The organism is Bacillus fonticola (assembly GCF_012955605.1).
Lineage (GTDB): Bacteria > Bacillota > Bacilli > Bacillales > JC228 > Bacillus_CG > Bacillus_CG fonticola.
In genome coordinates, this window is the sequence record NZ_CP052135.1 from 115,344 (window position 1) to 576,716 (window position 461,373).

General features: G+C 43.1%; 392 protein-coding genes, 30 tRNA genes, 11 rRNA genes, 11 pseudogenes and 6 riboswitches (2 of these 450 running past the window's edge). Of the genes and pseudogenes, 340 read left to right on the plus strand and 104 right to left on the minus strand.

The features are described from left to right. The 7 genes from HHK01_RS00625 to rsmI form a co-directional block, all read left to right on the plus strand. Nucleotides 1-58, plus strand: the end of a protein-coding gene (locus HHK01_RS00625) for a YaaR family protein (RefSeq protein WP_170005955.1). It extends 383 nt beyond the left edge of the window; only the last 58 of its 441 coding nucleotides appear in the window; its start codon lies off the left edge, out of view; its stop codon occupies nucleotides 56-58. Nucleotides 59-69: 11 nt separating this feature from the next. Further along, nucleotides 70-1,077, plus strand: a complete 1,008-nt coding sequence (gene holB, locus HHK01_RS00630; RefSeq protein WP_170005956.1) for a DNA polymerase III subunit delta' — start codon at nucleotides 70-72, stop codon at nucleotides 1,075-1,077. Further along, a complete protein-coding gene (locus tag HHK01_RS00635) occupies nucleotides 1,070-1,882 on the plus strand; it encodes a PSP1 domain-containing protein (RefSeq protein ID WP_170005957.1) in 813 nt (270 codons plus the stop codon). The genes holB and HHK01_RS00635 overlap by 8 nt, the downstream gene beginning before the upstream one ends. Nucleotides 1,883-1,909: 27 nt before the next feature. After that, nucleotides 1,910-2,269, plus strand: a complete 360-nt coding sequence (gene yabA, locus HHK01_RS00640) for a DNA replication initiation control protein YabA (protein WP_170005958.1) — start codon at nucleotides 1,910-1,912, stop codon at nucleotides 2,267-2,269. 408 nt (nucleotides 2,270-2,677) lie between these two features. Further along, complete coding sequence (locus tag HHK01_RS00645) at nucleotides 2,678-3,436, plus strand: tRNA1(Val) (adenine(37)-N6)-methyltransferase (protein ID WP_170005959.1); 759 nt, start codon at nucleotides 2,678-2,680, stop codon at nucleotides 3,434-3,436. Next, nucleotides 3,432-3,683 carry a GIY-YIG nuclease family protein gene (locus tag HHK01_RS00650; RefSeq protein WP_407646942.1) on the plus strand — a complete coding sequence of 84 codons (252 nt, stop codon included), beginning with the start codon at nucleotides 3,432-3,434 and terminating at the stop codon, nucleotides 3,681-3,683. The genes HHK01_RS00645 and HHK01_RS00650 overlap by 5 nt, the downstream gene beginning before the upstream one ends. 24 nt (nucleotides 3,684-3,707) lie before the next feature. Beyond that, complete coding sequence (gene rsmI / locus HHK01_RS00655) at nucleotides 3,708-4,586, plus strand: 16S rRNA (cytidine(1402)-2'-O)-methyltransferase (RefSeq protein ID WP_170005961.1); 879 nt, start codon at nucleotides 3,708-3,710, stop codon at nucleotides 4,584-4,586. Nucleotides 4,587-4,645: 59 nt separating this feature from the next. On the opposite strand, the gene HHK01_RS00660 is transcribed toward rsmI, so the two are convergent. Then, the gene (locus tag HHK01_RS00660; protein ID WP_194241289.1) at nucleotides 4,646-4,939 is read right to left on the minus strand and encodes a transition state genes transcriptional regulator AbrB; all 294 of its coding nucleotides are present in this window, start codon (nucleotides 4,937-4,939) and stop codon (nucleotides 4,646-4,648) included. Nucleotides 4,940-5,462: 523 nt separating this feature from the next. Between HHK01_RS00660 and metG the strand changes: the two genes are divergently transcribed. The 26 genes from metG to HHK01_RS00790 all read left to right on the plus strand — a co-directional run bounded on the left by metG (nucleotide 5,463) and on the right by HHK01_RS00790 (nucleotide 31,890). Then, nucleotides 5,463-7,442, plus strand: coding sequence for a methionine--tRNA ligase (gene metG, locus HHK01_RS00665; RefSeq protein ID WP_170005963.1), 1,980 nt, complete (start codon nucleotides 5,463-5,465; stop codon nucleotides 7,440-7,442). A 124-nt stretch (nucleotides 7,443-7,566) separates the two neighbouring features. Beyond that, on the plus strand, nucleotides 7,567-8,334 hold the full coding sequence (locus HHK01_RS00670) for a TatD family hydrolase (protein ID WP_170005964.1): 768 nt from the start codon (nucleotides 7,567-7,569) through the stop codon (nucleotides 8,332-8,334). Nucleotides 8,335-8,562: 228 nt separating this feature from the next. Next, nucleotides 8,563-9,765, plus strand: a complete 1,203-nt coding sequence (locus HHK01_RS00675) for a G5 and 3D domain-containing protein (protein ID WP_170005965.1) — start codon at nucleotides 8,563-8,565, stop codon at nucleotides 9,763-9,765. A gap of 210 nt (nucleotides 9,766-9,975) precedes the next feature. After that, a complete protein-coding gene (gene rnmV / locus HHK01_RS00680) occupies nucleotides 9,976-10,539 on the plus strand; it encodes a ribonuclease M5 (protein WP_170005966.1) in 564 nt (187 codons plus the stop codon). A 1-nt stretch (nucleotide 10,540) separates the two neighbouring features. Further along, nucleotides 10,541-11,416 carry a 16S rRNA (adenine(1518)-N(6)/adenine(1519)-N(6))-dimethyltransferase RsmA gene (gene rsmA / locus HHK01_RS00685; RefSeq protein WP_170005967.1) on the plus strand — a complete coding sequence of 292 codons (876 nt, stop codon included), beginning with the start codon at nucleotides 10,541-10,543 and terminating at the stop codon, nucleotides 11,414-11,416. A gap of 211 nt (nucleotides 11,417-11,627) precedes the next feature. Then, entirely contained in the window at nucleotides 11,628-12,515 is an 888-nt protein-coding gene (yabG, locus tag HHK01_RS00690; protein ID WP_170005968.1) for a sporulation peptidase YabG, read from the plus strand. 229 nt (nucleotides 12,516-12,744) lie between these two features. Next, nucleotides 12,745-13,008, plus strand: a complete 264-nt coding sequence (veg, locus tag HHK01_RS00695) for a biofilm formation stimulator Veg (protein WP_170005969.1) — start codon at nucleotides 12,745-12,747, stop codon at nucleotides 13,006-13,008. A 168-nt stretch (nucleotides 13,009-13,176) separates the two neighbouring features. Next, complete coding sequence (locus tag HHK01_RS00700) at nucleotides 13,177-13,365, plus strand: small, acid-soluble spore protein, alpha/beta type (protein WP_170005970.1); 189 nt, start codon at nucleotides 13,177-13,179, stop codon at nucleotides 13,363-13,365. 382 nt (nucleotides 13,366-13,747) lie between these two features. After that, nucleotides 13,748-14,629: a 4-(cytidine 5'-diphospho)-2-C-methyl-D-erythritol kinase gene (gene ispE / locus HHK01_RS00705; protein WP_170005971.1), complete on the plus strand. Its 882-nt coding sequence runs from the start codon at nucleotides 13,748-13,750 to the stop codon at nucleotides 14,627-14,629. 55 nt (nucleotides 14,630-14,684) lie between these two features. Continuing rightward, nucleotides 14,685-15,521, plus strand: coding sequence for a pur operon repressor (gene purR, locus HHK01_RS00710; protein ID WP_170005972.1), 837 nt, complete (start codon nucleotides 14,685-14,687; stop codon nucleotides 15,519-15,521). Next, complete coding sequence (locus HHK01_RS00715) at nucleotides 15,518-15,889, plus strand: RidA family protein (protein WP_170005973.1); 372 nt, start codon at nucleotides 15,518-15,520, stop codon at nucleotides 15,887-15,889. Before purR ends, HHK01_RS00715 begins: the two co-directional genes overlap by 4 nt. 1,025 nt (nucleotides 15,890-16,914) lie before the next feature. Further along, nucleotides 16,915-17,208, plus strand: coding sequence for a septation regulator SpoVG (spoVG, locus tag HHK01_RS00720; RefSeq protein WP_170008595.1), 294 nt, complete (start codon nucleotides 16,915-16,917; stop codon nucleotides 17,206-17,208). Nucleotides 17,209-17,460: 252 nt separating this feature from the next. Next, on the plus strand, nucleotides 17,461-18,834 hold the full coding sequence (gene glmU / locus HHK01_RS00725; RefSeq protein WP_170005974.1) for a bifunctional UDP-N-acetylglucosamine diphosphorylase/glucosamine-1-phosphate N-acetyltransferase GlmU: 1,374 nt from the start codon (nucleotides 17,461-17,463) through the stop codon (nucleotides 18,832-18,834). A 16-nt stretch (nucleotides 18,835-18,850) separates the two neighbouring features. Further along, a complete protein-coding gene (locus HHK01_RS00730; protein WP_170005975.1) occupies nucleotides 18,851-19,810 on the plus strand; it encodes a ribose-phosphate diphosphokinase in 960 nt (319 codons plus the stop codon). Nucleotides 19,811-19,934: 124 nt separating this feature from the next. Further along, nucleotides 19,935-20,558: a 50S ribosomal protein L25/general stress protein Ctc gene (locus tag HHK01_RS00735; RefSeq protein WP_170008596.1), complete on the plus strand. Its 624-nt coding sequence runs from the start codon at nucleotides 19,935-19,937 to the stop codon at nucleotides 20,556-20,558. Between the two features lie 286 nt (nucleotides 20,559-20,844). Continuing rightward, nucleotides 20,845-21,417: an aminoacyl-tRNA hydrolase gene (gene pth / locus HHK01_RS00740; protein WP_170005976.1), complete on the plus strand. Its 573-nt coding sequence runs from the start codon at nucleotides 20,845-20,847 to the stop codon at nucleotides 21,415-21,417. 111 nt (nucleotides 21,418-21,528) lie between these two features. Continuing rightward, nucleotides 21,529-21,759 (plus strand): anti-sigma-F factor Fin, encoded by a 231-nt coding sequence (locus HHK01_RS00745; protein ID WP_170005977.1) that lies wholly within the window; start codon nucleotides 21,529-21,531, stop codon nucleotides 21,757-21,759. A 63-nt stretch (nucleotides 21,760-21,822) separates the two neighbouring features. After that, nucleotides 21,823-25,371, plus strand: coding sequence for a transcription-repair coupling factor (gene mfd, locus HHK01_RS00750; protein ID WP_170005978.1), 3,549 nt, complete (start codon nucleotides 21,823-21,825; stop codon nucleotides 25,369-25,371). Between the two features lie 323 nt (nucleotides 25,372-25,694). Beyond that, nucleotides 25,695-26,231 (plus strand): stage V sporulation protein T, encoded by a 537-nt coding sequence (spoVT, locus tag HHK01_RS00755; RefSeq protein WP_170005979.1) that lies wholly within the window; start codon nucleotides 25,695-25,697, stop codon nucleotides 26,229-26,231. Nucleotides 26,232-26,558: 327 nt separating this feature from the next. Continuing rightward, nucleotides 26,559-28,085, plus strand: a complete 1,527-nt coding sequence (locus tag HHK01_RS00760; RefSeq protein ID WP_170005980.1) for a putative polysaccharide biosynthesis protein — start codon at nucleotides 26,559-26,561, stop codon at nucleotides 28,083-28,085. Nucleotides 28,086-28,118: 33 nt separating this feature from the next. Further along, complete coding sequence (yabN, locus tag HHK01_RS00765; RefSeq protein WP_170005981.1) at nucleotides 28,119-29,606, plus strand: bifunctional methyltransferase/pyrophosphohydrolase YabN; 1,488 nt, start codon at nucleotides 28,119-28,121, stop codon at nucleotides 29,604-29,606. Continuing rightward, nucleotides 29,607-29,873 (plus strand): RNA-binding S4 domain-containing protein, encoded by a 267-nt coding sequence (locus HHK01_RS00770; protein ID WP_170005982.1) that lies wholly within the window; start codon nucleotides 29,607-29,609, stop codon nucleotides 29,871-29,873. A 115-nt stretch (nucleotides 29,874-29,988) separates the two neighbouring features. Further along, a complete protein-coding gene (yabP, locus tag HHK01_RS00775; RefSeq protein WP_170005983.1) occupies nucleotides 29,989-30,282 on the plus strand; it encodes a sporulation protein YabP in 294 nt (97 codons plus the stop codon). Then, the gene (gene yabQ / locus HHK01_RS00780) at nucleotides 30,279-30,905 is read left to right on the plus strand and encodes a spore cortex biosynthesis protein YabQ (RefSeq protein ID WP_170005984.1); all 627 of its coding nucleotides are present in this window, start codon (nucleotides 30,279-30,281) and stop codon (nucleotides 30,903-30,905) included. The genes yabP and yabQ overlap by 4 nt, the downstream gene beginning before the upstream one ends. Before the next feature lie 81 nt (nucleotides 30,906-30,986). Further along, on the plus strand, nucleotides 30,987-31,349 hold the full coding sequence (locus tag HHK01_RS00785; protein WP_170005985.1) for an FtsB family cell division protein: 363 nt from the start codon (nucleotides 30,987-30,989) through the stop codon (nucleotides 31,347-31,349). A 112-nt stretch (nucleotides 31,350-31,461) separates the two neighbouring features. Beyond that, complete coding sequence (locus HHK01_RS00790) at nucleotides 31,462-31,890, plus strand: S1 domain-containing RNA-binding protein (RefSeq protein WP_170005986.1); 429 nt, start codon at nucleotides 31,462-31,464, stop codon at nucleotides 31,888-31,890. A gap of 214 nt (nucleotides 31,891-32,104) precedes the next feature. Here HHK01_RS00790 and HHK01_RS00795 read toward each other — a convergent pair. Together HHK01_RS00795 and HHK01_RS00800 are read right to left on the minus strand one after the other, a co-directional pair. Beyond that, nucleotides 32,105-32,176, minus strand: a tRNA-Glu gene (locus tag HHK01_RS00795). 13 nt (nucleotides 32,177-32,189) lie between these two features. Then, a tRNA-Met gene (locus HHK01_RS00800) sits at nucleotides 32,190-32,266 on the minus strand. A gap of 377 nt (nucleotides 32,267-32,643) precedes the next feature. On the opposite strand from HHK01_RS00800, the gene spoIIE reads away from it, so the two are divergent. The 74 genes and pseudogenes from spoIIE to HHK01_RS01160 all read left to right on the plus strand — a co-directional run bounded on the left by spoIIE (nucleotide 32,644) and on the right by HHK01_RS01160 (nucleotide 100,330). Further along, nucleotides 32,644-35,130, plus strand: a complete 2,487-nt coding sequence (gene spoIIE, locus HHK01_RS00805) for a stage II sporulation protein E (RefSeq protein ID WP_170005987.1) — start codon at nucleotides 32,644-32,646, stop codon at nucleotides 35,128-35,130. 85 nt (nucleotides 35,131-35,215) lie between these two features. After that, complete coding sequence (locus tag HHK01_RS00810; RefSeq protein ID WP_170005988.1) at nucleotides 35,216-35,959, plus strand: VWA domain-containing protein; 744 nt, start codon at nucleotides 35,216-35,218, stop codon at nucleotides 35,957-35,959. Beyond that, nucleotides 35,931-36,968 (plus strand): protein kinase domain-containing protein, encoded by a 1,038-nt coding sequence (locus HHK01_RS00815; RefSeq protein WP_407646917.1) that lies wholly within the window; start codon nucleotides 35,931-35,933, stop codon nucleotides 36,966-36,968. The genes HHK01_RS00810 and HHK01_RS00815 overlap by 29 nt, the downstream gene beginning before the upstream one ends. Nucleotides 36,969-37,111: 143 nt before the next feature. Next, a complete protein-coding gene (gene tilS, locus HHK01_RS00820; protein ID WP_170005989.1) occupies nucleotides 37,112-38,470 on the plus strand; it encodes a tRNA lysidine(34) synthetase TilS in 1,359 nt (452 codons plus the stop codon). A 22-nt stretch (nucleotides 38,471-38,492) separates the two neighbouring features. Continuing rightward, nucleotides 38,493-39,047, plus strand: coding sequence for a hypoxanthine phosphoribosyltransferase (hpt, locus tag HHK01_RS00825; RefSeq protein WP_170005990.1), 555 nt, complete (start codon nucleotides 38,493-38,495; stop codon nucleotides 39,045-39,047). A 165-nt stretch (nucleotides 39,048-39,212) separates the two neighbouring features. Further along, a complete protein-coding gene (ftsH, locus tag HHK01_RS00830) occupies nucleotides 39,213-41,213 on the plus strand; it encodes an ATP-dependent zinc metalloprotease FtsH (RefSeq protein WP_170005991.1) in 2,001 nt (666 codons plus the stop codon). Nucleotides 41,214-41,479: 266 nt separating this feature from the next. Continuing rightward, nucleotides 41,480-42,259: a type III pantothenate kinase gene (locus tag HHK01_RS00835; RefSeq protein WP_170005992.1), complete on the plus strand. Its 780-nt coding sequence runs from the start codon at nucleotides 41,480-41,482 to the stop codon at nucleotides 42,257-42,259. Nucleotides 42,260-42,274: 15 nt separating this feature from the next. Then, complete coding sequence (hslO, locus tag HHK01_RS00840; protein WP_170008598.1) at nucleotides 42,275-43,153, plus strand: Hsp33 family molecular chaperone HslO; 879 nt, start codon at nucleotides 42,275-42,277, stop codon at nucleotides 43,151-43,153. A gap of 8 nt (nucleotides 43,154-43,161) precedes the next feature. Next, nucleotides 43,162-44,046 carry a peptidyl-prolyl cis-trans isomerase gene (locus tag HHK01_RS00845; protein ID WP_228027612.1) on the plus strand — a complete coding sequence of 295 codons (885 nt, stop codon included), beginning with the start codon at nucleotides 43,162-43,164 and terminating at the stop codon, nucleotides 44,044-44,046. Between the two features lie 114 nt (nucleotides 44,047-44,160). After that, complete coding sequence (gene ptsG / locus HHK01_RS00850; protein WP_170005994.1) at nucleotides 44,161-46,248, plus strand: glucose-specific PTS transporter subunit IIBC; 2,088 nt, start codon at nucleotides 44,161-44,163, stop codon at nucleotides 46,246-46,248. A 139-nt stretch (nucleotides 46,249-46,387) separates the two neighbouring features. Beyond that, nucleotides 46,388-47,317, plus strand: coding sequence for a cysteine synthase A (gene cysK / locus HHK01_RS00855; protein ID WP_170005995.1), 930 nt, complete (start codon nucleotides 46,388-46,390; stop codon nucleotides 47,315-47,317). A gap of 141 nt (nucleotides 47,318-47,458) precedes the next feature. Next, complete coding sequence (gene folP / locus HHK01_RS00860) at nucleotides 47,459-48,268, plus strand: dihydropteroate synthase (RefSeq protein WP_170005996.1); 810 nt, start codon at nucleotides 47,459-47,461, stop codon at nucleotides 48,266-48,268. Nucleotides 48,269-48,270: 2 nt separating this feature from the next. Then, a complete protein-coding gene (folB, locus tag HHK01_RS00865; protein WP_170005997.1) occupies nucleotides 48,271-48,642 on the plus strand; it encodes a dihydroneopterin aldolase in 372 nt (123 codons plus the stop codon). After that, nucleotides 48,635-49,159, plus strand: coding sequence for a 2-amino-4-hydroxy-6-hydroxymethyldihydropteridine diphosphokinase (folK, locus tag HHK01_RS00870; protein ID WP_170005998.1), 525 nt, complete (start codon nucleotides 48,635-48,637; stop codon nucleotides 49,157-49,159). Before folB ends, folK begins: the two co-directional genes overlap by 8 nt. Beyond that, nucleotides 49,111-49,317 (plus strand): helix-turn-helix domain-containing protein, encoded by a 207-nt coding sequence (locus HHK01_RS00875; protein WP_170005999.1) that lies wholly within the window; start codon nucleotides 49,111-49,113, stop codon nucleotides 49,315-49,317. The genes folK and HHK01_RS00875 overlap by 49 nt, the downstream gene beginning before the upstream one ends. A gap of 25 nt (nucleotides 49,318-49,342) precedes the next feature. Further along, nucleotides 49,343-50,344, plus strand: coding sequence for a tRNA dihydrouridine synthase DusB (dusB, locus tag HHK01_RS00880; RefSeq protein ID WP_170006000.1), 1,002 nt, complete (start codon nucleotides 49,343-49,345; stop codon nucleotides 50,342-50,344). 162 nt (nucleotides 50,345-50,506) lie between these two features. After that, nucleotides 50,507-51,937, plus strand: coding sequence for a lysine--tRNA ligase (lysS, locus tag HHK01_RS00885; RefSeq protein WP_407646943.1), 1,431 nt, complete (start codon nucleotides 50,507-50,509; stop codon nucleotides 51,935-51,937). Nucleotides 51,938-52,243: 306 nt separating this feature from the next. Next, nucleotides 52,244-53,794 (plus strand): 16S ribosomal RNA (locus HHK01_RS00890). Nucleotides 53,795-54,121: 327 nt separating this feature from the next. Continuing rightward, nucleotides 54,122-57,045, plus strand: a 23S ribosomal RNA gene (locus HHK01_RS00895). A 172-nt stretch (nucleotides 57,046-57,217) separates the two neighbouring features. Further along, nucleotides 57,218-57,334 (plus strand): 5S ribosomal RNA (rrf, locus tag HHK01_RS00900). 47 nt (nucleotides 57,335-57,381) lie between these two features. Beyond that, a tRNA-Val gene (locus HHK01_RS00905) sits at nucleotides 57,382-57,457 on the plus strand. A gap of 16 nt (nucleotides 57,458-57,473) precedes the next feature. Beyond that, nucleotides 57,474-57,549 (plus strand) — tRNA-Thr (locus tag HHK01_RS00910). Nucleotides 57,550-57,661: 112 nt separating this feature from the next. Further along, nucleotides 57,662-57,734, plus strand: a tRNA-Lys gene (locus HHK01_RS00915). Between the two features lie 6 nt (nucleotides 57,735-57,740). Then, nucleotides 57,741-57,812: transfer RNA gene (locus tag HHK01_RS00920), tRNA-Gly, on the plus strand. A 10-nt stretch (nucleotides 57,813-57,822) separates the two neighbouring features. Continuing rightward, nucleotides 57,823-57,911: transfer RNA gene (locus HHK01_RS00925), tRNA-Leu, on the plus strand. 17 nt (nucleotides 57,912-57,928) lie between these two features. After that, nucleotides 57,929-58,005 (plus strand) — tRNA-Arg (locus HHK01_RS00930). Between the two features lie 66 nt (nucleotides 58,006-58,071). Continuing rightward, nucleotides 58,072-58,148 (plus strand) — tRNA-Pro (locus HHK01_RS00935). An 8-nt stretch (nucleotides 58,149-58,156) separates the two neighbouring features. Next, nucleotides 58,157-58,232, plus strand: a tRNA-Ala gene (locus HHK01_RS00940). Between the two features lie 171 nt (nucleotides 58,233-58,403). After that, nucleotides 58,404-59,954 (plus strand): 16S ribosomal RNA (locus HHK01_RS00945). 221 nt (nucleotides 59,955-60,175) lie between these two features. Next, nucleotides 60,176-63,099: ribosomal RNA gene (locus tag HHK01_RS00950) — 23S ribosomal RNA — on the plus strand. A gap of 172 nt (nucleotides 63,100-63,271) precedes the next feature. Further along, nucleotides 63,272-63,388: ribosomal RNA gene (rrf, locus tag HHK01_RS00955) — 5S ribosomal RNA — on the plus strand. The 16S, 23S and 5S rRNA genes sit together here with 15 tRNA genes alongside, the layout of an rRNA operon. A 150-nt stretch (nucleotides 63,389-63,538) precedes the next feature. Then, a tRNA-Asn gene (locus tag HHK01_RS00960) sits at nucleotides 63,539-63,613 on the plus strand. Between the two features lies 1 nt (nucleotide 63,614). Then, nucleotides 63,615-63,687 (plus strand) — tRNA-Thr (locus HHK01_RS00965). 18 nt (nucleotides 63,688-63,705) lie between these two features. Then, nucleotides 63,706-63,780 (plus strand) — tRNA-Glu (locus tag HHK01_RS00970). 148 nt (nucleotides 63,781-63,928) lie between these two features. Continuing rightward, a tRNA-Val gene (locus HHK01_RS00975) sits at nucleotides 63,929-64,004 on the plus strand. Nucleotides 64,005-64,020: 16 nt separating this feature from the next. Beyond that, nucleotides 64,021-64,096 (plus strand) — tRNA-Thr (locus tag HHK01_RS00980). 39 nt (nucleotides 64,097-64,135) lie between these two features. Beyond that, nucleotides 64,136-64,219 (plus strand) — tRNA-Tyr (locus HHK01_RS00985). Nucleotides 64,220-64,288: 69 nt separating this feature from the next. Continuing rightward, a tRNA-Gln gene (locus tag HHK01_RS00990) sits at nucleotides 64,289-64,363 on the plus strand. 314 nt (nucleotides 64,364-64,677) lie between these two features. Then, nucleotides 64,678-65,583, plus strand: coding sequence for an arginase (gene rocF / locus HHK01_RS00995; RefSeq protein WP_170006002.1), 906 nt, complete (start codon nucleotides 64,678-64,680; stop codon nucleotides 65,581-65,583). 217 nt (nucleotides 65,584-65,800) lie between these two features. Next, a complete protein-coding gene (sigW, locus tag HHK01_RS01000) occupies nucleotides 65,801-66,364 on the plus strand; it encodes an RNA polymerase sigma factor SigW (protein WP_170006003.1) in 564 nt (187 codons plus the stop codon). A gap of 18 nt (nucleotides 66,365-66,382) precedes the next feature. Further along, the gene (locus HHK01_RS01005) at nucleotides 66,383-66,811 is read left to right on the plus strand and encodes an anti-sigma factor family protein (RefSeq protein WP_322619376.1); all 429 of its coding nucleotides are present in this window, start codon (nucleotides 66,383-66,385) and stop codon (nucleotides 66,809-66,811) included. Continuing rightward, entirely contained in the window at nucleotides 66,775-67,014 is a 240-nt protein-coding gene (locus HHK01_RS15810) for a bactofilin family protein (protein ID WP_322619377.1), read from the plus strand. The genes HHK01_RS01005 and HHK01_RS15810 overlap by 37 nt, the downstream gene beginning before the upstream one ends. 196 nt (nucleotides 67,015-67,210) lie before the next feature. Further along, a pseudogene (gene cdaA / locus HHK01_RS01010) lies at nucleotides 67,211-68,085 on the plus strand (diadenylate cyclase CdaA). Beyond that, nucleotides 68,078-68,398, plus strand: a complete 321-nt coding sequence (locus HHK01_RS01015) for a CdaR family protein (RefSeq protein ID WP_170006004.1) — start codon at nucleotides 68,078-68,080, stop codon at nucleotides 68,396-68,398. Before cdaA ends, HHK01_RS01015 begins: the two are co-directional and overlap by 8 nt. Continuing rightward, a complete protein-coding gene (locus HHK01_RS01020) occupies nucleotides 68,353-69,264 on the plus strand; it encodes a CdaR family protein (RefSeq protein ID WP_170006005.1) in 912 nt (303 codons plus the stop codon). The genes HHK01_RS01015 and HHK01_RS01020 overlap by 46 nt, the downstream gene beginning before the upstream one ends. A gap of 78 nt (nucleotides 69,265-69,342) precedes the next feature. Continuing rightward, a pseudogene (gene glmM, locus HHK01_RS01025) lies at nucleotides 69,343-70,689 on the plus strand (phosphoglucosamine mutase). A 159-nt stretch (nucleotides 70,690-70,848) separates the two neighbouring features. Beyond that, on the plus strand, nucleotides 70,849-71,721 hold the full coding sequence (locus HHK01_RS01030) for a cupredoxin domain-containing protein (RefSeq protein ID WP_170006006.1): 873 nt from the start codon (nucleotides 70,849-70,851) through the stop codon (nucleotides 71,719-71,721). Nucleotides 71,722-71,809: 88 nt separating this feature from the next. Further along, nucleotides 71,810-72,109: a metal-sensing transcriptional repressor gene (locus HHK01_RS01035; protein ID WP_170006007.1), complete on the plus strand. Its 300-nt coding sequence runs from the start codon at nucleotides 71,810-71,812 to the stop codon at nucleotides 72,107-72,109. 96 nt (nucleotides 72,110-72,205) lie between these two features. After that, a complete protein-coding gene (locus tag HHK01_RS01040; RefSeq protein ID WP_170006008.1) occupies nucleotides 72,206-72,907 on the plus strand; it encodes a hypothetical protein in 702 nt (233 codons plus the stop codon). 146 nt (nucleotides 72,908-73,053) lie between these two features. After that, nucleotides 73,054-73,275: pseudogene (locus tag HHK01_RS01045) on the plus strand (glutaredoxin family protein); the annotation flags it as partial. 64 nt (nucleotides 73,276-73,339) lie between these two features. Then, the gene (locus tag HHK01_RS01050; protein WP_170006009.1) at nucleotides 73,340-74,770 is read left to right on the plus strand and encodes an MATE family efflux transporter; all 1,431 of its coding nucleotides are present in this window, start codon (nucleotides 73,340-73,342) and stop codon (nucleotides 74,768-74,770) included. Nucleotides 74,771-75,234: 464 nt separating this feature from the next. Next, complete coding sequence (gene glmS / locus HHK01_RS01055; protein WP_170006010.1) at nucleotides 75,235-77,037, plus strand: glutamine--fructose-6-phosphate transaminase (isomerizing); 1,803 nt, start codon at nucleotides 75,235-75,237, stop codon at nucleotides 77,035-77,037. Nucleotides 77,038-77,201: 164 nt separating this feature from the next. After that, nucleotides 77,202-77,957 (plus strand): TnsA endonuclease N-terminal domain-containing protein, encoded by a 756-nt coding sequence (locus tag HHK01_RS01060; RefSeq protein ID WP_170006011.1) that lies wholly within the window; start codon nucleotides 77,202-77,204, stop codon nucleotides 77,955-77,957. Between the two features lie 146 nt (nucleotides 77,958-78,103). Beyond that, complete coding sequence (gene istA, locus HHK01_RS01065; RefSeq protein ID WP_170006012.1) at nucleotides 78,104-79,546, plus strand: IS21 family transposase; 1,443 nt, start codon at nucleotides 78,104-78,106, stop codon at nucleotides 79,544-79,546. Beyond that, the gene (gene istB / locus HHK01_RS01070) at nucleotides 79,527-80,252 is read left to right on the plus strand and encodes an IS21-like element helper ATPase IstB (protein WP_170006013.1); all 726 of its coding nucleotides are present in this window, start codon (nucleotides 79,527-79,529) and stop codon (nucleotides 80,250-80,252) included. The genes istA and istB overlap by 20 nt, the downstream gene beginning before the upstream one ends. A gap of 162 nt (nucleotides 80,253-80,414) precedes the next feature. Further along, complete coding sequence (locus tag HHK01_RS01075) at nucleotides 80,415-82,577, plus strand: Mu transposase C-terminal domain-containing protein (RefSeq protein WP_170006014.1); 2,163 nt, start codon at nucleotides 80,415-80,417, stop codon at nucleotides 82,575-82,577. Continuing rightward, nucleotides 82,555-84,249: an ATP-binding protein gene (locus tag HHK01_RS01080; protein WP_170006015.1), complete on the plus strand. Its 1,695-nt coding sequence runs from the start codon at nucleotides 82,555-82,557 to the stop codon at nucleotides 84,247-84,249. The genes HHK01_RS01075 and HHK01_RS01080 overlap by 23 nt, the downstream gene beginning before the upstream one ends. Nucleotides 84,250-84,259: 10 nt before the next feature. Next, nucleotides 84,260-86,128, plus strand: coding sequence for a TnsD family Tn7-like transposition protein (locus HHK01_RS01085; RefSeq protein ID WP_170006016.1), 1,869 nt, complete (start codon nucleotides 84,260-84,262; stop codon nucleotides 86,126-86,128). Beyond that, nucleotides 86,109-86,447 (plus strand): hypothetical protein, encoded by a 339-nt coding sequence (locus HHK01_RS15450; protein ID WP_228027614.1) that lies wholly within the window; start codon nucleotides 86,109-86,111, stop codon nucleotides 86,445-86,447. Before HHK01_RS01085 ends, HHK01_RS15450 begins: the two co-directional genes overlap by 20 nt. Continuing rightward, nucleotides 86,437-87,420, plus strand: coding sequence for a Tn7-like element transposition protein TnsE (locus tag HHK01_RS15455; protein WP_228027615.1), 984 nt, complete (start codon nucleotides 86,437-86,439; stop codon nucleotides 87,418-87,420). Before HHK01_RS15450 ends, HHK01_RS15455 begins: the two co-directional genes overlap by 11 nt. 268 nt (nucleotides 87,421-87,688) lie before the next feature. Further along, the gene (locus HHK01_RS01100; RefSeq protein ID WP_170008600.1) at nucleotides 87,689-87,865 is read left to right on the plus strand and encodes a transposase; all 177 of its coding nucleotides are present in this window, start codon (nucleotides 87,689-87,691) and stop codon (nucleotides 87,863-87,865) included. Nucleotides 87,866-88,036: 171 nt separating this feature from the next. Continuing rightward, a complete protein-coding gene (locus HHK01_RS01105) occupies nucleotides 88,037-88,627 on the plus strand; it encodes a cob(I)yrinic acid a,c-diamide adenosyltransferase (protein ID WP_170006017.1) in 591 nt (196 codons plus the stop codon). Then, nucleotides 88,624-89,646, plus strand: coding sequence for an arginase family protein (locus HHK01_RS01110; protein WP_170006018.1), 1,023 nt, complete (start codon nucleotides 88,624-88,626; stop codon nucleotides 89,644-89,646). The genes HHK01_RS01105 and HHK01_RS01110 overlap by 4 nt, the downstream gene beginning before the upstream one ends. Further along, nucleotides 89,639-90,529, plus strand: a complete 891-nt coding sequence (locus HHK01_RS01115) for a phosphotransferase family protein (protein ID WP_170006019.1) — start codon at nucleotides 89,639-89,641, stop codon at nucleotides 90,527-90,529. Before HHK01_RS01110 ends, HHK01_RS01115 begins: the two co-directional genes overlap by 8 nt. Nucleotides 90,530-90,533: 4 nt before the next feature. Continuing rightward, nucleotides 90,534-91,586, plus strand: coding sequence for a hypothetical protein (locus HHK01_RS01120; protein ID WP_170006020.1), 1,053 nt, complete (start codon nucleotides 90,534-90,536; stop codon nucleotides 91,584-91,586). Between the two features lie 5 nt (nucleotides 91,587-91,591). Then, entirely contained in the window at nucleotides 91,592-92,632 is a 1,041-nt protein-coding gene (locus tag HHK01_RS01125) for a GNAT family N-acetyltransferase (RefSeq protein WP_170006021.1), read from the plus strand. Between the two features lie 14 nt (nucleotides 92,633-92,646). Continuing rightward, nucleotides 92,647-93,966, plus strand: coding sequence for a B12-binding domain-containing radical SAM protein (locus tag HHK01_RS01130; protein ID WP_170006022.1), 1,320 nt, complete (start codon nucleotides 92,647-92,649; stop codon nucleotides 93,964-93,966). 2 nt (nucleotides 93,967-93,968) lie between these two features. Further along, nucleotides 93,969-94,661, plus strand: coding sequence for a histidine phosphatase family protein (locus HHK01_RS01135; RefSeq protein ID WP_170006023.1), 693 nt, complete (start codon nucleotides 93,969-93,971; stop codon nucleotides 94,659-94,661). A gap of 17 nt (nucleotides 94,662-94,678) precedes the next feature. Then, nucleotides 94,679-95,914, plus strand: a complete 1,236-nt coding sequence (locus HHK01_RS01140) for an MFS transporter (RefSeq protein ID WP_170006024.1) — start codon at nucleotides 94,679-94,681, stop codon at nucleotides 95,912-95,914. Further along, complete coding sequence (locus tag HHK01_RS01145) at nucleotides 95,883-97,073, plus strand: ATP-grasp domain-containing protein (RefSeq protein WP_170006025.1); 1,191 nt, start codon at nucleotides 95,883-95,885, stop codon at nucleotides 97,071-97,073. Before HHK01_RS01140 ends, HHK01_RS01145 begins: the two co-directional genes overlap by 32 nt. A gap of 425 nt (nucleotides 97,074-97,498) precedes the next feature. Next, complete coding sequence (tnpA, locus tag HHK01_RS15850; protein WP_407646944.1) at nucleotides 97,499-97,627, plus strand: IS66 family insertion sequence element accessory protein TnpA; 129 nt, start codon at nucleotides 97,499-97,501, stop codon at nucleotides 97,625-97,627. A gap of 296 nt (nucleotides 97,628-97,923) precedes the next feature. After that, nucleotides 97,924-98,580, plus strand: a complete 657-nt coding sequence (locus tag HHK01_RS01150; protein ID WP_170006026.1) for an HAD family hydrolase — start codon at nucleotides 97,924-97,926, stop codon at nucleotides 98,578-98,580. A gap of 142 nt (nucleotides 98,581-98,722) precedes the next feature. Next, on the plus strand, nucleotides 98,723-99,568 hold the full coding sequence (locus HHK01_RS01155; protein ID WP_170006027.1) for a HipA domain-containing protein: 846 nt from the start codon (nucleotides 98,723-98,725) through the stop codon (nucleotides 99,566-99,568). Next, nucleotides 99,569-100,330, plus strand: coding sequence for an HIRAN domain-containing protein (locus HHK01_RS01160; protein ID WP_170006028.1), 762 nt, complete (start codon nucleotides 99,569-99,571; stop codon nucleotides 100,328-100,330). A gap of 195 nt (nucleotides 100,331-100,525) precedes the next feature. Here HHK01_RS01160 and HHK01_RS01165 read toward each other — a convergent pair. After that, nucleotides 100,526-101,603: pseudogene (locus HHK01_RS01165) on the minus strand (IS91 family transposase). A 252-nt stretch (nucleotides 101,604-101,855) separates the two neighbouring features. After that, nucleotides 101,856-102,674 (minus strand): transposase, encoded by an 819-nt coding sequence (locus HHK01_RS01170; protein WP_170006029.1) that lies wholly within the window; start codon nucleotides 102,672-102,674, stop codon nucleotides 101,856-101,858. Between the two features lie 422 nt (nucleotides 102,675-103,096). On the opposite strand from HHK01_RS01170, the gene HHK01_RS01175 reads away from it, so the two are divergent. Both HHK01_RS01175 and HHK01_RS15460 read left to right on the plus strand, forming a co-directional pair. Further along, nucleotides 103,097-103,420, plus strand: coding sequence for a hypothetical protein (locus HHK01_RS01175; protein WP_194241271.1), 324 nt, complete (start codon nucleotides 103,097-103,099; stop codon nucleotides 103,418-103,420). Nucleotides 103,421-103,881: 461 nt separating this feature from the next. Then, nucleotides 103,882-104,112 carry a hypothetical protein gene (locus tag HHK01_RS15460; protein WP_228027616.1) on the plus strand — a complete coding sequence of 77 codons (231 nt, stop codon included), beginning with the start codon at nucleotides 103,882-103,884 and terminating at the stop codon, nucleotides 104,110-104,112. Between the two features lie 292 nt (nucleotides 104,113-104,404). On the opposite strand, the gene HHK01_RS01180 is transcribed toward HHK01_RS15460, so the two are convergent. Continuing rightward, the gene (locus HHK01_RS01180) at nucleotides 104,405-104,737 is read right to left on the minus strand and encodes a winged helix-turn-helix transcriptional regulator (RefSeq protein WP_170006031.1); all 333 of its coding nucleotides are present in this window, start codon (nucleotides 104,735-104,737) and stop codon (nucleotides 104,405-104,407) included. Nucleotides 104,738-104,880: 143 nt separating this feature from the next. On the opposite strand from HHK01_RS01180, the gene HHK01_RS01185 reads away from it, so the two are divergent. The 5 genes and pseudogenes from HHK01_RS01185 to HHK01_RS16000 all read left to right on the plus strand — a co-directional run. Beyond that, nucleotides 104,881-105,276, plus strand: a complete 396-nt coding sequence (locus HHK01_RS01185) for a DoxX family protein (protein WP_170006032.1) — start codon at nucleotides 104,881-104,883, stop codon at nucleotides 105,274-105,276. A 25-nt stretch (nucleotides 105,277-105,301) separates the two neighbouring features. Beyond that, entirely contained in the window at nucleotides 105,302-106,153 is an 852-nt protein-coding gene (locus HHK01_RS01190) for a VOC family protein (RefSeq protein ID WP_170006033.1), read from the plus strand. 15 nt (nucleotides 106,154-106,168) lie between these two features. Next, nucleotides 106,169-107,230: an LLM class flavin-dependent oxidoreductase gene (locus HHK01_RS01195; protein WP_407646919.1), complete on the plus strand. Its 1,062-nt coding sequence runs from the start codon at nucleotides 106,169-106,171 to the stop codon at nucleotides 107,228-107,230. 74 nt (nucleotides 107,231-107,304) lie between these two features. Continuing rightward, nucleotides 107,305-107,853 carry an NADPH-dependent FMN reductase gene (locus tag HHK01_RS01200; RefSeq protein WP_407646920.1) on the plus strand — a complete coding sequence of 183 codons (549 nt, stop codon included), beginning with the start codon at nucleotides 107,305-107,307 and terminating at the stop codon, nucleotides 107,851-107,853. 119 nt (nucleotides 107,854-107,972) lie between these two features. Next, nucleotides 107,973-108,178 (plus strand): annotated as a pseudogene (locus HHK01_RS16000) (IS21 family transposase); the annotation flags it as partial. Nucleotides 108,179-108,932: 754 nt separating this feature from the next. Here HHK01_RS16000 and HHK01_RS01205 read toward each other — a convergent pair. Beyond that, a pseudogene (locus tag HHK01_RS01205) lies at nucleotides 108,933-109,315 on the minus strand (IS66 family transposase); the annotation flags it as partial. A 6-nt stretch (nucleotides 109,316-109,321) separates the two neighbouring features. Continuing rightward, a pseudogene (locus HHK01_RS01210) lies at nucleotides 109,322-109,435 on the minus strand (ATP-binding protein); the annotation flags it as partial. Nucleotides 109,436-109,615: 180 nt separating this feature from the next. On the opposite strand from HHK01_RS01210, the gene HHK01_RS01215 reads away from it, so the two are divergent. From HHK01_RS01215 to HHK01_RS01250, 8 genes are all read left to right on the plus strand, one after another. Further along, a complete protein-coding gene (locus HHK01_RS01215; protein ID WP_170006035.1) occupies nucleotides 109,616-110,722 on the plus strand; it encodes a sugar ABC transporter substrate-binding protein in 1,107 nt (368 codons plus the stop codon). Between the two features lie 79 nt (nucleotides 110,723-110,801). Then, a complete protein-coding gene (locus tag HHK01_RS01220; protein ID WP_170008602.1) occupies nucleotides 110,802-112,322 on the plus strand; it encodes a sugar ABC transporter ATP-binding protein in 1,521 nt (506 codons plus the stop codon). A gap of 12 nt (nucleotides 112,323-112,334) precedes the next feature. Further along, entirely contained in the window at nucleotides 112,335-113,510 is a 1,176-nt protein-coding gene (locus tag HHK01_RS01225; RefSeq protein WP_170006036.1) for a sugar ABC transporter permease, read from the plus strand. 296 nt (nucleotides 113,511-113,806) lie between these two features. Continuing rightward, a complete protein-coding gene (locus tag HHK01_RS01230; RefSeq protein WP_170006037.1) occupies nucleotides 113,807-114,784 on the plus strand; it encodes a sugar ABC transporter substrate-binding protein in 978 nt (325 codons plus the stop codon). Continuing rightward, nucleotides 114,781-116,214, plus strand: a complete 1,434-nt coding sequence (locus tag HHK01_RS01235) for a sensor histidine kinase (protein WP_170006038.1) — start codon at nucleotides 114,781-114,783, stop codon at nucleotides 116,212-116,214. The genes HHK01_RS01230 and HHK01_RS01235 overlap by 4 nt, the downstream gene beginning before the upstream one ends. Nucleotides 116,215-116,219: 5 nt before the next feature. Then, nucleotides 116,220-117,761, plus strand: coding sequence for a response regulator (locus HHK01_RS01240; protein WP_170006039.1), 1,542 nt, complete (start codon nucleotides 116,220-116,222; stop codon nucleotides 117,759-117,761). Nucleotides 117,762-117,969: 208 nt separating this feature from the next. After that, nucleotides 117,970-118,899 (plus strand): D-xylose ABC transporter substrate-binding protein, encoded by a 930-nt coding sequence (xylF, locus tag HHK01_RS01245; protein WP_407646946.1) that lies wholly within the window; start codon nucleotides 117,970-117,972, stop codon nucleotides 118,897-118,899. A gap of 367 nt (nucleotides 118,900-119,266) precedes the next feature. Further along, nucleotides 119,267-119,617, plus strand: a complete 351-nt coding sequence (locus HHK01_RS01250) for a DUF2200 domain-containing protein (RefSeq protein WP_170006041.1) — start codon at nucleotides 119,267-119,269, stop codon at nucleotides 119,615-119,617. Nucleotides 119,618-119,809: 192 nt separating this feature from the next. On the opposite strand, the gene HHK01_RS01255 is transcribed toward HHK01_RS01250, so the two are convergent. After that, nucleotides 119,810-120,985: a toxic anion resistance protein gene (locus tag HHK01_RS01255; RefSeq protein WP_170006042.1), complete on the minus strand. Its 1,176-nt coding sequence runs from the start codon at nucleotides 120,983-120,985 to the stop codon at nucleotides 119,810-119,812. After that, nucleotides 120,982-121,638 carry a 5-bromo-4-chloroindolyl phosphate hydrolysis family protein gene (locus HHK01_RS01260; RefSeq protein WP_170006043.1) on the minus strand — a complete coding sequence of 219 codons (657 nt, stop codon included), beginning with the start codon at nucleotides 121,636-121,638 and terminating at the stop codon, nucleotides 120,982-120,984. The genes HHK01_RS01255 and HHK01_RS01260 overlap by 4 nt, the downstream gene beginning before the upstream one ends. 324 nt (nucleotides 121,639-121,962) lie before the next feature. On the opposite strand from HHK01_RS01260, the gene HHK01_RS01265 reads away from it, so the two are divergent. The 6 genes from HHK01_RS01265 to HHK01_RS01290 all read left to right on the plus strand — a co-directional run bounded on the left by HHK01_RS01265 (nucleotide 121,963) and on the right by HHK01_RS01290 (nucleotide 129,817). Continuing rightward, nucleotides 121,963-122,766: a nucleotidyltransferase domain-containing protein gene (locus tag HHK01_RS01265; protein ID WP_170006044.1), complete on the plus strand. Its 804-nt coding sequence runs from the start codon at nucleotides 121,963-121,965 to the stop codon at nucleotides 122,764-122,766. A 145-nt stretch (nucleotides 122,767-122,911) separates the two neighbouring features. Beyond that, complete coding sequence (locus tag HHK01_RS01270; RefSeq protein ID WP_170006045.1) at nucleotides 122,912-123,493, plus strand: DUF4256 domain-containing protein; 582 nt, start codon at nucleotides 122,912-122,914, stop codon at nucleotides 123,491-123,493. A gap of 265 nt (nucleotides 123,494-123,758) precedes the next feature. Then, nucleotides 123,759-125,687 carry a BglG family transcription antiterminator gene (locus HHK01_RS01275; protein WP_170006046.1) on the plus strand — a complete coding sequence of 643 codons (1,929 nt, stop codon included), beginning with the start codon at nucleotides 123,759-123,761 and terminating at the stop codon, nucleotides 125,685-125,687. Between the two features lie 246 nt (nucleotides 125,688-125,933). Next, nucleotides 125,934-127,889: a PTS fructose transporter subunit IIABC gene (locus tag HHK01_RS01280; protein WP_170006047.1), complete on the plus strand. Its 1,956-nt coding sequence runs from the start codon at nucleotides 125,934-125,936 to the stop codon at nucleotides 127,887-127,889. A 192-nt stretch (nucleotides 127,890-128,081) separates the two neighbouring features. After that, a complete protein-coding gene (manA, locus tag HHK01_RS01285) occupies nucleotides 128,082-129,041 on the plus strand; it encodes a mannose-6-phosphate isomerase, class I (protein WP_170006048.1) in 960 nt (319 codons plus the stop codon). Between the two features lie 206 nt (nucleotides 129,042-129,247). Beyond that, complete coding sequence (locus tag HHK01_RS01290) at nucleotides 129,248-129,817, plus strand: Uma2 family endonuclease (protein WP_194241272.1); 570 nt, start codon at nucleotides 129,248-129,250, stop codon at nucleotides 129,815-129,817. Nucleotides 129,818-129,953: 136 nt separating this feature from the next. On the opposite strand, the gene HHK01_RS01295 is transcribed toward HHK01_RS01290, so the two are convergent. Further along, a complete protein-coding gene (locus tag HHK01_RS01295) occupies nucleotides 129,954-130,145 on the minus strand; it encodes a YbxH family protein (protein ID WP_170006050.1) in 192 nt (63 codons plus the stop codon). Between the two features lie 305 nt (nucleotides 130,146-130,450). Here HHK01_RS01295 and HHK01_RS01300 point away from each other — a divergent pair, with 305 nt between their 5' ends. The 20 genes and pseudogenes from HHK01_RS01300 to HHK01_RS01395 all read left to right on the plus strand — a co-directional run bounded on the left by HHK01_RS01300 (nucleotide 130,451) and on the right by HHK01_RS01395 (nucleotide 154,138). Then, complete coding sequence (locus tag HHK01_RS01300) at nucleotides 130,451-130,957, plus strand: DUF1648 domain-containing protein (RefSeq protein ID WP_170006051.1); 507 nt, start codon at nucleotides 130,451-130,453, stop codon at nucleotides 130,955-130,957. A 25-nt stretch (nucleotides 130,958-130,982) separates the two neighbouring features. Continuing rightward, the gene (locus tag HHK01_RS01305; protein WP_170006052.1) at nucleotides 130,983-131,708 is read left to right on the plus strand and encodes a metallophosphoesterase family protein; all 726 of its coding nucleotides are present in this window, start codon (nucleotides 130,983-130,985) and stop codon (nucleotides 131,706-131,708) included. A 27-nt stretch (nucleotides 131,709-131,735) separates the two neighbouring features. Then, nucleotides 131,736-132,737, plus strand: coding sequence for a Gfo/Idh/MocA family protein (locus HHK01_RS01310; RefSeq protein WP_170006053.1), 1,002 nt, complete (start codon nucleotides 131,736-131,738; stop codon nucleotides 132,735-132,737). 292 nt (nucleotides 132,738-133,029) lie between these two features. Next, nucleotides 133,030-134,292, plus strand: coding sequence for an MDR family MFS transporter (locus tag HHK01_RS01315; protein ID WP_194241273.1), 1,263 nt, complete (start codon nucleotides 133,030-133,032; stop codon nucleotides 134,290-134,292). A gap of 402 nt (nucleotides 134,293-134,694) precedes the next feature. Beyond that, the gene (locus HHK01_RS01320; protein ID WP_170006054.1) at nucleotides 134,695-136,164 is read left to right on the plus strand and encodes an ATP-binding cassette domain-containing protein; all 1,470 of its coding nucleotides are present in this window, start codon (nucleotides 134,695-134,697) and stop codon (nucleotides 136,162-136,164) included. 79 nt (nucleotides 136,165-136,243) lie between these two features. After that, nucleotides 136,244-136,440: pseudogene (locus tag HHK01_RS01325) on the plus strand (glutamine--fructose-6-phosphate transaminase (isomerizing)); the annotation flags it as partial. Nucleotides 136,441-136,669: 229 nt separating this feature from the next. Continuing rightward, complete coding sequence (locus tag HHK01_RS01330) at nucleotides 136,670-137,425, plus strand: aminoglycoside phosphotransferase family protein (protein WP_170006055.1); 756 nt, start codon at nucleotides 136,670-136,672, stop codon at nucleotides 137,423-137,425. A gap of 56 nt (nucleotides 137,426-137,481) precedes the next feature. Continuing rightward, on the plus strand, nucleotides 137,482-137,943 hold the full coding sequence (locus HHK01_RS01335) for an NUDIX domain-containing protein (RefSeq protein ID WP_170006056.1): 462 nt from the start codon (nucleotides 137,482-137,484) through the stop codon (nucleotides 137,941-137,943). A 52-nt stretch (nucleotides 137,944-137,995) separates the two neighbouring features. Further along, the gene (locus tag HHK01_RS01340) at nucleotides 137,996-139,015 is read left to right on the plus strand and encodes a DUF1835 domain-containing protein (protein WP_228027617.1); all 1,020 of its coding nucleotides are present in this window, start codon (nucleotides 137,996-137,998) and stop codon (nucleotides 139,013-139,015) included. Nucleotides 139,016-139,148: 133 nt separating this feature from the next. Continuing rightward, entirely contained in the window at nucleotides 139,149-139,715 is a 567-nt protein-coding gene (locus HHK01_RS01345; protein WP_170006057.1) for a Uma2 family endonuclease, read from the plus strand. Between the two features lie 335 nt (nucleotides 139,716-140,050). Continuing rightward, on the plus strand, nucleotides 140,051-141,553 hold the full coding sequence (locus HHK01_RS01350) for a TIGR02677 family protein (RefSeq protein WP_170006058.1): 1,503 nt from the start codon (nucleotides 140,051-140,053) through the stop codon (nucleotides 141,551-141,553). Continuing rightward, nucleotides 141,550-142,716 carry a TIGR02678 family protein gene (locus HHK01_RS01355; protein WP_170006059.1) on the plus strand — a complete coding sequence of 389 codons (1,167 nt, stop codon included), beginning with the start codon at nucleotides 141,550-141,552 and terminating at the stop codon, nucleotides 142,714-142,716. The genes HHK01_RS01350 and HHK01_RS01355 overlap by 4 nt, the downstream gene beginning before the upstream one ends. Next, on the plus strand, nucleotides 142,713-146,825 hold the full coding sequence (locus tag HHK01_RS01360) for a TIGR02680 family protein (protein WP_170006060.1): 4,113 nt from the start codon (nucleotides 142,713-142,715) through the stop codon (nucleotides 146,823-146,825). The genes HHK01_RS01355 and HHK01_RS01360 overlap by 4 nt, the downstream gene beginning before the upstream one ends. Then, nucleotides 146,818-148,104, plus strand: a complete 1,287-nt coding sequence (locus HHK01_RS01365) for a TIGR02679 family protein (RefSeq protein WP_170006061.1) — start codon at nucleotides 146,818-146,820, stop codon at nucleotides 148,102-148,104. The genes HHK01_RS01360 and HHK01_RS01365 overlap by 8 nt, the downstream gene beginning before the upstream one ends. Nucleotides 148,105-148,478: 374 nt before the next feature. Next, on the plus strand, nucleotides 148,479-149,951 hold the full coding sequence (locus tag HHK01_RS01370; protein WP_407646921.1) for a protein adenylyltransferase SelO: 1,473 nt from the start codon (nucleotides 148,479-148,481) through the stop codon (nucleotides 149,949-149,951). Between the two features lie 267 nt (nucleotides 149,952-150,218). Next, complete coding sequence (locus tag HHK01_RS01375) at nucleotides 150,219-150,998, plus strand: sulfite exporter TauE/SafE family protein (protein ID WP_170006062.1); 780 nt, start codon at nucleotides 150,219-150,221, stop codon at nucleotides 150,996-150,998. A 163-nt stretch (nucleotides 150,999-151,161) separates the two neighbouring features. Beyond that, nucleotides 151,162-151,707, plus strand: coding sequence for a hypothetical protein (locus HHK01_RS01380; RefSeq protein WP_170006063.1), 546 nt, complete (start codon nucleotides 151,162-151,164; stop codon nucleotides 151,705-151,707). Nucleotides 151,708-151,755: 48 nt separating this feature from the next. Next, complete coding sequence (locus HHK01_RS01385) at nucleotides 151,756-152,016, plus strand: SHOCT domain-containing protein (RefSeq protein WP_170006064.1); 261 nt, start codon at nucleotides 151,756-151,758, stop codon at nucleotides 152,014-152,016. Between the two features lie 86 nt (nucleotides 152,017-152,102). After that, entirely contained in the window at nucleotides 152,103-152,792 is a 690-nt protein-coding gene (locus HHK01_RS01390; protein WP_170006065.1) for a response regulator transcription factor, read from the plus strand. After that, entirely contained in the window at nucleotides 152,789-154,138 is a 1,350-nt protein-coding gene (locus HHK01_RS01395; RefSeq protein WP_170006066.1) for a sensor histidine kinase, read from the plus strand. The genes HHK01_RS01390 and HHK01_RS01395 overlap by 4 nt, the downstream gene beginning before the upstream one ends. Before the next feature lie 166 nt (nucleotides 154,139-154,304). Here HHK01_RS01395 and HHK01_RS01400 read toward each other — a convergent pair whose 3' ends face one another. Beyond that, nucleotides 154,305-154,880 (minus strand): hypothetical protein, encoded by a 576-nt coding sequence (locus HHK01_RS01400; protein ID WP_170006067.1) that lies wholly within the window; start codon nucleotides 154,878-154,880, stop codon nucleotides 154,305-154,307. Between the two features lie 210 nt (nucleotides 154,881-155,090). Here HHK01_RS01400 and HHK01_RS01405 point away from each other — a divergent pair, with 210 nt between their 5' ends. The 12 genes from HHK01_RS01405 (at nucleotide 155,091) to ilvA (ending at nucleotide 171,720) form a co-directional block, all read left to right on the plus strand. After that, nucleotides 155,091-157,121 carry a DEAD/DEAH box helicase gene (locus tag HHK01_RS01405; protein ID WP_170006068.1) on the plus strand — a complete coding sequence of 677 codons (2,031 nt, stop codon included), beginning with the start codon at nucleotides 155,091-155,093 and terminating at the stop codon, nucleotides 157,119-157,121. A gap of 30 nt (nucleotides 157,122-157,151) precedes the next feature. Beyond that, nucleotides 157,152-158,105: a hypothetical protein gene (locus tag HHK01_RS01410; protein WP_170006069.1), complete on the plus strand. Its 954-nt coding sequence runs from the start codon at nucleotides 157,152-157,154 to the stop codon at nucleotides 158,103-158,105. A gap of 754 nt (nucleotides 158,106-158,859) precedes the next feature. After that, nucleotides 158,860-159,765 carry a branched-chain-amino-acid transaminase gene (ilvE, locus tag HHK01_RS01415; RefSeq protein WP_170006070.1) on the plus strand — a complete coding sequence of 302 codons (906 nt, stop codon included), beginning with the start codon at nucleotides 158,860-158,862 and terminating at the stop codon, nucleotides 159,763-159,765. 11 nt (nucleotides 159,766-159,776) lie between these two features. Continuing rightward, nucleotides 159,777-161,444 (plus strand): dihydroxy-acid dehydratase, encoded by a 1,668-nt coding sequence (gene ilvD / locus HHK01_RS01420; protein WP_170006071.1) that lies wholly within the window; start codon nucleotides 159,777-159,779, stop codon nucleotides 161,442-161,444. Between the two features lie 468 nt (nucleotides 161,445-161,912). Further along, nucleotides 161,913-163,640, plus strand: coding sequence for a biosynthetic-type acetolactate synthase large subunit (gene ilvB / locus HHK01_RS01425; protein WP_170006072.1), 1,728 nt, complete (start codon nucleotides 161,913-161,915; stop codon nucleotides 163,638-163,640). Next, complete coding sequence (gene ilvN / locus HHK01_RS01430) at nucleotides 163,637-164,158, plus strand: acetolactate synthase small subunit (protein WP_170006073.1); 522 nt, start codon at nucleotides 163,637-163,639, stop codon at nucleotides 164,156-164,158. The genes ilvB and ilvN overlap by 4 nt, the downstream gene beginning before the upstream one ends. A gap of 22 nt (nucleotides 164,159-164,180) precedes the next feature. Continuing rightward, nucleotides 164,181-165,212 (plus strand): ketol-acid reductoisomerase, encoded by a 1,032-nt coding sequence (gene ilvC, locus HHK01_RS01435; protein WP_170006074.1) that lies wholly within the window; start codon nucleotides 164,181-164,183, stop codon nucleotides 165,210-165,212. Continuing rightward, the gene (locus HHK01_RS01440) at nucleotides 165,199-166,737 is read left to right on the plus strand and encodes a 2-isopropylmalate synthase (protein WP_170006075.1); all 1,539 of its coding nucleotides are present in this window, start codon (nucleotides 165,199-165,201) and stop codon (nucleotides 166,735-166,737) included. The genes ilvC and HHK01_RS01440 overlap by 14 nt, the downstream gene beginning before the upstream one ends. Before the next feature lie 24 nt (nucleotides 166,738-166,761). Continuing rightward, complete coding sequence (gene leuB / locus HHK01_RS01445) at nucleotides 166,762-167,868, plus strand: 3-isopropylmalate dehydrogenase (protein ID WP_170006076.1); 1,107 nt, start codon at nucleotides 166,762-166,764, stop codon at nucleotides 167,866-167,868. 717 nt (nucleotides 167,869-168,585) lie between these two features. Further along, nucleotides 168,586-170,007: a 3-isopropylmalate dehydratase large subunit gene (gene leuC, locus HHK01_RS01450; protein ID WP_170006077.1), complete on the plus strand. Its 1,422-nt coding sequence runs from the start codon at nucleotides 168,586-168,588 to the stop codon at nucleotides 170,005-170,007. A 12-nt stretch (nucleotides 170,008-170,019) separates the two neighbouring features. Continuing rightward, nucleotides 170,020-170,601, plus strand: a complete 582-nt coding sequence (gene leuD / locus HHK01_RS01455; RefSeq protein WP_170006078.1) for a 3-isopropylmalate dehydratase small subunit — start codon at nucleotides 170,020-170,022, stop codon at nucleotides 170,599-170,601. 162 nt (nucleotides 170,602-170,763) lie between these two features. Further along, nucleotides 170,764-171,720, plus strand: a complete 957-nt coding sequence (gene ilvA, locus HHK01_RS01460; RefSeq protein WP_170008606.1) for a threonine ammonia-lyase — start codon at nucleotides 170,764-170,766, stop codon at nucleotides 171,718-171,720. A 108-nt stretch (nucleotides 171,721-171,828) separates the two neighbouring features. Here the strand turns inward: ilvA and HHK01_RS01465 are convergent, their stop codons facing one another. Together HHK01_RS01465 and HHK01_RS01470 are read right to left on the minus strand one after the other, a co-directional pair. Further along, nucleotides 171,829-172,413 carry a CBO0543 family protein gene (locus HHK01_RS01465; protein WP_170006079.1) on the minus strand — a complete coding sequence of 195 codons (585 nt, stop codon included), beginning with the start codon at nucleotides 172,411-172,413 and terminating at the stop codon, nucleotides 171,829-171,831. Between the two features lie 329 nt (nucleotides 172,414-172,742). Further along, the gene (locus tag HHK01_RS01470; protein ID WP_228027618.1) at nucleotides 172,743-174,557 is read right to left on the minus strand and encodes a S9 family peptidase; all 1,815 of its coding nucleotides are present in this window, start codon (nucleotides 174,555-174,557) and stop codon (nucleotides 172,743-172,745) included. A 341-nt stretch (nucleotides 174,558-174,898) separates the two neighbouring features. Here HHK01_RS01470 and HHK01_RS01475 point away from each other — a divergent pair, with 341 nt between their 5' ends. The 6 genes from HHK01_RS01475 to HHK01_RS01500 all read left to right on the plus strand — a co-directional run bounded on the left by HHK01_RS01475 (nucleotide 174,899) and on the right by HHK01_RS01500 (nucleotide 182,296). Then, entirely contained in the window at nucleotides 174,899-176,083 is a 1,185-nt protein-coding gene (locus tag HHK01_RS01475; protein WP_170006080.1) for an MFS transporter, read from the plus strand. A gap of 511 nt (nucleotides 176,084-176,594) precedes the next feature. Further along, nucleotides 176,595-177,710 carry a Bug family tripartite tricarboxylate transporter substrate binding protein gene (locus tag HHK01_RS01480; protein WP_170006081.1) on the plus strand — a complete coding sequence of 372 codons (1,116 nt, stop codon included), beginning with the start codon at nucleotides 176,595-176,597 and terminating at the stop codon, nucleotides 177,708-177,710. 63 nt (nucleotides 177,711-177,773) lie between these two features. After that, nucleotides 177,774-179,252 carry a tripartite tricarboxylate transporter permease gene (locus HHK01_RS01485; protein WP_170006082.1) on the plus strand — a complete coding sequence of 493 codons (1,479 nt, stop codon included), beginning with the start codon at nucleotides 177,774-177,776 and terminating at the stop codon, nucleotides 179,250-179,252. A gap of 12 nt (nucleotides 179,253-179,264) precedes the next feature. Next, complete coding sequence (locus HHK01_RS01490) at nucleotides 179,265-179,720, plus strand: tripartite tricarboxylate transporter TctB family protein (RefSeq protein WP_170006083.1); 456 nt, start codon at nucleotides 179,265-179,267, stop codon at nucleotides 179,718-179,720. Between the two features lie 15 nt (nucleotides 179,721-179,735). Further along, nucleotides 179,736-181,127 carry an MmgE/PrpD family protein gene (locus HHK01_RS01495; protein ID WP_170006084.1) on the plus strand — a complete coding sequence of 464 codons (1,392 nt, stop codon included), beginning with the start codon at nucleotides 179,736-179,738 and terminating at the stop codon, nucleotides 181,125-181,127. Next, nucleotides 181,124-182,296 (plus strand): 2-methylaconitate cis-trans isomerase PrpF family protein, encoded by a 1,173-nt coding sequence (locus tag HHK01_RS01500; protein ID WP_170006085.1) that lies wholly within the window; start codon nucleotides 181,124-181,126, stop codon nucleotides 182,294-182,296. The genes HHK01_RS01495 and HHK01_RS01500 overlap by 4 nt, the downstream gene beginning before the upstream one ends. Nucleotides 182,297-182,319: 23 nt before the next feature. Here the strand turns inward: HHK01_RS01500 and HHK01_RS01505 are convergent, their stop codons facing one another. Continuing rightward, complete coding sequence (locus HHK01_RS01505) at nucleotides 182,320-183,186, minus strand: LysR family transcriptional regulator (protein WP_170006086.1); 867 nt, start codon at nucleotides 183,184-183,186, stop codon at nucleotides 182,320-182,322. A gap of 229 nt (nucleotides 183,187-183,415) precedes the next feature. On the opposite strand from HHK01_RS01505, the gene tcuA reads away from it, so the two are divergent. Then, entirely contained in the window at nucleotides 183,416-184,924 is a 1,509-nt protein-coding gene (gene tcuA / locus HHK01_RS01510; protein WP_170006087.1) for an FAD-dependent tricarballylate dehydrogenase TcuA, read from the plus strand. Nucleotides 184,925-185,125: 201 nt separating this feature from the next. Here the strand turns inward: tcuA and guaC are convergent, their stop codons facing one another. From guaC to HHK01_RS01525, 3 genes are all read right to left on the minus strand, one after another. Continuing rightward, the gene (guaC, locus tag HHK01_RS01515; RefSeq protein ID WP_170006088.1) at nucleotides 185,126-186,100 is read right to left on the minus strand and encodes a GMP reductase; all 975 of its coding nucleotides are present in this window, start codon (nucleotides 186,098-186,100) and stop codon (nucleotides 185,126-185,128) included. Between the two features lie 162 nt (nucleotides 186,101-186,262). Beyond that, nucleotides 186,263-187,570 (minus strand): hypothetical protein, encoded by a 1,308-nt coding sequence (locus tag HHK01_RS01520; RefSeq protein ID WP_170006089.1) that lies wholly within the window; start codon nucleotides 187,568-187,570, stop codon nucleotides 186,263-186,265. 129 nt (nucleotides 187,571-187,699) lie between these two features. Next, nucleotides 187,700-188,311, minus strand: a complete 612-nt coding sequence (locus HHK01_RS01525; RefSeq protein WP_170006090.1) for a Uma2 family endonuclease — start codon at nucleotides 188,309-188,311, stop codon at nucleotides 187,700-187,702. 343 nt (nucleotides 188,312-188,654) lie between these two features. Here HHK01_RS01525 and HHK01_RS01530 point away from each other — a divergent pair, with 343 nt between their 5' ends. The 6 genes from HHK01_RS01530 (at nucleotide 188,655) to HHK01_RS01555 (ending at nucleotide 196,290) form a co-directional block, all read left to right on the plus strand. Continuing rightward, nucleotides 188,655-190,052: a M20 family metallopeptidase gene (locus HHK01_RS01530; RefSeq protein WP_170008608.1), complete on the plus strand. Its 1,398-nt coding sequence runs from the start codon at nucleotides 188,655-188,657 to the stop codon at nucleotides 190,050-190,052. A gap of 76 nt (nucleotides 190,053-190,128) precedes the next feature. Then, nucleotides 190,129-191,640 carry an AbgT family transporter gene (locus HHK01_RS01535; RefSeq protein ID WP_170006091.1) on the plus strand — a complete coding sequence of 504 codons (1,512 nt, stop codon included), beginning with the start codon at nucleotides 190,129-190,131 and terminating at the stop codon, nucleotides 191,638-191,640. 273 nt (nucleotides 191,641-191,913) lie between these two features. Continuing rightward, nucleotides 191,914-192,516: a Uma2 family endonuclease gene (locus HHK01_RS01540; RefSeq protein ID WP_170006092.1), complete on the plus strand. Its 603-nt coding sequence runs from the start codon at nucleotides 191,914-191,916 to the stop codon at nucleotides 192,514-192,516. A gap of 129 nt (nucleotides 192,517-192,645) precedes the next feature. Next, nucleotides 192,646-194,799, plus strand: a complete 2,154-nt coding sequence (locus tag HHK01_RS01545; RefSeq protein WP_170006093.1) for a type IA DNA topoisomerase — start codon at nucleotides 192,646-192,648, stop codon at nucleotides 194,797-194,799. A gap of 78 nt (nucleotides 194,800-194,877) precedes the next feature. After that, a complete protein-coding gene (locus HHK01_RS01550) occupies nucleotides 194,878-195,477 on the plus strand; it encodes a Uma2 family endonuclease (protein ID WP_170006094.1) in 600 nt (199 codons plus the stop codon). A 171-nt stretch (nucleotides 195,478-195,648) separates the two neighbouring features. Then, the gene (locus HHK01_RS01555) at nucleotides 195,649-196,290 is read left to right on the plus strand and encodes a bifunctional 4-hydroxy-2-oxoglutarate aldolase/2-dehydro-3-deoxy-phosphogluconate aldolase (protein WP_170006095.1); all 642 of its coding nucleotides are present in this window, start codon (nucleotides 195,649-195,651) and stop codon (nucleotides 196,288-196,290) included. Nucleotides 196,291-196,348: 58 nt separating this feature from the next. On the opposite strand, the gene HHK01_RS01560 is transcribed toward HHK01_RS01555, so the two are convergent. The 6 genes from HHK01_RS01560 to HHK01_RS01585 form a co-directional block, all read right to left on the minus strand. Next, nucleotides 196,349-196,870 carry a methylated-DNA--[protein]-cysteine S-methyltransferase gene (locus tag HHK01_RS01560; RefSeq protein WP_170006096.1) on the minus strand — a complete coding sequence of 174 codons (522 nt, stop codon included), beginning with the start codon at nucleotides 196,868-196,870 and terminating at the stop codon, nucleotides 196,349-196,351. A 55-nt stretch (nucleotides 196,871-196,925) separates the two neighbouring features. Further along, the gene (locus tag HHK01_RS01565) at nucleotides 196,926-197,591 is read right to left on the minus strand and encodes a ferric reductase-like transmembrane domain-containing protein (protein ID WP_170006097.1); all 666 of its coding nucleotides are present in this window, start codon (nucleotides 197,589-197,591) and stop codon (nucleotides 196,926-196,928) included. A gap of 211 nt (nucleotides 197,592-197,802) precedes the next feature. Further along, nucleotides 197,803-198,792 (minus strand): zinc-binding dehydrogenase, encoded by a 990-nt coding sequence (locus HHK01_RS01570; protein WP_170006098.1) that lies wholly within the window; start codon nucleotides 198,790-198,792, stop codon nucleotides 197,803-197,805. Next, the gene (locus HHK01_RS01575) at nucleotides 198,789-199,745 is read right to left on the minus strand and encodes an ArsA family ATPase (RefSeq protein ID WP_170008609.1); all 957 of its coding nucleotides are present in this window, start codon (nucleotides 199,743-199,745) and stop codon (nucleotides 198,789-198,791) included. The genes HHK01_RS01570 and HHK01_RS01575 overlap by 4 nt, the downstream gene beginning before the upstream one ends. Before the next feature lie 13 nt (nucleotides 199,746-199,758). Beyond that, nucleotides 199,759-200,025: a cory-CC-star protein gene (locus tag HHK01_RS01580; RefSeq protein WP_170006099.1), complete on the minus strand. Its 267-nt coding sequence runs from the start codon at nucleotides 200,023-200,025 to the stop codon at nucleotides 199,759-199,761. A 99-nt stretch (nucleotides 200,026-200,124) separates the two neighbouring features. After that, entirely contained in the window at nucleotides 200,125-201,867 is a 1,743-nt protein-coding gene (locus HHK01_RS01585) for a carbon starvation CstA family protein (RefSeq protein WP_170006100.1), read from the minus strand. Nucleotides 201,868-202,073: 206 nt separating this feature from the next. On the opposite strand from HHK01_RS01585, the gene shc reads away from it, so the two are divergent. Next, nucleotides 202,074-203,939: a squalene--hopene cyclase gene (gene shc, locus HHK01_RS01590; protein WP_170006101.1), complete on the plus strand. Its 1,866-nt coding sequence runs from the start codon at nucleotides 202,074-202,076 to the stop codon at nucleotides 203,937-203,939. Between the two features lie 153 nt (nucleotides 203,940-204,092). Here the strand turns inward: shc and HHK01_RS01595 are convergent, their stop codons facing one another. The 5 genes from HHK01_RS01595 to HHK01_RS01615 all read right to left on the minus strand — a co-directional run bounded on the left by HHK01_RS01595 (nucleotide 204,093) and on the right by HHK01_RS01615 (nucleotide 207,789). Then, the gene (locus HHK01_RS01595; protein ID WP_170006102.1) at nucleotides 204,093-204,527 is read right to left on the minus strand and encodes a YndM family protein; all 435 of its coding nucleotides are present in this window, start codon (nucleotides 204,525-204,527) and stop codon (nucleotides 204,093-204,095) included. Between the two features lie 303 nt (nucleotides 204,528-204,830). Next, on the minus strand, nucleotides 204,831-205,550 hold the full coding sequence (locus tag HHK01_RS01600; protein WP_170008610.1) for a YebC/PmpR family DNA-binding transcriptional regulator: 720 nt from the start codon (nucleotides 205,548-205,550) through the stop codon (nucleotides 204,831-204,833). A 167-nt stretch (nucleotides 205,551-205,717) separates the two neighbouring features. Continuing rightward, the gene (locus HHK01_RS01605; RefSeq protein WP_170006103.1) at nucleotides 205,718-205,897 is read right to left on the minus strand and encodes an H-type small acid-soluble spore protein; all 180 of its coding nucleotides are present in this window, start codon (nucleotides 205,895-205,897) and stop codon (nucleotides 205,718-205,720) included. Between the two features lie 28 nt (nucleotides 205,898-205,925). After that, nucleotides 205,926-206,090: a hypothetical protein gene (locus HHK01_RS01610; RefSeq protein WP_170006104.1), complete on the minus strand. Its 165-nt coding sequence runs from the start codon at nucleotides 206,088-206,090 to the stop codon at nucleotides 205,926-205,928. Nucleotides 206,091-206,565: 475 nt separating this feature from the next. Further along, entirely contained in the window at nucleotides 206,566-207,789 is a 1,224-nt protein-coding gene (locus tag HHK01_RS01615; protein ID WP_170006105.1) for a winged helix-turn-helix domain-containing protein, read from the minus strand. 655 nt (nucleotides 207,790-208,444) lie between these two features. Between HHK01_RS01615 and HHK01_RS01620 the strand changes: the two genes are divergently transcribed. The 4 genes from HHK01_RS01620 (at nucleotide 208,445) to HHK01_RS01635 (ending at nucleotide 213,200) form a co-directional block, all read left to right on the plus strand. Beyond that, nucleotides 208,445-209,626, plus strand: a complete 1,182-nt coding sequence (locus HHK01_RS01620) for a hypothetical protein (RefSeq protein WP_170006106.1) — start codon at nucleotides 208,445-208,447, stop codon at nucleotides 209,624-209,626. Nucleotides 209,627-209,905: 279 nt separating this feature from the next. Beyond that, a complete protein-coding gene (proC, locus tag HHK01_RS01625; protein ID WP_170006107.1) occupies nucleotides 209,906-210,748 on the plus strand; it encodes a pyrroline-5-carboxylate reductase in 843 nt (280 codons plus the stop codon). Between the two features lie 16 nt (nucleotides 210,749-210,764). Then, nucleotides 210,765-211,919 carry a glutamate 5-kinase gene (gene proB, locus HHK01_RS01630; protein WP_170006108.1) on the plus strand — a complete coding sequence of 385 codons (1,155 nt, stop codon included), beginning with the start codon at nucleotides 210,765-210,767 and terminating at the stop codon, nucleotides 211,917-211,919. Nucleotides 211,920-212,009: 90 nt separating this feature from the next. Further along, nucleotides 212,010-213,200, plus strand: a complete 1,191-nt coding sequence (locus HHK01_RS01635) for a glutamate-5-semialdehyde dehydrogenase (protein ID WP_407646947.1) — start codon at nucleotides 212,010-212,012, stop codon at nucleotides 213,198-213,200. Nucleotides 213,201-213,333: 133 nt separating this feature from the next. Here the strand turns inward: HHK01_RS01635 and HHK01_RS01640 are convergent, their stop codons facing one another. Further along, nucleotides 213,334-214,584, minus strand: coding sequence for a CYP152 family fatty-acid peroxygenase CypC (locus HHK01_RS01640; RefSeq protein ID WP_194241275.1), 1,251 nt, complete (start codon nucleotides 214,582-214,584; stop codon nucleotides 213,334-213,336). Between the two features lie 217 nt (nucleotides 214,585-214,801). Here HHK01_RS01640 and HHK01_RS01645 point away from each other — a divergent pair, with 217 nt between their 5' ends. From HHK01_RS01645 to HHK01_RS01670, 6 genes are all read left to right on the plus strand, one after another. Next, nucleotides 214,802-216,481, plus strand: a complete 1,680-nt coding sequence (locus tag HHK01_RS01645) for a sigma-54-dependent Fis family transcriptional regulator (protein ID WP_170006111.1) — start codon at nucleotides 214,802-214,804, stop codon at nucleotides 216,479-216,481. Between the two features lie 158 nt (nucleotides 216,482-216,639). Continuing rightward, a complete protein-coding gene (locus tag HHK01_RS01650) occupies nucleotides 216,640-217,638 on the plus strand; it encodes a 2-keto-3-deoxygluconate permease (RefSeq protein WP_170006112.1) in 999 nt (332 codons plus the stop codon). Between the two features lie 15 nt (nucleotides 217,639-217,653). Further along, complete coding sequence (locus tag HHK01_RS01655) at nucleotides 217,654-218,928, plus strand: four-carbon acid sugar kinase family protein (protein ID WP_170006113.1); 1,275 nt, start codon at nucleotides 217,654-217,656, stop codon at nucleotides 218,926-218,928. Beyond that, nucleotides 218,918-219,913, plus strand: coding sequence for a 4-hydroxythreonine-4-phosphate dehydrogenase PdxA (gene pdxA / locus HHK01_RS01660; RefSeq protein ID WP_194241276.1), 996 nt, complete (start codon nucleotides 218,918-218,920; stop codon nucleotides 219,911-219,913). The genes HHK01_RS01655 and pdxA overlap by 11 nt, the downstream gene beginning before the upstream one ends. 204 nt (nucleotides 219,914-220,117) lie before the next feature. After that, the gene (locus HHK01_RS01665) at nucleotides 220,118-221,224 is read left to right on the plus strand and encodes a TDT family transporter (RefSeq protein ID WP_170006115.1); all 1,107 of its coding nucleotides are present in this window, start codon (nucleotides 220,118-220,120) and stop codon (nucleotides 221,222-221,224) included. 192 nt (nucleotides 221,225-221,416) lie between these two features. Beyond that, nucleotides 221,417-222,511, plus strand: a complete 1,095-nt coding sequence (locus HHK01_RS01670; protein ID WP_170006117.1) for a PRK06851 family protein — start codon at nucleotides 221,417-221,419, stop codon at nucleotides 222,509-222,511. 92 nt (nucleotides 222,512-222,603) lie between these two features. On the opposite strand, the gene HHK01_RS01675 is transcribed toward HHK01_RS01670, so the two are convergent. Next, on the minus strand, nucleotides 222,604-223,947 hold the full coding sequence (locus tag HHK01_RS01675; protein ID WP_170006118.1) for a sodium-dependent transporter: 1,344 nt from the start codon (nucleotides 223,945-223,947) through the stop codon (nucleotides 222,604-222,606). Between the two features lie 319 nt (nucleotides 223,948-224,266). Between HHK01_RS01675 and HHK01_RS01680 the strand changes: the two genes are divergently transcribed. The 3 genes from HHK01_RS01680 to HHK01_RS01690 all read left to right on the plus strand — a co-directional run bounded on the left by HHK01_RS01680 (nucleotide 224,267) and on the right by HHK01_RS01690 (nucleotide 227,786). Then, nucleotides 224,267-225,460, plus strand: a complete 1,194-nt coding sequence (locus tag HHK01_RS01680) for a class I SAM-dependent rRNA methyltransferase (RefSeq protein ID WP_170006120.1) — start codon at nucleotides 224,267-224,269, stop codon at nucleotides 225,458-225,460. Nucleotides 225,461-225,862: 402 nt separating this feature from the next. Next, entirely contained in the window at nucleotides 225,863-226,246 is a 384-nt protein-coding gene (locus tag HHK01_RS01685) for an ATP-binding protein (protein ID WP_170006122.1), read from the plus strand. Next, entirely contained in the window at nucleotides 226,224-227,786 is a 1,563-nt protein-coding gene (locus HHK01_RS01690) for an ATP-binding protein (RefSeq protein ID WP_170006124.1), read from the plus strand. The genes HHK01_RS01685 and HHK01_RS01690 overlap by 23 nt, the downstream gene beginning before the upstream one ends. A 139-nt stretch (nucleotides 227,787-227,925) precedes the next feature. Here the strand turns inward: HHK01_RS01690 and HHK01_RS01695 are convergent, their stop codons facing one another. Continuing rightward, nucleotides 227,926-228,348, minus strand: a complete 423-nt coding sequence (locus tag HHK01_RS01695) for a VOC family protein (protein WP_170008612.1) — start codon at nucleotides 228,346-228,348, stop codon at nucleotides 227,926-227,928. A gap of 182 nt (nucleotides 228,349-228,530) precedes the next feature. On the opposite strand from HHK01_RS01695, the gene HHK01_RS01700 reads away from it, so the two are divergent. From HHK01_RS01700 to HHK01_RS01740, 9 genes are all read left to right on the plus strand, one after another. Next, entirely contained in the window at nucleotides 228,531-229,976 is a 1,446-nt protein-coding gene (locus HHK01_RS01700) for a DEAD/DEAH box helicase (protein ID WP_170006126.1), read from the plus strand. Between the two features lie 164 nt (nucleotides 229,977-230,140). Beyond that, a complete protein-coding gene (gene aroA / locus HHK01_RS01705) occupies nucleotides 230,141-231,487 on the plus strand; it encodes a 3-phosphoshikimate 1-carboxyvinyltransferase (RefSeq protein WP_170006127.1) in 1,347 nt (448 codons plus the stop codon). Nucleotides 231,488-231,939: 452 nt separating this feature from the next. Beyond that, nucleotides 231,940-233,673, plus strand: coding sequence for a thiol reductant ABC exporter subunit CydD (gene cydD, locus HHK01_RS01710; RefSeq protein ID WP_170006130.1), 1,734 nt, complete (start codon nucleotides 231,940-231,942; stop codon nucleotides 233,671-233,673). Further along, nucleotides 233,670-235,391 (plus strand): thiol reductant ABC exporter subunit CydC, encoded by a 1,722-nt coding sequence (gene cydC / locus HHK01_RS01715; protein WP_170006131.1) that lies wholly within the window; start codon nucleotides 233,670-233,672, stop codon nucleotides 235,389-235,391. Before cydD ends, cydC begins: the two co-directional genes overlap by 4 nt. 109 nt (nucleotides 235,392-235,500) lie before the next feature. Then, nucleotides 235,501-235,620, plus strand: coding sequence for a DUF4023 domain-containing protein (locus HHK01_RS01720; protein WP_170006133.1), 120 nt, complete (start codon nucleotides 235,501-235,503; stop codon nucleotides 235,618-235,620). A gap of 187 nt (nucleotides 235,621-235,807) precedes the next feature. After that, a complete protein-coding gene (locus tag HHK01_RS01725; protein WP_170008613.1) occupies nucleotides 235,808-236,527 on the plus strand; it encodes an AAA family ATPase in 720 nt (239 codons plus the stop codon). A gap of 671 nt (nucleotides 236,528-237,198) precedes the next feature. Then, the gene (locus tag HHK01_RS01730) at nucleotides 237,199-237,489 is read left to right on the plus strand and encodes a hypothetical protein (RefSeq protein WP_170006135.1); all 291 of its coding nucleotides are present in this window, start codon (nucleotides 237,199-237,201) and stop codon (nucleotides 237,487-237,489) included. Further along, the gene (locus HHK01_RS01735) at nucleotides 237,473-237,970 is read left to right on the plus strand and encodes a glycine/sarcosine/betaine reductase selenoprotein B family protein (protein ID WP_170006137.1); all 498 of its coding nucleotides are present in this window, start codon (nucleotides 237,473-237,475) and stop codon (nucleotides 237,968-237,970) included. The genes HHK01_RS01730 and HHK01_RS01735 overlap by 17 nt, the downstream gene beginning before the upstream one ends. Before the next feature lie 69 nt (nucleotides 237,971-238,039). Next, nucleotides 238,040-238,282 carry a hypothetical protein gene (locus tag HHK01_RS01740; RefSeq protein WP_170006139.1) on the plus strand — a complete coding sequence of 81 codons (243 nt, stop codon included), beginning with the start codon at nucleotides 238,040-238,042 and terminating at the stop codon, nucleotides 238,280-238,282. A gap of 101 nt (nucleotides 238,283-238,383) precedes the next feature. On the opposite strand, the gene cotJC is transcribed toward HHK01_RS01740, so the two are convergent. The 4 genes from cotJC to HHK01_RS15860 all read right to left on the minus strand — a co-directional run bounded on the left by cotJC (nucleotide 238,384) and on the right by HHK01_RS15860 (nucleotide 240,096). Continuing rightward, nucleotides 238,384-238,953, minus strand: a complete 570-nt coding sequence (cotJC, locus tag HHK01_RS01745) for a spore coat protein CotJC (protein ID WP_170006141.1) — start codon at nucleotides 238,951-238,953, stop codon at nucleotides 238,384-238,386. 21 nt (nucleotides 238,954-238,974) lie between these two features. Further along, on the minus strand, nucleotides 238,975-239,235 hold the full coding sequence (locus HHK01_RS01750) for a spore coat protein CotJB (protein ID WP_170006143.1): 261 nt from the start codon (nucleotides 239,233-239,235) through the stop codon (nucleotides 238,975-238,977). 6 nt (nucleotides 239,236-239,241) lie between these two features. Beyond that, on the minus strand, nucleotides 239,242-239,478 hold the full coding sequence (locus HHK01_RS01755) for a spore coat associated protein CotJA (RefSeq protein WP_170006145.1): 237 nt from the start codon (nucleotides 239,476-239,478) through the stop codon (nucleotides 239,242-239,244). A gap of 438 nt (nucleotides 239,479-239,916) precedes the next feature. Further along, complete coding sequence (locus HHK01_RS15860; protein ID WP_194241277.1) at nucleotides 239,917-240,096, minus strand: YjcZ family sporulation protein; 180 nt, start codon at nucleotides 240,094-240,096, stop codon at nucleotides 239,917-239,919. Nucleotides 240,097-240,260: 164 nt separating this feature from the next. Between HHK01_RS15860 and HHK01_RS01765 the strand changes: the two genes are divergently transcribed. The 6 genes from HHK01_RS01765 to HHK01_RS01790 all read left to right on the plus strand — a co-directional run bounded on the left by HHK01_RS01765 (nucleotide 240,261) and on the right by HHK01_RS01790 (nucleotide 246,980). Continuing rightward, the gene (locus tag HHK01_RS01765) at nucleotides 240,261-241,757 is read left to right on the plus strand and encodes a spore germination protein (RefSeq protein ID WP_170006149.1); all 1,497 of its coding nucleotides are present in this window, start codon (nucleotides 240,261-240,263) and stop codon (nucleotides 241,755-241,757) included. Between the two features lie 2 nt (nucleotides 241,758-241,759). Then, entirely contained in the window at nucleotides 241,760-243,016 is a 1,257-nt protein-coding gene (locus tag HHK01_RS01770; protein ID WP_170006151.1) for a Ger(x)C family spore germination protein, read from the plus strand. Between the two features lie 3 nt (nucleotides 243,017-243,019). Next, a complete protein-coding gene (locus tag HHK01_RS01775; RefSeq protein ID WP_170006153.1) occupies nucleotides 243,020-243,235 on the plus strand; it encodes a hypothetical protein in 216 nt (71 codons plus the stop codon). Between the two features lie 27 nt (nucleotides 243,236-243,262). Beyond that, entirely contained in the window at nucleotides 243,263-244,339 is a 1,077-nt protein-coding gene (locus HHK01_RS01780) for a GerAB/ArcD/ProY family transporter (protein ID WP_170006154.1), read from the plus strand. A 226-nt stretch (nucleotides 244,340-244,565) separates the two neighbouring features. Continuing rightward, the gene (locus HHK01_RS01785) at nucleotides 244,566-245,420 is read left to right on the plus strand and encodes a patatin-like phospholipase family protein (protein ID WP_170006155.1); all 855 of its coding nucleotides are present in this window, start codon (nucleotides 244,566-244,568) and stop codon (nucleotides 245,418-245,420) included. Between the two features lie 306 nt (nucleotides 245,421-245,726). Continuing rightward, nucleotides 245,727-246,980, plus strand: a complete 1,254-nt coding sequence (locus HHK01_RS01790) for a M20/M25/M40 family metallo-hydrolase (protein WP_170006156.1) — start codon at nucleotides 245,727-245,729, stop codon at nucleotides 246,978-246,980. A gap of 288 nt (nucleotides 246,981-247,268) precedes the next feature. On the opposite strand, the gene HHK01_RS01795 is transcribed toward HHK01_RS01790, so the two are convergent. Both HHK01_RS01795 and HHK01_RS01800 read right to left on the minus strand, forming a co-directional pair. Continuing rightward, entirely contained in the window at nucleotides 247,269-247,847 is a 579-nt protein-coding gene (locus tag HHK01_RS01795) for a hypothetical protein (protein WP_170006157.1), read from the minus strand. A 202-nt stretch (nucleotides 247,848-248,049) separates the two neighbouring features. Further along, entirely contained in the window at nucleotides 248,050-249,837 is a 1,788-nt protein-coding gene (locus HHK01_RS01800; protein ID WP_170006158.1) for a S9 family peptidase, read from the minus strand. Between the two features lie 322 nt (nucleotides 249,838-250,159). On the opposite strand from HHK01_RS01800, the gene HHK01_RS01805 reads away from it, so the two are divergent. After that, a complete protein-coding gene (locus HHK01_RS01805; protein ID WP_170006159.1) occupies nucleotides 250,160-251,023 on the plus strand; it encodes an NAD(P)-dependent oxidoreductase in 864 nt (287 codons plus the stop codon). A gap of 338 nt (nucleotides 251,024-251,361) precedes the next feature. After that, the gene (gene mug / locus HHK01_RS01810; protein WP_170006160.1) at nucleotides 251,362-251,880 is read left to right on the plus strand and encodes a G/U mismatch-specific DNA glycosylase; all 519 of its coding nucleotides are present in this window, start codon (nucleotides 251,362-251,364) and stop codon (nucleotides 251,878-251,880) included. On the opposite strand, the gene HHK01_RS01815 is transcribed toward mug, so the two are convergent. The 8 genes from HHK01_RS01815 to HHK01_RS01850 all read right to left on the minus strand — a co-directional run bounded on the left by HHK01_RS01815 (nucleotide 251,877) and on the right by HHK01_RS01850 (nucleotide 261,742). Further along, nucleotides 251,877-252,704, minus strand: coding sequence for a halocarboxylic acid dehydrogenase DehI family protein (locus tag HHK01_RS01815; RefSeq protein WP_170006161.1), 828 nt, complete (start codon nucleotides 252,702-252,704; stop codon nucleotides 251,877-251,879). The two genes, mug and HHK01_RS01815, sit on opposite strands and share 4 nt — an antisense overlap. A 278-nt stretch (nucleotides 252,705-252,982) precedes the next feature. Continuing rightward, nucleotides 252,983-253,282 (minus strand): cytochrome o ubiquinol oxidase subunit IV, encoded by a 300-nt coding sequence (locus HHK01_RS01820; protein ID WP_170006162.1) that lies wholly within the window; start codon nucleotides 253,280-253,282, stop codon nucleotides 252,983-252,985. Nucleotide 253,283: 1 nt separating this feature from the next. Then, a complete protein-coding gene (gene cyoC, locus HHK01_RS01825) occupies nucleotides 253,284-253,892 on the minus strand; it encodes a cytochrome o ubiquinol oxidase subunit III (protein WP_170006163.1) in 609 nt (202 codons plus the stop codon). Further along, nucleotides 253,892-255,853: a cbb3-type cytochrome c oxidase subunit I gene (locus HHK01_RS01830; protein WP_170006164.1), complete on the minus strand. Its 1,962-nt coding sequence runs from the start codon at nucleotides 255,851-255,853 to the stop codon at nucleotides 253,892-253,894. The genes cyoC and HHK01_RS01830 overlap by 1 nt, the downstream gene beginning before the upstream one ends. A gap of 25 nt (nucleotides 255,854-255,878) precedes the next feature. After that, nucleotides 255,879-256,781: a ubiquinol oxidase subunit II gene (locus tag HHK01_RS01835; protein ID WP_170006165.1), complete on the minus strand. Its 903-nt coding sequence runs from the start codon at nucleotides 256,779-256,781 to the stop codon at nucleotides 255,879-255,881. A gap of 294 nt (nucleotides 256,782-257,075) precedes the next feature. Further along, entirely contained in the window at nucleotides 257,076-257,927 is an 852-nt protein-coding gene (locus HHK01_RS01840) for an amidohydrolase family protein (RefSeq protein ID WP_170006166.1), read from the minus strand. Nucleotides 257,928-257,935: 8 nt separating this feature from the next. Further along, nucleotides 257,936-261,010 (minus strand): GNAT family N-acetyltransferase, encoded by a 3,075-nt coding sequence (locus tag HHK01_RS01845; RefSeq protein ID WP_170006167.1) that lies wholly within the window; start codon nucleotides 261,008-261,010, stop codon nucleotides 257,936-257,938. Nucleotides 261,011-261,310: 300 nt separating this feature from the next. Further along, nucleotides 261,311-261,742 carry a CBS domain-containing protein gene (locus HHK01_RS01850; RefSeq protein WP_170006168.1) on the minus strand — a complete coding sequence of 144 codons (432 nt, stop codon included), beginning with the start codon at nucleotides 261,740-261,742 and terminating at the stop codon, nucleotides 261,311-261,313. Between the two features lie 335 nt (nucleotides 261,743-262,077). Between HHK01_RS01850 and HHK01_RS01855 the strand changes: the two genes are divergently transcribed. The 4 genes from HHK01_RS01855 to HHK01_RS01870 all read left to right on the plus strand — a co-directional run bounded on the left by HHK01_RS01855 (nucleotide 262,078) and on the right by HHK01_RS01870 (nucleotide 267,119). After that, nucleotides 262,078-263,277, plus strand: coding sequence for a D-alanyl-D-alanine carboxypeptidase family protein (locus HHK01_RS01855; RefSeq protein ID WP_170006169.1), 1,200 nt, complete (start codon nucleotides 262,078-262,080; stop codon nucleotides 263,275-263,277). 137 nt (nucleotides 263,278-263,414) lie between these two features. Then, complete coding sequence (locus HHK01_RS01860) at nucleotides 263,415-264,320, plus strand: phosphotransferase (protein ID WP_170006170.1); 906 nt, start codon at nucleotides 263,415-263,417, stop codon at nucleotides 264,318-264,320. A gap of 258 nt (nucleotides 264,321-264,578) precedes the next feature. After that, nucleotides 264,579-265,550, plus strand: coding sequence for an oxygen-dependent tRNA uridine(34) hydroxylase TrhO (gene trhO / locus HHK01_RS01865; protein WP_170006171.1), 972 nt, complete (start codon nucleotides 264,579-264,581; stop codon nucleotides 265,548-265,550). A gap of 306 nt (nucleotides 265,551-265,856) precedes the next feature. Further along, on the plus strand, nucleotides 265,857-267,119 hold the full coding sequence (locus tag HHK01_RS01870) for a metal-dependent hydrolase family protein (RefSeq protein WP_170006172.1): 1,263 nt from the start codon (nucleotides 265,857-265,859) through the stop codon (nucleotides 267,117-267,119). A gap of 298 nt (nucleotides 267,120-267,417) precedes the next feature. Here the strand turns inward: HHK01_RS01870 and HHK01_RS01875 are convergent, their stop codons facing one another. From HHK01_RS01875 to HHK01_RS15720, 3 genes are all read right to left on the minus strand, one after another. Beyond that, on the minus strand, nucleotides 267,418-269,133 hold the full coding sequence (locus tag HHK01_RS01875) for an ABC transporter ATP-binding protein (protein WP_170006173.1): 1,716 nt from the start codon (nucleotides 269,131-269,133) through the stop codon (nucleotides 267,418-267,420). 155 nt (nucleotides 269,134-269,288) lie between these two features. Next, the gene (locus HHK01_RS01880) at nucleotides 269,289-269,864 is read right to left on the minus strand and encodes a Uma2 family endonuclease (protein ID WP_170006174.1); all 576 of its coding nucleotides are present in this window, start codon (nucleotides 269,862-269,864) and stop codon (nucleotides 269,289-269,291) included. A gap of 148 nt (nucleotides 269,865-270,012) precedes the next feature. Beyond that, nucleotides 270,013-270,147 (minus strand): hypothetical protein, encoded by a 135-nt coding sequence (locus tag HHK01_RS15720; protein WP_265575548.1) that lies wholly within the window; start codon nucleotides 270,145-270,147, stop codon nucleotides 270,013-270,015. A 344-nt stretch (nucleotides 270,148-270,491) separates the two neighbouring features. On the opposite strand from HHK01_RS15720, the gene HHK01_RS01885 reads away from it, so the two are divergent. The 3 genes from HHK01_RS01885 to HHK01_RS01895 all read left to right on the plus strand — a co-directional run bounded on the left by HHK01_RS01885 (nucleotide 270,492) and on the right by HHK01_RS01895 (nucleotide 274,882). Next, a complete protein-coding gene (locus tag HHK01_RS01885) occupies nucleotides 270,492-273,836 on the plus strand; it encodes an ATP-binding protein (protein WP_228027619.1) in 3,345 nt (1,114 codons plus the stop codon). After that, entirely contained in the window at nucleotides 273,826-274,527 is a 702-nt protein-coding gene (locus tag HHK01_RS01890) for a response regulator transcription factor (protein ID WP_170006176.1), read from the plus strand. The genes HHK01_RS01885 and HHK01_RS01890 overlap by 11 nt, the downstream gene beginning before the upstream one ends. Nucleotides 274,528-274,654: 127 nt before the next feature. Then, the gene (locus tag HHK01_RS01895) at nucleotides 274,655-274,882 is read left to right on the plus strand and encodes an anti-repressor SinI family protein (RefSeq protein WP_170006177.1); all 228 of its coding nucleotides are present in this window, start codon (nucleotides 274,655-274,657) and stop codon (nucleotides 274,880-274,882) included. 183 nt (nucleotides 274,883-275,065) lie between these two features. Here HHK01_RS01895 and HHK01_RS01900 read toward each other — a convergent pair whose 3' ends face one another. Then, entirely contained in the window at nucleotides 275,066-275,539 is a 474-nt protein-coding gene (locus tag HHK01_RS01900) for a hypothetical protein (protein WP_170006178.1), read from the minus strand. A gap of 127 nt (nucleotides 275,540-275,666) precedes the next feature. On the opposite strand from HHK01_RS01900, the pseudogene HHK01_RS01905 reads away from it, so the two are divergent. Further along, nucleotides 275,667-275,870 (plus strand): annotated as a pseudogene (locus tag HHK01_RS01905) (hypothetical protein); the annotation flags it as partial. A 387-nt stretch (nucleotides 275,871-276,257) separates the two neighbouring features. Here HHK01_RS01905 and HHK01_RS01910 read toward each other — a convergent pair. The 5 genes from HHK01_RS01910 to HHK01_RS01930 form a co-directional block, all read right to left on the minus strand. After that, nucleotides 276,258-277,766, minus strand: a complete 1,509-nt coding sequence (locus HHK01_RS01910) for a tripartite tricarboxylate transporter permease (RefSeq protein WP_170006180.1) — start codon at nucleotides 277,764-277,766, stop codon at nucleotides 276,258-276,260. A 13-nt stretch (nucleotides 277,767-277,779) separates the two neighbouring features. Continuing rightward, nucleotides 277,780-278,235, minus strand: coding sequence for a tripartite tricarboxylate transporter TctB family protein (locus HHK01_RS01915; RefSeq protein ID WP_170006181.1), 456 nt, complete (start codon nucleotides 278,233-278,235; stop codon nucleotides 277,780-277,782). Between the two features lie 62 nt (nucleotides 278,236-278,297). Further along, entirely contained in the window at nucleotides 278,298-279,299 is a 1,002-nt protein-coding gene (locus tag HHK01_RS01920) for a tripartite tricarboxylate transporter substrate binding protein (protein ID WP_170006182.1), read from the minus strand. A 242-nt stretch (nucleotides 279,300-279,541) separates the two neighbouring features. Beyond that, nucleotides 279,542-280,231, minus strand: a complete 690-nt coding sequence (locus tag HHK01_RS01925) for a response regulator (RefSeq protein WP_170006183.1) — start codon at nucleotides 280,229-280,231, stop codon at nucleotides 279,542-279,544. After that, a complete protein-coding gene (locus HHK01_RS01930; RefSeq protein ID WP_170006184.1) occupies nucleotides 280,228-281,838 on the minus strand; it encodes an ATP-binding protein in 1,611 nt (536 codons plus the stop codon). The genes HHK01_RS01925 and HHK01_RS01930 overlap by 4 nt, the downstream gene beginning before the upstream one ends. Before the next feature lie 391 nt (nucleotides 281,839-282,229). On the opposite strand from HHK01_RS01930, the gene HHK01_RS01935 reads away from it, so the two are divergent. From HHK01_RS01935 to HHK01_RS02020, 18 genes are all read left to right on the plus strand, one after another. Then, a complete protein-coding gene (locus tag HHK01_RS01935) occupies nucleotides 282,230-282,631 on the plus strand; it encodes a MerR family DNA-binding protein (RefSeq protein WP_170006185.1) in 402 nt (133 codons plus the stop codon). A 22-nt stretch (nucleotides 282,632-282,653) separates the two neighbouring features. Further along, the gene (locus HHK01_RS01940) at nucleotides 282,654-284,180 is read left to right on the plus strand and encodes a class I adenylate-forming enzyme family protein (protein WP_170006186.1); all 1,527 of its coding nucleotides are present in this window, start codon (nucleotides 282,654-282,656) and stop codon (nucleotides 284,178-284,180) included. Between the two features lie 18 nt (nucleotides 284,181-284,198). After that, a complete protein-coding gene (locus tag HHK01_RS01945) occupies nucleotides 284,199-285,950 on the plus strand; it encodes an acyl-CoA dehydrogenase family protein (RefSeq protein ID WP_170006187.1) in 1,752 nt (583 codons plus the stop codon). A 186-nt stretch (nucleotides 285,951-286,136) separates the two neighbouring features. Next, a riboswitch (SAM riboswitch) is annotated at nucleotides 286,137-286,241 on the plus strand. Between the two features lie 160 nt (nucleotides 286,242-286,401). Further along, a riboswitch (SAM riboswitch) is annotated at nucleotides 286,402-286,511 on the plus strand. Between the two features lie 88 nt (nucleotides 286,512-286,599). Continuing rightward, on the plus strand, nucleotides 286,600-287,631 hold the full coding sequence (locus HHK01_RS01950) for a methionine ABC transporter ATP-binding protein (RefSeq protein ID WP_170006188.1): 1,032 nt from the start codon (nucleotides 286,600-286,602) through the stop codon (nucleotides 287,629-287,631). Continuing rightward, on the plus strand, nucleotides 287,621-288,271 hold the full coding sequence (locus HHK01_RS01955) for a methionine ABC transporter permease (protein WP_170006189.1): 651 nt from the start codon (nucleotides 287,621-287,623) through the stop codon (nucleotides 288,269-288,271). The genes HHK01_RS01950 and HHK01_RS01955 overlap by 11 nt, the downstream gene beginning before the upstream one ends. A gap of 14 nt (nucleotides 288,272-288,285) precedes the next feature. Continuing rightward, complete coding sequence (locus HHK01_RS01960; RefSeq protein ID WP_170006190.1) at nucleotides 288,286-289,116, plus strand: MetQ/NlpA family ABC transporter substrate-binding protein; 831 nt, start codon at nucleotides 288,286-288,288, stop codon at nucleotides 289,114-289,116. Nucleotides 289,117-289,132: 16 nt separating this feature from the next. Further along, a complete protein-coding gene (locus tag HHK01_RS01965; protein WP_170006191.1) occupies nucleotides 289,133-290,338 on the plus strand; it encodes a M20 family metallopeptidase in 1,206 nt (401 codons plus the stop codon). A 358-nt stretch (nucleotides 290,339-290,696) separates the two neighbouring features. Further along, the gene (gene sfnG, locus HHK01_RS01970) at nucleotides 290,697-291,785 is read left to right on the plus strand and encodes a dimethylsulfone monooxygenase SfnG (protein ID WP_170006192.1); all 1,089 of its coding nucleotides are present in this window, start codon (nucleotides 290,697-290,699) and stop codon (nucleotides 291,783-291,785) included. Then, nucleotides 291,782-292,360 (plus strand): NADPH-dependent FMN reductase, encoded by a 579-nt coding sequence (locus tag HHK01_RS01975; protein ID WP_170006193.1) that lies wholly within the window; start codon nucleotides 291,782-291,784, stop codon nucleotides 292,358-292,360. The genes sfnG and HHK01_RS01975 overlap by 4 nt, the downstream gene beginning before the upstream one ends. Nucleotides 292,361-292,579: 219 nt before the next feature. After that, a complete protein-coding gene (locus HHK01_RS01980) occupies nucleotides 292,580-292,894 on the plus strand; it encodes a winged helix-turn-helix transcriptional regulator (RefSeq protein ID WP_407646922.1) in 315 nt (104 codons plus the stop codon). Nucleotides 292,895-293,069: 175 nt separating this feature from the next. Continuing rightward, on the plus strand, nucleotides 293,070-293,474 hold the full coding sequence (locus HHK01_RS01985; protein ID WP_170006195.1) for a DoxX family protein: 405 nt from the start codon (nucleotides 293,070-293,072) through the stop codon (nucleotides 293,472-293,474). Nucleotides 293,475-293,491: 17 nt separating this feature from the next. After that, complete coding sequence (locus HHK01_RS01990; protein ID WP_170006196.1) at nucleotides 293,492-294,349, plus strand: VOC family protein; 858 nt, start codon at nucleotides 293,492-293,494, stop codon at nucleotides 294,347-294,349. Between the two features lie 153 nt (nucleotides 294,350-294,502). Continuing rightward, nucleotides 294,503-295,276, plus strand: coding sequence for a class I SAM-dependent methyltransferase (locus HHK01_RS01995; protein WP_170006197.1), 774 nt, complete (start codon nucleotides 294,503-294,505; stop codon nucleotides 295,274-295,276). Between the two features lie 151 nt (nucleotides 295,277-295,427). Beyond that, nucleotides 295,428-296,213, plus strand: coding sequence for a class I SAM-dependent methyltransferase (locus HHK01_RS02000; protein ID WP_170006198.1), 786 nt, complete (start codon nucleotides 295,428-295,430; stop codon nucleotides 296,211-296,213). 42 nt (nucleotides 296,214-296,255) lie between these two features. Next, on the plus strand, nucleotides 296,256-296,783 hold the full coding sequence (gene msrA, locus HHK01_RS02005; RefSeq protein ID WP_170006199.1) for a peptide-methionine (S)-S-oxide reductase MsrA: 528 nt from the start codon (nucleotides 296,256-296,258) through the stop codon (nucleotides 296,781-296,783). Between the two features lie 156 nt (nucleotides 296,784-296,939). Beyond that, complete coding sequence (gene mntA, locus HHK01_RS02010; RefSeq protein WP_228027620.1) at nucleotides 296,940-297,341, plus strand: type VII toxin-antitoxin system MntA family adenylyltransferase antitoxin; 402 nt, start codon at nucleotides 296,940-296,942, stop codon at nucleotides 297,339-297,341. Next, complete coding sequence (gene hepT, locus HHK01_RS02015; RefSeq protein ID WP_170006200.1) at nucleotides 297,334-297,741, plus strand: type VII toxin-antitoxin system HepT family RNase toxin; 408 nt, start codon at nucleotides 297,334-297,336, stop codon at nucleotides 297,739-297,741. The genes mntA and hepT overlap by 8 nt, the downstream gene beginning before the upstream one ends. A 490-nt stretch (nucleotides 297,742-298,231) precedes the next feature. Beyond that, nucleotides 298,232-298,432, plus strand: a complete 201-nt coding sequence (locus tag HHK01_RS02020; RefSeq protein ID WP_170006201.1) for a YwbE family protein — start codon at nucleotides 298,232-298,234, stop codon at nucleotides 298,430-298,432. 116 nt (nucleotides 298,433-298,548) lie between these two features. Here the strand turns inward: HHK01_RS02020 and HHK01_RS02025 are convergent, their stop codons facing one another. Continuing rightward, on the minus strand, nucleotides 298,549-299,406 hold the full coding sequence (locus HHK01_RS02025) for a dimethylarginine dimethylaminohydrolase family protein (RefSeq protein ID WP_170008615.1): 858 nt from the start codon (nucleotides 299,404-299,406) through the stop codon (nucleotides 298,549-298,551). A 295-nt stretch (nucleotides 299,407-299,701) separates the two neighbouring features. Here HHK01_RS02025 and megL point away from each other — a divergent pair, with 295 nt between their 5' ends. The 4 genes from megL (at nucleotide 299,702) to HHK01_RS02045 (ending at nucleotide 303,523) form a co-directional block, all read left to right on the plus strand. Beyond that, nucleotides 299,702-300,922 (plus strand): methionine gamma-lyase, encoded by a 1,221-nt coding sequence (gene megL, locus HHK01_RS02030; protein WP_170006202.1) that lies wholly within the window; start codon nucleotides 299,702-299,704, stop codon nucleotides 300,920-300,922. A 647-nt stretch (nucleotides 300,923-301,569) separates the two neighbouring features. Next, nucleotides 301,570-301,950 (plus strand): GntR family transcriptional regulator, encoded by a 381-nt coding sequence (locus HHK01_RS02035; RefSeq protein ID WP_170006203.1) that lies wholly within the window; start codon nucleotides 301,570-301,572, stop codon nucleotides 301,948-301,950. Between the two features lie 17 nt (nucleotides 301,951-301,967). Next, on the plus strand, nucleotides 301,968-303,059 hold the full coding sequence (locus HHK01_RS02040; RefSeq protein ID WP_170006204.1) for a DUF1648 domain-containing protein: 1,092 nt from the start codon (nucleotides 301,968-301,970) through the stop codon (nucleotides 303,057-303,059). After that, on the plus strand, nucleotides 302,999-303,523 hold the full coding sequence (locus tag HHK01_RS02045) for a hypothetical protein (RefSeq protein ID WP_228027621.1): 525 nt from the start codon (nucleotides 302,999-303,001) through the stop codon (nucleotides 303,521-303,523). The genes HHK01_RS02040 and HHK01_RS02045 overlap by 61 nt, the downstream gene beginning before the upstream one ends. Nucleotides 303,524-303,536: 13 nt before the next feature. Here the strand turns inward: HHK01_RS02045 and HHK01_RS02050 are convergent, their stop codons facing one another. Continuing rightward, nucleotides 303,537-303,785, minus strand: coding sequence for a hypothetical protein (locus HHK01_RS02050; protein WP_170006206.1), 249 nt, complete (start codon nucleotides 303,783-303,785; stop codon nucleotides 303,537-303,539). 161 nt (nucleotides 303,786-303,946) lie between these two features. Between HHK01_RS02050 and HHK01_RS02055 the strand changes: the two genes are divergently transcribed. Then, nucleotides 303,947-304,576 (plus strand): LysE family transporter, encoded by a 630-nt coding sequence (locus HHK01_RS02055; RefSeq protein WP_170006207.1) that lies wholly within the window; start codon nucleotides 303,947-303,949, stop codon nucleotides 304,574-304,576. Nucleotides 304,577-304,597: 21 nt separating this feature from the next. On the opposite strand, the gene HHK01_RS02060 is transcribed toward HHK01_RS02055, so the two are convergent. The 3 genes from HHK01_RS02060 to HHK01_RS02070 all read right to left on the minus strand — a co-directional run bounded on the left by HHK01_RS02060 (nucleotide 304,598) and on the right by HHK01_RS02070 (nucleotide 308,948). Beyond that, nucleotides 304,598-305,935 (minus strand): amino acid permease, encoded by a 1,338-nt coding sequence (locus HHK01_RS02060; RefSeq protein WP_228027622.1) that lies wholly within the window; start codon nucleotides 305,933-305,935, stop codon nucleotides 304,598-304,600. 77 nt (nucleotides 305,936-306,012) lie between these two features. Continuing rightward, on the minus strand, nucleotides 306,013-307,800 hold the full coding sequence (locus tag HHK01_RS02065; RefSeq protein WP_170006208.1) for a S9 family peptidase: 1,788 nt from the start codon (nucleotides 307,798-307,800) through the stop codon (nucleotides 306,013-306,015). A 26-nt stretch (nucleotides 307,801-307,826) separates the two neighbouring features. Next, on the minus strand, nucleotides 307,827-308,948 hold the full coding sequence (locus HHK01_RS02070) for an alanine racemase (protein ID WP_170006209.1): 1,122 nt from the start codon (nucleotides 308,946-308,948) through the stop codon (nucleotides 307,827-307,829). 312 nt (nucleotides 308,949-309,260) lie between these two features. On the opposite strand from HHK01_RS02070, the gene HHK01_RS02075 reads away from it, so the two are divergent. After that, the gene (locus HHK01_RS02075) at nucleotides 309,261-310,223 is read left to right on the plus strand and encodes an iron-hydroxamate ABC transporter substrate-binding protein (RefSeq protein WP_170006210.1); all 963 of its coding nucleotides are present in this window, start codon (nucleotides 309,261-309,263) and stop codon (nucleotides 310,221-310,223) included. 94 nt (nucleotides 310,224-310,317) lie between these two features. Here HHK01_RS02075 and HHK01_RS02080 read toward each other — a convergent pair whose 3' ends face one another. Together HHK01_RS02080 and HHK01_RS02085 are read right to left on the minus strand one after the other, a co-directional pair. Next, nucleotides 310,318-311,796: a UDP-N-acetylmuramoyl-L-alanyl-D-glutamate--2,6-diaminopimelate ligase gene (locus HHK01_RS02080; protein ID WP_170006211.1), complete on the minus strand. Its 1,479-nt coding sequence runs from the start codon at nucleotides 311,794-311,796 to the stop codon at nucleotides 310,318-310,320. 276 nt (nucleotides 311,797-312,072) lie between these two features. After that, complete coding sequence (locus tag HHK01_RS02085; protein WP_170006212.1) at nucleotides 312,073-314,094, minus strand: prolyl oligopeptidase family serine peptidase; 2,022 nt, start codon at nucleotides 314,092-314,094, stop codon at nucleotides 312,073-312,075. Between the two features lie 288 nt (nucleotides 314,095-314,382). On the opposite strand from HHK01_RS02085, the gene HHK01_RS02090 reads away from it, so the two are divergent. The 8 genes from HHK01_RS02090 (at nucleotide 314,383) to HHK01_RS02125 (ending at nucleotide 323,720) form a co-directional block, all read left to right on the plus strand. After that, the gene (locus HHK01_RS02090) at nucleotides 314,383-314,853 is read left to right on the plus strand and encodes a hypothetical protein (RefSeq protein ID WP_170006213.1); all 471 of its coding nucleotides are present in this window, start codon (nucleotides 314,383-314,385) and stop codon (nucleotides 314,851-314,853) included. Next, on the plus strand, nucleotides 314,853-315,899 hold the full coding sequence (locus HHK01_RS02095; protein ID WP_194241278.1) for an alpha/beta fold hydrolase: 1,047 nt from the start codon (nucleotides 314,853-314,855) through the stop codon (nucleotides 315,897-315,899). Before HHK01_RS02090 ends, HHK01_RS02095 begins: the two co-directional genes overlap by 1 nt. Before the next feature lie 391 nt (nucleotides 315,900-316,290). Further along, nucleotides 316,291-317,322 (plus strand): low-specificity L-threonine aldolase, encoded by a 1,032-nt coding sequence (gene ltaE / locus HHK01_RS02100; RefSeq protein ID WP_170006214.1) that lies wholly within the window; start codon nucleotides 316,291-316,293, stop codon nucleotides 317,320-317,322. A 166-nt stretch (nucleotides 317,323-317,488) separates the two neighbouring features. Further along, entirely contained in the window at nucleotides 317,489-318,121 is a 633-nt protein-coding gene (locus tag HHK01_RS02105) for a DUF421 domain-containing protein (RefSeq protein WP_170006215.1), read from the plus strand. Nucleotides 318,122-318,301: 180 nt separating this feature from the next. Further along, a complete protein-coding gene (locus tag HHK01_RS02110; RefSeq protein ID WP_170006216.1) occupies nucleotides 318,302-318,700 on the plus strand; it encodes a DUF1259 domain-containing protein in 399 nt (132 codons plus the stop codon). A gap of 161 nt (nucleotides 318,701-318,861) precedes the next feature. Continuing rightward, nucleotides 318,862-320,268 (plus strand): multicopper oxidase family protein, encoded by a 1,407-nt coding sequence (locus HHK01_RS02115; RefSeq protein WP_265575549.1) that lies wholly within the window; start codon nucleotides 318,862-318,864, stop codon nucleotides 320,266-320,268. A gap of 253 nt (nucleotides 320,269-320,521) precedes the next feature. After that, a complete protein-coding gene (locus HHK01_RS02120; RefSeq protein WP_170006218.1) occupies nucleotides 320,522-322,705 on the plus strand; it encodes a DNA topoisomerase III in 2,184 nt (727 codons plus the stop codon). A 151-nt stretch (nucleotides 322,706-322,856) separates the two neighbouring features. Continuing rightward, nucleotides 322,857-323,720 (plus strand): CvfB family protein, encoded by an 864-nt coding sequence (locus tag HHK01_RS02125; RefSeq protein ID WP_228027623.1) that lies wholly within the window; start codon nucleotides 322,857-322,859, stop codon nucleotides 323,718-323,720. 48 nt (nucleotides 323,721-323,768) lie between these two features. Here the strand turns inward: HHK01_RS02125 and HHK01_RS02130 are convergent, their stop codons facing one another. The 3 genes from HHK01_RS02130 to HHK01_RS02140 all read right to left on the minus strand — a co-directional run bounded on the left by HHK01_RS02130 (nucleotide 323,769) and on the right by HHK01_RS02140 (nucleotide 326,725). Next, nucleotides 323,769-324,926, minus strand: coding sequence for an MFS transporter (locus tag HHK01_RS02130; RefSeq protein ID WP_170008619.1), 1,158 nt, complete (start codon nucleotides 324,924-324,926; stop codon nucleotides 323,769-323,771). A 261-nt stretch (nucleotides 324,927-325,187) separates the two neighbouring features. Further along, nucleotides 325,188-325,421: a hypothetical protein gene (locus HHK01_RS02135; protein ID WP_170006219.1), complete on the minus strand. Its 234-nt coding sequence runs from the start codon at nucleotides 325,419-325,421 to the stop codon at nucleotides 325,188-325,190. A gap of 65 nt (nucleotides 325,422-325,486) precedes the next feature. Then, on the minus strand, nucleotides 325,487-326,725 hold the full coding sequence (locus HHK01_RS02140; protein ID WP_170006220.1) for an MFS transporter: 1,239 nt from the start codon (nucleotides 326,723-326,725) through the stop codon (nucleotides 325,487-325,489). Nucleotides 326,726-327,019: 294 nt separating this feature from the next. On the opposite strand from HHK01_RS02140, the gene hutP reads away from it, so the two are divergent. The 5 genes from hutP to HHK01_RS02165 all read left to right on the plus strand — a co-directional run bounded on the left by hutP (nucleotide 327,020) and on the right by HHK01_RS02165 (nucleotide 333,116). Beyond that, the gene (hutP, locus tag HHK01_RS02145) at nucleotides 327,020-327,463 is read left to right on the plus strand and encodes a histidine utilization transcription antiterminator HutP (protein WP_170006221.1); all 444 of its coding nucleotides are present in this window, start codon (nucleotides 327,020-327,022) and stop codon (nucleotides 327,461-327,463) included. Between the two features lie 127 nt (nucleotides 327,464-327,590). Then, nucleotides 327,591-329,096 carry a histidine ammonia-lyase gene (gene hutH, locus HHK01_RS02150; RefSeq protein ID WP_170006222.1) on the plus strand — a complete coding sequence of 502 codons (1,506 nt, stop codon included), beginning with the start codon at nucleotides 327,591-327,593 and terminating at the stop codon, nucleotides 329,094-329,096. Continuing rightward, on the plus strand, nucleotides 329,093-330,760 hold the full coding sequence (hutU, locus tag HHK01_RS02155) for a urocanate hydratase (protein WP_170006223.1): 1,668 nt from the start codon (nucleotides 329,093-329,095) through the stop codon (nucleotides 330,758-330,760). The genes hutH and hutU overlap by 4 nt, the downstream gene beginning before the upstream one ends. Before the next feature lie 158 nt (nucleotides 330,761-330,918). Further along, a complete protein-coding gene (gene hutI / locus HHK01_RS02160; RefSeq protein WP_407646948.1) occupies nucleotides 330,919-332,127 on the plus strand; it encodes an imidazolonepropionase in 1,209 nt (402 codons plus the stop codon). Next, nucleotides 332,127-333,116 (plus strand): agmatinase family protein, encoded by a 990-nt coding sequence (locus HHK01_RS02165; RefSeq protein ID WP_170008620.1) that lies wholly within the window; start codon nucleotides 332,127-332,129, stop codon nucleotides 333,114-333,116. The genes hutI and HHK01_RS02165 overlap by 1 nt, the downstream gene beginning before the upstream one ends. Before the next feature lie 163 nt (nucleotides 333,117-333,279). Here the strand turns inward: HHK01_RS02165 and HHK01_RS02170 are convergent, their stop codons facing one another. Then, nucleotides 333,280-333,576: a transketolase C-terminal domain-containing protein gene (locus HHK01_RS02170; protein WP_228027624.1), complete on the minus strand. Its 297-nt coding sequence runs from the start codon at nucleotides 333,574-333,576 to the stop codon at nucleotides 333,280-333,282. Between the two features lie 118 nt (nucleotides 333,577-333,694). On the opposite strand from HHK01_RS02170, the gene HHK01_RS02175 reads away from it, so the two are divergent. Next, nucleotides 333,695-333,994: a coiled-coil domain-containing protein gene (locus tag HHK01_RS02175; protein ID WP_170005846.1), complete on the plus strand. Its 300-nt coding sequence runs from the start codon at nucleotides 333,695-333,697 to the stop codon at nucleotides 333,992-333,994. A gap of 308 nt (nucleotides 333,995-334,302) precedes the next feature. On the opposite strand, the gene HHK01_RS02180 is transcribed toward HHK01_RS02175, so the two are convergent. Further along, nucleotides 334,303-335,922, minus strand: a complete 1,620-nt coding sequence (locus HHK01_RS02180; RefSeq protein WP_170006226.1) for an ABC-F family ATP-binding cassette domain-containing protein — start codon at nucleotides 335,920-335,922, stop codon at nucleotides 334,303-334,305. A gap of 244 nt (nucleotides 335,923-336,166) precedes the next feature. Between HHK01_RS02180 and HHK01_RS02185 the strand changes: the two genes are divergently transcribed. Genes HHK01_RS02185 through HHK01_RS02195 form a run of 3 tightly spaced genes read left to right on the plus strand, consistent with a single transcriptional unit; the run spans nucleotide 336,167 to nucleotide 339,980 of the window. Next, entirely contained in the window at nucleotides 336,167-337,651 is a 1,485-nt protein-coding gene (locus tag HHK01_RS02185) for a spore germination protein (RefSeq protein WP_170006227.1), read from the plus strand. 9 nt (nucleotides 337,652-337,660) lie between these two features. Beyond that, entirely contained in the window at nucleotides 337,661-338,776 is a 1,116-nt protein-coding gene (locus tag HHK01_RS02190) for a GerAB/ArcD/ProY family transporter (protein WP_170006228.1), read from the plus strand. Then, nucleotides 338,748-339,980 carry a Ger(x)C family spore germination protein gene (locus HHK01_RS02195; protein WP_170006229.1) on the plus strand — a complete coding sequence of 411 codons (1,233 nt, stop codon included), beginning with the start codon at nucleotides 338,748-338,750 and terminating at the stop codon, nucleotides 339,978-339,980. The genes HHK01_RS02190 and HHK01_RS02195 overlap by 29 nt, the downstream gene beginning before the upstream one ends. Nucleotides 339,981-340,184: 204 nt before the next feature. On the opposite strand, the gene HHK01_RS02200 is transcribed toward HHK01_RS02195, so the two are convergent. Next, the gene (locus HHK01_RS02200; RefSeq protein ID WP_170006230.1) at nucleotides 340,185-341,159 is read right to left on the minus strand and encodes a ring-cleaving dioxygenase; all 975 of its coding nucleotides are present in this window, start codon (nucleotides 341,157-341,159) and stop codon (nucleotides 340,185-340,187) included. A 154-nt stretch (nucleotides 341,160-341,313) separates the two neighbouring features. Between HHK01_RS02200 and HHK01_RS02205 the strand changes: the two genes are divergently transcribed. Then, a complete protein-coding gene (locus HHK01_RS02205) occupies nucleotides 341,314-342,276 on the plus strand; it encodes a Gfo/Idh/MocA family protein (RefSeq protein ID WP_170006231.1) in 963 nt (320 codons plus the stop codon). A 282-nt stretch (nucleotides 342,277-342,558) separates the two neighbouring features. Beyond that, complete coding sequence (locus tag HHK01_RS02210; RefSeq protein WP_170006232.1) at nucleotides 342,559-342,816, plus strand: hypothetical protein; 258 nt, start codon at nucleotides 342,559-342,561, stop codon at nucleotides 342,814-342,816. Between the two features lie 128 nt (nucleotides 342,817-342,944). Then, nucleotides 342,945-343,057: riboswitch (TPP riboswitch) on the minus strand. 103 nt (nucleotides 343,058-343,160) lie between these two features. Here HHK01_RS02210 and HHK01_RS02215 read toward each other — a convergent pair. From HHK01_RS02215 to HHK01_RS02225, 3 genes are all read right to left on the minus strand, one after another. After that, entirely contained in the window at nucleotides 343,161-343,364 is a 204-nt protein-coding gene (locus HHK01_RS02215) for a cold-shock protein (RefSeq protein WP_170006233.1), read from the minus strand. Between the two features lie 128 nt (nucleotides 343,365-343,492). Further along, the gene (locus HHK01_RS02220) at nucleotides 343,493-343,693 is read right to left on the minus strand and encodes a cold-shock protein (RefSeq protein ID WP_170006234.1); all 201 of its coding nucleotides are present in this window, start codon (nucleotides 343,691-343,693) and stop codon (nucleotides 343,493-343,495) included. Between the two features lie 344 nt (nucleotides 343,694-344,037). Beyond that, entirely contained in the window at nucleotides 344,038-344,319 is a 282-nt protein-coding gene (locus HHK01_RS02225) for a hypothetical protein (RefSeq protein WP_170006235.1), read from the minus strand. Between the two features lie 223 nt (nucleotides 344,320-344,542). On the opposite strand from HHK01_RS02225, the gene HHK01_RS02230 reads away from it, so the two are divergent. Next, nucleotides 344,543-345,412 (plus strand): EamA family transporter, encoded by an 870-nt coding sequence (locus HHK01_RS02230; RefSeq protein WP_170006236.1) that lies wholly within the window; start codon nucleotides 344,543-344,545, stop codon nucleotides 345,410-345,412. A 37-nt stretch (nucleotides 345,413-345,449) separates the two neighbouring features. Here HHK01_RS02230 and HHK01_RS02235 read toward each other — a convergent pair whose 3' ends face one another. From HHK01_RS02235 to HHK01_RS15475, 6 genes are all read right to left on the minus strand, one after another. After that, nucleotides 345,450-346,583 carry a zinc-dependent alcohol dehydrogenase gene (locus tag HHK01_RS02235; RefSeq protein ID WP_170006237.1) on the minus strand — a complete coding sequence of 378 codons (1,134 nt, stop codon included), beginning with the start codon at nucleotides 346,581-346,583 and terminating at the stop codon, nucleotides 345,450-345,452. A gap of 199 nt (nucleotides 346,584-346,782) precedes the next feature. After that, a complete protein-coding gene (locus HHK01_RS02240; RefSeq protein ID WP_170006238.1) occupies nucleotides 346,783-347,349 on the minus strand; it encodes a hypothetical protein in 567 nt (188 codons plus the stop codon). Continuing rightward, nucleotides 347,336-347,572 (minus strand): hypothetical protein, encoded by a 237-nt coding sequence (locus tag HHK01_RS02245; RefSeq protein WP_228027625.1) that lies wholly within the window; start codon nucleotides 347,570-347,572, stop codon nucleotides 347,336-347,338. Before HHK01_RS02245 ends, HHK01_RS02240 begins: the two co-directional genes overlap by 14 nt. A gap of 134 nt (nucleotides 347,573-347,706) precedes the next feature. After that, the gene (locus tag HHK01_RS02250) at nucleotides 347,707-349,200 is read right to left on the minus strand and encodes a flotillin lipid rafts scaffold protein FloT (protein ID WP_407646949.1); all 1,494 of its coding nucleotides are present in this window, start codon (nucleotides 349,198-349,200) and stop codon (nucleotides 347,707-347,709) included. Between the two features lie 93 nt (nucleotides 349,201-349,293). Further along, a complete protein-coding gene (locus HHK01_RS02255) occupies nucleotides 349,294-349,803 on the minus strand; it encodes an NfeD family membrane protein (RefSeq protein ID WP_170006240.1) in 510 nt (169 codons plus the stop codon). 148 nt (nucleotides 349,804-349,951) lie between these two features. Further along, a complete protein-coding gene (locus HHK01_RS15475) occupies nucleotides 349,952-350,131 on the minus strand; it encodes a hypothetical protein (RefSeq protein WP_228027626.1) in 180 nt (59 codons plus the stop codon). Nucleotides 350,132-350,283: 152 nt separating this feature from the next. On the opposite strand from HHK01_RS15475, the gene HHK01_RS02260 reads away from it, so the two are divergent. Continuing rightward, on the plus strand, nucleotides 350,284-350,859 hold the full coding sequence (locus HHK01_RS02260) for a nitroreductase family protein (protein WP_170006241.1): 576 nt from the start codon (nucleotides 350,284-350,286) through the stop codon (nucleotides 350,857-350,859). Between the two features lie 168 nt (nucleotides 350,860-351,027). Here the strand turns inward: HHK01_RS02260 and HHK01_RS02265 are convergent, their stop codons facing one another. After that, a complete protein-coding gene (locus HHK01_RS02265; RefSeq protein WP_170006242.1) occupies nucleotides 351,028-351,600 on the minus strand; it encodes a DUF2087 domain-containing protein in 573 nt (190 codons plus the stop codon). Between the two features lie 190 nt (nucleotides 351,601-351,790). Between HHK01_RS02265 and HHK01_RS02270 the strand changes: the two genes are divergently transcribed. Together HHK01_RS02270 and HHK01_RS02275 are read left to right on the plus strand one after the other, a co-directional pair. Beyond that, nucleotides 351,791-353,044 carry a hemolysin family protein gene (locus HHK01_RS02270; RefSeq protein ID WP_170006243.1) on the plus strand — a complete coding sequence of 418 codons (1,254 nt, stop codon included), beginning with the start codon at nucleotides 351,791-351,793 and terminating at the stop codon, nucleotides 353,042-353,044. Nucleotides 353,045-354,199: 1,155 nt separating this feature from the next. Beyond that, nucleotides 354,200-354,685, plus strand: a complete 486-nt coding sequence (locus HHK01_RS02275) for a hypothetical protein (protein WP_170006244.1) — start codon at nucleotides 354,200-354,202, stop codon at nucleotides 354,683-354,685. A 280-nt stretch (nucleotides 354,686-354,965) separates the two neighbouring features. On the opposite strand, the gene HHK01_RS02280 is transcribed toward HHK01_RS02275, so the two are convergent. Then, on the minus strand, nucleotides 354,966-356,423 hold the full coding sequence (locus HHK01_RS02280; protein WP_170006245.1) for an amidase family protein: 1,458 nt from the start codon (nucleotides 356,421-356,423) through the stop codon (nucleotides 354,966-354,968). A gap of 459 nt (nucleotides 356,424-356,882) precedes the next feature. Here HHK01_RS02280 and HHK01_RS02285 point away from each other — a divergent pair, with 459 nt between their 5' ends. After that, nucleotides 356,883-357,479, plus strand: a complete 597-nt coding sequence (locus HHK01_RS02285) for a hypothetical protein (RefSeq protein ID WP_170006246.1) — start codon at nucleotides 356,883-356,885, stop codon at nucleotides 357,477-357,479. Between the two features lie 168 nt (nucleotides 357,480-357,647). Further along, on the plus strand, nucleotides 357,648-358,046 hold the full coding sequence (locus HHK01_RS02290; protein ID WP_170006247.1) for a hypothetical protein: 399 nt from the start codon (nucleotides 357,648-357,650) through the stop codon (nucleotides 358,044-358,046). Between the two features lie 439 nt (nucleotides 358,047-358,485). Here HHK01_RS02290 and HHK01_RS02295 read toward each other — a convergent pair whose 3' ends face one another. Both HHK01_RS02295 and HHK01_RS02300 read right to left on the minus strand, forming a co-directional pair. Further along, nucleotides 358,486-358,680 (minus strand): hypothetical protein, encoded by a 195-nt coding sequence (locus tag HHK01_RS02295; protein ID WP_170006248.1) that lies wholly within the window; start codon nucleotides 358,678-358,680, stop codon nucleotides 358,486-358,488. 153 nt (nucleotides 358,681-358,833) lie between these two features. After that, the gene (locus HHK01_RS02300; RefSeq protein WP_228027627.1) at nucleotides 358,834-360,120 is read right to left on the minus strand and encodes an ATP-binding protein; all 1,287 of its coding nucleotides are present in this window, start codon (nucleotides 360,118-360,120) and stop codon (nucleotides 358,834-358,836) included. 441 nt (nucleotides 360,121-360,561) lie between these two features. Between HHK01_RS02300 and HHK01_RS02305 the strand changes: the two genes are divergently transcribed. Next, complete coding sequence (locus HHK01_RS02305; protein WP_170006249.1) at nucleotides 360,562-360,729, plus strand: hypothetical protein; 168 nt, start codon at nucleotides 360,562-360,564, stop codon at nucleotides 360,727-360,729. Nucleotides 360,730-360,800: 71 nt separating this feature from the next. Then, nucleotides 360,801-361,433 (plus strand): GTP pyrophosphokinase, encoded by a 633-nt coding sequence (locus HHK01_RS02310; protein WP_228027628.1) that lies wholly within the window; start codon nucleotides 360,801-360,803, stop codon nucleotides 361,431-361,433. 48 nt (nucleotides 361,434-361,481) lie between these two features. On the opposite strand, the gene HHK01_RS02315 is transcribed toward HHK01_RS02310, so the two are convergent. After that, entirely contained in the window at nucleotides 361,482-361,679 is a 198-nt protein-coding gene (locus tag HHK01_RS02315) for a hypothetical protein (protein WP_170006251.1), read from the minus strand. Between the two features lie 125 nt (nucleotides 361,680-361,804). Between HHK01_RS02315 and pabB the strand changes: the two genes are divergently transcribed. From pabB to HHK01_RS02380, 12 genes and pseudogenes are all read left to right on the plus strand, one after another. Beyond that, nucleotides 361,805-363,550: an aminodeoxychorismate synthase component I gene (gene pabB, locus HHK01_RS02320; protein WP_170006252.1), complete on the plus strand. Its 1,746-nt coding sequence runs from the start codon at nucleotides 361,805-361,807 to the stop codon at nucleotides 363,548-363,550. Nucleotides 363,551-363,853: 303 nt separating this feature from the next. Beyond that, nucleotides 363,854-364,177: pseudogene (gene liaF / locus HHK01_RS15480) on the plus strand (cell wall-active antibiotics response protein LiaF); the annotation flags it as partial. Between the two features lie 184 nt (nucleotides 364,178-364,361). Beyond that, nucleotides 364,362-364,507: riboswitch (cyclic di-AMP (ydaO/yuaA leader) on the plus strand. A gap of 169 nt (nucleotides 364,508-364,676) precedes the next feature. Continuing rightward, nucleotides 364,677-366,017, plus strand: coding sequence for a TrkH family potassium uptake protein (locus HHK01_RS02335; protein ID WP_170006254.1), 1,341 nt, complete (start codon nucleotides 364,677-364,679; stop codon nucleotides 366,015-366,017). Between the two features lie 493 nt (nucleotides 366,018-366,510). Then, on the plus strand, nucleotides 366,511-367,482 hold the full coding sequence (locus HHK01_RS02340; protein WP_170008623.1) for an ABC transporter ATP-binding protein: 972 nt from the start codon (nucleotides 366,511-366,513) through the stop codon (nucleotides 367,480-367,482). 13 nt (nucleotides 367,483-367,495) lie between these two features. Continuing rightward, nucleotides 367,496-368,500, plus strand: coding sequence for an ABC transporter ATP-binding protein (locus HHK01_RS02345; protein WP_170006255.1), 1,005 nt, complete (start codon nucleotides 367,496-367,498; stop codon nucleotides 368,498-368,500). 93 nt (nucleotides 368,501-368,593) lie between these two features. Then, complete coding sequence (locus HHK01_RS02350; RefSeq protein ID WP_322619378.1) at nucleotides 368,594-370,393, plus strand: peptide-binding protein; 1,800 nt, start codon at nucleotides 368,594-368,596, stop codon at nucleotides 370,391-370,393. 76 nt (nucleotides 370,394-370,469) lie between these two features. After that, nucleotides 370,470-371,432, plus strand: a complete 963-nt coding sequence (locus HHK01_RS02355) for an ABC transporter permease (RefSeq protein WP_170006256.1) — start codon at nucleotides 370,470-370,472, stop codon at nucleotides 371,430-371,432. 11 nt (nucleotides 371,433-371,443) lie between these two features. Next, nucleotides 371,444-372,367, plus strand: coding sequence for an oligopeptide ABC transporter permease (opp4C, locus tag HHK01_RS02360; protein ID WP_170006257.1), 924 nt, complete (start codon nucleotides 371,444-371,446; stop codon nucleotides 372,365-372,367). Between the two features lie 365 nt (nucleotides 372,368-372,732). Further along, the gene (locus HHK01_RS02365; RefSeq protein WP_407646950.1) at nucleotides 372,733-374,091 is read left to right on the plus strand and encodes a PTS mannitol transporter subunit IIBC; all 1,359 of its coding nucleotides are present in this window, start codon (nucleotides 372,733-372,735) and stop codon (nucleotides 374,089-374,091) included. Nucleotides 374,092-374,134: 43 nt separating this feature from the next. Then, complete coding sequence (locus tag HHK01_RS02370) at nucleotides 374,135-376,222, plus strand: BglG family transcription antiterminator (RefSeq protein WP_228027709.1); 2,088 nt, start codon at nucleotides 374,135-374,137, stop codon at nucleotides 376,220-376,222. A 5-nt stretch (nucleotides 376,223-376,227) separates the two neighbouring features. Further along, entirely contained in the window at nucleotides 376,228-376,668 is a 441-nt protein-coding gene (locus HHK01_RS02375) for a PTS mannitol transporter subunit IIA (RefSeq protein WP_170006260.1), read from the plus strand. Further along, nucleotides 376,665-377,795: a mannitol-1-phosphate 5-dehydrogenase gene (locus HHK01_RS02380; protein ID WP_170006261.1), complete on the plus strand. Its 1,131-nt coding sequence runs from the start codon at nucleotides 376,665-376,667 to the stop codon at nucleotides 377,793-377,795. Before HHK01_RS02375 ends, HHK01_RS02380 begins: the two co-directional genes overlap by 4 nt. Before the next feature lie 177 nt (nucleotides 377,796-377,972). Here the strand turns inward: HHK01_RS02380 and HHK01_RS02385 are convergent, their stop codons facing one another. The 11 genes from HHK01_RS02385 to HHK01_RS02435 form a co-directional block, all read right to left on the minus strand. Further along, nucleotides 377,973-379,517, minus strand: coding sequence for an FAD-dependent oxidoreductase (locus HHK01_RS02385; RefSeq protein ID WP_228027629.1), 1,545 nt, complete (start codon nucleotides 379,515-379,517; stop codon nucleotides 377,973-377,975). 546 nt (nucleotides 379,518-380,063) lie between these two features. Next, nucleotides 380,064-380,690: a YczE/YyaS/YitT family protein gene (locus tag HHK01_RS02390; RefSeq protein WP_170006263.1), complete on the minus strand. Its 627-nt coding sequence runs from the start codon at nucleotides 380,688-380,690 to the stop codon at nucleotides 380,064-380,066. A gap of 266 nt (nucleotides 380,691-380,956) precedes the next feature. After that, the gene (locus tag HHK01_RS02395) at nucleotides 380,957-381,400 is read right to left on the minus strand and encodes a hypothetical protein (RefSeq protein WP_228027630.1); all 444 of its coding nucleotides are present in this window, start codon (nucleotides 381,398-381,400) and stop codon (nucleotides 380,957-380,959) included. A gap of 486 nt (nucleotides 381,401-381,886) precedes the next feature. Next, nucleotides 381,887-382,534, minus strand: coding sequence for an HD domain-containing protein (locus HHK01_RS02400; RefSeq protein ID WP_170006265.1), 648 nt, complete (start codon nucleotides 382,532-382,534; stop codon nucleotides 381,887-381,889). 387 nt (nucleotides 382,535-382,921) lie between these two features. Continuing rightward, nucleotides 382,922-384,040, minus strand: coding sequence for a hypothetical protein (locus HHK01_RS02405; protein WP_170006266.1), 1,119 nt, complete (start codon nucleotides 384,038-384,040; stop codon nucleotides 382,922-382,924). Beyond that, nucleotides 384,037-384,912 (minus strand): ABC transporter ATP-binding protein, encoded by an 876-nt coding sequence (locus HHK01_RS02410; RefSeq protein WP_170006267.1) that lies wholly within the window; start codon nucleotides 384,910-384,912, stop codon nucleotides 384,037-384,039. The genes HHK01_RS02405 and HHK01_RS02410 overlap by 4 nt, the downstream gene beginning before the upstream one ends. Further along, nucleotides 384,884-385,708: a hypothetical protein gene (locus HHK01_RS02415; RefSeq protein ID WP_170006268.1), complete on the minus strand. Its 825-nt coding sequence runs from the start codon at nucleotides 385,706-385,708 to the stop codon at nucleotides 384,884-384,886. Before HHK01_RS02415 ends, HHK01_RS02410 begins: the two co-directional genes overlap by 29 nt. Further along, nucleotides 385,692-386,258 carry an RNA polymerase sigma factor gene (locus HHK01_RS02420; protein WP_170006269.1) on the minus strand — a complete coding sequence of 189 codons (567 nt, stop codon included), beginning with the start codon at nucleotides 386,256-386,258 and terminating at the stop codon, nucleotides 385,692-385,694. Before HHK01_RS02420 ends, HHK01_RS02415 begins: the two co-directional genes overlap by 17 nt. A 364-nt stretch (nucleotides 386,259-386,622) precedes the next feature. Further along, entirely contained in the window at nucleotides 386,623-386,793 is a 171-nt protein-coding gene (locus tag HHK01_RS02425) for a hypothetical protein (protein WP_170006270.1), read from the minus strand. 81 nt (nucleotides 386,794-386,874) lie between these two features. After that, the gene (locus HHK01_RS02430; protein ID WP_170006271.1) at nucleotides 386,875-387,735 is read right to left on the minus strand and encodes an ABC transporter permease; all 861 of its coding nucleotides are present in this window, start codon (nucleotides 387,733-387,735) and stop codon (nucleotides 386,875-386,877) included. Next, on the minus strand, nucleotides 387,735-388,937 hold the full coding sequence (locus HHK01_RS02435; protein WP_170006272.1) for a quaternary amine ABC transporter ATP-binding protein: 1,203 nt from the start codon (nucleotides 388,935-388,937) through the stop codon (nucleotides 387,735-387,737). Before HHK01_RS02435 ends, HHK01_RS02430 begins: the two co-directional genes overlap by 1 nt. Before the next feature lie 269 nt (nucleotides 388,938-389,206). Here HHK01_RS02435 and HHK01_RS02440 point away from each other — a divergent pair, with 269 nt between their 5' ends. The 6 genes from HHK01_RS02440 (at nucleotide 389,207) to HHK01_RS02465 (ending at nucleotide 395,509) form a co-directional block, all read left to right on the plus strand. Further along, nucleotides 389,207-390,091, plus strand: a complete 885-nt coding sequence (locus tag HHK01_RS02440) for a glycine betaine ABC transporter substrate-binding protein (RefSeq protein ID WP_170006273.1) — start codon at nucleotides 389,207-389,209, stop codon at nucleotides 390,089-390,091. Between the two features lie 255 nt (nucleotides 390,092-390,346). Next, complete coding sequence (locus HHK01_RS02445) at nucleotides 390,347-391,984, plus strand: alpha,alpha-phosphotrehalase (protein ID WP_170006274.1); 1,638 nt, start codon at nucleotides 390,347-390,349, stop codon at nucleotides 391,982-391,984. Nucleotides 391,985-392,176: 192 nt separating this feature from the next. After that, nucleotides 392,177-393,127 carry a calcium/sodium antiporter gene (locus HHK01_RS02450; protein ID WP_170006275.1) on the plus strand — a complete coding sequence of 317 codons (951 nt, stop codon included), beginning with the start codon at nucleotides 392,177-392,179 and terminating at the stop codon, nucleotides 393,125-393,127. Nucleotides 393,128-393,304: 177 nt separating this feature from the next. After that, the gene (trhA, locus tag HHK01_RS02455; RefSeq protein ID WP_170006276.1) at nucleotides 393,305-393,955 is read left to right on the plus strand and encodes a PAQR family membrane homeostasis protein TrhA; all 651 of its coding nucleotides are present in this window, start codon (nucleotides 393,305-393,307) and stop codon (nucleotides 393,953-393,955) included. Nucleotides 393,956-394,085: 130 nt separating this feature from the next. Further along, nucleotides 394,086-394,391 carry an MGMT family protein gene (locus HHK01_RS02460; protein ID WP_170006277.1) on the plus strand — a complete coding sequence of 102 codons (306 nt, stop codon included), beginning with the start codon at nucleotides 394,086-394,088 and terminating at the stop codon, nucleotides 394,389-394,391. A 296-nt stretch (nucleotides 394,392-394,687) separates the two neighbouring features. After that, nucleotides 394,688-395,509 (plus strand): hypothetical protein, encoded by an 822-nt coding sequence (locus HHK01_RS02465; RefSeq protein WP_170006278.1) that lies wholly within the window; start codon nucleotides 394,688-394,690, stop codon nucleotides 395,507-395,509. Between the two features lie 67 nt (nucleotides 395,510-395,576). Here the strand turns inward: HHK01_RS02465 and HHK01_RS02470 are convergent, their stop codons facing one another. After that, nucleotides 395,577-396,161 (minus strand): pentapeptide repeat-containing protein, encoded by a 585-nt coding sequence (locus tag HHK01_RS02470; protein WP_170006279.1) that lies wholly within the window; start codon nucleotides 396,159-396,161, stop codon nucleotides 395,577-395,579. 269 nt (nucleotides 396,162-396,430) lie between these two features. On the opposite strand from HHK01_RS02470, the pseudogene HHK01_RS02475 reads away from it, so the two are divergent. Next, nucleotides 396,431-396,625 (plus strand): annotated as a pseudogene (locus HHK01_RS02475) (aminotransferase class IV); the annotation flags it as partial. Between the two features lie 24 nt (nucleotides 396,626-396,649). Beyond that, nucleotides 396,650-396,826 (plus strand): hypothetical protein, encoded by a 177-nt coding sequence (locus HHK01_RS02480; protein ID WP_170006281.1) that lies wholly within the window; start codon nucleotides 396,650-396,652, stop codon nucleotides 396,824-396,826. A gap of 557 nt (nucleotides 396,827-397,383) precedes the next feature. Here the strand turns inward: HHK01_RS02480 and nhaC are convergent. Next, nucleotides 397,384-398,802, minus strand: coding sequence for a Na+/H+ antiporter NhaC (gene nhaC / locus HHK01_RS02485; protein ID WP_170006282.1), 1,419 nt, complete (start codon nucleotides 398,800-398,802; stop codon nucleotides 397,384-397,386). A 642-nt stretch (nucleotides 398,803-399,444) separates the two neighbouring features. Between nhaC and copZ the strand changes: the two genes are divergently transcribed. The 5 genes from copZ to HHK01_RS02510 all read left to right on the plus strand — a co-directional run bounded on the left by copZ (nucleotide 399,445) and on the right by HHK01_RS02510 (nucleotide 403,986). Beyond that, entirely contained in the window at nucleotides 399,445-399,651 is a 207-nt protein-coding gene (copZ, locus tag HHK01_RS02490) for a copper chaperone CopZ (protein ID WP_170006283.1), read from the plus strand. Nucleotides 399,652-400,426: 775 nt separating this feature from the next. Continuing rightward, entirely contained in the window at nucleotides 400,427-400,981 is a 555-nt protein-coding gene (locus tag HHK01_RS02495) for a hypothetical protein (protein WP_170006284.1), read from the plus strand. Between the two features lie 220 nt (nucleotides 400,982-401,201). Next, nucleotides 401,202-402,080, plus strand: coding sequence for a sulfite exporter TauE/SafE family protein (locus HHK01_RS02500; RefSeq protein ID WP_170006285.1), 879 nt, complete (start codon nucleotides 401,202-401,204; stop codon nucleotides 402,078-402,080). Nucleotides 402,081-402,242: 162 nt separating this feature from the next. Continuing rightward, nucleotides 402,243-403,235, plus strand: a complete 993-nt coding sequence (locus HHK01_RS02505; RefSeq protein WP_170006286.1) for an ABC transporter ATP-binding protein — start codon at nucleotides 402,243-402,245, stop codon at nucleotides 403,233-403,235. Continuing rightward, nucleotides 403,213-403,986, plus strand: coding sequence for an ABC transporter permease (locus tag HHK01_RS02510; RefSeq protein WP_170006287.1), 774 nt, complete (start codon nucleotides 403,213-403,215; stop codon nucleotides 403,984-403,986). The genes HHK01_RS02505 and HHK01_RS02510 overlap by 23 nt, the downstream gene beginning before the upstream one ends. A 146-nt stretch (nucleotides 403,987-404,132) precedes the next feature. Here the strand turns inward: HHK01_RS02510 and HHK01_RS02515 are convergent, their stop codons facing one another. From HHK01_RS02515 to HHK01_RS02525, 3 genes are all read right to left on the minus strand, one after another. Beyond that, nucleotides 404,133-405,311: an FtsW/RodA/SpoVE family cell cycle protein gene (locus HHK01_RS02515; RefSeq protein WP_170006288.1), complete on the minus strand. Its 1,179-nt coding sequence runs from the start codon at nucleotides 405,309-405,311 to the stop codon at nucleotides 404,133-404,135. A gap of 291 nt (nucleotides 405,312-405,602) precedes the next feature. Next, complete coding sequence (locus HHK01_RS02520; RefSeq protein ID WP_228027631.1) at nucleotides 405,603-406,961, minus strand: hemolysin family protein; 1,359 nt, start codon at nucleotides 406,959-406,961, stop codon at nucleotides 405,603-405,605. 247 nt (nucleotides 406,962-407,208) lie between these two features. Then, nucleotides 407,209-408,549, minus strand: coding sequence for a hemolysin family protein (locus tag HHK01_RS02525; RefSeq protein WP_170006289.1), 1,341 nt, complete (start codon nucleotides 408,547-408,549; stop codon nucleotides 407,209-407,211). 169 nt (nucleotides 408,550-408,718) lie between these two features. On the opposite strand from HHK01_RS02525, the gene HHK01_RS02530 reads away from it, so the two are divergent. Next, nucleotides 408,719-409,468 (plus strand): hypothetical protein, encoded by a 750-nt coding sequence (locus HHK01_RS02530; RefSeq protein WP_170006290.1) that lies wholly within the window; start codon nucleotides 408,719-408,721, stop codon nucleotides 409,466-409,468. Nucleotides 409,469-409,582: 114 nt separating this feature from the next. Here the strand turns inward: HHK01_RS02530 and HHK01_RS02535 are convergent, their stop codons facing one another. After that, nucleotides 409,583-410,869 (minus strand): MFS transporter, encoded by a 1,287-nt coding sequence (locus tag HHK01_RS02535; protein ID WP_170006291.1) that lies wholly within the window; start codon nucleotides 410,867-410,869, stop codon nucleotides 409,583-409,585. 234 nt (nucleotides 410,870-411,103) lie between these two features. Here HHK01_RS02535 and HHK01_RS02540 point away from each other — a divergent pair, with 234 nt between their 5' ends. From HHK01_RS02540 to HHK01_RS02565, 6 genes are all read left to right on the plus strand, one after another. After that, nucleotides 411,104-412,192 carry a D-alanine--D-alanine ligase gene (locus HHK01_RS02540; RefSeq protein WP_170006292.1) on the plus strand — a complete coding sequence of 363 codons (1,089 nt, stop codon included), beginning with the start codon at nucleotides 411,104-411,106 and terminating at the stop codon, nucleotides 412,190-412,192. 85 nt (nucleotides 412,193-412,277) lie between these two features. Next, nucleotides 412,278-413,645 carry a UDP-N-acetylmuramoyl-tripeptide--D-alanyl-D-alanine ligase gene (locus tag HHK01_RS02545; protein WP_170006293.1) on the plus strand — a complete coding sequence of 456 codons (1,368 nt, stop codon included), beginning with the start codon at nucleotides 412,278-412,280 and terminating at the stop codon, nucleotides 413,643-413,645. 207 nt (nucleotides 413,646-413,852) lie between these two features. Further along, nucleotides 413,853-414,521, plus strand: coding sequence for a hypothetical protein (locus tag HHK01_RS02550; RefSeq protein ID WP_170006294.1), 669 nt, complete (start codon nucleotides 413,853-413,855; stop codon nucleotides 414,519-414,521). Nucleotides 414,522-414,527: 6 nt separating this feature from the next. Then, on the plus strand, nucleotides 414,528-416,039 hold the full coding sequence (locus HHK01_RS02555) for a degradosome RNA helicase CshA (RefSeq protein ID WP_170006295.1): 1,512 nt from the start codon (nucleotides 414,528-414,530) through the stop codon (nucleotides 416,037-416,039). A gap of 89 nt (nucleotides 416,040-416,128) precedes the next feature. After that, on the plus strand, nucleotides 416,129-416,650 hold the full coding sequence (locus tag HHK01_RS02560) for a PH domain-containing protein (RefSeq protein ID WP_228027632.1): 522 nt from the start codon (nucleotides 416,129-416,131) through the stop codon (nucleotides 416,648-416,650). After that, nucleotides 416,643-418,124: a PH domain-containing protein gene (locus HHK01_RS02565; RefSeq protein ID WP_170006296.1), complete on the plus strand. Its 1,482-nt coding sequence runs from the start codon at nucleotides 416,643-416,645 to the stop codon at nucleotides 418,122-418,124. The genes HHK01_RS02560 and HHK01_RS02565 overlap by 8 nt, the downstream gene beginning before the upstream one ends. A 106-nt stretch (nucleotides 418,125-418,230) precedes the next feature. Here HHK01_RS02565 and HHK01_RS02570 read toward each other — a convergent pair whose 3' ends face one another. Then, entirely contained in the window at nucleotides 418,231-418,827 is a 597-nt protein-coding gene (locus tag HHK01_RS02570; RefSeq protein ID WP_170006297.1) for a rhomboid family intramembrane serine protease, read from the minus strand. A 310-nt stretch (nucleotides 418,828-419,137) separates the two neighbouring features. On the opposite strand from HHK01_RS02570, the gene acpS reads away from it, so the two are divergent. From acpS to HHK01_RS02625, 11 genes are all read left to right on the plus strand, one after another. Then, nucleotides 419,138-419,500, plus strand: a complete 363-nt coding sequence (gene acpS, locus HHK01_RS02575) for a holo-ACP synthase (RefSeq protein ID WP_170006298.1) — start codon at nucleotides 419,138-419,140, stop codon at nucleotides 419,498-419,500. A 278-nt stretch (nucleotides 419,501-419,778) separates the two neighbouring features. Further along, nucleotides 419,779-420,795 carry a LolA family protein gene (locus tag HHK01_RS02580; protein ID WP_170006299.1) on the plus strand — a complete coding sequence of 339 codons (1,017 nt, stop codon included), beginning with the start codon at nucleotides 419,779-419,781 and terminating at the stop codon, nucleotides 420,793-420,795. A 108-nt stretch (nucleotides 420,796-420,903) separates the two neighbouring features. Then, the gene (alr, locus tag HHK01_RS02585; RefSeq protein ID WP_170006300.1) at nucleotides 420,904-422,043 is read left to right on the plus strand and encodes an alanine racemase; all 1,140 of its coding nucleotides are present in this window, start codon (nucleotides 420,904-420,906) and stop codon (nucleotides 422,041-422,043) included. A 227-nt stretch (nucleotides 422,044-422,270) separates the two neighbouring features. Beyond that, on the plus strand, nucleotides 422,271-422,549 hold the full coding sequence (locus HHK01_RS02590) for a CopG family ribbon-helix-helix protein (RefSeq protein WP_170006301.1): 279 nt from the start codon (nucleotides 422,271-422,273) through the stop codon (nucleotides 422,547-422,549). 4 nt (nucleotides 422,550-422,553) lie between these two features. Further along, nucleotides 422,554-422,904, plus strand: a complete 351-nt coding sequence (locus tag HHK01_RS02595) for a type II toxin-antitoxin system PemK/MazF family toxin (protein ID WP_170006302.1) — start codon at nucleotides 422,554-422,556, stop codon at nucleotides 422,902-422,904. Nucleotides 422,905-423,230: 326 nt separating this feature from the next. After that, entirely contained in the window at nucleotides 423,231-423,632 is a 402-nt protein-coding gene (locus HHK01_RS02600) for an ATP-binding protein (protein ID WP_170006303.1), read from the plus strand. A gap of 6 nt (nucleotides 423,633-423,638) precedes the next feature. Further along, a complete protein-coding gene (locus HHK01_RS02605; protein WP_407646923.1) occupies nucleotides 423,639-424,661 on the plus strand; it encodes a PP2C family protein-serine/threonine phosphatase in 1,023 nt (340 codons plus the stop codon). A 58-nt stretch (nucleotides 424,662-424,719) separates the two neighbouring features. Next, nucleotides 424,720-425,052, plus strand: coding sequence for an anti-sigma factor antagonist (locus tag HHK01_RS02610; RefSeq protein WP_170006305.1), 333 nt, complete (start codon nucleotides 424,720-424,722; stop codon nucleotides 425,050-425,052). Next, complete coding sequence (rsbW, locus tag HHK01_RS02615; RefSeq protein WP_170008627.1) at nucleotides 425,049-425,522, plus strand: anti-sigma B factor RsbW; 474 nt, start codon at nucleotides 425,049-425,051, stop codon at nucleotides 425,520-425,522. The genes HHK01_RS02610 and rsbW overlap by 4 nt, the downstream gene beginning before the upstream one ends. Then, nucleotides 425,500-426,276, plus strand: coding sequence for an RNA polymerase sigma factor SigB (gene sigB / locus HHK01_RS02620; RefSeq protein WP_170006306.1), 777 nt, complete (start codon nucleotides 425,500-425,502; stop codon nucleotides 426,274-426,276). Before rsbW ends, sigB begins: the two co-directional genes overlap by 23 nt. A 129-nt stretch (nucleotides 426,277-426,405) precedes the next feature. Further along, on the plus strand, nucleotides 426,406-428,568 hold the full coding sequence (locus tag HHK01_RS02625; protein ID WP_170006307.1) for a Tex family protein: 2,163 nt from the start codon (nucleotides 426,406-426,408) through the stop codon (nucleotides 428,566-428,568). Nucleotides 428,569-428,613: 45 nt separating this feature from the next. Here the strand turns inward: HHK01_RS02625 and cmpA are convergent, their stop codons facing one another. After that, on the minus strand, nucleotides 428,614-428,730 hold the full coding sequence (gene cmpA, locus HHK01_RS02630) for a cortex morphogenetic protein CmpA (protein WP_170006308.1): 117 nt from the start codon (nucleotides 428,728-428,730) through the stop codon (nucleotides 428,614-428,616). 95 nt (nucleotides 428,731-428,825) lie between these two features. Between cmpA and HHK01_RS02635 the strand changes: the two genes are divergently transcribed. The 21 genes from HHK01_RS02635 (at nucleotide 428,826) to tsaD (ending at nucleotide 439,252) form a co-directional block, all read left to right on the plus strand. Further along, nucleotides 428,826-429,272, plus strand: coding sequence for a SprT family protein (locus tag HHK01_RS02635; protein ID WP_170008628.1), 447 nt, complete (start codon nucleotides 428,826-428,828; stop codon nucleotides 429,270-429,272). A gap of 142 nt (nucleotides 429,273-429,414) precedes the next feature. Continuing rightward, nucleotides 429,415-429,489, plus strand: a tRNA-Asn gene (locus tag HHK01_RS02640). A gap of 5 nt (nucleotides 429,490-429,494) precedes the next feature. Continuing rightward, a tRNA-Ser gene (locus tag HHK01_RS02645) sits at nucleotides 429,495-429,585 on the plus strand. Between the two features lie 30 nt (nucleotides 429,586-429,615). Next, nucleotides 429,616-429,687 (plus strand) — tRNA-Glu (locus HHK01_RS02650). A 25-nt stretch (nucleotides 429,688-429,712) separates the two neighbouring features. After that, nucleotides 429,713-429,789, plus strand: a tRNA-Asp gene (locus tag HHK01_RS02655). Nucleotides 429,790-429,798: 9 nt separating this feature from the next. Beyond that, a tRNA-Gln gene (locus tag HHK01_RS02660) sits at nucleotides 429,799-429,873 on the plus strand. 5 nt (nucleotides 429,874-429,878) lie between these two features. Further along, nucleotides 429,879-429,954: transfer RNA gene (locus tag HHK01_RS02665), tRNA-Lys, on the plus strand. Nucleotides 429,955-429,972: 18 nt separating this feature from the next. Then, nucleotides 429,973-430,055, plus strand: a tRNA-Leu gene (locus HHK01_RS02670). Nucleotides 430,056-430,116: 61 nt separating this feature from the next. Then, a tRNA-Leu gene (locus HHK01_RS02675) sits at nucleotides 430,117-430,204 on the plus strand. Nucleotides 430,205-430,212: 8 nt separating this feature from the next. Further along, nucleotides 430,213-430,289 (plus strand) — tRNA-Arg (locus tag HHK01_RS02680). A 40-nt stretch (nucleotides 430,290-430,329) separates the two neighbouring features. Beyond that, nucleotides 430,330-430,406: transfer RNA gene (locus HHK01_RS02685), tRNA-Pro, on the plus strand. A gap of 9 nt (nucleotides 430,407-430,415) precedes the next feature. Further along, a tRNA-Gly gene (locus HHK01_RS02690) sits at nucleotides 430,416-430,489 on the plus strand. 106 nt (nucleotides 430,490-430,595) lie between these two features. Continuing rightward, a 16S ribosomal RNA gene (locus HHK01_RS02695) occupies nucleotides 430,596-432,146 on the plus strand. A 324-nt stretch (nucleotides 432,147-432,470) separates the two neighbouring features. Then, nucleotides 432,471-435,394: ribosomal RNA gene (locus HHK01_RS02700) — 23S ribosomal RNA — on the plus strand. 174 nt (nucleotides 435,395-435,568) lie between these two features. Then, nucleotides 435,569-435,685, plus strand: a 5S ribosomal RNA gene (gene rrf, locus HHK01_RS02705). A gap of 228 nt (nucleotides 435,686-435,913) precedes the next feature. Then, nucleotides 435,914-435,990 (plus strand) — tRNA-Met (locus HHK01_RS02710). 3 nt (nucleotides 435,991-435,993) lie between these two features. Further along, a tRNA-Asp gene (locus tag HHK01_RS02715) sits at nucleotides 435,994-436,070 on the plus strand. 566 nt (nucleotides 436,071-436,636) lie between these two features. After that, a complete protein-coding gene (tsaE, locus tag HHK01_RS02720) occupies nucleotides 436,637-437,089 on the plus strand; it encodes a tRNA (adenosine(37)-N6)-threonylcarbamoyltransferase complex ATPase subunit type 1 TsaE (RefSeq protein ID WP_170006309.1) in 453 nt (150 codons plus the stop codon). Continuing rightward, complete coding sequence (gene tsaB, locus HHK01_RS02725; RefSeq protein WP_170006310.1) at nucleotides 437,086-437,784, plus strand: tRNA (adenosine(37)-N6)-threonylcarbamoyltransferase complex dimerization subunit type 1 TsaB; 699 nt, start codon at nucleotides 437,086-437,088, stop codon at nucleotides 437,782-437,784. The genes tsaE and tsaB overlap by 4 nt, the downstream gene beginning before the upstream one ends. A 2-nt stretch (nucleotides 437,785-437,786) precedes the next feature. Next, nucleotides 437,787-438,233: a ribosomal protein S18-alanine N-acetyltransferase gene (gene rimI, locus HHK01_RS02730; RefSeq protein ID WP_170006311.1), complete on the plus strand. Its 447-nt coding sequence runs from the start codon at nucleotides 437,787-437,789 to the stop codon at nucleotides 438,231-438,233. Continuing rightward, nucleotides 438,230-439,252, plus strand: coding sequence for a tRNA (adenosine(37)-N6)-threonylcarbamoyltransferase complex transferase subunit TsaD (gene tsaD, locus HHK01_RS02735; RefSeq protein WP_170006312.1), 1,023 nt, complete (start codon nucleotides 438,230-438,232; stop codon nucleotides 439,250-439,252). The genes rimI and tsaD overlap by 4 nt, the downstream gene beginning before the upstream one ends. Nucleotides 439,253-439,533: 281 nt before the next feature. On the opposite strand, the gene HHK01_RS02740 is transcribed toward tsaD, so the two are convergent. Further along, nucleotides 439,534-441,501: an ABC transporter ATP-binding protein gene (locus HHK01_RS02740; protein ID WP_170008629.1), complete on the minus strand. Its 1,968-nt coding sequence runs from the start codon at nucleotides 441,499-441,501 to the stop codon at nucleotides 439,534-439,536. Between the two features lie 202 nt (nucleotides 441,502-441,703). On the opposite strand from HHK01_RS02740, the gene HHK01_RS02745 reads away from it, so the two are divergent. From HHK01_RS02745 to tatC, 3 genes are all read left to right on the plus strand, one after another. After that, nucleotides 441,704-442,363, plus strand: a complete 660-nt coding sequence (locus HHK01_RS02745; RefSeq protein ID WP_170006313.1) for a redox-sensing transcriptional repressor Rex — start codon at nucleotides 441,704-441,706, stop codon at nucleotides 442,361-442,363. 70 nt (nucleotides 442,364-442,433) lie between these two features. Next, nucleotides 442,434-442,613 (plus strand): twin-arginine translocase TatA/TatE family subunit, encoded by a 180-nt coding sequence (locus HHK01_RS02750; RefSeq protein ID WP_170006314.1) that lies wholly within the window; start codon nucleotides 442,434-442,436, stop codon nucleotides 442,611-442,613. A gap of 19 nt (nucleotides 442,614-442,632) precedes the next feature. After that, the gene (gene tatC / locus HHK01_RS02755; RefSeq protein ID WP_170008630.1) at nucleotides 442,633-443,409 is read left to right on the plus strand and encodes a twin-arginine translocase subunit TatC; all 777 of its coding nucleotides are present in this window, start codon (nucleotides 442,633-442,635) and stop codon (nucleotides 443,407-443,409) included. A gap of 9 nt (nucleotides 443,410-443,418) precedes the next feature. On the opposite strand, the gene HHK01_RS02760 is transcribed toward tatC, so the two are convergent. After that, nucleotides 443,419-443,613 carry a YdiK family protein gene (locus tag HHK01_RS02760; protein WP_170006315.1) on the minus strand — a complete coding sequence of 65 codons (195 nt, stop codon included), beginning with the start codon at nucleotides 443,611-443,613 and terminating at the stop codon, nucleotides 443,419-443,421. Between the two features lie 76 nt (nucleotides 443,614-443,689). Then, a complete protein-coding gene (locus HHK01_RS02765) occupies nucleotides 443,690-444,370 on the minus strand; it encodes a CPBP family intramembrane glutamic endopeptidase (protein WP_170006316.1) in 681 nt (226 codons plus the stop codon). A 279-nt stretch (nucleotides 444,371-444,649) separates the two neighbouring features. Between HHK01_RS02765 and groES the strand changes: the two genes are divergently transcribed. The 10 genes from groES to HHK01_RS02815 all read left to right on the plus strand — a co-directional run. Further along, nucleotides 444,650-444,934 (plus strand): co-chaperone GroES, encoded by a 285-nt coding sequence (gene groES, locus HHK01_RS02770; RefSeq protein ID WP_170006317.1) that lies wholly within the window; start codon nucleotides 444,650-444,652, stop codon nucleotides 444,932-444,934. A gap of 47 nt (nucleotides 444,935-444,981) precedes the next feature. Continuing rightward, nucleotides 444,982-446,613 carry a chaperonin GroEL gene (gene groL / locus HHK01_RS02775; RefSeq protein WP_170006318.1) on the plus strand — a complete coding sequence of 544 codons (1,632 nt, stop codon included), beginning with the start codon at nucleotides 444,982-444,984 and terminating at the stop codon, nucleotides 446,611-446,613. A 227-nt stretch (nucleotides 446,614-446,840) separates the two neighbouring features. Then, a complete protein-coding gene (locus HHK01_RS02780; RefSeq protein ID WP_170006319.1) occupies nucleotides 446,841-448,529 on the plus strand; it encodes a YrzE family protein in 1,689 nt (562 codons plus the stop codon). Between the two features lie 273 nt (nucleotides 448,530-448,802). Next, nucleotides 448,803-449,756: an AAA family ATPase gene (locus HHK01_RS02785; RefSeq protein WP_170006320.1), complete on the plus strand. Its 954-nt coding sequence runs from the start codon at nucleotides 448,803-448,805 to the stop codon at nucleotides 449,754-449,756. A 1-nt stretch (nucleotide 449,757) separates the two neighbouring features. Beyond that, entirely contained in the window at nucleotides 449,758-450,945 is a 1,188-nt protein-coding gene (locus tag HHK01_RS02790) for a DUF58 domain-containing protein (protein WP_170006321.1), read from the plus strand. After that, a complete protein-coding gene (locus HHK01_RS02795; protein ID WP_170006322.1) occupies nucleotides 450,942-453,167 on the plus strand; it encodes a DUF4129 domain-containing transglutaminase family protein in 2,226 nt (741 codons plus the stop codon). Before HHK01_RS02790 ends, HHK01_RS02795 begins: the two co-directional genes overlap by 4 nt. A 60-nt stretch (nucleotides 453,168-453,227) precedes the next feature. After that, a riboswitch (purine riboswitch) is annotated at nucleotides 453,228-453,330 on the plus strand. 449 nt (nucleotides 453,331-453,779) lie between these two features. Continuing rightward, nucleotides 453,780-455,333 carry a glutamine-hydrolyzing GMP synthase gene (guaA, locus tag HHK01_RS02800; RefSeq protein ID WP_170006323.1) on the plus strand — a complete coding sequence of 518 codons (1,554 nt, stop codon included), beginning with the start codon at nucleotides 453,780-453,782 and terminating at the stop codon, nucleotides 455,331-455,333. Nucleotides 455,334-455,416: 83 nt separating this feature from the next. Next, nucleotides 455,417-455,518: riboswitch (purine riboswitch) on the plus strand. A gap of 123 nt (nucleotides 455,519-455,641) precedes the next feature. Continuing rightward, nucleotides 455,642-456,976 (plus strand): NCS2 family permease, encoded by a 1,335-nt coding sequence (locus HHK01_RS02805; RefSeq protein ID WP_170006324.1) that lies wholly within the window; start codon nucleotides 455,642-455,644, stop codon nucleotides 456,974-456,976. Between the two features lie 473 nt (nucleotides 456,977-457,449). Further along, nucleotides 457,450-459,000, plus strand: a 16S ribosomal RNA gene (locus HHK01_RS02810). A gap of 221 nt (nucleotides 459,001-459,221) precedes the next feature. Then, nucleotides 459,222-461,373 (plus strand): 23S ribosomal RNA (locus HHK01_RS02815); it runs 772 nt beyond the window's last position.

Below are 461,373 nucleotides of genomic sequence, written 5' to 3' on the forward strand. Positions count from 1 at the left end.
TAAACTATTAGAGATGATTGGTGAAATTAAAGGATTGCTCGTGAATCTGTATGTATAGGAGGAAGAAGGGTGAGTGCTTTAACAGAAGAACTAACAGCATGGCAACCTCACATTTGGCGGCTCCTTCAAAGGGCAGTCACTCAGCAGCGTGTGGCACATGCTTACTTATTTGAGGGACCAAAAGGAGCAGGAAAAGCGGCATACGGTCAATTACTAGCAAAGCTCTTACTCTGTTCTTCTATTTCCGAAGATGGTATGCCTTGTAATCATTGTACAGATTGTAAGCGAATCGCCTCCGGAAACCATCCTAACGTTTTTTCTGTGGCACCAGACGGGTTGTCCATCAAGAAGGAACAAATACAGCTGCTACAAACAGAATTAAAGAAACGAGCATTTGAAGAAAAGCCTAAAGTATACATTTTGCATGCCGCGGATAAAATGACATCTCAAGCGGCAAACAGCTTATTGAAGTTTTTGGAAGATCCACCTAGTGATACGCATGCCATTTTGCTTACCGAGCAAAAAAATCACCTGTTACTGACGATTCAATCACGCCTTCAGCAGCTTAATTTTCGCCCGCTCCCGAAAGCTTCTTTGCAAAACCAATTACAAGAAGCTGACCTCCCTGCACACATCGTTCCATTGCTCGTGGAAATCACCCAAAATGTGGAGGAGGCGAAAGCTCTTTATGCGGATGATTGGTTTGTACAAGCTCGAAAAAAAGTGTTACACTTAACTCAAGTACTCAAGAAGGACACGTTCGACACGTTTGTGTGGCTGCAAACCGATTGGAACAGTCATTTTACGGAGCGTGACGAAGTGGACAGAGGACTTGATTTATTGCTTTTTTGGTACCGGGACTTACGGAATATGCAGATGGGCGCGGAGGATGGATTTACATATCCAGACTATAAAGACCAACTGCAGAAGGAAGCTCTTCGGTTTTCGCATATACAATGGGTTCATTGCACAGAGGCAATATTGGAAGCAAAACGTCGACTCCAAAGGAACGCGCATCCGCACAGCATTATGGAGCATCTTGTACTCTCTCTAGAGGAGGGGATTCGGCATGCTTAATGTCGTCGGAGTGCGATTTAAGAAGGCTGGAAAAATTTATTATTTTGATCCAGGTGAGTTTCACATGTCGACCGATGATCACGTGATTGTCGAAACGGTTCGAGGCGTTGAATACGGCCGAGTAGTACTTGCTCCAAAGCAGGTGGATGAGCAGGATGTCGTCCTCCCGTTGCGGAAGGTGCTTCGTGTCGCAGACGATAAGGATCGTTTTACAGTAGAGGACAATGAAACGAAAGCAACTGACGCTTTTGCTGTTTGTTGCGATAAAATAGAAGAGCACGGCTTAGAGATGAAACTTGTAGATGTAGAATATACATTTGATCGAAACAAAGTGATTTTCTATTTCACAGCGGATGGACGTGTCGATTTTCGTGAGTTGGTAAAGGACTTAGCATCCATTTTCCGCACGAGAATCGAACTTCGTCAAATTGGAGTACGTGATGAAGCCAAAATGCTTGGCGGAATTGGTCCTTGTGGTCGAATGCTCTGTTGTTCAACGTTCCTCGGTGATTTTGAACCCGTTTCCATTAAAATGGCGAAAGACCAGAACCTGTCGCTAAATCCGACGAAAATTTCTGGCTTATGCGGTCGTTTAATGTGCTGTTTAAAATATGAAAACGACCAATACGAAGAGGCGAAACAGCTGATGCCTGATGTAGGAGAAAAGGTTGAGACTCCTTACGGCAAAGGTCGTGTCAAAGGATTGAACATGCTCGAACGCCTTATTCAAGTTGAGGTGGAAGAACAAGAGCATGTGTTGGAGTTTACGTTGGATGAGTTGAAAGGGGACGCGCTTTTCAACTAAGCCGAAGACTCATGAGGTGGAGAACAGATGGAGAAGAAGGAATTATTTGACGCTGTAAGTCATATGGAGGCCCAAGTTGGTCATTTGTATAAACAACTTGGCGAAATGAAAGAGCATGTGGCTGCAATGTTAGAAGAGAATAATGCACTGAAACTTGAGAACGACCATCTACGAAAACGGTTGGACTCCGAGCAGGAAAAGACCGATTCACCACCGAAATCTGAATCCGACAAAGCCTCTACAAATGAGTTAAGCGATATAGGTGAGGGGTACGATAACCTTGCCCGGCTCTACCAAGAAGGATTTCATATTTGCAACCTTCATTTTGGGAGTCCCCGAAAAGAAGGAGATTGCTTATTTTGCTTATCGTTTCTGAATAAAAAATGATTTGCAGAAATTATATCTTCAGCCTGATTGAAGCAGGCTGGTAAAAAACCTCCCAGCGATACGCGGGAGGTTTTTTGGTGCGTGTGGCAGTTACCCGTCCCCAGCGGGTGAAAGTCCCTTTTATACCCCTATGCTTGGAATTAATAGTAATTTTACGCATCTTTAGGTGGTGAATTTAAATCATTAATCTGTTACTTTATGATAAGAAGGCGAACCACCAAGATCTCGAAACCCCAAATGAAAGCTTCCCCCATAAAGAAGTCACCACAACGAAGGAAAATAACTCTTAGTAAGGGAGTCCGTGAACTATACTGAGCTTTGAAAGCTCCACATTTTATATAGATTATAACGCTACCGGGAGCGTGATCTTGGAAAATGACTTATTGCATTATAGAAAGGAAAGAACATGTGATGCACCTTAGAGACGGAGAACGGCTTGATGATTTGCTTGCAGAAGGATATAAAATAATACAAAGCTCGGGTGTGTTTTCGTTTAGCTTAGATGCTGTGTTGTTAGCCCGCTTTTGTCATGTGCCGATAAAAAGGGGGGTAATTATAGATTTGTGTAGCGGGAACGCTGTAATTCCATTGTTGCTTTCTACACGTTCTCAATCGCGCATTATTGGCGTGGAGCTTCAGCCAGAGCTTGTCGATATGGCATCTAGAAGTGTGAATTATAACAACCTTACTGAACAAATTGTCATAAAGGAGCTAGATTTGCGAGAAAGTCCAAAGGCTTTAGGGTACGGAAAGGCGGATATGGTCACTGTGAATCCTCCTTATTTCCCATTAAAGCCAGACTCGTTGCTGAATGTGAACCATCATGTTGCACTTGCACGACATGAGGTAGGGTGCACGTTGCGTGACGTTGTGACAGCGGCTAGCCAGCTTGTTAAACCAGGCGGAAGGGTCGCTATGGTCCATCGTCCGGAGCGATTGGCAGAGATCTTCGCCGAGTTTAAGACCAAGAACTTGGAGCCAAAGCGTCTTCAATTCTCACATTCAAAAAAAGGGAATAAAGCCAATATGGTGCTTGTCGAAGGTCGGAAAAACGGGCAACCTGGGTTGACTACGGAACCGCCTATTTTTGTGTACGAAGAGAATGGCGCGTATACTCCACATGTACGTGCGCTTTTATATGGCGCAAATGAGAAGAGGGAAGATTAGAATGGTGAATCATACCTTTTATGTAGTAGAGTGTGCAGATGGCTCTTGGTATGCTGGATATACAAATAAATTAGCGCAACGTATTGCCACACATAACGCGGGAAAAGGGGCAAAATATACGAGAGCTCGTCTTCCCGTCCAGCTCGTACATTCGGAACAATACGGTTCTAAGCAGGAAGCGATGCAAAGAGAATATGCCTTTAAGCAATTGAGCCGAGCTGAGAAGGAACGGATTGTGTATAAATAAAAGGTACGCTAAGGAGGGTTTCATATGTGGAATGAACAGAAGAGCTTCTTTAGTTCTAGCGAGACAGGAACGTTGTTTGTCGTCCCTACACCGATCGGTAACCTAGATGACATGACGGTACGTGCTATTAATACGTTGCAAACAGCCGATCTTATTGCCGCAGAAGACACACGGCATACGAAGAAGCTTTGTCATAAGTTCGAAATTTTAACACCACTTATAAGTTATCATGAGCATAATAAAGAAGAGCGGGGGAGAGACTTACTTGAGCGGTTGGGAAGAGGCGAGACAGTTGCTCTCGTGAGTGATGCTGGGACCCCTGCTGTTAGTGACCCAGGATATGAACTCGTTCAAGCATGTACTGAACAAGGAATTACTGTAGTTAGTTTGCCGGGACCGAATGCGGCATTAACAGGTTTAGTTGCCTCTGGCTTGCAGGTGCAGCCATTTTTGTTTTATGGATTTTTGCCACGCCAAAAGAAAGAAAAGACAGAAGCACTCGAAAGCTTGTTGAATCGGGAAGAGACGGTCATATTGTACGAGTCACCACACCGGTTACGTGAGTCGCTTACCCTTTTGGCATCTATCGCAGCTGAACGGTTTGTTGTGGTGGCCAGAGAATTAACGAAGCAGCATGAAACGTATATTCGGGGCACCGCGAAGGAATTGGCAGAATGGAGCGGAACAGAGTCAATCCGTGGCGAGTGTTGTGTATACATAGCTGGAAATTCGGATCCGATAAAGCATGACGAGCCAGCATGGTGGTCACTACAAACTATGAAAGAGCACGTTGAGACATACATAAAAGAAGGAATGCAATCAAAGGATGCGATTAAACAAGTAGCGGTGGATCGGGAAATACAAAAGAGAGAAGTGTATCAAGCCTATCATGTAGAGGACTAGAGAAAGCGGTGGTAGAATGAAAAAAGTCCCCATCCTTATACAAGGGTGGGGACTTCTTGTTACGCTTTGTTTGTTTCAAATCTTGTGCGGATTTCTTCGATTAGTTTTTCTGCACCTTCACGGCTAAGAATAAGTTTTCCTTCTGCAAAAGTTGCGTTGTCATCGGAAATCTCACCGGTGATTTGGCATGTCATATTCGGCTTATATTTTTTCAATATAATTTTTTCGTCATCTACATAAATCTCTAAAGCATCCTTCTCAGCGATACCGAGAGTACGACGAAGTTCAATCGGAATCACCACGCGGCCTAATTCGTCTACTTTACGTACAATACCAGTTGATTTCATATTAATGGATCTCCCCTCATAGGTTAGTATTCTATTAGTATAATTCGTCAATGTTCGACAAATTTCATGTCTTTATAATACCAGCGTTTCCCAAGGGCGTCAATCACTTTCATATGATATTTCCATATCAATTTTGTTTCATCCTTGTCACGCCTTAATTCTCAGCTGTTTGGTAGGTTTTTTCTATGGAAATGGTCCTATTTTTTGCATGTTCTATTTTTGTGGCTGTTCGACAAATTTCTACACTGTTATATGTCGAATATACCTTGTTTTTTAAGTGAGATGGACAAGCGTTGGTCACAAGGGTATACATGGTCAAACACCCAACAGACATCACAGTTCTTTGTGCGCGACCATTGCACTTTCTTCTTACATTCGGTATATTTTGACTAGGATACGGGTGAAAATGATGCAGTGCCATAAAGGCGAAAGAAAGCACTCACACGGTTGAGGGCTTTTTTAATAGCTTGTCCCTAAAACTTCGTATTTTCCATAAATAAAGAGTAAAAACAAGTAGGAGGCGGCTTTCGTGAGTAAACAGCGAAACACGTTTTATATTACAACACCCATTTATTATCCAAGTGGGAAATTACATATTGGGCATGCCTATACGACTGTAGCGGGGGATGCGATGGCTCGCTACAAACGGTTGCGTGGCTTTGATGTTATGTATTTGACTGGAACAGACGAGCACGGTCAAAAAATTCAAGAAAAGGCAAAAGAAAACGGTGTCTCTCCCCAAGAATATGTCGATAATATTGTAACAGGTATTCAAAAATTGTGGGGACTTATGGAAATTACGTATGATGATTTTATTCGCACGACTGAATCCCGTCATAAAGACGTAGTAGAAAAAATCTTTCAACAACTTCTAGATCAAGGGGATATTTATCTAGGGGAGTATGAAGGCTGGTACTCTATTCCCGACGAAACGTTTTATACAGAGACACAACTTGTCGACAAAGAGCATGACGAACAAGGACAAGTGACCGGTGGTAAAAGTCCGGACAGTGGCCATCCGGTTGAAAAGGTAAGAGAACAATCTTATTTCTTTCGTATGAGTAAGTACGTTGACCGCTTGTTGCAGTATTACGACGAGAATCCAAAATTCATCCAACCAGAAGCACGGAAAAATGAAATGATCAATAACTTCATTAAACCTGGTTTGGAGGATTTGGCTGTCTCTCGTACTACTTTTGACTGGGGCGTCAAAGTGCCAAACGATCCGAAACATGTTGTGTACGTTTGGATTGATGCATTATCCAACTACATTACTGCTCTTGGTTACGGCACGGAAAATAACGGGAAATATCAACGGTATTGGCCTGCGGATGTTCACCTTATGAGTAAAGAGATTGTGCGCTTCCATACCATTTATTGGCCGATTATGCTGATGGCACTTGGCGAACCACTTCCAAAGCAAGTGTTTGCACACGGCTGGTTGCTCATGAAAGATGGCAAAATGTCTAAATCAAAAGGAAATGTGATTCACCCAGAAACGTTGATAGATCGCTACGGTTTGGATGCGCTTCGCTACTATTTGCTTAGAGAAGTGCCGTTTGGAGCGGATGGCGTCTTCACACCGGAAGGATTTGTGGAACGCTTAAACTATGATTTAGCGAATGACTTAGGTAATTTGCTGAATCGTACGGTCGCCATGATCCAAAAGTATTTGAATGGAAACATTCCGGCTTATACGGGTTCTAAAACAACCTATGACAAATCGTTACTGAAAGCAAATGAGGAAACAGTAGGGGCCTACGAAAAAGCGATGGAGGACATGGCTTTTTCTGTGGCATTGAGTGAGCTGTGGGCCCTTGTTCGCCGCACAAATAAGTATATAGATGAAACGCAGCCGTGGGCATTGGCAAAGGATGAAACAAAACAAGAAGAACTCGGTTTAGTTATGGTCCATTTAGCTGAATCGCTACGTAGAATTGCTGTGATGCTTCAACCGTTCTTAACACATGCACCAAACAAGATCTTTGCGCAATTGGGTATCCAAGATGAGCAGTTGCGATCATGGGATTCGCTAAAGCAATTTGGTAAGATTTCAGAAGGGACTCAAGTTGCAAAAGCAGAGCCGATTTTCCCTCGACTAGATAGTAAGGAAGAGGTGGCGTACATCCAACAAGCTATGCAAGGATCAGCGCCTCAACCACCTGAAGAAGAGGCAGTGGAAACACCTGAAATCACGATCGATGATTTTATGAAAGTTGATCTCCGTGTTGCAGAAATTATCCAAGTAGAGCCGGTGAAAAAGGCGAATCGATTATTAAAGCTACAGCTAGACCTCGGCTATGAGAAGCGTCAAGTTATTTCTGGTATCGCCGAATATTACAAATCAGACGAATTAATCGGTCGAAAAGTAATCTGTGTAACAAATTTGAAACCTGTAAAGCTACGTGGCGAGTTATCTCAAGGCATGATTTTAGCAGGGGAAGAGAATGGAAAGCTTTCTCTAGCATCTGTAGACGAAACATTACCTAACGGAGCAAAGGTAAAGTAATGAAGACAAAGGAAGCATAGTACTGTTCCACGTGAAACGTTGTGGAACTCTCTATGGTTCCTTTCTTTCTCAAAAGGAATGGTAGTTATTATAGAAGAAACTCGATTCGAAGGAGCGGTACTATATGTTTTTTGATACACACGTCCATTTGAACGCTGACCAGTTTGATCAAGATTTACCGGAAGTGATACTGCGAATGAAAGAAGCACAAGTAGACAATGCGGTGGTTGTAGGTTTCGATCACAGAACAATCATACGTGCAGTGGAACTAGCTGAGACGTACGACTGGCTATACGCCGCTGTAGGTTGGCATCCAGTTGATGCAATTGATTGTACAGAAGAGGACTTAGAATGGATTCGTGAATTATCAAAGCATGACAAGGTCGTGGCAATTGGCGAAATGGGGCTTGATTATCACTGGGATAAGTCACCGAAAGAGGTGCAAAAAGAAGTGTTCCGTAAACAAATTCGGCTCGCAAAACAAGTGGATTTACCCATCATCATCCATAACAGGGATGCGACAGAAGATGTTGTTGCCATCTTAAAAGAAGAGCATGCGGAAGAAGTAGGGGGGATTATGCATTGTTACAGCGGAAGTGTAGAGATTGCAAAGGAATGTCTAATGTTAAATTTTCATATCTCATTAGGTGGACCGGTTACTTTTAAAAACGCGCAAAAGCCGAAAGAAGTCGCAGAAGCGGTTCCGCTCGACAAGCTACTCATCGAGACTGATTGCCCTTTTCTCGCACCTCATCCATTTAGGGGAAAACGAAACGAACCCGCCTACATTCCGCTTATTGCCGAACAAATCGCACTGATCAAAGGTATATCCATAGAGGAAGTAGCGAGAGTGACAACAGAAAATGCAAAAAGATGTTTCGGCATACGTTGACAGCGAATGCCGTCGATTTTTGGGGGTGCTTGTCCTTGTATGGCCCCAATCCTCAACGTTCTACATCTCTTTTCCCTCTCATAGACTAGGCGTGTCGAGAAGTCTTTCTTCCCTTTCAATCGTTCCTTTTGCATAATAGAACCACCTTGTTCCTTGAAAGACGACTGCTTGACACGTCGGAAGAACCTTTATATAATCTCTCTGCGAGGAAAGGAGGCGTTTCTCATCGTGACGAAAACGAGTCAATCGTTGTTATCCGATGCACGCCAACGTAAGATTTTTGCCATAATTGCTAGTTTCATAGTGATCTTGGCACTGTTCGCATTCCTGTTCTTTGAAACAACAAAAGCGACGATCGCCCTTGAAATTAACGGCGATGAACAGACTGTGAAAACAAATGCAGATACGGTTGGGGAATTGTTAGCTCAGCAAAATATAAAGGTTCAAGGTGTGGATTCTGTTTATCCAGCAACGGATGCAAAAATCCGTGATCAAATGTCCATTGTCTTTCAAGCAGCAGAAGAAGTGACACTAACGTTGAATGGGGAAGCGAATCAGGTGTGGACTACTGCTACAACAGTTGGAGAGTTTTTGAAACAACAAGGTCTCTCTCTTAAAGAAGCAGATCAGGTGTCGCCGGGTGTAGAGGAACCCATTACGAGCGACCTGCAGGTTGAACTAGAAGAATCGTTTCGTGTCAATATTGTCGACGGAACAAAGAAAAAGACTGCGTGGACGACTTCGACTACGGTCGCTGACTTTTTAAAACAACAAGGAATTATACTGAATGACTCAGACCGCATTGCTCCGAAGTTAGATGCGAAGCTAACCGAGAAAGAAAATGAAGTCAATGTGGTTCGAGTAGAAAAAGTCACCGATGTAGTGGAAGAAGAAACTAACTTCAAAACTGTCACTCGTAACGATAGCAGCCTAACTAGTGGACAGGAAAAAGTAGTTCAAGAAGGTAAAAGGGGAAAACGCTCAAAAAAATACGAAGTAGTCCTAGAAAATGGGAAAGAAGTATCACGAACGCTACTAGCCGAAGAAGTGCTATCTGAAAGCCAAGATAAGATTGTAGCTGTAGGAACGAGAAGAATCGTGGCACAAGTATCTCGGAGCAATACAACCGCTCCGGCGAGTGGTGAAACGATCACGGTGTCTTCTACAGCCTACACAGCCAACTGTGCAGGGTGCTCAGGAATTACAGCAACAGGCATTAACCTAAAAGCAAACCCTAATCAAAAAGTCATTGCTGTTGATCCCAGTCTGATTCCACTAGGTACTAAAGTGTACGTTGAAGGCTACGGCTATGCGGTTGCGGCGGACACGGGTAGTTCAATTAATGGAAACAAAATCGACGTCTTCTTTGCAAGCAAGGAGCAAGCGTACAGGTGGGGGAGTCGTACGGTGACCATTCGCATTTTAGATTAATCATAGATAAAAAATTATAGTGTCATAGGAAGGGAGAGCCTCTAACAAGTAAGGGGTTCTCTCTTTTTGCGTATTTTTACAGAGAACACAAGGGATCGCCTCCGAGATAAATTAAGGTGTAGCAAAGTTATTTTGAACTCATGCAAAAGACGGTGTACACTAGGGGAGATATTAGCTTACGAAAACTATTTCAGATATTGGAGTAAAGAGATGACAACGAAACGTACCCTTCAAGAAATTATTGTCGTGGAAGGAAAAGATGACACGAAACGGATTAAACTAGCCGTGAACGCTGATACAATCGAAACGAACGGATCGGCAATTGGGGAAGAAGTATTAGAGAGAATTCGGCTTGCACAAGAAACTCGAGGTGTCATTATATTCACAGATCCCGATACGCCTGGTCAAAAAATACGTCATGTGGTTTCGCAAGCCGTTCCAGGTTGTAAGCACGCTTTTCTAGCAAAAGAACAAGCGATAGAGAAGTATGGCCGAGGTGTGGGGGTTGAGCATGCTTCAGTAGAGGCTATTCGTCAGGCGCTACAGGGTGCGCACTCGACAGCAGAACGTGCCCACGGAGAGATCAGCAGAGACGACCTACTTTATGCAGGTTTGCTCGCAGGTCCTGGTGCTAGAAACAGAAGAGAGGCACTTGGCAGAGAGCTCCGCATCGGTTATGCCAACGGGAAGCAATTACATAAGCGGTTAGCGATGTTTCAAATACCTAAGCAACGTTTTTTAGAAGCTTTAGAAAAAATAGAAAGGAGGCCCTAGTGTGAAAAAGCGAATCGCGACTCCGAATCGAACGAAAACCATCTTAGAGCAACACGGATTCTCTTTTAAAAAGAGCCTCGGTCAAAACTTTCTCATTGATCCTAACGTTCTCCAAAACATTGTTCGTCAGGCCGATTTGACGAAAAGCAGTGGGGTCATTGAAATTGGACCTGGTATTGGTGCTTTAACCGAGCATTTGGCAGAAGCAGCAGGCAAAGTGCTCGCCTATGAGATTGATCAAAGGCTCTTGCCTATTCTCGATAAAACACTCGCTGATCATAATAACGTGCATGTCGTGCATAAGGATGTACTAGAGGCCGATGTCAAAGAGGACCTTACAACATGGTTAGCTGATGTCAACGAGATTGCTGTAGTGGCAAATTTGCCTTACTACGTGACAACGCCCATTTTGATGAAGCTTCTCACAGCGGATGTGCCTGTATCTACTTACGTCGTGATGATGCAAAAGGAAGTAGCCGATCGTTTAACAGCTCTGCCCGGAACGAAGGCGTACGGATCGCTTTCCATTGCTGTGCAATATTACACAGAAGCAAAATTGGCTCTTACCGTGCCAAAATCGGTGTTTATTCCTCAACCGAATGTCGACTCTGCTGTTGTGAAGCTCACACGGAGAGAAGAGCCACCTTGCACAGTACAGGACGAGAAATTGTTCTTTGAAGTAGTAAGAGCATCTTTTGCACAAAGAAGGAAAACATTGCGAAACAATTTGTGGAGCGCATATCCAACCTTGAAAGAACAGGAGCAAGAAGTAACAGGAGCTATGGAGCGGGAAGGAATTGCGCTGTCCCGTCGTGGGGAATCTTTATCGATTGAGGAATTCGCGCGGCTCACAAATAGTGTAATGCCTTTTTTATAGCTCGATACGGAAATGCTGAAGGACGGATTATCTTCAGCTTTTTTGTTTGACTACAGCACAATAATTAAGTTTTTCTAGCCCGGTACACGACACTTTTACATGTCTACCTACACGAATCTGTTCTTTTATAGCCTGGACATCCGCACATTGAGAGTGATGTGGCATATCGTAAAAGAGAAAACGGTTCTTACTGAAGGTTGGAGTGAAGAACGTGGCGATTCAAGTAGGTTCAATTGTGGGAAGACGCTCTTACGGATGTGATGTCTTATTTCGAGTAATCGAAATACGGGAGAGTCAAGGTCAAACTATGGCCATTCTAAAAGGGGAAGAGATGCGGCTCCTAGCAGATGCGGATGTACGGGATTTAGACCCTCTTCAAGAGCAATATAAACAGGAGCGGAGAGAAAAAACTCGCTCATTAGAAAAACAGTCACTGGCTTTGTTTCAGCAGGATTTAGAATATATTCGGGAAAGACATGAATACGACGTGACAAACGCCTATGAAGAAGAGGTCGCGTATTTTTCTCTACCTGGAAAGGTGCTGCACATTGATGGGGACCCTACTTACTTACAAAAATGCGTTTCTTTGTATCAAGAGGTAGGCGTACCTGTGTATGGTGTTCATTGTCAGGAGACGGAGATGCCGTACCGAATCGAGTCTTTGTTGGCGAAATATCAACCAGATATTCTCGTGATCACGGGTCACGATGCCTATTCAAAATCGAAAGGGAAAAAGACCGATATTAACGCATATCGGCATTCCCGTCATTTTGTAGAAACCGTACAAAAGGCTAGAGGGAAATGTCCCAGTCTAGACCAGCTTATTATTTTTGCTGGAGCATGCCAGTCTCATTTCGAATCGATCATTCAAGCGGGAGCAAATTTTGCGAGCTCCCCATCACGGGTGAACATTCATGCGCTCGATCCAGTGTATATTGTATCCAAGATCAGCTTTACACCATTTACACAACCCGTACACGTTTGGGACGTGTTGCGGAACACGTTGACAGGCGAAAAGGGGTTAGGGGGAATAGAGACAAAGGGAGTTTTAAGAACGGGGATGCCCTACCAACCCCATGACGAAGAGTCTCCCGGATAGTTTTCTGCTCACTCTTTTGTATTTTCATTAGAGTGAGCAGTATTCTCTCCTTATCTGAAACGGGTACATATACTGGTCATTTAAGGGAATGCTAACTTATGTAGAAAAAAAGGGCGCTTTGTAGAATAAAAAACATTGACAAGTGAATTTGAAGGTTGATATAATTTATAAATTTATTTGACTTTCTACTGCTCTTTTGCTATAATGAATTTAGCGAGGTGGACGAGAGATGCCAAAAACGTTAGCTGACATTAAACAAACGTTGGATTCTCATTTAGGTAAGAAATTAATGCTTAAAGCCAATGGCGGTCGTAGAAAGACGATTGAGCGCTCAGGAGTCCTTGCGGAGACATATCCCTCCGTATTTGTCATCGAGCTTGACCAAGATGAAAACTCATTCGAGCGAGTATCTTACAGTTATGCAGACGTGTTAACACAAACGGTGCAACTCACCTTCGAAGAAGAACAACAACAAGTGGGCAATATGCTCTAGGTCGGCAGTGAACGAATTGTTTACTGCTTTTTTATTTTGTTTTATCTTGCCCTCTTTATACAAAAACGATTTTCCTCCGTTGGCTACAAATGGATGAGCACAACGGCCCTCTTTGGATAAACTATAAACGTCCTGCACTTTTCAGAAGGACAAAAAGGGGGCACTCAATTGAGTCGACGTCGAAGCATCATGTCAGAGCAATTCAAAGAAGAATTAGCGAAGGAATTGGGCTTTTACGACGTGGTTCAAAAAGAAGGCTGGGGTGGCATTCGAGCTCGTGACGCCGGGAATATGGTGAAACGAGCCGTAGAAATCGCAGAAGAGGGGCTCGCCCAAAAGTACAACAACAATCAATAACGAGTGTGTTCAAACTAGCTGGCTCAAGATCCAATGCGGAACTTGGGCCGCTTTTTTTATTTGCAGGTTGGTGAATGTTAGACGACTATGGGTAATAAGCGGTCAGCGTCATGTCGTTTCCTCCGAAAAAGTCAAAGAACGACTTTATCTCCGGAAAGCGAGATGAGTCGGTTGACCTGATCAAGCACCTTCCGCATCCTTATCAGTCGAGCTGCAGGCGCTAGGTCACGCGACGTCATGTCGTTTCCTCCGAAAAAGTCAAAGAACGACTTTATCTCCGGAAAGCGGGATGAGTCGGTTGACCTGATCAAGCACCTTCCGCATCCTTATCAACTTATGATAGAATAAGACAAAATTCTTCTAGGACGTGGAGCGGGTAGTGATGAAGTGTTTAGTGAAGGCGCCGGCGAAGATTAATTTAACGTTGGATGTGCTACATAAGAGGCCGGATGGGTACCATGAAGTCGAAATGGTGATGACGACGATAGATTTGGCAGATCGCATTGAGTTGTCAGATGACAACTCTTCGCGTGTGAAGTTAATGAGCGAATTTCGTTTTGTCCCGAACGATCATCGCAATCTTGCGTATCAAGCGGCCGAATTATTTCGCAAGCGTATGGGAATCACCAGGGGAGTGAATATTTATCTCGAGAAGAATATCCCTGTTGCGGCTGGCTTAGCGGGTGGAAGTAGTGATGCAGCTGCTGTGTTACGAGGTTTAAACGATCTGTGGCAGGTCGGACTCACAAAGGACGAGCTGGCTATTATGGGAGAAGAACTTGGTTCGGATGTTCCTTTTTGTGTTTATGGGGGGACGGCACTCTCTACAGGCCGAGGAGAAAAAATTCAGCCTTTGCCGGCCCCTCCGACTTGCTGGGTCATTTTGGCAAAACCGTCTATCGGGGTATCGACAGCGGACGTATATCACGCTTTGAAAGTCAATCGTATTGAACATCCGAATACGAAGGATATGTGTAAAGCTTTGGAGATGAAAAATTACGACCAAATGTGTGCGTCAGTGGGCAATGTGTTAGAGCCTGTCACGACGCGCATGCACAAAGAAGTGAAGTTAATAAAAGACCAAATGAAACGGTTTGGAGCAGACGCAGTGCTCATGAGCGGGAGCGGTCCTACCGTCTTTGGGCTTGTTCGGCACGAGTCTCGTTTGCATAGAATCTACAATGGACTCCGTGGATTTTGTGATCAGGTATACGCAGTACGGTTGTTAGGAGAACGAGAAAACCTTGCGAAAAACCTTGCCTAAACCCGTACAAATGTGGCAAAATTGACTGTAATATTCGGGTAACGGAGGCACACTAGTGAAGTTTAAACGAAGTGAACGTCTTGTTGATATCACCTTTACATTGATTAATCAACCAAGGAAACTCATTCCTTTTTCAACTTTTTCCGATCGATATAAAGCCGCTAAGTCCTCAATCAGTGAGGATGTCGCGATTTTAAAGCAAACCTTTGAAGCACAAGGCCTTGGCCGTTTGCAAACGACAGCAGGAGCAGCCGGTGGAGTCCGGTACGATCCAGACGTAAGTGAGCAAGAAGCTCTCGATGTCATGAACTCATTGTGTGAGACGTTGGCAAAGCCCGGGCGATTGCTACCGGGTGGGTACTTGTATTTGACAGACATTGTCGGTGACCCTACTGTTATGCAAAGGGTCGGACGCATGATAGCCGGCTTGTATATGGATAGACAAGTGGATGTAGTCATGACAGTCGCGACAAAAGGAATTTCACTTGCCTACGCAATCGCAAAAGAATTAGGCGTACCTGTTGTCGTTGTGCGTAGAGATAGTAAGGTAACAGAAGGATCAACCGTTAGCATTAATTATGTATCAGGGTCGGCAAAGCGCATTCAAACGATGGTCCTCTCTAAGCGTAGCCTTTCTGAAGGGGCAAAAGTGCTCGTTGTCGATGACTTCATGAAGGCAGGAGGTACCGTGCGAGGTATGAAGAGCTTGCTCGACGAATTCCAAGCGAACATGATAGGTATAGCGGTATTGGTTGAAGCTGAACACGTGCAAGAACGATTAGTAGACGACTATATTTCAGTTGTTAAACTATCCAATGTGTCAGTAGACGAGCAAACGATTCAAGTACATCCAGGAAATTATATGAAGTGGAGAAAGGGACGAAATGAATGAAAAGTATTCAAACTGACAAAGCACCACAAGCGATAGGACCCTACTCACAGGCAATTCAAATGGTAGACCTCGTTTACACATCCGGACAAATTCCATTACGACCAGACGGCACGATGGTCGAAGGTGACATAGAAGTACAAACAAAACAAGTGATGGAAAACCTCACTGCAGTTCTAGAAGCTTCTGATTCGAGTTTGACCAAAGTAGTTAAAACGACAATCTTTCTCACTAATTTAGGAGACTTCGACAAAGTCAATGCAGTTTATGGGCAATACTTTAGTGAGCACCAACCGGCGAGAAGCTGTGTGCAGGTCGCTGCGCTTCCGAAAGGCGCTCGAATTGAGATCGAGGCAGTGGCGACTTTATAAAGTGTTTAAGTTGAATAGAATGCAAATGATCACGGGTCTCGGCTCGTGATCTTTGTTTTAATAGGATGAATTTTATTCAGATATGAGACTCAGTGGGGGATACGCAGACTCAGTGGGGGATACGCAGACTCAGTGGGGAATACGCAGACTCAGTGGGGGATACGCAGACTCAGTGGGGGATACGCAGACTCAGCAGGGGGATACGCAGACTCAGCAGGGGGATACGCAGACTCAGCAGGGGGATACGCAGACTCAGCAGGGGGATACGCAGACTCAGTGGGGGATACGCAGACTCAGTGGGGAATACGTAGACTCAGTGGGGGATACGCAGACTCAGTGGGGGATACGCAGACTCAGTGGGGGGATACGCAGACTCAGTTGGGAATACGCAGACTCAGCAGGGGGATACGCAGACTCAGCAGGGGGATACGCAGACTCAACAGGGGGATACGCAGACTCAGTGGGGGATACGCAGACTCAGTGGGGAATACGCAGACTCAGTGGGGAATACGCAGACTCAGCAGGGAATACGCAGACTCGGCAGGGGAATACGCAGACTCAGTGGGGGATACGCAGACTCAGTGGGGGATACGCAGACTCGGCAGGGGATACGCAGACTCAGCAGGGGGATACGCAGACTCAGTGGGGAATACGCAGACTCGGCAGGGGGATACGCAGACTCGGCAGGGGAATACGCAGACTCGGCAGGGGAATACGCAGACTCAGCAGGGGATACGCAGACTAATCCGGTTCACAGACCGAGTGGGTTCCCCTGACCAACCGCCTTCCGCTTTTCATTGTCCAGCTCCAGGCGGTAGGGGACCGCACGTCATTTCAGCCCCTCCGAGAAAGTCTGAAGAGCGACTTTCCCTCCGGTTCTGAGATGAGTGGGTTCCCTTGATCAACCGCCTTCCGCTTTTCGCATTAGGTCGAAAGTTTCAAAAAAATTTTTGGAATAAGAAGGATTTTGGTAAAAAACGTTGAAATATAGGGGTAGAACGAAAGGGAAAAAGGTGGTGAACATGGTGGAAGTAACAGACGTTCGCTTACGACGCGTGAACACTGATGGACGCATGCGCGCTATTGCATCTATTACTTTGGACAACGAGTTTGTGGTGCACGATATTCGTGTGATTGATGGAAATAATGGCCTTTTTGTAGCAATGCCAAGTAAACGGACTCCAGATGGGGAATTTCGCGACATCGCTCATCCGATTAATTCCGGTACGCGTGGAAAAATCCAAGACGCTGTCTTAGCTGAATACCACCGTTTGGGGGAACTTGAAGAAGTAGAATATGAAGAAGCAGGTGCGTCCTAAAAAACGACATGTATCCACAACAAGAGCCTTTTACTCCCACAGTGAGGCTCTTTTTTCTGCCTTTGTGTTGGATGTAGACCAAGGCTGACTCAGTTCTTCCTTAACCATTTATAACATTTCTTCTCCTCCTAATCAAAAACTGGAATGTCTCCTAATAGAAGTGACAAAAGTTTGTAGTTCCTAGGCTTACCTTGAAAGTCATGCAGTTTTAGGATATAGTCAACTTGACAAAATTCGAGTACTGGGGGTTCGTTGATGAACCGTTTTGCGATTGTTTTAGCTGCGGGTAAAGGAACCCGTATGAAATCGACTTTATATAAAGTGTTACATCCGGTTTGTGGAAAGCCAATGGTGGAACACGTGGTTGACCAAGTTTCAAAGGTTGCTATAAATGAAATGTATACGATTGTTGGTCACGGGGCAGAGGACGTTCAAACGTATCTCGGCGATAGAAGTCAGTATTGCCTTCAAGAAGAACAGCTTGGGACAGGTCATGCTGTGCAACAAGCAAAAGATTTCTTATCTAGAAAAGAAGGAACGACTCTTGTGGTCTGTGGTGATACACCGCTTCTTACGTCAGAGACTTTGGAAGCACTTCTCCAAACGCATGAAGCAGCAGGAGCCGCGGTTACTGTGCTCACAACGCATGAAGAGGATCCTACAGGGTATGGAAGAATTGTTCGCGATGACCAAGGTCATGTGAGCCGTATCGTCGAACAAAAAGATGCAACAGAAGATGTGCTGCGCATTTGTGAAGTGAATACAGGTACGTACTGCTTTGATAATAAAAAGTTATTTGAAGCGTTGGAAGAGATAAAGAACAACAATGCTCAAGGAGAGTATTATTTGCCGGATTGCATCGAGATTATGAAAGCAAATGGTGACCAGGTGGCCGCGTATGCAACAAGTAATCGTTTTGAGACCATTGGAGTGAACGATCGCGTTGCCCTCTCTAAAGCATCGTTAACGATGAAGGAGCGTATTCTCACGCATCATATGCGTCAAGGGGTTACCGTCGTAGATCCGCAGTCAACGTTTATCGAAGCGGATGTTGAAATTGGTTCTGATACTGTGTTAGAACCAGGTACAACCATTCGGAAAGGGACAATAATTGGTTCTTCCGCAACAATTGGTCCGAACACGGAACTTGTCCGTTGCTCTATTGGAAACAATACGACAGTCCGTCAATCGGTTGTCTATGACAGCACGGTAGGAAACGGGGTTCAAATCGGTCCGTTTGCACATGTTCGTCCAGATTCTTTCATTGAAAACGACGTAAAAATTGGCAACTTTGTTGAAGTAAAGAAATCGCGTCTCGGAGCACGTAGTAAAGCCTCTCATCTTAGCTATATTGGCGACGCAGACATTGGTGAAGATGTGAACTATAGCTGTGGTGCTATTACTGTCAATTATGATGGAAAAAACAAAGCACGCACTATTATTGAGGACGGTGCGTTTATCGGCTGTAATGCCAACTTACTTGCACCTGTCACGATTGGTAAAGAGGCATTTGTTGCAGCAGGTTCTACGATAACTGATGATGTCCCGGGAAAAGCACTCACTATTGCGCGCGCTAGACAAGTGAACAAAGAAAATTATGCAGAAAAGTTGAATCACAAAAAATAATCGGGGGTCTCCTCACATGCCAACTTCGTATGCCAACTCGAAAATGAAAATATTTTCTCTCAGCTCCAACCGTCCTCTTGCATCTGAAATTGCAGCTCATGTTGGTGTCGAGCTTGGGAAGTGCTCAGTAACGCGCTTTAGCGATGGAGAAATCCAAATTAATATCGAAGAGAGTATTCGTGGCTGCGATGTATTTGTGATCCAGTCAACGAGTGCTCCGGTGAACGATAATATCATGGAATTACTCATTTTAATTGATGCACTGAAGAGAGCGTCTGCAGCAACTGTTAATATCGTAATGCCTTACTATGGATATGCGCGCCAAGACCGAAAAGCGAGAGCTCGTGAACCAATCACTTCAAAACTCGTGGCTAATTTACTTGAGACAGCGGGGGCAGCACGAGTCATTACGCTCGACTTACACGCACCACAAATCCAAGGGTTCTTTGACATCCCGATTGACCATTTAATGGGAGTTCCAATCCTTGCTAAATATTTCAAGAATAAGCCGATTCCACAGGAGGATGTCGTGATTGTGTCACCAGACCACGGTGGCGTAACACGTGCTCGAAAAATGGCTGAGCGGTTGAAAGCCCCGATTGCGATTATTGACAAGCGACGACCAAAGCCAAATGTCGCTGAAGTCATGAATATCGTTGGAAATATTGATGGGAAAGTAGCCATTCTTATTGACGATATTATTGATACAGCGGGGACGATAACGCTTGCTGCTAACGCTCTTATTGAAAACGGGGCAAAAGAGGTATATGCGTGCTGCACACATCCAGTGCTATCAGGTCCAGCAATTGAGCGTATTGAAAACTCGAAAATTAAAGAGCTTGTCGTAACGAACTCCATTGTGCTACCTGAAGAAAAGAAAACCGAAAAAGTAGTTCAGCTATCGGTAGCTGAGTTGATTGGTGAAGCCATTATCCGTGTATACGAAAACCAGTCCGTATCGACACTGTTTACGTAAACTTCTGACACCTTTCCTAAAAAAGAGGTTTAAGTTTTCTCAAATTAGGGGAAATAGTATATAGACCCAATTACGGAGGCTGACAAAATAATTCAGCCTGAACGATTAAGGGAAGGTGAAGATGATGGCTATAAATTTAAATGCAAAAAAACGTACTGATTTAAAAGGATCCACTACAAGACTTCTTCGTGAATCAGGTAGCATTCCCGCGGTAGTTTACGGGAATAAGGCAGACAACACACCGATTACGGTTGATAGTATTGCTTTTGTGAAAACAATGCGAGAAGCTGGAAGAAACGGTGTGATTAACTTATCTGTCGAAGGTTCAACATATAACGTAATTTTGTCAGACTATCAACAAGATTTCTTGAAAAATGAAGTGACGCATGCTGATTTCCTTGCGGTGGACATGTCTGCTGAAATCGATGCAGATGTACAGGTGACACTTGTCGGAAATGCTCAAGGTGTCAAAGATGGCGGTGTCTTGCAGCAGTCATTGCATGAAGTGAGTGTCACTGCAAAACCGAGCGACATTCCGATGGCGGTTGAATTTGATATCTCCTCCTTAGTTGTGAGTGATACGGTGACAGTAGCGGATTTGAAAACTTCTGCTTCAAACTACACGATCAATCACGAGGACGGGGAAACAGTTGCCTCCATCTTGCCACCGCGCCAAGAAGAGGAAATTGATAGCGGCGAAGAGCAAGCTGAAGGTACTCCTGAAAATGAAGAAGGTCGGGAAGTATAGTAAGGAAACATTCATGAGCGCAGCACGCAACCATGTATGGGAAACTGGTCACAAAGCAGTCTAGTTGTGATCAAGGCGGTGCGAGTGGAGCCCTATGTAGTTTTTTAATCAATATCCGAAGTTGTTTCTAATGAGATAGATGGTGACGTTAGGAATCTGCGTAACTCCGCCCCTTTTCCACAGAAAAGAATAACAGGCAATCTCGGGTGACCTAAACCTATTGGGTCACCCTTGCCATGTCTAGCCGGAAGCCGCTAGTATAGAGATGAACGAGGTGAGAATTATCATGAAACTGTTTGTGGGGCTTGGAAATCCAGGGGTGAAGTATGCCAATACCCGTCACAACATTGGATTCGAAGTGATCGAGGCATTGAGTAATCGCTGGAACATTCCTCTTGATATAGCGAAGCATAAAGGGCGATATGGGAAAGGGGTTGTTCAAGGGGAAAAGGTCGTTCTTTTGCAGCCACTAACATTCATGAACTTAAGTGGAGAATGTGTGCGACCGCTTATGGACTACTTTGATATTGAAATAGACGACCTTGTGGTTTGTTATGACGACCTAGATTTGCCCTCCGGACATATCCGACTTCGTCAAAAAGGAAGCGCTGGTGGACATAATGGTATGAAGTCTCTTATTCAGCATCTAGGTGTTTCCTCATTCTCCCGTATTCGGATCGGAATTGACCGTCCAGCTCCAGGTATAGCTGTACCAAATTATGTGCTAGGCACGTACTCTAAAGAGGAAAGAGCGTTGATGGATCAAGCGGTACAGTGGAGCGTAGAGGCTTGTGAAGCCCATTTACAAAAACCATTTCTTGAAGTAATGAATGAATATAATCGAAAAGTTTCGTCCTAAAAAAGGTCTTTTTGTATACATGTAGAAGAAGTAAAGTATGTTATTTTCATGAATAGATGCCCGTTTTTTCGTCCATACTAACTATAGCACTTTTGTATGGGAGGGACTTCTATGGCACTCCATTATGTATGTCGTCACTGCCAGTCGCAAGTGGGTACACTTGACCAAGAAAGATTAGCGACCACAAATTTAGGCTTTGATGTCTTAACGAATGCAGAACGGCAAAATATGATATCCTTTATGTCTAATGGGGATCTCGAGATCAAGACAATTTGTGAAGAATGTCAAGAAGCTTTAGATCAATCACCACATTATCACGAACAACAAACATTTTTGCAGTAAACGCTTTGGGGGAGATGTCGTCCCAAAGCATTTTTCTGTTTTCAGCAAGGAGCGGTGTAGAGAGTGAACGCATTTTTACAAGCGTTTCGTGAACAAGAAGATGTGCAATCAATTGTGGACGGGTGCAAAGAGCATTTACGAGAGCAGCTCGTTACCGGTGTGAGCGGATCGAGTCGACCTCTTCTTATGGCGACCCTTGCCAAAGAACTGCAGCGCCCCATATTAATCATGACGCACAATCAATTACAAGCCCAAAAGTATTTTGAAGATGTACTCAGTGTTTACGAAGAAGATGAAGTGTTTTTATATCCAGCCAACGAGGTACTTGCAACAGAGTTCACAACATCATCTCCCGAATTACGTGCAGAAAGACTTCGTGTTTTAGATGCGATGATGTCTGGAAAAGCATCTGTTATTATTACGCCAGTGGCGGGTGTCCGTCGCTATTTACCTGCCCCTGCCGACTGGAAAAGGGCACAGTTGTCTTTGACTGTAGGGACAGATGTTGACGAAATGGATCGAATTAAACAGCAACTTATATTTATGGGATACGAACGATCCGACATGGTCACAACACCCGGGGAATGGAGTTTGCGAGGTGGTATTCTAGATGTCTACCCGCTAACAGAGGCTACTCCTTTGCGCATTGAGTTTTTTGATACAGAGGTGGACTCTATCCGTACATTTTCTGTAGAAGATCAACGTTCGCTAGAGAAAAGAGACTCAGTTCACATTGGTCCAGCTGCCGAATGGATTGTTCGTGACGAGATCATGGCATCCCTTTCAGAGCGTCTAAAGGAAGAGGAAAAGGCATCTTTAACAAAGTACAAACAAGATCAGCAAAAACGGGCTCTCGTTGAGGCTGTTGAATATGATTTGGAACGTCTGCAGCAACATCATGATCGAGAAGTTCTTTCCAAGTACATTTCCCTCGTTGATCAACACCCTGCTAGTCTTATAGATTACCTTGGTGACGATGGTGTCTTATTTCTCGATGAGTGGAGTCCCATCCAAGAAACGATTCAAACATTGGAAAAGGACGAGTTGGAATGGCATACAGGCCTCTTAGAGGAAGGTAAAACGGTGCATGCAGCTACTTACAGTCATAAAGTATTGGAGCTTCTTAAGGGAACAAGCCGACAGAAGGTGTATTTTTCCCTATTTTTGAAAAGTATGCCTAACACTCAGCCGCAAAACATCGTGTCATTTTCCTGCAAACCAATGCAGCAATTTCATGGTCAAATGCATTTACTAAAGCAAGAACTAGATCGTTGGAAAAAGCAAGGATTTGCAGTGGTGTTTACCGCAAGTACGGAAGAAAAGGCAAAGCGAACGACGCGGGTTCTAGAAGACTATGAGATGGAAGCGACTTATCAGAGGTCAGACGAACCATTTCGAAAACACGCTGCTCAAGTAGTCGAGCTCCCATTACAGGCAGGATTTGAACTTCCTCTAATGAAGCTTGTTGTGGTTACCGAAAGTGAGTTGTTTGCTTCCAAAACGAAGCGCGCACCAAAAAGAAAACAAAAACCGATGTCTAACGCAGAACGAATAAAAAACTATTCTGAACTCCAGGCTGGGGACCACGTCGTCCACGTTCACCATGGAATTGGAAAGTACTTAGGGATCGAGACGTTAACGGTTGGTGGGGTGCACAAAGATTATTTGCACATTCGTTATCAAGGGACAGATAAGTTGTACGTTCCTGTGGAGCAAATCGATTTAGTGCAGAAGTATGTCGGTTCAGAAGGTAAAGAACCGAAGCTCTATAAACTCGGTGGCAGTGAGTGGAAGCGAGTCAAGCGGAAAGTAGAATCTTCTGTTCAGGACATTGCTGACGATCTAATCAAGCTTTACGCCGAGCGGGAAAGCTCTAAGGGGTATGCCTTTGCACCGGATGGTGATATGCAACGAGAGTTTGAGGCGAACTTTGCCTACCAAGCGACGGAAGATCAGCTCCGATCAATTGAAGAGATCAAAGTCGATATGGAAAGAGAGCGGCCGATGGATAGGCTTCTTTGTGGAGATGTCGGTTATGGAAAAACGGAAGTGGCGATTCGAGCTGTTTTTAAAGCGATTGCAGATGGAAAGCAAGTAGCGTTTCTCGTGCCGACAACTATTCTGGCACAGCAACACTTTGAAACAATGCGCGAGCGGTTTCAAGACTTTCCAATTGAGGTTCGCTTAATGAGTCGTTTCCGTACACGTAAGGAACAACAAGAAACCGCAAAGGGTTTAAAAAATGGCACTGTTGATGTGGTGGTGGGAACTCATCGACTCCTATCCAAAGACATGGTGTATCATGATCTCGGGCTGCTGATTATTGACGAAGAGCAGCGTTTTGGAGTGACACATAAAGAGAAAATTAAACAGTTTAAGACGAACATTGATGTGCTGACGTTGACTGCCACGCCGATTCCACGAACACTCCACATGTCTATGCTTGGTGTTCGTGATCTGTCAGTCATTGAGACACCACCAGAAAACCGATTCCCTGTCCAAACGTATGTCATGGAGTACAATGGTCCCCTTGTCAGAGAAGCCATTGAGAGAGAATTGGCGCGTCAAGGGCAAGTATACTTTTTATATAACCGAGTAGAAGACATTGAGCGGAAGGCAGAGGAGATCTCGATGCTCGTACCAGACGCAAGGGTAGCGTATGCTCACGGCAGGATGACTGAAAACGAGCTGGAGTCTGTAATTCTTCGCTTTATTGAAGGTGAGTTTGATGTGCTTGTGAGTACTACCATCATTGAGACAGGTGTTGATATTCCAAACGTGAATACTTTGCTCGTATTTGATGCGGATCGAATGGGACTTTCTCAGCTGTATCAGCTTAGAGGGCGTGTTGGTCGAACAAACCGTGTGGCGTATGCCTATTTCACGTATCGCAAAGATAAAGTACTTACCGAGGTGGCTGAAAACCGTCTACATGCTATTAAGGAATTCACAGAACTTGGCAGCGGTTTTAAAATTGCGATGCGCGATTTATCCATACGAGGAGCGGGGAATTTGTTAGGGGCTCAGCAACACGGCTTTATTGACTCGGTTGGATTTGATTTGTACTCTCAAATGTTGAAAGAAGCGATTGAAGAACGAAAAGGCGGCGTATCCAAGCAGGAAAAAGAATCTATTGAGATTGATGTGAAAGTGGATGCCTACCTGCCTGATCGCTACATTGGAGATGGTCAACAAAAAATCGAAATGTATAAACGGTTCCGTTCCGTAAAAACACCGGAAGATGTGGAGGAGCTCGAAGCTGATCTCATCGACCGATTTGGTGAACCAACATCAGAGGTTCGAGACTTAGTGACTATCGCTCACATACGCGCGTATGGACTAGCAGGTGGGGTCAAGTTATTAGAACAAAAGGGTGATACCATTCATGTCTATTTAACAGAGAATCATACGGCTCAAATAGACGGAGTGCGCCTATTTGAAGAAACGCAAAACTTAGGTCGTGATTTAGGCATTGGTATGGAAGGGCCAGTACTTCATCTTTCCCTGAATTATCGAAAGCAGCCTAGTTCTGAGTGGTTACCGAAACTAGCTTCTCTCGTAAAAACTATCTTTGAATGTAAAAAAGAACCGGCATCTACCCATGCTTCCTAAGCGTTTTTCAACCACCCTTTTCTATTGTCGAAAAAGGGTGGTTTTTTATATTCACATGACATATTTTGTCGATTGAGCATAATTTTGCACGTAATATCGAAACATGTATACACAGGTTTTTCGGCATTCATACTACGTGCCTGAATGGGTTGGAAGTGTACATAGCAATGAAGTCACTGCAGTGAATCACTGGCAATCCAGAAAAATTGTTGCTGGAGAAGTGCATAGAACTTTCCAAGTGAAAAATACTAAAGGCAACATCAGGCAAACTTATTTGCTTGCCAAGAAGAATCTAATCATCAGATGAAAGAGAGGCAACAAAGATGAAAGCAACCGGTATCGTTCGTCGTATTGATGATTTAGGACGCGTCGTAATTCCAAAGGAGATTCGAAGAACATTACGAATTCGTGAGGGAGATCCACTCGAAATTTTTGTTGATCGAGACGGCGAAGTAATTTTGAAGAAATATTCTCCAATTTCTGAGTTAGGCAATTTTGCAAAAGAATACGCGGAGGCGCTCTATGATAGTCTCGGCAGTCCGGTCATTGTATGCGATCGTGACACGGTCATTTCAGTGGCGGGGGGCTCTAAGAAAGAATATTTAACAAAGCCTATTTCTGAAAAGGTCGAAAGTGTCTTAGAAAACCGCTCTTCTACTTTAGTAACTGAGCAAGGATCTGTGGCATTAGTTGACGGATATGAGGAGTCCATTTCCTCGTATACGATCGGACCAATCGTTGCAAACGGCGACCCGATCGGAGCAGTTATTATTTATTCGAAAGAGGAAACATTAGGTGAAGTAGAACATAAAGCAGTCGAAACAGCTGCCGGTTTTCTTGCGCGTCAAATGGAGCAATAATTCATTATTTCCTCGAGTCTACACGAAGTGGGTCAAAAAGGCGTTCGTTCGCAAGGAAGCAAGTGGATCGGCGTTGTGCTCGCAAGGATGCGAGTATGCCTGTATTACGCCAAGGACTGCCCGAAATTTTTACTGATGTCGCGAAGTTAGACACGGTACCTTGCTAGCGTCCCCGACTTTAGCCTTTCAATCCTATTCAAAAGCCATCCCTACATTTTGTGGGGATGGCTTTTCCGTGTCTAAAAGTGGGATGCAGAGGCATTGTAAATCAGCCGGCTAGTCTATGCTATAATCAAGGTTGACTGAATCGACGGAGTGACAAAGCACATGAGAAAATCATTGCAGGGAGCCTCCTTATTGTTAGTGGCTGCCGTTATTATAAAGGGAATGAGCGCTATGTACCGCGTTCCTTATCAAAATATGGTAGGAGACGAAGGGTTCTATGTGTATCAACAGATCTACCCGTTTTACGCCCTCGTTCTTGCCTTCATGACGACTGGATTTCCTGTAGCCCTCTCCTTCCTCCTTGTGTCATCAACTACCGATGAAGAAGCACAGCAAAAGGAATGGACAAGCTGGACGGGTCTCTTTGTCCTAGGTATTTTAGGGTGGAGTTTGTTCTTTTTTGGTGCAGGCTGGTGGGCCGCTTTGCTAAGGGATGACCAGTTGACCCCGTTGTTCCGCGTGTTTTCCTTTTTGTTTTGGTGGTTACCGTTTCTTTCAATTATTCGTGGCAATCAGCAAGCACGTCAGGATATGATGCCCACCGCAGTAAGTCAGTTGATAGAGCAGTTTGTACGTATGCTTGTGATCGTGACAGGAACGTACCTTCTTTGGAGAGCTGGAGAAAGTGTCTATACGATTGGGACAGTAGCCATAGGTGGTTCCGTTGTCGGTGCATTCGGTGCATTCCTTTTCCTTACGTTCTTACTGCTATTTCGTCGTCAAGCAATTTTTCCTCGTCGGCTGACAAAAAGGTCTTATTGGGACAGCCGGTTTTTCATACGCGTGCTTGTTTATGCAGTTGTATCAGTTTGTACGGTATCGCTGTTTGTGTTGTTTCAGCTTGTGGATGCACTTTTTATCTATCAAGTACTTGTAGAGACGGGAATGACAGAGGTGAGTGCACGCATCGAAAAGGGTGTGTTTGACCGTGGCCAGCCTCTTCTCCAGATAGGTTTAGTGATCGCAACAAGCGTAGCGTTAGCGTTCACTCCTTCTTTGACAAAACAATCTATAGTGAAGAAAAAGAAGGCTTTTACTTTAATGGTGAGGTATACAATTGTTTTAGCAGTACCGGCAACGGTTGGGCTCCTTCTACTTATGAAACCAATCAACGTTATGTTGTTCACAAATGACCTAGGAACAAAGACGTTGCAAGTGCTGTCTCTATCTTTAGTATTCGGTTCTTTAGCCATTGTCGGATTAACTGTACTTCAAACGGAACAACGATGGCGAGTCTTAACTGGATTTTTAGGAGGGGCTTTTTTTGTTAAAGCAACTGCGACGTTACTGTTAACCGCATATTGGGGGACATTTGGAGCTGCGTGGGCAACCGTGATCGCTTCAGTGGCGGTATGTATAGGAGTAGGCGTTTGTTTACGACCTTATATTGAGACCATTGATTTCTCGGTCTATACGACAGTAGGACAGTCCGTACTCGTAATGGGGTCTATTGTGGCGGTCATCCAACTGGTATGGCCTGAAGGGGATGGACGAATTGTGGCCGGCGTCGGGGTGCTGATCAGTGCTGGTGTAGGGGCAATCGTATACTTCGTTATGCTTTGGCAAACATCGTTTCTCTCCCTATCGGAAAAAGAGGCTATATTTGACTGGTTACAGAAACGAAAGTAATTCTAGAGTTTGGATAAAGAGGAGTTGTTCTAATTGGGAAAGATAACAATTATCGGTTTAGGGGCTGGAAATCTCAATCAGCTTCCACTCGGAATATATCGCTTTGTAACACAACAATCGGAAATATTCGTCCGAACCGTAGATCACCCTGTAGTAACAGAGCTACAGCAAGAAGGTGTCACGTTCGAGGGATACGACTGGATTTATGAAGAAGAGGAAACGTTTGAACGCGTGTACGAGCGCATTGTGGCAGACCTTACTACACGTAGTCAAACAAAGGATATTACATACGCAGTACCAGGCCACCCAGTTGTAGCAGAGCAAACAACAGTGATGTTACGTAATTTGGCTGCTAAAGGAGAAGTAAACGTCCAAATCCTTGGCGGACAAAGCTTCCTTGATGATCTTTTCCAAAGTATAGGCGTCGATCCTGTGGAGGGATTCTTGTTTTTAGACGGAACCCAACTGTCAGCCCAAGCGTTTACGTTACGACAGCATGTAGTGATTTCTCAATTATATAGTCGATTTGTTGCGGCAGATGTGAAGTTGACCCTTATGGAGCGTTATGCCGACGATCACCTTGTTACGATTATTTCGGATGCTGGCTTGCCGACAGAAACGAAAGATACAGTTCCTCTGTTCGAATTGGATCACGAAGAGAAATTTCATAACCGCACGTCACTCTATGTACCGCCAATTAAAGAACAAAGTGGACGATACCACTTGTTGGACACCTTACAGGAAATTGTGGCAACCCTACGTGCGCCAGGCGGATGCCCGTGGGATCGAAAACAAACCCATGCAACCCTAAAGCAGTATTTGTTAGAAGAAAGTCATGAGTTTTTGGCAGCCGTAGATGAAGAAGACTCTGAGGAAATGGCGAAAGAATTAGGAGACGTTCTTTTGCAAATCATGCTCCATGCACAAATTGCCGAGGAAGAAGGAACATTCACGCTACAAGAAGTTATTTCAAACGTTAGCGAAAAGATGGTACGCCGTCATCCTCACGTCTTTGGAGGAGAAACAGCCAACACTGTCGAAGAAGTGATGAAGAGCTGGCATGAAATTAAAGCAGAAGAAGTGCAGGATGCGAAACACGAATCTTTATTGGATGTGGTGCCAAAAGGGTTAGCTAACCTCATGCAGGCATACGATCTCCAGAAAAAGGCTGCCAAAGTCGGGTTTGATTGGGGAGATGTGGCAGGTGCTGTAGGGAAGTTTCAGGAGGAATGGGATGAATGGCTACAAGCTCATCACTCATACGAGCAGGAATCGACTCCAGAACATAAGGCGCATGCTATCGAAGAGTTCGGAGACGTTCTTTTCACACTAATCAATGTAGCAAGACTGGCAAAAGTGTACCCCGAGGAAGCGATGCACGTGGCGAATGAAAAGTTCCGAAGACGCTTTGGGGATATGGAACAACTAGCAGAAGCAAACGGAGAAGCGCTCGATCAACTGTCATTTGAGAAATTAGAACAATACTGGCAACAGGCAAAACGGAAGGAGACGCTGAATTAAATGCGTTTAGACAAATATTTAAAGGTGTCACGACTCATCAAGCGAAGAACGCTCGCTAAGGAAGTGGCAGACAAAGGAAGAATTCAAGTCAATGGACAGACAGCTAAAGCAGGTACTGTCATTAAGGAAGGAGACGAGCTTTCACTGCAACTTGGTCCGCGTAAAATGACTGTGCGTGTAACAGGTGTGAAAGAACATGCTTCAAAAGAGGAAGCGAATTCTTTATATGAGATTTTGAAAGAGGAAAGAGTCAAAGAAGACGTGTAGAAGATACCCCCCGTTAGCAAGAGAGCTTGTTCTAATCTTGCGCGCTCTCTCATAGGTTAAAGCAAAAGCCGACTCTAAAAGGGCCACCAGAGTCTAGACCTAGAGGGGGAGAACGATGAATCAATATCAAGATCAAAAAACAGTAGTGAAAGACCACGATGTTATTATGCGTGGACGTCGTTTAGTAGACATTACAGGAGTCAAACAAGTGGAAAGCTTTGATAATGAAGAGTTCCTTCTGGAAACAGTCATGGGCTTCCTGGTGATTCGTGGAGAAAACCTTCATATGAAAAATTTAGACGTAGACAAAGGAGTTGTCAGCATTAAAGGGCGCGTCTTTGATCTCGTGTATATTGATCAGCAGCCTGGGGAGAAAGCTAAAGGCCTTTTTAGCAAGTTGTTTAAATGAGCCTTTCCGTTCAATTTGCAACCATGCTCACCATGATAGGGATGGGTGGCTTTTTTGGGGCCTCCATGGATACGTATACACGACTCTTTATCCGAAAAAAGCGCCCACGGTGGATTGTTTTCCTCCATGATGTCCTGTTTTGGATTTTCCAAGGTTTACTAATTTTTTACGTGTTGTTTTTAGTAAACGAAGGGGAAGTCCGTATTTATGTGTTTTTAGCGCTCCTTTGTGGGTTTGCTGCCTATCAAAGCTTACTAAAATCCATCTATCTTTTTACATTAGAACGAACGATACGCCTTATTGTTAATGCGTATCGTTTGGGCATACGCATTGGACAAACCGTTATCATTCGTCCCGTTCAAGCTATCATCGTCGCTTTGTTGTCTTTCGTTTTGATGATCGGAAGGGGTCTTTATACTCTTGTACTTTTCGTAGCGAAGTTTATAATAGGATTTGTTAAAGTGTTGTTGAGTCCATTTTGGAAGCTTTTGCTCTGGATGATTCCACATTCTTTTCAAGATAAAACAAAAAAATTTTTTCTGCAGTTTGCAGGATTTTTCCGTTCAGTGAAGAACACTTTGTATACAAAAGTTTGGAAGAGAATATTCCAACGAAAAGAATAAAAAGTATCATGTTCAAAAGGGGGATAAGTTATATTCCTAGACTCTTTGAACATCCTCTATAAGGAAGGGAAGGAGTAGCAGATGACCGGAAACGTAACCCCTCTTCGTGAACAGCAACAAAGAGAATGGTCACAACAAGATGAACAGCGACGTAAAAAGCGAAAGTACCTTGTACGCCGTCTCACTATGCTCTTTCTAGTTACCTTTCTTGCTGGAGGGGCCCTCATAACAGGTCTAGTTGTACAAGCACAGACAAAGGTAACGAAACAAGAACAATATATAGAGCTCCAGGAAAAACTCTCGACACTGGAACAGGAGCAGCAGGACTTAGAGAACCAAATCGAGAAATTAAACGATGACGAGTATGTAGGCAAGCTTGCCCGTGAAGAATATTACTTATCAGACGATAACGAAATCATTTTCTCATTACCAGATGATGAGTAGAATGTGCGCGTGTCAGTCGTCTGTCCTCGGACATTCAATTGACACGCTTTTTTGGTTTTCGCTATAATATAAAGTAAGTGCATTTGAATGTTTAAGGAGGATCATTTTTTTTATGTCAATCGAAGTAGGTAGCAAGGTACAAGGAAAGGTCACGGGGATCACCAACTTTGGAGCCTTCGTTGAATTACCAGGAGGTTCAACTGGACTCGTTCACATTAGTGAAGTGGCGGACAATTATGTAAAAGATATCAACGAGCATCTTAAAGTTGGTGATGAAGTAACTGTTAAAGTCATCAACGTTGAAAAGGACGGAAAAATAGGCCTTTCCATTAAAAAGGCTAAAGATCGTCCGGAGCGACCAGAACGCCCAGAACGTTCTGAGCGTCCACAACGACGTCATCAACACTCTGATCGTCATCAACGTCCAGAAACTTTTGAAAAGAAAATGGCACGCTTCCTAAAAGATAGCGAAGACCGCCTATCTACTTTAAAACGTAGCATGGATGGCAAGCGTGGTGGGCGAGGAGCTAAACGCGGCTAACCTACTGTTGAACTTGATTAAATGGCTATTATATTTGATTATAAGGAGGGATCCGCGTATTTTTACGCGGGTCTTTTTTGTGTAGATCTTTGGAACTCTTGAAAAACCACATTTTACCACGATAAAACTTACTGATACATAAATGTCAACATTTACACAAAAAGCCACACTTTTCGAAAAGAAAAGTGTGGCTTTAAGTCATCCCTTATGTTGATGACCCGTACGGGATTCGAACCCGTGTTACCGCCGTGAAAGGGCGGTGTCTTAACCGCTTGACCAACGGGCCTTGCAAAAAAAGATGGTGGCGGTAGAGGGGATCGAACCCCCGACCTTACGGGTATGAACCGTACGCTCTAGCCAGCTGAGCTACACCGCCACAACACTACCAATAAGGGAAAGACACAACCATAATCATACGATCAAATAGAGGAAAGTGTCAAGTGTTTATCGAGATGCACAGCTAGGGTTGGGGGTGTAAAGGTTTCTATCTCCTTTGCCGTCGAATGCACTTGTCGCATTGTTGGAAAAGAGAGAATTGCGCGAATCCCTACCGTAGCAGTATTCTCGGATAAAGTTAGTGCAATTGCGTACGCATAGTTAGCAAGAGAATTGACGAATGCCCCTTTATTTGCCAAGAAAACCTCACATACCGTCGAACGATTTTTATAACTTGTCCACCTATTTTGACAAAATTTTGACACGGCTTTTTCTATAATGAAGAACAACTATTCGAAAAACGAGGAGTGTTCTTGTATGGAGAAGGTACAAACGTACGATGTGGAGCCGGTAAGAGACTGGTCGTTACGCGGACAAAGAACAAAACTCACAGAACGAACAGATCAATTGTTGCAGACGATTGTCTTGTGGATGATTCAAAAAGGAGTAATCGTATTTGCTGTAGGCTTTTTGTTAGGACGAGCTCTCATCCTATCACAGCTCATGCCGTTTACACTGCCGTTCTTTGTTAGTGTATATGTGATGAAGCGGCAGCATGCCCCTGTTGCGATGCTTGGATTAACAGCTGGTGCATTCACTATATCGTATACTGCGGCTTTAAAGGCATTTTTATTAATGGGGACATTTTTACTCATAATGAGGCTGTTTCGGGTGTTTCGAATCGAAGAAGTGAAATGGTTACCGATCATCAACTTGTTACTATTGACAGCAGGAGCGACTGTGACCAGTTCCTTCGCTGTAGGTGGCTTTTCATTGTACGACGGCATGATGGGACTTGTAGAAGGCAGCCTAGGTGCTATTTTAACGTTAATCTTCTTGCAGTCTGTTCCGCTTTTGTCCATACAAAAGCGGAAACAATCGTTAAAAACAGAAGAGATTGTTTGTTTAATGATCTTACTGGCGTCTGTTATGACGGGTACGATCGGGTGGAGCGTTTACGACCTTTCTCTAGAACATATAATGTCACGTTACTTAGTCCTTTTGTTTGCCTTTACAGCGGGGGCGACAGTAGGAAGTACTGTAGGGGTGGTGACGGGTCTCGTCTTTAGCTTGGCAAACGTTTCAAGTTTTTACCAAATGAGTTTGCTGGCATTTGCGGGACTACTTGGTGGTTTATTAAGAGAAGGAAGAAAGCTCGGGGTAGCGTTCGGGTTAGCTATCGCGACTCTTCTTGTTGGTTTGTACGGGGGAGAGGGAGGCACTTTAACGCAAACAGGTTATGAAACTTTAGCGGCTATCTTACTTTTTCTCATGACACCGAACGCCCTTGTACAACAGTTGGCTAAGTACATTCCAGGAACACCAGAATATTCGCTTGAACAACAACAATACCTTCGCAAGATGCGCGATGTTACAGCAAAGCGAGTCGATCAATTTTCGCATGTGTTTGAAGCTTTAAGTCAAAGCTTTTCCCGTCTAGATGAACAAAAGGGAAAGGAGGAAGACCGCCAGCTTGATTATTTTCTAAGTAATGTCACCGAAAAAACATGCCAAACGTGTTTCAAAAAGGAGCACTGCTGGGCAAAAAACTTTAATACAACCTATGACGGAATGAAGTCGATTATGACTGAATACGACCAAAACGAAGGAAAGCTATCGTCCCGAACGAGAAGAGAATGGGATAAGCATTGTGTGCGCTCGAAAAAGGTGACTGATGCTATTTTGCAAGAGTTATCCTATTACCAAGCCAATGAAAGGCTTAAGCGACAAGTACAGGAGAGTCGAAGAATTGTGGCGGAGCAGCTGCTTGGAGTGAGCGAAGTAATGGGGAACTTTGCAGAAGAAATTCAGAGAGAGCGGAAAAGTCATGAAGTACAGGAAGAGCAAGTAGTTGAAGCGATAGAATCATTTGGGTTAGAAATTGAACAAATCGAAATCTATTCATTAGAAGTAGGAAACATTGATATTGAGATGACAATTCCAAAAAGCTATTCCAAAGGGGAGGCAGAGAAAATACTGGCACCTCTATTATCAGATATTGTAGGCGAACATATCGTCGTACACACAAAGGATGAACAAGCGTTCCCAAACGGCTATGCGTACGTAACATTTCGCTCCGCAAAGCGTTTTATTGTAGATACCGGTGTCGCTCATGCAGCTAAAGGTGGCGGGTTAGTCTCTGGGGACAGTTATTCAACTATAGAACTCGGGATGGGGAAATACGCGGTTGCGATTAGTGACGGAATGGGCAATGGAGAAAGGGCGCACCACGAGAGCCATGAAACGCTGCAGCTACTACGGAAAATTTTGCAATCCGGTATGAATGAGCAAGTCGCCATTAAGTCATTAAACTCAATTTTATCATTACGGACAACAGATGAAATCTTCTCCACGCTCGACCTTGTCATGATTGATTTACAGGACGCACGGTCTAAATTTATAAAGATTGGATCATCACCAAGTTTTATTAAACGCGGTAAGCAAGTGAAGACGGTTGAAGCGAGCAATCTGCCGATCGGAATCGTAGAAGAATTTGAAGTAGATGTTGTATCGGAGTCTTTAAAGGCGGGAGATTTACTTATATTAATGAGTGACGGAGTGTTTGAAGGACCCTCGTCGATAGAAAACTATGACGTGTGGATGAAACGGAAGATTGCGGAGCTGCAAAGCCATGATCCACAAGAAATTGCAGACCTACTCCTAGAAGAAGTTATACGGGCAGGCAACGGTCAGATTGAAGATGACATGACAATCGTAGTGGCGCACGTAAAACACAACACACCGAAGTGGGCCGCGATCTCAGCATCCGCTGTTAAAAAGCGACTCTCCTCTTCGGCATCGTAGTGAAAGAGGCTTCTCCTTCCGCGGGCGGTATAAATTCGACTGGATCTGTCGATGATGGTACTAACACTGAGGAGGGAGAATTCTTATGAAACCAGGTACGTTGAAACAAATTTTGTTGATTACTGATGGTTGTTCAAATGTAGGAGAAGATCCTGTGGCGATGGCGGCATTAGCAAGTGAAGACGGTATTTCAGTAAATGTCATCGGGGTAATGGAAGAAGATACAATAGATGAAAAAGGAATGAACGAGATTGAAAGTATCGCAGCATCGGGTGGTGGTGTAAGCCAAGTCGTATATGCGAAGGCATTATCCCAAACTGTTCAAATGGTGACACGAAAAGCAATGACACAAACCATTCAAGGGGTTGTCAATAAAGAGCTACAGCAAATTCTAGGTAGTGAAGTCTCTATGGAAGAGTTGCCTCCTGAAAAGCGTGGGGAAGTCATGGAGGTCGTTGATGAATTGGGTGAGACTGTCGATTTGAATGTGTTGATTCTTGTCGATACTTCTGCAAGCATGAAACGCAAATTACCTACTGTAAAAGAGTCATTAGTTGACTTGTCTCTAAGCTTGAACGCGCGAATGGGTAATAACCAATTTGCTTTGTTTGTATTTCCCGGGAAAAAGAAAGATGTCGAAAAATTGCAGGACTGGACACCGAAACTAGAGTCATTGACAAACCATTTTCATAAATTGCATGTGGGTGGCGTGACACCGACGGGTCCAGCGATTCAAACGGCTATTGACCACTTTTCTAAAAAACAACGCTCTTTGCGTAATTTGTTAGGACGCGATGATAATGAATCCTCAATTGAAGAATCAGTTTAATCTGCGCGCGGGAACAACACTGTACGGGAAATGGCATCACCGTTCCTACACGATTGTAAAAGAGTTAGGTTTCGGTGCGAATGGGACAGTGTATTTAGCAAAAGATGAGCAAGCTGAGTTGGTCGCCGTAAAACTTAGCCAAGATACCGCATCTGTTACATCAGAAGTAAATGTGTTAAAGTCATTTGCTAAGGTCCAGGGGTCTTCCCTCGGGCCTTCTTTGCTAGATGTAGACGATTGTATCTTGCAGGGAAAACAAGTGCCATTTTATGTCATGGAATATATACAAGGTGAGGATTTGCTCACTTTTGTAAAAAAACGGGGACATAGCTGGACAGGAGTCCTTCTTCTCCAGTTGCTCTCAGATTTACAGCGGCTTCACGAGCAAGGGTGGGTTTTCGGAGATCTGAAACCGGAAAATTTACTCGTGACGGGCTCGCCAGTTCGTATCCGTTGCATCGATGTAGGTGGGACAACCTTACAAGGACGGGCAGTGAAAGAGTATACGGAGTTCTTTGATCGAGGCTACTGGGGAATGGGCGGTAGAAAAGCCGATCCTGCCTATGATCTATTTGCCGTTGCAATGGTCACTATAAATACTGTGTACCCGAAACGGTTTGAAAAGTCTCAACAGCCGAAGGAGCAATTACAAAAAGCACTAGCTGATCGAGACGCATTCCATCCATATCGTGAAGTGTTATGGAAGGCAATTATTGGTGCATATGTAAGGGCAGAAGAGATGCGAACGGATTTGCGGGAGACACTTCGGAATCGCACCACCTCTGTAAATGGAAATCGAACGACGACAACGAGAGTTCACCGGAAGAAGAAGCAAAGGTCAACTCAACAGCAGAAGGCACCCCAAACAAATAAACAAGCAACTGGATCTCAGCAGGGAAACATCCAGCAAAGCTCGCAAGCTCCAAAAAGTTCTGCTGTGGAAAGTATAAGTCTCGTCGCACTTGTATCAGTAGCGTACGGGTTCTACATATACATGGAATATTTGTAGAGGGAGAGACGTAGTTACCCCGTCGTGATCATAAAAGTTATCTAGAACAGAGTGTTGTTACATAAACATAAGTGTTTGTAGTATGACTTCATGATCAACTATGAGAAAATAGATGTATGAAACGATAGGTAAGGAAGATGAAAATGCTTCAACATAAGTTTAGAGCGCTTTGTAAGAAGGAGAGGTGGTTCCAAAGTGGCGAATGTGTAGTAGTCGCCGTGTCGGGTGGAGTTGACTCCGTCGTATTACTCCATTTACTAAAAGAATTACGTAATCCGACTCACCCTCTTCTGGTCGTTCATGTCGATCATCAGTTACGCCAAGAATCCTATCGGGATGCTCGCTTTGTACAAGAGCTTTGTGAAGAGTGGGAAATCCCTTGTATCGTGAAGACAGTTACGGTAAGGGAAGAAGGGGAAAAGGGTTCTCTTCAAGAACGTGCACGTATTGCTCGCTACAAAGCTTTTTCAGAGGTGATGCAAAGAGAACATAGCGGCATATTGTTGACAGCGCATCATGCGGACGACCAGCTAGAAACGATGGTGATGCGTTTAGCGCGCGGTACCTCGCTGCAAGGACTTAGTGGAATACCACGATCTCGTTCGTTTGAAAATGGGACAGTGCATCGTCCGCTACTCTCCTTTACGAAAGAGGAACTACGAGAATATGCCGTAGTAAATAACCTCCGTTATCGAGAAGATCCTTCTAACCAAAAGAAAACGTACACACGCAACAGAATTCGGCATGATGTGATACCGAACTTGAAAGAAGAAGCACCTCAAGTTGCTCGCCATGCATCCTCGCTTGCCAGCAGATTGCAAGAAGATGAAGAGCTGTTACAACAGTTGACAAAGAGTTTTGTAGAACGGATGACGATTCAAACGACAGCTGTGTCCTGGTCAATTTCTCTTCAATCGTTTCTAGAGGGGGCACTTCCTTTACAAAGAAGAGCCATTCATCTAATATTAAACTGTCTAAGTGTAGAAAAATCTGTCACCCTGACAGCACAACACATTGAGGACATCTTACATATTGCGAACGAACCACACCCCTCTTTACGAGTACAGCTCCCAGCAGGCATACATGTCCGGCGTGTTTATGAGGAACTCTTGTTTTCTACAGTTCCCTCTTCCAACGTAATTCCAAAGGGAGTGCAGCTATTTCAAGGCAGTAGCTCTGCTGAGTGGGGGAAGTATTCTTTTACTCTCGAGGAATTGGGAAATCCCTTTTGTGAATGGGATACAGAAACGTACCTAGTACCAGATAATGCCATGTTTCCTCTTACGATTCGTGCTCCGCAACAAGGGGATCGCATACAACTTCTAAAGGGTACGAAAAAGTTAAATCGCCTCTTTATTGACGCGAAAATCCCCCGAGAGAAACGGAGAACTTGGCCGGTGGTCGTAGATGCAAAGGGTACGATTTTATGGGTGGTAGGGTTGCGGCAATCACCTAGCGAAAAGAGTCGTTCCGAATGGGTGATGCGTTACATACAGAAATAATCTCGAGGAGGATTTTTTGGACATGTTGGAGCAAGACATACAGGAAGTGCTCATTACAGAAGAGCAAATTCAAGAAAAGATTCGCGAGTTAGGGGCAACCCTTACGCAAGAGTATCAAAATGTATTTCCGCTCGCTATCGGTGTGCTGAAAGGGGCAATGCCTTTTATGGCAGACTTACTAAAACGGGTGGATTCGCATCTGGAAATGGACTTCATGGACGTATCCAGTTATGGAAATCGCACCGTTTCCTCAGGCGAAGTGAGAATTTTAAAGGATCTAGACACTTCAGTGGAGGGGCGCGATGTATTAATCATTGAAGATATTATTGATTCTGGACTCACGCTCAGTTACTTAGTGGAACTGTTTCGCTATCGAAAGGCAAAGTCCATCAAAATTGTCACACTTCTTGACAAGCCGTCAGGTCGACAAGCTGACATTGTAGCCGATTATGTTGGCTTTCAAGTTCCAGATGCCTTTGTTGTTGGTTATGGATTGGACTATGCTGAACGATATCGTAACTTACCATATATTGGTGTGTTAAAATCTGAAGTATATACTTCAAATGATGAAGCATAAGCTAAGTGGAAGAAACATGTCTAATTGGAACTTATGGAGTGGGTTAGAAAACAAACAGAACCCGCGCTATGATACACAAAGAGGCCAAGGTGCAAATCCTTGTAATGGTATGATTTACTATGATACTATTTTAACTAGTCTTTTTCCCGTGGGAGGAGGTAAGGGATGAATCGGATCTTTCGTAACACAATTTTTTATGTAGTGATCTTTTTGGTCATTATCGGGGTTGTGAGTGTGTTTAACAATAGCAACGAACCAACCGATGAACTAACTTATGACCAATTCATCGCCTACCTGGAAAATGGAGAAGTTGAAGAACTCTCTATGAGACCAGAGGGTGGCGTTTATGAAATCCGTGGTAGTTTAGCGGGTGAAGACAATTCTTTCTTAACGTTTGTTCCAGAAAGCAATGTCGTACTTGACCGCATCGAGAGTATAGCGGGCAACGAGGATGTGCAATTACAAGTATTAACTCAACGTGAGGCAAGTGGATGGGTCACGTTCTTTACGACAATGATTCCGTTCATTATTATTTTCATTTTGTTCTTCTTCTTGCTTAACCAAGCTCAAGGCGGTGGAAGCCGTGTGATGAACTTCGGAAAGAGTAAGGCGAAGCTCTACAGTGAAGAAAAGAAAAAGGTTCGCTTTAAAGATGTGGCTGGGGCGGATGAAGAGAAGCAAGAGCTTGTTGAAGTAGTGGAATTTTTAAAAGATCCACGGAAGTTTTCTGAAGTAGGTGCGCGCATCCCGAAAGGTGTTTTATTAGTAGGACCTCCTGGTACCGGGAAAACATTATTGGCACGTGCTGTTGCAGGTGAAGCGGGAACACCGTTCTTCTCTATCAGTGGTTCGGACTTTGTCGAGATGTTTGTAGGTGTCGGGGCATCCCGTGTTCGCGATTTGTTTGAAAACGCGAAGAAGAACGCACCTTGTATCATTTTTATTGATGAAATTGATGCGGTGGGTCGTCAACGTGGCGCCGGTCTTGGTGGTGGCCATGACGAGCGTGAGCAGACGTTAAATCAATTGCTTGTTGAAATGGACGGTTTCGGTGCTAATGAAGGGATCATCATCATTGCTGCGACAAACCGAGCGGATATCTTGGATCCTGCACTACTTCGTCCGGGACGCTTTGACCGTCAAATTACGGTTGATCGACCAGATGTAACGGGACGTGAAGCGGTGTTAAAGGTTCATTCTCGGGATAAGCCACTTGATGAAGGTGTCGATCTAAAAGCTATTGCGATGCGTACCCCTGGATTTTCAGGTGCAGATCTTGAAAACTTGCTGAATGAGGCTGCGCTTGTAGCAGCAAGGCGAGATAAAAAACGTATTGATATGCTCGATATTGATGAAGCGACTGACCGTGTTATCGCTGGTCCTGCGAAGAGTAGCCGAGTCGTCTCGCAAAAAGAGCGTCGGATTGTTGCACACCATGAAGCGGGTCACGTCATGATTGGAGTAACGTTGAAGGAAGCAGAGATCGTGCATAAAGTAACGATCGTTCCACGTGGTCAAGCTGGGGGTTACGCAGTTATGCTGCCGAAAGAAGACCGTTACTTAATGACAAAACCAGAGTTGCTCGATAAAATAACGGGCCTACTCGGTGGCCGTGTGGCCGAAGAGATCATCTTCGGTGAAGCGAGCACAGGCGCCCATAACGACTTCCAACGTGCAACGGGTATGGCGCGGCGCATGGTGACTGAATTCGGAATGAGTGAAAAATTAGGTCCTTTGCAATTTGGTCAAGCGCAAGGTGGGCAAGTATTTTTAGGTCGTGACATTTCAAATGACCAAAACTATTCGGATTCGATCGCGTACGAAATCGATTTAGAGATTCAGCGCATCATTAAAGAATGTTACGTCAAAGCGAAAGAAATCCTAACAGAAAAACGTGACCAGCTTGAGTTAATTGCGAAAACATTACTAGAAGTTGAAACGTTGGATGCGAAACAGATCGAACACCTACTTGAACATGGGGAGCTACCGGAAGGACCTGTGGCCGAACAACGTAAAGATGGTGATATGAAAGTAACCATCCAGAAGAGAGAAGACGTTCCAACCCCTAATCTAGAAGATAGTCCGATTCCAGACGCGAAAGAAGAACAAGCGATTACAGAAGACCGTTCTCGAGAGACAGAGGATGACGAAAAACCTAGATCGTAATATTGGCAGGAAAAAGGAGCCCCTTTATTGAGGGCTTCTTTTTCGTCTGAAAGTAAAATAGGTAATAGCAGTATTATTTGTATAAAGACACCTACACTAGAAAAACAGATAAGAAGCTACACCGAAATAACATCACTAAGAATTTGAAAGCAAATTTGCGTACCGACTGTATGGCCTACCGTATTCTGGAGTGGTTAGTTTGCTACTTTCTAGAAGACTTTGTGGTATGATGGGGATGATTTTAGACAGAAAATGTGGTGAGATACGTGATTTTTGTGCTGGATGTTGGGAATACAAATATTGTGTTAGGTGTATATGATGGGGACAAGCTTATCCATCATTGGCGTGCTGAAACAAATCGGAATAAAACGGAAGATGAGTACGCGATGTTTATAAAATCATTATTTGATCATGCCGGGATACGTTTTGAAGAAATAAAAGGTGTTATTTTGTCTTCTGTCGTGCCTCCAATTGTGTTTTCACTAGAGAGAATGTGTCAAAAGTATTTTCACGTTGAGCCGGTCATTGTTGGACCAGGTGTGAAAACAGGTCTCAATATTAAGTACGACAACCCAAGAGAAGTTGGCGCAGACCGGATTGTTAACGCGGTCGCAGCCACACATGAGTTCGGAGGTCCACTTGTTATTGTTGATTTCGGTACTGCAACGACGTATTGTTACGTGAATGAACACCGGCAATATATGGGGGGAGCTATTGCGCCGGGTATTAACATCTCTACTGAGGCGTTGTACGCAAAAGCAGCAAAACTTCCTCGTATTGAAATGACGGACCCAGGGGCAGTTGTGGGAAAAAACACCGTGTCGGCCATGCAAGCGGGAATTCTCTATGGATATGTAGGTCAAGTTGAAGGAATCGTCCGGCGTATGATGGACCAAGCGAATGGAAAGCCAACCGTTATTGCTACCGGTGGCCTTGCGAAACTGATCGCGAAAGAATGTACAATCATTGATGTAGTCGATCCGTTCTTGACATTAAAAGGTTTAAAGCTCATTTATGAACGCAACGTAGAAGGAATTGAAGACTAAAAGAAGGTGAAAATGATGGCAGATACTTTAATTAAAGCACTTGCTTTTGATGGAAAAGTTCGTGTATATGCAACTCGAACGACTGACACCATCTCTGAAGCGCAAGTGAGGCATGCAACGTGGCCGGCAGCTTCGGCAGCGTTGGGACGTACGATGACGATTGCTCTGATGATGGGTTCGATGCTAAAGGGTGACGCGAAGCTATCTGTAAAAGTAGATGGTGGTGGACCGATTGGTGCAATTATTGCTGATGCTAATGCAAAGGGAGAAGTCCGTGGATATGTTACCAATCCGCAAACACATCTCGGTTCAAAAGCTCCGGGTAAACTGGATGTGGCAGCAGTAGTTGGAACAGAAGGTACGTTAACGATTGCGAAGGATCTAGGATTAAAGGAGCAGTTTTCAGGACAAGTACCGCTTGTATCAGGTGAGATTTCAGAGGACTTTACTTACTACTTTGCTAATTCAGAACAAGTGCCCTCCTCAGTGGGGGCTGGTGTACTTGTCAATCCTGACAACTCCATACTTGCAGCGGGCGGCTTTCTCATTCAATTGCTTCCAGGTACAGACGATGAAACAATTACAAAAATTGAGGATGCGCTGTCTAAGATGCGTCCCATTTCGTCGTTAGTTAAGGATGGATATACACCTGTACAGATGGTTGAAGAGATTCTCGGGGCAGGCAACGTGCACATACTGGAAGAGCAACCAGTCCGCTTTCAATGTCAATGCTCTAAAGAACGAATTGAGAATGCTTTGAAGGGACTAGGTCCAGAAGAGCTACAGGACATGATTGAAACGGACGGGCAAGCGGAGGCAGAGTGCCACTTTTGTAACGAAAAATACATGTTTACTAAAAATGAGTTAGAAACACTGGAACGAGAGTCGCGATGAATACGCGAATGAAACGTCCAAATGTACAGTTTTATCAACTCGTCATTGGACTGTTACTTCTTACAAATGCGCTCGCGTTGTATCTGCTTGTCGGTGGAGATGACGACGTACTGACTCCAGATCAGGAAACCGTTGCCACTGTAAATGGTGAAGCTATAACGAGAGAAGATTGGCTGATTACACTCGAGCAGCGCTATGGCAAACAAGTACTACGTGACCTCATTAACCAAGCCGTTACAAGTGAGATGGCCGAGCAGGAAGCATTGCAATTGACAGAGGAAGATTTAATCCGTGAATGGACGTTGCTTCGTGGATCTTTTCCTCAGCAGTTAAAGTGGTCGAATGGGAATGAGGTTTGGAAAAACAGCATTCGTGAAACTGTCCTGCTAGAAGAATGGTTAACAAAGGATGTTGTCATTGACGAGGAACGCTTGCGACAAGCTTACGAAGAACAGAAGAGTCGCTTCCAAGTACCTGCGCTGTATGGACTCTCACACATTGTGGTGCCGACAAAAGAGGCCGCAGAAAATGTACTAACCGAATTGGAAGATGGGACTCCGTTTGATGTAATCGCTATGGAACGATCGGTTGATCCAACATCAACAGACGCGGGTGGTTCGCTAGGCTTTTTAGAAGAAGGAGACATTCCAGCCGCCTACGTAGACCCGATTCGTTCTATAAAAACCGGGGAATGGACAGATCCAATCGAAACTGATGGAGGATTTGCGGTAGTCTTTCTTCATGAACAAATTGAGGGTCAAGAGTATTCATTTGAAGAAGTAAAAGGATTTCTCCGTCGCCAACTCGCTTTAGAAGAAATGACCATCCCCTATACAGTTGAATCATTTTGGAGAGATTTGGATGTTGAATGGTTTTATGGAGACCTGTCGTAATATACGGCAGGTTTTTTTGATTAGTTTTAATCGAAATGAATTTCTTGCCTTCGTGAATAAACGCTCCTACAATAGGAAAGTCTAAAAAAGTTTTCACGTGAAAGGAGTTATAGAATGAAGCGGATATTCGGAAGTTTACAGAAGGTTGGAAAAGCACTCATGCTTCCTGTAGCAATTTTACCTGCTGCTGGGATTTTACTCGGACTAGGAACCGTGCTCTTAACAGATGAGTTTCTGACGCGGTTCCCGTTTTTTGATAATAATGTATTTGCTTTTGTTGGGGAATTAATGAGCAACGCAGGAGGCATTGTGTTTGATAACTTACCTGTTTTGTTTGCTCTGGGAGTAGCGATAGGGCTAGCGGGGGGAGAAGGTGTTGCTGGTCTTGCTGCATTACTTGGCTACTTAATTATGAACGTTACCATGGGTGTTATTGAATTTGGCTCGTTGGAAAACATCCCCACAGAAACGTTGGATTCGCCAAAATATGCGACGTTGTTAGGAGTGCCGACGCTGCAAACAGGTGTTTTTGGGGGAATTATCGTCGGTGCACTTGCCGCCTATTTGTATAAGCGATTTTACAACATTGAATTGCCATCATACTTAGGTTTTTTTGCTGGTAAACGCTTTGTTCCCATTGCTACTGCATTTAGTGCTATTTTGTTAGGTGTGCTGTTAACACTCGTGTGGCCACCTATACAATCAGGTTTGAATGCATTTTCTACAAACTTATTGGAGGCAAATACCACTCTTTCGGCATTTATTTTTGGGGTCATTGAGCGTTCCCTAATTCCGTTTGGATTACATCACATTTTCTACGCGCCGTTTTGGTTTGAATTCGGTTCGTACGTAAATGCAGCGGGAGATATCATTCGTGGTGACCAACGTATTTTTTTCGAACAATTACAGGATGGAGCGGAGTTAACAGCTGGTACATATATGACAGGGAAGTTTCCGTTTATGATGTTCGGATTGCCAGCTGCCGCCCTTGCAATTTATCATGAAGCGCGTCCGGAACGGAAAAAGGTTGTAGCAGGAATAATGGGTTCCGCAGCATTGACTTCTTTTTTAACAGGCATTACAGAACCAATCGAGTTCTCGTTCCTGTTTGTGGCACCGCTATTGTTTGCGATTCACACCGTGTTTGCTGGCTTGTCCTTTATGGTAATGGATATTTTGAATGTCAAAATTGGGATGACGTTCTCAGGTGGTCTAATTGACTTCCTATTGTTTGGTGTTTTGCAAAACCGGACAGCGTGGTACCTTGTCATCGTCGTCGGCTTAGTGTTAGCGGTTGTCTATTACTTTGGCTTTAGATTTGCCATTCGTAAGTTTAATTTACTAACTCCAGGTCGTGAAACGGAGGAAGACGAAGACGAAGAAGTTCCCTCGTCGAAAGGTAGCTCAGACGACCTCCCTCACGACATTCTTGACGCGATGGGTGGTAAGGAGAACATTTCCAACCTCGACGCGTGTATTACACGACTACGAGTACAAGTAAACGACAAAGACCATGTTGACAAAAAACGCTTGAAAAAGCTCGGTGCCTCCGGGGTACTAGAAGTGGGCAATAACATTCAAGCAATTTTTGGTCCGCGTTCTGACACCATACGATCACAAATGAAAGATATTATGGAAGGGCGCACCCCGCGAAAGCAAAGAGAAGAAACGACTGCTGAGCAAGAAGTTAGGCAACAGGTGGAGGAAGTCAACCCTGTTGGCCTCGCCAATAAACAAGGGGAAGCAGACGATTCATTTGTTGCACCGCTAACAGGTAAAATGGTTCCACTCACAAATGTACCAGATGAGGTGTTTTCACAAAAAATGATGGGAGATGGATTCGCAATTGAGCCATCTAAAGGAGAAGTCGTATCTCCGATTAACGGAACCGTTGTCAATGTGTTCCCGACGAAGCACGCAATTGGTTTGCAAGGAAACAACGGACGCGAGGTGCTCGTGCATATCGGGATCGATACGGTCAATTTAAAAGGAGAAGGATTCGATGTAAACGTGAAAGAGGGTGATGCAGTCCGCTGTGGCCAAACGCTTGTTACCTTTGACCTCGATGTGATTCGTGAAAAGGCAAAGTCGACGATCACTCCTATTATTTTCACTAACTTAGCTGAAGGGCAACGTGTAGTATTGAACGTGGCTGGTGAAGAGGTGAGAGCGAATGATGAAGATGTGATGACGATTAAGTGATAGTCAAGGTGGAACTGTTAAAATAGCTTAATGATGCGTATAAAATGGCTATGCGCTTTACCCTTTCGTTTGACAGCCTATTCATATCCTTGTTACAGTAAAACCAATCATTCTACTATGAATTAAGAGGGGTGTACATATGGTTCGGATCGCAAATTCCATCACGGAGCTCGTTGGAGAAACACCGGTTGTGAAACTTCAACGACTCGTAACCGAAGACATGGCAGAAGTGTACGTCAAATTAGAGTATATGAACCCGGGAAGCAGTGTAAAAGACCGGATTGCCCTTGCAATGATTGAGGACGCTGAAAGCACTGGGAAGCTTCAAGCAGGAGATACCATTGTCGAACCAACAAGCGGTAATACAGGAATTGGCCTTGCAATGGTGGCTGCTGCAAAAGGATATCGAACGCTTCTCGTGATGCCAGAAACGATGAGTATGGAGCGTCGTAATCTGTTACGGGCATACGGCGCTGAGCTAGTACTTACTCCGGGACCAGAAGGAATGACCGGTGCTGTAAAGAAAGCAGAAGAACTGGCAAAAGAAAAAGGCCACTTTATGCCACAGCAATTTGAAAATCCAGCTAACGTAAAAGTCCACCGTGAGACAACGGGGAAAGAAATTATTGAACAAATGGGCGATCAGTTAGACGCCTTTGTAGCAGGTATTGGTACAGGCGGAACGATTACAGGGGCAGGCGGACTGCTCAAGGAAAAATACCCTGATTTGAAAGTGTACGCTGTGGAACCTAAAGATTCACCGATATTGGCAGGTGGAAAGCCAGGACCACATAAAATCCAAGGTCTCGGTGCTAACTTTGTTCCCGGCATCTTAAACACGGACATTTACGACGAAATCATTCATATCACAACAGAAGATGCATTTGAGTATGCTCGTCGGGTAGCGAAAGAAGAAGGCATTTTAGGGGGCATTTCCTCTGGTGGGGCCATTTTCGCAGCCATCAAAGTAGCAAAAGAGTTAGGACCAGGCAAAAAGGTACTCACCGTGCTACCATCGAACGGAGAACGCTATTTAAGCACACCTCTATATCAATTTGAACAAGAGTAAACAGCGTGCGCTCTCTTCTTTTTAAGAAGGGGGCGCCTTTGTTTGTAGGTTTTGGAAGTTATGAACAGGTAGTTGCGGGTGAGGAAGTGCTTTAGTATGATGAAGACAAGTAAAATTTGACTGAGTGAGGGAGTTTCGATCATGAGCAATCCATCGCATCTTTTTTCTCAAGAGAAAACTTATATTATGGGAATCGTAAATCGCACCCCGGATTCGTTTTCGGATGGTGGTCGGTATACGAATTTAGATACAGCAGTACACCACGCCTTACATCTCGTCAAGGATGGAGCAGACGTGCTCGACATCGGTGGTGAATCGACACGACCGGGGTTTGATACCGTCACAGCGGAAGAAGAGATCGAACGTGTTGTGCCTTTAATCAAGCGCTTGGCAGACGAAACGGATGTACCCATCTCTGTGGACACATACAAAGCGGAAGTGGCTGAGGAAGCAGTGAAAGCGGGTGCCGCTGTATTGAATGATGTGTGGGCAGGCGAAAAGAGTCCGTCTACATTGAACGTGGCGAAGCGTTATGAAGTTCCGATTATCCTGATGCATAACCAAAAGGAACCGCAGTACACCGACGTCGCGGCAGATGTTTGTGCTTATCTACAATCACGCCTTGATGTAGCCAGAGAGATGGGCATTCCTGAAGAGCATCTCATTGTAGACCCAGGTATCGGATTCGGAAAAACATTCGAACATAATATAACCGTGCTACAGCAACTAGAAAAAGTCGTCGAGCTAGGAGTTCCTGTTCTCCTTGGAACATCGAGAAAACGGTTTATCGGGCATATTTTAGGAACCGATGAGAACGAAAGAATGGAAGGCACGCTCGCCACGGTGGCCTACGGGATACAAAAAGGTTGCCACATTATGCGCGTACACGATGTAAAGGAAGCAAAAAGACTCGCCACCGTTATGGATATATTGTTAAGAAAAGAGGGATAATCATGGATTGCATTCGGATGAAGGAAATGGAGTTTTACGGCTATCATGGCGTTTTTCCTGAAGAGACAAAACTGGGACAGCGTTTTCGAATGAATGTTACTTTGCAACTCTCTTTGCAAAAGGCTGGTAAGTTAGATGACTTACAATACTCTGTCAACTATGGTGACGTGTACAATCTGTGCAAGGAAGTGGTAGAGGGCACGCCAGTAAAACTAGTAGAAACTCTAGCTGAACGAACAACTGCCGTGATATTTCAACAGTTCACGCATGTACAAGCTGTCACTGTTGAAGTCATTAAACCAGATCCACCAATTCCTGGGCACTATAAAGAGGTTTCGGTTGAAGTGACTAGAGAGCGCACAGCCTATGAATAGAGCATACCTATCACTGGGTTCAAATATGGGTGACCGTTCCCGTTTCCTTCAGGATGCTGTGGAGGCACTTACTAAGGATAAGGCAATTAACGTTGTACAAGTTTCCTCACTCTACGAAACAGACCCTGTAGGCTTCGAAGATCAAGCGCCGTTCTTAAATAGTGTCGTTGCTATCGATACGACTTTTCACCCTCAAGAATTGTTGCGGTGTATACAAACCATAGAACAAACTTTAGGACGCACGCGCTTGTTTCGCTGGGGTCCTAGAACGATCGACCTTGACATTTTGCTGTTTAACCAAGAAAATTATAAATCAGAAACGTTAACGATTCCCCACCCGAGATTGCATGAACGAGCATTTGTACTCGTCCCGCTGTTGGAAATTGCTCCGAGTGCACAGTTGCCCGGGATGGACAAACCACTCTCAGAAATCCTAGAGAACCAATCCGTAGCTAAAGGAGTTCGACCATGGAAGCAGAGAAATGGGGACGTAAAATCCGCGCCTATCGAAAGCTAAAAGGGTATACACAAGAAGGACTGGCAAAGTCTATTGATATATCGGTTTCTATTTTGGGAGAAGTAGAACGTGGCAACCGTATGCCTTCGCAAATTCTAGTTGAAAAAGTAGCTGAAGAATTACAGATCGACAAAAAGCTCCTCACTCCAGAAGAGTAAAGAGGTCAACAAGGAGGAAACAAACATGTTCTCAATCGGAGATATTCAAATTAAAAACCGTGTTGTGCTAGCCCCTATGGCTGGTGTTTGTAACTACGCTTTTCGTCTAACAGTGAAGGAGTTTGGAGCAGGCCTTGTTTGTGCAGAGATGGTGAGCGACAAAGGGATCGTATTCAAAAATGAGAAAACGATGAACATGCTCTATATCGACGAACAAGAAAAACCAATGAGCTTGCAAATTTTTGGTGGCGAGCGGGAAACCCTCGTAGAAGCGGCGAAGTTTGTAGACAAGAACAGTAACGCTGACATTATTGACATTAACATGGGTTGCCCTGTTCCGAAAATCACAAAGTGTGACGCGGGAGCAAGATGGCTGTTAGACCCTAACAAGATTTACGAAATGGTGTCTGCAGTGGTGGACGCTGTCGATAAACCCGTCACAGTAAAGATGCGTACGGGGTGGGATAGTGACCATATCTATGCTGTTGAGAATGCACGTGCCATCGAAAGAGCTGGTGGAAAAGCTGTAGCTCTCCACGGTCGCACACGTGTCCAAATGTATGAAGGTACTGCCGACTGGAGTATGATTAAAGAAGTGAAAGAGGCAGTAAACATTCCTGTAATCGGAAATGGGGACGTGCAAACACCTCAAGATGCGGAGCGTATGCTGCAAGAGACAGGTTGCGACGGTGTGATGATTGGACGCGCAGCACTAGGAAATCCTTGGATGATTTACCGTACCGTACACTATTTAGAAACGGGCGAACTAGCTGATGAGCCTTCTGTGCGAGAAAAGATAGAAGTCTGTAAGCTTCATTTAGACAGACTCATCTCTTTGAAGAATGAAGATATCGCGGTACGTGAAATGCGCAAGCACGCTGCCTGGTACTTAAAAGGCGTTCGTGGCGGTGCGAAATACCGAAAAGATATTAACGAAACACTAACTCGGAATGACCTTGTCTCGCTACTAGACCGTCTCGTAGAAGAGATCGAGGCGAAGGAAGCCGCTAATTCTCAGGCTGTATAAGATTTGACAGGCTTTTGTGACCTTTTCTATAATAGCGTAGGACTCATGGCTGCCAGCACTCTAACTGGCAGTTTTCGTGTATACACCCGTAATATAAAGGAGTTGTCGTTCGTGGAAGAGCTTAATGACCAGTTAAAAGTAAGAAGAGAAAAGTTAGAAACGATGAGAGAAAGAGGTCTCGATCCGTTCGGCAAGCGCTTTGACCGGACACATATGTCTAGAGACCTATTCTCACAATATAACGACGTCACAAAAGAAGACTTAGAAGAAAAGTCCATTACGGTAACGGTTGCAGGACGCCTCATGACAAAACGCGGCAAAGGAAAAGCAGGATTTGCCCACGTCCAAGATCTCACTGGACAAATTCAAATTTATGTTCGTAAGGATGCTATCGGGGATGAGGCTTATGAAACATTTACGTCAGCTGACCTCGGTGATCTTATCGGTGTTACAGGAACTGTGTTCAAAACAAAAGTGGGCGAACTTTCTATTAAAGTGACAGACTTTACATTTCTCTCTAAAGCACTACGACCGCTTCCTGATAAATACCACGGACTTCAAGATATTGAACAGCGTTATCGCCAACGTTATTTAGACCTTATTACGAATCAAGAAAGCAAAGAAACATTTGTACTCCGTAGTCGCATCATCCAATCCATGCGCCGCTATTTAGATGGACAAGGCTTTTTAGAAGTGGAAACACCCATGATGCATGCGATCGCGGGTGGGGCATCTGCCAGACCGTTTATCACCCACCATAACGCGTTGGAGATGCCATTATATATGCGTATAGCCATTGAACTTCACTTAAAGCGCCTTATTGTTGGGGGCCTAGAGAAAGTCTATGAGGTTGGGCGCGTATTTCGTAATGAAGGTGTTTCAACCCGTCACAATCCAGAGTTTACGATGATGGAATTATACGAAGCGTACGCTGACTATAAAGATATTATGGCACTTACAGAAAATCTCGTTGCTCATATTGCACAAGAAGTGTTAGGAACTACTACGGTTCAATATGGTGAACATAACGTGAATCTTGAGCCACAGTGGAAACGGGTGCATATGGTCGAAGCAATCAAAGAGGTAACTGGTGTAGACTTCTTCCTAGTCACGACAACAGAAGAAGCGAGAGCACATGCAAAAGAACATGGTGTAGAAGTAAACAGTAATATGCTATACGGTCACATCGTTAACGAGTTTTTTGAACAAATAGTAGAAGAGACTCTCATTCAACCCACTTTTATTTATGGTCACCCAGTGGAGATTTCCCCACTGGCTAAGAAAAACGAGGAGGATCCTCGCTTTACAGACCGGTTTGAGCTGTTTATTGTAGGTCGCGAATACGCCAATGCCTTCACAGAACTTAATGATCCTATTGACCAAAGACAGCGCTTCGAAGCTCAGCTCGTTGAGAAAGAACAAGGAAACGACGAAGCCCATGAGATGGATGAAGATTTTGTTGAGGCGTTGGAGTACGGTATGCCGCCTACGGGTGGTCTAGGTATAGGAATTGATCGTCTCGTCATGTTACTAACAAATTCCGTGTCAATTCGAGACGTATTGCTCTTTCCGCTTATGCGTAACCAATCTTAAAGACCAAGAGCTGATCAACTTCATAACAAGTTGGTCAGCTTTTTTATAAATAATGATAAAAAACACCTTGCATGAAGATTTGAACCATGCTATAGTTATCAACGTTGTTCGAAATTCAAATCAATCGCCTAACAAAAAAGGTGTTGACATTGAATGATGAACTTGGTATTATATAAAGGTCGCTCTCGCAGTGACAAAACAAGAAATTGTTCTTTGAAAACTGAACACAAACCTGCTAGTAAGACCAAATCCAAATGGATACGGTCGTCGTTGATTTTAAAGTAAGACAGTTAAGAGCTTGCTCTTTTTATGGAGAGTTTGATCTTGGCTCAGGACGAACGCTGGCGGCGTGCCTAATACATGCAAGTCGAGCGGACTTTAGGGAGCTTGCTCCCTAAAGTTAGCGGCGGACGGGTGAGTAACACGTGGGTAACCTGCCTGTAAGACTGGGATAACTCCGGGAAACCGGGGCTAATACCGGATGACCCTTTGGATCGCATGATTTGAAGGTGAAAGGTGGCTTCGGCTATCACTTACAGATGGACCCGCGGCGCATTAGCTAGTTGGTGAGGTAGTGGCTCACCAAGGCAACGATGCGTAGCCGACCTGAGAGGGTGATCGGCCACACTGGGACTGAGACACGGCCCAGACTCCTACGGGAGGCAGCAGTAGGGAATCTTCCGCAATGGACGAAAGTCTGACGGAGCAACGCCGCGTGAGTGAAGAAGGTTTTCGGATCGTAAAGCTCTGTTGTAAGGGAAGAACAAGTACCGTTCGAATAGGGCGGTACCTTGACGGTACCTTACCAGAAAGCCACGGCTAACTACGTGCCAGCAGCCGCGGTAATACGTAGGTGGCAAGCGTTGTCCGGAATTATTGGGCGTAAAGCGCGCGCAGGCGGTCCTTTAAGTCTGATGTGAAAGCCCACGGCTCAACCGTGGAGGGTCATTGGAAACTGGAGGACTTGAGTGCAGAAGAGGAGAGCGGAATTCCACGTGTAGCGGTGAAATGCGTAGATATGTGGAGGAACACCAGTGGCGAAGGCGGCTCTCTGGTCTGTAACTGACGCTGAGGCGCGAAAGCGTGGGGAGCGAACAGGATTAGATACCCTGGTAGTCCACGCCGTAAACGATGAGTGCTAAGTGTTAGAGGGTTTCCGCCCTTTAGTGCTGCAGCAAACGCATTAAGCACTCCGCCTGGGGAGTACGGCCGCAAGGCTGAAACTCAAAAGAATTGACGGGGGCCCGCACAAGCGGTGGAGCATGTGGTTTAATTCGAAGCAACGCGAAGAACCTTACCAGGTCTTGACATCCTCTGCTACCTCTAGAGATAGAGGGTTCCCCTTCGGGGGACGGAGTGACAGGTGGTGCATGGTTGTCGTCAGCTCGTGTCGTGAGATGTTGGGTTAAGTCCCGCAACGAGCGCAACCCTTGATCTTAGTTGCCAGCATTCAGTTGGGCACTCTAAGGTGACTGCCGGTGACAAACCGGAGGAAGGTGGGGATGACGTCAAATCATCATGCCCCTTATGACCTGGGCTACACACGTGCTACAATGGGTGGAACAAAGGGTCGCAAAGCCGCGAGGCTGAGCCAATCCCACAAATCCACTCTCAGTTCGGATTGTAGGCTGCAACTCGCCTACATGAAGCCGGAATCGCTAGTAATCGCGGATCAGCATGCCGCGGTGAATACGTTCCCGGGCCTTGTACACACCGCCCGTCACACCACGAGAGTTTGTAACACCCGAAGTCGGTGAGGTAACCTTTTGGGGCCAGCCGCCGAAGGTGGGACAGATGATTGGGGTGAAGTCGTAACAAGGTAGCCGTATCGGAAGGTGCGGCTGGATCACCTCCTTTCTAAGGAAAACTCGTCACTTAGGTGACGATACAAAACGACGCTAGCAGCGAACTTGTGTTCAGTTTTGAAGGGACAATCCTTCAAAACATGTTCCTTGAAAACTAGATCATACGCAAACGACAATTCTTTTTGTGAAAAGAAAGAACACCGAGTCGTAGTTCAATCACCAAACAGTTGGTGTTGCCATATTCGCAGGGCAATGCAAAGCCAACTTATTTTTAACCACAATCTCCGATTGTGAGTTAAAAAAGTGCAGAAAAGCAAGAAGTTCGAGGAAGCTTCATATGAAGCTAACGACGAAATTTGCCGCTTATATGCATTTTTTTAGAGAAGTTAGTAAGGGCGCACGGTGAATGCCTTGGTACTAGGAGCCGATGAAGGACGGGACGAACACCGATATGCTTCGGGGAGCTGTAAGTAAGCTTTGATCCGGAGATTTCCGAATGGGGAAACCCACTGCCCGTAATGGGGTAGTATTCTTACCTGAATACATAGGGTAAGAAAGGCAGACCCGGGGAACTGAAACATCTTAGTACCTGGAGGAAGAGAAAGCAAATGCGATTCCCTGAGTAGCGGCGAGCGAAACGGGAACAGCCCAAACCAAGAGGCTTGCCTCTTGGGGTTGTAGGACACTCTATACGGAGTTACAAAGGAACAGGGTAGACGAAGCGATCTGGAAAGGTCCGTCAAAGAAGGTAACAACCCTGTAGTTAAAATCCTGTTCCCTCCAGAGTGGATCCTGAGTACGGCGAGACACGAGAAATCTCGTCGGAATCCGGGAGGACCATCTCCCAAGGCTAAATACTCCCTAGTAACCGATAGTGAACCAGTACCGTGAGGGAAAGGTGAAAAGCACCCCTGGCGGGGAGTGAAAAAGATCCTGAAACCGTGTGCTTACAAGTAGTCAGAGCCCGTTAAAGGGTGATGGCGTGCCTTTTGTAGAATGAACCGGCGAGTTACGATTTCATGCAAGGTTAAGCTGATAAAGTGGAGCCGCAGCGAAAGCGAGTCTGAATAGGGCGAATGAGTATGAGGTCGTAGACCCGAAACCAGGTGATCTACCCATGTCCAGGGTGAAGGTAAGGTAACACTTACTGGAGGCCCGAACCCACGCACGTTGAAAAGTGCGGGGATGAGGTGTGGGTAGGGGTGAAATGCCAATCGAACCTGGAGATAGCTGGTTCTCTCCGAAATAGCTTTAGGGCTAGCCTCAAGTAAGAGAGTCTTGGAGGTAGAGCACTGTTTGGACTAGGGGCCCTCATCGGGTTACCGAATTCAGACAAACTCCGAATGCCAATGACTTGTTTCTTGGGAGTCAGACTGCGAGTGATAAGATCCGTAGTCAAGAGGGAAACAGCCCAGACCGCCAGCTAAGGTCCCAAAGTATACGTTAAGTGGAAAAGGATGTGGAGTTGCTTAGACAACCAGGATGTTGGCTTAGAAGCAGCCACCATTGAAAGAGTGCGTAATAGCTCACTGGTCGAGTGACTCTGCGCCGAAAATGTATCGGGGCTAAACGTATCACCGAAGCTGCGGATTCCGTAAGGAATGGTAGGAGAGCGTTCTAAGGGCTGAGAAGCAAGATCGTAAGGACTTGTGGAGCGCTTAGAAGTGAGAATGCCGGTATGAGTAGCGAAAGAAGGGTGAGAATCCCTTCCACCGAATGCCTAAGGTTTCCTGAGGAAGGCTCGTCCGCTCAGGGTAAGTCGGGACCTAAGCCGAGGCCGAAAGGCGTAGGCGATGGACAACAGGTTGAAATTCCTGTACCACCTCACTTCCGTTTGAGCAATGGGGGGACGCAGGAGGATAGGGTAAGCGCGCTATTGGATGCGCGTCCAAATCGTAAGGCTGAAGGGTAGGCAAATCCGCCCTTCACGAAGGCTGAGCGATGATGGCGAGGGAAATAAAGTACCGAAGTTCCTGATTTCACACTGCCAAGAAAAGCCTCTAGCGAGGAAGCAGGTGCCCGTACCGCAAACCGACACAGGTAGGCGAGGAGAGAATCCTAAGGTGATCGAGAGAACTCTCGTTAAGGAACTCGGCAAAATGACCCCGTAACTTCGGGAGAAGGGGTGCTCTTCTGGGTGAATAGCCCGGAGGAGCCGCAGTGAATAGGCCCAGGCGACTGTTTAGCAAAAACACAGGTCTCTGCGAAGCCGTAAGGCGAAGTATAGGGGCTGACGCCTGCCCGGTGCTGGAAGGTTAAGAGGAGAGGTTAGCTTACGCGAAGCTTTGAATCGAAGCCCCAGTAAACGGCGGCCGTAACTATAACGGTCCTAAGGTAGCGAAATTCCTTGTCGGGTAAGTTCCGACCCGCACGAAAGGCGCAACGATCTGGGCACTGTCTCAACGAGAGACTCGGTGAAATTATAGTACCTGTGAAGATGCAGGTTACCCGCGACAGGACGGAAAGACCCCGTGGAGCTTTACTGTAGCCTGATATTGAATTTTGGTACAGCTTGTACAGGATAGGTAGGAGCCTATGAAACGTGAGCGCTAGCTTACGTGGAGGCGTCGGTGGGATACTACCCTGGCTGTATTGAACTTCTAACCCACGCCCCTCATCGGGGCGGGAGACAGTGTCAGGTGGGCAGTTTGACTGGGGCGGTCGCCTCCTAAAGAGTAACGGAGGCGCCCAAAGGTTCCCTCAGAATGGTTGGAAATCATTCGTAGAGTGTAAAGGCACAAGGGAGCTTGACTGCGAGACCTACAAGTCGAGCAGGGTCGAAAGACGGGCTTAGTGATCCGGTGGTTCCGCATGGAAGGGCCATCGCTCAACGGATAAAAGCTACCCCGGGGATAACAGGCTTATCTCCCCCAAGAGTCCACATCGACGGGGAGGTTTGGCACCTCGATGTCGGCTCATCGCATCCTGGGGCTGTAGTCGGTCCCAAGGGTTGGGCTGTTCGCCCATTAAAGCGGTACGCGAGCTGGGTTCAGAACGTCGTGAGACAGTTCGGTCCCTATCCGTCGTGGGCGTAGGAAATTTGAGAGGAGCTGTCCTTAGTACGAGAGGACCGGGATGGACGCACCGCTGGTGTACCAGTTGTCTTGCCAAAGGCATCGCTGGGTAGCTACGTGCGGACGGGATAAGTGCTGAAAGCATCTAAGCATGAAGCCCCCCTCAAGATGAGATTTCCCATTGCCTAGCAAGTAAGATCCCTGGAAGATGACCAGGTAGATAGGTCTGAGGTGGAAGCACGGTGACGTGTGGAGCTGACAGATACTAATCGATCGAGGACTTCTCTAACGATTTAAACTCGGTAGTCGTGAACCGTATGATCTAGTTTTGAAGGAATAGAACCTTCAGTATGTCTAAACATATTGAAGAAAGTACCTTCACCACCTTGTAATATGCAGGGCGAGGGTTTCGAGAAGCAAGCTGACGCAGAGATGCGCCGCTTATCGGAAGCCGCAGCCGGTTTGGTAGTGATGGCGAAGAGGCTACACCCGTACCCATCCCGAACACGGAAGTTAAGCTCTTCAGCGCCGATGGTAATTGGGGGCTGTCCCCCTGTGAGAGTAGGACGCTGCCAAGCGAATATTATTGGTAGGGGCTTGGGTCCCTACCGATTTCATTGTCTATGGAGGATTAGCTCAGCTGGGAGAGCACCTGCCTTACAAGCAGGGGGTCGGCGGTTCGATCCCGTCATCCTCCACCACTTTGACTTTTATAGCGCCGGTGTAGCTCAACTGGTAGAGCAACTGACTTGTAATCAGTAGGTTGGGGGTTCAAGTCCTCTTGCCGGCACCATTTTTATTTTTATGGTTTAAAATTGTTCTTTTCAATACAGGATATACTCAGGGAGTTAAGAGAAGGATGTAGTCCTACTGATAATTCTTAACACACCACATCCTGTTAGCGAGAGCCATTAGCTCAGTTGGTAGAGCATCTGACTTTTAATCAGAGGGTCGAAGGTTCGAGTCCTTCATGGCTCATAGTTTGCGGAAGTAGTTCAGTGGTAGAACATCACCTTGCCAAGGTGGGGGTCGCGGGTTCGAATCCCGTCTTCCGCTCTTTCGTAACGCCGGGGTGGCGGAATAGGTAGACGCACAGGACTTAAAATCCTGGGGTGGGTTCCCACCGTGTCGGTTCGAGTCCGACCCTCGGTACCATAAATAATAAATAGATTGCGCCCGTAGCTCAATTGGATAGAGCGTCTGACTACGGATCAGGAGGTTAGGGGTTCGACTCCTCTCGGGCGCGCCATCCTGTCAAAACGTCAGCACTTGCACATCCGTGTGCTCGAAGATTCGCAACAGATTTATTAAAAAACGGGGAGTAGCTCAGCTTGGTAGAGCACTTGGTTTGGGACCAAGGGGTCGCAGGTTCAAATCCTGTCTTCCCGACCACTTAAATAGGGGCCTTAGCTCAGCTGGGAGAGCGCCTGCTTTGCACGCAGGAGGTCAGCGGTTCGATCCCGCTAGGCTCCACCAAAAAAACTTGTTGACATTCATTTATAGAAATGCTATTCTATAAAAGTCGCTTTTGAGAGAAATGAGCGAAATTGTTCTTTGAAAACTGAACACAAACCTGCTAGTAAGACCAAATCCAAATGGATACGGTCGTCGTTGATTTTAAAGTAAGACAGTTAAGAGCTTGCTCTTTTTATGGAGAGTTTGATCTTGGCTCAGGACGAACGCTGGCGGCGTGCCTAATACATGCAAGTCGAGCGGACTTTAGGGAGCTTGCTCCCTAAAGTTAGCGGCGGACGGGTGAGTAACACGTGGGTAACCTGCCTGTAAGACTGGGATAACTCCGGGAAACCGGGGCTAATACCGGATGACCCTTCGGATCGCATGATCTGAAGGTAAAAGGTGGCTTCGGCTATCACTTACAGATGGACCCGCGGCGCATTAGCTAGTTGGTGAGGTAGTGGCTCACCAAGGCAACGATGCGTAGCCGACCTGAGAGGGTGATCGGCCACACTGGGACTGAGACACGGCCCAGACTCCTACGGGAGGCAGCAGTAGGGAATCTTCCGCAATGGACGAAAGTCTGACGGAGCAACGCCGCGTGAGTGAAGAAGGTTTTCGGATCGTAAAGCTCTGTTGTAAGGGAAGAACAAGTACCGTTCGAATAGGGCGGTACCTTGACGGTACCTTACCAGAAAGCCACGGCTAACTACGTGCCAGCAGCCGCGGTAATACGTAGGTGGCAAGCGTTGTCCGGAATTATTGGGCGTAAAGCGCGCGCAGGCGGTCCTTTAAGTCTGATGTGAAAGCCCACGGCTCAACCGTGGAGGGTCATTGGAAACTGGAGGACTTGAGTGCAGAAGAGGAGAGCGGAATTCCACGTGTAGCGGTGAAATGCGTAGATATGTGGAGGAACACCAGTGGCGAAGGCGGCTCTCTGGTCTGTAACTGACGCTGAGGCGCGAAAGCGTGGGGAGCGAACAGGATTAGATACCCTGGTAGTCCACGCCGTAAACGATGAGTGCTAAGTGTTAGAGGGTTTCCGCCCTTTAGTGCTGCAGCAAACGCATTAAGCACTCCGCCTGGGGAGTACGGCCGCAAGGCTGAAACTCAAAAGAATTGACGGGGGCCCGCACAAGCGGTGGAGCATGTGGTTTAATTCGAAGCAACGCGAAGAACCTTACCAGGTCTTGACATCCTCTGCTACCTCTAGAGATAGAGGGTTCCCCTTCGGGGGACAGAGTGACAGGTGGTGCATGGTTGTCGTCAGCTCGTGTCGTGAGATGTTGGGTTAAGTCCCGCAACGAGCGCAACCCTTGATCTTAGTTGCCAGCATTCAGTTGGGCACTCTAAGGTGACTGCCGGTGACAAACCGGAGGAAGGTGGGGATGACGTCAAATCATCATGCCCCTTATGACCTGGGCTACACACGTGCTACAATGGGTGGAACAAAGGGTCGCAAAGCCGCGAGGCTGAGCCAATCCCACAAATCCACTCTCAGTTCGGATTGTAGGCTGCAACTCGCCTACATGAAGCCGGAATCGCTAGTAATCGCGGATCAGCATGCCGCGGTGAATACGTTCCCGGGCCTTGTACACACCGCCCGTCACACCACGAGAGTTTGTAACACCCGAAGTCGGTGAGGTAACCTTTTGGGGCCAGCCGCCGAAGGTGGGACAGATGATTGGGGTGAAGTCGTAACAAGGTAGCCGTATCGGAAGGTGCGGCTGGATCACCTCCTTTCTAAGGAAAACTCGTCACTTAGGTGACGATACAAAACGACGCTAGCAGCGAACTTGTGTTCAGTTTTGAAGGGACAATCCTTCAAAACATGTTCCTTGAAAACTAGATCATACGCAAACGACAATTCTTTTTGTGAAAAGAAAGAACACCGAGTCGTAGTTCAATCACCAAACAGTTGGTGTTGCCATATTCGCAGGCAACGCAAAGCCAACTTATTTTTAAGAGAAGTTAGTAAGGGCGCACGGTGAATGCCTTGGTACTAGGAGCCGATGAAGGACGGGACGAACACCGATATGCTTCGGGGAGCTGTAAGTAAGCTTTGATCCGGAGATTTCCGAATGGGGAAACCCACTGCCCGTAATGGGGTAGTATTCTTACCTGAATACATAGGGTAAGAAAGGCAGACCCGGGGAACTGAAACATCTTAGTACCCGGAGGAAGAGAAAGCAAATGCGATTCCCTGAGTAGCGGCGAGCGAAACGGGAACAGCCCAAACCAAGAGGCTTGCCTCTTGGGGTTGTAGGACACTCTATACGGAGTTACAAAGGAACAGGGTAGACGAAGCGATCTGGAAAGGTCCGTCAAAGAAGGTAACAACCCTGTAGTTAAAATCCTGTTCCCTCCAGAGTGGATCCTGAGTACGGCGAGACACGAGAAATCTCGTCGGAATCCGGGAGGACCATCTCCCAAGGCTAAATACTCCCTAGTAACCGATAGTGAACCAGTACCGTGAGGGAAAGGTGAAAAGCACCCCTGGCGGGGAGTGAAAAAGATCCTGAAACCGTGTGCTTACAAGTAGTCAGAGCCCGTTAAAGGGTGATGGCGTGCCTTTTGTAGAATGAACCGGCGAGTTACGATTTCATGCAAGGTTAAGCTGATAAAGTGGAGCCGCAGCGAAAGCGAGTCTGAATAGGGCGAATGAGTATGAGGTCGTAGACCCGAAACCAGGTGATCTACCCATGTCCAGGGTGAAGGTAAGGTAACACTTACTGGAGGCCCGAACCCACGCACGTTGAAAAGTGCGGGGATGAGGTGTGGGTAGGGGTGAAATGCCAATCGAACCTGGAGATAGCTGGTTCTCTCCGAAATAGCTTTAGGGCTAGCCTCAAGTAAGAGAGTCTTGGAGGTAGAGCACTGTTTGGACTAGGGGCCCTCATCGGGTTACCGAATTCAGACAAACTCCGAATGCCAATGACTTGTTTCTTGGGAGTCAGACTGCGAGTGATAAGATCCGTAGTCAAGAGGGAAACAGCCCAGACCGCCAGCTAAGGTCCCAAAGTATACGTTAAGTGGAAAAGGATGTGGAGTTGCTTAGACAACCAGGATGTTGGCTTAGAAGCAGCCACCATTGAAAGAGTGCGTAATAGCTCACTGGTCGAGTGACTCTGCGCCGAAAATGTATCGGGGCTAAACGTATCACCGAAGCTGCGGATTCCGTAAGGAATGGTAGGAGAGCGTTCTAAGGGCTGAGAAGCAAGATCGTAAGGACTTGTGGAGCGCTTAGAAGTGAGAATGCCGGTATGAGTAGCGAAAGAAGGGTGAGAATCCCTTCCACCGAATGCCTAAGGTTTCCTGAGGAAGGCTCGTCCGCTCAGGGTAAGTCGGGACCTAAGCCGAGGCCGAAAGGCGTAGGCGATGGACAACAGGTTGAAATTCCTGTACCACCTCACTTCCGTTTGAGCAATGGGGGGACGCAGGAGGATAGGGTAAGCGCGCTATTGGATGCGCGTCCAAATCGTAAGGCTGAAGGGTAGGCAAATCCGCCCTTCACGAAGGCTGAGCGATGATGGCGAGGGAAATAAAGTACCGAAGTTCCTGATTTCACACTGCCAAGAAAAGCCTCTAGCGAGGAAGCAGGTGCCCGTACCGCAAACCGACACAGGTAGGCGAGGAGAGAATCCTAAGGTGATCGAGAGAACTCTCGTTAAGGAACTCGGCAAAATGACCCCGTAACTTCGGGAGAAGGGGTGCTCTTCTGGGTGAATAGCCCGGAGGAGCCGCAGTGAATAGGCCCAGGCGACTGTTTAGCAAAAACACAGGTCTCTGCGAAGCCGTAAGGCGAAGTATAGGGGCTGACGCCTGCCCGGTGCTGGAAGGTTAAGAGGAGAGGTTAGCTTACGCGAAGCTTTGAATCGAAGCCCCAGTAAACGGCGGCCGTAACTATAACGGTCCTAAGGTAGCGAAATTCCTTGTCGGGTAAGTTCCGACCCGCACGAAAGGCGCAACGATCTGGGCACTGTCTCAACGAGAGACTCGGTGAAATTATAGTACCTGTGAAGATGCAGGTTACCCGCGACAGGACGGAAAGACCCCGTGGAGCTTTACTGTAGCCTGATATTGAATTTTGGTACAGCTTGTACAGGATAGGTAGGAGCCTATGAAACGTGAGCGCTAGCTTACGTGGAGGCGTCGGTGGGATACTACCCTGGCTGTATTGAACTTCTAACCCACGCCCCTCATCGGGGCGGGAGACAGTGTCAGGTGGGCAGTTTGACTGGGGCGGTCGCCTCCTAAAGAGTAACGGAGGCGCCCAAAGGTTCCCTCAGAATGGTTGGAAATCATTCGTAGAGTGTAAAGGCACAAGGGAGCTTGACTGCGAGACCTACAAGTCGAGCAGGGTCGAAAGACGGGCTTAGTGATCCGGTGGTTCCGCATGGAAGGGCCATCGCTCAACGGATAAAAGCTACCCCGGGGATAACAGGCTTATCTCCCCCAAGAGTCCACATCGACGGGGAGGTTTGGCACCTCGATGTCGGCTCATCGCATCCTGGGGCTGTAGTCGGTCCCAAGGGTTGGGCTGTTCGCCCATTAAAGCGGTACGCGAGCTGGGTTCAGAACGTCGTGAGACAGTTCGGTCCCTATCCGTCGTGGGCGTAGGAAATTTGAGAGGAGCTGTCCTTAGTACGAGAGGACCGGGATGGACGCACCGCTGGTGTACCAGTTGTCTTGCCAAAGGCATCGCTGGGTAGCTACGTGCGGACGGGATAAGTGCTGAAAGCATCTAAGCATGAAGCCCCCCTCAAGATGAGATTTCCCATTGCCTAGCAAGTAAGATCCCTGGAAGATGACCAGGTAGATAGGTCTGAGGTGGAAGCACGGTGACGTGTGGAGCTGACAGATACTAATCGATCGAGGACTTCTCTAACGATTTAAACTCGGTAGTCGCAAACCGTATGATCTAGTTTTGAAGGAATAGAACCTTCAGTATGTCTAAACATATTGAAGAAAGTACCTTCACCACCTTGTAATATGCAGGGCGAGGGTTTCGAGAAGCAAGCTGACGCAGAGATGCGCCGCTTATCGGAAGCCGCAGCCGGTTTGGTAGTGATGGCGAAGAGGCTACACCCGTACCCATCCCGAACACGGAAGTTAAGCTCTTCAGCGCCGATGGTAATTGGGGGCTGTCCCCCTGTGAGAGTAGGACGCTGCCAAGCGAATGCAAGAAATAAGGTGAGTCTCCCGTATCAATTCATAGTTAGAAAGTGGGGGACAGCCAACTCGGCGGAAGGCATGTTAAGAACGCGCCATCAATTTAAAACGTTTCCCTCGTAGCTCATACGGGGGATACACCTCTTAATCTTTATTCCGCAGTAGCTCAGTGGTAGAGCTATCGGCTGTTAACCGATCGGTCGTAGGTTCGAGTCCTACCTGCGGAGCCATGCTTCCATAGCTCAGCAGGTAGAGTGCTTCCATGGTAAGGAAGAGGTCACCGGTTCGAGCCCGGTTGGAAGCTTTCTATTTTTAACAAGCGGGCCCGTTGGTCAAGCGGTTAAGACACCGCCCTTTCACGGCGGTAACACGGGTTCGATTCCCGTACGGGTCACCATCTTGCATAGATGTATGCTACCTTGTTTAAAGGAAGACATGTGACATCCTAGTAAGGAAGCTCTAATAAGTACGGCGCAGTCGATGGTATAACACATAGCCACTCATGTTCTGTGAGCGAGTACATGCACAATCACATTCTGTACGTCGGAGGATTAGCTCAGCTGGGAGAGCACCTGCCTTACAAGCAGGGGGTCGGCGGTTCGATCCCGTCATCCTCCACCACTTCGACATGTATAGCGCCGGTGTAGCTCAACTGGTAGAGCAACTGACTTGTAATCAGTAGGTTGGGGGTTCAAGTCCTCTTGCCGGCACCATGTTCATTTTTTGAAATCAGATTTCTGATATTTATTAACGGAGGGGTAGCGAAGTGGCTAAACGCGGCGGACTGTAAATCCGCTCCTTCGGGTTCGGCAGTTCGAATCTGCCCCCCTCCACCATTGCTACTGTATAGTACTTTTAACTAGCAATGTATCTCTATTGTTATTCGTTTATTATTATAAGGTTGTTGGGCTATAGCCAAGCGGTAAGGCAACGGATTTTGATTCCGTCATGCGTTGGTTCGAATCCAGCTAGCCCAGCCATTTTTACTTTACATAACTTGTTGACGTGATCGAATAGCTCAGTTGCTGTTCCTTTTTTGAATAAAAGGGACCTTAGCTCAGCTGGGAGAGTACCTGCTTTGCACGCAGGAGGTTAGTGTTCGATCCCGCTAGGCTCTATCATTTCGTCTTTTACCGTAAACTTCTCGTTTAGGGTTTTTTTTGTGTTTTCTTTCGTATATTCATTCATGAATGTGTCCAGTTGAACCAATGTTTTGAGAGCGGATACAATAGGGGGAGAGAGAAACCATTCTATTCGGAAAGACTAAAGAGAATGCGAGAGAGGAGTTTTTATTGTGGAACGACGAAATATTTCTATTATAGGCGTACCTATGGATTTAGGCCAGATGAGACGTGGGGTCGATATGGGTCCGAGTGCGATTCGCTATGCGGGTGTGATGGAGCGATTGCAAGACTTGGGTCATACGATTACAGATATGGGAGATATTCATATTTCACGGGCGGAGCAGCAATCCTCTGCAGAGACCAATTTACGTAACTTGCAGGCGGTTGCTGATGGGAATAGTCGTCTTGCAGAGGAGGTGGATCGTATTGTGGCGAAAGGGGATTTTCCTCTTGTGCTCGGTGGTGATCATAGCATCGCGATTGGTTCACTGGCTGGGGTCTCAAAGCATTATAAGCAGCTGGGGGTCATCTGGTATGATGCACATGGTGATCTAAATTCTGAAGAGACAAGTCCTTCTGGTAACATACATGGGATGCCTCTCGCGGTGAGTATTGGCCTTGGACACGAATTATTGACTTCCATTGGCGGTAATGGTCCTAAAATACATGCGGAGAATATTGTGATCATCGGGGCACGTTCTTTAGATGACGGGGAGAAGCAGCTGATTAAAGAACGTGGTATTCAAGTGTATACGATGCACGAGATCGATCGTCTTGGTATGACGGCTGTGATGAATGATGCAATTCAGTACTTACGAAACCGAAACGTGGATGGGGTACACCTTTCCTTAGATTTAGACGGACTTGATCCATTGGATGCACCCGGTGTGGGGACGCCGGTAAATGGGGGCATTAGCTACCGTGAAAGCCATTTAGCGATGGAAATGTTGGAGGAATCCAACTTGTTAACGTCGGCAGAGTTTGTGGAAGTGAATCCGATTCTTGATGAGAGAAACAAAACGGCTGCTGTCGCGGTGGCGTTAATGGGATCTTTGTTTGGTGAAAAGTTGTTATAATCTCTTGATTGGCGCACTTCCTAGTAGTTGGGGGTGCGTTTTTCTTTGTGTGAATAAGTGCAACTTCCAGAGAGTTTATGTATTAGATAAAAATTAGTAATCCCAGATGAACCTTTTTTTGTTAATATAGACGGTAGTGAATTTTTAAAAGAAAAAAGTGAAACTTACTCTGTGCGAATTCGTACACACTAATAGCCGCTAGAGCGGAGGTTAAAGAATGGATGCGTTCGTCAAACAAAGGATTAAACAAGTAATGAAGGGAGACCAGGATGCGTTTGGTGAGATCGTTGAATTGTACAAAGACTCTGTATACCATTTGTGTTTTCGTATGCTCGGCAATCGTCATGAAGCGGAAGATCTGGCTCAAGAGGCCTTTGTAAGGGCCTATGTAAACATTCATACGTTCCATACAAATAAGAAGTTTTCCACGTGGTTGTATCGAATTGCTACAAACCTTTGTATCGACTGGATTCGTAAGAGGAAACCAGATGCTTATCTCGATGCCGAGGTATCTGGAACTGAAGGGTTAACGATGTACTCCCAAGTAGCTGCAAATGTGGAAAAGCCAGAAGAAGTGATTGAACGAAGTGAAATGCAACAGCTCATTCATAAAGAGATTGTCAATTTGCCGGAGAAATACCGCGCTGTTATTATTTTAAAATATTTAAAAGAGTGTTCTCTTCAAGAGATTAGTGAGATGCTTGAGTTACCTTTAGGTACAGTGAAAACTCGCATCCATCGGGGGCGGGAAGCACTCAGAAAGCAATTACGTACTGTATAGGTGGAGGGTGAATTCGCCATGAACGAATGTCCTAAGGAAATCATTGACTATATACATGATTATTTAGATGGAGATCTCGATGCTGAGAAGGAAACCGTGTTGCAAGAGTACCTTTCTTCCTGCGCGGCATGTCGGGCGCATTTTCGGGAATTAGAAAGAACAATTTCCTTCATTCAGTCTACTCCGTCGGTTCAAGCTCCTGAGGGATTTACAGCAGGGGTTTTCGCACGTTTGCCAAAAGAGAAGAAGACGACTCGGGCGAGAAGGTGGTTCCGTTATCACCCAATGTTAACGGCAGCCTCTGTTTTTCTGTTGCTTATGGTAACGAGCTTGGTCGGTTCCTTTGGAGACACTAACGAGTTTTCCTTTACCAACTACGACAATGTGATCGTTGAAGGGACGTGGTGGTGGTGCCAGAGGGAGAGGTTGTCTCTGGTGATATCGTAGTCAAAAACGGAGAAATTCGCATTGAAGGTCAAGTTGATGGTGATGTGACGATCATTAACGGAGAGAGGTATTTAGCATCCGCTGGAGATGTGACTGGGGAGATTGAAGAGATCGACCAAGTGTTCAGCTGGCTTTGGTACCATATAAAGAAGACAGCTTTTAATGTGTCTTCATTTTTTACTGGAGAAGATACGGGAACATAGAGGGATCCTTTGCAAGTATAAGGTTCCTTTTTGGAGAGCGCGCGAAAGCCTTCTGCTCTTTCCTAGCAGAATCAGTAACAAGCTTATGATATAATGAAGGGGTTATTTGCGCACAGACTTTGCGAGCAGATAGTGTCACATAACTTTTTTATTTTAAGTAGCCTTTTATGTTTCGCAGCGTACGGAATTTTACGCTATGAATCATCTTTTTAGAGCATGGAGGAAAGCACATGCCATTACTGGATTTTTAGATGACTTCACCTTGCTTGATTACGTGGTGAACATTGCAGATATTTTGTTAGTCTGGTACGTATTTTACAAATTAATTATGGTCATTAAAGGTACAAAAGCGGTGCAATTGTTGAAAGGGATCTTTGTGATCGTCATCGTCCGCAGTTTAAGTAGTGTGCTCGGTTTCAATACGTTGAGTGCAATTATGGAGCAAGTACTCACTTGGGGATTCTGGCAATTATTATCATTTTTCAACCTGAGTTAAGACGTGCACTAGAGCAACTAGGGCGTGGGCGATTTTTCTCTCGTAGCAGTGCGCAGGAAGAAGAAGAGAGAGGGAAGATGGTCGAGTCAATCGTTAAGGCGACTTCTTATATGGCAAAACGCCGTATCGGGGCCTTGATCTCCTTTGAGCGAGAAACAGGGATGGGTGATTATATTGAAACAGGTATCCCCATCAAGTCAAAAATCTCCTCTGAATTGTTGATTAACATCTTTGTGCCCAACACGCCTTTGCATGATGGGGCATTGATTATACAGAAGGAATCCATTGCAGCAGCAGCTTGTTATTTGCCTTTATCAGAAAGTGCAAGAATACCGAAAGAGTTGGGGACGCGTCACCGGGCCGCTGTTGGAATAAGTGAAGTGACTGACGCCTTGACGCTTATTGTGTCAGAGGAGACGGGTGGCATTTCAATTACAAAGAATGGGGAGTTACACCGTGAGCAGTCGCTGGATGATTTGCGCGAACACTTGACACGTGAATTGTTAATAGGTGGCAAGTCGAGGCAGTCGTCTTCTTCTCTATGGAGTTTTAGGGGGAAACGCGAAAATGGATAAACTAATGAACACAAAATGGTTTATGAAAGTCGTGTCCCTTCTGCTCGCGGGTTTATTGTATGCATCGGTTAACTTTGATGAGCAAGCCATGACGGTTCGGGATTCTGGGGCTGCAGATAGTCGTACGGAAATCATTGAAGATGTACCGGTAAATGTGTATTACGATACGGAAAATTTGTATGTATCCGGAGTGCCTGAAACAATTGATGTCACTGTATCGGGCCCTGCGAATATCGTACAATCTACACGGCAGTTAAGGATTTTGAAGTGTTTATTGATTTATCTACTGCGGAAATTGGAGCGCAGCGAGTAGAAATCCAGGTGCGAGACATTTCAGAGAAGCTTTCTGTTACAAAGAGTCCTGCTTACGCGGATGTGGATGTACAGGAGCGCGTCACAGAAGAGTTCACTGTAAGAGCTGAATTTAATCGTTCGATGATTGAAGAAGGTTATCGAGCGGGAGAACCTGAGATTTCTGAGCCCACTGTACAAGTAACAGGTGCTAAAAATGTCATTGATCAAATTGAGTTTGTGGTGGCTAGTGTTAATTCAAACAGCCCTGTGGATGAAACCGTGCAGCGGGAAGCAACGGTAAGTGTGTTGGATGCGAACTTAAACAAGTTGGACGTCCTCGTCGAACCTGAAATCGTGAATGTTACGATTCCTGTTGAACGGATTGAAAAAACAGTTGACATCTCGTTAGTGCAGGCAGGATCAGTGCAAGAGAATGTAACGATCAATTCGGTTACGTCAGAAGTGGACGAGATTACCTTGTTCGGTCCACAGGAAGTGTTGGACAAGATCGAAAGTGTAGAGGTTCCACTTGATATATCCACAATAGAGGGCGGAACTGAGCTCACCGTGCCTATTGAGTTACCTGAAGGAGTACTTGGGGCAGATCCTGAGGAAATCGTCGTCGTTGTGGATGCGGAACAGGATGCAGAACGTACGTTAGAGGATGTAGAGGTGAGCGCCCGAGGACTCCAGGAAAACGAACAAATATTGTTTGTCTCACCTGAGGAAGGGGCGACGAATTTAGTGATTCGCGGGGAACAAGATGTCGTGAATGCGCTCGAAGAAGAGGATATTGCCGTTTTCATTGACGTAAGCCAGCTAGACGCTGGCGAGCATGAAGTGGAATTACAAATAGAAGGAATAGAAATGTTGAGTGGGAATTAGCAGAACCCACCGCCATCATCACTATTGAAGAAACAGAATCGACAGAAAGCTAGGGAGAGAGAAAAGGAGCGATTTTTGATGGGTAAGTATTTCGAACAGACGGGGTGCGTGGGGTTGCTAATAGCGAACTTACGCCAGAGCTCGCCTTCCGCCTTGGTAGATTTGGTGGGTATGTCTTAACGAAAGACCACGATCGACCGAAAGTGCTGATTGGGCGAGATACGCGAATTTCTGGTCACATGTTAGAAGGCGCCCTTGTGGCAGGATTGTTATCTGTTGGAGCCGAAGTGATGCGCCTTGGAGTGATCTCCACTCCAGGTGTGGCGTATTTAACGAAAGCAGTCGGTGCCCATGCAGGGGTCATGATTTCAGCATCACACAACCCTGTTGCAGACAATGGGATTAAGTTTTTTGGCCCAGACGGCTTTAAGCTATCTGACGAACAGGAAGTAGAAGTTGAGGCGCTCTTAGATGCAGAGGAAGATACGCTGCCTCGTCCAACTGGAGCCGGGCTTGGACAAGTGAATGACTACTTTGAAGGTGGGCAAAAGTATTTGCAGTTTTTGAAGCAAACAGTGGATGAAGACTTTACCGGCTTACACATCGCACTTGATTGTGCACACGGGGCCACCTCTTCGTTAGCAACACATTTGTTTGCAGACTTGGACGCTGACCTCACGACGATGGGTACGTCACCGGATGGAACGAACATTAACGAGGGCGTCGGATCTACCCACCCAGAAGTGCTCGCTGAACTGGTAAAAGAAAAAGGTGCCGATATCGGGCTTGCCTTTGATGGTGATGGGGACCGTTTAATCGCTATTGATGAAAAGGGCAACATTGTCGATGGGGACCAAATCATGTATGTTTGTGCGAAGCATTTGAAAGAAGAAATGCGCTTGAAGCAACAAACGGTTGTTTCGACAGTGATGAGTAATCTCGGGTTCTATAAAGCGTTGGAAGCAGAAGGCATTACGAGCGTGAAGACAAGGTAGGAGACCGCTATGTTGTTGAGGAAATGAAAAAAGGCGGTTATAGCTTAGGTGGCGAACAGTCTGGGCATATTATCTTCTTGGAGCACAATACGACGGGGGATGGCTTGTTGTCGGCCTACAGCTCGTCAACATTATGAAGCTTACAGAAAAGCCATTGTCAGAACTCGTGGCTCCGTGCCGAAAGTTCCCGCAAACGCTCGTGAACGTAAGAGTGACGGATAAGCATGGTGTAACAGACAATGAGAAGGTAAAGGTAGTCATTGATGCAGTAGAGCAAGAAATGAACGGTAATGGTCGCGTGCTAGTGCGTCCATCTGGAACTGAGCCACTCGTCCGCGTCATGGCAGAAGCACCAACGCAAGAAGCATGTGATACCTACGTAGGTCGTATTGTCGATGTTGTAAAGGCAGAAATGGGCTTAGAAGAATAGATGGAGGACGTCCCTCGGAATGCCGAGGGGCGTTTTTTGATGAGGTTTCAAGTGCATGAACGAACAAATGATGATGGTGACACATCCGGGTCTGTAATACTTGGACTATGTTCTCGGTAGCCGACATACACTCATAAAAACAGAGTAGGAGGACAACTTATGTTTGCATGGGTGGATGGCTTTTTTATTGTGTCAATAATGATTACTACTTTTGCGCTCGTGGTGGTGTGGGCATATAGGAAAAGAATCCAAACCAAAACGATGGTAACGATGATGTTAGCGATGGCAGTGACCATGGGTGTTAGTTTATTTTGGGGTTTATATATGGGTGCAATGATAGATAACTTCGCTGTCGTTATTGTGACTGCACTATTGTTTGGATTTGGATTCGCCATTATTCTTTTTCATGATCAGTCCCTTCTTGTGGTAACAGAAGGTGTGTTGGCTGGTGTGATGGGGGGAACGATGGGTGGAATGACCGGGAATATGTTGGATCCAACGTACGAGCAAGCGATGTTGAAAGTTTACCTCGTGCTTCTGTTAGCCATTATTTTATTAGTGAATCGTCTCATGCTCGATAATCACCCAGAGACAAAGTCAACACTAAAACGCACACTTTCCCATCCGATTACGCTCGTGCTTCTTTTTGCTGTTTTCTTTGTCACGATTGAATGGACTGCAAACGCAGAAACGGCTGAATCACGTACGATTCGTCTCCACACATCCGAGTATTCTTTTACACCTAACGAAATTACTGTACAAAAAGGAGAAATGTTTACACTTTCCTTAATGAACATGGGAAGTGAAGAACATGATCTCGAACTTGCAGCAGGTGAATGGGAACAAATGAATAGCTCAACGGCTCAACATCAACACGACGAAATGAACGATATTCCGCATGTGCATGCCAAACCAGGAGAGACGAATGAGATCACACTAAGGGCAAAAGAGAGCGGGACCTTTTCGTTCCGGTGCACCATTCCGGGTCATAAAGAACGTGGTATGGTTGGTGAATTGACTGTCAAGGAATAATCTTGACAAAAATGACAACACAAGATGCGGAGGTATGAGGTCATATGGTCGAACCCCGCGTATACTGCAGTAGCGGAAGGGGAAATCAGTGGTGGATAGGGAACGACAAATTGGTTACCACACAAAAAGGGATAAATCCAAGCTCATCAATCGTTTAAAGCGAATCGAAGGCCAAGTACGTGGGATTCAAAAGATGATTGAAGACGATCGATACTGTGTAGACGTGCTCGTACAAATTTCTGCTATAAATGCCGCGATGAAAAAAGTGAGTCTCAATTTATTAGAAGACCACGCAAAACATTGCGTAACAGATGCCATTCAATCGGGTGAGGGTGATCCTGCAATCGAAGAACTTCTAGGTGTATTCGAACGCTTCACGAAATCGTAAAAACCAGTTTTTGCTGGTTTTTTTGTTTAGGTTTTTTAGCGAACCCATAAGGGTACTTTACTAAACAGATGATCTGAGAAAAAGGAGGCTACTACAATGCAACAACACGATCAAAGCGAACATCGTCACCATCATCATAGTGGAACTGGAGTAGCGACAGTCACTTCCCATGTCTTGTACGAACAAGGTAACGTCATTATCCATGTCACTAATGAAAACGGGGATTCACCGACACTACAGTCGAATCATAGTAAACAAATGCATCTCATCATCGTGAGTGAAGATTTAGAGGAGTACTATCACGTACATCCAATTGAGCAAGGGGATGGCTCATATACATCAAAATTATTTCTACAAGAGGGTCACTACAAAGCCTTCGTGGATATTTCTCCTGCTGAAGGGGTGTATCACATTTCCCCTCATGAAATTGTGGTAGGGAATGCTAAGGAACCGCGCAAAGCCAACTTACGGCCAACTGAAAGTAAAACCGTGATATCTGGTAAAGTGACAGCCACTGCCCAGTATGAAGATCCTATTAAAGGAGATGAGACTGTATTTGCCTTTGAATTAACGGGTGGAAAGCCAGAACCGTACTTAGGGGCACGCGGACATGTTGTCATCTTAGATGAAGCTGCCGAAACGTTTATTCATGTACACCCACTGTCAGACAACGAGACGAAGTTTGCTACCTCATTTGACACTGCAGGACCATACAAACTGTGGGCAGAATTCAAGATAGACGGTGAAATACACGTTTTTGCTTACGTGATCTATGTTAAGGAGAAGGAAGCAACGTGATGGACGGTATGAAACGCCCGCATGAAGTTGTGCTTTTAGGGAACCAATAAAAAGAGTATAGAGAAGGGATAATCGAAAGGAGAGGTGATGTCCTGATGAAGAATTTGACTTTATACACGCGGCCAACCTGAACAGACTGCCAGGCAGGGAAGGAGTTTCTTTCCCAACATGCAGTTGAGTATGAAGGAATTGATGTAAGCAACGATCCAGCAAAAGAACAGGAGATGAAGCAGATTTCTGGGACAAAGGTTGTGCCGTGCTTTGTATTTAAAGAAGCGTCCCTCCTCGGTCGATTCAAAAAACCAACCGTGTACATTGGATTTGAACAAAACAAAGAAGCAATCCAACAAGAGCTCGGTATTTCGTAATCGGACGAAATGCTGGGCTTTTGTCTAAGGCATAAAACAGAAGTCTAAACGTAAAGGTGATCCGATGAAATCAGAAGAAGCAATTCCATCCACTGCCAACCCAATGCGTGATAAGGTGAAAATTGCTCTTGTATTGGCACTCCCGGCAGTAGCAGAGAACTTTTTCCAAACCATTTTAGGATTCGTAGACACGTACTTTGTCTCAAAAATAGGCCTAGTTGAAGTAACGGCTGTCGGTGTCACGAATGCGCTACTGGCGATCTACTTTGCCCTATTTATGGCGGTGGGTGTAGCGGTAAATGTGATGATCTCGAATTCTCTAGGGGCAGGCAAAGTAGAGCGTGCTCGCCATATTTCACAACAAGGAATTTTGTTAGCGATTTTACTGGGTATTTTAAGTGGTATTGTGACCTTGTTTTTCGCTGAACCTTTACTGAGATTGATGGGAATCGAGGAAGAGGTGCTCGAAGTGGGCGTTGTCTATTTTCGAATCGTCGCCATTCCTTCCGTGTTTATGGCACTCATGTTTGTATTAGGAAGTATCCTAAGAGGAGCGGGCGATACCAATTCCCCGATGAAAGTAAGTATTATCATTAATGTCATCAATGCTGGTTTAGACTACATTTTGATTTTTGGTTTTTTGTTTATCCCGTCTCTCGGAATCGTCGGAGCAGCGCTAGCTACAGTCGTCGCACGGATTGTCGGCTCACTTCTTATGTTTAGGTACATAGGGAGAAACGACACGATTGCATTTCGAAAAGATTTTTGGCGAATTGACTGGGGACACCAAAAAGAATTGTTACAGCTAGGCTCACCTGCGGCTGGAGAAAGACTTGTTATGAGAATTGGACAAGTACTTTATTTTGGTTTCGTTGTTGCATTAGGGACCAACACTTTCGCCGCCCATCAAATCGCTGGAAACATTGAGATCTTTTCCTACATGATTGGTTATGGATTTGCGACAGCTGCAACGATCTTGGTCGGTAGACAAATTGGCGCCGGCAACATACAAGAAGCGAAAACGTATGCAAAAATTTGTACAGTCATTACCATCATCGGCATGTCGTTCACCGCTATCCTTCTATTTGTACTTGGTGAATGGGTCGGATCCTTTTTCTCTGAAGATCCTGTCGTCATTGGCGAAATTGGCACTGCTTTGAAAACATCTGCCGTGTTTCAACCTTTCCTTGCCGTTCTCCTTGTGCTAACTGGCGCTTTCCAAGGGGCCAATAATACCAAGTTTCCGATGTACTTAACGGCTGTTGGCATGTGGGCAATTCGAACTGTATTAGTGTACGTGTTAGCTGTTCAGATGGAGTGGGGTATTTTAGGCGTCTGGATAGCAATTGGTGTAGACATTGCTGCTAGAGCTGTTGTATTACTGTTTGTTATGTGGAAAGGCAAATGGATCAAGAGCGAGCGGAAGGACCCGACACACCGCAGTCACCCAGAAACACTGAAAGAAAAATCATCGAGATGTGTCAATAATTACTAAGTAAAGTTTGTCTTTCAATCGCAAGCACACTTTTTCTCTCCAATTTGCATACTGTAATGGTACGAGGGGAGTTGATAAGACCAACTAGGCTAAACTCCTCTTGTTTTCTTTGCAAAGGTGTCACACAGAGTTGACTGATTTGTGACACGGGAAATTTTGATTGACGGGAAAAGTTGTTTTCTAGTATGATTAGCGTTGTCATTCAAATATAGAAAGTGAGGATCGAAGTTAACAAATTTTTAAAAAGCGCCAGGACTACCGCGTAGGCGAGTAGTTGACGAGGTGGAGGTTATCGAGTAATTCGGCGGGTGCCTCCTAGCTGACCGCACAGCTATTTATTCTTCTTATAAAACACACGAGGCGACTCGGTGTACAAAAAAGGAGAAATGCGCCATACGAGAGGGGGGAAACGAAGCCCCCAAACACGGCTCGTTTGCCCCCTCATCCAGGGAGGAAAAACGATTATGTGTGGAATTGTCGGATATATTGGAAACGTTGATGCAAAAGAGATCCTTTTAAAAGGCTTAGAAAAACTCGAGTACCGCGGCTATGATTCTGCTGGGATCGCTGTACAAACTGGCAACGAGATCTCTGTATTTAAAGAAAAAGGTCGTATCGCTGATTTGCGTGCTGCTGTGGATAGCAGCGTCACAGCAAACACTGGAATTGGCCATACTCGCTGGGCGACACACGGTGTTCCTTCTCAAGAGAACGCCCACCCGCATCAAAGCACATCAGGTCGTTTCACCCTTGTTCATAACGGAGTCATTGAAAACTATGACATTATTAAGCGTGAAGCATTGCAAGGTGTGAATTTTGTCAGCGAAACAGATACAGAAGTCATCGTGCAGTTAATCGAGAAATACGTAAACGAAGGCCAAGACGTGGAAACAGCGTTCCGTAGCATGTTGAAAAAGCTAGAAGGATCTTACGCATTAGCGCTTCTTGATAAAGAAAACGACGAAACCATCTTTGTAGCGAAAAATAAAAGCCCATTGCTTGTCGGACTTGGCGAAGACTTCAACGTCGTCGCAAGTGACGCGATGGCGATGCTACAAGTGACAGATCAATACGTTGAGTTAATGGATAAAGAAATCGTCATCGTAACGAAAGAAAACGTCACGATCCAAACGCTTAACGGAGAGACAGTAGAACGTGCTCCGTACACAGCAGAAATCGATGCAAGTGACATCGAAAAAGGCACATATGCACACTATATGCTGAAAGAAATCGATGAGCAACCGCTTGTGATGCGCAAAATTATGCAAGCTTACCAAAACGATGCTGGTACGCTCACGATTGATAACGACATCGTGAACGCGATCGACGCTGCAGACCGTTTGTACATTGTGGCATGCGGAACGAGTTACCATGCGGGACTTGTCGGCAAGCAATTGATTGAAAACATGGCGAAAAAGCCAGTAGAGGTACACGTAGCGAGTGAATTCAACTACAACATGCCACTACTAAGCGAAAAGCCACTGTTTATCTTCATCTCACAAAGTGGAGAAACAGCAGACAGCCGCGCCTGCCTCGTCCAAGTGAAAGAAAAGGGCCACAAAGCGCTGACGATTACAAACGTAGCTGGCTCAACCCTTTCACGTGAAGCGGACTATACTTTGCTTCTGCACGCTGGCCCTGAAATCGCGGTAGCCTCAACAAAAGCGTACACAGCACAAATCGCGGTTCTTGCAATTTTGGCTAACGTGACAGCAGAAAAACGTGGCTACAATCAAAGCTTTGACCTTGCGCAAGAACTCGGAATCGTCGCAAATGCAATTGAAGCCCTTTGTGATGACAAAGAAGAATTTGAGGCTATTGCCCGAGAATACTTGTCGACAACTCGCAACGCATTCTTTATCGGCCGCGCAGTAGATAATTACGTAGGTCTAGAAGGTGCTTTGAAGCTGAAGGAGATCTCTTACATCCAGGCAGAAGGATTTGCTGGTGGGGAATTGAAGCACGGCACAATTGCCTTGATCGAAGACGGCACACCAGTGATTGCGATAGCGACCCAAGAAAAAGTGAACCTAAGCATCCGAGGCAACGTCAAAGAAGTCGTCGCCCGTGGCGCAAACCCTTGCATCATCTCGATGAAAGGACTCGACACAGACGAAGACCGTTACGTAGTACCCGAAGTACACCCGTACTTCACCCCTCTCGTATCCGTAGTACCGACACAGTTGATTGCTTATTATGCGGCGTTACATCGTGATTGCGATGTGGATAAACCGCGGAACTTGGCGAAGAGTGTGACCGTTGAATAGATGATGGATGCCCCTTTAGTGGAAGTGTAACTTTAAAATAAAGTTTGATAATTTGTAAAAAAGTTCGATAATTTATAAAAAAGATTGATAAGAATGACCTCTTGGGATATTATGTCTCTAAGAGGTCATTTTTTATTTTTCTGATATTTTAGGAGGTGAATTATTTGGCAAAACGTAGTAGAACCAACTCTGTTGATAAGAATCTAAAGGATGGCAGGGGTGTGGGAATTGGTTTGGATTATAAACCTTGGCTTAAAATTCAAGATGTCTCTTCCTCTGGCAGATCAACTCGTCTGAAAGGGATCACGATACCGAGACAGTATGAATTTTTATCAGATATGGAACGAAACTACTTTTATTTATTGGAATTTTCCGATTATGTAGTAGATATTCGTGAACAGTATCCTCTCCTACCACTTGAAGAAACCTTGTTAATCGCTGAAGAACTAGGTATCACTCATCCAAGGAATCCCAAAACGAATGAACCTATCGTTATGACAACAGACTTTGTAGTTACTTTTCAAGACAAAAGAATGCGGAAAGATTATGCTCGTACTGTAAAAAGTAAGAGTGATTTAATGGATGAGCGTGTACTTAAGAAGTTTGAAATAGAACGCGTCTTTTGGGAGCGACATGACATTGATTGGGGAATTGTAACAGAAGAAGAAATAAACCAAACGATGGCACTGAATATTAGCTATGTTCATGCATATCAAGATTTACATAATATTGAAGGATTTGAGCTAATCACAGAAACTCAATTTGAAGATTTGGTTATCGAATATATTGCAAGAATGATGAGGAATACGGACTCAATTCGAAAAATATCCCACCTATTTGAACGTGATTTTGACTTAATTTCGGGAAGTGGGCTAAGTATTTTTAGACATTTGATTATTAATAAAATTATTGATGTGTAGTGCAAAATAGAAGTACAGAACTTTGCAGCGAATTTGTACAGAGTTCTGCATGAGATTCTCATGCAAATAAAAAAGGACTTGCTAGCCACCCAAGTCAACCTCTACTGTTAAAGTGCGAACTCAAAACAGGTGGAGGTTAGGAAGGAATGCTAACAATGTCCGATATCAATTGTATCAAACACTTACGAAATGAAAAAGGTCTGAGCATAGACAAAATCGCTACGACGCTCGGTATCAATTGGCGAACTGCCAAGAAATACGCGGATGAAGATGTACTCTACGAATCAATTATCAAACCACGTAAAGGAATGATGTACGAGGAAAAATGGGGAACTATGGTTTCAGATTGGTTGTTCGAAGACGAGAAAGAAAAGCAGAAATTAAGGAGAAATAACCTGCAGCTTTTCAAAGAATTGCAGGCGCATGATTTTAAGGGGTCTTACCGGACCTGTTGTAACTTTATCCAGGAATGGCGCGTACAACATGACAGCGAAGACAAAGATCGAGGATCTGAACGGCTGGAGCACCCGGTAGGTGATGCACAAGTTGATTTTGGTGTAATGGAAGCCGTAGAAGAAGGAAAAAGACGAGACATCCGCCTACTCATCATGTCGTTCCCGTTCAGCAATGTCGCCTTTTATGAACCGCTGCCTTCTGAGAACCAGGAATGCTTTTTAGAAGGATTGAAGAAGCTATTTGATAAAGTTGGCGGTGTCCCCCGGAAAATCCGGATTGACAACTTGACGCCCGCTGTCAAAAGGACCCGGAGCAAAACGGAAGAAGCGCAATTGACCGACGAGTTTTTACGGTTTCAGCTGTTCTACGGATTTGAAACTCAGGTGTGCAATGTAAGAAAAGGAAATGAAAAAGGCCATGTAGAGAAAAAGGTGGGCTATATCCGCTACAACTTCTTTAGTGTCCCTCCCGTTATTACAGGGTTGGAGGACCTCTCGGACAAGCTATTGGCGTTTTCAATCGAAGACCAGCAGCGGCAGCATTACCGGAAAGAGATTGAGATACGGGAGCTCTGGGAAGAAGAAAAAAACACGCTTAAGAGTATTGATACTCCAGGATATTCAGTGCGAAAAGAACAATCAATCAAAGTGAATCCATATAACGAAATCAAAATAGATGACCATGACTTACATATTCCAAAGGGGAGAAATTATATCAAGCTGTTCCTCGTTTTAACATGGGACAAATATCAAGTGGTCACTCCTGATGGGGAAATCATCGCCGAAGGTCTTCGGCCTTATATGAACAAGCGGAAGGTGCTTCCTTGGCAAGACATTTTCAAAGCATGGCGATTAAAACCAAGGGTTGTGGAATACTCCAGATACCGTCAATACTTGCCAGGGAGAATGAAAGAATATTTGAGCATCCCTTCAAGCCACTTACGGAAGCAACGGATTGAACAGGTTCTGACCTTACTGACGCGATATTCGCTGGAAGAAATCAATGAAGACTTCTACAAACATATGATGGCTGATCAATCAGGTGAAGGTGATCATCCTTTTGATGTAAATTGGAATCAATACGACCAACTAGGACGCCAAGGAGGAGTGGAAGATGACAGAGAACCTGCGTAACCTGTGCAAACAGCTAAGATTAGCTTATGTGGCAGATTCCTTCGAAGACGTTGACTTTTCTACTCCTGAAGCTTTTTTAACAAATGTATTGACCCAGGAAATTGAGATGCGCGAATTCGCCAAGGTGGAAAGAAACTTGAAAAAGGCCCGATTCTTAGAAAATAAATCGCTGGAAACTTACCAATGGGGATCTTCTATCCGACTACCGCAGACGGTGACCAAAGAACAGCTTAAGAATTTGGACTTTATCAAGGACCATCAGAATCTGGTGCTCATCGGAGCACCGGGCACTGGAAAAACTCATTTGGCTTCAGCACTAGGCAGGAGAGCGTGTGAAAAGGGATATGAAGTAAGGTTTTATCGAGTGGCTCAATTGGTCGAAGAGCTGGAAACAGCCCATCGGAACGGAAAGCTGGGAACGTTTCGTAAGAAATTCAATGATATCCAACTCCTGATTTTAGATGAAATGGGGTATGTGCCCTTCAGCAAGGAAGGGGCAGAGATTTTGTTTCAACTAATTACCGAGTTCTACGAGAAAAAGAGCTTGATTGTCACATCGAATCTGGAATTCAGTCAATGGAATCGGATCTTCATTGACAGTAGGCTAACTGCAGCCCTGGTGGATCGACTCATTCACCACGCCCATGTCATAACCTATAGCGGGGAAAGCTACCGGTTAACCCATGCGTTATCGCGTGTCAATTGAATAAAGTCTTTGGTGGCAAAACTCTGTAAAAACCTTTGCAAATCTCTGCACTTTTCTCTTGCAAAATACAATTGATATAAATCTCTTAGAAAAGTTAGATGTGAATCAAATCATATCAATCAAGACTATTAGGAAGGACTTTTCAGAGAAGGTGAGAGCGATATGATTTTTAATAATCAAGTTTATCAATATGTTAACAAAGATGAGAAGAATCGCATTCGAATTATTGAAGTGGACGAGTTAGTCATCTATTTCGTTGAGTTGCATGGTGATACAGCAATGCCTAAGAGAATAGCGACTGCTACATTAGAGGCAGAAATCCAAGGTGAAGTATTACTTCCAATTCCTGATCCATATTCTAAAAGCTATTCAGACAAAGATTTAACATCAAAGCAAATTGAAAAAAGGGATGCTGACTGGCAGGTTGTATCTGAGCATTGGGAAGTTTATAAAGAGCGATTATTAGAAAGGAAATCACGAGAAGATGTGTTTGTAGCAATAGCAACTGAAACTAACTTAAGTAAGTTGAAAATTAAACGCATCTTTACTCGCTTTTGGCAACGTGGTTTAAATAAAAACGCTCTACTTCCCGACTATATGCATTCTGGTGGTAAAGGAAAAGAGAAGGAACTTTCTGGAGCCAAAGTTGGAAGACCACGTAAATTCAATTTATCAGATGATGGTAATCAAGGCGTTAATATTTCAGAAGAAGTAAAGAAACAATTCGCGTATGTGATTAAGAAATACTATCGACAAAAAAATCAAATCACATTAGCTGAAACTTATGATCATCTATTAAGAGAGTTTTATTCGGATTCATATAAAGAGAATGACGAAGTGAAATATAAAGTTTGGGATGCCTCAAGAATCCCGACATATCATCAATTTTATTATTGGTTTAAGAAATATGAAGATCCACAGCTAGATATTGTTTTAAGAAAGAGTTCAAAGGAATACGACCTAAAGCATCGCCCCTTATTAGGCAATTCTACAAATGAAACAGATGGTCCAGGTACTCGTTTTCAAATTGATGCAACAATTGCCGATATTTATTTAGTAAGCTCATTTGACCGTAATTTAATTATTGGTCGCCCTATTGTATATGCAGTAATTGATGTTTATTCACGTATGATGACAGGAATCTATGTTGGATTAGAAGGACCTTCATGGATAGGTGCAATGATGGCACTTGATAATATGGTTGCTGACAAAGTTGAATACTGCAATCAATTTGGTATTTCTATTGAAGAGGAGCAGTGGCCAGCTAAGCATCTACCTGAAATTATTATTGCAGACCGTGGAGAGTTTGAAGGATATTCAGTTGAAAATCTAATCAATAATTTGAATGTCAAAATTGAAAATGCATCTGCTTATAGAGGAGATATGAAAGGCATTGTGGAGCGTCAATTTAGAACGGTTAACGGAAAAATCAAACGTAAGACACCCGGTGCAATTCAGAAGGAATATCGTGAAAGGGGAGATCGTGATTATCGTTTAGATGCAAGTCTTAACTTAGATGAATTTACTAAGATCATCATACATCTCGTCTTGCATCACAATCAAAAAGTAATTGAAAAATATCCGTTAGAAAAAGGAATGATTGCTACTGGATTGACAGCTACACCGATTAATTTATGGAATTGGGGCATAGAGAATAAAAAGGGACGCCTGCAAACAATAAGCGATACAAATGTTTTCAGAATAAGTTTATTACCTAAAGGAAACGCACGCATAACTAGAGCAGGGCTAAAATTTAAAAACTTATTTTATGGTTTGGATAAGGCGATTGCAGAGCAATGGTACCTAAAATACAAAAATACAAGTATAGAAATTGTCTATGATCCTAGAAATATGAATCAAATTTATATCCCTCATACGGACGGAAGAAACTTCGATCCATGTTATTTGCTACCTACTAGTGAACAGTATAAAGGGGATATATTAGAAGAAATTGAGTTTTATCAAGAAATGTTACAAGAGCAGAAAGCTTTGCAAGTATCCGAGCAACGTGAAAATGCTATTAATACAGATGTTGCCATCGAGCAAATTGTGAAAAAGGCAAATAGAGAGAAGAAAAAGGTAGAACAAAAGGATATTAATAAATCTGAAAAGTTGAAGAATATTCGAGTAAATAGGCAAGTCGAAAAACAGATAAATCGTGAAGAAGAAAAATTCGATTTAACTACAAAGCATGTATCTGAACCAGCACATATTATAGATTTTAAAACGAAAGAAAAATTACAAGAACCAACGATCAAATCAAGTAATGCTCGTCTGATGGAAAAATTGAGAAAGAAAAGAGATGAGGAGTTTGAAAAAGAATGAAGACATTGTTGTTTTAAAGGGCGAGTTCGAGAAAGCACAATATAAAGAGCAGCCTTTGTCAGAGTACGACCAAAATCCATTCATTGAAGCTCTTCCTTCGATTTTTTCAGAAGATGATGTATTAGACCGTTTCATGGTTGCGCCACGTATCACAAGCCAAGATAAGGCTCTAGAAGTTAACATTCGCTATCATATTTTGAAAAGAGTTAAAACTTTTATTCAGCCTTTACCTATCCACTTTGAAGTTGAGCGTAGGCTGTCTACTCTAATTCGCCGAGGTTATTTAGCCAGAAACCCTTTAGATAACACATATTTTGAAAGAATTCGTGTACTGAATGAACTTCGAGATGAGGAAGAACAATCGATACAAATAATAGATGAACGTTTGAATTATATTCGTTCAACAGCCGATAGTTTATCAATCATCGGAATTTCGGGCATTGGAAAAACAACAGCCATTGAACGGTTATTACTCATGTATCCTCAAGTTATTAAGCATGAAGAATATAACGGTCATCCATTTAACCGCACTCAAATTGTATGGCTCAAAATTGACTGTCCATATGACGGCAGCTTGTCAACGTTATGCAAAAGCTTCTTTAAGGCAATTGATGATTTATTAGGCACACGCTATCTCGAAAAGTTCGGATATTTAAATAGAGTGACATCCACCATGTTGTTACACATGACGTCATTAGCAAGTATGTACGGCATTGGCGTACTAGTTATTGATGAAATCCAACATTTACTACATGCGAAAAATGACCAAGAGGAAATGTTGAATTTCTTTGTAACCTTATCAAATACAGTTGGTATCCCAACCGTTCTAATCGGCACTTCTAAAGCGCAAAAATTATTTAAGGGGAATTTCCGTCAAGCTAGACGAGCTGCGAGTGATGGGGCAATTATATGGGATCGCATGGCAGAAGATAGTGAGGAATGGCAATTCTTTTTAGAAACGCTGTGGGAATTGCAATGTTTGAAAAGCCGTTCTGAGCTAACAGAAGATGTTAAAAAGTCATTTTACGAGGAATGCCAAGGGATTACAGCGGTAGCCGTGAATTTATTCATACTAGCGCAAGAAAGAGCCCTGTTTGATGAAAATAATCCCAATGAACTTATTACCGCAAGAACTTTAAAACAAACAGCTAAAAAGGATATGCAGATGATTCAGCCAATGATAAAAGCAGTACGCACGAATAACCTGCATGACATGATGAAGTATGAGGACATCATGATTAACTTAGATGATGTCATGTTAAATCATAAACGAGATATGGAGTTAACAGGGCGAATTCAAGAAGCATTTAAAGAAAGACAAAATACGATTGAATTTAAAAGGAACGATACCATTGAAGGTTTAGTAGTTGAGCTAGTCTCTCTGGGGATATTTGATAGTTTAAAAGAGACAGATATTAAAAAGCTGGTTAAACAAATTGTTGAAAAGAATCCACTTGATACTGATTATAACGTATTTAAAATTGATGCCCTTCAAGCTGCATTAGCATTAAATCAGCAAAAGAAGGGACAAAAAAGCAAACCGAAACCTCAAAATACCAATGTATTACCATTGTTGGCGCTTAGAAAGAGAGCGCTAGAGAAAAAACAGCATCCGTATGAATTATTGAAAGCAAGTGGATATATTAAAAATCCATTAGAGGAATTCTACTAGGAGGCTTAAGATGCTACCATTCTTTACAGAACCATATCCAGATGAATTAATTTATTCGGCTATTGCACGTTATCACTTATACAGTGGGAATATTGATTGCAAAGATACGTTAGAAGAAGTATTTCAAAGTCGTTCAGTGATTCCGAGTGTTAAGATTGGTAGCCATTTTAATTCTCTCGCTAAACAGATGGGAACGCATTATTCGTCAGAAAGTTTATTAGCCAAGCATACAATTTATCCTTTCTATGCTCCTTTTCTTTCCAAACAACGCAAGGAAGAACTTCTGCAAGATGTCCAAAGAGATGGCAAAGGACTTTATACAAGGCTTGGAATGGTCGCAGGAGGTATTTGTAAAAAGGACGGACTCTACTATTGTCCGGAATGTGCAGCTAATGATATTGAGCAACATGGAGAGCCCTATATACATCGTGAGCATCAATTACAAGGGATTGAGTTCTGTGCGCATCATGAATTGAAATTAAAGAAGTATCCTGTCGATATTTTAAAGCAGAGTCGAATTGAGTTTATTCGATTCGATAAAAAGCTAATGAACTTTTCAATGATTCAAGAAGTTGAACCAAAAGAGTTTGTAGCCATTCAAATTGCTTTAGCAAAGATGGCTTATCAACTGCTGCAAGTTCAAATACATCAATTTTCAAGGGAATCTATTAATCTTAAATACCGGGCTCTTTTACGAGAGTGTAATTTAATAACAACTTCTAATCGAATTCGGCAAAATGAGATATACAAGGCATTTCAATCAAGGTTTCCAAAAGGATTTTTAGAAAATTACGAATCAGAAATCAATGTAAATGACGAATATAATTGGCTGAAAGTCATTACACGAAATCTAAAACGTCATGTACATCCTTTCCGTCATTTGCTTATGCTTTATTTCTTAGAACAAGATTTGAAGACTTTTTTACAAATTGAAGCTGATACAGGTCCTTTTGGTAGTGGCCCGTGGCCTTGTTTAAATAAAGCAGCTAATCATTATAAGGAATATGTGATCCAAGAAGTAAATGTTACGAGAGATTTTAAATCAAAAGCATCTATAGGTACGTTTGAATGCTCTTGTGGCTTTATATACGCTAGAAAAGGTCCTGATAGATTATCTGAAGATAAATATCGTATTGGACGTATAAAAGCGTTTGGAGACGTCTGGAAGGCTAAATTACACGAATTGGCAGCTAAAAGTACTTACAGTACAAGGGCATTAGCGAAAATACTTAACGTAGATTCGAAAACGGTTAAAAAATATCTTTCTTCAGAGATGAGAATAGAAGGATTATCAGAAAAGGATATTCCACCAATGTTGCTGATTTATCGAAAACAATTATTAAAAGGAATGCAGCAATATCCAAGTTATTCAAGAACACAAATTCGTCAGTGTTTCCCAAAAGAATATATTTACTTGTATCGTCACGATAAAGAGTGGCTGTTTGAACAGTTACCTATGATTCGGGAGAAGCAGAGTAACCAAACAATTGTCGATTGGTCCATACGTGATCGAGAATACTGCTCTAAAGTGAAAAAACTTTACAAGGAACTAATCGAACTAGATAAACCTGTTCGAATTACAATCTCGATTATTGGAAAACGACTTGGAATATTATCAAATTTGGAGAAACACCTTGATAAGCTACCCCGAACTAAAATGTTCCTATCTGAAATTACGGAATCTACCCAGCAATTCCAAATCAGACGTTGTTGCAAGATTATTGATCGAATGTTACAGGGGCAGGAACCAGCTGTATTATGGAAAGTACAGCGAATTGGCGCTGTTAAATCACATCATTTTCATGAAATAAAACCGTATTTGGAAGAGTATTTACGAATAAAACAGGAAGTGGGAAGCTATGAGCAAACAACAGGTTAAAATAGCTTGGCATTTTGCTAAAGGAGAAAAAGCACAACTGATATGGATTGGTGAGCCATTCCGATATGATCATAAAACGATGATTAAGGCTTATTTTCGCTCACAAGGTCGTACAGAAGGTATTTTAATGGATTGGGGTACATTACCATGCCTGGCAATCCAACATTATTATACTGATGGCATCATTACGGCTAGTCAAGTTCCTGAAGGTGTACAAGAGGTGGATATGACCATTTATCCTAATAAAGTTAAATATCATGAACGCCCTTGGTCTATTCAAGGCAATGTTCATTTATCAATTGGTGTGGTTGCTAACTAATCGTGATCTACGACAAGCCTATGAAAATATAGCATTTACTTGGTTGCAGGAAAAGATTTTGAAATTCGAATGGAACTTTACTCAACCGATCACAATAACAGCTCGTGTAAAGGAGAAGAATAACACGTGTACAGTATTACAAATTGTTAATGTGAAAAATAAAGATATTCCGTACCAACATATTTCGATTTTGCATCCAGAAATACAAGATCAAGAGAAATCCAATGAGGCAAAGAAATACACTTATCGTTCTCTAAATAAACAGGGTGATGAAGAAGGCTTTACACTAGATGAACAATTAGATGGTTCTACAGAAGACTTTGATCTTGTACAAATGAATCAGTTAAAACATGAATATACATCAGTTCCTAGAATTGAACGTATTAAAGGTAGTCATTCCAAGCAACGAATGAAGGAAGATGAAAACACAAAGAAATACTACATTAATCATAATTCCATTCGATCTACCGCAGATAGTGGTGGCCAACAACTAGTGCGAGGGTTAGAGCATCAAATGCTACATGAAATTCAAGCACAAGGCGAGCTGCAAGGTTTTATTAATGTCCTCAAAGCACTTGAGCAATATCCCATTATAGGAACAATACAAGTAATTATGGATGTGTTGCCAGATGGTCACGGTGAACGTAGATTTACGAAATTGAGTGATAATGTCACTAAGCGGCGTTATGTAATTGCTCAAATATTTTTGGGGAATGGAAAACAATTCAACATTATAGAAATTGAACGGGAAAATCGCTCTTTGTCGATGTTGATTTTATCATCGCTTGTAACTCGTGAATGGAAAACTATTTATGAGCGACTGCTTATAAATCTTGTGAATGATAGTGGAACATGGACAAGTAAGTCATTGAAAAGCATTGAAAGTCAAGGTATTACAGTGGTAAAAGCTAAACATAGTTCTAAAGGGGTTCAGCATAGGGCAGAGGTTTTATTGAACAAATTAGATTACTAGACACTACCGTTTGATGAAAGATTTTGAAAATAAGATTGCAAAAACTAACGGTGAATATTCGAAATAGTACCGAATCTCACGCAAAACGTTGGCTAGGTACCTTTGGATTGCAGAGAACAGTTAAAAATGGAAGAACTAGAAAAATACCACGCCTGCCTGGCGCTATTTCCTTACTTGAAAGCTTTGCATGATAGCATGTGGACATATAACAGGATTATACCTAATTCCTGCAGCTGAAAGGCCAAATTGAAGACAGGAAAAACCCTTTATCTCATATGCCTTACGGTTAAGGTCAGATCTTCAGACGATTAAAAAATCTTTTCACCTACATTTTAGCAACGGGTTGCTTGAGGGGCAGGTCAATCGATTGAAATTTATCCAGAGAATGATGTACGGACGAGCAAGTATTGACCTCTTGAGGAAGAGAATGATTTATCGACTTTAATCGTTATCCTAGAAAATCAATAAAGCAACTGTAAAGTTAATGGCTGATAGTTTTCACCAATTGTCCGTAAGAACCTATAAATATATAGCTTAAAGAGTTATTTGAAAATATAAAAATATTGTGCTATTATTTTGTGGGGTTTATTTGAAATACTTGAAGGGTGAGGTTTTAATGTCTATTTATACCAAAACAGGAGATAAAGGTAAAACAAGTTTAATTGGTGGTAGAGTTGATAAGGATCATAGATTGGTAGAATCTTATGGAACACTTGATGAATTAAACTCTTTTGTAGGTTTAACAATATCTGAAATAACGGAATTTAAACATTTAGAGCTTCAAGATATTATTCTAGAGTTAAAAGAGATACAACATGCTCTTTTTGATTGTGGTGCCGATCTAGCAAACATTTCTACAAGAAAAGAAGTGAATTTCGGAGTTGAATTGATTAATTTTTTAGAAACACGTATAGACACCTATACTGAAGAAACACCCCAACTTAAAAGGTTTATTTTACCAGGAGGTTGTAAGGCATCTTCTTATCTTCATGTAGCCAGAACTATAGCTAGAAGAGCTGAACGGCTATTAGTAAGAGTAAATAGAATGAATGAAGATGTAGATTATAGCATAGAAATGGCTTTTTTAAATAGATTATCAGATTACTTTTTTGCATTAGCAAGATACGTAAATTTCCTATTAGATTTTAATGATATTGAATACATTAGAAATGCTAATGTTAAAAGTTTTAAAGGAGGAAAAAAATGAATTTAGAAATTACAGAGAATGATTGGAAATCATATTCGAAAGATCCACTGCCCGGTTGGGGAAACAGCAACTTGTCCTTATTTAATATGGATTTAGCACGTTTAAAAGAACAAAGAAGCTCAGATATATCAATTTATTCCATTCCTTTTGACTCAACTTCATTTTCGCGTATAGGTTCTCGATATGGTCCGAATAGCATTAGACAAGCTAGTTTAAAATATTCAGCTCAAGAAAAAAGTAGAAGTCAACCGGTACTTAGAAATATGAGGAATGGAAGGTTATTTACAACTAAAAATTTGCATTGTTATGACTATGGTGATCTACACGTATATCCAAATGACACTTTAAAACAAATACAATCTGTAATGTCTGAAGCTTATTCTATCGCATTGTTAAGTAAAAGCACTATTATGTTAGGTGGAGAGCACACTTTAAGCTTCCCTAATTTTCACGCTACTCACAAAGCAGCTGTTGAGAAAGGGAACAAAAAAATCGGCTATATACAAATTGATAACCATTTTGATTTCGGTAAATACTCAATTTTGAATGGGGAGTATTACCATGGCACTAATGCTAGAAAGATTTTTGAGTTACCTTATATGAAAGGTAATTATATGGGGTTTGTGGGTGTAGGAGATTTTACAAGTAATGAACAGTATAATTTCTTACTTGATAACAATATCACTGTAAAAAACATGTGTGAAATTAGAAAAACTTCTTTTAAGAAATGCTTAATTGACACATTAGATAAAATTTCTGAATATACTGATTCTATTTACATTTCCATCGATATAGATGTTTGTGATAATCCTTACGCCCCGGGAACAGGTCATATCACAATTGGTGGAATTAGCTCATTAGATTTTATGGAAATTGCTGATATACTTAAAAAATATTCAGTATGTGCATTGGATATAGTAGAAGTAAATCCACAATATGATTCTAGTGAATTAACTTCTAATTTAGTGTCTAGATTTTTACATGAATATTTATTCTTTGAGGAGTTAGAAGATGAATAAGAATTTAAGTTATCTCACCAAAAGTTTTGAAGAGTTAGGTATACAAATAGAAAGTTTGAGAAACTTGAATGAAGGTTTGGAGTCAACTATACTAATTGGCTATTCGCTAGAAGAGAAAAAGGAGGTAGCTATTAAAATTCCTAAAGAAATAATCTTCAACAATGATAATGATCAGAATTTTAGTGCAATGTCTTTGTATACTCAGGAGTATAGACTTCTGCGCTTATTAAAACAAATGTCTTTTCCTGTACCAGAGGTTTATCATTTTGATTCTAGTAATAAAGTACCCTTTATTATAATGGAATTATTAAAAGATGTTTCAACTCCTACAAAGGAGGACTTTGTTTCAATTGGTAGATTGACTCGAACCCTTCATTCGTATAAAGCTCCAGAATTAAATCTTGTTGCTATGGAAAGATTCACTGATATAAATGAACTAATTTTGCATAGATTATACAAGAGATTCAATATAATAGCAGATTTTGGTTATTCAGAAGGTACTCTTCCCCCTATATCACTAATGTCTTCAAGTATTAATCATATAGAAGGTGAGAAGTGTTTACTCCATATGGATATTAGACCTCAAAATATATTAAAGAAAACTGACAATGACTTTCTTTTTACCGATTGGAGTAATGCTTTAATCGGGTATCCAGCTCTTGAAATTGCCCGTCTTCAAGAATACGGAGAATTCTTCTGTGAATTTATGGAGGGTTATGGAGAATTGACTAAAATTGATAAGTTACCTATGCTGATTTATCGATTAGATACTGCAATTATGTTGTCGGTTGTTTTCTTATCAGAAGAACCTAATCCAATTATGGCTAATACCCAATTGAAAAGGGTTTCATCCATATTAAAAGAAATTAAGAAGGAGCTTTGATTAAATGGAAAATTTATTAAATAATGACGAAGTTTTAATAGAAAAGTCACTTGCTGATGAAATTTTAAAAGGTGGAGAAATTTCTGATAAGTCAGATGAATTTTTCAGATACTTATCAAACTCTTTAATATTTGGTAAAGGTGGCTTGGCGATAAAGCTAAGTAAACTTAACCTTGATATTAATGAAACAAAAGAAGTCGCTATCAAAATTCTAAATAGATTGATTCCTTATTTAATTGAATATAGTGCACCCAAAAATATTAGTCTTGAAGTAGATAAAGAACAAAAAACAGTAGTAAGAGAAGAAGGCGGTAGCAGAACTCTGCTGCCTCATCATGACGGTGGGCATTGCTCATATTTGACTCCAAGTGTGATTGATGTACCAGAATGGGATACTAAATATAGGGTTTTTTCTAATAAGAATTTTTATACAACTCATATGCATAAAATAATACAAGGAATTCTTATTCTAAATCCAGGGGAACAAGACAGTATAACGACATACTATGATTGGATTCAAATATTAGAAGATGCTTATAGATATCAGCATAGTGGAAAGATGCCCTCTATAGTTGATTTACAGAAGTGGCTCGGTAGCAACATACAATATTCCTTGAATAAACAAAATATTCACAATAATAAATATTTGAATATGGCAGCAGCTCTAGGAGCAAAGGACTTAATGTATCACACACTCTCTCTACATTCTACTTCAGAAAAAATTTCAGAGGATATATTAAGAAGTAATAAAAAGTTAAGTGATATTCAACAAAGTTGCGCTTGTCAAATGTGTAATAGTAATATTCTTAGAGTTTTATGTCACGTATTAAAAGAGACTATGGGTATAAGTTATGAAGAGTTTATTCACAAATATGAAAAGAAAGTTTATAGCGAACAGTTAGATTTAGTAATAGGAAATAATTTATCTTTACTTCATGGCGGATTTAACGGAGGTAGTGAGCGTTTAATCCTTCCGATGTGTATTGTGTTAGAAGAAACAAGTGATATTAGCTATGAAAGATACTTAAAAAACTTATGGAATAGGAATAGAACGTAAATAGTATGAGTGTATTAAATAATGGATTAAAAAGTAGTTGGGATAAAGTTGTATGGGATAAAGGACATCCATTTCAAAGTTTTTCTATGCTTAAATTATTTGAAGATAATTGGAAGGGAGACTTCGTTCCATATCATATTTACTATGAAGATTCTGAAAATAAATCGCTTATTCCACTTTATTTTTATAAAAATTGTCCTCGTCTTGATTACTATAAAAATAAAGCTGGTGGTTTTAGACACAATATTATCATGTCACATGCATTAGTTGGTTGGTATGGAACCCCAGTATATAGTAGTTTTAAAGCATTAAAAAAATCTTTAAGTCAAGCATATGAGCTTGCTAGAGATAAAAATAGTGCACTTTTTTTTGCTGGTATCGATGTGAGAAATATAGATTTAGTGAATTTTTTAAAAAAGGAAGGATTCAAATTATGTGAATTTCATTCTATTACTGTTCGAAATCTACAAAATATAGATGGGGATCCAACGAAATATCTTTCTAAAAAAAGAAGAGGGAGAGTTAGATCTTGTATTAATAAGGCAATATTATCTGGAGTTACTCTAGACAGTTACAAAAAGATATATAGAAGCAAAGTCACAGAGTTAATACATAATATTCTCATTGAAGATGGTGTGGACTCTGATGTATTACCGAAGGAATTTATTTTTTCTTTATTAGATAACGGTCCAAAGGGGCTGGATGTTCTAGTAGCCGTAAGTCCCTTGGGTGAACCAATTGGTGTGCATATTAACTTTTATTGGAACAATAAATATTACATTTGGTTGGCCGGTCATAATAGAAGTTTATTAAAGGAATATCAACAATCTCACTTTTTATTTGAAGAAAGTATAAAGCGAGCACTGATGCTTAACTGCAAGGAAATTCATGCAGGTAGGGATCCTTATGAACCTAAGATTCAGCACGGATTCGAAAAAATTCCTTTGTTAGCAGCTATTAAAGCAGAAGACCCAATAATCAATGATCAAGCAGCGAAATGGTTAATGGGGCTTGAGCAACGTCATAATGAATTATATAAATTATAGAAAGAGTGATTAAAATGAACGATATGAATGTAATTCTTGTACAATTACCTTTCCCTTCACAGGGAGAGCCGCTGCCTCAATTATCTGAATACTATAAGTATTATAATAAAAAATATCGCCAAGTCTTTCCTGAATATTATATAAATGATGGAGAGTTATGGGAAATGCCTTTGTGGGTAGCACATATGGATGGTGCTATCGATAGAGATGATACAATATTCTTAGATTTGTCAAAAGAAGAGTTTAATATAGAACTATGCTTAAACAAGATTGTTAGTTCAGTTTCTAGTAGTAGTTTAATCTTCTTCTCACCTCTAGCACAAAACTTCAGTTTTACAAGTAATATTTCAAGTAAACTTAAAAGCTTAGGGTACACAACAGTTATTGGTGGAAACATGGCAGACTTAGCTTCTCCAGAAGATTATTCAAAGATATATGCAGGAATTTCTAGAAAAGGAATATATGATGAGATAGTAAATTCGAATGACTTAATAGTAGGTACTAAACCAAAGTTAGGAAGACAACAAACATCATTAAGTTATAAACCTAAATATAGATTACTAAAACCATACGATAAAAAAGTTCCTCTCATTAGAATAAATGCTTCTCATGGATGTCTTTATTCCTGCTCATTCTGTGGGGATGCCTGGACAAAACAACTTCATGAAGTTGATTTACATCATTTAAGAGAAGAAGTTGAGGAAATTCGAATTAATTATCCTGACACTAAAATAATCTATATAGGTGATAAAACTTTTGGTCAATCAAAGCAAGCGGTAAAGAACCTTTTAGAAGTATTGAAACCTGAATATGGATTTAAATTAATCGTTCAGACCCATATCTTACAAATAAATGATTGGTTATTAGATGCTATGGAAAAGTTAAACGTAAAAGTTGTAGAGATGGGGTTTGAAACTGCTGATTCCCAAGTATTAAAAGAGATGAAGAAGGGGCATAAGGGTTCTGTTGTATTTGAAGATGCATTGAAAAGTCTAAAAGATAGAGGATTTAAGACAGTATTAAACATTTTATCGGGACTACCGAATGAAACTAGAGAATCCCAGAATGAAACAATAAAATTCATAAACGAAACTAAAAACCTAGTATGGTTATATAATCATTATAACTTCGTTCCTTATCCTAAGACCCCTTTATATCCAATAATTAAAGATAGGATAACTAATTGGAATTTTGACGAATGGAGAGAAGATAAGCCACCAGTGTTTACTCCAAAACATCAAAGTGTTGAAGATAGTTATATGCATTTCTTAAATGTTGTGGATTTTACAACTGATATTCTTAAAGAACAATTGCTCCAAAAAGCGGGGGATTGAATGTGAAGGTAAGTCCAAATAGAATTACTTTAATAAACAGAAAAGAAAATAATTTACCAATTTATACTAAGAGAGTTTATTTTGCAAGGCATGGTCACTCGGGAGGAGCGGAGAAAATAATTTCTTTTAATTCCCACCTATCTGACCTTGGGAAAGAACAGGCTCTATACTTAAAAAAATTTTTTTTAGAAAGAAAGCTGGATATTATTTATACATCTACTTTAGAAAGAGCTAAACAGACTGCTAATATTATAAACACTGAATCAAGTATTCCAATCAGTTCATTAGAAGAACTTAATGAATTACATTGTTACAAATATAAAAATTTAGAGCAGAAAGATATACTAGAAATTGTTAATAGTAGACAATTTAGACCAGATGATACAGTTAAAAATGGAGAAACATTAAGACAACTTTTTTATAGAGTACAATGTGCATGGAATATTATAAAAAATAGTCCCTATCAAGATATTCTAGTTGTGTCCCATTATGAAGTCATGAGGGTATTTGTTTCATTACTTTTTGGTGCAACGGCAAATCAAGAAGTTAACTTTTTAATTGCTCATCCACATTGTTCTATTTCAGAAATTCATGTGGTTGATAGTAAAAGTGACTTAGAATTACCAGATGAAATGTTTGTAATAAAATATTTATGTGAAACGAACCATATACCTAGTGAACTTCTTACATATTGATTATGGTAGGTGGATGAGTGTTATATTTCATAAAGAAACAACCAATTGTTTCGTTGTTTATATTATCGAGCTTTATGAACTCTATGGGCCATAGAATATATAGTTTACTTCTACCATGGATGGTGTACGATTTAACTAGTTCTGCGATTTGGATGGGTACAATTTTTCTTTTAGAAATTGTACCCTACATAATATTTTCTCCAATTATAGGAGTCATAGTAGATAAATATGATGAACGAAAAATTATTTTCATATGTAATCTAATGCAGATGTTATTACTTGGATTAATGATTGTTTTATCTTTTAATAATTCATTAACTATTATATCTATATGTATGTTTACTGTTTTATTAACCACTCTAAACTCTTTTACATTTATTGCTGAAGAAACCATAGTTCCTAGATTAGTTGAAAGAGAAGATTTAGTGAAAGCTAATAGTATTTATCAGTTATCAGAAACATTATCAATGCTACTGGGACCAGCTGTCGCAGGTATATTAATTTCGAATTTTGAGACAATAGTCAGTTTGGCTGTTAACTTATTTACTTTCGTACCAATTATAATCTTAGTAAATTGTTTGGTAGTTAGGTTTCCAAAAGAATCACATTCTCAAGAAGACTTAAAGACTGGAATATGTAATGGATTTAATTATGTTGTAAAAAACAAAATTATCCTAATGATAATAATTGCATCATTTGTGACCAACTTGTCTAATGGAGCAGTAGACGCTCTGTTCATATTTTTTGCTAGGGATCAATTAGGGTTAAGTGCTAGTTCTTTAGGGATCATTTTATCTTTATCAGCAGTATTTCAATTTATTTGCATACACTTTAGTAGCTATATATCCCAAAAATTTGAACATTTAAAGATAGTGCTATTTTCTTCAGGGGTTTCAGGATTTGGTATTTTATTAATTACATTTTTTAATTCTTGGATTGGGGTAAGTTTAGGTAGAGCGATACAAGAAGGTCCAACTATTATGGGCAATATCTTAAATAAAACAATGCGTCAATCTCTAGTACCTAATTATTTGTTAGGGAGAGTAAACGCCTTAAGCGGTTCAATTTCTATGGTTTCATACTCTTTATCAGGCTTTATAGCTGGTATCATTACTGAATTTTATGGTATTAAGTTGGTTTTTCAAATATCGGGTATTATGTCTATAACTTTTGCTATAATTGGATTTGTAGTAATAAAAAAGGTTAATATGGAGGACTACTATGAAGAAAAGAAGAGTACTCATAATTGCTGATACTTGGGAATACATAAAATATTATCTTAAGGATAAGTTAAATTTAGAGGTAATTCTATTTCAAGATCCAAATAGAAAGCATTTAGTGAAGGAAGGTATTGCTGATGAAGTTCACCTTTTTTCTCTTGAAAATACTAATTATGCAATTTCATTAGCAAAACAAATTAACTTGTCTTCTCCAATTGAAGCTGTGTGGAGTTTCACAGATGAAGGCGTGGAGCTTGCTACAATAATTGCAGAAAAACTTTCACTTCCAAGTAACACTCTAATTTCATCTCGGTATGTTAATGATAAATCAAAACTTAGAAACTTGCTCAATCAAAACAATATCTCTAAAGTAGAATTTATTGAAACGAATTCAAAGAAAGAAGTAGAAAGGTTTTTCTTGAATTTAAATAAACCAATAATTATGAAACCTAAGAACGGATCAGGAAGCCAAAATATATTTAAAATTTCTAAGAGGGAAGACATAGATGCTGCTTTCTCAAAGATAATTGACAAACATAAAGTTGTACTTGTTGAAGAATACTTGGATGGAAGAGAAATAAGTGTTGAGTCTATGACTTATAACGGAAATCACTTTCCTATTCAGATAACTGACAAAGAAATATCCTCGACTCATATAGAAATTGGCCATGTAATGCCTGCTTCTGTATCTGTTGGAGAAGAAAATGAAATTAGACAGCTAGTAAAAAACGTTCTCACTTTAATAAATCATCAATTTGGACCAACACATATTGAAATTAAATTAACATCTTCTGGGCCTAAAATAGTCGAAGCACATACAAGGCCAGGCGGTGATTTTATAGTTATGATGTTAGCGGATGTATTTGGTTTAGATTTAATAACTTTAACAATAGAATATCTGCTAGATAATAAGATGCAGCAAATAACTCTAAATACAGGTAAAGCTGCTGCAGTACGTTATTTTGAATCTGAAAAACTAGGTGTAATAAGGAATATATCTGGAATGGAAGAACTGATGTCACATCCTAACGTTCTAATAGTAGATTTAAATTATTCTGAAGGAGATAACTTAGTGCAACCAATAAATAGTTTTACAAGACCTGGTTGTCTAGTTGTCTTTGGAAGTACTAATGACGAAGTGAAAAAATTATCGATGGAATTAGCAGGAGATTTAGTGTTTATTACTGAATAAATTTATCAAATGATGATTTTACATAATGAAACTAAATTTTTGATTAGTTTCTTAAGGTTAAGTTGAGATGATTACCAAAATATAAACTAGTAATGACAAAGATAGTAAAAAGACTTCAATATTTACTTATTCATAAAGAAACTTGTCACTTTATAATTTTAAATATTAAAATTACTCTAGTCATTCCAAATTACTCTAGTCATTCCAAAAAAGAATGACTTTTTAGACATTCTTTTTTGGATTGGTTTGACTTTTGTATATAGTACTAACATATCGAATTAGAGATGGGTGATATTCTTGCTAAGTAAACGTCAAACTTCTCCCACCTAGTTTCAGCTTCCTATCCATGCGATAATTTCCTCAAAAATAAATGAGGAGGTTTTTAGATGGATAACCCGAATCTTCAGAAGGGATGGGAACTTTGAATAGCTGAATATAAAGCGAGTGGAAAGTCCCAAACAAAATGGTGTGAAGACAATGGTTTGAAAATTCATCAATTTAAGTACAGGCTTTATAAAGTGATAGAGCGGGGCAAAATCAAAACCGAAGTCTAACTGGATCCCAGTTACTCTATGTAAGATCAATGTCCGCTAATGCTTATAGCATGATTTGGTTCCATTTCTACACATACCCCCTCTTTTTAATAATGATCAAACTTTTTTATAAATTTAATATGATAAGATTACGAAAAGAATCTGTTTTTGATCAAACTTTTTTAAAAATAGATTTTTTTTCTTTCTATAAATCAAGGGATTAAGTGAACTTTTTGATCAAACTTTATTTTAAATCTACAGGAAGAAATTCCGCTGGAGGGGTTTTTGCTAAACGATGAAAAAATGGAGGGGACTCGATGATAAAAGGTGTTATTTTCGATTTTGATGGTTTGCTAGTGGACACGGAATCGATTTGGTATGAAGCGTATAAAGAGGCGATGCTAGATAGATATAGTGTGGAGATTGAGTTGGCGAAGTACTCTGGTTGTATTGGGACGAGTGATGAGGGTTTGTATGAGTATTTCTGTGAGTTGACGGGGCAGGCGGTTACATATGAGGAAATTGAGGGGTTGGCGGCGAAGAAGTATCGGGAAAAGATGAAGACTCCTGTTCTTAGAGAAGGCGTTATAGAGTATTTGGAGGAAGCAAGGAAGTCCGGGTTGAGAATTGGTTTGGCATCGAGTTCATCGAGGAAATGGGTGGAAGAGTATCTTACACGGCTTCATACAACTGAGTATTTCGAAGTGATAAATACAAAGGATGATGTTCGGAAGGTGAAACCGGATCCGGAGTTGTACGTAAAGACATTAGAGGATTTGGGCTTGCAACCTAGTGAGGCGATTGTTTTTGAGGATTCGTTGAATGGTTTGGCTGCTGCGAAGAGAGCGGGAATATACTGTGTGGTTGTGCCGAATGATGTGACGAGGGATTTGGCGTTTGAGGGGTATGGGTGTAGGTTGGAGAGTATGAAAGAGAAGGAATTGGGGGAAGTGATAGAGAATGTTACTGACTAAGTTAAAGAGTTGTTGCTCGTAGTCAGAACCTTGTACTAAGGCCTCGTTTTATAACAACAGTCATAGAACTGGGGATTTTTATGGTGAAATTATGAAAAAGGTTGCTTACTTGCAGTGAGTGACATAGGACGGATGTGAAGCCATGTATGAAGTGATAGATATTTCGACTTGGTCACAAGATTTATCAATCCAAGCTTCGGGTACTCGGGAAAAATACTGGATGCAGCCTAGTCAAGAAAGAAAAGAAAAGTTCTTATTTAAAATTCCAAGGGTAAAAGGGGAGATTTGGGCAGAAAAGGTAGCTGCAGAAATTGGTAAATCAATTGGTTTAACCATGATGAATGTATCCTTTGCGACTCATAATGAAAGAGAAGGGGTCCTACTAGAAAATTTCTCCCCAAGAGGGATAGAAATGCATGATGGTGGGGAAATCCTTTCTACTATTGTTGAACAATTTAATCCAAAGCAGTTAGATGATTACTCCATAGAGAACATCATTAAAGCTTTAAACCATTTTAACCTAATTGGTCAGTTTATTTCTGTTTGTGTTTTTGATTCATTGATTGCAAATCAGGATAGACATTGTGAAAACTGGGCAATCATGTTAGTAAAGGGTAACTATAATTTCTCCCCAATATACGACAACGGGGCTTCATTGGGTTTCAATGAGTCTGAGGAAGTACTGAGAGAGTATTTACGGGATGAAGTGAGATTCAAAGCCTTCACAAATCGTGCTAAAACCCTAATTGAAGTAAATGGAAACAGGAAGCCGAAAGTGAAACAACTTATGGACTATTTATCAGTTCATTTTGCGAAAACGGTAAATCGAGAAATTGACCGCACTCAATCACTCGATTACAATAAACTCAATACGATATTGGATAAAGTGCCTGACCATCTTATGTCGGACATTCAACGTGACTGGGTAGTTAAGTTAATCGCTTATCGAGTAGATTGGCTAACGTATTGGAGAAAGGAGCTGGTCTAAATGGCAGAGCTCTTATGGCTTGTATGGCAAAACATTGAAACTAGACAGAAGTACCATGTTGGCAACCTTCTCTACATTGAGAATGACGGGTACTATTTTGAATATGAGAAGCAGCAGAAATCAAGAGGCTTAAGTGAAGCTTTATTGACTGGATTTAAAGGATTTTTGGCATTTCCGGACTTTAAAAGTGCTTATTATTCACCTTTTCTTTTTCACGCCTTTGAACGTCGGCTACCAAATAAAAATCGACCGGATTACCAGCAGTTAATGAAGCATTTTGGCTTAGAAAGTAATGCTCACCAGATGGAGCTGTTACGTGTAACTAAGGGGAAAACGGCAACGGATTCCTTTGAGTTAGTCTCACCTATTTCTGTAGATGGAAAGGGATTTGTGCTCGACTTCTATATTGAAGGTTGGCGTTATTATGATGGTGATAAAGTTTTAGATCAACTGTCTGTAAATGAGGCTTTAGCTTTTAAACGTGAACCCGATAACGAACATGACGTTTTTGCAGTAAAAGTATTAGCTTCTGGATGTTTAATTGGATACGTGCCGGCAGTTTACTCGGAGTTCTTCACAGGAATCATTGACCATGATGGTGAGCTAACTATGGTAGTAAGTAAAATCAGTTATGAAGCTATTCCTCAAATGAAAGTTTTGGTGCATGTTACAGGCTGTATGCCTCAATCTCTAGATGAGCAAATTCTTATCAAAATGTCACCTGTTCAAGAGAGAATGGATGTTATTGAGGTTGTTCAGTAGAACCTGGCGCTTTTTTACTCTGGTGTGAGTAACTCGCATAGCTTGTCTTGGGGTATTACTTACGGTGGAATAACGAGACTTAATGTAAAGAATACCCCTTGATTGAAACACGAGCGGAAACACGGGGACGGTTCGTGTGTTTCCTTCCCCCTCCCCGTTGAAGAGGCTTTTTAAAAAGTATGCGGATGGGGCTCATTAGGGTTCACCTGAAATCATTTTAAGTGGCGATTTTCTACATCCAGGACACAACGTGACATCTTTATTGACAAGAACGGAAAGAATTTCAATGGTATTTAGTCCTTCATATTTCGGTTGATAAACCGGACTTTGCGTTAGTCGACGACAGAGTTGCAGCTTCGTTTTTTTGTTTCGATTCGCTAGTAGTCCATAGTGTCTGATTTTCACAAATTTCCTCGGAAGAATATGCATTAACAATCGACGAATAAACTCTACACCTTTCATCTTTACAGTCTTTTTTTCATTGTTGTTTTTATAATCCTTCACGAGAATTGTAACCGTATCGTTTTCAACCGAAAGAATCCGGTGATTGGATATGGCGATACGATGGGTGTAACGGCCAAGATATTCGATGACAGCCAAGGGACCCGAAAATGTCCTTTTGGTATAGCTATACCAGTTTAGGTTATAACACTGATCAATTAACTCTTGAAATGCTTTCGGGTCTTCAAACTGTTTGGCATCATTATAAAATTCAAGTCGATTTTGTTGATAGTATTGTTTTAAATAATAGAGAAATTTACCACGAAAGTTTTTAGATAGGACTTTAACCGGTATAAAGAATCTTTTACTTGTGCTGCGCCACTGATTCTGTTTGGTAAGTCCCCCAGCTAATACAACCGTGTGAATATGGGGATGGTAATGTAAGTTCTGCCCCCATGTATGCAGCACCGATAAAAAGCCGATCTGCGCACCCAAATATTTATCGTCTTGGGAAAGCTCCATCAATGTTTCTGCCACTGCCTTATACATTAAATTGTAGAGCATTTTTTGGTTATGATAAATCAACATTTGAAGCTGTTCAGGCATGGTAAATACCACATGGAAATAGGGCGCATTGAGAACATCTTTCTTTCTCTGATCCACCCAGACTTCTTTGTTGATTCCTTGGCATAAGGTGCAGTGTTGATTTCGACAGGAATTTATAGCTTACTTGGGTATGTCCACAGGTGTTACATTCATAAGCACGCCCGCCTAAGGCGTTGGTTCTACAGTTCATCATGTCTCTTGCGGCTTTCGCTTGGATCTTATGTATTTTTCATATTGTCCGTGTTATAATCGCCATATGAAAAAGTATGCCTTTCTTTCTTGGTTTGTTTGGTTTGGCGATTAAACAATACCACAAGATAAGCATACCTTTTCATTTTTTTTATGTCTTTTTAAGGTGTTTTTGTTTTTAGAACTGCTTTTAAAGAGCCATCGCATTAGCGATTTCGTTCTTCTCTTGCTTCGGAAGCAAGAGAACCGTTCCCACGCTTCACTTCACCCATGCTTCACAATGATTTCTTCAGCGGGTAGGGGAGTGTAGTCGCATATAACTCCACCTCAGTCGTCGGGAAGAGTAACGTTTGTCCGTTTGCTTCGATTTCACGGTACGTAATCCGGTAGATTTGAGAACGGGTTGGCAGACTTTGTAGACATTCTCACGTTCCCCATGTGTACACGTATTTTCCTTTACGGGGAGAGTGACATCCACCCTGTTGTTTCGCCATCTCGAGTAGACTTTCTTTCGGTTCTTTTCGTCGATTAATTTGAGAATCATGTCGGCGGGTACTTCTGCTTCTTGAATCGCTTGAACGGTGTCGGCACTGTCAATTCCCCCATCTAAACGAACAAGTAGTTTTTGGCTTGTCGCGATAGCGGCGAGTTGCAGTGTATCACGAATAAAGGCAGGCGTTCCTTTCTGTACGTGCTGACTGCCTTTACGCGGCTCGGTATGAAGACAGTATCCCTCCCTTCCGACGTAACTAAAAATAGGGGAGAATCCGTCGCATCCTTTATAGGTTCGACTCACGCCTTCCTTTTGTGTTTTTCCGTTATCCCACGGACTCACATCAATATCTATAGGGACGCAGTGGGTGTTGTCAGAGACCTGGATAGGAGTGAGATGTCCTTTCATTCTGCTCAGCAGTTTGGCATTCTCATTTGGTATAAAGGCATGCGGTTGATACTTCAGAGCCAACGCGTCTAGCCGTTGCCTGAACGTGGGAGAAGAAGGAACCTGGTCAATGCCCATCGACAAGGAAAAGGCTTCATCTGCTCGGTACCGTTCTATGTCGTCGAAGTCACTTCTTCCTTGACTAAGAAGACCTATGTAAGAAGCCATCACATCACCATTTGATATATCAGGCCCGCGGTATGTAGGGTGCAGACTCAGAGGGTCAAACTTCTGTAGGAGGTTGGTCTTGTGTAACAAAAATACCAGCCAAACAAAGTCCCGTGTAGGCATAATAGTTTTCGTCTGTACGTTCAAAGGTAAAGCGTTGTAATTCCCCCAAGTTTTTCACCCTCCAAGTGAAAAAGTAGTGAAATACTCTTTCGATGTTGTATCCCTAGTATAACAGGGATTCTACAGAAAATAGAGGGTGGTTTTATAAGATTTATCTCACGGATTCAGGTTTCATTGTATCGCTGATATAGCTTGGTGGATTAATATTGACTCTTTACTCAACGAAATATTTATCAGGCTTTTTAAAACTAAAAAAAGTAATCGAAAATATGAATTAGAATTAGAAAGGAGACATGATAATGTATGGTTGGTTAAATATCGGGAGCCTTGTGCTGGGTTTGATTGCATGGATATTGCCTATTGCAAGTCTAGCAAAGCATAATAAAGATAATAACAAAAATTGGGTTTTATTTTCGATAGCAAGTATTAGCGCCTGTGTAATCTCGCTATGTTTTCAAATTTTATATAACGATTACTTAGTCAGGACAGAAGATTGGTCGGCTCTTATGGACACTTCTAAAGGTGTGGTTCGTCTTTCTTTCCTACTTTCTATAGTAACTATTGTACTTAATGTAATTACTGCAATTGTATATAACAAAAAAGTAAATGATAGCTACTCATAGGTGGAACAGGAAAAGCACTTTTATTGTATTAGGGCTTCCAGCTCAAAACAATGCTAAAATGAAAAACAACGCAGTTTAACCTGCGTACTAGTCATAGCATTCCGCCCTCTTCTTTATTTTTTCTAAAATCTCATTTTCACCTTGACAATCTTTGTTCATGGTGAAAAATGAGTTTGTCTGTTAAAAACAACCACATAGCGTCAGACTAAACAAGTGGCTTACTGAAAAGCGGATGCTATACTTCCATAAGCAGATTAAACAGCTGCGTTTTCCAGCTGTTTAACGCATTAGATTCCTACCTTAATCTAACCGCCTCTCTCATCCAGAAAGGAGGTTAATGTATTTTTCTTTAGGGTGAATGCTAGTTTTTGTTATCAGCGTACTTAAAATTTAAAATTAAGTCTGAAGCTTTTGTGCCCGGGAAACTGCTTGGACAACAAATTTATCATCCATTGAAGAAGGTGTCTTGGACACCAATTGTAAGACAGGTACTAATCACATATGATTATAGTCCTTTTAATAAAAATCTCAAAGATTACTTTGAGAAACTTGATATGAAAGAGTTTGATAGAAACAATGTAGCGTATAGACAAAAGTTAGCGAAAAAGCAGAAATACAAATGCTCGTTGTGTAGTAAATCAATTGCAAATGGAACCGAAGGTCTAGAAATGCATCATAAAGGGCATGGTTGATGGTTGGAGTCTATGGGAGAAGTGATGGACAATGTCTAATATTCTTGACATAGTGTGGAAATTTTCGGGAAGTGCGCATCCATTCAAAGAAAAGATCATAGACCTTCTATTCAAATGGCTGAATAGAAGAAGTCATTAATTGGAACAATTTTGTTTTGTTCCTTAAGAAATTTCTGTTACCACAACCACGGGTTAGAGAAAGCATCATACGATGTAAAAAGGTTGTTCCACAAATCAATGAAGCGATTATGGAAGACAACCGTTTCTGATTTTGTGTCAACTTTACTGAAAACTAATTTGAAGATAACTCGGATTCCAATTTAATCCAAGTTTGAGACCAGTTCTCAATTGTTTTCAAAATGGGTTCCATTGATTGTCCTTTTTCTGTTAAAGAATATTTAATAATAACTGGTGTTTCGGGTATAACCTCACGTTTTACTACCCCTTGGTTCTCCAATTCCTTTAAACGATCTGATAATACTTTTCCACTTATACCAATAGAAGTTTGTATCTCATTAAATCTTTGTGGTCCCAATAATAATTGATAGATAACTAATGTTGTCCATCTCTGACTTAATAACGAAATTGCTTTTTCGAATTTCGGACAAATTGTTGGTTGCTTCATTTTTTAAATGCACCTCGCTTGATTTCTATTATACCACAAAACAGAAATCAAATAACAAAACAAAATTTAGTTACTTGACATCATTTGCTTTCCTAGATATACTTACTTACATAAAGTAACGTGGTGAGAAAAGGAGAGTTTAAATGGATAAAAACGAAATTGGGAAGGTTATATTAAGAGCGGTATTAGGTCTTACAATTTTTATTCACGGGTTTTCAAAGTTCCAAGGGGGAATTTCAAATACAGTTGGCTATTTTGATAGTTTAGGGATTCCTGGATTTATGGCTTATGTAATTGCGGTTGTTGAGTTACTGGGGGGTATTGCATTAATTCTAGGACTTGGAACACGAATTGTTACCTTGTTATCTTCACTAATTATGATAGGGGCTATTTTTACTGCAAAACTTTCAGTTGGCTTTCTTGGCAATGGTCAAATGGCAGGGTATGAACTTGAACTTGTATTATTAGCCGTATCAATTTATTTCGTTTTAGCTGAGAAATCAAAAATTTCATTTGATCAAAAGTTTTTTCAATCATAAAAAATGTACTCTAGGAGGTTTGTCTATGGGATTTCACACAAAACCAACAACATTTGTTGGGCATGTAAAAGTTAAAGTGGAAAATTTACAACGTTCAATAAGATTTTATCAGGATGTCCTGGGTTTCGATATTTTAGACCAAACAACTTCAACAGTAAAATTAACAAGTGATGGAAGAACAAGTTTTTTATCACTGGACCAACCTGAAAATATTCTACCAAAACAGGAAAGAACCACTGGTTTATATCATTTTGCGATTCTCTTACCAAATCAATCGGATTTAGCCAATATTGTAGTTCATTTGGTTGAAAAGGGAATTCGCTTTGGATCTTCTGATCATCTTGTTAGTGAAGCATTGTATCTACATGATCCAGATGGAAATGAGATTGAAATTTATCGTGATCGGGCTCCTTCTGAATGGAATTGGAATGGCGATGAAGTAGCAATGACTGTTGATCCATTAGATTTTGATAATTTGCTAAAACATGCAACACCGGGTGAGACTTGGCAGAGAATGCCTGCTAAAACGGTAATGGGGCACATTCATTTACACGTGTCAGAACTAAATAAGACAGAAGAATTTTATGTAAAAGGACTAGGAATGGACGTAGTCAATCGATTTGGAGAGCAGGCCTTATTCCTATCATATGGAAAGTATCACCACCATGTAGGGGTCAACACATGGAATGGCGTAGGGGCTCCAACTCCCGCCAAAAATAGTGTAGGTCTCGAATCGTTTACGCTCATTTTTGATAATGAAGGGGATCGTAAACAAGCAGTAACAAATTTGAAGCAGATTGGTGCGGAGATATTTGAAGAAAACAATACTATTATCACTTTTGATCCTTCTGGAAATTGCATTGAGTTAGCTGTATAAGATGGAGGTATTCGATTGGTTACTAAAGAAAGTGCTGGTATTGAAATTGGTATTTACACACTTGCGGATATTGGTCCAGCCCCCCTGACTTCCAAGACGATAACGGCTAAGGAGAGAGTAAAAGAAATTATTCAAGCCGCAAAACTTGCTGACGAGGCTGGACTGGATGTATTTGGAGTAGGGGAACATCATCGTCTGGATTATGCTTCTTCTTCTCCTGCGGTTCTATTGGCTGCTATTGCACAAGTAACAAAACAAATTAGATTAACAAGTACAACAAGTGTTTTAAGTACGCTTGATCCTGTTCGTCTATTTGAAGATTTTGCTACATTGGATTTACTTTCGGATGGTCGGGCAGAAATACTGGCTGGTAGAGGAGCATTTATAGAATCATTTCCTCTTTTCGGTTATAGTACAAACGATTATGATGAATTGTTTGAAGAACATATGGAACTCCTATTACAACTGAACCAAAATGAGACTGTCACATGGTCGGGGAAGTTCCGTTCTTCCTTAAGGAATGCTGAAATTGCCCCAAGACCGGTACAAGAAAAATTACCAATTTGGATTGGAGTTGGTGGTACACCTGAGAGTGCCGTTCGTGCTGGAAGATTTGGGGTGGGAATGGCTTTAGCTATCTTGGGTGGTAATCCAAGACGTTTTAAGCCACTTGTCGATCTTTATCGTCAGGCTGGAATAGATGCTGGCCATGTACTCGAAACATTGAAGATTGGTGTAACCGGACATGTCTATCTAGCTAAGACAACTCAGCAAGCAAAAGACGAGTTTTATCCATATTATTCCAATTACTGGGAATATGTAAACCGTCAGCGTGGAATGGTGACAAGAATATCAAGGGATGACTTCGAACAAATGGCTAGTCCAGAGAGTGCATTGTTTGTAGGGAGTCCGCAACAAATCATAGAGAAAGTTCTTCAACAATACGAACTCTTTGGGCATCAACGTTTCTTGGCACAGTTAGATATAGGTGGTCAACCGTTCAAGAATGTAGCAGAAGGCATTGAATTGTTAGCAACGGAAATTGCACCAATCGTTCGAAGAGAAACAAGTAAATAAACTTTTTATAGGCGGTGTGAAGATTGGGTTTTATTGAAAAAATATTTGGTAAACAAACTAAGGAGGACGAAACAATGACAACAGAAAAATTGAACATTGGAATTATCTTAGGAAGCACTCGTCAAGGACGTATAAGTCCACAAGTAGGAGAATGGGTAAAAGGAATTGCTGAAAAACGAGGAGATGCATATTATGAAATTGTAGATATTGCTGACTTTAATCTTCCGTTTTTAGGAACAACTGATGGAACGGAGCCTGGTATTGCTGCTTGGAATGAGAAACTGGCAAGCCTTGATGGGTTTGTATTCATTGTTCAAGAATACAATCACAGTATTTCCGGTGCGTTAAAAAACGCCATCGATTTTGCGCGTGAAGTTTGGTATAACAAAGCAGCTGGTATCGTAAGTTATGGTTCTACTGGAGGGGCTCGTGCAGCTGAACATTTACGAGGTATTTTTGCAGAACAGAAAGTTGCGGATGTTCGCACACATCCAACTTTGAGTTTATTTACTGATTTTATTAATGGAACTGAGTTTAAACCACAAGAATTACATTTCGATAATGTAAATACGATGCTTGATGAAATTGTTGCTTGGAGTGGAGCATTGAAAACCTTACGTTAAACTTAAATAGGAAAACATGGGGGAAACACGGGGACGGTTCGTGCGCCACGAGGGGCGCATCATATAGTGGGTGGGACTCCCACTGAGAAAGATTTAGCAAGTCACTCATAGCGAGTCTTAAAGCGAAGGAGGTTTTCATTCGAAGACATTGTGAACCGGGACAGATGTTGAATTTGACTGGGGCGAGGTAAAGTTAGAGGTTGACGGAAAGATGAAAAGCTACTCACTTGCTGTGTTTACCTTGGCACATAGTAATTACCGATTTGCGAGACTCTATCAATCTGAATCGCAAGTCTGTGTGCTAGATGTCAGCTTCCGGTTTTTATATGTTAAAATTTACCATATACATTAAATTACTTTTTGCCAAAAAAATAAGCCTTAATTAGTTTTTAGCTCTGTTAAAATGGCTGTTGATTTCCGTTCCAGGTGCTCGCTTTCCGCGGGGTGGGCGGTGAGCCTCCTCATCGCTTTCGCTCTTGCGGGATGAAATGCGGAAGCGGTCCGTTTTGCTTCCTCTGAAAAAGGAAAACACGGGGACGGTTCTTGTGTTGCCCTAATATTTACCAATATATTAAACTGAGACAAAGTTCTTTACTTTTTTCTGTTATTTCACCAGCGTTGCACTAATTTAATTAGATGAGTGGATTTCACAAATCAGAGCCCATGCAGCGCAATGGTTTTGAGACATAGTAAAAGGAGTACCTCCCCAAGTCTTGTATAATGGTAAGTAAGCACGAACCAAAAGGCTGGAGGAACTCCCAATGGTTAGATACGCCGAGTGAGCTTGCAAGAATTATACGAGATGGAACCTACCCAACGTTATCAACGGCCCGCCCGCGGAAAGCGTCCGCCTGTAGCGGAAATCAACATCTACAAATAGAAAAATTTAAAGCAACTAATATTCTGCTGGTCTGTGTTTATTTAGAATAGTGATTTATGAAATTGATTCAGATGACTGCAAATACGATAAATGTTCAAACTTTATGTAGTTGTGCAACAAAAAAGCTCTTTATAGTAGATACGTAAGCGTCAAATAAATCCCACCTACTAATGCGGGTGGGATTTCGTGTATGCTCTATTTAAATTTGTTCGGAAGGCGATATTCTTCTGGAATGGTTGAGCCATGGTAGTAGTTGTGTCATTTTGCTTTTATCTGTCTTATCCATGTTGGGAAGTTCCTCAAACACATAACAACGCTATAGATCATCGCACTAGCCTTAGCTCCTTTTGCGGTGTTGCTAAAAGGATAATTTTTACGGCCGATCACGAAAGGCTTAATGGAGCGTTCAGCTCGGTTGTTATCGATCTCCAAACGACCATCCTTCAAAAATGCCTCTAATCGATCCCACTGGTTACGACAATATTTGAAGGCTTACTCGAGTGCACTCTTTGGAAGGACACGTGGCATTTGTTCACGAAGCCATGACGAAAAAGCGTCCAGCACAGGCTGGCTGCGCTCCTGTAACTGTCATTCTACTTCTATGCGGTGAAGCAAACGGTCCAGAATAGCTATTGTGATCCCCTGATCTCCCATCAATTCACCCCATTCTTTAGGTCCTTTATTAGAAGTTAACAAAATGGAACAATCTAACCTAGTGTTAGAGAAGCTTCCTCCTACTCGCCCCGACCCACCAAAACAGGAGTTAAAAAAGTACAGAAAACAACAAAAGATTACCCTATGTTAGCGTTTACATAAAACAGGGTCTACAGATAAGATAATTAATAAGTTAAATAGTTTTAACTCAAGAAAAGGGGAATGAAGATGAAAAAAGGGTTCAAAGGACTAACCTATCTGCTTTTTGCAATTATGGTAATGCTTGTTCTTGCAGCCTGTAGTGGTGGTAGCGGAAGTTCAGTAAGTGTCGGTATCGTGTTGCCTACTAAAGACGAGCCAAGATGGGTACAGGATGAACAACGATTCAAAGATGCTTTAGCAGATTCAGAGTATACAACAGAAATTTTGTTTAGCCAAGGATCTTCCGCTAAGGAAAAGGAAAATGTTGAAACGTTAATTAGTAAAGGAATTGAAGTGCTAATTATTGCTCCTCAGGATGGAGCTGCTGCGGGTGCAGCGGTAGAGGCTGCTAAAGAAGAAGGAATTGCGGTTATAGCATATGACCGCCTTATTACGGGGACGGATGCGATTGATTATTATGTAACTTTCGACAGTATTGCTGTAGGTGCAGCCCAGGGGCAATATTTAATTGACAATGCGGAAGGTACTAACAACCCATTGTATCTATATGCTGGTGCTGCTTCTGACAACAATGCGTTTTTATTTTTTGAAGGAGCATGGAGTGTACTTCAACCTAAAATTGCTGACGGTACATTTGTCATAGCGAATTCCAGCGAAGCAGAGGCATTAAAAGATAAAGCAGAGCTAACCCGTGAAGAATTGGGTCAAATTCTCGGTCAAGTCACTACAAACTGGGATCCAGCTGAAGCGACAAACAAAGCTGAAACTCATTTGACGGCAGTAGGTGCGGACATGAAGGGTGATGTTTCCATTCTCGCACCGAATGACGGTACTGCACGTACAATTGCCGACGTATTTGCATCTGATCCAGCGGTATCAAGCTACGTTATAACCGGTCAAGACGCGGAAAAAGCATCTGCTCAATATATCATCGATGGTAAACAATCCATGACCGTTTTCAAAGATGTTCGTACGCTGGTTAATGATGCAATGGGTATGGCAGTTGACATTTTAGATGGAAGTACGCCTGAAACAACTGGTACTTATAACAACGGCAATATCGATGTAAAAGCAAAGCAAACGGATGTTATTGTTGTGGATAAAAACAACATAAAAGCTGAACTCATTGACTCTGGTTACTACGAAGCAAGCGAATTTACAGGACTAGAATAATAAGTATAACAGTAAAATAGTGATAGAAACTTCTATCACTATTTTACAAATGTAACTTGTTTGTTAAAGGGTGGGGATGATGAGCGAGTATATCCTAGAGATGGAGCAGATTACTAAAGAGTTTACGGGAGTCAAAGCGCTCAGTAATGTTAATTTCAAGGTGGAAAAGGGTGAAATTCACTGCTTAATTGGTGAAAATGGTGCGGGGAAGTCAACACTTATGAAGGTACTCAGTGGTGTTTATCCTTATGGAACCTATCAAGGTGATATTGTATTTGATGGCATCGTTCAGAAGTTTAATAAAATTAGTGACAGCGTAGATGCTGGTATTGCAATTATATACCAGGAGCTCGCGTTATTTCCGGATCTTACTGTATATGAGAATTTATTTGTTGGCAACGAAATGCAACGTGGTGGAGTAGTAGACTGGAATCAAACCATTGTAGAGTCGAAAAAAATGTTAGAAAAGGTAAATCTGAAAGTAAATCCTGAAACATTGATAAAAGATTTAGGTGTTGGTAAACAGCAGTTGATTGAAATTGCTAAAGCCCTCAGCAAAGACGTAAAGCTACTCATTTTAGATGAGCCAACAGCTGCCCTAAATGAAGACGATAGTGAAAACCTGTTACAACTTCTACTCGAGCTGAAAAATGAGGGCATAACGAGCATAATGATTTCACACAAGCTAAAGGAAGTCATTTCGATTGCCGATAAAGCTACCGTCCTTCGGGATGGAGAAACAATTTGTACATTAGATGCTTCTAAGGGAGAAATTAAAGAAATCAATATTATTAAGAACATGGTAGGTAGAGAAATTAATGATATCTATCCAAAGAGAAACAAGAAGACTTTCGGTGATAAAGTACTCGAATTATCTAATTGGTCAGCGTATGATTCCCAGCTAGGGCGCCAGGTTGGCAAAAATATAAATATTCACGTAAGACAAGGCGAAATAGTGGGTATAGCCGGATTAATGGGAGCGGGAAGAACGGAATTGGCTTTAAGTGTGTTCGGAAATCCCAAGTCTTATAAACTGCAAGGTGAATTAATCGTTGATGGTAAACGTAAAAAGTTTAGACACACTAGTGATGCAATCAAAGCAGGAATTGCTTATGTTACAGAAGATCGTAAGGGCGACGGGCTGTTTTTATCACAAGATATTAAACAAAATATTTCTGCGGGGAATCTAAAGGGAATCTCCTCGAGTGGTGTCATCAATGAAAACGAAGAAATAAAAATAGCAGAACAATATAAAAACAATTTGACGATTAAAGCACCTTCTTTAGCCCAACTTGTGGGTAACTTAAGTGGAGGTAACCAACAGAAGGTTTCGCTTGGGAAATGGCTATTCGTTAGTCCAAAGCTACTTATTCTGGATGAACCGACACGAGGTATTGACGTGGGTGCAAAATTTGAAATTTACACCATTATGAATGAATTAATTAGTGAAGGTATGAGCATTATCATGATTTCTTCAGAGCTTGGTGAGATTTTAGGAATGAGTGATCGGGTGTATGTAATGGCTGAAGGCGAAATTAAAGGTGAGTTGTCATCGGAAAAGGCTAATCCAGAAAAAATTATGCAACTTGCTACGCAATAGGAGTTGGTATTTATGAATTTTTTTAATGAATTAACAAGGCTTATTAAAGATAATATACGTGACTATGGTATGTTTATTGCCTTATTCATTATTATGCTCACTTTCACGATCATGACAGATGGACTATTCATGTCTTCCCGGAATATAAGCAATCTATTAGATTCTGCCGGCTATATTGCTGTGTTAGCTGTAGGTGTTATGATTGTTATCATCATACGACATATTGATCTATCGATTGGATTTTTAGCAGGGTTCCTTGGCGCGATTGTAGCTATTTTACTTATGGATGTCGGTGTATCGGTTTATTTAGTCATTCCGATTATTCTTGTGATTGGGACTATCATAGGTTTATCAACTGGTTTTCTAGTTGCCCAAATCGGGATTCCTTCCTTTGTAGCAACGCTAGCAGGATGGCTCATTTTTAGAGGGGCGCTACTAAAGGTAACGGAAGACTCAGGTACGATCATTGTCCAAAATGAAACATTTAACGCAATCGGTAACGGATATATTCCTGCTATTATGCAGGTGAATGGACTTCACTTACTTACCTTAATTATAGGGGCATTGTCTAGTATCCTTTATATTTATAGTTCGATTTCTAATCGAAGAAAAAAGATAAAGTACAACTTTGAAGTTGTTTCAAGAGAGATATTTATTTTGCAATTAGTGTTTGTTTCAGCAATAATAGCGTATATCACTTGGATTCTAGCAGGCTATAATGGTTTATCGTGGACGGGTATCATTATTCTGCTGGTTGTTATTATCTACCATTTCCTAACAACAAAGACAGTAATCGGTAGGCATATTTATGCGGTCGGGAGTAACCCAGAAGCAGCTCACCTTAGTGGAATCAATGTCAAAAAAATCACGTATCTCGTATTTGGTTCAATGGGTATGCTCTCAGCACTTTCGGGAATTTTGTTTACTTCCCGTTTACAATCTGCGACGACGACGGCGGGGACATTATTCGAGCTTGATGCCATCGCAGCCGCTTATGTCGGTGGTGTATCTTCTGCTGGGGGAGTCGGAAAAGTAACGGGGGCTATTATCGGAGCCGTTGTTATGGCATCCCTAACTAATGGGATGAACTTGCTAGGTGTAGGGATTTCCTACCAATATATGATTCGTGGTGGTGTACTGGCTTTAGCAGTTATCTTTGATGTCACAACGAGAAAAAGAGGAAAATAGTTTCAAGTATTCAACGGTTTAATGTTTAAAACTTCTTCATAATAAGAATAAAAGAGGGGGACTCATTGAGATCCCTCTACTTGTTGTATGGGAATTAGTGGATATCCTGGTGCTGGCTAACGTTTAAGAATTCCTTCCTCCATAGTTATCAACTCCATTCCATCGACCGCTTACACTATAGTTCAACCCACTCACTAGTAATAAGGCCCCGTTTTACTTAAGTTAAGGAAATTTGTGCGATTCTAAATAAATGGTATGATGAAAATAGTTTTATATAGAGGAAGGAGATATTTCTCTTGCGAAAAACTGGCATTTTCATACTATGCCTCCTATTCATCATCCTTTTGATTTTTACGGCCATATCGGCAGAAAAAGTGTTTCGTTTTAATTGGGAGTTACCAAAGGCTATCAACCAGAAAGAGCCACAATATCGCCTAGTTTTAATTACACAAGACATAGATACACCCTTCTGGGATAAGGTTGGGTACGCTGCACAAGAGCAAGCTAAGAAGGAGGGTGTGAGCCTTGAAGTATGGGGGAGCTATGATAATAATAAGGAAGACTTTTTGGAAAACCTAGAAATAGCTATCTATTCAAAGGTAGATGGCATAATTATACAGGGGCTTGATACAGCAAAATTTAAAGATTTGATAAAGGTCAAAGCCTCATTTTATGGTGTCCCAGTCATTACTGTAGTAAATGATGTTCCAATGTCAGAGAGTCTTAGAAGAACGTATGTTGGTTCCGATCAATATAAGGCGGGTAAGTTAATTGCAGGGCAATTGGTTTCCGATATGGGATCCATCGGTAACGTCATACTCATGTCAGATCGTATTCGGGAGTATTTTCAGGAGCAGCGGTTGAGAGGGATACAGGATGTTTTAAAGAAATATCCGAATATACAGATCTTGAATGCAGAAACGTCTGAATCGAGCGAGCAAATAATTTCCACTACCCAAGACATGTTGAACCGGATGCCGGATGTCGATGCTATTGTAGCTGTCAACGCAAGTATTGCAGGGACTATGATTCAAGAAATTAGTAAGCGCTCACAATTGGAGCGTTATCATATTTACTCCTTTGATGATGGCCCCGAATCATTATTGCTGTTAGAGCAAGGAAAACTAGATGCAGTGATCCAACAGTCACCCGAGATGATGGGGAAACTTAGCGTGAAATTAATGACGGAATGGCTGAATGGCGAGACACTTCCTCTCGATTCAAGCGGTTATCTCACCGATATTCAAATATTGAAGGCAGTGGACGTACAATGAACAAAATCCAGAAGAAAATATGGTTGCTCTCTACAATAGTTTTAGTTATTATGGTAGCTATTTGGATAGCGCTTACCTATTATAATAACAAAACGCAAGATCAATATAATAATATTCTGCAACGGTATTTAAGTATGAATGAAGTGACGAGTTCAAGTCAGCAGATTATAACGGATTTGAACAACTACATACTGAATCCTACTTCAGATAACCTGGAACAACTTGGGTTGAGTAAGAAAAGGATACTTCGAGCGAAAGATAATGTTTATGAATTGAGAAACGTGGAGAATGATTTTGCATTGACCAATTATATTAATTTAATTAATAGTTTCATAGAAACAACGGATCGATTACTATTGTTCCATGCAGAGAATGAAACCGAAGCTTCAGCGAAAGAGTTTACGGAAGCGACACGGATTTCAAACTATATATCCGAGATGACCCTCACTTTGATTGGCACGGAAATGAAGACGTATGACAGGTTCTATTATGGCATTATTGAGCAGTCGGCAGAAATGGAAAAACTTGGCATATGGATGTTACTGCTCATTACGCTCTTACTGCTTCTCATCTCGTATTGGTTCTCGTTGAGTATTACTAAACCAGTGCACCAGTTGACACAAGCGGCTAACGAGCTATCTAAAGGTAGGTTTGATTTAGAGGTCAAAGTGGAAACAAATGATGAAATTGCCTTTTTGGCGAAGACATTTGATCGAATGCGCATTAACATAAATAAATTAATTTTAGAGATCAAACACAAGGCTCAACTTGAGCAGGAGCTCCAGCAGAACAAAATTCTGTTGCAAGAAAGCCAGTTTCGCAGTCTACAAAGTCAGATTAATCCGCATTTTTTGTTTAATACGCTCAATACAATTTCTAAGAAAGCTTATCTAGAAGGCTCTGAAGAAACTAGTGACTTACTAGTGAATGTGGCAGGTTTACTCAGATATAATTTAAAGCAAATGGACAGGTCCGTTACGCTCCGTGATGAGGTAGTAGTTTTGAAGCAATACATGGATATCCAAAAAGCGCGGTTCACAGACCGTCTCAAACTATATATGAAAATAGACGAATCCTGCCTAAATGTGAAAATTCCCGCGCTAACGTTACAGCCAATTATTGAGAATGCTGTCATCCATGCAATAGAGCCTAGAGAGAATGGAGGGACCATTTGGGTTCGAATTTTAGATGAGAGCGACCGAATAACGATAGAAATTGAAGATGATGGAATGGGAATGTCAGAAGATAAGATTAACCAAATCCTAAATGAACAGGTCGTTCAAACAGAAGGTCATTCTACTGGTATAGGGTTCAGTAACGTCGTCAAGCGCTTGCGTCTTTGGTACAGATATGAGGAAGTGATAGACATTGAAAGTACTTCAGGAAAAGGCACGAAAGTTATACTAAGAATCCAGATGATAAGGGAGTGATTAAAATGGTGAAACTCCTAATCGTTGATGATGAAGAAATCGAAAGGGAAGGGATGCAAGCAATTTTACAGAAGTCCTTTTCGAAACTTGTCATCAAACAAGCAAAAAACGGAGGAATTGCTGTACAAATGGCTGGGGAGTTTAAGCCAGATTTGATTCTGATTGATATTAAAATGCCCGGAATGAGCGGTCTTGAAGCGTTTGAACGAATCATTGTAGATCATCCAAGCATTAAATTTATTATGGTTACGGCTTATGACACGTTTGATTATATGCGCCAGGCGATCCAACTTGGTGCTAAGGATTATTTGCTAAAACCCAGCAAAGCAAGCGATATCGTGGAGACGGTTGGAAAAGTACTAAAGCAGATTGTTGAAGAACAGAAGTCATTTGCTACGAACAGACTCCAACAAGAGTTGTTACAAAGAACGATGTCTATTGTCGAGTCCGACGTAGTAACACAACTGTTATTTGACCATGTTCATGAGGTACATATAGACATGCTGGTCGAATTGCTGGATATTAAGTCGATGGACGAGATGTTTGTAGTAAACGTCTTAATGCCGAAGGGTTCAGAGACCTTTTATTCTGATGTTAAAGAGAAGGTGAGGCAAACGGTAAGCGGATGGGTTGGAGCCTTGCACGGAAACCGATTGCCGATCATTGTGTTCCGAAATCCAGAAAAATCGTTCCGTTCTGAAGCAGTCTATCTCGCACGTGAGATTCTTTCCATACCAAATTTTGATACTAAATCAAATTGGTTTGTCGGGATAGGGAACGTTTGTGGTTCATTGGATCGCGTTAGAAAATCCTATCAAGAATCCTTAATGGCAACTATGGATACAACAGAACCTGTTAAATATCACTTATATGAGGACATGCGAGTCATTGAAGGATTATGCACTGGGTACTCGATTAAACAATTAGAAAAGGAAATTTCTGATCAAAGTCGCCTTGGACAATGGGAGAAAGTTCGTACTCATGTTATGAATCTATTACAGTGTTGCGAGAACGAAGGGATTAGTCTTCTTCAAGCTCAGCAAAGGGTTCTGGAGGTGCTCTGGATTGTATCCAGGGTTTTGAGGGAATTAGGCATAGAAACAGCAACCCCCTTTTATTCCTTTCAAACCCATAATTATCGGCAACTTCAATATGAAACAGATGATTTACTAGACCAGATGAGACAGTGGTATGTGAAGTATTATGAGCTGCTTGAAGCAGACACTATCGAGCAGACAAAACAATATATCATTGAGCATTCTCATGGAGAGATATCCTTAGATGCATTAGGGAAAAGAGTAGGTTTAAGTCCGATTTATATGAGTCGAATGTTCAAAGAGAAGATTGGAGTCAATTATATCGATTTTTTAACCGAATGTCGGATTGAAAAAGCTAAACAACTGATGAGTAGTTCAAATAAGAGTATAAAAGAAATTTCATATGAGGTAGGTTATCATGATCCAAATTATTTTAGTAAAGTGTTTAAGAAACTAACGAATATTTCACCAAAAGAGTTCCAGAAGACGATGCTAGGCAAAAAGGACTGATTGAAATATAGATTTTGAAACTTAGACTTTCAAGGAGGGGAATAAGTAAATGGCCCAGAGATATACCCGTCTAAGTCTGGTTATATTAGTCATATTAAGTCTAGTTTATGTTATTTCAGCGTGCGAAAAAGATAATCAATCCCTGGATACACCTAATGTGTCTGATTTACCGCAGAACGAAGAGTCTAACGTGGCTGAAGCACGAAATATGCAAAAGGTTAAAATAGGTTTCGCAATGGACACCTTAGAGGAGGAGCGTTGGTTAAAGGACAGAGATTTGTTCAAAAAGGCGCTGGAATCTATGGGAGCGGAAGTGGACATTATGGAAGCAAATGGAGATGTTGCTCTCCAAATTTCACAAGCTGAAACTTTAATCAGTAGGGGGGTTGATCTTTTAGTTATCGTACCTTACAATGCCGAGGCTGCAGCGGCCATCGTGGAAAAAGCTCATTCTGCTGGTATTAAGCTCGTGTCCTACGATCGGTTGGTTAAAAACGCCGAAATTGACCTATACATTTCCTTCGACAATGAACGGGTAGGTGAGATGCAAGCCGAGGCAATTACAAAGTTGGTTCCCAAAGGCAAATATGTGTACATCGGGGGAGCTATGACAGACAATAATGCCCATCTGTTAAAAAAGGGTGTTTTTAACGTACTTCAACCGTTTATTGACAGGGGCGACATAACGGTTGTATACGACCAGTGGACGAAGGACTGGGACCCCGAAAATGCTTTTGTGAATATGGAAGCAGCCTTAGAAGCCAATGATAATCAGATAGATGCAGTGATTTCTGCAAATGATGCCACTGCAGGAGGTGTAATTGAGGCACTCGAGGCACTAGGACTAGAAGGGAAAATTCCAGTCGCTGGCCAGGATGCGGAACTTGCAGCAGCACAGCGTATCGTTGAAGGTACACAGACAATGACTGTTTATAAGCCGATTAGTACGCTAACAAAGAAAGCAGCAGAGCTTACAGTCAGTCTTGCAAAGGGTGAGAGTGTAGATGCGGACCGAAAAATTAACAACGGCAAAATAGAAGTGCCTTCCGTTTTACTTACACCGATTCCAGTTGATAAGAGTAATATCGACGAAACGATTATTGCAGACGGTTTCCATTCTCGAGAGGATGTTTATTGAGGGAAACACGGAGCCGGTTCTTATGTTATCACGGTATGTAGGGTGCAGTTTCAGAAGGTCAAACTTCTGTAGGAGGTTGGTCTTGTGTAACAAAGTACCAGCCAAGCCAAGTCCCGTGTAGGCATAATAGTTTTCGTCTGTACGTTCAAAGGTAAATTGTTGTAATTTTCCTAAATTTTTCACCCTCCAAGTGAAAAAGTAATGAAATACTCTTTCATGTTATATCCCTAGTATAACAGGGATTCTACAGAAAATAGAGGGTAGTTTTATAAGATTTATCTCACGGATTCAGGATTAAGCCACAGGCAATCATGACATTTAGTATAGATATGGAAGATCTTAAAGGGAGCTTAAGGGAGGATGTATCATGACCAAACATCGGATTTATACAATGAGTGTCGGAGAAGTGTATCCCCATTATATTACGAAAGCAAAGAAAAAAGGGCGTACAAAAACAGAAGTCGATGAAATCATCCGTTGGTTGACAGGATATAGCCAGGAAGAGTTAGAAGTACAACTGGAAAAACAGACAGACTTTGAGACCTTCTTTGCGGAAGCTCCCATATTGAATCCCGCGCGAGCTTTGATCAAAGGTGTAGTCTGCGGCGTCCGAGTGGAAGATATCGAAGAACCAACGATGCAGGAAATTCGCTATTTGGATAAGCTAATCGATGAGTTGGCAAAGGGAAAAGCGATGGAGAAGATTTTGCGGAAATAATAATTTAAACGAAGAAACACTCATTCCATTATATAGCTTTACTTTTAAGTAATTATTAAATAATTGGTCGATTGTGGAATAAGGTTTATTGAAATGACCACACTTCTTTTATCATACTAGGCACCACAAAAAGCTCTATCAATCAAATGTTTGATTAATAGAGCTTTTCTATTTACAAGACAGATGTTGCTCCTAATCCCTTTTCACTTCCAGCAGCTTTTGTCGTAAATCTTGTTCCATATTTGCGAGCTCATGCTCAGCTTGCCTGCGTTTTGTGCGACCTTCCTCTTGGATTTGCAATGTCTGCTCAAGAGTGGAGAGTAAATTTTCCTGCGTTTTCTTTAAGGTTTCGATATCAACAAGACCGCGTTCATTTAAGCGTGCTGTCTCAATCGTATTGGTTTTCAGCATTTCGGCATTTTTCAATAACAGTTCATTTGTTGACTTCGAAACTTGTTTCTGCGCTTCCACAGCATGACGCTGCCTGATCAGTGTCAACGCAATCGCAACCTGGTTCTTCCAGAGTGGGATTGCCGTCATGATAGAGGATTGTATTTTTTCAACTAACGCCTGATTTGTATTTTGAATTAGGCGGATTTGCGGGGCACTCTGCATCGTGATTTCTCGGCTTAATTTCAGATCATAAAGGCGCTTATCCAAACGGTCCGCAAACTGGATCAGATCATTCACTTCTTGGAACATCATTTGGTCGTTCGCTTCCCCAGCCGTTTTCTTCAGCTCAGGAATAGTTTTCTGATGCAGCTCTTCAAGTTTCATTTCACCGGCTGCAATATACACGTTCAGGGCATGGAAATACTCCTTATTGCTTTCATAATGCTTTTCAAGCATACCCATATCAGATAAAAGAACATTCTTGCTTCGATCTAATTTCACACTGATTCGGTCGATCTGCGCATCTGTTTTCTGATATCTGGACAGCACCTCTTGGATAGACCCGGAAAACCGCCCAAACATCCGTGCGAAGAAGGATGCTTTCTCAGGCTTCAACTCATCAGGGTTCACTTCATTAAATTTCTTCATTAAATCCCTAATTATTTCCCCGACCTCGCCAATATCCTTCTTCTGAACATGCTCAAGCATTGTATTTGAGAAGGATAATAGCTTTGTCTGTGCCGGTGTACCGTAGGAAATCATGGCCTGGTGGTTTTTTGGATCAATCTGCTCGGCCAGCTGATAAGCCTTGGCTCTGTCCTCTTCCGGAATCACATCAATCAGTCTGACAGTTTTTTCATCCTGTAGCAGTATGCCAGTCATTTTTTGCGGTTCATCGAACGGATGGGTCAGCAGGTCATCCACTAAAGTGGAATTTATTGTGTTTCTAGACGAGGATGGATTGTTTTCTTTCATTTTAACCTCCTGCTCTCATCATGATTTCGTGAATCCTTCATCCCCTTCATCGAGTGCTTGGCAACATCCATTTCAAAATGAAGCTGGTCAATATCCCCCGAAATCATCTGATGTAAATCCTTTTCTACCTGAACAGTCAGCTCATCCAGCATCCGGCGAGTTTCAATAAGGGACAAATCTAGCTCCCGGTTTTTTACGGGCTGTGCCGCTAAGAAAACATATTTCTCTGCCAGCTCAACAGCTGAATCCAGATGAGAAAAATAAAACCGTTCTGCCAGGTAAAATCGCTTCGGCTCCTTTTTTGTTAGCATGTAGATTTTTCTTGTTACCCTCATAAACCATACTCTTTGTTTCAAAGAAGGGATATGCCGAATGGAGAAAAGCGCTTTATGCAAACGAGAGATCTTCGTTTTGGCTTCATCTAGATTTTTCTTGATGTATTGATACTCTCTTCTTGTCAGACCGTGTCTTTTTAAAAAACGATGCTTCAAAACAGCTCCGCTCGCCCAAAACACGAGTAGCCCAGCTCCCGTGCCAATCGCTCCAGATAAAAGAAAGCTCTGATCGAAGCCAAAAATACTCACCAGCCAAACTATGCCAGATACAGGGATCGCAATCAAACCTCGGACAACAAAAGCTAAAAACGGATTCATCCCAATCGACTCCTGACTTTAGACCTCTAATTATATACGGTTCAAACAAAACCATGGTTTCAGTTTTGTGCGGGAATAAAAACTCTTCTTCTATACTAAGATACACGATAAGTATACCCAGCTCCATAGGCTGCGAACGTAAAGGGTACTAAGACTTGAGGCGTATTTTGGGTAAAAGGTAACATGGGTCGGGTGCCTCAAACGGAATTCCAGATTAACAAGCTCGGATCGGATAGAGATGATGACCAATTAACTAGAAGGATAATGAATAAGAACACCGTATATTAGATATAGGTAATGACAATGCAGGGGAAGGAGATTGACATGGGGAGTCTGCAAGCTGGATATGGTCTAGACCGTAATGGATTTATTGTAAGTGATGTTGGCTTAGATAAGATTGATAATGCTTTTTTACCTTGCATACGAGAGTCTGTCGAAAATCTAATAAAGTTGTTTCCACATCAATTACACAGCGTCTATGTGTACGGTAGCGTAGCCAGAGGTGAAGCTGTAGTACTTAAGTCAGACCTCGATCTTCTCGCTATGTTCAATAGCAAGCTGAGTCCAGATGAGTCGGAAAAAATAAAGAACCTAACTAGAAAATTATCTCAAAATTATAGCTTTCTAGTTCGTGATGTTGGCATAGCTGTTGCACATTACGACTATGTGGTTGATCCAGCGAATTACTACGAACAGGCATTTCTTAAGGAACTCTGTGTTTGTGTGCACGGAAAGGATCTTCGAGAACAATTCGGTCCGTACAAACTCACATCGGAGATAGCGATCAGTTTTAATGGAGATATTCACGAAGTACTTGCTCGAATAATAAGCCGGTTAGAAGCAGCTTCCAAAGAGGAGTTCAAGACAATTTCACAAAACTTTGCTCGTAAGCTCATCCGAACATTCTATTCTATGGTGATGGTACGATCTCAGATTTGGTCGACACGACTTCACGAACAGTCCGAGGTCATTATCCACTATTTTCACGATAAGGAACCTATTATTCGCACCTTGCAGAAATGGATAGAGGTGCCACCGACCAACCGGGAAGCCGTACTAGAGCTCTTCAAGAGGGAGGGTAGGTGGGCTAGTGATAACTTTGAGCGTGAAGCCCGTGTTTCTTCTTGAACATATTCAAAGTCATGTTGATGTGATTGGATGGTGTACACATTGCGTGAGGACTTATTTATCCAAAGCACAAGTGGCGTAATAAAGAGTTTAATTTATATATACTTAAACCATTATGAGCAAAAACAATAAGGGGGAAACTAACATGTCAAATAGGAATAAAATCAGCAATAAAAAGGAGTTGTCACTAGAACAACGTGAAGGATTACTCACAGCATTGAAAGCCCGTTTTGAGAAAAACATGAACCGCCATATAGGTCTTGAATGGGCTAAAGTCCAAGCAAAGCTGTATGCTAATGCTGAAAAACTGTGGTCGCTTAATGAAATGGAAATAACTGGCGGTGAGCCAGATGTTGTTGGACATGACGAAAAGAAGGACGAATACATTTTTTATGATTGTTCAGCGGAAAGTCCTAAAGGTCGCAGAAGTGTTTGTTACGACCGTGACGCACTAGAGTCAAGGAAAAAACATAAACCAGAAAATAACGCTATTGATATGGCAACTGCCATGGGCATTGAACTTTTAACGGAAGAACAATATCAAGCGTTGCAGAAGCTTGGAAATTTCGATATGAAAACGTCGAGCTGGGTGCAAACACCCTCTGATATTAGAGAACTCGGCGGTGCCCTTTTTTGCGATTGTCGTTTTGGTCACGTCTTCGTGTACCACAATGGAGCAGAATCTTACTATGCGGCTAGGGGTTTCCGTGGCTCGCTAAGGGTTTAAATTTTGCACAGGTAGCTAAATTTGAATTTGAGAACGGATCACCCCTAGGGAAAGGACTCGGGAGTAAAGGGTTGAAAAATGTATGCAGCAAACTCTCGATGGAAAGGGATTAAATGATCAGTAAATTCGATGAGAAAAGAAATTAATCAAACTAGGTTTTACATGTAAGGTTTTCCTAATTTAATGAATGTAGCTATTATCTATTTGATTTGGTTCTTAAATAAAGATACACTTTTCTATATTAGATTTTGAGCAGGTGCCAAGGATGAATAATAGGCAAAAGGAATTATTGAGAATGTTGCTCGTTCATGAGGAAGGGGCATTGCAGATAAAGGATTTGTCGGAGGAGTTGGATTGTGCTGAGAAAACGGTACGGAATGACTTAGACCGACTTGCGGAATTTTTGCTTGATTACGAAAGTGCTAGTCTAGTCCGTAAGCCTGGGATTGGAATCTCGGTTGAAATCAGTGACGAAGAAAGACAGGACATCTTACATAATTTGCATACAAATGAACCCAAAACGATAGAAGAGCGATTGTTTGAAATGGCCTTTCAACTACTAACAAGTCAAAAGCCCATTACGCTACAGTATTGGGCAGATCGTTACTATGCACCAAAGGCGTCGATAAAAAAAGACATCGAGACCATTATGAAGTGGCTTCAGCGGTATGATCTTGAACTTGTATCGAAGCAACGGATCGGAAATGTGATTCAAGGGTCAGAGTTGAAGAAGCGCAATGCATTGGCGCATCTTCCTGAGTTGATTTCAGCTTTTTCAAACGAAAAGAATGTGGTGTTGGATTTATTTTTACCGTATGAGATATCGGCTGTGCTAAAGGCACTTAAGAAGATACAGGCAAACTATGAGATTGCGTTTACGGATGATGCTTTAGAAAGCTTGCTTGTCCATGCATTAATCATGGTCAAACGAACAAGGCAAAACTCTCCTGTTTTTGTCCCAATGTCCGAGAAGAAAGCCGTGCTGAAACGGAAGGAATACGAGTATGCGAGCTGGTTCCTTCATCAGCTAGAAGCTACTTTCCGGCTTACGTTCCCAGAAGAGGAGAAGGTTTATTTTACTTGGCATCTCATAAGCAGTAAGAGGATGGAGGAAGACGCGGAGAAGGTTTTCCATCCCGATAAAAAAGATGCAGAGATATTGAGCACGCTTATTCACAAAATGGGGAAATTGACTTTGTTTCCGTTTGAAGAGGATACGATTTTAACTAAAGGTCTTGCGGTACATATGCATTCTGTTATGAATCGGATCAAATACGGGTTTCCGATTACCAACTCGCTTCTGATGGACATTAAGCGCATGTACCCTTATATGTTTAGCATGGTGATCTTAACCTTGGAAGAAATCAATCATACGTTTGCTATCGAGATTCCAGAAGATGAAGCGGCCTATATTGTTCTTCACTTTCAGGCCTCGATTGAACGGTTGGAAAGAAAGAGAGAGGTTGAGAAAAAGCAAGCGTTAATAGTGTGCCATATGGGAATTGGGATGTCTCATTTATTAGAAGCGAAAATTGAACAGCAGTATCAAGAGATTGAAATCGTAGCTTGCGTTGGCAAAGCGGAAGTAGACGCTTATTTGAATCAGCATCCTGTTGACTTCATTATCTCAACGCTCCCCCTTGAAAAAGCAAAGACCGAATCTATTGTGATCTCGCCACTCTTTGGTCAAGAGGATAAGAAAAGGATGAGTCAGTTTGTCGAGCGATTACAAGTGAAAAACACGGAACTTCAGGGAAAACGTTCACTTTCCCCATTCTTGACGGAGGAACTCGTGTTTTTGGATGTTGAAAAAGAGCACCGGTATGAAGTTGTCGAAATGTTGGCGATGTCTCTATACGAAAAAGGTTATGTTCGAAAAGAGTTCATCCACAGCTCGGTCAACCGTGAGCGAAAATCAGCAACCGCAATTGGCGGGGGGCTAGCGATTCCACACGGCGATCCATCACTGATTACCAAACCTGTATTGGCTGTTGCGATTATGAAAAAGCCAGTCGAGTGGGGCAGCGAATGGGTGTCCCTTGTCTTTATGCTTGCACTGTCTAAAGAAAATCAAGGAGAGCTTCGCGGAATGATTGGGAAAATTGCTTCGCTAAGTGAGTCGCCACTGGTGGTAAAGGAATTGATCGAAGCTAGGGATTATCAGGAGTTTATACGGATTCTTGAAGAGCAATAGTCGTGATGGGCAGTGGAGAAAGAATCTCTACTGCCTTTTTTGATGCGTATCAACCAGACAAGGCAGTTCATTGTGAATGGTGGAAGGGGAAAGGACTACACTTTCCCTATTAAATCATTCCAATATGTCTAATAAAACAATAATTACCACAAGTTCCGGTAAAAATAAAGAAAAATAACGGGACAAAAAGCATTTATTATATAGGTAAGCGATTACAAAATAATTTTGTAGGTAGGAGGAACTAACATGGCGAAGATATTAGCTGTTACTGCTTGTCCTGTTGGTATTGCTCATACGTATATGGCTGCCGAGAATTTACAAAAGGCAGGCGAGGCGTTGGGCGTCGATATAAAGGTAGAGACACAAGGTTCAATCGGTGTCGAGAATGCATTAACGGAGCAAGATATTGCCAAAGCCGATGGCATTATCATTGCGGCGGATAAAGAGGTACCAAAGGAGCGTTTTGCTGGTAAAAAGGTCATCATTACCGGTGTTCAGGACGGTGTGCACAAGTCGGAGGAACTGATAAAAAAGGTTTTAAGTGGTGATGCCCCAGTTTACAAGCCGGAGATGGCAGCTGCTAGTAAATCAAATGGCCAAGCAAAAAAAGAGAACCCAATTTATAAGCACTTAATGAGTGGGGTTTCCTACATGGTTCCATTCATTGTCGTTGGGGGATTGTTAATTGCGCTTGCGTTAACACTTGGAGGTGAGCAAACGCCTGGCGGAATTGTGATTCCAGAGGATTCGATTTGGAAGCAGATTGAGAGCCTTGGTGGCACAGCGTTCATGTTCATGGTTCCCATTTTGGCTGGTTTTATTGCCGTTAGTATTGCTGACCGTCCGGGACTCGTTCCGGGGATGATCGGTGGGTACATTGCAGCGAATGGTAGTTTTTATGGAAGTGAAGCCGGTGCCGGATTTATCGGCGGGATTATTGCCGGTTTCTTAGCAGGTTATGTGGCGCTGGCGATTAAAAAAATCAAAGTGCCAAAAGCCGTTCTACCGGTTATGCCAATAATTTTCATTCCGATTCTTTCTTCCATCATTGTAGGGTTATTGTTTATTTATGTTATCGGTGCACCAGTTGCGCAAGTTTTTGATTCATTGACAACATGGTTAGCTAGTATGCAAGGTGGAAGTTCGATTTTACTTGCCATTATTCTCGGTGGAATGATTGCGGTTGATATGGGTGGTCCATTTAACAAGGTTGCGTTCTTATTCGGTTCTGCGATGATAGCAGAAGGTAATTATGGAATCATGGGACCAATTGCAGTTGCGATCTGTATTCCGCCGATTGGGTTAGGTCTTGCAACATTTATCAACAAGCGTAAATTCCGTCCAACGGAAAGAGAAGCTGGTAAAGCCTCGTTCACAATGGGTCTTTTCGGGATTACTGAAGGGGCGATTCCATTCGCTGCACAGGATCCGCTTCGCGTAATTCCAAGTATCGTTGTTGGTTCAATGGTCGGTTCAGTCATCGCGATGCTATCCGGTGTTGGGGATAGAGTGGCGCACGGTGGTCCAATTGTTGCAGTACTAGGTGCAGTTGACAACGTGATTATGTTCTTTGTTGCTGTCATCGTTGGTGTGATTGTAACAGCGCTTATGGTTACAATGCTTAAGAAGAATGTGGAAGGTGAACCAGCTGTTGCAGTTGCCGATGGATCTGGAGTGGTGGCGACGGAACCAGTACGTGGGCAAAAGGTTGAAAAGACAGAAGTTCCTGCTTCCAATGTAGAAGTCAAGAAATTAACCGATATTACGAGTGAATATTTAATTGAAACGGATTTAGCAGGTACAACTCGTGACGATGTCATCGATGAGTTGATTAGCAAGTTTGATGCGAGTGGTGTATTGAGCTCAAAAGAAGAGTTTAAACAAGCGATTTTAAATCGTGAAGAACAAAGCTCGACTGGGCTTGGAATGAATATCGCCATTCCGCACGGGAAATCACCTGCTGTGAAACATCCAGCGGTTGCTTTCGGAATCAAACGTGATGGTGTTGACTGGAAGAGCCTAGACGGTACAGATGCGAAATTAATCTTCATGATTGCCGTTCCTGAAAAAGCAGCAGGTGATGCTCATTTGAACATTTTACAAATGCTGTCTCGTAAATTGATGGATGAGGATTTCAGAGAGCAATTATTGAAAACCACTTCCAAAGCAGAAGCGTATAAATTACTTGAAGATATTCAGTAAAATAAGCATGTCGAAAAGAGAGCGGGGAAGTTTGCTCTCTTTTTGGCTATCACTGAGTCCCTTACTGGAAATAAGGCTTCTGTATTCAAAGAGGGTAAGAAAAAGCAGGTATAGGTAAACATAGAAAGCATGATAAGAGCTTTTAGTCATTTTGAAACCTACACTAACATAAAACCTATTTGGAGGATTACGATGTACAAAAATGAACCGATTTTTTTACAACCCGTTTTACAAGAAAGAATTTGGGGCGGGAAGAAATTACATACCGAGTTTCAATATGATATCCCTTCAGAGAAAACAGGCGAGGCTTGGGTGATCTCCGCACATCCGAATGGGCCAAGCATAATACAAAATGGACCTCTTGAGGGGAAAACACTGGAAGAAGTTTGGAAGGGGAAGGGGGAGCTTTTTAATAAACGACCTGATAATGATGGTGAGTATCCATTGCTTGTGAAAATATTAGATGCAGCGGATGACTTGTCCGTTCAAGTACATCCGGATGATCAATTTGCTCGTGAAGTCGAGGGCGTCCCGTACGGTAAAACGGAATGTTGGTATGTGGTTAGCGCAGAAGAAGGTGCTGAGCTGGTGTTGGGTCATCATGCCAAAACACAGGAAGAATTAGCACAAATGGTTGACCAAGGTGAATGGGATAAGCTGCTCAGACGTGTGAAGGTGAAGGCAGGCGACTTTGTTTATGTCCCAAGCGGCACCATTCATGCGATCGGCAAGGGAATCGTCATCCTAGAAACACAGCAAAGTTCCGATATTACCTACCGTGTCTATGATTATGACCGTACAGACGCAGCAGGAAACACACGTGAATTACACTTGGAACGCTCGATTCAGGTCACAACCGTTCCCCATCAGGATGCCGCAGTCGATCAAACTGAAACCATTTATGGAGATTTGGTCGCAAAAACCCTGGTCGAGGAGCACTATTTTACGGTATACCACTGGGCATTGAATGGGAAGGCTTCACTCGAATTGACACATGACTTTTTACAAGTGAGCGTTCTAGAAGGCGAGGCTACTTTCACGATCGAGGACCAAACTTTCAAAGTCAAAAAAGGAACCCACTTCATCGTGCCAAATGGAATTCGGGAATACAGCTTGGACGGTCAAGCAGAATTTATTGTGTCGCATGTTTAGGTACGGTGCCAATCACTTTGTCGAATAATCTTTATTTAAAGTCAAATGATTTCCTTCTTGTGCGAATCATACACATCTCGTTGCAAGGGATCCACACAGACGAAGGCCGTTATGTCATAGTAGAAGCACACCAGTACTTCACCCTCCTGTGGTATAACTGATCGTGATATGATTAGGAAAAGTATAAGCTGAAAGGAATGATTCGCTTGACCATTCCGAATGAAAAAGAGAAATACTCCTATGCTGATTATCTTACCTGGGATACTGGCGAAAGATTTGAGTTAATCAATGGAGAACTATTCAATATGTCACCTGCTCCTTCACGCAGACACCAACAGGTTCTTAGGGAGTTATCTACAGCTTTTTCTGTTTTTCTGCGAGACAAAGAATGCGAAGTATTTTTCGCCCCCTTTGATGTACGCCTATTAGCAGAAAACAAAGAGGATGGTGCTATAGATAATGTTGTTCAGCCCGATTTGTCAATTGTGTGTGATCAAAACAAGCTGGATGACAAAGGCTGTAATGGAACACCGGATATGATCATTGAAGTCCTCTCACCATCATCAGTTAAGTTAGATCGCTGGCAGAAATATCAGCTTTACGAAAAAGCAGGGGTAAAAGAGTATTGGCTCGTTGATCCGGTTAACGAATCTGTAGAAGTTCACCTTCTATGCGAGGGGTATTATACATTTCAAGGAGTCTTTACAAAAGAGGATACGATTTCCGTTCAAGTTTTAACTGGAATGGAATTAGCTTTGCATCAAATATTTGCTTAAGAAAGATTTGTGAAAATCACAGGCGTCACATAGTTAAAAGAGAGGGGATTTCATTTTATTGAACTCCCTTCTCTTTTTTTGGCAAACGTAAAGCAATCCTTATAGAGTTAAGCCTCCGTCAAAGCTGGAAAGTAGATTAGATGCCTCTTACGTTACAATACTTTTCAATAAGTTCTTCAATTTGTTTCGGCTCAGGGTACTTTCCTGAAAAAGAGAACGTCACCTCTTCAACAAAAGTGCCCTTATTATATACATGAATCGCGCCATTTTGCTCAATCACACTGTACTCCGGTTCAAATACATACCCGTTTCGTTCAATTGCTCCCATTTATATATAAACCCCCTTCTCCTGATGTAACTACTCGTTAGTATTTGACTCAGGGGACATTAAAAATTCAACGGTGTTGGAAACCCGATATTCAAAGTCATGAGGTTTAGAGGCTGAAACCTAATCGAAATTTGTACGTAAAAACATTAAAGAGTAGGGTTTCCAACATACAGTGAGTAGTTAAAACAACAGTGAGGTACGCAGGTGTTTAGTACGTGATTGCCGAATGATGTTAATAGACATTTAGCGTTCTTGAGTGTATGTAGGAGGCAAGCTGTACTGTGTAGTTTAAAGGAGGGAACACTTTGTCCAATTCATGGGCGCGTCCCAAGATCAACATACCCAAGACAAAGAGTGAATGGGTGTGGGACATCATTGGCTATTCTTTTTACATAGGATCGATTATTTTCTTGCTTGCTGTGTGGAATAGGATTCCTGAAGAGGTACCGGCACATTATAATGCTCTCGGTGAAGTAGATCGTTGGGGGGCAAAATCGGAACTGTTCATCTTACCAGGTGTAGGTGTGTTTATGATCATCCTCATGCAAGTGTTTGAGAAATTCCCAGAAACACACAATTATCCGAAACGATTTAATGAATCAAACGCGGCACAGTTTTATTTAGAGAGCCGTAAACTTCTTAATAAGCTCAAAAATATATGTCTTATGATCTTTGCAATTATCTTATCCGAATCTATTCTCATAGCTTTAGGTTCAGGAATTGGATTGAGTAACTGGTTTTTACCGATCACGATTATTGGGACGGGTATTCCTGTTGTATTCGGAATACTGAGACAAAGAAAGATTCACTAACAGGGAAATTTAAGGGGGATATTCCATGACAAAGATAGCGATCATCTCAGATATTCACGGCAATAAAACTGCACTAGAAGCAGTCTTAAACGATATACGCTCCCGCCATATCGAAAGAATTTTTTGCCTAGGAGATTTAATCGGGAAAGGTCCTCAAGGTACAGAGTGTATAGACATCGTGCAAAAGAACTGTGAACAAGTGATTCGAGGGAACTGGGATGTGTTTATACAGGAACCCGCTGACAATGATTTTATCCAATGGTTTAGGGATCGATTAACGGATGCTGATTATCAGTATTTGAAGTCGCTGCCTTTCCACATTGATTTGGAGTTAAATGGACAACTAGTTAGATTCTTTCATGCCTCACCAAGAAGCGAGTTTGAACGAATTTTGCCGAGTCATCCTATAGAGAAGCGGTTATCTATGTTTGAAAATAGCGAGGCGCTGAACATGAACGCTCCTAGTAGGCAGCCTGATATTGTATTTTACGGGGATATACACGCAACGTATTTACATACTTACAAGAGCGGGATTCTGTGTAACGTAGGAAGTGTGGGGAATGCACTCGATTTAACGACAGCATCCTATGCAATTCTTGATGGGTCACACTCTACGAATGCGATTCAATTTGTGAGGGTTGAGTATGACCGGGAGGCGGAGTTGGCGATTGCTGAAGAGCTGGGGTTGCCGGCGCTAGATAAGTACTATGATGAGATTATGTTAGGGAAATATCGTAATGCAAAATCATAAGTAATAGAAATGGAGGAGGGGAATCCTGTGAACAAAGTTCGATGGGGAGTGTTAAGCACAGCTAATATCGCTAGAAAAGCGTTGATTCCTGCCATGATGCAGGCGGTAAATGCTGAGGTGGTTGCGATTGCGAGTTCTAGTGTTGCGAAAAGAGAGGAAATAGCACGCGAATTTTCTATACCAAAACAATACAACGAGTACGAAGCTCTTTTAAAGGATCCAGAGGTGGATGCTGTGTACATCCCACTTCCGAACTCGTTACATAAGGAGTGGGTGATGAAAGCCGCTCGTGCGAAAAAGCATGTACTATGTGAGAAGCCTGCCGCTTTGACGGTCGAAGACTTTGATGAAATGGTGCTTGCATGTGAACAAAATGGTGTTCTATTCATGGAAGCGTTCATGTACCAATTTCATCCGCAGCATTCTAAGGTAAAAGAGTGGATTCAAGCAGGCGAAATTGGTGAGGTCAAGTGTGTAAACGCCAGCTTCACCTTTGATATAAAAGGAAATGCGAACAACATACGCATGCAAAAATCACTAGGTGGCGGGTCGCTTTGGGATGTAGGTAGCTATTGTGTTCATGTTATTCGAAATCTACTTGATTCTGAGGCAAGTGAGATTTACGTTCAAGGAAACGTGCCAGCAGAGTTTGGGGTGGATGTACAGGCGTTAGGTACGATGAAAATGGCAAACGGTGTGCAGGCGCAATTCCATTCAAGCTTTGAACTCCCATTCCATGAAACGTATACGGTATTTGGTACAGAAGGGAAAATCACAGTCCCTCATGCTTTCCGCTCGGATCGTTTTGAAGGAGGGAAAGTGTCTGTGACGCTGGAAAAAAGCGATGGGGAAACGATAACTGAACAGTTGAGTGGTAATCAGTATGAGTTAGAGGTTGGGCATTTTTCAGAGTGCATCCTGGAGGGGAAATTCCCGTCTTATACTGTTGAGAATACGAGGCAAAATATCGCCACGATACGAGCGGGATATGAATCATTAGCTCGGCACGCACCGGTGAAGTTGCGGTGACATAGTTTAGCCAAGCACTACAAGACTCAATATAGGTGTGATGAAGTCTCCACACAACACAAAAGACGCTATCTTATGATAGCGTCTTTTAAACTACGAACATATGTTCTTTATGTGGAGCATCCAAAGTAAACATGGTATTTGCCCGATATCCATACTATTAGTCTAAAACAAACAAAAATATAAGTCTATACTTAATTTTCAAAAAGATCTACCATGAGGATACCTGGCCGGGATATTGCGGTAAACATTCGATGGTGTACACGAATGGTTCCTAGAGAAGAGGGGTTCTTTGAAGTTACGTGTGTGGGATGTTAATTTGAAGATTCGACTAACGGGTGAAGCGTTATTTAATTTATTATTTTGGATGTACTTTCCTTTCATTACGGTTTATTTTAGCGCAGCATTAGGCAATCAAATCGCTGGTCTGCTGATGACTATCCCACCCCTCGTAGGGATATTTGGGAGCATGGTTGGCGGAGGTTTAGCGGATCGATTAGGTCGCCGTCCTGTCATGTTGTTAGGTGCTGCCCTTCAGACGATCATGTTTGGAGTGTTCGCGATGTCCACTTCTCATTGGATTGATTATTTCGCGTTTATTGGGATTGGATTAGGAGGGGCACTTTACAAACCAGCTAGCGATGCGATGGTAGCTGATCTTGTACCTGATGAGGATAGAAAGCAAGTATTCGCCACTTTTGTTACAGCCAAAAACATTGGAGCTGTATTGGGACCTGCATTAGGCGCTATTTTTTTCTTTCATTACCGAAGCGAGCTATTATGGACCTGTACGATCGTTATGCTAGCCTATTCCATTGCTATATTTATAAAAGTTCACGAAACAGTGCCAATACCCACTAAAAAGCCGGCTCGCTTACACGCAATGACATTCTCTGTTAAAGAACAGTGGAAAGGCTATGGCATCATCTTTCGTGATAAGGTCTTTGTCCTCTATATTTTAGCGGGGGTCTTTTCGATCGTCACGATTATGCAGTTGGATCTGTATTTGGCAGTATATATAACGAATTACGTTCCTGCCCAACCACTGTTCACTTGGAATGATTGGTCATACATGCTGACTAGTACAGAGGTTTTGGGCTGGGTGTTGGGATTAAACGGGCTATTGTTTGTTCTGTTCGTCCTACCTATCACAAAGTGGTTAAAAAGCTGGAGAGATCGAGACGTGTTTATTCTTTCATCGGTCTTGGCTGGATTGGGGATGTTTGCAGTTGGATTCACAACAAACATTTGGTTACTGTTTTTCTTCACAATTATATTTACGTTTGGAGAAATCGTGCGTGCCCCGGTGCTAAACAATTTTGTAAGCTACTATGCTCCTGTGAACGCTAGAGGACAATACATGGGAGCCTCAAATCTACAATTCACGATTGGAAGATTCTTAGCCCCACTGACCGTTTTTCTATCAGCATGGGTACCTCCATTGGAGATATTTAGTATGATATTAGTCTGTGCGTTAATAAGTATAATTCTTTACATGAAACTATTTAAAATTTATGTGCAGCGGGACAAGGGGGTAGGTTCGTTGTCCCAGTAACAGACGGATGGGACAATGAACCTGTCCCTATGCCTTGTTTGTAGCAAATTCATTCGAAGGGTGATTTTCGAACGAATCCCCTTTTTTCCCAAAGGATCACGGGGAATGCTCTTCTGGAGGATAGACAGTCAAACATATAAAACTAGCCTATCCAACGAAGATATTACAAGCAGATTACTCAAGCTCGACAGCATTACTTCTCTCGAATGGATCGTACTAATTTGTTTGATGAGAGAAGTAAAGAAGGCTGGGTATCAAGAAGCTATCGGTTCCAGTCTTATTAAGGATATAAGGGAAGAGCTTACATAAGATGGCAGTAATCAATAAGGAACGGGAGGTGACAGGCCCACATGATCAGTCTTGCAAAGCTTTAATAAGCTACTTTTAAAGGAGCTGATGAAAATGACAGGGAATATTATTATAAAAAAATTATCATTTAGGTACTTATCAATGGTTAAGCCTCTTTTTGAAAATGTAAATATTAACATTAATGAAAGTTGGAAGTTGGGACTTGTCGGTAGAAATGGTAGAGGAAAAACAACCTTTTTAAAAATCCTTTTAAACCAGCTGGAGTATGAAGGTACTCTACAATCAACTTTAGACTTCAAATACTTCCCATTATATCCGGGTACTCATGAAGATTTAACTGCGCAGGAAGTGCTACTGAAACAAAATCCGTATATAGAAACTTGGCAAATTGAACGTGAGTTAACGTATATGGATTTACCGCTCGATGTATTAGGTAAGAAATTTAATGTATTGAGCGGCGGCGAACAAACAAAATTGTTACTTATTGAGCTATTTTTAAATGAAAATTCATTTCCTTTGATCGATGAACCGACGAATAATTTAGATTTGCACGGCAGGCAAATCGTTGGTCAATATTTAAATAATAAAAAAGGATTTATTGTCATCAGCCATGATGAGTACTTTTTAAATCAGTTTGTTGATCATGTCCTGGCCATCAATAAAGAGAATATTGACCTCATTACTGGAAATATTGATACCTGGAAATATGAAAAAGCAAATGCAGATATGCTGTCTGAAGAAAGAAATTCCAATCTAAAAGCTGAGATTAAACGATTGAATGAAGTCTCAAGACAAGTGGGTAGTTGGGGGATAAAAAGGGAAAATAGTACGAAGGATGCTGCGGAAAGACGCTTAGCAGCGAAACAGATGAAAAGATCTAAAGCAATTAAAAAAAGAACAGAAGAGATGATTGAAGAAAAGCAAAGTCTTATTAATAATATCGAAAATGTTTCTGATCTTAAAATGATTGTTGAACAGCCTAGAAAACAGGTTTTGTTCTTTCGTGATTTTTCAATTTTAAGAGACGGGATACCTCTTTTTAAACCAATCAATGTGGATGTATATCCAACTGATCGATTCTTTATTGAAGGGAAAAATGGTGTCGGTAAATCTACTTTATTAAATTTTATACTTGGGAAAGAGCAGTTAGAAACGATTGGTGAATACAGAATTCAACTACCTGAACATCTATCGATTCTGAGTCAAAAAAATCAAGAGGACGCAGACTATTCTTCATTTATCAAACAATTATCTTCGAAAGAAAAAGAAGAATATTGGCATCTGTTACATCAACTAGGTACCCAGCGATCCAGTTTTTCGGATAAATCAAGTAAAGATTGGAGCTCTGGTGAACAGAAAAAAGTATTTTTAGCTGATGCACTACTAGGAAATAACGAGTTATTTATTTGGGACGAGGTAACCAATTACCTAGATATTATGGTTATTAACCAGCTGATTGATGCCATCAAGAAAAATGAGCCAACCATGATTGGTGTTGATCATAATGAATATTTCGTTAATGCAATAGCTACTAAAAAGATAGAATTAACAACTTCTTTTTGAATATTTTAATAACCGTTTAGGGTTGCCTCCAGTAAAAGTGCACATCCTTTCGCCCCCTATTAATTAGAAGGAAAAAGATATGTGTGGAATTGTGGTTGTACTTTGGGAATATAGATACGAAGGAAATTTTACTAAAGGACTTGAAAAGCTAGAATACCGGGGATACGACTCAGCAGGGATTGCCGTTCAAGAAATGCATTGGGTGTTCAGGTTTTTAAGGAAAAGGGTCAAATCGCCAATTTACGTGCGAGTGTCGATGGTTCAGTTTTCGGGAAGTGACGGAACCATCTGATTTATACTGTTGAGAATACGAGGAGAAATATTGCCACGCTACAAGCGGGATGCGAATCATTAGCTCGGTACGCCCCGGTTATTTTTTCTATATTTAAAACTTGAAAGTTATGCAACAACCTATTTGCAATTCTACGGAAAAGATAGATTATATGAGTCGGTAAATAACTTCATTAGAACTATTGTTTGACAAAAATTTAAGGAGAGATAAACAATGAATCTAGGCACTCCAATAGCCATAGGAAATACAGCAAAAATCTATCTTCACGAGAACAGGATTGTCAAAGTATTTAACGACTATTTGCCGGATACGGAATCTTCATATGAAGCAGATAAGCAAAAATATGCCTATTCGTTTGGACTTTCTGTACCTAAAATATTGGATGTCACGAAAATAGACGGAAAACAAGCTATAATAATGGAATATATTAAGGGTAAAACAATAGGTGATATACTATCCGAAAACATGGAACAAGCGGAATATTACATGAATATTTCCGTTGATATACAACAAAGGATCCATATGATTGCTGCTGATACTCTTGAACCCATGTCTGGAAAATTAAGCCGGCAAATTGAATCAGCCCATAATTTAGATAAAAGACATAAGTCTGCTTTAATAAAAAGATTGGATAAGATGACTTTTGAGAAAAGGCTCTGTCATGGAGATTACCATTTGTACAACTTAATTCTGTCAGATGATAACAACAAGGTGACAATAATAGATTGGATTGACTCCAGTGCAGGAGATATACGTGCCGACGTATATCGCACGTATCTTTTGTATTCACAGTTTTCGGTTGAATTAGCCGATATGTATTTGCATCTTTACTCTAAGAAAAGCGGTTTGTCGAAAGGTGAAATTTTCCAATGGGCTCCGATCATTGCCGGGGCGAGATTGTCTGAAAGTGTAGTATCAGAAAAATCGGAACACCTTATGGAGATAGTAAATTATTACTGTCCCTTATAACGATCGATTGAGTGCTAATGGAAAAATTATTAACTAAATATACAAGGAGGGCCGAAATGGGAATTAGAAACTCTGCAAAAGCAATTATAATAAATAGCGGCAAGGTTTTACTGACAAAGAATCAAGATAAAGAAGGGTATTTTTATCTTTGTCCTGGTGGTGGTCAAGAACACGGTGAAACACTACATGATACCTTAAAAAGAGAGTGTATCGAAGAGGTTGGATACCAAATAGAAATCGGGGAACTCCTACACATACGAGAGTATATAGGAAAGAATCACGAGTATACAGCTTTTGACTTTAATGTTCATCAAGTTGAATATTACTTTGTTTGTGAATTGAAAGATGAAAACAACTATATAGAACCTAATACCCCTGATAGTCATCAGGTAGGGATAGAATGGGTACATATTGACCATTTATTGCAATACAGGTTATATCCGAAAGAGATAAGAAGATATATAGTTAAATTTGTTAACAATGAAAAGTCTCCCGTGTATCTGGGGGATGTTAATTAGAGGCAATTGATTTCGTATTCAAGGAGTGAGAGTTTAAGAGGGGTTGATATGAGTGATTGAAGAGTTGCGAAATAAGATAGATAAATTGTCAGGTAGTGAAGCAAAGTCATTGTTATTAAACACGGCGGTATGGTTACAAACCATACTAGAGTCAAATAACTCCCAAGAACAAAAAGACGAAGAGTTGAAGGCTCTTTACGAGAAAGTGGCTAACTACTCTCAAATAAAAAACGACATACAAAGAAAAAGGAATTATCATACAATACATATTGTTTGTGGTGAATCACCAGCTGGATCATTAATGGTGGGACTGGAACATGGTCATCGAGTGATAGGATTTCCCGATTTCTTTGCAGTAGGACCAGTTAGGGAGCTTCATATGGAAGAAGGACTTCAGAATCGTTACGCATGGTTAAAGGATCATATTAATATTCCTATGGATTTCATAGAAAAAGAATATGAGATTCGGTTTCGCAATACGCTTGAGCAATTACGAGAAATTCCTGAAAATGTCCCTATTGTTCTTTGGACTGCTGAAAATGCAAGCGAGCAGGTAGGAATTAGGTTCTTTCTTCACTTTTTACAGGAAAAAACTAACGAGGTTTTTCTAATTAATACTTCTTTAGCTTTTCAAGAGCTATACAATACGAAGGAAGTTCAGTATTTTGTCCACACAGGAGAAGTTCATCCAGAAAAGTTAAGAACTATTTATGAACAGAAACGAAATAGTCCAATGACTGATGAAGAGAAAAATCAACTTCAAAAAGAATGGGCGGAGCTATCTGAAACTAAAGAGGTTTTACGTGTATTGAAAAAGGATGCGATTCAGAGCGTTCCTGAAAATTACTATGATCATCATTTGGTAACTACTGCTCAAAAGCTACACGCAAAAAGGGGCAAGGAAGATTTTATAAAGTCGGCTAGAATCATTGGCGAAGTGTACGGCGAATTGGCAGGTAATGTAGATGATTCTTTCTTGGAATATAGGCTAAGATGCCTGATTTATGACGGTGTCTTTGAAATAAGGGGTATTCCTAAAGGTATGAGGTATTACAGTGTGAGGTTGAGGTAGTTTGGAGAGTTGTATGTCATTGATTATAGTAATCGGTCTTTGTGGAGTATTACTAGTTATGTGATCTCTATTCTTTAGAATTTGAAAAGTGGTAAGATAAGGATAGTATATCAATATGTGAGGAGTGGTTGGCTTGGGTCTGTATCGCACCGGTTTTGTTTCACTAGATGAGTACTTTCAAATTCGAGAAAATAGCGAGGAGTTATTAGAGTATATAGATGGGTTTGTTTATATGTCACCATCGCTATCGACGAAACACCAGAGAATTTCAAGGAAGCTCCTCATTCAGTTCGATACGTTTCTTAACCAGAAACCTTGCGAGGTATTTCATGCTCCATTTGATATAGAATTGAAAAATGAGAACATGGAAGGTACAAAAATTGTCATTCCAGATATTAGTGTTATTTGTGACAAGAGTGGTTTTACTGATACCAAGTACGTAGGCGTTCCGGACCTTGTCGTTGAAATTCTTAGTCCATCGAACCAATCCCATGACTTAATTACAAAATTGAATCTTTATATGAAATATGGTGTCAAAGAGTATTGGATTATAAACCCGATGCTTCATACAGTAACTGTCTACTCACTCAATGATGATGACATGTACGAACAACATGATATAAAAACAGAAATTGGAAAGGTTACATCTAAGTTCTTAAATGGATTCGGAGTTGACGTAGAATTTATTTTTAATGAGTAAATTACCTTTTCTCCTGAAAGTATCTCTCCTTTTGGCAACCATTTTGGGTGGTGATAGGTACCACCTGATAATCCAAAAATAACATTGCGCTTCCTTTTGTCAAAGGAGGCGCCTTTCCTTAGTTTTGGATATCCTCAATTTTCCATTCCGTGCCGTTCTCTTACATAGATCGGACCTTAACGCTTTATGTGTAGAGTAAATAAATTGTAGATTACGTGCACCTTTCCCCCTAGGCTTCAAATAATCCCTCCCTCACCAAATCTTTCCATCATTTTATCTCCCTTGCCCTTTCTTATATAATAGTAGGTATAGAATCTAAAACTAGGATGATGACAGTGGACGTGACTATGAAGAAGGTGGTGGAGGCTAGCTATTTGACGGCGGACTCTGCAGCGCAGTATCGGACGATTTTGCGGTATTTTTATCATCAGCATGAGAGAATGAGAGATTTCATTGCACCGGATGAAATCCTTGAATATATGCGGTCTTTTCCAGTCTTTTCAGATTATGAGGAAGATCAGCTCCATCAGCAATTAGCACAACTTGTAAAATGGAATAATCTCATCGCGCGCCAGGATATGACCAATGCGAAAACAGTTGAGGAGTACAAGAAGAAGCGATTCCGCTATCAATCTACTCCTTATACGATTGAAATTGAAAGAATGCTGGTTGTGTTAGAAAAGAAAGTAAGCGACACATTCCAAGGTTCATTGGAGCGGTCCCAGTTTGATCGGTTATTACAGGCACTGACTACTTTACAAAAAGAGACTGAGGCGGACTTAGAGAAACATGCTGAAGAGTACATGCGTATGTGGGAGGATGTCTTTCGCTATTTTCAAACGATCCGAACGAGTACGGCGGATTACATTGCTTATATCAATAGCGAGCAAACGGATCAAAGGATGCAAACGGAAGCGTTTCTCGTTTATAAAAATCAATTTACGACGTATTTGCGAGAGTTTATTGTGTCGCTTCAGAAGACGTCACTTCAAATTGGAGAGCGATTGCGTGAGCTAACTCCTGAAAAATTAAGTCCTTTTTTTCAAAAGTTAATTCAACATCGACAGTCGATTCCTAGACTGGAGGATGTCTCTTCATCGGCAGAAGAGTGGGAAACAGAGTACAGAGAGTATTGGGATTCATTAAGACAGTGGTTTTTAGGGTCTAACACGCAGCAGAGTGAGCTTGAGGTATTACAATGGCAAACGAACGAAATGATTCGTCGGATGACGAGGTATGTGCAGCGGATTGGGGAAAGACAACAACACTTTCGCAGCAGAAAGAATGATTATCTTCATTTAGCCAAATGGTTTGCTCATTGCTCGTCAATGGATGAGGCTCATAAACTGTCTTCGGTCGTGTTTGGTGCGATGACGATTCAGCATTTGCAATTGGAAGAGGGAACAACGGATAATCTCCACTCAGATACATGGGAAGAAGATCCGACCGTTATAACCTTGAAACCACGAACAAATCGCTACAGAGAAAAAACAAAACCGGGTTCGATGACCTCGAATCAAGAAAAGAAGATGCGGCAAAGAGAGCAATACCTAGAAGATCGGAGACAAGAACGGGCTCTTATTGATCAATATATGACAGAAGGCGTCATTCAGCTGTCGCGCCTAACTAAAGTAGAGCCATTCATCCGCAAGGTTTTACTAGGTTGGATCGGAAAGTCGATGGCGAGTCGCGATCGGAAAGTGAAAACGGACTACGGGCTAGTCGTGAAGGTCACACTGGATAAGGAGAATTCTATTTTACTAGAATCTGATGACGGAACGTTAAAAATGCCGGATGCACGGTTCGAATTTGTAGAGCAAGGAGGTGGAAAAGGATGAGGGCCGAAAACACACTAGAGTTTGACGAGAAGGCGATTCAAGGAATGGATCTTTTGTTTCATCATTATTGGATTCTAAGAGCAGAACATCCCGAATGGTACCAGCTAATTCGTGAGCGGGAGAAGGTACTTCGTCGTTATATCAATGAAAAGTTTGGATTACGACTTATCGTGCACCAGCACTTTATCAAGCTAGAAAAAATACCGGTTGAGCCAGAGAGATGGATGGGAATTCAGCATTTCCAAGAACCGATGGATTATGCAATTTTTTGCTGTGCCTTATCTTTCTTAGAAGGGAAATCAGTTGACGAGCAATTTCTGTTGTCTGACCTGTGTCAAGAAATACAGGCCGATTACCCAGGTGATTCTGACCTTGACTGGACCCTTTATATCCACCGAAAATCCTTGATCCGATCGGTGAAGATCTTGATGGAATTCCAATTAATTCGCACGATTGATGGTGACATTGGACGGTTTGACCATAATGAAGAGCAAGAGGTTTTGTATGAAGCGACGATTTACAGCCGCTATTTTATGCGAACCTATCCAGAAGACTTTATGAACTATACGCATTGGAGCGAACTGTTACAAGAGGATTGGAAGCTGAACCAGGAGGACGAACGCCGAAAAAGAGTGTATCGAAAACTGTTCTTTTCCCCTGGATTGCACAGGATGGACCAGCAAGATCCAGACTTTCTGTATATACGGAACTACCGGAATCGATTGTCTGAGGATATTGATAAACATAGTGACTATAACCTGCATGTGTATAAAAATACCGCTTTCCTATCTGCTTCTGACCCAAGACAATATCAGCAATTATTCCCGAATGCGAAAGCATCAACGGATATGATTCTTCAACTCTCTAAACATTTACATGAACATCTCGAGCACTTTAAGCCAAAAGAGAACGGCGAGATTGTCATGACAGAAGGCGAATTAGATGAAGTACTCGCAACACTTCGAGGGCAATTTGAAGCCGGGTGGTCGAAGTATTTTCGTGAAAAATCCACGAACGCGATCCGGATTGAGCTTATTGAGGCCATGAAGGATTGGATGATGGTAGAAGTGGAAGAGATGAGCTCACTTATAAAAATTAAACCTCTGTTAGGTGTACTTACAGGTACCTTTCCAGCAGATTTCGAAGGGGGAGAAAAGCAATGACGAATGCTAGATGGGTGATGAATCGCGCAGGTCTATTAAACTTTTGGTATTACGATGAAGAGACATTCCATTTTCAAGACGGAAAGCTCTTGTTAAGAGGATCCAATGGTTCTGGGAAGTCAGTGACGATGCAAAGCTTCCTACCGGTTTTACTAGATGGAAAGAAATCGCCAGACCGTCTAGACCCCTTTGGATCTAAAGCGAGAAAGATGGAAGATTACTTGCTTGGTGAAAAGGAAGTAGTTGACCGCGAGGAACGGACAGGCTATTTGTTTATAGAATACAAAAAGAAGAATTCAGAGCAGTACATCACAACTGGAATCGGCATGCAGGCCAAGCGCAACAAAGGGATTAAGTCGTGGTACTTTTTGCTAACCGATCATCGTAGAATGGGTCACGACTTTCATTTAGCACAAACCCATACTGGTGAAAAGGTTCCTCTGTCGGCAAAAGAGTTAGAAAACCGAATCGGTTCTGGTGGTTATGTAGTTCATACGCAGCGAGAGTATGCAGAGCTTGTGAATAAGCATGTGTTTGGCTTCCAGGCCATTGAGGCTTATGAGGACTTAATTAAGCTGCTCATTCAACTAAGAAGTCCAAAGCTTTCGAAGGATTTCAAGCCGACCGTTATTTATGAAATATTGGAATCAGCCTTACCGCCTTTAACAGATGATGAGTTACGTCATCTTTCCGATACGATTGAAAATATGGATCAAGCCCAGCAACAGTTGGAACAGCTAGAAAGAGAGTCCACTTCAATTCAAAGGCTTGAATCTGTGTACAACACGTACAATCAATTTATTTTGGCTGAACGGGCTAAAGCGTGGAAACGGGCTGGGCAAAAGAGTACTGCAGCAGAAAAGCAAGTACAGACATTGGCCAAACAGTATGAGGATTACGAAAAGGAAATTGGCCAATTAAAGACCAACCAGCAAACGTACCAGCAACAAAAAAATGTGGCTGAACAAGAGCGGATTTCGCTGCAAAAGCATGAGGTCTGGTCGCTAGAGGAAGAGAAAGGAAAAAAGGGAACAGAAGCGAACTCTCTCTCCAATGAAGTACAAAAATTGGCTGACAAATGGGACGATCAAAATCGAAAATTGCATCGATTTTGGAAGGAGAAACAAGAAACGGAAGGAAAGCTTTCTGACCAAGAGAAAAAGGCAAAAGAGCTGTGTGATGAGCTAGCACTCGATGCAGACGAGGCTGCCTTTCATCAGCATGACGTAAATGTCAGTGATTATGAGCGAGCTAAAGGCGAAGAATTTGATTTTACTGTTTGGTTAAAGGAATCAAAGGATTACCAAACACTTTTACGATCATTGGAAAAGCAAGCGGAAGAAGTATTCCGATTAGGGGAAGAGCACACTCGCCTTCAACGTCAGTCCTCTGAAAAGAAACAAGTGCTTGATGAACAGCAAAAGGAATTAGATCACTTAAAAGAATGGTTCGACGACCAGCATCAACAGTTAGAGAGTGACGTTTTTTTGTGGATAGAAGAACACTCTAAGATCAAGTTTTCACAAGAGCTTCGTCAGGATATTGCTCGATCTGTGCAAGGACTTTATGAAAGAAATCGCTTCGATGAAGTACGTAATCACCTATACACCGCCATCCATGAATATGAAGCAACTGTTAAGAAAGATAAAGCAATCACGATGGAAAAGATAGATAGAAAGCGTGAGGAAATAAGCGAAACAGAAGTAGAGCTCGATCGGATTAAGCGTGAGAAAATGTTAGAGCCGGAGAGAGCCACTGGGACCGAACAGTTCCGTAATAGGTTAAAAGAGGAAAAACACGCTCACTTGCCATTTTATGCAGCCGTCGAATTTCACGAGCATGTGACAGAGGAACAACGAGAACGAATTGAATCAGCGCTGAAAAAGACAGGGATTTTGGACAGCTTGATTACCGACCGTCCTCTTTCACCAGAACAGGATTCGGTGCTCGTCACGGAGCCCCGCTTACTAGGATACACACTGGCTGATTACTTACTGCCTGATGTAGAAGACGACAGCCCCATTTCAAAAGATGTAGTAGATGAAGTTCTTCGGAGTATTTCGCTTAAAAAAGATGAACAGGGGTTTCATCTAGATGTTGATGGAACATATTCCGTCGGGTGCTTAGTAGGACATGCACCTCATGAAGGACCATCTAAATACATTGGGCGCACGTCCCGTAAACGTCATCAACGGGAACAAATTCAAGTGTGGACTGAAAAGCTTCTTCAACTTCAAAATGAGTTAGCGGAATTGAGAGTAACGCTAACAAACTTGGAAGAGGAGCTCCAGCAGCTTGGGCGCTGGAAGGGAGAGCTTCCAACAGACCGTGATCTTCTAGACTTACACAGTAATATATTGGCAGTCACACAACGTATAAAAAGTCAGCAAGAGAGCCTTCGTCAAATTGATGAAGAATGGAAGAACGTTTACGAAAAGTTAAACGCCGTGAAAAAAGAACTTCGCGAACAAGGAATGCACTTGAATATTTCCTTGACGAAAGAAGAGATTTCGAAAGCAGCTACGGCTATGGAGAGTTATGTAGACTTCCTGCAAGATTTTAAAAATGTCTCGCTACAAATTTCGTATTCACAAAAAGAACTACATTCCATTGGCGAACGAATCAAGGAAGTTGAAGAAGATCTGGATCTTTTGAAAGGGGAACAAAATAGCAAAGCCGCTCAACTAGACCAAGTAAAAGCGGAAATCGACTCGATTGAACGCCAGCTCCAACTAAAAGGAATTGACGAGGTCAGAAAACAAATCCAAGAGGTCCAGCTTTCATTGAAGGAAGCTGAAAATAAGATCCACTATATCAATGTCACATTGCCACAAAAAGTAGCCGATCAAAACAGCTGTTCAGAAAAATTACAAGCGGCTGAGCGGGACTTTGCCTTCTGGGAAAACATGAATAAAGAATGGGAGCAAGCGGTTGAGAAGGAAAAAGGCAGGGGCTTTTTAGAAGTGGAGGGGCAAAATGCTGCCGACATTTTGGCCGAATACGAATGGGTATTGTCAAAGCATGAGCGACCAAAGCTTCTAGAGCAATTAACCAAAGTTTTTTTCAATGAACAATTGCATTTAACAGAATATCGTATGTTCGAGTTTACTGAAGACCTAGAGACGCCAGAATGGTTTCACGAAGACTTTGGCGATCAGTATGAATCCTATATCAATGAATGGCATCTCGTAAAAGGTAGACGATTAATTCAAATGGAGTACCAAGGACAGCGGGTAAGTCCATACTATGTTTCAACTGTATTGAAGAAAGAGCTAGAAGACCAACAAGGATGGTTAGACGAACAAGATCGTCAGCTTTATGAGGATATTATTGTAAACACGGTGGGTACGATTCTTCGTGGGCGGATCCAAAGGGCGGAGAAATGGGTCAAACAGATGGATAAAATAATGGCGGATCGCGATAATTCATCGGGATTAATTTTCTCCATTGCCTGGAAACCTTTAACTGCCGAGTCAGAACAAGAGTTAGATACGAAAGATTTAGTTCAGCTCCTGCAACGAAATAGTAAGTTCTTGAGTGAAGAAGACTTGAACCGCATTACGACACACTTTCAATCACGGATTGCAAAAGCGAAAGAGCTAATTCAATTACGAAATGAAGGATCTACTCTCCACCAAGTATTAAAGGAAGTATTGGATTATCGAAAATGGTTTACATTTGTTCTTTCCTATCGACGTGTCAACGAACCGAAGCGGGAGCTCACAAATAACGCCTTCTTCAAGTTCAGTGGTGGGGAAAAAGCAATGGCGATGTACATTCCGCTGTTCACTGCCGCTTACTCGCGCTATAAAGAAGCGGGAGAAATGGCTCCATTCATTATTTCTTTAGATGAGGCATTTGCTGGGGTGGATGAAAACAATATCCGTGACATGTTTGAGGTAGTGGAACAGCTTGGGTTTAATTATATGATGAACTCGCAAGCGTTATGGGGTGACTATGACACGATCTCTAGTCTATCCATTTCTGAATTGGTCCGACCGAAAAATGCCGACTATGTGACCGTGATTCGATACGAATGGGATGGAAATCAGCGAACACTTGTTTTTGACGAGGATGACCGTGTTGAGGAGCTTGTAACCAATGAATAAGAAGCTCTATGTATTTAGAAATGAGCCTGGATTTTTGAAACTGTTTTCTCTTTTTAAAGAAAAGTACCGGTCGCTAGGTAGAGTCGGCGGCGCAGTTAGTGTAAACGGATTTACGGATAATGAGCTTGAATCGATCGCTGGGTTCCTCGGACAACCGAAGGACAAGCTGCTGCACAAAGGCAGTGTTTCCTTACTCGCCTTTGAAAAGGAATTACCCAACACTGGATTTGCCGAATACAATCTTTTAACTTTACTAGAGGAAGTGTTGCAACAGTCAATTTTCTCAAAAAGAGAAGGGTTGGAGCGGGAACAAGAGCAAGAGGAAGCTTTTATAAACTCGCTTAAACAAGCGATTCCAGAAGCTTCTTCATGGCTTTTGCGCATCCATTCCAAAACACCTGACACAAGGTGGATTTGGTCGCTTTACAAACAGAATAAAGAAGAACTATATGAAATCGTAGTAACGGCTTATAAAGCATTTCTATCGCTACCGGAGGAGGGTGAGTTTGAACGACTCCCCTTTTTTTCCCAAAGAATGACGGGGAACCCGCATTATTTTGACAACAACGGAGTAGCAGGTAAATTACTACTTCATTGTATGTTTGTGGATCAGATGCTACGTGGGAACGATGAAGCTACTATGCCGAGATCGGTAGAAGAGTTGAATGACCTGCTGGCTGAATACGGTATTCTTCGTGACGATTTATGGAATTTTGTGACGTGCCAAAGGTTATTGGCATCGTCCGAGGATACTATACATCCTGTTTGGCAGGCGTCCATTCACAGCCAAACAGTCATGAACGTACCGATGAAAGAAATGGCGAAGGTGGACCGTGTCTGGCCGGCAAATGGAAACAAAGTATGGATTGTGGAGAATTCAAGTGTATGCTCTACCATCATGGATGCCGTTCCGAATGCACCTATTGTTTGTACACATGGGCAGCTTAGAATGGCAAGTTGGAGACTACTGGAACTACTAGTGGCTTCTAACTGTACTCTTTATTATTCTGGCGACCTTGACCCAGAAGGCATCGCCATAGCAGAGAAATTAAAGAAAAGGCACAAGGATCAAGTTGTTTTCTGGAGAATGGACAGTCAAACATACAAAACGAGCCTATCCAATGAAGACATGACAAGCAGATTATCCAAGCTTGATAGCATCTCTTCTCCTGAATGGAACGAGCTAATTTGTTTGATGAGAGAGGTAAGGAAGGCAGGATATCAAGAAGCGATTGTTAACAGTCTTATTGGGGATATAAGGGAAGCGCTTAAAGAGTGATTATTTAAGATGGCAGTAATCAACTGGTAATGCATAGGGGCTGACTAGAATTTGTTGTCTGGCTGTGTTGAAGAAGGCTTAAGAACCTATCTAAGTGCAGTTAGATAACTTGCTCACACCGGATAGTAGAATCAGAACCTGTCGCTGTTGTTATGAATTATTTGTCTAGACCCCCTCCAGTGGAAGCCTTTCTTCGGGAGGTTTTTTTTATTGGATATAAACCCTAGTCCAGGCAAGGAGCAATCTTAGTGTTGAAAGGGTATAATAATTGGCAAAAGTAGTCACGACCACGAAACGCATCGTATTGTTATGGAAAGTAGATAACTAAAAATAGCGTAGAAATAATAGGATAAACAAGACGGGAAAGAGGAGATATGATGACAAACAAAATTACAGATACGGGATGGAACTTAGACAATAGTTATGCTCGTCTGCCGCAATCATTCTTTACTAACCTGAACCTGAACCCTGTAAGTTCGCCTAAGTTGGCCATTCTCAATGAGACGTTGGCAACCTCCATGGGGTTGGACGTGCAGGCGCTAAGAAGTGAAGATGGCGTGGCAGTGTTTGCTGGTAACCGAGTTCCCGAAGGTGCTTTGCCTCTTGCTCAAGCTTATGCCGGGCACCAATTCGGGCATTTTAATAGGTTAGGGGATGGACGGGCTCTGCTACTTGGTGAGCATATCACTCCCCGTGGTGAACGGTTTGATATTCAGCTCAAAGGTTCGGGGAGAACGCCTTACTCCCGCGGCGGTGATGGTCGAGCGGCTCTTGGTCCGATGTTACGTGAATACATCATCTCAGAAGCGATGCATGCGCTCGGTATCCCGACTACCCGTAGTTTGGCTGTGGTCACAACGGGTGAGTCGATTGTCCGCGAAACTGAATTGCCTGGTGCCATTCTGTCCCGTGTCGCTGCTAGTCATGTGCGCGTCGGTACGTTTCAATACGCGGCGCAATGGGGGACGGGTGAGGAGCTCCGTGCCGTTGCTGATTATGCACTTGAGCGCCATTATCCAGACATTAAAGCTGATGAGAACCGGTATCTTTCCCTGCTTCAGGAAGTGATCAAGCGTCAGGCTGCATTGATTGCTAAATGGCAACTTGTGGGCTTTATTCACGGGGTGATGAACACCGATAACATGACCATTAGCGGAGAAACGATTGATTATGGTCCTTGCGCTTTCATGGATACGTATGATCCAGCAACGGTTTTCAGTTCTATTGACAGGCAAGGTCGCTATGCCTATGGTAATCAGCCTCCTATAGCTGGTTGGAATCTCGCGCGATTTGCTGAGAGCATGTTGCCACTACTGCATGAAGATCAGGATCAGGCTGTCAAACTGGCTCAGGATGCGATTTCAGATTTTAATGCATTATATCAATCTGATTGGCTTACCGGAATTCGAGCAAAACTTGGATTGTTTGGCGAAGAGGCACAGGATGAGTCTCTTGTTGAAGATCTCCTTAGTATGATGCAGAAGTATCGGGCTGATTACACCAATACATTCCGAGCATTAACTTTTGGTAGGCATGAGGAAACGGCTTTGTTTGGTACCGTAGAATTTTCTCAGTGGCATGAGCAGTGGCAGGCGAGATTAGGCAGACAGAAAGAATCCGAATCCACCTCGAAGCAGTTGATGCGGGACAGTAACCCTGCGGTAATCCCTCGTAATCACCGTGTAGAAGTAGCACTAGAAGCCGCAGTTGAAGAAGGGGACTACAGCGTATTGGAGCGTTTACTTGATGTGCTTGCAAACCCATACGCCCATACCCCTGAACAGGCAGAGTACTCGACACTGCCAGCGGAAACAGCTCTTCCTTACCGAACTTTTTGCGGTACGTGATTTTATGCCAATATTAGGTTTATTATTCTAAATAAAGGTGCATACGCTCAAAACCATGTCGAACATGCTCAAAACCATGTCGAACACGCGCGAAACCATGTCGAATACGCTCAAAAAAATGTCGAATACGCGCGAAACCATGTCGAATACGCTCAAAAAAATGTCGAATACGCGCAAAACCATGTCGATCAATCAATATCACATGAGCTCATCATTCTCCGGCACACTTCAGTAATGCGAGTGAATTAGGTAGGGAGGGGGAGTTGGGTGGATATTTTATTCTTGGTTACTATTTTTCTAATCGGATTTATCGGGTCATTTATTTCAGGGATGGTCGGGATAGGTGGATCCATTATTAAATACCCGATGCTGCTGTACATTCCACCTGCATTAGGTTTGGTTGCATTTAGTGCCTATGAAGTCTCTGGAATCAGTGCCGTGCAGGTTTTTTTCGCCACAATCGGTGGTGTATGGGCGTATCGAAAGGGTGGACTTTTAAATAAAACACTCATTCTATATATGGGTGTAAGCATTCTAGTCGGAAGTTTTATTGGAGCGTATGGTTCTAAACTGCTGTCTGAAAGTGGAATTAACGTCGTCTATGCCACATTAGCAACCATTGCGGCCGTGATGATGTTTGTCCCAAAGAAAGGGTTAGATGATATACCGCATGATCAAGTAACGTTTAATAAATGGTTCGCTGCCTTATTAGCTTTTGTTGTTGGCGTTGGAGCTGGTATTGTTGGCGCAGCAGGTGCTTTTATTTTGGTGCCAATTATGCTTGTAGTGCTCAAAGTTCCAACTAGAATGACCATAGCTACTTCATTAGCGATTACGTTTATTTCTTCCATCGGTTCGACTATCGGCAAAATTACGACTGGCCAAGTTTTGCTAGTCCCCGCACTTATTATGGTGGTTGCAAGTTTAGTTGCTTCCCCCTTAGGAGCGAATTTCGGGAAGAAGGTCAATACGAAACTGTTACAATGGTTGTTAGCTATGCTCATTTTAGGCACATCCATTAAGATATGGCTTGATATTTTAAGTTGAATGTTTTTCAATTGATCAAATAATACCGAACCAATGTACCTAGGCGGTTAATCTTAACAAGTTCTTGACATTCTCCTCATAAGTTCTGGAAATGGATTGCTTATACTGTTTATAAGGGAAAGGGATTACGCTTTTCCACTTATAATAAACAGGAGTGAGGAAGATGAAGAAGTGGTTAGTAGTAGCAGGGTTTATCGGTGCATTTGCAGTCGGCTCAATGACTTCCGGATTGATTAGTCCAAACGCTAGTTCCGACAGTGGGGAGGACGATACAACTGTGAATGCGGAAAGCGAAAACGGCATGATGGAGATGAGCGATTCTAACGCAATGGATATGATGGGTGATTCGAACGGAATGGACATGATGGGGAATATGAGTGAAATGATGGACACGATGTCTATTATGAATGACTTAATGACCGAACTTTCAAGCGAAGCTGCTCAGACTTTAGATATGACGACAGATGAGCTACAAAGTGAAATCAAAAGTGGAAAATCTCTTGCAACCATTGCAGAGGAGCAAGGGGTAAAAGGGGATAAATTGACGAAAGAGTTGGAAAAGGTTATTCAAGAAGACATTAAACAGTATAAGAAGGAGGAAAATGGGATAACGGACCAACAAGAGATGATGCTTCTTTCCATGAGTGAGAACATTGGCATGATGCTTAACGTTGATGGGATGTTTGCCTGCAATGCCTTTGGTGAATAGACTGTTATTGCCTAATTAAGGTTTTTCACTAAGAAGGAGGTTCAAAACATGATGTGGAACAATGGAGCTGACTGTTTAGGAGGAGGATTTCCGATGATGTTCGGCGGTGGGCTACTTATGTTATTGTTCTGGGGGCTAATTATTTGGTTGGTCATATATGCAATCCGTAAATGGTCACCAACTGATCGATCAAACTCTTCAGATAAAGCAGTAGAGATACTAAAACAGCGATACTCCAGGGGAGAAATCGACACTGAAGAGTACAGACAGCGGTTGCGTGAGTTGACGGATACAACGAACAAAATTTGATATAACAATATAAACCTTGATAAACTTTTATCAAGGTTTATATTGTTATATCGAAAGCACACGTGGATAAGAGAGGAACTACATCGATGAAAAAATTAGTCATGATTGTTGATGATCAAGACGAACTGAGAGAGTCTATTTCAACATTTTTACAAAATGAAGGCTATGAAACGATAAATGCTCGCAACGGAAATGATGCCCTGCATCTTCTTGAAGAGAACCCAAATGTCGATATCCTATTACTCGATGTCATGATGCCCGAAAAAGATGGCTATGTGACGTTGCGTGAATTACGCGCTGCTAAAAATAAAACCCCAGTCATTATGCTTACAGCTAAAACAGATGAGATCGATAAACTGCTCGGGCTTGAGATGGGTGCAGATGATTATATTACCAAACCATTTAGTTTACGAGAGGTTGTAGCTAGGATGAAGGCTGTCCTAAGGAGATCATCAAGTGAACAAACAGACGATGAGTGGATCGAGCAAACAGATATAACAATTAACCTATCGACATATGAAGTCTTTGTCCACGGAAAAAGGGTTAATTTAACCCCTACAGAATTTAAAATTTTAGCGACACTTGCAGAAAGACCTGGTCGAGTGTATAGCAGATTACAGTTGATGAACATTGCAATGGGAGAAGCCTTTGTTAATTATGAACGTTCAATTGATACCCATGTTAGTAATTTGCGGAAAAAGCTAACAGACGTCGGATCTACCGTTGCCATCGAAACTGTTTACGGAATTGGGTATCGTTTTGGAGTGGGTTCATGAAATTAAGGGTGAAAGTGTTGGTCTCCATGACGGCAGTGGTTGTATTCATGGGATTGTTTCAATCTTTATTTCTTCAATCACGTGTAGAGACAATGTTTGAAAGTTATCTTTCGGAAAGTGACCAAATGAAAGTTGACATGTTGAAGAGAGCCGTCACCTCTTACTATTCCGCGGCAGGTTCACTTGAAGGTGTGGGTCAAACTCTTGAGATGTCAAACCGTATGAATATGGGAAGCGTGATGGGGTATACAGGAACTATTGAGATGATAATTTTAGATTCTTCGGGTGAAATTGTAGCGAATACGACAGATAATATGAACAAGAATAACAGGGTGTCAATAGAAGAACCACTTGAAGTAAACGGGGAAACCGTTGGAACGTTCATTGCGTATCCAGAAAAGAGCGCGTCCGTTTCACGTCTTGAACAGCAATTCGTCCAATCGGTCAATTTAACGATCCTGTTTGGGTTCCTGTTTGCGGGTGTGATTACTTTGCTGATTGGATTCTTTCTTTCAAATAAAATAACAAGACCCCTTTCTCAGCTCGTTTCAGGCATTGAACATGTGTCAAAAGGAAATACAAAGTTTCGAGTAACGATTGATTCAAAAGATGAATTCAAGCATCTTGGTGAAGCTTTTAATCAGATGACGGACACACTGGAGCGTACAGAGCGTATACGGAAATCCCTCGTTGCTGACGTTGCTCATGAACTAAGAACACCCCTTTCCATCATCAGAGCTAAACTCGAATCCATACAAGCTGGAGCAGTGGAAGCTACTGAAGAAGTGATCTTGCACGTAAGCGATGAAGTTTACCGCCTTTCAAGACTTGTCAATGACCTACAGCAACTAAGCCTTGCAGAATCAAGAACATTACCACTACACAAAGAGCGTACAGAAATGAACAGGTTCATTGAATCTATTCTTGCTCAGTTTAGGTGGTTTGCAGAAGAAAAAAGGATTGCACTTCATTTGAATAGAAGCGCTACTGCCATATTCCCTGAAATAGATCGTGATCGGATCACACAAGTCGTCGTGAACCTTCTCGGCAATGCTATTCGTTATACGCCCGAAAATGGGATAGTGACGATCGATGTATGTAAGGAAGGTCAATCAGTTGTCCTTTGCTTTCAAGACACGGGGCCCGGCATTGATGAGCAAAATCTTCCCTTTATCTTTGAACGCTTCTATCGTGTAGATGAATCTCGTAAACGGGATAAGGGTGGCGTAGGACTGGGTCTTTCCATTGCAAAAGGCTTTGTTGAAGTACATGGAGGGAATATCAACGTGACCAGTAGGAAAGGGAAAGGAACGCAATTTAAAGTTACATTACCGTTATCTGGTTAGTGTCGTTGTCAGCACTACCGATAGGCTAAAATGGTGAAAAAGCCCCTTTCAGTGGAACCGGCCTATCGGTAAGGGGTCTTTGCGATGGGATGGCCTACTTATATTATCGAAGGTAAGAATGAAAAAATTAGATCTGTCCTCGACAGAATGAGATAGACACTTCTAGTTAACTTTTGTTTTTCCCCCTCTTCTCAAGGAAGATGAATACGTTTGTTACCCACTTGGAAACTATAGAAAGCACTAAATATAAAAGAAAAATATCAAAGTAATTCATCTTAATTATTTGAAATAATCCTAAATATACCAATAAAGGTTTAAACACAAAAGCCAAAAATAAACACAATAAGGTGATGTAAAGGTAATAATTCTTTTTATGGTGAAGGGTCCATTGATAGACAAGCATATAGGCTACAGGAACAAAAGACACATCGAGAGCAAAATTCGAAGGTAAAATCGGTAGTACTTTATATGGATAGAAGGCACTAACGCGACTTGTTGAATAGGCATCGATGTAAGTAAAAAACACGTGAACATTATATCCATAGAAGCCTAACAGAAGAGCTTTTCTCCTATCGATTACAATAAATAAAGTAATTAAAGGCAGGATTAAAAAGGCAACGTTTGCCCAAAATTCCCATGTTCCAAAATTGGAATGATCCATCCAATAATCAAACCACGAGTTCGATTGTTCGAGCTGTATTTCCTTTAAATGTTGTATATGTTTCTCTTGTCTGTCACTCACATTGATATCCTCCAAGCAGTCATATTTACGTGGATATATTGTTTGCAAATCTCGGTATATTATTTAAGCGGAAACGGTGAGTCCCTCACTACGTTAATAAAGCACCGTGAATCTGTACGTTCAATTCCCCTACTAAGCCACTTTTCAGCGCACAGCTAGAAAAGTGTGTTGTGATACAATACTAGAAAGTTCTCATACGGGGGGAGTAGCTTGGGGAAACATTTATTTAAATTAGATAAGGAATTACTAGATTTAAATATGTTTGAAATGGATGCTTCACTTGTTCACTTTTTTCAGGAGATCGACATTGATCACGCTATGGAATTTGAGATGTCCAATGATCATGGTTTATCCAGGAAGTTTAAGGTGAATTGGGATGACAATACGCTTTACGGGCGGGGGATAAAGGGCTTTTTCTCCCCATACGAGGCAGCCTATTTATTAATTGAACAAACTGTGAACGGCGAAATTAAAGTGTCTTTGCCTAAAGATCCTAATCATGCCACCGTCGGACAAGAGTTTCTTGTGGGAAAAGATCGACTTGAAAATGTCATTTCTGCCATGAGGGGCTTTCAACAGGATTCCGACATTTGGTTTCAGTTATATCAAAAATCTCTCGAGTTTCGGGTTAGTGCTGATGACGACAGCTTGATTTCCATTCCTTATATACGAGAAGCTCAAACGTTTGAGTATCAGTTGAAAACAGTGAAAGCCGTTATGAATCGCTTGAAAGGAAGGGCTTTGTTTTCTGATGAAGTTGGGCTTGGTAAAACAGTAGAGGCTGGCATTGCTATGCTGGAGTATATCATGCGTGGCCTTGTTAAAAGGGTACTAATACTTACACCCCCTTCTCTCGTGCAACAGTGGGAAAATGAGATGAAACGGAAGTTTAACCAGGATTTTATTAAAGCGGACGATCCGGAGTTTAAAAAAAGGGAAAACGCATGGTCACACTACAATAAGGTAATTGCCTCTATATCGATGGCTAAAAGAAAGCAACATAGGGAGGCTATTTTTCAGGAGCATTACGATTTAGTGATTGTTGATGAAGCCCACCATCTTAGAAATCGAAATACACAAGCGTGGAAATTTGTTAATGGTATTAATAAAAAATACATTTTCCTTTTGACCGCAACACCCGTGCAAAACCATTTAGAAGAACTTTATAACCTTATCACCCTATTGAAACCGGGTCAGCTTAAAACGTACAGCTACTTCAAAAGAAATTTTATTGAAAGTAAGGATGGTATTGAAGCAAAAAATGTGGACAAGTTGAAAGGTTTGCTTTCTGATGTCATGATTCGCAACAAACGAAGCAATGTCGATGTTCAATTTACTAAAAGAAAAGCTTACACAACCATCGTTGAATTCCCTGACACGGCACACGATTTTTATGAAGATATTAGTACGTTTATTCGCAATAAGTATAGCGAAGCGGAACCATCCATCACCCGATTTCAATTAAAAACGTTGCAAGAACAAATGGGCAGCACTTTTACAACCATGGTAAATACTTTGGAAAATTTATCATCGAAAGATAATCTATCTTCTTTTGATCAAAAGGCACTTAAACGGTTTTCAGAAAGAGCACAAGAGGTTGTGAAGAAGGAAGCCGAAAACAATCCTAAGGTCGAGCAACTCATTTCAATATTGAAAAACTTTAATGATAAAATGCTTGTCTTTACGAAATATAAATCCACTCAAGCGTACTTGGCACAATTATTAAAAGACCACGGCTTTAAGGTTGCTGAATTTCATGGAGGATTAAGAAGGAAGGAAAAAGAGGAACAGATTACTTACTTTAAGGAACAAGCAGACGTCCTCGTAAGTACGGAAGTGGGAGGAGAGGGCCGAAACCTTCAATTTTGTAATGGAATGATAAACTTTGACTTGCCGTGGAACCCAATGGCGATTGAACAGAGGATTGGACGAATTCATCGTATTGGACAAGAAAGAGATGTATTTGTATATAATCTTGTCGCAAAAGATACAATCGAATACTATATTCTTGATTTACTCGATCGTAAAATCAATATGTTTGAGCTTGTAGTAGGGGAAGTTGATGCAATTCTCGGCAATATAGAGGATAATGCAGACTTTTCTGACCTTATGATGAAGGCGTGGACTGAGTCAGCCGACAAACAGGCGATGCAAAAGGAACTCGAACAAATTGGCGACAAACTTGTTGAAAATAAACAAAAGCTCCTAAAACAAAAGCAATTAGATGAGAAATTGTTTTGATAAAACGCAGATGATGAAGGAGGGGTGCTGGTGCAGTTGCAAAAGTTCGTCTCAGAAGTGATAGAAGGATTGGGGGGCGTCGTTGTACCCGTTGAATATGCTTTATGTCAGGTGCTCATACCAGAGGATTATCAAGGTTTTTTTCAAGGTAAGAGTGAATTAGATCTGGCCTTTGATTTTGAAGTGGCACAAGAAAATCCTCAATCTGAATTTGTGACCTTTGGTAGTTATATTTTAGAGCAAGTCCTCACCATTGCTAATTTAAAGGCAGTAAGTGGTGTAAGGTTTTCAGAACTGGACCGTGTCATCCTTGCTAATCCTCTGAAAAAAATAGCTGATTTCCTTAGTGAAGATTTAAAAAAAGTGACGCTCCTAAATGAAAACCAAGTCATGGGTATTTGGGTGGCTTTTGAATTTGGTATTGCCATCATTTCTGACGAGAAAGACGAAAGAATGGAGCAGCTCTGGGTCAACTTAATGACTGGTGAAGTATCAGAAGCGATGAAGCATGAGCAGAATCGCATCATTTACACAGACAAGCCAGTGTATCATTATCCCATTCCAAAAGACGTGAATATAGAAGAGGCATATAGAACAGCTTATTGCCATGTAGAAACGAGTGTAAAAGCGGAACAAAAAGAGCTACTACAAAACGAACGGCTACAAAAGGACATGAACAGAATTGAAACGTATTACGATGAATTACTTAATGAAAATGAAAAGAAAACGAATCGAAAAGGGTTAAGTAAGGAAAAAATTAGTGAGATTAAAGATAAATCTAAAGTCATTAACTTGGAAAAGAATAAACAATTACAAGAAATTCAAGATAAATATCAAGGAAAAATAGAGATCACTCTCAATCATGGCATCATGTATTTTATCCCGATGATTCAGTATCACATTGATATTCGTTCTCGCTCTGAGAGCAAGACACAAACACTTTATTATAATCTCATTACGAAAAACTTTGAGAGAGGAGAATGACGGGGACGGGAATGACCATTATTGGGTACACTGGCGGTGCCTGACCCCAGTGAGCAATGCGTTACACAGTAAGGGTCGGGCACCGCACCCTCTCCACTCTTAATCTATTCGATTTCTTTCTCCGTTCCCCCCGTGACATCTTGAAATAAAGATGGTGAAAGCCCCCTTGCTAGCCTATTTTTCACAACCTTCACTTTTTCGTGTTCCCTGCCACCTTCCCTACCTTCTTCCCTTCCTTAGATTTCAAGAAAAAGATGAGTATGGTGGTGTGGTCATACCGGAAACTAGCCCACCCGATATTTATCAAACTTTTGTCAAATGTGTAGCGAGAAGCGAGTAAATAGCACAATAAGATTTCGACATCATTCGAGGCGTACTAATTCCGAAATTATTACCTTCGAAATTGCATCTCGTCAGTGTAAGCGCTTTATAAAAATTTACAATTCCTTTTCGATTGTCTCCTGTTTGTTATCTGGACAAGGTTGGAAACGCTTTCAATAAGTCTTCCTATTCAAAATAGTCAGACTTATAGTCATATACTTATTGACCTTGGAATTGAATAGTTGTAAGATAATTTGCAACACAGTGAATACAGAGTAGGTAGAATTTTTTACCCAGTGTGGTTTACAAAGTAGGGAAGACCTTGGTTCATGATTCCAGATGATGGTAGATGAGATAAGGTTATTCTTTTAACGATTAAGTTTAGCGGTTAAAAGCGGTAAAGTGAATCTGTCAATGAGAGGAGTGGTGATGTATGAGCAATCAGTGGATTTTTTTGGGTGATGAGTTAGTGAAGAAAGAAGAGGCAGTTGTTTCGGTTTACGATCATGGATTTTTGTACGGAGACGGGGTATTTGAAGGGATTCGTGTATACAGTGGAAACATTTTCAGGCTTGCAGAACACCTGCAGCGGCTGTATGAATCTGCGCAATCGATCATGCTACAGATACCTTACACGAAGGAGGAATTGGAAAGCATTATTGTTAAAACCATCCGCAAAAATGAACTTGAGAGTGCTTACATTCGAGTCGTCGTCTCCCGCGGACCTGGAAATCTTGGTTTAGACCCAGCGCTTTGCTCACAACCACGCGTCATAGTGATCGCAGAAGAATTGTCTCTTTTTCCTAAAGAACTCTACCAACGTGGGCTAAAGGTAGGTTCTGTTGCTACTCGAAAGAATCGACCAGATGTATTGAGCCCTCAGGTCAAATCGCTGAACTATTTAAATAATATTCTAGTAAAACTTGAAGCCAATCAAGCGGGTGTCGATGAAGCCATCGTGTTAAATGAGCAAGGATATGTAACCGAAGGATCTGCGGATAATATTTTCATCATGAAAAATGGCACGATCATCACCCCTCCAGTTTATCTTGGAGCGTTAGAAGGGATTACTCGAAATGCCATCATTGATTTAGCAAGGGCCAAAGGGTATGAGGTGAAAGAGGCTCCGTTCTCAAGGCATGACGTGTATGTGGCTGACGAAGTTTTCTTGACTGGGACGGCAGTTGAAGTGATTGCAGTCGTTGAAGTAGATGGTCGAAAAGTGGCGAATGGGCAACCAGGGAAAGTCACAAATCACCTGTTGTCTGAATTCAGACGACTGGTCACCACTGATGGAGTGAAGTGCTACGCCACAGCAACGGAACATGTAGTAAGTTAGGAGGCTTTACATTGAGAAGTGACATGATTAAAAAAGGAATCGACCGTGCTCCCCATCGCAGTCTACTGTATGCAACGGGAGTGCAAACGAGAGATTTAGAAAAGCCATTCATCGGTGTTTGTAACTCATACATTGATATTATCCCGGGTCATCGCCACTTAAATAAGTTTGCAGAGGTTGTGAAAGAAGCGATTCGTGAAGCTGGCGGAATCCCTTTCGAATTTAACACGATCGGCGTTGATGATGGGATTGCCATGGGACATATCGGGATGAGGTACTCGCTCCCAAGCCGCGAATTGATTGCTGACAGTGCCGAGACCGTCATTAATGCCCATTGGTTTGATGGGGTTTTCTACATACCTAACTGTGACAAAATTACCCCAGGCATGCTCATGGCAGCTGCCAGGACCGATGTACCTTCTGTTTTTGTTTCAGGTGGGCCGATGGAAGCAGGTGTCTCCTCAACCGGAAAAAACCTCTCCCTAGCCTCTGTTTTTGAAGGGGTGGGTGCCTATCACAAAGGGGCGATGTCACAGAAAGACTTGCTCGAACTTGAAGCAGCAGCCTGTCCGACGTGTGGATCTTGTTCTGGAATGTTCACGGCGAACTCCATGAATTCACTGATGGAAATGCTCGGTGTCACCGTTCCTGGAAACGGAACCATCGTTGCTACATCTGATGAACGTCACGAGCTAATCCGTCAGGCAGCAACCCATTTAATTGATTTAGTAAAAAAGGACATTCGTCCTAGTCATATTTTGACGAAGGAAACCTTTGATAACGCTTTTGCGCTCGACATGGCGATGGGTGGATCCACGAATACCGTTTTACATACATTAGCGATCGCTCATGAAGCCGGAATTGAATACAACTTAGAAGACATCAATCGAATTGCTGAAAAGGTACCTTATTTATCTAAAATAAGTCCTGCCTCTGACTATTCCATGGAAGATGTTCATCGAGCAGGTGGTGTGAGCGCCATTATAAATGAACTTTGCAAAATTGACGGATTACTTTATAAAGAGCAAATTACCATTACCGGCAAAACGTTGGCGGAAAATGTGAAGGATGCCAAAATCCTTGATACGAACGTAATCCGAACAAAAGATAATCCATATAGCCCTGTCGGTGGACTCTCTATTCTCCATGGGAATCTCGCTCCAGATGGAGGAGTCATCAAAGTAGGTGCAGTCGATCCATCGATTAAAACCTTCCTAGGTGAAGCGATCATCTTTGAATCACAAGAAGAGGCTCAAGCAGGCATTGATGACGGCACTGTCAAGTCTGGACACGTGGTCGTCATACGATATGAAGGGCCTAAAGGTGGACCGGGGATGCCTGAAATGCTGGCGCCTACTTCGGCGATTGCAGGACGTGGATTAGATAAGGAAGTCGCCCTCATTACGGATGGCCGTTTCTCAGGTGCTAGTCGGGGCATTTCGGTGGGGCATATTTCCCCTGAAGCAGCTGAAGGGGGTCTGATTGCTTTCGTCGAAAATGGTGACAAGATTTTAGTGGATTTGGAAGCTCGTTCCATTGAACTCATCGTGGATGATGCCATTCTGAACGAGCGGCGACAAAACTGGGTGAAACCCGAAATGAAAGTGAAAAGTGGCTATCTAGCCAGATACGCAAAGCTTGTCACCTCCGCTAATACAGGCGGTGTCATGAAAATATAAACCATCACATCTATTCTTACTGGCAGTGTGAATAAGCCTTATACAATTCCATCACAAACAAAAATGATGACGGGAAAAAAGAGATAAGAAAAGTGTATTCACAGAGAGCCGGGGTTGCTGGAAGCCCGGAAATACACCTTATGTCGACATCCTCCCTGAGTGTTGAGCTGAACGGATTCTCTTAGTAGGCTCGATCAGGTGTTCATAACAAGCACCTGTTACCAAAAGAAACCTTCTTTAAATGGCAGACGTTCTATTCTCTGCTTTTCTCTAAAGATGGCTTCACAAGGCAGCATTCGTAAGGGTGCTGTAAAACCGGGTGGTACCGTGAAAAGCGAAAAGCCTTTTCTCCCCGAATATTCTGCACACATGCAGTTTGTTGGGAAGAAAAAGGCTCTTTTTGTGCGAATAAACCACTTACAAACTAATGGTGATGAAACTTGGAACAATTTGAAGGAGGGATGAAAAATGGTGAAAGTAGAAGCAGAACGGGCTAGTGAAACGAGCCAGTCACAGAAAACGGGAGCAGATCTTCTCGTTGATTCTTTGATAAAAGAGGGGGTGACAACTATCTTTGGTTACCCGGGTGGCGCTGTCTTACCTATTTACGACGCTATCTATAGGGCAAAAGGGGCATTCCAGCATATTCTTTCCCGTCATGAACAAGGGTCCATTCATGCCGCAGAAGGTTACGCAAGAATTTCTGGGAAACCCGGAGTAGTGATGGCAACTTCAGGACCTGGTGCAACAAATCTCGTGACAGGAATTGCGGATGCCATGATGGATTCTTTACCACTCGTCATATTCACGGGGCAAGTGGCAAGCGGGGTGATTGGGACAGATGCTTTTCAAGAAGCCGATATGATGGGCATTACGACACCGATCACGAAGCACAATTACCAAGTGCAATCAATCATAGATCTGCCTCGAATTGTTAGAGAGGCGTTCCATATTGCTTCTACGGGGCGCCCTGGACCTGTTGTTGTAGATATTCCAAAGGATATTTCAGCCTCCCAACTGTCCCAGGATACGTTTGAGACAGATTACCATTTGCCGGGTTATCAGCCAACGGTGAAGCCGAATCCTCTGCAAGTGAAGAAGCTAGCTGATTCGCTGGTGAAAGCGAAAAGGCCGCTCATCCTTGCAGGTGCGGGTGTCTTGCACGGAAAAGCATCAGAGGAATTAAGGGACTTTGCCATAAAATACGATATTCCGGTCACAACAACGCTACTTGGACTTGGCAGTTTTCCCGGGGACCATCCGCTTTCGCTCGGAATGGCTGGGATGCACGGAACTTACACTGCCAACATGGCGCTATATGAATGTGATTTGCTGATCAATATCGGGGCTCGTTTCGATGATCGCTTAACGGGAAACCTACAGCACTTTGCACCACAAGCGATTGTTGCTCATATCGATATCGATCCTGCAGAGATCGGGAAAAATGTGGTCACCCACATTCCGATTGTTGCTCATGCCAAGTTTGCATTACAGGAATTACACTCACAAGCAACCGGATCAGCTGCACATCAAGAGTGGTTAGTCGAACTTGAAGCGAATAAGAAAAGCTATCCGCTTTGGTATAACCAACCTCAGCAACAAATGTGTCCGCAGTGGCTTATTGCGTCCATACATCAAGCCACAAACGGAGAAGCCATTATTACAACTGATGTCGGTCAGCATCAGATGTGGGCTGCTCAACATTATACATTTACCACACCGAATAAATGGGTGACTTCAGGTGGGCTTGGCACAATGGGTTTTGGCTTTCCGGCAGCGATTGGAGCAAGCCTTGCCGCACCGGAAGAAACAGTAATTGCGATTGTTGGTGACGGTGGGTTCCAAATGACGCTGCAAGAGCTATCCACACTTCAGGAAAAAAGATTGCCCGTCAAAATTATCATTGTGAACAACGGTGCACTTGGCATGGTCCGTCAATGGCAGGAGGCGTTTTACGATAAACGGTATTCGGAGTCATTACTTCATACCCAACCTGATTTTGTCAAACTTGCGGAAAGCTACGGTATTCGTGGGGTGAAGGTGGAAAGTCAAGAGGAGCTTAACCGCATCCTTCCAGAGGTTCTTGGCTGTGGTGGACCGCTTTTAATGGACTGTCGCGTCATTGAACAAGAAAATGTCTACCCTATGGTGGCACCTGGTAAAGGCATTCAGGAGATGATTGGAGTGAAACCATGAAACGGGTCATAACAGCCACTGTGCAAAACCGAAGCGGTGTCCTAAATCGGATAACAGGCTTATTACAAAGACGTCAATTCAACATTGAAAGTATCTCCGTCGGTCGAACGGAGGTAGAAGGGATCTCGAGAATCACCATTGTCGTCGCCGTTGCCGATAATCAAAAACTGGAACAACTAACGAAACAATTAAACAAGCAAATTGATGTATTAAAAGTATCCGACATTACAGACAAAGCGATTGTGGCAAGAGAGCTGGCCCTGATTAAGGTCGTCAGCAGCGGTCAGCTTAGAGGTGAGATTCAAGGAATTATTGAACCTTTTCGCGGATCCATTATTGATGTCAGTAAGGATAGTTTAGCTGTTCAAGTGACTGGAAAGCCCGAAAAGATCGAAGCCTTAATTGATTTACTAAGACCTTATGGGATTAAAGAACTGGCACGGACGGGGCTCACCGCTTTCTTACGTGGTCATCAGCCGGAAGTGACTGAGTTGAATTCTTATTCCCTATTAAAATAAAAAACTCGAAAGGATGATTGTAATGGCAGAGGTATTTTATCACAACGATATGAATGAAGAGGTTTTGAAAGGGAAAAAAATCGCAGTGGTCGGCTACGGATCTCAAGGCCATGCACATGCATTGAATTTAATGGAAAGTGGCTTTGATGTGGTCGTTGGACTTAGAGAAGGCAAGTCGTGGGATCAGGCGGTGGAAGATGGCGTACATGTCCAAACGGTAGCAGAAGCAACGGCTGACGCGGATGTGATTATGGTGCTTCTGCCCGATGAAAGTCAGACGAAAGTATATGAAGAAAGTATCAAGCCGAATTTACAGCCAGGAAATGCACTTGCTTTTGCACACGGATTTAACATTCACTTCAACCAAATTGTTCCCCCATCACATGTCGATGTGTTCTTGGTGGCACCGAAAGGTCCGGGTCACCTCGTTCGACGGACATTCAACGAAGGAGCGGGGGTTCCTGCACTCATTGGTGTCCATCAAGATTTTACTGGGGAAGCGAAGGAACTCTCACTTGCCTATGCAAAAGGAATTGGAGCGGGTCGAGCTGGCGTACTCGAAACGACCTTCCAGGAAGAAACAGAAACCGATCTGTTCGGTGAGCAAGCGGTCTTGTGTGGGGGATTAACGAGCCTGGTCAAAGCTGGATTTGAAACCTTAACCGAGGCAGGATATCAACCAGAAGTCGCCTATTTTGAGTGTTTACATGAGTTGAAGCTAATTGTTGATTTGATGTATGAAGGGGGACTTGAAGGCATGCGTTATTCTATTTCCGATACCGCTCAATGGGGTGACTTTGTATCAGGACCACGAGTTATCAATGAGGAAACGAAAGCACGCATGAAGGACATTCTTCATGACATTCAAACAGGTGAATTCGCAAAGGGGTGGATTGTTGAGAACCAAGTCAATCGCCCGCAATTCAATGCGATCAATGCAAAAGAAAACCAACATCCGATTGAAAAGGTAGGAAGGGAGCTTAGGGAATTAATGCCGTTTGTTAAGCAGGCGCAAAAACGGCAAAAGGAAGTGGTTCCTAATGGCGCACATTAACATTTTTGATACGACCCTTCGCGATGGCGAACAGTCCCCGGGTGTGAACTTGAACCATTTTGAAAAGCTTGAGATGGCAAGACAGCTAGAACGGTTTGGTGTCGATGTGATGGAGGCGGGTTTTCCTGCCTCTTCACAAGGCGAATTTGAGGCCATTCAAGAGATCGCACGTACCATTAAGAATGTTTCTATTACAGGTTTGGCACGATCGGTTACATCGGATATCGATACAGCATGGGCAGCTTTAAAAGATGCCGAGGAGCCTAGATTACACGTTTTTTTAGCTACATCTCCCATCCATATGACTCATAAGCTGAAAAAGACACCGAAGGAAGTGATCCAGCTTGCCGTCGATATGGTAACTTACGGAAAATCGAAATTCCCGTTCGTTCAATGGTCTGCTGAGGATGCTTCTAGGTCGGATCTTGACTTTCTCGTCCAAATTATTGAAAAAGTAATTGATGCCGGTGCATCCGTGATCAATTTGCCTGATACGGTCGGATATACCTCACCTGAAGAATACGGGTCCATGTTTCAATATGTGAAAAAACACGTGCCGAATATTGATCAGGTCACGTTATCTGCCCATTGTCATGATGATCTAGGATTAGCCGTCGCCAACTCCCTGGCAGCGGTTGAAAACGGAGCGACCCAAGTAGAAGGAACGATCAACGGCATTGGTGAACGCGCGGGGAATGCAGCGTTAGAAGAATTTGCAGTGGCCTTGAACATTCGTAAAGATCGATATCCTTTTACGACGAATCTAGTCTTAAAGGAGATTAAGCGTACTAGTGATCTTGTCTGTAAGCTAACAGGCATGGTCGTTCCGGCGAATAAGGCAGTCGTTGGAAAGAATGCCTTTGCCCATGAGTCAGGCATCCATCAAGATGGCGTACTCAAAAATGCAGCGACCTATGAAATTATTACACCGGAATTGGTCGGTGTCCAATCGAACAGTTTAGTTCTAGGCAAGCATTCCGGTCGCCATGCCTTTCATCAAAAGGTGAAGGAATTAGGCTACCAGCTTTCAAAAGAAAAGTTAGCTGATGCTTTCCGTTCATTTAAAGTATTAACCGATCGGAAAAAAGAGGTGACAGATGAAGACTTGTTCACCATCTTGACAGACATCCAAACGATGAATACAACCGATAAGCGCTATGAACTGCAAGCGTTTCAAGTGCAGTATGGCTCTTCTAACCTTCCGACGGCGACTGTTGCCTTATCGACACCTGCGGGAGAGCGGGTGGAGACAGCTTGTACAGGGCAAGGAAGTGTGGAGTCCCTTTATAACACGTTAGAAGCGTTGATCGACGAGAAGATTCACCTCACCGACTATTCGCTAAGTTCGGTCGGTCAAGGGCGTGATGCTCTTGCAGAAGCTCATGTCAAAATGACGGTCAATGGCATTCGAGTAAGCGGGCGTGGGGTTGCTCAAGATGTTCTGGAAGCTTCCGCACAAGCCTTCATAAATGCGGTCAATCGTGTGTTTTTAACAGCTCATTTCATGAAGACCACCCATATGTAGACCACTGAAAAGGAGGTTCTTTCAATGAATAAGAAAATTGTATTGCTACCTGGTGATGGAATTGGTGCAGAAGTGATCCAGTCAGCGCAAGAAGTTCTTCACGCTATTGCTGAAGAATATAATCATCGTTTTTCGTTTGAAATTCAAGACATAGGTGGAGCGGCAGTCGATCAGCACGGAACACCGCTGCCAGAAACAACCGTCTCCGCTTGTCAGCAGGCGGATGCCGTGTTACTCGGTGCCGTCGGTGGGCCGAAATGGGATGACCTCCCCTCACAATTACGACCAGAGAGGGGGTTGCTCGGCATTCGTAGTGCCTTAGGCTTATATGCCAATCTTCGTCCAATCAAAGGTTTCTCCAACTTAATGCACGCATCTCCATTAAAGGAGAGTGTCATCAAAGGCAGCGATCTTCTCATCGTGAGAGAACTGACGGGTGGTTTATATTTTGGCAAGCCGAGTGAACGTATTGACGGGGGCGAGTCCGTTGTGGATACATTATTTTATACACGAAATGAAATTGAAAGAATTGTAGACAAAGCCTTTCAGTGTGCACAAGGTAGACGTAAGCAGCTTACCTCTGTTGATAAGGCAAATGTACTCGAGTCTAGTAAGCTTTGGCGTGAAGTGGTCGAGGAGAAGAAGAAGGACTATCCTGATGTATTAGTTGAGCATCTTCTCGTGGATGCAGCGGCGATGAAGTTGATTACGAACCCGACGCACTTTGACGTGATCGTAACAGAAAATCTATTTGGAGACATTTTAAGTGATGAAGCGTCTGTTCTGACAGGTTCCCTAGGAATGCTTCCATCTGCAAGTTTACGAGATGATGGGGTGGGCCTTTATGAACCGGTACACGGATCTGCTCCAGATATCGCAGGCAAAGGGGTAGCAAATCCCACAGCAATGATTTTGTCAACGGCGATGATGCTTCGGCATTCATTTGGATTGGAAGAAGAAGCACAACTAGTGGAACAGGCAGTTCAAACTGTATTAGATAACGGCTATTATACAGCTGACATTCAACAAACGGTGGGGCGAAAAGTAGGGACGAGGGAAATGACCGCATTGATTGTTGATTACATTAAATCCGAAAGTGCCTCCCATTGCATTCAAAGTTGTTATGCGTAGTGAGTGAGGCCGGGTTAGAGGGGTACACGTGGACTTATAGCGGATTGTGCAGACTCGTGGGGGATTGCGCAGACTTATGGGGGATTGCTCAGAGTTATGGTGGGAATACGCAGACTCACTGTGGATTGCGCAGACTTACGGGAGAATGCGCAGACTCACGGTGGAATGCGCAGACTCATGGTGGGAATACGCAGACTCACGGTGGATTGCTCAGACTTATGGTGATTGCGCAGACTTATGGTGGGAATACGCAGACTCATGGTGGGAATACGCAGACTTACGGGAGAATGCTCAGACTCACGGTGGAATACGCAGACTCATGGTGGGAATACGCAGACTCATGGTGGGAATACGCAGACTCACGGGAGAATGCTCAGACTCACGGTGGAATGCGCAGACTCATGGTGGGAATACGCAGACTCACGGGAGAATGCGCAGACTTATGGTGGATTGCGCAGACTTACGGGAGAATGCGCAGACTCATGGTGGGAATACGCAGACTCATGGTGGGAATACGCAGACTTACGGGAGAATGCGCAGACTCATGGTGGGAATACGCAGACTCACGGGAGAATGCTCAGACTCACGGTGGGAATACGCAGACTCACGGGAGAATGCGCAGACTCATGGTGGATTGCGCAGACTCGCTTCATCGAATGTCGCTCAGTGACCTTCATTTCCTGAATTCACAAACTTAATTACATGAGGTGAGAAATTTTGTCCAAACCGAAAACAATTATTGATAAAATTTGGGATCATCATGTCGTCCATCAAGAAGAGGGAAAGCCGGATTTACTTTATATCGATTTGCACCTCGTCCATGAAGTCACCTCCCCACAAGCGTTCGGAGGGTTACGAATGAAAGGACGTACGGTAAGACGTCCGGATCGAACATTTGCGACGATGGATCATAATGTCCCAACGAGGGAGCGCCATGTGATCCATGACGCTATTTCAAAAATGCAAATGGAAACATTGAAAAATAACTGTGAGGAATTTAGGATTCCCCTTGCAGATATCGACCATCCCGATAATGGCATTGTCCATGTCATCGGTCCAGAACTGGGGTTAACGCAACCCGGGAAAACGATCGTGTGCGGGGACAGCCACACCTCTACTCATGGGGCGTTTGGTGCCCTTGCTTTCGGAATCGGTACGAGTGAGGTTGAGCATGTGTTAGCGACACAAACACTGAAACAGACTCGCCCGAAAACGATGAATGTCAAAGTGCATGGAAAGCTTGGAAACGGTATTACAGCTAAGGATTTAATCCTTGCGATCATCGCCAAAAATGGTGTGCGCTTTGGTACCGGCTATGTCATCGAATACACTGGCGAAGCGATTCGGTCCCTTTCAATGGAAGAGCGGATGACCGTTTGTAATATGTCGATTGAAGCTGGTGCTAGAGCGGGACTCATTACACCAGACGAGGTGACATACGACTACTTACGAGGAAAAAGGCACGCTCCTGATCCTGAGGTGTTTGATGAATCTGTGGAGAAATGGCAAGCCCTTGCGTCAGATGAGGGGGCAATTTATGATGCGACTGTGGAAATCGAAGCGGATGAAGTTGAGCCACAAGTGACATGGGGGACGAACCCGGGCATGTGTATCCCGATCAACAGCCCCGTTCCTGACCCTGCTGTTGCTGTGAAAGCAAGTGAGAAGGAAGATATTCAGCGAGCTCTTGACTATATGGGATTAACGGCGGGAGAAAAATTGACCTCGGTCAAAATCCAACATGTGTTTATCGGATCGTGTACGAACTCAAGACTCAGTGATTTACAAAAGGCCGCGAAGATCATTCAAGGTCGGAAGGTGAATGGTTCTGTGCAAGCCCTTGTCGTCCCTGGCTCGTATAGTGTAAAGCGAGCAGCAGAAGAAGAAGGGTTGGACAAAATTTTTACAGATGCTGGATTTCAGTGGCGGGAAGCCGGCTGTAGCATGTGCCTTGCGATGAACGATGACATTGTGCCACCGGGCGAACGTTGTGCCTCCACATCGAACCGTAATTTTGAAGGGCGGCAAGGAAACGGATCACGCACGCACCTTGTAAGTCCAGAAATGGCTGCAGCCGCCGCAATCCAAGGGCATTTTGTCGATGTCAGGACATTTGCCAGCGCACCACTTTACTCATAGGGAGGGGATTTGATGGAACCGATTCGGCTACATGAAGGCCTTGTGTATCCACTAAACCGGGCGAATATCGATACAGACCAAATTATTCCAAAGCAATTCCTGAAAGGGATCGAGCGTCAAGGCTTCGGGCAGTTCCTTTTTTTTAACTGGCGTTATGACAGTGATGGAAAGTTACGTGACGATTTTTCTTTAAACGATGAAAAGTACCGGGGGGCATCCATTTTGGTTGCGGGGGAAAACTTCGGATGTGGATCGTCTCGGGAACATGCTCCGTGGGCAATCGAAGACTTCGGATTCAAGGTGATCATTGCCCCAAGCTATGCGGATATTTTTTACAATAACAGTGTGAAGAATGGGATTCTATTAGTTCAACTGCCTGAAACACAGGTCGAACTGTTGACGAAGCGTGCAGAAACGGATTCATATCGTGTAAGCATAGACTTAGAAAAACAACTAGTCTCGGATACAAAAGGGTTTGAAGCACCCTTTGACATCCCGTCTTACCATAAAGAAATGCTCCTAAACGGATGGGACGAAATCTCCGTCACCCTAACACAAGAAGACAAAATCACCACATACGAACAAAACCACTAAACCGGGAACAGGTACCACCCGGTTTTTGTCAGTTTTTGTCGAAAGCTACTGAAGTAAAAGTAGTAGTTGGCTTTTCGACATAATTCGGGGCGTACCTGTTCCCTGTGTAAGGAGTGTGAAGAACTTGGGAATTCACTAGTCGGGGCACATATTACAAATGCGATGGAATATTTAGCGAAGGTTGTTCACCGTACACCGTTAACTATGTCAAATTCGATTAATCAATTAACAGGAAAACAGGTCTACTTCAAGATGGAAAACCAGCAAAAAACAGGTTCCTTCAAAATTAGAGGAGCTGCTTATAAATTGTCTCGCCTCCATGATAGTGAGGCAAAACAAGGAGTGATTGCTGCTTCGGCGGGGAACCACGCACAAGGTGTCGCTCTTGCTGCGGCTAATCGAGGTATTCAAGCGAAATTATTTATGCCAGAAAGAACACCACTCGCAAAGGTTGAAGCGACAAGAAGTTACGGGGCATCGACGGTTCTGATTGGCGAGTCTTTTCAAGAGGCATATGAAGCTGCCAGACTGGAACAAAACAAGTACAATGCGACACTGGTCCATCCATTCGACGATTATGATGTTATGGCTGGTCAAGGCACGATTGCGATGGAAATGCTTCAACAACAACCATCGCTTGATACAATTCTAGTCCCTGTTGGGGGTGGTGGATTACTTGCGGGTATGGCAGTCGCGGTGAAGTCCATTGATCCGTCGATTCGCGTTATTGGTGTGCAGGTAGATAATGCAAATGCACTATATAACCAGTTTCATGGGAACGAACAATCAAAGTTTCAGGATGGATCAACCATTGCAGAAGGAATTGCTGTGAAAAAGCCCGGAAACTTAACATTCCCTCTTATTCACAAGTATGTAGACGATATGATAACCGTCTCTGATAGATCTATTGCAAACGCCATGCTATATATGCTGCAACGAGAGAAAACTTTAATCGAGGGAGCGGGAGCAGCCTCATTCGCTGCCCTGCTCGTCCACGGTCAGCGCATCCGATCCAACCACTGTGGCATCGTCGTTAGTGGCGGCAATATGGATATAGAGAAATTGCACCAGATTCAGCAAATGGCAAAGAAAGACGAAAGGTGTTTTATACATGCATAATGGGAAGCTGCCAGACCCTATATGGGGTCTGGCAGATTTTAAAAGGATGGCTACGAGGAAATTCGACCGGAGAATTCCTACTGTTTCATTCATTAAAAATATCCAGTTTCATTTAGTTCCAGAACCCTTAGCATCCTTCTCGAAATAAATAAATACATTGGTAAGCCACTTGGCAAGGACAGCGCCTAACACGTAGACAAGGAATAAATGGAAGAATGTCGTTCCTTTTGATAATTGGACTAAGTCGAAAGTTACCAAGATTGGTTTTAAAACGAATGAAAAAATGGCGCTTACGATAATAGCGTAAAGATAATAATTTTTCCCGTTTTTCAGCAGCCATTGATACAATAAAATATAAACTACTGGAATTAAGGAAGTATCTAATCCGATATTGTTTGGTAGGAAAGGAATGAATTTGTAGGGATATTCCCAAAACCCATATCTTGTGGCAAACCCATCAAAGTAGATGGCGATGATATGGTGACTGTATCCAAAAAATCCGAGAAGAAAGGCCCTTTTTCTATCGATAAAAAAGTAAAGTATGACCAGCGGAATGATAAACATGAGAACATTTACCCAAAATTGCCATGTGTCGATATTGGAATAGGTTGCCCAATAATCCATCCCCTTTGTTCGTAGTTGTTCCTGAACTTCCTTTAATTGTTCAAATTGCTTCCATTGTTCAGCATTCATAAGTGTAGTCCCTCGTGTCTAAATTGAATTATCTGTTTGTCTTCAGGATGTACCGTAAAAAGTAACACCTTCAAGTACCTATTAGTAGGTGCATAACTCATTAAAAATATGCAAGAAAAGTTGTAAAATTGTTAGTAGTAATTTTGGTGATTGCGGGGGTGTTGCAAGTGTTAGGGATCGATCTTTGGAAGGGAAGTTATCATAGGAAAAAAGGGGCTTTACCACACCGCGGTGCCTGTCCCCCTGGTGTAGTGGCGTGTTAACGCGTTGGAGATCAGGGACCGCGATGTGCGTGAATGTCATCGATCATCCGCTAAAATCGCGGAACATTATAAATGTTGGTCTAAGAAACGCAAAATGCCCTCGTAGCCTTGCTTCTGGTTTTTCTTTTTCGTAAAGCCGTGACCTTCATCAGGAAAGACGATGTATTCGACGGGAACCGCATTTTGCTTTACTTTTTCTACAATTTCATCAGACTCCACCTGTAGCACACGAGGGTCATTTGCACCTTGGAGAACGATCAAAGGCTTCTCGATCTTTTCAGCATGAAAGAGTGGCGAGATGCTATGAATGTAATCCTCCTGCGTGTATGGGTTACCGATCTTTTGATAGAGAGAATCGCGCATCGTTTCCCACCAAGATGGGATGCTCTTTAGCGTCCGGTCCCAATTGGCCACTCCGAAGATATCCACACCTACTTCAAACTCGTCAGGACGGAAGGCTAAAGCTGCTAACACCATATAACCACCATAGCTTCCTCCAATAATGCCGATCCTCTTTTCATCGACATAACCGGTATCCGCTAAGAACTCTTTCGCTCGGATGCAATCTTCAAGATCAACCTCCCCATGTTTTAGATCCGCAGCTTGAAAGAAGGTCTTTCCATAACCGGAGCTTCCTCGATTATTGACTGCCAAAACAGCATACCCTTGGTTGACCAAATATTGAATGACAGGACTATAGATTCGCATCGATTGTCCACCAGGTCCACCGTGAACCCACACGAGAGCGGGAACTTTTTCCCCTTCACGGACATGAGGTTTGTAATAAACAGCGGGAATCTCTAGTCCGTCAAAGGATGCGTACCTGACAATCTTGTCTGTTGCTAACTCCTGTTGATCCATCTCGGAATTGAAGGTGTTCGTTAACTGCTTAAGTTCCTCCGTTTCTAGATCATAGACGTATAGATTGTTGGAAGAAACGGCGGATTGGAGCATGAAAGTGACTTTCTTTTCAGAAGCGGACATTTTACATTCAGTGATAAATCCTTCTGGGAGTGGTACGGAAAGCTCTTTTTTCGTTTGCCAATGTATAATTTTTGGACGCCGCTGTGCATCTACATTCATTCCGTAGACGAGGTATTGGCTCTGTTTGGAAAAGTAAGCATAGGATAAGTCCCATCTTTCTTCGATGACCGATTCCTGTGCGCCGCTTTCAAGATTTATCTTTTTCAGATAGAGATGCTCTCTGTCGTCATCTGTTAGAAAATAGAGTTCCTTCGAATCGTCACCGAAGCATTGTGGATGGTAAAGAATATCATCGTCATGCGGAAGTAACGGCTTCAGCTCTTCTTTGACCGCATCGTATAAGTACATCGTGTTGCTGTTCATGTTATGTGCTGTTGTGAGAGCCACATACCGTCTATCTTTAGATATAGCCGCGAACTCGTATCCATCGTTCTTAAATAGGAGTGTAGGCTCTAAGGAATCAATATCCATATAATAAACGTCCATAAATCGCGGGTCCCTCTGATTGACACCAAAATAGAATCCTCGATCATCCTGAGACCAACCATAGTAAATCGCCTTCGCTTGGTCGAAAGGGGTAAGATCTGTTACATCCCCTTGTTCATCCTGAAGGTAAATGTGGTGTAATTCATTTCCTCCTTGGTCACTCGTGTACAAAAAACGACGATCGTTCGGAAAGTAGCTGAGCACATGAACGGCTTCTTCTGTCGATTCGGTGAGTGGTGTCGGATCCCCGCCGTCTATGGCAATCGTATAGGCATTATAGACACCGCTTCGATCACTAGAGTAAATAATGGATTGTTCATCTGAAGAGATGGACTGACTGTGTATCATCTCTGTTTGTAAAAATTGGTCCATTGTGTATCGTGCACCTAACGTTTTCTGATGGTTTTTCAAATTAGGAATCCTCCTTGATAAATTGTTTTTTTGCCTATTATGTCTCTGCACTACTTTCTACTAATTGAGTTCAACTTCCTTTAAAAACTTCAAAGTATTCATAGTTATAAACGGCGGTTTTCGGCAAGAGATGGCGCATGGTATATACTGATTGCGGGCAGTTCCCCTTCGCTCATAAAACACAGTGAATTTATACAATCAATCTCTTGCTAAACAAGACTTAGAAAAATCGTCGTTGCTTTTTTCTTTACTGCTTTACGGGGGCGGGGGACTGACCCCATTGTGGTAGTATGAAGGTAGTCAACGAGAATCGTATATTCATAGAAAAAAGGTGTTACATAATGGGTCATATCGAAAAAGGCGGCCGATCCTATACGAAAACGATTTTGTCCTTATTTTTAGGGAGCTTCGTCACGTTTGCCATTTTATATAGTGTGCAACCGCTTATCCCGACGTTCTCAAAGCAATTTGATGTGAGCGCTGCGACGGCCAGTTTGTCGTTATCCCTTTCCACCGGGGTACTAGCGGTATCGATGCTAGTGACGTCCACCTTTTCTGACAAGGTTGGGCGCAAACCAATTATGGTTGCCTCGTTATTACTTTCCGGGATTCTGGCGGTTGTGACGGCGTTCAGCCCTAATTTTACCTTTCTGTTAATTGTACGTGCACTTTTAGGTGTGGTGTTAGCCGGGTTTCCGAGTATCGCCATGACGTATATACAGGAGGAGTTTCATCCGAAAAACCTCGGTGCGGTCATGGGGATTTATGTGAGCGGGACATCCATCGGAGGATTGAGCTCGCGTGTTGTGATGGGGGCACTGACGGACTGGTTTTCCTGGCAGATTGCACTAGGAGTGATGGCCGCCCTCTGTCTTTTGATCGCTGTATGGTTTTGGAGAAGCTTGCCGGATTCCGCCCATTTCCAGCCGCAATCGGTAAACTTGAAACAATTGCTGTCTGCGTTCGGCACAAATTTGAAGCAGCCGAGCTTGCTTTGTCTTTTCACACTGGCCTTTTTGCTAATGGGCAGCTTTGTCTCACTGTACAACTATATCGGCTATCCGCTCATGGCCCCGCCCTATAATTTGAGCCAAACCTTGGTGGGACTGATTTTTCTCGTCTATCTTGTCGGTACATTCAGTTCCAGCTTTATGGGGCGACTGGCTGACCGATCGGGAAATGCCAACATGCTCTTTTGTAGTATCGTTATCATGCTCGCTGGAGGTCTACTCACATTAAACGGCTACTTATGGATTAAGCTTGCCGGTGTGGCGCTCTACACTTTCGGATTTTTCGGTGCTCATTCGATTGCCAGCGGTTGGGTCGTACAAAAGGCAACTAAATATAAAGCACAGGCGTCGTCTTTGTATCTGTTGTTTTATTACGCCGGTTCCAGCCTTGTAGGGACGAGTAGCGGCGTGTTCTGGACTCAATTCGGTTGGGGAGGGTTTATCGCTTTGATTAGTGGGTTGCTGGCTGTTTCTTTGGTGATTGCGGGGGTGAAAGGTGTCAGTCCCCCAGTGTAGTAAAGTATTAACGCATTGGGGGTCAGGCACCGTGATACAATTTCGTTGCGTTATAACGTGGAAGGAAATGGGGTTCTATTCCAAGATTAGGTGTTCCTTATACGCCGCGATTACTCAAAACTTCTATACGTTTTCTGTTGACCAGAACTAGAGGATTATCACTCATACAGCTCCCTCAGAACCGAACTCCATTTTTATTTAATATAACATGTAAACTTTCAGACTACCCTTTCAACCAACGCTATATTCTTCAAAACCATCATGCTCTCGCTTGTAGTCCTGCCATTGTTCAGGTATTGAATATTCCTTTGTTTGAATTCATGCGAATTTCCCCTTATAGATATATTGTCTTTGTCTGGGTTAGAAGTCTACAAGATGTATAACCTTTTTTTATGAAAACAAATAAAAATAATCTATTTTTATTATGCCTTAGTGTGTAATACAATTTAAACTAATCAGATAATTTTATTTGGTCATTTGTAAGCGTTATCAACGGGATGGGGGGAAGAATATGAAATCATTGTTTAAGCATCGTTTCATGCAAGTTGGATTTACCTTGGTAACTTTATTTTCACTTGTGTTAGCCGGTTGTTCCACTAATACTGCAGGATCTTCTAATGGCGAATTTTATGCTGATCAATCAGTGGAATTGTTAGTTCCATTCGGTACAGGAGGAGGAACTGATACTTTCGCACGCTTTGTTGCCCCTTTTTTAAGTGAAAGTATTGCAGGTAACCCGACCATACAAACTGTAAATGTGCCGGGTGGAGGAAGTATTAATGGTTCAAATGAGTTTGTTCTAGGAAGAGAACATGATGGTTTAAGTGCATTAGTTACGAGTGCTTCTACGCACATGCCCTATTTCCTTGGAGACCCAGCAGTTCAATATGATCTGAAGGAAATGAAACCAGTGATGGGGCTACCTACAGGTGGGGTTGTGTATGTAAGCCCGGAAACAGGTATTACGAGCGCTAAAGATATTCAAAACCCTCAAGAAGAATTAATTTATGCAGGTATTAGTGCTACTGGGTTGGATTTAGTTACTTTACTGGCATTCGAGGTTTTAGATATGGACGTAAAAGCAGTATTAGGATATGACGGTCGTGGCCCTTCTCGTGTAGCTTTCGAACAAGGTGAATCCAATATTGACTACCAAACTTCAACTGCATTTCTAACAAATGTTCAGCCGTTAGTTGAAGATGAGCAAGCTAATCCATTATTTGCTTTCGGTCAATTAGATGAAAATGGGGATGTAATCCGAGATCCAGCATTCCCGGATTTACCATCATTAAGTGAATTTTATGTAGAAGCTTATGATGAAGAGCCCTCGGGAGAAGCATGGGAAGCATATAAAGCCTTCTTAGGATCCTCATTCACTGTCCAAAAAGTAATTTGGTTGCACAGTGATGCACCGGAAGAAGCTGTAGAAGCGTTATCAGCAGCAGCTGTTGAAGTAGCTGAGAACTCAGAGTTCCTCGCTAACGGGAAAGAAGTACTAGGCGGGTATTCACCATATATAGGTGAACAGTTAGATCAGGTTGTAACCAATATGTTAAATACCGATGAAGATGTAATAGATTGGACTATTGAATTTCTTGAACAAAATTATGGTGTAGAAAGATTTTAATAGAAAAGGGGGAGTCGATTCTCCCTTTTTTAATCAGGATTCAGCAGCTAAGGGGGGGTTACGTTGTTAGAAGCAGCCGTTGAGGCACTAATGATAATTTTAGATCCTACGAGATTACCATTCATGTTTCTTGGTATATCAGTTGGTCTTCTTATAGGGCTGTTACCAGGATTAAGTGGAACAGTAGGGATGGCCATTTTATTACCCTTCGTATATGGGATGGATCCTTTTTCGGGAATGGCTATGCTGATTGGTATGGCAGCAGTGCTACATACCGGAGATACATTCCCATCTATCTTAATTGGTGTACCAGGCTCGTCTGGGTCTCAAGCTACTATTATGGATGGTTATCCTCTGGCGAAAAAAGGGGAGGCTGGTAGAGCTTTAGGAGCAGCCTTTTTCTGCTCAATGGTTGGTGGAGTTATTGGGGGAATTGTTTTATTTATCTCGATACCTCTTGCAAGACCATTAGTGCTTGCTTTTGGATCCCCCGAACTATTTATGCTAGCGATATTAGGGTTAAGCATGGTCGGCATTTTAGCAGGTAATGCTCCGATTAGAGGGGTATTAGTAGGTTTGATTGGTTTAATGTTGGGTGCGATTGGAGCTGCCCCTGCAGTTCCGGAATATCGCTACACATTTGAATCGATTTACCTATTTGATGGCCTGCCTCTAGCAGTAGTAGCATTAGGGTTATTTGCATTCCCTGAAATTATCGAACTTCTTGCTAAAAAACAGAGTATAGCAAAAACCGAAAAGCTAAAAGGCGGTTGGATGGATGGAATTAAAGATTCCTTAAGGCATAAATGGCTCATTGTAAGAAGTTCAGCCTTAGGTTCCATCATTGGGTTTATACCTGGTCTTGGAGGTAGTGTGGTTGACTGGATCACTTATGGGATTACAAAACAAACGACTAAGGATAATGAAAATTTTGGTAAGGGTGATATAAGAGGGGTAATCGGACCTGAGAGTGCAAACAATGCCAAAGAAGGTGGCGCCCTCATCCCGACATTATTGTTTAGTATTCCTGGGAGTGGTACAACTGCGATTCTACTAGGCGGACTTTCGCTGATGGGTATTCAAGCAGGTCCGAGAATGGTAAATGAAGATATCTCTATTACTCTATCAATCGTTTGGACGTTAGTTTTAGCCAATATATTTGGTGCTGCTGCATGTATTTTATTAAGTAAATATATTGCAAGGTTAAGTTTAATACCTGCCACAAAATTAGTGCCATTTCTATTAGTTATTTTAATGGTCGCTTCCTATCAAAGCTCCAGAAATTTCGGTGACTTGATTTTGTTTGTAGCAATTGGATTGTTAGGACTGGTCATGAAAAGATTGGATTGGCCTAGAGCTCCATTACTGATCGGTTTTGTGTTATCAACCGCTACTGAAAGATATTTATGGATCTCTATGGAACGGTATGGTTTCACATGGTTGCTACAACCTGGGGTAATCGTAATTGGTGTTTTGATCATTGTCCTTCTATTTGGTGGTTACTACCTTAAACGTTCTAGTGAGAAATCGAGTGCTGCTTAGGAGGGGAGAAATATGTCAAAAGAAGTGAAGTCAATCTCATTTACCGTGTTTCTGCTCATTGTATTTGGCTTAATGGCATGGGAGGCAAGTACATTTGCGGATTTAGCTAAGTTTTTCCCTTTTTTTGTGTCAATATTCGCCGCCTTTCTTGCTCTTGTATCCATTGTATTACAAAGCATTGAACTAAAGAAAAAGAGAAATGAAGAGAGCGATCACGATGAGGATATAGATAAAAAGGCACTTACAAAATATATTCTTTGGGTTGTTGGCTATATAGCAGTCACTTATGTAGTAGGTTTAATTCTCGCTACGATCTTATTCTTACTGCTGTTTCTTTTATTGGAATCAAAATTTCGTGTATCCACTTCTGTTTTATGCACTACTTTTGTAATTGGGATACTTTGGATTATTGGCAATGCATTGAATTTATATTGGCCTGAGGGTCTTCTAGGTATCACGATCTTTTGATAAAGGAGAGAACAGATGACTATCACAGAATCGTTAGCTGACCATTATGTTCAATTAGATTATGAGTCTTTACCTGAAAGTGTCATCCATGAAGCAAAATTATGTTTGCTAGATTCGTTAGGTTGTATTTTGTCTGGAGTCCAAACAAGTGAGATTAGAATGCTATCGAAGGAACTAACTCAATCTACAAGAGATCAATCGGCAACTTGGATCGGACTGGATCAAAAAAGCTCCTTACTTTATGCGGCAATATTGAACGGGTCCATGGCACATGCCGTTGAAATGGATGATGTGCATAAAGAAGCCAAATCACATGCGGGAGCGGTAGTGGTTCCAACTGTCCTCACGTACGGTGACCACGCTAACAGTTCGGGAAAAGATGTGTTAACCGCGATTGTTGTCGGTTACGAAACGATGTTGAGGATTGGTAGAGGAATTAACGCTACTGCCCATAGGATGAAGGGTTGGCATGCAACGAGTACATGCGGAACGTTTGGAGCGGCAGCAAGTGTTTCAAAACTATCAAATTTCAATCAAGAGCAAATGGTAAGTGCTCTAGGTTTAGCGGGGACTCAGTCATCAGGTTTATGGGCTTTTACATCAAACGGTGCGAATTCGAAAATGTTTCATGCAGGTTCGGCATCGGCAAGTGGTTTGCTTTCTATTTTACTTGTGAAGGGTGGTCTAACAGGAGCTACGAAGATTATCGAAGCAGAGGACGGAGGGTTTTTCCGTAGCAGTTCAAATGATTATTCTTATGATGCTGTTTTAGATAATTTGAACAAAGAGTTTTTAATAACGGATATGACTCGTAAGCCTTTTGCGTGCTGCAGAAGTATGCACCCTCCGATTGAAGCAGCCTTAAATTTACGGAAACGTAATATTAAATTGAGTGAGATTGAATCAATTAAAGTGCATACGTACGAGGTGGCGAAAGTGCAATGTGGGTTTACAAAGTCACCAAAAAATATTTCTGATGCAAAATTTAGCATTCCTTATGGAGTAGCTGTGGCTCTTATTGATGGTCAGGCATTAATAAAACAGTTTACTTCGGAAAGGATCAGAGATGAAGAAGTCCTTCACTTAGCTTCGAAGGTAGACATTGTTGTTGATGAAAAATTTGATAGCGCGTACCCGAAAAACTGGGGTTGTTCTTTAGAAGTTCAAACAACTAATGGCACTTATACTGAGGTAATAAAGGATGCAAAAGGAGACCCAGTTAATCCTCTATCAAAGCAAGAGCTCGAAGAAAAATTTATATATTTAGCTAAGGATTTAATTGGTGAATCCAGATGCGTTGAAATTATTCGTATGATAGCAGAACTAGAGACAGTCAATGATATATCTCAACTTGTAGAACTTTGCTCGCCTTTAAGCTTAATTGGAAAATTAGGAGGTAAAGCATGACATCCTTAACAAAAATTCCGTGCGTATTTATGAGGGGTGGAACAAGTAAGGGAATTGTCATCAACAAAAAACACTTGCCTAGTAATCAGGCAGAGAGAGATAAATTGATTTTAAGAATTTATGGAAGCCCGGATCAGAGACAAATTGATGGATTAGGTGGGGGTACTCCTGTAACTAGTAAAGTAGCCCTTATTGAAGAATCAAATGATGAACATATCGATATCGTCTACACTTTTGGGCAAGTAAGCATTACAAAAGATGAAATAGACTACAAACCGACTTGTGGAAACATTTCAACAGCTGTGGGGCTGTATGCTGTAGAGGAAGGTTTTTGTGAGTTGAAAGAACCGTGGACGGTCGTAAGAATCTTTAATACGAATACCAATAGGGTTATTGAAGTGGAAGTCCCGACAAAAAATGGAGAGACTATGTATGAAGGAGACTACTCCATTTCAGGTGTACCAGGAACTGCCCCTAGAATCAATGTGAACTTTTTAGATTCTGGAGGCGCTATAACAGGTAACATTCTACCGACTGGAAATGTAAGGGATACTGTAGAACTTCCATCGGGAGAAATTTATCAAATCAGTGTCGTTGATTCAGCCAACACACTCATCTTTATCACTGCCGATCAACTCAATATTCGTGGAACGGAAATAGGGGATAAATTTAACCAGCAGCCATTGCTTAAGAAGCTTGAAGAAATCAGAGTGACTGTTGGTGTTCAAATTGGCTTAATAGATGATGCAAAAAATGCAAGCCCATCCACACATGCTTTACCTAAGATCGCAGTAATTGCTAACCCAACAGACTATGTGAATAGTGAGGGCAATGACGTATTAGCGGAGGACATCCATGTTACGGGGCGATATATTGCGATGGGGACTCTCCATCAAGCCTTTGCAGTAAGTGGTGCAATTGCCATTGCGACGGGTGCTCAAATCCCTGGAACTGTTGTCGCTGATATCATCTCCAGTCATGACGGTCCTGTTCGAATCGGTCATCCTTCGGGGATCATTGAAGTGGAAGCAGTTGTTAAACAAACTGAGGGCGGCTATGTGGTGGAGAGAGCAGCCATTGGAAGAACGGCAAGACGACTTATGGAAGGGCACAGTTTAGTACCGTCCAACCTATATAAAGGAAGAAGTGAAGTCATAAAGCTGGTGTAAAACCAGCTTTGTTACTTCACTAGTTATTGATCTAAATGGTAAAAATCCTTTATGAATCCTACAAATGCATCAACTACAGTTAAGTCCAGTAGTTCTGTCCTGTATAAAAGTTGCGTTTTCCTTAGGATTCTTTCATTGCCTTGAACTAAATCAATAGTGTGCAAATTATCTTCTTCCTTTAGAGAGATGCTTGGAAATATAGCATAACCGAGTCCTTTTTTGACCAATTCTTTACACGTTTCAATCCGATCAACTTCCATAGAAATATTAGGAGGAACATCAAATATACTGTGCCACCATTGATCAAAAGTATTTTTTAAGCCGAAATCAGTTCGATATCTAATCAATTTTAGGTTTGGTAGACTCTGCAAATCGATTTTATTTTTCGAAGCAATGCACAACGTTTCTTCATTTAAAACTAATTGTTCACCAGACCAATTTTGTTCTCCTCTTAATATCGCAACGTGGACTTCTTCACTTTGTATTAATTTAATGACCTCTGAGCTCCAACCGGTTGTGAGACTAATGTCGACTTTGGGGTACTTGGTTAGGAATCCCTCTAACAGTAGGGGGAGCTGATAGAGGGCAAAGTTACTTGACACGCCGAGCCGTAAAGATCCTTGAACTTCACTTTTCATGTTTCGTAAAGTGTCTTTCGTATTACTTAGTTCTCTGATCATTTTTTGAGAATGTTTGACCAGGAATTCACCTTCTTTTGTAAAAACAACACCTTTGCTTCCTCTAAAGATGATTTGGCAATCAAATTCTTTTTCGATCTGCTTAATTCGATAGGTTAAAGCAGGTTGAGATATGTATAATTTTTGAGCAGTTTTTGTAATGGTTCCTTCTTCGTGTAGGTTCAATAGCAAGTTCCAATCTTTCTCGTTCATAGCAACTGCTCCTTTTTTGTATGGTTTGAAGAGGCTTATATAAATGAAGTGAAAAAGAATGTTGAAAATATGGCTGGGTTTCCGTTCATTGTATGAGTGTCTTAATTATAGCATGCATCATAAATTTTGTTTATGGAAAAGGATAAAACATTAATATTTCACTTATGTTTTGATCTATTTTAATCTATATATAGATAGTTTAATTGCGAAAAAAACTTCTTCGAGGTGAATGGATGTGTCGAATCACGATGAATTGAATTTTGATGTGGTGGTAGTCGGAGCGGGAAATGCTGCACTTTGCGCTGCTATTGCTTCGAGAGAAAAGGGTGCGAAAGTACTTGTATTGGAAAAAGGACCTAAACGAAAACGCGGAGGAAATTCGTATTTTACTGATGGAGCCATTCGGTTTGCATTCAATGGGCTTGATGACTTAAGAAAGGTCATGCCGAGTATCTCTAATGAGGAAGCATCGAAGATTAATATGCCTCCATACACAGCGGAAAAATATTATTCCGATCTAATGAAGGCAACAGGAAACCAATCAGACCCTGAATTAGCGAACCATCTTGTAAGTAAATCATATGAAACGATTGAATGGATGCACAGTCATAAAATTGTGTTTGAATTAATCTACGATAATCAATCGTTTGTTAAGGATGAGGTTTATCACTTCTGGGGTGGACTTCCAGTCAAAACACAGGACCGGGGTGTCGGATTAATCAAGCAGTTAAACGAAAGAGCAGGGGAGCTTGGCATTGAAGTTTGGTATGAATCACCCGCTGTGAAAATCAACACGAATAACGATGAAGTGACTTCCATTGTTGTCAACAAGAACGGAGAACAAGTAACGGTTCAAACGAAAAGCGTTGTGTTAGCATGTGGTAGCTTTGAAGCAAACAAGAAGCTTCGTGCTGAAAACTTAGGTGAGGAATGGAACCACGCCATCTTAAGAGGAACAGAATTTAATACAGGTGATGGTTTGACAATGGCCTTCGAAGTTGGGGCTCAGCCTTTTGGTCAATGGAGCATGGGTCACGCGATAGGTACTGATGCCAATGCACCGAAAGTGGGGGATTTTACAAAGCCAGGGGATATTTTTAAAAAACATTCATATCCACTGGGTATTATGATTAATAAGGATGGCGTCCGTTTTGTCGATGAAGGCGCTGATTTCAGAAACTATACGTATGCAAAGTATGGTCGCGAAGTATTAAAACAACCAGGACATGTTGCTTATCAAGTTTATGATCAGCAAGTTAGACCCATGCTTCGTGACGAATATGATCGTGAAGAAGCAACATGTTTCAAAGCGGATACCATAGAAGAACTAGCTGCTCAGTTGGATGTAGACCAAGAACAATTTATCAAAACAATTGCAGAATATAACGATGCTGTCCAGGGTGGAGAGTATCAACCTGCTGAGAAAGATGGCAAAGGAACGGAAGGCATTACGCCGCCTAAATCAAATTGGGCGTTGAAATTAGAGAAAGCACCATTTTATGCTTACCCAGTAACGTGTGGTATGACTTTCTGTTTCGGAGGCTTAAGAGCAAACACCAAGGGAGAAGTGTTAAATAAGAGTGGAGAACCGATTCAAGGACTCTATGCAGCCGGAGAAATGATTGGTGGAATCTTTTACGAAAACTACCCTGGTGGTTCAGGACTAATGTCTGGAGCGGTTTTTGGGAAAACAGCAGGAACATCGGCTGCTAAATATGTAAATGGGCAGCTGGTTTAGAAGTTTTCTAGACAAGTAGAAACCTGTTTCCTATATACATGAAAACCTAGTGTATGGCCAGAAAACAAGCTGACCTTGGACGTGCCGAGAACAGCTTGTTTTTTTGCATTTCACTGGCATATATTTGTGAACTAAAAAGAACTGGCACCGCCCGCTATTTGTCGTTTTTCGACATAATTCGGGGCGTACCAGTTCCGGATATTAATCACCGTTAAAAATAGAGTTCTTCACAACTACATAATCTACAGTACGGATCGCTTCGAGTTTGTTTCCTCCGGCATACGAAATCGAGGATTGCAGGTCTTGCTCCATTTCGATCAATGTATCCTGTAGGGAACCTTTGTAGTCGACGAACATTTTTTTACCTTCTACATTTTTCTTTTCGCCTTTTTGGAATTCGGAAGCTGAGCCGAAGTATTCTTTATAGCGCTTGCCATCTTTCTCGACGGTTTCTCCTGGAGATTCTTCGTGGCCTGCAAATAGTGAGCCGATCATGACCATCGAGGCACCGAATCGAATCGATTTCGCGATATCACCATGAGTGCGAATTCCACCGTCTGCAATAATCGGTTTGCTCGCTGCCTTTGCACACCAACGTAGGGCAGCTAATTGCCAGCCTCCGGTTCCGAAGCCTGTTTTAATCTTCGTAATACAAACTTTCCCAGGCCCGATACCTACTTTAGTCGCGTCAGCACCCGCATTCTCTAATTCTCTTACAGCTTCTGGCGTACCTACATTTCCTGCAATCACAAAGGTTTGAGGTAAGTGATTCTTAAGATGTTGGATCATCTTGATGACAGTATTTGAATGACCGTGTGCGATATCAATTGTAACGAATTCTGGCACGAGTTGTTCCTCTGCTAATTGCTGTACAAATTGATACTCTTCCTCTTTCACACCTACACTAATAGAAGCGACAAATCCACGAGCGTGCATATTCTTGATAAATGAGATCCGCTTTTCAGGTTCGAAACGATGCATAATATAAAAGTAGCCATTTTCCGCTAAGAAGGTCGCCACCTTCTCGTCAATAATCGTTTGCATATTAGCAGGCACCACAGGCAGTTTAAACGTATGTCCGCCCAGGGTCACCGCAGTATCACACTCAGAACGGCTATTTACAATACATTTTGCTGGGATTAATTGAATATCTTCGTAATCAAATACATTTTCCATAGGTTACACCCCTAAACACGAATGTTGTATAAAGTTTAAATGGTTAATGTTCGTACATAGGTACTGTACTTTATTTCTTGGGGGATGTCAAAGGGCTCTACCGTCAGGGTAGTGATAGGCACCGCCCCCTTTTAGTGTACACTTCTCTTTCGTTCCTCGAGACTAACGGTTCTTCCTCCGTTGTTTGTTCGCTTGGTTTCGTTTCTTTTTGTTTTTTGCAACATTTTTGCTAGATGATTTATGGGTTGGTTTCGAGTCATGACCAAGCAACTGGCCGAGTAAGGACAATTGATCGCTCTCCTTCACCGTTTTTAGAGGTGGAGTGGTTCGCCTTTTAGGTGGCGCTGAGAAGGATTGATGAAAGATTTCACGTTCCTTAAGAAATTCCTCCTCTGGAATAATCGTTGGTCTACCCCACTCGTGAACAAATGTAAACCTCCATAAGTCCTCACGGTTCCGTTTCATTAGCTGCTTCTTCACAGCTTGAATATGTTGTAGCGACTTTCTTATAGCTTCGTCGTTAGCCAATTGATGTTCACGAAGAAAATCGTATATGAAGGGAGTACCCCATACGAGTGAAAACGCTGAATCGTCCTCGGTTGAATAAAAAGGGTGTAAAGTTTTTTGTACTGTGCTTTCTAAGCTGCTAAGCTGGAAGCTAAAAGTTGACCAAGTCTTCTTTTGATAAAGAACCTTTGAGAATTGGAACCAGATGTCAGCGCTTATGTCAAAGGAGATATCCCTTTGCTCTAACATATAAACTGCAAACGACCAGAACAAATCACGATAAGTATTATGATACTCCTGGGATTGTTCGGTCCACTCTGTTTTGTTATAGGCAACTCTCTTATTATGGGTCGCTAGGTTGGCTAAATTTTGTTGAAATCTAGGGAACTCTGTTTTTACAATGTAATCATCATAACCGTATTGTTGGAGTGTAGCGGTTAGCTTATCCCAACTAGGTCTTTGTCCGTTTTTTAAAGATACGTAGTATTCTTGAATAAGATAATAAAAAGCGGCCTCAACTAATTCATCTTCAGCACCGCTGATTAACCGGTCACTGTCCGCTATAGGCTGATACATGTCATGAGATAACTTAAACGCAACATCATTGAGATTATAAAAGCGTATTTTATTCAATAGAGGAATAAACAAATCAAATCCAGTAGCAGGGTCTTGGACAAAAGGTTGAAGATGTAATCGTGCTTTCTCCATTTCCCTTTTATATAGATAGTACTCCACCGCAAAGTTGCTTAGATAAGGAAATTCCTTTGCATAAAATGTCGGGATTACTTGACTTGTTGTTTTGACTAACTGTAAAACTTCTTCGTACTTTTTCTCGCGAATAAGTTCTTCTTTCGTTTCAACTAACACCGTTCCAAAATCGTCTTCAATCAGCATATGGTCAGTAGGAGATTGACCTAGCAAGTCCATAATCTGTTCAAATTGACCCTCTAATGAAGAATTCATAAAACGTTCGTACTATAAATCCTTCTGTTTTGTATAAGATATCATGTATTATCACCTACTATATTATGAATGATAGAGAATACAGTCGCGTGGCCGCGGGAACTATTTCAGTGAATGCGGCACGTTCACTCATAATCGCTTATCTGTTAAGTGGGGAATATTTCGCATAATTGCAGCCATCGTAAAAGAAACACAAGGGATGGACGTTGAAGTGATGGGTTCTTCTCTTTGATAGATGTCGACGAGTTCGTATCGATCCTCGTGTAGTGTATATTGCTCTAATATTCCGTTTTCAGGATCCACAATCCAGTATTCATGAATTTGAAAGAATGCGTAGGACTTTAGCTTTTCAATTTTATCGCGTCTTAATGTGGAAGGAGAGAGGATTTCTACTACAAGATCAGGTGCTCCCTCTACACCTCGTTTACTTAAAATGTCTAAACGCTTTCTGTTGATAAGAACAAGATCGGGTTGACGTACCTCAGTCGTAGATAAAATAACGTCAACCGGAGCATATAACACAATATAATCCGATTCACAGCTTCTGCTGAGCACTTTTTGTATTTCAAAGCTAACTAATTGATGAATTACCGAAGGCGCAGGGCTCATTAATTCTAGCTGACCACCTGCTAGTTCATAGGAGTTCCCATCGTCTAATGACGCATAGTCCTCGTAAGTGAGTCCACCTTCTTTTACGAGGTGATTAAATTGATTCTCCTTTCTCGAGTGCTTGTCGCTCATTCCAACCCCTCCGCATGAACCCCATTTTTGTATTTAGTGTAACATATTAGCGTGCGTTTTCAGTGCCATCGCATCTACATTCAGTATCCTAAAGCCTATAGAGCGGGTCCTCGCTTACAATACATTGACGATCGTGGGCAAAGGGACCGTGCAGGCACCACTCATCCGATTGCTCCCTAATAGAACCGCCCCTTGCTTCAAAATTCATAGTAATAGTAAAAAATTTTTATGAATATCTATAAGACAAGGAGGGATGGCTTTTTAGGCATCGATAAATAGTAGTAATTTCATTAAATGGAGGGATTGCGTGGAAAATAGCACCAGGTTTGTAAAAGATTTTTTAATGAAAAATAAAGCAGATTTCGAACGAATCAGCGAGTATATATTCAACCATCCAGAAACTAGATTTGAAGAGTATGCCTCCTCCGAATTCCTTTCAGCAGAATGCGAAAAAGAAGGCTTTTCTGTTGAACGCGGAGTTGCCGACATTGAAACTGCCTTTGTTGCCTCTTATGGAAGTGGTTCACCGGTTATTGGTTTTTTAGGAGAGTTTGATGCATTATCTGGTTTAAGCCAGGAACCGAATAAAACGTGGTATGAGCCTAAGAGCCATGATGTTGGTCATGGTTGCGGACACAACTTGCTTGGAACTGGAGCGTTCGCTGCAGCGTGTGTTACCAAGAAATATCTTGAAGAAAATAATTTGCAAGGTACCGTGAAATTTTTCGGATGCCCTGGTGAAGAAGGAGGATCAGGAAAAACGTTTATGGTACGAGAAGGTGTCTTTGATGGGGTGGATGTAGCGTTAACCTGGCATCCATCGCCAGCTAACGCCATTATGAGCTTGTCCAGTCTAGCAAACTATCAAGTTTATTTTAAGTTTAAAGGTATATCCTCTCATGCAGCCAATTCGCCCCATTTAGGGAGAAGCGCACTAGATGCTGTTGAACTAATGAACATAGGTGTTAATTACTTAAGGGAACATGTGATGCCTGAAGCAAGGATGCATTATGCGGTCACAAACACGGGTGGAATTTCACCAAACGTTGTGCAAGCAAATGCAGAAGTTTTATATTTGGTTCGTGCTCCAAAAGTAAAGCAGGTCGATGAGATTTTTAAAAGGGTCTGTAAAATTGCTGAGGGTGCAGCGTTGATGACTGAAACCGAGTTAACAATCGAATTCGATAAAGCGTGTTCAAATTACATTCCAAATCGTAGTTTGGAAAAGATATTGTTCAAGAATTTGCAAGAAGCTGGTGTGGAACAGCCTACACAAGATGAAGTGGCGTATGCTAAAGAAATCTGGTCATCGTTGACAGAGGGTGAAAAGAGTTCGTATGTAAAGCTAATTAGTGGGTTTGGCTATAGTGGTAGTGGAAGTGAGTTTTCCGGAAAATACCTATCAGATTCCATTTCTTCTTATAATGAAACGGATGAAATTCTCGCCGGATCAACAGATGTTTCAGATGTAAGTTGGGTTGTGCCTACAGCTCAAGTGACAGCGTCTACATCTACTTTAGGAACACCGCTGCACACGTGGCAAATGACAAGTCAGGGAATTAGTAGTTATGCACATAAAGGAATGCTGCGGGCAGCGGAATCAATGGCATTAACCGCTGTCCAACTACTAACAAACCAAAGTGATTTAGCGACAGTTAAACAGGAATTCGAGGCATTTAAGGATAATCATCCGTATACGTGTCCAATTCCGAAAGATGTCCAACCATCAAAATTAAGATAAGGCTAACTTAGCTACCCGCCTTAGATAAGTACATCATAATATTAGCGCTCCCATCTACTTTAAAGCGAGGGATACGATGAAAAATAAAAAGGGTTTTTTTTCGAGGTTTCTTAACGGAATAGAAACGGTAGGAAACAAGCTGCCGGATCCATTTATTTTATTCGTAGTTTTGGCTGTTGGTGTTATTATAGCATCCTATATTTTTAGCTTGTTTAATGCATCTGTTATCCATCCTGGTTCTGGTGAAGAGCTGCTAGTTAAAAACTTGATATCAGGAGAAGGCTTGCAGTATATTCTATTATCCATGCTTGACAATTTCACCGGGTTTGCACCACTTGGTCTCGTATTGGCGATGATGTTAGGCATTGGTCTAGCGGAAAAAGTAGGATTATTGGATTATGCAATTAAGAAAACCATTTTAAAATCGCCGCCTGCCTTAATCACTTACACTGTCGTTTTCGTAGGGATAATGGGTAACCTGGCATCAGACGCAGCGTTGGTCCTCATTCCGCCACTTGCAGCCATGGTTTTTTATAAAGTTGGACGCCATCCGATTGCAGGTCTCGCAGCGGGTTATGCTGCAGCTGGAGCAGGTTTTACGGCAAATCTATTTATTGCTGGGACAGATGCGCTTTTGGCAGGAATTTCAACAGAAGCTGCAGCGATAATAGATGATTCAATTGTCGTAACGCCAGTGGATAACTGGTATTTTAATATCGTTTCAGTGTTTGTCCTAACATTGGTTGGGGGACTTATCACGAACAAATTTATTGAACCAAGGTTAGGAAAATATAAAGGTGATGCTGTTAAAGTTGACATGGAAGATGATCCTCCAAACGCAGCGAAAGCGTACAGAAATGCTGGGATTGCTGGTCTAATCTATTTAGCCATTATTGCAATTACCATTTTTGTGCCCGATAGTCCACTCAGGAATGAGGAAGGTGGAATCGTTCCTTCGCCGTTTCTAAGTGGGATTGTACCGATTATCCTATTCTTCTTCTTCACAGTCGGTATTACCTATGGGGTTACGGTTGGAAAAATTAAAACGAGCAAAGATGTTGGGAAGTATATGGCAGAATCGATGAAGGATATGGCAAGTTATATTGTATTAATTTTTGCGATCGCACAATTCATTGCTTACTTTAGTTGGTCAAATATGGGCACATGGATTGCTGTTAACGGGGCAGAGTTCCTCAAGGATATCAACTTTACAGGGATATGGTTGATCATTGGCTATATTATCTTTACAGCTTTGATGAACTTCTTAATTACATCCGGTTCGGCAAAATGGGCTTTGGAGGCACCTGTTTTTGTTCCGATGTTTATGCAGCTTGGTTACCATCCGGCATTCACACAGGTAGCCTATCGCGTTGCCGATTCATCAACTAATATCGTAACGCCGTTAATGCCATATATGGTTATTGTTTTATCGTTCATGCAAAAGTATGATAAGAAAGCTGGTATAGGAACGTTTATTGCATTAATGCTTCCTTACTCCATTAGTTTCCTGACTACTTGGATCATTTTGATTCTGGTATTCTTCTTCCTCGGAATACCGTTCGGTCCTGGAATCGGCCCATATCTGTAGTCTTAAACATTCGGTTACCCCCTTCCCAATTAAAGAGGTTGGGGGTATCATTGCTTGCTACACTCACTCTATGACTTTATCATAATCACTCCTTGTCAAGTGGTTTCGTACTTAATGATTGGCTGTGTTAAAGCCCATTGTTGATTTTGGCATTGTTGATTGGAGCGAAAATCACCAGGCTAGTATTTTAATTTACCGTTTTAATATCCGTACCACTATTTCCCGTTCCATACCATGATATAATGGGGAAAAGTGTGCTGGGGTGTTTCGAATATGAAGAAAGATGCAAAAAAGGCAGATTGGATTCATGGAGAAGGGCTAACGTACGAGGATTATGCGAGTTTGCCTGAGGGAGAACCGCGGTATGAATTGATTGGTGGGAAGTTAGAATTGATGTCACCAGCTCCGTCATCAGAGCATCAGCTAATTAGCAGTAACTTTTTTGCTCTTATGAATGAATGTTGTCGAGGTGATTACATTACACTTTACGCTCCAATTGATCTCATCCTTGCAAACGGTGAGGTTCGGCAACCGGATATTGCGATGATTCATCGGGGACGGAGCGGGCTAGTGACACATCGAGGAATTGAAGGTGCGCCTGATCTTATAGTTGAAATTCTGTCACCCTCTACCGCCCTAAACGATAAGCGTTCAAAAAGAAAAACATACGCTCGTTTCGGCGTAAAAGAGTATTTGATCACAGATCCAGTATATCGGACAGTAGAGCAATACCTTCTAAATCAAGATAGTCAAAGTTACGAATTGCAGAATGTATATGGCCAAGAAGATGAAACGATTACCTCCACAACTATACAAAGTCTCACCCTCCCTATTGCAGACATTTTCCGTGATCTAGATTTAATTGGTGGTGCCTGACCCCCAGTGAAGTAAAGCGTTAACGCGCTGGGGGTCAGGCACCCAATTTACAATAGATCCGGCAGTATTCACTTTGCATATTTCCCACCCCCCTAACAAATACCCTTACATAAGACAGGTGACCCCTACATGAAATTAATCATTGCTGAAAAACCGTCCGTTGCGAAAAATATCGCAGACGCCCTGAAGGTAAGAGAGCGAAAAGATGGCTACTACGAAGGAAATGGCTACGTCATTACATGGGCTTTTGGACACCTTCTCCAGCTCTATGATGCGAAAGACTATGATAGTAAAATGGCGAGCTGGCAGCTGCAAAACTTTCCGTTCGTCCCTTCCTCATTCAAATATAAGGTGAAGAGTGATCCGAGAAAGAGAGACAGGCCGGATGGAGGGGCGAGTAAACAGTTACGAACGATTCACTACTTAATGAAAAGAAACGATGTCGATTCAGTAATTTCTGCTTGCGATTTTGATCGGGAAGGGCAGTTAATTGGTGACAGCATTATTTATAAACAAAAAACGGAAAAACAGGTGTACCGTCTGCTTTTAAATGAGTGGACACCAGATGCCGTTCGTTCCGGGTTAAAGAAGCTGAAGCCAAATGTGGAGATGAGATCGTTACTAGATGCGGGAATGAGCAGGCAGTGGGCAGATTGGGTGATTGGGATCAACTTAACGTCTGTCGCTACCTTGAAGTATCAAACGGGAAGGGGCAAGGCATTAAATATTGGACGGGTACTCCTTCCGACACTCAAAATCATTTACGACCGTGACAAAGAAATCGAACACTTTGCGCCTGAAAACTACTTTAAACTTACTGCCACCTTCCAAACGAAGAGTCAACAAACATATGAGGGAACATATGTTGAAAAGAACGTGGACAAGTTCCAAAAGAAAGAGTATTTGGAGGGCATACTTTCTCAATTACATAACAAAGAGGCGACCGTCATCGACAAGAAGGTGGAGCGGAAGAAAGAGTTCCCACCATTTCTTTTCAACCTTTCAAATCTGCAAGGGTACATCACGAATAAATATAATGGGTGGACGGCGGATAAGGTGCTGAAGGTGGCACAGGGACTCTATGAGAAGAAGTTGATTACCTACCCAAGGACCTCAAGTGTCGCGCTAGAAGAAAGCTTAGTAGGGAAGACGGCTAAGGTGTTAGAGACTCATGCGGAGGAGTTTTCATTTAAGGATGAAATCAAGTTTGTCAAATCGAAGCGGGTATTTAACAATGCAAAGGTCGAAAGTCATAGCGCAATCACCCCGACATATTTGCAACCTAAGCACCTAACAAACGATGAGAATCTCGTTTATTCTGCAATCAAAAATCGTTTCATCATGCAGTTTATGCCTGTTGCCCAGTTTGATGAAACGAAAATAGTGACGAAAGTGAACGACGAGGCCATTTCAGGGTTTTTTAAGACGAAAGGCAAGGTACAGCTGGTAGAAGGGTGGAAAAAAGTGGAGAAAGTCGACTCTAAGGATACTCTTTTACCAGAAGTCCAGCGAAACGAGACTGTGAATATAATAGATAAAGAGATTTCCTCTCATGTGACCAAGCCACCAAAACCCCACACAGAGATGACCTTGCTTAGGGTGATGGAAACGTGTGGAAAAATCTATAAGGACGACAATAGCGACGAAGCCTTGGGGACGATTTTGGCGGGATTTAGTATTGGAACGCCTGCGACGAGAGCGGAAACTATCAAGAAATTAAAAGATGTAGGGTACGTTTCTGCTCAAAAGAAAAACCTAGTCACGACTGAGTTAGGAAGAAAGTTAGTCGAAACGTTTCCGATTAAGGAGTTATTCGACTTAGAGTTTACAGGTCGTTTGGAAAAAGCGTTGGCTGATATTGAAAAAAGTAAATCGAGCAAACAACAGTTTTTGGATTTTGTGTTTCAATTTACGACTCAATCGGTTGAAACGATCAAGAGGGGTGAGAAAGTCACCATCCTTCAACTGCCCGCGAGTGCGTCGAATAATGAGATTCTAGGGAAATGTCCTTCGTGTGGTCACCCAGTAATGGAAGGGAAAAAGGGATTCGGCTGTAGCGATTGGAAGAGCGGTTGCAAATTTGTCATCTGGAAAAACGACAAATATTTAGCCTCCATGCAGAAAAAAGCAACGAAAACGATGGTGAAAGCACTGTTGAAGAACAAGGTTGCGTATGTAAAAGGGTTAACAAGCAAAAGCGGAAACAAATTTAATGCTTACTTGCGATACGAGAAAAATGCCGAGAATGATTACTTTAGTTGGAAGATGGAGTTTAACAGGTGAATTTCACAGTGGTACATTACGATTTGCTACTTTTTCTCATGCTATAATAAGGAAAAGCGAGTGCGGGGTGTTTCAAATATGAAAAGAGACAATGAACAACCTGATTGGATTCATGAGGAAGGATTGACGTACGAGGACTATGCAAGTTTGCCTGAGGGTAAGCCACGTTATGAGTTAATCGGTGGAAAGTTACAATTGATGTCACCAGCACCGACATTAGAGCATCAGTTAATTAGTAATAACTTGAGTGTCCTAACGAATGAGCACTGTCGAAATGACTACATTATTCTAGCTGCCCCAGTTGATCTCATCCTTGCAAACGGTGAGGTTCGGCAGCCGGATATTGCTATGATCCACCGAAGTCGGAGCGGGATCGTGACACGTCGTGGCATTGAAGGTGCCCCGGATTTGATTGTGGAAATCCTTTCACCATCGACTGCCTTGAATGATAAGCGCTCCAAAAGAGAAACTTATGCAAAGTATGGAGTCAAAGAGTATGTAATTACAGATCCAGTGCATCGGACGGTCGAGCAATTCCTTCTCAACCAAGAACAACAGTGTTACGTTCTTCAGAATGTCTACGGGCAAGAAGATGAAATCGTTACTTCCACAACTGTCCCGTGCCTTACCCTTCCCATTAAAGAACTCTTTCGTGATCTAGATATTTTTGATAAGTAATTGGCGGTTCCTGACCCCTCAGTGTAGTAAAGCAATAACGTGCCGGGGGTCAGGAACAAATATAAGTGCAAGATGTTTATAATAATGTCTGCGATCTGCAGCGAGCCAAATAAACCCATCTACTTTTGATATGGAAATCAAACAGACGTTTTAAGGTAAGGAGCGAAAATAATGAAGCATGAGCTATTGAATACTATTGTGGAATCCGGAGTAGTAGCTGTTGTTCGTCGTATTGAGAAAGAGAAAGTAATGAACGTTATTTCAGCACTCGTTGAGGGTGGCATAACTGGAATTGAAATGACGATGGACTCTGAGAATGTGCTAGAAACGATCGCAGAGGCTAAAGCAACGTTTAGTGACCGGGCTGTCATTGGTGCCGGAACAGTTTTGGACGGTGAATCAGCTCGCTTAGCGATTCAAGCAGGGGCAGAGTTTATTTTTGCACCTACATTAAAGCAAGAGACCATCACAGTTGCCAACCGTTACGGAAAAATTGCGATCCCAGGCGTTTTTACACCGACTGAAATACTACAAGCGTACGAATGGGGTGCAGATATCGTAAAGGTATTCCCAGCAAGCGTACTCGGAAGCAAATTTATTAAAGATGTAAAGGGTCCCCTCGGTCATATCCCGATGATGCCAACAGGTGGAATAGACCTTGATAATATTCAAGAGTATATCAAAGCAGGGGCTATTGCAGCGGGTGTAGGTGGCTCCCTCTTGAACAAGGAGCTTATCCAGCAAGGCAAATGGGATGAGCTAACTCAGCTCGCACGCCAATACGTGGAAAAGGTTGCAGAAGCGCGAAAATAAGGTGTCAGACCCCCAGTGAAGTAAAGCATTAACGCACTGGGGGTCTGACACCATTTATTTATCCATACCGCTTTTCTAATTGGAGTAAATATTGCTTCATCTCCGTGCCACCCCGGTAACCTGTGATCGCTCCATTCTTTCCGATGACCCGATGACACGGCACTGTGATGAGTACTGGATTGGCGCCGATGGCTGTTCCAACAGCACGAACAGCAGTTGGCCTTTGGATGGACTCGGCAATTTCGGTGTACGAAGATGTGGTGCCATAAGGAATTTGCTTTAATGCTTCCCAAATTTGTTCTTGAAAAGGGGTTCCTTTTACATCTAAAGGTAATGAGAAAGATTGACGTATCCCTTTGTAATATTCGCACAATTCATTGATATAGAGTTTCAGTGCTTCTGGGCTTTCTTCGAGATGTACTGATGGGAAACGTTTTTGTATCCGAGCTACAAAATCCTCGTACGACTGTCCAGGTGAGCTTACATAACAGAGCCCCTTTTCCGTTTTCGCTACGTATAATTGCCACTGGTTGTATTCGAACGTGTCCCAGTAAATGATTTGTTCTTTCGTAATTTCCACGTCCTTCTACACATTTTGCTAGTGCGACATTAATATGCCATTGGCCACAAGTATTTTATTTCTTTCTTCGAGTCTTCACCGTCTTCATGAACGCCACTGACTGCAACAACAAAACGCTCGCAACGAGCACTAGGAAGGGGAACCTAAACCAATCTGGTGGGGGGACGTTTTTATGAAAAGATAACGTATAGTGGATAAATAGGAAGTATCCTGCATGAATCGCACTTAAGTAAAAGACAGTATAGGTGCTATAATGCAACCATTTCCATGATCCTCCTAAGTATTTGAGTGCACGCTCTGTTGATGTAGCCATGAGAACAATGGTAAAGAAAATGGCTACAAGACCTATTAAGTTTGCCAAGCCGAAACCAGGTTCTAGCCGAACAGCGCGCCCAACTTCTGGTAAGTATTCATACCCGAAGAAACGGGGAATATCCCAGCGCGCCCATCCATCCCACACTAAATAGCCGTGAATGATGGCAATTAATCCGAACCAAATGCCCAAATACTTTCGCCAGGGCAACCACTTAGCCGCGGGTGACCAAATACGCGCTAACGGACCTAACACGAGAGTGGTAAACAATAACATAAAGGATGCATCACCTAAAGACTTCCAAAGGCGCATATCCCATACCCACTCAGGACGGCTTGTCCAAAATATCCAGGCAAATAGTACTGACACTCCGCCAATAGCAGCATGGCGTAAGAAATGACTTTTCATAAAGAGATTCCCCTTTTATTAACACCCGTTATTCAGTATCGATTGAACAAAAGTATTCAACAAAAATGTGTTGAAACATTGAAGAACGGTGGCAGTCCCCCACCACGTTAATAACGCGTAGCATGTAAGTCCCTACAGTGTAAACTTCGTGCCATGGTCTATATGGATGTTTTGTCTTTAATACTTTAGTAAGGTGAGGGACTGACACCAGTTAGATTATAAACCCAATCTTCCCAAAGTTCATCGAGTTGTGCAAGTATTCGTACGCTTCTTTGTGCTCGGACAGTGAGAAGGTGCGGTCGAGGACGGGGTGGATCTTGTGCTTTTCGATAAAGGCGAGCATGTCCTGGAATTCTTCGTGGCTTCCCATGGTTGATCCGAGTAAGTTGTATTGTCCATAGAAGAAGCTGCGGATGTCGATCGTCACTTCGTCTTCGGTTGTGGCGCCGAATGTGACGATCGTGCCGCCTTTTTTGATGATGCCGAGTGATTTGTTGAACGTCGCCCGTCCGATTGTTTCAATTAATAAATCGACTGTTTCCTCCTGTAGCTCCTCATTCCAATCGGCTTCGGTTGGGATCGCGACGTCTGCGCCGAGTTCCAGTGCTTTAGCGCGTTTTTCTTCGCTGCGAGAAGTGACGATGACGCGTGCTCCAACAGCTTTAGCAAACCTCAGCACGAAGAGCAACACACCGCTCCCGATTCCTGGAAGCATGACGGTGTCTCCGGCTTTTACTTGACCTCTTGTAAACAATGCGCGATACGCCGTCAACGCTGCTAATGGAAGCACGCCCGCTTCTTCCCACGATAAGTAAGCGGGTTTTTTCTCCACGATGTCTTCTGGTACGATGATATATTCCGCAAAGGTTCCGTGGTCGGGCAGGCACAAGATTTCAAAGCCTGGTGGTGGGGCGGCACTGTTTTCATTCCAACCGATTCCAGCGCTAATGACGACTTCATCCCCTACTGCAAACTTTCCGGCACCTTCACCGACCTCAGCAATCACTCCTGCCCCGTCAGATCCTTGTACAAGTGGTGGCTGATCGGCTTTATGTCGATGAGGTACTATTAAATCTCGTCGATTCATCCCCGCTGCTTTTATCTTCACCTTCACCATTTTCGGTTCTACTGTCGGCTCCTCGAAATTCCTATAGGTAATGCCTTCTAGTCCTTCTTTTCCTTCGTGTACAATCGCCTTCAAGATGTGGGGACCTCCTTCAATGCTTGCTTCATATGAGCAGCGAAAATGGATAATTTTTTTTGATCTGATACATCTTCTTCAAATAATGGAACTTTTACTAACGTTTGTTTCGTAAACATGTTCTCGATTTGCTGTAGATATTCCTGTTCGCGACTCCGACGTTTCGCTAAAAAATTTCCGTCAGCCTGATCCGGCAGCACTTTGTTCACGATCAATGTACGGACATCTAAATGATAGGCGGCAAGTTGTTTGATCGCCTTTTCGGTTTCTATAATCGGTAATCGCTCAGGGTTCAAGACAAAGGTAAAACCGGTGATCTCTCCATTTAAAATGATCTCACGGACGGCTGCAAATTTCTCCTTGCGACTTTGTAAAACCTCATAGATTGGATCATCCACGGGTGCACCATCGTTAAGAAGCTGCGTGTAATTGTCGTTTACTTTTTTGCGCCTTTCCAGCAATCCATCGATCCATACCCCCATGATTTCGGGTAAGGAAAGTAGCCGAATCGTATGCCCAGTCGGTGCCGTATCAAAGATAATTTTATCGTACTTGTCATTCATTTCTAAAATAATCGAAACGATCCGATCGAATAACGCGGCTTCGTCAGCCCCAGGAGAAGAACTTGCTAGGTCAATTTGCCGATGAACTTCCCCCACCATTTCCGATTTTACCAGCCCTTTTAAGTTTTGTTTAACCGAATCAATGTATCTTTTCGATTCCTTTGTAGGGTTAATTTCAATCCCCATAAGATTTTCCGCAAGTTTTGTTTCGTTGTTTCCGACCTTTTGATGGAAAATATCGCCAAGATTATGCGCTGGATCTGTGGATACAATGAGCGTTTTTTCGCCTGATTGTGAGAAGGCGAGTGCGAGCGCAGCGGACGACGTTGACTTGCCGACACCCCCTTTTCCTCCAACAAAGAGTATTTTTTTCTTTTGTAATGAGCTCATCATGATTCTCCTCTCAACAGCATCGGAATCCACTCAACGGGGACTTTTCCATTCCCATACGGAGATGCCAGTTATGGAATTTTTCAAGAATGTAAGGGTACAACTCCAACGTGTAGTAAAATGCAGGGTTTGGGATACCCAGCATGTCCGAGTATACGAGCAAAAGAAACAAATCATCTTCATCACGCAATTCTCTGATGACTTCGGACTTATGATTGACGCTAATGATCTCATCATAGAGCTGAATGATACGTTTGAATGAAGGGAGTTTTGAAGTCATACTATACACCTCCTAAAAATGAAGGAAAGCCGCGTAGGAAAAAAATCGCGGCTTCACAAGTTTTGACCTGAAAGTGACTTTCTAGATAAATTCCATAATCTATACGTCTATCGAATTGTTGTGATTTTTGCCTTTTGTCAAAGCAGAAATCGCCGTTAGCATGATCCAGATCGTAAATACAAGAATAATCGCTCCGAATATGAACAACAGCCAACTCGAATCAGTTCCACCGAATGGGAACCAAGTAGTAAATACTTGAGTAACCATCGCCCAAAGTGTCATAAACATCAAGAACACCATCGGGATAAATGCCGGCATATAATTTCTACCTAGATTTTTCAACCAAATAGCTATGAGCAGCAAACTGATTCCTGCAAGCAACTGGTTGGAAGTTCCGAATAACGGCCAAAGTAAATATCCACCTGAACCAAACCCTTTTGGTCCTTGGGGAAGCAAGGTTAGTGCGGCACTTGACACGACAGCAATGGTCGTTGCGACATGTTTACCTGTAATTGCTTTCACTTTGTACTCTTCACCGAGTTCTGCAATAATGTAACGCATCAAACGAACAGACGAATCAAGTGTGGTCGCCGCAAAGCTGACTACGATAACTGAAACAATCGTTGATGCGACCATAGAGGGAATGCCGATTCCTTCTGCTAATTGTCCGGCTCCTAGAATAAACGTGCCTAAACCAGCCCCACTTGCCGCTGTAAAGCTTGAATAGGTTGCTGTAAAATCATCCAGAGATGGGAAGAACGTGATGACCGCGATGATCGCAATCAAGGCTAAGGCACCTTCTCCTATGGCCCCTAAATAGCCGACAAAGCGTGCATCTGTTTCTTTATCCAGTTGCTTAGATGAAGTACCCGAGGACACGAGACCATGAAACCCTGAGATCGCACCGCAAGCAATCGTGATAAACAGTAGCGGGAACCAAGAGACATCATTTGCATTTGGATTCGTCATGGGTGCTGTCACTTCTGGGTTTGCAAAGAATAGCCCTAAGTACAAAATCAATAGCCCAACGACAAGCTGATGAGAGTTAATATAATCTCTTGGCTGTAAGAGCTTCCAAACAGGCAGAGTAGAGGCGATGTACACGTAAATCATGAGCACAATGATCCAGACGAAGAACGCTAAGGATGTGGCGCTCATTCCGAATAGTCCGGTTGCCCCTTCTCCTCCAAAGTACTGCACAAGGTCAATTTGGAGAACAGGTACATAGCTAGATACAACCGCTGCTACATACATCACCGCAAGTGCAACTATGGAAGGAATGAGCATACCACCTTGTCGTTTGTATACACGATACCCAATCCAAACGGCGAGTGGAATTTGAATGAATACAGAAATGACGCTTGCTGGGAACGTGATGAATAAATTTGCAATTACCCATGCAAATACTGCGTTGACCATAAGAACGAGTAACAGAATGATAAATAGAAATAAAACTTTTGCTCTTTGTCCAATAAATTTGTCTGCCAATGTTCCAATTGAGTGCCCTTTGTTTCGGGCAGACACGACTAATGTACCGAAGTCATGAACGCCTGCTGCGAAAACGGTTCCTAATGTGACCCATAATAACGCGGGTAACCACCCCCAATAGATGGCAATGGCAGGACCTAAAATCGGTGCAGCGCCTGCGACGGACGTGAAATGATGTCCCCACAACACCCATTTGTTTGTTGGAACGTAATCTACTCCATCTTTGTATTGGTGGGCAGGCGTTACATAATTCGGGTCGAGACGGTAAATTTTTTCGGCGAGATACTTGGAATAGAAGCGATAACCTAAGATGAAGACAACCATACCGAAGATAGCTAAATAAATCCCTTGCATACAATCCCTCCTTAAATAGGTTAAGCGCGAAACGTGAGGGCGCTTTCATTAGTAATTATATTATTGAATGCTGTCATTATTCTTACTATTGGTGTCACTACCACACTGTGAACTCCGTGATTTAACACGTCGGGGGCTAAGGGCATAAACCACCAATTTTCGAATAGGTTGAAAAAGGGAACTGACTTTAAAGGGGTGGAGGGTTCATGAAGGAAAGGGTAGATCAAGCCATACAAAGACTAGTCCTCGATCTACATCAGCATCAAGCGTCTGACGGAAGTTTTCGTTTTTGCTTTGAAAATAGTCCTATTACGGATGCCGGCATGATTATTTTGATCAAATCACTGGGTCAAAAGGATGAACGTGTAATTCCTTTATTAGTAGAAAGGTTAAAAAACTTGCAAGATCCTTCTGGTTGCTGGAAAGTATTTCGCGATGAAAAAGAAGGGAATTTGTCTGCAACGATTCAGGCTTATTACGCTCTATTATATTCTGGCTACTGTTCGAAAGATGACCCACACATGAAGCTAGCCAAAAAATACATCATAGCCAACGGAGGCTTAGAGCGGGCTCACTCTTTGACCAAAATCTTGCTGGCTGTGACAGGACAATACCAATGGCCTAACCTATATCATATTCCAATTCACTTCGCTTTACTTCCACTAAATGCACCTCTTTCTTTTCATGACTTTAGTAGTTATGCTCGCGTCCATATGGCTCCGATTCTATTACTATCAGATGCCCGATTTTCACTTACCAGAAAAGACACTCCTGATTTGAGTGACCTCCATGTTCGTGTAATCCATAATCAAGTTCCTAGCGAAGAGGAGCGCTTTTTCACGTCAACCATCACCCAATCGATCAAAACATTAATTGGTCTTCCTGCTCAACTCCACCAACTCGCCCGAAAACGACTCGAGAACTACATGCTGGAGCGTATTGAGCATGACGGCAGTCTTTATAGTTATTTTACTTCTACTTTTCTCATGATTTATGCCTTATTATCACTTGGATATTCAAAAAATCATCCCGTCATCACAAAAGCTGTCAACGGATTAAAGACGTTTGCCTGTCAAACGGAGCGGGGAACCCATATTCAAAATTCCCCTTCTCAAGTTTGGGATACTTCGCTCATCAGTTACGCATTACAAACCGCGCAGGTCTCTTCTGCTCAAAGCATGATTATAAAAGCAGAGCACTATATTACCAGTAAACAGCATGATAAGTACGGAGATTGGAGATGGACTTCGACCGCACTTCCAGGAGGGTGGGGTTTTTCAGACAGCAATACGATTCACCCCGACGTTGACGATACGACAGCGGCTTTGCGAGCGATTCGACGACGCCTAACAACTGAACCGCATCTTCAAGGGACTTGGAAACGTGGGCTAGGCTGGTTGTTGGCAATGCAAAATGATGATGGGGGCTGGCCGGCTTTTGAGAGAAACAAAAATAAACAAATTCTCACGTACGTTCCATTAGACGGAGCAGAGGATGCTGCAATCGATCCGTCTACAGCTGATTTAACAGGAAGAACGCTAGAGTTTTTAGGAGAAGATGTAAAGCTCACCACGCAAAATTCACAAGTGAAAAGGGGGGTTAAATGGCTTGAGCAACACCAAGAAAGAAATGGCTCTTGGTACGGGAAATGGGGGGTTGCTTACATTTACGGTACATGGGCAGCTGTAACCGGCATGAGAGCGGTCGGGGTGAAGGCGAGTTCCCCATCCATTCAAAAGGCAGTCAACTGGTTCAAAAGTATCCAAAACAGTGATGGTGGATGGGGCGAGTCTTGTTACAGTGATAGCAGGAAACAATATGTTGCATTGGATAAAAGCACTCTTTCCCATACAGCGTGGGCGATAGATGTGCTGCTATCTGTTACAAAAGAGGAAACACCTGAAATTCGCAGGGGTATTGAATGTTTACTAAATAAACTAGATCACCCAGACTGGACGTATCAATACCCTACTGGTGCAGGATTACCCGGAAGCTTTTACATTTATTACCATAGCTATAATTATATTTGGCCGCTGGTTTTGCTGGGGAAGTACCGTAATCAATATCTTTAGTGTCCTATAGAAAAAGAAGGCTAGAATTTCATGGTGGTTCTAGCCTTCTTAGGAGTATGAACCCAAACTTAGGAGCAGTTTATCCAACAAAACGTGGGTCTTTTCTTAAAAAACACCGCAATGACTGTTATCACGAGCAATGCTTTGCACAGTCTATTCCTTATTATCCTCAAATTCCTCAGAAGTCTCCATGCTGTATTTCTCCCTGAGCGCAGGCTGTGGGCGCTTTTCTTCTTCGACGACCCCATATTTCAACCGCTCTAAGTAACGATGAAAGAACATTTCCCCAATCGTTATGCCTGCCGCCGCGATGAGTGAGGCAGAAATCACTGGGAAGTAAGGATTCTCCACCGCCATATTGGTTAATATCCAAAGACCAAAAAAGGCGAGACCAAAGTCTGCAATCGTGGCAACCGTGTTATTAACGAGTGGTAAGACCACTAGATCACCTACGTATAAAATCCCAGTTAATATGAAAGAAATCGTGAGCACATCACCGAAGCTCATTCCAAATAGCACCCCTAGAACAATAAACAAAACAGCAAATATCATCACAAATTTAACAGCAATTGCCTTTATATGTTTCATGTTTAACCCTCCAAATTTCAAATAAAAGTGTCATGCTTATATTTCCTTTATGGAGAGGATTTATTCAGTGTGTACTACTGAAGACGGAAATGATTTTGCTGGATAGTCATGATCAGGCGATCCAACTCCGCCAACAAATTGTTAATATATGTAACCAAATGGAAAAGGTTAACAGCAAAAGGAATTACCCCGCAATATACACCACAGTTCCAAACGCACTACCAACCGTATCAACAGCAAACGACCACATTTAGATAGTAACGAAAAAGACAGCACGTTCTCTCGTGTGCTGTCTTTCCTGGTTTATTCACCAATCTCTACGTTGTGGTACACTTGCTGAACATCTTCTAAATCTTCCAGTGCGTCTATCAGTTTTTCGAATTGTGCTTGTGCGTCTTCAGGAAGTGGGATTTCATTTTGTGCGAGCATGGTGAGCTCTGCAACTGTAAAGTCAGTGATTCCTTCAGTTTTGAGCGCTTCTTGTACGGCATGAAATTGGTCAGGTTCAGCATACACGATCACTGTTTCATCTTCTTGTACGATATCACGTGCATCAACGTCTGCTTCCATTAGTAGTTCAAGTACTTCCTCTGCTGTTTTCCCTTCAAAACCGATGACAGCTACTCGATCGAACATATAGGCAACAGATCCACTGACGCCCATGTTGCCCCCATTTTTCCCAAAGGCAGCACGCACTTCTGATGCCGTACGGTTCACGTTATTAGTGAGTGCATCTACAATGACCATGGATCCGTTTGGCCCGAAGCCTTCATAACGAAGCTCATCATAGTTTTCTTCTGAACCACCCTTCGCTTTCTCGATGGCACGCTCAATAATGTTTTTCGGTACATTGTATGTTTTAGCACGTTCGAGTACAAATTTTAAAGCTTGATTCAGTTCTGGATCTGGTTCACCTTGCTTCGCTACTACAAAAATCTCGCGAGCAAACTTGGAATAGATACGACTTGTATTAGCATCTTTTGAGGCTTTCTTTTCTTTAATGTTGTTCCATTTACGGCCCATCATGAACACTCGCTTTCAAATTTGATCTATAGGTAAATGAAATGTTACTGGCACCGAAATTATATCATAATGTTTGCCGGTGTCAGTCCACCACACTAAAGTAGTGACAACGTACATGACGGTGTCAGTCCCCCACTGCGCTAAAGCAGTGGGGGACTGACACCATCCTATACCTCTTTCAGCTCAGCAATCACCACTACAGATCTCTCTTCCAACGGGCCTCTTAAATGAACCGTTGCCGTTCTTCCGTCTTCATTTACTCCATCAATCCACACAGAGGTTCCGTTATACGTAACGTCGATATCAGCTGATGAAGAAAGAATTTGTTTTACGCGGTTAATGTCCATTTTGTTCACTCCTGTTTTTAAGTTGATTTCAGTCCTCTGCATTCCCGTTTGTCGCATTTTTCGCTGCATCCTCATCTAGCATGACAACATCGTCTGGTAATGAGGAATCGAAATAGGGAGGGGATTTTTTGAATAGACTTCTCTCCCCAGGGTGTTTCGTTCGTGCCTTGTTCTTATTTTCGTCTGCGCTCATTGATATAGGGAACACCTCCTTTTACTGACATTATAATTTCTCCTATTTGGAGAGCTTTATGAAGAATTGTTCAGGGTCAGCTGTATCGTATAGAAAGCCAATTGTGATAAAAGAACAAGATGTGCTGAGTTTAGTATGCGTTTCGGATGTGGAAATTCCGGTTAATCATGTCTTGTAGCATAAATCCCCTGTGCATTCCTCCAACGCAAAGGGGATTTGTTCATTTATTTTCCTCCCAAATACATCCGTGACATGATCGACTAAGGCGATGATCTTTTTATTTGGCTGTTATCTAAAAGATTGTTGTTCTATTAATGAAATCTCATTACACAGCATAACGTCGCATCATGAGATTACTGTATAGTAAAAACAACAAAGGATACGAAAAGAGCCTTTTATTTTCTATACGCAATGTGATCCCCTCCTTCGTTGTAATGTCAGTCTAACAGGATAAACGGATGAATGGGGATGTGCACTACTCAAGATGTAACGTAGCCGGCTCGATCCGCTCTACGACGATGTTTTGAACGCCATGAAATTCAGCAAAGCGCCCCATGGCATCACGCAATTGACAGCGAAGTTCCTCGGTGATTTCGATCCCTGGTTCAATATGTAGAAAGCGGACGACTAATCGGTTCTGCTTTCTGTCTAACCCAGGATCCATTCTGCCGATCAATCGGTCGCCAGCCAGAATCGGCATAGCGTAATAACCAAATTGGCGTTTTTCCTTTGGCGTGTAGATTTCCCATTTATAGGTGAAGTCGAAGAGATCCACTAAACGGTCGCGACGCCAAAGTAGGTTGTCCAGTGGCGGAAGAAACCGGATAGGCCCTTCTACATGATCATCCGATTCCTGCCCGTGTTGCCTTAACCGGTCTAGGTCCGAAGCTAGAATAAAATAGGGTCTGCGGACGTCGTCTATTTGGAGCGGGATAACATCTCCCATCTCCACGCGTTTCATCACTTCAGCTCGTCGCTTGGCGGCGCTCATTTTTTGCCAGCCAAATCTAGCGTCTGCAAAATCGAAGACGCGATACGCTCTCAAGTATTTCTCTAAAAGCAGCTGATTCGCTTCCATCGTTTCAATTGATTGTGCGCTAGACAAGTATTCTGAAGGAACAGTCCGTTCGGTTAGGTGAAAAAAACGTTCGTTGCCTTCCCTACGTACGACTCGAATGGTACCGCTATCGAGTAACAGATTCAGTACATGCGATGTGGCCTTCGTCTTAGGTTGTTTATTGTCCCAGTAACCATGAACACGTTCAGTGGAGCGGAAGGCCCGAGCCGGAAGAGGACCGTCTACTTCCAAGCGGTGAAGCACTTCTTCGACAACAGGTTCAAAGGTGTTCAGCTCTGATTGGGTGAGAGATTGCAAGCGATTTCTTGTCGGTTCAAACATCGGGTAGTCTTCTATCGGAATCGCGCAGGCGGCATTTGCCCAATACTCAAAGACGCGCCCGTTGCTAAGCAGTTGATTCAACAACTTTGGCTCGTAACCTGGAATGCGAGCGGCTAGCACAAGGTGTTGATTACGCTCCACGGCAGCTACGGGGTCGAGCTGAACGCACTCTAAAGATTGTATCATCTGTAAAACTGCCTCTGGATCCGGTGTGTGCCTTGTTTCGTCCTTATAAAGGAGATGTTGCGTTTCTAGAAGAAAACGACGGACAGCGTGGCGATTTGTATGGAGTGGTTTCATGGATATCGAACCTCCTTTACTAAGTAATCGTTACTTTATCGTATAGTGAATGGCAATCGATCGCAATGTTCTCTAATTCAATGGGTTGGTTAACTCACGTAACATCTAAATACTCATACATCCTATTTTGTCACATATAAGACCGAAAAAAATGAGAGCAGCGTTTGGGAAGTTATCCGGAAAACGACCAAAAATTTTTCTCTTACTGACTTCAATAATAACTATATCAAGATAGTGTATATCCAAGCCTTGTACTCACAACAACTACCTTCCGAACAAACGCCAATGCATAAAAACCAAAGGGGAAAAGGGGCGGAGTTACGCAGAACCCTAACATCATGATCTATCCTATTAGAAAACAACTTCGGATTGTTGATTGGTGAACTACGTGGGGCTCCACTCGCACCGCCTTGATCACAACTCGACTGCTTTGTGACTCGTTTCCTGCATGGTTGAATGCCCAGCTCATGAATGGTTTTCTGGGATAGAAATCAATGGAATATGGAGGAATGGCAAGATGTATTAATCTCCAAAACACTGTTGACTGACTTTTCAGAGTATAGTAGTCTGATTAACATCCTTACTAGATTGGAGTAATCTATTTTGACACAATGTTTTGTACAATATGTTTAAAGAAAAGGAGAGATCGTAGCCTATGATTACAAATCCAGTCATATCATCAGCCATTTTACTCGCATTGATTGCAGTTGGTGAGATTATTTCGATTAAGACTCGGGCAAGAGTCCCGATGCTGTTGATCGCGTTATTAGGCTACCTAGTTTTAAGTTGGACAGGAGTCTTTCCAGAAGACTTACTAGCCAATTCAACCATGATAACGGTAGGGGGTCTACTAGTAGCGCCGTTGATTGTGCATCTAGGGACGTTGATTCCGTTGAAAACGATTGTGGCGCAATGGCGGGCGGTTTGTATTGCTCTTATCGGGATTGCCATCGCGACTATTCTTCTTCTAGTAACGATCTCTCCACTATTTGGATATGAGGTAGCCGTTGCGGGTGCCGGCCCATTAACGGGAGGCATTATTGCTTTTATCGTGACATCAGAAAAGCTAGAAGCGGTAGGTTTCGGTAATCTGGTTGCAATTCCAGCTCTTATTCTCGCATTTCAAAAGCTAATCGGCATTCCCCTTGCACAAAATATGTTGCGAAAATATGCGTTACGTATACGAGACTCACTATCTATGACGGCAGCGACTGTAGAAACGACAGTAGAGAAAGAGACAACGAAACCGTTAGAATCAGCACCAAGGCGACTATTAATACCAGAAGAGTATCAAAATCCTACAGTGATTTTATTTACGTTGTTTGTTGGTGGCTCGTTTGCCTACGTTTTAGATGAGTTCACGGGACTTAGCTACAGTATTTGGTCACTTGTCATTGGGTTGGCAGGGACTCTAATTGGTTTCTTTCCTCCAAAAGCGATGGAACGTGCCAATTCAACTGGCATTGCGATGATAGGTATCGTATTTGTCGTCATTGGGTCAATGGATGATGTCACCTTCGCTATGTTCTTGGAATTCTTACCTATCGTTGTGTTGATGTTGATCATTGGTGCAGTAGGTATTGTAGCAGGTGGATTTATTGGTTCGAAGATATTTAAGTGGGATCCGTTTAAAGGTATCCCTATTGCGCTTACGGCGATGTTCGGTTTCCCGGCGGACTACATTTTGGTAGAAGAAGTGAGTCGAAGTTTAGGACGAACAAAAGAGGAAGAAGAAGCGATCTTTAATGAATTACTTTCCCCTATGTTGATTGGCGGATTTACAACCGTTACAACGGCTTCCATTTTGGTTGCCGGTATCTTAGTCGGGACGCTTTAATATTTGTTACTCCATTAGCTTAGAAGGATAGATCTTGGATTACAGTCCAAGCCCTATCCTTTTTTTGTAGGTAGGATTATGGCAAATAACCGGATGAGAGCGGTTGTGACGCCAATATACTGCAATAATCAAGGCTTACACATAAATGAAACCGCTTACGCTCACTAAATCGCTTAGATCCACGCGTCCTTCCCAAAACCCCTTGAATAATTACCCCTAGATGTTACCATGGTTCACGTTGGAAACAGAACGGAAATAAACCTCAAAGGATGGATGTAGATGCTAAAGAAAACAGTCGCTTTTTTAGGTGCAGGGTCCATGGCTGAAGCAATGATTTCGGGAATGGTTGCATCTGAGAAGCTTCCTGCTGATCAAATTATTGTCACGAACAGACAGAATAAAGAACGGTTGAATGAACTACAAATGAAATATGGCATTCGTGCTGTGCAACGAGATCAACTTGATTATACAGAAGTCGATTTATTTATACTGGCGATGAAGCCAAAGGATGTAGACGATGTTTTGGCGTCAATAAAGGATAGGGTCACTGAAGATCAGGTCGTTCTTTCTGTGATGGCAGGAATCTCTACTGCTTATATGGAAGAGAATTTGAAGCCAAGTCAGCAAGTGATCCGCGTCATGCCGAACACATCGAGCATGATCAGAGAGTCATCGACGGCTATAAGCCCTGGAAAGCATGTGAGCTTAGAGGAAGTGACGACTGCTAAAACCCTTTTGCAATCAATAGGTGAAGTGTTTGTCATTAAAGAAGAACAAATGGACGTGTTCACTGGCATTGCCGGAAGCGGGCCAGCTTACTTTTATCATCTCATGGAACACATTGAAAATGCTGGTAGTGAAGCAGGGTTATCGAAAGAAATGTGTCGTGAAATGGGTGCCCAAACTATTTTAGGAGCAGCTAAAATGATCCTTCAACAAGAGGATTCCCCTGCTGAACTAAGAAAAAAGGTGACTTCTCCTAACGGGACAACAGCAGCCGGTTTACAAGCTTTAAGAGAGCATGGTGGAGGTCAAGCAATTTATGAAGCTGTTAAAGGGGCAGCTAATCGCTCCAAGGAAATGAGTCGGCAACTTGAGCGACCAGTAGCACTAAACAAGTAGCAGCAGCGAACAAATAATGACATCTGGAGATGATAGATTGGTTTCGGAAACAGTCAAAAAGCGTATCGTGATAAAAATTGGAAGTAGCTCGTTAACTAGCTTAAATGGAGAAACTAGCCGCAGAAAGCTAGAAAAACTTGTGGATGAAGTCGTCCGTTTAAAAGATGACGGGCATGAAGTATTGCTTGTTTCATCTGGTGCTGTGGCTGCAGGTTACCGCAAACTCGGATGCTTATCGCGCCCGAGCACGTTACCTGAAAAGCAAGCAGCGGCTTCCATTGGCCAGGGACTCTTAATCGAGGCCTACTCAGACCTCTTTTTATCTCATGGCTATGTAGCCTCGCAAATCTTGATCACACGCAGCGACTTTTCAGCAGAAGATCGGTATAACAATGCGCGAAACACAATGAATGTTCTACTAGAAAGAGGCATCATCCCGATCGTCAACGAAAATGATACCGTTACGATTGATAGGCTGAAATTCGGTGATAATGATACGCTTTCTGCCAAAGTTGCTGGTCTAGTGGGTGCCGACCAATTGATTATCCTTTCAGATATCGATGGATTGTACGATGCAGATCCAAGAAAGAATGCGAATGCAAAGCTGCTCGACAAAGTACATGAAATTACTCCAGAGATTGAGGCGGGAGCCGGAGATCCAGGTAGTGCTGTCGGTACAGGTGGAATGAAGTCTAAAATCGATGCTTTCAAAATTGCCATGGCATCTGGTATCTCTTCTTTCTTAGGAAAAGCAGGAACGAAAGATATCGTATACGACGCAGTCTACCAAAACGCCAAAGGCACTTATTTTGAACCGAAGACGGATACAGATAATTTAGATGCGAAAAAACAATGGATTGCCTTCAACTCAGGACCCGAGGGGGAAGTGGTAATCCATCAGCATGCGAAGGAATTGATTCTTGACAGCAAACAGGGGTTGGAACTATCAGGTGTCCACCATGTGGTGGGGCGTTTTAAAAAAGGCGCTGTAGTCAAAATTGTAGACCTTCAAGATGAAGAAATCGCTTTAGGAGTAGTCAATTACTCCTCAGAAACGTTTGTCGAAATGGTTGGTTCAAAGGAAGAAGAACTCATAGAGTATGAAAAGCTAGCGGTAGAAAGCGAAGATTTAGTCTGTCATTTGGAGATCTCCGTTCCTGCAGGCATATAAAAAACTAGGGGGTATTGGGTGACACTCATAAGAGAAAAGACGAACGTTGAAGCACAAGCCATACAAGCAAAGAAAGCAGCGAAAACATTGATGATGCTGACGACAGCGCAAAAGAATCAGGCGCTGATCCAACTTGCAAATATACTTGAAGAGAACTATCAAACGATTTTAGATGCCAATGAAAAAGACTTGGCAAATGGACGTGAAAAAGGTTTTGAGGAAGCGTTCATGGATCGTTTGACGTTGACGAAGGATCGCGTTTTTGATTTTGCTCAAGGGTTGAGAGAAGTTGTTGAACTAGAAGATCCAACAGGAAAGATTAAGAGTGAATGGACTTTGGACAATGGGTTGAATGTTTCTCAGGTTGCAGTACCTTTAGGCGTCATCGGTATGATTTACGAAGCACGACCGAATGTAACGGTCGATGCCACCGGTCTTGCTTTGAAGTCCGGGAACGCGATCGTGCTCAAAGGGGGATCTTCTGCGATTTTCTCTAACCAGGCAATTGTTGAGGTGATGCATCAAGGGCTAGAAAAAACTGAGATTCCTAAAGAAGCAGTCCAATTCATTGCCAGTACCGATCGTGAAGCTACCCAACAGCTGTTTACCATGAAAGAGCACGTTGATGTGCTCATTCCGCGTGGAGGCGGCTCGTTGATCAATGCTGTAGTGAATAATGCCACGGTTCCAGTTCTTGAAACAGGTGTGGGTAACTGCCATCTCTATCTCGACGCAGAGGCCGATCGCGACAAAGCACTCGCCATTTTGATCAATGCAAAAACAGACCGCCCTGCAGTTTGTAATGCGGCGGAAACTGTCCTTATTCATAAAGATTGGCTTGCTCACCATAGTGACGCTTTGTTCCAGAGCCTTGAAAGTCACAAGGTTGTGATCCATGGTGACGAACAAATCGTGGAATTGAATCCGGAGGCTACTTTGGCAGGCGAAAGTGACTGGAAAGATGAATATTTGAGCAAGGATATCGCAATGAAAGTAGTGAATGATTTGGCAGAAGCCGTTGACCATATCGAAACGTACGGCACGAAGCACTCTGAAGCGATCATTACAGAGAATCAGCATAACGCGCATGTGTTCATGAACCTTGTCGATGCTGCTGCCTTATACCATAATGCGTCCACACGTTTCACTGATGGAGGAGCATTGGGCTTTGGCGCTGAAATCGGTATCTCTACCCAAAAACTCCACGCCCGTGGTCCAATGGGGTTGCCAGCATTAACAACGGTAAAATACATGATGCAAGGGAACGGACAAACTAGATAGTTTTGGGGAGTTTTGGGGAACTGGTACCACCCGATATTTGTCAGTATTTGTCGAATAGAACAAAGGAAAGTATACAGAAGAAAATTCGACATAATTCGGGGTGTACCAGTTCCCGGTTGGGACCCGGTTGGGATTATTTTCGTTTGATATGATTCATGATAAATCCGCTTTCGGGTAGGGTTGGCATTTTTACTAGACTGTAACTTAGATCCTGTTCTGGAACTTCAAAGTCAACCCTGTTGACGAGGAAATCAAGGCTTGCTTTCATCACTTCGACGGTAATTCCCTCACCAGGGCAGCGGTGTCCCTTAGCCGGGTCGCCCCCACCTTGGGGAATAAAATCAAACAGGCTCCCTTTCCATTCCTTGAATCGTTCTGGTCGGAATTCATTTGGGTGCCCCCATAGTCGGGAGTCATGATTCGTACCGTACATATCTAGCAATACGAGCGTTCCTTCTTTGAATTCACATTGTTTCCAAACAAAATCTTTTCGTACTCTGGCCCCTACAAAAGGTCCAAATGGATAGTAGCGACGAACTTCCTGTGCAAACAGGTCAAGATCATCGCTGTTTCCAGACTTCAGCTTTTCTTTGTACGTTGGATGATCGTGTAACGCCAGAGCGGAAAAGGCGATAAAGGTGGAGATCGCCACAATCGGTCTTAATACGTTGATGAGTTCCACTGCAGCCATTTGCGTATCTAGCTCTCTTCCATCAGGCTGACGATAAAAGGCCATTTCATGGAGTGCTGAACCTTCATCAGCCTGCAGCTTGCCTGCCCGAACATCTTCAACGACCCTTCGAATCCACTCTTCGGTTCTATTTCTCGCTCTTCTTCCTTTCCAGTGTCTGGGTCCTGCTGCTCCGAAGGCGTCGACCATAGAACTGAAATCTTCTGCTCGCATAGTTACTTCCGATTCCTCCAACGGAACTCCAGCCCATTGGCATGCGATGCGGCATAAAATTTCCTTTGCTTCGTCGAACAAGACGATTTCTTTTGCCCCTTCCCATTTGCTACTAGAATCCACCCACTGCCCCATAACCAGTTCAGCTAACCGCTTTTGGTGTGGCGGAGTCATTAATGACATGAACAGAAGCCTCCGATGAATGTGCGCTTCCCCGTCCATCGTCTGGATCCCATTTTCGCCGAATAATGTCTTCTGTATCCGCTTGGGTGCGGCACCGTTTCGCTGAAATCTTTCCGGATCGTAAAACACGTTGGCAGCTTCCTCCCCAGTTAGGCAAATGACCTTTTGCCCTAGCAAGCGTGCTTCAAATAGATCGGATTGGTACCGCTCAACCCTATTCCCGATAAATAAATAGCCTTCCCGCCCTAAAGCGAGTGTGTTATCGAGGCTTCTATCGTGGGGAATTTGTTCGTTCATATTCAAAACATCTCCTTGTTAGCTAGTTTCGCTATTCTCACATTAGTATTCAAGTGTGACTTTGTTTTTAAACAAAAGAGTCAGCACTTTATTTCATGTGATGAATCCAGACGCAGGAGGAGGGAGGGATGAATTTAGGATAATCATCTCTCATTTGTTCCAGACACCCGCTCATATCTGATACACTAGAATAAAAATAGTGTACTAGGTGATCAACATGAAATTATTAGTGGTCGCACCGTATCCTGCGTTAGCTCATGTTGCCAAACAGGCGGTGCAATCTAGAACGGAAATAGAGGTAGATGTTGTCGTAGGGAACTTGGTTGAGGGTGTTGCTTTGGCTCGTGAGGCGGAAGCAAGTGGGTATGATGTGATATTAAGTCGTGGGGGAACGTTGCAGTTGATTGAAGAACAGGTGACGGTGCCCATAGTGGAAATACCCATTACAGGATACGATCTTTTGCGTGTAGTAACTCTTACAAAGCAGTTCCCTGGCAAAAGCGCGATCGTTGGTTTTTCGAACATTACAACAGGTGCGAAGACTTTAGTGGACATTTTACAGCTTCAAGTGGACATTTTTCCAGTGGAAACGAGTGACGAAGTGCCGGCTACGCTTCAACGGCTAAAAAAGGAAGGGTATTCTGTCGTCCTCGGGGATACGATTACGCACGAGTTGGCCAGTAGCTATGGACTGCAATCAATTTTGATTCAATCTGGTATAGAGGCGGTATTAGAAGCGATACATAAAGCTGAGACGCTCTATCGTTATTTACAGCATCAAACGCGGAAGTTTAATCTACCAAAAGAAGTGCTTCAGCAGAGAGGCGAAAATATTGCTGTATTGGACGGGCAAGGAAATAGGGTATTCCAACACTGGTCTGATTATGAGTATGAGCATGAGTTTGAGAAGCTTGTCCACTTTTACTCACAGCGTCCAGATAACCATTTTACAGATGTCGTTTCCGTTAGAGAACGGTCGTATAAAGTAGAAATGAACATGCTGACGCATTTTTCGAAGTCGCAAAACCGCCAGATTCGATTCGTTCGACTTTTCCACTCCTCTAATCGACAGCCTATTATGTATCATAATAGTCGACTGAAACCTTATGTAGTTGCGGAGAGTACGACCATGAAAAACACACTCGATGCCTTGAGGAAGTGTTTGTTCGATAGCAAAGCTATTTACTTGCAGGGTGAACCAGGTACTGGAAAAAGGCTGCTCGGACAGTGGATCCATTATGAAAGGCACCTAAACAAAAAACTATGTGCTACCATTTCTGCTACCTCACTTCCACAGCTACAAGAAAAACTTGATGAAGTGGCAACCATTATCGTTACAGACTGGGAGGACATTGAGACCACTGAAGCAAAGAAGGTTGCTGATAACTGTCTTCAATGGGCTTCCGTTGACCCTGGAAGAATGGCTGTCCTCACAAGTGCATCGGTCATAAGTGGGGTACAAGTAAAAGAAGAGATTCACACCATTCATGTGCCGCCACTGCGCGAACGAGAAGAAGACATTTCTTTGCTAGTTTCTCATTTTGTGACTGAGTTGCATGAGAAACAGGGAGTACCTCTTGTTAATTTTCAAACGAGTGCAATCGATGCGTTAGAAAGTTATTTTTGGAGAGAAAACGTTACCGAACTGAAGTTTATTGTTAAAGAATGTGTTCGGCATTCTACCGGTTTTCAAATTGATAAAAGTGATGTTAATCGCGTTCTGCAATCTCTTTCTTTTCCGCAAAGTAGAGGTGCACTCTCACTTGAAGGGACATTGGAAGACATCGAAAGACGAGCCATCGAGCTTGTTATGGAAGAAGAAGGTTACAACCAAACAAAAGTAGCGAAACGACTCGGGATCAATCGGTCTACATTATGGCGGAAGCTCAACAAATAAGGGCTTTCGCCATTTTTACGACGTATACTGTTGCGAAATACAACACTTTTTAAGTGAGGAAGAAATAATGCGAATAAAAGTGTTGCAAAATGAAATCACCCGCCCTATACTAACATTGAAATCGTTTCCAAAAGGGATTGTAGGGGAGGAGAATTATAATGAAAATCAAAGCAACGCTAGACAGAATTCCTGGGGGTATGATGGTTGTTCCGTTGTTGCTTGCTGCAGTGCTGAACACTGTAGCTCCAGACTTATTACGGATTGGTAATTTTACAGAGGCCTTATTTGTAAACGGTGCCAATGCATTGATTGCACTATTCCTTTTATGTACAGGAGCTCAAATTAACGTGAAAACATTCGGTGTCTCTCTAGCAAAAGGGGGAACATTACTCGGAACAAAATGGATAGTTGGTGCGATCTTCGGACTGATTGCTTATTCATTTGCAGGTGACAATGGATTGTGGTTGGGTTTAGCACCAATTGCGGTTATTGCAGCTATGACCAATAGCAACGGGGGATTGTTCGTAGCCTTAGTTGGTCAGTATGGAAACAAAGAAGATCGTGCCTCTTATTCTCTACTAGCATTAAACGATGGACCATTCTTAACAATGGTAGCGTTGTCTATTTTTGGTGCTATGGGATTCGTAGACGGTATGTTTTCTCTTCAATCATTTATAGCTGTTTTACTACCGATTCTAGTTGGTATGGTATTAGGTAACCTAGACGAAGAAATGCGTACGTTTTTAGATAGTGGTAGCTCTATGCTTATACCATTCTTTGCGTTTGCATTAGGGATGGGAATTGACTTCGGTGCCATCGTGGAAGGTGGACTTGGTGGAATTGCGCTTGGTATTATGACGGTTCTTATTACAGGAACAGCTGGCTATTTTGTGTTCAAGTTTTTACGTTGGAATCCGATTGTCGGTGCATCTGAAGGGTCTACGGCTGGTAATGCGGTTGCGACACCGGCAGCCATTGCTGCAGCGAACGCATCTTTTGCAAGTGTAGTAGATATCGCAACGGTTCAAGTCGCAGCATCTACCGTCACTACGGCGATCTTACTTCCGCTTTATATTGCCTTCTTGGTGAAAAGAATGGAACGAAAAGGGTATCAATTTGAAAATGGAGAAGTTAAACATCAATCAGTGAACGGATAAGGAAGTGAAGACATCATGAGTTGTGTAGCCATCATTGCTGACGATTTAACAGGAGCGAATGATTCTGGCGTAGAATTTGTCAAAAAGGGGTTTCGGACGTCTGTCTTGTTCGATCATCGTGTCATTGCAGAGCTGTTGACGTCAAGAGATGCACTTGTTTTGGATACGAGTTCAAGATCTTTTTCAAAGCACAAGGCCTATGAAACGGTCCGAGAAGTAGCGGAGGCATTGAAAAAGGCTGGAGCGACAGATGTGGTGAAGAAGATGGATAGCACACTACGAGGTCCTTTTGTACAAGAAACGCAAGCGATCGTGGAAATATTCAGTCCAGATTGGGTGGTGATCGCTCCTGCTTTTCCAAGAATGGGACGGACAACTCGTGATGGGGTCCACTACGTACATGGAGAGATCATCACAGAGACGGAATTTTCTGAGGATCCGAAAACCCCTGTCAAACATGCTCGAATCGCTGATTATTTACAAGAGGAAGGCATCCATCCTGTTCATTTTTCAATAGATAATATGAAACAAGGGCAAGGGAGTTTTCCTGATAAACAGGGCACGAAATGGGTAGTAGCAGACGCTGAAACGGATCAAGATCTTAGCCAGTTGGTCGAAGTCTTTCGTTGTAAACCAGGCAAGGTATTATGGGTTGGCTCTGCTGGTCTTATGGAACACATCACCCCACTGGTTGATACACCAAACGCATTCAATAAGCAAGGAAGAGCCGACAACGTTCTGATCGTTTCGGGAAGTATGTCGCAGAAAACGTATGAACAGGTGCAAAGAGTGGGTCAACATGAGGATGTTTTTCATATAACGTTACACCCTAATGACGTGTTGTCTGGACATCTAACAGTTCCGTTTGTCGTAGACCAAGTGCAGGCGGCTTTTCAAATGGGTGACTCCGTTGTGCTGGCTGTCGATGCATCTGAGGAAGCAAAAAGACAATCTAAGATCCTTGCTAAACAGTCAGGTGTTTCAACACGAGAAGTAGGAGCCGTTTTAGAGAACCTGCTCTCTCAAGTAACAAAGCAAATTGTGGAGCTGGTTGAAGAAGTAAATGGACTCGTTTTAACAGGTGGCGACACGGCTAAGAGTATATGCGGTGCTTTAGGGGTTTCTGGAGTGGATATTGTGGAAGAAGTCGAAAGTGGTCTCCCACACGGTCTACTAGTCGGCTTACAGCGTCCTGTTCAGGTTGTGACAAAAGCAGGTGGATTCGGGCAAGAGGAGTCATTAGTAAACTCATTGCAAGTATTGAAAGGTGGAACTAATCATGTCAAATAGACCAATCATTGGAATCACGATGGGTGATGCAGCAGGAATTGGACCCGAAATTATTGTAAAGAGCTTAGAAAATGGCGACGTTTATAAGCAAAGCCGTCCGCTTGTTATTGGGGACACAGCGATTCTTGAGCGTGCCGTTGATTTTGTCGGAGGAACAAGTCGTATACGAGCAATAGCTGACGTTTCAGAGGCAAAGTTTGAAAAAGGGACAATTGACTGTCTCTCTTTGAATTTATTGGATACAGGATCGCAGATTGGAAAAGTCTCAAAAGAAGCAGGACATGCAGCCTTTAAATATGTGGAAAAGGCGATTGACTTGGCGAAGAACGGAGACATTCAAGCGATTTGTACCGCACCACTTAACAAAGAGGCGATGCAGCTAGCTGGTCATCAGTACCCAGGGCATACGGAAATCTTAGCCGAATTAACAGGGACGAAGGACTATTCTATGATGCTGTCTGCCCCTCAGCTAAAAGTCATCCACGTAACGACCCACGTCGGCATAGTAGACGCTGTGAAGCTGATTAACCCTGAAAGAGTGTACAACGTCATTAAACTAGCACACGATACGCTAACAAAGTCGGGAGTAGAACAGCCTAAAATTGCTGTATGTGGGATCAATCCTCATGCTGGTGAAAATGGATTGTTTGGATATGGAGAAGAGGAGGAAAAAGTGATACCGGGTGTAAAAAGAGCCCAGCAAGAAGGGATTGAAGTACAAGGTCCACTGCCAGCAGACACGCTCTTCTTTCGGACAGTACGAGGCGATTTCGACATCGTTGTGGCTATGTATCATGACCAAGGGCACGGACCTATTAAAGTACTCGGTCTAGACGCTGGGGTCAATATCACAGTCGGTCTTCCAATTATCCGTACAAGTGTTGACCACGGAACAGCGTTTGACATTGCAGGAAAAGGCATTGCCGATGAACGCAGTCTTTTGGAAGCTTTGCGTCAAGCAATAGAATTAGCGCCAGTTAAATAATCGTTTCCGGAACTGGTACCACCCGATATTTGTCATTTTTTGTCGAAGAAGTATTGCGAAGTGTTCAAAGTTTTTCAGACATAAATCGGATCCGTATCAGTATCGGAATGGTGATCTTGACGACAACTCAACATACTATGTAAGATGAAATGGGTCTTATTATTAGACTACTTCAAAGCTTGTACAAAGCAGGAGTGTTGGGGTTTGATCATCTTAGTTCCATTTATCGCATTCGTTTTATTTTTTGTGCAAAAAAGGTATTTTCCTAATGTACTGGTTGATACGTCATCCGCTGCTGCCGTTATGGCGGGCGGCATTTTTATTAACGGGGCACTGACACAAATTGCTTATCTGAACTTGATTGAAGATTTCTTAGCGTTGCTGCTTTCGATTTGTTGGTTTTATCTTGCGTATGTGTTCGTGCACTCAGCTGTGACAAAGCAGTTTTCTATCAAACATTTACAAGCCCCTCTACAGGTGTTCGGGATTGGAACGTGGGTAGCCGCGACATCTGTCTTTTGCATTGTGCAGTATCTTCACTATCCATCTGCACGATCGTGGACATTTGTTTTGGCGGTCGGAAATTTCTTCTTATGGCTCGTATATCTTTATTTGATCATGGTACGGATAAAGCAATTTGTTGTACGGAAGCACTATCGCAATGTGCATGGAATCATCTTGCTAACCACTGTTAGTACTCAATCCATTGTCATCATGAATGCAGTCGTATTTCCAGAACGAATCCCGACGTCACTACAAATTGGCCTTTTTTCACTAGGTATTCTCTTCTATATAGGAGGAGTCGTGCTAATTGTGAAGAGATATATTCGTGATCGAGGGTGGTCGCTCGCAGACGATTGGAAGAATACAAATTGCATCGTACATGGTGCGGTATCGATTTCAGGTGTAGCGGGAATTAAATCCGGCATTCTCTCCATGGATGTGGCGTTTTGGTTTTGGATCTGGGCACTTACCTTTTTCATAATCGTGGAAGTAATAGAGATTGTCCGTGCTCACAAAAGAATCCGGCTGTACGGACTGCAAGAAGGGATTGGGCGTTATCACGTGTCGCAATGGTCCCGTAACTTTACCATTGGCATGTTCCTGTTTTTTACGATTACGCTGGACATGACGCAAATCCAGCATCATATCGGGTGGTTTTATGAAACAGTTCAACGTGACTTTCTCATTGTAGGACCGTGGCTTGTTTTAGGGCTACTCACGATTGAGTGTATATTGTTTTTGAAAGGGAACCTTGACCAGTTACTCGAATCAAGCGGAACACAATTTCAAAAAAGCAAAGGACTATAAGAGGTACGACTCTTATAGTCTTTTTAACTTCTAAAGGGATAGATCCCCAGTTCAAAGGGACAGATCCCCAGTTTACAGATCGCATCAAAATCGGCCACCGTTACAGTAATGACTTCGATATAGGTATTCACCCACTTCAAGCTTCACGCATAAGGTAACACATGTGAAATTTGAAAAAAGGGAGTGCTGTTAATGGCAGGCGACATCATCAATTACTACGCAGGTGGAAATACTGCAGAAGGATTTTACAGCCTTTTTGAGTCGAATATGAAAGAGTTAGAGACCGTATACATTTTGAAAGGCGGGCCAGGATCAGGAAAGTCAACGATGATCAAAAAGCTTGCTGATGAGTGGGGCGAAAAGGGATACGATGTAGAATTGATTCACTGTGCGTCAGATAATGATTCCCTAGACGGCTTAATCATCCCGAAATTGAAGTTCGGTATCCTTGACGGCACAGCCCCGCATGTGTTGGAACCGAAAGCTCCGGGCGCAATCGAGCACTATGTGAACTTAGGAACGGCTTGGGATACTGTTTGGTTAAAAGGAAAACGGGAAGAAATTGTGGAGCTGCAGCAAAAGATCGGAAACGCTTTTCAATCAGCCTACGACTCTTTCGAAACAGGCCTACGTGTTCATGATGACTTGGAAGAGATCTATATGGGTGAATTGAACTTTGACAAAGTGAACGGATTAACTGAGGAATTGATCGATAAAATTTTCACCGGGAACAATGGTAAAAAAGAGAATCCACGCACGTTCCATCGATTTCTAGGAGCGGCAACACCATTAGGGGCAGTCGATTTTATCCCAAACCTCACTGAAGGATTGGCGAAACGGTACTTTTTAAAGGGGCGTGCCGGTACGGGGAAATCTACTTTACTTAAAAAAGTTGGAGCAGCCGCTTTGGAAAATGGCTACGATGTAGAAATGTACCATTGCGGATTTGATCCGAACAGTATGGATATGGTGATCATCCGGGAATTAGGAGTTTGTGTGTTTGATAGTACAGCACCGCATGAACACTTCCCGAGCCGCCATGGAGATGAAATTATCGACATTTATCAAACCTGTGTAACTCCTGGAACCGATGAGAAGTATTATGAGAGAATTAAAGAGGTGAATAATGGGTATAAGCAGCGCATGTCAGACGGCACTGGTCATTTGAGAGTGGCGAAAGACTTGCATGATGAGCTGGAAGAGATTTATATAGGAGCGACTGATTTTTCTGTTGTGGATGGGCTATACGATGAGGTGAATAACGCGATTAGTAAGTTGAAAGAATAGTCTCGTGGAGTGGTACCACCCCCATGAGAAGAACGTTTTTCTCATGGGGATCTTCTGTTGTTTCACTTGTATCCACTCAATATAATTTCGAACTACCAAACCCCTAAAACATCCATCATGACAGCTAGAATCAACACAGGGCAAACATAACGTACAAGGAAAAACCACGCTTCAAATAATCCTCTTTTCACACGACTTCCCCTTTGTAATTCCTCCCACAAAGCAGACCTTTTCATTTTCATTGAGACAAACAAAGTAATGAGTAGAGCGCCAATCGGCAATAACACATTACTCACTGTATAATCAGCTAGGTCGAATATCGTTTTCCCAAAAATGATCACATCTCCGAGAACTCCATAAGAAAGGGCTGAGGGCACACCACAGACAAAAATCGCGAGCCCGATGATCCATGCCCACTTTTTCCGTTTGCTAGGCTCACCATTTGAGGCGACAGAGACAATGATTTCAAGCATGGAGAAAGCAGAAGTCAGCGCAGCGAACAAGAACAGTACTAAAAACGCGATGAAGAACAACATCCCAAACGGAAGCTGACTAAACACCGTTGGAAGTACGTTAAATAACAGCACTGGACCCGCTCCCGGCTCTAGGCCAAAGGAAAAGACTGCCGGAAAAATAGCCAATCCCGCTAGTAATACGATAAAAATATTCATTCCTACAATAGAAAACGCCGCACGAGGAAGGCTTTGTGTTTTTGGTAAATAGGAACTGTACGTTACCATCACCGATACCCCAACACTGAGGGTGAAGAACGATTGACCCATTGCCTCTAATATAGTTTGGGAGGTGACTTTTGAAAAGTCAGGAAGTAATAGAAAGCGAATCCCGTCCATTGCACCATCTAACGTGACTGCCCGGACCACGAGTATCATAAAGAGAACAAACAACGCTGGCATCATAAAACTGCTCACCCGTTCAATTCCCTTTTGAACTCCCCCTGAGATCACGATGATCGTCATCAAAATAAATAGAAGTTGCACGAGAACACTTACGACTGGATCTGAAATTGTCCCATTGAATACTTCAGCATATTGATCGACCGTAAGATTGTTCAAATCACCTGCAATGGCTTTGACTAAATAAACGATAATCCAGCCACCGATTACACTATAAAAAGATAGCAGGATAAAAGAAGTAATCATCCCTAGAATACCAACCCAATGCCACCTCGTCCCAGGTGCTATTTTGCGATAAGAGTTCACCGCATTGTCTTGTGCGGTTCTACCTATCGTAAATTCTGCTAGCAATAAAGGGAGCCCGAGCACCAAGGTAAATAAGATGAAGATTAGGAAGAAAGCGCCACCTCCGTTTTGACCTGCGATATAGGGGAATTTCCATATCGCCCCCAATCCGATGGCAGAACCCGCCGCCGCTAATATAAACCCAAGCTTAGAAGACCATTGTTCACGTTGACTCATCTTCAATCTCCTTTCGATGTTAGGGAACTGGTACCACCGATATTTGCCGGTTTATTTCGTAAGGTTGTTGTCGACATAAACCGGGGCGTGCCAGTTCCTATAATTTTCCCATAATTTTCGACATAAACCGGGGCGTACCAGTTCCCATAATTAATCATGATCGTGGGTATGTTGTCAATCGGTCAGTAGACCCCCCTCTGTTGGTACAATCTTGGTGTGGCATATCATTGTTCCATTTTAGTCGAACTAGAACGTATCTTGAATTCCTTTCGCTACTTATGCGATGATCAAAACACTAAAGCTAAGTAAGGATGAAAGTATGGAAAATGAAATCGTAGTAAAGGTAAAATCAAAACTAGTAAAAAAGTATAAAAAGGGATACCCTCTCCTCACAGCTGAGTCGATAGAAAACGACAAAGAACTGACGGTAGAAGGCTCCGTGTTTACGCTCGTTGATGACCGCAATCAATTTATGGCGAGAGGCTACTACGGAAAGCAGAACAAAGGAATCGGTTGGACCTTAACTCATGTGCAGGACGAACTGATTAACCTGGAATTTTTCATAAAGAAGATAAAACACGCCTTAAACGCAAGGAAACACCTCTTTGGAAGTCCCGATACGACGGCCTTTCGTGTTTTTAACGGTGAAGGCGACGGTATTGGTGGCTTGACGATAGATTACTTTGACGGCTACTACCTCATGAATTGGTATAGCGAGGGGATCTATTCGTTCCGGAAATCCATTATTGAGGCTCTCACCACCTCGACAGCTGTCAAAGGTCTTTATCAAAAGAAACGCTTTGATTCGGCAGGCAAATATATAGAAGAAGATGACTTTGTGACAGGTGAGCAGGCTACATTTCCACTTCTTATAAAGGAAAATGGTGTGAACTATGCTGTTTACTTAAATGAAGGCGCTATGGTTGGGATTTTCCTTGATCAGCGGGAAGTGCGTCGTCGCATTATGGAGAATTATGCTCTGGGTAAAACTGTCCTAAATACTTTCTCTTATACGGGAGCATTCTCTGTTGCTGCTGCCATGGGCGGTGCTACCAAAACGACAAGTGTAGACCTTGCGAACAGAAGCCTAGAGAAGACAATTGAGCAGTTTAGCGTCAATCGCCTTGATTTCGAAGCGCATGACATTCGCGTCATGGACGTATTTCGCTATTTTAAATATGCAAAGAAAAATGAACTTACCTTTGAAATGGTCATTCTCGATCCACCTAGCTTTGCTCGCTCTAAAAAGAATACGTTCCGTGCAGAGAAAGACTATACTAATTTGCTAAAAGAAACGATCGATATTACAGCGGAAAAAGGGATCATTGTCGCCTCGACAAACTGTAGTAAGTTTGACATGAAGAGATTTAAGCAATTTATAGAAGTAGCTTTTAGGGAAAGCGATTATAACTATCAAATTCTTGAAGAACACTCGTTACCACAGGACTTCAAAACAAATCCAGCATTTCCAGAAGGAGATTATTTGAAGGTCATTTTTATAAAAAAGCTTTAAAAACTGCGAAAGGGAACGGGCACCACCCGATATTCGTCACCTTTTGTCGAAGAGACCGTGGCAGAGGTTGTTCTTTAGTTCTTTATTGCTGAGGTTTTCGACATAATTCGGGGCGTACCAGTTCCGGGACTTGTCGGGGGCTTCTTTGTGGGAACTTTGGATCACTTTGACAAGAAGTCTTTACCTTATTGTGTTATAATTTTCAATGAAATTGTAAAAAAAGCTCACCTTTTTTGAAGGAATATCGTGAGCCACAGGCGACCGGGGTCTGGATTGATTTGGTATACTGAGATGGGGAGATTGACTTGAAAACTCCATAAAAATGGTTATACCTTATTTAGGATGGGCCTTTTTGCTTGTATATTTTGAAGAATAAAATGCATATCGGGGCGTGTGCTACTAATGAAAACTGCTTTTTTTACGGAGGTTGACATTTTAGTCATCTTAAGTCAGGTGAACAAAACGCTAAATAGTCAGAGTTGTTCACCTGTTGATATGCAAAAAGTGTTGGTTTCGATTTCAGAGCTCACGAAGAATGTGCTATTCCATTCAAAGTCTTTCGGGGTTATCACCACTTCAATTACTGAACACAGTATTGAAATTTGTGTAACCGATCAGGGCATTGGAATTACGTCAATTGATAACATTTTACAAGGACTTAAAAATCCGAGTTCTAAGGGTCTTGGGCTAGGTTTATTAGGTGTTAAAAATATGATGGACGAGTTCACTATTCTATCAAATGAAAAGGAGGGAACAACAGTCATTGTTAAAAAATACTTCAAATAGTTTTATAGACCCTAAGGAAAACGAAGAGCAGATTAGGTTGAATCGACTTGCATCCATTGGGGAATTATCTGCAGGTATAGCACACGAAGTAAGAAATCCGTTAACTGCAGTAAAAGGGTTTTTACAGTTGATGAAAGAAATGCCTAACGAGTCATACTTAGATACAGCATTGACAGAATTAGATAGCGCACTTCTCACCTTAAATAACCTTTTACAAGTTTCTAAACCAGACCTAGAAGAAGAAAAGCATAGTGCAATAAATGTAAGCACGGAGTTAGAAAACATTCTTTATTTATTTCAAGATCAAGTTTATCGAATACAGATGACAAAGGAATTTGACGACTGCGACACCATTATTTTCGGGCAAAGAAATATGATTAAAAAGGCATTTTTTAACTTAATTAAAAACGCTTTAGAAGCCATGCCAGATAAGGGTGAACTAACAATAACCCATAGAGTAAGTGACGACAAGCTTACGATTAAAATTACGGACACTGGTATTGGAATTCCTCCGGAGAAATTGGATCTGATCGGAACTCCTTTCTTTTCTACGAAAGAATCTGGAACAGGTATGGGGCTTACACAAGTTTTTACAACATTACATAAGCACAACGCAAGAGTAAAGGTTTTTAGTCAAGTAAATATAGGTACCACATTTGAGGTGGAATTTCCCGTGAGTAATAAAAAAATGTTAGGGGTTGTAGAGATGGTCGAATTAGTTTACAAAGAAGGGCAAACTTTCCATGAGTTCATTTTAGAAAATAAAGATGAATTCGATAAACAAGTTAGCAGGCTAACAAAGGATTCCCTCAATAAAATACAAGGGAATTCACCCATTTCGGAGGCTGAGCTGAGTGAATTAGCCTATAGTATTTTGGAATATGTGGATGAAAATAATGAACGTGAATTGTCTGAGATTTCCAAAACACAAGGAATGATGTGGGCTAAAGCCAATCTCCCGTTAGTATTAAAATTAGAATGGTTTCAAGAGTTAAGAATTATTTATTGGGACTACTTCTATAATTATTACAAGAATCTCGACTTGAAATTTGATGAATTTTTTTCCGTTCAGAAAAAAACAAATTTCTACTTAGATGCATTTTTAAATAATTATACGATCTCCTATAACAACTACAGAAGTCAAGTTTTACAATCGCAACTTGATGTGATTGAGGATTTAACTGTACCAATGATCCCTATTTCTGACTCTGTCGCCATTTTGCCTGTAGTCGGAACAATGGATACTCAACGCGCGAAGAAACTTCAAGAAAAAACACTAAAACAAATTGAGCAATTCAGAATTAACCACATCATTCTAGACTTATCAGGAGTCGCTTATATGGATACAGCCGTTGTCGCCCATATTTTCAGAGTTGTTGATGGGTATAAGTTATTAGGGTGTAAAACGATTGTCACTGGAATCAGGCCAGAGATCGCCAATACGATGGTCGAGCTCGGGATTGAAATCGATGGTAAGTTCTCCATTAAAGGTGACCTCAAGCAAGCGCTAGAGGACTTCAATTTAATAGCTGAGGCCTGACGAAATAAGGGAACTGGCACCACCCGATATTTGTCACTGTTTGTCGAAGAGACCTGTGGCAGAGGATGTTCTTTGTTATTGGTTTTTTTTTACACAATTGGGGGTGTGTTAGTTCCTTTATACTCCAGTTCCAACTTTACTACTGCTGCTGCTCCGGATAATCACAATACTCAATAATCGTCCCCTCGGTATCTGCCGGATTCAAATAAACCAATCGTCTGCCGTGTTTGTTGATACGGTAGGTTTCTTCGAGTATGCGGATGCCCCTATTCTTTAGGTCTTCCAGTGCTACTTCGAGATCAACTACACGGTAAGCGATGTGGTGAACGCCCTTGCCCTTTTGTCTTAAAAATCGGGCGATCGGAGAGGTTGTGTTGTTTGTCGGGGACAGCAGTTCAGTCCGATGTCCACTGACTTCCATCACGGCAATTTCGCTTTCGACGCCTACAGTCTCACTTCTGTAGCGGTCGATTAATTTGCCACCGAGTACGTCTTCGTAAAATCGAATGCTTTCGTCCAAATTTCGAACCGCTACGCCAATGTGGTCTAGTTTTGTTTGCATGTGTATCCCCCTCATCCGTAATGTTTCCATTTTACCATTAATGCCCACTCTGCGCCTTCCTTACATTTTTCCCGCAGAATGCGCTACTTTGCCTGTTATAATGTGATGTTGAACGATTTCAAAACAAATGTTCAGCGCACTATATAAGAAGTGGCTAAGCTAAAAACGATAGGAGTTAACATATGAGTATGAACAGTTTTGTAGACTATCAACTAAGCAACGAAATTATCCGAGCACTGGAGCAATTAGGTTACGAGCACCCGACCGAAGTCCAAAGTAAAGTGATCCCCATCGCTCTTCGGAAAAAGGATCTTGCGGTGAAATCACGAACGGGGAGTGGTAAAACAGCCGCTTTTAGCATCCCCATTTGTGAAATGGTCGATTGGGAAGAGAATAAGCCACAAGCTTTGGTGTTAACGCCGACCCGTGAGCTGGCTAGTCAAGTGAAAGAGGACATGACGAACATCGGGAGATTTAAACGAATTAAGGCAACGGCTATTTACGGGAAGCAGCCCTTTGAAAGGCAAAGGATCGAGTTAAAGCAGAAGAGCCATGTCGTTGTCGGAACGCCGGGGCGTGTGCTGGATCATCTTGAAAAAGGCACGCTTGATGTGGGGAAGCTGAAATATCTCGTTATCGATGAAGCGGATGAGATGCTAAATATGGGGTTTATTGATCAAGTAGAAGCCATCATCCATAAGTTGCCTATCGATCGGATGACGATGCTGTTTTCTGCAACTTTACCAGGGGATGTAGCCAATTTGTGTCACCAGTACATGAGGAACCCGATTGATATTGAGATGAAAACACCTGAAAGAGCCACAAGCCAAATCGATCACTCCCTTTTCATCGTGAAGGATGTAGAGAAGTTTGACCTGCTAAAAGCTGTTACGGTCATTGAGAATCCTGATAGCTGTATGATTTTCTGCCGAACCCAAGAGCAGGTGGACAACTTGTTTACGCAACTACACCGTGCTGGCTATACGTGTGACAAAATCCACGGTGGTTTATTACAGGAAGATCGCTTTGATGTGATGAATCGGTTCAAACGAGGGGAATTCCGCTATTTAGTGGCGACAGATGTAGCGGCAAGAGGCATCGATATTGAGAATATCTCGCTGGTGGTGAACTACGACTTCCCTATGGAACAGGAGAGTTACGTGCACCGATCAGGAAGAACCGGACGCGCTGGGAATACAGGAAAGGCGATTAGCTTTGTCACACCATACGAAGACAAATTTTTAGCGGATATTGAAAACTATATTGGCTTTGAAATCCAAAAGAGAGACGCACCTTCAAAAGCAGCAGTGGAAAAAAAGAGAGCTGCCTTTGAGAATAAAATGAAAGCCCGCCCGACTATCAAAAAAGCCAAAAGTGAGCAACTTAATAAGGGAATCATGAAGCTCTATTTTAATGGCGGCAAGAAAAAGAAAATGAGAGCTGTCGATTTTGTAGGTACCCTTTCAAACATCGAAGGAGTAACAGCGGACGACATCGGTATTATTACTATCCAAGAGAACGTGTCATACGTCGACATCCTAAACGGCAAAGGCCCACTCGTACTCAAAGCGATGAAGGATACGACAGTTAAAGGGAAGCAATTGAAGGTACATGAGGCGAGGAAATAGTTTCAAAGCACTCAGTTCGGGCACTCCGGGAACTGGTACCACCCGATATTTGTCATTTCTTGTCGAAGGAGGCTAGAAAGGGTGAATGATAATTATCTAAAGGTTTTTCGACATATTTCGGGGCGTACCAGTTCCGGCATTACTATATGAAAGGATGTATACATATGAGCCATGTAGACTTGAGAGCACGATCTCCGTGGTCAGCGTTAAACGATGTTCAAAGTGTTAGTATCTCCCCGCCTCAGCAGGCAATCGACGGGGAGATTAGAATTCCTGGAAGTAAAAGCTTTACGAACAGAGCGTTAATTATGGCTGGTTTGGCAAGCGGAACCACTGTTTTATCTGGCATTCTTAGAAGTGACGATTCCTACTGGTGTATCGATGCACTGAATAAATTGGGCATACAAACAGAGGTAAATGGTGATGAGGTGACGGTCCATGGGGCTGGTTCAATGTGGCCGAACGAACAAGCCGAATTGTACATAGGAGCAGCTGGAACGATTGCCCGTTTTCTTCCTGGGGCGTTAGCTGTAGGAAAGAAAGGGGACTGGGTGCTAGAGGCTAGTAAAAGGATGAGTGAACGACCTGTCAGACCATTAATCGATGCGCTCAAAGTGCTGGGTGCCGATATTGAATATCTAGAAAAAGACGGGTACTACCCTATGCGTATAAAGGCTAAACAACTCATGGGCGGCTCTGTTAGCATATCTGGGAAAGTTTCTAGTCAATTTATCAGCGGGCTCCTGTTAGCAAGTCCTTACGCGAAAAGAGAGGTGACCGTCACGATTCCGGATTATATTGTGCAGCAAGACTATGTCAAAATCACTTTGAACTTAATGGAGCAATTCGGAGTAAAGGCTCAATTCAATGAGAATTTTACAGAATTTAAAATCCCCAAATCAGAATACACAGGACGTCGTCTGCAGTTAGAAGCAGATGCCTCCACAGCGAGTTACTTTTTTGCTTTGGCCGCTATTACAAATGGCCGAATCAAAATTACGAACCTGACTTTCGGAACTAGTCAACCTGATATCGACATGCTAAGCGTGTATAAAAAAATGGGCTGTACGATAACAAGAGGGGAAGACTTTATCGAATTGGTAGGAACGCCACAGTTGAAGGGTGGATTTGACATTAGTATGAAGGAAATGTCAGATCAAACGTTGACATTAGCAGCGATTGCTCCTTTCGCAACAGGACCGATTACGCTGCGGGACGTTGAGCACATTCGACACCATGAATCTGATCGGATCAGCGCTATCTGTACAGAGCTGAAGAAGGCTGGAGTTAAAGTGGAGGAGTTTAAGGACGGGTTGACAGTTCATCCTACAACCCCTCAGGCAGCTACTTTGAATTCCTATGATGATCATCGAGTGGCCATGTCGTTAGCGCTGCTCGGAGTGAAAGTGCCAGGCATGGTGATCAACGATCCTGGATGCGTGTCGAAAACATGTCCTACTTATTTTGACTTGCTTCAGGGATTGGGTGTGGGTGTTCAGTACTCAAATTAGGACAGGGTAGGACAAGGAGCTGGTACCACCCGGTAGTGACATAGAAAGACCCATTGCGTTATTCGAAGAGTCCATCTTACCTTCTTTATGAAAAATGAAAGGAACTAATCTAACCAGATTAGTTCCTCCTTTGCACGCCCTGGCAAGCTAGCGTATGCGTATTAAAAATAGTTGCAACCGTTTATTCTAACTCTTAAATAGGCTCGTTGCATCCGGAAAAAATCTTCAAATTGTTGTAATGGTAGTTGCTCCTTAAGTCCGAAAACCTCTTGACGAAAGTATCTATTGTTTTCCCCTAGAACAAAATCTTCAACGATCTCCTCGTATGGTGATATGAGCTACTTTCCGTTCGACTAATTCGAGGTGTACCAGTTCCTAAAGTGGTATAATGGGAATGTGAAATATTTCACTAAGTTTCAATTAAGTCTCTTTCGGATGAGGAGATCGTATATATGAAGCAATTAAAAGGTATAGCAACTGTATCGAGGGCGTCTTTATGGGTTCTTGTTATTTCTGCGGTGTTGACGGGTGCGACGATTGTTGGGCAAGCGTATTTTTTTGTTGCGATTGTGGATGGCGTTTTTTTAAAAGAGAAGTCGTTTGAAGAGATTGTACCGCTACTTGGTGGTTTGCTAGCGGTTTTGCTGGCGCGGGTCACTTTCACGTATGTGAGCGGACGTGTCGGTGTTAAAGTAGCTTCAAGGGTAAAGCGTGATGTTCGTAAGGCCCTTTTAAATAAGTTTTCAAGAAACCCTATGCAGGCTTCTCTGCACGGGCAATCTGGTCAAAAAGTGAGTGTCATGATGGATGCTGTGGATGAGATAGACAGCTATTACAGCAAGTACCTTCCCCAGATGATTCAAACGTCTATTGTTCCGCTTATGATACTGAGCGTCGTGTTCACGCAACATATCTTTTCAGGTTTGCTCATGCTGATTTCGGCACCGTTTATTCCTATTTTCTTTATCATTATCGGGGTGAAGACGCAGAAGAAGTCGGAAACACAGTTGGAGAAGATGGCTGAGTTCTCGGGGCGATTTTTGGATACTTTGCAAGGGTTAATTACGTTGAAATTGTTTGGGCGGGCAGCTAGACAGAAAGAGGCGATACAACAGAGTAGCCTAGATTTTCGTGATGCCACGATGGACGTTTTGAAGATTGCCTTTTTATCGACGCTGACAATTGAGTTCATTTCCATGCTTAGCACAGGGTTGATCGCGCTTGAAATAGGACTGCGTCTCGTCGTATTCGAAAGCATCACCTTCTTTACTGCTTTCTTTGTGTTGATATTGGCTCCTGAGTTTTATTTGTCCTTGAAGGAGCTGAGTGCTGCGTTCCATACGGGTCGTGGGAGTATGGGTGCTGCGAAAAAGGTGGCAGAGGAATTAACGGAAACGGAGCAAGCAGTCCAATGGGGCGAGGAAACCTTACAAGCTCGATCGACGCCACCAGCGATCGGGCTGAGAGGGACAGGCTTCCGTTACGGTGAGGACGGCTTTGCGTTGAAAAATATCCAAGCAGAGCTTCCTCCATACGGGCAAATTGCCATTGTTGGACGAAGTGGCTCTGGAAAAACGACGCTGCTTCACCTGATTGCTGGGTTGGTTGCTCCTCAGGAAGGCGAAATGGTCGTCGATGGGCGGTTGCTATCAGATTACAAAGAGAAGGATTGGCTCGATCAGTTAAGTTATATCTCGCAGCATCCGTACCTGTTCTCCGGAACGATTGAGGAGAATATTGCGATTGGTGGTAGGCCAGGGGCATCCCGAGTGGAGGTAAAGAAGGCTGCCGAGAAAGCTGGCATCGCAGGCATGATCAAATCTCTTGAAAAGGGTTACGATACAGCCATTGGAGAAGCAGGAAGAGGTCTTTCTGGTGGTGAGAAGCAACGGATCGCCATTGCTAGAGCCTTTCTCAAAAAACCTTCCGTTATTCTGTTTGATGAGCCGACGACCGGACTCGATCTTCATACCGAGCGGATTTTGCAGGAATCTATGAAGGAGCTTTCTCAAAGCTCAACGGTCATTACGGTCGCGCATCGTCTCCATACGATTAAAAACGCAGACCAAATTCTCTTTTTATCTGATGGAGAGTTAGTGGCTACGGGAACACATAAGGAGCTAATCGGATCGGTAGTAGAATATCGCGACATGGTGTCTGCTCAGCAAGGGGGGAGTGCCGAGTGAAGGATTTATTGATTGTTACAAAGCTGGTGATGGTCGAGAAAAAGGACATTTTGTATTCTATCCTTTTCGGTTTTCTCGCGGCGATTACCGCTGTGGCTCTTTTTGCAGCAAGTGGTTATATGATTTCCAAGGCTGCTTTGGTGCCTCCTATAAACACGTTGACAATCATGATTGCGGTAGTGAAGCTCTTGGGAATTGCGAGAGCAGCAAGTCGCTATGCGGAACGATATTTTTCTCATCGGGCGACCTTTACAATATTGAGCAATTTGCGTGTCTCGTTTTACGAGAAGCTTGAGCCATTAGCGCCGGGGATCTTTCAAAAGTTTCGAAGCGGAGATCTACTTTCTAGAATTGTCGGCGACGTGGAAAGCTTACAAAACTTCTTTTTACGTGTGTTTTATCCGCCCATTGTATTGGTCATCGTCTTTTTAAGTACGATCTTCTTTGTCACTTTTTACTCGGTTACTGTTGCATTAGTCTTGCTCGTAGGTTTGTTGCTCACAAGCTTCGTAGTGCCAGCTGTATTCGCGGTAAGCCAAAGGACAATCGACCACCATGTGCGAGATGGTAGAGGAGAATTGTCTACTGAAGTGACCGAGTTTTTGTATGGCTATCGTGATTTGAAAATCTATCAAAAGCTCGATGGAAAAGAACAGCAACTAACGAACACTTCTGATGCCTATATTAAAGAACAGGAGAGAGAAGGAGTCCACGCTGTATTGGGCCAGTCAGTGAATACGATCGTTTCCCTCGTAATTTCTTGGTTTGTGCTTGCGCTAGGCGCTTATTTAGTTGTTGAGGGTCAGTTAGATGGTCTGTTCTTGGCGATGCTCGTGATGATTTCGCTCACTGTTTTTGAAAATGCGACTCCAATGGCTGTTCTACCGAGTCATTTGGAAGATAGTCGACGAGCGGCTACGCGGCTTTTTTCTGTGGTGAGTGAGGGATCTCCAGAGGAAGTACAGCAGAGAGAAATGGTGAAGCTCCACTCTGAGAAGGCTCTGTCGATTCAAATGGACGATGTGAGCTTTGCTTTTCCAGGAGAAGCTCGTACGACATTGAAAAACATCAACTTGAGTTTGCCAGTCGGATCGAAAACGACGATCGTCGGTCCGAGTGGTTCAGGGAAATCGACGTTGCTACAGCTTTTGTTGAAGATGAACACCGCTAATCAAGGTGGGATTTCTATAGATGGAACATCCGTCAACCGCATCCCACAAGAAAGTATTTGGGAAGAAGCGAATGTAGTTTTGCAGGAAAACCACTTTTTCTTCGGAACAATACGTGACAACTTGCTAATCGCTAATGATGGATTGACTGATGAAGAGATGGAAGGCATGTTAGCAAAGGTGAAGCTGAACTCATTCTCTTTATCGGACCCAGTATTTGAAAAAGGCGAGAATTTGTCTGGCGGGGAGAAGCAAAGACTAGCCATTGCCCGCGCTATGTTGAAAGGCGCGCATCTATGGTTGTTGGATGAACCAACCTCCTCAATAGATGTGCTAACGGAACGGTCGATTTACAATCACCTTTTCCATCAGGCGAAGGAAGATACTGTTGTTCTAGTTAGCCACCGACTAACAGGCTTGGAGAAGATGGATCAGATTATTGTTATGGAGCAGGGGACCATTATTGAATCAGGGTCGTTTGATGAGCTTATGGAGAAAAAAGGCTACTTCTATGAGATGAAGCAGATTGAGAAGAGTGTGCTGATGTGAGTTTATGAAGGGACTGTCCTAACCGTTGGGCAGTCCCTTTTGCATGTGCATGTTACTGTAGCCAAATGGTTACAGTAACAACTAGGTTTACAATCAAGGAGGGTAATCAATGGAAAGCACAAATGAATTTGTAAAGAAGGTACAAGATAATCAGAAGAAAGCCGAACAAAATAAGAAGCGTCAAGGTAGCCAGGATCCGAGTAACAAGCTACCTAATAAGCAGCACTAATGACGAGATCGCCGATTTGGCGGTCTTTTTTTGTGGAATTGCGAACGAAAAGAGCACTTTGACGATTTATCGGAACTATTTGTATAGGTAAATCGAGTTGTTGGGCAACTCTTTTTTGCACTTGTTAACCTGGTTCTGAGGAACGAAAATGTTAAAATACATAAAAGCCCATTTGGAGATGATGCATATGTTCTTAAGATCTATCAGTCTTCTGCGCGATGAAATCGGTTTTAGTAATCGTTATCCGTTTTCCATTCCTGCCATCAAAAGTCTCAATAAATTAGATTTAAAGAGCAAGGTAACCTTCTTTGTAGGCGAAAATGGCTCTGGAAAATCAACCTTACTGGAAGCTATTGCTGACAAATGCGAGTTCAATACAGCAGGCGGTGGACGGAATAATATGTATGATGTCCACGCTTCTGAATCTTCACTTGGTGATTTTATTAGACTTTCTTGGTTGCCCAAAATTACGAATGGTTTCTTCCTGAGGGCAGAATCTTTTTATCAGTTCGCCTCTCATATTGACGAGGTTGATAGTGATGGGTTCAGAGATTACGGTGGTCGTTCTTTGCATAAACAGTCGCATGGAGAATCTTTTCTATCCTTATTTGTGCACCGCTTTAAGGGCAAAGCTATTTATCTGTTAGATGAGCCAGAGGCAGCGCTATCTCCGCAAAGGCAGCTTGCGTTTTTGAGGGTCATTCATGATCTGGCGTCAGAGGGTGATAGTCAATTTATTATTGCCACGCATTCTCCAATTTTGCTAGGTTATCCAGATGCAACGATTTTGAGCTTTGACGATGGTGAGATTAAAGAAGTAGCGTATGAAGAAACGGATCATTATCAAATTACGAAGTACTTTTTACAGCATAGGGAGAAGTTTTTGGAGGAGATTTTGGAGAAGTAGTGATGGGAACGTATGTTCGTTTATAAAAGAAAATGATATAATGAAAGCAGTTACATAAAGTAGGTGGGCGGTTGATACTCCCTGACTGAAAGGGGGTGTTTCAAAATGATGACATATGAAGCAATGAACGTGCTCTTGCAATTTGGCATTCTCCTAGTGCCGGGTTAACACTGGTAGTAGGAATCATCGCACTCGTCATCAATAGAAAAAGAAGTAACCGCCCTACTCTGTCCAGGAATTGGGTGATTACTTCTTCTTCTTGTACACCTAACTAATGGTCAACCGCGCTACATGCGGTGTGTAACTGCTTGGCGAGGTCATCACACCTCGTCTTTTTTATTTCTCTACTGTATATATAAAAAGTATACATGAGTGAGAAGGTGGATTGCAATAGACTTGAATCTAAATCTGTTATGGTTCAAACTATGAGGTATCTGCCCACATTTTTAGCGAATAAAAGAGGTGGTATCCTATTTGGTAAAGAAACGAAGAAAAAGCAAAGTGAATAAAACGAATGTCGAGGATTTTGGAACTTCCTCGTTCTATTGCAAAGCATGTGATTTCCACTTTGACGTTGAATGGGAGGCCATCTGGATTGATTCCAACTTGTCTTTCATTCCCTTTAACAAGGAGAAGTGTTAAACTATCTCTACAAGACGGGAGTGATTCACATGTCATTGCCTTATTTAAAAGAGGCAATCGAAAGCGGAGATAGTGAGAAGCTGATTCGCTATGTGCGGTTGCACTTTGGTGATGGAAATGAAGAGGCTGGGCGTAAGGAGATTGATAAGTCGTGGATTGAGGCACTCAAGCTATTGCTAGACTCACCTGCCACAGATCGTGAGTTTATCTTTGAGACGCTTGAACAAAAAGATGCCGAGACGCTAGCACATCTTTACTTTCACCTTCATTTTTACTTTTCAAAGAGATCGGGGGAATGGATTCATGACGGAAACCTCTAAGCAAACGCAAATGAGGCCCGGTATTTGGGGTACGGTCAACGAACGGTACCCAGGTTCTATGATTACGAAACATGATTATGTCCCGTTAGCGCCCTTACAAAAGCCGTTGTCAGAGTCTAGGCTAACCTTTGTTAGTTCTGCGGGTGTTCAGCCAGTCGGAACGCTTCCTTTTGATACGGTTCATCCGATAGGCGATTATACATATCGGCAGGTTCCGTCTAATTTAAAGCCTGATGATTTAGAGATTCACCAGCTCAAGTATCCGACGGTGGGGGCAAATGAAGATTTGAACGTAATCTTCCCAATCGAGCGTTTACAAGAGCTTGCTGATGATGGAGTAATCGGGGGTTTAACGGACAATTTCTTTTCCTTTATCGGGTACAACATGGATCCAGATATGCTGGAGGAGAAGTTGGCGGAAGCTATTGCAGACGCTGTTGTGAAGGATCATGCGGATATCGCTTTATTGTGCCCGGCATGACCGATATGACATCAATCTGTCGCGCTCGTGCAGCGTGCTATAGAACGTAGGGGGATTCCTACGGTTTCATTGTCGGTTGCTCTAGATGTCACAGAGCATGCAAAGCCACCAAGAGCGGTGTTTTTGCCGTTTATGATGGGGCATCACTTTGGCGTGCCACATCATAAAGAACTTCAACGTCAAATTATTCTGGAAGCGTTTGACCATCTTACCCATGCAAAAGATAGTGGAGAAGTGAGTTACCCTTCGTTTAAGTGGGCGAAGGTGAGAAAAGAAGGAATAGCGATTAAGAAGTCGTTAGGGTTGAAGTAGTAATTTTATAATTAAGAAAAACCGGGGGCGCTTTTCCCCGGTTTTTTGCCTTCAAATGAGGTTCGACAAGATTCGGGGCGTACCAGTTCCTTTAAATTCTCTTAGAAGACTTTTTTGCGGTCGCGTTCTTCTTTTAGGAGTTCTACTGCTTCTCGGAAACGTTGGGAGTGGACAATCTCTCTTTCTCGTAAAAAGCGGAGGCTGTCGTTTAGGTCTGGGTCATCTGACATGTCAATGATCCATTGATAGGTTGCTCTAGCCTTTTCTTCTGCTGCTATGTCTTCATACAAATCAGCAATCGGGTCTCCTTTAGCTTGGATATAGGTTGCCGTGAACGGAGCACCTGCCGCATTGTGATAAAAAAGGGCACTGTCATGATTGGCGTAATGTGCGTCTAATCCAGCTGCTTTCATTTGCTCAGGCTTTGCGTCTTTGGTCAGTTTGTAGATCATGGTCGCGATCATTTCTAAGTGAGCAAATTCTTCTGTACCGATGTCTGTTAGCAATCCAATTACTTTTTCTGGAATCGTATATCTTTGGTTCAAATAGCGTAAAGCAGCGGCTAGTTCCCCGTCCGCTCCTCCGTATTGTTCAATTAGATATTTAGCCAGTGTTGGGTTACATGTGGAGACTTTTACAGGATATTGGAGCTTTTTCTCGTATACCCACATAAACAACAGACTCCTTTCTCATTAAACTTGCCATGGCCAAGGCGCCGTTCCCCAACTCCAGTTTTCATCCGTGTAACTGTTTCCGTACTGTTGGAGGGCTCCGTAATTGTTTTCGAATTGACTTTTGAGTTGTTTACTATACTGAGCAAACTGGTTGAACTGTTGCATGGCGTCGTAATCGTTTGGATGCGTATCTAAGTATAATGTAAGTTCGACAAGCACAAAATCCGCCTCTTGAATTTTTTCCAGAAGTTCGTAGTAGTGTTTTGGCAATGAGGACAATTCTAACTACCCCCTTTTCGCTTCGTATGGGTTTTCGTAGTAGTCATAAAATACGGGCCATAACGTTCCTCTTTTCAGTGCTTCGTGGGGTGGAAATTGTTCAAGATTTGTTGGTTGAAACCCAACATACAAATTTGGAGGGGTTGAATAATACTTTTTACCGATCGGTGGACACGGATCATAAGGACTGTGAAAAGGTTTGTACGTTTTTGTATGTGTGAACGGGTTTGAAGAATGACTCACAGTATACACCTCTATTCCAAAAGTTTTCCTCTTGTCACTGTATTCGCAGGCTCTTTGTCCTCATGCCAAAAAGTACTTAGTCATTGGAGATGTGTTGAGAGGTGTTTTTTCCATTTGTAGGCGATGATGATGCAAGTTGTGAGCGTGAGACTTAGCAGGAGTCCCATGCGTTGATTGGGATGAAATAAGGCACCTGTAATCGCGAATAGTATCAATCCTAACGAAAGATAAAATGTTCACTTTATCGGAAAGTAAAACAAGAGGAAGAGACTTGACGCCTCTCCCTCTTGTGTTTTTTGTTTTACTATAATCCCCGTTGCACCAGAGTGACCACAGGGGAATCAAGAAATTTGTAATCGTTCAACGAAGGCACGTGAATCCTCACATTACAATGGGAGCATAAGAAATTACATGTTCTACATGCCCCGCAACAATCTTTTAATAACCTCCGTATCCATATCCTCCACCGTATCCAACACCGCCGCCGTATCCGACGCCGCCACCTACATAAGACGCACCGATAATGATGAGAAGGATAAACAACACAACTAGTAAGGCAAAGCCTCCACCGTAAGCTCCACTCATGTCACACACCTCCAAATAATAAGGATAGTGCATCGTATGGAGAAATGACGATTTTTGTGTGGGTTCTGTTCCTTTTTGCCATTGTTATACTATTCAGAATAATGGGACGAGCGTTTCGTATATAAATAGTACACCTGTCTTTATAAGTGCATATTCTAGCAATGGAAGAAAATACTACGCTCAAGGAGGTGTACATCATGAACGGTACGAATCAAACGAAAGGTACTCATAAACAAACTTCTGAATCTCTCTCCAGCTCACTCAGCGCAAATGTTGCCAATATAAAGGAGACGTTTCGCTCATGTGACGATTTCGTATATCACCAAATGGATCTGAATCAAAAAAGTGTTGCCGTTTTCTATGTCTCACATTTAGTCAATAATCAGGAAATTTCTGATTTGCATAAAATGCTCTCTTCTCAAGAAGAATCACTACTAAATAGAACGCTGCACGCTGCGGATCAGATCAATAGTATAGCTGAACTTGCGAGTGAAGTGCTATCTGGACATACGGTTATTATCGTTGACGGAGTGAGTCACGCATACTCTTTTCAAACAAAGAAGACGACTGGTGGCGCTGTAAGAGAAGCCAACTCGGAACGGACTGTACGGGGTCCACAGGAGGGGTTTGTCGAAGATCTGGATACAAATCTTATGCTCATTCGAAAGAGGATCCGAACTCCCTCTTTAAAGATCGAAAATACGATTATAGGAACACAAACGCAGACGCAAGTGAGCGTTGTTTATATAGAAGGAATTGTAAACGATGATCTAGTGAAGGAAGTGCATAGACGGTTAGCTCAAATAAACATCGACGGTATATTAGAGAGCCAATATATAGAATCGATGATAAAAGATTCACCAAAGTCGCCTTTTCCAACAATTTATAGCACAGAACGACCTGATCAAGTGTGCGGAAATTTGTTGGAAGGTAAAGTCGCGATCATGATCGATGGGACGCCGTTTGTGCTAACTGCACCAACCGTGTTTGTTGAGTTCCTCCATGCTAGAGAAGATTATTATGGTAGTTCCCTTGTGGCCACTGTATTACGTTGGGTGCGTTTTCTAGGGATGTTTGTTGCACTTATTCTTCCAGCCTTTTACGTAGCGATGACGAGCTTTCACCAGGATTTGTTACAAACCTCTTTACTCATTAGGATTGCCGCCCATCGTGAGGAATTACCTTATCCAGTACTTGTGGAAGGGTTGTTTATGGTATTAACTTTTGAGCTCATTCGCGAGGCAGGAATACGCATGCCGAAATCGTTTGGAGGGGCTGTTATTACCATTTTGGGACTCGTTCTTATCGGACAAGCCGCTGTTCAAGCAAACATAATTGGGCCGGTTATGATGGTTGTTGTTTCAACCACAGCTTTAGTTTCCTTTATTTTACCGAACTATGCGTTTCATCAAATTATTCGTCTTTGTGGAGTCCCATTACTTTTACTAGCGGGATTTTTCGGGTTTATGGGCATTCTTGTCGGTCTTATGTTTGGACTCACTCACTTAGTTAGTTTGCGTTCATTTGAGGTTCCTTACTTATCTCCGGTATCTCCTGCTCGTAAAGAAGGATGGAAAGACGTATTTATTCGCGCACCTTGGTGGGCCATGACCACTCGTCCTCCAGGAATGGGTGTGGCAAATCAATACCGTGAGAGTCATTCAGTCTCTCCAGTTGAAAAAGAGGAGCGCTGACGATGAAGTATCTCATCCAATTCCTGTTTCTGTGTAATTTTGTATTTTTATTGTCGGGGTGCTGGAGTTCTCATGAGGCGGAGGATCTGTCCATTATTAATATCGTGGGTGTAGATGAAAATGAGCAGGGAGAACTCGAGCTTACAGCTAATCTCGTAAGACCTATGCCCAATACGGCTAGTGCATCAGCGGGCACAAATGGGGATAGTGAACAACCTAATCTTGTATCAGCGAGTGGGCAAAGTCTATTTGATGCGATGAGTAAGCTATCGAGTTCTATCTCGAAAAGGATGTATTTAGGACACGTAAATGTGCTCATTTTTGGAGAAATGGTAGCCCGCGACCACATGGAATCCGCTTTGGATTTCTTCAGAAGAGAAAATGATTTCCGACCGAATATAAAGATATTTATTACAAAAGGGTCAGCAAAAGAAGTGATGCAAACGAAACCGGCTCTACAGAGTACAATTGGTTTGGAAGTTGACAAGCTCTCAGAGAATGACCGATTCGCTTCCGCGGGTACGTTGAAGGACATTAGTAAATTTGTGGAGGATTTAACTAGTAATACAATTGATCCCACAACAAGTGGTATCACCCGTTCGATTAATAAAGGGATAGAATTTTCTAGTATTGAAACAAGCGGTGATGGTGAAGCAAGAGCTAAGCAGCAAGGGGAGACCGAGAACGAGACGACCAACGAAAGCAGTGCAGCTGTGGCTCTTGATGGAACAGCAGTTTTTCAAGGAGCAAAATTAAAAGGGTGGCTGAACGATCGAGAAACACGCGGGTTGATGTGGATGCTGGGGGAGGTAAGTAACAACAATATTGTGGTTCTACCGTGTAGCCAAGGTACCGTGAGCTTAAACACTCGAGACTCCAAATCCCGTTACTCTCCTCAATTGAGCAATGACGGAACGACTATGCGGGTGAACATACAAGTTGAGGCAGACATAGGGGAGTATACATGCGCTGATCCTGAGTTAGATTCCCGTCAGATCGAACGTTTAAACCGCCAACTTGAGGAAACCATTGAGGAGGAAGCTACCGCTGCTCTGCGGAAGGCGCAAAAACGGTGGCAGGCAGACGTCTTCGGATTTGGTAAGGCGATCTATCGTGATAACCCTAAAGCGTGGGATAAAATAGCTCCCGATTGGAGAAACGGATTACTCCAGAATCTACGTGTCGACTTAAATGTTTCTGCCAATATTTCAGGTCACGGAATGATCGAACAACCAAGTAAAGCCAATGAATCGAGGTAACAGATGAGTATTTTGCTGATCCTGCTATTGATTGTTTTAATTCTTGCTACTACAGGTTTTCATATTTTCCATTCTTGGAAGATGAAAGAGTATCGAACGTTTATATTTCAAACTGGAATTGTCAGTCTAAGTATAGTGGGGGGAGTTGTGATCATTCAAGATCCTCACTTGGTGTCCATTTCTGAATGGCTAAATGCGTTAAGTCCTTTAGGAAAATGAAAAGGGTAGCTATTGGAGGTACAGGTCATGATTGAAAAAGGTAGAATCAGCAATATTCAGGCTGCCATGTTAGCCATCACATCCTTAACGATCATTGGACATCTGATTTTACTAACTGTAGTCATTCAACAGAGTCGGCAAGACGGATGGATTGCTGCTATTATTGGGGCGATCTTAGGGTTAGTAGGGATACTTGCAGTGGTGAAACTAGCTCAGTGTTTTCCAGGGATCACACTTGTGGAGATTTTGTTCCAGCACTTTTCATGGGTTGGAAAAATCGTTGGTGTACTTTACCTTCTGTACTTCTATTTAATGGTGATTCTTGGGGTGCGATTATTTGCCGAGGCGTATAAAAAAATTATGGTAGAGACCCCGCAGTGGGCGTTTATAACCATCATTTTGCTGTTAACGTCTTATATCGTATATAAGGGATTAGAAACATTAGGACGCCTAAATCAAATTATGCTACCTGTGTTAGTCGTTATTGCGATTAGTGTAGTTTTTCTCACAATGGGTGAGCAAAAAGATTATACGAATTTATTGCCGGTGATGGGGAATGGCTTGTACCCTGTTGCGACTGGCTCTCTATCGGTGATGGCATGGTTCGGGGAGTTTGTCGTATTAGGAATGATGCTGCCTTACGTCCAACAGCCAAAAAAGCTTGTCAAAACAGGGATATGGTCGGCGGTGATTACGTTACTCTTTTTCTTAGGACCGATTACAGGGCCGATTGCGCTGTTTGGCCCAGTTGAAGCGGCTAAAATGGCGTTCCCTACGTTTTCAGAAGTGCGCTATATATCTGTAGGTGAAGTGTTGAACCGATTTGATACAATCGCAATCTTGTTTTGGACGGTGGGTTTAATGATTCGCATTTCCATTTTCTTTTACGGATTATGCTTAGGAACTGCGCAAGCTTTGAAAAGTACCTCCTATAGACCTTTTGTCATTCCAATGGCTTGGCTAATTGGTGTAGGGTCCATTTTGTTAGCACGAAATTACGCAGAGTTAAATGAATTTTTGTTTCAGTCTTATGTTCCGATTAATTTAGTAATGGGTGCTGCCCTTCCTGTCCTCTTTCTTTTGTTTAGACGTAGAAAGTCATGAGGAACTAATTTTACTGGTTTCCCTGCCTGGTAGGGAGACCTTTTTATGTTGTGGGGTAATTCAGAGCCCGATAAGGTGCGATACGTTATAATTAGGTGATAACCGATGAGCATGACGGTGGCAGGTTTGTAATAAAAAAGAGACGAGTTAGTTAGGGTGCTTATAACTTCTGTGGTAGCCATCTTTTAGATTAATAAGTACTCAGCACCGTGTGAAGGGAGTTTACATGAAAACAATAGGACTAGTCTTAGAAGGCGGCGGAATGAAAGGGGTTTATACGGCAGGTGTTCTCGAATACTTTATGGAGAAGGAGCTATATTTTCCTTATGTGATAGGGGTTTCCGCTGGTGCTTGCATGGCTGCCTCTTATTTATCCAGACAAAAAGGAAGAAATAAAAAGGTAAATATAGATTTAGTCAGTGATCCTCGGTACCTCTCCTTCCGAAACTTTGTGACAAAACGTCAAATGTTCGGTATGGATTTCTTGTTTGATGAGATCCCAAAGAATATCGTCCCCTTTGACTTCGATACGTTTTTGCAAGGACCAGAGAGAATGATTGTCGGGGCAACTGATTGTGAAACCGGAGAGGCTGTTTATTACACGAAACAGGAACATGGAGAGAACATGTTGCAAATTATTCGGGCATCCAGTTCTCTTCCGTTCATAGCACCGAGTGTTGAATACCAGGGTAAGCACCTTTTAGATGGGGGTATTATCGATCCTATTCCGATTCGTAAGTCACAGGCAGATGGAAATCGGAAGAATATCATTGTGATGACCAAAGAGGAAAATTATACGCTTCAACCAAGTCGATTTTCCTCAGTCATGAAACTTTTTCTAAAAAAACACCCGCGTATAGGCGAACGACTCATTGAAAGACATAGGCTCTATAAAGAAACGCTTACGCATATTGAATCCGAAAAAGAAACAGGAAATGTATTGGTCATACAGCCTAGTGCTCCAATCGGGGTAAGAAGGATTGAAAAAGACCAAAATAAACTTCTCCAGTTATATGAACTTGGGTATGCCGATGCAAAAAGGCGAGAACAAGAGATAAGGCAATTTATTGAGGCTGAATAGGAAGCCTGGTTTTACACTGTTTACCATCTATTACCATCCCTATCTTCTATTTCTAGGGGGAATTGTGTGTTGCGTCAGTTTGACAATAAAAAGTGGTTGTGTAACGAGCCTGATTTAGCTTTGCATGAAACTGATGAGCTAACGGTGAGCGTGTGGATGATTATCTGTTGAGTTTGTTGGGTAGGTTTCCGGATACATGAGGTAATAGTAGATTGATATATCAGAAATGTCCGCCTACTCATAGTCTACTTTCGTTCTTAACGGTACAATAAATACAAATGATTAAAACAGGAGGTCTGACATTCAATGAAACACAAAGAAATTTTGCTCACTTCAGAGGTAGAGAAGGTATATGAACAGTTACTCACACACCCACTCGTAAAGGACGGTCTGCATTTCATCCAGTCAAATAATGAAAAAACGTTACAAGACCAAATTGAAATCACAGAGATTCCAGCACCGACGTTTCAAGAGCGGGAGCGTGGTGAGGATTACGCGAGACGTTTGACTGAGTTGGGATTGGAGGATGTGCGCACGGATGAGGTAGGGAATGTGTTTGGCATTCGACGCGGTACGGGAGGGGGGCCGACTCTTTTCGTATCAGCACACTTGGATACGGTGTTTCCTGAGGGGACGAATATAAAAGCTACTGTTCGGGATGGGAAAGTGTATGCGCCGGGGATTTCCGATGACGGTCGGGGGCTGACTGCAGTGCTGACGCTACTTCGTACAATGAATACGATAAATATCCAATCAAAAGGCGATATCATCTTTGGTGCGACAGTTGGGGAGGAAGGACTGGGCGATTTGCGTGGTGTGAAGGCGTTCTTCAATGAGCGCGATGATGTTGATGGATTTATCTCTATTGAACCGGGGACACCGAGTCGAACTACCTATTTAGGAACAGGGAGCCGTCGATATAGTATTACGTACAAAGGACCTGGGGGACATAGCTTCGGGGCTTTTGGAATGCCGAGTGCGATTCATGCACTTGGGCGTGCGATTGCGCAGATTTCTAAGCTGGAAACACCAGAAGATCCTAAAACGACGTTCACTGTTGGAACTATTCATGGTGGGACATCGGTAAACACGATTGCAGCAAATGCAAATATGGTGTTGGATTTACGTTCAACGTCACAAGAAGAACTTTTGAGGTTGGAGGAAACGGTGTTGGCGATCGTTAAGCAAGCTTCTGAAGAGGAAAACAAACGCTGGGATCGGGATGTGATCTCAGTAAATATTGAACTAGTTGGAGATCGCCCAGCCGGTTCTCAGCCTAAAGACGCACCGATTGTTCAAGCGGCGCTGGCGGCAACTTCAGCTATAGGTTTTACACCTGAGTTAGGGGAGCCAATCAGTACTGACTCCAATGTACCCATCAGTTTAGGGATCCCTGCTGTAACACTAGGCGGGGGCGGTGACTTCGGTGGAGCACACACACTAGAGGAATTTTTTGATCCTAAAGATGCTTACTATGGTATTCAGAAAATCTTTTTGACGATGATTGGGCTAGTTGGGGTGGATCAGGTTAGTGAGCCTATTTTAAGTTATAGCAATTAGTGAGCAACTGTTTTGTTAGCATCTTTTGTTGCTGAAGAAGAAAATCCAACGTATATGGTTACAAACGCAATCGCGAGGTGCAGGATGTTCGTGGCTAACAAGAACATTATGCCTAACAATTCTTGTGTTAACAGTCCTGTCATTGCGATTAATGAAAAGCACCTAAAAGATATGGGTGCGCACTCGGCTCGGAATTAAAGGCGGTGTAGATTCAGGTCAAGAGAGCTTGGAGCGTTTCCAAGCTCTTTTTTCATGGAAATAGCTCTGTTTTACTATCCATCCCGAAGATTATTTGTTCTGTCGTCTAAAGATAAACACGCCTAAAAAAATAATAGCTGCTGAGCTGGTGCCTATGAGAATAGATGTTTGTAATCCGGTTTGAGATGGGTTGGCCTTGGTAACTTCCTCTTTGAAATCTGTTTTCCCTTTTTCTAACTCATCTAGATCGTTAGTTGCGTACTCGATTGCAGCTGTTCGGCTGCATAAGCTTACATGGAGTCCTTCCCCTGTCTGCCGGGCATAAACGAGATATTCCTTGCCAACTTCAAATTCAAACCCACACGATGCCGAAGAAATGGCTGTTTGAACGATGACTTCCTTCGTTTCAACGCCTTTCCACGTTTCCTCTACTTCCAAGGTTACCTCCACTAAATCACCGGAAGATCCTCCAAAAAATTGGGCGGGTTTTTCCATGTCTGTCACGACTCCACGAAAGACTGCATCACTTTTCTCGAGTTCTTTTTGAACGGACTCTGGTGGGACACATGAACAAGCCTGTGCCGTTTGGGTTGGTGGAAACATTGTGACAATTAGGAACGAAAAAAGTCCTACTACAAGCAGCTGCATCAAGGTTCTTTTCCTTTTCATTCACTTTCCTCCTATGGTACTTGTTTGTTATGGAACTGTTACTTATTAGACGATGGTCTATTGAATTAGTTACGATGGGGAAAGGTTGGAGGTATTTCGTTGGTAGTATAGCACAAGGGTGCAGAACATTATGTTGCGTGTTCTGCACCCTTGTGTTTTTTCATGAAGTGTCAATCGACAAAATTCGGGTCGTACCAGTTCCCTAAATAAACTGGTCGAAGAATTCAACGATTTTGCGGTTGACCTTGATTTCGTTTTCTTTTTTGGAGAAGCCGTGGCCTTCGTCTTCGAGGACGAGGTATTCGACTTTGCGCCCCTTTTGTTGGAGTGCTTCGACGATTTGATCGGATTCTTCTTTAACGACACGCGGATCGTTGGCACCTTGAATAACGAGCATCGGCTTCACCATTCCATCAAGGTGAGTAATCGGCGAATACTCAGTGAGCTTCTCTTTATCTTTGACAGGGTCACCCACCCATTGATTCATGAATGGCTTCCAAAATTCAGGCACTGATTTAATGAACGAGAACAGATTGCTAACACCGAAAATATCGACAACCGCTTTAAAATAATTCGCATGACGACCATGCAAAAGAAGCGCCATGTAGCCACCATAGCTTCCGCCCATAAGGAGGATTTTGTCGCGGTCAGCGTAGCCGTTTTTAATGAGCCACTCGAGACCTTCCACGTTGTCTAAGCGCGGGCCATCTCCCCAATCGCCTTCGACCATTTTCATAAACTTCAACCCGTAATTCGAAGAGCCTCGGAAGTTCGGGGCAAAAATAGAGTAGCCGCGATTCACGAGAATTTGGAAGAGTGCACGGAACCATTTTCGTTCTAACGATTGCGGTCCACCGTGTGGCCAAAGAATGACGTGCCCATTCGAGTTCTCTTCCTTAGCTCTAAAGAATAACGCTTCAATTTCCAGCCCGTCATAGGAAGGATATTTGAGAACTTCTGGTTCTGCAAGATCTTCATCCGCAACGCCAGGAACGCGGTAATGCGTCAATTCGTCCCACGACTCGCCTTGATCTGTCGACTTGAAAATATTGAAAGGACGCGTCGCATCACGACCGAGAAGGTATAGGTTTCCATTTTCTAGCACGACAACTTTTGTCACAACACTAGTAGGTGCCACTAGCTGCTTCAACTCACCCAGGGTAAGCTCGTACTGATAAAAACGATCCTCAACGCCTTGTGAGCCTACCAAATATAATACATTGTGCTCTTTATTGAATTTCACACTAGAGAAATCCTCTTCCTCAATTTCTAGCACCTTCGCGAACTGCTTCGTATTGAGGTCGAATTTTGCTAGGTAAGAAAGGTCAGCATCATAGTCAGTTATGAAGTAAATCTCTTTCTCTGACGTGTAAGCAAAACCAGACACCGTATGCTGATCCGAAGTTTCAGGAGTTAACAAAAAGTCCTCGCCATCGACACGGACGTAGGCTAAAGAATTCGTATTCCCAAAGCTCTTTACATAAACGAAGCTGTTTTCCTCTGGACTCACTGCTTGGACAAAAGTAGGCGCCTCTGCACCTTCAAGAATAGTTTCTTCCTGGCCAGTCTCTAGATTATAAATATGAGAGTTTAAGTAAGTAGGATTCCCGTTCGTTCCCGTGTAATAGAGTCGCGTCCCGTCTTTAGAAAGGTTTGCAAAGAAGTGACGCTCACCCTCTTGCACGCGAAGGGGAACTAATTCACCGCCATGTGGTTGCAGTGCATATAATTGCGTGTTCTCATCTCCATCGTTGTCAAAACCAACAACAACAAAGCGACCTTCCTTATCAAAGTGCAACGCTTGTGAGCTTTGGTTCTTGAACGTAAGCGGATAAGGAAACTGGTTCGGCAAGTCCATTGCCCACAAATTGTAGTGACCATTTAAATTTGTACTAAGAATTAACTGCTTCTCATCAGGACGAACAATAAAGTCTTGAATGAGCATCGTGCGAAAATACTGCTCAACATCAGGTTTCGGAAACTGAATCATTTCAAACACTTCCTTTTCTAAACATTACTATTATTCTATCACACCTCTTCTCGGAACTGGTACCACCCGAATTATGTCGAAAGTTTTTAATTTGGTACAGATGTATGTAGAGGTGTTTATCCTAAAATAAAGGTAAACGCGAATCATTCAATTTGTAACGATCAGTCGACAAAATTTTACAAATATCGGGGCGTGCCAGTTCCGAGATGACTCCAAGTTCCGAGATGACTCTTCGAATTTTTCTGTATCATGAAGGATTAATAAGAATAGAAGAGAAGTAATTGTTAAATAAGCGTATTGCACTGATGAAGGAGGAAGTTCAATGTATAAAGTTGGATTCATTGGCACGGGAGTCATGGGGCAGGGCATGGTGAAAAATCTACTGAAGGCTGGTTTTCCAGTTCAAGTATATACTCGTTCAAAGCAAAAAGCGGAAATACTCATAGAGGAAGGAGCCAAGTGGTGCGATTCACCTGCGGAAGTAGCGAGTACAGCAGATGTGGTGATCACCATGGTTGGCTACCCGGCAGATGTAGAACAAATTTACTTCGGTGAGCAAGGGACTTTAGTGAATGCAAAACAGGGTACATTCGTTATCGATATGACGACATCGAAGCCATCGCTCGCGCAGCGCATTTTTGTAGAGGCCAGTCAGAGAGGGGTTTATTCACTAGATGCACCAGTTTCGGGTGGGGACATTGGTGCACGGAATGGAACGCTTTCCATCATGGTTGGCGGAGAACGGGAAGCGTTTCAACAGATGAGCGATGTTTTTCAGGCGATGGGCACACAGGTTATTTACCAAGGGGCAGCAGGCGCAGGACAACATACGAAAATGTGCAACCAAATTGCGATTGCTTCGAACATGATCGGCGTTACAGAGGCGCTCACTTATGCAAAACAAGCAAAGCTCAATCCACAGACGGTTCTAGAAAGCATCACATCTGGAGCGGCAGGAAGTTGGTCTCTTTCCAATTTAGTTCCACGTATGATCAAAGGGGACGATGCACCGGGTTTCTACATTAAACACTTTGTGAAAGATATGGGCATTGCGTTAGAGGAAATGGAAACGATGGACATTAACTTGCCAGGATTAAAGCTTGCCAAGAAGATGTATGATCAGCTAGTTGAGTTGGGGTTCGAAGACAATGGGACGCAGGCTTTGTATAGGTGGTATGAAGAATAGTGACGTTTCTGGGAACTGGTACGCCCCGAATTTTGTCGAACGTGTTTAAGATAGTAAAACAAAAGATGATTAGAAGTAAAAAGTTTGAATGTTCTATCTACTCATATCGATATATGTAATAATAAGGTTGTGAGTATGAATTACAAGGAGGATGTGATGAAGCAAATTCAAGTGTTGTCGTTATTTTAGAATCACATACGGCAACAGTCGTCATAGAATTGCAGGAGAGGAGAAGGTAGGTAGATACAACACCCATCTAAAAAATCTGTAGATTCATTCACTACAAATACTCTTCGATTTTCAGCACAAAACTTACTCTTACTGTGAAGAGGTGCTTCGTGAATCCAATTCCAGATTATCTAAAAAAGGGACTTAATATACTATTTGTAGGTTTCAATCCAAGTGTGCGCTCTGCTGAGACGGGGCATCACTATGCGAATCCAAACAATCGCTTTTGGACAATTTTGCACAAGGCTGGGTTAACGCCGAGGAAGTTTGCTCCTGAGGAAGATGGAAAATTGCTCGATCTTGGATTCGGGCTGACGAACATTGTGGCGAGACCCACCCTAGCTGCTGCCGACATTACGAAAGAAGAATATAAAGAAGGAAAGGAGATCCTGCGAGATACCGTTCAGTACTACCGACCGAAAATCGTTTGCTTTGTTGGCAAAGGAGTGTACGAGCAATACAGTGGGAAGCGCAAGTTATCGTGGGGCGTGCAAGAGGAACAGGTAGTTGAGGGTGTGCTTGAGTTTGTCGCCCCGTCTTCAAGTGGTCTTGTGCGGATGAAGCTAGATGACATTGTTTTTATTTATAGTGAGCTAAATCAGCTACTCATGAAGCTAAAGCAAACCTAGCCAGAAATTATTCTACGGAAAATTTCCAAGTCGATTAGGAGACCCGGGAGGAAACTTTGAAACATCGAGACGATTCCGTAAATGCCTGCGATCTCTTTTTCAGTGTAATAACGTTCGAGTTTGCCTCGGCTTATCGTAACAGGGAAAGGGAATTTGTGAGCCAATGTAACTGCCCTTTTCTTTAAACTAGTCTGGAGAAGAGTATATTCGTCTGTTGATGCATATGGTTTTAGTACGCCCCACCCAGTGGACAGAAATTGCGGGTAGTTAGCCAAAGCTCGGTAGTCACTAGCCACATCAAACGTTCCTAGCGTCTTTGATATAGTAAGAAGCAGTCTTCGCGTTGGTTCAGGAGCTTGTTTAATATGGATGAGCTGGATTTGTGGCAAGCCTGGTAGGATTCCTGGTTGCAAAAACCCTTTTGGCTCGTTTTTTCCTAAAATGGGACGATTGCTTAAGCTCTCGGACCAGGCACTAACGAGTAGTAGAAGCTTCGGATTAACATAATTAAACGTAAAAATTGTCCTTTTAATCGCCTCGATTGTCTTAGGGGGGTAGTGTGCTTGCCAATCCCAACTTGGCGTCTGAAGGGAAACAGGAGGGTAGCGTAACTCTTTTGCCATTTCCTCTACTTCAAACGTCAACATGTTTGTCCGCACTTCACTCCAAGCCAATTCCAGAAATCTCTCGTAAAAGGCGAGCGTTCTAAAAAGAAAATTAACGACCGGTACTTTCAAAACAAATTGGATATCTGCATAAAGGGTGTTAACCGCACCAACAGCATCTTCTGGAAATACTTCCGGAACATTGTAATTTTTCTGCATAAAATTCCTCCTTGTCGTCGCATGATAGTAGGGCCGATAACATGACTTCGTAAAGATATGAGTGGAAGAATGGATTTAGAACAGGATCATCTAGATGGGAATTGTCCCTCGTTATATATAAAGGTAATGGCGTGAGGGGATTAACCAGTCCCTGTCCATTATCTTCATATACAAATATAGTGGAAAAATAAAAGAAGTAATCGCCGTTATCCAAAGGGTAGGCGATTACTTCTTTTTCGTTCATTTGATGCAATTCGAGGCGTGCCACTTCCCGTAGTTTAGAAGTTTAATACCCACGCAGAGCCACCTACTACTGTGACTGCAAGGAGTATTCCGATTGCTAACGTGAGTAGAATATAGCCGCGATTCTTTGTTTCTTTGAGATGCATGAAGTAATAAATTTGCACAAGGAATTGCAAACAGGCCGCTAGTAAAATGAACACGATGAGGTAGGTTTTTTCCAACATGTCATTTAACACGAGAACCAAAGGAATAATGGTCAGCACGATTGAAAGGGCAAAACCGATGATGTAGGAATTTGCAGATGTATCATGTTGATCGTTATGGTCGTTTTTCACCTTACATCACTCCAATCAGATAGACGACTGTAAAGATAAATATCCAAACAACGTCTAAAAAGTGCCAATACAAGCCGACGATAAAGGTTTTTCGATTCGTTTCTTCATTGATCCCACGACGTAGTAATTGAATAATGATACTTATCATCCAAACAATACCGACGGACACGTGGATCCCGTGAGTACCTACTAAAACGAAGAAGGCAGCAAGAAAGGCACTCGAAGAAATGGTAGCCCCTTCTTCGACCATCGTGGCAAATTCGGTAATTTCGAGACCGATGAAAGAAGCCCCTAGTAATACGGTTACAGATAACCAACCTACGACCTGCTTTACGTGTCCTTTGTGTAGCGCTAATGTGGCTAACCCACTTGTGAAGCTACTCGTTAAAAGAATGAAGGTTGATGCCACAAAGATAGGGATTTCAAATAATTCTTCCCCAGTAGGTCCACCGTTATATCGTCCCATTAAAATCACATAAGTAGCAAACAACGTTGCAAAAAGTATCAAGTCTGTGATCAAGAAGATCCAAAATCCAAATATTTTAAGTGAGTTTTCATCATGACCATGGTCTTCATGGTCATGATGTTTTTGAGGCACGGCGTGTTCCATCAGCGTGCACCTCCCGTTTTGGCTTCAGTTTTTTCTACTTCTTCTGCCGGAATATAGTAGTCTGTGTTTTTTTGGAAATAGCGTGCTACTAAACAAGCAGCCACACCTACGAGACCTACAATTCCCATCCAAGACCATCCAAAGACTAAACCGAACCCTGCGACAAACCAGCAGCCCCCCATAATAAATGGAATGCCTGAATCCTTTGGCATATGAATCGGTTTAAATTTATTGCCGCTCTTGTAAGTTTTAATGCCCTTCTCTTTCTTGTACCACCAGTCATCTTGTTGCTCTATTTGCGGGATTTCAGCAAAGTTGTAGACTGGTGCAGGAGATGGAATAGACCATTCTAATGTACGACCGTTCCATGGATCGCCTGTAGTGTCTTTTTTCCTATTTTTAATGCCGTGCACAATTTGCCACACTTGGATGAGAAAACCAGCTCCCATTAAGAAAGCACCGAATGTAGACAGGAGGTTTAATTGCCACCAACCCATGTCCCAACCGTATGTGACAGTTCGACGAGGCATACCCATGAAGCCTAGTGCGTATTGTGGCATAAAGGTTGCATAAAATCCGATGTTCCAGAACCAGAATGCCCATTTGCCGATTTTTTCGCTTAACGTAAAACCGAAAATTTTTGGCCACCAATAATAAAGTCCTGCAAAGAAGCCGAAGACAACCCCACCGATGAGTACTTGGTGAAAGTGGGCAATAAGGAAGTAGTTATTGTGATATTGGAAGTCTGCAGGTGCAACCGCCAACATAACTCCTGTAGCGCCCCCTACCAAGAATGTCGGTATAAAGGCAATGGTCCACAACATCGGTGTTTTTATCTGAATTCGTCCTCTAAACATCGTAAATAGCCAGTTAAACACTTTGACACCGGTCGGAATGGCAACCGCCATGGTTGTGATGGCAAAAAACGCATTAACGACATAATCTGCCATGGTGAAAAAGTGGTGAACCCATGTGAAGAAGGACAAAATGCTTATACTTAACATCGCAAAGACCATTGATTTGTATCCAAAGATTTTCTTCTTAGAAAACGTACTCACAATTTCTGAGAACACTCCGAATGCTGGAAGAATCACGATGTAAACTTCCGGATGTCCCCACATCCAGATCAAATTTATATAGAGCATCGGATTGCCGCCACCTTCGAGCGTGAAGAAAGGGGCTCCAAAGAATCGTTCTACAAATAGTAATCCTAGCGTCACGGTCAATACAGGGAACGCGAAAATAATAATAATAGACGCTGCTAACACAGACCATGTAAATAGGGGCATTTTCATTAGTGACATTCCCGGTGCACGCATTTTGAGTATCGTCACTATAAAGTTAATCCCTGTTGCTAAGCTCCCGATACCGGAGATCTGAATTCCCCAAATATAGAAGTCTTGCCCAGGACCAGGACTGAATTCGGTTCCGGATAGCGGGGCATAACTGAGCCAACCAGCATCGGGTGATCCTCCAATAATGAACGATAAGTTAAAGAGCATTGCCCCGGCAAAGAAAAGCCAAAAGCTAACAGCGTTTAGAAACGGAAAAGCCACGTCCCTTGCGCCTATTTGAAGTGGAACAATCATGTTAAATAACGCAAACATAAACGGCATCGCCATGAATAAAATCATAATTGTACCGTGTGTTGTGAATATTTGGTTATACTCTTCTGCGCCAATTATACTCAAATCAGGGAGAGCAATTTGCGCCCTCATTAATAACGCGTCAACACCCCCACGGAAAAGCATGAGCAGGGAGGCGATCAAATACATAATCCCTATTTTTTTATGGTCAAGAGTGGTCAACCATTCTCTCCAGAGCCAACCCCATTTTTTGTAATACGTGAGTACAAAGATGATTGCAATCGTGGTTAAGACGATGGATACTTGCGCTGCATAAATTGACGGCACGCCTGTAACAAAGAATTCTGAGGCGAACGTCTTTATTTCTTGCCACATAAATTTTCCTCCTTCCTAAGTAAAGCTATTCTTCAGTTTCAATGAGGTCTCCGGTTTCATTACTGCGGTAATATTGCCCACCATTTTTGTCGACAATATATTCAAACAATCCAGATGTGTAGGAACTGAACTCAGCCTGCTCTACGACGCTAGGCTCACTTAACTGTTCGTATCCGTCCATTGTCAATGAAGAAGAAGGACCCTCTTTTACTTCGTTCACCCAATCTGAAAATTCCTCTTCTGATCGAGCATTTACGTCAAATTTCATTTCTGTAAAGCCTTCACCGCTAAAGTTATTGGCTGTACCATAATACGTTCCTTCTTCATCTGCTTCTAGCCAAAGTTGCAACGTTTTTCCTGGTAACGTATATTTTTGACCGCCTAATTGTGGTACCCAGAATGAGTTGATCGGTGCGTCAGTAGTTAATTGAAAGTCAACAGGTACATTTATCGGAATCTCTACATAATTGACAGTTGCTACGCCTTGCTCTGGATAAAGAAATAGCCATTTCCAGTCTAGTGAAGTAACTTGGATGGTCAGCGGTTCAACATCCTCGGACTCTGCCGGCCTTTCTGCCAGTACAAACGTATCTCGAATCGTGTAAAAGCCTAGAATGCCAACAACCAAAATTGGAATTCCCCACCAGACAATTTCCAACCATTTATTATCATCCCATTCTGGCTTAAATGACGCCTTGCTATCGGGCCTATCGCGATAACGATACACGATAAAAGCGAAAAAAATGAGAACAGGAATGATGACGACACCTAGTAAAATAGCAGAAATAGCCATTAAATTCGCCTGCACTTCTCCAACAGGACCTTTAGAATCCAAAACAATAAACTGTTCACTACAACCACTTAACACTGTAACGATAAGAACAAACATACCCGTATAAGATAGCCTTTTTAATAACTTTTTCTTCATGAACTTTACACTCCTCTCCTTTATTGTTGGAAACAAAACTATATTTTTGTGAAGTAAGTATAACCAGAAATTCACTATAAGTAGGTTACTAATCACGATAGCAGAGTTATTTTAGCACAGCTTCATTAGGAAAAACGCATAGAATCGAAAAGGTCACAAGGAGTTCGTAAATAATTCATAAAGTGTTTTTGGTTTTGTCACCGTATTGTAAAAATCTACCCAATATCAAAATCTTCACAAAAAAACCAACCCCATAATAGGATTGGTAGTATAAACGGTGGTTCAGGAACTCGGTTAGAGAAGCTGCTTGATCTTCGGGAATACGTTGAGGGCGGTGTTGTAAAACACGTCTTCATGATATTCATCTGGGGTGATGTCTTGAATAAATTTGATGTACGGTTGGACTGGGATGAGTGGCCAGTCTGTGCCGAATAGGAACTTCTTATAGTTGTTTGTAAAGGTTAGTGCGTGTAATAGATGGTCAAAAAATCTTGTTTTCTGCAATGATGTAATGTCGGTGCCTGTTCCGACTACAAGTCCAGATAGATCTGCGTAGACATTGTGGTTTTTGTACACGACTTCAGCCGCGTCTAGTACCCATGGGTCTCCGAAATGGGCCATCATGATTGTCATGTCGCGGTGCTTCACTGCGACTTCGTCAATTGCTAATGGATGGGAGAACCGTAGGCGACCTCGTTCTGAGTACGTGTCTCCAGTATGGTACACGATAGGTAATCCGTATGTTTTGGCTAATGCATATACTGGCTCGTATACTTCGTCATATGCGTAGAACGGGTAGTAGCCTAGGTAGATTTTGATTCCGACGCACTCCGGCTTTTGGATGTCTCGCTCTAGCTTCTGCAAAGCTATCTCATCCAGGTGATACGGATTGATGCCTGCACAATATACTACATTTGGTGGTACTTTCTCGCTAAGGTCAATGCCCATGGGGGAGGGAGCAGCAGAGTCAGGAAACCCTTCCTCTGCTGTTTCTGTCACTCCCATGGCGATGCTTAAAACGATGTTGTTTTCGCCGAATTCTTTAACATAACCGTCATACGAGTAATCAACCTTAGACAAATCACAAGCTGTCTTATGAAAGCTATTAATATTTGAATAATGGATATGGGCGTCAATAATTTTCATGTGGCACCTCACCGAAACGATATGTTTTGGAAGTCCCTGACTTCATCTTGGGAGAATACGCTATCGTGACCGACAAAGAAGACCGGCTGCGATACATATTCTTCTCCGTTTGCTACATTCAAAACCTCTGAAGGGCCTACTGCCATCACTTCTTTATTCATGTAAGCATTTATTGAGGTTTCACTGATCATTTGCAGAAGTTGATTGTCTTCAAAGCTACCGATGATTGCGTGCGTTCCGAGCATCGTGTTTAATTCTGTTTGCCCAGCGACATACGACTTCTGATCACGGTTTTTCACCCAGCTTTGTGATAAGTCAGTAGCTGGATGTAAGAAGGCTTGCAAATAACGATCCTTATCGTGCAAATACGTGCCAGTATACTGCTTGAATTTTGTCACACAAGCGAGTACAGAAATCCCTGGTAGCATGACAAAATATTGTTCCATGCCTAGACCTTTGAATGCTTCGTTCTCCACAAAAGTGGTGGATAGCTTGAGGCCTTCCCACTCGTTACCGTCAGTGTCAGTCAAAGAACCCTTCTCGACAGTCGATATTTCTTTGCCTAACGAGGAGTTGTTAATCCCGCGTAAGGACGAGTGGATTCCTCCGCTCCAAGGGTTGAACCACGATTTCGGCATCGTTTTTGGGTAAGAGCTATGTAGCCACTCTTTTCCGTTCGTTTTCAGCGAGTACAGAGCAGGATAAAAGCTAGCTGCAGCTGAAATGGATAGTACACCATTGGAGGCTGTAACCGTTTCGGTCCCTTTGATTTCCTTTCTTTCTATTTGAACAGGTTGAGTGGCGTTTGGCGTTAAAAGCAAAGCACTCTTTACATTACATATCCCGTTTACTGTATAGCGTGCTGTCATCTTGTCTATCGGGTTGCGATTGCCCGGTAGAGAAGTAGCCACTGTTCGAAGCTGCTCAGAAGGAGAAACAGACGCTTCTGTAATGGTCTGGCCGTTGAATTCAAATGCAATACTTCCTTGAAGGTAGCTCGATTTGTTATCGACAAGTACTACTTTTTTGTGATTATTAGAAACGACCGGTGTGTTTGCTGCTGAAAGTGTAAGTTCTCTTTCAGGCAGCACTGGTGTCAGTGTGTGTTGTGATCGCGCAAAGCTTCTAAACTCTTCCCAATTTTGATAGGCACCGATTGAAATGTAAACCGGTTCGGACTGACGTTCTGAGTGGGCGGGTAGATCACCTATATTGTGCTCGATATACATGTACCACGATTCGAAGCCTACTTTGGCATGTTGCGGCCAGGTAACGCCGTGAGGGTACCGCTCGTATCGAGAAAAGAACCAGTTTTCTGTCAGGCTATGACTATCCCATAAGCCAAAATCTGAGCTGGCCGTTTCATCGACTGCAATAATACTATTGTTCATCGGAAAAACAGGCTTTGTTAAGTCTTGATAAACAGGTTGGTACAGCCAAGTCCCATTTACCACATCGTCACTACCATTTCTAACGATATACGATTGCTCAAGCAACCCTTCTGCAAAGAGCTTAGATACACTCACGAGCTCCAGTTGTGGAAAATCGGTAGACTCATACGTTGCTTCCAGGATCATAGCACCATTTTCTTCACGATAATCAACACGTTTTGGCTTTCTTTTCGATAGTTCGGTAGAATACGGTTTTCCGATCTTAGGCACGAGACCAATCGTTTTCGGTACGATTCTTTCTCGTGCGGGCAATATTTCATTATCGTTTTTGTCTAAGTACAGCTGATACAACCCGTTATAAATGCGCCAGTAATCATCACATTCGCCGCTGAAACGCACACCAACACCTTTGAAGGCAGCCCCTATTTTTGTTTTGAAAGTAAACGATTGCCCGTTTTCTCGCGTTACTACTGCTTCGAGAGTAGGGGAGTAAAAGCCATACCCGGACAACTCGTAAGTGATGGGTACAGACGTTTTTCCCTTTGCCTGTAGTTGAACAGTTACTTCGTGCTCCTCTATTTGAAGCCAGTCACTCGTTGGGAGCTTCACTTGAAGTGTAATCGGCTCGTTGTAGCTGTTCTCGACATCTACATAGAACGTAGACTTTTTGTGCAGATAGGATTGCGACCCCGGTACGACTGCCTTCAGCTTAGCAGGGAGCTTCGGTAAGATCCCTGTGGCAAACGTGGCCTTTTTTCCATTGATCAATAAGTTCGAAACAACGGAAGGATGCGTCCGCCAACTACTTTGTTCTGCTAACAAATCTCCGACCGAAAAATGAGCTTCAATGGTCGTGCGATCGATCACTTTCACGCTGTCCTGGAAGGAATACTGGATAATTTGGTGGTTTTCGCCTTGAATTTGAATATGAAGCGGTACATCAGATTTATTCTCAATGTCATACCGAATTTTGTAATTAGCATTAGCAACGAGTTTAAAGTCCTCAACAGTAGCAGCGATGCGATAATCATTTGTTTCAATAAGACGCAATCCTCGTCCGCTCCGTTCAAACTCCATGCGCAAATGCTGATCGCCTTTCTCCCATTTGTACTCATAAAAAGTGAAATCGTTTTCCTTTTGACTGTCAGGCTTCACTTCAATGACGCGCGTACTTGCATCGTACCAGTTCGCCTGCTCAAAAAACTGCTCGACAGCCTCAGTGTTCAGTACAGTTGGCATAAAGTTCATTAAGTGCGTTGTGTCGTCACGGTCTTCCCAGAAGAACCCGCATTTTTTATATAGAGGAACCGCCTTTGAGTTCCCTGGCCATGTGTACAAATCTAGTCGCGGCCAGCCTAGTTCAACTGAGCGCTCCACAGCCTTCAATACAAGTTGTTTTCCGATTCCAGCTCCGTGATAATCCGTGCGCACGTTAAGTAGCGGAATGTACAAAGCTCCTTCATCTTCTCGATACTCAGACAATCCACAATAACCGACTACTTCGTTTCCATCTAACGCTAAGTAAAGGTGGAGGTTACTCGAATTTGCTTCCTGCGTCCGAACCTTTTCTTCTGTCGTCACATGAGCATCGCCACCCCAACCGTCACGACTGAGATTCCACATCTGGGCAACAGCCGCAGCGAGCCCCTCATGATATTCGACAATTTCAATTTTTTGCTTTGTGTTCTCCATCTTAGATACTCCCCTTCGCATGAGTAAATGTTCACTACGTCTCTATGATCCTGTGTCCGTCGAAACCTCTAGAGAAATGATGTGTAACCATACTGCATCTCCTCCTTTATAGAATGTGTGTGGTGAGGACAGCCTTTGAAATTTATGCCATTCACCACAACATTTACTATATAGAGACTCATGAACGATGTAAAGGAATATTCGGAACTGTCGGTAATTCACAACAATATGACAAAGAAACCCCCAGTTGACGCAATACAGGTCAAGTGGGGGTTTTCTTTAGCCAAAGTGTATCAACATTTATGCTTTAGGCTGGGAAGGGATAGAAATATTGGAAAGCGCTTCGCCTGCTTCATTTTCATAAGGCTGTCGAGTGGCCAAGTCCCCTAGTGATACCATACCTAATAGTCGTTGATTTTCTACAACTGGTAAACGGCGAATTTGTCCTTGAGCCATCAACTTAGCTGCATCGTGGACGTCCATATCCGGTGTACCTTGAACGAGGTCAGTAGACATACACTGCGAGACCGTCGTGTTGCCGTCCAATCCTTGCGCTGTGGAGCGTAATGTAATATCCCGGTCTGTAATCATCCCTCGTAGTTGACCATTTTCTACAACTGGTAGCGAACCAACATTATGTTGTGACATGAGTGAGGCAGCTTCTTGGATACTTTGGTTCGGTGCAACAGAGATTACGTTTTGTGACATGAGATTGCGAATGACATCTGACATTTGATTTATTCCTCCTTTCCTGAACATTTTCCGCAATATTGGGGGATTTATACGAAAATCCGGGCGCTAGGTCCTACCCAGTATTTGTCACGACACCAGGCGTTAGACGATGATGAATTACGCAAAAACAAGGTAAACAGGCTGAGATAGTGCAGGAGTAATTTGCAAAAATGGAGGCTGCTAAATCCGATGATAGTCACGAGGTTGTAATGAATTTGCAAAGGAATTGAATGACTTTAAAGTTGGAAAGTCGTGATATACTATAAATTAATGTGAGTAGCTTTGACGACATGGAATGAATACTCATATTTTTTTGTCGCGGTACATTCCGTAATATGACAGTAAAAAATCTTGGTGGTGCTAACTTGAAAAAAATTGCGATGGTTTTAGTGACTATTCTCTTAATAAATTCAAAATTAACTTTCATAGCGTACGCTGATCCAACTTCCGGTGCCCCTACTTTGTCAAGTGAAGCAGCGATCTTGCTCGATCAAAAAACAGGACAAGTACTCTATGACAAGAACTCAACTGCTCAAATGTATCCAGCGAGTTTAACAAAGATTGCTACGGCGATTTATGCCATTGAAAAAGGTAACTTAGATGATATTGTCACAGTAAGTAGTAAGGCAAGAAACGTAGAGGGTACGAGGGTTTATTTAGCGGAAGGGGAACAGATTTCGTTAAAAAAACTACTTCAAGGATTACTCATAAATTCTGGTAATGATGCTGGGATAGCAATTGCTGAGCATTTGGATGGAAGCGTACGTAACTTTTCGAAAAATATAAATGAGTATTTAAAGACCGAAATTGGCGTCCAAGATACAAACTTTGTAAATCCACATGGGTTATTTGATCCTAACCATGTAACGACCGCTGAAGACATGGCTCGGATTACGCAGTATGCAATGAAAAACGAAACGTTCAGAGAAATCATGAGCATAAAAGAGTTGGATTGGACAGGAGAAGCGTGGTCTACAACGTTGTATAATCACCATAAATTAATGAGAGAGATTCCTTACGAGGGAGTAACAGGCGGAAAGACAGGCTACGTCGACCAATCTGGACAAACACTCGTCACAACGGCTGAACGAGGAAACTTAAGTTTAATCGCTGTCACACTTAAGGGAAATACACAGACAGAAGCGTACAACGATACAATAGAACTATTAGATTTTGGCTTTGAGAATTTCAAAACGACCCAAATAGTCAAGGGGAAGAAGTTTGAAAGTGAAGACGGAGTTCCATTTCTAGCAACAAAAAATCTGAATTATACACAGATGAAAACTGGTGATGTTAAACTTGAAGTGACAAACGACGGCACGCTCACTGTTGTACAATCGAACGAAGCGCTAAATACATCTTTTCAACTAAAGGAAGTTAAGCAAAATACAGCGGTAGCATCATCAAAAGCATCCTCCCCAGATAGAGATCAGGAGCAGATTCCATTTACAAGCAATATCTCTTTTTACTTTTTTATGTTGATTATAGTGTTAGGTGTTTTTGGCATGGTTTACACGAGAGTTTTGAAAAGGTGAGTTCGTTCTAGGTGTGTTGCACAGGAATATGTCAAGTTTAACTCTTTGCATCCGTTTATTATCGTGTATAGTATGTAACAGACTTCTCTCAGGGAAGTCTATTTTTATCATTTCCTAAAAAGAGGGGAGAGAGCCGGATGGCGAATCTTTGGGATGCGGAAGTGAATGTTACGGTCGAAGATGCAACACGAATGATAGAGGAACAGTTTGCTGAGCTGACACCTGTTTCGATAGAGGAAATGGGAGAAGGGTTTGATAACAAAGTATTTCTAGTTAACGACAAGTACGTTTTTCGTTTTCCTAGAAGGGAGAAAGCGGTTAGTCTTTTAGAAATGGAACTAGCTCTTCTTCCTGAATTGGTTGAGGTCCTGCCCATTTCGATACCCAACCCGTTGTTTCGTGGTGAAGCGACGGACACATCACTTTGGCCTTTTGCGGGGTATACGTTTTTGAGGGGGAGAACCACACATTTGCTGAATGAATCTCAACGGAAGGCATCGGCTCCTCTGCTTTCGCGGTTTTTAAAGGAGTTACACCAATTTCCAGTGGAACGTGCTCGGAGGCTGGGTGTTCCTGAGGATGAGCTTGGGCGACTGAGTATGGCGAAGAGAATTCCAACTTTGGAAGAGAATGTGGAAAGATTAATTGCACAAGGATTATGGAGCGATAGAACACCTTATATAAACCTGATCCGTTCCGTGCAAAATCTAGGCGACGTAATAGGCGATACACTTGTCCATGGGGATCTACATATACGCAATCTACTTGTGAACGACGAAGGGATTGTCTCTGGAATTATTGATTGGGGAGATGCGCACATTGGAAATCGAGCAATTGACTTGTCTGTCGTCTACAGCCTCTTAACACCACCCGGTCGCAAAGAATTTTTCAACGACTACGGGGCAGTAGACGAGAAAACCCATCTCCTTGCTAGGTTCAAAGCTATATATACGAGTACATACCTGCTACTGCACGCTTTTGACCAAAAGAATGAAGTTGAAATGAAAGCCGCAACCGAAACGATTCGTGTTGCTTTCATGTAAGGAACTGGGTACCACCCGATATTTGTCGAACGACCCTATACATTTTTGATAAATTTTAGGGCGTGCCAGTTCCCGAAAAATGTAGAGGGAACTAATTCCGAAAACTGACAATAAAGACAAAGTTTCAAAGCGGTTGTAACCGTGATATAATGTTGCATTGGTACTGAGGTACTTACAACATGTAAAGTAAGATGTAAATAAACCAACCTAAAGCGTTTATATCTTGCAAATATGAATTAGATAGGTGGTAGCATAGGAATGGAAAACAAACCGTACAGAGTCTTATTGTATTATCACTACGTTTCGATCGAAAATCCCGAGGAGTTTGCCAAAGAGCATCTTAAAATGTGTAATGAGCTAGGATTAAAAGGACGAATTCTAGTGGCGTCGGAAGGCATAAACGGCACGGTTTCTGGCCCAGTAGAACAAACAGAGATCTATATGGATGAAATGAGAAAAGATCCTCGTTTTGCCGATATCGTATTCAAAATAGATGAAGAAGAGGGTCATGCGTTTAAGAAGATGCATGTGCGTCCAAGACCAGAGCTTGTTACTTTGCGTCTGGAGGATGATATTGATCCTAAAGTAACAACGGGTAAACACCTAGAACCAAAAGAGTTCTTTGAGCTCATGAAACAGGATGATACGGTGATTATTGATGCTCGGAATGACTACGAATACGAATTAGGTCATTTTAGAGGTGCGATTAAGCCTGATATTGAGACGTTCAGAGAGTTGCCTGATTGGGTTCGCGAAAACAAAGACAAGCTTGAGGGCAAGAAAATTTTAACCTATTGTACTGGTGGCATTCGCTGTGAGAAATTTTCAGGCTGGCTAGTGAAAGAAGGCTTTGAAGACGTCGGTCAACTTCACGGTGGAATCGTTACGTACGGAAAAGACCCTGAAGTACAAGGTGAACTATGGGACGGTCAATGCTACGTTTTTGATGAGCGGATCAGTGTGCCGATTAACCGAAAAGAACATGTTATCGTAGGAAAAGACTACTTTACAGGCGAGCCATGTGAACGCTACGTTAATTGTGCAAACCCTGAGTGCAACAGACAAATCCTAGCCTCAGAGGAAAACGAACATAAATACTTGCGTGGCTGTACTCCAGAGTGCCGAGTGCACCCGAGAAGTCTCTATATAAAAGAACATGAACTGACCGAAGAAGAAGTTCAAGAGAGAATTGCAGCACTTGAAGCTGAAGAGATGGCGACAAACAAATAAACAGTGCCCTGTCACGGACACTATGAAAGAGCTCTGATTACAGGGCTCTTTTTTGGTGCTCCTTATTTCGGGAACTGGTACCACCCGCTTTTTGTCGAAAAATCTGTTTATAGATAACGTTTTTTTCGACACATTTCGGGGCGTACCAGTTCCGTGTTTTACCTATTCTGAAAATACAGAGAGATTACTTGTTATTTGTGTTAGACTAAACAGTAGAGGAGCCTGACTCCTACATAATAATTTCATCTATCTACCACGAAAAGTTTAGAGGCTCTTACTACATATGGAAGAGGGAGAGTTGGAATTATGACCTACAAGCTGATTAAAAATGGAACGTTGATTGATGGGAATGGCGGACAACCGATTGTGGATGCCGCAGTACTTGTAAACGGAAATCGCATAGAGACGGTTGGTAAGGTAGGAGAGATGCAAGTTCCAGATGAGAATGTGACAGTCGTAGATGCTCAAGGCGGCTTTATTCTTCCAGGCCTAATCGACACGCATGTCCATCTCATGTTTGAAATCGGAAAGCTTGAAGAGAGGTTAATGACTCCTTTTTCTTTGAAATTTTATCAAGCAATGCAGTATATGGAACGGACGCTAAATGCTGGAGTGACGACGGTTCGCGATGCTGGCGGTGCCGATGCTGGGGTGAGGCAGGCTGTAGAGAACAAAATGGTGCAAGGACCACGTATGCAAATTAGTATTACGGCGCTGACGACGACAGGTGGACACGGTGATTCATGGATGCGTTCTGGTGTTGACATGAATCTTCATGGATACCCGGGGAATCCGGATGGAATTTGTGACGGTGTAGAGCAAGTGAGGCAAAAAGTGCGCGAGGTGCTCCGGGCGGGGGCAGATATTATTAAAGTGCATGCCACCGGAGGCGTACTAAGCCCGACGGATCATCCTGAATTCACCCAGTTCAATCAGGAAGAGCTTGAGGTCATCGTACAGGAAGCCCAGTATCGTCGGGGGCTCAAGGTGATGGCGCATGCCCAAGGTGCAGAGGGAATCAAAAACGCTATTCGAGCGGGAATTCATTCTATTGAACACGGAATCTTCCTCGACGACGAAGTAATCCAACTCATGATTAAACATGGTACGTATCTTGTCCCGACTTTGTTAGCGCCTGTAGCTGTGCTCGAGCAGGCTGAAAGAGATGGTTCGATGCCAGAGTATGGCGTGCAGAAGTGTCGTGAAGTCATTAAGTACCATAAGGAAAGCATTGCAAGAGCGTATGAAGCTGGAGTGAAGATTGCAATGGGAACTGATGCTGGCGTCATGGCCCACGGTACAAACCTTCGCGAACTCGGACTCATGTGCGATATCGGCATGTCACCGATGGAATCACTCGTCGCTACAACAAAAACGGCAGCAGAATGCATGGGATGGGAAGATCAAGTCGGTACAGTGGAAACTGGGAAATTTGCAGATATTGTAATTACCTCAACAGATCCATTGTCAGATATTCGTTCACTCGAAAACACTGAAAATATTGTGGCGGTTATGAAGGATGGGGAGTTTGTAAAGAATGATTTGCAAAGGGTTGCTGTGGCGCGATAAAAACCCCATTCTTTCATTAAACTTATTACTGCTCTGGTAACAGCAGACAGCGAATGAGTTTAGGTGTTGGCTGGCGTGTGCATGTATTGTATAGAAAATCCCCTTTGGAAGACCAATCTTCTGAAGGGGATTTTCGTTAACTGTTCAGGGAACTGGCACCACCCGCTTTTTGTCGGTTGATGTCGAAACCTTACAGTGAAGTTCAAGTAAATGAATGTATGTTATTCGACATAATTCGGGGCGTACCAGTTCCGGAAAAAGAGCTACCAGCTATGGATAGCTGGTAGCTCTTTTTTCATTATCTTTGGTATTGCGCGCGATGAAGGTTTGCAAAGATGCCACCTTGTTCAATCAGCTCATCATGGTGTCCTTGTTCGGCAATGCCGTCTTCGGTGACGACGATGATCCGATCGGCGTTACGAATTGTTGCAAGTCTATGAGCAATGATAAGGGTAGTGCGGTTTTTCGCTAGTTCTTCTAGTGCTTTCTGAATGATCAACTCTGTTTCTGTATCAAGAGCAGAGGTTGCCTCGTCTAGAATCAGGATTGGTGGATTCTTTAGGAACATACGGGCAATGGCGATACATTGTTTTTGTCCACCTGACAGCTTCAGGCCTCTTTCACCAATTTGCGTTTCATATCCGAGTGGAAGAGATTCAATAAAGGTTTCTAAGTGTGCGCGTCTGGTAGCTTTACGTATCTCCTCGTCGGTTGCATCGAGCATGCCATATGCGATATTATCCCGCAATGTTCCTGTGAACAAAAAGACGTCCTGCTGCACGATGCCAATTTGTGACCGTAGCGATTGCTTCGTCATTTCCCGAATGTCTATACCATCAATCGTTATCAAGCCATCATCCACATCATAAAACCGTGGAATCAAAGAGCAAATGGTCGATTTTCCCGCACCAGATGGTCCAACAAAAGCCACCGTCTCTCCTGCTCGAACTGTTAAGTCAACTTCATTTAACACTTTTTTATGTTCTTCGTAGCTAAAAGTCACACGGTTAAAATCAATATCACCACGTAGAGACGGGACATCTACAGCATCGTCGCGATCCACAACGTCGGGTGCCGTATCCAACAACTCGGTAAATCGTTTGAACCCCGCCATGCCTTTCGGGTACAGTTCCATCAGTGCGCCAATTTTGTCAATTGGCTTGAACAAAACGTTAATGTAGAGTACAAAACCTACCAGTTCCCCGTACGTTAATTCCCCTTGAAAACTGAACCACGCACCTAACACAAGTACGACGAGCACAATAAGACGTGTCATCATATACATCCCTGACGTACTAAAAGACATCACACGATACGATCGTAGCTTTGCCTTGCGAAAGCGTTGATTATTTTCTGTGAATCTCTCATTCTCAAAGTCTTCATTTGTAAATGACTGAACAACGCGTACACCAGAGACGCTATCTTCTACACGTCCATTGACCTCGGCAATCTCACGAAACATCGCCGCCCACGCCTTATTCATGCGCAAATTACAATAAACGATGAGCCAAATCAAAAAAGGGACAGCGAAGATCGCCACTAGCGCTAACTGCACATTAATCGTCATCATGATGGCAAACGCTCCGAAAAATGTCATGACAGCAATGAACAAATCCTCAGGGCCGTGATGCGAGAGCTCCCCAATATCGAAAAGGTCATTTGTAATTCTGCTCATAATGTGCCCGGTCTTCGTGTTATCAAAAAAGCGAAATGACTGTCGCTGCACGTGCTGGAAGAGTTCTTGGCGCATATCAGTTTCAATATTAATCCCGAGCTTGTGCCCCCAAAAGTTCACGATGTATTGTAGAAACGTACTCATAATGTAAAGGGTTAATAGCCCAGCACTCACCGAGACGATGGTCGACCAGTTTCCACTTGGTAATAAGGAATCGATGAACCACTGAACAGCAAGGGGAAACCCGAGTTCTAGCAACGCCACGATAACTGCACAGCTAAAATCAAGGATAAATAGCTTTCTATGAGGCCTATAATAAGTAAAAAAACGCCGAATCATGAGCTTTTCTCCTTAGGTGGAAATGTAGATTACAATAATAGGATTATATGTGTAACACGGTGAATACGCAAGGAGGCTAAAATCAGTGATGACATAAAAAGGGGCCGAACCTGCAGAATAAACAGGGGAAGTCCGTCCCTTCTTTTGATACCATATTATAGTGTCAGTCCATTTTTTACTGCAAATGAAACACAAGTAAGGTGCTGCGATGTTACTATGTCATCACGATCAAAGACGTTCGCTAGTTCATAAGGTTTTCCAGTTTCGGTTAGTACATACTGCTCAATCGTTTGGTTGAGGTGATCAACAATCCAATACTCCATCACACCAAATTGAGCATAGCTGTCACGCTTCATCGTGCGGTCCCTCTTTGCGGTGCTGGGTGAGAGAATTTCAACGACTAAGTCTGGCGGACCGACTACCGCATGCTCTTCGATAATTTCTTCTCTACTTCGATGGATCATCAAAATATCTGGTTGTCGTGTATCTGTTTCTGACAAAATTACGTCAACTGGAGCATCCAGGATGATGTATTCACTTTCACACGAATCTGTTAAAATGCGTTCGATTCGGTGACTGATTCGTTGGTGTGTCGTTGTAGGTGATGGGCGCAGTTCTAAATGTCCAGAAACAATTTCGTAATGGTTTCCGTCCTCTGGTAATTTGTAATAGTCTTCTATGGTCCAACCTGATTCTTTGATGATTGTTGGCTTCTCTTTTTTGTAGCTCATGTTTTCCCTCCCTAACTCTTGATTAGCAGTGAGGCGTCCGACTTGTTGTATAGGATAAGTATAACAGATGGAAATGGTTGTTATGAACTTCAATTGAATAGCAAGAAAAGGAGCGCCTACGAATTTAGCAGGCGCTCCCTTTTCGGATTTATCGAATGTTTTTTGGTGCATTATGATGTTTCTGCTCTTGCTTTTTTGCTTGTGCTTCTTGATGAAGTTCTTCATTTCTTTTCGCATTATTGTTCATCTGCGCGTTTCTATTTCCCATCTTTTGACGACCCATGTCCCTCAACTCCTTTCAATTCTAATCACTCGGTAGTATGAGACTAACGAATAGGTTTCATGTACAAGTACGGGAGCTACTACCACCAGATAGATGTCGGTTTATGTCGAAAGGGTCTACAAGATGCGCAAAATAATTGAATACAATTCGTCAAAAATTGAGGTGTACCAGTTTCGGTGCGGAAATGTATACGCAAAATTGTGGCAATTGTGTTTTTGTAGTAAAATAGGAAAAAGGACATATAGGCAGTGTGTATCAACTTAATTTCTAGTCTCGCTTTTGCTAAAAGAGGGAGAGTTGAGAGGGATGAAGCAGTTTTGAGAACTCGCTATGTTTCTACTTTGATGTTTGTTCTATTCTGCTTTTTCATCTTCTTTGATGAGAGTCACGCTTTATCTTCTCTTCAACTAAACGAGGGGCAGGAAGAATACGACCTAAATCCCTACATAGACATTTTAGTAGATCAAAAGAACCAGTTCACCATTGAGGATGTTGCAGAAGGTCAGTACGATGAACAATTTACACAGAGTACGGGTGGCATCCCGAACTTTGGCTACACTTCTGCGGATTATTGGGTGCGCTTTCATCTAGAAAATGCATCTTCACTCGAATCATGGCTTCTTGAAATTCCCTATCCGCCCCACGACTACATCACTTTATATACCCCGGATGATACAGGGGATTTTATGGGTAGAAAAATGGGTGATCTCTTTCCTTTTACCGAAAGAGATAGGGATCATAGAAATTTCATTTACGAATTATCCCTTGAGAAGGGGCAGAGCCAGACCTTTTATATGAAGTTTGAGAGTGAAGGATCCATGCAGCTACCCCTCACCTTGTGGTCACCGGAAGCCTTCTCCCAAAAAAGCCAGAATGAATATTTGCTTCTAGGACTCTATTACGGAATTGCTGCTGTCATGATTTTGTACAACTTGTTTTTATTTTTCTCACTTCGTTTGCGCAGCTATGTATGGTACACGCTCTTTATTTTGATGCTTGTTTTTGTCCATTTTACGTTGAATGGGCTCGCGTACCAGTATATGTGGCCGAATAGTCCGTGGTGGAACAACCGGGCGATTGTCTTTTTTATGGCGATCGCAAATGCTGCGGCGTTTTTATTTACAAAGAGCTTTCTACACACAAAGTCCTATACTCCGCGACTAGACCGACTGTTTTCGTGGTTCATTGCCATTCAACTTATCCAAGTTATGGTTCTAGCGTTCAGTTACGAAACGGCATTAAATCTCGTTATGATCTCGACAGTTATTTTGGTGTTTACAGTCATATTTGCTGCCCTTTCATGTTGGAAGCAGGGATACAAACCGGCCAGATACTTTTTCTTCGGATGGGTGATCTTTTTGGTGGGCGTATTACTGTCGTCTTTGGCGGATGCGGGTATGTTTCCTGTTACGTTTTTTACAAAATACGCCTCCCAAATAGGTTCATCTTTCGAACTCATTCTGTTTTCACTTGCACTGGGTGACAAAATTAAGCTCATGCGTCTAGAGAAAGAGGAAGCGGAGAGAAAAGCTAAAGAGAGCCAGGAGATAGCTGTACAGCATTTACAGAAAACGAACCAATTGAAGGATGAGTTTCTTGCCAATACTTCGCACGAACTCCGCACACCTTTGCATGGAATAATTGGGATCGCTGAATCAATATATAACGGGGTTGCAGGGGAAGCAAATGATTCGATGAAAAGAAATGTATCTATGATCATCACTAGTGGGAGGCGACTGGCACACTTAGTAAACGATTTATTAGATTTCTCAAAGTTAAAACACAAGGAAATTGATTTGATCGTGAAGCCGGTTCATATGAAAGAGATAGCGGATGTGGTCATGTTTACTGTCAAATCACTCACGCGTCAAAAACCGATTCAACTCATCAACAACATCCCTTCTGACCTTCCAGTAGTGGCTGCAGATGAAAACAGGATTCAACAGGTTTTGTACAACATTGTAGGAAACGCAATGAAATTCACTGATGGAGGATTCATTAAGCTATCTTCCGTGGTGGGTGTTGACGACGTCCAGTTTACAGTAACAGACTCAGGGATCGGTATGTCTGATGATGATATCAAAGTAATTTTTAACGACTTTGAACAAGGATCGAATACTGGAGCTAGGCAGTACGGCGGAACTGGGTTAGGTATGAGTATTACAAAGCGACTCATCGAACTGCATGGGGGGACGATCACTGTCCAATCCAAGATCGGAAAAGGGACATCTGTAACCTTTTCTCTGCCTCGATATCAAGGTGAGCTACAACAGGTAAAATCAGTACCTACAATTTACAAAGAAGGGGAGAAGGATTTTTCCAGTTCGATAACACAACTAACATCACTCGAACAAACAAAAGGAAGAATTTTAATCGCTGATGATGAGCCTGTCAATAGACAAGTTTTACTGAACCAATTAACACTGGATGGGTATGAAGTGACGACTGCCCGCGACGGTGAAGAGGTGTTGGCGCTCGTTGATACTAAAGAGCCATTTGATCTCGTTATACTCGATGTCATGATGCCAAAGAAAACAGGATACGAGGTAAGCAAACTATTACGTGAACACTATTCATTAACAGAGCTGCCAATTCTGATCGTAACAGCCCGTATGCAAATCGAAGACGTTGTGATGGCATTTCAGGCGGGAGCAAACGACTATCTTTCAAAGCCCTGTCATAAAGAGGAATTAATCACGAGAGTAAAGACGTTGCTCACTTTAAAAGAGGCCATGAATTGTGTTGTAGAACAAAAAGAAGAATTGCGCCTCGTAAATGAAGAACTCACCAAATTGAACCAAGATCTTGAAACAAGGGTAAAGGATCGAACAGAGGCACTGGAGAGAAAAACAGAAACGGTGTTGAAATTGGAAGCATCAAGGCGAAATTTACTTTCGAACATATCGCATGAACTAGGAACACCGATGACGTCCATCCAAGGCTACGTGAAAGCGATGATGGATGGATTGATTCAACCTGATGATCGACGTTATTTGGATTTAGTTTACGGAAAGATTATGTTTATCGATCGGCTCATTCAAGATTTATACGATCTCTCGAAACTAGAGGCCAGACAAGTCAGCTTTCATTGGAGCGAGCTCACCATCCGGCAATTGATGATGCAACTTTTACATAAATTTGAGCTGGATGTAACGGGTCATGGTTTGAACTTCTCTTTGAAAAGTTCATTTTCCCATGAGTATGAGTTGATGGATACCGTCAAAGTGGATATAGACAGAATTCAGCAAGTGTTAACAAATTTGATTGCGAATGCGATCAGATACACACATGAGGATGGCGAGATTTCCATCGAATTGAAGGGAATTCACTCTTTGCCTGAACAAACTGATGAAGCTGCTTATGAGGAAGTGGCAGCGACGACAAGTACACAGCATTCCAAGCAAAATCGATTTATATTAGTTAGAGTACGCGATAACGGGGAAGGTATCGAACCAGACGAACTTCCTTTTATATTTGACCGCTTCTATCGTGGAGGACAAACACGAGGCGATCAAGTGAAAAATACAGGCCTCGGGCTCGCCATCTCGAAAGAAATTGTTGAATACCATAAAGGCTCGATCTGGGCAGAAAGTGTAGTAGATGAGGGGAGTTCATTTTACTTTACCCTTCCGTTGAAAAATGACCGACTAAGAACAAGTAAGAAGGGAGTGAAAGAGGTTGGGGAATGAAACAGTATTAATCGTTGAGGACGAAATAGAGATTCAAAACTTACTTGCTTTGTATTTAGAAAGAGACTTTCAAGTCGTGACAGCGAAGAACGGAAAAGAAGCATTGACACGGGTACAACAACAAGTACCAGATGCCATACTTTTAGACATTCTTCTTCCTGAAATGAATGGACTAGAAGTGTGCAGAAAAATTCGTGAGACGAACGAGAAGGTTCCGATCTTGTTTTTAAGCTGCAAAAGAGAATCCGAAGATAAAATTCACGGTTTAGAGCTTGGAGGCGACGATTACATTACAAAGCCTTTTGACCCGGGAGAAGTTCTGGCGAGGGTAAAGGCAATTTTACGACGCGTTAGTAGGAAGCCGGCTATAAAAACTGAACAAAACGATATACGTACTTTTGGTTCTCTTGAGATTGACTTCACTAGTTATACTGTGTGTGTTCACGGTGAATCAGTGAATTTGTATGCAAAAGAGATGCAGCTACTGCTTCATTTGGCGAAAAGACCGAATCAAGTGTTTAGCATCGAACAACTTTATAACCAAATTTGGGGGGAGGATCGTTTTGGTGACTTAAAAACAGTCATGGTTCATATTAGTAACTTGCGCAAGAAAATCGAACAAAATCCAGCAAAACCTGAGTATATTCTCACTGTAAGAGGCTTTGGTTATAAATTTAATCCTAGTTTTTAAAATTATTGTCGAACAAATTCCCCCTTTTTTTAAGCTAATTTTAACCTAACTTATTTAGTCTATAAATAGTGCGAGTGAGAGACAGTGGAAAGGCCGAATTATAGGGAATATAGCTCGGGGGGATAAGATGGAATTCGGTAAGCATATTCAGGAAGTTGACGAAGAGTGGGTTCAGTTGATGATGAGGGCTAGAGATATGGGAATTACTGTAGAAGAGATCCGGAAGTTTATTGGTCAGCAACCGAAAAGAATAAAATATTATCACCTTAAGGGGCATTTCCATCTGTACCGGAGGGGTTTGCGTGCGTGTATCGGTACGTCACGAGATCGTGTCGTTCTTTTGAATAAAGGTTGAACGTTCGCAGTAACTTCGGCATGTGCCAAAGTGGGAGCGTGCCTACAAAGATCGTTATCGTAACATTGCCATAATTATATTCACATTTATAATAGATAAAGTGAAAATTGTAGTCACATAAAAAGACACCCCTTTAGTAGAGAACGCTTTTCTCGCTAAAGGGGTTTTTGTTCTAGTACTCGACTATTTCTGCCACCTGAAACCTTCTTCTAGTAAGTATTGCTTCGCCTCATTGTAAGATGGGAAGGTGCCGTCCAAGTTCAAACCTGCATACACGTTCCACATATCGTCTTCGTGGAGAAGCACAAGGGCGTGATTCTCTTTGTTCACCCAGGTTTCTTCAATCGGTTCTTCGGTATCGGAAAGACTGTCGTCGTTTGTGACTGAAAGAGAAGCTATTGATTGTTGAACAACATTACGAAGCTCATCCTCGGAAAACTCTCGAATATTCACCATACCCTTATGATCTAAAGGGTAGCCCTCTATATATTCCGCATACACAAATCCATTTCCGTTTGGATGCAAGTGGTACACTACATTCTTCTTATCTGTAGCGCTTTCCTCAAAGTGAAAATTCACGCGCCCAAGCGACACATCCCTGCGCTGTAACTCAGGAAAAGATTCAATAATGGCAAGCTTCTGTTCAAAAGTAAGCATAATTCCTCCGGTAATATGTGGATTTTACTATTTGTCCAGTATACCATTATATAGGGAACAGGTACCACCCAGTATTTGTCGGTTTATGTCGAGAGCTATTCGACATAACTAGAAGGCACAAAAAGTAGGAGTTATGAAAAAGGCATACAAGCTTGCTAGAAACTATCATGCTAGCATTTCTCAAGTGAATGTTCGCTATCAAGATGAGGAGCAAAATGTACTTATTGCGAATTCGGAAGGCAAATTTGTTGAAAACCGGGATATGAGCGTTAATCCAGAGGAAGAAGGACTTTCTTACAAGAGTCCACAGATCTGGAATAGCCTGCTGTAACAGGAGTGATTGATAGAGATTCTTCTAAAAATGGAACGTACTGTTTTAATTGTTGGAGTAGTTCGTGCAACCCTTCTTCCCCCTTTAGTCATAAAAAGCACCTATACTGAGTTCTCGTTCTCCGCGCATTCAAAGCAGGTAAGCTGCCCACTTGCTTCATGGACTCCCGAGAAGAAACCATTTTCACAATAAAGATCGCACCCACACACACGGCAATTTCCTAACCATTCCTGCACACTGATCCCTCCCTAACCCTTTTCAGGAACTGGTACCCTTTTCGGGAACTGGCACCACCCGACATTTGTCAGTTTGTGTCGAAAGAATGGCGTTTCGACATAATTCGGGGCGTACCAGTTCCGGGTTTGCGCTTTCGTTACAGTCTATAGTTTACGTATCAACATCTTGATCTTGCGCAGCTAGCTTCTTTTTTTGCTTAAATAACGGAATAGCAAAGGATAAAAGAGCGACAATAAACAACGAGATGGAAATTGGGCTCTCGAAAAAGATTCTCCAGCTACCGTTTGAAATAGTAAGAGATTGTCGTAGTGACTGCTCCATCATGCCACCTAAAATAAAGGCAAGAATGAATGGCGGCGCTGGAAAAGAGAAGAGTCTCATCATGAATCCGATTACGCCGAATACTAACAATACATAAAGGTCAAATGTGTTAAAGCTAATCGTGTACACCCCAATAATACTAAACATAATCACCAGCGAAATGAGCATTGGTCTTGGAATCAGTAATACCTTCGCAATATACGGAACGAGTGGCAAATTCAAAATTAATAAAAACACGTTCCCGATATACATACTGGCGATAATCCCCCAGAAAATCTCTGGCTGATCTGTCATCAATAGAGGTCCTGGCTGAATCCCAAGTACTAAAAATGCTCCTAGAATGACGGCTGTTGTACCTGATCCCGGAATTCCTAAGCTTAATAACGGTACAAAGGCACCACTTGTGGCAGCATTATTAGCTGTCTCTGGAGCAGCAATCCCTTTGACTGATCCTTTTCCGAATTCTTCTGGGTTTTTTGCGATTTTTTTCTCTGTAATATACCCAATAAAAGAGGCAATTGTTGCACCGGCTCCTGGTAAAACGCCCAAAATAAAGCCTAGAAACGATTGTCTGCTCATAGGCCCTTTCATTTCCTTGAAGTCTTCTTTTGTAAGCTTTAAGCTTCCAATGTTAGCCTGATTCTCTAAGCTGCGGTCTTTCCGATTCAAAATCAAAAAGCAAACCTCGGCCAACGCAAACAACCCTAACGCGATGACTAGAAAGTCCAAACCATCTAATAATTGAGGACTGCCAAAGGTAAAGCGCGGTGTTCCAGTTTGACCGTCGATGCCAATCGTGACGACCATAAAGCCAACGACCGCTGACAATAAAGCTTTAATCGTGGAACCATCTGCTAAACTTGAGATGGCTGTGAGACCGAGTAGCATTAAAGCAAAATATTCTGTGGGACCAAATGCAACGGCAACAGCCGACAGTGCTGGAGCGAAAAGCATTAATAAAATGACACTAACGGTACCGCCTGTAAAGGAGGAAATCGCCGCGATTGCTAATGCCTTTCCAGCTTTCCCTTGTTGAGCCATTGGGTAACCATCAAATGCAGTGGCCACTGTACCCGAGACACCGGGTGCGTTTAATAGAATAGAAGAAGTCGAGCCTCCAAAAATGGCCCCATAATACACTCCGGCCATCATGACAAGCGCTAGTGTTGGATTCATACCATATGTGATCGGAATCATCACGGCAATCGCACTAATAGGTCCCAACCCTGGCATCATACCGATAAATGTTCCAGCCACAACCCCTATCAGTACAAATAGGATCCCTTCCCAGCTTAAGGCAACCTGAAAACCTTGTAATAATCCGCTAAAAGCATCCATATTTTTTCACTCCTTAAAAAGGCAAAATTCCCTGTGGTAATCGTATGAGAAGTAGGTAATTAAACATGTAGTACATGACACAAGGGAAGATGAGTGAAACGAGTGCATTTACTTTATGTTTTTTGTACCCTAAATACCATGAGCAAAAATAAATAAACAGAGCCGTTACCACAATAAATCCAAGTATTTCAAGAAAAAAAATATAAAGAAGAAGCATACCCCCAACAGCTAAAAGAACACGTATATCTTGTAATGGGATTTTTTCTTCCTCTTTATCAGATGTTTGTTTTTCCTTTACAAAAAACAGTGCAATTGAAAGTGCGATTAATATATATCCCAACGTCTTGGGTACAAAATCGGAGTCAACAGGAACATAGGGATATACTGGCAACTGGTAGCTTAAAAGAAGATAAACAATAGCCAAGATCAAGAGAAAAAGACTGGCTACACGATTTTTCGTCCATGTCATACGTCTCATCCTTTCAAAGAAGTGGGGCTGACTTTACTTTTCATTTGGTCAGCCCCTTATCTTTAGTTCTGTAGTAATCCAAGCTCATCTAGGATGGAGCTGATATCACCTTTTTGTTCCTCGATGAAGGCCTTATAATCTTCGCTGCCCATGTACATTTCGTCCCAACCATATTGGGCACGAATATTTGCAAACGCTTCTGATTCACTAACTTCTTTTAGTTTTTCTTCGTAAAATTTGATTTGGTCTTCCGTCATTTCCTTAGGTCCAAAGAAGCCCCGCCAGTTTACAAATGTGGCATCAATCCCCTGCTCAATGGCAGTAGGGAATTCTGACAATACTTCTCCTTCCAAACGCTCGGGAGCAGTAATACCTAACACTTTAATTTTTCCGGCTTTTACTTGTTCAACAGTTTCCGCAACACCTGTAGAGTACACTTGCACACTACCATTTAGAAGCTGTGTGAGTCCGCCTCCATCCGGTGCAGAAACATATTTTATATTTTTAATATCGACCCCAGCAGCTTTTGCAATTTGAATAAATTGAACATGATCCATACTTCCTGGTGAAGAGGTTCCGACGACAGTCACACTAGATGGATCCTCTTTCATAGCATCGAATAATTCATTAAGGTTATCCCATGGTGCATCCTCTCTCACTGCAAAAGCGGCGTAATCCGCGATCAAGTTAGCAAGTGGTGTGAAGTCTTCAGTTTCGTATTCTGACTGTCCACTTAATGGAACGAAAATGAGTGGTGGAGAAGAGACGAATATATTAGAAGGATTGTTCACGCTTTGAACGTACGCCCAACCAACAGCTCCACCGCCACCTGGTTTATTGATGACACCAACATTTTGTTCCAATATTTCTTCTTCATCCAACACTTTTGCTACCATCCTGGCTGTTGTATCCCAACCGCCACCAGCACCCGCTGGCGCAACAATTTCAACCTGCTTGGGTGGTGCCCATTCTCCATCTTCCCCTGTAGATGTAGATGAATTGGTTGATGAGCAACCGGCCAATGTAAGTACCAGTAGTAAAAATAGGACTAACCATTTCTTCATGTATCATGACCTCCCTTTCTTGTTTCATGTTAAGAAAAATTCTGTCAAATGTAACCGTTTTCAATATAACTTGCATTATGAGGATACTTTATATTTTGTTCATTTTGTTCATGGATGTGTTTTGCTGTCGAATAAATTATTTTCTTGGAAATAATTGATGGAAAATGGGGAAGGAGAAAGGATGTTTGTCGAATCACAAACAAACACTCTGCCGAGGAAAGGCAAAGTGTTTAAGGGTAGATTTATTCGGAAACTAGCACATATTTTCTTTCGGGTCTTCCGACGATTCCATACTCTACCTCTGCTTTCACGTGACCCACTTTTGTTAAGTATTCCAAATACCTTCTAGCAGTCGTTCGCGAAGCCCCCATCTTGACACCTAAATATTCAGCTGTTATCCCACCACCTTCATCTCCAATGATATGTTGAACTTTTTCTAAAGTCAGAGAATCAATTCCTTTTGGGAGCGATTCGACTGTCGAGGAGTTATGAGTCGTAAGTGCAGAACCCGGGAATAGTTGGTCTACTAGCTCTTGATCCACTTCATTTTCTACTTCCAACAAGTTTTTCTTTTTTTTGTAGGATTGTATGGCATCTATAAATTTCTCAATTTTTACTGGCTTTATAATATAATTTAGTACGCCATACTGTAGTGCTTTTTGAACCATCTTCTTATCTGTTGCTGCCGTGATCATAATAATATCAACTTGAGGATATTTTTCTCGAATTTGTTGTAGCAGGTCAACCCCCAACTCGTCTGGTAGGTAAACGTCTAGAAGAAGTAAGTCGACTGGAACAGTGTCTAGTAGCTGTAGAGTATCTTTAGCAGTCAAAGCTTTTCCCACTACGACAACCCCTTCAACTTTGTGTGAAAATTCCTCGTGAATCTGGGCTATTCTGAAGTCATCCTCCACAATTCCAACTCTAATCAAACGTCATCACCCCTCTTTTTAGGAATAAAAACAGAAAACGTTGTACCAGTTTCAGGCTCTGATTTCACTTCAACGAATCCATTTAGCTGATCGATCGTATCTTGTACAATGGCCAAACCAACTCCGCGATCTCCGTTTTTTGTAGAGAAGCCTTTTTCAAAAATGAGGTTGCGAATCTGTGAATTTATTCCGCTTCCGTTGTCGCTTATCTCTACTACAATATCCTCACCAATATCTGTTACGAAAAGCTGGACTTCTTTTGTTTTTGAATTTGTACTGACCGCATCAAAAGCGTTATCAATGATATTACCGACAACTGTGATGAGGTCTGATTTTGACAAGTGTGAAGGGATTTCTTGAAGCGTACTTTCTTCAGAGATAATAAAATCAATCTTTTTCTCTGAAGCGACGCTAACCTTCCCAAGTAGAATCGCTTGGAAGGTTGAATCTTGAATCTGATTAAAAATTACTTGGTTTTGAATTTCATATGTTTGTTTCTCGGTCTGTATTAAATCAATAGCTTCCTCAATTTTATTTAACTGGAGCAGTCCCGAAATTACGTGTAGTCTGTTGGTAAATTCATGCGTTTGAGCGCGCAGTTCATCGGAGTATTTTTTAACCTCTGATAATGTATGCAACATATTCTCCATCTCAGTTTTATCTCGAAAACTTGATACAACACCAATGACTCTATTATTCTCGTGTATCGGAATCCGATTCACGAGTAGGGTCATATTATGTATGTTCAGTTCTTGTCCTAATTGGGAGTCCCCTTGATCTAGGACTTCCATCATTCTGGTTCCGGGTATACATTCGGTGATCGCCCTATTTAACACGCGATCTGATAAGCGGAGCAGTTTTTTAGCTGAAGAATTAATCATAGTAATTCGACCATCTTGGTCAATCGCGATGATACCTTCATGAATAGATTCAAGAATCGCTTGTCTTTCTTGAAAAAGGAAAGAAATCTCGTGGGGTTCTAGACCTAGCATGTCTTTTCGAATATTACGTGCTAACAGAATACTTCCGATGATTCCCACGAGTAAGAGCGCAATAGACCAACGGCTTGTCTTTAGGATTCGATCATACACATTTTCTTTAATATCTTCGAGTAAAAAGCCGACTGAAACGATACCGATGATGTCGCCAGACTCATTGAAAATGGGGGCCTTTCCTCTCAATGATGGACCAAGTGTTCCCACTGCTTTTGACGTGTAGTACTCTCCGTTAAGAAGAGCAGGATCGTTATCTCCACCGACCATTTTTTTGCCGAGTTTCTGCTCATTAGGATGAGCATATCGAATGCTGTCTTTATTTCCAACTACGACAAATTCCGCGCCAATTTCTTCTTTTATTTTATTGGCGATCGGCTGAATCGTTTTCGCTGGATTAGGGTCAAGAAAGGCTTCACGGATACTGGGCATAAAGGAGACAGTCGTTGCTACCTGTAGCGCTAATTGTCCTGTGCTTTCCTCCGTTTGTCGGAATTCAATATAAGAATAAACGACGGTTAGGCTTAGAATGACGAACAGGAGAAGTGAAAGGACAAGACACGTAATTTTCGTTTGCATGGTGAACGTTCTATCAAATATCTTTTTTCGAGGCATGATGTACAAGCTCCTAATTATTCTCAAATATTCCTACTAATTAAACTAACAGAAATTGAAGGATCAGTAAAATAAGTTTTCGCACACCGGAAACCGGAACAACCCAGTACTTTTCAAATGGTGCGGAAGAGAGTGTAGCTATTTTGTCTGCTTAGGGAGCGCTTCTTAGGGAGCAGGTACCACCCGATATTTGTCGTTTGTGTCGACTGGGGTGACATAGATAAATTGCGCCCTTTTTTCGACATAGTTCGGGGCGTACCAGTTCCTAGACGTCTTCGACATAGTTCGGGGCGTACCAGTTCCTAGACGACTAGGCGTTAGAAGGGTATTGACGGATTTTTCAGTTTATATTAGCATTAACGTTAACGTAAAGGGGAAGGGGGAGTACAGGATGGCAACTACCTTAGGCTTGCCCATCTCGGAAGTGGCACAGTTGTTTGATGTTACGACGCGTACTATTCGCTATTACGAAGAGGTGGGGTTATTGTCGCCTGTCTATGATGAGAGCGGCGTTCGTCGGTTTCAGAAAAGAGACTTGGCACGGTTAAAGCTTATTCTGCGAGGGAAACGGTTGGGGTTCCGTCTTGCGGAGATTCGCGAAATGATTCTTTTGTTTAATGAAGATCGCACAGGACGTAAGCAGCTAGAACGCACGATTACATACGGAGAACAAAAAATCCAAGAGGTTGACGAGCGTATTGAGGAGCTGCATGCTTTGCGACACGATCTAATGGATTACAAAGAAAAGTTTCAGCAGAAATACCGTGCATTACAAGGAGAATCGGGAGACTGAACATAACAGGGGGGTTGAGAGGATGAATTTTGTAACTTGTCTTAGGCAGCATGCAACTAATTTTTCGTATCGGGATGCACTTATTGAAGGAGAAACACGGTTTACGTTTGGGCAGTGGAAGCAGACCAGTGAGCGATTCGCCGGTCATTTGCAGACGAAGGAGGTTCGAGAAGGCGATCGGGTTATTCTTCTTATGCTAAACGGTACTAACTTTGCGATTACGTACTTGGGCGTGTTGGCTATGGGAGGAGTTCCGGTACCAATTAACGCGCGATCAACGGCGAGTGACCTTGAATATATTTTGCAAGACACCCAGGCGAAATCATTGATAGTCGATGAGCGGCTCTTACCGATAGTAAGCGATGCCAAGATTCCTGATCGGGTATACAAGATTAAATCAGGCCTTGCACAAACGGGTTGGAATAGCCTATACGATATTTTGCAAGAACCGGTTCAGCTCAGACATGTTCATATCAACTCCCACCAAGAAGCTACTGTCCTCTACACATCAGGTACAACGGGTCGTCCAAAAGGCATTCGCTTTTCATACGAAGCCCTGCAAACAACAGCAGCAATGTTCGCGTTAGAATTTCAATTTACTAACACATCACGACTTCTACACCTTATGCCCCTTAGTCATTCAGCACCTTTGAATCTCGTATTTCACGCCGGTTTACTCACAGGCTCTACTCACGTGTTTGCACCAACTTTCACCCCAGAACTACTTTTACAACTCACAGCAAAGGAGAAGACGACTCATTTCTTTGGTGCTCCAATTGCCTACTTAGCGGCTATGCAGCACCCGGAGTTTTCCTCGTATGATCTGTCTTCGGCAAAGTATTGGATTTATGGTGGAGCGCCGCTATCGGGCGGTATGGCGAACCAAGTTGGAAGTGTGTTTAGCTTGGACAAATTAGTTTGTGTGTACGGTTTGTCGGAGGCGGGCCCGAGTGGGTCTTTATTGCGGCATAGTGAATTTCCTGATAAGGCAGGTAGTATTGGAAAGCGCGCTCCTTTGTTTACGGAGATTGAGCTCGTGCGAAATGACGGTGAGCTTTGTTCATCAGGTGAAGTTGGCGAAATTCGCTTACGTGGCGCTGGTTGCATGCTCGGATATTTACAGCGACCAGAGGAGACAGAAGAAACGATGCGCGATGGTTGGATCTACACAGGTGATCTCGCGAGACGTGATGACGACGGCTTCTACTGGATGGTGGATCGGAAAAAGGACATGATCATTTCCGGTGGTGTGAACATTTATCCGAAAGAGGTGGAGACAGTTCTGGAGCAGCATCCGGATATTCAAGAAATTGCTGTTGTCGGCGTCCCTCATGAGCAGTGGGGAGAGACAGTGAAAGCATGCATTGTGCCAAAGGAAGGGTCTAATGTGCCAACTGAAGAAGCCTGGTTGAAGGAAATGAAAGCGTTCTTATCTGGCAAGGTGGCAGATTATAAGGTCCCACGATTGGTTGATGTTCTAGACGTTTTACCACGGAATGCTAGTGGAAAATTGCTGAAGCACCTCTTACGTGAAGTACCACAAGCATAGGAAGAGGAGGGGGTCTTAGTGAGATCCATTCAACAGGAAATTGACAAAAAAACGTATGGTCCAAATATTCCAGAGCCAGCACAGTGGAAGGATTTCTATAGGGAAGATGACCACATTCAGGAAGTGGTTAAACGATATATTTCAGATGAGTGGCGCAATCAAGCTGAAAGAGAGCTAACTTTTTTCGGGAAGACAGTCGCACAGTCGATCGACTCTCGTGCTGCTTTCACAGACGGCGAAGGAAAACCGAAGCTCCGCAGGTTTGACCGCTTGGGACAGGATATTTCTAAGGTAGAGACGAACCTTGGCTATCAACAAACAATAAAAGAAACATACGAGTCTGGGATAGTTGGGTATTTGTATCATGGGATTGATGATGTGCCACGACAAGTACCGTACATGTTCTCCTTTTTGCAAGGGTATCTGTTAAGTCAGAGTGAGCCCGGTGTGTATTGTCCGGTGACTTTGACGTTGTCGGCAGCCCACCTCGTGTCTCGGTTTGGTTCAGATGAGTTAAAGGAGCGTTATTTGACTGGGTTGACTGCACTTTCTGCTGATCACCTGTACGAGGGGGCGACATGGCTAACGGAGCGACAAGGTGGCTCTGATGTAGGGGCGAACGAGACGGTGGCAGAACCAGTTGCTGAGCGTGAAGGTGTGTACAAACTCACTGGTGAGAAATTTTTTGCCAGTAACGCAGGAGCGATGGTGGCGACTGTATTAGCGCGCGTCGACCTTGAAAAGCGTGGCACTCGTGGTTTAGCACTCTTTCTCGTTCCATGGACTAAACCTGACGGAGAACGAAACACAATTTCTATCAGACGATTAAAGGAAAAGCTCGGTGTGAATGCAGTTCCGTCAGCCGAAGTGTTGCTGGATGGTGCAGAAGGTTACTTGATCGGTGACGTAGACAAAGGGTTTAAATACATGGCTGAGGCCCTGAATATCTCCCGAATTTGCAATGCAATCGCCGCGGTGGGGATTATGAAACGGGCGGTAAAAGAGGCGCAGCACTATACAGATAATCGCAAAGCTTTTGGTCAAGCAATTCAACAATATCCGATGGTGAAGCAAACACTTGCCCGGATGGCGATGGAAACAGAGGTGAATATTGATGCCCTGTTCGAAGTGATAGACTGGTTCGACCAAACGTTGAACGGTCAAGGTGATGGAGAGAAGGCTATACTGTCGCGAATGATGATTTCTCTACTAAAATATCGAACTGGGGAGGTCGTGAAAGGTGTCACCCACGATGCCATTGAGCTTCACGGTGGCAATGGATTTATTGAAGAATATGTGACTCCGCGCTTACTGCGGGATGCTCAAGTGTTATCGGTTTGGGAAGGGACAGCTAACGTATTAGGACTAGATTTGCTACGAATGATGAAAAAGGAACAAGCGCATGAAGTTTTTGTCGGGTTTATGAGGCGAGAGCTCCACACCCTCACACATCCGAACGCAACTGAAACTGTGGTACTTCTGAAGAGAAAAACGGATGAAATCGAACAATTTGCCCAAGGTATTTTGCAGGCGGACGAACCTCAACAAACCTATTATGTTAAACAGCTAGCAGATCGTATGGTTGACACATTTCAATTGTTAGTCTCTTTGCAAGTAGCACAACAGGAGGGTGCTACAGGTCAACAACGTAAATTTGTGGTGGCAGATCTATTTAGAGAAGTACATTTTCCTGCAATTACTGAGGTGCCGAACCTTAACAAAATGCCTATCGAAGTGGAATTCTTTGAGAGTATATTGCGAAAAAAATAATAGAGAATAAGCGGCTTCTCGCCTCTGTGAGGAGCTCTTTTTAAGCAATTGAAGGTGGGGACATGGTGAAAGAGTACCTAATCGAGAAGCAGTAAAAATGAATCTTTAAAAAAAAGTGTTGACGCACGAGGTAAATGATTGTAAAGTTGGATTCATCGTAAAAGTAGCAAGCACATATCGAATACTTTCTTATCAAGAGAGGTGGAGGGTCTGGCCCTTTGATACCTCGGCAGCGGACTTTTTAAGTACTGTGCCAATTCCAGCAAGCCGACTAGGCTTGGGAGATAAGAAGAGGACCTAACTGGTGAACGAACCTCTTCTTTGTGGAAAAGAAGTGGTTTTTCTTTTTGTCATAAACCTAAGTGAGTCAAAGTATGCTACGAACAGAGCGGTAAGGGTGAAGGAGTGTTGTTTTTATTCTGAGTAACCCTACCCGAAAACTAAATAATATTTCTTATCTAGAGAGGTAGAGGGACTGGCCCAATGACGCCTCGGCAGCAGACTGTTTTTTAGTACTGTGCCAATTCCAGCAAGCGTACTGCAACGCTTGAGAGATAAGAAGGGTATGTAGCCGATCCATGTGGCCCTCTTCTTTCTCGTGAAAAGAAGAGGGTCTTTTATTTTTTTACAAAGGTAAAGGAGGAAGTCGATGATTCAATTTGCTGGTGTTACAAAGGTGTATGAGAGCGGGGGGCAAAAGGTGACCGCGCTTAACGGAATTGATTTGGATATTCAGAAGGGGGAGATATTCGGTGTCATTGGTTTTAGCGGAGCAGGTAAGAGCTCACTCATTCGCTGTGTAAATTTGCTAGAGAGACCTACATCAGGTCAAGTCCTCATTAACGGGCAAGATTTACTTGCATTATCCAAAAAAGAAGTCAGGGAAGTGAAAAGAAATATTGGAATGGTGTTTCAGCACTTTAACTTATTGAATTCTAAGACGGTGTTTCATAATGTCGCGATGCCTTTGAAGTTAGCGAAGGTTCCGAAAGAGGAGATCGTCACTAGGGTCAAGGAGTTGCTCGATTTTGTCGGGTTGACTGATAAAGCGGATTACTACCCTGATCAGCTTTCTGGGGGGCAGAAGCAAAGAGTCGGGATCGCTCGAGCGCTCGCTACGAAACCATCCATTTTGCTATGTGATGAGGCGACGTCAGCTTTAGACCCACAGACAACGAAATCGATCCTCCAGTTGCTCAAAAAGATTAACGAGGAATACAAAATTACGATTCTTATTATTACGCATGAGATGGGTGTGATTCGTGAGATTTGCGATCGAGTCGCGGTTATTGAAAGCGGAAAAATTATCGAAAGTGATTCTGTTTTCAATGTGTTTTCCAGCCCGAAAACAGAAACGGCGCGTAATTTCGTGAGTGCGGTCATGAATGATGAGATTCCCGACTCGATTAAGGATTTAGTCAATAAAAAGACGACAGATTCGCGCATTTATCGGGTGAACTTTGTCGGGGAATCTGCGGGGAGACCCCTACTTTCCCAAGTCGCGAAGAAGTTTCCAGTCGATGTGAATGTGTTATTTGGCAATATCACTGAGTTACAAGGTGTCCCTTTTGGAAACTTGATTGTGGAGTTTCAAGGAAGTGAAGCAGACATTCAACGCGCACTCATGTTCATTCATCAAGAGCAAGTCGCTGTAAAGGAGGTAACGAGTTATGCTAGTTGATCAAGAACAAATCTGGGAGGCGCTCGTCGAGACGATTTCCATGGTTTCATTCTCTCTTCTCTTTTCTGTTGTTATCGGGTTACCTTTAGGAATTTTGCTTGTGGTGACGAGGAAAGGACACCTATTAGAGAACGCAATCGTGTTCAAAGTGCTAAATGGGACCGTTAATATTTTCAGGTCTGTCCCGTTTATCATTCTGATGGTGGCCATCATCCCAGTGACCCGTCTTATTGTGGGGACCTCGATTGGAACCGCCGCTGCTGTCGTACCGCTCGTGTTCTATGCAGGACCGTATATTGCTAGACTAATAGAAAATTCCTTGCTGGAGGTTGACCCAGGAGTCGTTGAAGCGGCTGAAGCAATGGGAGCAACACCCGGACAAATCATTCTCCGCTTCCTTATTCCAGAAGCGTTGAGCTCATTAGTTTTGGCGATTACGATTGCGACGATCGGACTCGTCGGTGCATCTGCCATGGCCGGGGCTGTTGGTGGCGGAGGTTTAGGGGATTTGGCCATTACATATGGATATCAACGTTTTGATACGGTGGTCATGCTTATTACAGTTGGGATTTTGGTCGTACTTGTACAAGGGCTACAAACATTTGGAAACATCACAGCAAAGTCAATCCGGAGAAGATAAGAGGAGGATTCATCATGAAAAAATTACTATCTATCGTACTATTAACACTTGTCGCTTTGCTTTCCGCGTGCTCCAGTGAGTCTGCGAGCAGTGAAGATGGAGAAGTGACCATTAAACTTGGGGTCAGTGGATCGGATGACCGCATTTGGAACTTTATAGCGGATAAGGCAAAGGAGGAAGGAATTAACATTGAAGTCGTCAGCTTTTCTGATTACGTACAACCAAACATTGCCTTGGCAGAAGGTGATTTGGATGCAAATGCCTTTCAAACCGTTTCTTATTTTGATGCATTTATTGAAGAACGCGGTTTAGATTTGACTCCGATCGCAACTACTGTCATTGCGCCGATGGGTCTTTATTCAGATAAGTACGCATCTGTAGACGAGATTCCAGAGGGCGGGAAAATTGCTGTACCAAATGAAGCCACTAATATGGGGCGGGCATTCTTGCTTTTGCAGGAGGCAGGGTTACTTACTTTGCCTGAGGACTTTGATGGAAACGGGTCTCTAGACAAAATTGTGGAGAATCCTAAGAATTTAGAGATCGTTCCAGTCGTTGCGGGCCAAACGCCACGCGTCATGCCGGATGTAGCAGCATCCATTATTAACAACGGAATTGCTGTGGATGCAGGATTAAGTCCAGTGGATGATACTATTTTCCGTGAAAGTGAGACGGCGACACCGTATATCAACATCATTGCGGTTCGAACAGAGGATAAAAACCGAGAAGAACTCCTAAAGATTGCAGAGCTATACCAAGAAGATGATGTGGCGCAATTTATTGAAGAAGAGTATGACGGCGCTATGATTCCTACGTTTGTTCCACTAAGTAATATTGGATGGTAGAAAAGGGGGATTTGTGATGACGGTAGTAGCGAGTGAATTAACAAAGTGGAGTCAAAAGATTACTGAAACAGTGGATGCGAATAAGGACTTGTATATCGCAACAAGTCATGACATCCATGACCACCCTGAAATCGGGAACGAGGAGCACTATGCATCTGGATTGCTGACAGAAATTCTTGAAAAGGAAAACTTTAGCGTAGAGAGGGCTGTTGCTGGGCATGAAACATCATTTCTAGCTAGAAAAACGTCGAGCAAGCCGGGTCCTGTTATTGGATTTTTAGCAGAATACGATGCGCTACCTAGTATTGGGCACGCGTGTGGTCATAATATTATCGGAACGCTTAGTGTAGCGGCGGCTATAGCGTTGAGCAAAGTAATAGAAGAAACGGGCGGGGAACTCGTTGTGTTTGGTACACCTGCTGAAGAAGGTGGACCTAACGGCAGTGCTAAGGGAAGTTTTGTGAAACACGGATTACTCGAAGGTGTCGATGCTTGTATGATGATCCATCCGAGCGGGAAAACCAGTTTGACAGGCTCTTCGTTAGCAGTGGATCCGTTAGATTTCGAGTTTATCGGAAAACCATCTCATGCAGCGGCGTCGCCACATGAAGGAATCAATGCACTTGATGCAGTCATTCAATTGTTTAACGGAATTAACGCACTTCGCCAACAGCTAACTGATGACGTGCGAATTCACGGGATTATCACTCATGGTGGAGACGCGCCTAATATTATCCCCGAATACGCAAAAGCTAGATTCTTCATCCGTGCGCAAACAAGAAGTGCATTAAACACCGTAACGCAAAAGGTGAAAGCAATAGCAGAAGGAGCGGCCCTTGCAACGGGAGCTGAGCTTAATGTGATTGCCTTTCAAAACGAAGTTGATAACCTGCTTATAAATAATGAATTTAATCAATTGTTTAAAGAAGTCATTGAGCAGTTCGGCGAGCTAGTACACGATGAAAAAACAGGGCTAGGCTCTACAGATGCAGGGAACATCAGTCAAGTGGTCCCTACGATCCACCCTTACATTAAAATTGGACCAGATGATCTCGTGGCACACACCGAAGATTTCAAAACAGCAGCACGCTCCCCACTAGGCGACGAAGCCTTACTAAAAGGAGCGAAAGCGCTAGCTGTAACAGGGTTGCGTCTACTCACAGACACGACCCTCCTAACTAACATCCAAGAGGAATTTGCTAAGAACGAATCTGAAAACTGACCCAGGAACTTGTGTCGTTACGGGAACTGGTACCACCCGATATATGTCACTTTTTGTCGATCAGAGTGTAACTAAGGTTATTGAAGTCTAACCATGAGATTCGACAAAATTCGGGGCGTACCAGTTCCGTGATTCTATCCACAGAAAATAAAAAGAAGAGGTGCGGCAACACCTCTTCGAAGATGAAAAAAGGCGATCACCCTCTAGGGAAAGGATGAAAGGCTAAATTCGCGATGTCCTGTCGCAAACGCCTTTATGACCCACGTTCTGTGGGCCCGGACGCACCTCATTTTCAGTAGTCAATTTTATCATGGGCAAGTGCGTTCGTCTACTACACAAAAGGAGACGATGACGAACAATGGGAACACTTCAATTTGCTTACTGGGTACCAAATGTCAGTGGAGGGCTTGTCGTATCCAAGCTTCCGCAAAGAACGGATTGGAATTATGAGGCTAACAAAAGATATGCGCTGATCGCGGAGAAGGCAGGGTATGATTACGCTTTGCTACAAACGCGTTTTTTTGCAAGCTATGGAGCGGAAAATCAACTCGAGGCGATCACACTTGCTTCTGCACTGGCGTCGATTACAAACAAATTAAAGCTCATTTCTGCGGTTCATCCGGGGCTATGGCATCCCGGTGTGTATGCGAAAATGCTAGCTACTCTTGATCAAATTAGTGGTGGGCGTGCGGCGGTAAACGTGGTCAGTGGCTGGTTTAAACAAGAGTTCACTGGATACGGAGAGCCTTGGTTGGAGCATGACGAAAGATATCGCCGTTCTGAGGAGTTTATTCAAGTACTGCGGTCAATGTGGTCACAGGAAGAGACGACCTTCAAAGGTGATTTTTACCGCATGAACGAAGCTCCACTGAAGCCAAAACCAGTGCAGGGTGGACAGCTACCGATCTTCCAAGGTGGAAATTCTGCGGCGGCTAAGCAAATGGCTGCTCGTGTTTCTGACTATTATTTTATGAACGGCAATACGCTCGAAGGGTTTAAGAAACAAATAGATGAGGTAAGGGAACTCGCTGCTAAAGAAGGTCGGAAGGTGAAATTTGCAGTCAATGGGTTTGCGATCATTCGCGATACGGAAAAGGAAGCCGTGCAGTTGCTACGAGATATTGTTGCTCACGCAGATGTAGACGCGGTGAAAGGCTTCCGTGATGCTGTCAAGCAAGCAGGTCAATCAACACAAAGCAAAGAAGGCATGTGGGCAAACTCGAGTTTTGAGGATCTTGTACAATATAATGACGGTTTTAAAACGGGTCTTATCGGTACTGCTGAACAGGTGGCAACCCGAATTATTGAGTTGAAGAAAATCGGCGTCGATCTTGTGTTAACGGGACACTTTCATTACGAAGAGGATTTACAACGATTTGGGGAAGAGGTCATTCCGCTCGTGAAGCAAAAAGAACTGAAATTACTAGAGAGTAGCGTGACTGTATGAAGCTAGTGGGTATCTCAGGTAGTTTGTCCTTGTCCAAACGATCAAAGACACTAACAGCGGTTGAGAAAGCAGTCGGTTTTGTAAGGAAAGACCCCGCTGTAGACGCTGAGATTATTAACCTCAGCGATTACGATGTACAGTTTTGCGACGGCAGAGATCCTTTCCTATATGAAGGAGACACAAAAACAGTCATAGATAAGATCGTGAGTGCAGACGCTTTTATTATCGGCACCCCGATTTATCGAGGATCTCTTACAGGAGCACTGAAAAACGTTTTTGACTTGATTCCAAATGATTCTTTGCGCGGGAAAGTAATCGGATTTGTCGCTACGGGAGGGACATACCACCATTACTTAGCGATCGAGCACCAGTTGAATCCAATCGCCAGCTACTTTAGGGCTCACGTCGTTCCGGGTGGCGTGTATGCACACAATGACCATTATGAGAGTGGGAGTTTGACAGACGAAGCTATTCTTCAGAGATTGAAAACTCTAGGAGAATCTGTCGTTTCCTTGCAGAGAAGGTTAAGTGGGGAAGCTATCGTGACAGCTTTTCCGGAGATTCCGAGGACATAGTTGAAGGTGGCATTCCTAATACAGGGAATGCCACCATTTTTTACATTTAACCGAGAATGGGCAGTATACTACCGAGTTTAGCGTTTAGTGAAGCAGCCCCTACCATATATATCCACGCACAAAACGTAGCGTAAAACAGCTTTTAAGGTATAATAAAGGGACTAGAGAACTCTTAGTAACTAGACCTTTTCGTCCGTAAACGTAATGGGAGGTGGAGTCGTGAACTCTACGCAACTGTGTCCAAAGTTTGAGGAAGCCTTTGAACTGTTAGGGAAACGCTGGGTTGGCGTCATTATTCGCGTATTAGAGAAAGGCCCAAGTAGATTCAATGTGATTGCAGAGCAGATCCCCCATATTAGTAAAAAGATGTTAACTGAACGTCTGAAGTATTTAGAGGAACAAGGGATGGTCGTCCGTGAAGTGTTTCCAGAGACGCCTGTCCGTATTGAATATCGATTGACTCAGAAAGGATCGGCGATTACTAGTGCCCTTGCTGAGGTGCAAAAATGGGCAGATGATTGGGTTCATGTTTAATGTGTAATGAAAGCGTTTCTAACCTAGATGTCGCGCGGATTATGCGATAGCTAGGTTATTTTCTTTTTTCGAATAAACCGAAAAAGTTATAAGAAAATCATTGACTTACTAAAAGTAACTAGGTATATTAAAGTGACAAACAGCAAAACATCACATCTTAGGAGGCACTTTCATCATGACAACATTAGCAGCAACAGGTTTATTAGTTATTCGTTTAGTAGTAGGTTTATCTTTTGCGGCACACGGAGCACAAAAGTTATTTGGCTGGTTTGGCGGGCACGGCTTGAAAGGTACTGGTGGATTTTTTGATTCAATTGGTATTAAACCAGGTTACGCGATGGCATTGATTGCTGGTCTCGGTGAGTTCATCGGAGGTATTCTCTTCGCAGTTGGATTACTAACACCGCTAGCAGGCATACTCATTGCGGCAACCATGGTCGTAGCGATTGCAAAAGTACACGGACAAAACGGGTTTTGGGCAACGCAAAACGGGTACGAAAACAATTTGATTTTACTTGTCGTTGCTCTAGGTGTTGCTTTAGTAGGTCCAGGTGCATTTGCACTTGACTCACTTCTATAAAAAAAGGGAGTGTAATTATGACTAAACATCTCAACTATGAGACATTTGTTGGCCACGTTCATCTAGTCGTTTCGAATTTGGAGAGATCAGTAGCGTTTTATCGTGATCTCATTGGACTGCGTGTTTATAAGGAGGAAGGTCAAAAAGCTTTCCTTACAACTGACAATGAGCACACGTTAATCGTATTAGAAGAGCTTGAAGGAGCAGTTCGAAAGCCGCGCAGGTCGACGGGTTTATATCACTTTGCTATTCTTGTTCCTAATCGTGTGAGCTTAGCGCTTTCTCTTCGTCACTTACTGGAGAAGAGCTACCCAGTAGAAGGTGCCTCTGATCATCTCTTTAGCGAGGCGATGTATCTGTCTGATCCTGATGGGAACGGAATTGAGATCTACAGTGATCGTCCTATGGATAAGTGGGAGCGCCAGTTGAACGGAGAGTTAAAGGCGCCATCTGATCCACTTGATATCGAAGGTTTGTTAGCGGAAGGGGAAGGACTTTCTTTCTCAGGACTTCCTAGCACCACACGCATCGGCCACGTCCACTTACACGTTGCAAACTTGACTGATGCAGAGCGATTTTACGTCGAAGGATTGGGATTGGACGTAATGATTCGTATGCAAGGTCATGCCTTGTTCGTGTCAACTGATGGGTATCATCATCATTTAGGATTAAACACGTGGGCTGGTGAAGGTGCTCCCCAGCCTCCGACTCATGCGGTAGGTCTTAAACAGTATTCGTTGCAATTTGCGGATCAATCTGAATTAGACGAAGTCGTTGCAAGGCTAAGGCAAATGGATGCTCCTTTGCAAGGTGGGGATGCGGCGGTCATTGCCACAGATCCATTTGGAAATAAAGTTGAACTGAAAATCTTATAGTTCTAAAAAAACCACTAGGTGCTCTAGTGGTTTTTTATATTGTAAAATTTGCACATAAGGAAACCTTATCTCTATCTATAGGAAAGCGGTCATTTTCTTATACCATGTCATTTTTTACAATGAAGATAAGATAAAACCGAGGGGGAGTAACGGATGAAGGATAGACAAGTGCAGAAGCAGTTTGGTAAACATGCGGAAAAATACGTGACAAGTGAACTTCATGCAAAGGGGGCCGATCTATATAAGCTCGTTTCGATTGCGGGATTAACAGGCAAAGAAGTTGTACTCGATATTGCGACAGGCGGAGGGCATGTTGCCAACGCTTTAGCGCCACAAGCAAAGTCGGTAGTTGCCTTAGATCTTACGACTAATATGTTGGAGGCTGCCAAAGGATTTCTTGAAGGAAACGGTCGCACGAATGTCACATTCGTTCAGGGGAATTCGGAAAGCTTGCCATTTGAATCAGGCACTTTTGATATTGTCACTTGCCGTATAGCTGCACACCACTTTCCAAATGTGAAAAACTTTGTCCAAGAAGCTTCTAGAGTGTTGAAGCAGGATGGTACTTTCCTATTCATCGATAACGTTGTCCCAGAATCGGTCGAGTTTGATCAGTTTTATAACGAGGTAGAAAAGCAAAGAGATCCAAGTCACTTCAGAGCTTGGAAGAAATCAGAGTGGATTGGAATGATGGAGGAAGTCGGATTTGAAATCCACGAATGGTATCGCTTTGAAAAAACGTTCAAATTTGATAATTGGTGCGAACGAATGGGTGTGGAAGAGGATGTTCAACAGGCAATTGCTGAGCAGCTTCTTTCCTCTTCTAGTGCACATTATGAGAAGTTCCGTATTCGAACTGATGAAGGGAAGGTCGTTTCCTTTCAGGGAGAATCTGTGCTTGTGAAGGCAAAGAAGATTAATCTGTAAGTTTGCTTCCGAACGGGGTTTGATGGACAAGAGCTAAGATCTGATTAGTAAAACCGGTAATTGATTGATAATAATTCGATACTTGATCTTTTGATTATCATTCTAGCCTTTTACTCCAAAAGAGTTTATTGCACGGAAGCGAGGAGATGAGATGGACTTTCACTCACGTACAAACCGGTATGCATATACGAATCGGCAAGCAAGTCAAGGTTGGAAAAATATTATTCAAGAGAAGGTACACCTAACAGGTTTACGAGGAGCAGATCTTGGGTGTGGAGGTGGCATTTATACACGTGCACTTATAGATTTAGGTGCAGCTCGCATGACAGGAGTGGACTTTTCCGAAGTGATGATTGAGACGGCAAAAAGCGACTCTAGCCAACTTCCGTCAATAGATTTTATACGGGGTAACGCCCTTCAATCGGGGCTCGCAACAGATGAAGTAGATTTTGTTTTAGAAAGAGCACTCATCCATCACATCGCGGTAGAAAATTTAGTACAGGTATTTGCGGAAGCTAAAAGAGTCTTGAAGACAAATGGAGTGTTCATCATTCAAGACCGCACACCTGAGGATATCTTGTTACCCGGGAGTCCTGAGCATATTCGTGGTTACTTTTTTGATCTGTTTCCGCGGCTTCTCGACGAGGAAATGAGTCGCAGACATTCCCATGGTACGGTGACGGAAGCATTGCAGAAAGCCGGTTTTAACAAAGTGGAGAAACTGGTCTTGTGGGAGGAGAGGAGGACCTATCCCACAGTGGATGAGCTGAGTGATGATCTAACCCGACGAGTCGGTCGCTCTATTTTGCATAAGCTGACTGACGAGGAATTGAAAGAGTTAGTTGCTTACGTAAAACAACAACTGAATAGCGCCGGAATACAGGAACAAATTAACGAAAAAGATCGTTGGACAATATGGTTCGCTTATATGCGGTAACGTGATAAAATATATAGAAAGATAGAACGAGGAGAGAAATAGATGAGTGAGCAAAGAGAAGTAGCGACGTTTGCTGGCGGCTGTTTTTGGTGCATGGTGCAGCCTTTTGATCAGTTGCCCGGCATACACAAAGTCGTGTCGGGTTATAGTGGAGGACACCTAGAAAATCCGACGTACGAAGATGTGAAAACAGGAACTTCTGGACATTATGAAGTAGTACAAATCACGTTCGACCCCGAGCTATTTCCATACGAAAAACTATTGGAGCTTTATTGGCCACAAATTGATCCGACTGATGAAGGGGGACAGTTTCACGATCGGGGCGACCAGTATCGTGCGGCTATCTTTTACCATACAAACAAGCAACAGCAATTGGCTGAGGCATCAAAAGCGGCGGTAGCATCAAGCGGGCGCTTCCGAAAACCGATTGTGACAGAGATTTTACCTGCAGCCACTTTTTATCCTGCAGAAGAATACCATCAAGATTTCTACAAAAAGGAATCCGAAGCCTATAAAGACGATCGCAAACAATCGGGTCGCGATGAGTTCATTCAAGAGCATTGGGAGTAACCGAATAAAGGAACAAATCAAAGTCTGAGCCGACAGATGGTTCGGGCTTTTTTTGCGACATCCTACCAGCGGGATTAGCGTGGGAAAAATTTGGAAGGGCAGTTCCGATAGTATAGTCTATAATGGATAGTAACGAGGGTGCATGGGAGGAGTTTTATGCAAAACGAGAAGATGGAGTCGATTAAAGAGTTCCTTTTGACAAATATGTCTCCCAGTGCAATTTATGTATTCGGATCCGTGGCGAAAGGTCATGCAAGAGAGGATAGCGACATCGACATTGCTGTTTTACTCGAGAAAGAAGAGGATGTGTACGATGTTTTTATGTTAGCGCAAAAATTAGCTTCGATACTCGATCAAGATGTAGATCTAGTCCAACTCAAGACAGCATCTACTGTTTTTCAAGTGCAAATCATTTCCGAGGGTCAAGTCTTGTACTGCGCTGACGACATAGAACGAGTGCGCTTTGAAGCATTAGTCTATAAAATGTATGCTCGGCTTAACGAGGAACGGCAAGTTATCTTTGATCACATTCGGGAAAGTGGGTCAGTTTATGATTAGCGATGTTGTTTTGAACAAGATAAGTGTTATTGAACGGTGTGTAAAAAGAATTCATGAGGAATATGATAACAACCCTGATCATCTAAATGACTATACGAAACAGGATTCCATTGTACTGAACATTTTGCGGGCTTGTGAAGCCAGTATTGATTTAAGCATGCATCTCGTTGCAGTAAAAAAGTTGGGTGTACCACAAACGAGTCGAAAAGCATTTGATATCCTTTTTGAAAACAACATCATTTCTAAAGAAACTACGGAAAGAATGAAGGCTATGGTAGGATTTAGAAACATCGCTGTACGTGACTACCAAACGTTGAATATGGTCGTTGTAAGGAAAATTGTGGAGGAGCACTTGGTGGAACTAAAACGTTATACGGTAGAGATTCAGTCGCACACTTGATTATTCTCATACCATAAGTTCTATTATTTCCAAGCCTATTTCCCTTCTAAACAAACGTTTGATTAAATACCAGAACACTAGATAAAAGAACGGGTGCCTAGTACAAAGTAGTCGTTGTCTAATCATGTGTAACCACTTGGCAGGAGCGTCAGGATAAAATAGTAGAGTCGTTAGCGTTACGTTCGCTAGAGCAGGAAACGAAAATTCGTCACCTTCGTCGTGCTTAATGTAGTTCAATGCACCATTTGCGGATAACCTACATTACGTAACCTCCTAAAGAATCTGCAAAGAATGTCCTCGCTCATGTCAAACCTCACCAATGATCGATCACGAAATTTGAGTAGCTTCAGAACATTTTCCAGTGTAACGGCTCCTTATTGATAATAGCAGGCGGTGACATATGCATATTGCAGCAGTAGAGGTTCTTGAAATACTGCGACGAGCGTAGATGAACGGTGCAAGAATTTAGTGTAAAGGAGGCATGATAGCAATGACAATTGACGGTCGGTATCGAAAAAATGTGCAAGCAGGTTTAGAAGTAGATATTGTTTTAAAGAAGGATCAACGGACAGGCAAAACTACTCATGGTGTGGTGAAAGATCTTCTGACAAATTCCTCTTATCATCCACATGGGATCAAGGTGCGTTTGCAGGATGGGCAAGTAGGCAGAATTGCAAAATCAGGACAATAAATAACAACATGAGGAGTTTAGCGAGATTCTGTTTTTTTCATCCAAAAAAAGCTATGCCGCTCATTTCATGAATGATGTTCGGCATAGCCCCATTGCTGATCATTATGATACAATCCTTATTCTCCCCGTAAAACAGGTAACGTACAGCAGCGAAATGACCCTCCAGACTTAATGATCTCCGTAATATCGACTTCAAGCACTTCGTAACCTCTATTGCGTAGCTGCTCGTTTACATGTTGATTTACTGGCAAGCTAAAGATCTTCTTGTCTCCAATTGAAAGGACATTCGTTCCGAGTGTAAACTGTTCTTCCTCTGTCACCGTGATCAGATCATATCTGGAACCTAAAATATCTCTTTCCTTTTTACTCATTGCATCAGGGTAGATGAGTGCTTCTGTTGGTGAGATTACATTGAATACACAATCAAGATGTAAGTATTTTTCTGTGAATGGGACCGCAACCACTTCATGCTCTGTTAGCAAGCTTTGAATGTGCCCAATCGCCCCTTGATTCGTGCGGTTGCTTACACCGATATAGATTGTGTCGCGGTCGATGATGACATCACCGCCTTCGATGTGGTCGCCTCCAAGGTGGTAATAAGAGATCTTTTCGTCTTCCAACCATTCTCTAACTATGTTTTCTTCGCCGTGTCTAACTTTGGCTGCCATTTCTGCAACAAAGATCGTTTGGCCAAGTGTAAAGCCGATATCGCGAGTGAAGACCTGTTCTGGGTATCTTTCGAGTGATGGAAGTAGGACGACATCGACATTGTGCTTTTTTAACGTTTTCACAAACTGTTGATGTTGTTCCATCGCCAGTTCAATGTGAATGCCTTCATCCTTAAATTTCTTCTGAGTTTCATTAATTTCTTCACGAATATGCATGTATTGCGGTTCGCACAAAACGACTTGTTTCAGTACGTCGTATTCGCTAGCGCAAAAAGTCTTCTTGTTTTGATTAGATGTGGATGACATCATAAATCCTCCTTGTGGAAAGGCGTAGGTTCAAAGGATCAAATCTCAGTGCCATAGGATAGAATCTCTAGTACAAAGGATCAAATCCGAATATTAAAGACAAATCGTTCTAAGTAAATCCATCTTTATCAGAGTGCTCATTCGTTCGTGTTTGCATACACGAAACTTGCATGCCAAAACAAAGTAGGCACATACGGTTTTATTACTTTTTCACGTTAATGTAAACGCTTTCATAAATGATACTCTTATCATATTATATGTTTAGAGATTACTATTTTCGAGGGAGGTTCATTTCATGAGTCAGCATAGGCGGTTTGAAACACAAGCCATTCATGGTGGGTACAATTCAAATGAACAGATGGGGAGTCTTGTTCCACCTCTTTTTCAAACCTCGACGTTTACCTTTCCAACTGCCGAAGAGGGGGAGAGGCGTTTTGCAGGGGAATCTGACGGCTATGTATACACAAGGCTAGGAAATCCGACAGTAAAAGTGTTGGAGGAGAAAATAGCGTTTTTGGAACAAGGTGAGGGTGCACTTGCCTTTGCTTCAGGAATGGCGGCTGTCTCAGCGACACTTTTTCATCTAACGAAGACGGGAGACCATATTTTGTGCTCGGAAGGCGTGTATGGTTGTACGTTTGGTTTGCTTCAATTAATGAAAGAGAAGCATCATATAGCGCATGATCTTATGCCTCTTGACAACGAAGACTCGATGAGGGCAGCTATTCAGGAGAATACGACGTGCATATATATTGAGACGCCGATTAATCCAACGATGAAACTCGTGGACTTGCCTATGATCGTCCGCGTCGCTAAGGAGAGAAACATTCCTGTCGTTGTGGACAACACGTTTTGTTCTCCCTATTTGCAACAGCCGCTCACGCTCGGGTGTGATTTTGTAGTGCACAGTGCCACGAAATATATCGGTGGGCACGGAGATGTGATTGCCGGTCTTGTGGTGGGTCGTAGTAAGGAAGCGATGCAGGAGATGGCCATGACAACGATGAAGGATATCGGTGGAGTGTTAAGTCCCTTTGACGCATGGTTGTTGCTGCGTGGTCTTAAAACATTGCCGATTCGGTTAGATCGCCATTGTGATAATGCGGAGAAGGTAGCGACAGAATTGAAAAAGCATCCGAATGTCAAAAGAATTTACTATCCTGGCGATCCGGAGTTCCCGCAATACGAACTAGCACAAAAGCAAATGAGGAAACCTGGCGGACTAATAAGTTTTGAAATTGATGGGACGAAGGAAGATGCCCAGCAGCTACTAAATCGGTTACGTCTTCTAAAAATCGCAGTTAGTCTAGGAGACGCTGAGACGTTGATTCAACATCCGGCAACCATGACGCATGCGGTTGTGCCAGAAAAGCAACGCAAAAAGATGGGAATTTCAGATACATTAATTCGCTTATCAGTTGGTCTGGAAGCTTGGGAAGATATATGGACGGATTTAGAGCAGGCATTGGGAGCGGGTAAGCTTTCACCCACAGAGCCCGATCGACTACAAATATGACATGTCAAAAGTGCTTTATTAATGAAATCTCATTACACAGTAGCTGTATGATGCGACATAGTGCAAATCATGGAAGTATGAAACCGCTCCGGAAATACACTTCGCTTTCCGCGGGCTCCGCGCTGAGCCTCCTCGTTCGCAAAGTACGCTCTCTGCGGGGTCTCATCGTCTCCGCTATTCCGCTGGAGTCTACGTGTATTTCCTCCGCTAGTTTTGAACTTACATCGCACGAAGAAAATGGTGATTGCACTTTAAGACTCACCAGTACTGAACTTACAACTTAATAAGGGAAGTTTTGACTCGCCATTTGTTCGTTGATTGGAGCGGAAGGCGGCGACTCCTGCGGGATCAGCGGGACAGGTGAGACCCCACAAGAGCGCAGCGATGAGGAGGCTCACCGCCCGCCCCGCGGAAAGCGTCCGCCTGGAGCGGAAATCAACACAGCATTACGTCGCATCATGAGATTACTGTACAGTAAGAACAACAAAGGATACGAAAAGATCCTTTCAAAAAGAGTCCTTTCATCGTTGAAGGGGCTCTTTTTGTTGGGCGGATACCTTAATTAGAACTTTTTTTGTCATATTTGATCTAACTGTTATATAATATGTATAACAGTTAGATCACCTTTCAGGGAAAGGAGTCGCATAATGATCATTAGGCTTGATTTGCAATCCGAAGTGCCGATTTATACACAGCTAAAACATACCATCATCGAAGGAATTGCCGCGAAAGAATTGGCACCGGGTGAAGCGCTTCCATCCGTTCGAGCGATGGCAGCCGATTTGGGCGTCAATATGCATACGGTGAACAAAGCCTACCAAGCCTTGAAACAGGACGGATTTATTCACATTCACAGGCAAAAAGGGGTCGTCGTCAACCCGGATGGAATGCCACCGAATGATGACGTGTTTGTGGAAAGGGTCCAAAGTGATTTGCGCCCCTTAGTGACAGAGGCCGTATGCCGAGGGATGTCTTCGGAACAGTTTTTGCAGTTTTGTAGTGAGCTGTTTGCAGAATTCAAAGAGTAAGAATAGGAGGGTTTAGTATGGCGATAATGATGCTTTTCATTACATTTGTTCCCGTGGTATTGATTTCGGTGTTTATTCCGTATTTGACACGACGGACAGAAAGCTTTGGTGTGTCTATTCCTGAAGATATTTATGAGTCTGAGGAACTCGTTCGTATGAGGAAAAGTTATGCCTTTCAATGTAGCTGGCTCGGCGTGGTTGCCATCGCGACCAGTACTGCGATGATGGCTACATTAAATGAACCATGGGCGAGTATTAGTTTTAGCATTTTCCTGCTGTTGTTTCTTGTGATTTCGTTCTTCCTTTATTTGAAATTTCATTTTCTAATGAAAGCATTGAAACAAGATAGAAATTGGAAGGAAGCGAGATCTGAAACACTTGCGATCGACACATCGTTTCGCAGGAAGAAGGTGGCTTATTCTAATTGGTGGTTCGTCATTCATGGACTCGCCATTGTCGGTACCGTAATCATGACATTTGCCTTTTACGATCGCATACCAAATAGAATTCCAACAAATTTTGATTTCGAAGGCAACGTGACAGGATGGACAGATAAGTCTACGCGGGCTTTGCTTATGCTCCCATCCCTGCAAGTATTTATGACAGGCTTATTTATTTTTATTAACACGATTATTTCTCGGTCAAAACAGCAAATTGACGCAGCAAATCCAGAGGCGTCCGTCCAAAGAAATATCGTGTTTCGTCGTAGATGGTCGGCGTTTTCGATCGTAATGGGGGCTGTGATCATCGTGCAGTTTTTTGCCTCTCAGCTATCTTATATCATCAATTTAGGTCCGACTTTTCTTTTGGTAGTGAACATAGTGGGAATTGGTGCCATTCTAGTTGGTTGTATCGTTCTTTCCTTTACGACTGGGCAAGGTGGTAGTCGGGTGAAAACGGTACTGGGAAAACAAGATAAAGTGATTAATCGCGACGATGACCGTCATTGGAAATTGGGTCAATTTTACTTTAATCCAGATGACCCAGCGATATGGATTGAAAAGCGCTTTGGCGTTGGGTGGACGATTAATTTCGCTCGGCCACTAGGGTGGGGAAGCTTACTAGCTATTCTTGGTTTGGCGTTATTATTGCCGATATTATTTTCTTAGACAGCACGATGCGGTCTTTAAGTAGACAAGTGTATGAAGACAAACGTTCATCAGAGGAATATATCCGCGGTCAGGGGCATATATCCGCGGTCAGGGGAATATATCCGCGGTCAAGGCCAGATATCCGCGGTCAGGGGAATATATCCGCGGTCAGGAGAATATATCCGCGATCAGAGGAATATATCCGCGGTCGGGGGCATATATCCGCGGTCAAGGGCAGATATCCGCGATCAGAGGAATATATCCGCGGTCGGGGGCATATATCCGCGGTCGGGGGCATATATCCGCGGTCGGGGGCATATATCCGCGGTCAAGGGCAGATATCCGCGATCAGAGGAATATATCCGCGGTCGGGGGAATATATCCGCGGTCGGGGGCATATATCCGCGGTCGGGGGCATATATCCGCGGTCAGGGGCAGATATCCGCGATCAGAGGAATATATCCGCGGTTGTAGCCTGCTGACCCTCTCCAAAACCTATCTCAACGTCTGCTGCGTTTCAAGCAGATGGCGCAAATGCTCCTTCAGATGCTGCATATGCTTGGATTGGTCTCCACTTTGCTCTTGTACTTGTTGAGCGTCATGAATGTGCTGGCGAGCAAGCTGTAGCATTTGTTCGGAGTCTTCAAAGTCTTTTGGACCTCTACTTGCTTGAGCCTCGGCTAAGGCCTCTTCGGCTTTGTTCAAGGATTGTTGGGCTTGTTGAAAGGGATCTAGAGTAGACATCTTACGCAACCTCTCCTATCAAAAAATTTTTGTAGGATTAACTTGTGTTATAAGGAACAGAATCATGCAGTTGTCCAACTTTTAGTGGTACAAGCATGCCCCCAAGCATAGGATTTTGTGATAGGTCTGTTCGTGAAAATATGTTTGGGGGCGTTGTGAATTTGAGTGCACTTTTTAGCTATTTTCTACTAGGTATTTCGCTAGCCGCTCCTGTGGGGCCGGTGAATGCAGCCCAATTGGACAAGGGAGTCAAATTCGGCTTTCTTCACGCATGGTTGTTTGGCATTGGCGCCTTTCTTGCTGATGTTCTGTATATGTTTCTCGTGTATTTAGGGGTCGTGCACTTTTTGGAAACCCCGTTTATGAAAACTTTCCTTTGGTCTTTTGGTTGCTTTGTACTCGTTTATTCTGGGGTAGAAAACTTTCTGAAAGCAGGGGACGTTCAGATTAAAAAAAGCCGGAAAGCAGAATCGAAAACTAGGACTTTTCTGTCTGGGTTCTCCATATCGGTATCTAATCCACTTACCATTTTATTTTGGCTAGGTATTTACGGTTCAGTGCTGGCGAAAACAGCATCATCCTTTGGTTTTGAGCAGCTATTGATTTATAGTGCAGCGATATGTATCGGAATACTGGCATGGGATTTTACAATGTCTATCATTTCAAGTAGTGCACGGAAGTACTTAAACTCAAGAGCGCTCTCTTTTATTTCTATTATTTCCTCTTTGTTTATGATTGGATTTGGAATTTACTTTGGGATTGAAGCTGCTAAATTAATTTTCACCCCTTAGAAAAGGAGTAGGGATTCGACCCTACTCCTTCTGTGTTGCCCCCTCTTCTTGGTGCTTCCACACCGAGCGCATTTTCAGTATGACCAATCCAATCACTAAAATAAACGCTAAGCTCACAAAGAAGCCTGCTCTACTTGATGAATCGACTAATGTTCCACTAGCAGCGACGAGTAGCAAAACAACTCCGAACCAACGCTTTCCTTGATCCCAGCCGGTCAGTTTTAATAACCGCCCCGAAGATAAAAGGATAAGCAACCAGTTGTACAGTAACATGAGACCCGCAGCAGTCGTGATATACCCATACACTTTTTCCGGCATCAACAACGATAAGACAATAGATATGATGACACCAACCGTCGTCAAACCTAGTGAAGGGAGAGCAATTTTGTCCTTCCACTTTTTAGAAAAAAAAGACGGTGCATCTCCCTCCTCCGCTAACGTGACTAAAATATTTGTCGTGGCAAATAAAGAGGCGACCATAGTTGAAAATCCGGCAATAATCATGGCCCCTGTAAACACATGGGGGAAGAAAGGAAGATCAAAGCCTCCTAAAGCAGTGATAAACGGACTTTCCTTCTGGTTGAAGGTATCCCAAGAGACTAATACCAAAGCCAATCCTAGTGAAGCCACGTAAATAACACCGAGCAAAAGAAGCATAATCTTACCCGATTTCGGTGCATCTTCTTTGTTTTTTAACTGCATCGACATGAGTCCCATAATTTCAATTCCACCGAAAGCGTAAAAAGCAAAGATGAGAGCGGACCAAAGTCCAGTCGCTCCTTCCGGGAAAAACTCACCGATACTAGTTGGAATTTGGGGATCAGCAGGTTTATTCAATACTCCAGACAGAGCAATAATGGCAATGATAATAAACATAAGAATGGCCGCCACTTTAATCACAGCAAATAAATCCTCTAACTTCTCAAAACCTTTTGTTCCAATCATCATAACTAGGATACCGAGAATCGCGTAAATAGAGGCAAACACCCACAACGGTGTGTTTTGAAACCAAAATCGCGAGAAAATGGACAAAGCGGTCAGTTGGCTACCGACGATAAGCATTTCTGATAACCAGTACACCCATCCACTCCCAAAGCCTACTGATCTTCCAAATGCCTGCTTTGCATAAGTTCGAAAAGAGCCTTTCTCGGGGTGATCAGCTGTCATTTTAGCTAATGAATTAAACACAATATAATTTCCGATTGCTGCTAAAGTGAAAGCAATGATAACAGAAGGCCCAGTCATTTTAATAGCAATACTAGAACCAAGAAAATAACCAGTCCCAATAATACAACCGACCCCAATTAATGATAATTGCCACCATTGTAAATTACCTTCTGATTGGTCTCCCTTTTGCACGATACTAAACCCCTTCCTTGCACAGTGGTCTTATTATGAGATGTGCGCTGGGGGTTTATGTATAATCAACTCAACGTTCACGGCTTCGCTATAAATTCATCAAGAAAATTTGCTACTCCGCTGTAAGCCGTGATGTTGTTTTGTAATTTTACAAAGAAATGGCCCTCGTCTTCAAAGCGGATATATTGAACTGGATGGTTTCTAGCTTGTAATTCGTGAACGATTTGTTCGGTTTCTTCTATAGGCACACGTGGATCATTGGCGCCGTGAAGAACCATTAATGGACAAGTGATTTGGTCTGTACGGTGAAGTGGATCAATTTTATCAAAAAAATCACCGTCGCTTTCGATGCTGCCGTACTCCGCCTCTCGTAGCTTCCGTCGCCATACACTAGTATTTTGTAAGAAGGTTTTAAAGCTCGATATGCCGACAATATCGATTGCCGCTGCCCAGAGATCGGGATAGTGTGTAATCGCTGCAAGGACGACAAAGCCACCATAGCTTCGACCCATAATTGCGATTTGATCTGGATCCGCTTGACCGCTAGTTTTCAGCCACTCGACCAAATAAGTTAGATCTTTGACGGAATCCATCCGTTTCCGTACATCGTCTAGGTGTGTATAGGTTTTGCCGTATCCGGTACTTCCGCGAACATTCGGCGTGCAAACGGCATAGCCACGATTGAGAAAATACTGCAGAAATGGATTGTATACTGATCGTATTTGGCTTTCGGGGCCCCCGTGAACAAAGACAACGACAGGGAGTTTGCCCGTTACGTGTTTTGGTTTGTAATAAAATGCGGGTACCTCTAACCCGTCAAAGGATGTAAATTTGATCAGCTCTGGTTCGATAAGGTGATCGTCTACTGCAGGTGATTGTGATACGTACGTCACCCGGTGCGCCTGTTTTGTTTCTAGGTTCAGTTCCCATATGTCAGAGGGATGAGTGGCACCATTTAAAACGTAGGCCAATCGGATATCATCGGGTGAAAAGGTAAGTTCGGTAGTAACTCCGCTCGGCATGTCCCAAGTATCTAACGAGCCAGTTTCAAGATCGTGCAACACTCCTTTAGAAATGCCACCTTCATTCACCGAGTAGGCTAGGTGGCTCTTACCGTGGTTCATCGTTAATTCTTCAATATCCCAATCGCGTGCATCTACGTAAGTGATGTTGTGGGTGGAGAGATCCAGCAAAGCGAGTCCACTGTATTCACGGTCTTTGTTCGTGAGCAAATAAAGCGCGTCCCCAGACTCAGTAAAATAAGGAGTATGGAAATGTGCTTCGCCGTCATGAGTTGTTAGCCAGACAACGTCCCCAGATTGAAGATGTAGTAATCCGAGGTCATTGTCGAGGTTGGAATTCGTCTTCTGAATTAAGAGCTTCGTCCCGTCTGGAGCCCATTTGACAACACCATATATCCCGTCCTCAGTAAATACTTGGCGAATTTCGCGTGTCTCTACATTTTGAATGTAAAGATCAAAGAAAGCAGGGTGGCGACGGTTGCTAGACCAAGCAATCCACTTTCCATCCGGTGAGCTACCGCCGTAATGATGGATATGATCCAATGAGTCGGTTAATGGAGTCAACCCCCCGTCATCACCTAGTAAAAAGAGCTGCTGACGTTCGTTTACTCCAACATCCATACCGATAATTTTTTGAGATGTTTGGCCGATGTAGTCAACAAATATAATTCGCTCCTCAGTAAAGGAGGTTTGCGAAGGCCACTCGTTTCCCTTCTGAAGTTCCCAAACTTGGGGGAGACCTGTGTAATCAGTTAGAAAGCTAAGACTCCCTTCATTTGGATGGTACGCTGGGTTTTTAGCGGTACGAACGTGTAAAAAGGGTTTTATATCAATCGTCTGCATTCCATATCTCTCCTTTACGTTGTAGGTTAGTGCATCATGCCTTTCGCATCTACTTTCCATTCAGCAATGATCTTTCCATGTTGGTGCACTAGGTAACGATCAAATTGATTTGCGACCGTGCATGCATGGTTGGGAATAATTTGCACTTTGTCATTGAGACGTAAGGACGTAACTTCTTTCCAAGGTGACACGCCATGCTCCTCGGACAGTCTTTCAATCAGGAGTTCAGGGTGACCGATGATATGTCCAAAACCTTGAACTGTTTCATTTCCATGAGCCCCTTTGTCTAAACAGAGCGCTTTGCTACCCGTATCGAATACAATTCTTTTTCCATGATATACCCCTACGACAGATGCAAGAACACTCAGCGCGCAACGATCTAGGTTTGTAACGCCGAGCCCAGCTTGAATGGCATCAAAAAAGACCGCATTTCCTGGGCGAATTTCGTTGATGCCTTCCACTTTTCCGGCTGTTTGATAAGTTGGAGTGGAACCGACGCTTCGAACGGGGATCGGGATGCCAATCCGCTCACATGCAAAGGCACTCTCTGCAACGGCTTGCCCCTCATACAAGCCAATTTTTTCAACTTCCTCTAACGACCGTGCTGCGTAGGAATGCCCCGCATGTGTAAAGATACCGTCAAGCTTTAGAGCTGGGAAACCTTGTATCGCTTTTGCTAGTTCGAGAACTTCTTTTCCGGGTTCGACTCCACACCGGTGTAATCCAGAGTTCACCTTCATCCAAACTTTTAGCGTGAAAGGTTCGTGTTCGAAGCATTCTTGCAAATAACGGAGCTGTTCTATGCTATCAACAGCCACCTTTAAGTCGACAGGCCTCTTTACTAGTGCGGCGACACGCTGGATCTTCACTTTGCTAGAGATGGGGTAGGCGATGAGGATATTGCGGATTCCTGCAGCCGCCATGACTTCTGCTTCAGCTACTTTAGCGGTTGTAATGCCGATAGCACCTAACTCTAGCTGCATTTTGGCAATGTTGATAGACTTGTGAGTTTTTACATGTGGACGTAATTGGAGCCCATGTTCCTTGGCGAAAACAGCCATTTCTTGTACGTTTTCCGTTAATTTATCGATGTCTAGTAATAAAGAGGGCGTATCCAAATCTTGAATCGAATTCCCGATCTTTGTCATAGATTGACCTCCTTTACGATAAGTCCATTACTAAATAGTTCGATGCACTAAACAGATTTCCTTTAGTTTTTTTGCAGGTAAAAGCAGCTGTATAAATAGTGCTGTGGTGTGTGTCGTCATAGGTTCCATAGACGATATGACGTTTGCTATGTTTCTAGAGTATTTGTCACAAGTCATGCTCATGCTATTCATTGAACTGTTCATTCTATCTTGACAATAGGCAAGGTTGTCGGCGATAATGATTATCAGTATCGCGGGGTCATCAATTGCTTTATCACGAGTACATAATTTATCTAGAAAGAAGGCGACATCATGAAGAGATCATTACTTCTATTCATCTCTTTGTTTGTAGTCATGGTAGTGCTAGCGGCGTGCCAAGGTGGGACAAACAGTGACGGAGAGGTAACGGAGTCCGATAACGAAGGAAATACAGAAGAAACCACAAAAGTAGTAGAGGATGCGATGGGAGAGACAGAAATCCCTGTCAATCCAAAGCGCATCGTATCACAGTACTACTTAGGTCATTTGCTAACGTTAGGCATTACTCCAGTAGGCACGTTGCAATCGGAATTGGATTCTCCTTTCCTTCAAGACAAAATTGAAGGAATCGATAGTATAGGAACAGGTACTGTATCCATTGAAACAGTCATTGCCCTCGAGCCAGATTTGATTATCGCAGCGGATCCTGAATCCTATGAGCAACTATCTAAAATTGCTCCAACCGTTTATATTGAGTACGGGAAAAATAATGCAATCGAAGAACTAGCCATGCTAGGTGAAATACTCGGCAAAGAGGAAGAAGCAGCACAGTGGACTGCTCAGTTTGAAGAAAAAGCAGCAAATGCAAAAGAACAATTGGCAGGAGTAGTTGCAGAAGGTGAAACCGTTACAGTGTTCGAAATTTGGGCCAACAACCTGTACGTATACGGAAACAAATGGGGGCGCGGCGGTTACAACTTATACAACGTCTTGGACTTCACACCACCAGATTTTGTGAAGGAGAACTTAATCGACAATCAACCGTATGCTGAAATCTCATTAGAAACGTTACCGGAAATTGCGGGCGATCACATTTTCCTATCGGTGTACGAGGCTGACGGTGGCGATCAACGCGCCGAAGAAATTAAGCAAACAAACATTTGGAAATCGCTAGAGGCTGTGCAAAACAATCAAGTATACGAAGTAAACTTGGATGACTTTTTTAACTTCGATCCAATTTCGTTAGATAAGCAACTCGATATTCAAGTGGACTTGATGTTGTCGCAAAATCAATAAAGGTAGAAGCGCTGAACTTTGCATAGAGCAGAGTTCAGCGCTTTTTTGTAGTCCATACGTATTTAGTAATAACCATAACGAAAAAAACCGAACTTTATGCTTTATAAAGTTCGGTTCTTTTTTTATCCAGTTGTAAAAATTCAATGGTTTCTCTATCCGAGGTAGCAGGGAGATGGAAATTTTGTTTGTAGTGTTCTGGTCCTTTTCCGGAAATAAATACCCAGTCCCCGTCTTCGACTACTCCCCACACGTATTGAATGGCAAGGGTACGATCCATAATAACCGTTCCGTTGCTGCCTCCGAAGGTCTTCTGTAGGTCGTGTAGCTGGTGTTCCATTTCTTCTAGAGGAACACCGTTTGTATCATCAAGAGTCAAAATGAATTGGTGGCTCGCGTGGGAAGAGATCTTGATCATTTCTTGTCTCTTTGATGGATCACCGTTTCCTCGGAATCCAAAAATATGAAAAATGCGCTTTGCCTTTGCGTTCTGGATCGCTTTTAGGCAGTGTAAAACCGCGTCAGGCGTATGGGCATAATCTACTATAAATTGTGCTCCTTTTGGATGATCGTAAAGCTCAAATCTGCCGGGTACACCGGGAAATGACTGTAAGCTTTTTTTAATTTGCTGTGGGGCAATGCCCATGACATATGCTGTTAGAAACGTTAGAGAAGCGTTCCAAGCATTATGCAAGCCGTAAAGAGGAAGATTCACAGGAAAGTTTTGTTCTTGATACTGTAGGGTGAACACGCAAGGATGATCTGATACTAACTCCCCTAATATAAAGTCGTCTGTTTCATCGATACCAACGGAGAGAACCGTTTTCTTTTGAGTAAGTAAATGGTCAATCATTCGATTTGACCACTCGTTATTGTATCTACTTACAAATGCTTTACCACTTGACTTTAATTGGTCAAATAGCTTTGTCTTCGTGATGAAGTAGTCATAAAGAGAGTGATGATAATTGAGATGATCATGGCTCAAGTTGGTAAAGAGCGCATAATCAAACTGAATTCCTTCCACACGATGCTGCTCTAAGCCGTGGGAAGACACTTCAAGGATGACTACAGGATCTTGGCTTTCGTGTAGGAGTTTATGTAATGTTAGCGCATCGGGAGTCGTATTTTCCGAAGGGACTTCTTGACCGTTCACATAATGGGAAACAGTCCCTATGAGGGAACAACGAATACCTGCCTGCTCTAAAATGTGACGTAGCAAGTAACAGGTTGTCGTTTTTCCGTTTGTCCCTGTAATGCCAATGATTGTTTTTCTCGTAGCAGGGTTCCCATAAAAAGAACTTGCTAGTTGTGCCAAAGCTATACGGCTGTTTTCTACCTTGAAATAGGGGACTGAAAGTGGATGTGACAAAGCTGTCTCTCCAATGATAACGGAGGCTCCTGCTTTTACGGCATCATCTATATAGTGATGCCCGTCTGATTCAGTACCATTAATGGCTACAAATAGATTTCCTTTATCAATTTTTCTGGAGTCGAAATGCAGTCCAGTCACTTGAATATTGGGAATGATTTCAGATGAATCTAGGTGAATTGAGTTCAATAATGATGATAAGTTCATGATGGGCTCCTTCAAAGGTAATGGCCAAGAGCTTGTTGATGGAAGGCAAAAGGTCAGATCTTCACTATATTAAAGAATATCATAACGTTATTAGGGGAATGACGGCAAGGGTAGGACTTCTTATTTTTTTAGTTTGTCCATAGAATAGACATATTTAAAAGGGATTCCAGTGAAAGGAAAACGTAAATGTGTACGCACTTCACATACTCTCACTGATCAACAAAAGCAGATGGGAGTGTTACATCGCTACTTTTTAACACTCCCATGCTCATTCAGTTACACTAACTCCTTATCCAAAAACGCATAAGAGTCTGCCCACTCTTCAATGAGCTTTGAAGTCGGTTTGCCGAGTCCGTGACCAGCTTTTGCTTCAAGACGAAGAATGACCGTTGAGTCCTTATCTGCTTTTTCCAACAAAGTGGCCACAAACTTTTTCGCGTGAGCGGGAACGACCCGGTCGTCACTTTCAGCTGTTGCGATTAAGATGGGCGGATATTTTTGTCCTTCCTTTACGTTATGAAGAGGCGAATACGCATATAAGAACGGGAAGTGCTCCGCGTTTTCCGCATTACCGTACTCTGGAATCCAGTAGCGACCGATCGTGAATTTATGGTAGCGGAGCATGTCGATAACGGGCACTCGACACACGACTGCTCCAAATAAATCGGGTCGTTGCACCATGCAGGTTGCAACGAGCAGTCCACCATTCGATCCACCCATAATAGAGAGCTTACCTTTGCGCGTGCAGTTGTTCGCGATCAGCCACTCTCCAGCCGAAATAAAGTCGTCGAATACGTTTTGCTTGTTTTCTAACATACCGCCCTTATGCCATTCTTCTCCGTATTCGGATCCACCACGCATGTTGGCGACGGCATAGATGCCACCCTTTTCGAGCCAGCGCAATACAGCCGGATTAAACGAAGGGGTCACACTAATGTTAAAGCCACCGTACCCGTACAAAATCGTCGGGTTTTCTCCGTTGTATTCAAGCCCCTTTTTGTGCGTAATGAACATCGGGACCTGTGTGCCATCTTTTGATGTGAAGAAAATTTGCTTCGTTTCGAAGTTATCCGTGTCCAGAGGTAAGTCTGATTGGGCAAAGACATTGAGTGAGTCCTCGGTAAAATCGTAGCGGTACACGACGGTCGGGCTTAAAAACGATGTCATACCAAAATAGCTTTCCGCACCATCAGTCTTTCCAGTTAGCTCTGTTAATGAACCGAGCATAGGGATGTCGATTTGCTTATCGAACTCACCGCTCTTTCTAAAGAGGTGGATTTGATGATGCGCGTCATGCAAAAGAGCAACCATAAATTGACCGTTTACGTACTTCACTGCTTGCATCGCATCTTCTTGTTCGGGGACGATTTCTTGCCACTGTACACGTTCAGGTTGGTCGATATCAATGGCAATGATCCGGCCACGAGGTGCATGCAAATTTGTTTTGAAATAAAAAAGTGAACCTTCATTTGTAATATATGAATACTCTGCGTCCGCATCATCCAATAGACGGACAAAGCTTTCAGTGGAATGGATAGGTCTAATGTAGAAGCGGTTTTCAGCAGCCGTTCCTTGATTGACATGTAGCGCGATGTACTGTTTGTCGTCGGTTACGATTGGTGAAAACATGAGCTCTTTATCTTCTGGGTGTTCATAAACGAGTTGGTCTGCAGTTTGTGAAGTACCGAGCGCATGAAAATACACTTTGTTGTAGTTACTCTCGTCGCCCTTACTCACAGTTCCTGGTTCTGGGAAACGGCTATAAAAGAAACCAGAGTGATCCGGCGTCCAAGCAACGGCAGTAAATTTGACGTGCTGGATATGATCCTCTTTGTCTTCGCCAGTAACAACGTCGCGTACACGAATTTCTTGCCAGTCACTTCCGTGTGTGGAGGTCGCGTAGGCTACGTAACGCCCGTCACCACTAAATGAATAACGAGTCATGGCAACCGTACCATCGTCACTTAACGTGTTTGGGTCAATTAAAACAGACTCGTTCTCTCCGTCCTTCATGTACAGAACTGCTTGATTTTGTAAGCCGTCATTTTTTTGGTAGAACAATCGATCGTTCACTTGTTGAGGAACAAAAAACTTTGGATAATCCCATAGCTCTGCTAACCGTTTCTTATCCTTTTCACGTGTGGAAGTTTGGGCAAAGTACGCGTCACATTGCTTGGCCATCTCTGCTCCCCAGGCTATCGTTTCTTCAGACTGCGGATCCTCCAGCCATCTATATGGATCAGCTACAGCTGTTCCGTGAAAATCCTCAACTATTTCGCCCTTTTTTGTGGAAATCATTTCTGGTACCCCCTGTTATTGTGATACTTAAGTATTTCGAGGATGGAAGTGAAAATTCCTGCCTGTATTAACGGTGTCAGTCCCCCACTGCTTTAATGTGGTGGGGGACTGACACCGTCAAGGCGTACACACATTTTAATCACTACTCCATCTATGCTTGTCTATAATACAGTAACGTCCCTTTGCACTAGTAGGCTATTGTTCTAGTGAAAAGGTTCGCCAAATACAACTAGGGTGGACGGGGGACTGACGGCTTGACTATAAACACTAAATAAGGAGGGGACAATCATGTCTCAAGACGATCCAGTAGATATATATGAGGCACTAAAGAAAATGGGATTCAAATTGGAGCAGCAAATGAATGAATTGATTCAAAAACAGTTGGACAGAGAAGATGTTATACGACAAGTGAATATCTCTGGAAAACTGTACGGGAATATGATGAAAAAGCTTCAAGATTATACGGAAACACTTTCTGTTTACTTGAATTTTCCTACGAAAAAGGACGTAGCGAACACCGCAAAACTAGTTATGCAAACGGAAGAGAAAGTAGATGGATTGGATGAGCAGCTGGTGCGCTTAACGACTTCTGTTGATGAGCTTAAACAGTGGATACCGTCAAAAAAGTTGGACGAGGCAGGTCGTGACATCCAGCACTTTCTGCTTTATCGAGAGCAACAGGAGCCGAATGAACCCGGAAAAGTCAGACTTTCCTCATCTTTTGGACAAGATACTAAAATCGGGAAGAGGCAGGACTAATGTCGTTATTTGATGCTGACAAGGAGCTACAGCGCTGGAAAGGATTTATGAGCAACTTGACAGAGGATGAGCCTAAAACAGGATTAACACCGAAACAAGCCATCTGGAGAAAAAACAAAGCAACACTATGGTATTATCCAGCAACAGAGAAAAAATACGACGTTCCTGTTTTTCTTGTGTACTCGTTAGTGAATCAGCCATTTATTTTAGATTTACAACCAGGCGCCAGTAAAATTGAAGCCTTTGTAAACAATGGATATAACGTGTATTTAATAGATTTTGGAATTCCGAGCTATGAAGATAAAGACACGACACTTAGCGATTATGTCGTTGACTATATTCAGAAGGGGATACAGCGAGCATTACGTCACTCGGAAGCGAAGGAGATTACAGTAATAGGGTACTGTCTTGGTGGAACATTAGCTGCCATGTATGCAGCCATCGCTTGGGAACCGATAAAAAACCTTATTTTATTTGTTACCCCGATTGATTTTCACGCCACAAATCAGTTCGATAAGGTGGCAGATGAACTATTGAACGGTCAAGTAGATATAGGTGAAGTGATAGATGCCCATGGAATTATTCCTGGCAGTTCTGTTGAAGCTGCCATGCGCCTAATGACTTCTCCATTCTACTTCAGTCGCTACCTTTCTCTCTTAAACAAGTCCTACGACAAGGAGTATGTGGAAAAATGGCGCCGGTTCAATAAATGGACGAAAGGACATATTCCTTTTCCTGGCGGAGCTTTGAAGCAGCTTATTTATGACTTAGGAAAAGACAATCAGCTTGTAAAAGGCGAGATGCTTATCCGCGGGAAAAGAGCGGACCTGTCTCACATAGATGCGAACCTCCTAGTCGTTTCCTCACAACATGATCGTCTAGTCCCGAAAGAGCAAAGTTACCCGATTATGGACCAGGTATCGAGTAAAGATAAAACATTCCTGCTAGTTGAAGGAGGGCACACCCACCTCACAGTGAAAAAAGGACAACTACCTGAAACACTTACCGATTGGTTACCGCAGCGTTCGAATCGTGTTAACACCTAGAGATCAAAAAATAACTGAACTAGTCTGGAGGGAACTGAATGTATTTGCTTTATGGGGACGATGAGAAATTGCTTACACCTTATCTTGAATATTTAGGATTTGCGAGTCTTGTATATTATCGTTTTTTAAGAGATTGTTAGTAAACAGAGTGCAGATCGGACATCTGCACTCTGTTTTTTTGCTACAAATACATTTTTTACCGGGTAATCAAGGCAAGTTTGAAATAGAGCCTTTTGTTTTGTTAAAGGATTAGGTGTAAAGAAGTGAAATTACATAAATTGAGAAAAGAGTCTACGTTAATACAAAAAGTAATCTGCTATGCGAATCTTTTGTTATGATGAAACAAAGTGCATTTCTTTGAGAGTAGATAATAGGTGAGGAGCGTGTTAGGATGATCGATTTACGAAGTGATACAGTAACAAAACCAACAGAAGCGATGAGAAGAGCGGCGTTTGAAGCCGAGGTCGGGGATGACGTTTACGTAGAAGATCCGACAATTAACTTATTAGAACAAAAAGCAGCCGAAATGCTAGGCAAAGAAGCTGCACTCTTCGTCACAAGTGGTACACAGGGAAATCAAATTGCTGTACTCACACACTGCCAGCGTGGTCAAGAAGTGATCATGGAGCAAGACGCTCATATTTACTACTACGAAGGTGCCGCGATGAGTGCATTTGCAGGGATTCAACCGAGAACGCTTAAAGGACATCGTGGAGCGATGAACCCTACGGAGGTGAAGGCAGCGATTCGTCCGGAAGATATTCACTTTCCGGAAACAGGGCTTATCTGTCTTGAAAACACACATAACCGAGCGGGAGGCGCCATCGTTTCACTCGAAAATATGCAAGAGATTTATACAATCGCAAACGAACACCACGTGCCCGTGCATTTAGACGGAGCTAGACTCTTTAACACAGTCGTAGCAAGCAGCGTTTCAGTGAAGGAATACGCAGCCCAAACGGATTCCATTCAAATTTGTCTGTCGAAGGGGCTAGGCGCACCAGTCGGGTCCATCATTGCGGGGACCGAAAGCTTCATTGCGCGCGCAAGAAAGTGGAGAAAGCGACTCGGTGGTGGACTTCGTCAAGCGGGAATTATTGCTGCTCCAGGTTTGCTTGCGTTAACAGAGATGGTGGATCGGTTGGAAGAGGATCACCGCCATGCACAAAAGCTAGCAGATGGCTTCGCACAAATTCCTTCTTTGAAAATAGAGAACATCGTCGAAACCAACATCGTTCTTGTTAACGTAGAAGGAACAGGTCATGACGCGAATCAATTTTTACAAGAGCTAAAGAACGAGGGGATTTTAGCAGTAGGATTTGGCCCTCATACTGTTCGCTTTACGACGCATTATGATGTGAATGGAAGTCAAATCGATGTGGTGATAGAGCGGGTTGGAGAGCTTTGTGCTAGTAAGTTGTAGTGTATAAGGAGAGCAATAAGGAGGGTTCATCTTGTTAGTTTAACGAGATGGGCCTTTTTCCATTGACAGTTAATGCGGTTTACACTCCCATATCCAGACTGAATAAGACAAACCGTTGGAGGCAATCTAATGAACAAATATAAAGTGAAAAAGGAGCAGTCTTACAATGGAATGGGACTTTATTTGGAAAGCAATACTAATCGTAATTGCTGGAACATTTCTTCTGAGAATTGCGGGAAGAAAAACAATTTCACAAATGACTTTGGCTGAGACAGTTATTATGGTGGCGATCGGTTCTTTATTGATTCAACCTGTTGCTGGAAGGAATGTTTGGATGACAATTGCCGTGGGGGCTGTACTCGTCACTACACTTATTGTTATCGAATATTTGCAAGTCAAATCTGATTTCCTAGAAAAACTTGTCACAGGTAAATCAAAAATATTAATTGAAAACGGTAATGTGAATGAGAAGAATTTGAAGAAGCTTAGAATGACTGTTGATCAACTCGAAATGCAATTAAGACAAAATAATGTCACGAAACTTAGCGACATCCAATGGGCAACGTTAGAACCTAATGGACAGGTTGGTTTCAGCTTAAATGAGGACGCCCAACCCGTGACGAAAAAAGAGTTTCAACAATTACTTCAAGCTTTATCCATGAGCAATGCGCAAGTCGCTCAATTAACGCAGCAGTTAAATCAGTTGAGGCAGATAAATAGTCAATCAAATCAAAAAGACATGTTTGCGGAGGTGAAGTATAAAGAACATCAGCGCACGCCACCTAAGCACTTACAATAATACGTTTTGATCAATCGTGTGAAGTTACGTAACCCCCCCCTTGAAGTAGGGATATACACATGCTCAATTTTCTGTAGCCTTCCAAGCAAATCATGTTGAACGTTTTCACCGTTTGTAAGATAAGACACACAAAAATTAAATGGGCATATGTTGATACAAACGGGAGGGGGAGGATATGAAATGAAAGATATTGGTGAGTTATGCAAGCAATTTGGTCAAATACTTGGCGGAAAAGCGAAAGTGAAACACGGTGTGTGTAAAGTAGAAAAAGATCGCACAAACATTCAAGTCAACATATTGGGGAAACCTAGTCGTTCTGGGCTTTCCGTCCATTCGATGTGGTCATTTGAATCAATGGATCATCAAGGTAACGCTTTAAATTTAGGTGAGACTGCGCTTCTTCAAGAAGAAGTGTATCCGTTTATTTGGGAATTACAAAAAAGCGGCATCATGGTAACGTCCCTTCATAATCATTGGCTAATGGATAGCCCCCATCTAGTTTATGCACACTATGCTTCTGTGGAGGAGCCACTTTCCTTCGCAAATAAAGTTGCAGAAGCGTGCAAGATCCTTAAATAATCATTTTCAAGGTAACGATTGTCTATGAATCAGGCTCCTCCTTAAATACAGAAGTATATTTTCCTAAATAATACAAACCATTAAACATTCAATTAATGGGGGAAAGTAATCATGGGAAATATATTAAAAACCAGGGAGGAGTCACATCTATACATGAAAAGGTGGATGCATGGACATTTAACGGATCCGTTCCAGGCCAACCAATCCGCGTTAAGCAAGGGGAAGCCGTCAGAATCACTTTGAAAAATAACATCAACGAGCCTGTTAGCATCCACTGGCATGGGATCCCTCTTTCTAATACAGAGGACGGAATCCCTGGTGTCACACAAGATGCCGTTCTACCTGGAGAAGAGTATACGTACGAGTTTGTCTTAGATACCCCAGGGACTTACTGGTACCATAGCCATCAAAACGGTGTTGAGCAACTCGATATGGGGCTCTATGGAACCTTTATTGTTGAATCAGAGGATGATAAGAATTATGACCGGGATTACATGCTTGTTTTAGATGAATGGCAATCCAATCCAAGTGAAATGCAAATGGGCGGAAATGATGAAGTGGACACTGATAAGCAGGAAGAAGATCAAAAGGGAAACAATAATGACATGGAGAGCATGGACATGAATCAAAATGAAAGTGCATCTAAGGAAGAAAACAAAGGTTTCCCGAATAAAAATGGGTCAAGTTCTATTATGGAAATGGACGATATGTCTTCTTATGATATTTTCACTATTAATGGCAAGACGTACGGAGAGAATGAACCGTTAAAAGTGAAAAAAGGCGATCGGGTAAAATTGCGATTTTTGAATGCAGGTTATATTGCACACCAAATTCATATTCCAGTTAATTATAAGGTAACCCATGTTGATGGCCAACCAATTAATCAGCCGAATGACCAAGGAGCAAATAAACTATTGGAAGTCGCTCCAGGAGAAAGATACGATATAGAATTTATTGCTACTGGCGAAGACTTTACGATTGATTGTCACGGGGACATGCCTGCTGCAAAGGATATGAAAATAGATGTGGATGATGAGGCTGGGGACCAAGTGCTAAGCCATGCTACTAACACCGAGGATGTAACTTTTGACAGTCTCGGTAAAAGCACCACTTCCTCTCCATTCTCTTTAGACGATCAGTTCGATGTGGAGTATTCCATGGACTTAGGCGTTGAGATGAAGTCAGATGAGCTGAAATATACGATCAATGGAGATGCATTTCCGGATGTACCGCCACTTGAAGTGAAAATGGGAGATAAAGTGAAATTGACTTTGACTAATGTAAGTAAAGACAATTCAAGTCACCCCATGCATTTACACGGTCACTTCTTTCAAGTATTAAGTAAAGACGGTAATCCGATCGAGGGAGCTCCGATTTTAAAGGATACACTCAATGTGAAAGCAGGAGAAACGTACGAAGTAGCATTCCTTGCTGATAATCCAGGAAATTGGCTAGTTCACTGTCATGATCTTCATCATGCCTCTACTGGGATGGTGATGATCGTGAAATTTGAAAACTTCAAGGAATTTTATAAGGACACAGGAAAAGTGGAGAATGATCCGGAGTAAGACAAAATTGATTTTTACCTTCAGGAGGACACATCTAGACGGTGTGTCCTTCTATTTAACTTTTGATGAGAAAATTCCGTTGTTTTACCAAATGATGTGACAGGACAAAGAATAAGTAACAAATCTACTCCCTTCGCACCGATGTCTTATAAAAAAGACTTCCGGTGCTTTTTATTTGAAAGGATGTTGTGTGCTTCGTACCGACAGAACATGGTATGCTACAAATAGTATACATTTTGAAAGGACTGTCTTCATGAGTAAACGTTTAGTATTAGCAGAAAAGCCATCTGTCGGAAGAGACATTGCCCGTGTATTGAACTGTCAGCGCAAAGGGAACGGCTTTTTCGAGGGTGACAAATATATCGTGACGTGGGCACTCGGTCATCTTGTGACGTTAGCTGAGCCTGAAGTATATGGGGATCAATATAAATCCTGGCGTATCGAGGATCTACCGATGCTGCCATCTCCGTTAAAGCTTGTCGTGATAAAACAAACGGGCAAGCAATACAGTGCTGTGAAAGCGCAAATGAACAGAAAAGACGTGCAAGAGATCATTATCGCAACTGATGCGGGGCGTGAGGGAGAACTTGTAGCACGATGGATACTTGAAAAAGCACGTATCAACAAGCCTATTAAAAGATTGTGGATTTCATCTGTAACAGATAAGGCGATTCTCGACGGGTTTGCCAACTTAAAAAGTGGGAAGGCGTACGAAAATTTATATGCGTCTGCTGTTGCGCGATCTGAAGCGGACTGGTACGTGGGGATTAATGCGACGCGTGCGCTCACGACAAAATACAACGCCCAACTTTCTTGTGGACGTGTGCAAACCCCAACTCTCGCCATGATTGCTGAGCGCGAGGCAGAAATCAAGAACTTTAAACTAAAGTCGTACTTCGGGATGCTCGCCGCAACGGACAAGCTGAAGCTAACGTGGCAGGATGCGAAATCAAAAAGTACGAGAACATTTGATCAAGGGAAGATCGATCAACTCACTCGCCAGCTGCAAAACAAAAAAGCGACGATCACAGACATTCATAAAGTAAACAAAAAGAGTTTTGCTCCACAGCTGTATGACTTGACGGAGCTTCAGCGAGAGGCAAATAACAAGTTTGATTACTCGGCAAAAGAGACACTAGGGCTCATGCAGAAGCTGTACGAGCAACATAAGCTTGTCACGTACCCGCGTACAGATTCACGCTACTTATCAACTGATATGGTAGACACGTTAAAGGATCGGGTTGAAGCATGTCGCGTCCAGCCGTATGCAAAAATAGCATCAAAACTCGTATCATCGCCAATTCAAGCGAAAAAATCTTTCGTCGATAATAGCAAAGTATCCGATCACCACGCAATTATCCCGACAGAGCAACGGGCAAATTTGCAATCGTTAAGTAACAAGGAAAGAAATATATACGATCTGATTGTGAAGCGGTTTTTAGCAGTGTTGTATCCAGCTTTTGAGTATGAACAAACGACAGTCCACGCGAAAATTGGTGAGGAGTTGTTCACAGCAAAAGGGAAAACAGTCCTCGCAGCGGGTTGGAAAGAGGTTTATGGAGAGGTTGTTTCTAACGATGAGGAAGACGTGGATGATCAGCTCCTACCGAACATGATCAAAGGCGAATCTCTTCACGTGACATCACTCACCCAAACATCTGGCGAGACGAAGCCACCGAAACGATTTAACGAAGGATCTCTGCTGTCAGCAATGGAAAACCCTGCAAAATTCATGCAAGGAGAAAGCAAAGATCTTATTCAAACGATCGGTAAAACAGGTGGTCTTGGAACAGTGGCGACAAGAGCAGACATTATCGAAAAGCTCTTCAACAGCTTCTTGATTGAGCAAAAAGGCAAAGAGATCTTCATTACAAACAAAGGAAAGCAGTTGCTAGACCTCGTTCCTGAGGATTTGAAATCGCCGGCCCTTACCGCAGAATGGGAGCAAAAACTGGAGCAAATCGCAAAAGGCACTCTCCAACAAAAAGCATTTATTGCAGAGATGAAAACGTACACGAAAACAGCCGTGAACGAAATTAAAGACAGCAAAGCTAGATTCAAACACGATAATGTAACGGGAACGAAATGCCCTGACTGTGGGAAGCTCATGCTTGAAGTAAAAGGCAAGAAGGGGAAAATGCTCGTTTGCCAGGATCGTGAATGTGGACACCGGAAAAACATTGCGAAAACGACAAATGCCCGCTGCCCGAACTGCCGTAAAAAACTAGAGCTCGTAGGAGAAGGCGAAGGGCAGCTATTCGTTTGCAAATGCGGCCATCGCGAAAAGCTTTCTTCTTTCAACGAGCGACGTAAAAAGAACCAGCACAAAAATGTGTCGAAGCGTGAAGTGAACCAGTATATGAAGAGGCAGGACAAAGAAGAGCCGATTAATACGGCCTTGGCTGATGCTTTAGCGAAGTTAAAGTTGGATAAATAAATGAGTTGCAAAAACAAGGTACGGCGTACGGAACAGGCCGTACCTTGCACTTGAGTACGATTAGAAAAGAGCTGTGTGCGCATTTTAAATAAAGAATAGAAAATTCGTCTAAAGGGGTTCAGCTAATAAATAAAGGAGGCAATTATACATAGTGAACAATCTACAACCAGGAACAGTCATGTCCCTATCGGTTGACCGTGAAGTCCCGTTTGGTTATTTCTTAACAGACGGTAGAGATAGTGTGTTACTTCATCAGTCGGAAATCGTAGGGGAAGTAGGTTTAGATGAAGAGGTGGACGTTTTTTTATTTCAGGACAAAGAGGGTCGATTAGCCGCGACGATGAATGTGCCAGATGTCCAAGTAGGGCGTAACGGATGGGCGGAAGTAGTCGGGGTACAAAGAGGACTAGGCGTGTTCGTAAATATCGGAGTGATGAAAGACATTTTGATCTCTCCGGACGATCTCCCTATTTATCAGGAAATCTGGCCTGCGGAAGGCGACAAGCTGTACATGTCGTTGAAGGCTGATCGTAATGGTCTACTGTACGGAAAGATTGCGACGGAGCAGGTCATTGAGCAAATTACGACAAAGGCGCCTGCCGATATGAAAAATAAAGATATCAAGGGTCGGGTGTACCGCTTGCTAAGAGTAGGCACCTTTTTGCTCACGGAAGAAGGATACCGTTGCTTTGTGCATGAAAGCGAGCGACCAAAGGAGCCGCGTTTAGGAGCTTTAGTTGACGGGCGAGTCATCGATGTAAAAGATGATGGCTCGTTGAACGTATCGTTGTTCCCTAGAAAACAAGAAAAGATGGATGACGACTCCCAAAAAATTATTGCCTACCTTGAAAAAAGAAACGGCTCCATGCCATACGGGGATAAAAGTCATCCCGATGAAATTCAAAGAAGGTTTGGCATGAGCAAAGCTGCCTTCAAGCGTGCATTAGGGAAGCTCATGAAAGAGAGAAAAATACGCCAAGAGGACGGCTGGACGTACTCAGCTGATAAAAAGTAACAACAAAAAGAGGCACAAAACCAATGACGGTCTGTGCCTCTTTTGTAATTAGGAAGCCGTTTGCTCTCTGGAAACCGCTGTTTTCCCTTTTCGTCCTTCCATCATCGTCATCACGAATGCAACGATAAGGAACACGCTGGAAATTTGAAATAACGTACCAGTATCAACGTATTGGGCGATGACACCAAATACGAGGCCACTCAAGCCGATACCAAGGTCAATGGATGAAAAGAACATGCCGTTAGCGACTCCGCGACGATTCGCTGGAGTTTTGGACAGTGTCCAGGATTGAAGCGTCGGGATTAGAGAACCGAACCCTATTCCAAACAACATACCAGCAATTGCGATAAACAAGTTTGAATAAGCAAAGGAAAGCACCCACATCCCGATGAAGGTTAGCACGATACAGATCAGCACTAGACCTCGTGGGCCTCTTTGGTCAAACCATTTTCCTGCGATTGGTCTAAATAGCGAAGCCATAATCGCGTTAAATAAGTAGAATAGGAAAATTTGATCAATGCCGCGCTCTTCACCGAAAATGACGATAAAAGTCACGATCGAACCGTATCCAAACGTGATGATGATCGTAACGAATGCAGGATACCAGCTTGATTTCTCTATTAAAGATCCGAGGTAAGAGAATTTCAACTCTTCTTTTTTTGTGTTTTTCACCACTTCAGGTGTGTGATAGTGTACGGTTGCTAGTAGAACTACCGCTATCACGCTTAAAGCACTAGAAATATAAATCAGATTTGTAAAGGTTGTAGTCTGGAATAAATAGATTCCTAGACTTGGGGCAATAATCATACCTAGTGTAATGGAAAGACCAAAGTAACCCATACCTTCACCTAGTCTGGAGTTCGGGACAACATCGACGGCCGCTGTTCCATTCACTGTTGTTGACCATCCCCATGCAAGCCCGTGAACAAATCGGAAAAGTAGGAAGATCACAACGACCTGCGACAATGGATAAATGACGGTGATAAGTAAAAGTAAAACAACGCCTATTAATACGAGCGGTTTTCGAGTCTTGTATTCTAGCATAAAACCAATAAACGGACGGATGAGAATCGCACCAATGGAAAATAACGACGTGACCAAACCGATTTCTAAACCAGAAGCCCCTAGAGATTGAATGTATGGGGGCAAGGTCGGAATGAGCATTTGAAATGACATAAAGACAAATAAGTTTCCAACCATCAGCATAATAAACGACTTTGTCCATAACGGTTCCTTATTTGTTTGAACCAAAGTATATCCCTTCTTTCATACGACTAAAAACAAAAATGAATCCTCTTTGTCAGAAGATCCATCACGTGGACACACCTTGCCCTAAGAATAATATTTCGAATTACTAAATACTATCACATCAAGAGGGAAAAGGGAATGTGAATTTATTCCCGGTTTGCTTGTGTAAGGTCCTGGAAATGAACCCCAGACCTTATCTATCAAAACCAATACATACTGTTATTCTTTCGCAGGTTTACCTCCAATAAAATCGTTTATTTTCTTTAACTCATTTTCCTTCATCTTATTGTTTGTTGCCTGAGATATGTGGAACGGATCTTCATCACCACTTGGGTCCGTTTTGTCTTCAATATAAATGCCCATCTGTTTTCCTGTCGCGTCGTTATGAACGTTTTCGTACTCGCCGTCCGGATGTGGTGTCGTTTCTACATGCAAATTCCTTTTATCATCCATATGATCATCTCCTTGTACTTAAGATGTGATGTTGAGAAAAAAACTATTCTTTCGTAATGAGTTAATTACGTGTTTACACTTGGAGTTTCCGCATAATAGGAAACCTTTTTTCGTTGAAAGGTCAAAATCGCTAATACTATTGTGACGAGTAACATGATAATTGACCAAATAATGAATACGACTCTAACCGAGCTGATTTCTCCCGCCAATCCAATTCCTAATGTGGAAGCGATTTGCACGACGGCTAGGCACGTGCCCATGACGCTACCAAAGCGACCCATAATTTGCGTTGGAACATGCTGCTGATAAAATGTCGTCATCCCGGTGCTAGCAAAAGCCATAAAAAACGCGAGTAACATGAAGGAAAGGATAGCGGTTATAAACGAGGTGGAGATCGAGAACAACACATAGCCGACTGCTGTCATGAACGTTCCCACCCCAAGTAGAAGTCGGAGTGACAAAAGGTGAACGATCGCACTGTTCAAAATAGACCCAGCTAAATATCCTATTCCCGTAAGACTCACCAACAAACCGTACTCGCTATCTGATAATGAAAGGACTTGTTGAGAGAAGACGACTTCCTGCGAATCCAACCCAAGAGCAAGGACAAACGTGAGCTGAAACAATGCATAAATCCACACGACGTAAGGGGCTTGGCGCACAAATATTCCGCCCCGACTCCAATCCGATACAATGGTTTGAAGAGAGAACCGTGTACCTATAGTCTCGTCATTAGAAGTCGCGCTCAGGCTTGGTAACAAATATAGAATGAAAGCCGCGATCAAAAAGGATCCTGCATTGATGAAAATAGCCACGTCAATTGGGCCGAGCAAAAGCAGCACACCAGCTAATGCAGGGCCAATGATAAAGGCACCAGACGTTAACAAATGATGAATTGAATTAAATCTTTTTCGCTGTTCACTTGGAACGAGCAACGTAACATACGTCATCGAGGTCGGCATAAAAATGTGACTGGCTACTCCTAGAACAAAAGTGACTCCGTACACTGCCCAGATGTTCGGCATAAAAGGAATGGTGATGATTAACAGTGCCCGCGCAACATCAAGCACGATCATCAAGCGCCGGTTATCAAGACGGTCAATCAAGCTTCCAGCCCATAATCCTGTAAGCATGCCAGCGATTGGCTTGATCAAATACAATCCGGCAACAGCTAATGGTGACTCAGTCATTTGCAGTACTAAAAGATTGATGGCAATTAAATAAATCCAATCCCCTAAACTTGAAATACCGATTCCGCTTAGTAATAATGTCGGTTGCCGCCACCGACTGGTTGTAGTATTCATGCAGGCTACCTCTTTTCTTGTACAGATTTAATATGAAGTACGCGTGCCTCCGCCAACAGGATGTTGGTGCTTCTGCGTTGCGCTAAGGACGGCGCGTTCTTAGCAGAAGTTCCTATTTATTAAGTGCCTGGCTCGCCCATTAGAGCTCCGAAATCCAGCATAAAAGCAGTTTACCCATTCTCAAGCTCAACTCTCCTTGACTTCCTCAAATGAATGCGCATACAATGATTGTAAGATAATTTAGTCATTAGTGGTAAGTTTACTAGTATCCTATTGTGAAAGAGTTGTGACAGTATGGCTTTATCGAAGGAACGGCGAATTGGTCAGCGTGCGATTCTTCTTTTGCTTCACGATGATCAAGGTGAAGAGGAGCAGTTGCTTACGCAGCTAGGGTGGAGAGCTTGTACGGGGAAAGTCGGCTCGATGGAAGCCCATAAAGTGGTAGCTGCAATTGAAACGGCTGCGAAGAAGAATGACCTTATTCAAGCTGAGTTGTATCGTGAATCTCATGCCTTGTACCATGCCATTATCGAAGCGCTTCATGGAGTAACGCGAGGTCAAGTGCAATTAGGATCTGTGTTAAGAACGGTTGGTTTGAAGTTTGCCGTAATACGCGGAAATCCTTACGATGACGAGCGGGAAGGTGATTGGTTGGCGGTATCTCTGTACGGCACAATCGGAGCACCCGTGAAAGGCTTGGAGCATGAAACGATTGGATTAGGAATCAATCATATTTAAATAACTGCCCATAGTAATTAGACATTAGGGGGCTATACAAACGAAATCAGTACGATTTCGTGGTATAGTTCCCTTTTTTATTTGTCCTTTACTTTGGTAAAGCATCTACAGAGAGGAGAACAATAACATGGTGACATTGACAGGCGAGCGTCTTTCCCTTACTGAAGCGAGCCGAATTTTATTTGCCGGGGAAGATGTGCAAATTTCCCCAGAGAGTATGAAGAAGGTGGAAGAGAGTCGACAGGCAGTAGAAGACATTGTACGCGACGGCAAAGTGGTGTATGGGATTACGACTGGATTCGGCAAGTTTAGTGATGTGTTCATTCAAAAGGATGATGTAGAGGCACTCCAGCTACATCTCATTCATTCGCATGCGTGCGGGGTCGGGGAGCCGTTTCCTGAAATCGTTTCGCGGGCGATGGTCCTATTGCGGGCAAACGCTCTGCTCAAAGGATATTCTGGTGTGCGGCCGGTCGTCATTGAGCGTCTTGTTGATCTACTTCACGCTCGCATTCATCCGGTTATCCCGCAGCAAGGATCGTTAGGAGCAAGTGGGGATTTAGCGCCACTATCCCATTTGGCGCTAGTCCTCCTTGGTGAGGGAGAAGTATTTTACAAAGGAGAGCAAGTGCCGTCGTTGCAAGCACTTGTCAAAGAGGGGATCACGCCACTCACATTAACCGCAAAAGAAGGATTGGCACTCATTAACGGCACGCAAGCGATGACCGCCATGGGAGTAGTTGCCTACTTAGAAGCAGAAAAGCTCGCCCACCAATCTGAAGTGATCGCGTCGATGACGATGGAAGGGCTGCAAGGCATTATTGATGCGTTCGATGAAGACATTCACCTTGCTCGTGGCTACCGGGAGCAGGTGGAGGTGGCCGAGCGATTCCGATCGTATTTGTCTGATAGTCAGCTGACAACAAGGCAAGGGGAGATACGAGTACAAGACGCGTACTCGTTACGGTGTATTCCACAAGTACACGGTGCTACGTGGCAGGCTTTAAACTACGTAAAAGAAAAATTGGAGATTGAGATGAATGCGGCGACGGATAACCCACTACTATTTGATAAAGGGAATAAAGTCATTTCGTGTGGAAACTTTCATGGACAGCCGATTGCGTTTGCGATGGACTTCTTGAAAATTGCGGTCGCCGAGCTCGCTAATATTTCAGAGCGCAGAATCGAACGACTAGTGAACCCGCAGTTGAGTGATCTTCCTCCGTTCCTCAGTCCGCAGCCTGGTTTGCAGTCAGGGGCGATGATTATGCAGTACGTGGCAGCATCTCTCGTGTCTGAAAACAAAACGTTAGCGCATCCAGCTAGTGTAGACTCGATTCCTTCATCAGCCAATCAAGAGGATCACGTCAGTATGGGGACGATAGGGTCGAGACACGCGTATCAAATTATCGGTAACGTGCGCAGAGTACTCGCGATTGAAGCGATTTGTGCAATGACGGCTGCGCAGTTCCGAGGGGTAGAGAAAATGGCTTCTGCGACAAGGGATTTCTACACATCGGCTAGAAACATTGTACCGCCAATCACAGTAGACCGGATTTTCTCTACAGACATAGAAGTGATGACCGACTGGTTGAAGGAAAGTGAATTAAAACAAAGGGAGATGAAAATATGACAGTTCAAAAAAGAGTCGTTCAAGCAAAAAGAGGTACGGAGTTAGAGTGTAAAGGTTGGGAGCAAGAAGCGGTTTTACGCATGCTTCGGAACAATTTGGATCCGGAAGTAGCTGAAAAGCCAGAAGACCTCATCGTGTACGGTGGGATCGGTAAGGCAGCTCGCAATTGGGAAAGCTACGATGCGATTGTGCGGTCACTGAAGGCGCTCGAAGCCGATGAAACTTTGCTCATTCAGTCAGGGAAGCCGGTTGGGAAGTTCCGAACGCATTCCCAAGCACCACGCGTATTGTTATCCAATTCTGTTCTTGTACCGAAGTGGGCAAACTGGGAGCACTTTCATCAGCTTGAAAAAGAAGGGTTGATGATGTACGGACAAATGACAGCGGGTAGCTGGATTTACATCGGGACACAAGGAATCTTGCAAGGAACCTATGAAACGTTTGCTGCCCTTGCCAAGAAGCACTTCAATGATAGTTTGCAAGGTACATTGACACTCACTGCTGGACTTGGGGGCATGGGTGGTGCTCAGCCACTAGCGGTTACGATGAATGGTGGTGTCGTTCTCGTCGTCGAGGTAGATCGCGAACGGATTCAAAAAAGGTTGGACACAAAGTATTGTGACCGGATGACAGAATCGTTGGACGAAGCTCTCAAGTGGGCTGAGGATGCGAAAACAAAAGGGGAGGCGCTTTCCATTGCACTTCTTGGCAATGCCGCTGAGGTTCATCACGAAATCATTAAACGCGGTGTGAAAATCGATATCGTAACCGACCAAACGTCAGCACACGACCCCCTGCACGGCTACATTCCTGAAGGATACACGTTGCAAGCAGCAAATGAGTTGCGAAGCGAAAACCCAACAGCGTACGTGACCTTGTCTAAGCAGAGCATGAGAATGCACGTTGAAGCAATGTTGGAATTTCAAAAACGTGGGTCCATCGTATTTGATTATGGAAACAACATTCGTCAAGTAGCAAAGGATGAAGGACTCGAAGACGCGTTTGCATTTCCGGGGTTCGTTCCAGCTTATATTCGCCCGCTCTTTTGCGAAGGTAAAGGACCGTTCCGTTGGGTAGCGCTCTCTGGTGATCCGGAAGATATTTATCGAACAGACCGATTAATTAAAGAATTGTTTCCTGAAAACGAGCAGCTTTGTCGTTGGATTGACATGGCACAGGAAAAAGTGTCCTTCCAAGGCTTGCCTTCCCGCATTTGTTGGTTAGGATATGGCGAACGTCAAAAGATGGGACTCGCGATCAATGAGCTCGTGCGGAATGGAGAGTTGAAAGCACCGATCGTCATTGGACGTGATCATTTGGATTGCGGATCTGTGGCTTCACCAAATCGAGAAACCGAGGCCATGTTGGACGGCAGTGACGCAGTCGGGGACTGGGCGATTTTGAACGCGCTAGTGAACACATCAGCCGGAGCAAGCTGGGTATCCGTGCATCATGGTGGCGGGGTCGGTATGGGCTATTCTCTTCACGCAGGAATGGTCGTCGTGGCAGACGGAACAGATCTCGCTGAGGAGCGCCTTGAACGTGTACTCACAACAGACCCAGGCATGGGCATCATTCGTCACGCTGATGCAGGGTATGAGTTGGCAGAGAATGTTGCAAAGGAGAAGGGCGTCGACATTCCGATGAGAGAGAATTGGGAATAGATAACCAGGATTTGCGCACAATCGACAAAGTTTCGCGCGCAATCGACAAAGTTTCGCGCACAATCGACACGGTTTCGCGCAAAAAATAATGAAATGGAGCTGTTTACGTGGTACAAAAGGTAGATGTATTGTTTGGAAATATAGGTCAGCTACTGACGATGGAGTCGAACGGGATCAGAGCGGGAAAGGCGATGCAAGAGTTGCCTGTTCTTGAGAACGCAGTTGTTGGCGTGGCAGATGGAAAAATTGCCTATATAGGAGCAGATGCGAGCATCCCAGCTGATCGGGTCATAGACTGCGAAGGTAGACTCGTCACACCAGGATTAGTGGACCCGCACACGCATGTCGTATTCGGCGGTTCCCGCGAGCATGAGCTATCTTTGAAGTTACAAGGAGTACCGTACTTAGAGATTTTACAACGTGGTGGAGGTATTCATTCGACGGTAGAGGCGACACGGATAGCGAGGAAAGAAGCTTTGTACAAGAAGGCTGCTTTCCACTTAGATCGCATGCTTTCTCATGGAACGACGACTGTAGAAGCGAAAAGTGGGTATGGACTTGAGATAGACACAGAGCGTAAGCAATTAGAGGTAGTGAAAGAGCTCCAGGAACAGCACGCGATGAGTATTGTGTCGACGTTTTTAGGTGCACACGCCATCCCAGCTTCACACAAGGAAAATCCGGATGCTTTTTTGGATGAAATGCTCAACATGCTGGACGCAATCAAGGAAGAAAACTTAGCTGAGTTTGTCGACATTTTCACAGAAACAGGCGTGTTCACCGTGGCACAATCCCGACGTTACTTGCAAAGGGCGAAGGAAAAAGGGTTCGGCATCAAGATTCATGCTGACGAGATTGATCCGTTAGGTGGCACAGAATTAGCTGCAGAGCTTGGGGCAATCTCAGCAGATCATTTAGTTGGAGCTTCTGACAAAGGCATTAAAGATTTAGCCGAGTCCGGAACGATTGCGGTCCTTTTACCGGGAACTATTTTTTATCTAAATAAGGAGTCATTTGCAAGAGCAAGAAAGATGCTGGATGATGGGGTAGCGGTTGCGCTCGCGACAGACTTTAACCCGGGAAGCTCGCCGACTGAAAACTTGCAGCTCATTATGTCATTAGCAGCTCTCAAAATGAACATGACACCAGAGGAAATTTGGAATGCGGTAACGGTCAATGCTGCTCATGCGATTGGTCGCGGACATGAGGCAGGGCAGCTTATTGTAGGGCGCCAGGCGGATTTAGTTGTTTGGAATGCGCCGAATTATATGTACATTCCGTATCATTACGGGGTAAATCATGTGCACACCGTCGTGAAGGGCGGTCGCATTGTGGCAGAAGCGGCTGGTAAGGGGCTGTCATTTTGATGAAGTATCCATACCCTTTCTTGACGCCACCTCCTTTCCAGTGGACAAAACCCATAGAAGGGACCGAACCGAAAGTACACGAATGGGTGCAAACAATTGCTAGTGATGAGGTGGACTGGGCTACTTACGATGTAGCTATCCTTGGTGTTCCGTTGTCACGCTCGTCCATTAGCGCTTCGGCAGCGAGTGAGCATCCTCTTGCTTTTCGGCGTGCGTGGTCATCGTTTACAACGTATAACCTAGATGAAGAAGTAGATCTTGCGGATGTGCGTGTAGTGGATGTAGGCGATGTTCGTCAGCATGTGACTGATATACAAGCTTGCCATCAAAACATTCGAGAAGCGATGGTCGCAATGCAAACGCACCATCCTCACGTGCTGCCGATTATGATCGGGGGGGATCACTCGATTACTGCGATGCTAGTGAAGGGATGGCAGGATGTTCATGAAGGGCGCATCGGTATTTTGCAGTTGGATACTCACTTTGATCTACGTGACCTACGCGATCAAGGACCGAGCAATGGGACACCGGTTCGAAACTTGATCGAAAATGGCGTAGTCAAAGGTGAAGACGTATACAACATTGGACTCCACGGTTTCTTTAATGCACGCTCATTGAAAGAAACTGCCGACGAAATGGGAGTTCATTACGTCACAATGAAGCAAGCGAGAAAACAGGGTATTGAACAGACAATTAAAACCGCTTTACATGATCTTTCACAAAAGGTAGACACCATTTACCTTACAGTAGACATGGATGTATTAGATATCAGTTTTGGGCCCGGTGCGCCAGCCGCGACACCGGGGGGCATGTATACCGACGAATTGTTTGAGGCTGTCCGTTTGGTGGGGAAATGTGACAAGGTAAGAGCGATGGATATCGTATGCCTAGATCCAGTGAAGGATGTGGCGCAGGCAACGGTGAAGGCAGGGGTGCATGTGTTTTTGTCGTTTTTGACGGGGTATAAACAACGAATTCAGCCAACGTGAAAATTATACACTACCAAAAGTGCCGAACTTTGCTAAGCACCTTGCAAAGTTCGCACACCTTTTAAAGGGGAAATACCTGGAGTAAAGAGGAAGATCCAACGTTCAAAGGGACGAATCCCCAATTCAAGGGACGAACCCCACGTTCAAAGGACTAATCAGCACTTCATTCATTGAGCAATTGCTTCGCCGCACCCACTATGTCTACTGCGCGAAGTTTGTACTGGGATTGTAAATAATCTGCGTTTCCGACCTGACCAAATTGTTCGTGAACACCGATTCTTTTAATCGGTACAGGGCATTTTTCTCCAAGCACTTCTGATACGGCGGAACCGAGTCCACCGATGACATTGTGGTTTTCGGCTGTGATAATACGACCTGTTGCGCGCGCCACCTGTGTGATCAGTTCTTTGTCTATCGGTTTTAAAGAATAAGTTAAGAATAGTAGAATGTATGCAGACATAACGCTAGAATGCTCGGGAAGTAGGTGACTCAATTTTCTTACTAAATATAGGCAAGAAGGATAGGCAGGTAAAAGGAATTTTGCTATACTAGGGTGTATAGAAAGGAGGTTCACCCACATGGAAATGGAAAAGCTGTTATACAAAATTCTTGAAAAAGTCACGCAGATTGAGCAAAAAGTAGATAGTATTGACCAAAGGCTCGTTAAAGTTGAGCAACGGTTGGATAAAGTTGAGCAACGGCTGGATAAAGTTGAGCAACGGTTGGATAAAGTTGAGCAACGGCTGGATAAACTTGAAAAACAATACGACCGCCTTGAAAAGAAAGTTGATGCTATCTACATTCAAGTTGGCAGAAACACTGAATTCCTCACAGACCACACACGCCGTTTTGCCCGCATGAAAGAAGCCCTTTCTTAAGTTCTTCGTTTATTTACTTTCATGAACGCCCTCTTTCATTCTTTGAAAGGGGGTATTTTCCTGCTACAGAAGTTGGTGTGGTACTTATCATGACAATAGCAACCACTTTAGGTGATGGTTGTCAGTTCCATATGCACCGCTTCTACCTATGTAAATAGCCCAACTTCTGATCAAAGAAGTCGGGCTGTTATTATGATAATGTACGTGGTTTATCCATTAAACATCTCGAATTATCGATCAAATGTCCCGATTTATCCATCAAAACCCCGAGCTTATCCTTCAAATCCAGATCGTACCGGTTTCATATATTACACATATAAAGCTTCACGTTGCTTCTGAACACCTGCATCAGCCAAATACTCATCATACGACATTTGTTTATCAATAATACCGTTGGGTGTGATTTCAATGATGCGGTTGGCAATCGTTTGAATGAATTGGTGGTCGTGCGATGTAAAGAGAATTGCACCTTTGTAGCTGACCAGTCCGTTATTCAAAGCTGTGATCGACTCCAGATCCAGGTGATTCGTTGGGTCATCTAGCAATAATACGTTGGAACCACTTAGCATCATTTTCGACAGCATACAGCGGACTTTTTCGCCACCGGAAAGGACGGTTGGCTTTTTCAACACATCTTCGCCAGAGAAAAGCATTCTGCCGAGGAATCCACGCAGGAAACTTTCACTTTGATCGTTTGGTGAGTATTGTCTAAGCCAATCGACGAGGGTCATGTCCCCGTTTTCAAAGTACTTCGAGTTGTCCTTTGGGAAGTACGCTTGCTTCGTTGTCACGCCCCATTTATATGTTCCTTCGTCTGCCTTGGTTTCTTCCATGAGTGTTTTAAAAAGGGTTGTAACGGCCAATTCATCTTTACCAACAAATGCAATTTTGTCGCCTTTGTTCATTGTAAAGCTGATGTTGTCGAGTACTTTTTCACCAACTACAGCTTTGGAGAGACCTTCAACACGTAATAAATCGTTGCCGATATCCCGTTCCATAGAGAATTGTACAAATGGATAGCGGCGGGAAGAAGGTTGGATATCGTCAAGAGTAATTTTTTCGAGTAACTTTTTACGAGATGTTGCCTGTTTAGATTTTGATGCATTTGCACTGAATCGTGCCACAAACTCTTGGAGCTCTTTAATTTTTTCTTCCTTTTTCTTGTTATCATCTTGCGCCATTCTTTGGGCAAGCTGACTTGATTCGTACCAGAAGTCGTAGTTTCCGACGTACAATTGAATTTTGGCAAAGTCGAGATCGGCCATGTGCGTACACACTTGGTTTAGGAAGTGACGGTCATGGGAGACGACGATGACCGTGTTCTCAAAGTTGATCAAAAATTCCTCTAGCCATTGAATCGCGTGTAGGTCTAAATGGTTCGTCGGCTCGTCCAGTAGTAGAATGTCTGGTTTGCCGAACAATGCTTGTGCAAGTAGTACTTTCACTTTGTCAGAACCAGTTAACTCGGACATCAACTTCGTGTGGAGGTCTTCCCCGATGCCTAGTCCTTTCAAAAGGATCGCCGCTTCAGATTCTGCTTCCCAACCATTCAGTTCGGCAAACTCTCCCTCGAGTTCTGCTGCGCGAATGCCGTCTTCATCGGTGAAGTCACTCTTCATATAAATCGCATCTTTTTCCTGCATTACTTCATAAAGACGCGCGTGCCCCATAATGACAGTTTTCAGCACTTCAAATTCCTCATATTCAAAGTGATTTTGCTTTAAAATGGCCAAACGTTCACCTGGTGTGATGTGGACGTCTCCCGTTTGTCCTTCAATTTCACCAGACAAAATCTTCAGGAACGTCGACTTTCCAGCCCCATTGGCACCAATTAATCCGTAACAGTTGCCTGGGGTAAATTTAATATTCACGTCTTCGAACAATTTTCGGTCACCGTAACGAAGACTTACATTGCTAACCGTAATCATATTTGCATTTCTCCTTCAAAAAAGCTCATCTTTCACGATTCTACCATAGATCGACCTTGCGTGATAAAGAGGAAACAATTACACATTGATATGTTTCATTTTTTCCTCACCGAGAACATGAACTTTTTGTGTGCATAGTTTTAAGTACACATAGCACACTAAGAGAATCATTCGCCTAAATTGGAATGTTTGTGTCAAATTACATAGTTTGGATAGAGTAAATGGAAAATATGGAGGGATAGGCATGGCGGAACACAATCAACAACCAGACAGCTTATCTCAAAATATACAGGATAACGTAACGAGAATTAAACGTATTTTCTTGTTACCACAAAATGAAGACGTTGCGTTACGACGATTGCACATCTCTTCATTAGACAATGCAGCCGTTTTAATCTATGTAAAGCCTATGGTAGATGCACAAAAGATTGAAGAATTTATCATTACCCCTTTGTCTAGTAAGGCGCAGAAAAGTAGCACCGAAGATATAGTCGAGCATGTAAAATCTGTGATGACGAATGCAGAGAATACAACCATTGATACGATGGACAAAGTGACTCAAGACTTAAACAATGGAAACACCATCATTTTGCTTGACGGTGTGGATAAGGCAATTTCCGTCTCAACGACTGGATTTACACATCGTGCTGTTGAAAGTGCTTCAGACGAAAAGGTTATTAAAGGGGCTAAAGAAGCCTTTACAGAGTCCGCCAGCCTAAATCGATCGCTAATTAGAAAAAGGATCCGCGACAAGAACTTAGTGACCGAGTTCATCCAGGTTGGAAAAAGGTCTACAAATAATGTCTATATCATGTATGTGAGCGACCTTGCGAACGAGGAAATATTATCGACTCTGAAAAAGAGAGTCCATAATATCGTAGCGGATAATGTCCAAAGTATTTCATTTATAGAACAGTACATTGAAGATAGGCCGAAATCGATTGTGCCGACTATTTTATACACAGAGCGACCCGACAGAGCCGTGTCCTATTTGGAAGAAGGGCATATTGTTCTCATTACAGAAAATTCCCCAGCTTGTTTAGTGGCACCGGCTACTTTCTGGACATTGTTTCATTCTTCTGAGGATCACAATTTAAAAATGGCCCATGGGAATTTTGGCAGACTGATTAGGATGTGTGCTTTTTTTATTGCTTTATTTACGCCTTCGATATACATTGCAATATCGACCTTTCATGCGGAGATGCTCCCCCCAGACTTGCTATTAGCGATCGCTTCCACAAGGGAAAAGGTACCTTTTCCCGCTGTGGTGGAAGTTATATTCATGGAAATAGCATTTGAAATATTGAGAGAAGCTGGGGTTCGTATCCCAAATCCGATAGGTCCGACGATAGGGATTGTAGGGGCGTTGATTCTTGGACAAGCGGCAGTGGAGGCAAACTTAGTCAGTCCCATTATCGTCATCGTCATTGCATTGACTGGCTTGTCGTCCTTTGCAATTTCAGACGTGAGTGTCAACTATATGTTACGAATGACACGTTTTATATTCACTTTTTCTGCTGCTCTTTTCGGTATTTTTGGGGTGACTGTAACCTTCTTAGTGATTTACTCGTACCTTGTCATGGTCGAATCGTTTAGTGTTCCTTACTTATCACCTATGGTCCCACACGGTAAATCATCGGGAGACACGATCTTTAGACGGATATTAACAAAGGAAACATTGCGCCCAAGTAACATAAAAGCAAAAGACCCACTTCGGAGAAATACGTAGGAGTTTCATATGCATATTCAAGATAGAGAAAAAGTCGGAACAAGAGAGTTTTCAGCAATCATTATTATTACGATAGCGAGTAAATTTTCGGACATAACACCTACAATGTTGGCACAGGCCGGCGAGAATGCTTCTTGGATGATTCCTATCATCTCATTGCTCATTATGATCGTTCCTTTATACGTGACCTTTTTATTACTTCGTCACTACAAAGATAAAAATCTTATCGAAGTAACTATGACTGTTCTTGGAAAACCTCTAGGCTTACTTATCACGTTAGTCTTATTTCTGACATCCTTTGCAGCTAACGTCATTGATACTCGAGGGTATATTGAAATAATTGGTACGATGTACTACCCGAACAGTCCTGTTTTTTTGATTTATATAGTGTTTATGATCGGTACTTTTAGTTTGGCTAAGCAAGGTTTTACGGGGATTGCAAGAGTGAGTTGGAGTTTATTTCCATACTTAAAAATACCGTTAGCGCTACTGCTGTTTTTAGTTTCAGACGATCTGATTTTTTCGCGCTTATTTCCGTTCCTTGGTCCCGGTATAGAAACGATAGCAAAAGAAGGCTTTCTTAAAAACTCTATATATGGAGAGTTAATCTTTTTTGGCATGATCTATCCATATATAAGGAATGTGAATTCGTATAAAAGGTCTATGATTATTGGATCGTCGATTACCTTATTTGAACTTGTCATCTATTATTTAGCATTTAATATGCTGTTCGATTTCCCAACGATTAAGCAAGTCACTTATCCGTTCCATGAACTAACGAGGTACGCTACTATTGGCGATTACGTGACAAATACCGAAACCGTCTACTTTGCGTTTTGGCTTTTAGGATCCGTGATAAAATATGCTGTTTATTTGTTTATATTAGTGCTCATTTTTGCTTCGATGTGCAATATAAAGGACTATAAAAAGTTACTGCCTCTGTTTTCAGTCCTTGTGATCGGAGTTGGGTTAATTCCTGAAAATAGCGTTGAATTGTTGAAGATGAGGGAGCTTCTACTAAATACTGTCGCCTTTATCCTTCCCGCTATTCCTTTATTGCTATGGAGTGTTGCAAAAATGAGGGGGGAATTTAAGCGTGAGGAAAAAAATAATCGTTCTATTTAGCTGTACCATTCTCCTAGCTGGTTGCTATGATCAAAATGAAATTGAGCAACAAGCGTATGTCATGGCCATTGGACTCGATAAAGCGGACGGGGTAGGGAAGGTGAAGGTGACCTTTTTAATCGCAAATCCTGAGGTTGGCACGGCAGCGGGTGGAGGAAGTCCAGATGAGCCTCCTTCAGAAATTGTTTCATTTGTTGCCCCAGATTTCTCGACTGCGCGTGACACGGCAAATGCCTTTGTTGCTAAAAGGTTAAGATTTAGTCACGCACAAACATTAATTGTTTCTGAAGAACTCGCTCGATCAACTATTTTTCTACAACATATGTACGGCACCATTCGGGATCGTGAAGTCCGGAGGGAGATGAATATAGTTGTGTCGAGAGAAAACGCGAGTGACTTCTTAAGAGATAACAATCCATTGTTAGAATCTAGAGCACATAAATACTATCAATTCATGATTAATCGCTCGATTGAAACGGGGTTGGCTCCAGCGGCAGATATTCACCGGTTTATGCAAATAACAGAGGGGGACGGTGATCTATACTTAGCGATTTACGCAACAACAAAACAAGAGGGAAGTGTTGATGTTAACGAAGATGAATTCTATGCTGGGCAAATTGAAAAAGAAGGTGGAAACCCAACACAAGTGGTAGGATCGGCGGTGTTTCAGGAAGGCAAGATGATCGGTGTGTTGACCGGAGAGGAAACAAGGTTATCATTGCTACTAGATAATAGCAGTCAGGCCGAATCTATGCTCGTTACGTATCAAGATCCACTAAATGAGGAATATCGTATCGGGGCAAGGGTGTTGAAAAAAGAGAGTACGAAAATAGTAATGGATTTGCAGAAGGAGCAGCCTTCAGTTACTGCTACAGTGCCTTTATCGCTTGAGTTAACCGCTATCCCAAGTCTTGAAAACTACATAACGGATTTTAAAAAACAAGCCCTACTAGAGCGGTTTATAGAGGAGGATTTAGGAAAGAAAGCACAAAAGTTCATTGCCAAAACGCAGGAGGAATTTAAGGGGGAACCATTTTATTGGTCACTTGTAGCCCGAAAGCAGTTTTCGACGAATAAGGCTTATACGGAATATGACTGGAAGAAAGCGTATCCCAATTTAGACATCAACGTAAATTTTGAAATTGAGATAACAGAATTCGGCCAACAAGTGGAAACACCAGAATTGCCAAAAGTGAGGGATTAACGTTGAAGATTTTATTTTGGGCGGTGGTTCTATTCACTTGTGTATACACATTGAGGTTTTCTAAGGAATTATTTTTCGAGGAGAAAAATAAGCTGGCTGCAGTGGTTGTTGCCGTAATGGCTATTGGTTTATTGGCTTCTCCTATTTTTATTAAGATACGATAAACCAAAAGTCAGCTCAGGCACGTGAGCTGACTTTGGTTAATTAGGATTTGATTACTGGCAATGGCTTTAGTCCAGCCTCAATACGGTCTCTTTGCCCTTCTAGGAATGGAGGAAGAGCGAGACTTTCACCTAAATGGTTGATGTCCTCATCTGTATCAAAGCCAGGCCCATCTGTTGCCAGTTCAAAGAGGATGCGGTTGCGCTCTCTAAAGTAGAGCGATCGGAAGTAGTAACGGTCGACAAAACCAGAGTTCGGGAATCGTGCTTCCGTGACCTTGGTAATCCACCCGTGCAGCTCCTCATCATCCTCAACACGGAAGGCAACGTGATGCACACCGCCTCTCCCTAAACGCTCTGGCGGCAAATCAGTACGCTCCTCGATATGGACTTCAGCTCCGGTTCCCCCTTCGCCAACTTCGTATACTTGAATGTCTGGCTGTCCGGGTATAGCAGATGGGTAATTAGATGCTTGACTAAAGCCGAGTATGTTTGTGAGCACATCAATGGTTGGATCCGCAGCAGGCACTGTTAGTTGAACTGGTCCAAGCCCGACGATACCGTATTCTTGAGGAACCGGGCTCTTCTCCCACGGCTGTCCACCTTTGACACCATGGTTGTTCTCGTCAGAAACGAGTGCGAGTCGCTGACCTTCAAAATCACGGAAGGCGAGTGTGTTACGACCGGCTCTTTCTTTGATTTCTTCGTGATCAACGTTGTGCTTTTCAAAGCGTTTTTTCCAAAACGATAGCGCCTCATCAGAAGGAACTCGAAGTGAAACAGATGAAATACTATTCACCCCTTCATGATTTGGAGCTGCCATCGGAATTTCAAAGAAAGTAAGCTCTGTGCCGGCATTTCCTTTATAGTCGCCATAAAACAAGTGGTAAACAGAAGTGTCGTCTTGGTTGACCGTTTTCTTGACCAACCTCATGCCCAACGTGTCTGTGTAAAAATCTAAATTTTTAGCAGCATTGGCAGTGAGAGCGGATACGTGGTGAATTCCTTTAATTTGCATGGTATGGTGCACCTCCATAAAAATATCTCGAAACTAGGATATTACTATTGTACTTGAGATTAAGGAAAATGGCAAAGTCAAAATGATAGCGAATCTTTCAGCCATTTCGATTACATGGTATGCTCTCTACAGAAGAAGAGGGAGGGGTATCAATATGGCGAGCGATCAAATAGTACGAGTCGGCATTATAGGAGTAGGTGCAGTAGGAGAAAGGGTGTTGCGAAAATTTGTTCAGCATCCACAAACAGAAGTGGTAGTGTTATGTGACACGAATACAGAGCGGCTACAAGCTTTACAAGAAGAGTTTGATGGATTACATATAAGTGGAAATGTACATGAAGTGACGCAAAATCCGGACATTGATCTCGTGTACGTCGCAGTACCTCCGAAAGGACACAGAGATGTTGTGTCAGAAGTACTGCGAGCAGGAAAACATTTGCTTTGTGAAAAACCGCTAGCGAATTCAATAGAAGAAGCAGAAGAAATGGTGCAAGCAGTCGAACAGGCGGGCGTCGTGCATGCGATGAATTTCCCTACTACGTACGGCAACGTGTTTCGCTCGTTACAAGAAAGTTTTCAAAAAGGCGACATTGGAGTGTTGCAGAGAATAGATGTGAAGATGCACTTCCCAGAGTGGCCACGTGCATGGCAAAGAAACGCCTGGATTGGCAGCAGGGAGCAAGGTGGCTTTGTACGCGAAGTGGGTCCGCATTACATTCAACTAATCCAACGCTTGTTCGGAGAAATTGTAAATGTACAAACTTACATAGAATTTCCTGACGATCCAGAGTTGTGTGAAACAGGCATTATCGCTCGTATGGAACTAGCGAATGGTGTGCCAATTTTAGTGGACGGAGTAAGTGGTGTCGGGAAAAAAGAGGACATCTCATTCACACTATACGGTGACAAAGGGACATTGACTCTTGCAAACTGGAGTGAACTGCGTATCGGTACCACAGAAGGGGAGCAGGCAATCCCGATGGAGCGCGACGACCATTTGCATGCGTTGCTAACTGAAGTTGTCAAAGCGGTAAAGGGGGAGCCAGCTTCGTTAGTCACTCTACATGATGGGTTAGAGGTACAAAAGGTTTTGGAGCAGCTGTTAGATCGAGGTTGAGCGAGCTCAAAGCGAGGAATAGGATACCGGAAACGCAGGATAGTCGTTCACGTTGAAGATCTTTTCACCAAGCATACTGTAAATGATTACTCATATGCGCAGACAGTGTGCGGAATCCAGACTAACTAAGCACATATCCCAGACTCATCAGAGATGAACTCGGATTGTGTCGTGAGAGGATCCACCCTAGTTGTGGGTTTGGCGCCGGCCCTTCTTCTACGGGTTCATCTGAAGGAGAATCTTCTGATGCTCTTACTTCACCGCTCCTTGTAGATTCTGCTGTTGCACCAGCCACTTCTATGGTTTCCAAGAGCAGAATGCAGCAGATATCCGCGAACAGGGGAATATATCCGCGGTCCGGGGAATATATCCGCGTTTAGGGGAATATATCCGCGATCAGGAGCATATATCCGCGATCAGTGGAATATATCCGCGGTCGGGAGCAGATATCCGCGTTTAGGGGAATATATCCGCGATCAGGAGCATATATCCGCGATCAGTGGAATATATCCGCGGTCGGGAGCAGATATCCGCGTTTAGGGGAATATATCCGCGATCAAGGGCAGATATCCGCGAACAGGGGACAAACACGTAATGAATGTAGACGTTTCATAAGCGGGACAACAAAAAGACGTCATCCCAGCAAAGGACAACGTCACACGAAGTTTAGGTTCAGTGTCACACTTCCCTACGCTGGTGTTAACCAGATCAGGTGTCAGGGTCAAAGACAGAAAACAGGTCTTACTCTCAGCTGGCTCATCCAGCTCCCCTAGTGTTGGTATATAATTTTCTAACTTATTGTAACAAAAAGCAAAAGGATGGTACATAGTTGGTCCAGCTACGTATAATAAACTATTGGCAGACTACTTCATCATCGCAATTGCCTATCTAAATTTGAAATTGTTATTCACAATAGGTGGGAGCATTTTCGTCTCTTTTGCCATAGAGGATGCACATAGTGGACATGGCGGATTCTCTTCTAGAGATAAATTTTCTCTCATCCAGCAAGGGCACTCTTCATCACTACAAACCCAAATAGACGTTTCTTCATCTTCAATCGGTTCTACGTTACGTTTTGAATTATACAATGGAAATCCTCCTTGTTTTTGTAGTTGCAAAATGGCCGGGATGGAAAATAGAATGAATTGATTGTATTATGAAGTCTTTAAGATAGGATAAAAAAGAACTGCCTTAAACAAGACAGTTCTTCATGGAATTACAATTTTTCTACGTTTTCAGCTTGAGGACCACGGTTGCCTTCAACTACGTTAAATTGAACGCGTTGGCCTTCTTCAAGAGACTTGTAGCCTTCTCCAACGATAGCGCTGAAATGTACGAATACGTCATTTCCGCCTTCGATTTCGATAAAACCAAAACCTTTTTCTGCGTTAAACCATTTTACTGTACCTGTTTCCATGTGTAGAAACCTCCAATCAAAAAAATATAGGGCGCTCATAGAAATTTAAAAGAAGAGTCTTACCTATTATTTACCTATTACAAGCGTTTGATACATAGAGAGATCAACTTTTCATAATACGCAAATAGTATCTTCAAATTTTTAGGAACAACTTATTGTAACATGAATTCGGCTGAATATCTAATGGTTTGAAAAAAAATACTTGCCAACTAGTTCCAAGAGTTAACAAAATAGCCTGTTTCACTAAAACAATGTACCCAATCCTAAGTGGGAAAAATCATGATACGATAGGATTTTGTCTAGTCTAGGTGGAAAATTATCACTAGCAGCAGGAATAGTAGGATTTACTTGTATGCATCACGTTTATATTGATGGAATGCATCGATAAAAGCATCGGGGTTCGCTTTTGTTTGGAAAGGGAAGACGCCTTGATTCGTGTGTAGATAGAAGAGATTGAGTCCTTGAGATAGAGAACGATAGGACATATCAAAAACATTCTCCAACGGAAATGTGTTTGTTTGTGTATAAAGGTGACCTTCCTGCATAAGGAGATGTGCTTCTTTCTCTTCAAACCATTGATGGTTCCACTCGGTATGTTTGATGGTTTTGATGTAAGGTAATTGCATGTACTTCACTCCTATAGTGGAATCGTCGGTCAAAGGAACAAATATGAGGGTCAAGATAAAAGTTATAAGCGGTGACAGTGTAGGGAAGTGCTCAAGAACTAGGATACGGACTTTCGGTAGGCTGTGCAAATGTTTCGATTGGGATATGTGTATTTTTCATTTCATATCCTCGTTAAAAGTGGTACGGTTTTCGTAAGAATATTGTGAATGCGAGGATGGAACAATGCGATCATTTTCTGGACTATGGATTTTACTCGCTGCAATGCTGTGGGGAACGACGGGGACTGCACAGTCGTTTACGCCCGCTGGAACATCTCCGTTCGTTTTCGGAGCGATGCGACTTTTGATAGGGGGAGGCGCGCTGTTTCTATTTGTTTGGATACAGGGGAACTATCCGTGGAGGTATTGGTTGAACCTGCGTATATGGATAGCCGCACTTTGTATGGCTGCGTTTCAACCGTTATTCTTTACAGCAGTGTCTGAAACGGGAATTGCAGTAGGAACAGTCGTTGCCATCGGGAGTGCCCCTGTTTTAGCAGGGTTAATGGAGTGGGTGATCCACAGAAAAGCGCCAACATTAAGATGGATGATTGCAACGGGAGCCGCTCTGTCAGGGTGTATCCTCCTGTTTTCAACAGGAACGACAATCACAGTAGAGCCAGTTGGAGTCGTGCTAGCGCTCGGAGCGGGGCTTAGCTTTGCAGGTTATGCACTTGTCAGTAAATCTTTAACGAAGCACTCGCAACAGAATGCCGTCGTAGCTACTATCTTTAGCTTGAGTGCACTGTTTCTATTACCTACTCTCTTTTTCTTTGACTTGTCATGGCTAGCTGACGGGAAAGGGTTACTGGCTGTGCTGCATTTGGGAGTACTGACGACAGGGGTGGCGTATGTCTTATTTGCTAAAGGGCTAGCACGTGTAACTTCGGCGACAGCTGTTACGCTTACGCTAGCTGAACCTTTGACCGCCACTTTACTAGGAGTTCTTGTTGTAGGGGAAGTGTTATCAGCTCCTTCGTGGATGGGTGTGGGGTTGATTTTAGTGGGGATGGTCGTGTTGAGTGTACCGCTGAAAATGAGAAAATATGTATAGAAAGGGGCGTACCCTCGACAGAAGATACGCCTTCACTTTACGGTTTCAGCACAACCTTCACACAATCGTCTTCCCGTTCGTGGAAAAGTGAATACCCTTTTGATGCATCTGCAAGTGGCATCGTATGGGTAATAATTTTGGTTGGATCAATATCACCATTCACAATTTTCTTGTACAGATGTGGCATGTAGTGACGAGCAGGTGCTTGTCCCATCTTTAGTGTAATGTTCCTAACGAAGAATGGTCCCAGTGGAAACATATTGTACAAACCACCGTACACACCAGTGAGCTGAACAGTTCCGTATTTTCGTACCGCTTTAGTAGCAATCTGAATCGGACCAAGCGTTCCACCTTGAAGCTTTAATTTTTGCTCAACGTACTCGAGAGGTGACTTCTTTCCGTCCATCCCTACACAATCAATGACTACATCGGCGCCACCTTTTGTGATCTCTTTCAGTGTTTCACCCATGTCATCGTATTCCGTGAAGTCAAATGTCTCTGTTTTGTTTATCTTTTTCGAGTGTTCTAAACGATAAGAAAGGTAATCGACTGCGATGACGCGCTCGGCACCTTTTTCCCAAGCAAATTGCTGTGCCATTAAACCAATAGGACCGCATCCTAACACCACAACGGTATCTCCTGGCTTCACTCCTGAGTAATCGACACTCCAATATGCTGTAGGCAACACATCAGACAAAAATAAAAGCGACTCGTCTTCCAGTTCGCAATCTTGAGGAACGACAAAGGGGGTAGAGTTAGAAAAAGGCACGCGCAAATACTCAGCTTGCCCTCCTGGATAGTTCCCAAACTTCTCTGAGTACCCAAAAAAGCCCCCAGAATCATAGTGTGGATTCGAGTTGTCACATTGACTTTCCATATCGTGCTTACAATAGTGACATTGCCCACAAGTAACGGTAAACGGAATGACAACACGATCGCCGACTTTGACATTGGTTACATCAGGTCCAATCTCCTCAACGATTCCCATTGGCTCATGTCCAATGACATACCCGATAGGTAGGGGGAAGTTTCCTTCATATAAGTGTAAATCCGATCCACAAATAGCCGTGGAGGTGATACGAACGATGGAATCTTGACGATCTTGAATGGTCGGATCTTCGACATTTTTTACGGCAACTTCTTGTTTGCCTTGATAAGTGACAGCTTTCATAGTAGCCTCCTCAAAGATAACAACATACGTACATGTTTTGATTACTAGAGGAGGACTATACAAAAGTCATGGCTTTCGAGTGAGAATTAGTTGGGCGGGATAGCAGATCGTGTGGTAATTTCAAAACCCTGGAAAGAAGAGTTTTAGGGCGAGGGAGGTTATGTACAGAATGGAAATAAGCCACCTAAAAAGTAAGTGGCTAACGACGTGATTGACTCCAATTTTGTAGTAGTAGATGTGTCTGATCATGTATCGCCTTTGCTTCTAAGTACGCGTAGTCTATCTGTTCTCGATGAATTAGAAACATTCGGTAAGCCCATTCACAGTCAGAAGATGACTTCCAATGGACGCAGGCCCGCATTCTATCCAAAATAATATCTTCAATACCTATAACAAAGACGCTATATCCATTTGCAGTGACAATTTCGATGATTTTTTCTTCGTCGGCATCTTCCAACATATCGCTGGGGATCTCGATACTAACCAAAAGTTTTTCATGAAAGAGATGTCTTCCTTGTGGTGTAAATCCGACTTGTTGTAACAATTTTACGGCCGCTTCCCGGTCACTTACGACCATATCAATATCAGCAGTAGTGTAGCCACTTCTTGTATAAATTTCAACAGCAAGTCCACCCACAATAATAGGGCGAATTTGGTATGCACTCAACAAATTAGTGAGCACAGCAACACTTGACAACATCCGTTCGAATTGGGACTTATCGACGACGTCTTCTAATTCATATTTAGCCCATTCAATCGAATTCATAATACCACTTCCTTTTCTCGATATATCGAATCTTTCCGTCTGCCACAGCACGTTGCCACTTTAATATGCTTAGCTCGTCTAGTATTTTTGCTTCTTCGGGGTCTCTTGGGCGCGTTCTAATTACGCGCTCCTTTTCTTTAGCTTTGAGTATCTGCTTTTCGGCTTCTGCTTTCTTTTTTTCTATGGATCGCTGCAGGTCGGAGAGGTCGATTTTTCTTGTCACTACGATCACCTTTTCAATGTGTAAGAGTATTTTGATTATAGCATATTGCTGTTGCTGTCGAATCGTACCGGCACATTTCAGTTCAAAAAAACGCACCAGATCCACAGGGGAACCGGTGCGTATTCATCAGTTTGCTATTCCGATTGTTGGGATGTATCCGGTTTACTAGATGTCTGATTCAAAGGTGTTTTATTCCTCTTTAACTCATTCGACAACTCATCAACGCTCCCGCGGACATTCGACTTACCCGATACATTCTCAAGTAGCTCACGAACATCAATACCCGAAGAGGCTTTCAAGCTTTCTTGCAGTGTTGACATAAGGTTCGTAGCGTAACTTGTTACTTTATTGGCTCCAGATCCGCTGCCTTCACCGCCTGTATCGACAACTGTAATTTTATCGATGTTAGCAAGTGGGCTAGCAACTTGCTTCGCATATTCAGGAAGCATTTTCACGATCATATCTAGAATAGCGGCTTGCCCGTACTGATCGAAGGCTTCGGCAATTTTGCGCTTCGCTTCGGCTTCAGCCAAACCTTTGAGACGAATAACTTCTGCTTCTGCTTCCCCTTGGTCGCGTTGAGCGGAGGCTTTCGCTTCCCCGTCAATACGAACTCGTTCTGCTTCTGCTTTGGCCATCGCTTCAATGCGGTATTTATTGGCGTCGGCATCAGCGATTTGTTTAGATTTTTCAGCTGCAGCAGACTGTTCTACTGAGTAACGATCGGCATCTGCTTTCTTCTTCACTTCAGAATCATACTGACGTTCACGACGCAAAATTTCCTTCTCTTCAAGTTCAATTTGCTTTTGACGCTCGATGATTTTAACTTGCATATCTTGTTCTGTTACTTCTTGCTTTGCTCGAGCAGATTCAAGGTCATACGCTTGGTCAGCACGCGCTTTCGCACTGTCTTGCTCACGGCGGTATTCTGCCACTTTCAGCTGGTTGATTTTCTCAGCCTCAGCAATTTCAGTAGCACGCTCTAATTCGGCTCTTTGCGCGTCTTTTCCGGCTTCGGCTCGCTTAATTCTCGTTTCTTTTTCTGCCTCAGCTGTTGCGATATCGGCATCTCGTTTGACTTGCGCTATTCGCGGTTTACCTAATGATTCGAGGTAACCGTTTTTATCACGAACATCCTTAATAGTAAAGGAAACGATCAAAAGTCCCATTTTTGCAAGGTCCTGTGAAGCTACACGTTGCACTTCTTGAGAAAACTTTTCGCGGTTTTTGTAAATTTCCTCGACGGTCATGGAGCCTAGGATGGATCGGAGGTGACCTTCTAACACTTCTTTTGCTTCGTTTTCGCGATCCACTTTACTTTTCCCTAAAAACTGTTCAGCAGCTGTCGCAATTTCAGTGATGGATCCACCGATTTTAATAATGGCAGTTCCGTCGGCCATGACCGGTACACCTTGCTCTGTGTATACTTCAGGTGTGGTTACCTCAAGTTTGCTTGAGAGTAGGCTGAGGGGTTCAGCTTGCTGGAATACTGGAAGAACGAAGGTACCGCCACCACGGACGATTTTAATCCTGCTTCCTGATTCGTCCGCTCTTACATTTTTGCTGCCTAAGTAGCTTCCCGTTACGATCAGCGCCTCATCTGGACCCGCTGTACGGTACTTTGTCATAAAGACTGCGACGAGAGAGATCACTAGAAATAATACAACACCAATCACAATCCATAATGTAGTCGTCAATACAATCACCTCTAATTGAGTTTTTTAAAAAGGACTCACATACACAACGCCGTCTTTCACATCTAAAACGACTACCTTCGTACCATCTGGAATCGGAATGTTGTCACGACTGACTGCTGTTTTGGAGATGGTTCCACTCGTACTCTCAAAGATGACTTCGCCAAATCCATCTTCAGGTATGGATAAAATCACTTTACCGACACGCCACTTCAAAGACTTCTCTGTATAAGCAAGCGATTCTTCGGCGTTAGAAATAGGAATCAAGATAAACAAGTTAAGTAGAATGGATAACACGAGGGCAATCGTTAACGCCAAAGCAAATACAAGAAGACCAGATAACGGAGTAACTGCTTCGAGTACGTACCCACCTGCACATAGCATCGTAATAAATGAGAGGATGAGGGTAGGACTGAGGAAGCCAGTAGATTCAGCAACACCTTCCAATGCATCGCCACCAAACAAAACGTAAAGAAACGTAATGCTGCCAGCCACAATGAGCCCGACTAAGTAGACGGTTTCAACAGACATCTCCATGAATTTCCCCTCCCTTCAAAAGCAGTCTACAAGATGCTGTCAGTTTATATACGGACGAAAGTGGTGAAGGTTTCGTATTTTGTGAGAATATATAGATAAGGTGGAAATAGGTGCCATGATGTTTCCAAATGAATATTTCGTTCTCCAATTAAAGAGTCTTTTCCTTTTCCATTAGCCGTTTTACCTGTTCCTTAGGCTCCCAGCAATTGAATGTGTATTTTGGGCTCGTATCGTAACCAAGACGCTTGCATTCGTATTTCATTTTGCCATTGTGCCGTTGCGATAGGAAATGTACACAGGTTGCACAACAGTGGAATCGATTCGTCATGTCATCCTCTCCTTAAATCCATTGTAGCAAATTTTGTGAAAAATGTTTCCTAGGTAAAGGTTGATTAATGAAGATAAGAAAGGTAAAATGTATATGAAAATGATTCTCAATATCGAATTAGCCATTCACTTTACTCCCAGGAGGAATTACATATGCCCTATGCACAAAAGGACTTAAAAAACGTTTCGCGTATCGCGCAAACAATTCGTGAAAGACGTTCTATAAAGACAGGCTATACAAACGAACCAGTTTCAAAGGAGCTTATTACGGAATTGTTGGAGGATGCTGTTTGGGCTCCGACTCATGGATTACGTGAACCGTGGCGTTTTATATTTGTCTCTTCTGAGGAGAAGGAAGCGTTCGTGGAGCAACTTGTTCAAACGTTCCCGATAGAGGTACGGGAGGCAAAAAGAAATAACTTTTCAAAACCTGCTGCCATTCTGATTGTCATCATGAAAACTGACCCGAGACAAAAGCAGTGGGAAGAAAACTTCGGAGCGGTTAGCTCATTGATTCAAAACTTCTCCTTACTTGCGTGGGAGCGCCAGCTAGGTGTTGTGTGGAAAACGAATCCGCATATTTACGATCCGAAAGTTCGCGCACTTCTTGATGTACAAGCTGACGAAAAAATCGCCGGATTTCTGCACATGGGCTATTTTGACGAAGTGCCTAAAGCGCGACCACGAACGGCGGTAGAGGAGCTTTTGACAGTATATTCTCCCAAATAATGCTGGTGTAAGATAGAAGACGATAATGGAAGCGACGAGGGTAAAACACTCGTCGCTTTTATAATTCTGAAAATAGCTGTTTCCAAGTCCTTAATACAGACAACCCATCCACCTCAAGATCCCATACTATTTCTTATCTTGTCAGGAGTCGCATAAGAGTAGCCGACTTTAGATCGGCCACATTTCTTTAGGATTTAACTCATACTGTCCTTCTTGTCGGAACATAAACTGGCACATGACAAACTCACGACGAATAGTAGCAAAATCTTCGTGGTATTGCTGAATGTAGTCATTGATTTCGCGTTCACTATAGGTTTTACCCATTTCCAATCCTCTCACAAGATGCTCTAAAATGATGAATTTCTTCTTGCGTTGTGCTGGTATATTTTTAAGTTTGCCGTCAGCTTGAATAAAGTTTTTAAGCACCTTATTTTTTTCCTCATCTTCAACTTCGAATAATTCCATCTCCTCATCACTTCCCATTCGTAAGATCGCTTGAGCCATAAAAGCAAGATTTTTTTCATTCAAGTAAAAATAGATGGTGTTTTTTTCACGGCGTTGGTAGATAATATCGATTTCTCGAAGCTTGGCAGTATGATGGGATATTGTCGGTGGGGTGAGTCCAAGCTTTCCAGCGATCGCTTGCCCGTGCAAAGGCCCTTCTTTTAATAAAGATATAATCCTAATTCTTGTTTTATCCCCCAGTGTCTTATGAAAGTTCACTAGTCGATTTAGCTGCATAAGGAATCCTCCAATTGAATTATACAGTTTGATTATAATCTAATTAGATGAATATAACAATAGGTGTTCGCAGGAAGATTGGACTCCTTTCTTAAAATTGGAAGCGCTTTACGGTGGATGATTTTCTTATGTAAAATTGGTATAATTATATTACTCAACAAATTTAAGAATTCTCTGGAGGGCACAATTTTTGTTTATAGCGATCGGATTCTTTTTGTTCATGTCGTTTTTCTTATCAGGAAGTGAAACAGCTCTTACTGCCGCAAACAAAATGAAAATGAAAACGCGAGCAGAACTACATGATAAAAAGGCAGAAAACTTACTCAAGCTCGTATCCAAGCCGGATCAGTTTATTACAGCGATCCTAATCGGAAACAACATAGCCAATATTATGCTTCCTACACTTGTGACGATTATTGCGATTGATTATGGATTCAATGTAGGGGTAGCTACAGGGATTTTAACGGCGGTCATTATTGTGTTTTCAGAGGTATTGCCGAAATCTATTGCCGCTACATTTGCTGACAAAGTATCCTACTTAGTCGCACCAGTCATCAGGGTATTAGTCGTTGTCCTAAAACCAATCACTTTTTTGTTATCCTTATTCACTCGAGCCGTAATAAAAGTGATTTCCAATGGTAAGGTTGAAGAGGTTAGCTTTTCAAAAGAAGAACTGAAAACCATGGTCGACATTGCGTCCACAGAAGGAACCTTCAAAAGTGAGGAAACGCAACGAATTAAAGGGATAATTGATTTTCACAGTAAAAATGTACGGGATGCTTTAAAAACGCCAAGAATAGATATTGTTGGACTTCCGTTTGATGCCTCTTACGAACATGCTCGGGATTTCGCTCTAGATAATCAACATACAAGATATCCAGTGTATAAAGAGGATATGGATAATATTATAGGTGTGTTCCACTCTAAGCAGCTATTGGAATGGTCTTTAAATCCGGAGAGAGGTATAGAGGAATTTACAGATAACACGCCATTGTTTGTCTATGAGTTTGCTCCAATTGAAAGAGTCTTTAAAATGATGCTCAAAGAGAAGAAGCATCTAGCGATCGTGCTTGACGAGTATGGTGGAACGATGGGAATCATTAGTAATGAAGATATTATCGAGGCGATGATTGGTCAAGACATAGAAGACGAAACGGATGACGACAGCGAAGTATTGATTAAAGAACTAACCGATTCGCATATTATTTGTCACGGGAAATTGGCGATTCGTCGAATTAATGAAGTGTTTAAAACGAGAATTCCAGAAGAAAAAGACATTTTAGCTGGGTTTCTCTTAAATGAGCTTGGGCATATTCCTGTACCAGGAGAAACACTTGAATACCATCACCTTCACTTTGAAATTATCGAGGTAGATGATTACAAACTAAACGAAGTAAAAATCACAAAGAAAACAGAGAATCTGTCTGACTCAGCTAACGATTAGGTAAAGTCATCCATACAAAAAGAGATAACCGTCTCCGATCTTGAGTATACATTTGGTAACTCACGATAAAGGAGACCTTTTTATGCCTAAACGAGGAGAACTGTACGAACAGGACTTATCTCATTACACGCTGAAAATTCACAGTAATTTGTTTTAGAGGGTTATCTAAGGTGCGAGGAGCTGTCGACCGTTGGATGAAAGACATTCACTTTGCGATTTCTGTCCCAAACTCCCAAAAAAGACCCTTCTTACAACGAGAAGGGTCTTACGGATTTTAATGATCTAGTCTGCGAGAATGACCATTTGGACACTCCACAAATTTAAGAGAAGAAGCACAATTACACACTCTCTCCGCTTTTTTCTTGTATCCTAGTCGTTGATAGGATGCAGAAAGTGCACTCGCATTTACTTTATGTGCCTTCCACGGACGAATTTTGCCAGTTTTAGGTGAACCCTCCTACTGCTTATCCATTATTTTTATACGCTACATCATAGTTTCTATCGTTCTCATACCACTCTTGATCGTTTTCGTTGTCTTACTATACTTTATGTCCATAAGGTGTGTGCTCTGCCGAGGGCTAAAAACAAAAACCAAAATCAAGGTCAAGAGCATGGGAAAACGTCCTGGAACGGACATTTGTTTTCCCACAAAACCAAAATAAAGCAGCCTACACATATAGGCTGCTTTATCTAATACAATCAATTATTTTGTTCTCTTTTCTGTTTTTTAGTTCTTACATAACTGAAGAAAACCAGCAATATTAAAATCAAAAGAACAAAGATATCAATATTTGATGTTAGCTCCTCACCAGACTGAAAAACACTATAGAGTCTGATCAACAAAATAATAGGACCCGTTACTAACATCAATAAAAGAACTTTTTCTCTTGCTTTTAAATTTTGCATTATATCCGTCAACCCTTTCTGAAATCTTCCTAACAACACTAAATGGCATTTCAAAATTCTAATAAATTTGTTAAATGGAATCCAATAACAAAATGTCTGGTAGGGCTTTTTGACTTTTTTAGAATTGTTTAACTCTTTAAATAAGTTTTCTTCCCTTTCATGTTAATCTTTTAACATGAAAGGATTTATTTCACTTTCAAAAGAGACATCAAGGAGGAGATTACAATCAAAAAAAAGATCGCACTATCATTGTTAACTGCTGGACTAGCTATTTCAAGTGCACAAATTCCTGGTGTTTCAGCAAACTCAGACGATGTAAACATCAAGCTACCTACACAACAAGACTCTGGACTTGAACCAAACCCTGAAACAGGGCCAGGAGATGATCTGATTTCTCCAAACGCTATTGTAGTTTACGTGGACGAACCAATTGCTGATAAAGGAACAGTTTCTAACTATCAAATTGGTCAAATGATAGAATCATATGAAAGCGGTGCAACTTGGTTAAACGCAATAAACACAATCTTATATGCGGGTGGCGTAACATCACCTGCTGGAGTAGTTAATTCCCTAGCTTCATTATTTGCAGGTGACATAGATCGCCTTAGAGAAGCTTATTACAGTGGACACAATATGTATTGGGTTGCTACTTACGCAAGTGGTGTAGATCCTAGTTTAACCAAAATTTATTATCATAACTATGGTAATACCCCAATTCGATACATCGAAGTTTGAAAAAGAAAGCACCTCATTCTAAGAGGTGCTTTCTTTTTCAATAGCCGTTAAACCTTTTACAATACCTTTCAAGTAAAACTCTCCAAAAGCTTAATCTACTGATACATATTCTTCTAAATGCTCCAAGATAATTTTTGCTTGTTCCTGCTTTGTCATTTCCTTGCCCCCTTAACCCACATAACTTTTCGCACCCATTTCCCACTTGTAAATATGCTCTAGCATATTAGAACCACACGTCGCACACTCGCAATTTTCCGGCACACCGTCAACTCTACAGAAGTCAGCCCATGCTAAGTTGTGGTGCGCGGCGAAAATGTGTCGCTTGTTCAAACGCGTACGCCGCTTGGATGAGAAGGGGCTCGCTGTATGCAGGACCAGTAAAGGTAATTCCTACTGGTTCTCCTGCTTTCGTAAAGCCTGCTGGAACGGTGATAGACGGGTACCCGGCTTTGGCTGGAATCATAGCGCCGTAGTTATTCGGGTAGACAAGTAGATCTAGGTTGCGTTCTCGCAATACTTTATCGATTCCCTCTTCTCGAGTATTCCGTTGGTCAAACAGCAAACTCTCTATATACTCAGGCTCAGTCAAGGTGCCTGATGTTTTTGAAGTTTGTTCGAATAACGTTTGTCCGTAACGGAGAAGTGCGTTCGGGTCTTCATGGTGTTTAGCCATAATATCTTCAATTGTACGAATACCAAGACTAGGGTCGAGCGTACGTAAATACGATTCAAGTGCTGTTTTGAATTCGTAAATGAGAACGTCAGCGCCCCAAGGCTTCTCCGGCTTTTGTAAGGCTGCTTCTTTATCGAGGAGAGCTCCATGCTCTGTACAAACGTCCAGTGCTCGTTGAAGGAGTTGCTGCTTTTCTTCATCAAGGCTAGAGAAGAATGGCTCCCACTGAAGCCCAATCCGAAGCCCTTGAAGTCCGTCTTTTTGCAAGGCATCTTGATAGTTAGGCTGCTCTGGTTGAGTAAGTGTAACAGGATCCTGCTCGTATTTACTAGCAAGAGCCTCTAATAAATAGGCTGCATCTTGTACAGTACGGGCAATGGGTCCAGCCGTGTCCTGTGTAGAAGAGATAGGAATAACACCGCGACGGCTAATGAGCCCCACTGTAGGTTTAATACCAACAAGGTTGTTCTGACTTGCAGGACTAAGAATCGATCCTGAAGTTTCTGTCCCAACAGCTACTGTAACGAAGTTCGCCGCGACAGCAGCTGCAGATCCAGAGCTAGATCCACCGACGTCGAATACACCGGGGCCGTATGGATTAAGGACTTGACCGCCTCGTGAGCTATAACCAGAAGGCATGCCCTCAGTCATGAAGTTTGCCCATTCTGTCATGTTAGCCTTGCCGAGAATAATGGCTCCAGCCTTGCGAAGGTTCTCAGCTAGTGGGGCATCTGCTTTCGCATAAGAATGTTCGAGTAGCTTCGACCCAGCGCTCGTATGCATGTGATCTGCCGTGTCGATGTTGTCTTTTAACAGTACGGGAATACCATGTAAAGGTCCGCGTGCACCCGTTTCGCTTCGTTCCTTATCAAGTTGGCGAGCGATGACTAGAGCATCTGGATTGATTTCAAGTACTGCACGTAAACCAGCCCCTCTGTCATTATGTTTAGCAATTTGCTCAAAGTAAAAACTAACAAGTTCATAAGAGGTAGTTTTTCCTTCGTTCAACCATTGTTGAAGTTCAGAAACGCTGCGCTCATGGAAAGATAGAGTAGAGTTTTGCATAGCCATGCTCCTTGTAATTGAAGTATAGTAAGGGAAAGTGAATATCATTCTGTATTTTCCGATAGTTATAGTATATCAAACTAATTGTTCAAGGAGTAGAATGAACATGAATCGTGTTGATCAATTACAAGAGCCTGTGACAATACCCCTACTCGTATCTTCCTTACAATGAGCACGGTTAATAAAACAACTGTCGGTTTGTGTAAAGTACAATGTATGTCCTTAAGAGATATCGTCGATTTTACGGAAGCCTGGTTTCGAAGCCACCCTTTTTTTCAAAAGGAAGATTTGACGCATAATAAATAATGATGGAAAATTACCCAAAAAATATAAATTTATGGTATCGAGTCTGCTGCTAAATAGCAATTACTGGAACTAGTTGCTTCGAAGTTTTTTACATAGTTTAACCAAGCAGAGAGATACTAAGTGAAATTCTTGGTCAAAGGAGCAATGGTTACAATGAAAAATGTTTGGAAACAAATGATTTCCCTCATGCTCGTAAGTATGCTCATTTTGTCTGTTCAATCGTCAATTTTTGCTAACATGGATGATGAACTACATGATAAAGAATGGAAAGAGCACTTTGATAAGCTGAAAAAAGAAGGCTTTGAACGTAAGGATATTTTCACAGCCATGTTTATAGCCAAAAAAGCTGACAAAGAAGTGAGCGAAATTTTAGCGACCTACAAAAAAACAAAGTCATGGGAAAAAACGGCACAAACATATGGGATTGACCTGGAAAAAGAGCGCAAGAAAGCAAAGCAGCGTATGAAAAAGTTTGTAAAGGAACACAAAAAGGAAATCGCGGCGCTTATAGTCGAAAAAGGTGAACAGGAGCAAGTATTGAAAGCACTTGAGGAAAAAGACGTTTCTATACACCAACTTGTTTATGTAAGTGCGATCGCAAAAGAATCATCCGTCCCGTTTGAAGAGGTTTACAAGAAGTGGAAAGATGGAAAACGGCCACATGAACTGATGAAAGAATACAAAACATCAAAAAAGGCAGTTCATAAAACGAAACGTATGTGGTACAAAGAAATGAAGTCGTGGGAATAAGTTACAAAAGGTTGTTCATCGTTAAAGGTGAATGGCCTTTTTTAAATTGCCTTCCCTACTTGTAGCGATCAGTACACATGTAAAGCCACTCCATAATAATGTTTGTCCAATCGGTGCGTTTCACGTAAGATAGAAGACAATAATTCTTATAGAAAGAAGCGATTTTACATGTTACAAAAAAAGATGGTGGCAACCGTGTTTATCGTTGTATTTGCTCTCGCACTTCCGATTATTGGCACGATCATTTTTTTCAAAAGTACAGATCAAGGTGGTCAAACACCTGAAGAGGGGATTATAGCCGAAAAAGTGCAAGTTGATGGGCTTTACCGTGTCACTTTTGTTGTAGGAGCCCGTCCAGTGAATTTTAGCGAAGACGATGTAAATAGCTTTCTAGAAGAGGCAAAACAAGAGGGAACAGTAAGATGGGTTTATATGAGCCGTGTTATGTATGAGGAGCAGGAGGTGGGGGAATTCGTCGAGTTCTTGTACAACAGCAAGTACGACGAGGAAGCAGAGCCTCCGACACGAAATGCAGTAAGAGCCACCCAGTTAGAAATAGAGTCGTGAGCTGGTGAAACTTTCTAGCATGAACCCTTTTATGATCGGGAAAAATAAAGGTATAAAAGGGAAGGGAGCTTTACTATGAACATGAAGAGGTTAAAGAAAAAAGTAAGAAAAGGACTTCAGCAGTTCCGGAAAAAAATGAAATAAGCAAAGTAAGCCTCTCATTGTGCCATGCACGGTAGAGAGGCTTTAGTACTATTTCCGGAACAGTGGTCAAATCCCCCATATAGGCGGATAGCTTAGGTTGACTTTGAGGAAAGACATGTATACGGTTGCGTGGTATTTCCCGTTTAATCAAACGTTTGTTTAACCTATAATTCCCTGTTTATGTGGGTGTCTTTACACATTCATAACGAGAGTCTGGAACGTTTGATAGAATATTTCCCCTATGGTATGAAGAACTCACGGTGCAAAACGAAAACCAAGGAGATACCAGTTCACATTATTTTTTCTTTCTCCCCGACTTTTCAAGTGATTTCACACGACTTTTTAGTTGAGCTATCTCCTTCGCCACATACACTTGAAGCAAAAAGAAACACACAGATAACGCCACGAACGCCACTTCCAACTCTTGAAGATAAGCTTCTATTAGTAAAATCGGAAAGATCATTGCAATAGCAGCGAGCAGTAGGTGCATGGAACCCATCCTTTTTCTCGTTTGCTACCACTATACGTGCCCAAGCTTAAGTCTATGCAACAGTCACAAAATTCTGTTGCTTTGAAAGGTGTCCCTCTTTTACATCGTGATTCACCAGAAGGGCTGAGATAAAAGAGGAGCAGTCTAAACATGCTAAACTGAGGGAAGTTCAACGTGAACAGTAGTGCCTTCACCTACTTGACTTTCAAAATGGATTGTCCCTTTTAAGCGCTCCACAATCCGGTAACAGACGGCAAGACCCAGTCCACTGCCCCTTTCCTTTGTAGAATAGAATGGCTCTCCTAAACTGAGTAGGCGTTCTTCCCCAATACCAATGCCATGGTCTGTAACGGTAATGTGTACATGCTCGTCTTGTTTAGTAAGCGTAATGGATACGGTATCTCCTGAGGTAGTTGCTTCTAGAGAGTTTTTAATCAAATTAATAAAGACTTGCTTTAGCTGGCTCGCGTTTCCAAACACGATAGCGGGCTCGCTTGTTTCATTTTTCAAATGGATAGAGATATTGTTCATATTGGCTTCTGCGTCCATGAGAAGTTTGACTTGCTGTAAAATGTCCCACACGTTTTCTACTTTCATCTCCACATCTTGTTTCTTACCTAGAATTAACAGTTCACCCGAGATCAAATTAATCCGGTCAACCTCTTCTAGCATAATGTTCATGTGTTCTTCGTTTACCACTTTACTGGATTTCATCAGCTGAATAAACCCTTTTAAAGACGTAAGAGGATTGCGAATTTCATGGGCTACTGCTGCGGCAAGATGTCCAATGACAGACATCTTTTCAGAAAGCATCATCATTTCTTCCTCACGTCTGTGTAAAGTAATGTCGCGGGCAATGCCGAAGAGGCCAACTACTTCATCGTTAATAATGCTAGGAATAAGCGAACAACGAACAATTCGTTCATCATCTTTTGCGTTCACGATGGTCGTCTCAAATTGTCGCGGTTGTCCAGTTAGTGCCATGTCAAAATGTCGCTTTGCGCGATCGACTTCTTCTGGGGACAATAAGGTGTCCAAGCGTTTTCCAATCCATAGAGTAGAGGATTCACCAATAGCTGCAGCACCTCTGGGGTTTAAGGCTAACAAATATCCTTCTCTACTAAGCTCAAACACAGCATCTGGGTTATGATTGAACAAAGAGCGATAGTGCTCGTTACTAATTTTTAATTCGCGTTCTTTTTGCTGCAACTTTTGCTGTGAAACCATGATCCGTCTCGTCCAGCGGTCCAACAGAAAATATAAACTAATCGCCGTAACTAAAATGAAGAACCAGCCTTTGTACCGCTGAAAGAAACTATATAGCGTGAGCGACTCATCAGCCACTGACATTGATAACATGTCGGAGAAAAGTATCCACAGAGCACCGATAATTAAGTAAATGATAGTAATGTGAAAGGCAATGCTATACGGAATTTTCACGAGTGTTCACATCCTTACTCTGGTTTGGGCGGTCAGAAAGGCGTTGTGCTCGCGGGGATGCGAGTGTGCCTTCGGAGCGACATAGACGTCACGACATTAGCCTTTCATCCTTACTATTCATACATTACATAAGTTTCTCCAGTTTATCATGAATCATCAAAGAATTTAGTTGTTTGAAATAAGCTAAGGTGTGGAACTTTTGTGAAGTTAGGACAAGAGCTATCCACTTTTTTCGGAAAATTTGATATAGTAAAGAAGAGTTGTCATAATGGGGTCCACACGATGTGGATCAAAAAGGCTTCACACGAGGAAAGAGTGGCTGGGGGGATGCACTCGCAAGGAGTGTGCATGCGTTGCGCCAAGGACAATGCGTAGTTGCAGGCCTTCCTTATTAGACGTCGCGACTTTAGCTTTTCATCCTTAAAAGGAGGAATTACGACCGTGACTCAAGATGATAGGTTGTGGGAACAAAAGCGCTCTGATACGATCAGGCGGCTCAAGAATCAAGGGGTTCGAATTGACAGATATGAACCAACGAAAGCCATTCAACTGCTGCGCAAGTGGACACAAAGCCTGGCTAACGAATCGATTGAGGGTTTGGAAAAATAGTCATGCTCTTTTTTTGCACATATACTTCACTAAGTGAATAATTCTGAGGTGAACAAATGCCGAATTCAACTTTGACTACACAACAAATAAAAGAGTTTTTACTACCCTATAAGTTTGCGATGGATGAGCTAACCACAAAGCTTATCATTATGAAAGAAGAGGCTGCACATTTATTGGATCACAATCCTATTGAACATATGAAAACGCGTATAAAAACCGCTGAAAGTATAAAAAAAAAGCTAACTAGAAAAGGACTTCCTGCTGACCTTACACAAGCAAAGACACTACATGACATTGTAGGCGTCCGCCTTGTATGCGGATTTAAATCGGATATTTATCATGTGGCGCGTTTTATCGAAAAGCGGAGGGACATGCGGGTAGTTGAAGTCAAAGACTATATTCAACACTCGAAACCGAATGGGTACCAAAGCTTGCATCTCATTATTGAAGTACCGGTAGAATTAGCACATCGCACTGAGCTAATTCATGCAGAAGTCCAAATTCGCACCCTTGCTATGGACTTCTGGGCAAGTCTAGAGCACAAAATCTTTTACAAATACGAGCGGGAAATTCCTGCGCATTTAAAAGAGGATTTAAAACGAGCGGCAGTAGCCGTTGAGGAACTCGATCAACGGATGGAGTCCATTCAGGATGAAGTTGTCGAATTGGACGAATCATTTGATGACATATTTTTACCACGATAAGGGAACAGGCTGGTACAGGGGAGTGCACCCTTGTATCAGCCTTCTTTGTTATGGGTTACGATGCAGTTCCATTTTCTCTCGTAGATCGCGAACTTCTCTACGGAGGTTGCTAAGTTCCTGTCTTACATCTTTATAATCAGCGCGTGTCTCAATGCGAGAAGTAGAGCTATCTATCCCGTCCCTAACCCCAACACGGATAATGAAGTACATAATCACAAGACCAATAAGCCAGAGGATGATCCCCATTTTAAATTCCCCCCATCTTATACCACTATATCAAGAGAAGAGACCATTTGAATAGGAGATAATGTCGTTTTACTGCCCATTTTGATATACTTTCGCTAGATAAAATGAAATGAGGAACGGTCGACATGCAACAGAACAGTGTAGACATTCAATTTCGATTCGAAGCGCGTGACGGTACGGTACGGGAGCAACCGCTTTTGTTCCGAAATCCAATTCGGATCCTTGAGGCACGGACGATAGAGGAAGTGCACCAAACTCTTAAGGAGGCACAGTGTGCATGGGAAGAGGGGTATTACGTGGTCGGATATTTGGCGTATGAGGCTGCCCCTGCATTCGACCCAGCTTTTACTGTGCACAACGGATACGACGGTCCACTTGCTTGGTTCAGTGTGTTTGAACGACCAGAGGAGTATGATGAACATAAGCGTGGTTCTTTTACCGTTTCTGAGTGGGTTCCCCAAACAAGTCGTAAAGACTTTGATCAAGCAATCGATGCAGTTCGAAGCGGAATTGTTCGCGGTGAAACGTACCAAACGAACTATACAATTCGGCTGAAGGGTACGTTGACCGGTGATGCACATACTTACTTTGAAGCCTTACAACAACGACAAAAAGGTCCATATAGTGCTTACATCCATACAGGGAAAAGAGTATTGTGTTCGGCCTCTCCTGAGTTGTTCTTCAGATGGGACGGGAAAACGATCGTGACGCGTCCGATGAAGGGAACGGCTCCCCGGGGCAAAACAATGCGTGAGGACGAAGAGAACCGTGCCGCTTTACAGCAAAGTGAAAAGGAACAGGCGGAAAACGTGATGATCGTGGACTTGTTAAGGAACGATATTGGTCGTATTGCTGAGCTCGGTTCCGTTCAAGTGCCACAGCTTTTGACGGTGGAAACGTACCCCACTGTCTTTCAAATGACATCTACCGTAGAAGCGAAAACGCGAGAAGATGTAAAGCTAATCGATGTACTCGGTGCGCTCTTTCCATGTGGTTCCATCACCGGAGCCCCGAAAGTGTCGACGATGAACTACATACATGACTTAGAATCCAGCGCCCGGGGTGTCTATTGTGGCGCAATCGGCTACATGGAACCAGGGGGAGAGGCGGTGTTTAGCGTGCCGATTCGAACCGTAGAGGTTGACGTGGAAACAGGAAGCGCGGTTTACGGTGTGGGGGGTGGCATTACTTGGGATTCTAAGGCGACATCTGAGTATGAAGAAGTGTTGAATAAATCACAAATCCTTATTAACTCGACCAGTGAATGGTCACTTCTCGAAACGATGCGCGCTGACAACGGGAAGGTCATCTATTTGCAAAAACACCTTGATCGAATGGAGGCTTCAGCTCATTATTTTGGCTATCCATTTAATCAAGCTCACGTGAAGCAAACGATAGAAGAAATTGCTAAAGAAGACGATTGTCAATCATATAAATTACGAGCTTTGCTATCTTCAGATGGCGAACTGACCGTTGAGAAATCTCTTTACACACACGATAATGAAGTCAAAACAGTTAGACTAGCGACAACTCCCGTCGATCGAAACCATCTCTTCCTCCAGCACAAAACAACACACCGCGACGTATACGAACAACATCAACGTGCGCACCTTGATGTGTTTGATGTATTACTTTGGAACGAAGATGGCGAACTCACTGAGTTTACACTTGGAAATGTTGTGTTGGAGATCAATGGGAAACGCTACACACCACCGCTTACCAGTGGGTTACTAGCGGGAACCTTTCGTGAATTCTTGCTGGAAACTGAGCAACTCCACGACCGTGTTTTACGAAAAGAAGACTTGGAACGAGCTGAGCGTGTGTGGCTTATTAACAGCGTTCGGGAGTGGGTTGAAGTTGAATTTATATGAATCACGGTGACTTAGCCGAACCACTCTTAGGTTCGGCTTTACTTGTGCTAGGAATTAATGTGCCATAATGCTGAGACTTAAAGACCAATATCACCTTTTATCACCATCACCGAACACTAAGTCTCTAGACCTACTGCAAAAAATGTCCCTGGCTCATGGTGGCGCCTCCTTTTTCTCGGTAATCTTGCAAAAATTGCTCAGCTTGAAAAACAGTCTCAGGCAAAAAAACTTGTTGCAGAAAAATAAGAAAGAACGCTAAGCCAAAGAAGGCGTGTCTCCTAACAGTGAGAGCTTGACGATCGCCCCTACGCATGGGAGGATGTTTGGGTTCAAACATTTTACGGAGAGACCATGATAGATTTGTCTAAAACTGTGTTGCCTGAAGGAGACGCTACGGTCGTTGTCCAGCACGTATTCGGTGATATTTTCGTTTTGCTACCTTACGACTGGCCGTGTACGTTGCACCATTAAGCGCTCAGCGGACGAACTGTTATCTTTCAAGAAGTGGACGAACAGCTATGGAACGCATCACTTTCCTATGAAACGGAGAATTTTGCAGAGGAACGCCGACGTATCAAACTGTTTACTTCTGTCGTGTTCGGCAACGTGGAGGTGAAGAGGGTATGACTACGGTTCTTAGGCAGTGGGGATATTTTGTATTGTGGAAGAGTGGCCAGATGCTGTCGTTTTAATCTTTGTTACGCGTTTCCTGCATGGTTGAGTGCTGTGCTCATGAGTGTTTTCAGATAGCTGGTTGACAGTTTGGATAGACAGGAGTAAATTATGCGTAGTCAAAAAACTTCATCACGTGCCCTGAAAACCGCTGAGTCGTTTTTCGAGCGGGGGAACCAATTTGTCGGCATGTCCGACTTGGGGTGAATCTTACTAAGGAGTAAGACGGGATATTCTCAATTCCGAATCCGACAGCTAACCTCGCAAGCGTTATGGGAAGAAGGGCCTTTTTTACAGGCCATTTCTTTGTGATGGTCTTTTTTGTGCTGGGAAAAATTCAGTGCCGAGGTGAAGCTGTCGTGAAGAAAAAGCAATTTGCAATTATCGGTGGAGACGTACTCGTAGTTATTGGTCATAAAATGGATCCTTATCGTTTTGGGGAAGAGGGTACACAATGGTGAATGTGTTAAGAAAGCTTGCTAAGAGTAATATACGCTTATCACCGCCACAAACATTAGCCAGTGGATTTCTCATTATGATTCTAATAGGAACTGTGTTGCTAAAGCTCCCAATTTCAACTATTGAACCCATGCGGTTGTTAGATGCACTGTTTATGGCGACCTCAGCTACAACAGTCACTGGACTAGCCGTTATTGATCAGGGTACCGGGTTTACGACATTTGGTTATGTAGTGCTTATGCTACTGATGCAAGTGGGAGGATTAGGATTTATGACGTTTGCTGTCATGATTGTACTTGTGCTGGGCAAACGTGTCGGCTTAAAGGAGCGGATTCTTGTACAAGAAGCCTTGAATCAAACATCAGTAGGTGGAGTTGTGCGCCTCGTTAAAGTACTGTTCATTTTTTCTATTTCAGTCGAGCTATTGGCTGTATTATTCCTTTCTATAAAGTGGGTGCCTGAATATGGCTGGACGGATGGGATTTTCTACAGTCTATTCCATGCAGTATCCGCTTTTAATAACGGGGGATTATCTACCTGGTCTGATAGCTTAATGCAGTATGTAGGGAGTCCGGTCGTCAATATTACCATATCTAGTTTATTTATATTAGGTGGGATCGGATTTACAGTCATTGCCGATTTGTATTATCGAAGATCGTTTCGTAAATTGTCCTTGCATTCCAAACTAATGATTGTTGGAACGTTTGTTTTGAACTTCGTCGCTATGCTCATTTTATTTACCATTGAATACAGCAATCCAGCTACATTAGGTGCTTTGTCTTTTATTGAAAAATGGTGGGCATCCTATTTTCAAGCTGTCGTACCAAGAACCGCGGGCTTTAACTCCATTTCAATAGGGAGCATGGACGAAGGGTCCATTTTGCTCATTTTATTTCTCATGTTTGTTGGAGCGGGAAGTGGGTCAACTGCAAGTGGCATAAAGCTAACAACCTTTTTGGTCATCATCTTCACGGTCAAGTCTTTTTTACGCGGACGCAAGGAGGTTACTATTCAAAAGAGAACAATTAAAAACGATATCATTCTTCGTGCACTCGCCATTACTGTTACTAGTGCTTTTATTGTATTTCTCTCTATCTTTTCACTTACTTTAACAGAGGACGCTCCGTTCATCTGGATTGTATTCGAAGCTTTTTCAGCCTTTGGAACGGTAGGTTTATCCATGGGCTTAACCGCTGAATTATCTGATGTAGGCAAACAAATCATTATAATTCTCATGTTTATAGGAAGATTAGGACCGCTTACGCTTGCGTTCTCGTTAGCAAAAGCCAATCCAACCAAAATCCGTTATCCAGAAGGTGACGTATTTACTGGATAATGTCATGAAAACAATTTGATTTTGTGAGAGTGCATATGAGCAGGGGATGTCCGATAAGTGACAGCTCACCACGGTTTTACGCCATATATAGTGTTTTGGGTTTTGACAACACTATATATGGCGGTTTGGTGACTGTTACTTTGCTTTTAGGACAGCCCCTATTTGGGTTTTAAGTGTCATGAGTGAGCGGTATAACGACAATAAATTTCGACAAATTAATTCAAAAATCTAGCAATTGGTGTCTTCATGTTATTTAAAGGGAGAATTGATTTTAAAGCAAGTGCACCCTTTTATGCCTATTTTATAGGGATTTTGAATAATCTGCTTCCAATAACTGATGAGAGACAGCATAAAAATGTTAGAGAATCGGGGTAATATTTTAATAATTCTACGTGTTGAAAAGATTCTGTCTTACGTGTATACTTTCTGTCATAAAGTAGTAACAAAGATTGAAGTACTAGACGAAAACAGAAATAAAGCCGAGGTGACGCGAATGACGCAAAAGGCATTATTAGACGTTGAAGGGTTAAAGACTTACTTTTACTTAGAAGACAAAAAAGTAGCAAGAGCTGTAGATGGTGTTGATTTCTCAATCAATCCAGGGGAAACTTTAGCGCTCGTCGGTGAATCTGGTAGTGGAAAAAGTATCACATCTCTTTCTATTATGCAGCTCATCAATAAGCCTGGAAAAATTAAAGAGGGGAAAATTTCCTTCGGTGATATGGATTTAGTGAAGTTGTCAGATAAACAGATGTCGAAGGTACGTGGTAAAGACATTGCGATGATTTTCCAAGAACCGATGACCGCCTTAAATCCGGTATTCACCATTGGAAACCAAATAATCGAAACATTAAGGAAACATGAAAAACTCACTAAAGTACAAGCGCAACAAAAGGCTGTACAACTTTTAAAAATCGTAGGCTTTCCTAGAGCGGAAGAAACGATGAAAGAATATCCTCACCAGCTCTCAGGAGGAATGCGTCAACGAGCGATGATTGCCATCGCAATATCGTGTGATCCTAAGTTGCTCATTGCTGACGAGCCAACAACGGCACTTGACGTAACGATTCAAGCGCAAATTTTAGACCTGATGAACGAGATGAAACAAAGACTAAATATGGCTGTCTTACTTATTACCCACGATCTTGGGGTGGTGGCAGAGTACGCTGACCGTGTCATGGTTATGTATGGTGGTCAAATTGTTGAAGACACGACTGCTGACCAACTGTTTCATAATCCGAAGCATCCATATACGACAGGTCTGCTAGAAAGTTTGCCAAGTCTTGACAAAGATGTCGACCGGCTAGGCGCGATTAAAGGAACCGTTCCACCCGCTCATAGTTTTCCACAAGGGTGCCGTTTCTCGGAACGTTGTCCACACGCAATGGATAAATGCCGTGAATCCAATCCGAGTTTACTAGAAATAGAGACGGGTCACGACGTTCGCTGCTATCTCTACGAATAAGGGGGCTTAATACGTGTCACTAGTTGAAAAAGAGCTATACAAACAGACCGATAAAGACATACTTGTGCAAGTCAAAAACATAAAAAAATATTTCCCTATAAAAGGTGGCATTTTGAAGCACACAGTCGGTCACGTAAAGGCTGTGGATGACGTGTCGCTTGATGTAAGAAGAGGAGAGACACTCGGTGTCGTAGGTGAATCAGGGTCGGGAAAATCGACGCTGGGTCGAGTGATTTTACGGCTACTTCAGCCGACGGAAGGCCAAATCATCTTTGAGAACGACGATATCTCTCGTTTAAGTAATCGAAAGCTTCGCGAATACAGGAAAGATATGCAGATCGTCTTTCAAGATCCGTTCGCATCGCTCAACTCGAAAATGAGCGTAGCGGAATTAATTGAAGAGCCTCTTCTCGTGCAAACCCAAATGAAAAGAAGTGAACGGAAAGAGAAGGCAATTAACTTACTGGAAAAAGTAGGGCTACGGGCTGATGACCGATTGAAATATCCCCACGAATTTTCAGGGGGTCAGCGTCAGCGTATTAGTATAGCCCGTGCTTTAGCGTTAAATCCGAAATTTGTTATTTGCGACGAGCCCGTGTCTGCACTGGATGTATCTATTCAAGCGCAGGTATTGAACTTGATGGCTGACCTACAAGACGAGTTTAACTTAACGTACTTATTCATTGCTCATGATTTGAGTGTGGTCAAACATATTAGTGATCGAGTGGCTGTCATGTATCTCGGACGTATTGTTGAAATTGCAGACAAAAATGAACTCTATCAAAACCCGCTTCATCCATATACACAAGCATTACTATCTTCCGTACCCTCTACCGATGTCCACAACCGGCGCGAAAAGATTATTTTGCGTGGGGACTTACCGAGTCCTTCCAATCCGCCATCAGGTTGTGCCTTTAGAACGCGTTGTCCACAAGCGCATGCTCGTTGTGCAGAGGAGCGTCCTGAATTAGTCGACATGGGTAATGGTCAACAAGTTTCTTGCCACTTATACAACTAGAACGAATAGCGAGAAGCGGGGAACGAAGGGGGTGGTGTAGAGTTAATAATAGGAGCTTCACCGAGTTTTGACATTATAAAAGGGGTGAATCATGTGAAGTTAAACAAAAAATGGTTACTTATGCTTATGCTTATCCTCTTGCTTGGGGTGCTCGCAGCATGTTCTGGAGAAACGACTTCCGAAACACCGGAGGAAGATCCTGGTGGGGCAACAGAAGAAGATCCGGCTGAGGAGGAAGATCCGGCTACTGGTGAACCACAAATGGGTGGAACAGTTACCGGTGCTATGGACACAGCGCCTGGTGGTATTTTTAACCCGATTTTCTACAAAGACTCTTATGAATCGAATATCACATCGTTCGTTTTCGAAGGGTTAGTTTCACAAGACGAAGACCTTCAATTTATCCCGAGTCTAGCGTCTGATTGGGAATTCAATGAAGATCAAACGGAGTTAACTTTTACTTTAGAAGAAGGTGTACAGTGGCAAGATGGCGAACCATTTACGGCTGATGACGTAGTATTTACGTATAAAACGCTTGCAAGTCCTGGATATGTTGAAGCAGGCGGTGTACGTACCGACTATGTTGTTCGATTGCTTGGCTATGAAGAATTCAGCTCTGGGGCAACAGATGAGTTCCAAGGTGTTGTTGCTGAAGATGACTATACAGTTACGTTTAAGTTTGCGGAGCCTAACGTAACGGCGTTAAAAGACGCTGCTTTCTCCATTATTCCAGAGCATGTCTTTGCCGATATACCTATAGCTGACATTCCTTCAGCAGGACCGACTTTGAACCCTGGTGAAGTCATCGGTACAGGTCCGTTCAAGTTTACGGAAATGATCGAAGGCGAGCAGTATATCCTTGAAAAGAATCCTGACTACTGGAAAGCTGAACCATATCTAGATAGCATTATTTGGCGTGTTGTTGACCAAGCGGTTATTATCGGATTGTTGGAGACAGGCGAGATTGACTTTGTCGCTGACCCGAATGGCTTCCAAGCAGCAGACTACGAAACAGTAGCTGCGTTAGACAACGTCGAAATTATTGAGCAACCAGACTTTGGTTATCAGTTAATGGGGATGATGCAAAACCACATGACAGAGGAAGATGCTGCTTCTGGTACGATTAATCCAGATAATTGGGTACCTAATGAGAAGTTAGCAGATCAAAGCGTTCGTCAAGCGATTGCTTATGCGATCAATCGTCAAGGAATTATTGACGGGTTACTTTACGGACGAGGGGAAGTCATTAATGCACCAATTGCCACTCAGTTCTGGGCTTACGATGGAGAGAATCCAAACCAATATCCGTTTGATCCAGATCTCGCCAAAGAAATGTTAGACGAAGCTGGATACGTTGACACGGATGGTGACGGTTTCCGTGAAAATGCTGACGGTGAAGAATGGGTTCTTAACCTAGACTATCCGACAGGAAACCAACTCCGTGAACGCTCAGCTCCTATCATTGAACAAATGCTTGAAGACGTAGGAATTAATATCAACCTCCGTCAACCGATGGAATTTGCTGCTTATGCAGATGAGTTGACAGGGACTAACACAGATTGGGATCTATACTTACTAGGTTGGGCTTTAGGTAGTGGAGACCCAGATCCAAGTGGGTTGTGGAAATCTACTGCTGCGTATAACTATTCTCGTTGGAACAACCCTGAAGCAGACCAACTACTAGAAGATGCGCTAACACCGCCTGATGCATTTGACCAAGAGTATCGTACTCAAGTGTACAGTGACTGGCAAGTGATGTACCAAGAAGAATTACCTGCCTTAATCTTGTATGCACAAAACAGCTTGTGGGCTTATAACGATCGTCTACAAGGGGTTAAAGCAATGCCAGCTTCCATGTACTACGATCCACACTTGTGGTATGTAACTGAATAACAACTAGCGAGGACAGGGCGTGCGGAAATTGCCGCCGCACGCTCTGTCCATTTTGAAAGGGATGGAGGGGGAAACGATGTACAAATATATCATTCGCCGCATTCTCATATTCATACCGATGCTCATCGCCTTAACCATTTTAGTATTCGGACTATCACTAGCAGCCCCAGGTGATGCTTTTTCGACACAACTCGATCCAAATATTGATCCTGAAGTGTACGACCAGCAAAGAGAGGCACTAGGATTAAATGATCCTGTCCCCGTCCAATACTTACGGTGGGTCGCAAATGTTGCGCAAGGGGATTTTGGAGAGTCATATGTATATAACGGAAGGCAAGTATCAGAGTTAATTTCAGACCGAATTCCAAACACATTCTATCTAGGTTTATTCGCGTTAGTAGTAACGGTAGTCGTCTCGATCCCGATTGGAATTTACTCAGCAAGAAAGCCTTATTCACTACTAGACTATGGAGCTACTGCGTTTGGCTTTTTCGGGTTAGCAGTCCCTAACTTCTTTTTTGGTCTCGTACTGATTTATGTATTGGCAATCGAATTAAGTTGGTTTCCATCACAAGGATCCGTTTCCGCAGTGGGACTTGAAGGCTTTGATTTATTCTTGAATAAGCTTCAACATCTCGTCTTACCAGGTTTAACTCTTGGGTTGGCAGGGACGGCGAGCTATATGCGCTACATGCGGTCTGAAGTACTTGATGTACTAGGGAAGGATTTTATTCGCACTGCCAGAGCGAAAGGCATGTCCGACCGAAATGTATTGTATAAACATACACTTCGTAACGCAATGATTCCAATCATTACACTTTTAGGTTTTGAAGTAGGTGTACTATTGAGTGGTGCTGTTATAACAGAGGGTGTGTTCCAATACCCGGGACTTGGTACGCTGTTTCTTAACTCAATTGGCGGTCGTGATTATCCAGTAGTTATGGCGATTGCGTTATTACTAGGTGTTTTTATTCTAATCGGTAATTTATTGGCTGATATTTTTTACAGTATTGTTGACCCACGAATCCGCTACGATTGAGGTGATATGACATGCAACCGAATCCACAGGTATCGACTGACCCAAGTTCTGATATTCGAGTAAATGGAAAACTGGCAAAAAGAAACAGTCCGTTTCAACTAGCTCTACGGCGGTTTATGAAGAACAAGCTGGCTGTTGCGGGTGTGGTAATTTTATTACTTATTGTGCTTGCCACTATATTTGCACCTGTGTTTACGGATTTAGATCCAGAAAGAGCCGATTTGTTGTTAATTGAACGGCCGCCAAGTGAAGATCATCCGTTAGGCACGGATAGCTCGGGAAGGGATAATTTAGCACGCTTATTATATGGTGGGCGCATCTCACTCATCGTAGGATTTAGTGCAATGCTCTTTACACTCGTCATTGGTGTAACACTCGGCTCCATCGCTGGATACTACGGTGGAAAAGTTGACTCGATCATCATGCGTGCTGCAGATATGATGCTCATGTTGCCGTTCCTCGTTCTTGCATTGACACTTATCGCTATAATTCAAGAAGTCACCATTGGTTTGTTCGTGACGATTATCGCTATCACCGCTTGGCCGACGCTAACGAGAATTATACGAGGTACCTATTTATCTCTTCGTGAACAAGAGTTCGTTCTCGGTGCTAGAGCGATTGGGGCGAGTGACTTCCGTATTATTTTTAAACACTTTATCCCGAATGCTATCGGACCGATTGTTGTAAACGCAACATTAATGATGGCAACGATGATTATCATTGAATCGGGTTTGAGCTTCATAGGATTTGGTATACCCCAACCGACACCGACTTGGGGGAATATGATTTCCGAAGCACAAAGCTTACGTATATTACGTAACAGTCCGGAGGCATGGGTTCCACCAGGGTTAGCCATTTTAACAACCGTTCTATGTATTAACTTCATCGGTGACGGCCTGCGTGATGCCTTTGACCCGAAAAGTAACAGACGATAAATACAACAATGGGCCTGCTGATGGTATAGTCAGTAGGTTTTATTTTGCCTAAAAATTGGAAGCCAATACGCTTAATTTTTGTCGGTATTGCCGGTGACCGGATAGTGTCCTATTACACACCTCCCCTCCATTTGCATTGAAAATCATACTTTTTGGCAACATGTCTTGTGACAAAGTCGTGCTTTCTTTTCGTTGTGATGAGTGTGTAAGCGTTTTATCATGAATGAGTAGCGAATTTATTGCTGTATATATTTCCTTAGTTTCTATAAAAATTGCATCAAAATGGGGAGGTTTTCGTTTTGGGAACAAAACAATCTGTTTCAATAAAGGTGAAAGTCCAACGCTTCGGTAGTTTTCTTAGTAGTATGATCATGCCAAATATCGGTGCTTTTATCGCTTGGGGTATCATTACAATGCTCTTTATTCCAGATGGATGGCTGCCAAATGAGAGTTTAGCTGCACTAGTCGGTCCGTCGATTACGTATCTTCTTCCTTTACTTATTGGGTACACGGGTGGGAAGATGATTCATGGTACAAGAGGTGGTGTGGTCGGAGCTACAGCCACAATGGGTGTTATCGTAGGCTCAGACATCCCTATGTTTCTCGGGGCAATGGTTATGGGACCGCTTAGTGGATATGTAATCAAAAAAGTGGATAGCTTATTTGACGGGAAAGTACGTTCAGGCTTTGAAATGCTAGTGAATAACTTTTCAGCTGGTATCGTCGGAGCTGGTCTAATGTTAGTAGCACTTACTGGCATTGGTCCTGTTGTAGAAGGACTGAATGTGGCACTAGCTTCGGGAGTCGAAATCATTATAAATGCTGGCTTGTTACCTTTGGCGAGTATCTTTGTGGAACCAGCAAAGGTGCTGTTCTTAAATAACGCGATTAATCATGGCATTTTAAGTCCTTTGGGAATTGATCAAGCTGCAAAAGAGGGAGAATCCATCCTTTTCTTGCTAGAAACAAATCCTGGTCCTGGTTTAGGGATTTTATTAGCCTACATGTTCTTTGGAAAAGGGGCAGCTAAAATGTCCGCCTCAGGTGCTTCCGTTATTCATTTCTTTGGCGGTATTCACGAAATTTACTTCCCTTACATCCTCATGAAGCCACTACTGATTTTAGCAGCTATTGCAGGTGGTGCGGCTGGGGTAGCTACTTTCGCGACCTTTGATGCAGGGCTGATTGCTGTGCCGTCACCGGGAAGTATTTTCGCCTTATTAGGGATGACACCGAAGGGAAACTATTTAGGTGTCATACTAGGAGTATTGGTTGCAACAGGGGTATCCTTTTTCGTCGCTAGTCTCATATTAAAGACATCTAAAGTAAATAATGAAGATATTCAAGCGGCCGCTGAACAAATGCAAGAAATGAAAGGGAAGAAGAGCACAGTCGCCGAGCAGTTTGCTAACAAAGAAACAAGTGTGGATCATCTACAACACGCTAAAAAAGTTATCTTTGCTTGTGACGCAGGAATGGGTTCCAGTGCGATGGGCGCTTCCGTGTTGAAAAATAAATTTAAAAAGGCTGGATTAGATGTTGCAGTGACCAACTCGGCAATTAATCAATTACCTGAAGACGCAGACATCGTCATTACACACAAGGATTTGACGCACAGAGCAAAGGAAAAATTACCAAGTGCGTATCATATCTCAGTCGATAACTTTTTAGGTAGTGATGAGTACGATAAGTTAACACAACAATTACAAGCACGACAAGAATAGTGTTGGAGGTGACTAGCCTCCTTAAAGGGGGGCTGTCGCCGTGATGATTTCTGGAAGAGAAAGAACTCTTTTATCTAAACTTCTTGAATCTAGAGAGTACATCCCTGTAAAACAATTAGCGAGCAGTTTAGGAACGAGCGAAAGAACTATTCATCGAGAGTTAAACAGAGTAGATAGCACGCTCTTGAAATTTGGAATGAAACTTGAAAGAAAAGCGGGAGTAGGGGTTCAGATTTTAGGTAGTGTCGAGCAACAAAAAAAGCTATTACATGACATCTACAGAGAATCCCCAGTGGAATATTCACAACCAGAGAGATGTCGCTTGCTTCTTTGCATGCTCGTGAAATCTGATGAACCGATCAAATTATATACGCTAGCCTCCAGCGTGCAAGCTACTGTAGCAAAGGTTCGCCAGGATCTTGAGCGGATAGAGGTACTCATCCAATCCTACTCACTGCAATTGCTTCGCAGAAGAGGAGAAGGCATTTCGTTAGAGGGAACCGAGCAATCAAAAAGGGATTTGTTGCAAAAATTAGCTCTCGACAGTCTTTCAGAAGAAGATATGATTCATGTAATTGAACAAGGGATACACGGGAAACAACGGAAGCGAGCGGATTTGTTTGGTATCGTAGACGAGCACATTTTTAACCAAGTTGAGGAAGTCGTCTCTCCTCTTTTAGAAGCGCTCCCCTATCCTTTGGCCGACAGTGCTTACTTTGGTTTATTAGTGCATTTATCTGTCACGATAGAACGGCTACAAAATCAAGAAACCATTTCAATGGAGGAAGAAACACTACAATCCCTCCAACCAACCCCTGAATACAAATCGGCTTCAGAGCTTGTCGAGTATTTGGGAGAAGCCTTTTCAATTGAAATCCCCCAGGAGGAAAAGGGATATGTAACGCTTCATTTGCGAAGTGCAAGGAGATTACGAGAAGACCACACATTAGATGCTTTAGCAGGCTCTGCACTGTCCTTTAAAGTGCAACAATTTATTGAACGAGTTGCTAAAAAGTTGAATGTATCGTTGGCTGACGATTATTCTTTGTACCAAGGACTACTCGCTCATATGGAACCAGCTATATTTAGAGTACAGAACGGCGTGTCTGGGTACAATCCTTTAAAGCAAAAAATTCTTGATGATTACCCTTCTATTGTTCATGCTGTGGAACACGGATTGAAAGAAGAGTTCCCAGGTACTAAATTCCCGATGGATGAAGTAGCCTTTCTAGTGATGCACTTCGGATCTGTACTCGAAGGAAAAAAAGACAAGCTTCATATACGAGCGCTGGTCGTATGCTCGAGCGGGATTGGTTCCTCGAAAATGCTAGGGAGTCGCATACAAAAGGAGCTTCCAGAATTTCGCTCTATCGAACTTTGCTCATTACTAGAGATGCGTAAGAAGGACTTGAGCTCTTACGACGTAATTCTTGCAACAATTACCCTTCCGATCGATGCGTCCTGTTATGTGCAAGTGAGTCCTTTGTTACCAGAAGGAGACATTCGGAAAATCCGCAACTTTGTGCAGGAGCATTTGGAGGAGATCATGCATCGCTCTTCGGTTTCCATGAACCATAAAGACAAGAAGGTCAATGTAGGCAATACGATCGAGTGGCTTACAATTTTGCAACAATACGGTAACGTTGTGAAAAGCATTTTGCAAAATTTCTCCTGTACTGCAACCAACGAGGTCTCAATCGAATCAATACTAAAGCAACATTTACAAACGAATATGGAAAAGCTGATTGTTTCACCGAGGGAAGTAGTACAAAAACTGGTAGAGCGAGAAAAGAGCGGAGGACTAGGTATCCCCCAAACGAAAATGGCTCTTTATCATACTCGTCATGAAGCTGTTAAAACACCGTTTGTTCACTTTATCCGTTTACAAACCCCAGTCGTAGTGAAAGGGATGGACGGGAAGCAAATGGATATTCAAACCATAGTGCTTATGCTAGCTCCGATAAGCCTATCGACTGAAGGTGCAGAGGTGCTGAGTCTTGTTAGCTCGACCTTGATTGAATCGGAAGAAATGATTTGGTTCTTTGAACATGCTAGTGAGCGGGAACTTTTGCAGAAATTGAATGCTGTATGTCAACAGTGGATCACAAAGAAAATAACACACCAGGAGTGAGCGGCATGTCAGAAATTATTTCAAAAGAAGCGATAGTACTACAACAAGCATCTGTAACAAAGGAACAGGCCATTCGAATGGCAGGGAATTTGCTCGTGCAAGAGAATGCGGTGGAGAACGCATATGTAGACAAAATGCTTGAGCGCGAATCAATTTCAACTACTTATATAGGAAACGGTGTAGCTATTCCCCATGGTACAGATGCAGCGAAGGAAAACATTCGTACTTCAGCGATCTCCATGATTCAATACCCAGATGGTGTTGATTTCGGAAATGGCAACATTGCATACGTTGTGTTTGGTATTGCCGGTAAGGACGGAGAACACCTCGAAATTCTGTCAAAAATAGCGGTACTTTGTTCTGAAGAAGAGAATGTCTTGCGATTGAAGGATGCAGCTACAAAAGACGAGGTCCTCTCTTTATTTGAAGGGGCTGACAGTATATGAGAAAGGCTGTTCACTTCGGTGCAGGTAACATCGGCAGAGGCTTTATCGGGGCTCTCCTGTCCCAGGCAGGGTATGAGGTAATATTTGTCGATATTAATGAACAAACCATAGATGCCCTAAATGAAAGATCGTTCTATCGGGTGTTTCTCGCTTCGCCTGACGAGGAATCTTTTGAAGTGAACCACGTCCGGGGACTTCATAGCGGTAAGGAGCCTGGAAAAGTTGTGGAGGCAATAGAAGATGCTGAGCTAATCACGACAGCAGTTGGTCCCCACGTTCTCCCAGTGGTCGCAAAAACGTTAGCAGAAGGATTGAAAGCTCGGCTGGCAAAATCAAAGAAACCGTTAGAAGTCATTGCGTGTGAAAATTTAATTGGGGCGAGTAAAAAATTGCAAGCAGAAACAGCGCACCACCTTGACGACAAGACGATGGAAGCTATGAACAGTATAGTTACTTTTCCAAACGCAGCTGTTGATAGAATTGTTCCTGTCCAAACTCATGAAGACGTGCTAGCGGTATCTGTCGAGCCGTTTTTTGAATGGGTAGTTGAAAAGTCTGGACCAGCACAGCAACAAATAGACGGAGTGCTCTACGTGGACGAACTACAACCTTATATTGAACGAAAACTGTATACAGTCAATACAGGTCACGCAGTAGCTGCTTATGTCGGCGTTCAAAAAGGAGAAACGACGGTCAAAGGTGCTATGGACAACAAGGAAGTTTATGAAATTACAAAAGGTGCCTTGCAAGAAAGTGGAAGCTGGCTTGTCGAAGCATACGGTTTCTCCAAGGCAAGCCATGATGAGTACATTGAAAAGATATTAGGGCGCTTTCAAAATCCTTATATATCAGATGAGTTATCTCGAGTAGGTAGAGCACCGATTCGGAAGCTCGGTTTAAACGAGCGACTTGTTGGGCCTGCTAGGAAGAGTGTAGAAAATGGCAAGGCAGTCCCTCATTTGGCACGAGCGATTGCAGCAGCGCTTTACTATGAGAACCCTCTCGATGAAGAGGCAGTTCAGCTACAAAAGATGGTAGAGGAAACCGATCATTTACAGACACTTTCTACGATCTCCACGCTAGCGGAGGATCACCCGCTGCTCCTTAGTGTGAAGGAATATTTGTAATCATTGAAGTGAGAGAAGGACTTCCATAGGGAGTTCTTCTTTTTTCGTAGGCTCTTTTCGCTGTTACATACTATACCGCTCCGGAAATACACTACGCTTTCCGCGGGCTCGAGCTGAGCCTCCTCGATCGCAAAGACTACCGCACCTTTCGAGTGTGAGGTAGTCTTTTCTTGTCTATCAGCTTTCTGACGAATTCTTCAACTCTTGATTCAGCAGCTTTAACGGTTTTTTTGCCGGACCTTCCACCACACTGCCATCATAGTGAAAACGTGAACCGTGGCATGGACAGTCCCACGTGCGATCTCCAGCGTTCCATTCGACCTCACAACCCATATGCGTGCAAGTCGTATCAACAACGTGTAGCTTGCCGTCATGGTCACGATAGCCACCAGCACGTCTCCCGTTAACTGCAACAGGTCTTCCTTCGTCATATTTAAGGTTTTCTGGTTGACTTACTGGAAGCTCCAGTTTCCCTTTCAGCAAATGTCCAGCCACGTCCGCGTTAGTAGAAAGGAAGCGTCTTATGCTTGGATCTGGGCGGAAGCGCGATGGACTGTATAGTTCTTCGTACGGATTTTGCTTTTCAAGAATGAGGTCGTGTAATAAGTGACCAGCTACAGTACTGTGTGTCATACCCCACTTACGAAATCCAGTTGCGACTAGCACGCGAGGATGGCTTTCAGTCAAATGTCCGATATAGGGTACCTTGTCGAGCGTGGTTAAGTCCTGCGCAGACCAGCGATACGGGTAGTCCGCGACACCAAGTTTCTCACGAGCAAATGTCTCTAGTGCCTCATAATGCTTGCGAGTATCGATTCCTTGGCCCGTTTTATGACTTTCTCCACCAATCAGTACATATTGTTCATCGTTTATGGTCACATCTCTTAATGATCGGGACGGAGAGTCGACTTTTAAGAACATGCCTCCGTTGTAAGGGCTTTTCGATTTGACGGCAAGTACGTAAGATCTTTCAGCATACATCCGTGTAAAATAGAAGCCTAGTCCATCGTAAAAAGGAAAGTGAGTGGCGATTACCACCCGTTCGCATCGTATTTTCTGTCCATCCCGTGTTACGACGGTAGGTTGGGCATCATCTTCTATATCCACTGCCGCCGTCTGTTCAAAAATCTCCCCACCGTTTGCTTCAATGTCTCGTAGCATCGTAAGCAAATAACGAATGGGGTGATATTGTCCTTGATTCGGGATCGTAACGGCATTCAGTTCACCTAAATTCATTTCGAGCTTATTTTCAAGCTTGTAAGGAATGCCGAGTTTGTCGTAAGCTTTGGCTTCTTTTTCAATCTTCTTCGCATATTGATCAGTTGTCGCATACAACGTAGCACTGCGCTCACTAAAGTCACAGGAAATCTGCTCTTTTTGAATAAAGGCTTTCATCCACTCCACCGCTTCGTTATTCGCCTGATAGTACAATTTGGCATGCTCTTCGCCGAGATTTCCAATCAATTCGTCGTAAATAAGGTCATGCTGCACAGTCATTTTCGCTGTCGTATGACCTGTTGTTCCATTCATAAGACGGCTCGCATCAATAAGGGCTACTTTGACTCCTGATTCAGCTAAAAGAAAAGCGGTGGTAATTCCGGTTATGCCACCGCCTACGATCGCGACGTCAACCTCTAAATCTTCTTGAAGCGATGGGTACTGAGGAAGGGTCAGGTGATCGCGCCAAAATGGTTCCGGTTGTTGTGGGGTACGATCTGGCATAAGTATGCTCCTTTCTATATAGCACATTTTGCCCTTAGTATCCCCAGCAGGAGGAGTTTTACAACAAAAAAACATTTCATGAGCTCAACACCCAACCTATGTATGAAAATTAGACACAAAGCAGTCTAGTTGTGATCAAGGCGGTGTGAGCAGAGCCCCAAGTAATAACGGTTACCTATGCGATGTTTTATTCTAATAGGGTAAATGAACAAGGTTAGAGCTCGGCGTCGCTCCGCCCCTTTTCCACAAAAACATTTCATGAGCTCAACACCCAACCTATGTATGAAAATTAGACACAAAGCAGTCTAGTTGTGATCAAGGCGGTGTGAGCAGAGCCCCAAGTAATAACGGTTACCTATGCGATGTTTTATTCTAATAGGGTAAATGAACATGGTTAGAGCTCGGCGTCGCTCCGCCCCTTTTCCACAAAAACATTTCATGAGCTCTATGTATGAAAATTAGACACAAAGCAGTCTAGTTGTGATCAAGGCGGTGTGAGCAGAGCCCCTTTTCAACAAAAAAACAGGTGAACAGATTCACCTGTCTTTAATGTGTATTTGCCGTATACCAAGGACGTCTTCGAAATCCTCGCGTTACGATCGGATCGAAAAGCTGAATTAACGGACCAATTCCAAATGTAATAACGAGCGTACCGATGCCGATAGGACCGCCAACGAGTAAGGCAAGCCCCAGCGCTGCGACCTCACCGACTGTTTTTGCAACGAGTAGGTTCCAGCCGAATCGGTCGTGCAAAGAGAGCATGAGCATGTCGATCGGGTTTTGTGGATATTGTGGCTTCAAATAAATTGTGACCCCGAGAGCGATAGTACACATTCCTACCAGGAAGACTGCGTATTTTCCAAGAGTTGATTCACTAGATATCACCGGTGTGAGTATGGAAAGCCAAGTATCTATTAAAAGACCGATCAAAAAAATAGCAAGCACTGAAAATAGCTTTGGTTTTTGGTTGACGAGAAGAGCGTTCACAAATATGAGTATAATGCCAATAATGATAACCCAATTTCCTACACTAAGCCCGATGACGTCTGCTAATCCTACATTGAGTGCATCCCAAGCACCCGCACCGACATCAGCAAGAATAGTTAACGTAATGCCTGCTGTAAGCATGATAAGTCCTACAAAATAAATAAGTAACTTTTCGATGAGCGTCATGGTGTGTACCCCCAGCTTGATTTCGTATGAAAGTCTATACCCTTTTCATTACTCTTGTTAGTATAGCATGGACGTTGCCTTGTTGGAGAGTATTTGGAAGAGGACGTGAAACGTTGTGGGGCTTGTAGTCGACAAACTGAGAAAGAGATTGACAATACTGCCTAATTCTCGTACTCCAGCAACAGTTGTATGAAAAATAAAAAATGAATGGGAGAGGTAGTGAAAGAACGCAGTGGCTAGTCGTTAAAAGAGCAGTGACCGGGTAGTTACCGCTCTTCTGCCACGATAATTTTCCAAGCGAAAATAGCCGTTCCTTCATCCCACGTGCTAAACAGTCCGTAATTGTATTCGCCAGGTTCTTTTGGTGCCTCGTACGATCCGTCTATGCTAGTTTGAAATGAGCCGCTACCATACTTCCAAATGCCGAGCTTTTGTTCAAGGGGTGCCTCAGGAAAAGTGACATAGATGGTTTCTCCTGGCTGCACTACCAATTCCTTTTGATCTGACACGAGTATATCAGGCGATGGAGCATTCGTAGTCGTCGCGCGATCCCCGTCTTCCCAACTATAAGAGCCTCTAACGACCCCAGCTTCTTCCTCTGTATCCGTAATAGTAGGTAAAGGAGGAATTTCCTCAGATGCACAACTGATTAAGACCAAAAGAGTCAGTACACCCACTGCTAGCTGCAAGAACGGTTTCACACGAATCACCTCTAGTTAACTAGTCGATTGAGACTTATATAAAACGTTACTAGTCCATTAGGTTCAGTGTACTTTGTAGTCGGGAATTTTTCCACTCCATTTCCAAAGTGTAAGGAGGATGTAATAAAAGAATGCAAATAAACACAATCGAACCGAGTTTATATAAATGGCATGACATTGTAACAGAATTGCAAATAGGGGGGGAAGCTTTTGAGGAAAGACTGGTACAGAAATTTCACTTCATCGGAGAAATCTCTACGTCAAATGTTAACATCCCAACTCATAGGATCGGCCTCTTCTTGCGCAAATTCTTTAAAGTGTAATCCAATTCCTCTCAACAATAGTACCGTCCTCTTCAGTAAATGTATTTTCGTTATCGTAGCCATGTGCTCAACCCCTTGTTATGATTTTTTCTATCATACAGAAAAGGTTGATAAATATCTATAAAACTCGCCATCTTGTAAAAAAAAACGCACCCATTTATTAGGGCGCGCACTAAGATAAGTTCGTTTTTAAAGTACTCAATGTATTTACGGCAAAAGCCGTCGTGATGACTTTTTCCCAACTGTTTTCGTAGCGCTGTGGTTGTAAAAAGTAAAACGCCCATGGTTCCATCTCTTCTTGCAGTGAAGAGAATCCGAGTTGTTCGCAAAGAGGAACGAAAAACGTCACAGTTTCGTTTGCGTACGTAATTTGCTTAGTACGAGGTTTTGCTGATAGTGTTTGGATGTTGTGTAAGCGGTCACAACACTTTATGAGACCGATACGAGGGTCTTGCATAACGTAATCGAGCAATCGATGGTTTTGTCTCGTTCTATAAAGTTCTTTTGGCTCATTTAGTTGGCGTGGACCTTTCGTTAATCCTTCAACAAAAAACGCAATCGTCTCACCGAATTGTTCACGAATCGAATCGAGCGTTACGTCAGTATCTTCCACAACATCGTGAAGCCAAGCTGCTGCCAAAGTGTCGGCGTCCGCTTGCTCATGACAAAGTCTAAAAAACACTGCCTCAGGATGAGTGATATAAGGTTCCCCAGAATCTCGCACTTGATGGGCATGTGCACGCGTAGCTAAATCTTGTGCTGAACGAACGGTTTGCTGCTCTTCTTTTGTGAGATGCTGCATCATCTCTAGAATTGTCATACGAATGTTACCCCTCTGCCTTAATAGTAATAATGTACAAAATTCTATCACGCCTTTCGACAAAACGAAAGGATTTTCGACAGATTGCCAGAAACTGTTCATAGGGTGTTGTTCTTACTGTATGCAGAACTTGAGAGACAATGACTGAAAAAAGGCTTGTTTTTGAGACTTTTCTTAAAGCCATGTCACAAGGATTAATAGAGAGAGGGAAGAATGTAAGGCTTCATATAAAGAAAATATACAATGGAAGATTGCAGGAAGTCTGTAGATAGTAATGGCTTTCATGAAACTTAGCTTAATGCTATTTTCACAAGACGATATGACGCGTGGTTTCAAGTAATTTGTGGCAGAAAGAGAGCTTGGTGATCGTCCTCCAAGCTCTCTTTTCTACGCATGCACTTGCTTTCGTTTTACTCTCAAACAAAGTAGGGCAAGGGCAATGACACTAACAGCTGTGACGACAGCCGGAATCCAAATCGACGTGAGAATAGGCTGTCCAAATAAGACGATCGCTTCAAACTGCATAAACAGTTCTTCCACTCGTAGTAGGGTCATAAAGCTGTAATCTTGGATGAGACGGGCGAGAGAGTCCTCTGGAACCATAATAAACTCTGCTAATATGAGTGGAATTCCGAAGAGTAGACTACTCACTACAAAGGCGAGAAATGTATTTGGGAATAATGTCGATATGAGCAAAATGACTAACGCAAGTCCTAATGCACCTAAAAGGGAAACGCCAAGCTGTACAAGGTGGTACTCGCCCATCGTCCAAGCGTACGGTGAGGTCGTGTACTTAAAAATAGCTTGCACAGGTGCCTCCCAGCCAGTCGTCCCGTAGGCTAAAAAGCGTAACGTAAGATTCAGTATTTCTGAAGCAGATACCACGATTATAGTGAAGAGTATTGCGGCTGAAATTTTGGCATTCAGATGCTTAGAGCGACCGTAGCGACTGCTAAACAAAATCGGCTCTGTTTTCCATTGGGCATCGTTTGAAAACACACCGGAAAGCCCGAGCAATAAAAGAAATGCGACAAATACAAAATGGAACGTGTTGACGTAATCAACGACTTCTTCTGGACCGTTAAAGTAAACAAACTCGTCTACATTCACTTCATTCAGCATTTTTTTGTGCAATTGTAAACTAGCTTTTTCACTTCCAGATGCCTTTGCAATCGAAAAATCAAGCAACTTTGCCTCTTCCTCAAGGTTCACTTGAATACTTCGTTCCCAAGAAAATTGCTCGAATACACTCATTTTTCCTAGTTTGAAAAGCTCTTCTTCCCCGTACTGACTTCTAAGTGTGGTTTCATCTTCTTTTATTTTTGCGATCAACTCATCCGTCACTTTGCCTTCATAAGGTGCGTACTCATCAGTGAGGTCTGGGCGTGGGTTAGTAAAAGTAATGCTAAACACTAAGTAGGCAAGCGCACCGAGCAAAACAACACCTGCCCAGAGCATTTTTTGTGAAAAGATTTTACGCAATTCAAAGCCTATCATCCGAATCATGATACAACCTCCGTGCGATCAAAGTGGTACAAATAATAGTCCTCGAGCGTTGGGGTGACCTCGCTCGCACCGTGTACGTCGTGTTGATCTGCGAGAAAGCGAACTCTTGCTTCGTTTCCTTCTGGTGTTATGTTCGTTGTTTGTTGTGTTGCTTCTAACTGAAGAGCTTCAGATTGACTGCACAAAATCTCCCACACGCGACCACGCATTTCGTCTACTAAAGTAGCAGGTGGTGCTTGTGCTAGCAATCTACCTTGTTTCAAGACAAGTACTTCCTTTGCAATCGTTTCGATGTCCGACACGATGTGTGTAGAGATGAGCACGATTTTGTCTTGCGCCATGGAGGCGAGTAGGTTTCGAAACCGGATGCGTTCTTTCGGATCGAGGCCGACTGTCGGTTCGTCAACGAGTACTATTTTCGGGTTGTTCAAGAGAGCTTGTGCGATTCCGACACGCTGCTTCATCCCACCGGAAAAAGTTTTGATTTTCTTTTTGCCCACGTCTTGTAGCCCGACTTTTTCAAGTAAATCTTCTGTGCGGGTCACCGATTCCTCTTTAGTAAGCCCTTTAATTGTTGCCATGTAGTGAAGAAACTTCTTTGCCGAGAAGTGTTGGTAATAGCCGATGTTTTGCGGGAGGTAACCAATTAGGTCTCGGTACGTTTCCCCTAATTTGAAAATGTTTTCCCCGTTCAGTGTCACACTCCCTGAACTCGGGTGGGCAACGGTCGCGAGAATGCGCATAAGCGTCGTCTTACCAGAACCATTTGCGCCAAGGAATCCATAAATGCCAGGAGTAAGTTGAAAGTGTAACTGATCAATTACCGTTTTCTTTCCGAATGTTTTAGACAATTGCTTTGCGTCGAGTTGCATCTTGATCTCTCCTTACTATGTCTCGTATTTTCCATAACAGAACAACAATACTGATGAGCCATCCAGCTACCAATGTAAGAGTGGATAACGATTCGTAAGTGAATTTCAACTCATTCATTGTTTGCAAGAGAAAAACGGTGCCCCCCCAAATGCTTATAAACAATACGAGGACAAAGCTACTTCGCACTCGAATAGAACTGACGACGACTAAGGCAAGAGCGCTCAATATAGCACTCGGGAAGAACCAGTAGCGTAATAAAAAGTCAAGCGTGACCAGTTGAGTTTGCAATTGAATAACGAGAACTAGCCCGCTCGTCAAAAGCAAATTCATCACACTCACTACTAGCACGCGAGAGACAAAAATTTGTGCGTATGAGTAGCGACAGGATGCTTCAAGCTCGGTTAGCTCGGCATCGCGTCCTCGAAGCACTTCCGTTAATCCGTACAAAAAAGGAAGTGGGGCGAGAAAGAGGAAGAGATTCTCCCAATTTTGCCCGGCGTTTACGAGTAAGAGAACGCCAACTAAGAACAAGCCGATGTTCCAAACCCAAAACAGTGGCTGCACATACAGAAGTTCTTTTGCAGAATGGTGCAAAAGCTCGGTTATCATTTGACGACGGGATTTCGGCGCCGGAGCCGCTATTTGCCTATAGTCAGCAGGCTGTGGAACAAACTGACGCAGTGATTCAATTGTCATTTGCACGTCTTCATCGGTGGGCGATTCCACCTTGTATTCCCGAAGCCATTTTTGCAGCTCTTCATCTTCATTCGTCCACGATTCATGATTGTGTGCCATGTTGCCGTTCACCTCGTTCCCATTTCTTTTTGAGTTTTTGAATACCTTGATGCAAACGCGATTTTACTGTCGACTCTGTAGTTTCCATGGCAACAGCAATCTCTTTAATCTTCCAACCTTTGTAATAGCGGAGTAAAATGGCTTCCCTTTGATACTCAGGTAGCTGTGCAATCGCTTCTTTTACCTCGGCATACGATTCCTTTCGCTCAAACATAAAGGGCACGTCGGTACTACTTGCTGGTGAGAGCTCCTCCTTATACTCGAGTTGCTGTTGCGACTGACGAAATGCCTTTGATCGAAAGTAGTCCCGTGTCGTGTTGAGCGCAATTTTGATGACCCAATGAAGCGCCTCCCCTTGAAATTGATAGGAATGAATTCGTTGGAGAGATTTCATGAAAGTATCCTGTGTCAAATCATAAGCAGCTTCTTTATTACCGAGCTTCCGGTAGATAAACGAATAGACTGCCTGATAATGTCTACGTACAAAAACATCCATCGCGCTTTGACTTCCGTTTTGTATGTCGCGAATTAATTGTTCATCCGTCAGCATGTTTGTCCACCTCGCTTAGTAAGACGACCTCTTTTTAAAAGGGTTTTAAAGATGGTAGAAAAAACTCCCCCCACTTTTTGGAAGTGAAGGGAGATTGTACACTTGTTTTCTCCATCAAAATCAATAAGTGCATAGCTAGCTTTCGTATCGCCATCGTATGGCATACCGATACTTCCGATAACTCAGCAGCAACTTCGTTAAACCGGACACCGTATCGAATAGTATACCGTTTGTTAGCTGTCCAAGGGGAGGGTGCCACTAGGCAAGTGGATCGAGCACCCGGTATATTTTGAATGAAGATGCGTTCGAGGGAATAGTTATTGGTTATTGAGATACTGCGAGATTAAAGCGAATCCAACAAGCTTTATCTATTCTTATCTCGCGTACGAACATGAGCCAAATAGAACAGCCCGAGAACAACCGGTATCGCAATGAAAAACGGAATGTTTATGTTTGCTTGGAAGATGAAAGCGACGACCATCATAACAGCAACGAAAACGATGTTATACAAGCAACCTCTTCCGAATGTTTCCATATGAAACACCTCCCCCTTCTTACAGTACCATAGGACAAAATATAGAAAAAAGACCGGAGTGTGAGCACCCCGGCCTTTTCTTTACACCTTTTCTTTTTTCCCTTGAAAGCTTTGTGTGATACGGTCAAGGATGATAGCGAGTATAACGATGGATACACCGGCTTCAAATCCAACGGCTACGTCAATTTGTGCAACCGCTCGAACAACTTCTGTTCCAAGTCCTGGTGCGCCAACGAGTGCGGCGATGACGACCATAGATAAGGAAAGCATAATGCTTTGGTTGACTCCAGCCATGATCGTACCTTTTGCTAAAGGAATTTGTACTTTGAAAAGTTTTTGGTTCCTCGTTGATCCGAAGGCGTTGGCAGCCTCGACCAAGTCTTCTGATACTTGGCGGATTCCTAAATTAGTCAGTCGAATGGTTGGTGGCATCGCAAATACGACTGATGACACGATCCCAGGCACGACACCACTTCCAAAGAAGATAATCGTAGGAATTAAGTATACGAAGGATGGCATAGTTTGCATAAAGTCCAAGACCGGTGTGGTGATCTTCGAGAATAGTTCACTTTGAGATGCCAAGATCCCTAACGGTACCCCTAAAATAATGGAGAGTAATACCGATGCTAACACGATAGATAACGTTTGGATCATTTCTTCCCAGTACCCAATATTGTGAATGAATAGAAGTCCGACAATAGTGAAAATAGGTAGGCCGATGTTGCGACTAAACAAGTAGGCTAGCCCTGCCACAAGTAGAATAAGCACGTATACCGGAATGTAATTAAAGAGAATGTTGGTGAAAATATCCTCTACTAGCCACTCCATTCCTGTGGTGAATGCTTCAAAAGCCGGTCCGAGTTGTGCGTATATGCTATCAACTGCTCTATCGACGTATTGTCCTACTTGTAAATCAAAGAGCGGTTCGTTTAACCAGGTCATTATTTGTTCACCTCTTCCATATCGCTGCCTGCCAATGCTTGAATGACGCTTTCTCGTTTAATAATCCCAACGAGTCTTTGCTCGCTATTTAAAACGGGTAGAGGGAATCTTGTTAACGCTAATTTTTCAAACAAGTTTTCTAAAAGCGTATCCTCTGTAACAGTTGGCAAAGTTATCTCAATAAAATCTGTAATTGGACGATCTTCTTTGACTGCTCTATTCGCCTCGTCTGCTGTTACCACTCCGAGTAAATGCTTTTTCTTGTCCACTACGTAAATGCTAGACACGCCCGCTTCGCGCATAATCTTCAAGGCAACTCGTGGACCGCGATCCGATTGAATCGTTTCAGGGCGATTCATTACGGTTTCGGCGGTAAATACCTTTGCTACATTCACATCTTCCACAAAGTTCTCCACGTAAGCGTTCGCAGGGTTTTTCATAATTTCTTCTGGTGTACCGATTTGAACGATAGCCCCATCCTTCATAAGGGCGATTCGATCACCAATGCGTAGAGCTTCGTCTAAATCATGGGTAATGAAAATAATCGTTTTCTCCATTTTCTCCTGAAGCTCTAATAACTCGTCTTGCATGTCTTTACGGATGAGTGGATCAAGTGCGCTAAATGCTTCGTCCATTAGCAGCACATCCGGATCATTAGCGAGCGCACGCGCTAACCCAACACGTTGCTGCATCCCACCAGACAACTCGCTTGGATAGCTGTTCTCATAGCCTTGCAAGCCAACTAGCTCAAGAGACTCCTGTGCTACTTTAAACCGCTCGTCTTTAGAAACGCCTTGAATCTCGAGTCCAAATGCGGCATTCTGGAGCACCGTTTTATGAGGGAGTAAGGCAAATCGTTGGAAGACCATACTCAGCTTCTTACGCCTTACCTCACGAAGTGCGTCTTTATTCATGGATGAAATATCTTCACCGTCAATAAAAACACTACCGGTCGTAGGTTCAATTAATCTATTTAGTAAACGGACGAGTGTAGACTTCCCTGAACCAGACAGCCCCATGATGACGAAGATCTCACCTGCCTTTACTTCAAAGGAGGCACTATTGACACCAACAGTCATTCCCGTTTCCTCTAAAATTTCTTGCTTATTTTTACCCTTCTCTAATAAGTGAAGTGCCTTTTCTGGTGTCTTTCCGAAGACTTTAGACACCTTTTCAGCACGAATTTTATACTCACTAGTCATAATTACCCCCTGATTTCTTTATACTTCCAATTATTCGGTATCATACAAAGTCTTATTTACCCGTATCAAACTGTTTGTAAACATATAAAATTTTCTTCCCAAACGAATGGACCGATTTCATTATTGTCATACCAATGATTTGCCCTACTATAAAAAAATTATTATTGTCATATTTGCAATTAAAGTGTAAAAAATATGTTTCATCCAACAAGTTTCAGGGTACTTGATTCTCTGTGGACAAATATAATTTTTAATGGGGGTATTTTTACGTGAAGAAAAAGTTATGGTTACTCGCTTTGGGTCTTGCTGTAAGTACGATACTTGTAGCTTGTGGTCCGGGTGGAGACACTGCTAGTGAAGGCGGAGAAGAGTCAAAAGGGACACTAGAATTCCGAATTAATAACTGGGCTGAAAATATCGCGGTCTCAAACATGTGGAAAATCCTTTTGGGGGAAGAGGGATATGAAGTAAACCTCCAATCAGCTGAGAAAACGGTTGTCTTCCAAGACGTTGCGCGCGGAGAGGCAGATATTGCACCAGAGGTATGGCTTCCTTACACAGACCAATCGCAATGGGAAGAGTACGGTGACGATTTAGTTCAGGGGGATTCTTGGTATGATGGTACAGTACTCGGCATCGCTGTCCCTACGTATATGGAAGATTTAAATTCCATCGAGGATTTAAATAACTATGCAGAGGAATTGGATGGAACCATCTATGGTATCGAGCCAGGATCTAGTATTGCGGGGCTAACAGATGAGGTCGTGACAGAATACGGTTTAGAATTGCAACACCAACCAGCCTCTGAAGCGACGATGCTGACAGAGCTTCAACGTGCGTATGAAGCAGAAGAACCTGTAGCTGTCACAATGTGGAGTCCACACTGGGCATTAGCGGAATTTGATATTAAATACTTGGATGATCCAAAAGGTGTTTACGGGGAACCGGACAACATCTTCTATGTAACGAGAAAAGACTTTGCAGATGATTTTCCAGAATTAGTCCCAGTATTTGACGCATGGAAAATGGATGACACGACACTCGGTGCACTCATGGCGTCAATTAATGAGACAGGGGATCCAGAAGAAGGAGCGCAAGCTTGGATTGATGAGAATGAAGACGTTTGGGGCCCATGGATGGATGAGTTAGAGTAATTGAAACGTGTAGGGCTGCCCCCGGGACAACGGGGGCAGCTCTTTTTCATGCGTTTTTCCTTTGTACATGTATGAGTGTGATGAGGATGAAATGAACAAGTGAGAGCAATCGTTTGCACTAAATCTCTTTACTCTTTTTGTAGATGGGGTTATTGTAGTCATGTAGCGGTTTGGAAACGCATACGGAACGACAGCGTATGCATAGAAGTAATTTGGAAAATAGGCTGTAACAAGTGAATGGAGAGGTGGTTCTCTTTGAATAAGCAATGGTGGAAAGAGGCAGTAGCTTATCAAATATATCCGAGAAGTTTTGCTGATTCCAATGGGGATGGCATAGGCGATTTGCAAGGGATTATCGAGAAATTGGACTATGTAAAAGATTTGGGGATCGATGTAATTTGGATTTCACCGATCTTTCAATCGCCAAATGATGATAATGGATATGACATTTCTGATTACCAAGGTATATTGCAAGAATTCGGTACGATGGAAGACTTTGATCGTTTGCTAGCGGAAACTCATGAGCGTGGAATGAAGCTAATTCTAGATTTAGTCATTAATCATACGAGCGATGAGCACCCATGGTTCATTGAGTCCCGTTCTTCTAAAGAAAGTCCGAAGCGTGATTGGTACATTTGGCACGATGGGAAAGACGGAAAAGAGCCGAATAATTGGGAGTCAATTTTCAGTGGCTCGGCTTGGGAATATGATGATAAGACGGAGCAGTATTTTATGCACATCTTTAGTCGAAAACAACCTGATTTGAACTGGGAGCAGCCTGACGTGCGAAATGCTCTGTACGATATGGTGAACTGGTGGCTTGAGAAGGGGATCGACGGATTCCGTGTAGACGCCATTTCCCACATTAAAAAGCGGGATGGATTACCAGATATGCCAAACCTATACAAACTGGACTTTATACCGAGCTTTGACATGCACATGAACCAGCCTGGAATTGACGAATATTTACTTGAATTAAAGGAAAAGACGTTTGACAACTACGACATCATGACAGTCGGAGAGGCGAATGGAGTATCAATCGACGACGCTGAACGTTGGGTAGGCGAGGGAAAAGGCTACTTCAATATGATCTTCCAGTTCGAGCATCTCGGACTATGGGGTAAAGATAACGCCGGGGCTGGCGTCGACGTTCCGGCGTTAAAAGAAACATTAACAATGTGGCAAAAAGGTTTGGAGGGAGTTGGCTGGAATGCACTCTTCTTAGAAAACCACGACCAGCCACGAAGCGTGTCAACGTGGGGGAATGATGAGCAATATTGGAAGGAAAGTGCAAAAATGCTAGGCGCCTTCTACTTCTTTATGCACGGTACCCCGTTCATCTATCAAGGACAAGAAATCGGGATGACGAATGTCCAATTTGAAACAATTGAAGAGTACAATGATGTGGGAATGATCAACTATTACCACATCGAGCGAAAAAAAGGACGGTCACACGAGAAGTTAATGGAGATCTTATGGAAGCAATGTCGTGATAACTCCCGTACGCCGATGCAATGGAATGCGACGAACATGGCAGGATTCACAACCGGGGACAAAGCGTGGCTCGGTATGAATCAGAATTACAAAACTATAAACGTTGCTGCACAGGCTGACGATCCAGATTCCATCTTGAACTTTTATAAACAAATGGTTCAGTTACGGAAACAAGAAGATGTGTTTGTGTATGGTAGTTATGATTTACTCGAGACGGATGAACGGATGTTATACGCTTATAAACGCACGCTTGGGGATAAAAAGGCCTACGTTTATTGCAATTTCAGTGATGAAGTAATTGAGATCGACGAACCAGCAAGTGGAAAAGTTGTACTTAAAAACTACGCTCAGCTTGAAGAAGGTAAATTGCAGCCTTATGAGATGCGCGTGTATCTGTAATGTAAGGTGTGAAACAGCCCGTTCTTAGTGGAGAGCGGGCTGTTTCAATGGGATACACAGTTTCCGAGCAAGAAAGTGTTATCGCGCAAAATTATGTCGAATGCGCGCAACTCCGTGTCGATTTTGCGCAAACGCCTTCAATGGTGTACATAGTCTAGTAAAATGCTGGTATTATAAGCTTGAGGTGAAAAGATGACATACATATTACTAATTGTTGGATTTGCTTTGTTAATAAAAGGTGCAGACTTCTTTGTTGAAGGATCATCCAAAATAGCTAGTCTACTTAACATCCCACCGCTTTTGGTTGGATTAACCATCGTCGCTTTCGGCACAAGCTCTCCGGAAGCGACTGTAAGTATTTTGGCTGCTTTGGATGACAACGCTGACGTAGCTTTGGGGAACGTGGTAGGGAGCAATATCTTTAATATCACGCTTGTGGTTGGTTTGACTGCCTTCATAGCTCCTTTAAAGGTGGAAAGTGAAACAATTAGAAAGGAAATTCCGTTCACACTGTTGGCTAGTGTGGCACTGCTAGTTTTTATGAGTGATATGGCACTGCAAACTTTAAATGAAAATTTAATCACTCGAAGCGATGGTCTCATTTTGTTGCTGTTTATGGCAGTGTTTATCTCCTACATTTTAGAAGTGGCGAGAAAAAGCCGTAGCGAAGGGAATGTTGCACAAATAGAAGGAGTTACTTGGAAGAAAAATATTTTCTTAACGATAGCCGGTCTCGCAGCCATTATTTTTGGTGGAGATCTGGTTGTAAATAGTAGTACAGAGATTGCACTGGCTATTGGCATGAGTGAAACGTTGGTCGGTCTCACTATTGTCGCGGTAGGTACATCTTTACCAGAACTCATTACGTCAGTTACAGCGGCGATTAAGAAGCAAAGTGAAATTGCGCTAGGTAACATTGTGGGAAGTAATATCTTTAACATTCTCTTTGTTCTTGGTGCCTCCTCGGTGATTTCGCCGCTAGCTGTAAACGGTAAAATCTTTATGGATGTTATCCTGATGATTATTTTGACGTTGCTATTGTTGGTGTTTTCAAGAACTAAATTTAAAATAGGGAAGGTAGAAGGAATCGTGCTCGCAGTGGCGTATGTCGTTTATCTAGTTTACATTATAATTAGAAATTAATGGAGTTTGGGTAAGTTGGAAAAAGAGACACAGCGTATCGTAACGAGTGCTCCCACCAATTACCATAAGGAGTTGGAAGAAAGATTTCTAATCCAAACATTTACAAACATATCTAATGTAAATGTTCTCTGCTATAGTGGAGGGAATATACGTAAGGGAAAAGAAAGGAAGTGGCACATGAGCTGGTTGAAAATGCGGGAGCCCGTCAATACATGGACGCACTTTGTCACCTTTTTAGCGGGAATCGTAGGGTTGGTGTTTTTGATACTCTTGGCTGTGGAAGAAAGTCCGTCTAAAGTGACGACGATGACGATTTACGGAGTGACGCTCATTGTATTGTTCGGGGCAAGCTCTCTGTATCATTGGGTAAGAGTCAAACCGAAAGCACAGCTCGTGTTCCGTAAGATTGATCACATTTCCATTTTCCTTTTCATCGCAGGCTCGTATACCCCTCTGTTTTTCCACGGATTAGAAGGACCTTGGAGATGGACGATGTTGAGTGCAGTGTGGGCGATTGCAGTAGTCGGGATCGTTTTGAAGATTTGGTTCATGAACGCACCAAGATGGGTATCGACACTGTTTTATATTACACTCGGTTGGGTCGCGGTTGTTCCGTTTGCACAGCTCATCGATACGCTTCCAACAAATGCGCTTGTGTTGATGATCGTCGGTGGAGTGGCGTACACAGTCGGCGGCATCATTTACGCAACGAAAATCTTTGACTTTTTCCCAAACAAATTTGGATTCCATGAGATTTTCCATTTGTTTGTGATGGCAGGTGCGCTTGCTCATTTCTTTATGATGTTTTTGTTTATTATGCCGATGTAACAAGCTAATTTAAGCTAAGCACAGGACTTCAAATGGACCTGTGCTTGTTTTTTGTGAGGCGGATTCAGTTCTTCTAATGATGGTCTGCCAATTTGTTATATAGCAAGAAATAGAAGGAGGAATAAATAGTTTGGAAAGCTTTACTAAACGTGTAGTTGAAATTATTCGCCACATCCCCGCTGGAAAAGTGATGACCTATGGGCAAATTGCTAGGTTAGCTGGGAGTCCTAGAGGTGCAAGACAGGTAGTGCGTATTCTCTACTCAATGAGTGCCAAGCATAAACTTCCATGGCATCGAGTGATCAATGCGAAGGGTGAGATCGGAATACAGACTGAGGAAGCATTTTTCACTCAAAAGATGTTATTAGAGAGCGAAGGGGTAGAATTTACAGGTTCAAATTCTATTAGTCTTAAGATTTATCAGTATAATATTTGAGTGAATTTCACTATTCTGAGCCCATGGCAGGTAATGACGTAAGAAGACTTCTGCGGGAAAGCGAAGATGGTGAAGAGGAGGAAAAGCTAAGAGCGCCACGTCCTAGTAAGGAGCCTCGGCATATGGTTTCTTTTATAGAAAGAAATAGACCCTGTTAATCAAACGTTTGTTCAAAAGGGAAATAAACATGCCCCGACAAACTTCAACACAAAAATATGCATTCTTTCCTTAACCCCCATAAAGGTACAGCATGCTCGCGAAGTCTTATGGCACAAACTTACAAGGGGGCTTATGCCATGATTAAAAAGAAATTGGGTGTTATCGGAATTGCCGCAGTGTTAACCGTGCCAACTGTTGGGTACGCGGCAGAGCGTATTAATTTGACTGATTTTTACAATGATTCTCCCGCACAGGAAGAGGAAGTTGCTGTCGTACCAGAACAAATACAACAGGAGGATTCAGGAAAGGAACCTTCAGCCGACCTGAAAAAAATAGACGGTGAGATAAAAGGTGAAGATTACAAAGTAGAATGGAAAGTAAATACAAATAACTCGACAGCTATAAAAGTAAAATTTGATGTGAATGGTAAAGAACAAGAGTTTAAAGGTGAAGAAGCGCTTATTGTCTTGAAAGATTGGTTCTCAGAGCAAGGTATTTCTATTGAAGATATGACAACGGCTGATTGGAAAGCAGTATCTGACCTACTACGCACCCAGACCACGCTTCCAATTGAAGAATTTGAAGTAACCGTGAACCAACCAGGCGTAGGAAAAAGCGAATGGAAATGGGACGGGAACAATGTTGACAACGATGACCAGAAGAGTGAAGAAATAGTAGAAGGTGACGAAACGAAACTTGAAAAGGTAGAGGAAGATCGTGTGGATGCACAAGGGCCACCAGCTCACGCGATAGAAAAGAGAGAGAAAAGGGGGAATTCTGAAGTAGCGAAAGAACAAGCACCAGGGCAACAACGTGGTGACGATGAAGATGATGATGACGAGCGCCGTGGGAAAAAAGCCGCGAGTGTAAAAAAAGAACAACCTGGTAAGAAAAAGGGTCATGAAGTCGAAGAGGATAATGAAGATCGAGACGATGATGACGGCGAAGATGAAGATTAAGTCGTAAATACAAAGGAGTACTTTCCGCCATTCGGGAAGTGCTCCTTTCATGTTTGTTTATTCAAGTTCACGTAATGGACGGTCTAACCCCGTGGGATTCAGCAAGCGCCAACACTTGATCTAAGTCCATGACCACGTCTTGCAAAGTGAGTACCTTCAAATCAACACCCCGAAATTGACTTCCGCGCACATCGGCTTTTTGAAGTTGGACTTGATGAAAAATGGCTGAGGTGAAGTCGCATTGTTCAAGACGCGCCTCACGGAAATCGCTTCCTGTCCAATCACTGTTAGCGAAACGAATCCCTTTTAAGTGCTGTTTGCGAAAGTCCTGGTACCGAAGCGAGCAGTAGGACCAATCACCGTCACGAATCGTTATAGCACGTAAAGGCGATTCTTCGAAGGAGGATCCAGTCAGTTTACAATCCGAAAAGCTGGTGAGCAAAAAGTCGTTATACATAAACCGACAATTGAGAAATTGAACACGTTCCAACGTTGCTGAATTCCATCGACAGTTGGAAAACACGCAGTCAGTAAATGTAGTTTGGCGAATTTCTGCCTCGGCAAAAGAGATGTTCGTAAGTCTACATGATGAGAACGATTTGTCCTCCCACTTGTCGACCTCAATGTCTTCAATCGTTTCGTTATTCATCATCACAATCTCCTCTCTGTTTAAAGGTAATCTGAAAGTTTCAAGCCGTCCACACCTTCATTACATTTCCATCATAAAACATTCATGAGCTGGACACTCAACCATGCATGGAAACTGGTCACAAAGCACTCTAGTTGTTATCAAAGCGGTGCGAGTGGAGCCCCATGTAGTTACTCAATCAACATCCGAAGTTGTTTTTCTAATAGGATAAATCATATGACTTTTAGGATTCTGCGTAACTCCGCCCCTTTTCCACAGAAAAAAGTGACCGAGAAGGAAACGACGAGACCATTTTTCTTATGGATAACGTCGTATCTGAAGGGGCCTGTCACAATATTTTCTTCGTTCGTGGCCACATGTTGATTACCCCACCACTCGCTGACTGCATTATGGATGGTGTAACACGAGATACTATTTTGTTACTCGAATCTAAAAAGCTTGAATCCTTTTCGCTTCTTCTGACGTAATACGAAGTAGAGTAGGAGGCAGATATGATGTGGACAAAAAGAAAAAGCCGTAGAAACCGAAAACGTCAGACAGGGGACCGCTATAATTTTTCGGATTTTATAGTTGATGCGCTTTTCTTTGTGCCGGAACTAATCATGTATCCACTTCGATTATTACTTTGGGTCGGACGCGGAATTGGACGCTTTTTCGATTGGTTATAGAAAAAGGCTCTTTTCGTATCCTTTGTTGTTTTTACAATACAGTAATCTCATGATGCGACATACAGCTGTGTTGATTTCCGTTCCAGGCGGACGCTTTCCGCGGGGCGGGCGGTGAGCCTCCTCATCGCTGCGCTCTTGCGGGGTCTCACCTGTCCCGCTGGAGTCGCCGCCTTCCGCTCCAATCAACGAACAAATGGCGAGTCAAAACTTCCCTTATTAAGTTGTAAGTTCAGTACTGGTGAGTCTTAAAGTGCAATCACCATTTTCTTCGTGCGATGTAAGTTCAAAACTAGCGGAGGAAATACACGTAGACTCCAGCGGAATAGCGGAGACGATGAGACCCCGCAGAGAGCGTACTTTGCGAACGAGGAGGCTCAGCGCGGAGCCCGCGGAAAGCGAAGTGTATTTCCGGAGCGGTTTCATACTTCCATGATTTGCACTATGTCGCATCATTCAGCTACTGTGTAATGAGATTTCATTAATAAAGCAACAATCTTTTAGAAAACAGCCTAGAAAAAAGACTCTGCGGTTTGAATACCGTAGAGCCTTTGCGATAGTTAAGAAGATACGTCTATAGCTTTGGTGCCTGTTGTTTCGCGTTCTAGCGGTGCTAAAGAGATTCCTGTAAACCCATACACTAGCGTCAGCAATGGACAGAGCAAGCAAAAGAACGCAAAGGGTAAATAGTCTAAAGTCGGCACGCCAAGAACACTCGTTAAAAAGACCCCGGATACACTCCATGGAACGAGGGGGTTGACAACGGTTCCAGCGTCTTCCAAAACGCGCGATAAGTTTTTCGGCGCTAAGTTGTTCTTCTGAAAGGAAGCTTGGTACGCTTCTCCCGTTAAGAGAATCGATAAGTATTGCTCCCCGATCAGTACATTAATGCTGAATCCTGTACTTGCCGCTGCGGTCACGACAGAAGAAGTTTTCGTAAGGAAGCGTTCAATTGAGTGAATAAGTGTTTGAATAATACCTAATGTGAATAAAATGCCTCCAAGCCCGAGCGCTAACAAAACAAGTGACACGGTGAACATCATGCTTTCAATTCCACCACGAGTGAGCAGTTGGTCGACCACTGCGTTCCCAGTGTCAGATTGAAATCCTCTATATAACACGTTCATCATTTCAGTGGCAGAAACGCTTTGGGTTAATAAAATCATCACGATGGAAACACCACTGCTAGCAGCCAAATTAAGGATAGCGGGTTTCTTCAGTAGAGTTAAAACTAAAAGAACGATAAACGGTAGCAATGTCCATACGCTGATAAGGTCCGTGTCTTGTAGAATGGCTTGAAAAACAGCCACGTTCTCTAGTGGCGCACTTGATAAATTTGGGCTTAAAAGGGCGAATAACCCTGCAGAAATGAGAAAAGCAGGAATAGTTGTCCAACCCATATTGCGAATGTGAGTGAATAGATCCACCTTTACGATAGAAGACGCTAAATTAGTAGTATCAGATAGCGGTGACATTTTATCCCCGAAGAACGCACCAGAAACGATAGCACCGGCAGTGATGGCAAGAGATAAATCGAGAGCTTGTGCAACCCCGAGTAAAGCAACCCCAACGGTTCCTGCTGTTGTAAACGCACTGCCGATACTCACCCCAATAATTGAAGTGACGACAAAGACGATGACAAAGAAAAATTGAGGAGTTACCAACTCAAAACCCGCATACATCAAAGTAGGGATTGTCCCTCCCATTAGCCAACTGGAGAGTAAAACACCAATTAGGAAGAAAAGGAAAACCGCACTGAGCCCGGCTTTAGCCCCTTCTATAAATCCTATTTCCAAAGATTGATAGGGAATCTGCTTTGCCAGCCCATATACAATGAGTATGAAGATGGAAATCAATATCGGAATATGAGGGGCTACCCCAAGGCGGATCATGCTATAGCTCAATACACTTAACATAAGTAATACAATGACAAGCGCTTCCTTGACAGAAGGGGCTTGGACTGCTTTAACACGGAACATTTCATCACTCCTACTAGATGTTCAGACACGGTTGTAAATGGGTGGGACCGATGTCGAAAAGGTTAAATGCGAGGAGAAAACCGTTGTTCTCTTTCACTATACTATGTTGAGACATCTTATCCAACACTATTATACTTAAACGCTTTTAAGTAGTAAAGTGAAATTGTTCTATTATAGAAAATAAGTAGACTGTCACCATGATAGTATTGTGCCTAAGCAAGTGTTTTGAACTTCCAATCCTCTTATGAAGGAGTAGTTTCCTTATGAGGAGGTGTGCCAACAGACTCCATCTCAAAAAAGGGCTGTTCATTATACCTGAAGACGTACCCACCCATAAAGTAAATGAGGAGTGCATAGACAGTCGCTACAGGTTATGCTCCACCCCATATAAAAGAGCCTATTGGTTTGCGGGGACTGTACATCTTGTTGTTTGCACAAGCCGTGCGATAACTAGAATTCCGATAAGTATGAGCGTTCCCTTTGCAAATAATAAGTATCCCATGGTACGTTCACCCTTTCCTTGTCCTACTTCCACTCTATGCAAAACATTTGGCTTTACATACCTACGAGGGGTATGTTAAATTGATATTACAGCAAGAAACTTTTATAATTTAAGTTGACTAAACTAAAGGAGGCTTTACCATGGAAAATGTAGTGTTAAACGTAAGTGGCATGTCTTGTGGACATTGTGTTTCATCAATAGAAGGCGCAGTAGGTGAGTTGGCTGGAGTTGAAACGGTCAAAGTTGATTTGGATAACGCGACTGTAGCAGTGGCATTCTCACCAGATAAGGTGACACTAGCTCAAATTAAAGAAGCCATTGACGATCAAGGGTATGACGTAGCGTAATGATGATTGAAGGAAGAAATGTACCTATCGTGGGTGCATTTCTTTTTTTATATTGGCTGTTTTCTAAAAGATTGTTGCTTTTTTAATGAATCTCATTACACAGTAGCTATATGATGCGACGTACTGCTATGTTGATTTCCGCTGCAGGCGGACTCTTTCCGCGGGGCGGGCGGTGAGCCTCCTCGGCGCAAGCGCCTGTGGGGTCTCACCTGTCCCGCTGATCCCACAGGAGTCGCCGCCTTCCGCTCCAATCAACGAACAGATAGCGAGTCAAAACTTCCCTTATTAAGTTGTAAGTTCAATACTGGTGAGTCTTAAAATGAACTCACCATTTTCTTCGTGCGATGTAAGTTCAAAACCAGCGGAGGAAATACACGTAGACTCCTGCGGAATAGCGGAGACGATGAGGAGGAGGAAAGGCTAAGAGCGCCACGTCCTGTGGCAACGCCTTTCTGACCCACGTCCTGTGGGCCTCCGCAGAGAGCGTACTTTGCGAACGAGGAGGCTCAGCTCGAGCCCGCGGAAAGCGAAGTGTATTTCCGCAGCGTATTCTAGCAGTTTCTTCATTACGTCGCATCATGAGATTACTGTGTAGTAAAAACAACAAAGGATACGAAAAGAGCCTTTCTATTTAATGCAGGTGTGAGCCCTTTGTACATAGAAAGACAGACAGACGTATATTTCCCCCTATACACGAATAAGTGATGAAGAGAAGGGCAGGGCGACAAAGTTATTGTCAACTTCAGATGAATTCATGGAAAGGTAGGAAACGGACATGAAAGAGTTAGGCTCATATTTGCGCTATGGGATAGCGGTGCTCACATGCCTATTGTTACTGAGTGTAGGTGGAGTTGCTTTTGCTGGAGAACATACGGTTGAGGCTGCGTTGGAAGCGTCGCTATCGGAAGAAATGAATAACTATGCATCAGGTTCAGTACAAATGATTGAACAACAATCCGCAGAGGTTCAAACAGTCCCCTCATCTGAAGAGGAAGCGACAACAATTGAAGTAGTGGCGATTCTTATTGAATTCAATGAGATCCGAAGTAACCTTTTCCTTTTTGAAAACAAAGAAATTTACTATTGGGATCAGACGAATAGCACACTGATCGAACGTAGTGATTTCGAGCCAAGTGAAGAGATTATATCGTTTCAGGAAGCGTATAGCGGTGTAACAGGTACTGAACTTCAAGCAGGTTCGTTTGCTCTGTTCATGGTACTGTTGCTCGGATCGACTATTGTTATTCCTGTACTCGTCATTCTTCTGCACAACTCTTCCCATCCGAAAGGACAGCAGTTTTTCCGAGAAGCAGAGAAAATCAACTTTTAAATTGAATCGATCTTATAAAGCTCGGGAGATCAAGTAGTTCCCGAGTTTTTTCTGTGATTATGTTCACAATAGACAAGAGACGATGTGGAGGAACAAATGGAATTGAACTAGAAACTAGAACGACCTACATCAACAATCTTACACGCCTGAACATATTGGGAAATGGCAAGATACTCATGCTACAATAAGTACACATGAACACCTAGAGAGGGTGAACAGAATGTGGGTATTATTTCCCTTTTTAGGGGGAGCGATTAGCATTTTATCAGGCTTCTTCGGTATCGGAGGAGGATTTATTTTAACGCCGCTCCTTCTCTTATCGGGTTATAGCCCGGTAGAAGCCATTAGCATCAGCCTGTTGTTTTCCATCGGGTCTAGTTTGTCTGGTGCATTTGCTCATTTGAAGATGGGTAACGTTTATTGGCGCATTGCAATCATTATCGGGCTAAGTGGCATTGTGGCTACGCAGTTTGCTCAGCCATTTGTCATGTGGCTTGAAGCGAATAAATATGATGATATTGTCATTCCTATATTATATATTGTCTTACTTGGTTACTTTGCTCTTAGGATGATTTCGACGTCACGCCAACAAACCGCTACCACAATTGAAAAAGAGCGTGATCACAATCCGCTTTGGAAACTTCTTGTGATTGGGTTCTTAGGTGGTTTTGTTTCGACGACACTCGGAGTCGGTGGCGGCTTTCTTATGGTACCCCTTTTGATTACGCTTGTAGGTCTACCGGCAAAAAGGGCAGTTGGAACTAGTTTAGTTGCGGTCTTATTCATTGTACTAAGCGGATTTTTTACGTACTTTTTCAGAACAGATGTCGAGGTGACAACAGGCCTCTTGCTCGTTGTAGGAACACTGTTTGGGGCTCCTGTGGGTGCGAAGATCACCAACTTGTATGTGCATCGTGAAGTTTCTCTTTGGCTTGGTGCGCTGTACATCATGACGATCGGTAGTGTGATCAGTGAATTGCTAAACTTGGCTACTGTAGGGATCGGGCTCATGTCGGTATTCTTTGTAAGCTTTATAACGTTCACGATGAAAAAGTATTACAAACTGAAGAGACTCCATTCTCACGAGGGAGAAGCTTAAGGCGATGTGCGCAAATCGTCTTGAGCTTTTTTTGTGTTCATTTCGAAGCGAATTCTCATATAACGGTTCTCCATTCGTAGAGATTATCAGTCTAGAGACCGAATACGAACGATGGAAATCTTTGTAGGATAGTGATAAGAGAAAAGCAAGGAGGAGATAGAAGTGGGAACAGGGGAATCCGTTTTGCAAATACGTAACGTAAAAAAGTCGTACCGAAACAAACGGAGTAAAGAATGGGTGGAAGCGGTAAAAGGGATCTCTCTAGACGTTTGCCGAGGGGAAGTGGTGGGTCTCTTAGGGCCAAATGGTGCTGGGAAAACCACATTTATTAAAATGATGAGTGGATTGTTAGTGCCAGATGAGGGTGAGGTGCAGATCCACGGTATTTCAATGAACAAACAGCGTCTAAAAGCGCTTCAACATATTAGCGTCGTGCTCGAAGGAAATCGAAATTTGTATTGGCGAATGACGGCGAAAGAGAACCTAGAATATTTCTCGGGAAATCGAGGTTTGTCGAGAAAGGAACTACAGAGTCGGATTGCGGAGCTGTTAGACATGTTTCGACTCTCTCATAAGGCAGATGAACAAGTGAATCGCTTGTCTCGTGGAATGCAGCAGAAGGTGTCTATAGCGGTCTCATTACTTGCGGATACAGACGTGATTTTCTTAGACGAACCCACATTAGGTCTAGATGTCGATGCAAGCTATGATATACGTGAAGTTCTCCATAGAGTAGCAAAAGAAGAGCAGAAAACCGTTTTACTAAGCTCTCACGACATGCCAGTGGTTCAGCAAATTTGTGAGAGAGCGGTTATTATTAACGAAGGACGGGTAGTGGCTGATGATCGGGTGTCTTCGTTGCTTGAACTGTTTTCATCGAAAGCGTATGCCTTCGTATTGAATCAACCGCTCACCACGAAAGGGCATGCCCTCTTTGAGGAAGCAGACGTACTCTATTCTGTCGAGGAAACCGATCCAACATGGACTCTACATGTCACGATGCAACAGGATGCAGATTTTTACCGAGTTGTTGACTTGTTGAAAGACGCAGATGCATCGATTCAAGAAGTAAATCGCGATGTCGTTGATTTTGAAAAAGTATTTGTCAACATTGTTAAAGGGGGTGGTCATCGTGAAGTGGTTGCATCTGTTTAACGCAAATTTCCGGAGAGATTGGATCAACTTAAAGCGTTATTTACCTAATACGATTACGATGATCATCACGATGTACTCCATTTTTCTACTGATGTTTTTTGGAATTACTGTCGTAGGGGACCCTTCAACAGCTGAACAAAACATTCAATTTGTGATCGTAAACTATTTGTTTTGGTACTTGGCTATGGAAGTCATGCAAGGAATGGGGTGGAGCATGGCTGAAGAAGCTAGGCTCGGAACGTTAGAGCAGTTATACATGTCTCCGCTCGGTGTGACCAACATACTTTTAGGTAGAATTGTATCAACAACGATCTATAGCTTAGGGCTAACGGGCTTTCTTTTATATTTGTCGATGTGGACAGCAGGAACGTGGTTGCCACTCCCCATCCTAGAGATACTCCCAATTTTACTGTTCGCTGTTCTAGGCATGATCGGCGTAAGTTTCATGATCGCAGGGCTTACTATTCTGATCAAGCAAGTTCAAGCATTTTTGCAAATTCTCCAGTTCGTGTTTATGGCGTTAACGTTTGTACCGCTATCTGTGGCACCTTACTTAGCTGTAGCGCCTTTTGTTAAAGGAGTGGACATGATTCGGGAGATGATGGTGTTAGGAGTTCCGTTTTCCTCGTTTACAGCAGAGGACTTCTCCATCTTGATCGTGACCGGATTTTTTTACTTTGCCATTGGAATCGGCGTATTTCGCTATTGTGAGCGAATGGCGATGAAAAAAGGGGTGTTGGGCCAGTACTAAGGTGAATTTCTGGGCGAGCCACACTCATGCTTGTGAGCGAACGCAGAGGCACCAACATTCTGTTGGCGCAGGTGCGCGTACATCAAACACGACCGTCGCGCATCAAAAAGAAGCAAAGGACTGCTCTGTTGCAGTCCTTTGCTATGTCAATCATCCCGATCTGAAGAAAACATATACGTCTTATGATGGAATCGAATGCTAAAGACAAGTCCCATAGCCAACATGTTTCCCATGAGAGAGCTCCCGCCATAACTTATGAACGGGAGAGGTATCCCGGTAATGGGCAAAACTTGAATCGACATCCCGATGTTTTGGAATACGTGGAACGTCATCATACTAATGACACCGGTAATAATATAGGCGTTGAAGGGTGTCTTTGTGTCAAGTGCCACCTTGATGAGATGGTAAATGAGTAGGAAAAACAAACTAATCACAATGCTTGCGCCTATGAATCCGTACTCCTCACCGATTACTGTAAATATAAAGTCAGTATGTTGCTCAGGAATATAGACTTCTCCCCCATTAAATCCTTTTCCCGTTACTTCCCCTGATCCGATGGCAGTGAGTGCTTGTATCAAATTGTAGGCGTCGTTTTGTGCTGAACTGTATGGGTCTAACCAGGAATAAATCCGTCCTAGTTGATAACTATCAATTTCCAGGAAGTTTGAAATCCACTCACCTCGATAGATAATGAGCAATATAATTGTTGTTGCAAAGGCAGCCCCAAAAGTGAATACGGGGATGAGTATTTTCCATGAGATTCCGGATACGAGAAGCATGCCAAGAATGATAGCGATAAACACGAGTGCTGTACCGAGATCGGGTTGTAACATGACGAGGCCAAGAGGGATACTAGACAATACAGTGATTTTGAGAAAGAGCCAGCCGTCTGTTTTTAATGTTTTCACCGGATTGACTAAATGATGTTGAGCAATGAGCCGACTTAACGCCAAAATAAGGAACGTTTTCATGAATTCAGCAGGTTGGATAGACCCAATTCCTGGCAACGTATACCAACTTTTGGCACCGTTCCTACGCTCAGCAATTGATTCTGGAGCTACTAACAAAAAGGCGAGTAACAAAATACCAAAGCCAAATGCAATCCACGAAAGTTTCCAATATTGATCAGGCTCTAAATAAATAGCCACGGCGATTATGAACGCACCAATCCCATACCATACCACTTGTCGAAGTGCAAAATTATCCATGTATTGACCACTCGTCTGAGCGCTCGTAATAGAGACAATACTCACAAGGAAAAATAAAAACAAGAGTAAGCAAAGCGTCCAGTCGAATCGTTCTCCAACTTTTTTTGTTGCATTCATTTATTCACCTTCTATAAAAGAGCAAAATAGCTGTTAAATTTTTTAAAAGTATTTGGTGCGATCAATACGTGTGGGATCTACTAATAACAAAAAAAAGAAACATTTTGTGCGGAGTATGCACTTCCTGAATAAAGAACTACCCACATATATACACACTCACTCATCCTACCACCGATTGAAAGAGGAGACAATCCGCCATTGGATAGGATTTGTGAGGAAAACATGAAAAATAGGCTAACCCTTTAGTGGGTTAACCCATTTTTCTGCGTCGTACAAAATCAAAATTTCTAATTATGATGAAACCGATTTTGTGTATTCCAAATCGAGTGTTGTTGTGACTTCGTGCTGAACGTCATGAATAGGTTGGATGTCGATCGATCGAATGTGATGGTCTTCCATTTGTCTAATGGTAAACACATAGCCTTCGTACTCGAGTAAATCTCCTGCAGCTGCTTCATAGTTACCTGCTAAAATCCAGCCACCGATAGTATCCATCTCTTCGTCTGAAATCGTTAGCCCTAGGCGACTATTAATTTCTGAAATGGGCGTTTTTGAATCTACAAGAAGGTGCTTTGGAGCCAGTTCTTGCACATTCGGAACTTCATCCTCGTCAAACTCATCTCGAATGTCCCCGACGATTTCTTCTAAAATATCTTCAACAGTGACAAGTCCACTTGTTCCACCGTATTCGTCCATTAGTATCGCCATGTGAATTTGTTCTTGCTGCATTTTTACAAGTAATTGTTGAATTGGCATCGTATCAATGACACGAATAATAGGTCGAACAAAGGAGGATAACGATTCGGATCGAGTTCTTTCACCTGAGATCATATCGGTGATGACTTCTTTCACGTTGATCATACCGATCACGTGATCTTTATCTCCATCTGTTACAGGGTAGCGTGTGAATTTCTCGTTCTGAACAAGTTGAAGGAAATCTTCAATACTATCTGTTTGATCCAGACTAGTAATCTCTGTGCGGGGGATCATAATCTCTTTCGCAATACGATCATCAAATTCAAAAATTTTATTCACGTATTTGAACTCATTTTGGTTAATTTCTCCAGACCGAAAGCTTTCTGACACGATCATGCGCAGTTCTTCCTCTGTATGAGCTGCATCATGTTCATTGACTGGCTTTAAGCCAACAGACTTGATGAGTATGCGTGCAGATCCATTGAGCAACCAAATGAGCGGATACATAATACGATAAAACCAGATAAGCGGCGGTGCGAGTAATAGTGTAATTTGTTCAGCCTTTTGAATGGCGAGAGTTTTCGGGGCAAGCTCTCCGATTACTACATGTAGGAACGTAATGATGAAAAAGGCAGTCGCGATCGATAAAACAGTTGTGAATGATTCACCCAAATTCAAGCTGACGACAATTGGATGGAGAAGTCCTTCCAATGAGCTTTTACCAAGCCAACCAATCCCAAGGGCAGTGACTGTAATACCGAGCTGACAGGCAGACAAATACTCGTCAAGAGCGTCGGTCACTTTCTTTGCTGCTTTCGATCCCTTTTTCCCTTCTAGTTCCAGCTGATCGAGGCGAGTGCTTCTCACCTTAACAATCGCGAATTCACTGGCGACAAAAAATGCGGTCAGAACAATTAAGATCGCAACGGCTATCAGGCCAACTATATCGTCCAAATACTGTCCCCTACCTATTGGTTAATAGGCAGGGATTCACCTCCATTTTTGATTTTTCTCCTTATGCATGTGGAACCGACGGAAACGAAAATTTAAGTTAAGCATCAATGCCCCATGTCATCACATCCTTTTTTATAGTTACTTCTAGTATAGGTTGGGGGTGTCGATTTCGTCAATAAAATCATACTCATCTTTGCGACGTTTTATGTGATAATTCTGAAATGTGTTTTTAAAAAAACCCCTCGCATCATGATGAGGAGAGGGGGTTTGTAAGTGTTTCTTCGTGGCTGTTTACCGGAAGAAGGGCACGAACGTATTGAATTTGGTGTCCTTCCATTTGTTCAATAATAAACACGATATGCTGTTCTTCTATTGTATCGTTTGGTTGTACGTCTACTTTTTGACTGAGAATCCAACCTCCAAGTGTGTCAATATCTTCATGCTCAATGGTGGTTCCTAACAAGTCATTGACTTCATCGACTAGTACTTTTGCATCAAATACGTATTCGGTATCGGAAAATTTTTGGACTTCCGGAATTTCATCTGTATCAAATTCGTCCCTAATGTCACCAACAATCTCTTCCAAAATATCTTCGACAGTGACAAGACCAGCCGTTCCCCCATATTCGTCAATAAGAATAGACATATGTACACGTTCCTTTTGCATGTTGACAAGCAGGTCATGGATAGCAAGCGTTTCAATGATACGTAAAACTGGTTTAATATACTTTGCCAACGGCTCGTCTTCGTCACATGTTCCATATATACAGTCTGTGAGGAGTTCCTTTATATTAACAAAACCAATGATTTGGTCCTTATCACCTTCGTGAGTGACAGGATAGCGAGTATAGCCCTCTTTACGTACTACAGACAAGATCTCTTGGAGAGTCGTCGTTTCATGGAACGAAATAATCTCTGTTCGTGGCACCATGATCTCTCTAGCAATGCGGCGATCAAACTCGAAGATCTTATTCATATATCCATATTCAGACTGATTAATTTCACCAGATTCGAGACTTTCGGATAACAAAATACGTAATTCTTCTTCAGAGTGAGCCACCTCACTCTCACTAGCAGGACTTACCCCAAATGATTTACTAATTGCATTGGCCGATCCGTTGAGTAGCCATATAAACGGGTACATGATTTTGTAGAACCATATTAATGTACGCGAAAAGAGTAAAGTCACCGCCTCGGTTTTTTGAATCGCAAATGTTTTCGGAACTAGTTCGCCAAATACAACGTGCAAAAACGTAATGGAGACAAAGGCGAGCGTAAAGGATAAGATGGAAACGGCTGCCTCGCTAAGTCCTAAATTATTGAACATGGGATTTAGTAGGCTTTTAACGGTTGGCTTTCCTAACCACCCTAATCCTAAAGCTGTAATCGTAATACCTAATTGACAGGCGGATAAATAAGCATCTAGCTTTGTCGTCACAGTTTTAGCCGCTTCAGCACCTTTGCGTCCTTCTGCAACTAGCGTATCAACCCGGGAAGAGCGTATTCTAACAATGGCAAACTCGCTAGCAACAAAAAATGCAGTCATGACGATTAAAAATGCAACCATAACGAGATTGAAAACTTCCATAGAACGTAAGACACTCCTTCCTCCGTTCTTAGGCAACTTTTATTAAGTAGACTTCCCGTATTTAAACGATGCATGCAGAAAGAAGTGTAGGCTGCATGAGTTTGTCTATCTTCGTGTTCATACATAAAAGTGGTACACTAATAATGTCGTGAAAAAGGAGAAGAGAGCTGTGAACGAGGCAATTTATATCCATAAGCATCAAACATCTCCGTATGTATTTACACACGGGATTTCCTTTCGAGAATTTTCGTATGCGCTGCCGCAACCATTGGCACCCCTACTATTATTAAAGTCAGATTATCCAGGGGGCATTTTTCACATGCACACATTACATGCTGTTGTGTTAGAAGACGAGTTGGACGAGCTACGAAAAGAGAAAGTTGATGAGTACAGCGATTTTTGCTGGATTGACGTGGAAGATACAAGCAGTTTAGATGAGTTATCACCTGAAGAAATAGCAGAACTGCTGTATTTAGGTCACATGAAACAGCCACTGAGGAAGCCGTTTTTGAACACGTTGCGAAATCGTTTCGTTTATTTGTCCCACAATGATGGTCATTTTAATAAAACGTATTACCGCGATTGGCAGGACTTTTACGGAATGCTTAGTGTGGTATTCAGTGAGAAAATATCGAAGAAAGTGCAAGATAAATGGGTACTACCCCCGTTTCGGAAAGCTTCAAAAATTCGTCCTGTCACCCTTACTCTCTGGAAGGAACTTGAATCGCAATTAGAGGAAGGCGCCCTTATTAGTCTTTCTTCAATGGAAGTGAATCGAATAAAGGTTACAATTCCTATTTACGTTGTCGGGGATTATGTGGATATAGATCAACTGTTTGAAGACTTTGAGCCTAAAAAATACAATCCAATCGCATCGCTTGTTTACCATAGAAAGAGTGAACAATGGGCAGTGACGTAATATCTAAATAAAGAAGGTAGGCGTTTTGTATACGCCTACCAATAGATCTATTTCATTACGTAAGGAAAGCCTTCGAATGGGCTCTTCTCAATATTGTTAGTGCTTCCCTTTGCTTCATGATATAGCTGTTCGGTTTAGAGAGGCTTTCGCCGGCTTCTTAGCAAAAAGAGCACAAATGACCCCGACGATTGGGAATACTGTACTAAATAAAATGACTTCCGTGTACCCTCCAAATGCGTCATAACCATAAGCAAAGGGCAATGGACCGATAGCGGAACCGATGACCGTTACAGACATGGCTGTTCCTTTTATACTTCCTAACGCCTTTCTTCCAAAAAAGCTCGGCCATACGTAATTCAGCGCAATACGTTCGAATCCCCCATTCATTCCCCAGATCACTCCGAAAAGAATGGCTGCCCACGCTGAATTGGCAACGAGAACGAGTAGTAAAAAGATGATTTCCCCAATGAAAATAGCTGCCAAGACATAAGTAACAGGTACTCGGTCTAATAGAGTTCCAGCTATCGGGGTTATAAAAAAACCAAAAATCGCCATCACGCTTAAAATCGTTGCAGCCCAACTAGGACTCAATCCATTTTCGCTAAAAATGGAAACGAGATGAAACGTTAGCCCTGTATTGACTAGTGCTGGGATGCCGATGCAGGACAAGATCAACCAGTATGCCCTCGTCTGTTTTGCTTCTTGAAGGGTCCAGTTTTCTTCTTTGTCCTCTACAATATCACCCCCGTCTTTTGGGAGTACCACCTCACCATCCGGACGGAGCCCCAAGTCTTCTGGCTTATTTCGGATCAGAAAAAAAGCGAGAGGCACAAAAATAACAAGAACGGCTACACCCCAAAACATCCAGGAAGCACGCCAACCAAATTCCTGTACCAACCAGTTGTTCATGATTGGAAACGTTGCAGAACTAGCAAAACCACCTATTGCCATTAAGCTAAGCGCCGTTCCCCTTTTCTTTAAAAACCATTGAGGAACGAGAGTATTCGGAATAAGAGTCATCGTTCCTTGACCTAAAATTCGAAGTAGAAAAAAGCCGAAGAATAGCATGATCATATTGCCAACCATAGCGTTCCATAAGCTAGTAATCGCTAAAAGAACGCCTATGATAACGGCGATGTATCGTTGACCAAAACGATCCACAACACGCCCTATGTACATCATCCCGATACCAGCTAAAAATGTGGCACCAGAATACAAATTTGTAACGTCCGAACGGCTCCATCCAAATTCATCAATATAGGAATCTACAAAAACACTGATAGAATATGTTTGACCTGGACCTGAAAAGAAGATTCCAAGCGCCCCGATTACAACGATGACCCATCCGTAATAAAACTTTGTAGCAAACGGAGCGCGTGAATTTGACAGTCGTTGCCTCATTAAAATAGTTCCTCCTACCCAGTTCAAGTTACTGAGCTTTTATTTTCTAGTGTAGCAAATAGAACGGGAACTGAAAATATTCGCAACTCCAAAGCAGCAATTTCATATAGTAAAAGGAGTCCGTTTTGCGCACGCCAGGCGATGTATTTCGTGATACAATGGGATGAACTTTCATTACAATTATCCTGGACACATATAGTGGTGGAAGCATTGTTTTAGAGGAGAGGGTTTACTATGAAAAAAACCTTATACTTATTGTACGGTGGCAAATCTGCAGAGCATGATGTTTCCTTACAAACGGCCTTTGCAGTTTCCCAAGCAATTGACCATACACAATACGATGTACAGCCAATATTCATTCAAAAGAGCGGAAGCTGGATAAAAGGTCCGCAAATAGAAGGGTCTGTTAGTTCGGTTCAGTCTTTAGCGTTTTCAGGAGAAGGGGCTGCTTTGCCGACAGAGCTGGCGACTACTGCTCAGGGTGTAGCCGCGTCTTCTTCAAAAGAAGCGAATGGCTTACCGGTCGTTTTTCCTCTCCTGCACGGAACGAATGGGGAGGACGGTACTGTTCAAGGCATGTTGGAGCTCCTTAATTTGCCTTATGTAGGGAATGGTGTGTTATCCTCCGCTGCTGGGATGGATAAACTGACAATGAAGCGTTTGTTTGCTCAAGAGGGTATTCCTCAAGTAGCTTATGTGGGATTTATCCGCTCAGAATGGCAAGCGAACGGGTCTGCTTGTTTGGAGCAAATAGAGGAAACACTAGGATACCCTTGTTTTGTAAAGCCAGCAAACCTTGGCTCAAGTGTTGGTATTTCAAAATGTACGAATCGGACCGAATTGAAAGAGGCGTTTCATCTCGCCTTCTCGTATGACAGAAAAATTATTGTCGAAGAAGGTGTCGTAGCAAGAGAAGTGGAGATGGGTGTGATCGGGAATGATCATCCTGAGTGCTCCGTTGCCGGGGAGATCGTGCCCAAAACGGACTTTTACGATTACAAATCTAAATACGAAGATGGAAAAACAGCGCTTATTATTCCTGCGCATGTTACTGAGGCGGAACAAGCAAAAATGATGGTGATGGCAAAACAAGCTTATAAAGTATTGGATTGCTCAGGACTCGCTCGTGTCGATTTTTTCCTTCAAAAAGATGGCACCTTGTTGCTGAACGAAGTGAATACGATGCCAGGCTTTACACCATATAGTATGTTTCCTCTTTTGTGGAAGCACACAGGTGTGGGCTATCCACAGCTAATTCAACGTTTAATTGAATTAGCAGAGGAACGTTTTGAAGAGAAGCAGCTTATTCGGTACGACAAATAGCATCAGGTTGACGTTAAGCGAGACACTCTTCGTCACTGTCTTTAGATGGGCTGTTTTGATTTTTTGTTGTAGGAGGAAAGAGAGCATGAATCGAACGTTGTCTGAAGTGGCAAAATGGACAAATGGGACCCTTCAAAAAGGTATCAACGGACACGACTTAGTAGGAAGTGTTGAGATTGATTCGAGAAAGGTTGAACAAGGTAGTTTGTTCGTTCCACTTGTAGGCGAACATGCTGATGGTCATCAGTTTGTCGAAAAGGCATTATCTAAAGGTGCGTCGGCTAGTTTCTGGAAAAGAGGGACGCCAAATGCACCTAAAAGCAAGCCGCTCATTTTTGTAGAAGACCCACTGAAAGCTTTACAACAATTGGCAAAGACTTATCGGGAAACGCTGTCAGCTCGTGTTGTCGGCATTACCGGAAGCAACGGAAAAACAACGACAAAAGACATGGTTTCTCACTTGTTACAACCTTGTGGGAAGGTGCATAAAACAGCAGGCAACTATAATAACCACATCGGTCTTCCCTTAACTTTGTTACGTGCGCCAGAAGACGCTGATTGGCTTGTAGTAGAGATGGGCATGAATCGTGCAGGGGAAATCTCTCTGTTAACAACCATTGCTCAACCTGACGTTGCGATCATCACAAATATTGGTGAAGCACATATCGAGTACTTTGGATCTCGAGAAGGAATTGCTCAAGCTAAGTGGGAAATTACTGAGGGAGTCTCCCAACAAGGTCTCGTATTGCTAGATGGGGACGAACCTCTTTTAAATACGTTAGCTGCACAACATCCGTCACCCCACATTGAAACAGTGGGATTCGGGGAAAAATGCGATTGGAGGGTCTCTGGGATTGAGGCTGAACAATCAACAACGTCTTTCCGGATAGACCGTTTAGGTAGTGGTTTTTCGATGCCAGTATTGGGCTCCCATAACGTAAAAAATGCATTATTCGCGCTCGCTACAGCTATTTATGCGGGGGTGGACGAAAGTCAGATTGCCGAACAGCTACCTTCCATGCAACTATCTGGAATGCGGATGGAAACCGTCACAGGTGCAAAAGGAGAAACGTACATTAATGATGCGTACAACGCTAGTCCAACATCGATGAACGCCGTCGTAAACTGGTTTCAAAACGAAGCGCATTTCAAGCGGAAAATAGCCGTGATTGGTGGAATGTTGGAGCTGGGAGAGCGCTCCGAATGGTACCATGCTGAAGTGGGAAGTCGACTTGATGCTAGTAAATTGGACTATGTGTTTCTATTTGGAAAAGAAGCCCTGCCTATTTATGAAGCAGCGCAAGAAAACTTTCCAAAAGAGCGACTATTTCATACCGAATCAATGGAAGCTCTACAGCAATTTGTGGAAAATGTAGGAGCTACTGCTGAGACAGGTATCTTATTAAAAGGGTCTCGTGGGATGAGATTAGAGCGAGTATTACCAGGGCGTTAACAGAAAGATTTCAACGGATTGATCACATCCTTGTGTGAAATGATGGGTAGGAAAATGGAAATTTTTTTGTTGAAAGAGAAAACTTGTCGTCCTACCACTTGAAAATAAGAGAGCGAAGGCGTAAGATAAATTCTGATGTGTGTAAGAGATGGAGAACGCTTGTACGCAAGTGGCGAATCACGTCTCACGCAAAACTAGGTGATGCGAATGATGGGTTGTTTATGGATCCAAGGAGTTGAAGAAGCAGACTTTACGCCAGACTCTTTGATTCAAGCATACCAGCAAATCACAGACGGATACCTACTCACCCTCCATCCGTTTGCTAAACGGACGAAACGCGGGGTTTCTTTTCATAACTGGACACGTTGGGTGGAAGAGGAGTTCCACTATTTGGAGGATGTTTGTGAAAAAGTTCACGTAGCTGGGTTTGGAACTGGAGGATTACTCGCGCTATCACTCGCACAGCGATGGGAAGTTACCAGCTGTCAGCTCGTCAACACAGGCATGTATGTGTACGCACCGATGACGTTACGAGAAAAAATGCACAGACGTAAATATGAGCGAACTGCACGAGATTTTCTTTCATTTTTAGAGGAACAGCAACGTGAACGCCTTCTCACATCCCCGATGGCTGCAGGGATGTGGTGTAAGCAGCGGGCTTATGAAGCAAAGCAGTGTTTCTCTAATTTCTCCGTTCCGACGATAGTGATTGACGATGTCGAACAGGAGGCGTGGGGGAAAAAACTGTTCACACAACTTGGCACATCAAATAAATTGCATGTACCTGGAGCGGATTGGACAACTGGAGAGGAGTCATGGAAAAGTATACTGGCTCCTTTTTATCACCAAGTCCCCTCTAGTAAAGAAGGAGATTGAATATTTTTGACAACTTTTGAAGATTTACAATTGAGTCAACAGCTTCTATCGTCCATTAAAAAAATGGGATTTGAAGAAGCAACCCCTGTTCAAGCGGAGACCATTCCGCTTTCGTTAGCAGGAAACGATGTTATTGGTCAAGCACAAACAGGGACGGGTAAAACGGTAGCGTTTGGTATCCCACTTATTGAGAAAATTGATCCGAAGCTAACAGGAATACAAGGATTAATTATTGCCCCTACGCGTGAGCTTGCAGTACAAGTGACAGAGGAACTGTATAAGCTCGGCTACCATAAAAGAGCACGTGTTCTTGCTGTCTTTGGAGGACAAGAAATTAGCCGTCAAATTCGCGCATTGAAAAAACAACCGAGCATTATCGTCGGAACGCCAGGACGTTTACTTGACCATATTCGTCGGAAAACATTGCGTTTATCCGAAGTAAACACAGTGATCTTGGATGAAGCAGATGAAATGCTTAACATGGGCTTTATTGAGGACATTGAGAGCATTTTAGAAAATGTACCAAGTGAGCACCAAACTTTGTTGTTCTCTGCGACGATGCCTCCACCGATTCGGAAAATTGCAGAGCGTTTTATGAAAGAACCTCAAATCGTTCGGGTAAAAGCAAAAGAAATGACGGTTCCTAAAATTCAGCAATCGTACGTAGAAGTACAAGAACGACAAAAGTTCGATACCCTTACAAGACTTTTGGATATGCAATCGCCAGAGCTCGCTATCGTATTTGGACGTACAAAACGCCGTGTCGATGAGCTTTCTAAAGCATTATCCATTCGTGGCTATATTGCTGAAGGGATTCATGGTGACTTGAGCCAATCACGCCGTTTGCAAGTATTGCGCAAAGGTAAAGAGGGGACACTTGACATTCTTGTCGCAACAGATGTTGCTGCACGTGGATTAGACATTAGCGGTGTAACCCACGTATATAACTTTGACGTCCCGCAAGACCCAGAAAGCTACGTACACCGTATTGGCCGAACAGGGCGTGCTGGAAAAGAAGGGGCTGCGGTTACTTTTGTGACACCGCGCGAACTTCCTTACCTTCGAAGCGTCGAACAAGTGACAAAGCGTAAAATGGATCGCATTAAGGCGCCGTCTCTTCGCGATGCGATTGAAGGGCAGCAACAGGCGATCGTAGAGCAATTGTTGGAGACCGTGAGCGCTAATGGCTATACAGACTTTACAAAAGCTGCTGAAGAACTTTTGGAAAAAGAAGATGCAGTTTCACTCGTAGCCAGTGCATTGCATATTCTTACGAAGAAGCCTGAAGAAACTCCTGTGGAATTGACTCCAGAATCACCAGCTCCAGTGAAAAGGGGCGGCGATAGAGGAGGAAATAGTGGCGGTCGCGGTAGTTATAATAAGCGAGGCGGCAAGAGCCAAAAAGGGCAAGGTCGCTACAAACGCACACAATCATCTGACCGACGTCGTTCGTCTTATTCTTCATCAAAAGGTGGAAGTGGTCGCTCGTCATCACAGTGGTCTAACTCTAACGCGTAAATAATTAATACAAGACAAGGAGGCTCGCTATTATAGTGTAGTCTCCTTTTTGTTATAGCGTGGGGAAGGAAAGGAAACCTTTTGGCCGTATGAAACGTAGATTTAGAAAACGAACTGAAATGGGTGAAGAAATGGAGTCTAGTCTAGAGAAGCAGTTACCAAAACGTGCTAAGCAAGTATGGAGGTGGCACGGAGCGATAGGTTCAGGGGTGGTTCTAGCTATTTGGATGATCTTTCTTTTTGTAGCTGTGGGTTCGAATTTAGGGATAGGATGGCGAGTAGGTACATTTCTCGTGGTGCTTCTTTACGGGATATATGCAGTCGTCATTGTCCCGACATTACGATACAACAAATGGAAATATGAAGTTCGTGAAGAAGAAATGGAGCTTCAGTACGGAATCTTTATAACGAAAAGAACACTCGTTCCGATGGTTCGGGTGCAGCATGTTGATTCGGTACAAGGCCCTATTTTGCGGATGTACAAACTCGCCTCTTTACAAATTACGACAGCCGCTACTACTCATGAAATTCCGGCATTAGAGCAAAAGGATGCTGAGGAGTTAAGGCGTGCTATTTCTCAATTAGCAAGGGTGGCGAAAGAAGATGTTTAAACGAAAGCGACAACATCCAATCGCACTCGTCTCCGAAGTATTAGTCGCAGTTCGAGAAGGAATCATTCCTCTTTTGCTGCTATTTTTTGCCGGAAGAACGGAGAATTTACTATCTTCTTTCATCGTACCTTCAATTGCCCTATTCGTCTTAGCATCTTTAGGGTTTGTGAAGTGGTGGCGGTTCGTCTATTGGGTGGAAGATGATGAATTGCGGGTGGAGAGTGGATTATTTGTTCGGCAAAAGCGGTACATCCCCTTTGAGCGAATCCAGAGTACGGATATTACGGAAGGTGTGATCCAAAGATTATTCAAACGAGTAAAGTTTTCCTTTGAAACGGGTGGCTCCTCTAGTGAGAAAAAGAGTGCTGAAGCAACAATTAACGCCTTAACTCGTGATGAAGCTCAAGAGATGCAAAGCTATATTGCAAAGAGGAAGCAGGCGTTAGAATACGGAGAAGATAACGAACAAGAGGAAGACTTTGACTCCGAGGATGTCTATTTTCCGAAAGTATATGAAGCACCTAAAGAAGAAAAGTTGTATGAAATGCCATGGCATCATATTCTAATCATGGCAGCTACTTCTGGGAGTATTGGCATCATTTTAACGGCAGTCATTGCATTTGGAACACAGTTTATCGATGTTCTTCCATTTGAAGAAGTATTTTCAGATGTAGAAAATGCTGTTTCCACCAATCTATTGATGTTAGTTCTCATGATATCTCTTGCACTTGCCGTTATGTGGATAGTAGGGACCGCTTTTCTTTTTGTGAAATACGGCAAGTTTACAGTGTGGAAAACGGAGAAAGAATTCATTTTAACGAAGGGACTAGTAGAGAAAAAGCGACTCACAATCCCTTTGCATCGCATACAAGCTATTCGAGTTGTCCGAAGCCCCCTACGTCAAGTATTAGGCTTTGCGACAGTTAGGCTAGATAGCGCAGGCGGCTCATCGAACGACGTTTCCGGAACCGGAATTTTATTATTTCCGCTAATACCTACCAAAGGCGTTCAAGTACAATTGGAGAAAATATTCCATGACTATTCGATTCCTGATCGTGACCTATGGGTGCGTGCTCCGAAAAGGGCGTGGTGGCGAATTGTGCGTGGCACTACAATCGGAACCTTCCTCATTGCTTTTATATTCGTTTGGTGGGTCGAGTGGTACACGTGGACCATCTCCATTTTAACTATCCTCACGCTTTTATGGGGTAGGTGGATATGGAAGAGCGCAGGTTTGGCAATTAAAGATGACCAACTGGCTCTACGATATCGCTTCTTTTCAGAAACCACTTTACTAGTTCGCAAACATCGCATTCAATCGATTAAGGTTTCTCAATCGATATTCCAAAAGCGGCTAAAGGTTCAAAACATTGAAGTCTCCTTGAAGTCAGGTGAGGGAAGCAAAGTTGGACTCGTGAGCGATTATGAGGTAAGTGACATCGCAACGGTATATAGTTGGTTTCAAAGAAAATAATAAAAAGGTCGGTGCCCCACTCGCACCGCCTTGATCACAACTAGACTGCTTTGTGCCTTGTGCCCAGTTTCCATTCATGGTGGGGTGCTCTGCTCATGAATGTTTTCTATGCGAACTTTTTCGTTTGAAGAAGCATCCAACCGATAATGAGGCCAAATAGGAGACCGAAAATATGGGCCGCTATGTTGATATTGGACTGTAAAAAAGTAAAGACAAGACCAATGCTGACAATTGTAATAATCATGTTCCGATTTTGTCTTCCTAGTTTGTCGCGGTGTAGAAGAACAAGTGCGATGTAAAATCCGAACAACCCATAAATAGCTCCACTAGAACCGACATGCACATAGGCAGGACCTTCTAATAGGAATGTAGCCACATTACCAGCTAAACCTGCTCCTACATAGACCAATATAAACCAGAGTTTTCCTAGTAGCTTCTCTAAAAATGGGGCGAAGATGACTAGCGAAAACGAATTAAACAACAAATGAGTCAAACCCGCATGAACGATGATCGGAGTGAATAGACGCCACCATTCTCCTTCGCTTATTAAGTAGTTGACTCCGATAAGATAGCCGCGTAGCTCATCACCGGTACCAGGAAGTAGCGATGTGACGAGATATACCGCTAGATGAATGGCCACAATCGCACTGACTATCGGATATTTACGTAGAAACTCTGATAAGCTTTCAGTTCGTAGAAACATACAATCCTCCAGGTAGCGTGTATCACACACGCTTCATTATGAAACTCTTGTCCTATAGTATAATATAGAACCTGTTAAAAATAGTACTATGATGTCATGAAGTGCCAAAAAAACAAGTTTATTCTGATAGCCATCCTAAAGCAATGATCCACTAATGCGGTGAAAATGGTTCCTTCGTAGAGCGACGAACCCGAGCTTTGGATGGTAATTCCAAACTAGTCGAGCACATATCTAGACTCAAATCAGTATATCCAGACTAATCGAGTGCACATACAGACTCAACTATTTCCAAGCTCAAAAGGAGTGCCATATGATAGAGGGAATCGGGATTGACATAACAGAAACCGGGCGAATCGCGAAGATGCTGAAACAGCAACCGAGATTTGTAGAGCGGGTATTAACGGAGCGGGAGCAGCAGGAATTTTTTGAGTTACCCGAGCGAAGAAAGGTTGAATGGTTATCAGGCCGCTTCGCCGCAAAAGAAGCTTTTTCAAAAGCGACGGGGACAGGTATAGGGAAAGACCTTTCCTTTCAAGACATAGAAATCTTCTGTGATGAGCGTGGCAAACCATTTGTGCAACGCCCGTTTTTCGAAGGGGTTCATCTGTCCATTTCCCATAGTGATTCGTATGCAGTCGCCCATGTTGTGATAGAACGAAAACGAATGGAGTAGGTCCCGACGGACGAAGGGCTTGAATGTTCGCCAACTGAACAGTGTCAAGTAAGTCCTTGTCCCCTATTTGTGACATATTCGAATAGGTTGTCTCATATATTCGTAGTGCACATAGGGAGACAAGGGTTCGCCCCTGCCTTTGCGCACATGCTCACACTTCTCTTTAGCTTGAGGTGCCCAAGCAGGAAAAAGAGTAGCTTGTATGTGACTTGAGCAGGGTGGCGTCCTCTTTTCTCTCCTTTTCCAGAAACATTGAATCAACTAAAGGGGTTGAAAAGATGAAAAAAGTGTACTTTATCTGCATGATCGCGCTACTCACACTTTTGCTCGCTGCATGCGGATCCAGGTCTCAAGAAGAAGTGGTTGGGGACTTAGAGAAGAAAGTTGAACAAATGGACGGCTATAAAGCAGAAGCGACAATGACTTTGCAAATGGGCACAGAGCCACAAGAGTATAATGTGGAAGTTTGGCATCAAAAAGAAAATTACTACCGTGTGAACCTACAAAACGCACAAAAGGATCAAAACCAGATGATTCTTCGAAATGATGAGGGAGTGTTTGTACTCACACCTGCCCTGAACAAATCGTTCCGCTTCCAGAGCGAATGGCCTAACAATTCCTCACAAGCCTACTTGTATGAATCGCTTGTGAAAGACATTTTAGAGGATGGAGAAGCGACGTACGAAGAGACGGATGATACTTATGTGTTTACAACAAAAACACGATATCAAAATAATAAAATGCTTCCTACTCAAAAGATAACGTTTGCGAAAAAGGATTTGGCTCCTGTGAAGGTAGAAGTGTTGGATACAGATCAAAATCCTTTGGTAACAGTTAACTTTACAAGTGTAGAATTCGATGCACAGTTTGAAGACGGTGACTTTGATGTGAAGAAAAATATGACAGGGGCGAGGGAACAACTTGAAGTTCCTGTAAATGCAGAAGTGATGGATGAGGAGTTCACAGTTCTTTACCCAACACAGGAGATTGTGGGTACTGAGCTAGAAAGTGAAGAGAAAATCGAAATAGAAGACGGACAACGCGTCATCCTTTCTTACGAGGGAGAAAAATCGTACACACTCATACAGGAGAAGCAAACAGTCGTTCCAAGCAGTGCGGAAGTCGTGACGCTCACAGGAAATCCTGTTGATCTTGGATTTGCTGTAGGAGCAATGACAGACCAAACGATTCGCTGGAGCTACAATGGAGTAGAGTACCTTCTTGCATCTGATAGTTTAACACAAGAAGAGCTGGCAATGGTCGCTCGATCTGTTCAAGGAGATATGGTAAAATAAGAGGTAACATGGCAGGCTCTAATCAGGGTCTGCTTTCTTTTTACTGATTTTAGTGAACATAAACTTTGTGGTTTAGAAAAGTGAAGTGAGGTGCGGCTGGTGGAGGGTATGTATCGTCCCACATGGGCAGAAGTTGACTTAGATGCGATCAAAAGAAATGTCGAACAAATGAAGGTCCATGCCAACGGTGCACACATTATGGCAGTGGTAAAAGCAAATGGATATGGGCATGGTGATCGCCAAGTAGCTTTAGCTGCTTTACAAGGAGGAGCCACTTCGATTGCAGTTGCCTGTCTAGATGAGGCTATTCCACTTCGCTCATGTGTAAAGGCGCCCATCCTCGTACTGGGTGCAGTCGATCCGAAATTTGCTACGGTTGCCGCTGAGAATGACATTGCTGTAACAGCTTTGGACGTAAGTTGGGTGGAAAGTGTTGCGACCTCTTCATGGCCAAAAGGAACACCTCCCCTCCGCGTCCATTTAAAAGTGGATACAGGTATGGGACGACTAGGGATGAAGGGAAGAGGGGAAGTTTTGCGGGCGATTGAGCTTGTTCAACTATGCGCTCACCTAGAATGGGAAGGGATCTATACGCACTTTGCAACAGCCGATGAAGAAGACACCGATCTTTGGATCCGGCAACAGCAAGCGTTTGATGAAATACTAAAAAAAATCCCTTTTGCTCCACCCCTTGTCCATACGAGCAATAGTGCTGCGGGACTACGAATGCCGCGCCGTAATGAAGCGATCCGATTTGGTATCTCTATGTACGGTTTAAATCCTTCCGCATATGTGGGCGAGCATTTGCCGTTCCCTCTTCACCCAGCGATGAGTTTGCATACTGAACTTGCCCAAGTAAAGCAATTGCAAAAAGGAGACTCAGTCAGTTACGGTGCGACATATACGGCAGATGACTCTCAGTGGATTGGGGTGCTACCGATCGGATACGCGGATGGATGGATTCGTGCCCTACAAGGATTCGATGTGTTAATAGCAGGCATGCGTGTACCGATTGTAGGGAGAATTTGCATGGATCAATGTATGATAAAGCTTCCTCGTGAATTTCCTGTTGGCGAGCGCGTTACCTTATTTGGTAAACAAGGACAGGAAGAAATCCTACTTAATGAAGTGGCAAATTATATTGGGACGATCTCGTATGAAATTCCATGTTTACTATCGCAAAGAGTGCCTCGCATCTATAAAAGAGGCTCAGAACGGTGGTTGGAGAACGATTTGTTCATAAAGTAAGCAAATCGGACAAACCAGCAGGAATTACCTTTTTCCACTGTTCATGCATATTTTGGCATCCTTAATGCTTATAATAGAGAAGACTTATAGTATGTGTTCCAAAAGAATGAAAAGGCTTTACGGAAGTTTGTTCGCATCTTTTGAACATCCTGTTTAGATTTCCTTTCATGTGGGCTTAATCCATGATATAGTGAGAATGGCAAAGTAGTGTGGTGGAGGTGTAGTTCGTGTCTGAATCCAAGGCAACGACAGAAATTTCTATTCGTTTACCAGAGAAAATGGTTGCAGAGCTAGATCACTTTGTTCAAGATCATAAAGATCGGGATGAACTGATCTATCGAGCAACGAAAATGTATTTACGCGAACGAAAAAAGAGACAGATTCGCGAGTCGATGCGAAGAGGTTATATGGAAATGGCGAAGATCAACCTATCTTTAGCATCTGAGGCCTTCCAAGCGGAATACGAGGCGGAGCATACTGTTGAGCGGCTCGTCAGCGGAGGGTAACCCTTTGAATGTGAAGCGTGGAGACGTCTATTTTGCGGATCTATCCCCGGTCGTTGGGTCTGAACAAGGAGGCGTTCGCCCAGTATTGATCATTCAAAACGACATAGGGAATCGATTCAGTCCCACCGTCATCATCGCAGCAATTACCGCTCAAATTCAGAAAGCAAAGCTGCCAACGCATGTTGAAATTGACGCCAAACGGTATGGGTTTGAACGTGATTCGGTCATTCTATTAGAACAAATCCGTACGATCGACAAGCAAAGACTCACAGACAAAATTACACAACTTGACGAAGAAATGATGGAAAAAGTAGACGAAGCAGTACAAATTAGCCTAGGCCTCGTCCATTTCTAATGAACACTCCCTCGACTAAGATGGAGTGTTTTTGTTTTTGGGGAAACCGGTTTGCGAAGTTGGTGTTATGTTAGTTCATTATCGATCAGGCAACTGACTTATTTCGTCACAAACATCCAAAAGTTTCTCGCTCGATTTTCCCTGAATATGCGATATAATCGAAAAGAGTGGAAGTTACGTAGCGGAAAGTGACGAGAGGGTCCTGTTGCTCATACGTACCACGAACACCCCTTTTCATCATTCTAACGAGCAGGTAACGACTTCTCGGGCAAGAAAGAATTCGATGATAAGATGTGAATTTTTTATTCAGAACTGGGGGATCACACATGACGCTTTCGTCTTGTGTTCAAATTCAAACTGAAGAAGATATTGTACACGCTCGCCACATTGGCAGAGAGCATGCGAAAGAGTTAGGTTTCTCAAGTGTTGAGCAGTCGCGGATTGCCTCCACAATTAGTGAACTGGCACGTAATATTGTGCTGTATGCTAAGGAAGGTGAAATTTGTATTGAAGCGCTCGAGCATGAGGGGAAAAAGGGCTTGGCTATATCAGCGAAGGATGCTGGTCCAGGAATAGATGATCTTCGTTTAGTGATGGAGGAAGGTTACTCTACTTCTGGAGGGCTTGGATCAGGTCTATCGGGTGTCAAAAGGATCGTGGACGAGTTTACTATCCGTTCAGAGGTCGGAAATGGCACAATTATTGAAACGAAAAAATGGCTTGCGTAAGGAGGGATGGCATTGACAAAACGCGAATGGGAGCGAGCATATCGTGACTTGTTAGCGAGTTATTTTGCACACCCTTCTGAAGCGACTCTATATGAGGCAGAAGTATTTAGTCGAAATGCAATAGAAGAAGGAATTTCACCTGAGGAAGTCATCAGTTTTCATAAAGTAGTTACGAAAGAACTCGTGCCTCACATGACAGAGGAAACAGCCAGTTCTTTAGATGTTTTATTAGAAGTGATGGTGGCTTATGGGATCGTTTTTGGAGAATACCAAGCACTCAGGGAACGTCAGCTAGCTCTGAAGTCGGAGATGGAGATTGCGGCAAACGTTCAGCAAACCCTGTTAGAAACAGCAGTACCGGATTCTGAAGGGATAGATATTGGAGCCATCAGTGTTCCGGCAAGACATATGAATGGGGATTACCACCACTTTGTTCATGACGACGACGATTGCATTAGTGTAGCGATTGCGGATGTTATCGGAAAGGGTATTCCTGCTGCCTTGTGTATGTCAATGATCAAGTATGCGATGGACAGTTTGCCAGAAAATCGTCCAGAACCGAAATTTGTGCTGGAGAACTTGAATCGTGTTGTAGAACAAAACGTTGATCCAAGTATGTTCGTCACCATGTTCTACGCGATGTACAACCCAGACGGTCATACATTTACGTTTGCTTCAGCAGGACATGAACCAGGCTTCTACTACAGAGCAAAGGAAGAACGCTTTGAAGATTTGAATGCGCGTGGTCTTATGCTTGGAGTGGAACGGAAGACGAAATATCGCCAATACGTGAAATCAATAGAAGAAGGCGACATGATCATTCTGCTATCCGATGGGGTGACAGAATGTCGTACAGAAGAAGGTTTTATTGAACGGGATAAGATTATTTCTATTATTGAAAAATACAAGGATCAACCAGCACAACAGCTAGTGGAAAGTGTGTATAAAGAGCTTGAGAAACTTCAAGATTTTGAACTAAGAGATGATTTCACACTCATTGTCCTCAGAAGACAGGTTTCGGAATCATAAGAAGCGGGTAGGGTTATGGTAGAACAAACAACCAACAGAAAAAGAGGTGGGTCATTTCATGAACATCGCCATTGATGTGAAAGAAGCGGAACAACACATCCATATCAATGTAGGTGGTGAAATTGACGCATATACGGCTCCAGAATTAAAAGGGATCCTGATGCCCAAAGCGGAACAGACTGGAGTCCATATGATTGTCGATCTTTCCAATGTCACATATATGGATAGTACAGGACTCGGCGTTTTTGTCGGTGTCTTCAAAACTGTTAAAGCACAAAAAGGTGAACTTCGTTTGACAGGATTGTCTGCAAGATTATCACGTTTATTCACCATTACAGGCTTGGCCGACATAATGAATCTAGACCGTCAAACAGAAGGTGAACCACAATAATGGAATCCTACGATTATATCGAAATGAAGATACCGGCGAAGTCAGAGTACGTAGGCGTTACCCGCTTAACACTTTCGGGAATTGCGAGTCGTATGGGGTTCTCGTATGACGATATCGAGGACATTAAAATTGCTTCGAGTGAAGCGATTACGAATGCAGTTCAGCATGCATACGATACGTCGGAAGAGGGAGAAGTGCTCATTGGATTTGCGATAATGGAGGATCGTTTAGAAGTTGTCGTATCAGACCATGGACAGTCGTTTGATATGAAAGCGGTTAGGCAACAAACCGGTCCCTATGCTTCTGAACAAAGGGCTGAGGGTTTGCGTGAAGGAGGTCTTGGGCTCTTCTTAATTGAAACGTTAATGGATGAGGTACGCATTCACCGTCAAGAAGGTGTAACAGTCTTGATGACGAAGTATTTGGAAGGAGAGCAGGTGGAGAGGGATGCCAGAACAATCTCGACCTAAAGACGCAGCAGAAGAGGTCCTACAGTGGATTGAAGCCTATCAGCAAAATGAAGACGAAACTGCCCAATACAATCTCGTTTTACATTACCGACCTCTTGTAGAATCCATTGCGCGTAAATATACGAGAGGTAGCCACCAAAGTGAAGATATAGCCCAAGTTGGGATGGTAGGTTTGCTAGGGGCTATTCGGAGATACGATGCTTCCTTCGAAAAGTCGTTTGAAGCCTTTGCGATCCCAACAATCGTGGGGGAGATGAAACGTTTTTTACGCGATCGTACTTGGAGTGTTCATGTGCCAAGACGTATAAAGGAACTCGGACCAAAGATTAAAGCAACCGTAGAAGAATTGACCATAGAGTTTCAGCGATCTCCTAAGATTCCTGAAATTGCAGATAGACTCAAGATTTCAGAAGAAGCACTGCTTGAAGCGATGGAAATGGGACAATCTTATCAAGCTCTTTCTGTTGATCATACGATCGAAGCCGACGCTGATGGAGGAACAGTCACACTATTAGACCTCGTCGGTAGTCCCGACGAAGGTTATGAGCAAGTGGAACAAAGGCTCGTGTTGGAAAGAGTGTATAACGTACTTACAGACCGTGAACGAGAAATTATCGAATACACTTATTTACAGAACAGAAGCCAAAAGGAAACAGGAGAACTATTAGAAATCTCCCAAATGCACGTATCACGTTTGCAACGCCGTGCAATTAAAAAGCTACGCGAAGCGATTCACGACGGGCGAGTAAAATGATTCCACGCTCTCTGAAGGCCGAATTCTGGGGTTTTCCTGGGAGCCGGTCTTTTTTGTATACTAAGAGAGCAAGATTTGGAAACGCATCAAATAGTACAAAAGAGCTTGGATCGAAGAAGGGAGTTATTTATGTCAAATCTACACGAACAAATTGCGAAAGAATGCGGAGTACCTGCCACTTCTGTAAGTGCTGTATTGCGTTTATTAAATGAGGGCAACACGATTCCATTTATTGCCCGCTACCGGAAAGAGCAAACAGGCTCATTGGATGAGGTGCAATTGCGTGCTATTGAAGACCGTTATACATATATCACTAACTTGAGTAATCGCAAAGAAGAAGTACTCCGCCTTATTGACGAACAAGGTAAGTTGACGAGCGAGCTCCAACAATCTATTCAAAAGTCACAGAAACTCCAAGAGGTTGAAGACTTGTATCGACCATTTAAGCAAAAGCGGCGAACACGAGCCACTGTTGCGAAAGAACACGGACTTGAACCTCTTGCTGAATGGATGTTGTCTTTCCCAAAACAAGGGGATGTAGAAGAAAAGGCAGCTTCTTTTTGTAACGACGAAGTTCCAACTATAGGGGACGCGATCGCTGGTGCACAGGACATACTAGCTGAAGTTGTATCTGATGACGCTAAGCACAGACAATGGATTAGACACACTACCTTTAAGCTAGGGAAATTACGGACGGAAGAGAAAAATAAAGAAGCCGACGAAAAAGGCGTTTTTGAAATGTACTACGATTATGAAGAACCGATAGAAAAGATTGTCCCTCATCGTGTTTTAGCCATGAACCGCGGAGAAAAAGAGGAGATCATCAAGGTTCAAGTAGTCGCGCCTGCAGATCGCCTTGTTGCCTACCTAGAAAAGGAGGTTGTCAAGCAGTCTACAAGTCCGGTCGTTCCTCACGTGAAAGAAGCTATACGTGATAGCTACAAAAGACTTATTCAACCAGCAGTAGAGCGAGAAATTCGTAATGAACTCACTGAAAAAGCAGAGATCCAAGCTATTCGAATTTTCTCGGAGAACTTACGGAATTTGTTACTTCAGCCACCACTAAAAGGACGAATGGTTCTCGGTGTAGACCCTGCCTACCGAACAGGATGCAAGCTTGCCTTAGTAGATGAAACCGGTAAGGTCATGCATATTGGTGTCATTTACCCTCACCCACCGCGTGCAAAGAAAACGGAAGCGTTCGCCGAGCTAAAGCGATTACTAATTACTTACCCGATTGAGATGATTGCTATTGGGAATGGAACAGCTTCTAGAGAAACAGAGCAGTTTGTTGTAGATGTGATAAAAGAAGTACCGAAGAAAATGTACTATTTAATCGTAAACGAGGCAGGTGCTAGTGTTTACTCTGCTTCAGATTTGGCTCGTGCGGAATTTCCTGACCTCCAAGTAGAAGAACGGAGCGCTGTCTCAATTGCTCGTCGCCTACAAGATCCTTTGGCAGAGCTTGTGAAAATTGATCCAAAGTCTGTCGGAGTTGGCCAGTACCAGCATGACGTATCACAAAAACAACTGAATGACTCGCTTACATTTGTAGTAGAGACGGTCGTTAACCAAGTAGGTGTAAATGTTAACACCGCCTCTGCCTCTTTATTGCAATATGTAGCCGGTTTAAACAAAACAGTCGCAACAAATATCATCAAATATCGCGAGGAAAACGGGAAGTACCTCAATCGTTCACAGTTGAAGAAAGTACCACGACTCGGTGCAAAAACGTACGAGCAATCTATCGGATTTATGCGCATCTTAGATGGGGATGAGCCGCTAGACCGAACGGGAATTCACCCGGAAACGTATCAAGAAGTTGGTCAGTTGTTCGGGAAACTGAAGATCAGTGGTGAGCAGCTTGGAACAGAAGAGCTTCGTTCCAAGTTAGAAGCTTTAGATCGTAACCAAATTGCGAGTGATTTAGGCATTGGGGAAATTACATTGACCGACATTTTAGAAGCGTTACGCCGGCCAGAACGCGACCCTCGTGATGATGTACCTAAACCGTTATTAAAAACAGACGTGCTGCAACTTGAAGATTTACAAGAGGGAATGGAATTACAAGGAACCGTTCGAAATGTAGTGGACTTTGGAGCATTTGTTGATATTGGTGTAAAACAAGATGGGCTTGTGCACATATCAAAGCTAAAGAATACCTACGTGAAACATCCTCTTGACGTAGTAGCTGTCGGAGATATTGTGACAGTCTGGGTAGAGGGTGTTGACGTCCACAAAGGGCGCGTTTCATTGACTATGTTGCCAGCTAAAGATCGCGTACTTTCATAATAAACTTTTAAGCCTGTAGTCATCTTCATGAGACTATGGGCTTTTTTACGAGGTGTGATGTTTTTTGCGATAAAAGAACCAACATTGATTGAGTAGCCTAATTTGATAACGATCCTTCTCCAAGAAAGCGCGTTTCATCTGATTACAAAACCATGTAGGCATAGTGTGAACCTCCTAGTTGTAGAGAAGAGTGTACTCACATCGTATGCTATAATGGGTTGTCTCGTTCACGGAAGAAGGGAGAGAAGAACATGGATTTGAACGATATATCATTGCAGAAACTCGTCCAGCGCATTTCGCAAGACGATTTCAGGAAGCCATTTCTGCACAAAGCACTCTTTAACACACGACTTCAGACGACTGGTGGACGTTACCTTCTCAAGTCCCATGATATCGAAGTGAATCCGAAGTACGTAGAAAAGTTTGGTCACGATGAGTTGGTTGGGATTATAAAACATGAATTATGCCATTACCATCTTCATCTTGAAGGAAGAGGCTACCGTCATCGGGATCGTGATTTTCGTGTTTTAATGCAAAAGGTAGGGGCTCCTCGTTTTTGCTCTAGGATTCCGCAATCATACCTAGTTTACCGATGTCAACAATGCGATGCACGCTATCGAAGAAGAAAACGAATGGATGTCGCCCGATATGTTTGCGGTGCATGTAAAGGGAAACTCATTTTTTTTGAAAAAATTGTTGACTAACGATAATCTCCCTGGTAGAGTATATAAACGTCGCCGCTGTTATTTGGTTGCGAACTTACGAGAAAAAAGTTTTTAAAAGAACTTGACACAGTAGTAGCATGTTCATATAATAGGTAGGGTCGACTTTGACAAGTTATTTTATTCCGCAGTAGCTCAGTGGTAGAGCTATCGGCTGTTAACCGATCGGTCGTAGGTTCGAGTCCTACCTGCGGAGCCATTTTTGGGGAAGTACTCAAGTGGCTGAAGAGGCGCCCCTGCTAAGGGTGTAGGTCGCTCGCGCGGCGCGAGGGTTCAAATCCCTCCTTCTCCGCCAGTACATAACTCATTTTCAAAATATGAACGTGGCCCGTTGGTCAAGCGGTTAAGACACCGCCCTTTCACGGCGGTAACACGGGTTCGAATCCCGTACGGGTCATTTTCCTTCAGAAATAGAATGTTTTGGTCCGGTAGTTCAGTTGGTTAGAATGCCTGCCTGTCACGCAGGAGGTCGCGGGTTCGAGTCCCGTCCGGACCGCCAGTATTACATTGGGCTATAGCCAAGCGGTAAGGCAACGGATTTTGATTCCGTCATGCGTTGGTTCGAATCCAGCTAGCCCAGCCATTTTAGAGCCATTAGCTCAGTTGGTAGAGCATCTGACTTTTAATCAGAGGGTCGAAGGTTCGAGTCCTTCATGGCTCACCATTTTCATAAAAATGCATTGCGGGTGTGGCGGAATTGGCAGACGCGCTAGACTTAGGATCTAGTGTCCTTGTGACGTGGGGGTTCGAGTCCCTTCACCCGCATCATTTTTCTCTTGAATACTAAAAATGAATGTGTTATGATAAAACTTGTCTTTATTATATTGCGGTCGTGGCGGAATCGGCAGACGCGCTAGGTTGAGGGCCTAGTGGGGGTTAACCCCGTGGAGGTTCAAGTCCTCTCGGCCGCACCATATTTATTGCGCCCGTAGCTCAATTGGATAGAGCGTCTGACTACGGATCAGGAGGTTAGGGGTTCGACTCCTCTCGGGCGCGCCATACTATTCGAAATATAATCCTTTGCAGATCAACGAAGAAACGGGGAGTAGCTCAGCTTGGTAGAGCACTTGGTTTGGGACCAAGGGGTCGCAGGTTCAAATCCTGTCTTCCCGACCAGTTCTTTTTGCGGGTGTAGTTTAGTGGTAAAACCTCAGCCTTCCAAGCTGATGTCGTGGGTTCGATTCCCATCACCCGCTCCATACAATTTGTTCTTTGAAAACTGAACACAAACCTGCTAGTAAGACCAAATCCAATTGGATACGGTCGTCGTTAATTTTAAAGTAAGATAGTTAAGAGCTTGCTCTTTTTATGGAGAGTTTGATCTTGGCTCAGGACGAACGCTGGCGGCGTGCCTAATACATGCAAGTCGAGCGGACTTTAGGGAGCTTGCTCTCTAAAGTTAGCGGCGGACGGGTGAGTAACACGTGGGTAACCTGCCTGTAAGACTGGGATAACTCCGGGAAACCGGGGCTAATACCGGATGACCCTTCGGATCGCATGATCTGAAGGTAAAAGGTGGCTTTGGCTATCACTTACAGATGGACCCGCGGCGCATTAGCTAGTTGGTGAGGTAGTGGCTCACCAAGGCAACGATGCGTAGCCGACCTGAGAGGGTGATCGGCCACACTGGGACTGAGACACGGCCCAGACTCCTACGGGAGGCAGCAGTAGGGAATCTTCCGCAATGGACGAAAGTCTGACGGAGCAACGCCGCGTGAGTGAAGAAGGTTTTCGGATCGTAAAGCTCTGTTGTAAGGGAAGAACAAGTACCGTTCGAATAGGGCGGTACCTTGACGGTACCTTACCAGAAAGCCACGGCTAACTACGTGCCAGCAGCCGCGGTAATACGTAGGTGGCAAGCGTTGTCCGGAATTATTGGGCGTAAAGCGCGCGCAGGCGGTCCTTTAAGTCTGATGTGAAAGCCCACGGCTCAACCGTGGAGGGTCATTGGAAACTGGAGGACTTGAGTGCAGAAGAGGAGAGCGGAATTCCACGTGTAGCGGTGAAATGCGTAGATATGTGGAGGAACACCAGTGGCGAAGGCGGCTCTCTGGTCTGTAACTGACGCTGAGGCGCGAAAGCGTGGGGAGCGAACAGGATTAGATACCCTGGTAGTCCACGCCGTAAACGATGAGTGCTAAGTGTTAGAGGGTTTCCGCCCTTTAGTGCTGCAGCAAACGCATTAAGCACTCCGCCTGGGGAGTACGGCCGCAAGGCTGAAACTCAAAAGAATTGACGGGGGCCCGCACAAGCGGTGGAGCATGTGGTTTAATTCGAAGCAACGCGAAGAACCTTACCAGGTCTTGACATCCTCTGCTACCTCTAGAGATAGAGGGTTCCCCTTCGGGGGACAGAGTGACAGGTGGTGCATGGTTGTCGTCAGCTCGTGTCGTGAGATGTTGGGTTAAGTCCCGCAACGAGCGCAACCCTTGATCTTAGTTGCCAGCATTCAGTTGGGCACTCTAAGGTGACTGCCGGTGACAAACCGGAGGAAGGTGGGGATGACGTCAAATCATCATGCCCCTTATGACCTGGGCTACACACGTGCTACAATGGGTGGAACAAAGGGTCGCAAAGCCGCGAGGCTGAGCCAATCCCACAAATCCACTCTCAGTTCGGATTGTAGGCTGCAACTCGCCTACATGAAGCCGGAATCGCTAGTAATCGCGGATCAGCATGCCGCGGTGAATACGTTCCCGGGCCTTGTACACACCGCCCGTCACACCACGAGAGTTTGTAACACCCGAAGTCGGTGAGGTAACCTTTTGGGGCCAGCCGCCGAAGGTGGGACAGATGATTGGGGTGAAGTCGTAACAAGGTAGCCGTATCGGAAGGTGCGGCTGGATCACCTCCTTTCTAAGGAAAACTCGTCACTTAGGTGACGATACAAAACGACGCTAGCAGCGAACTTGTGTTCAGTTTTGAAGGGGCAATCCTTCAAAACATGTTCCTTGAAAACTAGATCATACGCAAACGACAATTCTTTTTGTGAAAAGAAAGAACACCGAGTCGTAGTTCAATCACCAAACAGTTGGTGTTGTCATATTCGCAGACAACGCAAAGCCAACTTATTTTTAACCACAATCCCGATTGTGAGTTAAAAAAGTGCAGAAAAGCAAGAAGTTCGAGAAAGCTTCCTATGAAGCTAACGACGAAATTTGCCGATTATATGCATTTTTTAGAGAAGTTAGTAAGGGCGCACGGTGAATGCCTTGGTACTAGGAGCCGATGAAGGACGGGACGAACACCGATATGCTTCGGGGAGCTGTAAGTAAGCTTTGATCCGGAGATTTCCGAATGGGGAAACCCACTGCCCGTAATGGGGTAGTATTCTTACCTGAATACATAGGGTAAGAAAGGCAGACCCGGGGAACTGAAACATCTTAGTACCCGGAGGAAGAGAAAGCAAATGCGATTCCCTGAGTAGCGGCGAGCGAAACGGGAACAGCCCAAACCAAGAGGCTTGCCTCTTGGGGTTGTAGGACACTCTATACGGAGTTACAAAGGAACAGGGTAGACGAAGCGATCTGGAAAGGTCCGTCAAAGAAGGTAACAACCCTGTAGTTAAAATCCTGTTCCCTCCAGAGTGGATCCTGAGTACGGCGAGACACGAGAAATCTCGTCGGAATCCGGGAGGACCATCTCCCAAGGCTAAATACTCCCTAGTAACCGATAGTGAACCAGTACCGTGAGGGAAAGGTGAAAAGCACCCCTGGCGGGGAGTGAAAAAGATCCTGAAACCGTGTGCTTACAAGTAGTCAGAGCCCGTTAAAGGGTGATGGCGTGCCTTTTGTAGAATGAACCGGCGAGTTACGATTTCATGCAAGGTTAAGCTGATAAAGTGGAGCCGCAGCGAAAGCGAGTCTGAATAGGGCGAATGAGTATGAGGTCGTAGACCCGAAACCAGGTGATCTACCCATGTCCAGGGTGAAGGTAAGGTAACACTTACTGGAGGCCCGAACCCACGCACGTTGAAAAGTGCGGGGATGAGGTGTGGGTAGGGGTGAAATGCCAATCGAACCTGGAGATAGCTGGTTCTCTCCGAAATAGCTTTAGGGCTAGCCTCAAGTAAGAGAGTCTTGGAGGTAGAGCACTGTTTGGACTAGGGGCCCTCATCGGGTTACCGAATTCAGACAAACTCCGAATGCCAATGACTTGTTTCTTGGGAGTCAGACTGCGAGTGATAAGATCCGTAGTCAAGAGGGAAACAGCCCAGACCGCCAGCTAAGGTCCCAAAGTATACGTTAAGTGGAAAAGGATGTGGAGTTGCTTAGACAACCAGGATGTTGGCTTAGAAGCAGCCACCATTGAAAGAGTGCGTAATAGCTCACTGGTCGAGTGACTCTGCGCCGAAAATGTATCGGGGCTAAACGTATCACCGAAGCTGCGGATTCCGTAAGGAATGGTAGGAGAGCGTTCTAAGGGCAGAGAAGCAAGATCGTAAGGACTTGTGGAGCGCTTAGAAGTGAGAATGCCGGTATGAGTAGCGAAAGAAGGGTGAGAATCCCTTCCACCGAATGCCTAAGGTTTCCTGAGGAAGGCTCGTCCGCTCAGGGTAAGTCGGGACCTAAGCCGAGGCCGAAAGGCGTAGGCGATGGACAACAGGTTGAAATTCCTGTACCACCTCACTTCCGTTTGAGCAATGGGGGGACGCAGGAGGATAGGGTAAGCGCGCTATTGGATGCGCGTCCAAATCGTAAGGCTGAAGGGTAGGCAAATCCGCCCTTCACGAAGGCTGAGCGATGATGGCGAGGGAAATAAAGTACCGAAGTTCCTGATTTCACACTGCCAAGAAAAGCCTCTAGCGAGGAAGCAGGTGCCCGTACCGCAAACCGACACAGGTAGGCGAGGAGAGAATCCTAAGGTGATCGAGAGAACTCTCGTTAAGGAACTCGGCAAAATGACCCCGTAACTTCGGGAGAAGGGGTGCTCTTCTGGGTGAATAGCCCGGAGGAGCCGCAGTGAATAGGCCCAGGCGACTGTTTAGCAAAAACACAGGTCTCTGCGAAGCCGTAAGGCGAAGTATAGGGGCTGACGCCTGCCCGGTGCTGGAAGGTTAAGAGGAGAGGTTAGCTTACGCGAAGCTTTGAATCGAAGCCCCAGTAAACGGCGGCCGTAACTATAACGGTCCTAAGGTAGCGAAATTCCTTGTCGGGTAAGTTCCGACCCGCACGAAAGGCGCAACGATCTGGGCACTGTCTCAACGAGAGACTCGGTGAAATTATAGTACCTGTGAAGATGCAGGTTACCCGCGACAGGACGGAAAGACCCCGTGGAGCTTTACTGTAGCCTGATATTGAATTTTGGTACAGCTTGTACAGGATAGGTAGGAGCCTATGATACGTGAGCGCTAGCTTACGTGGAGGCGTCGGTGGGATACTACCCTGGCTGTATTGAACTTCTAACCCACGCCCCTCATCGGGGCGGGAGACAGTGTCAGGTGGGCAGTTTGACTGGGGCGGTCGCCTCCTAAAGAGTAACGGAGGCGCCCAAAGGTTCCCTCAGAATGGTTGGAAATCATTCGTAGAGTGTAAAGGCACAAGGGAGCTTGACTGCGAGACCTACAAGTCGAGCAGGGTCGAAAGACGGGCTTAGTGATCCGGTGGTTCCGCATGGAAGGGCCATCGCTCAACGGATAAAAGCTACCCCGGGGATAACAGGCTTATCTCCCCCAAGAGTCCACATCGACGGGGAGGTTTGGCACCTCGATGTCGGCTCATCGCATCCTGGGGCTGTAGTCGGTCCCAAGGGTTGGGCTGTTCGCCCATTAAAGCGGTACGCGAGCTGGGTTCAGAACGTCGTGAGACAGTTCGGTCCCTATCCGTCGTGGGCGTAGGAAATTTGAGAGGAGCTGTCCTTAGTACGAGAGGACCGGGATGGACGCACCGCTGGTGTACCAGTTGTCTTGCCAAAGGCATCGCTGGGTAGCTACGTGCGGACGGGATAAGTGCTGAAAGCATCTAAGCATGAAGCCCCCCTCAAGATGAGATTTCCCATTGCCTAGCAAGTAAGATCCCTGGAAGATGACCAGGTAGATAGGTCTGAGGTGGAAGCACGGTGACGTGTGGAGCTGACAGATACTAATCGATCGAGGACTTCTCTAACGATTTAAACTCGGTAGTCGCAAACCGTATGATCTAGTTTTGAAGGAATATGAACTCAATATGTTTACACATATTGATCAGCATACACCCTTCACCACCTTGTAATATGCAGGGCGAGGGTTTCGAGAAGCAAGCTGACGCAGAGATGCGCCGCTTATCGGAAGCCGCAGCCGGTTTGGTAGTGATGGCGAAGAGGCTACACCCGTTCCCATCCCGAACACGGAAGTTAAGCTCTTCAGCGCCGATGGTAATTGGGGGCTGTCCCCCTGTGAGAGTAGGACGCTGCCAAGCGAATGCGAAGAAAAAGGTGAGTTCCCCGCAGACTGTGGATTGTTTAGAACGCGGGGGACAGCCAACTCGGCAGAAGGCATGTTAAGAACGCGCCGTCCATGGCGCAACACATGCACACTCACGTCCTGTTGGCGTGAGTGTCTGCCAAGCTGTTTTAATTTTTCTTTCTGGTTGTGCTTTATTGTGCACTTGTAACAAATAAGTGCACAACATATTTTATATTATTGTCGCGGGGTGGAGCAGTCTGGTAGCTCGTCGGGCTCATAACCCGAAGGTCGTAGGTTCAAATCCTACCCCCGCAACCAAATGGTCCGGTAGTTCAGTTGGTTAGAATGCCTGCCTGTCACGCAGGAGGTCGCGGGTTCGAGTCCCGTCCGGACCGCCAGCTAAAAAGCTATGAAACAATGATATTCATTGTTTCTTTTTTTTGTTGAAAAGGGGCGGAGCGACGCCGAGCTTTAACCATGTTCATTTACCCTATTAGAATAAAACATCGCATAGGTAACCGTTATTACTTGGGGCTCTGCTCACACCGCCTTGATCACAACTAGACTGCTTTGTGACGATTTTCCATGCATGGTTGAGTGCTCAGCTCATGAATGTTTTTTATTTATGGCTGTTTTCTAAAATATTTTGCTTTATTAATGAAATCTCATTACACAGTAGCTATATGATGCGACATACTGCTATGTTGATTTCCGCTGCATTCAACGAACAGATGGCGAGTCAAAACTAGCGTAGTGTATTTCCGGAGCGGTATTCAGGCACTATGAATTTGCATTACGTCGCATCATGGGATTGCTGTTTAATAAACACAACAAAGGATACGAAAAGAGTCTTATTTATTAACGCCGTATCTTGACTTAGTAAAGATGCGGTATTTTACTTTCTAATACAATTTGGCTACACTAGCGAAGAGACATTTGTACGGATTTGAAAGGAGAGGACACGATGCAGAAGGTATGGAATTGCCTAACAGCGGATGAGTTGCAGTCTCTCGGAAAAGTAGTGGGAGAAGTGGCTCAACCGGGGTTGGTAGTGACTTTGCATGGACCTCTAGGGGCTGGTAAAACCACTTTTACGAAAGGATTGGCCCTCGGTCTTGACGTAAAAGAAATGGTGAACAGTCCTACGTATACTTTACTAAAAGAGTACGAGGGACGTCTTCCACTTTATCATTTCGATGTATATCGAGTGGAATCAGAAGAGGAAGAGCTTGGCTTTGAGGAATACTTTGATTCTGATGTAGGGGTTGTTGTGGTGGAGTGGCCTTCGCGTATTGAAGGAATTTTGCCAATGGATCGGTTAGATATACATATCTCTTATGAAGAGAAGGGGCGAAGCGTACGAGTTGAGTCTGGGGGCACGTTGTCGCAAAGAGTACTGGAGGAGATGCAATCATGACGATTCTTGCCATTGATACATCACATCATATTCTAAGTGTTGCACTACGGCGAAATGGATCTACTCTTGGAGAACTGACAACGTTTGTGAAGCAGCATCATTCGGTGCGTGCTATGCCTGCTATTGAGCAGTTGATGACTTCTTGTGGGATTGATCCATCAGAGCTCACAAAAATTGTGGTTGCCGAGGGACCTGGTTCGTATACTGGGTTGCGAATTGGCGGAACGATAGCCAAGACAATGGCTTGGTCTCTGCAAATTCCTTTAGTCGGCATCTCTAGTTTGGCAGCGCTTGCCGGGCAGGCGCATTTGTGGGAAGGACTTGTTTTGCCGTTTTTTGATGCGCGGCGTGGAACGGTATTTACTGGTTTGTATCGGCGAAATGAATCTACTCTTACTTCAGTAGAAGGAGACCGACATGTAAATTTGGCGGAATGGATTCCTAGTTTACGCGATGTGGACGAGCATATACTCATCATAAGTGATGCGATTGCAACCCATAGAGAGGTATTTGAGCAACACATGTCGGGTGATTTAATCAGATTTGCCCCTGTAGACGTAGCAATTCCTCGAGCAAGTGTTTTAGCTCAACTGGGTGAGAACGTTGTGGGCGTGTCTGCTCATGCTTATGTTCCTCAATATCGAAGGTTACCAGAGGCCGAGGTCAATTGGCTTCGGACGCAGAAGGAGCATTAAACATGGAGCAGGTTTCTTTTAGGTGGATGACGCTCGATGATGTGGATGAAGTGCTTGCTGTTGAGCAGGCATCGTTTTCTACTCCTTGGAAACGAGAGGCGTTTGTGCAAGAGATTCAGCACAACATGTACGCAGAATATTTACTTCTTTGTGATCGCGATAAAGTAATAGGGTATTGTGGGATGTGGCTAGTAGTAGATGAGGCACATATTACAAATATTGCTGTGCTTCCGTCTTATCGAGGAAGAGGAATGGGGCGTATTTTGTTACAGACCGTACTTGCTCATTGTGTGAACAAGCAAATTGCACTTGTAACTTTGGAAGTGCGTGTGTCAAACGAAGTGGCTCAGTCTCTTTATCGTTCCTTTGGGTTCGAACAGGGGGGCATTCGAAAGAACTATTATACGGATAATCAAGAAGATGCGCGAGTAATGTGGGTGAGATTATGACAAAACAAGCAACAGTAACAATTTTAGCAATAGAAACTAGCTGTGACGAAACGGCGGCTGCTGTCATTCAAAACGGCTCTACGATTCTGTCTAATGTGGTGTATTCGCAAATGAAAAGTCACCAGCGGTTCGGAGGTGTTGTGCCTGAAATCGCTTCCCGGCATCATGTTGAGAATGTGACGCTTGTATTAGAGGCGGCTTTAGATGAGTCTGGATGCTCCTGGGATCAAATTGATGCGATCGCTGTAACGGAAGGACCTGGACTGGTAGGTGCATTACTCATCGGGATCCAAGCGGCGAAGGCATTGGCGTTTATCCACAAAAAACCGCTTATCGGTGTGCACCATATTGCTGGACATATTTATGCAAATCGGTTGGAAGATGAGCTTGAGTACCCATTGCTCAGTTTGGTTGTGTCTGGTGGGCATACAGAGCTTATTTACATGGAGGGACCAGGTCAGTTTGAGAAGCTTGGTGAAACACGAGATGATGCAGCGGGGGAGGCGTTTGATAAAGTTGCACGTTTGTTGAAGCTCCCATATCCGGGTGGTCCGCATATTGATCGACTAGCACAAAAGGGCAAAGTCACTTATAAATTTCCGAAAGCATTAGCTGATGAAGATACGTACGATTTTAGTTTCAGTGGTGTGAAGTCTGCGGTCATGAATGTTGTCCACAATGCACAGCAACGTGGAGAAACGATTGTACCAGAAGATATTGCACGCAGTTTTCAACAAAGTGTTGTGGATGTATTGATAGAACGTACGATGAAGGCCGTGAAACAATATAAGGTCAACCAGGTTGTGGTGGCAGGGGGAGTTGCAGCGAATAGAGGTCTACGACAAGCGCTTGAAGAGGCTTTTCGCGATCTAGAGACACCTTTAGCGATTCCACCACTCAAATATTGTACGGATAATGCTGCGATGATCGGTGCTGCTGCATACGAGTATTACGTTGCAGGTCAATTTCGCTCATTGGATATGAATGCACAACCAGGTTTACGTTTAGTGTCAGTTTAATATATAAGAAAAGCCTCCTAGTCGATCCCGGCTAGGAGGCTTTTCTCGCCAAAGTGGTTCAGAGTTTTTTGTAAAAGGTCATTGTTAATAACTTCTATGAGAACCTGTAACTGTGTATAAGTACTTGTGGATAGACTACTTTACGCTGTGGATGATGTGGAAAACGTATAGGATAACTATAAAATAGCTATTTGTTATCCACAAAAATCTGTGGGTAATATGTGTATAAGTGTGAAACTATGTGGAAAAGCCACCTACTAAGAGTAGATGGCTTATAAAGATTATGTTTCTTCTATTACAAGTAATTCCTCTTCACACTTTTCCCATTCAGATAGTGCGTGATTAAGTGCCTGCTGTTTCTCATCAACCTCTTGTTGCAATGCAACTAGTTGCTGATGATTAGCCAGTACTTCGGTGGTAAGCATAGCCTGCTCAAGGGACTGAATGGCTTCTTCCAACGTATCGATTTCTTCTTGCCATTGTTGTGATTGTCGTTCGAGTTGTCGCTTTTGGCGCTTCGATTCTTTCTGTTGTTCATAAGACTGCTTGGAGTTGTCTAAAGGGGGCGACTCCTGGTGAGGTGTGGCGAGCGGTTCCTTTCGTTCACGCATACCTTCCTCTTCCATGGCAAGGAGCTCTGCTTTTTTCTCTACATAATAATCGTAGTTTCCTAAGTACAACGACATTTCCTTTCGTTCTAACTCCACTGTAGTCGTCGCCATCCGATTCATGAAGTAACGGTCATGAGAAACGAACAGAATTGTCCCTGGGTATCTTTGCAATGCGTCTTCTAATACTTCTTTGCTATCAAGATCAAGGTGGTTTGTTGGCTCGTCCAAAACGAGAAAATTCGCTTGTTGCATCATGAGCTTTGCTAAAGAGAGGCGTGCTTTTTCCCCGCCGCTCAGCATGTGGACTTCCTTCAAAACGTCGTCACCTGTGAACAAAAATCTGCCTAGTACAGTTCGAATATCCTTCTCATCAAAAGTGGGGTAGTCATCCCACAGTTCATTCAACACGCTTTTTCCGTCGTGCAATCCGGTTTGCTCTTGATCATAGTAGCTAAGTGAGACATTTGATCCTAAGCGGATGGAGCCACTAAGCAGTGGTAGGTCGCCGACGATGGTTTTTAAGAGTGTCGATTTTCCAATACCATTTGGTCCGAGCAGGGCAATTCGCTGCCCACGAGTGATGCGCAGATTCATCTCTTCCAAAAGCGCTGTACCATTATAGCCTGTCGTAACATCTTGAATAGATAGAACTTCGTTACCACTCTGTTTGGCAATGGTGAATGAAATGCTGGCTGATTTCTCATCGCCGTCTGGTTTTTCTAATACATCCATGCGTTCTAAGCTTTTGCGGCGACTTTGTGCTCGTTTCGTTGTGGACGCGCGGGCTAAGTTTTTTTGAATAAAGTCTTGAGTCTTAGCGATTTCCTCTTGCTGCTTTTCGAATTCTTTCCATTGTTGTTCGGCCCGCTCTGCTTTTTGTGTTAAGAAGTTAGAGTAGTTGCCGTGGTATCTTGTGCATTGTGATCGTGACAACTCGTACACCGTGCCGACAATGGCATCTAAAAAGTAGCGGTCATGGGAAACGACGAGTATGGCCCCAAAGTAGTGTTGTAGGTACCCTTCTAGCCAAGACAATGTTTCAATGTCTAGGTGATTTGTCGGCTCGTCCAAAATACATAAATCGGGTTTGGTAAGCAGAAGCTTCCCAAGTGCTAGGCGCGTTTTCTGACCACCTGATAAGGAAGAGATCGGAGTGTCGTAGTGTTCCTTCGTGAATCGGAGACCGTGTAATACAGATCGGGTCTCCGCCTCGTACACATAGCCCCCCTGTTGTTTAAACGTTTCTTGCTTACGGTCATATTCCTCAAGTAACTTTGAATACGCGGCTGGGTCTTCAGCGGCATTTGGATCACTCATTTTGCTCTCCAACATGCGAAGTTTTTTCTCCATCGCATGCAATGATGAAAAGACGGTCATCATTTCTTCCCAGATGGTGCGAGTCGATTCCAATCCAGTATCTTGTGCTAAGTAGCCGATCGTGCTTTCTTTCGGCGTAATGATTTGGCCGCGGTCATACGAAAGCTTGCCAGCTATTATTTTTAGTAAAGTCGATTTACCTGTCCCATTTCGACCAACGAGAGCTACTCGTTCGCGGGCTTTAATTTCTAGCTTAATATTTTGTAAAATCGGCTCTGCACCGAAGAATTTATCGAGTTGGAGTACTTGCAATACAATCATCATCGTCACCTCAAATTTCTTCCTTCAGTGTATCGCAGTACGGGGAGAGGGGCAATGAAAGTAAGACATGATAATTTGTGAGTTGAATCGGACAAGTGTGCAGACTTCGTGTATACTTGAAGCAAGAATGACGTCAACGATCATTTTGGAAGCGTTCACATCGAAAAGCGGTGTACTCTAACGCGTTTGTGGGGGAGAGAGTATGGCACAAGAGGCAAAAATTCCGCAAGCGACGGCCAAACGGTTGCCGCTTTATTATCGCTATTTAAAAAACTTATATACTTCAGGCAAAACACGAGTTTCCTCTGCTGAGCTTAGCGAGGCAGTACAGGTAGATTCTGCGACCATTTGGAGGGACTTTTCATATTTTGGTGCTTTAGGTAAAAAAGGGTACGGATACAATGTGCAATATTTGTTGTCATTTTTACGTGAAACGTTGGATCAGGACGAATTGACAAAGGTAGCCCTTATTGGAGTAGGGAACTTAGGTACGGCTTTTCTTCACTACAATTTTTTAAAAAATAACAATACAAAAATTGAGATGGCTTTCGATGTTGACCAAGAGAAAATAGGTACTTCGATTGGAGACGTTACCGTTTTTTCTTTAGATGATTTGGAAGAAATACTTACGCAAGAAGAGGTGGAAGTCATCATTTTAACGGTGCCTGCGCCTGTAGCACAATCTATAACGGATCGACTCGTACAAGCGAAAGTAAAGGGGATTTTGAACTTCACCCCCTCACGCTTGCACGTACCTGCTGACATTCGTGTTCATCATATCGATCTGGCAGTGGAACTGCAGTCACTTGTCTATTTTTTGAAGCACTATTCGAATCAAAACGATGATGAGGAAAATTTATGAGAGGTTCTTTTAATCCCTTTGTATTCTAATAACATTTCGGCTATGATAGGACTAGGAGGTGACGCGTGCCATGAACTTAGGTCCTGGCAGTATTATTTTAATTGTATTTGTTGCGTTGCTACTTTTTGGACCCAAAAAGTTGCCCGAGCTCGGAAAAGCGTTCGGGAATACATTGCGTGAATTTAAAAATGCCACAAAAGGCTTAGCGGATGACGACGATGATGTCTCGTCCAAAAAGCAAACAAAATAACGGTCAAGGGTTGTCTACTATGAAAAATGATATGACCGTACTTGAACATATTGGTGAACTAAGAAAACGGCTGATGATCATCGTCGTTTTCTTCTTATTTGCCGTCGTGGTTGGCTTTTTTTTGGCTGAACCCCTCATTTTATCTTTACAAAGAGCGGATGAAGCGAAGGAATTGACAATGAACGCTTTCGCTATTTCAGATCCGCTAAAAATCTTTATGCAAGTTGCATTTATAATTGGTGTTATTTTGACTGCACCAGTGGCATTGTTTCAGCTGTGGTCGTTCGTAAAACCGGGCTTGTATGATCGGGAGCAAAAGGTAACCTTAAGTTATATTCCCATTTCCGTATTCCTTTTCCTGCTTGGTCTAAGCTTTTCGTACTTTGTGCTGTTCCCTTTCGTCATTGAGTTCATGACGGGGATCTCTGCTCGTCTCGACATAGAGCAAACGATAGGAATTAACCAGTACTTCCAATTTCTATTCCAAATTACACTGCCTTTTGGCTTCTTGTTTCAGTTGCCGGTGGTCATTATGTTTTTAACACGTCTTGGCCTGATTACACCGATGTTGCTCGTACAAATCCGAAAATACGCTTATTTTACGTTGCTTGTTATCGGTGGGTTTATTACTCCCCCCGAACTTGTGAGCCATTTAATGGTGACCGTACCTTTACTAATTCTTTATGAAGTGTCTATCATGATTTCTCGCTTTTCCTATAGGAGGGCACAGCGGTCGATGATGGCAGAACAACTGAAAACAGATGAAGACGATGAAAAAACCGCGCCGAAGGAATGAACGATTCCTTCAGGAGCGGTTTTTTATTGCAAAGTGAAAAAAGATGAGCTTGATACCAACACCTGTATCAAAGGTCGCAAGTAAAACGAGAAGATAGGTGAAAAATCCCCATCCTTCTTGTTGAACATTTCGGGTTGCAAAATATGTAAACAGTAGACCGAGAATTAAATAAAACACGCCGGTAAACAGAGGTGATCGGCGCATGAAACAGACCTCCTTTTTCTGACTGTGGGAGTGACACAAAGAGTAGTTGTAACGTTTCCGACTTCAATTAGTATTTCTATGTCGGCTGATACACTTGCTGGACGAGAACGACAAGTGAATTCATAGCGACATGCGCTAAAATAGGCACGAGAATGCGATTTGTCTTTACGTACAAGTAAGCAAAAGCAAAGCCCATGCTTGTATACAAAATTAAATGTGGAAAATCATTGTGAGCTGTAGCAAAAATGAGTGCACTCATAATTCCTGCGATCAGAAAGTTCGTTCGCTTATAAATTTCCCCGAAAATCACTTTCCGAAAAACAATTTCTTCTAATATAGGACCAAAGATTGAACTAACTAGAAGAAATAGTGGAACTAGCTCAATAACCGTCAATATATTTTGTGTGTTTGCGCTACCAGACGGAATTCCTATTGCTGTCTCGATCGAAATCGCAACGTACTGTGACATAAACGCCAAGATCACACCGAAAACTGACCACACGATGACGGAAAAACCTTGTATAGCAGGTTGTTCAGCACGAACAAGCTGTTGGTCATGACGTAAGATGCGTAAGATAATGAGAAGCGCTAATAAAAAGCTAATAAGTCCCCAATAGCCACTAGCATAGGCAATAGCCGAATCAGGCACCCAATTCAACACGTTTTCACCGAGTAACAATAACAACGGTACGCCGACGACACCAGATAACTGCATCGCTAAGTATACAATTAAAACATACCAATATTCTCGCTTCAAAGTAGAATCTCCTTCTGCACTTTATCAAGGGCCATCTTCTATATTACTCGTCTATCTTAAGGTATTCAAACAACTCGATAGAAAAGAAGGGATTTTTTTTGTAGTGGCGGAAGTTTAAAAGGTGAAGTCGATGGCTACAAGAGTAAAGGTGAAAATTTTGATAGGTTCTCACTTGCATTTTAAAAAGCAATTCATTACACTATGAATTGTGTTAGCACTCACGTTATGCGAGTGCTAAAAATAAAACAATACGCTATTCGATTGAGGAGGTTGTTTAAGTTGATCAAACCACTAGGTGATCGCGTAATCATTGAGCTTGTAGAAGCAGAAGAAAAAACGGCAAGCGGTATCGTCCTTCCTGATACGGCAAAGGAAAAACCACAAGAGGGAAAAATAGTAGCTGTTGGAACAGGGCGTGTTCTTGAAAGTGGAGAACGTGTCGCATTAGAAGTTTCTGAGGGCGATCGAATCATCTTCTCAAAATACGCTGGTACAGAAGTAAAGTACGAAGGCACTGAATACTTAATTCTTCGTGAATCTGACATTTTAGCTGTCGTTCAATAATTTGAGCGAAAGCACACATACGAAAACTTTCTAGGAGGCGAAGAAACATGGCAAAAGATCTAAAGTTTAGTGAAGACGCACGTCGCTCTATGCTACGTGGTGTAGATACATTAGCAAACGCTGTAAAAGTAACACTTGGACCTAAGGGGCGTAACGTCGTACTTGAGAAAAAGTTCGGTTCACCTCTTATTACGAATGATGGTGTAACGATTGCGAAAGAAATTGAACTAGAAGATGCATTTGAAAATATGGGTGCAAAGCTAGTAGCTGAAGTAGCAAGCAAAACAAACGACGTTGCTGGTGACGGTACAACGACAGCAACTGTTTTGGCACAAGCGATGATCCGTGAAGGATTGAAAAACGTAACAGCTGGTGCGAATCCTATGGGTGTTCGCAAAGGAATTGAAAAAGCGGTTAGAACAGCAGTTGAAGAACTTCAAGCTATCTCGAAACCAATTGAAGGTCGCGAATCTATCGCACAAGTTGCTGCGATTTCTTCTGCGGACGATGAAGTAGGTCAATTGATCGCCGAAGCAATGGAGCGCGTTGGCAACGACGGTGTCATTACAATTGAAGAGTCTAGAGGATTTGCAACAGAGCTTGACGTTGTAGAAGGAATGCAGTTTGACCGTGGCTATGCATCTCCATACATGGTCACTGATTCCGACAAAATGGAAGCTATCCTTGACGATCCATACATTCTTGTCACAGACAAAAAGATTTCTAACATCCAAGAAGTCCTTCCAGTGCTAGAGCAAGTTGTTCAACAAGGGAAGCCACTATTGATCATCTCTGAAGATCTTGAAGGCGAAGCACTTGCTACACTTGTTGTGAACAAACTACGTGGAACATTCAATGCAGTTGCTGTCAAAGCACCTGGCTTTGGAGACCGTCGTAAAGCAATGCTTGAAGATATCGCAACATTAACTGGGGCAGAAGTAATCACGGAAGATCTAGGACGTGACTTGAAATCTGCAACTGTTGCTTCTCTCGGACGAGCAGCGAAAGTGGTTGTCACAAAAGAAAACACAACAATCGTTGAAGGCGCTGGAGATTCAGACAAAATCGTAGCACGTGTAAACCAAATTCGTGCACAATTAGAAGAAACAACTTCTGACTTTGACAAAGAAAAGCTTCAAGAGCGTCTAGCTAAATTAGCTGGCGGTGTTGCAGTCATTAAAGTCGGTGCAGCAACTGAAACAGAATTGAAAGAGCGCAAACTTCGCATCGAAGACGCCCTTAACTCTACACGCGCTGCTGTAGAAGAAGGAATCGTCGCTGGTGGTGGTACTGCACTCGTGAACGTATACTCCAAAGTGGCTTCACTAGAAGCAGAAGGCGATATCCAAACAGGTATCAATATCGTACTTCGTGCACTTGAAGAGCCAGTTCGCCAAATCGCTCACAACGCAGGCCTTGAAGGATCTGTCGTTGTAGAACGCTTGAAAAAAGAAGAGGTAGGCATTGGCTTCAACGCAGCTACAGGCGAGTGGGTCAACATGATCGAATCAGGTATCGTAGACCCAACTAAAGTAACGCGCTATGCACTTCAAAACGCTGGATCTGTTTCTGCAATGTTCTTAACAACAGAAGCTGTTGTAGCAGACAAACCAGAAGAAAACGAAGGCGGCGGCATGCCTGATATGGGCGGAATGGGTGGAATGGGCGGCATGATGTAATACCGATATAAACCCTTAATATAAGGGTTTCGGTTTACACAGGTTGTCTAGTTCTACCCTAATAAACACGACAAAAACTTCTCGCGAGTTCTTTGGAACTTGTGGGAAGTTTTTTTGTTTTTTGAGTGGAAGGAGTATTACTAGCAAATTCATATGAAACATTTCCATGATATCATCCGTATAAGAAGTAAGACTGAATGAGGTACAACTTTGAAAGGGGAAACATCATGGGGAATATACTCTTATTTTCGCTTATGGTTGGGATTGTAGGTGCACTGATTCTTGTACCTATTTCTACTACTAAAAAAAGTACAGAGGAAGACGGGAAGAAGAAGCTTTCTAAAACAACAGTCTTTATCGCTACGACGATCTTGTTAGTTCTTGGAGTGTTTGCTTTCTACTATATAAGTAACCTTGACAGGAACTTAACTTCTTTATGGGCGTTTGTCGTCATCTTGTCAGCGGTGGGATCATTTCTAGCTGCGGGTAAAGAAAGAAGAGGAAAAGCGGTTTTATTTGCAGGGAGTCTTCTCGTAGGAGGTTATTTTCTCACCGCGTTTGTATTTAATGCTGATGAAAAGTATGAACAAGCCGAGATGGAAGTGAAAGAGGAGATTGAAGCTTTTGATGAGGAGGAGACGCCTGCTAGCGTTCCACCGCAGTTTGCCCGTAATAAAATGAAGAAGGCGTTTGGGCAAGTTCCAAATACAAGCTATTACGAGCTCGGAAATTTGCAAATCCAAAAAGTGAATGGGGAGTTTGTATACATTGCCCCTGTTGAATTCTCAGGACTCTTTAAATGGTTAAATGGGGATCAAACTCCAGGCTACTTTACTTTAAGTGCAACAGACTCTTCTGATAACCCAAAGTTTATGGAAGCAGAGATGGTGTACACTCCGTCTTCTTATTTCAATAAAAATATGGAGCGCCACATTCGTATGCAATACCCGAAACGCATTTTTTATGGAGATGTTCAATTGGAGGTTGATGATGATGGGAAGCCTTACTATGTTAGGTCCTTCGGCGAATTCATATCTGCACGTAATGGATTTAGCGTGCAAGGGATTGTCCTAGTAGATCCTAAGAGCGGTGAGACGATAACCTATGACCTGGCAGACGTTCCAGAATTCATCGATGGGGCCGTTTCACCTGAAGTGGTTAGTTTGCAAAATAGCTATTTCGGGAAATACGTTCAAGGATTTTGGAACAGCTTATTCGGGAAATCGAACGTTAAGCTCCCTTCAGATGAGGGAACAGAAGCTAACGTAAGTCCGATCTTTGACGAGAACGGTGACATGTATTATTTCACTGATTTCACCAGTCCTAAAGAGGGCGTTGACTCAATGCTTGGGTACTCGTTAACCAATTCACGAACTGGAGAAGCCACCTACTACACTGGCAACCTTGAAAATTCATACATGGATTCCAGAGGAGCCCTAGATATCATCGAGAAAGAATTTATTGAAAAGAAATGGGATGGGGAAATGCCTGTTCTCTATAACTTTTACGGAGAAGCAAGCTGGTTAACCCCTGTTTTGGATGCCAACGGATTTCTACAAAACTACTTTATCGTATCTGCTGCGAATCCGGAGATTTCAGTATATGGAAATACGCCAAATGAAGCGTTAAAACTCTATAAAACTGCCTTACAAAGAGGTGGAGGCACTGTCGACGGTAGCTCCAATGCCGAAGAAAAACAAGTCAACGGAACAGTTGTCAGAGTCTACAAAGAAAAATCAGGGAATTTTACGTTCGTCTCATTCTTATTAGACGATGGGAAAAACTATATGATCTCCTCGGAAAACAGTCCTTTAGCGATTTACTTGCAGGAGGGCGATAAATTAGACGTTACTTACTTGGAGACAGGTGAAGAGTTCTTGCCTGTGAGGGAGATGGTGATCGAGGGACTGGAATAGTTCTGATCTTCCCCAAAAGCTGAATCAACTTCTCGCGGGTTCTATTGAACTTGTGAGAAGTTGTTTGATTTTTGGAGGAATACTTCGTCTGTTTTGCTTGGAAAATGACTTGCCGAAACAATTAAAACTTCCTGCAATTGCCCAATTATCCTCCTGATTCCTTTGCGCCAGTTCCAAATTGCTTTTATAATGAAAGTACGTATGTAAGAATAATAGAAACCTTTTTGCAGTTTGTATAAAGAATAGAGTTTGAGAACAGTAGGAGGCTAGTTTATGTCAACGAGGAAACATCCAATTACGGAAAGAATACTGGAAAATATTGAACGCGTGATGATTGGCAAGCGGGACGTAGCGGAATTGAGCTTGGTCGCGATGCTTGCAGGTGGACATGTACTGTTAGAGGATGTGCCAGGTGTAGGAAAAACGATGATGGTAAAGGCACTTGCAAAATCGGTAAATGCATCGTTTCGACGTATCCAGTTTACACCAGACTTACTTCCGTCGGATGTAATCGGGGTGTCTGTATACAACCCGAAGGAAATGGAATTTAATTTCAAACCAGGGCCGATCATGGGGAACATTGTACTAGCAGATGAGATCAACCGGACAGGACCGAAAACACAATCTGCTTTACTAGAGGCGATGGAAGAGGCGAGCGTGACAATTGACGGAGAGACGAGAAAGTTAGAGCGCCCTTTTTTTGTTATGGCTACGCAAAACCCGATTGAATATGAAGGAACGTATCCATTGCCAGAAGCTCAGCTAGACCGTTTTCTTATAAAGCTCTCTATGGGCTATCCAAATCCGAGTGAAGAGATGGACGTGTTACATCGTGCCCAAAGAGATTTTCCACTCGGCCGGTTAGAGCCTGTCGTTTCATTAGAGGAGCTCCGTCAGCTTCAAGACGAAGTGGAAGAAGTTACAGTTGAGCAAGAAATCAAGGCATACATTATCGACATTGTGACCCGAACTCGTACGAATAAACAAGTGCGGCTTGGCGTTAGTCCACGTGGTTCTATTGCCCTCATGAAGGCAGCGCAAGCATACGCTCTCCTCCAAGGTAGGGATTATTGTTTGCCTGATGATGTGCAACTTTTAGCACCGTATGTATTGCCGCACCGTCTCATTGTGACATCAGAAGCCCGCTTTGAGGGGATAACACCGGAAGAAGTGATACACGGAATTTTGCAACGAGTTCGGGTGCCCATTCAAAAGGTTGTTCAGTAGCATGAGGCATTCTTTATGGTTAAATCTTGCTAGAGTGACTGGGTTTCTTCTACTCGTTCTCTTAAGTTTCGCCTATGCGATGTTTCAAGGCGGATTTGTGAGTTGGTTTCTTTTTTATAGTTTTTTACCGTTTGCTTTATACGGCTTAGCTATGTCATTTTGGCCGATGCGCTCTATTCGTGTACAGCGTACGTTGGTGAAGACAACAGCCGTGGCAGGGGAATCGGTACAAGTTAGCCTACACTTTGAACGTACATTCCCTTTCCCTTTATTTTTTATGGTCATTTACGATGTGGTGGCGGACGAAACACTTCCTACATTCAAGGGTTTATCGTTTCCAGGTCTGAAACGGAAATGGACTTTTACGTATCATCAAAAGGAGGTTGTTCGTGGTGAGCATGAGTACGCTACCGTGCAGTTGCGAGTATTTGATCTGCTGCATCTTGTAGAAAAACGTACCGATCTACCTGTAAGGGCAAGACTACTTGTGTACCCGTACTGGTACGACTTAGAGTTGCAAATGATGCAAAGTCTATACGAACAAGGCTCTTCCACATCAAAACAAAACATACAACGGGACACGTCTGTCGCTATCGGGGTGAGAGAGTATCAACCTGGTGATCGTTTCTCTTTAATTAACTGGAAGGCTAGTGCGAAGAGAGACGATTTAATGACAAAGGAGTTTGAGCAACGCAGGTCTCATGATGTGCTTGTTGTGTTCGATGTCACGCCACACCCAGCGTTTGAACTAGGCGTCTCATTCGCCGCCTCCTACGTGCAATCGATGGCAAAAAAGGGTACGCAAATCGGTGTTCGTTTTTCAGGGAATGAGCTAGTCATTCCACCGCGCGAAGGTCGAGAGCATGTAAATGGGATTATGCTCCAACTAGCTAAGCTTTCTGCTAAAAAGACATCATTTGCTTCCTTTTTACAACATGAACAAGCCTCATTGCATCAAGCATCACGACTTGTACTTGTGACCCCAGTTGCTGATGCCGCATTACTAGAAGCAATAGGGGGAATTGGTGGGAGAAAGAGCATTTCTTTATTTATTCCGAAGGCGGTCGGCCACGTACCCACTTCTTTAGATCGTCAATTTAAGGCGCTAGCACGCTCTAGGAAAGTAGATGTGGAATTTGTTCATGACCGTAAGCACCATTCGTTTTCGGAGGTGAAGCAAAGCTCATGAGACAACCAACAATACAACCTGTAAACCTACTTCTAGCAGGAATCGGTTTTCTTTTGCTATGGGAATGGATTCTGCCTTTAGAAGATGTGTCAAATACAGCCAATACACGTTATTTTTTCATGTTCGCACTCGCTTGTTTTTTACTAGCTTTTACAAAGCTGCACTGGACAGTCACTGGTTTCATAAAGTGGGTACTCGTTCTTTTTTTACTAAAGGAACTATTCCCTATTCGGCATACGACGGGCTGGGTGGAGTGGTTCACACAGTTCTTCACTACAGTGCTTGAAAATATTCTGTTAACCGCTCAAGGGCAGTGGGCAAGTTTAGATAATGTATTTCGTACGCTGTTATTTTTCATTTTATTGTGGTTGTTGTCATATTTACTCCAATATTGGATACTTGTCCGTCGAAAAATGTTCTTGTTTTTCTTTGCGACACTCATCTACGTGACGGTATTGGATACGTTTTCCCCTTATGATGCAACTAACGCCATCGTTCGCATAGTGGTGATCGGATTTACAGGGATTGGTATCCTTGTATACGAACGTTTGCGCGAAAAGGAAGGTGTTTCAATACCGTGGACATTTCGCCAAAAGTGGTTGATTGCGCTGTCCGTGATGATCGGGGGGAGTGCACTTCTCGGTTGGTTAGCACCGAAGGCGGAGCCGCAATGGCCCGATCCAGTCCCTTTCCTTCAAGCATATGGTGATAGCGATGGCATGTTCGGTGGTGAAGGAACTATACAGAAAATCGGCTACTCTGAAAATGATGAAAGGCTTGGGGGACCGTTCAGTTTAGATGATACTGTTGTATTTACGACCGAAACAGAAACTCCCCATTATTGGCGAATTGAGACGAAGGATGTATACACAGGGAAGGGATGGGTAACGTCCCAAGAAGAAACATTTCGAAGAATCGAGGAGAATGAGAGTCCTGTTGACCTTTATGAAAACGTAGACGAAATGGACCTTGAAGTAAGAGAAGCCCGTCTTGATTTGAACGAAGGATCAGGGTTTCGCTTTTTGCCTTACCCGGCTGGTGTGCAATCGATTACTTTTCCTGGAGAATTTCAAGTGTATGGACAGATTAATGAGGCGACAGAACGCTTTGATACGTTTACTCGAGGAGAAAAACCACTCATAACGAGTGGTGGGGCGTACACATATATTGAACCCGAATTTAAGATTAGTAACTTAGAGTTTAGTAAGTCTGTAGAAGACGCACCACCAAATATTGTAGAGTCATATACGCAATTACCCGAAAATCTTCCTGACCGCGTGAGTGAACTTGCTGCGGAATTAACAGCAAATGAAGACAATTGGTATCGGAAAGCTCGAGCCATCGAGGATTATTTGACAGGTGTAGACTTTGTATACGATCGTGAAAATGTAGCAATACCTCAAGACGATGAAGACTACGTGGATCAGTTTTTATTTGAGACACGAAGAGGCTACTGTGATAACTTTTCCACATCCATGGTCGTCATGTTGCGTACGTTGGACATCCCGGCAAGATGGGTAAAAGGCTACACGCAAGGAGAACCGCAGGAAGTAGGAGTTGAAGTCGATCGTTATGAGGTTACGCAAAATAATGCCCACTCTTGGGTCGAAGTATACCTTCCTGAAGCAGGATGGGTACCATTTGAACCGACGAAGGGTTTTACACAAGACCAATTTTCGATCGACTATGAGCTCGATACTAATGATGTAGAAACTCAAGACGACAAGGAAGAACCTGAAGAAAATGTGGCACCACCCACACCAGAACAGCCGGATCAACCTGAACTAGAAAACACGAACAACGAAAGTGCTAACCAGTTGTCCTTTTTAAATAAAGTAAATACCTTTCTCAAAGACAATTGGCTTTTGCTGTCACTAGGGGGGCTAGTACTGATTACTACTAGTGCGCTCATTTATCGAACCCGAGGTAAATGGTACCCTCACTATGTAGTGTGGCGACAACAGCATAGACACGGTTCTGACGCGTTCGCCAACCAGTACATGCTCTTGCTAAGTCAGCTGAACCGATACGGGCTGCCAAAACCTAGTGGTCAAACGCTAAGAAGATACGCGAAGGATGTTGATTACACCTTGTCAACCCATGCGATGTGTAATTTGACTGAAACGTATGAGGAACTCGTGTATCGTGGAACAGTAGACGAGGCGGATTGGCAAAAGCTCAAAGAAAATTGGGAACTTTTAATGAAAAGGACAACCGGTTGACCCGTAAGAAGCGGGTTGGTACAATAGGCACAATTCACGCTCGCAGGATGGAAGTGGGCACCGAGTTTCTTACACACCCTTCGTATATGTCTAGCAATATGGGCTAGTCGTCTCTACCCTCAAAGCCGTAAACGCGAGGACTATGAAGGCAGAACCGTTTTGCTGTGTCTAAACAAAACTAGAATTCTGCCATTCAGCACAATGAATGGGGGATTCTAGTTTTTTTATAAATGTATGTTTTCTGAAAGATTGTTGCTTTATTAATGAAATCTCGTTACACAGTAGCTATATGATGCGACATACTGCTATGTTGATTTCCACTGCAATCAACGAACAGATAGCGAGTCAAAACTTCCTTTATTAAGTTGTAAGTTCAATACTGGTGAGTCTTAAAATGAACTCACCGATGTAAGTTCAAAACCAGCGCAGGAAATACACGTAGACTCCTGCGGAATAGCGGAGACGATGAGACCCCGCAGAGAGCGTACTATGCGAACGAGGAGGCTCAGCGTGGAGCCCGCGGAAAGCGAAGTGTATTTCCGGAGCGGTGTGTTACGTCACAGTACATTGTACTAGCAACAAACAAAAATCCTAATCAGAGGTGACCACTTTTTGAGCACACAATCAGCCTTACCAGAACAAGAGAAGATCGTTGTATTAGATTTTGGAAGTCAGTATAACCAGCTAATTACGCGTCGCATTCGTGAATTTGGTGTCTACAGTGAGCTCCATTCACACACGGTAACAGCCGCTGACATTCGCGCCATGAAGCCAACGGGTATTATTTTGTCAGGAGGACCAAATAGCGTATACGGTGAAAATGCTTTTTCTATTGATCCGGACATTTTCCAAATCGGTGTTCCTGTGCTCGGCATTTGCTACGGGATGCAGCTGATGACGCATCATTTTGGCGGAAAAGTAGAAAGAGCTAATCATAGAGAGTACGGAAAGTCTACATTAACCGTCCAAAGAGCAGAAGGCTTGTTCCAAGGGCTACCGACATCCCAAACTGTGTGGATGAGTCATAGCGACCTTGTTGTGGAAGCACCAGAAGGATTTTCGGTTGACGGGACAAACCCGTCTTGTCCGATTGCATCTATGTATGATGAGGAGCGCGGATTGTATGCTGTACAGTTCCATCCAGAAGTGCGTCACTCGGAGTATGGGAATGATCTACTGAAAAATTTCGTGTTCTCTATTTGTCATGCAGTGGCAAACTGGTCGATGGAAAACTTCATCGAACTCGAGATCGAAAAAATCCGACAAACAGTAGGAGACCGTCAAGTATTGTGCGCCCTAAGCGGGGGGGTTGATTCCTCTGTAGTTGCCGCGTTGATCCATAAAGCGATTGGTGATCAGCTAACGTGTATGTTTGTAGATCATGGACTGCTACGCAAAGAGGAAGCAGCATCTGTAATGGAGACATTCACTGGTGACTATGATATGAATGTTATGAAGATCGATGCAAAGGATCGTTTCCTCTCCAAACTAGCGAACGTTAGTGATCCCGAAGAAAAGCGAAAGATTATCGGAAATGAATTTATTTACGTATTTGAAGAAGAGACAACAAAGTTTCGCGGGATTGACTTTCTTGCCCAAGGTACGCTCTATACGGACATTATTGAAAGTGGAACAGCGACAGCCCAAACGATTAAATCTCACCACAACGTAGGTGGATTACCTGAACATATGAATTTTGAACTTATTGAGCCGTTGAATACACTGTTTAAAGATGAAGTACGTGCGCTTGGTACAGAGCTTGGGCTTCCAGATACGATTGTTTGGCGTCAACCATTCCCTGGACCTGGTCTTGCGATCCGTGTGTTGGGAGAAGTGACAGAGGAGAAGTTGCATATTGTTCGCGAATCGGATGCTATTCTTCGTGAGGAAGTAGCAAAAGCGGGCTTAGAACGCGAAATTTGGCAATACTTTACTGTTCTACCTGGTATTAAAAGCGTAGGTGTAATGGGAGATGCTCGGACATATGACCATACCATTGGAATTCGGGCGGTTACCTCAATTGATGGGATGACATCTGACTGGGCTCGTATTCCGTGGGACGTGTTAGAAAAGATCTCAACTCGTATCGTCAATGAGGTGGAACAAGTAAATCGAGTCGTGTACGATATTACGAGTAAGCCACCGTCCACGATTGAGTGGGAATAAACACGAACGAATTCATGCAAAATCGTTAAAAACGTTCGCATTTTATGTTGACGTCCAGAAAGAAACGTCGTACAATACAAATACACATTATAAATAAAAACCGTCGTATAATCTCAGGGATATGGCCTGAAAGTTTCTACCGAGCTACCGCAAATGGCTTGACTACGGCGAAAGAATGGCAAGTGCACAGGTCTTTTTGTTTGTGCGCGTCCGTTCTTTTTGCCGGTCAAAGCATTCGGGGTACTCTCTGAATGCTTTTTCTTTTGTGGTTAAAAGGAAGATTGTGCGATGTTAAGGAGGAGCGCGACATGAAACAGTACTTTCAGTTTCAAGAGCTTGGAACAACGTATCGTCGTGAAATTATCGGTGGACTTACGACATTCTTGTCCATGGCATATATTTTAATCGTCAATCCATTGACACTGACGATGGCTGATGTAGAAGGTTTAGATCCGAGCATGCGCATGGACTTCCAATCTGTTTTTGTTGCAACAGCGCTAGCCGCAGCCGTTGGGTGTTTAGTCATGGGGCTGCTCGCAAAGTATCCGATCGCTTTAGCACCAGGAATGGGTTTAAATGCGTTTTTTGCATACACAGTTGTTTTGCAATACGGCGTAGCGTGGGAAACTGCACTTACAGGCGTGTTGATTTCTGGAATTATCTTTATCTTTCTATCTCTTAGTGGTCTGCGTGAAAAAATCATCGACGCGATTCCAAATGAATTGAAGTACGCTGTTGGAGCGGGGATTGGTCTTTTCATTACTTTTATTGGATTGAAGAATGCTGGGATTATTGTAGGAGATCCCAATACACTCGTTAGTTTAGGAGATTTAGCTAATAGCAATACGTTGCTTGCAATCTTTGGGATTTTCATTACTGTGATTTTGATGACAAAAGGATTTAAGGGTGGAATCTTCTATGGGATTTTGGCAACCACGGTCGTAGGAATGCTTGTCCAACTCGTGCCAGTCCCAACACAGTTCATCCAATTTGACTTTACTATGGGACCGACATTCGGCGCCGCGTTTAACGCTTTTGGAAATATCCAGAGTGAGTTACTTACATTTGAGATGCTACTCATTGTTTTGACTTTCTTGTTTGTGGATTTCTTTGATACTGCTGGAACGCTTGTGGGGGTTACTTCTCAAGCAGGCTTAATGAAAAATGGGAAGTTACCACGTGCAGGTAAAGCTTTGTTAGCAGATTCTATTGCTACGGTAACTGGAGCTATTTTTGGAACATCTACGACAACATCATATATTGAATCAACAGCAGGGGTTGCAGCAGGGGCACGTACTGGTCTTGCTTCTGTAGTTACAGGGCTTTTGTTCTTATTATCACTCTTATTTTTCCCATTACTTTCTGTCATTACCCCTTACGTAACAGCACCAGCGCTCATCATTGTCGGTGTTTTAATGGTGTCATCCCTTGGGAAAATTGAATGGAACCGTTTTGAAATTGCGGTACCAGCCTTTCTAACCATTGTTATGATGCCTTTAACAAGTAGCATTGCAACAGGAATTGCAATTGGCTTCTTGTTCTATCCGATTACAATGACTATAAAAGGACAGGGGCGAAACATTCACCCAATCATGTACGGGATGTTCGTTGTGTTCCTGTTATACTTTATCTTCTTAATCTAAGTAAAACCAAAAAGCACCACTCTTTACGTGAGGGAGGGTGCTTTTTTTGTGTGTGCCTATTGAATGAGATTGAAACGTATTTATATAGAAGAAACAACTCTGTCATAATGTGCATCGTCATTCCAACAAACCGGATTTTTTGAACATTCTCTTATAAAAACGGGCTGAGGTGAGATGGAGTATACACACCAATTTTATAGTTCTCTTTTCCTACTGTTAAAACATTATACATATGATTTGAAAACTGTTGACGAATTATGTCGACCGTGCTATTATAAACAAACTGACGCCAACAACATGTCAATGTCGAAAAAAGATGTTGACTTGTTGTTACTACGGTGTTATATTTAAGAAGTCGCTTTCAGAGCGATTGTTGCTCTTTGAAAACTGAACACAAACCTGCTAGTAAGACCAAATCCAATTGGATACGGTCGTCGTTGATTTTAAAGTAAGACAGTTAAGAGCTTGCTCTTTTTATGGAGAGTTTGATCTTGGCTCAGGACGAACGCTGGCGGCGTGCCTAATACATGCAAGTCGAGCGGACTTTAGGGAGCTTGCTCCCTAAAGTTAGCGGCGGACGGGTGAGTAACACGTGGGTAACCTGCCTGTAAGACTGGGATAACTCCGGGAAACCGGGGCTAATACCGGATGACCCTTCGGATCGCATGATCTGAAGGTAAAAGGTGGCTTCGGCTATCACTTACAGATGGACCCGCGGCGCATTAGCTAGTTGGTGAGGTAGTGGCTCACCAAGGCAACGATGCGTAGCCGACCTGAGAGGGTGATCGGCCACACTGGGACTGAGACACGGCCCAGACTCCTACGGGAGGCAGCAGTAGGGAATCTTCCGCAATGGACGAAAGTCTGACGGAGCAACGCCGCGTGAGTGAAGAAGGTTTTCGGATCGTAAAGCTCTGTTGTAAGGGAAGAACAAGTACCGTTCGAATAGGGCGGTACCTTGACGGTACCTTACCAGAAAGCCACGGCTAACTACGTGCCAGCAGCCGCGGTAATACGTAGGTGGCAAGCGTTGTCCGGAATTATTGGGCGTAAAGCGCGCGCAGGCGGTCCTTTAAGTCTGATGTGAAAGCCCACGGCTCAACCGTGGAGGGTCATTGGAAACTGGAGGACTTGAGTGCAGAAGAGGAGAGCGGAATTCCACGTGTAGCGGTGAAATGCGTAGATATGTGGAGGAACACCAGTGGCGAAGGCGGCTCTCTGGTCTGTAACTGACGCTGAGGCGCGAAAGCGTGGGGAGCGAACAGGATTAGATACCCTGGTAGTCCACGCCGTAAACGATGAGTGCTAAGTGTTAGAGGGTTTCCGCCCTTTAGTGCTGCAGCAAACGCATTAAGCACTCCGCCTGGGGAGTACGGCCGCAAGGCTGAAACTCAAAAGAATTGACGGGGGCCCGCACAAGCGGTGGAGCATGTGGTTTAATTCGAAGCAACGCGAAGAACCTTACCAGGTCTTGACATCCTCTGCTACCTCTAGAGATAGAGGGTTCCCCTTCGGGGGACGGAGTGACAGGTGGTGCATGGTTGTCGTCAGCTCGTGTCGTGAGATGTTGGGTTAAGTCCCGCAACGAGCGCAACCCTTGATCTTAGTTGCCAGCATTCAGTTGGGCACTCTAAGGTGACTGCCGGTGACAAACCGGAGGAAGGTGGGGATGACGTCAAATCATCATGCCCCTTATGACCTGGGCTACACACGTGCTACAATGGGTGGAACAAAGGGTCGCAAAGCCGCGAGGCTGAGCCAATCCCACAAATCCACTCTCAGTTCGGATTGTAGGCTGCAACTCGCCTACATGAAGCCGGAATCGCTAGTAATCGCGGATCAGCATGCCGCGGTGAATACGTTCCCGGGCCTTGTACACACCGCCCGTCACACCACGAGAGTTTGTAACACCCGAAGTCGGTGAGGTAACCTTTTGGGGCCAGCCGCCGAAGGTGGGACAGATGATTGGGGTGAAGTCGTAACAAGGTAGCCGTATCGGAAGGTGCGGCTGGATCACCTCCTTTCTAAGGAAAACTCGTCACCTAGGTGACGATACAAAACGACGCTAGCAGCAAACTTGTGTTCAGTTTTGAAGGGGCAATCCTTCAAAACATGTTCCTTGAAAACTAGATCATACGCAAACGACAATTCTTTTTGTAAAAAGAAAGAACACCGAGTCGTAGTTCAATCACCAAACAGTTGGTGTTGTCATATTCGCAGACAACGCAAAGCCAACTTATTTTTAAGAGAAGTTAGTAAGGGCGCACGGTGAATGCCTTGGTACTAGGAGCCGATGAAGGACGGGACGAACACCGATATGCTTCGGGGAGCTGTAAGTAAGCTTTGATCCGGAGATTTCCGAATGGGGAAACCCACTGCCCGTAATGGGGTAGTATTCTTACCTGAATACATAGGGTAAGAAAGGCAGACCCGGGGAACTGAAACATCTTAGTACCCGGAGGAAGAGAAAGCAAATGCGATTCCCTGAGTAGCGGCGAGCGAAACGGGAACAGCCCAAACCAAGAGGCTTGCCTCTTGGGGTTGTAGGACACTCTATACGGAGTTACAAAGGAACAGGGTAGACGAAGCGATCTGGAAAGGTCCGTCAAAGAAGGTAACAACCCTGTAGTTAAAATCCTGTTCCCTCCAGAGTGGATCCTGAGTACGGCGAGACACGAGAAATCTCGTCGGAATCCGGGAGGACCATCTCCCAAGGCTAAATACTCCCTAGTAACCGATAGTGAACCAGTACCGTGAGGGAAAGGTGAAAAGCACCCCTGGCGGGGAGTGAAAAAGATCCTGAAACCGTGTGCTTACAAGTAGTCAGAGCCCGTTAAAGGGTGATGGCGTGCCTTTTGTAGAATGAACCGGCGAGTTACGATTTCATGCAAGGTTAAGCTGATAAAGTGGAGCCGCAGCGAAAGCGAGTCTGAATAGGGCGAATGAGTATGAGGTCGTAGACCCGAAACCAGGTGATCTACCCATGTCCAGGGTGAAGGTAAGGTAACACTTACTGGAGGCCCGAACCCACGCACGTTGAAAAGTGCGGGGATGAGGTGTGGGTAGGGGTGAAATGCCAATCGAACCTGGAGATAGCTGGTTCTCTCCGAAATAGCTTTAGGGCTAGCCTCAAGTAAGAGAGTCTTGGAGGTAGAGCACTGTTTGGACTAGGGGCCCTCATCGGGTTACCGAATTCAGACAAACTCCGAATGCCAATGACTTGTTTCTTTGGAGTCAGACTGCGAGTGATAAGATCCGTAGTCAAGAGGGAAACAGCCCAGACCGCCAGCTAAGGTCCCAAAGTATACGTTAAGTGGAAAAGGATGTGGAGTTGCTTAGACAACCAGGATGTTGGCTTAGAAGCAGCCACCATTGAAAGAGTGCGTAATAGCTCACTGGTCGAGTGACTCTGCGCCGAAAATGTATCGGGGCTAAACGTATCACCGAAGCTGCGGATTCCGTAAGGAATGGTAGGAGAGCGTTCTAAGGGCAGAGAAGCAAGATCGTAAGGACTTGTGGAGCGCTTAGAAGTGAGAATGCCGGTATGAGTAGCGAAAGAAGGGTGAGAATCCCTTCCACCGAATGCCTAAGGTTTCCTGAGGAAGGCTCGTCCGCTCAGGGTAAGTCGGGACCTAAGCCGAGGCCGAAAGGCGTAGGCGATGGACAACAGGTTGAAATTCCTGTACCACCTCACTTCCGTTTGAGCAATGGGGGGACGCAGGAGGATAGGGTAAGCGCGCTATTGGATGCGCGTCCAAATCGTAAGGCTGAAGGGTAGGCAAATCCGCCCTTCACGAAGGCTGAGCGATGATGGCGAGGGAAATAAAGTACCGAAGTTCCTGATTTCACACTGCCAAGAAAAGCCTCTAGCGAGGAAGCAGGTGCCCGTACCGCAAACCGACACAGGTAGGCGAGGAGAGAATCCTAAGGTGATCGAGAGAACTCTCGTTAAGGAACTCGGCAAAATGACCCCGTAACTTCGGGAGAAGGGGTGCTCTTCTGGGTGAATAGCCCGGAGGAGCCGCAGTGAATAGGCCCAGGCGACTGTTTAGCAAAAACACAGGTCTCTGCGAAGCCGTAAGGCGAAGTATAGGGGCTGACGCCTGCCCGGTGCTGGAAGGTTAAGAGGAGAGGTTAGCTTACGCGAAGCTTTGAATCGAAGCCCCAGTAAACGGCGGCCGTAACTATAACGGTCCTAAGGTAGCGAAATTCCTTGTCGGGTAAGTTCCGACCCGCACGAAAGGCGCAACGATCTGGGCACTGTCTCAACGAGAGACTCGGTGAAATTATAGTACCTGTGAAGATGCAGGTTACCCGCGACAGGACGGAAAGACCCCGTGGAGCTTTACTGTAGCCTGATATTGAATTTTGGTACAGCTTGTACAGGATAGGTAGGA

Coding starts and splice junctions, on each gene's coding strand:
- HHK01_RS02540 (WP_170006292.1), top strand. CDS start 411,104: ATGAAAAAAACCTTATACTTATTGTACGGTGGCAAATCTGCAGAGCAT.
- HHK01_RS02370 (WP_228027709.1), top strand. CDS start 374,135: ATGATTTCTGGAAGAGAAAGAACTCTTTTATCTAAACTTCTTGAATCT.
- HHK01_RS02105 (WP_170006215.1), top strand. CDS start 317,489: ATGGAATGGGACTTTATTTGGAAAGCAATACTAATCGTAATTGCTGGA.
- HHK01_RS02405 (WP_170006266.1), bottom strand. CDS start 384,040: ATGATTCGGATGATAGGCTTTGAATTGCGTAAAATCTTTTCACAAAAA.
- HHK01_RS02035 (WP_170006203.1), top strand. CDS start 301,570: ATGATCATTAGGCTTGATTTGCAATCCGAAGTGCCGATTTATACACAG.
- HHK01_RS01500 (WP_170006085.1), top strand. CDS start 181,124: ATGACATCCTTAACAAAAATTCCGTGCGTATTTATGAGGGGTGGAACA.
- lysS (WP_407646943.1), top strand. CDS start 50,507: ATGAGAGAAAGAGGTCTCGATCCGTTCGGCAAGCGCTTTGACCGGACA.
- HHK01_RS02495 (WP_170006284.1), top strand. CDS start 400,427: ATGAAAGAGTTAGGCTCATATTTGCGCTATGGGATAGCGGTGCTCACA.
- HHK01_RS01700 (WP_170006126.1), top strand. CDS start 228,531: ATGAGTATGAACAGTTTTGTAGACTATCAACTAAGCAACGAAATTATC.
- HHK01_RS01105 (WP_170006017.1), top strand. CDS start 88,037: ATGTCTATTTATACCAAAACAGGAGATAAAGGTAAAACAAGTTTAATT.
- HHK01_RS01790 (WP_170006156.1), top strand. CDS start 245,727: ATGAAACACAAAGAAATTTTGCTCACTTCAGAGGTAGAGAAGGTATAT.
- HHK01_RS02340 (WP_170008623.1), top strand. CDS start 366,511: ATGACGCAAAAGGCATTATTAGACGTTGAAGGGTTAAAGACTTACTTT.
- ilvN (WP_170006073.1), top strand. CDS start 163,637: ATGAAACGGGTCATAACAGCCACTGTGCAAAACCGAAGCGGTGTCCTA.
- tsaB (WP_170006310.1), top strand. CDS start 437,086: ATGACGATTCTTGCCATTGATACATCACATCATATTCTAAGTGTTGCA.
- hslO (WP_170008598.1), top strand. CDS start 42,275: ATGGCAGATACTTTAATTAAAGCACTTGCTTTTGATGGAAAAGTTCGT.
- cotJC (WP_170006141.1), bottom strand. CDS start 238,953: ATGTGGGTATACGAGAAAAAGCTCCAATATCCTGTAAAAGTCTCCACA.
- HHK01_RS01360 (WP_170006060.1), top strand. CDS start 142,713: ATGACGAATGCTAGATGGGTGATGAATCGCGCAGGTCTATTAAACTTT.
- HHK01_RS01990 (WP_170006196.1), top strand. CDS start 293,492: ATGACTAAACATCTCAACTATGAGACATTTGTTGGCCACGTTCATCTA.
- HHK01_RS00735 (WP_170008596.1), top strand. CDS start 19,935: ATGGCTATAAATTTAAATGCAAAAAAACGTACTGATTTAAAAGGATCC.
- pabB (WP_170006252.1), top strand. CDS start 361,805: ATGCAACAGAACAGTGTAGACATTCAATTTCGATTCGAAGCGCGTGAC.
- HHK01_RS01155 (WP_170006027.1), top strand. CDS start 98,723: ATGTATGAAGTGATAGATATTTCGACTTGGTCACAAGATTTATCAATC.
- HHK01_RS02355 (WP_170006256.1), top strand. CDS start 370,470: ATGTACAAATATATCATTCGCCGCATTCTCATATTCATACCGATGCTC.
- HHK01_RS01260 (WP_170006043.1), bottom strand. CDS start 121,638: ATGAATCCGTTTTTAGCTTTTGTTGTCCGAGGTTTGATTGCGATCCCT.
- HHK01_RS01255 (WP_170006042.1), bottom strand. CDS start 120,985: ATGAAAGAAAACAATCCATCCTCGTCTAGAAACACAATAAATTCCACT.
- HHK01_RS00785 (WP_170005985.1), top strand. CDS start 30,987: ATGACCGGAAACGTAACCCCTCTTCGTGAACAGCAACAAAGAGAATGG.
- HHK01_RS01785 (WP_170006155.1), top strand. CDS start 244,566: ATGAAAACAATAGGACTAGTCTTAGAAGGCGGCGGAATGAAAGGGGTT.
- HHK01_RS00730 (WP_170005975.1), top strand. CDS start 18,851: ATGCCAACTTCGTATGCCAACTCGAAAATGAAAATATTTTCTCTCAGC.
- HHK01_RS02425 (WP_170006270.1), bottom strand. CDS start 386,793: ATGGAAACATTCGGAAGAGGTTGCTTGTATAACATCGTTTTCGTTGCT.
- HHK01_RS02605 (WP_407646923.1), top strand. CDS start 423,639: ATGGCATTGACAAAACGCGAATGGGAGCGAGCATATCGTGACTTGTTA.
- HHK01_RS02020 (WP_170006201.1), top strand. CDS start 298,232: ATGACAATTGACGGTCGGTATCGAAAAAATGTGCAAGCAGGTTTAGAA.
- HHK01_RS01475 (WP_170006080.1), top strand. CDS start 174,899: ATGGGTCATATCGAAAAAGGCGGCCGATCCTATACGAAAACGATTTTG.
- HHK01_RS02580 (WP_170006299.1), top strand. CDS start 419,779: ATGAAAAAAGTGTACTTTATCTGCATGATCGCGCTACTCACACTTTTG.
- pth (WP_170005976.1), top strand. CDS start 20,845: ATGAAACTGTTTGTGGGGCTTGGAAATCCAGGGGTGAAGTATGCCAAT.
- HHK01_RS01880 (WP_170006174.1), bottom strand. CDS start 269,864: ATGAGCTACAAAAAAGAGAAGCCAACAATCATCAAAGAATCAGGTTGG.
- HHK01_RS01680 (WP_170006120.1), top strand. CDS start 224,267: ATGGAAAATGAAATCGTAGTAAAGGTAAAATCAAAACTAGTAAAAAAG.
- rimI (WP_170006311.1), top strand. CDS start 437,787: ATGGAGCAGGTTTCTTTTAGGTGGATGACGCTCGATGATGTGGATGAA.
- HHK01_RS01615 (WP_170006105.1), bottom strand. CDS start 207,789: ATGAAACCACTCCATACAAATCGCCACGCTGTCCGTCGTTTTCTTCTA.
- HHK01_RS01275 (WP_170006046.1), top strand. CDS start 123,759: ATGAATAATAGGCAAAAGGAATTATTGAGAATGTTGCTCGTTCATGAG.
- HHK01_RS02120 (WP_170006218.1), top strand. CDS start 320,522: ATGAGTAAACGTTTAGTATTAGCAGAAAAGCCATCTGTCGGAAGAGAC.
- HHK01_RS02780 (WP_170006319.1), top strand. CDS start 446,841: ATGGGGAATATACTCTTATTTTCGCTTATGGTTGGGATTGTAGGTGCA.
- HHK01_RS01720 (WP_170006133.1), top strand. CDS start 235,501: ATGGAAAGCACAAATGAATTTGTAAAGAAGGTACAAGATAATCAGAAG.
- ilvB (WP_170006072.1), top strand. CDS start 161,913: ATGGTGAAAGTAGAAGCAGAACGGGCTAGTGAAACGAGCCAGTCACAG.
- HHK01_RS01480 (WP_170006081.1), top strand. CDS start 176,595: ATGAAATCATTGTTTAAGCATCGTTTCATGCAAGTTGGATTTACCTTG.
- HHK01_RS01465 (WP_170006079.1), bottom strand. CDS start 172,413: ATGAATGCTGAACAATGGAAGCAATTTGAACAATTAAAGGAAGTTCAG.
- dusB (WP_170006000.1), top strand. CDS start 49,343: ATGTTCTCAATCGGAGATATTCAAATTAAAAACCGTGTTGTGCTAGCC.
- HHK01_RS01835 (WP_170006165.1), bottom strand. CDS start 256,781: ATGAAGAAAAAGTTATTAAAAAGGCTATCTTATACGGGTATGTTTGTT.
- HHK01_RS01795 (WP_170006157.1), bottom strand. CDS start 247,847: ATGAAAAGGAAAAGAACCTTGATGCAGCTGCTTGTAGTAGGACTTTTT.
- hutI (WP_407646948.1), top strand. CDS start 330,919: ATGGAGTCGAACGGGATCAGAGCGGGAAAGGCGATGCAAGAGTTGCCT.
- HHK01_RS01845 (WP_170006167.1), bottom strand. CDS start 261,010: ATGGAGAACACAAAGCAAAAAATTGAAATTGTCGAATATCATGAGGGG.
- tsaD (WP_170006312.1), top strand. CDS start 438,230: ATGACAAAACAAGCAACAGTAACAATTTTAGCAATAGAAACTAGCTGT.
- HHK01_RS01005 (WP_322619376.1), top strand. CDS start 66,383: ATGAACGAATGTCCTAAGGAAATCATTGACTATATACATGATTATTTA.
- HHK01_RS01920 (WP_170006182.1), bottom strand. CDS start 279,299: ATGAAGAAATGGTTAGTCCTATTTTTACTACTGGTACTTACATTGGCC.
- HHK01_RS02175 (WP_170005846.1), top strand. CDS start 333,695: ATGGAAATGGAAAAGCTGTTATACAAAATTCTTGAAAAAGTCACGCAG.
- HHK01_RS02260 (WP_170006241.1), top strand. CDS start 350,284: ATGCCCTATGCACAAAAGGACTTAAAAAACGTTTCGCGTATCGCGCAA.
- HHK01_RS02085 (WP_170006212.1), bottom strand. CDS start 314,094: ATGATTTCCACAAAAAAGGGCGAAATAGTTGAGGATTTTCACGGAACA.
- folK (WP_170005998.1), top strand. CDS start 48,635: ATGAATAGAGCATACCTATCACTGGGTTCAAATATGGGTGACCGTTCC.
- HHK01_RS01330 (WP_170006055.1), top strand. CDS start 136,670: ATGAATCTAGGCACTCCAATAGCCATAGGAAATACAGCAAAAATCTAT.
- ilvE (WP_170006070.1), top strand. CDS start 158,860: ATGAGCAATCAGTGGATTTTTTTGGGTGATGAGTTAGTGAAGAAAGAA.
- HHK01_RS01580 (WP_170006099.1), bottom strand. CDS start 200,025: ATGACTTCAAAACTCCCTTCATTCAAACGTATCATTCAGCTCTATGAT.
- sigB (WP_170006306.1), top strand. CDS start 425,500: ATGCCAGAACAATCTCGACCTAAAGACGCAGCAGAAGAGGTCCTACAG.
- cyoC (WP_170006163.1), bottom strand. CDS start 253,892: ATGGAACACGCCGTGCCTCAAAAACATCATGACCATGAAGACCATGGT.
- HHK01_RS01385 (WP_170006064.1), top strand. CDS start 151,756: ATGATGTGGAACAATGGAGCTGACTGTTTAGGAGGAGGATTTCCGATG.
- HHK01_RS02255 (WP_170006240.1), bottom strand. CDS start 349,803: ATGGAGATGTCTGTTGAAACCGTCTACTTAGTCGGGCTCATTGTGGCT.
- HHK01_RS00670 (WP_170005964.1), top strand. CDS start 7,567: ATGTTTTTTGATACACACGTCCATTTGAACGCTGACCAGTTTGATCAA.
- yabQ (WP_170005984.1), top strand. CDS start 30,279: ATGAGCCTTTCCGTTCAATTTGCAACCATGCTCACCATGATAGGGATG.
- cysK (WP_170005995.1), top strand. CDS start 46,388: ATGGTTCGGATCGCAAATTCCATCACGGAGCTCGTTGGAGAAACACCG.
- HHK01_RS01380 (WP_170006063.1), top strand. CDS start 151,162: ATGAAGAAGTGGTTAGTAGTAGCAGGGTTTATCGGTGCATTTGCAGTC.
- HHK01_RS00760 (WP_170005980.1), top strand. CDS start 26,559: ATGAGAAAATCATTGCAGGGAGCCTCCTTATTGTTAGTGGCTGCCGTT.
- HHK01_RS02090 (WP_170006213.1), top strand. CDS start 314,383: ATGTCTCAAGACGATCCAGTAGATATATATGAGGCACTAAAGAAAATG.
- ilvC (WP_170006074.1), top strand. CDS start 164,181: ATGGCAGAGGTATTTTATCACAACGATATGAATGAAGAGGTTTTGAAA.
- HHK01_RS02070 (WP_170006209.1), bottom strand. CDS start 308,948: ATGACAAAGATCGGGAATTCGATTCAAGATTTGGATACGCCCTCTTTA.
- HHK01_RS01305 (WP_170006052.1), top strand. CDS start 130,983: ATGACAAAGATAGCGATCATCTCAGATATTCACGGCAATAAAACTGCA.
- HHK01_RS15475 (WP_228027626.1), bottom strand. CDS start 350,131: ATGACGAATCGATTCCACTGTTGTGCAACCTGTGTACATTTCCTATCG.
- HHK01_RS02515 (WP_170006288.1), bottom strand. CDS start 405,311: ATGAATGCAACAAAAAAAGTTGGAGAACGATTCGACTGGACGCTTTGC.
- HHK01_RS02280 (WP_170006245.1), bottom strand. CDS start 356,423: ATGCAAAACTCTACTCTATCTTTCCATGAGCGCAGCGTTTCTGAACTT.
- HHK01_RS00715 (WP_170005973.1), top strand. CDS start 15,518: ATGAAAAGTATTCAAACTGACAAAGCACCACAAGCGATAGGACCCTAC.
- HHK01_RS02375 (WP_170006260.1), top strand. CDS start 376,228: ATGTCAGAAATTATTTCAAAAGAAGCGATAGTACTACAACAAGCATCT.
- HHK01_RS01250 (WP_170006041.1), top strand. CDS start 119,267: ATGACCAAACATCGGATTTATACAATGAGTGTCGGAGAAGTGTATCCC.
- HHK01_RS00635 (WP_170005957.1), top strand. CDS start 1,070: ATGCTTAATGTCGTCGGAGTGCGATTTAAGAAGGCTGGAAAAATTTAT.
- HHK01_RS02235 (WP_170006237.1), bottom strand. CDS start 346,583: ATGAAAGCTGTCACTTATCAAGGCAAACAAGAAGTTGCCGTAAAAAAT.
- tsaE (WP_170006309.1), top strand. CDS start 436,637: ATGCAGAAGGTATGGAATTGCCTAACAGCGGATGAGTTGCAGTCTCTC.
- HHK01_RS01125 (WP_170006021.1), top strand. CDS start 91,592: ATGAGTGTATTAAATAATGGATTAAAAAGTAGTTGGGATAAAGTTGTA.
- HHK01_RS02315 (WP_170006251.1), bottom strand. CDS start 361,679: ATGGGGATCATCCTCTGGCTTATTGGTCTTGTGATTATGTACTTCATT.
- HHK01_RS01520 (WP_170006089.1), bottom strand. CDS start 187,570: ATGAATTCTTCATTAGAGGGTCAATTTGAACAGATTATGGACTTGCTA.
- HHK01_RS01150 (WP_170006026.1), top strand. CDS start 97,924: ATGATAAAAGGTGTTATTTTCGATTTTGATGGTTTGCTAGTGGACACG.
- HHK01_RS02080 (WP_170006211.1), bottom strand. CDS start 311,796: ATGAACTTATCATCATTATTGAACTCAATTCACCTAGATTCATCTGAA.
- HHK01_RS02220 (WP_170006234.1), bottom strand. CDS start 343,693: ATGGAAACAGGTACAGTAAAATGGTTTAACGCAGAAAAAGGTTTTGGT.
- HHK01_RS01080 (WP_170006015.1), top strand. CDS start 82,555: ATGAGGAGTTTGAAAAAGAATGAAGACATTGTTGTTTTAAAGGGCGAG.
- HHK01_RS02140 (WP_170006220.1), bottom strand. CDS start 326,725: ATGAATACTACAACCAGTCGGTGGCGGCAACCGACATTATTACTAAGC.
- HHK01_RS01850 (WP_170006168.1), bottom strand. CDS start 261,742: ATGTCAGATGTCATTCGCAATCTCATGTCACAAAACGTAATCTCTGTT.
- HHK01_RS01895 (WP_170006177.1), top strand. CDS start 274,655: ATGGAATTCGGTAAGCATATTCAGGAAGTTGACGAAGAGTGGGTTCAG.
- HHK01_RS01495 (WP_170006084.1), top strand. CDS start 179,736: ATGACTATCACAGAATCGTTAGCTGACCATTATGTTCAATTAGATTAT.
- HHK01_RS01915 (WP_170006181.1), bottom strand. CDS start 278,235: ATGACATGGACGAAAAATCGTGTAGCCAGTCTTTTTCTCTTGATCTTG.
- msrA (WP_170006199.1), top strand. CDS start 296,256: ATGAGTGAGCAAAGAGAAGTAGCGACGTTTGCTGGCGGCTGTTTTTGG.
- rsmI (WP_170005961.1), top strand. CDS start 3,708: ATGTGGAATGAACAGAAGAGCTTCTTTAGTTCTAGCGAGACAGGAACG.
- HHK01_RS02285 (WP_170006246.1), top strand. CDS start 356,883: ATGAAAAATGTTTGGAAACAAATGATTTCCCTCATGCTCGTAAGTATG.
- HHK01_RS01085 (WP_170006016.1), top strand. CDS start 84,260: ATGCTACCATTCTTTACAGAACCATATCCAGATGAATTAATTTATTCG.
- HHK01_RS01930 (WP_170006184.1), bottom strand. CDS start 281,838: ATGCCTCGAAAAAAGATATTTGATAGAACGTTCACCATGCAAACGAAA.
- sfnG (WP_170006192.1), top strand. CDS start 290,697: ATGGGAACACTTCAATTTGCTTACTGGGTACCAAATGTCAGTGGAGGG.
- HHK01_RS00815 (WP_407646917.1), top strand. CDS start 35,931: ATGAATCCTCAATTGAAGAATCAGTTTAATCTGCGCGCGGGAACAACA.
- HHK01_RS01225 (WP_170006036.1), top strand. CDS start 112,335: ATGAATTTTTTTAATGAATTAACAAGGCTTATTAAAGATAATATACGT.
- tatC (WP_170008630.1), top strand. CDS start 442,633: ATGAAAAATGATATGACCGTACTTGAACATATTGGTGAACTAAGAAAA.
- HHK01_RS02500 (WP_170006285.1), top strand. CDS start 401,202: ATGTGGGTATTATTTCCCTTTTTAGGGGGAGCGATTAGCATTTTATCA.
- HHK01_RS02570 (WP_170006297.1), bottom strand. CDS start 418,827: ATGTTTCTACGAACTGAAAGCTTATCAGAGTTTCTACGTAAATATCCG.
- HHK01_RS01840 (WP_170006166.1), bottom strand. CDS start 257,927: ATGAAAATTATTGACGCCCATATCCATTATTCAAATATTAATAGCTTT.
- HHK01_RS00790 (WP_170005986.1), top strand. CDS start 31,462: ATGTCAATCGAAGTAGGTAGCAAGGTACAAGGAAAGGTCACGGGGATC.
- groL (WP_170006318.1), top strand. CDS start 444,982: ATGGCAAAAGATCTAAAGTTTAGTGAAGACGCACGTCGCTCTATGCTA.
- HHK01_RS02785 (WP_170006320.1), top strand. CDS start 448,803: ATGTCAACGAGGAAACATCCAATTACGGAAAGAATACTGGAAAATATT.
- HHK01_RS02265 (WP_170006242.1), bottom strand. CDS start 351,600: ATGCAGCTAAATCGACTAGTGAACTTTCATAAGACACTGGGGGATAAA.
- HHK01_RS01950 (WP_170006188.1), top strand. CDS start 286,600: ATGATTCAATTTGCTGGTGTTACAAAGGTGTATGAGAGCGGGGGGCAA.
- copZ (WP_170006283.1), top strand. CDS start 399,445: ATGGAAAATGTAGTGTTAAACGTAAGTGGCATGTCTTGTGGACATTGT.
- HHK01_RS02415 (WP_170006268.1), bottom strand. CDS start 385,708: ATGGCACACAATCATGAATCGTGGACGAATGAAGATGAAGAGCTGCAA.
- HHK01_RS02050 (WP_170006206.1), bottom strand. CDS start 303,785: ATGTCTACTCTAGATCCCTTTCAACAAGCCCAACAATCCTTGAACAAA.
- HHK01_RS02170 (WP_228027624.1), bottom strand. CDS start 333,576: ATGTCTGCATACATTCTACTATTCTTAACTTATTCTTTAAAACCGATA.
- manA (WP_170006048.1), top strand. CDS start 128,082: ATGTACAAAAATGAACCGATTTTTTTACAACCCGTTTTACAAGAAAGA.
- tcuA (WP_170006087.1), top strand. CDS start 183,416: ATGGATGTGTCGAATCACGATGAATTGAATTTTGATGTGGTGGTAGTC.
- HHK01_RS01320 (WP_170006054.1), top strand. CDS start 134,695: ATGACAGGGAATATTATTATAAAAAAATTATCATTTAGGTACTTATCA.
- opp4C (WP_170006257.1), top strand. CDS start 371,444: ATGCAACCGAATCCACAGGTATCGACTGACCCAAGTTCTGATATTCGA.
- HHK01_RS02560 (WP_228027632.1), top strand. CDS start 416,129: ATGAAACGTAGATTTAGAAAACGAACTGAAATGGGTGAAGAAATGGAG.
- HHK01_RS01115 (WP_170006019.1), top strand. CDS start 89,639: ATGAATAAGAATTTAAGTTATCTCACCAAAAGTTTTGAAGAGTTAGGT.
- HHK01_RS01540 (WP_170006092.1), top strand. CDS start 191,914: ATGAAGAAAGATGCAAAAAAGGCAGATTGGATTCATGGAGAAGGGCTA.
- leuB (WP_170006076.1), top strand. CDS start 166,762: ATGAATAAGAAAATTGTATTGCTACCTGGTGATGGAATTGGTGCAGAA.
- hutP (WP_170006221.1), top strand. CDS start 327,020: ATGGCTTTATCGAAGGAACGGCGAATTGGTCAGCGTGCGATTCTTCTT.
- HHK01_RS01335 (WP_170006056.1), top strand. CDS start 137,482: ATGGGAATTAGAAACTCTGCAAAAGCAATTATAATAAATAGCGGCAAG.
- HHK01_RS01175 (WP_194241271.1), top strand. CDS start 103,097: ATGTATGGTTGGTTAAATATCGGGAGCCTTGTGCTGGGTTTGATTGCA.
- HHK01_RS01295 (WP_170006050.1), bottom strand. CDS start 130,145: ATGGGAGCAATTGAACGAAACGGGTATGTATTTGAACCGGAGTACAGT.
- HHK01_RS01940 (WP_170006186.1), top strand. CDS start 282,654: ATGAATTTTGTAACTTGTCTTAGGCAGCATGCAACTAATTTTTCGTAT.
- HHK01_RS00810 (WP_170005988.1), top strand. CDS start 35,216: ATGAAACCAGGTACGTTGAAACAAATTTTGTTGATTACTGATGGTTGT.
- HHK01_RS01185 (WP_170006032.1), top strand. CDS start 104,881: ATGGATAAAAACGAAATTGGGAAGGTTATATTAAGAGCGGTATTAGGT.
- proB (WP_170006108.1), top strand. CDS start 210,765: ATGACATCTGGAGATGATAGATTGGTTTCGGAAACAGTCAAAAAGCGT.
- HHK01_RS01075 (WP_170006014.1), top strand. CDS start 80,415: ATGATTTTTAATAATCAAGTTTATCAATATGTTAACAAAGATGAGAAG.
- ispE (WP_170005971.1), top strand. CDS start 13,748: ATGAAGTGTTTAGTGAAGGCGCCGGCGAAGATTAATTTAACGTTGGAT.
- HHK01_RS01030 (WP_170006006.1), top strand. CDS start 70,849: ATGTTTGCATGGGTGGATGGCTTTTTTATTGTGTCAATAATGATTACT.
- HHK01_RS01530 (WP_170008608.1), top strand. CDS start 188,655: ATGAAAAATAAAGCAGATTTCGAACGAATCAGCGAGTATATATTCAAC.
- HHK01_RS01215 (WP_170006035.1), top strand. CDS start 109,616: ATGAAAAAAGGGTTCAAAGGACTAACCTATCTGCTTTTTGCAATTATG.
- HHK01_RS01585 (WP_170006100.1), bottom strand. CDS start 201,867: ATGCAAGGGATTTATTTAGCTATCTTCGGTATGGTTGTCTTCATCTTA.
- HHK01_RS02480 (WP_170006281.1), top strand. CDS start 396,650: ATGATGTGGACAAAAAGAAAAAGCCGTAGAAACCGAAAACGTCAGACA.
- trhA (WP_170006276.1), top strand. CDS start 393,305: ATGAGCTGGTTGAAAATGCGGGAGCCCGTCAATACATGGACGCACTTT.
- HHK01_RS01395 (WP_170006066.1), top strand. CDS start 152,789: ATGAAATTAAGGGTGAAAGTGTTGGTCTCCATGACGGCAGTGGTTGTA.
- glmS (WP_170006010.1), top strand. CDS start 75,235: ATGTGTGGAATTGTCGGATATATTGGAAACGTTGATGCAAAAGAGATC.
- HHK01_RS01995 (WP_170006197.1), top strand. CDS start 294,503: ATGAAGGATAGACAAGTGCAGAAGCAGTTTGGTAAACATGCGGAAAAA.
- HHK01_RS01800 (WP_170006158.1), bottom strand. CDS start 249,837: ATGATTCAGTTTCCGAAACCTGATGTTGAGCAGTATTTTCGCACGATG.
- HHK01_RS02790 (WP_170006321.1), top strand. CDS start 449,758: ATGAGGCATTCTTTATGGTTAAATCTTGCTAGAGTGACTGGGTTTCTT.
- HHK01_RS01370 (WP_407646921.1), top strand. CDS start 148,479: ATGATGACAAACAAAATTACAGATACGGGATGGAACTTAGACAATAGT.
- HHK01_RS02190 (WP_170006228.1), top strand. CDS start 337,661: ATGCATATTCAAGATAGAGAAAAAGTCGGAACAAGAGAGTTTTCAGCA.
- HHK01_RS01685 (WP_170006122.1), top strand. CDS start 225,863: ATGAAAACTGCTTTTTTTACGGAGGTTGACATTTTAGTCATCTTAAGT.
- HHK01_RS02110 (WP_170006216.1), top strand. CDS start 318,302: ATGAAAGATATTGGTGAGTTATGCAAGCAATTTGGTCAAATACTTGGC.
- proC (WP_170006107.1), top strand. CDS start 209,906: ATGCTAAAGAAAACAGTCGCTTTTTTAGGTGCAGGGTCCATGGCTGAA.
- HHK01_RS02200 (WP_170006230.1), bottom strand. CDS start 341,159: ATGCAAATTAAAGGAATTCACCACGTATCCGCTCTCACTGCCAATGCT.
- HHK01_RS01265 (WP_170006044.1), top strand. CDS start 121,963: ATGGGGAGTCTGCAAGCTGGATATGGTCTAGACCGTAATGGATTTATT.
- HHK01_RS00875 (WP_170005999.1), top strand. CDS start 49,111: ATGGAAGCAGAGAAATGGGGACGTAAAATCCGCGCCTATCGAAAGCTA.
- HHK01_RS01240 (WP_170006039.1), top strand. CDS start 116,220: ATGGTGAAACTCCTAATCGTTGATGATGAAGAAATCGAAAGGGAAGGG.
- HHK01_RS01505 (WP_170006086.1), bottom strand. CDS start 183,186: ATGAACGAGAAAGATTGGAACTTGCTATTGAACCTACACGAAGAAGGA.
- HHK01_RS00770 (WP_170005982.1), top strand. CDS start 29,607: ATGCGTTTAGACAAATATTTAAAGGTGTCACGACTCATCAAGCGAAGA.
- HHK01_RS01490 (WP_170006083.1), top strand. CDS start 179,265: ATGTCAAAAGAAGTGAAGTCAATCTCATTTACCGTGTTTCTGCTCATT.
- HHK01_RS01935 (WP_170006185.1), top strand. CDS start 282,230: ATGGCAACTACCTTAGGCTTGCCCATCTCGGAAGTGGCACAGTTGTTT.
- yabA (WP_170005958.1), top strand. CDS start 1,910: ATGGAGAAGAAGGAATTATTTGACGCTGTAAGTCATATGGAGGCCCAA.
- HHK01_RS02230 (WP_170006236.1), top strand. CDS start 344,543: ATGCGATCATTTTCTGGACTATGGATTTTACTCGCTGCAATGCTGTGG.
- istB (WP_170006013.1), top strand. CDS start 79,527: ATGACAGAGAACCTGCGTAACCTGTGCAAACAGCTAAGATTAGCTTAT.
- HHK01_RS02000 (WP_170006198.1), top strand. CDS start 295,428: ATGGACTTTCACTCACGTACAAACCGGTATGCATATACGAATCGGCAA.
- hepT (WP_170006200.1), top strand. CDS start 297,334: ATGATTAGCGATGTTGTTTTGAACAAGATAAGTGTTATTGAACGGTGT.
- HHK01_RS02795 (WP_170006322.1), top strand. CDS start 450,942: ATGAGACAACCAACAATACAACCTGTAAACCTACTTCTAGCAGGAATC.
- HHK01_RS01535 (WP_170006091.1), top strand. CDS start 190,129: ATGAAAAATAAAAAGGGTTTTTTTTCGAGGTTTCTTAACGGAATAGAA.
- HHK01_RS01645 (WP_170006111.1), top strand. CDS start 214,802: ATGAAATTATTAGTGGTCGCACCGTATCCTGCGTTAGCTCATGTTGCC.
- HHK01_RS15450 (WP_228027614.1), top strand. CDS start 86,109: ATGAGCAAACAACAGGTTAAAATAGCTTGGCATTTTGCTAAAGGAGAA.
- sigW (WP_170006003.1), top strand. CDS start 65,801: ATGGATGCGTTCGTCAAACAAAGGATTAAACAAGTAATGAAGGGAGAC.
- megL (WP_170006202.1), top strand. CDS start 299,702: ATGAGTCAGCATAGGCGGTTTGAAACACAAGCCATTCATGGTGGGTAC.
- HHK01_RS02465 (WP_170006278.1), top strand. CDS start 394,688: ATGATTAAAAAGAAATTGGGTGTTATCGGAATTGCCGCAGTGTTAACC.
- HHK01_RS01280 (WP_170006047.1), top strand. CDS start 125,934: ATGGCGAAGATATTAGCTGTTACTGCTTGTCCTGTTGGTATTGCTCAT.
- hpt (WP_170005990.1), top strand. CDS start 38,493: ATGTTGGAGCAAGACATACAGGAAGTGCTCATTACAGAAGAGCAAATT.
- HHK01_RS01555 (WP_170006095.1), top strand. CDS start 195,649: ATGAAGCATGAGCTATTGAATACTATTGTGGAATCCGGAGTAGTAGCT.
- spoIIE (WP_170005987.1), top strand. CDS start 32,644: ATGGAGAAGGTACAAACGTACGATGTGGAGCCGGTAAGAGACTGGTCG.
- nhaC (WP_170006282.1), bottom strand. CDS start 398,802: ATGTTCCGTGTTAAAGCAGTCCAAGCCCCTTCTGTCAAGGAAGCGCTT.
- spoVT (WP_170005979.1), top strand. CDS start 25,695: ATGAAAGCAACCGGTATCGTTCGTCGTATTGATGATTTAGGACGCGTC.
- HHK01_RS01270 (WP_170006045.1), top strand. CDS start 122,912: ATGTCAAATAGGAATAAAATCAGCAATAAAAAGGAGTTGTCACTAGAA.
- hutH (WP_170006222.1), top strand. CDS start 327,591: ATGGTGACATTGACAGGCGAGCGTCTTTCCCTTACTGAAGCGAGCCGA.
- HHK01_RS02135 (WP_170006219.1), bottom strand. CDS start 325,421: ATGGATGATAAAAGGAATTTGCATGTAGAAACGACACCACATCCGGAC.
- HHK01_RS01910 (WP_170006180.1), bottom strand. CDS start 277,766: ATGGATGCTTTTAGCGGATTATTACAAGGTTTTCAGGTTGCCTTAAGC.
- HHK01_RS01855 (WP_170006169.1), top strand. CDS start 262,078: ATGACAGTAAAAAATCTTGGTGGTGCTAACTTGAAAAAAATTGCGATG.
- HHK01_RS01440 (WP_170006075.1), top strand. CDS start 165,199: ATGGCGCACATTAACATTTTTGATACGACCCTTCGCGATGGCGAACAG.
- HHK01_RS02095 (WP_194241278.1), top strand. CDS start 314,853: ATGTCGTTATTTGATGCTGACAAGGAGCTACAGCGCTGGAAAGGATTT.
- hutU (WP_170006223.1), top strand. CDS start 329,093: ATGACAGTTCAAAAAAGAGTCGTTCAAGCAAAAAGAGGTACGGAGTTA.
- HHK01_RS02740 (WP_170008629.1), bottom strand. CDS start 441,501: ATGATTGTATTGCAAGTACTCCAACTCGATAAATTCTTCGGTGCAGAG.
- HHK01_RS01575 (WP_170008609.1), bottom strand. CDS start 199,745: ATGAGCTCATTACAAAAGAAAAAAATACTCTTTGTTGGAGGAAAAGGG.
- HHK01_RS01675 (WP_170006118.1), bottom strand. CDS start 223,947: ATGAGTCAACGTGAACAATGGTCTTCTAAGCTTGGGTTTATATTAGCG.
- HHK01_RS01900 (WP_170006178.1), bottom strand. CDS start 275,539: ATGCTTACTTTTGAACAGAAGCTTGCCATTATTGAATCTTTTCCTGAG.
- folP (WP_170005996.1), top strand. CDS start 47,459: ATGAGCAATCCATCGCATCTTTTTTCTCAAGAGAAAACTTATATTATG.
- HHK01_RS02450 (WP_170006275.1), top strand. CDS start 392,177: ATGACATACATATTACTAATTGTTGGATTTGCTTTGTTAATAAAAGGT.
- mntA (WP_228027620.1), top strand. CDS start 296,940: ATGCAAAACGAGAAGATGGAGTCGATTAAAGAGTTCCTTTTGACAAAT.
- HHK01_RS02470 (WP_170006279.1), bottom strand. CDS start 396,161: ATGATGAATAACGAAACGATTGAAGACATTGAGGTCGACAAGTGGGAG.
- HHK01_RS01050 (WP_170006009.1), top strand. CDS start 73,340: ATGAAATCAGAAGAAGCAATTCCATCCACTGCCAACCCAATGCGTGAT.
- HHK01_RS01670 (WP_170006117.1), top strand. CDS start 221,417: ATGGCAGGCGACATCATCAATTACTACGCAGGTGGAAATACTGCAGAA.
- HHK01_RS01770 (WP_170006151.1), top strand. CDS start 241,760: ATGAAGTATCTCATCCAATTCCTGTTTCTGTGTAATTTTGTATTTTTA.
- cydD (WP_170006130.1), top strand. CDS start 231,940: ATGAAGCAATTAAAAGGTATAGCAACTGTATCGAGGGCGTCTTTATGG.
- HHK01_RS02040 (WP_170006204.1), top strand. CDS start 301,968: ATGGCGATAATGATGCTTTTCATTACATTTGTTCCCGTGGTATTGATT.
- HHK01_RS01805 (WP_170006159.1), top strand. CDS start 250,160: ATGTATAAAGTTGGATTCATTGGCACGGGAGTCATGGGGCAGGGCATG.
- HHK01_RS02750 (WP_170006314.1), top strand. CDS start 442,434: ATGAACTTAGGTCCTGGCAGTATTATTTTAATTGTATTTGTTGCGTTG.
- yabP (WP_170005983.1), top strand. CDS start 29,989: ATGAATCAATATCAAGATCAAAAAACAGTAGTGAAAGACCACGATGTT.
- HHK01_RS02625 (WP_170006307.1), top strand. CDS start 426,406: ATGTCAAATCTACACGAACAAATTGCGAAAGAATGCGGAGTACCTGCC.
- HHK01_RS02420 (WP_170006269.1), bottom strand. CDS start 386,258: ATGCTGACGGATGAACAATTAATTCGCGACATACAAAACGGAAGTCAA.
- HHK01_RS02545 (WP_170006293.1), top strand. CDS start 412,278: ATGAATCGAACGTTGTCTGAAGTGGCAAAATGGACAAATGGGACCCTT.
- rnmV (WP_170005966.1), top strand. CDS start 9,976: ATGACAACGAAACGTACCCTTCAAGAAATTATTGTCGTGGAAGGAAAA.
- HHK01_RS00745 (WP_170005977.1), top strand. CDS start 21,529: ATGGCACTCCATTATGTATGTCGTCACTGCCAGTCGCAAGTGGGTACA.
- pdxA (WP_194241276.1), top strand. CDS start 218,918: ATGTCAAATAGACCAATCATTGGAATCACGATGGGTGATGCAGCAGGA.
- HHK01_RS01620 (WP_170006106.1), top strand. CDS start 208,445: ATGATTACAAATCCAGTCATATCATCAGCCATTTTACTCGCATTGATT.
- HHK01_RS01695 (WP_170008612.1), bottom strand. CDS start 228,348: ATGCAAACAAAACTAGACCACATTGGCGTAGCGGTTCGAAATTTGGAC.
- ilvA (WP_170008606.1), top strand. CDS start 170,764: ATGGAATATTTAGCGAAGGTTGTTCACCGTACACCGTTAACTATGTCA.
- HHK01_RS02335 (WP_170006254.1), top strand. CDS start 364,677: ATGGTGAATGTGTTAAGAAAGCTTGCTAAGAGTAATATACGCTTATCA.
- cmpA (WP_170006308.1), bottom strand. CDS start 428,730: ATGCCTACATGGTTTTGTAATCAGATGAAACGCGCTTTCTTGGAGAAG.
- ptsG (WP_170005994.1), top strand. CDS start 44,161: ATGAAGCGGATATTCGGAAGTTTACAGAAGGTTGGAAAAGCACTCATG.
- HHK01_RS01600 (WP_170008610.1), bottom strand. CDS start 205,550: ATGGGCCGTAAATGGAACAACATTAAAGAAAAGAAAGCCTCAAAAGAT.
- HHK01_RS02610 (WP_170006305.1), top strand. CDS start 424,720: ATGAACATCGCCATTGATGTGAAAGAAGCGGAACAACACATCCATATC.
- HHK01_RS01960 (WP_170006190.1), top strand. CDS start 288,286: ATGAAAAAATTACTATCTATCGTACTATTAACACTTGTCGCTTTGCTT.
- HHK01_RS01830 (WP_170006164.1), bottom strand. CDS start 255,853: ATGTGGCAAGAAATAAAGACGTTCGCCTCAGAATTCTTTGTTACAGGC.
- HHK01_RS02565 (WP_170006296.1), top strand. CDS start 416,643: ATGTTTAAACGAAAGCGACAACATCCAATCGCACTCGTCTCCGAAGTA.
- acpS (WP_170006298.1), top strand. CDS start 419,138: ATGATAGAGGGAATCGGGATTGACATAACAGAAACCGGGCGAATCGCG.
- HHK01_RS01220 (WP_170008602.1), top strand. CDS start 110,802: ATGAGCGAGTATATCCTAGAGATGGAGCAGATTACTAAAGAGTTTACG.
- HHK01_RS01130 (WP_170006022.1), top strand. CDS start 92,647: ATGAACGATATGAATGTAATTCTTGTACAATTACCTTTCCCTTCACAG.
- trhO (WP_170006171.1), top strand. CDS start 264,579: ATGGAAAACAAACCGTACAGAGTCTTATTGTATTATCACTACGTTTCG.
- HHK01_RS02435 (WP_170006272.1), bottom strand. CDS start 388,937: ATGACTAGTGAGTATAAAATTCGTGCTGAAAAGGTGTCTAAAGTCTTC.
- HHK01_RS01110 (WP_170006018.1), top strand. CDS start 88,624: ATGAATTTAGAAATTACAGAGAATGATTGGAAATCATATTCGAAAGAT.
- HHK01_RS01965 (WP_170006191.1), top strand. CDS start 289,133: ATGACGGTAGTAGCGAGTGAATTAACAAAGTGGAGTCAAAAGATTACT.
- HHK01_RS01780 (WP_170006154.1), top strand. CDS start 243,263: ATGATTGAAAAAGGTAGAATCAGCAATATTCAGGCTGCCATGTTAGCC.
- HHK01_RS01235 (WP_170006038.1), top strand. CDS start 114,781: ATGAACAAAATCCAGAAGAAAATATGGTTGCTCTCTACAATAGTTTTA.
- HHK01_RS02205 (WP_170006231.1), top strand. CDS start 341,314: ATGGCGAGCGATCAAATAGTACGAGTCGGCATTATAGGAGTAGGTGCA.
- HHK01_RS00845 (WP_228027612.1), top strand. CDS start 43,162: ATGAAACGTCCAAATGTACAGTTTTATCAACTCGTCATTGGACTGTTA.
- HHK01_RS01955 (WP_170006189.1), top strand. CDS start 287,621: ATGCTAGTTGATCAAGAACAAATCTGGGAGGCGCTCGTCGAGACGATT.
- HHK01_RS01775 (WP_170006153.1), top strand. CDS start 243,020: ATGAGTATTTTGCTGATCCTGCTATTGATTGTTTTAATTCTTGCTACT.
- HHK01_RS01545 (WP_170006093.1), top strand. CDS start 192,646: ATGAAATTAATCATTGCTGAAAAACCGTCCGTTGCGAAAAATATCGCA.
- HHK01_RS02550 (WP_170006294.1), top strand. CDS start 413,853: ATGATGGGTTGTTTATGGATCCAAGGAGTTGAAGAAGCAGACTTTACG.
- HHK01_RS02185 (WP_170006227.1), top strand. CDS start 336,167: ATGGCGGAACACAATCAACAACCAGACAGCTTATCTCAAAATATACAG.
- HHK01_RS02295 (WP_170006248.1), bottom strand. CDS start 358,680: ATGCACCTACTGCTCGCTGCTATTGCAATGATCTTTCCGATTTTACTA.
- HHK01_RS01145 (WP_170006025.1), top strand. CDS start 95,883: ATGAAGAAAAGAAGAGTACTCATAATTGCTGATACTTGGGAATACATA.
- folB (WP_170005997.1), top strand. CDS start 48,271: ATGGATTGCATTCGGATGAAGGAAATGGAGTTTTACGGCTATCATGGC.
- HHK01_RS01860 (WP_170006170.1), top strand. CDS start 263,415: ATGGCGAATCTTTGGGATGCGGAAGTGAATGTTACGGTCGAAGATGCA.
- HHK01_RS02805 (WP_170006324.1), top strand. CDS start 455,642: ATGAAACAGTACTTTCAGTTTCAAGAGCTTGGAACAACGTATCGTCGT.
- HHK01_RS01190 (WP_170006033.1), top strand. CDS start 105,302: ATGGGATTTCACACAAAACCAACAACATTTGTTGGGCATGTAAAAGTT.
- HHK01_RS02290 (WP_170006247.1), top strand. CDS start 357,648: ATGTTACAAAAAAAGATGGTGGCAACCGTGTTTATCGTTGTATTTGCT.
- HHK01_RS02225 (WP_170006235.1), bottom strand. CDS start 344,319: ATGCAATTACCTTACATCAAAACCATCAAACATACCGAGTGGAACCAT.
- HHK01_RS01765 (WP_170006149.1), top strand. CDS start 240,261: ATGAACGGTACGAATCAAACGAAAGGTACTCATAAACAAACTTCTGAA.
- HHK01_RS01200 (WP_407646920.1), top strand. CDS start 107,305: ATGACAACAGAAAAATTGAACATTGGAATTATCTTAGGAAGCACTCGT.
- HHK01_RS01160 (WP_170006028.1), top strand. CDS start 99,569: ATGGCAGAGCTCTTATGGCTTGTATGGCAAAACATTGAAACTAGACAG.
- HHK01_RS01870 (WP_170006172.1), top strand. CDS start 265,857: ATGACCTACAAGCTGATTAAAAATGGAACGTTGATTGATGGGAATGGC.
- HHK01_RS02400 (WP_170006265.1), bottom strand. CDS start 382,534: ATGACAATTCTAGAGATGATGCAGCATCTCACAAAAGAAGAGCAGCAA.
- HHK01_RS02745 (WP_170006313.1), top strand. CDS start 441,704: ATGGCACAAGAGGCAAAAATTCCGCAAGCGACGGCCAAACGGTTGCCG.
- HHK01_RS02535 (WP_170006291.1), bottom strand. CDS start 410,869: ATGAGGCAACGACTGTCAAATTCACGCGCTCCGTTTGCTACAAAGTTT.
- HHK01_RS01650 (WP_170006112.1), top strand. CDS start 216,640: ATGAAAATCAAAGCAACGCTAGACAGAATTCCTGGGGGTATGATGGTT.
- HHK01_RS01885 (WP_228027619.1), top strand. CDS start 270,492: ATGTTTGTTCTATTCTGCTTTTTCATCTTCTTTGATGAGAGTCACGCT.
- tilS (WP_170005989.1), top strand. CDS start 37,112: ATGCTTCAACATAAGTTTAGAGCGCTTTGTAAGAAGGAGAGGTGGTTC.
- aroA (WP_170006127.1), top strand. CDS start 230,141: ATGAGCCATGTAGACTTGAGAGCACGATCTCCGTGGTCAGCGTTAAAC.
- veg (WP_170005969.1), top strand. CDS start 12,745: ATGCCAAAAACGTTAGCTGACATTAAACAAACGTTGGATTCTCATTTA.
- HHK01_RS02600 (WP_170006303.1), top strand. CDS start 423,231: ATGACGCTTTCGTCTTGTGTTCAAATTCAAACTGAAGAAGATATTGTA.
- xylF (WP_407646946.1), top strand. CDS start 117,970: ATGCAAAAGGTTAAAATAGGTTTCGCAATGGACACCTTAGAGGAGGAG.
- HHK01_RS02065 (WP_170006208.1), bottom strand. CDS start 307,800: ATGCAGACGATTGATATAAAACCCTTTTTACACGTTCGTACCGCTAAA.
- shc (WP_170006101.1), top strand. CDS start 202,074: ATGAAGGAAAGGGTAGATCAAGCCATACAAAGACTAGTCCTCGATCTA.
- HHK01_RS02385 (WP_228027629.1), bottom strand. CDS start 379,517: ATGCCAGATCGTACCCCACAACAACCGGAACCATTTTGGCGCGATCAC.
- HHK01_RS01725 (WP_170008613.1), top strand. CDS start 235,808: ATGTTCTTAAGATCTATCAGTCTTCTGCGCGATGAAATCGGTTTTAGT.
- HHK01_RS01730 (WP_170006135.1), top strand. CDS start 237,199: ATGTCATTGCCTTATTTAAAAGAGGCAATCGAAAGCGGAGATAGTGAG.
- HHK01_RS15720 (WP_265575548.1), bottom strand. CDS start 270,147: ATGGGTCGTCAAAAGATGGGAAATAGAAACGCGCAGATGAACAATAAT.
- HHK01_RS15860 (WP_194241277.1), bottom strand. CDS start 240,096: ATGCACTATCCTTATTATTTGGAGGTGTGTGACATGAGTGGAGCTTAC.
- HHK01_RS01605 (WP_170006103.1), bottom strand. CDS start 205,897: ATGGACATTAACCGCGTAAAACAAATTCTTTCTTCATCAGCTGATATC.
- HHK01_RS02165 (WP_170008620.1), top strand. CDS start 332,127: ATGAAGTATCCATACCCTTTCTTGACGCCACCTCCTTTCCAGTGGACA.
- alr (WP_170006300.1), top strand. CDS start 420,904: ATGTATCGTCCCACATGGGCAGAAGTTGACTTAGATGCGATCAAAAGA.
- HHK01_RS01550 (WP_170006094.1), top strand. CDS start 194,878: ATGAAAAGAGACAATGAACAACCTGATTGGATTCATGAGGAAGGATTG.
- HHK01_RS01595 (WP_170006102.1), bottom strand. CDS start 204,527: ATGAAACATATAAAGGCAATTGCTGTTAAATTTGTGATGATATTTGCT.
- HHK01_RS01355 (WP_170006059.1), top strand. CDS start 141,550: ATGAGGGCCGAAAACACACTAGAGTTTGACGAGAAGGCGATTCAAGGA.
- HHK01_RS01640 (WP_194241275.1), bottom strand. CDS start 214,584: ATGAACGAACAAATTCCCCACGATAGAAGCCTCGATAACACACTCGCT.
- HHK01_RS01390 (WP_170006065.1), top strand. CDS start 152,103: ATGAAAAAATTAGTCATGATTGTTGATGATCAAGACGAACTGAGAGAG.
- HHK01_RS01120 (WP_170006020.1), top strand. CDS start 90,534: ATGGAAAATTTATTAAATAATGACGAAGTTTTAATAGAAAAGTCACTT.
- HHK01_RS01180 (WP_170006031.1), bottom strand. CDS start 104,737: ATGAAGCAACCAACAATTTGTCCGAAATTCGAAAAAGCAATTTCGTTA.
- HHK01_RS02025 (WP_170008615.1), bottom strand. CDS start 299,406: ATGTCATCCACATCTAATCAAAACAAGAAGACTTTTTGCGCTAGCGAA.
- HHK01_RS01170 (WP_170006029.1), bottom strand. CDS start 102,674: ATGGCTTCTTACATAGGTCTTCTTAGTCAAGGAAGAAGTGACTTCGAC.
- HHK01_RS02430 (WP_170006271.1), bottom strand. CDS start 387,735: ATGACCTGGTTAAACGAACCGCTCTTTGATTTACAAGTAGGACAATAC.
- HHK01_RS01655 (WP_170006113.1), top strand. CDS start 217,654: ATGAGTTGTGTAGCCATCATTGCTGACGATTTAACAGGAGCGAATGAT.
- HHK01_RS01635 (WP_407646947.1), top strand. CDS start 212,010: ATGATGCTGACGACAGCGCAAAAGAATCAGGCGCTGATCCAACTTGCA.
- HHK01_RS02130 (WP_170008619.1), bottom strand. CDS start 324,926: ATGCTGATGGTTGGAAACTTATTTGTCTTTATGTCATTTCAAATGCTC.
- HHK01_RS01015 (WP_170006004.1), top strand. CDS start 68,078: ATGGATAAACTAATGAACACAAAATGGTTTATGAAAGTCGTGTCCCTT.
- HHK01_RS01365 (WP_170006061.1), top strand. CDS start 146,818: ATGAATAAGAAGCTCTATGTATTTAGAAATGAGCCTGGATTTTTGAAA.
- HHK01_RS02380 (WP_170006261.1), top strand. CDS start 376,665: ATGAGAAAGGCTGTTCACTTCGGTGCAGGTAACATCGGCAGAGGCTTT.
- HHK01_RS02525 (WP_170006289.1), bottom strand. CDS start 408,549: ATGGAAGTTTTCAATCTCGTTATGGTTGCATTTTTAATCGTCATGACT.
- HHK01_RS01815 (WP_170006161.1), bottom strand. CDS start 252,704: ATGCAGAAAAATTACAATGTTCCGGAAGTATTTCCAGAAGATGCTGTT.
- HHK01_RS02760 (WP_170006315.1), bottom strand. CDS start 443,613: ATGCGCCGATCACCTCTGTTTACCGGCGTGTTTTATTTAATTCTCGGT.
- HHK01_RS02075 (WP_170006210.1), top strand. CDS start 309,261: ATGAAGAGATCATTACTTCTATTCATCTCTTTGTTTGTAGTCATGGTA.
- HHK01_RS01875 (WP_170006173.1), bottom strand. CDS start 269,133: ATGATTCGGCGTTTTTTTACTTATTATAGGCCTCATAGAAAGCTATTT.
- HHK01_RS02410 (WP_170006267.1), bottom strand. CDS start 384,912: ATGCAACTCGACGCAAAGCAATTGTCTAAAACATTCGGAAAGAAAACG.
- ltaE (WP_170006214.1), top strand. CDS start 316,291: ATGATCGATTTACGAAGTGATACAGTAACAAAACCAACAGAAGCGATG.
- HHK01_RS02390 (WP_170006263.1), bottom strand. CDS start 380,690: ATGACGCTCATCGAAAAGTTACTTATTTATTTTGTAGGACTTATCATG.
- HHK01_RS01610 (WP_170006104.1), bottom strand. CDS start 206,090: ATGAGCGCAGACGAAAATAAGAACAAGGCACGAACGAAACACCCTGGG.
- HHK01_RS01040 (WP_170006008.1), top strand. CDS start 72,206: ATGCAACAACACGATCAAAGCGAACATCGTCACCATCATCATAGTGGA.
- HHK01_RS02240 (WP_170006238.1), bottom strand. CDS start 347,349: ATGAATTCGATTGAATGGGCTAAATATGAATTAGAAGACGTCGTCGAT.
- leuD (WP_170006078.1), top strand. CDS start 170,020: ATGGAACCGATTCGGCTACATGAAGGCCTTGTGTATCCACTAAACCGG.
- ftsH (WP_170005991.1), top strand. CDS start 39,213: ATGAATCGGATCTTTCGTAACACAATTTTTTATGTAGTGATCTTTTTG.
- HHK01_RS02365 (WP_407646950.1), top strand. CDS start 372,733: ATGATCATGCCAAATATCGGTGCTTTTATCGCTTGGGGTATCATTACA.
- HHK01_RS02250 (WP_407646949.1), bottom strand. CDS start 349,200: ATGACAAAGTACCGTACAGCGGGTCCAGATGAGGCGCTGATCGTAACG.
- istA (WP_170006012.1), top strand. CDS start 78,104: ATGCTAACAATGTCCGATATCAATTGTATCAAACACTTACGAAATGAA.
- HHK01_RS01975 (WP_170006193.1), top strand. CDS start 291,782: ATGAAGCTAGTGGGTATCTCAGGTAGTTTGTCCTTGTCCAAACGATCA.
- HHK01_RS01525 (WP_170006090.1), bottom strand. CDS start 188,311: ATGAGCGACAAGCACTCGAGAAAGGAGAATCAATTTAATCACCTCGTA.
- guaC (WP_170006088.1), bottom strand. CDS start 186,100: ATGGAAAATGTATTTGATTACGAAGATATTCAATTAATCCCAGCAAAA.
- HHK01_RS01565 (WP_170006097.1), bottom strand. CDS start 197,591: ATGAAAAGTCATTTCTTACGCCATGCTGCTATTGGCGGAGTGTCAGTA.
- HHK01_RS01985 (WP_170006195.1), top strand. CDS start 293,070: ATGACAACATTAGCAGCAACAGGTTTATTAGTTATTCGTTTAGTAGTA.
- HHK01_RS01735 (WP_170006137.1), top strand. CDS start 237,473: ATGACGGAAACCTCTAAGCAAACGCAAATGAGGCCCGGTATTTGGGGT.
- HHK01_RS02180 (WP_170006226.1), bottom strand. CDS start 335,922: ATGATTACGGTTAGCAATGTAAGTCTTCGTTACGGTGACCGAAAATTG.